Annotated in this window: 311 protein-coding genes, 3 tRNA genes and 22 pseudogenes (2 of these 336 cut by a window edge); 164 read left to right on the top strand and 172 right to left on the bottom strand. The window is 66.1% G+C overall.

Annotated features, from left to right (window positions below):
- Positions 1-717 carry the end of a sensor histidine kinase gene (locus tag QGN32_RS17225; RefSeq protein ID WP_326545525.1) on the top strand. 1797 nt of this gene lie to the left of the window's left edge, so only the last 717 of its 2514 coding nucleotides appear in the window; the start codon falls outside the window, past its left edge; it ends in the stop codon at positions 715-717.
- Between the two features lie 89 nt (positions 718-806).
- On the opposite strand, the gene QGN32_RS17220 is transcribed toward QGN32_RS17225, so the two are convergent.
- Positions 807-1670 carry an alpha/beta fold hydrolase gene (locus QGN32_RS17220; RefSeq protein WP_326545524.1) on the bottom strand — a complete coding sequence of 288 codons (864 nt, stop codon included), beginning with the start codon at positions 1668-1670 and terminating at the stop codon, positions 807-809.
- 34 nt (positions 1671-1704) lie between these two features.
- Between QGN32_RS17220 and QGN32_RS17215 the strand changes: the two genes are divergently transcribed.
- The 8 genes from QGN32_RS17215 (at position 1705) to QGN32_RS17180 (ending at position 14198) form a co-directional block, all read left to right on the top strand.
- A complete protein-coding gene (locus QGN32_RS17215; RefSeq protein WP_326545523.1) occupies positions 1705-3582 on the top strand; it encodes a propionyl-CoA synthetase in 1878 nt (625 codons plus the stop codon).
- Between the two features lie 295 nt (positions 3583-3877).
- On the top strand, positions 3878-4300 hold the full coding sequence (locus QGN32_RS17210; protein WP_326545522.1) for a DUF4383 domain-containing protein: 423 nt from the start codon (positions 3878-3880) through the stop codon (positions 4298-4300).
- 108 nt (positions 4301-4408) lie between these two features.
- Positions 4409-5617, top strand: coding sequence for a nitrate/nitrite transporter (locus QGN32_RS17205; RefSeq protein ID WP_326545521.1), 1209 nt, complete (start codon positions 4409-4411; stop codon positions 5615-5617).
- A complete protein-coding gene (locus QGN32_RS17200) occupies positions 5614-9303 on the top strand; it encodes a nitrate reductase subunit alpha (RefSeq protein ID WP_326545520.1) in 3690 nt (1229 codons plus the stop codon). The genes QGN32_RS17205 and QGN32_RS17200 overlap by 4 nt, the downstream gene beginning before the upstream one ends.
- Positions 9300-10967 carry a nitrate reductase subunit beta gene (gene narH, locus QGN32_RS17195; protein WP_326545519.1) on the top strand — a complete coding sequence of 556 codons (1668 nt, stop codon included), beginning with the start codon at positions 9300-9302 and terminating at the stop codon, positions 10965-10967. The genes QGN32_RS17200 and narH overlap by 4 nt, the downstream gene beginning before the upstream one ends.
- Entirely contained in the window at positions 10964-11617 is a 654-nt protein-coding gene (gene narJ, locus QGN32_RS17190; protein ID WP_326545518.1) for a nitrate reductase molybdenum cofactor assembly chaperone, read from the top strand. Before narH ends, narJ begins: the two co-directional genes overlap by 4 nt.
- A gap of 1 nt (position 11618) precedes the next feature.
- Positions 11619-12350 (top strand): respiratory nitrate reductase subunit gamma, encoded by a 732-nt coding sequence (narI, locus tag QGN32_RS17185; RefSeq protein ID WP_326545517.1) that lies wholly within the window; start codon positions 11619-11621, stop codon positions 12348-12350.
- A gap of 261 nt (positions 12351-12611) precedes the next feature.
- Positions 12612-14198 carry an HNH endonuclease signature motif containing protein gene (locus QGN32_RS17180; protein WP_326545516.1) on the top strand — a complete coding sequence of 529 codons (1587 nt, stop codon included), beginning with the start codon at positions 12612-12614 and terminating at the stop codon, positions 14196-14198.
- 170 nt (positions 14199-14368) lie between these two features.
- Here the strand turns inward: QGN32_RS17180 and QGN32_RS17175 are convergent, their stop codons facing one another.
- Positions 14369-16786, bottom strand: a complete 2418-nt coding sequence (locus QGN32_RS17175; RefSeq protein WP_326545515.1) for a glycoside hydrolase family 3 N-terminal domain-containing protein — start codon at positions 16784-16786, stop codon at positions 14369-14371.
- Positions 16787-16924: 138 nt separating this feature from the next.
- Between QGN32_RS17175 and fdxA the strand changes: the two genes are divergently transcribed.
- From fdxA to QGN32_RS17160, 3 genes are all read left to right on the top strand, one after another.
- Complete coding sequence (gene fdxA, locus QGN32_RS17170) at positions 16925-17263, top strand: ferredoxin (RefSeq protein ID WP_326545514.1); 339 nt, start codon at positions 16925-16927, stop codon at positions 17261-17263.
- A 69-nt stretch (positions 17264-17332) separates the two neighbouring features.
- Positions 17333-18745, top strand: a complete 1413-nt coding sequence (locus tag QGN32_RS17165) for a WS/DGAT/MGAT family O-acyltransferase (protein WP_326545513.1) — start codon at positions 17333-17335, stop codon at positions 18743-18745.
- Positions 18746-18749: 4 nt separating this feature from the next.
- Positions 18750-19202 carry a pyridoxamine 5'-phosphate oxidase family protein gene (locus QGN32_RS17160; protein WP_326545512.1) on the top strand — a complete coding sequence of 151 codons (453 nt, stop codon included), beginning with the start codon at positions 18750-18752 and terminating at the stop codon, positions 19200-19202.
- A gap of 24 nt (positions 19203-19226) precedes the next feature.
- On the opposite strand, the gene QGN32_RS17155 is transcribed toward QGN32_RS17160, so the two are convergent.
- The 3 genes from QGN32_RS17155 to QGN32_RS17145 form a co-directional block, all read right to left on the bottom strand.
- Positions 19227-20855: a GAF domain-containing sensor histidine kinase gene (locus QGN32_RS17155; RefSeq protein WP_326549121.1), complete on the bottom strand. Its 1629-nt coding sequence runs from the start codon at positions 20853-20855 to the stop codon at positions 19227-19229.
- 637 nt (positions 20856-21492) lie between these two features.
- On the bottom strand, positions 21493-23538 hold the full coding sequence (locus tag QGN32_RS17150; RefSeq protein WP_326545511.1) for an erythromycin esterase family protein: 2046 nt from the start codon (positions 23536-23538) through the stop codon (positions 21493-21495).
- Positions 23539-23605: 67 nt separating this feature from the next.
- Positions 23606-24043 (bottom strand): Hsp20/alpha crystallin family protein, encoded by a 438-nt coding sequence (locus QGN32_RS17145; RefSeq protein WP_326545510.1) that lies wholly within the window; start codon positions 24041-24043, stop codon positions 23606-23608.
- 176 nt (positions 24044-24219) lie between these two features.
- Between QGN32_RS17145 and QGN32_RS17140 the strand changes: the two genes are divergently transcribed.
- The gene (locus tag QGN32_RS17140) at positions 24220-24858 is read left to right on the top strand and encodes an SRPBCC family protein (protein WP_326545509.1); all 639 of its coding nucleotides are present in this window, start codon (positions 24220-24222) and stop codon (positions 24856-24858) included.
- On the opposite strand, the gene QGN32_RS17135 is transcribed toward QGN32_RS17140, so the two are convergent.
- Positions 24855-25835 (bottom strand): magnesium transporter, encoded by a 981-nt coding sequence (locus QGN32_RS17135; RefSeq protein ID WP_326545508.1) that lies wholly within the window; start codon positions 25833-25835, stop codon positions 24855-24857. The two genes, QGN32_RS17140 and QGN32_RS17135, sit on opposite strands and share 4 nt — an antisense overlap.
- Before the next feature lie 57 nt (positions 25836-25892).
- Positions 25893-26492, bottom strand: a complete 600-nt coding sequence (locus tag QGN32_RS17130) for a hypothetical protein (protein ID WP_326545507.1) — start codon at positions 26490-26492, stop codon at positions 25893-25895.
- 254 nt (positions 26493-26746) lie between these two features.
- Between QGN32_RS17130 and QGN32_RS17125 the strand changes: the two genes are divergently transcribed.
- From QGN32_RS17125 to QGN32_RS17100, 6 genes are read left to right on the top strand one after another with little or no spacing between them, the layout of a single operon-like run.
- Entirely contained in the window at positions 26747-27001 is a 255-nt protein-coding gene (locus QGN32_RS17125; protein WP_326545506.1) for a hypothetical protein, read from the top strand.
- A gap of 8 nt (positions 27002-27009) precedes the next feature.
- On the top strand, positions 27010-28797 hold the full coding sequence (acsA, locus tag QGN32_RS17120; protein WP_326545505.1) for an acetate--CoA ligase: 1788 nt from the start codon (positions 27010-27012) through the stop codon (positions 28795-28797).
- Positions 28794-29768: a pyruvate dehydrogenase (acetyl-transferring) E1 component subunit alpha gene (gene pdhA / locus QGN32_RS17115; RefSeq protein ID WP_326545504.1), complete on the top strand. Its 975-nt coding sequence runs from the start codon at positions 28794-28796 to the stop codon at positions 29766-29768. The genes acsA and pdhA overlap by 4 nt, the downstream gene beginning before the upstream one ends.
- Entirely contained in the window at positions 29765-30739 is a 975-nt protein-coding gene (locus tag QGN32_RS17110; RefSeq protein WP_326545503.1) for an alpha-ketoacid dehydrogenase subunit beta, read from the top strand. The genes pdhA and QGN32_RS17110 overlap by 4 nt, the downstream gene beginning before the upstream one ends.
- Entirely contained in the window at positions 30739-32034 is a 1296-nt protein-coding gene (locus QGN32_RS17105; RefSeq protein ID WP_326545502.1) for a dihydrolipoamide acetyltransferase family protein, read from the top strand. Before QGN32_RS17110 ends, QGN32_RS17105 begins: the two co-directional genes overlap by 1 nt.
- Positions 32035-32039: 5 nt before the next feature.
- Positions 32040-32297: an acyl carrier protein gene (locus tag QGN32_RS17100; RefSeq protein ID WP_326545501.1), complete on the top strand. Its 258-nt coding sequence runs from the start codon at positions 32040-32042 to the stop codon at positions 32295-32297.
- Positions 32298-32331: 34 nt separating this feature from the next.
- On the opposite strand, the gene QGN32_RS17095 is transcribed toward QGN32_RS17100, so the two are convergent.
- The 3 genes from QGN32_RS17095 to QGN32_RS17085 all read right to left on the bottom strand — a co-directional run bounded on the left by QGN32_RS17095 (position 32332) and on the right by QGN32_RS17085 (position 35098).
- Positions 32332-33222, bottom strand: a complete 891-nt coding sequence (locus QGN32_RS17095) for a universal stress protein (protein ID WP_326545500.1) — start codon at positions 33220-33222, stop codon at positions 32332-32334.
- Positions 33223-33262: 40 nt separating this feature from the next.
- On the bottom strand, positions 33263-34135 hold the full coding sequence (locus tag QGN32_RS17090; protein ID WP_326545499.1) for a universal stress protein: 873 nt from the start codon (positions 34133-34135) through the stop codon (positions 33263-33265).
- A gap of 69 nt (positions 34136-34204) precedes the next feature.
- The gene (locus QGN32_RS17085; RefSeq protein WP_326549120.1) at positions 34205-35098 is read right to left on the bottom strand and encodes a universal stress protein; all 894 of its coding nucleotides are present in this window, start codon (positions 35096-35098) and stop codon (positions 34205-34207) included.
- Positions 35099-35325: 227 nt separating this feature from the next.
- Here QGN32_RS17085 and dosR point away from each other — a divergent pair, with 227 nt between their 5' ends.
- On the top strand, positions 35326-35973 hold the full coding sequence (dosR, locus tag QGN32_RS17080) for a hypoxia response regulator transcription factor DosR/DevR (RefSeq protein ID WP_326545498.1): 648 nt from the start codon (positions 35326-35328) through the stop codon (positions 35971-35973).
- An 11-nt stretch (positions 35974-35984) separates the two neighbouring features.
- On the opposite strand, the gene QGN32_RS17075 is transcribed toward dosR, so the two are convergent.
- The 9 genes from QGN32_RS17075 to QGN32_RS17035 all read right to left on the bottom strand — a co-directional run bounded on the left by QGN32_RS17075 (position 35985) and on the right by QGN32_RS17035 (position 44468).
- Complete coding sequence (locus QGN32_RS17075) at positions 35985-36875, bottom strand: universal stress protein (protein WP_326545497.1); 891 nt, start codon at positions 36873-36875, stop codon at positions 35985-35987.
- Between the two features lie 36 nt (positions 36876-36911).
- Positions 36912-37895: an Acg family FMN-binding oxidoreductase gene (locus QGN32_RS17070; protein ID WP_326545496.1), complete on the bottom strand. Its 984-nt coding sequence runs from the start codon at positions 37893-37895 to the stop codon at positions 36912-36914.
- Between the two features lie 48 nt (positions 37896-37943).
- Complete coding sequence (locus tag QGN32_RS17065; RefSeq protein ID WP_326545495.1) at positions 37944-38969, bottom strand: Acg family FMN-binding oxidoreductase; 1026 nt, start codon at positions 38967-38969, stop codon at positions 37944-37946.
- Positions 38970-39066: 97 nt separating this feature from the next.
- A complete protein-coding gene (locus QGN32_RS17060; RefSeq protein WP_326545494.1) occupies positions 39067-40017 on the bottom strand; it encodes a Ppx/GppA phosphatase family protein in 951 nt (316 codons plus the stop codon).
- On the bottom strand, positions 40010-40507 hold the full coding sequence (locus QGN32_RS17055) for a DUF501 domain-containing protein (RefSeq protein WP_326545493.1): 498 nt from the start codon (positions 40505-40507) through the stop codon (positions 40010-40012). The genes QGN32_RS17060 and QGN32_RS17055 overlap by 8 nt, the downstream gene beginning before the upstream one ends.
- Positions 40500-41195 carry an FtsB family cell division protein gene (locus tag QGN32_RS17050; protein ID WP_326545492.1) on the bottom strand — a complete coding sequence of 232 codons (696 nt, stop codon included), beginning with the start codon at positions 41193-41195 and terminating at the stop codon, positions 40500-40502. The genes QGN32_RS17055 and QGN32_RS17050 overlap by 8 nt, the downstream gene beginning before the upstream one ends.
- 14 nt (positions 41196-41209) lie before the next feature.
- The gene (eno, locus tag QGN32_RS17045; protein ID WP_326545491.1) at positions 41210-42499 is read right to left on the bottom strand and encodes a phosphopyruvate hydratase; all 1290 of its coding nucleotides are present in this window, start codon (positions 42497-42499) and stop codon (positions 41210-41212) included.
- Positions 42500-42576: 77 nt separating this feature from the next.
- The gene (locus tag QGN32_RS17040; protein WP_326545490.1) at positions 42577-43308 is read right to left on the bottom strand and encodes a lytic transglycosylase domain-containing protein; all 732 of its coding nucleotides are present in this window, start codon (positions 43306-43308) and stop codon (positions 42577-42579) included.
- 110 nt (positions 43309-43418) lie between these two features.
- On the bottom strand, positions 43419-44468 hold the full coding sequence (locus QGN32_RS17035; RefSeq protein ID WP_326545489.1) for a nucleoside triphosphate pyrophosphohydrolase: 1050 nt from the start codon (positions 44466-44468) through the stop codon (positions 43419-43421).
- 172 nt (positions 44469-44640) lie between these two features.
- On the opposite strand from QGN32_RS17035, the gene QGN32_RS17030 reads away from it, so the two are divergent.
- The gene (locus QGN32_RS17030) at positions 44641-45579 is read left to right on the top strand and encodes an HNH endonuclease signature motif containing protein (protein WP_326545488.1); all 939 of its coding nucleotides are present in this window, start codon (positions 44641-44643) and stop codon (positions 45577-45579) included.
- A 270-nt stretch (positions 45580-45849) separates the two neighbouring features.
- Here the strand turns inward: QGN32_RS17030 and QGN32_RS17025 are convergent, their stop codons facing one another.
- From QGN32_RS17025 to QGN32_RS17015, 3 genes are all read right to left on the bottom strand, one after another.
- On the bottom strand, positions 45850-46416 hold the full coding sequence (locus QGN32_RS17025) for a hypothetical protein (protein ID WP_326545487.1): 567 nt from the start codon (positions 46414-46416) through the stop codon (positions 45850-45852).
- Positions 46417-46654: 238 nt separating this feature from the next.
- Positions 46655-50290, bottom strand: coding sequence for a transcription-repair coupling factor (mfd, locus tag QGN32_RS17020; protein ID WP_326545486.1), 3636 nt, complete (start codon positions 50288-50290; stop codon positions 46655-46657).
- A 116-nt stretch (positions 50291-50406) separates the two neighbouring features.
- Entirely contained in the window at positions 50407-51012 is a 606-nt protein-coding gene (locus QGN32_RS17015; protein ID WP_326549119.1) for a TetR/AcrR family transcriptional regulator, read from the bottom strand.
- 87 nt (positions 51013-51099) lie between these two features.
- Here QGN32_RS17015 and QGN32_RS17010 point away from each other — a divergent pair.
- From QGN32_RS17010 to QGN32_RS16990, 5 genes are all read left to right on the top strand, one after another.
- A tRNA-Gln gene (locus tag QGN32_RS17010) sits at positions 51100-51171 on the top strand.
- Between the two features lie 109 nt (positions 51172-51280).
- Entirely contained in the window at positions 51281-52753 is a 1473-nt protein-coding gene (gene glmU / locus QGN32_RS17005) for a bifunctional UDP-N-acetylglucosamine diphosphorylase/glucosamine-1-phosphate N-acetyltransferase GlmU (protein ID WP_326545485.1), read from the top strand.
- A 76-nt stretch (positions 52754-52829) separates the two neighbouring features.
- Positions 52830-53810 carry a ribose-phosphate diphosphokinase gene (locus QGN32_RS17000; RefSeq protein WP_326545484.1) on the top strand — a complete coding sequence of 327 codons (981 nt, stop codon included), beginning with the start codon at positions 52830-52832 and terminating at the stop codon, positions 53808-53810.
- Positions 53811-54173, top strand: a complete 363-nt coding sequence (arsC, locus tag QGN32_RS16995; protein WP_326545483.1) for an arsenate reductase (glutaredoxin) — start codon at positions 53811-53813, stop codon at positions 54171-54173.
- Complete coding sequence (locus QGN32_RS16990) at positions 54170-54826, top strand: LpqN/LpqT family lipoprotein (RefSeq protein ID WP_326545482.1); 657 nt, start codon at positions 54170-54172, stop codon at positions 54824-54826. Before arsC ends, QGN32_RS16990 begins: the two co-directional genes overlap by 4 nt.
- Positions 54827-54907: 81 nt before the next feature.
- On the opposite strand, the gene QGN32_RS16985 is transcribed toward QGN32_RS16990, so the two are convergent.
- The gene (locus QGN32_RS16985; RefSeq protein WP_326545481.1) at positions 54908-55756 is read right to left on the bottom strand and encodes a type IV toxin-antitoxin system AbiEi family antitoxin; all 849 of its coding nucleotides are present in this window, start codon (positions 55754-55756) and stop codon (positions 54908-54910) included.
- A 115-nt stretch (positions 55757-55871) separates the two neighbouring features.
- On the opposite strand from QGN32_RS16985, the gene QGN32_RS16980 reads away from it, so the two are divergent.
- From QGN32_RS16980 to QGN32_RS16960, 5 genes are all read left to right on the top strand, one after another.
- A complete protein-coding gene (locus QGN32_RS16980; protein ID WP_326545480.1) occupies positions 55872-56756 on the top strand; it encodes an oxidoreductase in 885 nt (294 codons plus the stop codon).
- Positions 56757-56899: 143 nt separating this feature from the next.
- Positions 56900-57571, top strand: a complete 672-nt coding sequence (locus tag QGN32_RS16975; protein ID WP_326545479.1) for a 50S ribosomal protein L25/general stress protein Ctc — start codon at positions 56900-56902, stop codon at positions 57569-57571.
- Between the two features lie 6 nt (positions 57572-57577).
- Positions 57578-58156, top strand: a complete 579-nt coding sequence (gene pth, locus QGN32_RS16970; protein WP_326545478.1) for an aminoacyl-tRNA hydrolase — start codon at positions 57578-57580, stop codon at positions 58154-58156.
- Between the two features lie 111 nt (positions 58157-58267).
- Complete coding sequence (locus tag QGN32_RS16965) at positions 58268-59512, top strand: alpha/beta hydrolase family protein (protein WP_326545477.1); 1245 nt, start codon at positions 58268-58270, stop codon at positions 59510-59512.
- A 1-nt stretch (position 59513) separates the two neighbouring features.
- Complete coding sequence (locus QGN32_RS16960) at positions 59514-60926, top strand: wax ester/triacylglycerol synthase family O-acyltransferase (RefSeq protein ID WP_326545476.1); 1413 nt, start codon at positions 59514-59516, stop codon at positions 60924-60926.
- On the opposite strand, the gene QGN32_RS16955 is transcribed toward QGN32_RS16960, so the two are convergent.
- The 4 genes from QGN32_RS16955 to QGN32_RS16940 form a co-directional block, all read right to left on the bottom strand.
- Positions 60910-61734 carry an MlaE family ABC transporter permease gene (locus tag QGN32_RS16955; protein ID WP_442791845.1) on the bottom strand — a complete coding sequence of 275 codons (825 nt, stop codon included), beginning with the start codon at positions 61732-61734 and terminating at the stop codon, positions 60910-60912. The genes QGN32_RS16960 and QGN32_RS16955 overlap by 17 nt on opposite strands.
- A gap of 104 nt (positions 61735-61838) precedes the next feature.
- Positions 61839-63239, bottom strand: coding sequence for a WS/DGAT/MGAT family O-acyltransferase (locus tag QGN32_RS16950; protein WP_326545475.1), 1401 nt, complete (start codon positions 63237-63239; stop codon positions 61839-61841).
- 116 nt (positions 63240-63355) lie between these two features.
- Positions 63356-64519, bottom strand: a complete 1164-nt coding sequence (locus QGN32_RS16945) for an Rv3169 family protein (RefSeq protein WP_326545474.1) — start codon at positions 64517-64519, stop codon at positions 63356-63358.
- Positions 64513-65457 carry a metal-dependent hydrolase gene (locus tag QGN32_RS16940; RefSeq protein ID WP_326545473.1) on the bottom strand — a complete coding sequence of 315 codons (945 nt, stop codon included), beginning with the start codon at positions 65455-65457 and terminating at the stop codon, positions 64513-64515. Before QGN32_RS16940 ends, QGN32_RS16945 begins: the two co-directional genes overlap by 7 nt.
- A gap of 213 nt (positions 65458-65670) precedes the next feature.
- On the opposite strand from QGN32_RS16940, the gene QGN32_RS16935 reads away from it, so the two are divergent.
- Complete coding sequence (locus QGN32_RS16935) at positions 65671-66720, top strand: phosphotransferase family protein (protein ID WP_326545472.1); 1050 nt, start codon at positions 65671-65673, stop codon at positions 66718-66720.
- 101 nt (positions 66721-66821) lie between these two features.
- Here QGN32_RS16935 and QGN32_RS16930 read toward each other — a convergent pair whose 3' ends face one another.
- A complete protein-coding gene (locus QGN32_RS16930; protein ID WP_326545471.1) occupies positions 66822-68456 on the bottom strand; it encodes a fatty acyl-AMP ligase in 1635 nt (544 codons plus the stop codon).
- A 393-nt stretch (positions 68457-68849) separates the two neighbouring features.
- Positions 68850-69824 carry a 4-(cytidine 5'-diphospho)-2-C-methyl-D-erythritol kinase gene (locus QGN32_RS16925; protein WP_326545470.1) on the bottom strand — a complete coding sequence of 325 codons (975 nt, stop codon included), beginning with the start codon at positions 69822-69824 and terminating at the stop codon, positions 68850-68852.
- Positions 69825-69879: 55 nt separating this feature from the next.
- Here QGN32_RS16925 and QGN32_RS16920 point away from each other — a divergent pair, with 55 nt between their 5' ends.
- Entirely contained in the window at positions 69880-70683 is an 804-nt protein-coding gene (locus QGN32_RS16920) for a serine/threonine-protein kinase (RefSeq protein ID WP_326545469.1), read from the top strand.
- Here the strand turns inward: QGN32_RS16920 and rsmA are convergent.
- The 3 genes from rsmA to QGN32_RS16905 form a co-directional block, all read right to left on the bottom strand.
- Entirely contained in the window at positions 70680-71606 is a 927-nt protein-coding gene (rsmA, locus tag QGN32_RS16915; protein WP_326549117.1) for a 16S rRNA (adenine(1518)-N(6)/adenine(1519)-N(6))-dimethyltransferase RsmA, read from the bottom strand. The two genes, QGN32_RS16920 and rsmA, sit on opposite strands and share 4 nt — an antisense overlap.
- On the bottom strand, positions 71603-72730 hold the full coding sequence (locus tag QGN32_RS16910; RefSeq protein ID WP_326545468.1) for a resuscitation-promoting factor: 1128 nt from the start codon (positions 72728-72730) through the stop codon (positions 71603-71605). Before QGN32_RS16910 ends, rsmA begins: the two co-directional genes overlap by 4 nt.
- Positions 72731-72819: 89 nt before the next feature.
- On the bottom strand, positions 72820-73668 hold the full coding sequence (locus tag QGN32_RS16905) for a TatD family hydrolase (protein WP_326545467.1): 849 nt from the start codon (positions 73666-73668) through the stop codon (positions 72820-72822).
- Positions 73669-73692: 24 nt separating this feature from the next.
- Here QGN32_RS16905 and metG point away from each other — a divergent pair, with 24 nt between their 5' ends.
- From metG to QGN32_RS16870, 7 genes are all read left to right on the top strand, one after another.
- On the top strand, positions 73693-75276 hold the full coding sequence (gene metG / locus QGN32_RS16900; protein WP_326545466.1) for a methionine--tRNA ligase: 1584 nt from the start codon (positions 73693-73695) through the stop codon (positions 75274-75276).
- A gap of 8 nt (positions 75277-75284) precedes the next feature.
- Positions 75285-76634, top strand: coding sequence for an NADP-specific glutamate dehydrogenase (gene gdhA / locus QGN32_RS16895; RefSeq protein WP_326545465.1), 1350 nt, complete (start codon positions 75285-75287; stop codon positions 76632-76634).
- A gap of 61 nt (positions 76635-76695) precedes the next feature.
- Entirely contained in the window at positions 76696-77901 is a 1206-nt protein-coding gene (locus QGN32_RS16890; protein WP_326545464.1) for an NAD(P)/FAD-dependent oxidoreductase, read from the top strand.
- Positions 77898-78800, top strand: a complete 903-nt coding sequence (sigJ, locus tag QGN32_RS16885) for an RNA polymerase sigma factor SigJ (RefSeq protein WP_326545463.1) — start codon at positions 77898-77900, stop codon at positions 78798-78800. Before QGN32_RS16890 ends, sigJ begins: the two co-directional genes overlap by 4 nt.
- 105 nt (positions 78801-78905) lie before the next feature.
- Positions 78906-80072 (top strand): NAD(P)/FAD-dependent oxidoreductase, encoded by a 1167-nt coding sequence (locus QGN32_RS16880; protein ID WP_326545462.1) that lies wholly within the window; start codon positions 78906-78908, stop codon positions 80070-80072.
- Positions 80069-80977, top strand: a complete 909-nt coding sequence (locus QGN32_RS16875) for an RNA polymerase sigma-70 factor (RefSeq protein ID WP_326545461.1) — start codon at positions 80069-80071, stop codon at positions 80975-80977. The genes QGN32_RS16880 and QGN32_RS16875 overlap by 4 nt, the downstream gene beginning before the upstream one ends.
- A 4-nt stretch (positions 80978-80981) precedes the next feature.
- Complete coding sequence (locus QGN32_RS16870) at positions 80982-82244, top strand: aminodeoxychorismate synthase component I (protein WP_326545460.1); 1263 nt, start codon at positions 80982-80984, stop codon at positions 82242-82244.
- Positions 82245-82316: 72 nt separating this feature from the next.
- Here QGN32_RS16870 and QGN32_RS16865 read toward each other — a convergent pair whose 3' ends face one another.
- Positions 82317-82793: a hypothetical protein gene (locus QGN32_RS16865; protein ID WP_326545459.1), complete on the bottom strand. Its 477-nt coding sequence runs from the start codon at positions 82791-82793 to the stop codon at positions 82317-82319.
- A gap of 324 nt (positions 82794-83117) precedes the next feature.
- Positions 83118-83954, bottom strand: coding sequence for a 16S rRNA (cytidine(1402)-2'-O)-methyltransferase (rsmI, locus tag QGN32_RS16860; RefSeq protein ID WP_326545458.1), 837 nt, complete (start codon positions 83952-83954; stop codon positions 83118-83120).
- Positions 83955-83978: 24 nt separating this feature from the next.
- Between rsmI and QGN32_RS16855 the strand changes: the two genes are divergently transcribed.
- Entirely contained in the window at positions 83979-85520 is a 1542-nt protein-coding gene (locus QGN32_RS16855) for a dolichyl-phosphate-mannose--protein mannosyltransferase (protein ID WP_326545457.1), read from the top strand.
- Positions 85521-85551: 31 nt separating this feature from the next.
- On the opposite strand, the gene QGN32_RS16850 is transcribed toward QGN32_RS16855, so the two are convergent.
- Positions 85552-86421, bottom strand: a complete 870-nt coding sequence (locus QGN32_RS16850) for a putative endonuclease domain-containing protein (RefSeq protein ID WP_326545456.1) — start codon at positions 86419-86421, stop codon at positions 85552-85554.
- Between the two features lie 144 nt (positions 86422-86565).
- On the bottom strand, positions 86566-87777 hold the full coding sequence (gene arcA, locus QGN32_RS16845; RefSeq protein WP_326549116.1) for an arginine deiminase: 1212 nt from the start codon (positions 87775-87777) through the stop codon (positions 86566-86568).
- A gap of 37 nt (positions 87778-87814) precedes the next feature.
- On the opposite strand from arcA, the gene soxR reads away from it, so the two are divergent.
- On the top strand, positions 87815-88249 hold the full coding sequence (gene soxR / locus QGN32_RS16840; RefSeq protein ID WP_326545455.1) for a redox-sensitive transcriptional activator SoxR: 435 nt from the start codon (positions 87815-87817) through the stop codon (positions 88247-88249).
- Positions 88250-88282: 33 nt separating this feature from the next.
- Positions 88283-88885, top strand: a complete 603-nt coding sequence (locus QGN32_RS16835; RefSeq protein WP_326545454.1) for an alpha-ketoglutarate-dependent dioxygenase AlkB — start codon at positions 88283-88285, stop codon at positions 88883-88885.
- On the opposite strand, the gene QGN32_RS16830 is transcribed toward QGN32_RS16835, so the two are convergent.
- The 3 genes from QGN32_RS16830 to QGN32_RS16820 form a co-directional block, all read right to left on the bottom strand.
- The gene (locus QGN32_RS16830) at positions 88882-89544 is read right to left on the bottom strand and encodes a DUF5642 family protein (protein WP_326545453.1); all 663 of its coding nucleotides are present in this window, start codon (positions 89542-89544) and stop codon (positions 88882-88884) included. The genes QGN32_RS16835 and QGN32_RS16830 overlap by 4 nt on opposite strands.
- A 29-nt stretch (positions 89545-89573) precedes the next feature.
- Complete coding sequence (locus QGN32_RS16825; protein ID WP_326545452.1) at positions 89574-90149, bottom strand: DUF5642 family protein; 576 nt, start codon at positions 90147-90149, stop codon at positions 89574-89576.
- A gap of 217 nt (positions 90150-90366) precedes the next feature.
- Positions 90367-92088 carry a PE-PPE domain-containing protein gene (locus QGN32_RS16820; RefSeq protein WP_326545451.1) on the bottom strand — a complete coding sequence of 574 codons (1722 nt, stop codon included), beginning with the start codon at positions 92086-92088 and terminating at the stop codon, positions 90367-90369.
- A 217-nt stretch (positions 92089-92305) separates the two neighbouring features.
- On the opposite strand from QGN32_RS16820, the gene lpqN reads away from it, so the two are divergent.
- Positions 92306-93001, top strand: a complete 696-nt coding sequence (lpqN, locus tag QGN32_RS16815) for an envelope biogenesis lipoprotein LpqN (protein WP_326545450.1) — start codon at positions 92306-92308, stop codon at positions 92999-93001.
- A gap of 26 nt (positions 93002-93027) precedes the next feature.
- On the opposite strand, the pseudogene QGN32_RS16810 reads toward lpqN, so the two are convergent.
- Both QGN32_RS16810 and pat read right to left on the bottom strand, forming a co-directional pair.
- Positions 93028-93108 (bottom strand): annotated as a pseudogene (locus tag QGN32_RS16810) (shikimate 5-dehydrogenase); the annotation flags it as partial.
- Positions 93108-94106, bottom strand: a complete 999-nt coding sequence (pat, locus tag QGN32_RS16805; RefSeq protein WP_326545449.1) for an acetyltransferase Pat — start codon at positions 94104-94106, stop codon at positions 93108-93110. The pseudogene QGN32_RS16810 and the gene pat, both read right to left, overlap by 1 nt.
- 313 nt (positions 94107-94419) lie before the next feature.
- Between pat and QGN32_RS16800 the strand changes: the two genes are divergently transcribed.
- Together QGN32_RS16800 and QGN32_RS16795 are read left to right on the top strand one after the other, a co-directional pair.
- Positions 94420-95040, top strand: coding sequence for a superoxide dismutase (locus tag QGN32_RS16800; protein ID WP_326545448.1), 621 nt, complete (start codon positions 94420-94422; stop codon positions 95038-95040).
- Between the two features lie 54 nt (positions 95041-95094).
- Positions 95095-95892: an SDR family oxidoreductase gene (locus QGN32_RS16795; protein ID WP_326545447.1), complete on the top strand. Its 798-nt coding sequence runs from the start codon at positions 95095-95097 to the stop codon at positions 95890-95892.
- Between the two features lie 28 nt (positions 95893-95920).
- Here QGN32_RS16795 and QGN32_RS16790 read toward each other — a convergent pair.
- From QGN32_RS16790 to QGN32_RS16770, 5 genes are all read right to left on the bottom strand, one after another.
- Positions 95921-95993, bottom strand: a tRNA-Ala gene (locus QGN32_RS16790).
- Between the two features lie 52 nt (positions 95994-96045).
- Complete coding sequence (sepX, locus tag QGN32_RS16785) at positions 96046-97047, bottom strand: divisome protein SepX/GlpR (protein WP_326545446.1); 1002 nt, start codon at positions 97045-97047, stop codon at positions 96046-96048.
- A 222-nt stretch (positions 97048-97269) separates the two neighbouring features.
- Positions 97270-97923, bottom strand: a complete 654-nt coding sequence (locus QGN32_RS16780; RefSeq protein WP_326545445.1) for a GNAT family N-acetyltransferase — start codon at positions 97921-97923, stop codon at positions 97270-97272.
- 15 nt (positions 97924-97938) lie between these two features.
- Positions 97939-99198 carry a molybdotransferase-like divisome protein Glp gene (gene glp / locus QGN32_RS16775; RefSeq protein WP_326545444.1) on the bottom strand — a complete coding sequence of 420 codons (1260 nt, stop codon included), beginning with the start codon at positions 99196-99198 and terminating at the stop codon, positions 97939-97941.
- A 27-nt stretch (positions 99199-99225) separates the two neighbouring features.
- Positions 99226-100137 (bottom strand): UTP--glucose-1-phosphate uridylyltransferase, encoded by a 912-nt coding sequence (locus QGN32_RS16770; protein ID WP_326545443.1) that lies wholly within the window; start codon positions 100135-100137, stop codon positions 99226-99228.
- Between the two features lie 75 nt (positions 100138-100212).
- Here QGN32_RS16770 and QGN32_RS16765 point away from each other — a divergent pair, with 75 nt between their 5' ends.
- From QGN32_RS16765 to mscL, 4 genes are all read left to right on the top strand, one after another.
- Positions 100213-100818: a 5-formyltetrahydrofolate cyclo-ligase gene (locus QGN32_RS16765; RefSeq protein ID WP_326545442.1), complete on the top strand. Its 606-nt coding sequence runs from the start codon at positions 100213-100215 to the stop codon at positions 100816-100818.
- Positions 100819-100876: 58 nt separating this feature from the next.
- A complete protein-coding gene (locus QGN32_RS16760) occupies positions 100877-101233 on the top strand; it encodes an FmdB family zinc ribbon protein (protein WP_326545441.1) in 357 nt (118 codons plus the stop codon).
- Between the two features lie 68 nt (positions 101234-101301).
- The gene (locus tag QGN32_RS16755; RefSeq protein ID WP_326545440.1) at positions 101302-101952 is read left to right on the top strand and encodes an SAF domain-containing protein; all 651 of its coding nucleotides are present in this window, start codon (positions 101302-101304) and stop codon (positions 101950-101952) included.
- 93 nt (positions 101953-102045) lie between these two features.
- The gene (gene mscL, locus QGN32_RS16750) at positions 102046-102504 is read left to right on the top strand and encodes a large-conductance mechanosensitive channel protein MscL (RefSeq protein ID WP_326545439.1); all 459 of its coding nucleotides are present in this window, start codon (positions 102046-102048) and stop codon (positions 102502-102504) included.
- Positions 102505-102568: 64 nt separating this feature from the next.
- On the opposite strand, the gene mspA (QGN32_RS16745) is transcribed toward mscL, so the two are convergent.
- The 8 genes from mspA (QGN32_RS16745) to rpmF all read right to left on the bottom strand — a co-directional run bounded on the left by mspA (QGN32_RS16745) (position 102569) and on the right by rpmF (position 109429).
- Positions 102569-103207, bottom strand: coding sequence for a porin MspA (gene mspA, locus QGN32_RS16745; RefSeq protein WP_326545438.1), 639 nt, complete (start codon positions 103205-103207; stop codon positions 102569-102571).
- Positions 103208-103661: 454 nt separating this feature from the next.
- Positions 103662-104300 carry a porin MspA gene (gene mspA / locus QGN32_RS16740; RefSeq protein WP_326545437.1) on the bottom strand — a complete coding sequence of 213 codons (639 nt, stop codon included), beginning with the start codon at positions 104298-104300 and terminating at the stop codon, positions 103662-103664.
- A 367-nt stretch (positions 104301-104667) separates the two neighbouring features.
- Entirely contained in the window at positions 104668-104826 is a 159-nt protein-coding gene (locus QGN32_RS16735) for a hypothetical protein (protein ID WP_326545436.1), read from the bottom strand.
- 55 nt (positions 104827-104881) lie between these two features.
- Complete coding sequence (locus tag QGN32_RS16730; protein WP_326549115.1) at positions 104882-105427, bottom strand: MogA/MoaB family molybdenum cofactor biosynthesis protein; 546 nt, start codon at positions 105425-105427, stop codon at positions 104882-104884.
- Positions 105428-105450: 23 nt separating this feature from the next.
- Positions 105451-106803 (bottom strand): trypsin-like peptidase domain-containing protein, encoded by a 1353-nt coding sequence (locus tag QGN32_RS16725; RefSeq protein ID WP_326545435.1) that lies wholly within the window; start codon positions 106801-106803, stop codon positions 105451-105453.
- Between the two features lie 185 nt (positions 106804-106988).
- Positions 106989-108458: a HAMP domain-containing sensor histidine kinase gene (locus tag QGN32_RS16720; RefSeq protein WP_326545434.1), complete on the bottom strand. Its 1470-nt coding sequence runs from the start codon at positions 108456-108458 to the stop codon at positions 106989-106991.
- Positions 108458-109144, bottom strand: a complete 687-nt coding sequence (locus QGN32_RS16715; protein WP_326545433.1) for a response regulator transcription factor — start codon at positions 109142-109144, stop codon at positions 108458-108460. Before QGN32_RS16715 ends, QGN32_RS16720 begins: the two co-directional genes overlap by 1 nt.
- 111 nt (positions 109145-109255) lie before the next feature.
- Positions 109256-109429, bottom strand: a complete 174-nt coding sequence (gene rpmF, locus QGN32_RS16710) for a 50S ribosomal protein L32 (protein WP_326545432.1) — start codon at positions 109427-109429, stop codon at positions 109256-109258.
- Positions 109430-109691: 262 nt separating this feature from the next.
- Here rpmF and QGN32_RS16705 point away from each other — a divergent pair, with 262 nt between their 5' ends.
- From QGN32_RS16705 to QGN32_RS16670, 8 genes are all read left to right on the top strand, one after another.
- A complete protein-coding gene (locus QGN32_RS16705) occupies positions 109692-111359 on the top strand; it encodes an acyclic terpene utilization AtuA family protein (RefSeq protein WP_326549114.1) in 1668 nt (555 codons plus the stop codon).
- A complete protein-coding gene (locus QGN32_RS16700; protein ID WP_326545431.1) occupies positions 111356-112516 on the top strand; it encodes an acyl-CoA dehydrogenase family protein in 1161 nt (386 codons plus the stop codon). Before QGN32_RS16705 ends, QGN32_RS16700 begins: the two co-directional genes overlap by 4 nt.
- 79 nt (positions 112517-112595) lie before the next feature.
- Positions 112596-114191: an acyl-CoA carboxylase subunit beta gene (locus QGN32_RS16695; RefSeq protein ID WP_326545430.1), complete on the top strand. Its 1596-nt coding sequence runs from the start codon at positions 112596-112598 to the stop codon at positions 114189-114191.
- A 100-nt stretch (positions 114192-114291) separates the two neighbouring features.
- On the top strand, positions 114292-116217 hold the full coding sequence (locus QGN32_RS16690) for an acetyl/propionyl/methylcrotonyl-CoA carboxylase subunit alpha (protein WP_326545429.1): 1926 nt from the start codon (positions 114292-114294) through the stop codon (positions 116215-116217).
- Positions 116214-117374 carry an acyl-CoA dehydrogenase family protein gene (locus QGN32_RS16685; protein WP_326545428.1) on the top strand — a complete coding sequence of 387 codons (1161 nt, stop codon included), beginning with the start codon at positions 116214-116216 and terminating at the stop codon, positions 117372-117374. The genes QGN32_RS16690 and QGN32_RS16685 overlap by 4 nt, the downstream gene beginning before the upstream one ends.
- Before the next feature lie 13 nt (positions 117375-117387).
- Complete coding sequence (locus tag QGN32_RS16680; RefSeq protein ID WP_326545427.1) at positions 117388-118155, top strand: enoyl-CoA hydratase family protein; 768 nt, start codon at positions 117388-117390, stop codon at positions 118153-118155.
- Complete coding sequence (locus tag QGN32_RS16675; protein ID WP_326545426.1) at positions 118156-118914, top strand: SDR family oxidoreductase; 759 nt, start codon at positions 118156-118158, stop codon at positions 118912-118914.
- A 95-nt stretch (positions 118915-119009) separates the two neighbouring features.
- A complete protein-coding gene (locus QGN32_RS16670) occupies positions 119010-119591 on the top strand; it encodes a DUF1707 SHOCT-like domain-containing protein (RefSeq protein ID WP_326545425.1) in 582 nt (193 codons plus the stop codon).
- A gap of 21 nt (positions 119592-119612) precedes the next feature.
- Here QGN32_RS16670 and QGN32_RS16665 read toward each other — a convergent pair whose 3' ends face one another.
- The 7 genes and pseudogenes from QGN32_RS16665 to QGN32_RS16635 form a co-directional block, all read right to left on the bottom strand.
- Positions 119613-121589 carry a VWA domain-containing protein gene (locus QGN32_RS16665; RefSeq protein WP_326545424.1) on the bottom strand — a complete coding sequence of 659 codons (1977 nt, stop codon included), beginning with the start codon at positions 121587-121589 and terminating at the stop codon, positions 119613-119615.
- 2 nt (positions 121590-121591) lie between these two features.
- Positions 121592-122974: a sigma 54-interacting transcriptional regulator gene (locus QGN32_RS16660; RefSeq protein ID WP_326545423.1), complete on the bottom strand. Its 1383-nt coding sequence runs from the start codon at positions 122972-122974 to the stop codon at positions 121592-121594.
- A 91-nt stretch (positions 122975-123065) separates the two neighbouring features.
- Positions 123066-124628 carry a bifunctional phosphoribosylaminoimidazolecarboxamide formyltransferase/IMP cyclohydrolase gene (gene purH / locus QGN32_RS16655; protein WP_326545422.1) on the bottom strand — a complete coding sequence of 521 codons (1563 nt, stop codon included), beginning with the start codon at positions 124626-124628 and terminating at the stop codon, positions 123066-123068.
- Positions 124625-125254, bottom strand: coding sequence for a phosphoribosylglycinamide formyltransferase (gene purN / locus QGN32_RS16650; RefSeq protein ID WP_326545421.1), 630 nt, complete (start codon positions 125252-125254; stop codon positions 124625-124627). Before purN ends, purH begins: the two co-directional genes overlap by 4 nt.
- Before the next feature lie 10 nt (positions 125255-125264).
- Positions 125265-126656 carry a cell division protein PerM gene (locus QGN32_RS16645; RefSeq protein ID WP_326545420.1) on the bottom strand — a complete coding sequence of 464 codons (1392 nt, stop codon included), beginning with the start codon at positions 126654-126656 and terminating at the stop codon, positions 125265-125267.
- A gap of 71 nt (positions 126657-126727) precedes the next feature.
- The gene (locus QGN32_RS16640) at positions 126728-127642 is read right to left on the bottom strand and encodes a DUF5336 domain-containing protein (protein ID WP_326545419.1); all 915 of its coding nucleotides are present in this window, start codon (positions 127640-127642) and stop codon (positions 126728-126730) included.
- A 77-nt stretch (positions 127643-127719) separates the two neighbouring features.
- Positions 127720-127963, bottom strand: a pseudogene (locus QGN32_RS16635) (dimethylsulfone monooxygenase SfnG); the annotation flags it as partial.
- Positions 127964-128060: 97 nt separating this feature from the next.
- On the opposite strand from QGN32_RS16635, the gene QGN32_RS16630 reads away from it, so the two are divergent.
- Positions 128061-128909, top strand: coding sequence for an LLM class F420-dependent oxidoreductase (locus QGN32_RS16630; protein ID WP_326545418.1), 849 nt, complete (start codon positions 128061-128063; stop codon positions 128907-128909).
- A 7-nt stretch (positions 128910-128916) separates the two neighbouring features.
- Here the strand turns inward: QGN32_RS16630 and QGN32_RS16625 are convergent, their stop codons facing one another.
- The 3 genes from QGN32_RS16625 to sucC all read right to left on the bottom strand — a co-directional run bounded on the left by QGN32_RS16625 (position 128917) and on the right by sucC (position 132731).
- The gene (locus QGN32_RS16625; protein ID WP_326545417.1) at positions 128917-130443 is read right to left on the bottom strand and encodes an acetyl-CoA acetyltransferase; all 1527 of its coding nucleotides are present in this window, start codon (positions 130441-130443) and stop codon (positions 128917-128919) included.
- A gap of 196 nt (positions 130444-130639) precedes the next feature.
- Entirely contained in the window at positions 130640-131554 is a 915-nt protein-coding gene (gene sucD / locus QGN32_RS16620; protein ID WP_326545416.1) for a succinate--CoA ligase subunit alpha, read from the bottom strand.
- A 10-nt stretch (positions 131555-131564) separates the two neighbouring features.
- Positions 131565-132731, bottom strand: a complete 1167-nt coding sequence (sucC, locus tag QGN32_RS16615) for an ADP-forming succinate--CoA ligase subunit beta (protein WP_326545415.1) — start codon at positions 132729-132731, stop codon at positions 131565-131567.
- Between the two features lie 251 nt (positions 132732-132982).
- On the opposite strand from sucC, the gene QGN32_RS16610 reads away from it, so the two are divergent.
- Entirely contained in the window at positions 132983-134059 is a 1077-nt protein-coding gene (locus QGN32_RS16610; RefSeq protein ID WP_326545414.1) for a M23 family metallopeptidase, read from the top strand.
- A gap of 9 nt (positions 134060-134068) precedes the next feature.
- Positions 134069-134713 (top strand): hypothetical protein, encoded by a 645-nt coding sequence (locus QGN32_RS16605; protein WP_326545413.1) that lies wholly within the window; start codon positions 134069-134071, stop codon positions 134711-134713.
- On the opposite strand, the gene pcrA is transcribed toward QGN32_RS16605, so the two are convergent.
- Positions 134710-137034 (bottom strand): DNA helicase PcrA, encoded by a 2325-nt coding sequence (pcrA, locus tag QGN32_RS16600; protein WP_326545412.1) that lies wholly within the window; start codon positions 137032-137034, stop codon positions 134710-134712. The genes QGN32_RS16605 and pcrA overlap by 4 nt on opposite strands.
- A gap of 163 nt (positions 137035-137197) precedes the next feature.
- On the opposite strand from pcrA, the gene QGN32_RS16595 reads away from it, so the two are divergent.
- Positions 137198-137461, top strand: a complete 264-nt coding sequence (locus QGN32_RS16595; protein WP_326545411.1) for a chorismate mutase — start codon at positions 137198-137200, stop codon at positions 137459-137461.
- A 60-nt stretch (positions 137462-137521) separates the two neighbouring features.
- On the opposite strand, the gene QGN32_RS16590 is transcribed toward QGN32_RS16595, so the two are convergent.
- A complete protein-coding gene (locus QGN32_RS16590) occupies positions 137522-139477 on the bottom strand; it encodes an SGNH/GDSL hydrolase family protein (protein ID WP_326549113.1) in 1956 nt (651 codons plus the stop codon).
- Between the two features lie 100 nt (positions 139478-139577).
- Positions 139578-141026: an NAD-dependent succinate-semialdehyde dehydrogenase gene (locus QGN32_RS16585; RefSeq protein ID WP_326545410.1), complete on the bottom strand. Its 1449-nt coding sequence runs from the start codon at positions 141024-141026 to the stop codon at positions 139578-139580.
- Positions 141027-141112: 86 nt separating this feature from the next.
- Here QGN32_RS16585 and QGN32_RS16580 point away from each other — a divergent pair, with 86 nt between their 5' ends.
- A complete protein-coding gene (locus tag QGN32_RS16580; protein WP_326545409.1) occupies positions 141113-141520 on the top strand; it encodes a phage holin family protein in 408 nt (135 codons plus the stop codon).
- On the top strand, positions 141517-143181 hold the full coding sequence (pgi, locus tag QGN32_RS16575) for a glucose-6-phosphate isomerase (RefSeq protein ID WP_326545408.1): 1665 nt from the start codon (positions 141517-141519) through the stop codon (positions 143179-143181). Before QGN32_RS16580 ends, pgi begins: the two co-directional genes overlap by 4 nt.
- A gap of 84 nt (positions 143182-143265) precedes the next feature.
- On the opposite strand, the gene QGN32_RS16570 is transcribed toward pgi, so the two are convergent.
- The 3 genes from QGN32_RS16570 to QGN32_RS16560 all read right to left on the bottom strand — a co-directional run bounded on the left by QGN32_RS16570 (position 143266) and on the right by QGN32_RS16560 (position 145510).
- On the bottom strand, positions 143266-143643 hold the full coding sequence (locus tag QGN32_RS16570) for a hypothetical protein (RefSeq protein WP_326545407.1): 378 nt from the start codon (positions 143641-143643) through the stop codon (positions 143266-143268).
- A gap of 63 nt (positions 143644-143706) precedes the next feature.
- Positions 143707-144696, bottom strand: a complete 990-nt coding sequence (locus QGN32_RS16565; RefSeq protein ID WP_326545406.1) for an NAD-dependent epimerase/dehydratase family protein — start codon at positions 144694-144696, stop codon at positions 143707-143709.
- 64 nt (positions 144697-144760) lie between these two features.
- Positions 144761-145510 (bottom strand): SDR family oxidoreductase, encoded by a 750-nt coding sequence (locus QGN32_RS16560; protein WP_326545405.1) that lies wholly within the window; start codon positions 145508-145510, stop codon positions 144761-144763.
- A 42-nt stretch (positions 145511-145552) separates the two neighbouring features.
- On the opposite strand from QGN32_RS16560, the gene QGN32_RS16555 reads away from it, so the two are divergent.
- Entirely contained in the window at positions 145553-146119 is a 567-nt protein-coding gene (locus QGN32_RS16555) for a chorismate mutase (RefSeq protein ID WP_326545404.1), read from the top strand.
- Here QGN32_RS16555 and QGN32_RS16550 read toward each other — a convergent pair.
- The 5 genes from QGN32_RS16550 to QGN32_RS16530 form a co-directional block, all read right to left on the bottom strand.
- Entirely contained in the window at positions 146112-146975 is an 864-nt protein-coding gene (locus QGN32_RS16550; RefSeq protein ID WP_326545403.1) for an Fpg/Nei family DNA glycosylase, read from the bottom strand. The genes QGN32_RS16555 and QGN32_RS16550 overlap by 8 nt on opposite strands.
- A gap of 45 nt (positions 146976-147020) precedes the next feature.
- Positions 147021-148397 carry a flavin monoamine oxidase family protein gene (locus QGN32_RS16545; protein ID WP_326545402.1) on the bottom strand — a complete coding sequence of 459 codons (1377 nt, stop codon included), beginning with the start codon at positions 148395-148397 and terminating at the stop codon, positions 147021-147023.
- Positions 148398-148406: 9 nt separating this feature from the next.
- Positions 148407-148799 (bottom strand): phage holin family protein, encoded by a 393-nt coding sequence (locus QGN32_RS16540; RefSeq protein ID WP_326545401.1) that lies wholly within the window; start codon positions 148797-148799, stop codon positions 148407-148409.
- Between the two features lie 94 nt (positions 148800-148893).
- Positions 148894-149646, bottom strand: coding sequence for a precorrin-6A synthase (deacetylating) (cobF, locus tag QGN32_RS16535; protein WP_326545400.1), 753 nt, complete (start codon positions 149644-149646; stop codon positions 148894-148896).
- Positions 149647-149662: 16 nt separating this feature from the next.
- Positions 149663-150715, bottom strand: coding sequence for a YihY/virulence factor BrkB family protein (locus QGN32_RS16530; protein WP_326545399.1), 1053 nt, complete (start codon positions 150713-150715; stop codon positions 149663-149665).
- A 105-nt stretch (positions 150716-150820) separates the two neighbouring features.
- On the opposite strand from QGN32_RS16530, the gene QGN32_RS16525 reads away from it, so the two are divergent.
- Both QGN32_RS16525 and QGN32_RS24305 read left to right on the top strand, forming a co-directional pair.
- Positions 150821-151729, top strand: a complete 909-nt coding sequence (locus QGN32_RS16525) for an AurF N-oxygenase family protein (protein WP_442791718.1) — start codon at positions 150821-150823, stop codon at positions 151727-151729.
- The gene (locus QGN32_RS24305; RefSeq protein WP_442791717.1) at positions 151726-152013 is read left to right on the top strand and encodes a DUF4873 domain-containing protein; all 288 of its coding nucleotides are present in this window, start codon (positions 151726-151728) and stop codon (positions 152011-152013) included. Before QGN32_RS16525 ends, QGN32_RS24305 begins: the two co-directional genes overlap by 4 nt.
- Here QGN32_RS24305 and QGN32_RS16520 read toward each other — a convergent pair.
- Positions 151997-153151 (bottom strand): MFS transporter, encoded by a 1155-nt coding sequence (locus QGN32_RS16520; protein WP_326545398.1) that lies wholly within the window; start codon positions 153149-153151, stop codon positions 151997-151999. The two genes, QGN32_RS24305 and QGN32_RS16520, sit on opposite strands and share 17 nt — an antisense overlap.
- Positions 153152-153173: 22 nt before the next feature.
- Entirely contained in the window at positions 153174-153440 is a 267-nt protein-coding gene (locus QGN32_RS16515) for a DUF4235 domain-containing protein (RefSeq protein ID WP_326545397.1), read from the bottom strand.
- 65 nt (positions 153441-153505) lie between these two features.
- On the opposite strand from QGN32_RS16515, the gene QGN32_RS16510 reads away from it, so the two are divergent.
- The 4 genes from QGN32_RS16510 to QGN32_RS16495 all read left to right on the top strand — a co-directional run bounded on the left by QGN32_RS16510 (position 153506) and on the right by QGN32_RS16495 (position 158104).
- Positions 153506-154372 carry an LLM class flavin-dependent oxidoreductase gene (locus tag QGN32_RS16510; RefSeq protein WP_326545396.1) on the top strand — a complete coding sequence of 289 codons (867 nt, stop codon included), beginning with the start codon at positions 153506-153508 and terminating at the stop codon, positions 154370-154372.
- A gap of 82 nt (positions 154373-154454) precedes the next feature.
- A complete protein-coding gene (locus tag QGN32_RS16505) occupies positions 154455-155471 on the top strand; it encodes a chemotaxis protein CheB (RefSeq protein WP_326545395.1) in 1017 nt (338 codons plus the stop codon).
- Entirely contained in the window at positions 155461-156219 is a 759-nt protein-coding gene (locus QGN32_RS16500; protein WP_326545394.1) for a sulfate transporter, read from the top strand. The genes QGN32_RS16505 and QGN32_RS16500 overlap by 11 nt, the downstream gene beginning before the upstream one ends.
- Positions 156220-156310: 91 nt before the next feature.
- Entirely contained in the window at positions 156311-158104 is a 1794-nt protein-coding gene (locus QGN32_RS16495) for a CheR family methyltransferase (RefSeq protein ID WP_326549112.1), read from the top strand.
- On the opposite strand, the gene QGN32_RS16490 is transcribed toward QGN32_RS16495, so the two are convergent.
- Together QGN32_RS16490 and QGN32_RS16485 are read right to left on the bottom strand one after the other, a co-directional pair.
- Positions 158101-158481, bottom strand: coding sequence for a hypothetical protein (locus tag QGN32_RS16490; RefSeq protein ID WP_326545393.1), 381 nt, complete (start codon positions 158479-158481; stop codon positions 158101-158103). The two genes, QGN32_RS16495 and QGN32_RS16490, sit on opposite strands and share 4 nt — an antisense overlap.
- A gap of 74 nt (positions 158482-158555) precedes the next feature.
- Positions 158556-159554 (bottom strand): helix-turn-helix transcriptional regulator, encoded by a 999-nt coding sequence (locus tag QGN32_RS16485; RefSeq protein WP_326545392.1) that lies wholly within the window; start codon positions 159552-159554, stop codon positions 158556-158558.
- A 192-nt stretch (positions 159555-159746) separates the two neighbouring features.
- On the opposite strand from QGN32_RS16485, the gene QGN32_RS16480 reads away from it, so the two are divergent.
- The 3 genes from QGN32_RS16480 (at position 159747) to rnhA (ending at position 161409) form a co-directional block, all read left to right on the top strand.
- A complete protein-coding gene (locus QGN32_RS16480) occupies positions 159747-160358 on the top strand; it encodes an FHA domain-containing protein (RefSeq protein ID WP_326545391.1) in 612 nt (203 codons plus the stop codon).
- 99 nt (positions 160359-160457) lie between these two features.
- Positions 160458-160979, top strand: coding sequence for a hypothetical protein (locus QGN32_RS16475; protein WP_326545390.1), 522 nt, complete (start codon positions 160458-160460; stop codon positions 160977-160979).
- Positions 160948-161409, top strand: a complete 462-nt coding sequence (rnhA, locus tag QGN32_RS16470) for a ribonuclease HI (RefSeq protein WP_326545389.1) — start codon at positions 160948-160950, stop codon at positions 161407-161409. The genes QGN32_RS16475 and rnhA overlap by 32 nt, the downstream gene beginning before the upstream one ends.
- A 94-nt stretch (positions 161410-161503) precedes the next feature.
- Here rnhA and QGN32_RS16465 read toward each other — a convergent pair whose 3' ends face one another.
- From QGN32_RS16465 to QGN32_RS16455, 3 genes are all read right to left on the bottom strand, one after another.
- Entirely contained in the window at positions 161504-161935 is a 432-nt protein-coding gene (locus tag QGN32_RS16465; RefSeq protein ID WP_326545388.1) for a type II toxin-antitoxin system VapC family toxin, read from the bottom strand.
- A gap of 2 nt (positions 161936-161937) precedes the next feature.
- The gene (locus QGN32_RS16460) at positions 161938-162201 is read right to left on the bottom strand and encodes a type II toxin-antitoxin system VapB family antitoxin (RefSeq protein WP_326545387.1); all 264 of its coding nucleotides are present in this window, start codon (positions 162199-162201) and stop codon (positions 161938-161940) included.
- Between the two features lie 149 nt (positions 162202-162350).
- Positions 162351-164618, bottom strand: a complete 2268-nt coding sequence (locus QGN32_RS16455) for an ATP-dependent DNA ligase (protein ID WP_326545386.1) — start codon at positions 164616-164618, stop codon at positions 162351-162353.
- A gap of 34 nt (positions 164619-164652) precedes the next feature.
- Between QGN32_RS16455 and QGN32_RS16450 the strand changes: the two genes are divergently transcribed.
- Positions 164653-164883, top strand: coding sequence for a hypothetical protein (locus QGN32_RS16450; RefSeq protein WP_326545385.1), 231 nt, complete (start codon positions 164653-164655; stop codon positions 164881-164883).
- A 43-nt stretch (positions 164884-164926) separates the two neighbouring features.
- On the opposite strand, the gene QGN32_RS16445 is transcribed toward QGN32_RS16450, so the two are convergent.
- Positions 164927-166360 (bottom strand): HNH endonuclease signature motif containing protein, encoded by a 1434-nt coding sequence (locus tag QGN32_RS16445; RefSeq protein WP_326545384.1) that lies wholly within the window; start codon positions 166358-166360, stop codon positions 164927-164929.
- Between the two features lie 157 nt (positions 166361-166517).
- On the opposite strand from QGN32_RS16445, the gene QGN32_RS16440 reads away from it, so the two are divergent.
- The 9 genes from QGN32_RS16440 to QGN32_RS16400 all read left to right on the top strand — a co-directional run bounded on the left by QGN32_RS16440 (position 166518) and on the right by QGN32_RS16400 (position 174173).
- Entirely contained in the window at positions 166518-167459 is a 942-nt protein-coding gene (locus QGN32_RS16440) for a carbohydrate kinase family protein (protein ID WP_326545383.1), read from the top strand.
- A complete protein-coding gene (gene ku / locus QGN32_RS16435) occupies positions 167459-168421 on the top strand; it encodes a non-homologous end joining protein Ku (protein ID WP_326545382.1) in 963 nt (320 codons plus the stop codon). The genes QGN32_RS16440 and ku overlap by 1 nt, the downstream gene beginning before the upstream one ends.
- 122 nt (positions 168422-168543) lie before the next feature.
- Entirely contained in the window at positions 168544-169335 is a 792-nt protein-coding gene (locus QGN32_RS16430; RefSeq protein ID WP_326545381.1) for an SDR family oxidoreductase, read from the top strand.
- An 80-nt stretch (positions 169336-169415) separates the two neighbouring features.
- On the top strand, positions 169416-169682 hold the full coding sequence (locus tag QGN32_RS16425; RefSeq protein ID WP_326545380.1) for a hypothetical protein: 267 nt from the start codon (positions 169416-169418) through the stop codon (positions 169680-169682).
- 103 nt (positions 169683-169785) lie between these two features.
- Positions 169786-171012, top strand: coding sequence for an Nramp family divalent metal transporter (locus QGN32_RS16420; protein WP_326545379.1), 1227 nt, complete (start codon positions 169786-169788; stop codon positions 171010-171012).
- The gene (locus QGN32_RS16415) at positions 171012-172064 is read left to right on the top strand and encodes a poly-gamma-glutamate hydrolase family protein (protein ID WP_326545378.1); all 1053 of its coding nucleotides are present in this window, start codon (positions 171012-171014) and stop codon (positions 172062-172064) included. Before QGN32_RS16420 ends, QGN32_RS16415 begins: the two co-directional genes overlap by 1 nt.
- 38 nt (positions 172065-172102) lie before the next feature.
- Positions 172103-172870, top strand: coding sequence for a DUF1365 domain-containing protein (locus tag QGN32_RS16410; RefSeq protein WP_326545377.1), 768 nt, complete (start codon positions 172103-172105; stop codon positions 172868-172870).
- Between the two features lie 2 nt (positions 172871-172872).
- Positions 172873-173454: a sigma-70 family RNA polymerase sigma factor gene (locus QGN32_RS16405; protein WP_326545376.1), complete on the top strand. Its 582-nt coding sequence runs from the start codon at positions 172873-172875 to the stop codon at positions 173452-173454.
- Positions 173451-174173 (top strand): anti-sigma factor, encoded by a 723-nt coding sequence (locus QGN32_RS16400; protein WP_326545375.1) that lies wholly within the window; start codon positions 173451-173453, stop codon positions 174171-174173. The genes QGN32_RS16405 and QGN32_RS16400 overlap by 4 nt, the downstream gene beginning before the upstream one ends.
- A gap of 82 nt (positions 174174-174255) precedes the next feature.
- Here the strand turns inward: QGN32_RS16400 and QGN32_RS16395 are convergent, their stop codons facing one another.
- The gene (locus QGN32_RS16395) at positions 174256-175356 is read right to left on the bottom strand and encodes a glutamate--cysteine ligase 2 (protein ID WP_326545374.1); all 1101 of its coding nucleotides are present in this window, start codon (positions 175354-175356) and stop codon (positions 174256-174258) included.
- Between the two features lie 194 nt (positions 175357-175550).
- On the opposite strand from QGN32_RS16395, the gene QGN32_RS16390 reads away from it, so the two are divergent.
- On the top strand, positions 175551-176369 hold the full coding sequence (locus QGN32_RS16390) for a TIGR03621 family F420-dependent LLM class oxidoreductase (protein ID WP_326545373.1): 819 nt from the start codon (positions 175551-175553) through the stop codon (positions 176367-176369).
- On the opposite strand, the gene QGN32_RS16385 is transcribed toward QGN32_RS16390, so the two are convergent.
- Positions 176364-178325, bottom strand: a complete 1962-nt coding sequence (locus tag QGN32_RS16385) for a flavin-containing monooxygenase (protein WP_326545372.1) — start codon at positions 178323-178325, stop codon at positions 176364-176366. The two genes, QGN32_RS16390 and QGN32_RS16385, sit on opposite strands and share 6 nt — an antisense overlap.
- Before the next feature lie 247 nt (positions 178326-178572).
- On the opposite strand from QGN32_RS16385, the gene QGN32_RS16380 reads away from it, so the two are divergent.
- A complete protein-coding gene (locus tag QGN32_RS16380; protein ID WP_326549111.1) occupies positions 178573-179592 on the top strand; it encodes a VIT1/CCC1 transporter family protein in 1020 nt (339 codons plus the stop codon).
- Positions 179593-179699: 107 nt separating this feature from the next.
- On the opposite strand, the gene QGN32_RS16375 is transcribed toward QGN32_RS16380, so the two are convergent.
- Complete coding sequence (locus QGN32_RS16375) at positions 179700-181802, bottom strand: adenosylcobalamin-dependent ribonucleoside-diphosphate reductase (RefSeq protein ID WP_326545371.1); 2103 nt, start codon at positions 181800-181802, stop codon at positions 179700-179702.
- Between the two features lie 323 nt (positions 181803-182125).
- On the opposite strand from QGN32_RS16375, the gene QGN32_RS16370 reads away from it, so the two are divergent.
- Positions 182126-182198: transfer RNA gene (locus tag QGN32_RS16370), tRNA-Arg, on the top strand.
- Positions 182199-182214: 16 nt separating this feature from the next.
- On the opposite strand, the pseudogene QGN32_RS16365 reads toward QGN32_RS16370, so the two are convergent.
- The 5 genes and pseudogenes from QGN32_RS16365 to QGN32_RS16345 form a co-directional block, all read right to left on the bottom strand.
- Positions 182215-182400 (bottom strand): annotated as a pseudogene (locus tag QGN32_RS16365) (GNAT family N-acetyltransferase); the annotation flags it as partial.
- A gap of 95 nt (positions 182401-182495) precedes the next feature.
- Positions 182496-183251, bottom strand: a complete 756-nt coding sequence (istB, locus tag QGN32_RS16360) for an IS21-like element helper ATPase IstB (RefSeq protein ID WP_326545370.1) — start codon at positions 183249-183251, stop codon at positions 182496-182498.
- Positions 183252-183302: 51 nt separating this feature from the next.
- Positions 183303-184844 (bottom strand): IS21 family transposase, encoded by a 1542-nt coding sequence (gene istA / locus QGN32_RS16355; protein ID WP_326549110.1) that lies wholly within the window; start codon positions 184842-184844, stop codon positions 183303-183305.
- A gap of 183 nt (positions 184845-185027) precedes the next feature.
- Positions 185028-185349, bottom strand: a pseudogene (locus QGN32_RS16350) (GNAT family N-acetyltransferase); the annotation flags it as partial.
- Positions 185349-185730, bottom strand: a pseudogene (locus tag QGN32_RS16345) (type II toxin-antitoxin system TacA family antitoxin); the annotation flags it as partial. The pseudogenes QGN32_RS16350 and QGN32_RS16345, both read right to left, overlap by 1 nt.
- Positions 185731-185955: 225 nt before the next feature.
- Here QGN32_RS16345 and QGN32_RS16340 point away from each other — a divergent pair.
- From QGN32_RS16340 to QGN32_RS16330, 3 genes are all read left to right on the top strand, one after another.
- On the top strand, positions 185956-186831 hold the full coding sequence (locus QGN32_RS16340) for a DUF732 domain-containing protein (protein ID WP_326545369.1): 876 nt from the start codon (positions 185956-185958) through the stop codon (positions 186829-186831).
- An 81-nt stretch (positions 186832-186912) separates the two neighbouring features.
- The gene (locus tag QGN32_RS16335) at positions 186913-188019 is read left to right on the top strand and encodes a 3-oxoacyl-ACP synthase III family protein (RefSeq protein WP_326545368.1); all 1107 of its coding nucleotides are present in this window, start codon (positions 186913-186915) and stop codon (positions 188017-188019) included.
- Positions 188003-188872, top strand: a complete 870-nt coding sequence (locus QGN32_RS16330; protein ID WP_326545367.1) for a 3-oxoacyl-[acyl-carrier-protein] synthase III C-terminal domain-containing protein — start codon at positions 188003-188005, stop codon at positions 188870-188872. Before QGN32_RS16335 ends, QGN32_RS16330 begins: the two co-directional genes overlap by 17 nt.
- A gap of 11 nt (positions 188873-188883) precedes the next feature.
- Here the strand turns inward: QGN32_RS16330 and QGN32_RS16325 are convergent, their stop codons facing one another.
- Together QGN32_RS16325 and QGN32_RS16320 are read right to left on the bottom strand one after the other, a co-directional pair.
- Positions 188884-189825 (bottom strand): 1-phosphofructokinase family hexose kinase, encoded by a 942-nt coding sequence (locus QGN32_RS16325; protein WP_326549109.1) that lies wholly within the window; start codon positions 189823-189825, stop codon positions 188884-188886.
- Between the two features lie 110 nt (positions 189826-189935).
- Positions 189936-190370, bottom strand: coding sequence for a pyridoxamine 5'-phosphate oxidase family protein (locus QGN32_RS16320; protein ID WP_326545366.1), 435 nt, complete (start codon positions 190368-190370; stop codon positions 189936-189938).
- Positions 190371-190477: 107 nt separating this feature from the next.
- Here QGN32_RS16320 and QGN32_RS16315 point away from each other — a divergent pair, with 107 nt between their 5' ends.
- The 5 genes from QGN32_RS16315 to QGN32_RS16295 are packed head-to-tail and all read left to right on the top strand — an operon-like array spanning position 190478 to position 194927.
- Entirely contained in the window at positions 190478-191575 is a 1098-nt protein-coding gene (locus tag QGN32_RS16315; protein ID WP_326545365.1) for a 4Fe-4S dicluster domain-containing protein, read from the top strand.
- Positions 191568-192422, top strand: coding sequence for an FAD/NAD(P)-binding protein (locus tag QGN32_RS16310; RefSeq protein WP_326545364.1), 855 nt, complete (start codon positions 191568-191570; stop codon positions 192420-192422). Before QGN32_RS16315 ends, QGN32_RS16310 begins: the two co-directional genes overlap by 8 nt.
- Positions 192423-193181 carry an NADH-quinone oxidoreductase subunit B family protein gene (locus tag QGN32_RS16305; RefSeq protein WP_326545363.1) on the top strand — a complete coding sequence of 253 codons (759 nt, stop codon included), beginning with the start codon at positions 192423-192425 and terminating at the stop codon, positions 193179-193181.
- A complete protein-coding gene (locus QGN32_RS16300) occupies positions 193178-194470 on the top strand; it encodes a Ni/Fe hydrogenase subunit alpha (RefSeq protein ID WP_326545362.1) in 1293 nt (430 codons plus the stop codon). The genes QGN32_RS16305 and QGN32_RS16300 overlap by 4 nt, the downstream gene beginning before the upstream one ends.
- A gap of 13 nt (positions 194471-194483) precedes the next feature.
- Positions 194484-194927, top strand: coding sequence for a hydrogenase maturation protease (locus QGN32_RS16295; RefSeq protein ID WP_326545361.1), 444 nt, complete (start codon positions 194484-194486; stop codon positions 194925-194927).
- A gap of 3 nt (positions 194928-194930) precedes the next feature.
- On the opposite strand, the gene otsB is transcribed toward QGN32_RS16295, so the two are convergent.
- Positions 194931-198881, bottom strand: a complete 3951-nt coding sequence (gene otsB, locus QGN32_RS16290) for a trehalose-phosphatase (protein ID WP_326545360.1) — start codon at positions 198879-198881, stop codon at positions 194931-194933.
- 180 nt (positions 198882-199061) lie between these two features.
- Here otsB and ppsA point away from each other — a divergent pair, with 180 nt between their 5' ends.
- Both ppsA and QGN32_RS16280 read left to right on the top strand, forming a co-directional pair.
- Entirely contained in the window at positions 199062-201341 is a 2280-nt protein-coding gene (gene ppsA / locus QGN32_RS16285; protein ID WP_326545359.1) for a phosphoenolpyruvate synthase, read from the top strand.
- An 11-nt stretch (positions 201342-201352) separates the two neighbouring features.
- The gene (locus tag QGN32_RS16280) at positions 201353-202330 is read left to right on the top strand and encodes an Acg family FMN-binding oxidoreductase (RefSeq protein WP_326545358.1); all 978 of its coding nucleotides are present in this window, start codon (positions 201353-201355) and stop codon (positions 202328-202330) included.
- A gap of 34 nt (positions 202331-202364) precedes the next feature.
- Here the strand turns inward: QGN32_RS16280 and QGN32_RS16275 are convergent, their stop codons facing one another.
- Together QGN32_RS16275 and QGN32_RS16270 are read right to left on the bottom strand one after the other, a co-directional pair.
- Complete coding sequence (locus QGN32_RS16275; protein ID WP_326545357.1) at positions 202365-203723, bottom strand: WS/DGAT/MGAT family O-acyltransferase; 1359 nt, start codon at positions 203721-203723, stop codon at positions 202365-202367.
- Complete coding sequence (locus QGN32_RS16270) at positions 203698-205230, bottom strand: bifunctional aminoglycoside phosphotransferase/ATP-binding protein (protein WP_326545356.1); 1533 nt, start codon at positions 205228-205230, stop codon at positions 203698-203700. Before QGN32_RS16270 ends, QGN32_RS16275 begins: the two co-directional genes overlap by 26 nt.
- A 124-nt stretch (positions 205231-205354) precedes the next feature.
- On the opposite strand from QGN32_RS16270, the gene QGN32_RS16265 reads away from it, so the two are divergent.
- Together QGN32_RS16265 and QGN32_RS16260 are read left to right on the top strand one after the other, a co-directional pair.
- Positions 205355-206362: an Acg family FMN-binding oxidoreductase gene (locus QGN32_RS16265; RefSeq protein ID WP_326545355.1), complete on the top strand. Its 1008-nt coding sequence runs from the start codon at positions 205355-205357 to the stop codon at positions 206360-206362.
- A 10-nt stretch (positions 206363-206372) separates the two neighbouring features.
- A complete protein-coding gene (locus QGN32_RS16260) occupies positions 206373-207026 on the top strand; it encodes a response regulator (RefSeq protein ID WP_326545354.1) in 654 nt (217 codons plus the stop codon).
- A 13-nt stretch (positions 207027-207039) separates the two neighbouring features.
- Here the strand turns inward: QGN32_RS16260 and QGN32_RS16255 are convergent, their stop codons facing one another.
- Together QGN32_RS16255 and QGN32_RS16250 are read right to left on the bottom strand one after the other, a co-directional pair.
- The gene (locus tag QGN32_RS16255) at positions 207040-207924 is read right to left on the bottom strand and encodes a universal stress protein (protein WP_326549108.1); all 885 of its coding nucleotides are present in this window, start codon (positions 207922-207924) and stop codon (positions 207040-207042) included.
- Between the two features lie 125 nt (positions 207925-208049).
- Positions 208050-208967 (bottom strand): universal stress protein, encoded by a 918-nt coding sequence (locus QGN32_RS16250; protein ID WP_326545353.1) that lies wholly within the window; start codon positions 208965-208967, stop codon positions 208050-208052.
- 101 nt (positions 208968-209068) lie between these two features.
- Here QGN32_RS16250 and QGN32_RS16245 point away from each other — a divergent pair, with 101 nt between their 5' ends.
- A complete protein-coding gene (locus QGN32_RS16245) occupies positions 209069-209437 on the top strand; it encodes a SpoIIAA family protein (protein ID WP_326545352.1) in 369 nt (122 codons plus the stop codon).
- 4 nt (positions 209438-209441) lie between these two features.
- Here QGN32_RS16245 and QGN32_RS16240 read toward each other — a convergent pair.
- Positions 209442-210132 (bottom strand): annotated as a pseudogene (locus QGN32_RS16240) (ANTAR domain-containing protein).
- 361 nt (positions 210133-210493) lie between these two features.
- Between QGN32_RS16240 and QGN32_RS16235 the strand changes: the two are divergent.
- The 5 genes and pseudogenes from QGN32_RS16235 to QGN32_RS16215 form a co-directional block, all read left to right on the top strand.
- Positions 210494-210634: pseudogene (locus QGN32_RS16235) on the top strand (acetyl-CoA acetyltransferase); the annotation flags it as partial.
- 1 nt (position 210635) lies between these two features.
- Complete coding sequence (locus tag QGN32_RS16230) at positions 210636-212162, top strand: carotenoid oxygenase family protein (RefSeq protein ID WP_326545351.1); 1527 nt, start codon at positions 210636-210638, stop codon at positions 212160-212162.
- 57 nt (positions 212163-212219) lie between these two features.
- Positions 212220-213083: a winged helix-turn-helix transcriptional regulator gene (locus tag QGN32_RS16225; protein ID WP_326549107.1), complete on the top strand. Its 864-nt coding sequence runs from the start codon at positions 212220-212222 to the stop codon at positions 213081-213083.
- Positions 213084-213190: 107 nt separating this feature from the next.
- Positions 213191-213640, top strand: coding sequence for an Hsp20/alpha crystallin family protein (locus QGN32_RS16220; RefSeq protein ID WP_326545350.1), 450 nt, complete (start codon positions 213191-213193; stop codon positions 213638-213640).
- Between the two features lie 150 nt (positions 213641-213790).
- Positions 213791-217090, top strand: coding sequence for a LuxR C-terminal-related transcriptional regulator (locus QGN32_RS16215; protein ID WP_326545349.1), 3300 nt, complete (start codon positions 213791-213793; stop codon positions 217088-217090).
- A 181-nt stretch (positions 217091-217271) separates the two neighbouring features.
- On the opposite strand, the gene QGN32_RS16210 is transcribed toward QGN32_RS16215, so the two are convergent.
- Entirely contained in the window at positions 217272-217697 is a 426-nt protein-coding gene (locus tag QGN32_RS16210; protein ID WP_326545348.1) for a hypothetical protein, read from the bottom strand.
- A 79-nt stretch (positions 217698-217776) separates the two neighbouring features.
- Between QGN32_RS16210 and QGN32_RS16205 the strand changes: the two genes are divergently transcribed.
- Together QGN32_RS16205 and QGN32_RS16200 are read left to right on the top strand one after the other, a co-directional pair.
- Positions 217777-218223, top strand: a complete 447-nt coding sequence (locus QGN32_RS16205; RefSeq protein ID WP_326545347.1) for a cupin domain-containing protein — start codon at positions 217777-217779, stop codon at positions 218221-218223.
- A 113-nt stretch (positions 218224-218336) separates the two neighbouring features.
- On the top strand, positions 218337-218915 hold the full coding sequence (locus QGN32_RS16200; protein WP_326545346.1) for an SDR family oxidoreductase: 579 nt from the start codon (positions 218337-218339) through the stop codon (positions 218913-218915).
- 7 nt (positions 218916-218922) lie between these two features.
- Here QGN32_RS16200 and QGN32_RS16195 read toward each other — a convergent pair whose 3' ends face one another.
- The 13 genes from QGN32_RS16195 to QGN32_RS16135 form a co-directional block, all read right to left on the bottom strand.
- The gene (locus QGN32_RS16195; RefSeq protein WP_326545345.1) at positions 218923-219702 is read right to left on the bottom strand and encodes a VOC family protein; all 780 of its coding nucleotides are present in this window, start codon (positions 219700-219702) and stop codon (positions 218923-218925) included.
- Positions 219703-219942: 240 nt separating this feature from the next.
- Entirely contained in the window at positions 219943-221379 is a 1437-nt protein-coding gene (locus QGN32_RS16190; RefSeq protein WP_326545344.1) for an aldehyde dehydrogenase family protein, read from the bottom strand.
- A 14-nt stretch (positions 221380-221393) separates the two neighbouring features.
- Complete coding sequence (locus QGN32_RS16185) at positions 221394-223109, bottom strand: thiamine pyrophosphate-binding protein (protein WP_326545343.1); 1716 nt, start codon at positions 223107-223109, stop codon at positions 221394-221396.
- Between the two features lie 12 nt (positions 223110-223121).
- A complete protein-coding gene (locus QGN32_RS16180) occupies positions 223122-224075 on the bottom strand; it encodes an acyl-CoA dehydrogenase family protein (RefSeq protein WP_326545342.1) in 954 nt (317 codons plus the stop codon).
- Positions 224075-225241 (bottom strand): acyl-CoA dehydrogenase family protein, encoded by a 1167-nt coding sequence (locus QGN32_RS16175; RefSeq protein ID WP_326545341.1) that lies wholly within the window; start codon positions 225239-225241, stop codon positions 224075-224077. The genes QGN32_RS16180 and QGN32_RS16175 overlap by 1 nt, the downstream gene beginning before the upstream one ends.
- Entirely contained in the window at positions 225238-226164 is a 927-nt protein-coding gene (locus QGN32_RS16170) for a Gfo/Idh/MocA family protein (protein WP_326545340.1), read from the bottom strand. Before QGN32_RS16170 ends, QGN32_RS16175 begins: the two co-directional genes overlap by 4 nt.
- Entirely contained in the window at positions 226161-227078 is a 918-nt protein-coding gene (locus QGN32_RS16165) for an acyl-CoA dehydrogenase family protein (RefSeq protein WP_326549106.1), read from the bottom strand. Before QGN32_RS16165 ends, QGN32_RS16170 begins: the two co-directional genes overlap by 4 nt.
- Positions 227079-227083: 5 nt before the next feature.
- On the bottom strand, positions 227084-228232 hold the full coding sequence (locus QGN32_RS16160; protein WP_326549105.1) for an acyl-CoA dehydrogenase family protein: 1149 nt from the start codon (positions 228230-228232) through the stop codon (positions 227084-227086).
- A 2-nt stretch (positions 228233-228234) separates the two neighbouring features.
- Entirely contained in the window at positions 228235-229527 is a 1293-nt protein-coding gene (locus tag QGN32_RS16155; protein ID WP_326545339.1) for a CaiB/BaiF CoA transferase family protein, read from the bottom strand.
- Complete coding sequence (locus tag QGN32_RS16150) at positions 229520-230467, bottom strand: SDR family NAD(P)-dependent oxidoreductase (protein WP_326545338.1); 948 nt, start codon at positions 230465-230467, stop codon at positions 229520-229522. The genes QGN32_RS16155 and QGN32_RS16150 overlap by 8 nt, the downstream gene beginning before the upstream one ends.
- A gap of 54 nt (positions 230468-230521) precedes the next feature.
- Positions 230522-232375 (bottom strand): flavin-containing monooxygenase, encoded by a 1854-nt coding sequence (locus QGN32_RS16145; RefSeq protein WP_326545337.1) that lies wholly within the window; start codon positions 232373-232375, stop codon positions 230522-230524.
- Positions 232376-232378: 3 nt separating this feature from the next.
- Positions 232379-233752, bottom strand: a complete 1374-nt coding sequence (locus tag QGN32_RS16140; RefSeq protein WP_326545336.1) for an aromatic ring-hydroxylating oxygenase subunit alpha — start codon at positions 233750-233752, stop codon at positions 232379-232381.
- Positions 233752-234597: an SDR family NAD(P)-dependent oxidoreductase gene (locus QGN32_RS16135; RefSeq protein WP_326545335.1), complete on the bottom strand. Its 846-nt coding sequence runs from the start codon at positions 234595-234597 to the stop codon at positions 233752-233754. Before QGN32_RS16135 ends, QGN32_RS16140 begins: the two co-directional genes overlap by 1 nt.
- A 138-nt stretch (positions 234598-234735) precedes the next feature.
- On the opposite strand from QGN32_RS16135, the gene QGN32_RS16130 reads away from it, so the two are divergent.
- Genes QGN32_RS16130 through QGN32_RS16105 form a run of 6 tightly spaced genes read left to right on the top strand, consistent with a single transcriptional unit; the run spans position 234736 to position 242345 of the window.
- Positions 234736-236343: an SMP-30/gluconolactonase/LRE family protein gene (locus QGN32_RS16130; protein ID WP_326545334.1), complete on the top strand. Its 1608-nt coding sequence runs from the start codon at positions 234736-234738 to the stop codon at positions 236341-236343.
- Positions 236340-237074, top strand: a complete 735-nt coding sequence (locus QGN32_RS16125) for a GntR family transcriptional regulator (RefSeq protein WP_326545333.1) — start codon at positions 236340-236342, stop codon at positions 237072-237074. The genes QGN32_RS16130 and QGN32_RS16125 overlap by 4 nt, the downstream gene beginning before the upstream one ends.
- 10 nt (positions 237075-237084) lie before the next feature.
- A complete protein-coding gene (locus QGN32_RS16120) occupies positions 237085-238635 on the top strand; it encodes an AMP-binding protein (protein WP_326545332.1) in 1551 nt (516 codons plus the stop codon).
- Positions 238626-239405 carry an SDR family NAD(P)-dependent oxidoreductase gene (locus QGN32_RS16115; RefSeq protein ID WP_326545331.1) on the top strand — a complete coding sequence of 260 codons (780 nt, stop codon included), beginning with the start codon at positions 238626-238628 and terminating at the stop codon, positions 239403-239405. The genes QGN32_RS16120 and QGN32_RS16115 overlap by 10 nt, the downstream gene beginning before the upstream one ends.
- Complete coding sequence (locus QGN32_RS16110) at positions 239402-240862, top strand: acyl-CoA synthetase (protein WP_326545330.1); 1461 nt, start codon at positions 239402-239404, stop codon at positions 240860-240862. Before QGN32_RS16115 ends, QGN32_RS16110 begins: the two co-directional genes overlap by 4 nt.
- 46 nt (positions 240863-240908) lie before the next feature.
- Positions 240909-242345 carry an HNH endonuclease signature motif containing protein gene (locus QGN32_RS16105; protein WP_326545329.1) on the top strand — a complete coding sequence of 479 codons (1437 nt, stop codon included), beginning with the start codon at positions 240909-240911 and terminating at the stop codon, positions 242343-242345.
- 29 nt (positions 242346-242374) lie between these two features.
- Here the strand turns inward: QGN32_RS16105 and QGN32_RS16100 are convergent, their stop codons facing one another.
- The 8 genes from QGN32_RS16100 to QGN32_RS16065 form a co-directional block, all read right to left on the bottom strand.
- Positions 242375-242611 (bottom strand): type II toxin-antitoxin system Phd/YefM family antitoxin, encoded by a 237-nt coding sequence (locus QGN32_RS16100; protein WP_326545328.1) that lies wholly within the window; start codon positions 242609-242611, stop codon positions 242375-242377.
- A gap of 146 nt (positions 242612-242757) precedes the next feature.
- Positions 242758-243969, bottom strand: a complete 1212-nt coding sequence (locus QGN32_RS16095; RefSeq protein WP_326545327.1) for an IS110 family RNA-guided transposase — start codon at positions 243967-243969, stop codon at positions 242758-242760.
- Between the two features lie 260 nt (positions 243970-244229).
- Complete coding sequence (locus QGN32_RS16090) at positions 244230-244670, bottom strand: type II toxin-antitoxin system Rv0910 family toxin (protein WP_326545326.1); 441 nt, start codon at positions 244668-244670, stop codon at positions 244230-244232.
- Between the two features lie 4 nt (positions 244671-244674).
- Positions 244675-244860, bottom strand: coding sequence for an antitoxin (locus QGN32_RS16085; protein ID WP_326545325.1), 186 nt, complete (start codon positions 244858-244860; stop codon positions 244675-244677).
- Between the two features lie 9 nt (positions 244861-244869).
- Positions 244870-247260: a cation-translocating P-type ATPase gene (locus tag QGN32_RS16080; protein WP_326545324.1), complete on the bottom strand. Its 2391-nt coding sequence runs from the start codon at positions 247258-247260 to the stop codon at positions 244870-244872.
- Positions 247257-248837 carry a serine hydrolase gene (locus QGN32_RS16075; protein ID WP_326545323.1) on the bottom strand — a complete coding sequence of 527 codons (1581 nt, stop codon included), beginning with the start codon at positions 248835-248837 and terminating at the stop codon, positions 247257-247259. The genes QGN32_RS16080 and QGN32_RS16075 overlap by 4 nt, the downstream gene beginning before the upstream one ends.
- A gap of 66 nt (positions 248838-248903) precedes the next feature.
- Entirely contained in the window at positions 248904-250022 is a 1119-nt protein-coding gene (locus QGN32_RS16070) for an MBL fold metallo-hydrolase (protein ID WP_326545322.1), read from the bottom strand.
- A complete protein-coding gene (locus QGN32_RS16065; RefSeq protein ID WP_326545321.1) occupies positions 250022-250756 on the bottom strand; it encodes an enoyl-CoA hydratase in 735 nt (244 codons plus the stop codon). The genes QGN32_RS16070 and QGN32_RS16065 overlap by 1 nt, the downstream gene beginning before the upstream one ends.
- Positions 250757-250926: 170 nt before the next feature.
- Here QGN32_RS16065 and QGN32_RS16060 point away from each other — a divergent pair, with 170 nt between their 5' ends.
- Positions 250927-252396 carry a carboxyl transferase domain-containing protein gene (locus QGN32_RS16060; RefSeq protein WP_326545320.1) on the top strand — a complete coding sequence of 490 codons (1470 nt, stop codon included), beginning with the start codon at positions 250927-250929 and terminating at the stop codon, positions 252394-252396.
- A 7-nt stretch (positions 252397-252403) separates the two neighbouring features.
- On the opposite strand, the gene QGN32_RS16055 is transcribed toward QGN32_RS16060, so the two are convergent.
- Both QGN32_RS16055 and QGN32_RS16050 read right to left on the bottom strand, forming a co-directional pair.
- Entirely contained in the window at positions 252404-252649 is a 246-nt protein-coding gene (locus tag QGN32_RS16055; RefSeq protein WP_326545319.1) for a hypothetical protein, read from the bottom strand.
- A gap of 52 nt (positions 252650-252701) precedes the next feature.
- Positions 252702-253144 (bottom strand): annotated as a pseudogene (locus QGN32_RS16050) (hypothetical protein).
- Positions 253145-253260: 116 nt separating this feature from the next.
- Here QGN32_RS16050 and QGN32_RS16045 point away from each other — a divergent pair.
- The 4 genes from QGN32_RS16045 (at position 253261) to QGN32_RS16030 (ending at position 257142) form a co-directional block, all read left to right on the top strand.
- Positions 253261-254394 (top strand): alpha/beta fold hydrolase, encoded by a 1134-nt coding sequence (locus tag QGN32_RS16045; RefSeq protein ID WP_326545318.1) that lies wholly within the window; start codon positions 253261-253263, stop codon positions 254392-254394.
- Entirely contained in the window at positions 254395-255774 is a 1380-nt protein-coding gene (locus QGN32_RS16040) for an NAD(P)-binding protein (protein WP_326545317.1), read from the top strand.
- 174 nt (positions 255775-255948) lie between these two features.
- Positions 255949-256284: a hemophore-related protein gene (locus QGN32_RS16035; RefSeq protein WP_442791716.1), complete on the top strand. Its 336-nt coding sequence runs from the start codon at positions 255949-255951 to the stop codon at positions 256282-256284.
- A 183-nt stretch (positions 256285-256467) separates the two neighbouring features.
- Positions 256468-257142 carry a methyltransferase family protein gene (locus QGN32_RS16030; protein ID WP_326545316.1) on the top strand — a complete coding sequence of 225 codons (675 nt, stop codon included), beginning with the start codon at positions 256468-256470 and terminating at the stop codon, positions 257140-257142.
- A 134-nt stretch (positions 257143-257276) separates the two neighbouring features.
- Here the strand turns inward: QGN32_RS16030 and QGN32_RS16025 are convergent, their stop codons facing one another.
- Positions 257277-257954: a type II toxin-antitoxin system VapC family toxin gene (locus tag QGN32_RS16025; RefSeq protein WP_326545315.1), complete on the bottom strand. Its 678-nt coding sequence runs from the start codon at positions 257952-257954 to the stop codon at positions 257277-257279.
- A complete protein-coding gene (locus tag QGN32_RS16020; protein ID WP_326545314.1) occupies positions 257951-258220 on the bottom strand; it encodes a hypothetical protein in 270 nt (89 codons plus the stop codon). Before QGN32_RS16020 ends, QGN32_RS16025 begins: the two co-directional genes overlap by 4 nt.
- Before the next feature lie 302 nt (positions 258221-258522).
- Between QGN32_RS16020 and QGN32_RS16015 the strand changes: the two are divergent.
- Positions 258523-259094 (top strand): annotated as a pseudogene (locus QGN32_RS16015) (IS1634 family transposase); the annotation flags it as partial.
- A gap of 123 nt (positions 259095-259217) precedes the next feature.
- On the opposite strand, the gene QGN32_RS16010 reads toward QGN32_RS16015, so the two are convergent.
- Genes QGN32_RS16010 through QGN32_RS16000 form a run of 3 tightly spaced genes read right to left on the bottom strand, consistent with a single transcriptional unit; the run spans position 259218 to position 262158 of the window.
- Positions 259218-260216: a tyrosine-type recombinase/integrase gene (locus QGN32_RS16010; RefSeq protein WP_326545285.1), complete on the bottom strand. Its 999-nt coding sequence runs from the start codon at positions 260214-260216 to the stop codon at positions 259218-259220.
- Positions 260213-261166, bottom strand: a complete 954-nt coding sequence (locus QGN32_RS16005) for a tyrosine-type recombinase/integrase (RefSeq protein ID WP_326545284.1) — start codon at positions 261164-261166, stop codon at positions 260213-260215. Before QGN32_RS16005 ends, QGN32_RS16010 begins: the two co-directional genes overlap by 4 nt.
- A complete protein-coding gene (locus QGN32_RS16000) occupies positions 261163-262158 on the bottom strand; it encodes a tyrosine-type recombinase/integrase (protein WP_326545290.1) in 996 nt (331 codons plus the stop codon). The genes QGN32_RS16005 and QGN32_RS16000 overlap by 4 nt, the downstream gene beginning before the upstream one ends.
- 190 nt (positions 262159-262348) lie before the next feature.
- Between QGN32_RS16000 and QGN32_RS15995 the strand changes: the two are divergent.
- Positions 262349-263282 (top strand): annotated as a pseudogene (locus tag QGN32_RS15995) (IS1634 family transposase); the annotation flags it as partial.
- Positions 263283-263464: 182 nt separating this feature from the next.
- Positions 263465-264610 (top strand): annotated as a pseudogene (locus QGN32_RS15990) (IS3 family transposase).
- A gap of 160 nt (positions 264611-264770) precedes the next feature.
- Here the strand turns inward: QGN32_RS15990 and QGN32_RS15985 are convergent.
- From QGN32_RS15985 to QGN32_RS15975, 3 genes are all read right to left on the bottom strand, one after another.
- On the bottom strand, positions 264771-266591 hold the full coding sequence (locus QGN32_RS15985; protein ID WP_326545313.1) for an ABC transporter ATP-binding protein: 1821 nt from the start codon (positions 266589-266591) through the stop codon (positions 264771-264773).
- Positions 266588-268549 (bottom strand): ABC transporter ATP-binding protein, encoded by a 1962-nt coding sequence (locus QGN32_RS15980; protein ID WP_326545312.1) that lies wholly within the window; start codon positions 268547-268549, stop codon positions 266588-266590. Before QGN32_RS15980 ends, QGN32_RS15985 begins: the two co-directional genes overlap by 4 nt.
- A 245-nt stretch (positions 268550-268794) precedes the next feature.
- Positions 268795-269064: a hypothetical protein gene (locus tag QGN32_RS15975; RefSeq protein WP_326545311.1), complete on the bottom strand. Its 270-nt coding sequence runs from the start codon at positions 269062-269064 to the stop codon at positions 268795-268797.
- 280 nt (positions 269065-269344) lie between these two features.
- On the opposite strand from QGN32_RS15975, the gene QGN32_RS15970 reads away from it, so the two are divergent.
- Positions 269345-270242 (top strand): IS5 family transposase gene (locus QGN32_RS15970; RefSeq protein ID WP_326545310.1). Its coding sequence is split into 2 segments (ribosomal slippage): positions 269345-269691 and positions 269690-270242, totalling 900 coding nucleotides; the frame shifts between segments, so codons are not numbered across the junction.
- Between the two features lie 21 nt (positions 270243-270263).
- Here the strand turns inward: QGN32_RS15970 and QGN32_RS15965 are convergent.
- A complete protein-coding gene (locus QGN32_RS15965; RefSeq protein WP_442791844.1) occupies positions 270264-271508 on the bottom strand; it encodes an IS701 family transposase in 1245 nt (414 codons plus the stop codon).
- A gap of 301 nt (positions 271509-271809) precedes the next feature.
- Between QGN32_RS15965 and QGN32_RS15960 the strand changes: the two genes are divergently transcribed.
- Positions 271810-272424, top strand: coding sequence for a methyltransferase family protein (locus QGN32_RS15960; protein ID WP_326549102.1), 615 nt, complete (start codon positions 271810-271812; stop codon positions 272422-272424).
- A gap of 42 nt (positions 272425-272466) precedes the next feature.
- Here QGN32_RS15960 and QGN32_RS15955 read toward each other — a convergent pair whose 3' ends face one another.
- From QGN32_RS15955 to QGN32_RS15945, 3 genes are all read right to left on the bottom strand, one after another.
- A complete protein-coding gene (locus tag QGN32_RS15955; protein ID WP_326545309.1) occupies positions 272467-304734 on the bottom strand; it encodes a non-ribosomal peptide synthase/polyketide synthase in 32268 nt (10755 codons plus the stop codon).
- Between the two features lie 440 nt (positions 304735-305174).
- Complete coding sequence (locus tag QGN32_RS15950) at positions 305175-306440, bottom strand: glycosyltransferase (protein WP_326545308.1); 1266 nt, start codon at positions 306438-306440, stop codon at positions 305175-305177.
- Between the two features lie 192 nt (positions 306441-306632).
- A complete protein-coding gene (locus QGN32_RS15945) occupies positions 306633-307901 on the bottom strand; it encodes a glycosyltransferase (RefSeq protein WP_326545307.1) in 1269 nt (422 codons plus the stop codon).
- A gap of 518 nt (positions 307902-308419) precedes the next feature.
- On the opposite strand from QGN32_RS15945, the gene QGN32_RS15940 reads away from it, so the two are divergent.
- The gene (locus tag QGN32_RS15940) at positions 308420-309088 is read left to right on the top strand and encodes a class I SAM-dependent methyltransferase (RefSeq protein ID WP_326545306.1); all 669 of its coding nucleotides are present in this window, start codon (positions 308420-308422) and stop codon (positions 309086-309088) included.
- Positions 309089-309221: 133 nt separating this feature from the next.
- Here the strand turns inward: QGN32_RS15940 and QGN32_RS15935 are convergent, their stop codons facing one another.
- Positions 309222-310568 (bottom strand): hypothetical protein, encoded by a 1347-nt coding sequence (locus QGN32_RS15935; protein WP_326545305.1) that lies wholly within the window; start codon positions 310566-310568, stop codon positions 309222-309224.
- Positions 310569-310886: 318 nt separating this feature from the next.
- Between QGN32_RS15935 and QGN32_RS15930 the strand changes: the two genes are divergently transcribed.
- On the top strand, positions 310887-312170 hold the full coding sequence (locus QGN32_RS15930; RefSeq protein ID WP_326545304.1) for a glycosyltransferase: 1284 nt from the start codon (positions 310887-310889) through the stop codon (positions 312168-312170).
- A gap of 152 nt (positions 312171-312322) precedes the next feature.
- Positions 312323-312904: pseudogene (locus QGN32_RS15925) on the top strand (IS1634 family transposase); the annotation flags it as partial.
- A 118-nt stretch (positions 312905-313022) separates the two neighbouring features.
- Here QGN32_RS15925 and QGN32_RS15920 read toward each other — a convergent pair.
- Genes QGN32_RS15920 through QGN32_RS15910 form a run of 3 tightly spaced genes read right to left on the bottom strand, consistent with a single transcriptional unit; the run spans position 313023 to position 315963 of the window.
- Positions 313023-314021, bottom strand: a complete 999-nt coding sequence (locus QGN32_RS15920) for a tyrosine-type recombinase/integrase (protein ID WP_326545285.1) — start codon at positions 314019-314021, stop codon at positions 313023-313025.
- Positions 314018-314971: a tyrosine-type recombinase/integrase gene (locus QGN32_RS15915; RefSeq protein ID WP_326545284.1), complete on the bottom strand. Its 954-nt coding sequence runs from the start codon at positions 314969-314971 to the stop codon at positions 314018-314020. The genes QGN32_RS15920 and QGN32_RS15915 overlap by 4 nt, the downstream gene beginning before the upstream one ends.
- Complete coding sequence (locus QGN32_RS15910; RefSeq protein WP_326545290.1) at positions 314968-315963, bottom strand: tyrosine-type recombinase/integrase; 996 nt, start codon at positions 315961-315963, stop codon at positions 314968-314970. The genes QGN32_RS15915 and QGN32_RS15910 overlap by 4 nt, the downstream gene beginning before the upstream one ends.
- Before the next feature lie 190 nt (positions 315964-316153).
- On the opposite strand from QGN32_RS15910, the pseudogene QGN32_RS15905 reads away from it, so the two are divergent.
- Positions 316154-317086 (top strand): annotated as a pseudogene (locus QGN32_RS15905) (IS1634 family transposase); the annotation flags it as partial.
- Between the two features lie 39 nt (positions 317087-317125).
- On the opposite strand, the gene QGN32_RS15900 reads toward QGN32_RS15905, so the two are convergent.
- The gene (locus QGN32_RS15900; protein ID WP_326545303.1) at positions 317126-318190 is read right to left on the bottom strand and encodes an IS630 family transposase; all 1065 of its coding nucleotides are present in this window, start codon (positions 318188-318190) and stop codon (positions 317126-317128) included.
- A 117-nt stretch (positions 318191-318307) separates the two neighbouring features.
- Between QGN32_RS15900 and QGN32_RS15895 the strand changes: the two genes are divergently transcribed.
- The 4 genes and pseudogenes from QGN32_RS15895 to QGN32_RS15880 form a co-directional block, all read left to right on the top strand.
- Positions 318308-319096 (top strand): GAP family protein, encoded by a 789-nt coding sequence (locus tag QGN32_RS15895; protein WP_326545302.1) that lies wholly within the window; start codon positions 318308-318310, stop codon positions 319094-319096.
- Between the two features lie 451 nt (positions 319097-319547).
- A complete protein-coding gene (locus tag QGN32_RS15890; RefSeq protein ID WP_442791715.1) occupies positions 319548-320957 on the top strand; it encodes a hypothetical protein in 1410 nt (469 codons plus the stop codon).
- 430 nt (positions 320958-321387) lie between these two features.
- The gene (locus tag QGN32_RS15885; protein WP_326545300.1) at positions 321388-322749 is read left to right on the top strand and encodes a Mu transposase domain-containing protein; all 1362 of its coding nucleotides are present in this window, start codon (positions 321388-321390) and stop codon (positions 322747-322749) included.
- Positions 322746-323132: pseudogene (locus QGN32_RS15880) on the top strand (ATP-binding protein); the annotation flags it as partial. The gene QGN32_RS15885 and the pseudogene QGN32_RS15880, both read left to right, overlap by 4 nt.
- Before the next feature lie 42 nt (positions 323133-323174).
- On the opposite strand, the gene QGN32_RS15875 reads toward QGN32_RS15880, so the two are convergent.
- From QGN32_RS15875 to QGN32_RS15865, 3 genes are read right to left on the bottom strand one after another with little or no spacing between them, the layout of a single operon-like run.
- Positions 323175-323618, bottom strand: coding sequence for a DUF6262 family protein (locus QGN32_RS15875; protein WP_326545299.1), 444 nt, complete (start codon positions 323616-323618; stop codon positions 323175-323177).
- The gene (locus tag QGN32_RS15870) at positions 323615-325783 is read right to left on the bottom strand and encodes a tyrosine-type recombinase/integrase (RefSeq protein WP_326545298.1); all 2169 of its coding nucleotides are present in this window, start codon (positions 325781-325783) and stop codon (positions 323615-323617) included. Before QGN32_RS15870 ends, QGN32_RS15875 begins: the two co-directional genes overlap by 4 nt.
- Positions 325780-326961, bottom strand: coding sequence for a tyrosine-type recombinase/integrase (locus tag QGN32_RS15865; protein ID WP_326545297.1), 1182 nt, complete (start codon positions 326959-326961; stop codon positions 325780-325782). The genes QGN32_RS15870 and QGN32_RS15865 overlap by 4 nt, the downstream gene beginning before the upstream one ends.
- 121 nt (positions 326962-327082) lie before the next feature.
- Here QGN32_RS15865 and QGN32_RS15860 point away from each other — a divergent pair.
- Positions 327083-327547: pseudogene (locus QGN32_RS15860) on the top strand (ATP-binding protein); the annotation flags it as partial.
- Positions 327548-327811: 264 nt separating this feature from the next.
- Here the strand turns inward: QGN32_RS15860 and QGN32_RS15855 are convergent.
- A complete protein-coding gene (locus QGN32_RS15855; protein ID WP_326545296.1) occupies positions 327812-329131 on the bottom strand; it encodes an IS256 family transposase in 1320 nt (439 codons plus the stop codon).
- A 133-nt stretch (positions 329132-329264) separates the two neighbouring features.
- On the opposite strand from QGN32_RS15855, the pseudogene QGN32_RS15850 reads away from it, so the two are divergent.
- The 3 genes and pseudogenes from QGN32_RS15850 to QGN32_RS15840 form a co-directional block, all read left to right on the top strand.
- Positions 329265-330089 (top strand): annotated as a pseudogene (locus tag QGN32_RS15850) (IS481 family transposase); the annotation flags it as partial.
- A 116-nt stretch (positions 330090-330205) separates the two neighbouring features.
- A protein-coding gene (locus tag QGN32_RS15845; RefSeq protein ID WP_326545295.1) for an IS3 family transposase occupies positions 330206-331344 on the top strand; the annotation gives its coding sequence in 2 pieces (ribosomal slippage) (positions 330206-330476 and positions 330476-331344; 1140 coding nt in all).
- A gap of 128 nt (positions 331345-331472) precedes the next feature.
- Positions 331473-332195 (top strand): hypothetical protein, encoded by a 723-nt coding sequence (locus QGN32_RS15840; RefSeq protein WP_326545294.1) that lies wholly within the window; start codon positions 331473-331475, stop codon positions 332193-332195.
- A 122-nt stretch (positions 332196-332317) separates the two neighbouring features.
- Here the strand turns inward: QGN32_RS15840 and QGN32_RS15835 are convergent, their stop codons facing one another.
- The 3 genes from QGN32_RS15835 to istA (QGN32_RS15825) form a co-directional block, all read right to left on the bottom strand.
- The gene (locus QGN32_RS15835; RefSeq protein WP_442791843.1) at positions 332318-333148 is read right to left on the bottom strand and encodes a TylF/MycF/NovP-related O-methyltransferase; all 831 of its coding nucleotides are present in this window, start codon (positions 333146-333148) and stop codon (positions 332318-332320) included.
- Positions 333149-333468: 320 nt separating this feature from the next.
- Positions 333469-334224, bottom strand: a complete 756-nt coding sequence (gene istB, locus QGN32_RS15830) for an IS21-like element helper ATPase IstB (protein ID WP_326545292.1) — start codon at positions 334222-334224, stop codon at positions 333469-333471.
- A 50-nt stretch (positions 334225-334274) separates the two neighbouring features.
- On the bottom strand, positions 334275-335810 hold the full coding sequence (istA, locus tag QGN32_RS15825) for an IS21 family transposase (protein ID WP_326545291.1): 1536 nt from the start codon (positions 335808-335810) through the stop codon (positions 334275-334277).
- 416 nt (positions 335811-336226) lie between these two features.
- Between istA (QGN32_RS15825) and QGN32_RS15820 the strand changes: the two are divergent.
- The 5 genes and pseudogenes from QGN32_RS15820 to QGN32_RS15800 form a co-directional block, all read left to right on the top strand.
- Positions 336227-336808, top strand: a pseudogene (locus QGN32_RS15820) (IS1634 family transposase); the annotation flags it as partial.
- A gap of 165 nt (positions 336809-336973) precedes the next feature.
- On the top strand, positions 336974-337969 hold the full coding sequence (locus QGN32_RS15815) for a tyrosine-type recombinase/integrase (RefSeq protein WP_326545290.1): 996 nt from the start codon (positions 336974-336976) through the stop codon (positions 337967-337969).
- Complete coding sequence (locus QGN32_RS15810; protein ID WP_326545284.1) at positions 337966-338919, top strand: tyrosine-type recombinase/integrase; 954 nt, start codon at positions 337966-337968, stop codon at positions 338917-338919. The genes QGN32_RS15815 and QGN32_RS15810 overlap by 4 nt, the downstream gene beginning before the upstream one ends.
- Entirely contained in the window at positions 338916-339914 is a 999-nt protein-coding gene (locus QGN32_RS15805) for a tyrosine-type recombinase/integrase (RefSeq protein ID WP_326545285.1), read from the top strand. The genes QGN32_RS15810 and QGN32_RS15805 overlap by 4 nt, the downstream gene beginning before the upstream one ends.
- A 143-nt stretch (positions 339915-340057) precedes the next feature.
- Positions 340058-340990 (top strand): annotated as a pseudogene (locus tag QGN32_RS15800) (IS1634 family transposase); the annotation flags it as partial.
- Positions 340991-341208: 218 nt separating this feature from the next.
- Here QGN32_RS15800 and QGN32_RS15795 read toward each other — a convergent pair.
- The 3 genes from QGN32_RS15795 to QGN32_RS15785 all read right to left on the bottom strand — a co-directional run bounded on the left by QGN32_RS15795 (position 341209) and on the right by QGN32_RS15785 (position 345512).
- Positions 341209-342024: a TylF/MycF/NovP-related O-methyltransferase gene (locus tag QGN32_RS15795; protein WP_326545289.1), complete on the bottom strand. Its 816-nt coding sequence runs from the start codon at positions 342022-342024 to the stop codon at positions 341209-341211.
- 255 nt (positions 342025-342279) lie between these two features.
- Positions 342280-343257 carry a class I SAM-dependent methyltransferase gene (locus QGN32_RS15790; protein WP_326545288.1) on the bottom strand — a complete coding sequence of 326 codons (978 nt, stop codon included), beginning with the start codon at positions 343255-343257 and terminating at the stop codon, positions 342280-342282.
- Between the two features lie 518 nt (positions 343258-343775).
- Complete coding sequence (locus tag QGN32_RS15785; RefSeq protein WP_326545287.1) at positions 343776-345512, bottom strand: AMP-binding protein; 1737 nt, start codon at positions 345510-345512, stop codon at positions 343776-343778.
- Positions 345513-345910: 398 nt separating this feature from the next.
- On the opposite strand from QGN32_RS15785, the gene pks2 reads away from it, so the two are divergent.
- Complete coding sequence (gene pks2 / locus QGN32_RS15780; RefSeq protein ID WP_326545286.1) at positions 345911-352210, top strand: sulfolipid-1 biosynthesis phthioceranic/hydroxyphthioceranic acid synthase; 6300 nt, start codon at positions 345911-345913, stop codon at positions 352208-352210.
- A gap of 89 nt (positions 352211-352299) precedes the next feature.
- Here pks2 and QGN32_RS15775 read toward each other — a convergent pair.
- Positions 352300-352908 (bottom strand): annotated as a pseudogene (locus tag QGN32_RS15775) (SDR family oxidoreductase); the annotation flags it as partial.
- Positions 352909-353013: 105 nt separating this feature from the next.
- On the opposite strand from QGN32_RS15775, the pseudogene QGN32_RS15770 reads away from it, so the two are divergent.
- A pseudogene (locus QGN32_RS15770) lies at positions 353014-353595 on the top strand (IS1634 family transposase); the annotation flags it as partial.
- Positions 353596-353713: 118 nt separating this feature from the next.
- On the opposite strand, the gene QGN32_RS15765 reads toward QGN32_RS15770, so the two are convergent.
- Genes QGN32_RS15765 through QGN32_RS15755 form a run of 3 tightly spaced genes read right to left on the bottom strand, consistent with a single transcriptional unit; the run spans position 353714 to position 356438 of the window.
- Positions 353714-354712 carry a tyrosine-type recombinase/integrase gene (locus QGN32_RS15765; RefSeq protein WP_326545285.1) on the bottom strand — a complete coding sequence of 333 codons (999 nt, stop codon included), beginning with the start codon at positions 354710-354712 and terminating at the stop codon, positions 353714-353716.
- Positions 354709-355662 carry a tyrosine-type recombinase/integrase gene (locus QGN32_RS15760; protein ID WP_326545284.1) on the bottom strand — a complete coding sequence of 318 codons (954 nt, stop codon included), beginning with the start codon at positions 355660-355662 and terminating at the stop codon, positions 354709-354711. The genes QGN32_RS15765 and QGN32_RS15760 overlap by 4 nt, the downstream gene beginning before the upstream one ends.
- Entirely contained in the window at positions 355659-356438 is a 780-nt protein-coding gene (locus QGN32_RS15755) for a tyrosine-type recombinase/integrase (RefSeq protein ID WP_326545283.1), read from the bottom strand. Before QGN32_RS15755 ends, QGN32_RS15760 begins: the two co-directional genes overlap by 4 nt.
- A gap of 186 nt (positions 356439-356624) precedes the next feature.
- Here QGN32_RS15755 and QGN32_RS15750 point away from each other — a divergent pair, with 186 nt between their 5' ends.
- Both QGN32_RS15750 and QGN32_RS15745 read left to right on the top strand, forming a co-directional pair.
- A complete protein-coding gene (locus QGN32_RS15750; RefSeq protein WP_115326418.1) occupies positions 356625-357875 on the top strand; it encodes an IS256 family transposase in 1251 nt (416 codons plus the stop codon).
- Positions 357876-358330: 455 nt separating this feature from the next.
- Positions 358331-359005, top strand: a pseudogene (locus tag QGN32_RS15745) (IS1634 family transposase); the annotation flags it as partial.
- Between the two features lie 61 nt (positions 359006-359066).
- Here QGN32_RS15745 and QGN32_RS15740 read toward each other — a convergent pair.
- Together QGN32_RS15740 and istA (QGN32_RS15735) are read right to left on the bottom strand one after the other, a co-directional pair.
- Positions 359067-359870 (bottom strand): ATP-binding protein, encoded by an 804-nt coding sequence (locus tag QGN32_RS15740; protein ID WP_326549101.1) that lies wholly within the window; start codon positions 359868-359870, stop codon positions 359067-359069.
- A 5-nt stretch (positions 359871-359875) separates the two neighbouring features.
- Complete coding sequence (istA, locus tag QGN32_RS15735) at positions 359876-361489, bottom strand: IS21 family transposase (protein WP_326545282.1); 1614 nt, start codon at positions 361487-361489, stop codon at positions 359876-359878.
- 160 nt (positions 361490-361649) lie between these two features.
- Between istA (QGN32_RS15735) and QGN32_RS15730 the strand changes: the two are divergent.
- Positions 361650-361916 (top strand): annotated as a pseudogene (locus QGN32_RS15730) (IS1634 family transposase); the annotation flags it as partial.
- Positions 361917-362096: 180 nt separating this feature from the next.
- A complete protein-coding gene (locus tag QGN32_RS15725) occupies positions 362097-363344 on the top strand; it encodes an IS701 family transposase (RefSeq protein WP_326549100.1) in 1248 nt (415 codons plus the stop codon).
- 21 nt (positions 363345-363365) lie between these two features.
- Here QGN32_RS15725 and QGN32_RS15720 read toward each other — a convergent pair whose 3' ends face one another.
- Positions 363366-377333 carry a non-ribosomal peptide synthetase gene (locus QGN32_RS15720; RefSeq protein WP_326545281.1) on the bottom strand — a complete coding sequence of 4656 codons (13968 nt, stop codon included), beginning with the start codon at positions 377331-377333 and terminating at the stop codon, positions 363366-363368.
- A gap of 515 nt (positions 377334-377848) precedes the next feature.
- Here QGN32_RS15720 and QGN32_RS15715 point away from each other — a divergent pair.
- From QGN32_RS15715 to QGN32_RS15685, 7 genes are all read left to right on the top strand, one after another.
- Positions 377849-379117, top strand: a complete 1269-nt coding sequence (locus tag QGN32_RS15715) for a glycosyltransferase (protein ID WP_326549099.1) — start codon at positions 377849-377851, stop codon at positions 379115-379117.
- A 118-nt stretch (positions 379118-379235) separates the two neighbouring features.
- The gene (locus QGN32_RS15710; RefSeq protein ID WP_326549098.1) at positions 379236-380507 is read left to right on the top strand and encodes a glycosyltransferase; all 1272 of its coding nucleotides are present in this window, start codon (positions 379236-379238) and stop codon (positions 380505-380507) included.
- An 84-nt stretch (positions 380508-380591) separates the two neighbouring features.
- Positions 380592-381284, top strand: coding sequence for a rhamnosyl O-methyltransferase (locus QGN32_RS15705; protein WP_326545280.1), 693 nt, complete (start codon positions 380592-380594; stop codon positions 381282-381284).
- A 219-nt stretch (positions 381285-381503) separates the two neighbouring features.
- On the top strand, positions 381504-382751 hold the full coding sequence (locus tag QGN32_RS15700) for an IS701 family transposase (RefSeq protein WP_326549097.1): 1248 nt from the start codon (positions 381504-381506) through the stop codon (positions 382749-382751).
- A 56-nt stretch (positions 382752-382807) separates the two neighbouring features.
- A complete protein-coding gene (locus tag QGN32_RS15695; protein ID WP_326545279.1) occupies positions 382808-384139 on the top strand; it encodes a WS/DGAT/MGAT family O-acyltransferase in 1332 nt (443 codons plus the stop codon).
- Between the two features lie 222 nt (positions 384140-384361).
- Positions 384362-385162: a GAP family protein gene (locus QGN32_RS15690; RefSeq protein ID WP_326545278.1), complete on the top strand. Its 801-nt coding sequence runs from the start codon at positions 384362-384364 to the stop codon at positions 385160-385162.
- A 159-nt stretch (positions 385163-385321) separates the two neighbouring features.
- Positions 385322-386443 carry an NAD-dependent epimerase/dehydratase family protein gene (locus QGN32_RS15685; protein ID WP_326549096.1) on the top strand — a complete coding sequence of 374 codons (1122 nt, stop codon included), beginning with the start codon at positions 385322-385324 and terminating at the stop codon, positions 386441-386443.
- A gap of 251 nt (positions 386444-386694) precedes the next feature.
- On the opposite strand, the gene QGN32_RS15680 is transcribed toward QGN32_RS15685, so the two are convergent.
- Positions 386695-388101: an IS1380 family transposase gene (locus QGN32_RS15680; protein WP_326545277.1), complete on the bottom strand. Its 1407-nt coding sequence runs from the start codon at positions 388099-388101 to the stop codon at positions 386695-386697.
- Between the two features lie 162 nt (positions 388102-388263).
- Complete coding sequence (locus QGN32_RS15675; protein WP_326545276.1) at positions 388264-389532, bottom strand: glycosyltransferase; 1269 nt, start codon at positions 389530-389532, stop codon at positions 388264-388266.
- A gap of 399 nt (positions 389533-389931) precedes the next feature.
- Between QGN32_RS15675 and QGN32_RS15670 the strand changes: the two genes are divergently transcribed.
- From QGN32_RS15670 to htpG, 3 genes are all read left to right on the top strand, one after another.
- A complete protein-coding gene (locus QGN32_RS15670; protein WP_442791714.1) occupies positions 389932-391347 on the top strand; it encodes a condensation domain-containing protein in 1416 nt (471 codons plus the stop codon).
- A gap of 586 nt (positions 391348-391933) precedes the next feature.
- Positions 391934-392734, top strand: a complete 801-nt coding sequence (locus QGN32_RS15665) for a GAP family protein (RefSeq protein ID WP_326545275.1) — start codon at positions 391934-391936, stop codon at positions 392732-392734.
- A 320-nt stretch (positions 392735-393054) separates the two neighbouring features.
- Positions 393055-394995 carry a molecular chaperone HtpG gene (htpG, locus tag QGN32_RS15660; protein ID WP_326545274.1) on the top strand — a complete coding sequence of 647 codons (1941 nt, stop codon included), beginning with the start codon at positions 393055-393057 and terminating at the stop codon, positions 394993-394995.
- Between the two features lie 314 nt (positions 394996-395309).
- Here htpG and QGN32_RS15655 read toward each other — a convergent pair whose 3' ends face one another.
- The 8 genes from QGN32_RS15655 to QGN32_RS15615 all read right to left on the bottom strand — a co-directional run bounded on the left by QGN32_RS15655 (position 395310) and on the right by QGN32_RS15615 (position 446294).
- A complete protein-coding gene (locus QGN32_RS15655; RefSeq protein WP_326545273.1) occupies positions 395310-396101 on the bottom strand; it encodes a class I SAM-dependent methyltransferase in 792 nt (263 codons plus the stop codon).
- Between the two features lie 17 nt (positions 396102-396118).
- Entirely contained in the window at positions 396119-426640 is a 30522-nt protein-coding gene (locus QGN32_RS15650; protein WP_326545272.1) for a non-ribosomal peptide synthase/polyketide synthase, read from the bottom strand.
- Positions 426637-438654 carry a non-ribosomal peptide synthetase gene (locus QGN32_RS15645; RefSeq protein WP_442791713.1) on the bottom strand — a complete coding sequence of 4006 codons (12018 nt, stop codon included), beginning with the start codon at positions 438652-438654 and terminating at the stop codon, positions 426637-426639. Before QGN32_RS15645 ends, QGN32_RS15650 begins: the two co-directional genes overlap by 4 nt.
- Before the next feature lie 45 nt (positions 438655-438699).
- Entirely contained in the window at positions 438700-438924 is a 225-nt protein-coding gene (locus tag QGN32_RS15635; RefSeq protein WP_326545271.1) for an MbtH family protein, read from the bottom strand.
- A gap of 619 nt (positions 438925-439543) precedes the next feature.
- Positions 439544-439882, bottom strand: a complete 339-nt coding sequence (locus QGN32_RS15630) for a hemophore-related protein (protein WP_326545270.1) — start codon at positions 439880-439882, stop codon at positions 439544-439546.
- Between the two features lie 98 nt (positions 439883-439980).
- Positions 439981-442902: an MMPL/RND family transporter gene (locus QGN32_RS15625; protein WP_326545269.1), complete on the bottom strand. Its 2922-nt coding sequence runs from the start codon at positions 442900-442902 to the stop codon at positions 439981-439983.
- 96 nt (positions 442903-442998) lie between these two features.
- Entirely contained in the window at positions 442999-445878 is a 2880-nt protein-coding gene (locus QGN32_RS15620) for an MMPL/RND family transporter (RefSeq protein ID WP_326545268.1), read from the bottom strand.
- Positions 445875-446294: an MmpS family transport accessory protein gene (locus QGN32_RS15615; RefSeq protein WP_326545267.1), complete on the bottom strand. Its 420-nt coding sequence runs from the start codon at positions 446292-446294 to the stop codon at positions 445875-445877. The genes QGN32_RS15620 and QGN32_RS15615 overlap by 4 nt, the downstream gene beginning before the upstream one ends.
- Positions 446295-447156: 862 nt before the next feature.
- On the opposite strand from QGN32_RS15615, the gene QGN32_RS15610 reads away from it, so the two are divergent.
- The 6 genes from QGN32_RS15610 to QGN32_RS15585 all read left to right on the top strand — a co-directional run bounded on the left by QGN32_RS15610 (position 447157) and on the right by QGN32_RS15585 (position 452738).
- Positions 447157-448464 (top strand): sensor histidine kinase, encoded by a 1308-nt coding sequence (locus tag QGN32_RS15610; RefSeq protein ID WP_326545266.1) that lies wholly within the window; start codon positions 447157-447159, stop codon positions 448462-448464.
- A complete protein-coding gene (locus QGN32_RS15605) occupies positions 448452-449096 on the top strand; it encodes a response regulator transcription factor (RefSeq protein WP_326545265.1) in 645 nt (214 codons plus the stop codon). Before QGN32_RS15610 ends, QGN32_RS15605 begins: the two co-directional genes overlap by 13 nt.
- 20 nt (positions 449097-449116) lie before the next feature.
- A complete protein-coding gene (locus tag QGN32_RS15600) occupies positions 449117-449602 on the top strand; it encodes a DUF6197 family protein (protein WP_326545264.1) in 486 nt (161 codons plus the stop codon).
- On the top strand, positions 449599-450501 hold the full coding sequence (locus tag QGN32_RS15595) for a hypothetical protein (protein ID WP_326545263.1): 903 nt from the start codon (positions 449599-449601) through the stop codon (positions 450499-450501). Before QGN32_RS15600 ends, QGN32_RS15595 begins: the two co-directional genes overlap by 4 nt.
- A 178-nt stretch (positions 450502-450679) precedes the next feature.
- Entirely contained in the window at positions 450680-451390 is a 711-nt protein-coding gene (gene prrA / locus QGN32_RS15590) for a two-component system response regulator PrrA (RefSeq protein ID WP_326549093.1), read from the top strand.
- 4 nt (positions 451391-451394) lie between these two features.
- The gene (locus QGN32_RS15585; RefSeq protein ID WP_326545262.1) at positions 451395-452738 is read left to right on the top strand and encodes a HAMP domain-containing sensor histidine kinase; all 1344 of its coding nucleotides are present in this window, start codon (positions 451395-451397) and stop codon (positions 452736-452738) included.
- Positions 452739-452766: 28 nt separating this feature from the next.
- Here the strand turns inward: QGN32_RS15585 and QGN32_RS15580 are convergent, their stop codons facing one another.
- On the bottom strand, positions 452767-453150 hold the full coding sequence (locus QGN32_RS15580; protein ID WP_326545261.1) for an FKBP-type peptidyl-prolyl cis-trans isomerase: 384 nt from the start codon (positions 453148-453150) through the stop codon (positions 452767-452769).
- 22 nt (positions 453151-453172) lie between these two features.
- Here QGN32_RS15580 and QGN32_RS15575 point away from each other — a divergent pair, with 22 nt between their 5' ends.
- Positions 453173-453445 carry a DUF2630 family protein gene (locus QGN32_RS15575; protein ID WP_326545260.1) on the top strand — a complete coding sequence of 91 codons (273 nt, stop codon included), beginning with the start codon at positions 453173-453175 and terminating at the stop codon, positions 453443-453445.
- Between the two features lie 152 nt (positions 453446-453597).
- Positions 453598-455064, top strand: coding sequence for a phytoene desaturase family protein (locus QGN32_RS15570; RefSeq protein ID WP_326549092.1), 1467 nt, complete (start codon positions 453598-453600; stop codon positions 455062-455064).
- On the opposite strand, the gene QGN32_RS15565 is transcribed toward QGN32_RS15570, so the two are convergent.
- The 4 genes from QGN32_RS15565 to QGN32_RS15550 form a co-directional block, all read right to left on the bottom strand.
- Complete coding sequence (locus QGN32_RS15565) at positions 455061-458192, bottom strand: AAA family ATPase (protein WP_326545259.1); 3132 nt, start codon at positions 458190-458192, stop codon at positions 455061-455063. The two genes, QGN32_RS15570 and QGN32_RS15565, sit on opposite strands and share 4 nt — an antisense overlap.
- Before the next feature lie 63 nt (positions 458193-458255).
- Positions 458256-458675: a MarR family winged helix-turn-helix transcriptional regulator gene (locus tag QGN32_RS15560; protein ID WP_326545258.1), complete on the bottom strand. Its 420-nt coding sequence runs from the start codon at positions 458673-458675 to the stop codon at positions 458256-458258.
- A complete protein-coding gene (locus tag QGN32_RS15555; protein WP_326545257.1) occupies positions 458665-460122 on the bottom strand; it encodes an MFS transporter in 1458 nt (485 codons plus the stop codon). The genes QGN32_RS15560 and QGN32_RS15555 overlap by 11 nt, the downstream gene beginning before the upstream one ends.
- A gap of 138 nt (positions 460123-460260) precedes the next feature.
- Positions 460261-461373, bottom strand: partial view of a citrate synthase gene (locus QGN32_RS15550; protein WP_326545256.1) — the 3' portion only. 195 nt of this gene lie beyond the right edge of the window; only the last 1113 of its 1308 coding nucleotides appear in the window; the start codon falls outside the window, past its right edge — the gene reads right to left on this strand; its stop codon occupies positions 460261-460263.

The raw sequence follows: 461373 nt of genomic DNA, 5'->3' as shown, positions 1-461373 counted from the left end.
GCGAGCAAAGCCGAAGCCGTCGGTCAGGCCGAGAAACTGCGCCACGCCCTGCTGACCGCGGTGAGCCACGACCTGCGGTCCCCGCTGGCGGCCGCCAAGGCGGCGATGTCGCGAATGCGCAACAGTGACATCGGCTTCTCTGCCGACGACACCGCTGATCTCCTCGCCACGGCCGAGGAGTCCGTCGACCAGCTGACCGCGCTCGTGGCCAACCTCCTCGACTCGTCACGACTGGCCGCCGGAGCGGTGCGACCAGAGAAGGGTCGCGTCGGGCTGGAGCATGTCGTGCAACGGGCGCTGCTCGGAATCCGTGCCGACACAGACGAGTTCACGCGGCCAGGCAGCGAGCGGGTCAAGGTGGAGGTCGACCGCGAAGCCGTCCTCGCCGACAGCGAACTCCTCGAGCGCGTGCTGGCCAACCTGATCGACAACTCCTTGCGCTACGCCGAGGGCAGCCTCGTGCGGGTGACCGCAGGCCAAGTCGGCGGCCGGGTGCTCATCGCTGTCATCGACGAGGGCCCGGGCATCCCGCGGGGCAGCGAACAGCAGGCGTTCGCCCCGTTCCAGCGACTCGGTGACGACGACACGATCGGCATCGGTCTCGGCCTCTCGGTCGCCTCAGGTTTCGTCGAGGCGATGGGCGGCACGATCTCGGCCTCCGACACCCCCGGCGGTGGGCTGACCGTGGAAATCGACCTGCCCGCTGCACCGGACTAATCAAGTGCCGCGAGATCTGCGTGAGGGTTGCGATCGGCGCAAATTTACAGCCCTCACGTCGATCTCGGCGAACACCACCACCGGACCAGTTAGATGCGGGCAGTCTCCTGCGCCAGGGCGATCAGCGCGGCGCGCACCAGATCAGGCCGCTCGTCGACGATGAAGTGGCTCGCGTCGACCGCGTCCAACTTGTAGTCGTCGGCGTCGGCCGTGTCCTCCGCTGCGAGCGACGGATGGACAGCGTTATCGCCGAGCCCGAACAGACAGCGGATCGGGACGGTGGCGCGCGGCGGCGCGGGTCCGAGGCCGGCGGCGGGTAACTCGCGAAGCAGGAAGGTGCGGTACGTGTCCCGGGCGGCGCGCGCGACCACCGGGTCTCGGAAACGATCGACGTAAACCCGCGCGGTTTCGGGGTCCACGGCGGACGCGACCTTGAACACCCGCTCGACGAAGTCCGTGCGTCGCTGCACCGGCACGCCGACCGTCGCCACTGGCACCTGGTACCAGAACCGCCACAAATGTGGTGCCACGACGCGCGGGGTGACCCACGGGTGCGCCATGTTCATCGCCAGATAACCCTCGAACCGCTGCGGCGCCGTCAACACCATGCGATATCCGACGTACGCACCCCAGTCGTGGCCGACCAGCAGCACACGGTCGAGGCCGAGCGCATCCAGCAGCGCCAGCACGTCGGCGGCGACGTCGTCCTTACGCCACCGGTGCGGCGCGGGCCCCGACCAGCCGTATCCGGGCAGGTCCGGCGCGATGATCCGCAGCCCCGCGGGCGGGTCGGCCAGCAGATCCCGGTACACCCAATGATGCTGCGGCCAGCCGTGCAGCGCCACGACGGGACGTCCATCGGCGGGACCGGCCTCGGTGACGTGAAAGTGCACGCCGCGGGCATCGACGAACGCTCGCCGCACTCCGTTGATGGGCGGCGGACCGGAAGTCATAACGGGACTATAGGCGCCGCGCTAACGTACCGATATGGCCGGATACCGGGCTCTGTTCGACGCAAGCATCGCTGATCCAGAAGCATTCTGGGCCGACGCCGCCAGCGCGGTGACGTGGACCCGCGAGCCGAAGCAGGTCCTCGACGACTCCAATCCGCCGTTCTACCACTGGTTCCCAGACGGGGAGCTGAACACCTGCGCCAACGCACTAGACCGACATGTCGACGACGGCCGCGCCGACCAGCCGGCGTTGATCTACGACTCGCCGGTCACGGGGTCGCAACGGACATACACCTACCGCGCACTGCGCGACGAGACAGCGAAGTTCGCGGGTGGGCTGCGGGCGCTGGGGGTGGAAAAAGGCGACCGTGTCGTGATCTACATGCCGATGATCCCCGAGGCCGTGATCGCCATGCTGGCGTGCGCGCGGTTGGGGGCGATCCACTCGGTCGTGTTCGGCGGGTTCGCCGCGCACGAACTCGCGGCGCGCATCGACGATGCGCGTCCGGTCGTGATCGTGTCCGCGTCGTGTGGCATCGAACCGACCCGGACCGTCGACTACAAGCCGATGCTGGACGCCGCGCTGGAGATGGCCGAGCACCCACCGCGCAACTGCGTCATCGTGCAGCGCGAAACAAAGCGCTGCGAGTTGGCCGCGACCCGCGACCTGGACTGGGCGGACCTGACGGCCGCGGCGCCCGTCGACCCGGTGCCGGTTGCGGCAACCGATCCGCTGTACGTGTTGTACACATCCGGAACCACAGGCAAGCCCAAGGGCATCGTCCGTGACAACGGCGGGCACGCGGTGGCGCTTCTGTGGAGCATGCGCAACATCTACGACATCGCCCCCGGCGAGGTGTTCTGGGCGGCGTCCGACGTCGGCTGGGTGGTCGGCCACTCCTATATCGTGTACGGCCCGCTGCTGCTGGGTGCCACGACGGTGCTCTACGAGGGCAAGCCGATCGGCACACCGGATCCCGGCGCGTTCTGGCGGGTCGCGTCCGAGCACGGGGCCAAGGCGCTGTTCACCGCGCCCACCGCCATACGCGCGATCCGCAAGGAGGATCCCGACGGCTCGCACCTCGCCCGCTACGACCTGTCGAAGATGAAGTACCTGTTCCAGGCCGGCGAGCGACTCGACCCCGACACCTACGAGTGGGCGTCACAGAAGCTCGGCAAACCGGTCGTCGACCACTGGTGGCAGACGGAGACGGGCTGGGCGATCGCCGCCAATCCGATGGGCCTGGACCCCATGCCGATCAAGCCCGGCTCCCCGACGGTCCCGATGCCCGGCTACGACGTGCGGATCCTGCAGATCGACGGGTCCCCCTGCGCACCCCGCGAGGAGGGCGCGATCTGCATCCAACTGCCCCTGCCGCCGGGCACCCTGCCGACGCTGTGGGGTGACGACGACCGCTACGAGGCCTCATACCTGTGCGAGCACCCCGGCTACTACCTCACCGGTGACGGCGGCTATCTCGACGAGGACGGCTACTTGTTCGTGATGGGCCGCATCGACGATGTCATCAACGTAGCCGGACACCGGCTTTCGACGGGATCGATCGAGGCCGTGCTGGCCACCCACCCAGCGGTCGCCGAGTGCGCGGTCATCGGGGTGCACGACGAGATCAAGGGTCAGGTGCCGCGGGGTTTCGTCGTGCTCAAGGCGGGCGCCTCGGTCGACGGGCTGGCCGAGGAACTCATCGAGGCGGTGCGTGAGAACATCGGCGCCGTAGCGTGTTTCAAACTCGTCGACGTCGTACCCGCCCTGCCCAAGACCAGGTCCGGCAAGATTCTGCGCAAGACCATGCGGGGCATCGCCCATGGCCGTGACGAACCGTTGCCGTCGACGATCGAGGATCCGACGGTGATCGAGACGCTGAAGCCGATCTTGCACGGTCGGCGAGGTTGAGCCCGCCCAACCTCATATCGGCATATATTCGTTGTTGCGTCCGTGATTTCGTCGGAGCGGCGGGCGTCACGACAGAGGAGTTGATTCGCGATGCGTACATCTGCGGTCAAGGCCAAGACCGGCTGCACCTGTCATTGCCACAAGTGCGACCAAGGTCATCACTGCGGAAATCCCCCTAACTGCTACATCAGGAAGTAGACCGGCGCGCGAGCTCTCGCCCCCCCCGGTTACCGTCCGCGCAGGCGGGGTATCACCTGCTTGTCCGTCAATAACGGCTTCGGGCGGAGGTGGAGGGATGGCCGCGAAACCCAAATACATGGCCGTGCAGGCGGCGGCGCTGTTCGTGGGCGTCGCGCTGATCGCCTTGGGCGTGCTCGGGTTCATCCCGGGACTCACGCAGGACTACGACCGTCTGGCGTGGCTCGGCCACGGATCCGGTGCCAGCCTGTTCGGGGTGTTCGCGGTGTCCGGACTGCGCAATGTGGTCAACCTGGTGATCGGCGCCCTGGGGTTACTGTTGGCTCGTACGTACGCGGCAGCTCGGGCGTACTTCCTCGGCGGCGGCCTGGTCTATTTTGCACTGTGTGTGTACGGGCTGATGGTGGTGCACACGTTCGACTGGATGTGGTTCACTCTCGGCGTCGTCATGATCATTCTCGGGTTGACGCTCGCCGGCCAGCATGATCCGACGAAACGTCGCAAGAGAATCCGCGCTTGACCAAGGGCCACAACCGGGGATGTCGCTACTACGTTGTGTCGCAGCGCTTCACCCGAAAGTATCGCGAGCGTTTGAAACACATGGTTGTCTGGGTAGGTGGACACGGCGATGGTGGAAGATACCGGCGCTCGACGCCCTCTGAACCTGGCACTGGCCACCTGGGTTTCGGCCATCAATTTCTGGGCCTGGAACATGATCGGCCCGATGTCGACCACTTACGCCGGCGACTTGTCGCTGAGCAGCGCCGAAGCGTCGATGTTGGTGGCGACGCCGATCCTGGTCGGCGCCCTCGGCCGGATCGTCGTGGGTTCGCTCACCGACCGGTTCGGTGGGCGCGCCATGTTCATCGCGATCTCGCTGATCTCGATCGTGCCGGTGCTGGCGGTCGGCGCGGCCGGGTCGGCCGGGTCCTATCCGATGCTGCTCGTGTGCGGCTTCTTTCTGGGCATCGCCGGCACCATCTTCGCCGTCGGCATCCCGTTCGCGAACAACTGGTATGACCCGTCGCGCCGCGGGTTCGCCACCGGCGTGTTCGGGATGGGGATGGTGGGCACCGCCCTCTCGGCGTTCTTCACCCCCCGGTTCGTCGGCTGGTTCGGCCTGTTGACCACCCATGTGATCATCGCGGTCGCATTGGCGGTCACCGCCGTCCTGTGCATGCTGTTCATGCGCAACTCGCCGGTGTTCACGCCGAACACCGACCGGGTACTGCCCAAGTTGAAGGCCGCCGCGAAACTGCCGGTCACCTGGGAGATGTCGGCTCTCTACGCAATCGTGTTCGGCGGGTTCGTGGCGTTCAGCAACTACCTGCCCACCTACATCAAGACCATCTACGGCTTCTCGGCCGTCGATGCGGGCGCGCGGACGGCGGGATTCGCGCTGGCCGCCGTCCTCGCCCGGCCCGTGGGCGGCGCGCTGGCTGACCGCTTCGCGCCCAAGTACGTCGTGCTGGCATCGTTTGCCGGCACCGCACTGATGGCGTTCATTGCCATACTGCAGCCACCACCGGACGTGTTGTCGGCATCCACGTTCATCGCGCTGGCGGTGTTCCTCGGCATCGGCACCGGCGGCGTGTTCGCCTGGGTGGCCCGCCGATCTCCGCCGAAGTCCGTCGGTTCGATCACCGGAATCGTCTCGGCCGCAGGGGGTTTGGGCGGCTACTTCCCACCGCTGGTGATGGGTTCCACCTACGATTCGGTCGAGAACGACTACTCGGTCGGCCTGACCCTGCTCGTGGCGACCGCACTGATCGCGTTCGCCTACACCGCACTGCGGCTACACGCCTTTGAGCCGCAACCCAAGGAGGCAGCACAGTGACCATCACGCCGCCCCGCATCGGCGGCCGGATCGAAGAACTGCTCGAACGCAGCGGACGGTTCTTCACTCCGGGCCAAGCTTCCGACGACGGGCGCACCGTCCACCGCCGCGGCGGCCGCGAAGGCGACATCTTCTACCGCGACCGGTGGAGCCACGACAAGGTCGTCCGATCCACCCACGGTGTGAACTGCACGGGTTCGTGCTCATGGAAGATCTACGTCAAGGACGGCATCATCACCTGGGAGACCCAGGAGACCGATTACCCGTCGGTCGGGCCGGACCGGCCGGAGTACGAACCGCGCGGCTGTCCCCGTGGCGCGGCGTTCTCCTGGTACACGTATTCGCCCACGCGGGTGCGTTATCCGTATGCGCGCGGCGAGCTCGTACGTATGTACCGCGAAGCCAAGGCGCGCCTGGCAGATCCGGTGTTCGCATGGGCCGACATCATGGACGACCCGGACCGCCGTAGGCGCTACCAGCGGGCCAGGGGCAAGGGCGGCCTGGTACGCGTGAGTTGGGCCGAGGCCACCGAGATGATCGCGGCCGCCCACGTTCACACGATCAAGCGGTACGGGCCGGACCGGGTAGCGGGGTTCTCCCCGATTCCGGCGATGTCGATGGTGTCGTTCGCCGCGGGCTCCCGGTTCATCGAACTGCTCGGCGGTGTGATGACATCCTTCTACGACTGGTACGCCGACCTTCCGGTGGCCTCCCCGCAGGTTTTCGGCGACCAGACCGACGTACCGGAATCCGGCGACTGGTGGGACGCGTCGTATCTGATGATGTGGGGATCCAACGTGCCGGTCACCCGCACGCCGGATGCGCACTGGATGACCGAGGTGCGCTACCGCGGCACCAAGGTCGTCAGCGTCAGTCCCGACTACGCCGACAACACCAAGTTCGCCGACGAGTGGATGCCGTGCGCGGCCGGCACCGACGGCGCATTGGCAATGGCCATGGGACATGTGGTCCTATCGGAATTCTTTGTCAAACAACGTGTTCCATTCTTCGTCGACTACGTCCGCACGTTCACCGACCTGCCGTTCCTGGTCAAGCTCGAGGACCGCGACGGCAGGCTTGTCGCCGGTAAGAACCTGACCGCGGCCGACCTAGGACACCAGACGGAGAACGCGGCTTTCAAACCGGTGCTGCTCGATGGTGCGACCGACACGGTCGCGGTGCCCAACGGGTCACTGGGTTTCCGCTTCGGCGACGACGGCGTGGCCAAGTGGAACCTCGAACTCGGTGACCTGGTGCCGGCGTTGACGGTGCTATCCGCCAAGGGCGGCGATACGGCTGAAATCGTGTTGCCCCGCTTCGACACCGTCGACGGGCACGGCGAGGCGCTCACCCGCGGCGTGCCGGTGCGGCGGGTGGGCGAGCACCTGGTGTGCACCGTGTTCGATCTGATGCTCGCGCAGTACGGCGTGGCCCGGCCCGGACTGCCCGGCGACTGGCCCGCCGGCTACGACGATCCCACCCAGCCGTACACGCCTGCCTGGCAGGAGCCGATCACCGGAGTCGCTGCGTCGCAGGCCATTCGGATCGCCACGGAATTCGCCCGCAACGCCGAAGAGTCCGGTGGCCGGTCGATGATCATCATGGGCGCCGGAATCTGCCAATGGTTCCACGGAGATGCCACCTATCGCGCGGTGCTGGCGCTCGTGTTGCTCACCGGCGCGATGGGCCGCAACGGCGGCGGCTGGGCGCACTATGTCGGACAGGAGAAGTGCCGTCCGGTGACGGGGTGGTCGACGATGGCGATGGGCACCGACTGGTCGCGACCACCGCGGCAGATGCCTGGCACCTCGTACTGGTACGCCCACACCGATCAGTGGCGCTACGACGGCTATCGGGCCGACGCGCTCGCAAGTCCGCTGGGCCGCGGCCGGTTCCGCGACCGGCACACCATGGACGTGCTGGCCGCGTCCACGGCGATGGGATGGAGCCCGTTCTATCCGCAGTTCGACCGTTCGAGTCTCGACGTGGCCGACGACGCCCGCGCTGCCGGAGAAGACATCTCCACCTACGTCACCGGGCAACTCGCCGAGGGCAAGCTCAAGCTGGCCGTCACCGACCCCGACAATCCCGCGAACTGGCCGCGGGTGTTGTCACTCTGGCGGGCCAACCTGCTCGGCTCGTCGAGCAAAGGCAACGAGTACTTCCTGCGTCATCTGCTCGGCACCGACTCCAACGTGCAGGCCGAGCCGTCATCGGAGGCCGTGCGGCCCAACGACATAGAGTGGACCGACGACATCCCCGAGGGCAAGCTCGACATGCTGATGTCGATCGACTTCCGGATGACCTCGACGACGCTGCTGTCCGACGTGGTGCTGCCCGCGGCCACGTGGTACGAGAAGCACGACTTGTCCAGCACCGACATGCATCCCTATGTGCACGCGTTCAACCCCGCCGTCGACCCGCCATGGGAGACCCATTCCGACTACGAGGCGTTCGGCGCGATCGCGCGGGTGTTCAGCGCGCTGGCGGCCAAGCACTTGGGAGTGCGCACGGACGTGGTGCTCGGCGCGATGCAGCACGACACCCCCGGCGCGATGGCGTATCCCAGTGGGGTCGAACAGGACTGGCGTGTGGACGGGACGACACCCATACCCGGTAAGACCATGGGACCACTCGCGGTGGTGGAGCGCGACTACCCCGCGGTGGCCGAAAAGTGGGCGACGCTGGGCCCGCTCGTCGAGAAGCTCGGTTTGACCACCAAGGGCATCACCGTCCGGCCCGACAAGGAGGTCGACGAACTCGGGGCAAAGTTCGGGGTGATGAACTCCGGACGCGCACAAGGCCGTCCGGCGATCAACACCGCCGAGCGGATGGCGGAGGCGATCCTGGCGCTGTCCGGCACCAGCAACGGACGGCTGGCCGTCGAGGGGTTCCGCGAGTTGGAGCGCCGGACGGGGCGCCCACTGGTGCATCTGGCCGGGGGTAGCGAGGAACGCCGCATCACGTTCGCCGACACCCAGGCGCGGCCGGTTCCGGTGATCACCAGCCCCGAATGGTCGGGCACCGAGACCGGTGGGCGCCGCTACGCCCCCTTCACCGTCAACATCGAGGAGCTCAAGCCGTTCCACACGCTGACCGGCCGGATGCACTTCTACCTCGACCACGACTGGCTGGAGGAACTCGGTGAACAACTCCCGATTTACCGTCCGCCGCTGGACATGTCGCGGTTGTTCGGCGAGTCGGCGGTGGGTGACCACGACGGGGTGGCGCTGACGGTCCGCTACCTGACGCCGCACTCGAAGTGGTCCATCCACTCCGAATACCAGGACAACCTGTTCATGCTGTCGCTGTCGCGCGGCGGACCGACGATGTGGATGAGCCCGGCGGACGCCGCGAAGATCTCGGTGCGCGACAACGACTGGGTGGAGGCGGTGAACCGCAACGGCGTGCTGGTGTGCCGGGCGATCGTGTCGCACCGGATGCCCGAAGGCGTGGTGTTCGTGTACCACGCGCAGGAGCGCACCATCGACGTGCCATTGAGTGAGACCACCGGTAAACGCGGGGGGATCCACAACTCGCTGACCCGACTGCTGGTCAAACCCAGCCACCTCGCGGGCGGATACGCCCAGATGGCGTTCGCGTTCAACTATCTCGGCCCGACCGGCAACCAGCGCGACGAGGTGACCGTGGTACGGCGCCGCAGCCAGGAGGTGATCTACGAATGAGGGTCATGGCGCAGATGGCGATGGTGATGAACCTCGACAAATGCATCGGCTGCCACACGTGCTCGGTGACCTGCAAACAGGCCTGGACAAACCGGCCCGGCACCGAGTACGTCTGGTTCAACAACGTCGAAACCCGCCCCGGCCAAGGATATCCGCGCACCTACGAAGATCAGGAGCAGTGGCGTGGCGGCTGGATGCGTGACCGCAGGGGCCGCCTCCGCCTGCGCGACGGCGGTCGGTTGAGCAAGCTGCTGCGAATCTTCGCCAACCCCAAGATGCCCAACATCGCGGACTACTACGAGCCGTGGACCTACGACTACGAGAACCTGACGAACGCGCCGCTCGGCGAGCAGATGCCGGTGGCGCCGCCCCGCAGTCTGATCAGCGGCGAACCGATGAAGATCGAATGGTCGGCGAACTGGGACGACGACCTCGGCGGCTCACCGGAGATCCTCGCAGGAGACCCGGTACTGAAGAAGGTGAACGAACAGGTCCGCCTCGAACTCGAGCAGACGTTCATGTTCTACCTGCCGCGCATCTGTGAGCACTGCCTGAATCCGTCCTGCGTCGCGTCGTGCCCGTCGGGTGCGCTCTACAAGCGCTCCGAGGACGGCATCGTGCTGGTCGATCAGGACCGTTGCCGCGGCTGGCGGATGTGCGTGTCGGGATGCCCGTACAAGAAGATGTATTTCAACCACAAGACCGGCAAGGCTGAGAAGTGCACCTTCTGCTACCCACGCATCGAGGTGGGCCTGCCGACGGTGTGTTCGGAGACCTGCGTGGGTCGGCTGCGGTACCTGGGCCTGGTGTTCTACGACGTCGACCGGGTGCTCGAGGCGGCGGCGGTGAAGAACGACACCGACCTGTACGAGGCGCAGAAGTCGATCATCCTCGACCCGCACGACCCCGAGGTGATCGCCGGCGCGCATGCCGAGGGCATCTCGGAGGAGTGGATCGAGGCCGCGCAGCGCTCACCGGTGTACGCGCTGATTCACCGCTATCAGGTCGCGCTGCCGCTGCACCCGGAATACCGGACCATGCCGATGGTCTGGTACATCCCGCCGCTGTCGCCGGTGGTCGACGCCGTCGCCCGCGACGGTCACGACGGCGAGGAACTGGGCAACCTCTTCGGCGCGCTGGAGGCGCTGCGCATACCGATCGAGTACCTCGCCGGGCTGTTCACCGCCGGTGACACCGCGGTGGTGGAGGGCGTGCTGCGGCGCCTGGCCGCGATGCGGTCCTATATGCGGGACATCAACCTGGGCCGGGAGACTCAGCCGCACATCCCGCAGTCGGTCGGAATGACCGAAGAGCAGATCTACGAGATGTACCGGCTGCTCGCCCTCGCGAAATACGAAGAGCGCTACGTCATTCCGACCGCATACGTCGCAGACGCCCATGCCCTGGAGGCGCAGGCGCTCGAGGAGCCCGGTTGCTCGCTGTCGTTCGAGGGCGGGCCTGGGATGTACGAGTCGGGGCCGTTCGGCGAGGCGAGCGGCGGCCCGGTGCCGGTGGCGGTGGAGAGCTTCCACGCGCTGCAGCACCGGCAGACCAGCGAGGGCATCGCCGTCACCGAATCACGTCCCTCGCGAGTGAACCTGCTCAACTGGGACGGCCGCGGCGAGCCCAGCGGAATGTTCCCCGCCAGGAGCACGGAGCAATGAAGGTCCGCAGGAGCCGGCGCCAAGACGTACTCGAGCATCGGGTCGTGTGGCAGGCGGCCGCGCTACTGCTGGCCTATCCGGATCATCAGCACGCCGAACGGCTGGCCACCGTCACCGAACTGATGGGTCACCTGCCGAGCAAGCCCGCGCAACTGCTCGGCACCACCGTCGCTGCATTGCGGACCATCGATCCGATGCAGGCGCAGGTCGACTACGTGGACACCTTCGACATGCGTCGTCGCACCACGATGTACCTGACGTACTGGACCGCCGGTGACACCCGCAATCGCGGCAATCACATGCTCGCTTTCGCCCACGCGTACCGGGAAGCCGGGGTCGACCCGCCGCAGCGCGAGGCCCCCGACTATTTGCCGGTGGTCCTCGAGTTCGCCGCAACGGTCAACCCGGCAGCGGGACGACGCCTGCTCATCGAGCACCGGACGCCGATCGACCTGCTGCGCGACGCACTGCAACAGTCGGCCTCGCCGTACGCACACGCGGTGGCCGCCGTCTGCGAGACGCTTCCTGCGCGCACCGACCAGGAGATCCAGCGCGCCCAGCAGCTGGCTGCATCCGGCCCACCCACTGAATCCGTTGGGTTGCAACCATTTACATTGACAGTGCCGCCACGACGGACCCAGGGAGTCTGAGATGTCGGGTTGGGAAATCTTCTGGGACGTCGTGCCGTACGTGACGCTGGCGATCGTCGCGGTCGGGATCTGGTGGCGGTACCGCTACGACAAGTTCGGCTGGACGACCCGGTCGTCGCAACTGTACGAATCACGTCTGCTTCGCATCGGCAGCCCGATGTTTCACTTCGGCATCCTGGTGGTGATCGTCGGGCACGTCATCGGGCTGGTGATCCCCGAATCATGGACCGACGCAGTCGGGCTGTCCGATCACGCCTATCACCTGCAGGCGATGGTTCTCGGCGCCATCGCCGGGATCACCACGCTGGCCGGAATCGCGCTGCTGATCTACCGCCGCCGCACCACGGGCCCGGTTTTCCTGGCCACCACCGTCAATGACAAGGCGATGTATCTGGTGCTGGTGCTGGCGATCGTCGCGGGCCTGGCGTGCACGCTGATCGGTGCGACGCCCGTCGGCGCCGAACACGATTACCGCCACACCGTGTCGCCCTGGTTCCGCTCCATCTGGATCCTGCAGCCGCGCGGCGACCTGATGGCGCAGGCGCCCCTCTGGTTCCACATCCACGTGATGATCGCGCTGGTGTTGTTCTGCCTGTGGCCGTTCACGCGGCTGGTGCACGTGTTCAGCGCACCGATCGGCTACCTGTTCCGGCCCTACATCGTCTACCGCAGCCGCGACGTCGTCGACAAGGGCGAGCTGGTCGGTTCGCGCCCGCATCGGCGCGGCTGGTGAATTCCAGCGTCCCCGGAATTGAGTCCCTAACTGAAGTCAAGCTACTTGTCGGCTTGTCCTACGCTCATGTTCAGCGGGCTGGGATGTCGGAGCGCTTGGCGACTTCTGTGGCTTCGGCCCAGGTGGCATATCGCGAGTAATGGTGGCGGTCCCGGCCATACGTCGAGGCAGCGAAGCATCCGCGCACGCGCCTTGACGTGAAGCGACAGGGCCCCGATCTTGTCGGTGGCCTCGGGCATGATCGAGCGTATGTTCGATTCGATGTTTGCGACGGCCGACGATACCGCCGTGGTCGCGGCGATCGAGGAGTGCGCCCGCGCGGAGGCCGCTCTTGTGGCCCGTCGCCTGGCGGCCACCGCCGAGTTGACCGCGCGATACACCGAGCCCGACGGGCAGCGCGAGCATCTGGTGATCGACGGCTGGCGGCTGGCGGCCGCCGAGATTTCGGCTGCGATGGGGATCGCGGACCGGGCTGCCTCGCGGCAGATGTGTATCGCGATGGCCCTGCGGGAGCGGTTGCCCAAAGTCGCGGCGCTGTTCGCCGAGGGGCGGTTGAGTGCCGGGCTGGTCGCGACCATCACCTGGCGGACACAACTGATCGTTGATTCCGAGATCCAAAAACTGCTCGACACCGCGATCGCCGAGCGTGCGGCCAAGTGGGGGTCACTGTCGGTCGCAAAACTGGAGGCGGCGATCGACTCGCTGGTCGACGCTCATGATCCCGACGCGCGCCGGCGCATGCGAGAGGCCGCACGAAGCAGAGACGTCCGGCTGGGCAAACGCGACGATGTGACGGGAACGGCGTCGCTGTGGGGCCGGTTGTCGGCGACCGACGCGGCCCTGCTCGAGCGTCGGCTAGCACAGATGTCGGGCGGGGTGTGCAAAGACGATCCGCGCACCCTCGGGCAGCGGCGGGCTGATTCGCTGGGCACCATCGCTGCCGGCGCGGACGCACTGAGCTGCCAGTGCGCCAACCCGGACTGCCCGGCTGCCGGCCACGATCCCCGCGCGGCCGGCATCGTCATCAACGTGATCGCCGAACCCGCGGCCCTAAACGCACAACCGGATCCTCAGATGTCAGGCGACGGCCAAGCCAATCCAGCGCCAGAGCCGGCCGAACGCCCAGCACCGCCGGGGGAGCCGAAACCGGCTGCGGCGCCGGGGCAGCCGAAACCGGCTGCGGCGCTCATCCTCGGTGGCGGCCTGATTCCGACGCCGCTGCTGGCCGAGCTGATCAACAACGGCGCGAAAGTCCAGTGGGTGCAAAAGCCCGATGCAGCACCCGAAGCCGGTTACAAGCCGTCGCGCAAGACGGCACGGTTTGTCCGGATGCGCGATTTGACGTGTCGATTCCCCGGCTGCGACCGACCCGCGGAGTTCTGCGACATCGACCACACCACGCCCCATCCGGGCGGCGCCACGCATCCGTCAAACACCAAGTGCCTGTGCCGAATCCATCACCTCCTCAAAACGTTCTGCGGCTGGCTCGACGAGCAACGCGCCGACGGGACGATCATCTGGACGGCGCCGTCGGGGCGCACGTATGTCACCCACCCCGGTAGCCGGTTGTTCTACCCGGGCTGGGATAGCGCCACTGCCGTCCTGCCCGCGCCACAACGACCAGCAGACAACCCTGCCAAGGACGCCATGATGCCGCGCCGACGGCGAACCCGCACCCAGGACCGGCTGCACCAAATCAAGCGCGAACGCGCACTCAACGCCCTTGAACGCAGCCGATCCGCGGCCCCCGTCACCTCCCAACCCAGCAGGCCGCCGCCGCACGACCTCACCGATACCGACCTCGCGGTGGGCACCGACGGCTCTGACGCCGACCCTCCACCGTTCTGACCAACGCGACGGCCGCGGGAACGCGATACCAAGTACGCCGGTCGCCGAGATCATCCAAACACGTTGGCCTGTCGACACATATGTTGTGCGGCCTCATTCCCCGGCAGGTGCGTTGACGGTCGCGCGGTCGGTGGCGGCCGGCGGCCTACAGGCACCGGCTCGCGTACTGGCTAGCGGGTGACCTCAGTGATCGAGAAGAACGCCCGCTCCTCGCCGCGGAAGGTGCGTACGGTGCCGGTGACGGTGAACGCGGCTCGAGCTCGGATGTCGGTCGAGCTCGAGCCGACACTCAGCTCCACCGGACCGGGTTCCATGACAAGGTCGCCCGAAAGCCCGGTGTAGGCAAGCACACTCATCGGTACCGTGAAGGTCACCGTCTTCGACGCGCCAGGCTCCAGATCGACGCGGGCGAACCCGGCGAGCTGTTGAGCCGGCAACGTCACACCGGTCGCGGTGTCGGCCGCGTACAACTGCACGACCTCGGTCCCGCGGCGTTGTCCGGAGTTGGTGATGACGACCGACGCGGTCGCCGAGCCGTCCACCTCGACGCTGTCGCTCACCAGCGTCAGTGAGCCGTACGAAAACGTCGTGTAGCTGAGGCCGTGCCCGAAGCCGAACAGCGGGGTAGCCGCCATGTCGAGATAGCCGCGGTGGGGGTCCGCCCCGGTGCGCCGGTAGCCGCTGCCGGCCTTCTGGCCGTGATGGATCGGCACCTGCCCGACGTGCCACGGCATCGTGAAGGGAAGTTTCCCAGCGGGATTCGACACTCCGAAGACGGCGTCGGCGATGGCGGTGGCGTGATGCGGGCCCGCGTAGTAGGCGGTGAGCACCGCGGGCAACTTGTCGATGACGGCGCCGAGCGCATAGGGCCGCCCCATCGAGAGCACGGTGACGGTTGGCTTGCCCAGCGCGGCTACCGCGTCGATCAGCGCGACTTGTTGTGCGGGCAACGCGATGTCGGCGGTGTCGGACCCCTCTCCTTCGGTACGTTCGCCGGACCACGACGACCGTCCGCCCACCGCCAAGATGACGACGTCGGCTTGGCGAGCGGCCGCGACGGCGGGCGGGATGTCGGCCGGTTCGGTGGGCGCGACACCAGTGCCTGCCACAGCGGTGACCTGCGCGCCGGGTAGAAGCCGTCGGACCGCGTCGGCGAGTGACACGGTCGGGTAATGGGACTGAAGATAGCCGCGGCGGTCCGTCGTGAACACCGGCGCGAGTTCGCCGGCGATCGCCACCAGCGCCTCGTGCGGTGCGTCGGCGCCGAGTTCCATTCCCGCCATGGCGATCTCGCCACCGGTCGCCCTGGCCTCGAACATCTTGAGCGCATCCGCGTACGTGTATGTCGAGAACCCGGCCGCCACATCGTCGGCGTGCGGTCCGATGACCGCGACCGTCGCGATCTCGCGGCTCAACGGCAGCAGGCCGTCATCGTTCTTGAGCAGCGTCACCGCCTGTGCCGCCAGGCGGGCGGCCAGATCGCCGCCCTCACCGGCAGCGGTGGTGATGGTGATCGGGTCTTCGGGGACATAAGGGGCGTCGAAGAGCCCGAGCGCGAACTTGTCGCGCAGCACTCGCAGGACGGAGCGGTCCAGTAGCAGCTCGGAGATCCTGCCCTGGCGCACGGCGTGCGCCAACACCTCGCCGTAACCGAAGACGCTCGGCAACTCGACGTCCATACCCGCCGTGAGCGCCATGGCGCCGGCCGCCTCCGCGGTTTCGGCGACCCGTTGACGCGTCTGCAGAAACTCGACGGCGACATAATCGGAAACGGTTGTCCCGGTGAATCCCAGCCTTTCGCGGAGCATGGTGCCGAGCACTGCGGGCGAGGCCGAGACCGGCACGCCATCGAATTCGCTGTAGCTGGGCATCACGCTCGCCAACTTCGCCAACCGGATCGCGGCCTCGAAGGGCCGGGCATAGACGTCGTACAGCTCGCGTGCGCCGACGGCGGTGGCCGCCATGTTCTGCCCACCTTCGGTGACCGCATAGCCGACGAAGTGCTTGCCGGTCGCCAACACGCCGTCGGTCAGGTCGCGCGACTGCAGTCCGCGCGTGTAGGCCACACTCATCGCGCTGACGAGGTAGGGATCCTCGCCGAAAGTCTCACTCACCCTGCCCCAGCGGGCGTCACGGGCGATATCCATGACCGGTCCCAGCGCCTGACGTAGACCCACCGACCGCAGTTGACGACGGAGGACATCCGCCATCTCCTGCACCGCCGCCGCGTCCCAGGTCGCGGCCATCGCGATGGGAGCGGGGAATGCCGTGAAGCACGGTGCCACCACGCCGCTCATGGCCTCGTTGTGGCAGATCGCGGGAATCTTCAGGCGGGTGTGGGTCATGAGGTGGTGCTGAATGGCGTTGACCGCCTTGGCAAGAACCTCGGGCGGCTTGTGTCCGATCAGGCCGAGGGCACAGACATGGCCGATACCGTTGCCGAGATGCACATCGAGTTGGCTGCGATTCGTCCCGTCCACACTGAAGAGCGCCAGCGGAAACACCGAGGACAATTGCATCGCCTTCTCGTCGATCGTCATCTCGTGCAATAGATCCTGCGCACGCTGCATCGGATCGGCCGTCGCCACAAGGGTTGAGTATCCTCCCGTCGACGTGGATAGCCAACGAATGAACGTACGTTCGGCAGCGCCGCAGTGACTTTGGTCCTCGAAACAACATGCCTTCGGCCCACGATCACCGCCGCTCGCGCTTCCTACACTGCGGCCATGACCTACGTGATCAGCAGTGCGTGCGTTGATGTGATGCACAAGTCGTGTGTCCCGGAGTGCCCCGTCGATTGCATCTACGAAGGCTTGCGATCCCTGTACATCAATCCCGACGAGTGCGTGGACTGCGGCGCATGCAAACTGGCGTGCGAGGAAGGCGCAATCTACTTCGAAACAGACCTGCCCGACGACGAGCAGCAGCACCTCACCGACAACGCCGCCTTCTTCGCCGACATCCTGCCCGGCCGCGACGCCCCCGTAGGCTCACCCGGCGGTGCCGCCAAGCACGGTCCGGTCGGTGTCGACACGCCCCTGGTCGCGGCGATGGCGCCACGGTGATCGTGGCCTGCGCGAATTGAGGACCTAAGCCTCTACCCCCGCCTGTGCCGACCACCGACAGTGAAAGGTATGGAGCAGCTCACGACGCTAGACGCAGGATTCCTGCAGGCCGAGGACTCCGACCCGCACGTGAGCTTGGCGATCGGCGCCATCGCCGTCCTGGTCGGCCCCATGCCCGACTTCGACTCGCTCGCATCCGATCTCGCCGAGCGCATCCTGGCGATACCGCGCTTCCGTCAGGTCCTGCACACCCATCCGCTTGATCTGGGCGCTCCGGAGTGGACGGACGACGCCGACATCGACATCTCCCACCACCTCCGTCGTGCAGCGCTGCCGCGCCCCGGTGACGATGCTTCGTTGTTCCGCTGGGCCGCCGAAGTGATGGAGCGGCGACTGGACCGCGACCGACCGCTGTGGGAATGCTGGATCGTCGACGGTCTGGCACACAACCGCTGGGCGATGCTGATCAAAATCCACCACTGCATCGCCGACGGCGTGGCGGCGACACATCTACTCACCCAACTCTGTGACTGCCACACCGGTCAGACATGTTCGACGGCGCTCCGCGCTGCGCAGGCGCCGGTGCCGAAGACCCCGCGGCCACCCGCACTGACATTCAATCCGATCGATTGGATGGTTTCCGCGTGGCAGACGTCCCGAGGGGTGACGTCAGCCACGCGCCAGGCGGTGCGGGGGGCCGCGGACCTCGCGACCGGACTACTGAGGCCCGCGGCCGCGTCGTCACTGACGGGGCCGGTAACCGATATGCGCCGCTACGCGGCCGTCGAGGTGTCGCTGGCGGAGGTGAGCCGAATCTGCCAACGTTTCGATGTCACGGTCGACGACGTCGCCTTGGCAGCGATCACCGACAGCTTCCGGACGATCCTGACGCGTCGCGGCGAGCAGCCTCGGCGCACGTCCTTGCGCACCCTGGTACCGGTGTCCGTGCGGCCCGACGATGCGGTCGACAAGCCCGACAACCGCGTATCGGTGATGCTCCCGTATCTTCCAGTCGACCTGGCCGACCCGATCCAACAGCTGCAGACCGTGAACGCTCGGCTCACCAACGCCAAGTCGAGCGGCCAACGGGAGGCGGGAAACATCCTCATCGCCGCCGCGAATGCGGTCCCGTTTCCGCTCATGGCGTGGGCGGTACGGACGCTGACCCGGCTACCGCAGCGCGGGATCGTCACGTCGGCGACCAACATCGCGGGTCCCCGCCGGCGGTTGCGGCTCAAGGGCCGAGAGGTCGTCCGGTTGCTGCCAGTCCCGCCGCTCGCCCTTCGGTTGCGGACCGGCATCGCTATCCTGAGCTACGCCGACCACCTCGCGTTCGGCATCATCGGCGACTACGACGCCGCGCCCGACGTCAACGAACTCGCCGATGGTATCGAGCGAGCCGTCAGCCGACTGGCCGAACTGAGCAACGGCCATTGGCGTTGCACCCCCGTCGGCACCCTTGCTCTGGTCCAAGGAGGCTGATCACGTGACCAAGGGACAGGAACTGGACGTCCTCAACCGCAGGCAGTGCCTCGACCTCATGCAAGGCGTCCGGGTGGGTCGGCTCGTTTTCACCGAGGACGCGCTGCCTGCGGTGCAGCCGGTGAACTTCCGGCTATGGCACGACGACGTGGTCATCCGGGTCGCGGGCGGGCCGAAGCTCGCCGCCGCCACCGACAATCAGGTGGTGGCCTTTCAAGCCGATGAACTCGATGCGGATCTGCGCACGGGCTGGAGTGTCACCGTCGTCGGGCACGCCCAGCCGATCACCGACGTCGACGACTTGCTGGAAGTGTCCGGGACATTCATTCAGCCGTGGGTCGACGGACGGCGGGATCATTTCATCCGAATCCGGACCGAGAAGATAACCGGACGCCGGTTCCGCGAACGCGGCCTGCCTGAGTACCGCGGGGCAGACAAGAGCGCGACCTCGTCGTGACCTGCGCGGTGGGGAATCGAATCCTCAGGGAAGCGGCGCGCTCCACCTGAGTTTGGTGCCGCCCGCAGGCGCAGCTTCGATCGCGAAGTCGCCCCCGACGTCGTCGGCGCGCCGACTGAGGTTCCTCAACCCGCTACCGGTGATGTCGCCGGTGATGCCGCACCCGTCGTCGACCACCTCGATGCACAGATCGTCGCCGACGGCGACGTTGATCGCCAGCGTCGAAGCCCGCGCGTGCCGCACGGCATTGCTGACGGCTTCCCTAACGACGGCTTCCGCATGGTCGGCCAATGTCGGATCGACGACCGACAACGGGCCGGAGAACTGCACTGTGGTCCGCAGGCCGGACCCGGCGAACTGCGCGACGGCTTCGTCAAGCCGCTGGCGCAGTCTGGTGATGCCGGCGTCGTGCCCATGAAGGTCGAAGATCGCGGTGCGAATTTCCTGGATGACGCTCTGCAGGTCGTCGATACACTCGGTCAGCCGCTGCCGGACTTCCGGCTTGTGCGTCCGCGGAATCGTTCCCTGCAACGCAAGTCCCACCGCGAACAGCCGCTGGATCACATGGTCGTGCAGATCGCGGGCGATCCGGTCACGGTCGCTGAGGATGTCGAGTTCACGCATCCGCCGTTGGGTGGTGGCAAGCTGCCAGGCGAGCGCGGCCTGATCGGCGAAGGCCGCCATCATGTCGAGTTCGTCGGCGCTGAACGGCGGCGAGCCGGGGGACCGCGCAGCCACCAGCACACCGGGGACGGTGTCGGATGCACGCAGCGGCAACACCAGGGCGGGCCCGGTGCAGGCAATGCCAGGCGCCAGTTCGAGGCTGTCGAACCTGCACGGCGTCCGTTGCACGAACACGTCCCCGATCGGGGTGTCTGCGGTGGGTATCGTCCGAAGCGACCCCTCCGGCGCATCGCCCGCGGTGGCGACGACAACCAGCTCATCGACCTCGGCAGCCGGCTCGTCCAGATCGGCAGGCACCGCCACGAGGGTCAGTTTCGCGCCGCTCAAGTGCCGTGACTCGTCGGCCACCAGCCGGAACACGGTTGCGGGATTCGTGCCCGCCAGCAGTTCGGTGCCGATGTCACGCGTGGCTTCTATCCACGACTGCCGAACCTTCGAGCGCTCGTACAGGCGGGCATTGTCGATCGCGATGCCCGCCGCGGCGGCAAGCACCTGTACGAGCACCTCGTCGTCGTCGCTGAAAAGCTGACCACCCACCTTCTCGGTCAGGTAAAGGTTGCCGAACACCTCATTGCGGATACGCACCGGCACCCCGAGAAATGTCCTCATCGGTGGATGGTCCGGCGGGAACCCGACTGAAGCCGGATGGTTCGAGATGTTGTCCAGCCGAATGGGTTTCGGATCGTCGATCAGGACTCCGAGCACCCCGTGCCCTTCCGGTAGGTGCCCGATCCGTTCCCGCACCGACTCGTCGATGCCTTCGTATATGAACTCGACCAGCTCGTGGTCGTATCCGCGGACACCGAGGGCGCCGTACTGGGCGTCGACCAGCTGGGCCGCGGTGTGGACGATCGTTCTCAGGGTCTGGTCGAGGTCGAGCCCCGACGTCACCACGAGCATCGCGTCGACAAGACCATCCAGTCGGTCCCGGCCCTCGACGATCTGCTCGACGCGGTCCTGGACCTCCATGAGCAGCTCGCGGAGCCGCAACTGGGAAAGCGTGTCGCTCAGCGGACGCGTGGCGTTTTCGCCACCCAACCCGACCGGCTGTACCGGCTCAGTCACGCCCCCATCGTGCCACTCGTCAAGCCGCTTTACGAGCAATCGACGGCATTTTTGACGGGTCGGACAGTACCGTTGAGACGGCGCTAGCCTGGCACGGCGGCCTGGTGACTAGGCAGTTCGCGTAGCGTCACCTCGACTCGATCCCACCGCACCGGGTCCCGGACACCACGCAGCATCTTCTGCTCCGCGGCGAATGGGCGGTGCCGAACAGGACGTGTCCGACCGCACCTCCACTGCCCCCGACCAGCGGTATTGTCGAACCGTCAGTGTCGAGGAGGCGGAATGTCCACGCCCCAACCTGGCGAAATCCCGTTGAGACGCCAGGTAGCACCCGGGCACCATTGCGGCCACCACCTCACGAGCGACATCCGCCGTACCGGCGGGCCGGCCACACGCTGGCAACAGCAGTTCCTGCCATTCCGGACGGCTGGACTTCGCATTATGGATATCTGCGACCCCGCTCATCCCAGCCGAGAGGAAGCCGGCGCGGCGTATCGATCGTGACGGCGCGTGTCGTTAGTGCCATCCTTCTGGACAGCGATCACAAGCCCGTCGGGTAGGTCTCCGGGGTTTCGCCGGCGACCCACACACTGCTCACCTCGAGCGGCTCCAATGCGCGAGTCTGGTCGATGTGGATGATGGCGTCGAACTGCTCGCCGGGACGGACGTGGTAGTAGTGGCTCTGGCGTTCGGTGGCCGGCAGGTAGATCACCCCGATGGCCCGGGCGAGTCGCACGACGTCCAGCGGTTCGGCCGCCGCGCGGCTGATCGTCGGTGAAATCAGGAAAGCCGGCCGATCTGTTTCGTGGAAAAGTTCTTCGACACTGCCGTTCAGCGCGGGCCGGACGACTTTGCGCTCCGCGATACCGCCCCACTCACTGGCCGCGGTGACGGTGCCCGAATAGGTCGTGAACCCGATCAGCCGACAGCTTTCGCCGTAGCGCTCGCGCACCAGTTGGCCGAGCGTCACCTGGCCGTCGCTGCCGACCTCGGTCGCCCGTGCGTCACCGACGTGAGAGTTGTGCGCCCACACCACAATTCGTGTGGTACCAGCTTTGTGATGCCGGTCCAGGTGAGCCAGCAGGGCTTGGAGCGTTTGTGCCATGTGCTGGTCTCGCAGGTTCCAGGACGTCACGCGACCGCTGAACATCGCGCGGTAGTAGCGCTCGGCGTCCCGCACGGTCTGCGCGTTCTGCTGCGCATAGAACGCCTCGTCCTCGACGAGCAGCCCGTCACGTCGCGCATATTCCATGGTGGTCCGCTGCATTTCGACCAGTTGGTCGATCACCTCTCGCTCGCACGACAGCCCCGCGCCGAATGCGGCCGCGAAACCATAGGCCTGGCCGTCGTCGGCCGATGTGTGGTCGAAGCAGGAGTAGCGCATCCGCGCCCGAGCCGCGGCCTGCGGGTCGACGTTGTCGAGATAGGCGATCACCTCCCGCATCGAACGGTGCAGGCTGTAGAGGTCAAGGCCGTAGAAACCGGCCTGTCGTCCACCGGCCGCCCGGGTTTGGCGGTTGTGGTCGTGCAACCAGTCGACGAACTCGCGGACGACGACGTTGCGCCACATCCAAGCGGGGAATCGTTCGAAACCGCTCAACGCCTCGTCAGCAGACGTGTCGGCGCCCGCACCGTGTAGGTATCGGTTGACGCGGTAGGCATCGGGCCAGTCGGCCTCGGCGGCGACCCCGGCGAATCCCTTCTCCTCGATCAGCCATTTGGTGATCTGTGCGCGGGCCTCGTAGAACTCGTGAGTCCCGTGTGAGCTCTCCCCGATGAGCACGACCCGGGCATCGCCGATGATCTCCTCGAGCGCCTCGGCCGGGGGCAGGCCGCCGGGTGCGTCGATCGCCGTCCGGTCGATCACCTCTGCAGATGTCTCCTGAATCCGGATCCGCGCGGTGGCGAGGCCCGTGGTGGGGGTGGCGAGCAGGTGCCGCACCTCCTCGTCGCCGACCTGGTGGAAATCCCAGAACGACTCCCCGACAGCGAGAAACGGCGTCGGCATACTGGCGCACACCACGTCGTCGGCGATGCCGGCCAACTCCCGGCAGGTCGACTCCGGCGCGGCCGGCACCGCGATCACGATCTCGGCGGGGTCCGCGTCGCGCAGCGCATGTATCGCGGCCGACATGCTGGCCCCGGTGGCCAGGCCGTCGTCCACGAGAATCACCGTCTTACCGGTCACATCCACCGGTGGCCGACCACCGCGGTAGGCCGCCTCGCGCCGCAGCAACTCGCGGCCCTCGCGTTCGGCGACATCGCGAAGTTGCTGAGGCGTCACCCGCAGCGCGCGCAGCACGTCGTCGTTGACGACGACGCGGCCGCCACTCGCGATTGCACCCACCGCGAACTCCTCGTGCCCCGGCGCGCCGAGTTTTCGCACGACGAAGGCGTCCAGCGGAGCGGCAAGTGCCGCCGCGACCTCCCAGGCGACAGGGATGCCCCCACGAGGCAGTCCCAGCACGACGACGCCTTCCCGGCCCCGGTAGGCATCGAGCATTCCGGCCAAGACCCGTCCCGCTTCGCGGCGATCGCGAAAGACCCGCCGCGGCGCGTTCCGGACCGCTCCGTCTGCACGCGTCATTCCCGTTCTCCGATCTGCATTGCTCCTGGCGGTCCCGGGATTCGCCACCCCAGGACCTTGCGCGGGCTCACTTCTCGGCTTGCACCGGAATCTGCTTCTCCCCCGACTGAGGCGCCTCTTCCTGAACCGGCACCGTCACCGTGAGGATGCCCTTGTCGTACCGCGCCGTGATGGCGTCCTCGTCGGCGCCCGGCGGCAAGGTGACCGAGCGAACGAACGAGCCGTAGGAGAACTCGGAGCGGCCGTTGGATTCCTTCTTCGCCGTGCGCTCGGACTTGATGGTCAGGACGCCGTCACGCACCGTGACGTCGACTTCCTTCTCGGGATCGATGCCGGGCAATTCGGCCCGCAGCTCGTAGTTGCCGTCCTTCATCTCGTCTTCGAGACGAATAATGTTGGCACCGAACGGTGAACGCAGATGCGACCAGGACGGGAAGCCCTCGAAGAATTCGGTGAGTTCCGGCCAGAACCCCCGCGGCCGACCTGTGGCGGGCAGCTTGCTCATGGTTGCTCCTTGGTGAACAGTGGAAACCTCCACCTCGATTCGACCATCGTGCTGTGGTTGCCGATAGGGACGGAAGTCCCCGCGAGATGTGCCGTTCGTCGATGACGATCCGCTTGGTCGGCCGCTTAGGACCAGCGGCCCTACCGGGCGCCGCGTCAGGAAGGCACTCTGAGCACATGACGATCAACTTGCTGCGGGTCGGAGGGGCCCTCGCCGTGTTGTACGGAGCCAGACGGTTCTACCGCAACTGGGGAGCGACGAAAGAAGAGTCACGGATGCGGCTCGCCGGCGACGAACTGCTCGACCGCCCAGTTCTCCAGACCACCGAAGCGGTCTGGATCGACGCCCCGGCCGCGACGGTGTGGCAGTGGCTGGTGCAGATCGGTCAGGACCGGGGTGGTCTGTACACGTTCGACACGCTGAACCTGGCCGGTCTGCGGTACCACAACGCCGAACGAATCCATCCCGAGTGGCAAAACCTGGCACCCGAGGACACCGTGCGGTTGGTCCCCAAGGGTTGGATGGGCCTGCGGGACGGGATCGCACTGAAAGTGGTCGACGTCGCCGATCGCGAGTCCATCGTGTTGCGAACGATGTCGCCAGAGTTGTGGGACGCCGTGTGGTCGTTTCACGTCATCCCGCACTGGGATGACCGCTGCCGGCTGATGGTCCGGACCCGCACCCGGCTGCACCATCCGGGCCAGGTATTGGCCGACGAGCTCGCGGGTCCGGTGAAGGCCTTTGTCATACGGGGGATGCTGTTGGGCATCAGAAGTAGAGCGCAGCAACAGTTCCAGGCCGAATCGGCTGGTTAAGCCAGCAGTGCGGTGACGGCGCCGAGGTATATCAGAATCGACAGCAAGTCCTGGATGACTGTCGCCAGAGGACCGGAACCGAATGCCGGGTCCCGGCCGAAAGCCTGCAGCACCCACGGCAGGAGCAGAGCGACCACCGTAGCGATGCTGCTGGCCGCCAAGACCGCCAGGGCTACGGCCGCGGCGAGTCGGCCGTCACCGGTTATGAGCAATACCACCGGGATCATCAGGAACCCGAGCAGAATGCCTACGACCAGCCCTGTCAACGCTTCGCGGGCAAGGATACGGCGGATACCGATACCGACCGAAAGACCGCGAATGGCAAGGGTTTCCGTCTGGGTGCCGACCGCATCGGCGAGATAGACGATGCCGGGGACGAAGTAAGCCACGGCCAGCACGGATTGCAGTCGGGTCTCGAAGGCGGCCATCAGGCCAGCGGAGACCATCGCCCCGACGAGTCCCACCACCAGCCACGGCAACCGGTGCCACAACCGCTGCGAGACACTTTCGACGCTGGTCGTGCGCGCCGACTCCACGGAGTGCAAGAACCCGCCGAGTCGGGCCATGTCTTCCTCGTGCTCGGCCAGTAACACCGCCAGAAGCTGTTGTGGGGCAATCAGTCCCCGGAAGTACCCGTCACCGTCGACCACGGCGAAGCCAGGCTCGTCGCGCTGCACGGCCTGCCACGCCGCGTGCTCCTGGTGGGTACCCGGAGCGACGACCGGCGGGCTGGGGTCCATGATGTCGGCGAGTGTCGCCTCGCCCGGTGCGGCCAGAACGCGTTCGATGGTGGCGACCCCCACCAGTTGTTGCCCATCAAGCACCGCCACCGCGGCCGCGCTGAAGAACCGCCGACCCCGCATCGCCTCGATCGTCTCCGACACCGAGTCCGTTGCGGCCGCCGTCGGCACTCGCATGCTGGCGTGTCGAAGTGCGGTCGCCATCTGCTCGGACTCGTATTCGGTATGGGTGACCATGACGTCGGACCATACCGAGGACACCAGGGCGATACCCCCGACCGTGCGCCCGGCGCTTCACTGCTGATGTAGCAGCGCGGCGTTGACGATCTCCTCGGCGCGGACCAATCGCCGTTCGGCTTGGTCGACGCTGGCCGTGAACTCACCGCTGTAGGTATTGCGCGACCCAGCTGCGAGCGCCAGACACATGTGCGCCGCGGCGTGGGCATCCTCTGCGGCGGCGGTCAACTCGCTGGTGAGTTCAGGGGTGGGGGCGGGCAGATAGGTGTGGACGTCGACCCCGGCGAGGTCGTGCATCTTCTCGCACGCCTCCTCGAGACCGGCTGGGTTCATCCGACTCAGCGAACGCCGAGCGTCGGTGATGGACTGCCGTAACTCGGTGACAGGGGTGTGCGCGCTCTCCCACCACTCCGAGATGGATTCCTGCCCGGCGGGGGTCGCCACGTCCGACTCGGCTTGGTCACCGCCGCGATTCATGGCAAGCACCAACGACGCAGCCAGAACCACCAGCGCGACGACAGCACTCGCTCCGATGAGGGCCCATTTGGTCCGGAACCACGCGCTCGCCTGGGCCTCCGTCTCCTCGATCGGGGCCCCGCACTCGGCGCACAGATCGAACCCCGCGGGGTTGTGGTGGCCGTTCGGACACCTCACCATGCTTCACGCCTCTCCTCGAGCGCGCCGCCCACGCCTGATTATCGAGCGGAGCGTCATGCCTCGATCATGCACCGCCGGCTTCCGTCGGCACAGGGCCGTACGGACCGCGATCAGGGGACTAAAGACATGAGAGTCCAGGCCGCGGATATGTGACGAGGGCCGAGAGACTGATCTTGGTGTGACTTTGGTCTCTACCCTCGTCGCCGCGGGTCGCTGACGATGGATTGCGAAGACCGTGACCGAAAGGGGTTCCGATGGCGCCGACCGACCGCGTCGATCTGACGACGACGGAGTTCGACACCGTCGCATGGCGGTTTCTGAGATCCGAATTCGCCAGCCATACCTACTCCGATTGGTCACTCGACCGTCGCCTCGATGCTTACCTCATGCATAACGGGCCGTCCGAGTTGCTCATCGACGGGTCGGCTTACAGCGCGCTGCTGGAACGGGTGATGGTCAACATCGGCCCCGCGAGGCGCAACGGTGTCATTTCGTCACCGAAATTGTGAGTACGACCATGACGACCATCGAAAAGACCGTCGAGGACTGGAAGGTCCCGCCCAACTACACCGGCTACGAGCAGACTCGGGCCGCGTTCAGCTGGTCGGCGGTGCCCGACCCGTGTGCGGGAATGCCGGGCGGTGGATGCAATATCGCCTACGCGGCGGTCGACCGCCATGCCGACGGACCACTGGCGTCGCGCACTGCCCTGCGGTTCATCGCCGACACCGGCCCCGGCCTCGACCTGATCACCCATGACCTCAGTTACGCCGAACTCGGCCGTCGCACCCGACGGTTCACCAATGTTCTGCGCGGGCTGGGCGTCGGTAAGGGCGACGGTGTCTTCCTCATCATGGGCCGCATCCCGGAGTTGTACGTCGCGATGCTCGGGGCGCTGCGCAACGGCAGCGTGGTGTCGCCCCTTTTCTCCGCGTTCGGGCCGGAACCCATCGCCACCCGGGTAACCATCGGTGAGGCCGCCGTGTTGGTGACGACCAAAGCGCTCTACAAACGCAAGATAGCCAAGATTCGCGATCAGTTGCCGTCGGTGCGCCACATCCTGCTGGTCGACGGGTCCGAGACCGAACCCGTCCCCGGCACATTGAACCTTGCACGGCTGATGGACGAGGCCTCTGAGGACGCCCCGATCGAACCCACCACCGCGGAGGATGCCTCGCTGCTGCACTTCACCAGCGGCACCACCGGCACCCCGAAAGGGGCGCGCCACGTACACGGCGCGGTGGCAATGCACTTCCTCACCGGTTTGTACGCCCTGGACCTCCATCCCGACGACATCTATTGGTGCACAGCCGATCCCGGCTGGGTCACCGGCACTTCGTACGGCATCATCGCCCCGCTGCTGCACGGGGTGACCTCGATCATCGACGAAGCCGAGTTCGACGCCGACCGCTGGTACCGCATCCTCCAGGACGAGGGCGTGACCGTCTGGTATACCGCGCCGACGGCCATCCGCATGCTGATCAAGGCGGGCCCTGAAGTCGCCGCGCGGTACAGCTTTCCCAAACTGCGCTTCATCGCGAGCGTCGGCGAGCCGCTGAACGCCGAGGCGGTCTGGTGGGGTAAGCGAGTGCTGGGTCTACCCATTCACGACAACTGGTGGCAGACGGAGACCGGCGGGATCATGATCGCCAACACCCCGGCGTTCGACATCAAGCCCGGTTCGATGGGTCGGCCGCTCCCCGGTGTGGATGCCTTCGTGGCGCGTCGGAACGACGACGGTTCGGTATCGGTCGTCGACGAGCCCGACGTCGAGGGCGAACTCGCCCTGAAACCGGGCTGGCCGTCGATGTTCCGCGAGTACCTCCACCAGGAAGAGCGGTATCGCAAGAGCTTCGTCGACGGGCTGTACCTGTCGGGCGATCTGGTCAAGCGCGACAGCGATGGATATTTCTGGTTCGTCGGGCGCGCCGACGACGTGATCAAGTCCGCAGGCCACTTGATCGGTCCGTTCGAGGTGGAGAACGCACTGACGGACCACCCGGCCGTCGCCGAGGCTGCCGTGATCGGCAAACCCGACCCGACTGTCGGGGAGTTGGTGAAGGCCTTCGTCACGCTCAAGGACGGGTTCTCCCCCACCGACGACCTTCGGCTGGAGCTGACCGGCCAGGCCCGCAAGCGCCTCGGCGCCGCGGTGGCCCCCAAAGAGATCGAGTTCGTCGAGAGCCTGCCGCACACGCGAAGCGGCAAGATCATGCGTCGCCTCCTCAAAGCGCGTGAATTGGGGTTGCCCGAAGGAGACACCTCCACCGTCGAAGCGCCGCAGCATCAGGAGGCAACGTCATGACCGATCCGGAGTTGGCACGCGCCTTGCTCAACGACATGGTGCGGGTCCGGCTGATGGAGGAGAAGTGCGCAGAGCTGTACAGCGCGGCCAAGATTCGCGGCTTTCTGCACCTCTACGTCGGTGAGGAGGCCGTGGCCGCCGGCTCGCTTCGCGCGCTGGAACCCGACGACGCGGTGGTGGCCACCTATCGCGAGCACGCGCACGCCCTGCTGCGTGGGGTGCCGATGACCCGGATCATGGCCGAGATGTTCGGCAAGCAGGAAGGTTGCTCTCGAGGCCGGGGCGGCTCCATGCACCTGTTCGACGCCGGCGTCAGGTTCTACGGCGGCAACGCCATCGTCGCCGGCGGGCTACCGCTCGCCGTGGGATTGGCGCTCGCGGACAAGCAGCTGGGGCGAAACCGGATCAGTGCATGCTATTTCGGTGAGGGCGCGATAGCCGAGGGGGCGTTCCACGAGTCGCTGAACCTGGCCCAACTGTGGCAGCTGCCGGTGCTGTTCTGCTGCGAGAACAACGGGTACGCGATGGGCACCGTCTTGGATCATGAACTGTCGCAAGTGGACTTGACCGCCAAGGCGGCGTCGTATCGCGTGCCCGCTCTGGCCGCCGACGGCATGGACGTGCTGGCCTGCCATGCCGCCGCGCAGGAAGGCGCTTACCACGTGCGCAGTGGCGCGGGTCCGTTCTTCCTCGAATTCCGCACCTACCGCTTCCGCCCGCACTCGATGTTCGACCCGGAGTTGTACCGCGAGAAGAGCGAGGTCGAACACTGGCGCGAACGCGATCCGGTTCGTAGGTTCCCCGAAAAATGTTTGGCGGAGGGAATATTGACCGACGACGACCTCGCGGCGATCCGTAGCGCCGCCGAACAAGAACTGGCCGACGCGGTCGCCTACGCCGAGGCCGGCACGTGGGAGGACGTATCCGACCTGACCCGCGACGTGCTCACTCCCGCAGGGAGTACGGCATGAAGACGGCCTACCGTACCGCGGTGCACGATTCGATCCGCGACGCCATGCTCGCCGATTCGCGGGTGCTGCTGATGGGCGAGGACGTCGGCCGCTACGGCGGCACCTACGCCGCGTCCAAGGGACTGTTGGAGGAGTTCGGGCCGGACCGCATTCGCGACACCCCGCTTTCGGAGCTCGGCTTCGTCGGCGTGGGAATCGGCGCTGCGCTCAACGGATTACGTCCTATCGTCGAAGTGATGACGGTGAACTTCAGCCTGCTGGCGCTCGATCAGATCGTCAACACCGCGGCGGCGCTGCGCCACATGTCCGGCGGCCAGTTCTCGGTGCCGTTGGTGGTACGCATGGCCACCGGTGCCGGACGCCAACTGGCGGCCCAACATTCGCACAGCCTCGAGGGCTGGTACGCCCATATCCCGGGCATCAAGGTGGTGGCCCCCGCCACGGTGGCCGATGCCTACGGGATGCTGCCCACCGCGCTGGCCGATCCGGACCCGGTGGTCATATTCGAGCACGTGCAGTTGTACAACGCCTCGGCCGACATCGACGCGCTGGTGCCCACCGACATCGACAGGTCCGTGGTGCGGCGCGCGGGCAAGGACGTAACGGTGATCACCTACGGCGGTTGCCTACCCAAGGCCCTCGACGCCGCCAACGAGTTGTCCCTGTCCGGAATCGACTGCGAGGTCATCGATTTGCGGGTGCTGCGTCCCCTCGACGACACGACGCTCCTCGAGTCTGTGCGCAAGACACACCGGGTGGTGGTGGTCGACGAGGGCTGGCGCACCGGCAGCCTGTCCGGTGAGATCAGCGCGCGCATCGTGGAGAACGCGTTCTACGACCTCGATGCGCCGATCGTGCGGGTGTGCACGGAGGAGGTGCCCATTCCCTACGCCAAGCACCTCGAGCAGGCGGCGTTGCCACAACCGGAGAAGATCACCGCCGCGGTGCGCAGCCTGTTCGGTGAGCGCTGATGATCGAGTTCAAGATGCCCGCGTTGGGTGCCGACATGGACGAGGGAAAGCTCGACGAGTGGCTCGTCAAGCCCGGCGACACGGTGACCCGCGGACAGGTCGTGGCCGTAGTGGAGACCACCAAGGCCGCGGTCGAGGTGGAGTGCTGGCAGGAGGGGACGGTCACCGAACTGCTGGTGCCGGTCGGTACGACGGTTCAGGTGGGAGCGCCGTTGGCGCGCTTGGCGGAACCCGGCGAGACCGTCGAACTCGCACCCGCCACGGCACCGGCCCCCGAAACGATCGCAGCGGTCAGTGAGCCCGCACCGGCCGCCGAAGTTCCCACTGTGGTGGCAGTGGCGCCGCCCGCCCAAACGCCGACCGTCACCCCACCCGCCCCGCCGGCACCCGCCGTGCCGGCACCCGCCGCGCCGCAGTACCACCGGCGCTGGGTCTCCCCCGCCGCCCGTCGCCTCGCTTCGTCGCTGGGCGTCGACGTCGAGGCGCTGACCGGCACGGGACCGCAGGGTGCGGTCACACTCAACGACGTCGAACATGCCGCGGCGCACGCGAAGACGGCCGAAGCGCCGAAGCCCGCTGCCGCACCGGGCGAACCGCTGTCGCCGAAGCAACTGGCCGCCAAGCGCGGAGCGGAGATGCGCCGCTCGATCGCCGCAGCGATGATCCGGTCCAAACGCGAGATTCCGCACTACTACCTGGCTCACGAGATCGTCCTCGACAATGCCCTGCAGTGGCTGGCCGAACGCAACGCCCAGCGCTCCATCACCGAACGTGTGCTTCCCGCGGTCCTCCAGATCAAGGCCGTCGCGCTGGCCGCCCAACGGTTCGGTGAGTTCAACGGGTTCTGGCGCAACGACACCTTCGAACCGGCCGAGGCAGTGCACGTCGGCGTCGCGATCTCCCTTCGGGGCGGTGGCCTGGTGGCACCTGCCATCCACGACGTCGCCGACAAGAAACTCGATGAGCTGATGGCAAAGCTCACCGATCTCGTGGCCCGCGCTCGGGCCTTCTCGTTGCGCAGTTCGGAGATGTCGGACCCGACCATCACGGTCACGAACCTCGGCGACCAAGGCGTCGACTCGGTGTTCGGGGTGATCTATCCGCAGCAGGTAGCCCTGGTGGGGTTCGGTAAACCGGGACAACACGTGCGCGCGGTCGATGGCGGTATCCGGATCGCCACCACCGTGCAGGCGACGCTGGCCGCCGACCATCGGGCCAGCGACGGGCACCGCGGGGCGCTGTTCCTCGCCGCGATCGACGAAGTACTTTCCCAACCCGACCTTCTGGAGAAGTGACCGCCATGCCAGCTACCGAAGACGTCCGTACGACAGTGCTGTCGGAACTGACGACCATCGCACCGGAGGTCGAGGCGGACGAGATCGAGGACACGGTGCTACTGCGCGACCAGGTCGACCTCGACTCCATGGATTGGCTGAACTTCCTGCAGCGTATCCACAAGCGGTTCGATGTCGACATCCCGGAGAGCGACTACCAGTCGCTGCGAACGCTCGAGGATGTCGTCCGCTACATCGAGACGCGGAGCACCGCCGCCTCCTAACGGCTGGCCCGACCCCGGTCGGCTTTCCGCCGAGTCAAGTTCCGCGGGCGACGATGACCGGGACCCGAGCCGCCTCGGCCACCACCGAGCTCACCGAGCCGAGCACCATCCCCGCGAAGCCGCCCCGACCGTGACTTCCGACGACGACCAGCTGCGCCCGCTCCGAGAGTTCCAGCAGCTGGTGCGCCGGTCGCTGGAACTCCACCAGCTTGGTCACATTCACGTCCGGATATCGGTCCTGCCAGCCGGCCAGGCGCTCGGACAGCGTCCTGTGAGCGGCCGCTTGCACTTCGGCCCAGTCCATGCTGAACGCCGGCATGTCGGCGTCACTCCAGACATGCAGGGCGACGAGATCGACACCGCGCCAGGAAGCCTCGTCGAAGGCGATCGCAGTTGCCGACTCCGACGACCGTGACCCGTCGATGCCGAGCAGCACCGGCAGCCGGCTCGAGGGGGAAGCGTCGTCGTGAATGACGGCAACTGGGCAGTGCGCGTGACGAATCAATCCCGAACTGACCGATCCCAGCAGTGCACGACGCAGCGCGGTCCGGCCTCGGCAACCGACGACCACCAACTCTGCCTCCTCGGACAGCTTGACGAGCGTAGGCACGGGCCAGCCCAAGAACATCTCGCCGGTGATCACCAGCCGCTTCCCGTCGTCAATGCTTTTCTCCGCTATGCCGACAGCGTCGGCGAGGATGGCCCGCGCCTCGTCCTCCTGTTGCTCGATGACTTGCTCCGGGACCTGCCCGGCGGGCCACGCGACCAGAGCCGCCGCCGCCGCGGACACGGCGTTGACGTGAACCAAGGTGAGCGGAACGTTGCGCATGCTCGCCTCACGGGCGGCCCATCGGATGGCCGCCGTTGCCGACTCGGATCCGTCCGCTCCGACCACGACTCCGCGATGTGCAGTGTCCTCAGTCATTGAAATCCCCTCTGCAAGTTGCTGATTCGTCTAGATACGGTCATCTTCGGGCTACGATCACCGGTGTTCGAATCGCTTGCACCACCGCGGCGCTCACCGACCCGAGCAGGGTGCTGGCGATTTTCCCGTAACCCCGGCTGCCGACCACGACGAGTTGTGCGTCGCGGGATCGTTCCACGATCTCGCGCGCGGGCTGGTCGCGCACAACTACACACCGCGCTTCGACCGCCGGGTAACGTTCGCGCCATCGACTGAAGTGCTCGTCGAACTCCTTTTCGACCCTTGGCCGCAGCGTCTCGTCCCAATCCGACCCGGCGAACTCGAACGATCCCGGACTCCACCAGGCATGCAGTGCCACCAGACCGGCACCGCGGCGGCCGGCCTCGTCGAACGCCAGCTCTGCGGCGAGCTCGGAGTCCTTCGATCCATCCATCCCGAGAAGCACGGGTGCGGTGCGATCTTCGACAGCGCCGGACACGTCGGGATCGGGACCGTGGATGACCGCGACCGGACATTTGGAGTGGTGGAGCACGCCCATACAGACCGAGCCCAGCAGCGCCTCGGCGATTCCGCCGGCTCCCTGACTACCGACGACCACCAACTCGGCCTCGCGCGACATCTCCACCAGTGTCGCGACCGGCGCCCTCGAGGACTCCCTGGAGACCATGCTCAACGCATCACCGGCGGTGTCGATGGCCAATCTCTCGGCTCGACGCAAGATTTCACGCGCGTTTCGCTGCTGCCATTCCAAGAGGTCCCGCGGAACCGGCGCAGCGAGCCACGTCCCCACCAAGGACGGCTCGGCATGCACGATCGTGAGCTGAGCACCACGCAGGACGGCATCGTGCGCCGCCCAGCGCAGAGCGGCGTCGGCCGGAGCCGATCCATCGACTCCGACGACTATCTGAGACATGTCAACACCGTGCCACGAGTTTCGCTGTTGCACTTGCCATACCGGACTTGTCAGCGTAAATGAGCATCGTCATCCCCGCTCACGTGCATGGCAGATCATCGTCGGAATCGGCGAATGGTGCAGCAGGTTGAGCCCTGTCGAGCCGAGCAGAGCGCCGGCCAGGACGCCGCGGCCGCGGCTGCCGACGACGACGAGTTGGGCATCGCTCAACTGTCGCAATATCGCATGGCTGGGCTTGCCGCTCTCGACGACGCTTGTCACACCGACGCGCGGGTAAAGCTTCGCCATCGGGGCGATCGCCGCCGAAAGGTACTCACGTTGCTGCTCTTCCACCGCGACCCAGTCGACCATGAACGGCAGTGTGACGTCCCCGGGCGATCGGCGCGTCGACCAGGCGTGCACGGCGACGATATCGACCCCGAACCGGTCGGCGAGTCCGAAGGCGGTGGCGATGGCGGTTCGGGAGCCCTCGTCGCCGTCGACACCGAGAACGATCGGTTGACCGGTCAGGGCCGTGACGTCACCCCGGAATGCCACCACCGGACACGTGGAGCGAGCCGCGACGGCCACGGTCGTCGAGCCGACGAGAATCGCGGCACCCACAGAGACGCGGTCGGACCCGAGCACGATCAGCTTCGCCGTCCGGCTCAGCTCCACGAGCGCTTCGTCGGCCGGCGCGGGGACATTCGTGGTTGTGACGGTCAAGTCGCGATAGTCGGCTCGCAGCGCGTCCTCGGCGGCGCCGAGAATGGCCTCCGGCCCCGATGCTTGCAGCGCTGCCAGGTCTGCGGCTCGTATCGCGGCAACGGCATCGGAGGGATTGTGTCCCGAATACGGTCGGGTATGGACGATGTGCAGCGGAGAGTCCGTCTTCTGCGCGACCGCCGCTGCCCACCGCCCGGCGCGAAGGGCATCGTCTGAGCCGTCGACTCCGACGACGATCGGGCTGCTTTCCTGCGGCATCACGTACCCCTGGATTGTATTGCGTTGCGAAGAACTGTTGTGCTGGGCAAGCGATTCAGCCTAAACAATTCATCCCGCCGATCACCCGTCACAGGGCCGGAAGGTCCGGTGTCGGGGCGCGCCCCCTCATCGGCGGGCGAGGCGTGCAATGGACACGGTGCCGGTGCGCCTACCGCAGACCGTATTGTTAGCGACACCGTGGCCGACCACTAAGAGTAGGACACCGAATGGTGAAGGTCTTCCTCGTCGATGATCATGAAGTAGTTCGACGTGGTCTCATCGACCTCCTCAGCGCCGACCCGGAGTTGGAGGTCGTCGGTGAGGCCGGTTCCGTCGCCCAAGCGCTGGCGCGCATCCCCGCGCTTGCGCCCGATGTCGCGGTCCTCGACGTCCGGCTCCCCGACGGGAACGGCATCGAGTTATGCCGGGACCTTCTCTCCCGCATGCCCGACCTGCGGTGCCTGATGTTGACGTCATTCACCTCTGACGAAGCGATGCTGGACGCGATACTCGCCGGTGCCAGCGGCTATGTCGTCAAGGACATCAAGGGGATGGAACTCGCTCAGGCGATCAAAGAGGTGGGCGCCGGCCGGTCGCTGCTGGACAACCGCGCCGCGGCCGCGTTGATGGCCAAGTTGCGGGGGGCCACTGAGCATCCGGACCCCTTGGCCAACCTCAGCGACCAGGAGCGCGTGTTGCTTGGGCTCCTGGGCGAGGGACTGACGAACAAGCAGATCGCCGCCAGAATGTTTCTGGCCGAAAAGACGGTCAAGAACTACGTCTCGCGGCTGTTGGCCAAGCTTGGTATGGAGCGGCGCACTCAGGCCGCGGTGTTCATCTCCAAGCTGGACTCTCACCGGGATCCCGAGAGCTGACGGCGCGCCCGTCAGGACGGGCGCACCACGAGCACCGGCGTGCGGGCGGACTCGGCGACCGCCGAACTGACCGATCCGAGCAGCATCTGAGCAAAGCCGCCGCGCCCATGGCTGCCCAACACCGTCAACTGCGCCGAGTTCGACTGCTCGAGCAGCAGGTCCTTGGGCCGATCCATATCGACCACGCGCCGGATCACCACCTCGGGATACTGTTCCTGCCACCCGGCGAGGCGCTCGCCGAGCGCTAACTCGGCTTCGCGCCGTAGCGCGGAAACCTCACATCCGGGCAGCTCGTAGACGCGCATGTCACTCCAAGCGTGGACGGCGATGAGCTCGACGCCGCGGCGCGATGCCTCATCGAAGGCGACGGCCGTGGCCGACTCCGATGCCGGCGAACCGTCGATCCCGACGACGACCGGCGCCGTCGAGGCCGGGTCGCTTCCCGGCGGCGCCTCCCCATGGATGATTGCGACCTGCCCCTTGGCGTGGTGAAGGAGTCCCCACGTGATCGATCCGAGCAGGCGGCGCCCGACCGCGCCCAGACCGCGGCAGCCGACCACGATCATGTGCACGTCCTTGGACAGGTCGATCAGGAGCGGCAGCACGCCGGCGGTGAGCAGTTCGGTCCTTATCGCCAAGTCTTCACCGGCGGTGGCTTGTTCAGCGGTTTTCATCGCCGCTTCGAGAAGGTCTTGACCCTTTTGATTCAGCAGATCGATGAGCTCGAGCGGCATCGGCACCTGAGGAAACATCGCCACCGAGGGCGACTCGACGACGTGCAGAATGCTCAGCGGTAACCGGTGCAGCACGGCTTCTCGCGCAGCCCAATCGACGGCGAGGTTCGCCGCCGGAGAGCCGTCGGTTGCCACCAGGATCCCCAGGTGCTTTCTCGCCCTTGACATGTCACCGCTCCTTTTCCAGGACTGGCCAGGTCCGCGTCAAAGCGGCGATCCGTCGAGCCGGGTGACCGCATCGGACAATGTTCGTCGAGGAGTGGGCGGCAGCGGGTCGGCGTTCAGGAGTGCCCAACCGATCCGGATGAGCATCTGGGGGTAGTGCTCGCCGTCGAAGAATTGGGTTCGCACCGCGTCGCGGGTCTCTGCGACTTCCAACGGCTCTGTCATCGGGCAGCTCGCCAGCCCGAGCGTCGTCGCTGTGAGAAGGGTCAGGCTGGACGCCTCGCCGGCACGCAACCGCGACAGATCGGTGTCATCCGCAGTGCCGAGGGCGAGGACCACGGCGTTGTCGACCTCGTGTTCTGAACCCGAGGGCTGCGACAGCGTCGCACCAGCGAAGACGCGTGCCGACACGCTGCCGTCGGATTTCGGTGTACTGCGCGCCGGCACCCCTGACGTTGCTGCGTACCGGCCGCTCCATGTGGCCAGTTCGGCTGTGTAGCCGTGATCGGCCGCGTGGCGTCGAGCCGCCTCGGACACCAGCTTTCGCAACGCCGGGACGTCGTCAACCCGCCGTACCGTCACCTCGGGACTGGTGGCTCGGCTCCTGATCAGTGCGAGATCACGCGGCTCCACCCTCGAGGAGCCGTACCGTCTTCGGTCGGTTCGCCGTCGCGGAATGGCGGCGGCCAAGGCGATTTCGGCTTCCGTCGCGGCATGGCGGTGAAGCTCCAGAGCCGCGAGATGATCCGGATCGTCCGGATTCGGGAACCGATGGGTCTCGGCGCGCCAACCCAGGGCCGCGAACGCGATCTCGCAGTGGTTCAATGTGGCACCACAACTGAGCATGAAGTCTCGGGCGTCGGGATCGGTGTGTGCCAGGTGTAGTTGGCGGTGGGCGTAGAGGTGGACAGTGCGTTCCCCCACCCGCCATCGCCATGGCTGCGTGTTGTGCACCGAGGGCGCCTTCACGGCCAGCATCAGCGCGGACCGCATCGTTTCGACGCCCGGATGTTGTGCGTTCACTGCTCACCACACCCTCACGGTCGAAGATCCTTCATCGTGGTCCATCTGTCACGGGCGCGCAAACGTGCCGTCGAGTGTGCTGACGACCTCGTCGAGGGGCCGGCGTGGCGTCGAGGGCAGCGGATCGGCGCCGACGGGCGGATAACCGACCCGGAACATCATCTGCGGGTGCTCACGGCCGTCGAACACCTCGTCTCTGATCGCTTGACGGGTTTCGTCGATCTCGAGCGGTTCGGAGACTGGGCAGGTCGCCAACCCCAAGAACGTGGCGGTCAACACAAGCAGGCTCGATGCCTCTCCGGCCCGCAGTCGCGCGAGGTCGTCGTCGGTGGCAGAACCCAGCCCCAACAGGACGGCGTACTTGTCGTCGGCAGCGGCGTCCTGCGGTTTCGGCAGGGTACCGCCGAAGAACAGTCGGCTGGGGAGCGGCGCCGTCGGATCCGATTCGGGGATATTGCGCGCGGGCACCCCCGACGTCGCGGCGTGCTTGCCGCTCCACTGGGCAAGTTCGGCCAGGTACGCCTCGTCATGTGCATGTTGCCAAACAGCCTGCGCGACAGTCGTCCTGATATCGATGGACATCTCGACGTGGCGCATCACGATACCCATCCTGGCGAGCCGCGCACCCATCGTCGCAATGTCGGCGTACGACACCGGCCAGGCGTTGAACTGCCGGCGATCGGTCCGGCGCTGCGGGATCGCGGCCGCCAGCGCTATATCGGCGGCGCTGGGCTTCGAGCAGGTCAGTTCCAGCGACGCCAAGTGGCTGCGGTCCGCGGGGTTGGGGAATCGATGAACCTTCGTTCGCCAGCCCAGCGCCGCAAACGCGACGACGGCGTGATGCAGGGACATCCCGCAGCTCACCATCAGATCACGCTGGTCGGCGTCGATGCTCGGCAGATGTCGCGAGAGGTCGGCATACAGATGAATGCTTTCCTCGCCGACCTTCCAGTGCCACGGCTGCGAGTTGTGCACCGACGGAGCCCGGGTGGCCAATGACAACGCCGTCCGGATGGTCTCGGCGTCGGGAAAGTCGTCCGCCGACGTCTCAGTGGTGTCGAATAAATCGGTCACGCAGACAGGATGCGTCCGCCCGAGCCCAACCAGAAAGGGCAAGAAGTCATTTTCGGCAGTTACTCCTGACCCGCCGCCGCTGCCAAGTGGCCGTTGGTCAGCCGGCGATCGAGAGCGCGATGCCGTCGAGGATGTCGTGCTCGCTGACGGTCAGCTCCTCGATACCGGCCCGCCGCCGCAACGCCTCGGCGAGCTCCTCGACGATGATCGCGCCGCCGCCGATGACGTCGACGCGCCCTTCGTGCATCGGCCCGAGGCCCGCGCGTCGGGCCCGCGGCATGGCGATCAGCCCGTCGCACACGCCGCGCAGTTCGCCGAATGGAACCCGCGACAGGTGGATGGCAGCCGAGTCGTACGCGGGCATCTTGTGCGCCAGGGCCGACAGCGTCGTCATGGTGCCAGCCACGCCGATCCAGGTGCGGGCCTTTTCGACCGGCACCACTCGAAACGCTTGTTCGAGCCCGTCACGGACCACCTCTCGCGCGGCGGCGATCTCCGCGGGGGTCGGCGGGTCCGAGTGCAGGCAGCGTTCGGTGAGCCGGACGCAACCGATGTCGGCCGAGTAACTGGCGGTCACGTCGGCGCCATTGCTGCCGCCGAGCACCACCTCGGTGGATCCTCCGCCCAGGTCGACGACTACGAAAGGCGCTGCGGCCGGACTGAGCTCGCCGACGGCACCGCGAAACGACAGCGCGGCCTCCTCGCTGCCGCTGATCACCTCGGCGACCGCACCCGGCACCACGGCGTCGAGCACCTGCGCCGTCATCGCGAAGAACACCTCACGGTTCGCGGCGTCCCTGGTCGCCGACGTCGCGACCATCCGCACCTTCTCCACCCCGTGATGGCGCATCAGGTCGGCATAGTCGACCAGCGCCGCGCTGGTGCGGTCCAGTGCCTCGGGCGCGAATTGCCCTGTGGCGTCGACACCTTGGCCCAGCCGGACGATGCGCATCTCGCGGTGCACGTCGACCAGCCTTTCCTCCACCCGATCGGCGATCAGCAGCCGGATGGAGTTGGTACCGCAATCGACGGCGCCGACCCTACTCATGTCTCCACCTGCCCGGTTCGAGTATCCCCACCATCGCCGGATCGTCGGCCAGCGCCGCCAGCGCCTCGTCGCCGAGCGGGTTGGTACCCGGCCCCTTCGCCAGCGAGTGGGCGATCAACACGTGCAGACACTTGACCCGGTCCGGCATGCCACCGCCGGAGAACGTGGTACCCAGCGGTTCGATGGCGTCGCGTTCGGCGAGGTACGACTCGTGCGCCCTCCGGTAGGCCCGCCTCAACTCCGGGTCGTTGTGCAGGCGCTCGGTCATCTCCCGCATCAGGCCCGAGGATTCCAGCCTGCTGGCGGCCGCCGTCAGCGCCGGATGGGTCAGGTAGTACAACGTCGGAAATGGCGTTCCGTCGGGAAGTTTCGGCGCGGTCTTGACGACGCCCGGCTCGCCGTTGGGGCACCGGTAGGCGATCTCGAGGACGCCGCGCGGCTCACGACCCAGCTGCCGCTCGATGGCGGCGAGGTCTGCGGGCTCAACCACCGGGAGCGGGCGGGGCGGGAAGCGGGGATGGGGGCGCGCCGGGTGCGGCCGGTGGCACCCCCGGTGGCGGGGCGGGTGAAATCCCGTGTGGCTCATCGGCGATCGTGTGCCATAACGCCGTGTACCAGGGCTGGTCACGGTTCACGGCCGTGGGCTCGTCGTCCGGCGTACCGGGCACCACAGCACCGGGCGGCAGTTGCACCTGGTACGGGATCTCACCCGGCATCACGAATCCGAGCCGTTCGCGGGCCTGCGCCGCGATGAACACCGGGTCGGCCAGTTTCACCTTCTGCTGCTCGAGGTCGGCGATCTGGGCCCGCAACTGCTCTTCGGTGGCCTTGAGCTGTTTCATCTCGGTGCGCTGCCCGAAGTAGGTGCGCACGGGCCCGGCAATGGTCAGCGTCAGCACGCACACCACCACCGCGAGGATCGCCGCGCGCCGCGCCGCGGAACCGAACCGCTGCTCGGACTGCTGCTCGGCCGATTCGGCGATGGCGCGCCGGACGACGACGCCGGTGTCCTCGGGTCCAGTCGTCGCCTCGGCCGCGGGCGGCGATTCCGTGCCGCGGGGCTCGCGGCGTGCCGCCATCCGCGGACGGCCCTTCCCGGCGCCACCGGTCTTGCCCGACTTACCTGGTCGGGAGGTCGGTGACCGACGCTTCGGGTCGGGCCGCTTCGCTTCGGGCACGGGCTGCTACCGGACTATTTGGTTTCCACTGCAAACCGCGGGAACGCGAGGTCTCCTGCGTAGCGGGCGGCATCGCCGAGGTTCTCCTCGATGCGCAGCAACTGGTTGTATTTTGCGACGCGTTCGCTGCGCGCGGGCGCGCCCGTCTTGATCTGACCGCTGCCCACCGCGACGGAGAGGTCGGCGATCGTGGTGTCTTCGGTTTCACCGCTGCGATGGCTCATCATCGTGCGATAGCCGCTGTTGTGGGCGAGGGACACCGCGTCGAGCGTCTCGGTCAGCGTGCCGATTTGGTTGACCTTCACCAGAAGCGCGTTGGCGGCGCCCTTTTGAATGCCCTCCTCGAGGCGCTCGGGATTGGTGACGAACAGGTCGTCGCCGACGAGTTGCACACGCTCGCCGATCGCCGAGGTCAGCGCGACCCACCCGGCCCAGTCGTCCTCCGAGAGCGGATCCTCGATCGAGACCAACGGATAGGCGTCGAGCAGTCCGGCGTAGAACTGGCTCATCTGGTCGGCGCTGCGTAGCTCGTTCTCGAACTTGTAACCCTGCCCGTCGGAGTAGAACTCGGTCGCGGCGACATCGAGCGCGAGCGCGACGTCCGAGCCGGCCCTGAACCCCGTCGCCTCGATGGCGGTCAGGATCAGGTCGAGCGCGGCCTTGGTGCCCGCCACGTCGGGCGCGAACCCGCCTTCATCGCCGAGGCCCGTCGCCAGCCCCTGCGCCTTCAGTACCGACTTCAGCGAGTGGTACACCTCGGCGCCCCACCGCAACGCCTCCTTGAACGACGCCGCCCCGATCGGCGCCACCATGAACTCCTGCACGTCTACACCGGTGTCGGCGTGTGCGCCGCCGTTGAGGATGTTCATCATCGGCACCGGCAGGATGTGGGCGTTCGGGCCGCCGAGGTAGCGGAACAGGTCGAGATCGGCCGCGTGAGCCGCGGCCTTGGCCACGGCCAGTGAGGCGCCCAGGATCGCGTTGGCGCCGAGCCGCGACTTGTCGGGGGTGCCGTCGAGGTCGAGCAGTGCCTGGTCGACGAGCCTCTGGTCGTCGGCCTGCAGGCCGATGATCGCCGGGGCGATCTCGTCGAGCACGGCCTCCACGGCCTTCTCGACGCCCTTGCCCCCGTAGCGGGAGCCGCCATCGCGTAGTTCCACCGCCTCGTGTTCACCCGTCGAGGCGCCCGACGGCACGGCGGCGCGAGCGAACGAACCGTCTCCGAGCAATACCTCAACCTCGACCGTCGGGTTTCCGCGGGAGTCGAGGATCTCTCGGGCTCCGACCTGATCGATAGTGGGCACTGGCGTCTCCTTGTTTCCCGGGGTGGTGATAGGCGCGTCAACCGACGAGCCTAAGCCTCGCTGGTCGGCCCACGTGTTCAGAGGGGGTGCCCGTTGGCGTAGGCGGTGGCCCAGTCCCGCACGGTCCGCGCGTAGAAGTCGGAGTGGTTGTAGGCGCGCAACGCGTTCATCCACCCGCGCGGCGTCGCCAGGTCCTTGCCGGTCCAGCACAGATAACCCGCGGCGGACAGCGCGGCGTCGTCGATGTTGTCGACGCTGATGTCACCGTCGTTGTTGGCGTCCACGCCGTAGAGCCGCCACGTCTCTGGAATGAACTGCATCGGCCCCATCGCACGGGCGAACGGGGACTCCCCCTCGTGGCTGATCGCCTCGCCATCGAGAATCTCCAGGTTGCCGGCGGTGCCGTCGAGCCACACGCCCCGAATGGGTGGCTTCACGTCGCCGTTCGCCTCGATCGCCGCGCCGCGGTACGTGCCGTGATGGCTCTCCACCTGTCCGATGCCCGCCAACGTCGTCCACGCCAACTTGCAGTCGGGGTTCTCCACCTCCGCCACCCGGGCCGCGTAGGCGTACGCCTCGAGAGCAGCGACGGGTATGCCGAGAGCAGGCGCGCGCTCGGCGGCCCAGTCGCGGAGTTGATCGGCCGGGCGGCCTTTGGCGTAGGTGTCGATCTTGGGCACCGGGTCCCCCGGTGGCGGTGGCACGCCCTCAGGGATGGGTGTGCCCAGCTGCCACGAGCAGCTAGAAGCCAAGAGCAGCGCCGTCGCACCCAGAACGGCGACAGCACGCAGCCAACGCACCGGCGACACCAAACTCCCTCAACCAACCTCGGTCGTTGCCCATGGTCCCACGCGTTCGGGAGATGGCGGCTCAGCGGTGCAAGCGATTCGGGTGCGCAAAATGACCGTTTCAGAAGTTCTCAGCGCGCCGATTCCGAAACTTCGGCCTCAGTGGCCTCATCTGCCGCCGCTGCCTCGGTGGCCTCATCCGTGTCAGCATCGGTCTCGTCGGCGTCGTCGGTCTCATCGGTTCCGGCGCCATCGTACGGCCAGTGGGCGCGCCACTCTTTGTCACTCACCTGTCCGAGGGAGGTGGCGTCGAGTTCCTCCGGCACATCGTCACCGCGGCGACTGACGGCGATCGCGCGCTCGGCCTGGCGCACCGTTGCCATGAACTTCAGCACAGCCGACCGCACCGTGTTCTCGGCATCGCTGCCTACCGACACGGTCACCGACGTGATGGCCGCCGGGATAAGGTCCGCGGGCAGCCCCGCGGCGGTGACTCGTTCAATCACCTTCTGCGCCAATGCCAGAGCGGGCGCAGCCGTCGGCACATCATCCATCGTGGAGTTGCGTGACTTCTCGAGCGCCTTGCGCTCCTCCCACTGTGCCAGTTGTTCATCCAGCGAGATCGGCTGACCGGCGAGCACCGCGGGTACCCGATTGCCAAGCTTGCGCACCAGCGAATCCGCGACGTCGTCGATGCCGAAGGGATTCTGGGGTGCATCTTCGGCTATGCGTGCGTGAAAGAGCACCTGCAGCAACACATCTCCGAGTTCCTCACGCAGGGCGTCGGCGTCGCCGTTGTGCACCGCGTCGAAAACCTCATAGGTCTCCTCGAGCAGATAACGTCGAAGCGAGTCGTGTGTCTGCTCGCTTTCCCACGGCCCGGAGATGCGCAACTTGTCCATCATCGAGACGGCATCGACCAGGCGCTCCCCCGGCGCGGATCCGGGCGCGGAGACCAGCTTGTCTCCGGCGGCCAGCCGGGCCTTGACCGCGGGGTGGTCCGGGTCCGATGACAGGAGCACAGGGGCATCGTCACCGTCATAGGCGGGCCGCGCCGCGGGCAACGACCACGGCACCTTGATCGGCATCTCCTCGGTGTACTGGACGTCACCGGCAAGCAGATCGATCGCGTCGACGGGAATAAGGGACGGGCGGCGGGGGTCGACCAAAACGACGGTCATCGGGCTACACCCCCTCACGCGTTTTGATGAGACCGCTGATCTCTCGGTTATACCAACTTTGTCAGAGGCCGACGCGCTGGTGAGAACCGGCAACGCGCCGGCTTGCCGTTCGGCCGGTCTGTGTCACGTCCGGGCGGCCGGAATTGTCGTAGGTGGCTGCGATGATGCGGTTATGTCCTCGAGCGCCGCTTCTGATGTGATGGCGATGATGCCGCGTGATCGTCTTGACGCGCTGTTTGGGGAATTGGAGGAGTTGTCGGGGCAGCGCAACGCCATTGATGGGCGCATTGTGCAGATCGCGGCCGAACTCGATCGTGACAACTTGTGGGGGATGACCGGGGCGCGCTCGGTCAAGGCGTCGGTGGGCTGGAAGCTGGGCATGGCAGAGGCGAGCGCCAAGTCCGTGGCCGCGATCGCCGATCGGTTCGAGGAGTTGCCGCGCTGCACTGCTGAGATGGCTGAGGGCCGGTTGTCGCTGGATCAGGTCGGGTTGATCGCCCAACACGCCGGTAGGGGATCGGATGAGCATTACGCGGCGTTGGCGTGGGTGGCCACGGTCAGTCAGTTGCGCAAAGCGATCAGCCTTGATCCGCGCCCCAAGCCCCCGACGGCAGCACCGCAGCGTTCGCTGACCAAAATCACCGGCGACGGTTTCTCGACGTATCGGATCACGCTGCCCAGTATCGAGGCGGCCAAGTTCGACGCCGCGTTGCAGTCGCATCATGAGGCGAGGATCAGCGAGCGTAAACGCGAGCACGGACCCGACGACAATGATCGTGAGCGCCATGTGCCCGGCTGCGGGGCCACCCGCGGCCTGCACGCCCATCACATTCGGCACCGGGAGGACGGTGGGCCCACCGACCTGGACAATCTGGTGCTGGTGTGCCCATATCACCATCGCCTGCATCACCGCGGCCAGATCACCATCACCGGACCGGCCGACCAACTTAGCGTCACCGACGCCGACGGCGAACCGCTCAACCCCGGATCGTTGGCCCGTCCACCGACCAAAACCCCACCGGACGTCGCACCCCGGCACGGACCCCTCGGCGAACGCGCTGACTGGCGGTGGTACGACCCCTTCGAACCACAACCACCACCACCCAACTAGCGCATCACTCAAATCTGTTGGCACATCGAAGAACTCGTTGACACCAGCCGATGTGACCGCGTCGTGAGAATCGATACCGGCAACCACGCTCGCACCTGCGCCGAATTTCGCGAGATCCCCGCCGGCAGTGCGCATCAACTTGAGTCAAAGTCGTCCGGGCGAATCGGCAATGCCCCGGCTTGCCGTCACGGTTCGTCCCGAACGAGGATGGCCGCCCTGCCCGAAGGCAGAGCGGCCATCGCGTCACATTCCGGTGTCACATTCGGTGACTCAGGACTCCGGCTCGATCGGACCGTCGGGGATCACCCAGTGGCCCGGCTTCTCATCGAAGAACGGGTTGACGACCCCGTTCACCTCGGGCAGCTTCTTCAGTTGCCCGGGCGGGATCCCGTAGAACGGGTTCGGAACGCCGTTGATGAACGCCGAATTCTTGAGCTGTCCCGGCGGGATGTGGCCGTTCGGCAGCTTGAAGTAGTTGTCGACCTCAGGGAACTGCACGGTCGGCACGTCGACGTCGGGAAGATTGACATCCGGCACGTTCACATCGGGAACGTTCACGTTCGGCACGTTCACATCGGGAACGTTCACGTTCGGCACGTTCACATCGGGAACGTTCACGTTCGGCACGTTCACATCGGGAACGTTCACGTTCGGCACGTTCACATCGGGAACGTTCACGTTCGGCACGTTCACATCGGGGATGTGCACGTTCGGAACCGGCACCGGGGGCGGCTTGGGCACGTCGGGCTGGGCCTGCGCCAAACCCGCGAGACCCAGGGCGCCGAGCCCGAGTACGCCGGTCATTGTGGTCGTTGCTGCGAATTTCTTGAAATTCATCGATACTCCTTCGCCTTGCGTCAGCGCGACGTGCACCCACCAGCTCGGTGGCACTCGCGTGATGTTCGGTTTAGGAAATTGCTTAACCGCCGATGTCAGGCGGTCGACGCCCTCGGTTTGGACGACAACGCAACACCTTGACCCCCAACGTGTATGTCGTGTCGACACACCGCCGCGTTATCAGCGTCGCCCGGATCGGTCCCAGCCGAACACAGCGAAACCGCGTGTCACCAGGCCATCAGGCGGAAGAATTGCGGCTCGAAATTACGTCGACACTGCCCTGGGGTTTTCCGTCCAGCGCCAGGATCAGGTCGGCGACCAGCTGCACCAGTTCCAGATCGCGGATGCGCGGCGCGCCGATCCCGTCGCCGGCACGCGGAATCGGCACCTGCACGGTCGAGGTGGTGGCCCGATAGTTGGCGCTCGGGTACATCCGCTTGAGCCGAAGCTGCGCAGAGTCCATCAGCTGCAGCGGGGACAGCCGCACCGTCGCCTCCGACACCGCACTGACCTCGGTGACGCCGTAGGCCTTCAGCAACAACCGCAAACGCGCGACGGCCACCAGGCGCCGCGCGGGTTCGGGCAGCGGCCCGTACCGGTCGACGAGTTCCTCGACGACGGAGTCCACGGCGTCCTGATCGGCCGCCGACGCCAGCCTGCGGTAGCCCTCCAGGCGCAGCCGGTCGCTGCCGATGTAGTCCGGCGGCAGGTGCGCGTCGACGGGCAGATCGATCCGGACGTCTTTCGGTTCTTCCGGTGCCACAACGGTTTTGCCGTCCGCGGCCGCGCGGTAGGCCTCGACCGCCTCGCCGACCAGGCGCACGTAGAGGTCGAAGCCGACGCCGGCGACGTGACCGGACTGCTCGGCGCCCAGCACGTTGCCCGCGCCGCGGATCTCCAGGTCTTTGAGCGCCACGGCCATCCCCGCACCCAGTTCGTTGTTCTGCGCGATGGTGGCGAGCCGGTCGTAGGCCGTCTCGGTGAGCGGAACCTCCGGCGGGTACAGGAAATACGCGTAGCCGCGTTCGCGACTGCGCCCGACGCGGCCCCTGAGTTGATGCAGCTGCGACAAGCCGAAGGTGTCGGCGCGCTCGACGATCAACGTATTGGCGTTGGAGATGTCCAGGCCGGTCTCGACGATCGTCGTGCAGACCAGGATGTCGTACTCGCGGTTCCAGAATCCCTCGACGGTGCGCTCGAGTTGTTCCTCGGGCATCTGGCCGTGCGCGACGACGACACGCGCCTCGGGCACCAGTGCGGCCACCCGCGCCGCGGCCTGGTCGATCGACCTGACCCGGTTGTGGATATAGAACGCCTGCCCGTCGCGCAGCAGTTCACGGCGCAGCGCCGCGGCGATCTGCTTGTCGTCGTGGGGTCCGACGTAGGTCAGCACCGGGTAGCGCTCCTCGGGCGGGGTCAGGATCGTGGACATCTCCCGGATGCCCGCCAGGCTCATCTCCAAGGTGCGCGGGATCGGGGTCGCGCTCATGGTCAGCACGTCGACGTGGGTGCGCATCGACTTGATGTGCTCCTTGTGCTCGACGCCGAAGCGCTGCTCCTCGTCGACAACGACCAGACCGAGATCCTTCCAGGTCACCCCCGTCTGCAGCAGCCGGTGTGTGCCGATCACGATGTCGACGCTGCCGTCCTTCATGCCATCGAGCACCGCACGGGACTCGGCGGGGTCGGTGAAGCGGGACAACCCCTTCACGGTGACGGGAAACCCGGCCATCCGCTCCGAGAAGGTCTGCAGATGCTGATCGGCCAGCAGGGTCGTCGGCACCAGTACCGCGACCTGCTTGCCGTCCTGCACCGCCTTGAAGGCCGCCCGCACGGCGATCTCGGTTTTGCCATAGCCGACGTCGCCGCAGATCACTCTGTCCATTGGAATGGGCTTTTCCATGTCCGCCTTGACCTCGGTGATCGCGGTCAGCTGGTCGACGGTCTCGGTGAACCCGAACGCATCCTCCATCTCCGCCTGCCACGGGGTGTCCGGGCCGAAGCCGTGACCGGGTGAGGCCTGCCGCTTGGCGTATAGCGACACCAATTCGGCGGCGATCTCACGGACAGCGCGGCGCGCCTTGGTCTTCGTGTTCGTCCAGTCGCTGCCGCCGAGCCGAGACAGTGACGGCGACTCCCCGCCGACGTAGCGGGACAGCTGGTCCAGCGAATCCATCGGCACGTAGAGCTTGTCGGTCCCGCCACCGCGTTTGGAGGAGGCGTACTCCAACACCAGGTATTCCCGGCGCGCACCGCCCACCACGCGCTCGGTCATCTCGACGAACCGGCCGATGCCGTGCTGGTCGTGCACGACCAGGTCGCCGGCGCTGAGCGCCAGCGGGTCAACCACGTTGCGCCGCTTGGCGGCCAGCCGCTTGCCTTCGGTCGCGGCGGCCCGGTTGCCGGTGAGATCGGTCTCGGTGATCACCACGAGGTTCGCACCCGGGATCACCACGCCGTCGTGCAGCGGACCCTTGAGCACGCCGACGACGCCTTCCTTGAGTGCGACATCGGGCTCCAAAAGCCCTGCGGGAACGTCCGATTCGGCGAGCTGCTCGACGACGCGCTGCGCGGTGCCCGCGCCCGGGGTGACGACAGCCGCATAGCCGCCGGTCGCGACGTGGGCGCGCAGCATCGCGAAGATCTCGTCGATGTTGGCTTGCGATCCGCGGGCGGACGGCGCGGGCCGGATGTCGACCTCGAAACCGGCCTCGTCGGACAGTTGGGACAGCGTCCACCACGGGTGGTCGCCCGCGCGGGCCGCGGCGCGTGCGTCGTCGAGTTCGACGAACCCCGAGGCGCCCAGCGCTTCGAGGTCGATCGGCGCGCCACCGCCCACGGCGGCCGTCGACCAGGACGCCTCCAGGAACTCGCGCCCGGTCTTGATCAGGTCGGCCGCCCGGGTGCGCACCTTCTCCGGATCGCAGATCAACAGCGGCGTGCCCGCGGGCAGAACGTCCGACAACGTCGACAACTCGGTGTTACGCAGCAGCGGCAGCAGCGCCTCCATACCGTCGACCGGAATGCCCTCGGAGAGCTTGGCCAACATGTCGGGCACGCTGCCGGGCAGCGTGTTCTCCTGCACGGGATGTTCGCGGGCGAGTTCGACGGCACGCTCGCGCACATCCTTGGTCAGCAGCACCTCGCGGCATGGCACGGCGATGAGGGTCTCGACGTCGATCTCGGGGATCGACCGCTGGTCGGCGACCGCGAACATGCGCATCTCGGACACCTCGTCGCCCCAGAACTCGACGCGCACCGGATGCTCGTACGTCGGCGGGAAGAGGTCGAGGATGCCGCCGCGCACGGCGAACTCGCCGCGTTTGCCGACCATGTCGACGCGGGTGTAGGCGAGTTCGACCAACCGCGCGATCAGGCCGTCGAAATCCGCCTCGCCGCCTTCGGTCAACGTCACCGGTTTGACGTCGGCGACGTCGGGGGCCATCGGCTGCAGCAGCGACCTGGCGGTGGTCACCACCACCCGCGGTGGCGGGCCCAGACGCGCATCGTCTGGATGAGTCAGCCTGCGCAACAACAAGAGCCGCGCACCGACGGTGTCGACACCCGGCGACAGCCGTTCGTGCGGCAGTGTCTCCCACGACGGGAACATCGCGACGGCGTCGCCGAACACGCCGCGGAGTTCGGCGGTCAGATCGTCGGCCTCCCGCCCGGTCGCGGTGACCACGACCAGCGGAGCCGTCTGCGCGAGCGCCGACGCGACGAATACCCTGGCGCTCGCCGGGCCGATGATGGCGAGATCGGCGGGCTTGTCGGCGGCACGGCGCGAGATCTCGGCGAGGGAGGGTTCTCGTAGCGCAAGCTCGGCAAGCCCGGCGATCGGGGTTGGGACAGAACGGGTCCCCGATGCGGTCATGATGCTTCCATCCTAAGTGGAGCGGCGAACTGCATGCGTGCGCTGCCCAGACCGACGTTATGGCGGGAAGGCGCCGGCGAAATCGACCAAAACGTCGGTCTCGGCGAGAGGCGGCGCTATTCGTCGAGCAGCACCGGGTCGTTCTCGAGGTGCATCAGCCCGTTCCAGCACAGGTTGACCAGATGAGCGGCCACCACTTCCTTCTTGGGCTCGCGGACGTCGAGCCACCACTGCGCGGTCATCGACACCGAGCCGACCAACGCCTGGGCGTACAGCGGTGCCATTTCGGGATCGAGCCCCCGACGGGAGAAGTCGCCGGCCAGGATCGAGGACACCTGGTTGACCGCCTCGTTGAGCAGCGTCGAATAGGTGCTGCCGGAGGTGATCGACGCCGGAGAGTCGCGGATCAGGATGCGGAACCCGTCGGTGCGCTCGTCGACGTAGGTCAGCAGGGCGAGCGCGACCCGTTCGATGCGCAGCCGGGACCGGTTGTTGGTCATCCGCGTCAGCGACGAGGTGATCCCGTCGAGCAGTGCCGACATCTCGCGGTCGACGACCACCGCGTACAGGCCTTCTTTGCCGCCGAAATGCTCGTAGACGACGGGCTTGGACACGTTGGCACGCTGAGCGATCTCCTCGATCGAGGTGCCCTCGTAGCCGCGCTCGGCGAACAGCGACCGCGCGACGTCGATGAGCTGGTGGCGCCGCTCGGCGCCGGTCATCCGCGCCCGCGGTGCCCGGACCTCCTTGTCGGGTGCTGCCACGCCTATCAGGTTAGATGCAGTCGACTAGCATCACGAGTTGATCGATCCGTCGTGGTGTAATCGGCAGCACCTCTGATTTTGGTTCAGATAGTTCAGGTTCGAGTCCTGGCGACGGAGCGGATTGAGCGGCGAGCGACCGCGAAATGAGACGGTGAAGCGGTGTGTCGCCGGACAGACACGGTCTCTCGCGGGGAAGGGCTCGCGGGGAAGGGGAGGGGAAACCCTAATGACCCACGGGCCCACGGCATCGGCGGTCGTCGTCCTCGCGGCCGGTGCGGGAACACGGATGCGGTCCGACACCCCGAAGGTGCTGCACACACTGGCCGGACGCAGCATGCTCGCGCACGCACTGCACGCGGTGGCCGAGGTGGCGCCCGAGCACCTGGTGGTCGTGGTCGGAAAGGATCGCGAGCGGGTGATGCCGGCGATCGAACGGCTGGCCGCAGAGCTCGGCCGCGGCATCGACACCGCGGTACAGGAGCAGCAGCTGGGCACCGGGCACGCCGTGGAGTGCGGGCTGTCGGCGCTCCCGGCCGAATTCGCCGGCACGGTGGTGGTGACCTCGGGTGACGTGCCCCTGCTGGACGCCGAAACGCTGGCCGACCTGACCAGCACGCACAACGCGCGGCCCACCGCGGCGACCGTGCTGACCACCACGCTCGTCGACCCGACCGGATACGGGCGAATTCTGCGCACCGCCGACGGTGAGGTGACCGGCATCGTCGAGCAGGCCGACGCCAGCCCGGCACAGCGGGCCATCGCCGAGGTCAACGCCGGGGTGTATGCGTTCGACGTCACCGCGCTGCGGTCCGCGTTGGGCCGGCTGCGATCGGACAACGCACAGCAGGAGCGGTACCTGACCGACGTCATCTCGATCGTCCGCTCCGACGGCCATGTCGTGCGGGCCAAGCATGTCGACGACTCCACCCTGGTCGCGGGGGTCAACGATCGCGTGCAGTTGGCCGAGCTCGGCGCCGAGCTCAACCGGCGCATCGTCGCCGCGCATCAGCGGGCAGGGGTGACGGTCGTCGACCCCGCCACCACGTGGATCGACGTCGACGTGACCATCGGCCGTGACGCCGTCGTGCAGCCGGGCACCCAACTGCTCGCCGGCACCCGGATCGGCGATCGCTGCCAGATCGGCCCCGACACCACGTTGACCGATGTCACGGTCGGCGAGGCGGCCAGCGTGATCCGTACGCACGGCAGCTCGTCGACGATCGGTGCCGGAGCGGCGGTCGGGCCGTTCGCCTACCTGCGGCCGGGCACCGTCTTGGGCGCCGACGGCAAGCTCGGCGCGTTCGTCGAAACCAAGAACGCGACGCTCGGCGCCGGGACCAAGGTGCCGCACCTGACCTACGTCGGCGACGCCGACATCGGCGAACACAGCAACATCGGCGCGTCGAGCGTGTTTGTCAACTACGACGGCGAGACCAAGAGTCGCACCACGATCGGCTCGCACGTGCGCACCGGATCGGACACCATGTTCGTCGCCCCGGTCACGATCGGCGACGGCGCCTACACCGGCGCGGGAACCGTCGTGCGCGACGACGTCCCGCCCGGCGCCCTGGCGGTGTCCGGCGGTACACAGCGCAACATCGAGGGTTGGGTGGAGCGCAAACGCCCGGGGTCCAAGGCCGCCGAAGCCGCACGCAAGGCCCGCGAACACGAGAACCGGGACGACGCCGACAAGTCGTGAGCCAGTTGCCGGACGTTGGCGATCCGGCAACCCGTACGATTAGGCAGTATCGATCCCCCGACCTTGAGGGCGCACTGTGGGCACCGAGTGGACCGACAACCGCAAAAACCTGATGTTGTTCTCGGGTCGGGCACACCCCGAACTCGCTGAACAGGTCGCCAAGGAACTCGACGTACCCGTGACGGCGCAGACCGCACGCGACTTCGCCAACGGCGAGATCTTCGTCCGGTTCGACGAGTCGGTCCGCGGCTGCGACGCCTTCGTACTGCAGAGCCATCCGGCACCGCTGAACAAGCACCTGATGGAACAGCTGATCATGATCGACGCGCTTAAACGGGGCAGCGCCAAGCGCATCACCGCGATTCTGCCGTTCTATCCCTATGCACGGCAGGACAAGAAGCACCGGGGACGTGAACCGATCTCGGCACGGCTGGTCGCTGATCTGCTCAAGACCGCCGGCGCCGACCGGATCGTCACCGTCGACCTGCACACCGACCAGATCCAGGGCTTCTTCGACGGGCCGGTCGACCACATGCGGGCGCAGAAGCTGCTGACCGGATACATCGCCGAGAACTACGCCGACCACGACATGGTGGTCGTGTCCCCGGACTCCGGGCGGGTTCGCGTCGCCGAGAAGTGGGCGGACTCGCTGGGCGGCGTTCCGCTCGCGTTCATCCACAAGACCCGCGACCCGCTGAAGCCCAACGAGGTGGTGTCCAACCGGGTCGTGGGTGAGGTGAGCGGCAAGACGTGTGTGTTGACCGACGACATGATCGACACCGGCGGCACGATCGCCGGGGCGGTCAAGCTCCTCAAACAGGACGGCGCGGGTGACGTGATCATCGCGGCGACGCACGGCGTGCTGTCCGATCCCGCGCGCGACCGGCTGACCGAGTCCGGGGCCTGCGAGGTGATTGTCACCAACACGCTGCCGATCGGCGAGGACAAGCGCTTCGCGCAGTTGACCGTGCTGTCGATCGCACCGTTGCTGGCCAACACGATCCGCGCCGTGTTCGACAACGGTTCGGTCACCAGCCTGTTCGACGGGTCGGCGTAAGTGTCTGAATCCGATGGGCGCCCCGCCGCCGTCATCTACCACAATCCGAAGTGCTCGACCTCGCGCAAGACTTTGGACCTGTTGCGGGAGAACGGAATCGAGCCCGAAGTCGTGCAGTACCTCAAGACGCCGCCGACGCGCGCCGAGTTGGAGAAGATGATTTCCGACGCCGGCATCGATGTCCGAACGGCGGTACGCAAGCGGGAGCCCCTCTACGCCGAGTTGGGTCTCGACGGCGCCGGCGATGACGAACTTCTCGACGCGATGGCCGCCAACCCGATCCTGATCGAGCGGCCGTTCGTCGTCACGCCGAAAGGCACCCGGCTGGCCCGGCCGATCGACGCGGTGCGCGAAATTCTGTGAGCCGCCGGGGCTTTGCGCTTCTCACCGGTGCGGTCGCGGTCGTCGCTGCAGCCGGCTGCGGCACGGAACCTCCCGACTACCAGTCGGTGTGGTCGACGTCGTCGGCGCCGACGTCCACCACCGAGGCGGACGACAAGCCGGTGCCGATCGCGGCGTTCCTGGAGCAGGCCGGCGTCACCGGCGATCCCGTTTTCCCCGAGAAGCTCACCGATCTGACGGTCTCGTATCCGACGCCACAGGGGTGGGCGCCGTACTTCAACACGAACTTCGCGCCCGGCACCAGGGTGATCGCCAAGGGCGAGACGTACCCGATCGCGATGCTCGTGGTGATGAAGCTGACCGGTGACTTCGATCCCGAAGAGGCCATCAAGCACGGGTACGTCGACGCCGAGACGTCGCAGAACTTCAAGCGGCTCAACGCCTCAATGGATGACTTCAAGGGTTTTCCGTCAGCGATGATCGAGGGCAGTTACGACCTGAACGGCGCCCGGATGCACAGCTACAACCGCATCGTGATCGCGACCGGCGCACCGCCCGCCAAGCAGCGCTATCTCGTCCAGTTCACGGTGACCGGGTATGCGGAAAAGGCCGTCGAAGAGGCCCCGGACATCGAAAAGATCATCGGCGGGTTCAACGTCGCGGTACCGAAGTAGCTGTTTGGTGCCGCGAAACGGTATTCCAGCAGCGAAAGTTCGAGTGGAGGCCTGCTGGAATACCGTTTCGCGAGATTCTGGCTAGGGTCGCCAGCCGCGCGAGACCAGCGCGTCCCAGGCCCGGCTGACCAGGTACTGAGGATGGTCTTCCTTGATCGCACGTTGAACGATCCAGCCGAGCCGTTCGATCTTCGGAATGACCCGCTGATCCTTCACGTACTGGGCGCGGGAGGTTCGGTGCTGATCACCGTCGTACTCCGCGACCACCTTGAAGTCCTCCCAACCCATGTCGACAGTTCGAAGGAGGTTCCCGCACTCGTCGAGGATGGGTATTTGGGTGGTCGGCTTCGGGAGTCCGGCGTCGATGAAGAGCAGCCGCAACCATGTCTCGCGCGGCGACGCTGCCCCACCGTCGACCAGAGGCAGCGCATCCCTCAGTCGCTTGACTCCCCGCGTCCCCCGATACCGCTTGGCCAGGAGCAGTACGTCCTCCATCGAAGATGGGCAGGCTCGCATGAGGGCGTCGAGCCGGGCGATTGCCTGCCCTCGAGGTAAGTGTCGACCGAGATCGAAGGCGGTACGCGCGGGAGTGGCGATGAATAGTCCGTTCCGCCAAGCGTACTCATCGCTCACTATGCGTTCGTTACGTGCGATGATCCCTCTCGGTGGACGGTTGCAGTCGTAGACCATCTCGATCGCTGTGTTCGCGTCGACCCAGTCCGCGCCGTGAAGTGCCGAGGCCGCGATGCCGGTGAGGATACCGCCGCGTTTCGACCACAAGTACGCCGCAGTGGCCCGGTCGTGAAGCGTCAACTCCTGTCCGCGCAACGCATGAACGTCCGGATAGACCGGCCGGTACCAGCGGGCCAGTTCATGTCGCGTGACGACGCCGTTCGCGACGGCCTCTGACCCGATAAGTATCTCCCCCATGGCCAGATCTTGATGGCCTGCACCGACAAGTTCGCGAAATGGCGTTCCAGCAGGAAAAGGTCGAGTGGAGGCCTGCTGGAATACCATTTCGCGCGTCCTCACTAGGGTGAACGCCATGAGCGACTGGACCGCCGCGGATCTTCCCTCCTTCACCGGACGCACCGTCGTCGTCACCGGCGCCAACAGCGGCCTGGGCCTGGTCACGGCGCGTGAACTCGCCGGCGCCGGCGCCAAGGTCGTCCTCGCCGTGCGCAATACCGCTAAGGGCGACGAGGCCGCGGCGGCGATCAGCGCCGCCAACTCCGGGCAAGTCGAGGTCCGCAAGCTCGACCTGCAGGATCTGGCGTCGGTGCGCGCCTTCGCCGACAGCGTCGACGCGGTCGACGTGCTGGTCAACAACGCCGGCATCATGGCCGTGCCGTACGCGTTGACTGTCGACGGGTTCGAGAGCCAGATCGGCACCAACCACCTCGGTCACTTCGCGCTGACAAATCTGCTGCTGCCCAAGATCAGCGACCGGGTCGTGACCGTGTCATCGATAATGCACTTCTTCGGCTGGATCAGCCTCAAAGACCTCAACTGGAAGGCGCGGCCGTATCTGGCGTGGCCGGCCTACGGCCAGTCGAAGTTGGCGAACCTGCTGTTCACCAAGGATCTGCAGCGTCGCCTCACCGAGGCCGGGTCACCGGTCAGGGCGATCACCGCGCATCCCGGTTACTCCGCGACCAACCTGCAGGGGCAGACCGGTAATCGGTTCGGCACGCGGTTCTGGCTCGCGAGTAACCGACTGTTCGCCACCAATGTCGAATTCGGTGCCCGCCAGACCCTGTACGCGGTGGCGAAAGACCTGCCGGGCGACACCTTCGTCGGCCCACGGTTCGCCAGCCGCGGTCCCACCGGGCCCACTTCGGTGCGCAGCCCGCTGGCGAGAGACGCGCAGATGGCGACGGCGCTGTGGGAGCTCTCCGAGCAGCTCACCGACACCAAGTTCCCGCTCTGATTTGGGGCTGAGCAGCGTTTTCCGCTAACCTGGCCGGTGATCACGGCGAGGGTGGCGAAAATATCGGGAGCCACCGTTATCGACGCGAACCCCTGGTGGTTGAGCCCTGGCCGTGCCGAGTACACGACAGGAGCACCCACCTCATGGCGAAGAACGCCCCCAACAACCTGACCGCCGAGGTCCGCACCGAGACCGGCAAGGGCGCATCGCGCCGGGCCCGCCGCAACGGCAAGGTGCCCGCGGTCCTCTACGGCCACGGCAGCGACCCGCAGCACCTCGAACTCGACGGTCATGACTTCGCCGCCGTGCTTCGGAACTCGGGCACCAACGCGGTGCTCACGCTCGACATCGGCGGCAAGGAACAGCTCGCGCTGACCAAGGCGCTCGACATCCACCCGATCCGTCGCACCATCACGCACGCCGACCTGCTGGTCGTCCGCCGGGGCGAGAAGGTGGTCGTCGAGGTCAACGTCGTCATCGAGGGTGATGCCGAACCCGGCACCCTGGTGACGCAGGAGACCAACACGATCGAGGTCGAAGCCGACGTGCAGTCGATCCCCGAGAACATCGCCGTCTCCGTCGAAGGCGTCGAGGCCGGCACGCAGTTCACGGCCGGCGCACTTGCGCTGCCGTCGGGGGTCACGTTGGTGACCGACCCGGAGGCGCTGGTGGTCAACGTCGTCGTCGCGCCGACGGCCGAGGAACTCGAGGCCGAGGGCGCGGGTGCAGCCGAGGAGGAGGCCGTCGAAGCGGCCGAACCCGCCGCCGAGGAAGCCGAAGCGGCCGAAGCGGCACCCGCCGAAGAGTCCGAGTAACCCAGTATGGCCGAACCACTTCTTGTGGTCGGCCTGGGCAACCCGGGGCCGCAGTACGCCACCACGCGGCACAACCTCGGGTTCCTCGTCGCCGACATCCTCGCCGACCGCATGGGTTCGGGGTTCAAGGTGCACAAGAAGTCCGGCGCCGAGGTGGTCACCGGCCGTCTCGCCGGACGCCCGGTGGTGCTGGCCAAGCCGCGCACCTACATGAACGAGTCGGGTCGCCAGGTCGCTCCGCTGGCCAAGTTCTACTCGGTGTCGCCCGCCGACATCGTCGTGATCCATGACGAGCTCGACATCGACTTCGGCCGGATCCGGCTGAAGTTCGGTGGCGGAGTGGCGGGGCACAACGGCCTGCGGTCGGTCGGTGCGTCGTTGGGCAGCAACGATTTTCAGCGGGTCCGCATCGGCATCGGCCGCCCGCCCGGCCGGACCGACGGGGCGAAGTACGTGTTGAGCACGTTCACATCCGCCGAGTGGAAGGACGTTCCGACGATCTGCGAGCAGGCCGCCGACGCCACCGAAATTCTTGTGGCGCAAGGTTTGGAGCCCGCGCAGAACATCGTCCACGCCTGGGCCTAGCCGGAATCGCCCCCGACTCGGCCGCGGAGTCGGCGCAGGGGGGACGATTGGGCCCTTCTGGCGGACTAAAGTCCCTATTTCGCTGTCGGTTCCCGCCCTACCGTGAACCTCATGGCGGCACCCGACCACGACGACACCGACGACAGACGCCCCAGTCCCCCGCTGTTCACACCGTCCGGTGGCGGGCTGGGAAACGTGTTCGGTCCCCTCGAGCGCACCGGTCGGTTCTACGCCGAAGCCTGGCGCGACTACTTCGAACGGACCGACAGCGACATCCCCGTCGCGCGGCCCACGCTGTCGCTGGCGACCCATGCGTTCCGTGATGAGATCGTCCTGCTCGGTCTGCGGGCGCGCCGACCACTGAGCGACCCGGACACGTTCTCGCGCATCACTCGTGAGGCGGCCGCCGCGGTCGACTTCTACCAGCAGATGGGCTGGCTCGACGACCCGACGCTATTCTTCGCGCCGCCGCCTGCGCTGGCCGACATCGCGATCCATCGGGTGAAGTCCCGCAGGCACTCTCACCAACGCATGGTGTTCGACAGCGGCTACGTACCCGATCCCAGGGAGCCGGGCGCCGAGCGCTGGCTGAGCTATACCAGCAACCGGCGATGCTATGCGTTGATGCTGCGCCACCGCGAGCCGGCACCCTGGCTGGTGTGTGTGCACGGCGCCGAGATGGGCCGTGCCGCACTCGATCTCACCCTCTTCCGCGCGCAGTGGCTGCACCGCGAACTTGGGCTGAACGTCGTGCTGCCGGTACTGCCGATGCACGGTCCTCGTGCGCGGGGTCTGCCGAAGGGGGCCGTGTTCCCCGGTGAGGACATCCTCGACGACGTGCACGCGGCGGCGCAGGCAGTGTGGGACGTCCGCCGCCTGTTGTCGTGGATCCGCAGCCAGGAGCCGGACGCGCCGATCGGCCTGAACGGCATCTCGCTCGGCGGCTACGTCTCATCGCTGGTGGCCAGCCTGGAAGAGGGACTGACCTGCGCGGTGCTTGGTGTCCCCGTCGTCGACCTCGTCGAACTGCTGGGCCGTCACGCCGGGTTCCGGCGCGATGATCCGCGCCGCGACACCATCGAACTGGCCGAACCGCTCGGCAGGATGACCTCGCCGCTCAGCCTGACTCCTCGCGTGCCGATGCGGGGCCGGTTCGTCTACGCGGGCCTCGCCGACCGGTTGGTGCACCCCCGGGAACAGGTGGTGCGGCTCTGGGAGCACTGGGGCCGGCCCGAAATCGTCTGGTACCGCGGTGGCCACACCGGGTTCTTCGAGGCGCGGCCGGTGCAGCGGTTCATCGAAGCCGCGCTCGTCCAGTCGGGTCTGGTGAAGCGGGTATCCGCTCAGGTGGAGTGACGTGGATTTGCTGGACCCGCTCGACGCGGCGATGATGACCGGAGAAGTCATCGCCAGCCCTTTGCACGTCGCGGCGGTCCTGATCCTGAAACCACCCGACGGCGCCGGGCCGGGATACGTCGACGACCTCTATCGGCAGGCGCGCACGACATCGGTGGCCGCGGACCGGCGGCTTCGCCGATATCCGCACCTCGGCGTCGACACCGGCGGGTTGTGGAGCTGGCGCGAAGCCGACGCCGTCGACCTCGACCGGCACCTGACGCGCCGGACCCTGCCCGCCGGTTCGGGCCGAAATGAACTGTGGCAGTTGGTGAGCCGACTACATGCCGAGCGCCTGGACCGGTCTGGCCCGATGTGGGCGTTCTGTCTGATCGACGGCCTCGACGACGGACGCTTCGCCTGGTACCTGAAAGTGCATCACACGATCATGGACGGTGTCGCGGGCCTTCAGATGATCATCGACAGCCTCAGCGCCGATCCGGACCGCCGAGAGATGCCCCCCTTCCATGCCGCCTCCGCCGGCCGGGCCGGAATATCCAAACCGGGCGGATTGCCCAACCCGTTCGCGGTGCTCCGGTCGGTACTCGGCGCCGCCACTTCGGGGGTCGAGTTGTCGGGACGACTCGTCGGCGGCCTGTCCGACCTGGTGCACAACCTGACCGACGACGCCGCCGTGGCGCCGCTGACCGCTCCCTACACGCGACTGAACGACGAGGTCGGCCACGACCGCGTCGTCGCGGCCGTCACCGTGTCCAAGGCGCGCATCAGGGCCGTACAGGCCCTCGCCGACGTGACCGGCAACGACGTCCTCACCGCCGTCGTGGCGGGGGTGCTGAGAGGCTGGCTACTGGACCACGGCGAACTGCCGGACCGCTCACTGGTGGCGTTCTGTCCGATCACCGTACGGGCACGCGAACCGGAAAACCAGGACGGCGGTAACGCGTTCGGGGGATGGCTGTGTCCGTTGGGCACCGATCTGGACGATCCCGCCGCCCGACTGCACCTCATCCACCGGTCGATGACGCAGGGCAAGGGTCAGGTCGCGAACAGGGGCGGGGGCGTCTCCATGCTCCTGCTGTCGCTCGGCATCGCACCTACACTGATGACGCCGGCGATGCCGCGGGTGTCGCGGCTGCGCACCGGATACAACCTGCCGATATCGAATGTCCCGGGACCGCACCGCGAGATGTACTGGAACGGCGCACATGTCGAAGACATCTACCCCATCTCGACGGTGTATAGCGGGCAGGCACTCAATGTCACGGTGTGCTCCTACGCGGACCGCGCCTGCTTCGGTTGGGTGGCCGGCGCCGATGCGATGCCAGATATCGACACGGTTACCGAACGCACCGAGCGGTCGTTGGCCGAACTCGAGGCGGCGGTGGGTGTTTCGCCGGCTACCCGGAGAGGGTGAAGCCACTCGACGCGCCGTAGACGGCGAGCGACACGAACAACGTCGTGATCACAACGAGGATCAGTGACAACCGCACCGCGTGCCCGGTCGCGACGCCGACACCCACGGGTCCACCGCTGGCGTGATAGCCGTAGTAGGTGTGAACGAGCATCACCGCGACCGCCATCAGCGTCGCCTGCACGAACGACCACAGCAGGTTCTCCGGGATCAGGAAGGTGTCGAAGTAGTGGTCGTACACGCCGCGGGACTGCCCATTGATGTAGACGGTGGTGAACCGGGCGGCGAAGAACGCCGCGAGCACCGACAGCGAATAGAGAGGGATGACCGCGACCAAACCCGCGATGAGGCGGGTCGACACCAGATAGGCGATCGACCGCACGGCCATCGCCTCCAGGGCGTCGATCTCCTGCGAGACGCGCATGGCGCCCAGTTGCGCTGTGCTGCCGGCGCCGATCGTCGCGGCCAACGCGATGCCCGCGATCACCGGGGCGATGATGCGCACGTTGAGAAACGCGGACAGGAATCCCGTGAGCGCCTCGATGCCGATGTCACCCAGCGACTTGTAGCCCTGCACTGCGACGATGCCGCCGGACGCCAGCGTGAGAAAGGCGGCGACACCGACGGTGCCGCCGATCATCACCAGCGCGCCTACGCCCATCGTCATCTCGGCCACCAACCGCAGCGTTTCCCCGCGGTACCTCGTCGCGGCCAGCGGCAGGTAGCGGATCGACAGGGCGTAGAACGCGGCGTGCTCACCGATCCGATCGACGACACGAAGCACCGCATCGCCGACGCGGCGCAACCGCACGCGCGAGTCGTGGCTGAGCAGCACCACTCAATATCACTGCATGTGGTCCGGTTTCGCAGGGTATTGCGGCCTAATGCCGCTCGGTGGGCACGAACGTGATCGGATCAGGACGGTGCAGACGGTTCTGCGTCGAGCAGGTGTTTGAGCGCCAGCGAAAAGCCGTCCGCCATTGCCCACACGTCAGGTACGAGATCCGGACACGTGATGATCCCTACGTCGAGTTTCGTGTCGTGCGACAGCACGGTGATGTTGAGTCCGGCGCCGTGGAAGATGGGCCCCAGCGGATACATGGCGGTGATGGCCGAACCGAGGAAGTACAGCGGTGCAGTGGGTCCGCGGACGTTGGAGATCACCAGGTTGTGGATGGGCCGCTCGCTGAGCGGGCTGTGTGCGTAGAGGTACATCATGGGCGCCGCCACGAGATGGTTCATCAGCCGCGTCCAGTCCATGACCAGTGTGGCGTCCATGCTGGAGCTGTGTTCCTTGGCCGTCGAGTCGTCCAGTGCGACAGCGCGAAGGCGCTCGCCAGGATCGGCCAGTTGCGTTTCGAGGCGCGTGAACAGCACCGAGGTCTGATTGCGCCCGGACTCTCGCACTCTGTCGTGCACGGAGACCGGCACCGCGGCGATGAGCGAGGCCGAGGGCAGGGCGTCACGTTCGATCAGGTACTGCCGCAGCACTTCTGAGCAGAGGGTCAGCACGACATCGTTCACCGTGACCGTGAAGCGCTTGGCGATCGACTTGACGTCGGCCAGATCCAGTTCGGCGAACCCGACGGCGCGGCGGCCGCTGACCGCGGCGTTGAACGGAGTGGCCGGGGCGGCGAACGGGGCGGCCATGGTTCGTCCTGCCCGCATCCGCCGGAGAATGTCCACGGCGGTCCAGACCGTTCTCGACAGCAGGCCCGCCAGTTGCAACGGGCGCGTCGCGACGTTGACCGCACCGCCCAGGGCCAAGCGCAGCGTGCTGACCTCACCTGCACCCGAAAGTGGTTCCGGCACTTGCGAATCGGGTGCCAGGCTGCACAGTCGCGACATCAGGCCCGCCGAACTCACCCCGTCGATGACGGCGTGGTGGATCTTCGACAGCACGGCCACTCGGCCACCGCGCCGGGGATCGGTTCCGTCCAGTCCCTCGATGACCCACATCTGCCACAGCGGAAGGCCGCGGTCAAGCGGGGCGGAGGCGAGCTGGCCGCAGAGTTCCGCGACCTCGCGCGGGCCGCCCGGCACCGGAACGGCGACCCGGTGCAGGTGTCGGTCGATGTCGAACCGGTCGTCTTCGGCCCACGCCGGATGGTCGGGGTTCAAGACGGTGTCGACCACCTTCTCGCGGAACTCCGGCAGGGCGTCGATCCGTTGAAGCAGCGCTTCGCGGAGCCGGTCGAACGTGTATCCGCCCGGCATGGTCGACGTGTCCAACTCCAGGAGCGAACACACATGCATCGGGGTGTCGGAACTCTCGACGTAGAGAAAACTGGCGTCGAACCCGCTCAAGCGCTCCATTCCGCTGCCACCTCTCGATCGCGAGCCTTTCCTCAATCCGACTACCTGGCGAGCGGCGGCGGAAGAGACCTAAGTCCTGTGGGGCGGGGTACTTCGTCGTCACGGGGGCACCCGCGCTACAGGAACGAGTTCTCCGCGGTGAGTCCGCGTTCCGGGAACTCCCCCAGCGCGAATGTCTCGGCGTTACCCAGCCCCGACCCGCCTCCGATCGGATCCTCCACACGAACCAGCAGATCGCGCAGTTGATGCAGCTTGCGTGCGTTCTCGCGGGTGTCGCAGTCGGCCACGTGATAGCCCTCGACCCGCAGCTCGCCCACCCACTGGCCGTAAACCCAGTCGTTCCAGCCGTAGTAGCCGGCCGTACCGAGATGAAACCCCGTCGGCCCGGCCGCGGTGATCGTCAGCGGCCGCCTGGATCCGTCGGCGTCGATCAACGTGATCGTCCCGTGGGTGAGCCGACGGTTCTCGTCGTTGAAGTGCAGATCCTGTTCCACCGACACGAAGCGGTGCGACGTTCCGTCATCATTCTGTTGCTCTGCCTGACAGCGGATTTCGAGAAACCCGTCACCGCGCTCCTCCTGGTACATCACGAACAACGAGTACGACGTCTGATCGGAGCGGGTCAACGTCATGGGCAGCCACGTCATGAACATCTGCTTGATCTTGCGGCCACCGCGGGGCAGACCCGGGATGGGCTTTCCTACGCCGGGCCGCAGACCCCACGAATGGTCTCGCACCGAAATCCATCCGTCGGGTTCGATCTCGGTGCGCCTACCGTCCACCTCGACCCACCCCGACGCCACCCCAATCTGGTGGTACCGCAGCACATTATGAGTGACCCGGTAACCGTCGGGGCTGCGGTCCGGCCATGGGTCCTCCAACGCGGCGTCGAAGCTGCCGCGCATGACGACGTCGAAGGCAATGGGCGCATGGTCTGTCGCGTCGAGGCTCACCTGAATCGACCGCAGCGGTTCCAGCACGCGATAGCGGATCGGCCCCACCTCGGTCGACGACGGATCCGACGACAGGCGGCGGCCCCCCCGCACCGTCCACTGCTCCGTACCGCGACACACCCCCGCCGCACCGTCGAACACGCCCCGGTTGGTGTACTTCCCGACGCCGAGAACGACCTGCAACGAGTTGTCCCGCGCATGGGCGAGCGTCCAGATCTTCTCCGTCCAGGACGGATCCGACTGGCTCACCGTGGCGAACGTGTCCACGATCTGATGGGTGAGCGACTCGTCCTCGGGCACCAGAGCGCCGTAGTTCGTCGTCAGCAATCGATGTCACCTTCCGTGGTGCCCGACGACCGGGCGAACGTCGTCATGTCGGCGCCGCGGTCGTAGGCTCGCATCCAGGTCTGCGCCCAGTCGGGCAGCGGCTGATCGGCGGGATCGTGATACGGCGTCTGCGAAAGTGCCAGCCGCCAGACCATTTTCACCAGATCGGCGGTCGGCACCGGTTGGAAGATCGTCGGAGCCCGACCGGGGCCGCGCGGGCGGCGGCGAACCGGGATGCGGTGTCTGAGCTCGCCCGTCAGGAAGTCGCCGGACAGCAGCGCGCGGGTGGACACGCCCCGGTCCTCGATCGGCACGACGTCGTCGAACGCGGCCGCTATCGCGTCGGCTATCGCGGCGACGTGGCCGAAGGTCCGCCTGACATGCTTGACTCGGGACCACGGGCGGCGGTTGACGTGGTTGCACAGGATCAAGCCCGAACTGCGATGCTCGATCTCCTCCACGAAATGCCACATCATCAGCGAGGCGACGCGCGCATCTCCCCCGCCGAACAGCGAATCACGGTGATCGAGAATCACTTTGAACAGCGGCGTGAACGTCGCTTCGAGGTTGGCGATGTAGGCGAGGTGGAACTCGACCGGCTCTTGCTCGAGCAACTCGTCGTAGGCTGCGCAGGCAGCCGCATAGCACTGCCCGAGATCGGGATAGCGCTCGATCAGCGCGAGCATGTGCCTGCGGTGGGCTGCGGCGTGCTGTGCCTCCTGCTTGAGAAATCTGTCGGCTTCGGCTGCGACATCGGGCTTTTCGGCCAACCGGTCGGCGGCCATGCGCACCGCGCTGACGATGTAGCGCTCGAAGGGCACTGCGATGAACGTGAACGCATTGCAGAACAGCCCGAAGTTCGGGTTGGTTGGTTGCCACAGGAACGGCACCGTCGCGTCGAACTCCCATCCGATCTTGCGGACGACGAGGTCGGTCACCGTTGCTCTCCTCCGCGCCGGGACGTGACATGACGCGGTCCGGCGTGCTCGGGCTTGATGTAGCGTCAGTGTGACATTTGGGCGTTTAGATGTAAAGGACGATGATGGTTCGGAGGCGGCGCCACGCGGCCGGGCTCGACACCGGTCGCAGCGCTCGGGCCACTTGGAAGGTCAGCTCTTTACATCGAACCCGCTGCGTGTAAGCCTCTTGGCATGGCTGGCATTGCCCTGGTTCGACGCGACCTGACGGCCACCCGGGCGAGGTTGCGTGACTGGTTCGTCGACCGGTACTCCGACGACGTGGCCGTGTCCGAACTGCGCACGGCGAACCGGGCCGCGGGGTGGTCGAGCGAGACGCTGGTCTTCTCGGCCGAGACCGATGGGCAATCAAGCGAATACGTCATCCGGATACCACCTGCCGGCGGCGGCATCTTTCCCGACTACGACTTCGACGCGCAGGCGTCGACGCAGAGACTTCTGCACGACCACGGTGTCGCAACACCGTCGCCGATTCTCTTCGAGCCGGACGAATCGTGGATCGGCTCGAAATTCCTTGTGATGCCGCGAATCGTCGGCCACACGCCGTCGGACACCAGCTATGCGACCCGGGGCTGGCTACACGACGCGGGGCCGGTGGTGCAACGCAGAGTTCACGACTCGTTCGTGAAGACCCTGGCACGGGTGCACCGCGTGCCCGTCGGGCAGGCGCCGTGGCTGGCGCGGCCCGGTGGTGTCGGCGTCACCGCCGAGCTCGACTGGTGGCAGGAGTACGTCAGGTGGGGCACCGGCAATCAAGTCCCCGACGTCATCAGCGAAGCTTTCGACTGGCTGAGGCGTCGCCAGCCCTGCCCCACAGTCGATTTGAGCATCTGCTGGGGTGATGCGCGGTTATCGAACGCGATCTTCGACGACTCCGGCGAACTCGTCGGGGCGTTGGACTGGGAGCAGGCGTGCATCTGTCCCGCCGAAGCCGATGTCGCATGGTGGTTAGCCACTCGCAAGCAGATGCTCGAGGTGAACGGATTGGACCTCGACCCCGAATTGGCGGGCTTCGACAGCCGTGCGGCCGTGGTCGCCCGCTATGAGGAGATGCTCGGCCGGCCACTGCAGAATCTCGACTGGTACGAGATCTTCGCGATGGTTCGCATGGGCTGCTGCATCCTGCGGACGCAGGTCTTGCTGCGGGCGACCGGGCAGTCGGACCACTTTCTCACCCGGGCGCCGATCCTGCCCGCCTGGACGACGGCGGCGGTCCGCGCCTAGCCCCGCCGGGGTGACTCGTACCGACGACAGTGCGCAAACTGCTGTGCTGGCGCAGCGTGTCGTGCGCAAGCACGCACGCTCGCGCGAAGGCGCGCGGAAAACTAGGTGACCAGCGAGACCGAGGTGCTGCGGCGCAGCTTGCCCGACGGCGTCTTCGGAATGGTGCCGGGGCCCAGCACGACGACGTTGCGGGGCCGCACGTCGACCTCGGCCACCACCTCGTGGGCGACGCGGTGCTCGATGCGACGCACCTCGGCGGGATCCTGCCAGGAGTTGGACTCGACGGCGACGGCGAACGTCTCCCGCGAGTGACCGGCGTCGAGTCGCACGGCGACGGCACAACCCGGGCGGACACCTTCGACACGGCACGCGGCGCGCTCGATATCGGTCGGATAGATGTTGCGGCCGGCCATGATGATGACGTCCTTGACGCGGCCGCACACGACGATGTTGCCTTCGTCGGTGACGTAGCCGAGATCGCCGGTGTCGTACCAGCCGTGCTCGTCTTGGGCCGGGATGAAGCCGCCCATGGTGAGGTAACCGGGTGTCAGCGACTCGCCGCGAAGCTCGATCACCCCGACACCGCGCGGCGGCATCACGTTGCCGTGTTCGTCGATGACGCGCGCCTCGAGGTCGCGCAGCAGTGGGCCCAGCGAGGCGAGCCTGCGGGTGTTGCCCTTGGTGGCGGGCACGGCGCGGCGCAGGGCGGCCAGCAGGTCGGCGTCGACTTCGTCGACCACCAGACCCGCGCCGCAGGGGGAGAACGACACCGCCAGGGTGGTCTCGGCCATGCCGTACGCGGGCAGGATCGCATCGGGCTTCAGGCCGAACGGCTTACCGGCGTCGAGCAGGTCCTCGACGTCGGCGGGCTCGACGGGCTCGGCGCCGGAGAGCGCGAAGCGCAGCGTCGACAGGTCGAACTCGCCCGGCTTGGCCTGGCGGCGCAACCGCTTGGCGAACAGCGCATAGGCGAAGTTCGGCGCCGCGGTCATGGTGCCCTTGTACTTGTCGATGAGCTTGGCCCACAGCAGGGTGTCGCGCAGGAAGTCCATCGGCGTGACCTTGACCAACTCGGCGCCGAAATACATCGGGATGGTCAGGAAGCCGACCATGCCCATGTCGTGGAAGCAGGGCAGCCAGCTGACCATGACGTCCTTCTCGACGTCGTACTCGGCGCCGATGAACATCGCCTCGGCGTTCGAGTAGATGTTGCGGTGCGTGATCTGCACTGCTTTGGGAGAACCGGTCGATCCGGAGGTCAGCTGCATCAGCGCGAGATCGTCCTCGCCGACGTCGATCGGGTCGATCGGATCGGACGTGAGGAGGTCGGGCACCGTGAGCACCTTGATGCCCTGCTCCTCGAGCACCGGGATGGCGACCATGAACGGCTCGGAAACGATGACGGCCTTGGCCTCGATCATGCGCACGACGGTCATCGTGTCCTCGGCCCAGAGCGCGAGGTCGGTGCGGGGCGTGGGCTGGTGAAGCATGGTCAGGCTGGCGCCACGCATCCACAGGCCTTGCGCGGTCGGGGCGATCTCCACCGGGAAGCCGGCCAGCACGCCGACCGCGTCGCCGAGGCCGATGCCGGCCTCGGCGAGGCCGCCCGCGATGCACCGCGCTCGCTCGTGGACCTCGCCCCAGGTGTGCCGGACGGGTTCGTACGGTTCACCGGTGACCATGCCCGTCGTGACGGTGCGGGCATTGCGGTACATCTTCTCGGTGAATCGGCTCACGACGACCTCCTCGGTTTCCGGAGCCGGGGCGCCGGCGACATATGCATCAGCGCAAATGTCCTTTGGAAATGTTCCGCCCGATCAGAGGCGCGTTCGCGGAGGCGCGCGCACAAATAGGGAGCGGTTGAGTCTCGAAACGGTGATGCCCCGTAGCCTGTGCCGTATCCGACGAGACGCCCACCGAGGCTTCCGGCGGGGAAAAAGGTCGCGTCCGATACATGACAGCTAATCTTCACCGTTGCTCATCTTAAGCAACTCTTAAGTAGCCGCCAAACTCTCACGAGAATTGAGGTCTGGCTCACACCGACTCGTGATCAATTCGATGTCGAGTGCACGGTTGTCGACGGCCCCACTCGGCGTTCGTACACAACCGCGGTGGCGGCGCGACCGGGCCTACACCGACGTCGACGGCGTCGGTACCACGCGGGCGCCCTGCACGGGGCCACTGGCCACCCGCACGGTGCGACACACGCCCGCGCCGGACAGTTGCGCGCCGACGTCGACGGCCGCACCTGCCGACTCGCACAGGAACGCGCAGGTCGGCCCCGATCCCGACACGATGCCGGCCAGCGCCCCGGCCTCGGCCCCGGCGCGCAGCGTGCGGCGCAATTCCGGATTGAGGCTCAGCGCCGCGGGCTGCAGGTCGTTGCCGAGCAGTGGCGCGAGCTCATTCGGATCGCCGGACGCCAGCGCGGCCAGTATGGGCTCCGGATCGTCGAGCCGCGGGGGCGCGTCGCGACCCGCCCCCGCTGTCGTGCGCAGCCGGTCGATCTCGGCGAACACCGCGGGCGTGGACAGGCCGCCGTCGGCAAAGGCCAGCACCCAGTGGAATGTGGTGCGGGCGAGCACCGTCGCCAGTTCCTCGCCGCGACCGGTGCCCAGCGCCGTTCCGCCGTGCAGTGCGAACGGCACGTCGCTGCCCAGTCGGGCCGCGATCGCATGCAGATCGCGCCGCGGCACGCCCAGTTCCCACAGCGTGTTGATGGCCACCAGCACCGCCGCGGCGTCGGCGCTGCCGCCCGCCATTCCGCCCGCCACCGGGATCGACTTCTCGATCAGGATCGCCACATCCGGCGCCCGGCCCACGTGCTCGGCCATCAACTCCGCCGCACGCCAGGCGAGGTTGCGCTCGTCGGTCGGCAGCGACTCGGCACCTTCGCCCGACACCTCCAACGACAGCATGTCCGCGTTGCGGACGGTGACCTCGTCGAGCAGTGAAACGGCATGAAACACGGTGGTGAGCTCGTGATAACCGTCGTCGCGGCGGTCTCCCACCTCCAGATAGAGGTTCACCTTGCCGGGCACGCGCACGGTGACCGTCCCGGTGGGAACCCACTCCGAGGCGGTGTTGCCGTTCCAGCCTGACACGGCACGACACTATCGAAAGGGCGGAGTGCCGGGCAGCCGGCACTAGTCTGAGCACGTGCTGTCGACCGGCGACCGGTTCGAGGACTACGTGGTCGACGAGGTCCTCGGCCACGGCGGATCCGCCACGGTCTACCGGGTGCACGACGCCGAGCACCCGGCCCGGGTGGTCGCCCTGAAGATCCTCGACGAACACAGCCGTGATCGGGCCCGCGTGGCCCGGCTGCGACGGGAGTACGAGTTCGCGCACCGGTTGGACCATCCGCACATCGTGACGGTGTACGAGCGGGGCCGAGGCTGGCTGACGATGGAGTTCATCGCAGGTGGCGGGGTGCAACGGCTCCGCACGATCCCCGATCGCCTCGGCGCGCTGGGCCAGATCGCCGACGCGCTGGACTACATCCACAACCGCGCGATCGTGCACTGTGACGTCAAGCCCGCCAACATCCTCGTCGAACCCGACGGCTCCCGTGCCGTGCTCATCGACTTCGGGGTCGCCGTCACGATCACCGACGACATCGGTCGCCGCCCGACACAAGTGGAGGCGTCGCTGCCGTACTCGGCGCCGGAACTCATCGCCGGGCGAGCACCGACAGAGGCAACCGACGAGTACGCCCTGGCGTGCACGGCGATCGAGCTGATCACCGGGGCTCCGCCGTTTCGGGAAGATTCCCGGGTGGGTCTCGTCGACGCGCACCTGCATCGTCCGCCACCGCGGCTTTCCCGTGAGATCGATTGGCTGCCACGCGCTTTCGACTCGATAACGGCCAAGGCTCTGTCGAAGGCGCCCGCGGACCGGTACCACTCCTGCCGCGAGTTCATCGCGTTGATCGCCCGTGCGTTGCACTCCCGAGCCGGTTAGCTACTTCGCACGCCGATCGAGCCGTGCTGGTCCTGCTCGCTGGACTCGGCCGCGGGCTTGTCGGCTTCACCTGACCGTTGCAGCAGCCGGACGAAGTCGGCGATGGCCAGGGTTTCGCCGCGGCGTGACGGATCGATGCTGGCGGCCAGCAGCCTGCGCGCCGACTCGTTGCCCGAGCCCGCCCACTCGGCGAACGCATTGCGGGCCGTCTTGCGGCGTTGCGCGAAGGCGATGTCGATCAGGCCGAACACCTTCTTGCGGAAGCCCTCGTCGGTCGGCCATGGCGGGGTCTCGTAGCGTTCGATGCCCACCAGGCCGGAGTAGACGCGGGGAATCGGCCAGAACACCGTCGGCGACACCATGCCGTAACGCCGGACGCTGCCGAAGAAGCGCACCTTGGCGCTGGGCACACCGTAATCCTTGCCGCCCGGTTCGGCAGCGAGTCTCTCCGCCACCTCGGCCTGCACCATCACCATCACGCTGCGGATCGAGGGAAGTTCGGCCAGTAGATGCAGCAGTGCGGGAACCGCGATGTTGTAGGGCAGGTTGGCGACCAGCGCGGTCGGCTCCTCGTCCAGCTCCTCACGCCGCAGCCCGAGGATGTCGCGGTTGAGCACGGTGAGCCGATTGATCTCGCTGTGCGAATGCTCGGCGACCGTGGTCGGCAGCCGGCGGGCCAACACGGGGTCGATCTCGACGGCGGTCACGCGCGCGCCGCGGTCCAGCAGAGCCAACGTCAGAGAGCCCAAGCCGGGCCCGACCTCGAGAACGTGATCGTGTTTGTTGACCCCGGCCGCCGAGACGATCCGTCGAACGGTGTTGGCGTCGTGAACGAAGTTCTGGCCGAACGTCTTACGCGGCCGAAAGTCGATTTCCTTTGCCAGCTGCCGTATCTCGGTCCGCCCAAGTAGTCGAATGGTCAGCGCGCACCAATCCTCCCGCTACAGGTCGGCCACGCTCCCCAACCTTGCCGCGCCCGAGTGACTTCAGCGATCGCGATTTGCTCTTCTTTCGTCGCCAAATCCGCTCTCGCAGCATATTTGAGACCGCCGTTGCGCTCCCACGTGTTCTGGTCGAACTGGACGCCACCGTAGTAACCGTTTCCGGTGTTGATGGCCCAATTACCTCCGGCTTCGCACCGGGCGAGCGCGTCCCACGCCGCCAGGTTGGCCACCTCCGGTACCTCGGTACCGGGTTTCGTGCCCACCCGCACCACGCCATCGCGCGCCGGCGTCACGACGACGTTGGCCACAGGCAACCTGCCCGTCTCGACACCGTTGAGTTTCGCGACCGCAAAGATCACGTCCTGCGTACCGGGCGCTCCCGGGTCCTCGACGACCTCGCGGCTCTGGTTCAGCGTCGGATCCTCGATGCGTTTGTGGGCCGGCGGCAGCGGCACTCGCTCGGTGACCTTGTCGATCCGGTTTCGCGTGACATCGATCTGCATGCCGTCGGCCACGGGTGCGGACGCGGCAGGCACCACGGTGTCGCGCTGTTCGAGCGGCGCACCCGCCGCGGCCAGCAGCCCGGCGACGTCGGGCGCAGCCAGGGTGACGGTGCGCATGGCCTCGCCGTCGTGGATGGTCACCGTCTTCGCGCTGACGACCGGCAGCGACATGCCTGCCAGCGGGACCCGGCTGCCGCGCGAAGCGGCGGCGGGCGCGGCGTCGGTCATCTCGAGTTGCGCGAGCGCCTCGTCGACCGTCGAGGCGGTCGTCCACACCTCCCGGCTGTCCTGACCGTCCAGCGAGAGCTGCAGCGGCCGGCTGCGGCGCAACACGATGGTGTCGTCCTGCTGCACCGGCTGATCGGCCGACGGGGAGAGGTCGTCGCGTTCACCGACGTCGAAGCCGTTCTCCCGAACCACGTCGATCACCCGTGACTGCATGGTCGCCACGGTCACCGAGGAGCCGTCCACGTTCAGCGTGACGGTTTTGTGCGCGGCCACCGCATAGCCGCCCGCGAAGGTGAGTGCGAGCAAGGTCGCACCAACCAAAAGGCGGAGCATCGGTGAGCGCGCTTCATGGAGTTTTGTGAAAGTGTTCAAGACGTCGTATATCTCCGACTATCGGACGGTGCGCGGCTGCCTGAGAGCGCTCCCGTTTGATCACAAGACGGTAACGGAGTGCTCTGGCGTCAGCAACTCGCAAGGCCATAGGCCCCGATGGCAGCCGTCGTGGTTTCTCGGGCGAGGACTTCTGCCGGCTTGCCGATTATCTCGGCCAGCGCACGGACAGTGTAGGGCAGGCAGTAGGGCTCATTGGGCGCGCCGCGGTACGGGTGCGGCGTGAGGAACGGTGCGTCGGTCTCGACGAGCATTTGCGCCGACGGGATCAGCGTGGCCGCTTCCCGCAGGTCTTTGGCGTTTTTGAAGCTGACGGTGCCCGAAAGGCTGAGTAGCCAGCCCTGGTCCACGCATTTTCTGGCCATCTCCGGACCCGAGGAAAAACAGTGGAAGATCACAGTCGCCGGTGCGCCCTCGGCGGCCAGCACGTCGAGAATCTGTGCATCGGCCTCGCGGTTGTGGATCATCAACGGTTTGCCGATCCGCTTGGCGAGGTCGATGTGCCAGGCGAAGGCGTCGCGCTGGGTGGTCGGGTCCGCACAGCCGTCCAGTTTGCCCGGCCAGTACAGGTCGAGGCCGGTCTCGCCGACCGCGACGACGCGACGATGGCCGGCGAGTCGCTCGATGACGGCCTTGGCTTCGTCGGTCAGCGCGTCGGCCCGCGTCGGATGCAGCGCGACCGCCGCGTAGACCCGCGCGTCCGCATCGGCGGCGTAGGTGACCCAACGCGCCGATTCGAGGTCGTCGGCGATGGTGACGACGGCCTGTACGCCGACCGCGGCGGCGCGATCGACGATCGCGGTGACGCTCGCCGCGTCCGTCGCGCCGCACGCATCGAGGTGGGTGTGCGCGTCGATCAGTGGGCTCAGCGGAGCCGGGGCGGGCGGCTGCTCCCTTCTGCCTGGGCGCTTCTCACTCACCGCCACACCATAAGCTGAGTTCAAATGACTACCGTTGTCCCCGGGGCGCAAGCGCCCACCCCAGGCGCGCCCTTCTACATCACCACCGCGATCGCCTACCCGAACGGCGATCCGCACGTCGGACACGCCTACGAGTACATCGCCACCGATGCGATCGCCCGGTTCAAAAGGCTGGACGGGTTCGACGTGCGGTACCTGACCGGAACCGACGTGCACGGATTGAAGATGGCCGAGGCAGCGCAGGCGCTGGGCGTCCCCACCGCCGACCTGGCGCGGCAGAACTCCGATGTGTTTCAGGGCCTGCAGGAGAAGCTCAACATCTCCTTCGACCGGTTCATCCGCACCTCCGACGCCGACCATTACGAGGCCTCGAAGGAGATCTGGCGGCGGATGAACGACGCCGGCGACATCTACCTCGGCTCCTACCAGGGGTGGTACTCCGTCCGCGACGAGCGGTTCTTCACCGACGCCGAAACCAGCGTCGGTGCCGACGGCGTGCGGGTGGCGGCGGAAACCGGGGCGCCGGTGACGTGGACCGAGGAGGAGACGTACTTCTTCCGGCTGTCGGCCTATACCGACAAGCTGCTCGCTCACTACCGGGCGCATCCGGAGTTCATCGAGCCCGGCGTGCGGCGCAACGAGATCGTCAGCTTCGTCTCCGGCGGGCTCAAGGACCTGTCGATCTCGCGCACCACTTTCGACTGGGGCGTGCCGGTGCCCGACCACCCCGATCACGTCATGTACGTGTGGGTGGACGCGTTGACCAATTACCTGACCGGGGTGGGCTTCCCGGACACATCGTCGCAGGAGTTCGGACGGTACTGGCCCGCCGATCTGCACATGATCGGCAAGGACATCATCCGCTTCCACACCGTCTACTGGCCGGCGTTTCTGATGTCTGCGGGAATCGAGTTGCCGCACAAGGTGTTTGCGCACGGTTTCGTACTCAACCGCGGCGAGAAGATGAGCAAGTCCGTCGGTAACATCATCGACCCCGTCAACCTCGTCGACACGTTCGGGCTCGATCAGGTGCGCTACTTCTTCCTGCGGGAGGTGCCGTTCGGCCAGGACGGCAGCTACAGCGAGGAGGCGATCATCGGGCGCATCAACGCCGACCTCGCCAACGAGCTGGGCAACCTGGCGCAGCGCTCGCTGTCGATGGTGGCCAGAAATCTCGACGGCATCGTCCCGGAGCCGGGGGATTTCACCGCCGAGGACACCGCGCTGCTGGAGTCGGCCGACGGGTTACTGGACCGGGTGCGCGCTCATTTCGACGCGATCGCGATGCACCTGGCCCTGGAGGCCATCTGGTCGGTGCTGGGGTCGGCGAACAAGTATTTCTCGGCTCAGGAGCCGTGGGTGCTGCGCAAGTCGGAATCCCCCGACGACCAGCGGCGATTCGATACGGTGCTGTACACGACGCTGGAGGTGGTGCGGATCGCGGCGATGCTGGCGCAGCCGGTGATGCCCGACTCGACGGCTAAGCTGCTCGACTTGTTGGGGCAGAATCCCGACGAAAGGACCTTCGCCGCTGTCAGCACCCGTCTGAAGCCAGGCACCGCCCTGCCGGCCCCTGCCGGCGTGTTCCCCCGCTACCAAGCTGAGTGATTCGAGAAGTGAACGGACTACACGAGAAACTGCACGACCTCTACGAAGAGGTCGCCAGGCGCAACGCCGGAGAGATCGAATTCCACCAATCGGTGTACGAGGTGCTCAACAGCCTCGGACCGGTGGTGGAAAAGCATCCCGAGTACGTCGACTCCGAGGTGATTCGGCGGCTGTGCGAACCGGAACGCCAGATCATCTTCCGGGTGCCCTGGGTCGACGACCGCGGCACGGTCCAGATCAACCGCGGTTTCCGCGTCGAGTTCAACTCCGCTTTGGGCCCGTTCAAGGGCGGCCTGCGGTTCCATCCGTCGGTCTACCTCGGCATCGTCAAGTTCCTCGGCTTCGAGCAGATCTTCAAGAATTCACTGACCGGCATGCCGATCGGCGGCGGCAAGGGCGGCGCCGACTTCGACCCCAAGGGCCGCTCCGACGACGAGGTGATGCGGTTCTGCCAGTCGTTCATGACCGAGTTGTACCGCCATCTCGGCGAGTACACCGACGTACCGGCCGGCGACACCGGCGTGGGCATGCGCGAGATCGGTTACCTCTTCGGGCAGTACAAGCGGATCACCAACCGCTACGAGTCCGGCACGCTCACCGGAAAGGGGTTGACCTGGGGCGGTTCTCAGGTCCGCACCGAGGCAACGGGATACGGGACGGTCTTCTTCGTCAACGAGATCCTGCGGACCGGCAACGACACCTTCGAGGGCAAACGCGCCGTCGTGTCCGGTTCGGGCAACGTCGCGATCTACGCGATCGAGAAGATCCAGGAACTCGGCGGCATCGTGGTCGCCTGTTCGGACTCGAGCGGCTATGTCGTCGACGAGAAGGGTATCGACCTCGACCTCCTCAAGGAGATAAAGGAGGTGCGCCGCGGTCGGGTGGCCGACTACGCCGAGATACGTGGTGGAGCAACGCATTTCGTCGAGGACCGCAACGTGTGGAACGTGCCGTGTGAAATCGCGCTGCCGTGCGCCACGCAGAACGAGATCAACGGCGAAGAAGCGCTTGCACTGATCGAGAACGGCTGTCGCATCGTCGCCGAAGGTGCGAACATGCCGTGCTCACCCACCGCGGTCAAGCACTTCATGGCGGCCGGCGTGACGTTCGCACCGGGCAAGGCGGCCAACGCCGGCGGCGTCGCCACCAGCGCGCTGGAGATGCAGCAGAACGCGTCGCGGGACTCGTGGACGTTCGCCGACACCGAGTTGCGGCTGGAGCAGATCATGCGCCGCATCCACAACCGCTGTCTGGTGACCGCCGAGGAATACGGCCAACCGGGCAACTACGTGTCCGGTGCGAACATCGCCGGGTTCATCCGGGTGGCCGACGCGATGCTGGCGCTCGGCCTGGTCTGACCGCGGATGTGACGCACGTCACTATTTGTCACGTCCGGCGGCCCGGCGGTGTCTAGAGGGCATGACTGAATTCACCGCACCCAAGACCCATAACGCACGCACCAGGGTCGTCGTCATCGGCGGCGGCTACTCCGGAACGCTGGCGGCCAACCACCTGAGAGCGGGCGGCGATCTCGACATCACACTGGTCAACCCCCGGCCGAAGTTCGTCGAGCGAATCCGGCTGCACCAGTCGGTGGCCGCCGGCTACGACGCGAGCGTCGACTACGGCACGCTGCTCGGCGAGGGAATCCGGCTCGTGGTCGACACCGCGACTCGCATCGACACCGCGGCGCACACCGTGGCGCTCGGGTCCGGCCGCGAGCTCGACTACGACTACCTCATCTACGCTGTCGGAAGTACCGGCACAGTGTCGTCGGCCATCCCCGGAGCGGCCGAATTCGCCTATCCCGTCGCCGAACTCGAGCAGGCCGAGCGGCTGCGCGCGGTACTCGACCAGTTTCATCCCGCCGCTCCGGTCACCGTCGTCGGCGCCGGCCTGACCGGTATCGAGACCGCCACAGAACTCGCCGAGCAGGGCCGCAATGTCGTTCTGGTGTGTGGCGGGCGGCTCGGGCCGTCACTGTCCGAGCCCGGCCGTCGCTCGGTCGCCAAGGCGATGGCCAAGCTCGGCGTGACCGTGATGGAGACCGATGTGGTCACCGAGGTGAGGGCCGACGCGGTGGTATTCGCCGACGGCGCCGTGCGCCCGAGCGCGGTCACCATCTGGACCGCCGGCTTCGGGGCGCCCGGACTGGCGACGGCAAGCGGGCTGACCACCGACTCGATAGGCCGGCTGATCACCGACGAAACCCTCACCAGCGTCGACGATGAGCGTATCGTCGCCGCCGGTGACTGTGCCGCGCCGTCGAATCAGCCGCTGCGGATGTGCTGTGCGACAGCTACGCAGCTCGCCCCGCAGGCGGCCAACACCGTGCTGAGCCGCATCGCGGGCACCGCACCCGCCCGGTTCGAGTACGCCTACGCGGGGGCGTGCATCAGCCTGGGCAGGCGTGCCGCGACGCTGCAGTTCACCCGCAAGGACGACACCGCGGTGAACCTCTATATCGGCGGACGGCCGCTCGCCGTGGTCAAGGAGGCGGTCTGCATGGGCACGCTGTGGGCGATGCGACGCTCGGCCCGCAAGCCGGACTGGACGTTGTGGCTCAAGGGCGGCCCGCGCCCAGAGCAGCCGGCGCTCGTGCCGAAGGTGGTCGCGCAGACGTGACCACCTCGGCAGGCGAACACACCGACCGCTTCACCGTGCTGCGGCCGCTGCTGTTCACGATCGCTTACGAGATCCTCGGCAGCACAACCGAATCCGATGACGTGCTGCAGGACAGCTATCTGCGGTGGGCCGACGTCGATCTCGCCACGGTGCGCGATACCAAGTCGTATCTGGCGCAGTTGGTGACCCGCGAGGCACTCAACGCGCGGCGGGCGAGGTCGCGCCGCCGGGAGGAGTACGTCGGTCCCTGGCTACCCGAACCGCTGCTGCTCGACTGCCGCGACGCCTCGTCCGATGTCGTGCTCGCCGAGTCCATCTCGATGGCGATGCTGGTGCTGCTCGAGACGCTCACACCCGAGGAGCGTGCGGTGTTCGTGTTGCGCGAGGTGTTCGGCTTCGACTACGACGAGATCGCCGGCGCGGTGGGTAAATCCGTGCCGACGGCGCGCCAGATGGCCCACCGCGCACGCGAACACGTGCACGCACGGCGCAATCGGTTCGGCCCGGTGGATGAACGGCGGACCGAGCAGATCACCGAGCAGTTCTTGGCCGCAGCGGCAACCGGCGACATCGAGGGACTCATGTCGCTGCTGTCGCCAGGCGTCACATGGACCGCGGACCACGGCGGCAAGGCCACAGCGATCCGCAGACCCGTCGTCGGTGCGCGGAGGGTGGCCGCCCTCATGGCGCGGCTGTTCCAGGTGGCCAGGGAGACGCCGGACTTCCGCTTCGAAACGGCGATCTACAACAGCGCGCCGGCGGTGGTCGTCTACACCGGCGACCACCTCGAGGGCCTTTTCGTGTTCGAGGTGATCGACGACCAGATCACGAACCTCTACGCGATGCGCAATCCGGACAAACTGGCGGGTATCACGATCCCTCGCCGGATCAGCCGGTAGTGACGTGTGCCACATCTGCGCTCGGAGATGTCACAGTGCGGACATGCGGGGTGTCTCGAGGTCAGACCCGCTCTGAGCGAGCCTGATGACCCGAGGAGATCGAAGATGACCGAATACAACAGCAACGTCGTCGTGGTCGGGGGCGGCTATGCCGGGGTGATGGCCGCCAACCGACTCGCCCCGCACGCGCGCGTCACGCTGGTGAACCCGCGCGCCGAGTTCGTCGAACGAATCCGCCTGCACCAACTCGTCGCGGGTAACGACGATGCGGTCGCCGACTACACGACGGTGCTGTCACCCGCCGTGCGGCTGGTGGTCGACGGCGCCGACCGCATCGACACGGCCGCCCGCACCGTCGTGCTCACCTCCGGCGCCTCGCTGGAATACGACTACCTGGTGTATGCCGTCGGCAGCGTGGGCACCGTACCGGCGTCGGTGCCGGGCGCCGCCGAGTTCGCTTATCCGCTCAGCGAATTGGAGCAGGCACAACGGCTGACCGAGCGGATGGCCGATGTCCCGCTGTCGGCACCGGTGGTGGTGGTCGGCGGCGGGTTGACCGGTATCGAGACCGCGGCCGAGTTGGCCGAGGCCGGCCGCCCGGTCGCGTTGGTGACCGACGTGCTCGGGCCGTCGCTGGCCGCCGGCGGTCTGCGGTCGGTGACCAAGCGGCTGGCCAAGCTGCGGGTCTCCGTGATCGAAGGCTCCGCCGTCGCACGAGTTTTCGACGATCGTGTGGTCCTGGCAAACGGCTCCGAGGTGCCGAGCGCGGTGACGGTGTGGACGGCCGGGTTCGGTGTGCCCGGGCTGGCCGCGGCCAGCGGGCTGACCACCGACGCGCTTGGTCGGCTGCTCACCGACGAGACGCTGACCAGCGTGGACGACAGCCGTGTCGTGGCTGCCGGGGACGCGGCGTCACCGTCCGACGCACCCTGGCGGATGAGCTGCCAGGCCGCGCTCCCGCTGGGCGCGCAAGCCGCGAACACGGTGCTGGCCCGGATGACCGGCGAGGACCCGGCCGCGGTGAACCATGCGATGGCCGGGCAGTGCATCAGCCTGGGCCGCAAGGCCGGCACCTTCCAGTTCGCCGACGTCGACGACACACCGCGCCGGTGGTACGTCGGCGGCCGCACCGGCGCGCTGGTCAAAGAGCAGGTGTGCCGCTTGACGCTGAAGTGGCTTCGCGGCGAGGCTGACAAGCCCGGCTCGTATTCCTGGAAGACGAACCCGCGCCGCCAGCAGGTGACGGCCGCGCAGGCGGTCCCGGCGCAATGAGCAGCCCGGGTGACGAACACGCCGAACGGTTCACGGCGCTGCGTCCGCTGCTGTTCACGATCGCATACGAAATTCTCGGCAGCGCAACCGAATCCGACGACGTGCTGCAGGAAAGCTACCTGCGCTGGGCCGAGGTCGACCTCGCGACGGTGCGCGACACCAAGGCCTACCTCGCCCAGCTGGTCACCCGGCAGTCGCTCAACGCGCTGCGAGCGCAGTCCAGACGGCGCGAGGATTACGTCGGCCCGTGGCTGCCCGAACCGCTACTGCTCGACACCACCGACGCGTCGACCGATGTGGTTCTCGCCGAGTCGGTTTCGATGGCCATGCTCGTCGTCCTGGAGACGCTGAGTCCCGACGAGCGCGCGGTGTTCGTCCTGCGCGAGGTGTTCGGTTTCGGCCACGACGAGATTGCCGCCACCATCGGCAAGTCGACGGCCGCGGTTCGTCAGATGGCACACCGGGCCCGCGAGCACGTGCAGTCCCGCCGCAAGCGGTTCGAGCCCGTCGATCCGAAGCTGTCGATGGAGATCACGACACGGTTCTTCGCGGCGGCGTCGGACGGCGACTTGGCGGGCCTGCTGGAGATGCTGACCGAGGACGCCTGCTGGACCGCCGACAGCGACGGCAAGGTCACCGCCGCCCGCAGGCCCATCGTCGGCGCCGAGAAGGTCGCCAGGGTCGTCATCGGGCTGGTCCGGGTGGCGGGCGCGGCCGGCCGGGTGGAACCGGCGGTGTACAACAACGCCCCGGCGCTGCGGCTCTACCTGGGCGACAGCTTCGAGGGCGTCATCACCGTCGAGCTCACCGAGGGCCGGATCTCGCACTTCTACGTGATGCGCAACCCGGACAAGTTGGCCGGCGCCGGCATCGCGCGGAAGATCGCGCGGCATCTGACAAGCTGAGCCGGTGCGGATCGACCGGCTCGGCGACCTGGGCAGCGCCCCGGCGGTACTGCGCGCCGTGGGATATGCCGCTGCAGAGCACGGGCTGGCGCCGCCCGCCGCACTGATCGGCGACTGGTTCGGCTCCGGTGCCGTCATCGCGCCGACGGTTAATGTCACGCCCGTCGAGGCCGCCCACGTTTTCGACGTCGTACCGGGCGGATCGGGGGATGCCGTCGGAGGCGGATGGTTCGGCTATCTGTCGTATCCGGATGCCGCGGCCGACGGACGCGGCCCGCGGATCCCACATGCTGCGGGCGGCTGGTCCGACTGTGTGCTGCGCCAGGATGGCGACGGCCGGTGGTGGTTCGAAAGCCTCACCGAGGCAACGATTCCGGACTGGGTGGCCGACGCCCTGCGGGTGCCCGTCGAACCACGGCCGTTTCGCCTCGAGTGGGGTGAGGCCGATCGCGATGCGCATCGCAGCGGGATGCTGGACTGCCTGGACGCGATCGCCGCCGGCGAGGTCTACCAGGCGTGTGTGTGCACGCAGTTCCGCGGCCGACTCGCCGCCGGAGCCGCTGGGGCGGCGGCATCGAGTACGGCTCCGATCGACTTCTTCGTCGATGCCGTGCAGCGCTTCTCGCCCGCCCGCGCGGCGTACTTGGCCGGGCCGTGGGGCGCGGTGGCGTCGCTGTCGCCAGAGTTGTTCTTGCGCAGGCGTGGTGACCACATCGCGTCGAGCCCGATCAAGGGCACATTACCGCTGTCCGCCGATCCGGCCGCACTTCGCGCGTCGGTCAAGGACGTCGCCGAGAACATCATGATCGTCGATCTCGTGCGCAACGACCTCGGGCGCGTCGCCGATGTCGGCACGGTGACGGTCCCCGAGTTACTGGACGTGCAGCCGGCTCCGGGGGTGTGGCATCTGGTGTCTACGGTGTCGGCGCGAGTGGATGTCGACGTGCCGATGTCGGCAGTACTCGACGCCACGTTCCCGCCCGCGTCGGTGACGGGCACTCCGAAGACGCGGGCCCGTCAGCTGCTCGCGGAGTGGGAACCGGTTCGCCGGGGGGTGTACTGCGGCACAGTGGGTTTGGCGTCGCCGGTCGCCGGTTGCGAACTGAACGTGGCGATCCGGACGGTGGAGTTCGACGAGTCGGGAAACGCAGTCCTCGGCGTCGGCGGCGGTATCACCGCCGACTCGGACCCGGACCTCGAGTGGGAGGAGTGCCTGCACAAGGCGGCGCCGATCATCGGGGTCATACGCGCCGCAGAGAGCATTTGACGCCGCGCGCTAGAGCGCGCGGCCCCAAACGGGCATCAAATTGAAATCCGAGGTGCTGCTCCCGCAGGGCAACTACTGAAGCCCCGACTCGCCGCCGCCCGGGGCCCCGCCGCCGGGCGCCCCGCCACCCGGGGCACCGCCCCCGGGAGCGCCGCCACCACCCGGGGCGGTGCCGCCCAATGCACCGCCGCCCGGAGTGCCGCCGCCCGGAGTGCCGCCGCCGGTCGGGGCGCTGAAGCCAGTCGGGCCGCTGACACCACCGCCGCCGCCTAAGACCCCGTTGGTGAGGGCACCGACGGGACCACCGAACAAGCTCGTCGTCGGCGGTTGGGGGTTACCCCCGTTCCAGCAGCCTGGGCCGGAACATGTCCAGTAGAGGCTCCCGGTATAGCCCGGCAGGCCGATGTCATCCTGCTCATCGATCGGTACCCCGGTCAGCGCCTCCGTGATGTATCCAGCCGGGCTGGCGGCTTCACGGATGTACTGGTTGTAGAAGATCGGCTGTTCGGGTTCGTCTTCTTCTGGCTCTGCCGCTGCCGAGATGCGCACCGTTTGGTCGCCTTCTGCGCACCTGGCGACATTCGTGCTGCAGGAAAAGGTGACGTCGGGCCCAGCTGAAGCGGGCACAGCGGTTATCAGACTGGCGGCACTGAAAAGCCCGGCCGCAGCAAAGGCAAGTTTCATTGTTTCCCCGTTGTTTGCGTGATGTTAACAATCGGAACTGCAGCGCCGGTTGGCGAATTGATCCTAACCCCGACTGCGCCACGTCGCATGACTTGTTACTCCATTTATCCGGGCGGTTGTTGATATCGGCGACGCCGCCTCACGCCGGGGTCGACGCGGTAATTGCTGATGCACACAAATTGCGGCCCGTCATTCTCGCGACCGCACCACGGCTTCGTAGAGCAAACGTCGTGACGGCGCCCCGGGGTGTTGGGAAATCACCTCGGCGCAGGCATCTTTGATCCGGACACCATCACTAATAAGCGCGTTGACTTCGGCGACGAGCGTAGGGATATCGGCGTGCAGTACCGCGCCCGCGAGAACGACGGTGATCTCGCCCAGCACGCCGTCGCCTGCCCACTCGGCCAACTCGCTCAGGGTGCCGCGCACGATCTCCTCGTGCGTCTTGGTCATCTCGCGGCACACCACCGCGCGCCGGTCCGGGCCGAGTACGTCGACCGCATCCCTGAGAGTCCCCGCGAGCCGGCGCGGCGATTCGAAGAACACGCAGGTGCGCTGTTCGGCGGCCAGCGTTTTCAGCCACGTCTTGCGCGCGGCCTGTCTGCGCGGCGCGAAGCCCTCGAAGCAGAACCGCTCGGTCGGTAACCCCGAGACCGCCAGCGCCGTCGTCACCGCTGATGGGCCCGGCAGGCAGCTCACCGGCAGGCCCGCCTCTATACACGCCCTCACCAGGCGGTAGCCCGGGTCGCTGATCAACGGCATGCCGGCATCGCTGACCAGCAGTACCGTCGCGCCGGCCCGGACCTCGTCGAGCAGGCCCGCCACCCGCGACGCCTCATTCTGGTCGTAGAGGCTGACCACCTTGGCGGTCAGCCTGACCGCCAGGGACTGAGCCAGGATACGGACGCGGCGAGTGTCCTCGGCGGCGACGACGTCGGCGTCCTCGAGCGCGGCGATCAGGCGCGAGGAGGCATCGGAGGGCTGGCCCAGCGGCGTGGCGCAGATAAGCAGTCGGCCGAGGCTCATGCGGGACAGCCTACGATCGCACTCGTGACCGCTCCTGCCACCAAAGCGCCGCGCGCGGTCCCGGTCATCAGCCCGGCGCCGCAGGTGCCGGTCGCCGATTTCGGCCCGGTCGACCGCCTGCAGGGCTGGGTGATGACCGCCGTCATCACCGCGCTGGCCGCGGTGACCCGGTTCCTCAACCTCGGTTCGCCGACCGATGCCGGCACGCCGGTATTCGACGAGAAGCACTACGCGCCTCAGGCCTGGCAGATGCTGCACAACCACGGCGTCGAGGACAACCCCGGCTACGGCCTGGTGGTGCACCCGCCGGTCGGCAAGCAGTTGATCGCGATCGGCGAAGCGCTGTTCGGCTACGACGGGCTGGGCTGGCGGTTTTCCGGCGCGGTATGCGGCGTGATCGTGGTGGTGCTGGTGGCGCGTATCGCACGGCGCATCAGCCGCTCGACGTTGGTGGGCGGCATCGCGGGGCTGCTGGTGATCGCCGACGGGGTCAGCTTCGTTGCTGCGCGAACCGCGCTGCTCGACGGGTTCCTGGTGACGTTCGTGGTGGCCGCGTTCGGCTGCCTGATCGTCGACCGCGACCAGGTGCGCGAGCGTATGCACGTCGCGCTGCTGGAGGGCCGCATCGGCGAGACGCTGTGGGGACCGCGACTCGGTGTGCGGTGGTGGCGGTTCGGTGCCGGCGTGCTACTCGGGTTGGCCTGTGCGACAAAGTGGTCGGGGCTCTACTTCATCGCGTTCTTCGGGGTCATGACGATGGCCTTCGACATCGTGGCGCGGCGACAGTATCGGGTGCCGCGACCATGGCTCGGCGCATTCCGCCGGGATCTGGGCCCGTCGCTGTACGCCCTGGTACTCATTCCGTTCGTTGTTTACCTCGCGTCATACACGCCGTGGTTCGCCTCCGAGACGGCGGTGAACCGCCACGAGGTCGGACAGTCGATCGGTCAGGACAGCGTGCTGCCGATCCCCGATGCGCTGCGCTCGCTGTGGCATTACACCTACTCGGCTTACCAATTCCACTCCGGGCTGACCAACGCCGACGGCAACCATCACCCGTGGGAGTCCAAGCCGTGGACCTGGCCGATGTCGCTGCGCCCGGTGCTCTATGCGATCGACAACCAGGACGTACCGGGGTGTGGCGCGCAGTCCTGCGTAAAGGCCGTGATGCTGGTCGGTACGCCGGCGATGTGGTTCCTCGCGGTGCCGGTACTGGCCTGGGCGCTGTGGCGGGCGTTCGTCAAGCGCGACTGGCGTTACGCCGTCGCGCTGGTCGGCTACAGCGCGGGCTTCCTGCCGTGGTTCGCCGACATCGACCGTCAGATGTACTTCTTCTACGCAGCGACGATGGCGCCGTTCCTGGTGATCATGATCGCGTTGATCCTCGGCGACATCCTGCACAAGCCGAACCAGAACGCCGAGCGTCGGACGCTCGGGTTGATCGCGGTGAGCTGTTATATCGCGGTGGTGTTGACGAACTTCGCGTGGATGTACCCGATCTTGACGGGTATCCCGATCTCGCAGTCGACGTGGAATATGCAGATCTGGCTGCCCTCCTGGCGATAACTTCCTTGCGCCGAAATAGCATTCCGGGCTGCTATGCGGGCAATTTCACAGCCACACCTCTTCTTTGGCGCATCCGCCATGCGGTTTCGACCCGGGCAAGAATGTCGGTTGGGCAGTCCTCCGCGATGACCTTCACGTGCAACCAGCCGATGCGTAGCAGCTTCCGGAGGCGTCGTTCATCCCAGACGTACTGCTTCCGATCCTTCCGATGCTGGTCACCGTCGTATTCGACGGCAATTTTCAAGTCCCGCCAGCCCATGTCCAAGAAGGCGAATTCATTGCCCCAGTCATCGGCGACAGGGATCTGGGTGTGCGGCTTCGGGTATCCGGCGTCGATGAGCAGTAATCGCAGCCAACTCTCCTTCGGTGATTGAGCCCCGCCGTCCATCAACTCGATGGCTTCGCGGAAGCGTCGAACGCCGCGCGCACCGCTATACCGCCCTGCCAGCCACACGACTTCGTCGGCAGTTAGACCCGTTTTCCGTGCGAGCGCGTCCAGATGAATGACCGCTTGAGTTCGCTGGAAATGGCGTCCCAGATCGAACGCGGTACGGCTCGGCGTCGCGAGTGCCATGCCGTCCGCAATGACGATCTCCTCCGACGAGATGCGTTCACGTCTGGTGATGATGCCGCTTGGGCAGCGGTTGTTCGTCCAAATGAGTTCGACGGGATCCGAGTCGGCCACCCATTGCGCGCCGTGTAGCGCCGCCGCCGCACGACCGGTGATCACGCCGCGACGTCGTGCCCAAAGGTACGCCGCCTCCGCCTTGACCGGCATCGTCAATTCGACACCTCGGGGAAGATAAACGTCGGGAAAAATCGTCCGGTAGTTCCATCGGAGATCGCCCCGCGAAATCCGTCCCGCAGCGATGGCCTCCGAGCCGATCAGCGCTTCTCCCACCCGTCCGATCATGTATGAAGTCGCGCTCGCCTCAGCGAATGAGAAGCGGCGGCTGTGGATAACGTCGATTAGCAGCCAGGAATGCTATTTCGGCGCAAGGGCGCAAGGGCGCAAGGGCGCAAGGGCGCAACGGCACAGAAGCGCCTAAAGTGGGTCGCGGCCGGCCGGGCAGGACATGCACCGCGGACCGCCCCGGCCGGTACCCAGCTCCGACGCCTGAATCGGCAGTACCTCGATCCCCGCATCGGCAAGCCGCGCATTGGTTTCGACGTTGCGCTCGTAGGCCACCACCACACCCGGCGCGAGCGCGAGCGTGTTGTTGCCGTCGTCCCACTGTTCACGCTCGGCCGTCACCGGGTCGAGGCCCGTGGCGATGACCCGCAGGCGTTCGATTCCCATCGCCGTCGCGGCGGCGTCCACGAACAGCACCTCGTCGTCGATGCGCACCCCGCCGTTGCCGTCGCGGTGAATCGCGAACGCCGACAACGAGTCCACGATCGGCGGGTACATCACAACCGCGTCGACGTCGACCATTGTGCACACGGTGTCGAGGTGCATCTGCGCCCGCCCCTGCGCGATCGGGACGGCCAGCACGATATCGGCGAGGCCGTCGTCGAAGAGGCTGCGCGCCAACGCCTCCGCGCCCGCCGGCGTGGTCCGCTCCCCCACCCCGACCGCGACGACACCGGGTGCGAGCAGCAGCACGTCACCACCTTCGACGGGCGCTGACCGCGACTCGTATGCCCGCCGAACGCCCAGGAACCTCGGGTGGTGGGCATAGATCACGTCGGTCAGCGAGGTCTCCCGCACCCGCGCCGGCAGCGCCAGCGAGGTGATCGCCACCCGCGGGCCGATCCAGAATGACGAGTCGCGGGTGAACAACAGGTTCGGCAGCGGATCGATGACGAAGTCGGCGCCGTGGTGCATCCGCCGCACCAGCGACAGTTCGGCACCCGACAGCGGCAACTCGTTGAACGTCATGCCCGCCATCAGGACCCGCGCCAGCGGCGCCGGCTCCAGCGACCGCAGATACTGCGAAAGCTCTTGCGCCAGCGGCAGGCCCAGCCGCCGCGGATCGACAGCCGCTGCGATGCCGTGCATTCGGGCCGCGCCACTGTGCGACAGCGCCTCGGTCAGCAGGTCCGCCAGCAGCAGCACCTCGACACCGCGGTCGACGAGCAGCGCCGCGAACGCATCGTGCTCCTGCTGCGCCCTGGCCACCCAGGGCAGGCCGTCGAACAGCAGCGCATCGTTGTTGCGGGGTGTCAACCGTTGGAGTTCGGCCCCTGGCCGGTGCAGGATCACTGCGCGCAGTCGACCCACCTCGGAGTCGCAGCCCAACGTCACATCTAGCACGGTAACCCGCAACCGCACCTCAACTATGGTTGATGTTATGGAGTTGATCCACGAGCTGACTCCCGGCGAGATGTCCGCTCGCAGCGGCGTTGCGGTCTCGGCACTGCACTTCTACGAACGCGAAGGTCTCATCCACAGCAGACGCACCGGCGGCAACCAGCGTCGCTACGCACGAGAAACGCTGCGCCGCGTCGCGTTCATCCGAATGTCGCAGCGGCTCGGAATCCCGCTGTCCCGCATCCGCGAAGCGCTGGCCACCCTGCCCACCGACCACGCCCCGACAAGCAAGGATTGGGCGAAGCTGTCGGCGGGCTGGCGCCAATATCTCGACGACCGCATCCTGCACCTGCAACGCCTGCGCGACAACCTGGCCGGCTGCATCGGCTGCGGCTGCCTGAGCCTGAAGACATGCGCGCTGTCCAACCCCGGGGATGTGCTTGCCGAGCGAGGCCCCGGCGCGGTGAGACTGTGACGAATCGAACGCCTGTGCGATAGGATCGCGGTCATGGAGCTGGCTCTGCAGAGCTCGCTGTTCGAGCACGCCGAACGCCGCCATCTGGGCAACGGGGCCTGGATCGACTTCCGATCCGGGTGGCTGCAGGACGCCGACGCGCTGTTCGACGAGCTGTCCGAGACAGTCCCCTGGCGCGCCGAACGCAGGCCGATGTACGACCGCATCGTCGACGTCCCCCGCCTGATCTGCTTCGTGAATCTTGCCAACCAAGACGACCCGCCGCCGCACGCTATGCTCAAGCCGCTCCAGTGTCGGCTCAACGATGTCTACGCCGGGGAACTCGGCGAACCGTTCACCACCGCAGGCCTGTGTCTGTACCGCGACGGCAACGACAGCGTGGCCTGGCACGGCGACACCGTCGGCCGCAGCAGCACCGAAGACACCATGGTCGCGATCGTAGGCCTCGGCGCCACAAGGGTTTTCGCGCTGCGGCCACGCGGCGGCGGCAAGTCGCTACGCCTGCAGCACTCGCACGGCGATCTGCTCGTGATGGGCGGCTCGTGCCAGCGCACCTGGGAGCATGCGATACCCAAGACGACACGGCACGTCGGCCCGAGGATCAGCATCCAGTTCCGCCCACACGATGTGCGCTAAGCCTTGATCGCATGCACCGCCTCGACCAGCAGGTCGCGGGCGCGTTGCGTGTCCACTTTCGTGACCGGCTTGTCGGGCAGCACCAAGGGGTTGGCGGTGACGATCACCAGGAAGGAACCGAAACCGGCGAGATAGTTGTACAACTCGCCGGTGCGGGGCTTGCCGTCCACCGTCGTCTGCACCACACGGTGCGTGCCCAGTGTCTGCGCCCCCTCGATCCGCGGCGCCTCGACGACCTCGACCAATCCACGCATCCCGCCGCCGGCGAACCCGACCTTGCGGCAGTTGTCGGCGGGCGCGTTGACCGACGCGGCCTCGGACGTCTCGACGGCGATCGCGATGAACCGGTTGCCCTGCCCCTCGGCTGTGGTCGCGGCCATGTTGCCCTTCGCGCCTGCAGGAAGCATCTGTTGATTCGCAAACGACGCGCACTCGGGGGGTTCGAAACTCATTCCCTGCGGCAGTTCCTGCCGGGCGAGGAGTCGTGGGTCGATGCCGCTCGGCCCGACATCGGTGATCGTGAATTCGGGTCCGAAACTCGATCGGACATCCTTGACCCGAGCGATGTCGGCGATCGACGGGTCGTCGGCCGATTGGCCGGTGGTGCACGCGGTGAGCACACCGGCGCATGCGAACACCACTACCGCCCTCTTCGACATCGCCGGACAGGCTACCCGCCGAGGCGCGCTCAACTCCGTAACCAGGACACCGTTTCCGTCATGAGGTTGGCGGTGAAGTCCGAGCCGAGTTGTGGGTTCGGGGAACCGGGATCGGTGACGACGGCGACGAACGCGACGTGGTCACCGAGGTATGCGGTGACGGTGTCGGCGTGCGAATGCGTCTCGGTGCCGCCCTCCACGACGGTCTTGCTGGACGTGGCCATCGCGACCGTCGGCGCGTCGTCTATGGCCGGCGCGGGTTGGAGCGTGACGGTCCCCGTGGTGCGCCCACCCGAGATCGTCCAACGCCGGCATTCGTCGATCACCGTCGGGTCGGCCTTCCCCGGTGCCGCTGCGACGACGGCGTAGACGATCCCCCCAGGTCCCGACGCCGACCAGCCGTCGGTAGTCGTGGCGTCCGCGGTGGGGTCGGCCAACACGGCGCAGATGGGCGGATCCGTACTCCATCGCGCGCCGTACCCCCAGGCGGTGACCGGTCCGACCGGGCCGTCGAGGTCGGCGATCTCGTATCCGGTTGGCAGGGCGGTGCGAGCCCGATCGATTCGAGCCGGATTGACCGTCGCCGTCGCTTCGGTAGAGGGCACCTGATCCGGTGCCCGTTCGGCCGTCCCGCACGCGGCCGGGCAGGTCGCAAGGAGCGCGATTACGGCGACGACGACGCAACGACTCAAGGCTTTCCGACGATCGACAAGGGACAACTTTGACTCTCAGAAGACGGGAGGCTGTCATGCGCGCTCTTCGCAGTGTGGCAGCAAGCAGCGGCCGGGGCGCCATTCTCGTGCGCTCGGGCGTCGCCCGCGGTCAGGCGGCGGCAGGGGCCTCCCCCTCGGACCCGCCGGCAGGATCGCCGGGGGAGTCGTCGGGCTTCGAAACCTGCTCAGCGCCGCCAGTCACGTTCTGATCGGCCCGACCGGCGGGCGATGGGCCCATCCGACTCGGTGAATCGAACTTGATGGGCCCGCGCAGCTTGGGCAACTTGGGCGACTTGGGCAGGGCGGGCTTTACCTGCGCGGGCCTGACCTGGCCGGGCTTGGCCTGGCCGGGCTTGGCCCCAACCCTCTGCGGCTTACCGTTGAGGACGTCGTCTTCGGCGTTCTCGTCGCCCGCTTGACCGACGGTGTCTTCGACGACATCTTCGTCGCCGGTCTCTTCCTTGTTGCCGGGTGTTGTCGGGTTCTCGACACCCCGGAGCGGCTTGTCGCCCGACACATTCTCCGCGAGCGGGTCAGCCGAGGAGCCGACCTCGCCATCCGTGATGGTCTCGCCGATGAGGTCGTCGTCCCCGGGTGACGACCTCATCGACATCCGTGAAGCGTCCTGTTCGGCCGGCGGCGGCGGCAGGTCAGGCCCGCCGACACCGAAAGGACTGGTGGTCGGCTTCGTGCCCAGCGGGCGGAAGTCAGGGTCGTGCGCCACCTCGGCGAGTGCGTCGTCGACGCCGGTCGGAACCGACTTCACCAGGTTGATCGCCGTCTTGATCGGATTTCTGAACGGCAGCAAGCCCACCTTCGTCGCGACGCCGGGGTTGACGTCACGCGCGTAGGCTCCCTCGATCAGGACGCGAAGCGGTGCGTCGAGAAGCGTCAGGATCGGCGACGGCACGATACCGTCGAACGGCATCAGGATCGGCAGCCGCTTCGTCGGGTAGAGGTAGTAGTCGGTATCGCCGTAGTGGCCCTGATACTTCGCGCCCGCAAAATCCGCGTTCTGCAGCTCACCGTGCAGGTAGTAATAGCCGGCGGCGGCGTTGAGGATGGCCAGCACGTTGGTGAGGCTGGCAGGTGCGTCGCCCCCGAGACCGTCGTACTGCGCCGCCACGTCGACCGTCGGCATACACGGCCCCTCCCCTTCGCAGCTGTTCGTCGGGGTGGCGCCATAGAAGGTCACGCCGAGGATCGGGATCGTGAACCCTTCGAGTCCACGTGCCAGGATGCCGCCGTTGGGACGCATCGGGTTGGCCAGGAGGAAGAACGAGGTCTGCCCTTCATCCCTCGGGTCGGCGATCAAGCTTCGCTTGACCAAGGACGCGACCACGGCGCTCTGCGAGTAGCCGAAGATGACATAGTCCTCGCCCGCGGCGGGGGGCGGCGTCGGCTGAGTCGGGTCGACGTTGTAACTGGCGTCGCTGTTGTAGACGCAGGACGCCGATCCGTGCACGCATCCGTCCAGGCTGCCCACACCCTCACGGATGGAGGTGTCGAAGGTCTTGCTGCCGAACACCGGGAAGAACTGCGCGGGATAGACGACGGCATAGACGTTGCGGTCCACGCCGTCGATGGGATCGCTTCCGGCCGTTGGCGCGTCCGCGGCCGGGTTGATGAACGCAGTGACGGCGTTGCTCAAGTACTGGTTGATATAGAACGGGTCATCCGGCGGTGTGCTCAGCGGATGGTCTGTCCCGCCCATGATCAGTGCGCTCGCCGCCAACTGCACCGCGGTCGCGGTGGTCCATGCCACGGCCAAGGCGACCGCCGCGAGCACCGCCAAACACATCGCCCCCAGCGAACGCAGTGCCGCCTTCATTCGCCCACCCTGCTCCCCCATCGCGCGTCCCCTTCTCGCCACCATGGCCGGTGTACCCCGAACAAGCCGTGCCCACAGCTAAGCATGCCGGGGCGTCTTGGCAAAACTTCTCTTGGGAGCGCGCTCGTGCGCGTTACAGCTGTTACGCACGTTTTCCACTGCGCACCACGGACGCCGCCCGTAGGCTACGGCGCAGATCAAACCGACGGAGGAGCAAATGAGGACTTCTGTGAGGGCCGGCATCATCATGGTCGCGGCCGTGGCACTCGGTCTCGGCTTGGCGGGCTGCAACTCGGACACCAAGAGCGAGTCGACGACGACCTCGGAAGAGGCCACCACAACCGAGACCAGCACATCGGCCGCGCCGACCACGTCGCCACAGGCCGCAGGCGCGAACTACACCATCGTCGACTACATCCGCGAGAACGGGATCGTCGAGACCCCCGTCAAGCGCGGCGACCCCGGCTCCCCCACCATCGACCTGCCGTTCCCGCCCGGCTGGAGTGATGCCGGACCGCGTACCCCGGAATGGGCTTACGGCGCAATTGTTTCCGATGATCCTGCGGTGGCCGATGACCCCCCGACCATCATTGCGCTGCTGTCGAAACTCACCGGCAATGTCGACCCGGCGAAGATCCTCGAGTTCGCACCGGGAGAGATCAAGAACCTGCCCGGGTACGAAGGTCCCGAGGAAGGTTCCCCCTCCACGCTCGCCGATTTCGAGGCGGTGCAAATCGGCGGCACCTACACCAAGAACGGAGTCATGCGGGCGATCGCTCAGAAGACCGTCGTGATCCCCGGGCAGGACGGCCTCTTCGTGTTGCAACTCAACGCCGACGGCCGCGAGGATCAGATGACGGCGCTGATGGACGCCACCGGGGTGATCGACGACCAGACCAAGATCACGCCCTGACTCAGGCGCGTGACACCGCGGAGGCGGTAAAAGCGGGTCCCGATATTGCTCGGCCGACCTGACAGCGAGATGCGCAGCCGAGTGTCCTTGGACAGCGGTACGCGCATCAGCCGACGGCCCGCACGACCTGGAAGGCCACGTCCCGGATCTGTTTGGTCAGATCCGCGGTGAACGGCGGATTGGCCGGCCGCGGCACAGCGATCGTCGTGGTGACCACTCCCAGATCGTCGCGCTCCCAGTGCGCGCCGTAGCGGTTGAGGATGGCGCGCATCGCATAGTTGTCAGTGAGCACCCGCGCGGTGAAGCGCTGCACGCCATGGTATTCGGCAGCGATCGCGAGTGCTCCCATGAGAAATGTTCCGATGCCCTTGTTCTGGTAAGCGTCACCGACGAGGAACGCGACCTCCGCGGCGTCGAGGTCCTTCTCGTCGCGCACGAAGCGGGCGTCGGCGACGACCGGCCCGTCGTGTCCGTCGGTCATCACCCACACGAAGTGGTGGTCGTAGTCGACCTCGTATAGATAGCGCATCAGGGACTTGCTCGGGATGCGGACGGACTGAAAACGTCGGTACAGCGTCTCGCTGGAGAATTCGACGGGCCCTTTGGAACTGCGTTCATTATCGCCGGGCAGTACGGGGCGCAGGCATAGCTCCGTTCCGTCGCGCAGTTGAATCGGTATGGGGTTGACGTAAGCGGCCAGGCGCTGCCGGGCGGTGCTGAGCAGGCGGTCGAGCATGCCCGGGATCTCGAGCAGCGTGGCGAACGCTTCGCGTCCCCCGACCCAACCGCGAACGGGCTGCGTGGCCACCACGGTCGCGGTGCGCGTGGCCTCACGCAACAGTGCGATCTCGCCGACGATCATTCCGGACGTCAGCTTCGCGACGGTGTCGTGCCCGTCGGTTCCGACGTGGGTGACCTCGGCCTCGCCGGAACCGATCAGCAAAAAGGAGACAGCGAGTTCATCCTGCTGCATGAGCACCTGCCCGGCTGCTGCGGTCAGCGGACTCAGGTGGGCTGCGAGAGGGACGAGCTCATCGGCCCCATAGCCAGCGAAAACTTCCAGCGATGTGAGTTCGTCGGCGTGGACTCCAGTCAGGCCGGCCACGCCACGAGGCTACGGGCAGCTTGTCGCCGCAGGCAAGGTCCGACGTTCGTTTGCAGTTCGGCCACCCCCGGCTTGTGGCAACTGTCAGATGAGTCGGCCGGCAAATATTGCAGCGCTGGCGCGGGTCGGCCGTGGCGCCCCGCCACCCGCCGGAAGACAAGTCGCTACATGATGTGCTGCATCGATGTGGTCCACGGCCGCCCGCCTGTGCCAGGTTACCACAATGCCTGTTCAGGTAGACAGGTATTACCCAACGGCCATAGGCTTCGAGGAACCCGCCTGCGCACCGACGACGGCATCAGAAAGGAAGTTCATGGCCGTGTACACACTGCCTGACCTCGACTACGACTACGGCGCCCTGGAACCGTATATTTCGGGCCAGATCAACGAGATTCACCACGGCAAGCACCACGCCACCTACGTCAAAGGTGTCAACGACGCGATCGCCAAGCTCGAGGAGGCGCGCGCCGACGGCGACCATGCCGCGATCTTCCTCAACGAGAAGAACCTCGCGTTCCACCTCGGCGGGCACGTCAACCACACGATCTGGTGGAAGAACCTCTCGCCGAACGGCGGCGACAAACCAACCGGCGATCTGAGCGCCGCAATCGACGACCAGTTCGGATCGTTCGACAAGTTCCAGGCCCAATTCGCCGCCGCGGCCAATGGTCTGCAGGGCTCCGGGTGGGCGGTGCTGGGTTACGACGCCCTCGGTCAGCGACTGCTCACCTTCCAGTTGTACGACCAGCAGGCCAATGTGCCGTTGGGCATCATCCCGCTGCTGCAGGTCGATATGTGGGAGCACGCGTACTACCTGCAGTACAAGAACGTGAAGACCGACTACGTCAAGGCGTTCTGGAACGTCGTGAACTGGGAAGACGTGCAGAACCGTTACGCCGCGGCCACCAGCAAGGCGCCGGGACTGATCTTCTAGTCTCTATTCGGGCGGCCTGGCGCGTCGCCGCGGACGAGACGGAGGCGCTTGCCGATGAGCGACAATCAGTTCAGCACTCACGCAGAGCTTTTCGACCTCACGGGCAAGCGAGCCCTCGTCACCGGCGGCACCAGTGGCATCGGGGTGATGATGGCCCGCGGGCTGCTGCAGGCCGGCGCCAGCGTGGTCATCAGCTCCCGCAAGGCGGACGCATGCGAACGCGCCGAAGCCGCACTGTCCGCCTTCGGCGAGGTGCGTGCCATACCGGCCGACCTCTCGCGGCATGAGGAATGCCTGCGGCTGGCCGAAGAGGTCACCGGCGGCGAGCCGTTGCACATCCTCGTCAACAACGCCGGCGCGACATGGGGCGAACCACTCGAGAGCTTTCCGGATTCGGCGTGGGACAAGGTGCTCGACCTCAACGTCAAGTCGCCGTTCTGGCTCGTGCAGGCGCTGCTTCCCGCCCTGCGTGCCGCCGGCAGCGCGGACGATCCCGCGCGGGTGATCAACCTCGGTAGCGTCGACGGCATCCGGGTGCCCGAGTTGCCGACGTATTCCTACAGCGCCAGCAAGGCGGCCGTTCATCAGCTCACCCGCGTGCTCGCCCGCGAGCTCGGGCCGCAGCACATCACCGTGAATGCCGTTGCGCCAGGCCCATTTCCGTCGAAGATGATGGCGGCAACATTGGAAGCCTTCGGCGATGAGATCGCGGCGTCGGCGCCGCTGCGCCGGATCGGCCGCGACGACGACATGGCCGGTATCGCGGTCTTCTTGGCGACCCGGGCGGGCGCCTACCTGACCGGCGCGATCATCCCGGTCGACGGTGGGCTCGCGACGACGGCGAGCAGGTGACCGAGTTAAACGGCACTGCGGATCTTTGTGGAGCTAAGGGGAATCGAACCCCTGACCTACTCGATGCGAACGAGTCGCGCTACCAACTGCGCCATAGCCCCTGATACCGGTAGCAGGCTACCAGCCATCCGACGGCCGTCGAAAACCGACGGGCTACTGGCCCGCCGCCCGCGGAAGATCGAAGTGACGGGCGAATGGCGCGTAGTCCAGATGCTCGAAGATCGGATCCTCGTCGTCGATTTCCAGCACCACCGACCCCGGCCGCCTCAGCCGCGACGGCACGACGTCGAACTCGGGGTCGTCGGTGTTCTCCACACCCAGCCGCGAGCGAGCGATGCGCTGTGCGCGCCTGCGACGCAACCGCTCCTCGATCCGCGTCTGGCGGCGTAGGTAGCCCAGGTACAGCACGGAGATCCCGCTGACCGCGCCGCACAGCCACCACAACGCCGAGCTCATCGTGAACGACGCCGCGGCGGTGACCACCAACAGCGCGCCCATCGCCATCAGCATCCGCTTGCGGAACCTGTACTTGCGCTCGCTCACCGCGACCGCCGTCTTCGACTCGTACCGGCGCCGGCGCGCTTCCGACAGCGAGTCGGCCATCCGTAGGTCGGCCTCCGATGGCGCCTCCAGTCCGGACGAATCGTCGACGGTCTCATACTCGTCCTGCGCGTCGGCGTCGGGATCGTCCTCTTCCTCGTCGACGGCCTCCTCGACGATTTCCTCTTCATCCGCGGAATCGTCGAATTGCACTGTCAGCTCGTCGTTTTCGGTGGCTTGCCGATCGGACTCCCCAAGGGGCAGTGCACCCGAGTCCTCGCCGATGACGTCCACATCGAGATAGTCGGGTTCAGCGCCGGCTTCGACGTCGACGGCAGCGGAGCGCACCACCGCGCGGCTCACGGGTTCCTCTTCGACCTCGTCGTCGAGATCCTCTTCGGACGGGCGCCAGTCCGGATCGCTGGCGTGGCCCGCCGCCGGGCCGTGGCGCCGCAGCAGTCGCGCGTTGCGGCCGCCGTTGAGCACCCGCGTGGCAAGCGCGACGTCGCTGGTCCGGCGCACGGTGTCGCGCTTGCTGATCAGCATCGGCACGAGCACGAAGAGCCAGAGGACGACGAGGGATATCCACAGAAGGGACTGGGGGATGCTTGGCATGTCGCCTGCTCCTTTCCCCTAGAGGCTAGGTCCGTGACCTGCGCATCCGTGAGCGGCGCGCCGAGACAATTACACACCTGTAATTCACTGCTGACAAGCACCAACAGTCACAAATGTCACATTGGTAACAGCTGGGGCTGCTTCAGCGTCGCGAAATCTGCACCAGGGTCGCGATTTCGCTCGTAGGACAGCCCTTGCGCAGATTTCGGCGAAGCTAAAGCCCTATGCCCAGGCGGCGCGTCCCCGCCGCACCAGCGCGGCGGCCGCCGACCCGGTGAGCTCCTCGGTCGTGATGGCCACCAGCAGATGGTCGCGCCAGGCACCGTCGACATCGAGATATCGGCGCAGCAGCCCCTCCTCGCGGAAGCCGACCTTCGCGAGAACCGCACGGCTCGCGGCGTTCTCCGGGCGCACGGTCGCTTCGACACGATGCAATCCGACCGGTCCGAAACAGTGGTCGACCCCCAGAGCAAGCGCGGCGGTCGCGACGCCGCCGCCGTTGACCGCCTTGGCCACCCAGTACCCGATCCACGCCGACCGCAGGGCGCCGTGCGTCACGTTGCCGATCGTGAGCTGCCCGCAGAACTGGCCGTCCAATTCGATTACGTATGGCAGCATCCGGCCCTTGCGGGCCTCGGACCGCAGTCCCGAACACACCGAGGGCCACGACATGATCGCATGCCGCGCCTCCCAGTCCACGCCGGCAGCCGGTTCCCACGGCTCGAGGTGCGCACGGTCGGCCAGTCGGATGCGGCTCCATTGCGCACCGTCCCGCAACCGGACCGGACGCAACCGCACCACACCGGCGGCCACCCGCAGCGGACCGGCCGGCACCGGCCATCCCGGATGCACGGAACTCGACCGCCACAAGTTCACCTCGACACCGCGAGTTCAGCCGCGCTGGGCCAGAAACGCGACGTCGACGATCTCGCCGGTACGGACCTGGTCGGCCTCGGGCGGCACGACCACCAGACAGTTCGCCTCGGCCAAAGTGGCCAGCAGATGCGACGACGCGCCCGGCGCCCCGCCGAGAGCCTGGACGAGGTACTCGCCGGTGTCCTGATCCCGCATGAGCTGACCGCGCAGATACCCCGTCCGCCCGGCCACCGACTCGATCGGCGACAGGGTGCGGGCCTGCACGATCCGACGGTGCGCCTGCCGCTTGCCCAGCGACAGACGGATCAGCGGCCGGACCATCACCTCGAAAACCACCAGCGCGCTGACCGGGTTGGCGGGCAGCAGGAAGACCGGCACGCCCTCGCGGCCGAGCTGGCCGAACCCCTGCACCGAACCGGGGTGCATCGCGATCCGGGTCACCTCCATCTCACCCAGTTCGGCGAGCACCGATCGGACCGCCTCGGCGGCCACCCCGCCGACCGCGCCGGCGATCACCACCGCTTCGGCGCGGTTGAGCTGGCCCTCGACGACCTCCCGGAGCCGTTTGGGATCGGTGTCGACGATGCCGACGCGGTTCACCTCGGCGCCGGCATCACGGCCGGCGGCGGCCAGCGCGTAGGAGTTCACGTCGTAGACCTGACCGTTGCCCGGGGTGCGGGAGATGTCGACCAGCTCACCGCCCACACACATCACCGACAGCCGCGGCCGCGGGTGCACCAAGACGCGTTCCCGGCCCACCGCGGCCAGCAGGCCGACCTGCGCGGGACCGATGATTGCGCCCGCCCGCACCGCGACGTCGCCGGGCTGAACATCGTCGCCGGTCCGACGTACATAGGCGCCCGACCGCACGCCGCGCAACACGGTCACCCGCGCATCGCCGCCGTCGGTCCAGCGCAGCGGGAGCACGGCGTCGGCGAGCGTCGGCATCGGAGCGCCGGTCTGCACACGCGCGGCCTGGCGCGGTTGCAGGCGACTCGGGGTGCGGGCGCCCGCCTCGATGACACCCATCACCGGCAGGCTTACCTCGGCGTCGGCCGCCTCTTCCCCTTCGCCGTCATCGCCGACCCCGAGGACGTCGACACTGCGGACCGCATAACCGTCGATCGCGGCCTGGTCGAATCCGGGCAGTGGACGCTCTGTGACGACCTCCTCGGCGCACATCAAGCCCTGCGCCTCGGCAATCGCCACGCGGACCGGCCGCGGCGCCACCGCCGCAGCCGCAACCCGTGCCTGCTGTTCCTCGACCGAACGCACTGCACCCCTATCTATGCGTCAGGGCTGTCAGCAGTCGATCAGCCCCAATCGCTCCACCAACCACTGCCGGAGTTCCGGCCCGTAGTCATCGCGCTTCAACGCAAAGTCAACCGCAGCCTTGAGGTAGCCTCCGGGATTTCCGAGGTCGTGTCGAGAGCCACGGTGCACGACCACGTGCACGGGATGCCCCTCGTTGATGAGCAACGCGACCGCGTCGGTCAACTGGATCTCCCCGCCCGCACCGCGCGGAACCCGCCGCAGCGCGTCGAAGATGGCCCGGTCGAGCACGTACCGGCCCGCCGCGGCGTACGGCGACGGCGCGTCCTCGGCCTTGGGCTTCTCGTACATGCCCTTGACGCGCAGCACGTTCGGGTTGTTGGTGTCGGCGACGGGCTCGACATCGAAGACGCCGTAGGCGCTTATCTCTTCGCGCGGCACCTCGATCGCACACAGCACCGAGCCGCCACGCTTGGCACGGACCTTCGACATGGTCTCGAGCACGCCGGTCGGGAGCACAAGGTCGTCGGGCAGCAATACCGCGATCGCGTCCTCGTCCGGACCCAGCGTCGGTTCCACGCAGCTGACCGCGTGGCCGAGGCCCAGCGGCTCGGCCTGCACGACCGACTCGACCTTGATCAGGGCCGGCGCGCGCCGCACCTTCTCCAGCATCGATGTCTTGCCGCGGGCCTCCAGCGTGCCCTCGAGCACGAGGTCCTCGACGAAGTGCGCGACGACGCCGTCCTTGCCCTCGGAGGTGACGATGACCAGCCGCTTTGCGCCGCCCTCGGCCGCTTCCGCGGCGACCAGCTCGATGCCCGGGGTGTCCACAACGGGCAGCAGTTCCTTGGGCACCGTCTTGGTGGCGGGCAGGAATCGGGTGCCGAGCCCCGCCGCAGGAACCACCGCCGTATACGGGATCGGTACCAGAGGCCGTGTCATCGTTCACACATTAACCTCCAGGGGCAGGCTGGCCCTGCCGAAGCCGGGTGAGTGAAGCGATTGGGAAGCGATGACGTGAGCGCGACGAAAGCGGATCTTCGCGCCGCGATTCTGACGGCCCGCCGGGCACTGGCCGCGCATGAACACGACTCCGAGGCGAATGTGTTGAGCAGGCACGCGACGACGCTCGTCGCGGCCGGAGAGACCGTGTGCGCCTACGTCCCGGTCGGGTCCGAACCCGGCTCCCTCGAGCTGATCGACTCTCTTCACCGCCGCGGTGTCCGCGTGCTGCTGCCGGTGGCACGGCACGACGCTGCCGGGATTCCGCAGCCGCTGCAGTGGGGCCAGTACACACCGGGCGAGTTGGTGGAGGCGCGGTTCGGGCTCCGGGAGCCCGCCCCTCCGTGGCTGGCGCCAGAGACCATCACGGTCGCCAGGACGCTCCTGGTACCCGCGCTCGCCGTCGATCGGGCCGGTGTGCGGCTTGGCCGTGGCGCGGGTTTCTACGACCGGTCGCTGCGGCTGGCGGCGCGGTCGGCGCGGGTGGTCGCGGTCGTGCGCGACGACGAGTTCGTCGACCGGTTGCCCGCCGAACCACACGACGTGTTGATGACCCACGCGCTGACACCGCGGCGCGGGCTGGTGGCCCTCGGTCGGCCGGGAATGACGCACGCCACGTAGCGGTTCTAGCACTTGAGCCGGTAGAGTGCTAATAGTTTTGACCACCACGGAGGGTTTCGTGCCTACCTATTCGTATGCGTGCACTGAGTGTGGCGACCGGTTCGACGCGGTTCAGGCGTTCAGCGATGCCTCGTTGACCACCTGCGACAAGTGCAACGGTCGTCTGCGCAAGCTCTTCGGAAACGTCGGAGTGGTGTTCAAGGGCAGCGGCTTCTACCGCACCGACAGCCGCGAATCCGCCAAGAGTTCGTCCAACGGGTCCAGTGGTGAATCCGGCAGCACCTCGGAGTCGAGCTCGTCCTCCGAGAAGTCGTCTTCCGAGAAGTCGTCTTCCGAGAAGTCCTCTTCGGAGAAGTCGAGCGCCGGCTCGTCGAGCGACTCCGGCTCCACCGCGGTGGCCGCCGCGTCGAGCTGACGCTCAAGTTATCCACAAGCGGGTTGGTATCTCGCCCACCGCGGTTCTGCGCTGCCTAACTTGGCGGCATGGGGGACTCGCTCAATCCGTCGCCGCTCCATCGGCTGACCGGGATGCTGCGCCCGGACTGGACGCGCACGGTCCTGGCCCGTCGGATCGCCGCGAGCGGGTTGGTGGTGCTTGCCGCCGTCGCCGCACTGCGCCCAGATCCCGATGACGAGCGCATCGACGCGGTCGTCGCGGCGCGCGATCTGAGCCCGGGCAGCGCGCTGACGGCCGATGACGTCCGGATTGAAACACTCAGTGCCGCCACCGTTCCCGATGGCATTCAGTCGGATGTCGAGGCGGTGCTCGGTACCACGCTGACCGGCCCGGTTCGTCGCGGCGAGGCGCTCACCGACGTGCGCCTGTTGAGTCCGCGGCTCGCCGAAGCGGCGGCGGGTCCCATGGCACGCATCGTGCCGCTGTCCCTCGACGAAACGGCGGTGCTCGACCTCATCCGTCCGGGCGACGTTGTCGACGTGCTGGCCGCCGGCCCCGAATCCGACGCCCGGCCAACGATTGTCGCGACCGACGCGATCGTCGTGCTGGTGTCCGCGAAGCCCTCGGGGGTAGGCGCCGGCACGGATCGGGTCGTGCTGGTGGCGCTGCCGGCCCATGCCGCCAACGAGGTGGCGGCCGCGACGCTGGTGCAGACGGTCACGCTGACGCTGCACTGAGGTTGTTGGTGCCGGCGTTTCCGCCCCCGGCAGATTCCAACGCGGCTAACGTGCGTAACTGTCGGCCGAATACCACAAGGAGGATCCGAGACAATGTTGAAGGGCTTCAAAGAATTCCTCGCCCGAGGCAACATCGTCGACCTGTCGGTCGCGGTGGTCATCGGCACGGCGTTCACTGGGCTGGTCACCAAGTTCACCGACAGCATCATCCAACCGCTGATCAACCGTATCGGCGCGGGCGGTGAATCCGACTATGGCATTCTGCGCATCGGAATCGGCGGCGGTCAGACGATCGACCTGAACGTGCTGCTGTCGGCGGCCATCAACTTCATCCTCGTCGCGGCGGTGGTGTACTTCCTCGTCGTCATGCCCTACAACCGGCTGCGCAAGAAGGGCGAGGTCGAACAGGCCCAGGACACCGAGCTGACCCTGCTGACCGAGATCCGCAACATCCTCGCCGAGACCAACGGATCGAGTGGCGCGCACTCGGCCGGTCCGGGCACCGGCCCCGATCCCGACACCGCGAAGACGACAAGCGCCGACAAGTCCTGACAATGACCACAAAACGGCCCCCGGAAAAATCCGGGGGCTGTTCTGTTCCTCGGGAGAGCGTTGGTCAGTTCATGTTCCAGGGCTCGCCGTAGGTGGTGACACTGTCACCGGCCGAGGAGATCAGCCGAGCGAACGGACGCAACAACACACCACCGGCCGCACCGGTCACCGTGCCGTGCGCATTCGACACCGCCACACCGCCATTGGCGCGCGCCACATCGACCGAGAACGTCGCAACCTCCTGGATCCCCGGACCGTTGCCGAGATCGGCGCTGATCGACACCCCGGGAAACAGGTTCGGCGTGGTGAGAAAGCCGGTATTGAGGCTGGCGAACGGAAACGGCGGCGCCTGGTCGAGCAGCACGTTCGGCGTGGTGTAGCTGAAGTTGATCCCCACCCCCAGCGACCACGGGAAGCCGATCTGATACCCCAGCTCCAACGTGCCCTCGAACTCCTCAGCGCCCGGGCCGGCCACGGTGTACTTCGCACGCCCACTGTGGAACCACTCCCGCGTCAACCGGTTGCGGTCAAGGGGAAACACCCCGTTGAGGAACGTGTCCCACTGCTGAATCGTCAGCGTCCGGTCCTTGCCGTCGACCAAGCTCAACTCGTTGTCCAGCCCCGCGTGAGAGGTGCCCGTACTCACGAACAACGACGCGATGGCCGCCACCATCGCGACCAGCACCCGACCGAAAACCTTCATGCTCTCCCTAGCTAGTCGGCGCGGGCCCACGGTGGTCCCGCATCTGCTGTCAGCGTCGACACGAGGAACATAACGGTGCCGAGGCGAACCGGCAACGCGAGCGTACGAGCGCCACAGCCTCCGGCCCTTCCCCGGCCACCGTTTGCTGGATTCCAAATCTGCGCGCGATTCGACGCTTGCGTCAACGGGTTCTGGGGCCTGCCCTGCATGTCGCGACGGGTCGTGCGCCAGGTTTCCGCTGCAACTGTTCTCGGGAGGCCATGTGCTGCAGAGCCACCGGCGAACGCGCACGCTCAACGATGATTGCGGCGCGGTGACAACCTGTGATCAAGATCACCAGCAAAGCGGCTCTCTTGTTTACCAATTGGCAACGACGCGTTTGGCCTCGCGTCAGCGAGACGAAACAGCCCCCGGGGTTCTCCGGGGGCTGTTCTGTTGCTCGGGAGAGCGTTGGTCAGTTCATGTTCCAGGGCTCGCCGTAGGTGGTGACACTGTCACCGGCCGAGGAGATCAGCCGAGCGAACGGACGCAACAACACACCACCGGCCGCACCGGTCACCGTGCCGTGCGCATTCGACACCGCCACACCGCCATTGGCGCCCGCCACATCGACCGAGAACGTCGCAACCTCTTGGATCCCCGGACCGTTGCCGAGATCGGCGCTGATCGACACCCCGGGAAACAGGTTCGGCGTGGTGAGAAAGCCGGTATTGAGGCTGGCGAACGGAAACGGCGGCGCCTGGTCGAGCAGCACGTTCGGCGTGGTGTAGCTGAAGTTGATCCCCACCCCCAGCGACCACGGGAAGCCGATCTGATACCCCAGCTCCAACGTGCCCTCGAACTCCTCAGCGCCCGGGCCGGCCACGGTGTACTTGGCACGCCCACTGTGGAACCACTCCCGCGTCAACCGGTTGCGGTCAAGGGGAAACACCCCGTTGAGGAACGTGTCCCACTGCTGAATCGTCAGCGTCCGGTCCTTGCCGTCGACCAAGCTCAACTCGTTGTCCAGCCCCGCGTGAGAGGTGCCCGTACTCACGAACAACGACGCGATGGCCGCCACCATCGCGACCAGCACCCGACCGAAAACCTTCATGCTCCCCCTAGCTGTGCCGACGGTGAGCCCCTAACTCACCGCCCTCTGTTGCTGGTGCCTGGTCCTGACACCACACGGGGCACGGCCCCACGTACCGCAGATGAGAAACCTCACATACGGCTGTTACGTGATGCTCATCGTTGACACGAGGAACATAACGGTCGGGCACCAGCCCGGCAACGTGAGATCGCGCAAGAGCAGCGGAGCGTTACCTCACCTGCCCATTTGCTCTGGGGAGGGCCATGGAGCGGCGCGGTCCCCGCCGTTACCCACCGATAACCCGGACGGCGAACCGGTGACTTCGCCCAGCACGTGTTCGGCTCGGCAGAGGTCAGAATCGTCACCGGAGCTACGAGAGCGTGATACGTCAAAGATGGTGCGGCGGACGGTTTTCCCGTAACCAACGATCACGATCGGCTTCGTCTTCGGGGGTGGGGAAGTCGCGCTCGTCATCCGAAATCCGCGGAACGTCCTCGCCGAAAACCTCGTCGATGGTTTCCCGGCGGCGCTTCGACCGGTCACCCATTTCGGCTCATTTTGTGACGAAGATCACATTTTGTGCCATCAGCCGCTGCTACGGGTCAGATGTCGAGGCTGGACAGCTGGCCGATGACTTGAACCGCCAGCGGATTGAGCGTGGCCATACCGTCGCGCACCGCGGCGCGGGAGCCGGCGAGGTTGACCACGAGCGTGCTACCCGAGATGCCCGCAAGCCCGCGCGACACCCCGGCGTCGGTGATACCCGCGGACAACCCGGAGGCCCGCAACGCCTCGGAGATGCCGAGGAGTTCCCGGTCGAGGATGTCCAGGGTGGCCTCGGGAGTGACGTCGCGGGGAGTGACGCCCGTGCCACCGACGGACACCACCAGATCCACCCCGCCGATCACCGCGGTGTTGAGAGCGTTGCGGATCTCGACCTCGTCGGACGACACGACGACGACGCCGTCGACGACGAATCCCGCCTCGCCGAGCAATTCGGTGACCAGCGGACCGCTGTGGTCCTCCTCATCGCCGTGTGCGGTGCGATCGTCGACCACGACGACCAGCGCCCGGCCCACCAACTCCCCTGGCTGCTCCATGAGCTCAACCGTATATGTGGGTCGCGACATGGGCGCGGCCACTCTCAACGTCCTCGAGTCCGTCGGGGTGCTCACTGCTGGGCCTTGCCGAGCGTGACCTGGACCGTCTGCGACTTACCCGACGGGTCGAGATAGGACAGCGTGACCTTGTCCCCCGGCGCCCTGGAGCGAATCGCCGCGACCAGCGCGTCGGCGCTGCCGATCACCCGGTCGTCGACCTTGGTGACCACGACCCCGCTCGGCAGGCCCGCCGCAGCGGCGGCGCCACCATCGGTGACCTCGACGATCCGCGCGCCGTCGATCGACGCGTCGTTGCCCACCTGCACACCGAGCGAAGCGTGCGCCGCGGTGCCGTTCTTGATCAACTCATCGGCGATCCTCTTGGCCTGATCGACCGGGATCGCGAAGCCAAGGCCGATAGAACCGCTCTGGGCCTGAGGCCCGGCGTCGGCGCCCAACGTGGCGATCGCGGAGTTGACGCCGATCAGTTCCCCGTTCATGTTGACCAGCGCACCGCCGGAGTTGCCGGGGTTGATCGCGGCGTCGGTCTGGATCGCGTCGAGCACGGTGTTCTGGTTGCGGGCGTCACCGCTGGCGGCAACCGGCCGGTTCAGGGCGCTGATGATGCCGGTGGTCACCGTGCCCTCCAGGCCGAGCGGCGAGCCGACGGCGACCACGTCCTGGCCGACCTGCAGGTCGGACGACGAGCCGATGGTGATCGGAGTGAGGTCCGAGACCCCCTGGGCTCGGACAACGGCGATATCGCTGCTCGGGTCGGTGCCGACGACTGTGAAGGGGGCGGTCCGACCGTTGGAGAAGGTCACCTTGGTCTGCCCGGGGGGACCGGCGCCCGGGCCCGCCGGGCCGGCCGGATCTGCAGAGCCGGCGGCCGACACGACGTGGTTGTTGGTCAGGATCAACCCGTCGGAGGACAGGACGACGCCCGACCCCTCTTCAGACGCCCGCCCCATGTCGGTTTCGAGCTTGACGACGCTGGGCACCACCTTCGCGGCGACTTGTTCGACGGAGCCAGCGGGCAGGCTGGCTGCGGGCACACTGGGCGCGGCACCGTTGACCGACGACGACGCCGAGTGGTGGTCCGGTTGCGCCAGGAGCGCCACCCCACCGCCGATGCCGGCGGAGACGACCGCTACAGCCAACGCGCCGACCGTCAATGCACCGGCGCGAGAACGCTTTTGCGGCGGCTGGCCGGACAGTGGCTGCGGTGCACCGCGGTAGGGGTCAAACGGCACCCGCAACTGCGGGGGCTGCTGGGTCGCGTAACGCCAGTCGTACGGCTGCTGCTGCTGGTAGGGGCCCGGGCGCTGGGCGCCACCGGGGTAGCCGGGCACCGCATGCCCGGGAGCGATCGGCCGGCGGCCGGGTGGCGGGGGCGGCGGCGAGTACCTCGGGTGGTTCGTCATGTCGCTCGGGCTCTTCCTGTTCTTTTCCGGTCTTCCGGTCCCTGTCATCTGCACAACGTCGGACGCATGGCCAACAGTGCCCAGCCGGGCTGAGAATCCACTTAGAGAACGTTCGGGACTCACCCAAAGTTCGTTCCCCCGTTCCCGCCACTGTCAATCATCGTCGACGGCGGCCTGCTGCGGGGCTACTCGGCGGGGGCGTGTCGGGGAACGACCCACTCGCTCGGCTGCTCGACCGTGGGCCGACCCGACAGCACGACGTGCATCGAGGTGCCCGGCGGCTGCCCACCGGGCACGGTGTCCTCGATGCGCACTGAACCACCGTGCTTGAGCACAACCTGTTTCACGATCGCCAACCCCAGGCCCGATCCGGACATCGACCTGGCCGTCGTCGACCGGTAGAACCGTTCGAACACCAGCGGTCGCTCCTGTGGCGGAATGCCCGGGCCGTAATCGGAGACCACCAACTCGGCGTGCATCGGATCGATCTGGCTCAAGCGCACGGTAACCCGGCCGCCCTGGGGGCTCCACTTCGCCGCGTTGTCGAGCAGGTTGAGCACGGCGCGCCCCAGCCCGGCATCGTCGCCGTAGACCAGCCACGGTGTGGTCGTCACCTCGAACTCGATGTCGTTGCGACGGCGGCGAACTCGTTCCAGCGAGCGGTCCACGATCTCGGCGACGTCCACGAACTCGTGCACGGTGACGCCCGCGTCGTCACGCGTCAGGTCGACCAGATCACCGACCAGGGTCGACAACTCCTCGATCTGGGCGATGACGTCGGCGCGCAGGTCCGCCATTTCCTCGTCCGGCAACCGCGGTGCGCCGGGGGCCATCGACGCCATCAGCAGTTCGACGTTGGTGCGCAACGACGTCAGCGGTGTGCGCAGCTCGTGGCCGGCGTCGGTGACCAGGCGGGCCTGGCGTTCCCGGGACTCGGCCAGGGCACGCAGCATCATGTTGAACGCCTCGGTGAGACGGGCGAGTTCGTCGCTGCCGAACACCGGAATGGGGCGCAGGTCATCGGTGCGTGCCACCCGCTCGGCGGCCTCGGTCAGCCGCGCCACGGGACGCAGGCCCGCGCGCGCGACGGCACCACCCGCCATTGCGGCGACCGCGACGCCGACTCCTCCGACGATGATCAGCACCGTGCTCAGTCGTTGAAGCAGCTGAGCGGTGGGCACCATGCTCTTGGAGATCAGCAGGGAGCTGTCGTTCGACAGGTGCATCGCCAGTACCCGCTGATGGTTGACCGTACGCAGCGACATGATCAGATCCCCGCGCAGCACCGCTTTCTCGGGGTCGCCGAGCGGTAGCGTCTCCCCCTCCTGGTTGGCCGTGAAGATGGCTCGGCCCGGAATCACCAGCATCGCGTTGACGTCGGAGTACGCGGTGCCCTCGATCGCCTTGCTCGGATCTGCCTGCAGGGATCCGCTCTCGATGAGAAGGCGAGCCCGGCTGCGTAGTTGGTTGTCGACGTCGTCGTACAGTGCGCGGGACACCACTGCCCAGACGGCCACGGCCATCAGGACCACCACCATCGCCACCATCGACATCGCCAACAGCATCACGCGCCACCGCAGCGACACCGAACTGGTTCTCGACGGCGGACGAAGCGAATCGGGTTGTGGCGCAGACCCGTAATTCGGCGCGGACATCACGGAGGCGTTTCGCGCAGAACATAACCCACCCCGCGCACGGTGTGGATCAGTCGCGGCTCTCCTGCGGCTTCGGTCTTGCGGCGCAGATAACCGACATACACCTCGAGGGCGTTGCCGGATGTCGGGAAGTCGAATCCCCACACCTCTTCGAGAATGCGGCTGCGGGTCAACACCCGGCGGGGGTTGGCGATGAGCATCTCGAGCAGCGCGAATTCGGTGCGCGTCAGGCTTATCTGACGTTGCCCCCTGGTGACCTCACGGGTGACGGGGTCAAGGGACAGGTCGGAGAACGTCATCGCGGCCGTCTCGGCTCCGTCGACAGGACCGGTGCGGCGCAGCAGCGCCCGCATTCGGGCCAACAGTTCCTCGAGGGCGAACGGCTTCGGCAGGTAGTCGTCGGCGCCGGCGTCCAGGCCGGCCACCCGCTCGGAGACCGAGTCCCGCGCCGTCAGCACCAAGATCGGCAGGTCGTCACCGGTGCTGCGCAGCTGACGGCACACCTCCAGGCCGTCCAACCGGGGCATCATCACATCGAGCACCAGGGCGTCGGGCCGATCGGTGGCGATCCGGTTGAGAGCCTCGAGGCCGTCCTCTGCGAGTTCGACGGAGTAACCGTTGAAGGAAAGAGACCGGCGCAGCGACTCGCGCACCGCGCGATCGTCGTCGACGACAAGTATGCGCACAGCCACAGTGTCATCCCCCTGTCTGAGACTGACCTGAGAGGCGCGCCGCCGGAGCCGCTTGCCGGCGACATTCGACCGAAGCCGCTCCGGCGGCGGACATCCGGCCCCGCGCTACCGGCGGTCGAGGTCGATCAGGCCGAGACGGGCCGCCTTGAGCAGCCGGCGCGGCACCTTGTGCTGCTGACCGGCGACGTTGACGCCCACGAGTTCGGTGCGCTTGGCCTTCCACTGCGAGCGCCGGCTCCGGGTGTTCGAGCGCGACATCCTGCGCTTGGGCACAGCCATGATCGGGTCTCCTCTTGAGGGGGTGAGTCTGGCGCCGCGCACATGTCAGGCGACGGCAAGTGCCCTTCAGGATAGCCAACGACCTGCGTAGCCTCCAAAACGGCGACTCCGCTGACCCGAACCTTGACGCGATACCGTCGGTCATCGCTAACCTACCGGCTGGTTGGTGGCGGCCGCGACGAAGGGAGCCCGCGTGACCTCTGCTCGCGATACGGTCCGCATCGGCAACTGTTCGGGGTTCTACGGCGACCGGCTCGACGCGATGCGCGAGATGCTGACCGGAGGCGACCTCGACTACCTGACCGGCGACTACCTCGCCGAGTTGACCATGCTCATCCTGGCCCGGGACCGCGCCAAATCAGCCGACCGCGGCTACGCGAAGACCTTCCTGACCCAGCTCGAGGAGAGCCTCGGGCTGGCGCTTGATCGCGGCGTGCGGATCGTCGCCAATGCGGGCGGACTCAACCCGGCGGGGTTGGCCGACGCGGTGCGCGCGCTCGCCGAGCGGTTGGGGTTGACGGTCAACGTCGCGCACGTGGAGGGTGACGACCTCATCGCGCGCGCCGACGAGCTAGGGTTCGGAGCCGCCACGGCGGCGACATCGGGGACCGGCTCAGTCCTGGCGGCCAACGCCTACCTCGGCGCGTGGGGCATCGTCGACTGCCTCGACGCGGGCGCCGATGTCGTGGTGACCGGCCGGGTGACCGACGCGTCGGTGATCGTCGGGCCCGCCGCGGCGCACCACGGCTGGGGCCGCACCGACTACGACCGGCTGGCCGGCGCCGTCGCGGCGGGGCATGTCATCGAGTGCGGCGCCCAAGCGACCGGTGGCAACTATGCCTTCTTCACCGAAGTCGCCGATTTGACCTATCCGGGGTTTCCGCTCGCCGAGATCCACTCGGACGGTTCCTCGGTCATCACCAAACACCCCGGCACCGGCGGTGCGGTCACCGTGGGCACCGTGACCGCGCAACTGCTGTACGAGATCAGCGGGGCGCGCTACGCCAACCCCGACGCGACGCTGCGCGTCGACAGCATCGGGCTCACCGACGACGGAGTGGACCGGGTGCGGATCTCCGGCGTGCGGGGTGAGCCGCCGCCACCGACGCTGAAGGTGTCGCTCAACAGCATCGGCGGCTTCCGCAACGAGATGACGCTGGTCCTCACGGGCCTCGACATCGAGGCCAAGGCGGAGCTGGTGCGGCGTCAGCTGGAAGTCGCCCTACCGGTCAAACCCGCCGAGTTGGAGTGGACGCTGGCGCGCACCGACCACACCGACGCCGACACCGAAGAGACGGCGAGCGCCCTGTTGCGATGTGTGGTTCGAGACCCCGATCCCGCCAAGGTGGGTCGCCAGTTCTCCTCCGCCGCCGTCGAACTCGCGCTGGCGAGTTATCCGGGCTTCCACGCCACCAGTCCTCCGGGCCATGGTCAGGTCTACGGCGTGTTCAAGCCGGCGTTCATCGCGGCCACCGAGGTGCCCCACGTCGCCGTGCACGCCGACGGCTCTCGTGTCGAGATACCGGCAGGCGCGCAGACTCTCGAATTGGCGCCCGTGCCACCGTTCGCGCTACCCGAGCCACTTCCGTTCGGCGAAACCGAACGCGCGCCGCTCGGGCTCATCGCGGGCGCCCGCAGCGGGGACAAGGGCGGCAGCGCGAACGTCGGCGTCTGGGTACGTACGGAGCAGCAGTGGCGTTGGCTGTCGCACATGTTGACCATCGAGAAGCTGCGCGAACTCCTGCCCGAGACAACAGATCTGCCCGTCGCGCGCTATCTGCTGCCCAACCTGCGGGCGGTCAACTTCGTCATCGAGGACATCCTCGGCGAGGGCGTCGCCTACCAGGCCCGGTTCGACCCCCAGGCCAAGGGCCTCGGCGAATGGCTGCGCAGCCGTCATGTCGATATCCCAAAGGAGCTGTTGTCGTGAGTATCTGGCACACCCCCGAACGAGAACAACTACGCAAGACCGTACGGACGTTCGCCGAGCGGGAGGTGCTTCCACACGCCGAGGCTTGGGAAGCCAGCGGTGAGTTGCCGCGCGAACTGCACCTCAAGGCCGGGGCGGCAGGACTTTTGGGCGCGGGGTTCCCCGAGGCGGTCGGCGGGGGCGGCGGCGACGGCGCCGATGCGGCGGTGATATGCGAGGAAATGCACTATGCGGGCGCCCCCGGTGGAGTGTTCGCCTCACTGTTCACCTGCGGCATCGCGGTGCCGCACATGATCGCCTCCGGCGACGAGCGGTTGATCGGGACCTACGTGCGGCCGACCCTGCGCGGTGAGAAGATCGGCAGCCTCGCGATCACCGAACCCGGCGGCGGCTCTGACGTCGGCCACCTGACCACAAGAGCAGTCCGCGACGGGAACGACTACATCGTCAACGGCGCCAAGACGTACATCACATCGGGAGTCCGCGCCGACTACGTCGTCACCGCGGTACGGACCGGCGGGCCGGGTGCGGCCGGCATCTCGTTGATCGTGGTGGACAAGGAGACACCGGGGTTTCAGGTCAGCCGCAAGCTCGACAAGATGGGGTGGCGGTCGTCGGACACCGCCGAACTGTCCTACACCGACGTTCGAGTGCCCGCGGAGAACCTGATCGGCGCCGAGAACTCCGGCTTTCTGCAGATCGCGGGGGCGTTCGTCGCCGAACGCGTCGGTCTTGCCGTGCAGGCTTACGCCAGCGCCCAACGCTGCCTCGACCTCACCGTCGATTGGTGCCGCAACCGGGAGACGTTCGGCCGACCGTTGATCTCGCGACAGCAGGTGCAGAACACGCTGGCCGAGATGGCACGCCGCGTCGACGTCGCGCGGGTTTACACCCGCAACGTCGTCGAACGGCAAATTCTTGATGGAGGGCCGGACGGCCCTAACCTGATCGCCGAGGTGTGCTTCGCCAAAAACACCGCTGTCGAGGCCGGCGAATGGGTGGCCAACCAGGCGGTGCAGCTGTTCGGCGGGATGGGCTACATGGCCGAGTCCGAGGTCGAACGCCAGTACCGCGACATGCGCATCCTCGGGATCGGCGGCGGTACCACCGAAATCCTCACCTCACTGGCCGCGAAGACGTTGGGATTCCAATCGTGATGCCACTCCGTGTGAATCGTTGGCGGAAAATCGACCCGGAAATCGCCACAGGTTCACAAACAGCGAAGTGGAGGTCGTGATGACGCCACTACGCTCCACGCTGGACGCCACGTCACCCGCCTACGGTGAGGCGGCGGCCACGATGACCGCCAAGCTCGCCGAACTCGAGGCCGAACACGCCAAAGCGCTGGCGGGTGGCGGCGCCAAGTATGTGCAGCGGCACCACGACCGGGGCAAGCTGACGGCCCGCGAGCGCATCGAACTGCTGCTCGACCTGGACTCGCCGTTTCTGGAGCTGAGCCCGCTCGCCGCGTGGGGCAGCGACTTCACCGTGGGCGCCAGCGTGGTGAGCGGCATCGGCGCCGTCGAGGGCGTCGAATGCCTGATCGTCGCCAACGACCCGACGGTCAAGGGCGGCACCAGCAATCCGTGGACGCTGAGGAAGATCCTGCGCGCCAACCAGATCGCGCTAAAGAACCGGCTTCCGCTCATCTCGCTGGTGGAATCGGGCGGCGCCGACCTGCCGACGCAGAAGGAGATCTTCATCCCCGGCGGCCAGATGTTCCGTGACCTGACGCGGTTGTCGGCGGCCGGCGTTCCGACCATCGCGTTGGTGTTCGGCAACTCCACCGCCGGCGGCGCGTACATCCCCGGCATGTCCGATCACGTCGTGATGATCAAGGAACGCTCGAAGGTGTTCCTGGCCGGGCCGCCGCTGGTGAAGATGGCCACCGGCGAGGAGGCCGACGACGAGTCGCTCGGCGGCGCCGAGATGCACGCGCGCACTTCGGGTCTGGCCGACTACTTCGCGCGCGACGAGCCCGACGCGATCCGCATCGGGCGCCGCATCATCGCCCGGCTGAACTGGCACAAGCAGGGCCCGACGCCCGCGCCGGTCATCGCTCCGGTCTACGATCCGGAGGAACTGGTGGGCATCGTGCCCGCGGATCTGCGAATCCCGTTCGACCCTCGCGACGTGATCGCCCGCGTCGTCGACGGTTCCGAGTTCGACGAGTTCAAGCCGATGTACGGCTCGTCGCTGGTGACGGGTTGGGCGAGACTCTACGGCTACCCGATCGGCGTTCTGGCCAACGCGCGCGGCGTGCTGTTCAGTGAGGAATCGCAGAAGGCGACCCAGTTCATCCAACTGGCGAATCGCTCCGACACTCCACTGTTGTTCCTGCACAACACCACCGGGTACATGGTCGGCCGCAAGTATGAGGAGGGCGGCATGATCAAACACGGCTCGATGATGATCAACGCCGTCTCGAACTCCACCGTTCCGCACATCTCGCTGCTGATCGGCGCCTCCTACGGGGCCGGCCACTACGGTATGTGCGGCCGTGCGTACGACCCGCGGTTCCTGTTCGCCTGGCCCAGCGCGAAGTCGGCGGTGATGGGTGGGACGCAGTTGGCCGGCGTGCTGTCGATCGTCAGCCGCGCGGCCGCCGAAGCCCGCGGACAGCAGGTCAACGAGGACGCCGATGCCGCGCTGAGGGCCGCGGTCGAGGCGCAGATCGACGCCGAGTCTTTGCCGATGTTCCTGTCGGGCCGACTCTACGACGACGGGGTGATCGATCCGCGGGACACCCGCACCGTCCTGGGAATATGTCTGTCGGCCATCGCCAATGGCCCGATCAAGGGGACGTCGAACTTCGGCGTCTTCCGGATGTGAGCGCGCACATGAAGAGATCCCGCCTCGAACGTGAACTTGTGAGCGAATTTCGGCTGATTTTTCGAACACAAGTCAACGTTCGGCGTCCCGGAGGGGCCGCATGATCACTCGAGTCCTGGTGGCCAACCGCGGTGAGATCGCCCGGCGGGTCTTCGCGACATGTCGGCGCCTGGGCATCGGCACCGTCGCGGTCTACACCGACCCTGACGAGCACTCTCCGCACGTCGGTGAGGCGGATGCGCGAGTGCGGCTCGACGGGCGTAACGGATATCTCGACGCCGGTCAGTTGATCGCGGCCGCCCACGCCGCCGGTGCCGACGCGATCCATCCGGGTTACGGGTTTCTCTCGGAGAACGCCGAATTCGCGAACGCGGTGCGGGATGCGGGCCTGACCTGGATCGGGCCGCCACCAACCGCGGTCGCCGCGATGGGCAGCAAGATCGAGGCGAAGAAGATGATGGCCGCCGCCGGCGTGCCCGTCCTCGACGAGCTCGACCCCGACAGCGTCAGCGCCGACCAGTTGCCGGTGCTGATCAAGGCCTCGGCGGGTGGTGGCGGCCGCGGAATGCGCGTCGTGCGCGAATTGTCCGAGCTGGAAGGCCAAGTCGAGGCCGCCCGCCGCGAGGCCGCCTCCGCGTTCGGCGATCCGACCGTGTTCTGCGAGCGCTACCTGGCCACCGGCCACCACGTGGAGGTCCAGATACTCGGCGACGAACACGGCACGGTCTGGGCGGTCGGCGAGCGGGAGTGCTCGATTCAGCGACGCCATCAGAAGATCATCGAAGAAGCCCCCTCACCGTTGGTCGAGCGCACGCCGGGAATGCGCGCCAAGCTTTTCGACGCCGCCCGGCTGGCGGCCGGCGCGATCGGCTACACCGGCGCGGGCACCGTCGAATTCATGGCAGACACCGCGGGTGATTTCTATTTCCTCGAGATGAACACCCGGCTGCAGGTCGAACACCCCGTCACCGAAGAGACCACCGGCCTGGATCTCGTCGAGCTGCAACTCGTCGTCGCCGACGGCGGCCGGCTCGACACCGAACCGCCGCCTTCGCGGGGATACGCGATCGAAGCCCGGCTGTATGCCGAGGACCCGGCCAAGGACTGGCAACCGCAGGCCGGTACCGTGCACCGATTCGAGGTCCCGGCGAACGTCCGTGTGGATTCCGGGATCGTCGACGGTTCGGTGGTGTCCATCTTCTATGACCCGATGCTGGCCAAACTGATCGCCTACGCGCCCAACCGCCGCCGGGCGGCCACCGTGCTCGCCGACGCGTTGACCCGAAGCCGCATCCACGGTCTGCGCACGAACCGCGACCTGCTGGTCAACGTGTTGCGGCATCCGGCGTTTCTCGACGGCGCCACCGACACCTCGTTCTTCGACACCCACGGTCTCGCGGAGTTGGCGACACCGCAGAGTGACGACCAGGCGATCGCGTTGTCCGCCGTGGCCGCCGCGCTGGCCGATGCTGCGCAGAACCGCACCGATGCGACGGTTTTCGCGGCAGCGCCCAGCGGCTGGCGAAATCTGGTGTCGGGCCATCAGGTCAAGCGGTATGCGGACGCCGCCGGCGCCGAACACGAGGTGCGCTACCGGTTCACTCGCTCAGGGCTGGACCTGTCCGCCCACGACGGCATGTCACTCGTCTCCGCGTCACCGGACCGGGTCGTGTTGGTCGTGGGTGGAGTCGACCAACCGTTCGAGGTCGCACGTTACGGCCACGACGTGTACGTCGACTCGCCCTCGGGCCCGGTGCATCTCGTCGCGCTGCCGCGCTTCGGCGATCCCGACGACGCCGTCGACCCCGGTTCGCTGCTGGCGCCGATGCCTGGTTCGGTGCTGCGCATCGGCGCGGCGGTCGGCGACGCCGTCACCGCAGGCCAGGCGCTGGTGTGGCTGGAAGCCATGAAGATGGAGCACACCGTGACGGCCCCCGCCGCCGGTGTGCTCGCCGAACTCAACGTCGAGGTCGGCCAACAGGTCGATGTCGGTACCGTCCTGGCCCGAGTCGAAGGAGAGCAGTGAGCAGTTTCGTCGAGACCGAAGAGCAGCAGGCGTTGCGCGAGGCGGTCGCCGCGATGGCCGCCAACTACGGCCAGGACTACTACCTGGAGAAGGCCCGCACCGATCAGCACACCGACGAGTTGTGGCAGGAGGCGGGCAAACTCGGCTTCATCGGGGTCAACCTGCCCGAGGAGTACGGTGGCGGCGGCGCGGGCATGTACGAGCTGTCGATCGTCATGGAGGAGATGTCGGCCGCGGCGTGTCCGCTGCTGCTGATGGTGGTCTCCCCCGCGATCAACGGCACGATCATCGCCAAGTTCGGCACCGAGGACCAGAAGAGGCGCTGGCTGCCCGGCATCGCCGACGGCTCGATCACGATGGCGTTCGCGATCACCGAACCCGATGCGGGCTCAAACAGCCACCGCATCACCACCACCGCGCGCCGCGACAGCGCCGACTGGATCCTGTCCGGGCAGAAGGTGTTCATCTCCGGTGTCGACCAGGCGCAGGCGGTGCTGGTCGTCGGACGCACAGAGGATCACAGAACGGGCAACCTCAAGCCCGCGCTGTTCATCGTGCCGACCGACGCAAAGGGCTTGAGCGCGACCAAGATCGACATGGAGATCGTCAGCCCGGAGAACCAGTTTCAGCTCTTCCTCGACGAAGTCCGACTGCCCGCCGACGCACTGGTCGGCTCCGAGGACGCCGCGATCGCGCAGCTGTTCGCCGGCCTGAACCCCGAGCGCATCATGGGCGCCGCCAGTGCGGTCGGCATGGGCCGCTTCGCGATCGACAAGGCCGTCGACTACGTCAAGACCCGCCAGGTGTGGAAGACGCCGATCGGTTCGCACCAGGGGCTGTCGCATCCGTTGGCGCAGAACCACATCGAGATCGAACTGGCGAAGTTGATGTTGCAGAAGGCGGCGTCGCTCTACGACGCCGGAGACGACGTCGGCGCCGCCGAGGCGGCGAACATGGCCAAGTATGCCGCCGGTGAGGCATCGGTGCGCGCCGTCGACCAGGCCGTGCAGTCGTTGGGCGGCAACGGGTTGACGAAGGAGTACGGTATCGCCGCCGCGGTGACCGCGTCGAAGCTCGCCCGGATCGCACCGGTCAGCCGGGAGATGATCCTCAACTTCGTCGCGCAGACCTCGCTCGGACTGCCTCGCTCGTACTGATGGAGTCGTACTGATGAGCGCACTCGTCGGTTACGCGGTGGACGGGGCGGTCGCCCGACTCACCCTCGACTCACCAGACAACCGCAACGCGTTGTCGACCGCGCTCGTCGAACAGCTGCACCACCGATTCACCGACGCAGTCGCCGATCCCGGCGTGCGGGTCGTCGTGCTCGGCCATACGGGTGGAACCTTCTGCGCGGGAGCCGATCTCGCTGAAGCTGCGGGACGTGACCCGAGTGAGCTGGCCGTCGACCGCGCCCGCGAGATGACCCGGCTGCTGCGCCGCATTCTGGAGTTGCCGGTCCCCGTTGTCGGTGCGGTCGACGGGCACGTTCGCGCCGGCGGCCTCGGCCTGGTTGGCGCCTGCGACATCGTGGTGGCCGGCCCGCAGAGCACATTTGCGTTGACCGAGGCCCGCATCGGCGTTGCGCCGTCGATCATCTCGCTGACCCTGCTGCCGAAGATGACGGCCCGCGCCGCCGGTCGGTACTTCGTGACCGGGGAGAAGTTCGGGGCGGCAGAGGCCGCCGACATCGGCCTGGTCACCGTCGCCGCCGACGACGTCGACGCCACGGTGGCAGCGCTGGCCACCGCGATCGGCAAGGCGTCACCACAGGGACTCGCGGCGTCGAAGTCCTTGACCACAGCGCCTATTCTGGAGACCTTCGACCGTCATGCCGAGACGCTCACCACGCACTCGGCCGAGTTGTTCGTCTCCGAGGAGGCTCGTGAAGGCATGCTTGCTTTTCTCGAGAAGCGTCCGCCCCGATGGATGCAATAGATGACACACTCGGTTCTCGTCACCGGAGCGACCGGCACGCTCGGTCACCGCGTTGTTCCGGAAGCGGTCGGGGCGGGCCATCGGGTCCGTGCGCTGAGCCGTAAGAGCCGTGTCGGGTATACCGGTGTGAACTGGGCCAGGGGTGACCTGCTCACCGGCGCCGGCGTCGACGCGGCACTCGAGGGCGTCGACGCCGTCATCAACTGCGCCACCCAGTTCGTCGGAGACAAGGACGTCACGTCCATGCAGAACCTCGCGGCGGCGGTGCGCCGGGCCGGTGTCGGCCACGTCGTGCACGTGTCGATCGTCGGCATCGACGACATCCCGCTGCCTTACTACCGGACCAAGCTGCGCGTCGAACAGGCGCTTGCGGACTCCGGTGTTGCCCACACGGTGCTACGGGCGACCCAGTTTCACGACCTGATCGAGCGTATCTTCGCGGTCCAGCGGTTCTCTCCGGCGCTGTGGGCGATGCGCGGCGTGAAGTTCCAGCCGATCGACACCCACGACGTCGCGTCCCGGCTGGTGGAACTTGTCGATGCCGAACCGGCCGGTCGCGCTCCGGACATCGGCGGACCCGAAGTGCACACGCACGCCGAGCTGGCGCGCATCTACCTGGCGGCTCACGACAGCCGCCGCCCGGTGGTGGCGTTCCCGGTGCCCGGCCGCATCGGTGCCGGGTACCGCTCGGGGGCCAACCTGGTGCCCCAGAATCCGGCCGGCACCGTGGGCTTCGCCGACTACCTGGCCACCGAGTAATAGTTTGACTGTCTATCGGCTTCGCCGACATCGATGAGAGCACAGTTTGGCCAACGCTGTTGCGTGTGCCAGCGTTCGTCGTAGGCTCGTACTCGATGAGTAACCCGGCGCCGCGTAACGGTTCGATGCGTGCTGCTGACACCGATCGGATTCAGGTGGCGCAGCTGCTCACCGACGCCGCCGCCCATGGCCAACTTCAACTCAACGAGTATGAGGCCCGGCTGACGCGAGCATACGCCGCACAAACCTACGAGGAGCTCGACCGGCTCTCGGCCGATCTGCCCGGCGCGATCACCCGGGGACGCAGCGGTGGCCCGTGCCGACCCGCACCGTCGACGATGCTGTTGGCGATCATGAGCGGCTTCGAACGCCGCGGCCGGTGGAATGTACCCCGGCGGCTGACCACGATCGCCTTCTTCGGCGGCGGTGTCATCGATTTGCGGTACGCCGACTTCACGTCACCAGAAGTCGAGATTCACGCGTACTCGGTCTTCGGCGGCCAGACCATTCTGGTGCCACCGGAGGTCAACGTCGACCTGCGCGGCGTCGGCGTGATGGGCGCATTCGAGCACTCCGTCGACGGTGAGGGTTCGCCCGGCGCGCCGTGTGTGTGCATCCGTGGCTTCGCGCTGTGGGGAAGCGTCGGCGTCAAGCGCAAGAAGCGCAAGGCCGCCTAACGGCACGCAGGCCGAGCCTGTCTAACGTCTCCGCCGCGAGCGCAGGTAGTCGCCGACCACCGCGGCTCCCAACCCGTCGAGATCTGGTACCACCACCCGTCCTTCGACCCGGCGCGCCACCTGGTCGATGAACCGCGCCAACCCCGGATCGTTGCCCAACCGGAAGATCGTCACCTGCGCCCCGAGCGCGGCGACCTCGTCGAAGCCCTTGACCGTGTGGGCGATGGTCCGCGGATGAGGCGGGTAGTCAAAGAACACGGCAGAGCGGCGATCGTCTCCTGGCTGGCTCTCCAGGTGCGCCGTCGGTTCGCCGTCGGTGACGACGAGGACCACCGGCTGGGCAGTGGGGTGACGGCGCAGATGCCGCCCAGCCAACGCCAGCGCGTGGTGCAGGTTGGTGCCCTGCTCGTAGACGCCCTCCAGCCCGGTGAGTTCGGCCGGCGTCACGGTGCGGGCGTAGCGGCCGAACGCGATGATCTGCAACGCATCAGACCGGAACCGGGTGCCGATGAGGTGGCTGAGCGCCAGCGCCGTACGCTTCATCGGCAACCACCGGTTCTCCATCACCATCGAGAACGAGGTGTCGACCAGCAAGGCCACGGCCGCCTGGGTGCGCGTCTCGGTCTCGGAGATTTCGACGTCGTCGACCGTGATGCGAATCGGGCGTTCGGCCGCCCCGGTTCCGGCCTGTCGCAGCACCGCGTTGGTGAGCGTGCGGGTGACGTTCCACGGCTCGGTGTCACCGAACGCCCAGGGCCGCGTCGCTCCCGTCAGTTCACCTGCCGCGCCGGCACGACGGGTGTCGCGCTCACCGTGCCTGCCCGAGAGTTGTTGTGCCACATCGCGTAACGCAGTCTGGCCCAACTGGCGCATCGCCTTGGGCGACAGCCGCCACTGTCCGTCCGAACCACGGTCCAGGAAGCCCTGATCCATCAGTGCCCGTTCCAGTTCGGTGAGTGTGCGCGCGTCAACGGCCGCCTCGTCGCCGAGTTGACGGGCCAGCATTTCGAGGTCGACGTCCTCCATCGTGGCGCCTGCATAGCTTTGCGAAAGGGCTTCGGCCAACTGCTCGAGTTCGGCGATGTCGGCCATCGCTTGCGCGCCCTCGCCCATGCCCAGCGGGTTGTCGCCGGAGAACTTCGACGACCCGGTCCAGTCCTCCCCCGGCCGCGCCGCCTGCAGATGAGCGTCCAGCCGGTTCAGCGCGTTCATCAACGACGGCGACCCAAACGCCTGCTGCGCCAGCGCATCCAGTTCGGCCCGCTGGTCGGCGCTCAGGCTGTTGCGGAACCGCTGGGCGGCGGCCGCTCGCTGGGCCAGCGAGTCCAGCAACTCGTCGACGTTGCGCGGGTTCTCCGGGAAGAACTCGCCGTGCTTGTTCATGAAGTCCTGAAAGTCCTGCGGCGTGTCCTTGCCCTGGGCGTGCTTGTCCAGCAGCTCGTTGAGATCGTCGAGCATCTCGTTGACACGCTGCCGGTCCTCGTCGGTGGCGTTCTGCAGCGCCTCCTTCATGCCCGCGAACCGCTGATCGAGCATTTCGCGGCCGAGCAGGTCCTTGATCTGGTCGTACTTTTCGCGCGCCTGCGGGCTGCGCCAGTCGTAGTCGGACAGCTCCTGCACGGCTTTGGCCGGCGACGGCGGCAGCGACTCGATGCGCATCTCGTTGAATCTGGCGTCGTCGTCGAGCGCACGGGCCAGCTCCTTGCGCTCGGCCAGTACCGCCTCGTCGAGGAGCTTCTTGATCTCGGCCAGCGTGCCGTCGAGGTTGTTGCGCTGCAGGAGCTCTCGGCGACGACGGTTGGCTTCGGCGGCGAGCTTGTCGGCGCCGCGCATGTTCTTGGTGCCGCGCCGCAACATTTCGGACAGTGCGCGCCTCGGCGAGCTGCCCTCCATCACGTCCTGACCGATCTGCTCGAGCGCCTCGCGCAGGTCGATCGGCGGTGCCAGCGGGTCGGGCCCGCCGGTGTATCGCGAGTACCGCGACGTGTGCTTACTCATGGTCAGCCATATGTGGTTTCGCCTTCGCCCGACACCTTGTCGATCCGCTTGGCCAGATACAGCGCTTCGAGCGCCAGCTCCACGGCGGCGGCACGCTGCCCGTCGCTTTTCGCGTCGAGACGCTTCTGAATCTCGGCGATCGCGGGCACTTCGGGAACCGCGTCCAGCACGTCGCGCGCCGCCACCCGCTCACCCGTGGTGACCGCGGAGCCGTTCTCGATCGCGACCACCAGCGGGCCGACGTCGATACCGCCGAGCAGTCGCTGCGCGGTGTCGGCGGTGGCCCGCCGCAGGAGGTGTTCGAGCACCGCCTGCTCGCGGCCCTCTTCGCCGGACTCGAACTCGAGCTTGCCGCGCAGCACTTCCACGATGGAGGCCAAGTCGATTACCCGGGCCACCGACTCGTGCTCGCCCAGAACCGCCGATCGGTGACGCGCGGCCGCGGCGACCGTTTCGGCGGCCGCGATCGCGAACCGCGCCGACACCCCGGAACGCTGGTCGATCGAGCGGGACTCACGCAGATAGCGGGCGAAGCGGGCGAGCACCTGCACCAGGTACTCGGGCACCTCGGCGGCCAGGTGCGCCTCCTGCATGATGACGCCGACTTCCGCTTTGAGCTCCAGCGGGTAGTGCGTGCGGATCTCGGCGCCGAAGCGGTCCTTGAGCGGGGTGATGATCCGGCCGCGATTCGTGTAGTCCTCGGGGTTGGCACTGGCGACGACGAGAACGTCGAGCGGCAACCGCAGCGTGTAGCCGCGCACCTGGATGTCGCGCTCCTCCATCACGTTGAGCATGGACACCTGGATGCGCTCGGCGAGGTCGGGCAGCTCGTTGATCGCGACGATGCCGCGATGCGCCCGCGGGATGAGGCCGTAGGCGATGGTCTCCGGGTCGCCGAGGCTGCGGCCCTCGGCCACCTTGATCGGGTCGATGTCGCCGACCAGGTCGGCGACGCTGGTGTCCGGGGTGGCCAGCTTCTCGGTGTAGCGCTCGCTGCGGTGCCGCCAGGCGACGGGCAGGTCGTCGCCCGAGTCGGCCGCCCGTCGAATCGACTCGGGAGTGATCGGGCTGAACGGGTGCTCGCCCAGCTCGGAGCCGGCGATCACTGGCGTCCACTCGTCCAGCAGGCCGCTCAGCGCACGAAGCAGCCGAGTCTTGCCCTGACCGCGTTCGCCGAGCAGCACGATGTCGTGGCCGGCGATCAACGCGCGCTCCAGCTGCGGAATGACGGTGTCGTCGAAGCCGAAGATGCCCAGCCACGGGTTGCGGCCCTCGGATAGCGCGGCCAGCAAGTTCTCCCGGATTTCCTGCTTGACGCCGCGCTCGCGGTGGCCGGACGCCCTCAGCTCGCCGACCGTGCGGGGTAGTTCCTGGGGTTGAGTCACCCCTCCACGCTAACCTTCTGCGCGACCGACCGCGTCTGCACGCGACACGCCGCCGCAAAGTTGGCATTTTGCGGTCACTCGCGCGGCAATGTCAGTGCGCGAAGTGACGCGCCCCGGTGAGGTAGAGCGAGATTCCCGCGCTGGCAGCCGCTTCGGTGACCTGGTCGTCGCGGACGGAACCGCCCGGGTGGACGATCGCTTTGACGCCGCCCTCCGTCAGCACTTCCAACCCGTCGGGGAACGGGAAGAACGCGTCGGAGGCGGCGACCGCGCCCCGCACCCGGTCCCCGGCCCGCTGCACCGCGAGGCGGGCGGCGTCGACACGGTTCACCTGGCCCATACCGACACCGACGGTGGCGCCGTCCGCCGCGACGACGATCGCGTTCGATTTCACCGCCCGGCACACCCGCCACGCGAACTTCAGGTCCGCCAAGGTGGCCGGGCCGGCGGGCTCGCCGGTGGCCAGTGTCCAGTTGACGGGGTCGTCGCCGGCAGCGGTGAACTCGTCGCGCTGTTGTACCAGCAGCCCGCCGCTGACCTGGCGGAACTCGGTGCCCCCAGGTTGTGGTTCGGAGGCCACCAGGACCCGGATGTTCTTCTTGCGGGCGAGCACCTCCACCGCACCCGGCTCGTAGGCCGGGGCGATGATGACTTCCGTGAAGATGTCGGCGACGGTCTCGGCCATCTCGACGGTCACCGTGGTGTTCGCCGCGATCACGCCGCCGAACGCCGAGAGCGGATCACATTCGTGGGCCTTGCGGTGCGCGTCGGCCACCGACACCGACGACACCGCGATGCCACACGGGTTGGCGTGCTTGATGATCGCCACACACGTCTCGGAATGGTCGAACGCGGCCCGCCATGCGGCGTCGGCGTCGGTGTAGTTGTTGTAGGACATCTCCTTGCCGTGTAGTTGCTCCGCCTGCGCCAAGCCCGGCCACGCGGCGTCGTTGCGGTAGAGCGCGGCTTGCTGGTGCGGGTTCTCGCCGTAGCGCAGCACGGCACTGCGCCGCCAGGTGGCACCGACCCAGTTGGGCAGCGGGCTTCCGGGCTCCGGTGCCAGCACCGAACCCATCCACGACGCGACCGCCACGTCGTATTCGGCCGTATGACGAAATGCCAACGACGCCAGCTTCTTCCGCTCGTCGAGCGTGAAACCGCCCGCGTGCACCGCGGCGAGCACGCCGTCATAGCCCAGTGGGTCGACGACCACCGCGACGCTGGGGTGGTTCTTTGCGGCGGCCCGAACCATCGAGGGGCCGCCGATGTCGATCTGCTCGACACATTCGTCGATGCCGGCGCCGGAGTCGACGGTCTCGCTGAACGGATACAGGTTGACCACGACCAGCTCGAACGCCTCGACACCGAGTTCGGCCAGCGCCGAAACATGGTCGGGTTTACGCTGATCGGCGAGCAGGCCGGCGTGCACACGCGGGTGCAGCGTCTTGACCCGCCCGTCAAGCACCTCGGGAAAGCCGGTGACCTCTTCCACCGGGGTTACCGGGACCCCCTCGGCGGCAATGCTTTTCGCGGTGGAGCCGGTCGACACGATGCTGACCCCGGCATCGTGCAGCCCGCGCGCCAACTCGGCCAGGCCGGTCTTGTCGTAGACGCTGATCAACGCCCGCCGAATCGGCCGCTTGCCCTCGGTCATCCCAGTGTCGCCTTTCGTCCGGTCCAGGTCACGCCGCGGACAGCCACGGCGGCCAGTACTTGCACCAGTAGTCGTCGTTCGACGACCTTGATCCGCTCGTGCAGCGTCGCCTCGTCGTCGTCGTCGAGGACCGGGACGGCCTCCTGGGCCAGCACCGGTCCGGTGTCGGTTCCGGCGTCCACCAGATGCACGCTGCAGCCGGTCACCTTCACTCCGTAGGTGAGCGCATCGGGTACCGCGTGTGCGCCGGGGAATGCGGGCAGCAGCGCCGGGTGCGTGTTGATGATCCGTCCCGTGAACCGCGAAAGAAACTGTGGCCCAAGGATCTTCATGAATCCGGCGGACACGATCAGATCGGGCTCGTAAGCAGCGGTGGCTTCGGTGATCGCGACGTCCCACGCCTCCCGGTCCGGGTAGTCGCGAAGCCGCACGGTATAGGTGGGAACCGAGGCGGCCGCGGCGATGTCGAGGGCCGCGCAGTCGCGGTCCGCACCGACGGCGACGATCGACGCGGGGTACTCGCCCCCGGTGGCGTCGAGTAGCGAGCGCAGCAGCGAACCGGTCCCCGATGCCAGCACCACGACCCGTGCGGGGACCTTCGGTGGCACACGGAGGGGCTGCTGCACGCCTGGCAGCCTAATGGCTACCGGGTGCGCCGTCGTCGTCCGCCATGAAGTGGTCCTCGGGGTCCTCGACGACGTCGTTTTTGCTGTCGTTCGGGACGTCCCGGGTAGCTTCGACGTCGGCTTCGGTGTCTTCCAGTTCCGCACGCTCGGGTTCGGGCTCCCCGCCAGCAGGCTCGGGCTGGGGCTCGGGGTCGGCGGACTCGGGCTCGGGTTCCGGTTGGGAGCCCACGTCCGGCTCGGCTTCCGCCTCGACAACCGGCTCCGGCGCCCGCGGCCTGCGGGCGATGCCGCCCGTCATCGACACGGTCAGCGCGCCGATCCCGGCGAACCAGAAGAAGACCGCGGGTCCGAACGTCGCCTGGTCCACGCCGACGTCCCCGAAGTTGCCGAGCCGCCCACCACCGGCGTAGCCGAGCAGCACCATGGTCAGCGCGGCCAGGCCGGAGGCAACGGCCAACTTGGCCAACGCGGGCCCGAGCGCAAGCGGCCGTCGCGCGCACTGCTGCCCGACCGCCACCGCGGATGCCGCCGCGACGATCAGCAGCGCCACCCATACCGGGCCCAGCGGCGGCGTCGGCACCGCGGCCAGCAGGGGAAGCGCCGGGATGTCGCCGCCGAACACCGTGAACGAACTGAAGGTGGCGAGCCCGACGTGCGCGCTGGATCCGACCGCCACCGCTGCCGTCCCGACCATCACATTGGGTATGTAGAGCACCGACAGCACGGTCAGGCTGAACTGGCCGAACATCGAGTCGGTGATCGAGTAGAGGTCGTGCATCGTCGACCAGTGCACAAGCAGCGAACCGGCCATCACGACACCCGAGAGGCCGACCAGCGCAAGCACACCCGCGGCGGCGGCTCGGAACGCGTCCGGCAGCCAGGCGGGCAGTGACACCCCGGCCATCACTCGCCTGCCGACTCGCGACCCGACGCCCACCACCGCACCGATCGCGTGTACGGCCAGCACGCCGCCGAATGCGCGCAGCGCGTGCGGGGTCTGCAGTTCGGTGAGCACCGACGCGGCGTCGTGGATGACGGCCAGCGCGATCGCGGCGAGCAACAGCGGTCCGCCCAGCGCAGAGGCCACGACCCAGCGCGTCACGAACCACGAGCCGTGCGGGTTGGTGGCCGCGGCTGTCGTGCGCGCGGTGCCCCACACCATCACGAGCACCGGCAAGAGCGGCAGCACCCCGACCTCGGCTCCGCCGATCGACACCGGTACCAGGTGCACGCCGAGCCACATGCTGGCGATCGCGCCGAGCGCGCCGGTCATGTCGCTGTTGGCGATGAGCAGCTGCAGCAGCACGATCGCCGCGATGACGACGAGCGCCACCAACGACGGCCCGAACGCGACCCGAAGCAGCTCACGCGCCTGGCGTGCGCCGACTGCCCGTTGATCCACTGGTTGGGCCGCTCCTCAGTCAGGCTGCCGCGCGACGGTGACGCACGCGCGGCTCAGACTACTGGCTCAACTCAGGACGGCGGCGGGGTCGACTGCGATGAGGGCGACGGCTGTGACGGATCCTGGGTCGACGTCGGCGAAGAGGATGACGGTGGCTGGCCGTACGCGGGAAATCCGGTCGGCGGCGTCGGCGGGCCCTGCTGGCCGTGCTGCTGGCCTTGTTGCGGGGCCCCTGGGAAGCCACCCGTCGACGGGCCGCCCGGATAACCGCCCGGGTACGTCGACGGATATCCCGGCCGCTGCTGATGTTGCGGTCCGCCGTGAAGTGACTGGCCATGGGACTGGCCATGGGACTGGCCATGGGACTGGCCATGGGACTGGCCGTGGGACTGGCCGTAGTAGTGGCCCGGAGCGCCGTACTGCTGCCCGTAGGACTGGTCGTACTTCGGCCGCGGTACCGGCGGGGTGATGACGCCGGACTCGAACAGCAGCACCGCGACGGCGACGACCGCCTGCAACAGCGAGAACGCGATGATCAGGTACAGCCCCCAGTCGATCGCGGCGCCGCTGGGCCGGTTGATCACCTCGGCGATGACGAGGAGGAACGCGGCGACTGCCAGCACGGTGTAGGCCGGCGTGGAGACGCCCTGCCGTGGCAGCAGGCTCGCCCCGGCCAGCAGCCCCGCCACGAGCGACGCGGCGACAGCGAGCACCAGGCCGAACGAGCTTCCGCTGATGCTGCCCAGGCCCGGGAAATCGGAGGCGGAGATGGTGAACAGCGGCGCGAAGCTCGACAGGTACACCGCCAGGCCCAACAGAGCCACCGCGATGGCGAGGTAGCCCGGCAGCCTGCTCGGGGCGTCGGCGGCCGACTGCCCCACCTCCGGTGACTTGCCGAACTGCTGCGTCGGCGCAGAGAACTGGGTGGTCGGCTGCTGTGCGGGCGGGTATCCCGGGCTACCGGGCGAACTTGGGGGGTACGTCATGGCCTCTCCTGTGCTCGGGCGGGCTTCGAAAACCACGCTAGCGCACAGTGGTCATGCTGAGGCGAGCGCGGGTTCGCCTATTGAATCTCCTCGATTTCGCGGACCAACGGGCAACGCTTCGGCTCCGAAGTACTCGATCTCCTCCTGGAAGTGCAGGAAACCGCCGAGGATCGAGTCGACACCGCATTTGCGGTACGCCGCAATGCGTTCGGCGATCTGTTCGGGCGCGCCGACCAGCTGCGTGCGGAACCCATCGTTGTACTGCGTGCGGTCGTCGAAGTTCGAATCCGCCCACATGCCCCGGTTGTCCGCCGTCGAGCTCCGGATTGGGCACCGTGGCGATCACCTTGAGCTATCGCTCGCGCTGAGAAAAAGTCGGCGCTTGCCCCCCAGAGTGAAACACGTTCTAATTCTGGGCATGAACTACGGGCTCGTGCTGTTCACCAGTGATCGTGGGATCACGCCCGCAGCGGCCGCCAAGCTGGCCGAGGACCACGGGTTCACCACGTTCTACGTGCCCGAACACACGCATATCCCGATCAAGAGGCAGGCTGCGCACCCGACGACGGGCGACGAGTCGCTGCCCGACGACCGCTACATGCGCACGCTCGATCCGTGGGTCAGCCTGGGTACCGCCGCGGCCGTGACCTCTCGCGTTCGGCTGTCGACGGCCGTGGCGCTGCCGGTCGAGCACGACCCGATCACGCTGGCGAAATCGATCGCGACGCTCGATCACCTGTCCGGTGGCCGCGTCAGCCTGGGGGTGGGGTTCGGCTGGAACACCGACGAGCTTGCCGACCACAACGTGCCGCCCGGCCGTCGGCGCACGATGCTGCGCGAGTATCTGGAAGCGATGCGGGCGCTGTGGACCCAGGAGGAAGCGTCGTACGAGGGCGAGTTCGTCAACTTCGGCCCGAGTTGGGCGTGGCCCAAGCCGATCCAATCGCACATCCCGGTCCTCGTCGGCGCCGCGGGAACCGAGAAGAATTTCAAGTGGATCGCCCGGTCCGCCGACGGCTGGATCACCACGCCGCGTGACTTCGACATCGACGAGCCGGTCAAGCTGCTGCAGGACACCTGGGCGGCAGCAGGTCGCGAAGGCGCGCCGCAGATCGTCGCGCTCGACTTCAAGCCCGATCCCGAAAAGCTGGCCCGTTGGGGCGATCTCGGTGTCACCGAGGTGCTCTTCGGGCTGCCGGACAAGTCCGCCGACGACGTCGCGGCCTACGTGGAACGCCTGGCGGGCAAGCTGGCCGCGCTGGTTTGAGCGAGGCTTACCGAAGCTTGGCGCGATTGACCTTGCCGTCGCGGCGCACCTCGATCGCCGCACCGAGGGGGTCGCCGTCGGACATCAGCGCGACGAGGTTCTCGTCCTCGGTGAGCGCCATGAACCTCGTGTTGTCCGCATCGGATCTGCCGATGATGACGCCGGTGCGCACCGGCCAGTCGTAGCGCACCGAATACGTTTCGATTGTCCCGCGTCCTTCGGGCCACTCGGTGACGGGCACCTTGGGGAGTGCGGCCACGTCGAGGTTCAGGGCGGCACTGCGGTCCGTCCGCCACCCGACCGGAAGGGTCGAGTAGATGCCCACCGAGTACTTGCTCATGGTGCCGCCGTTGGCGCCGACGAACCCGAATTGTCCTGGTGTCTCGCGTATCCTGCCCACCGTTTCGGCGATGGCGTGTAGCGAGTAGCTGTTACCCGGTCCGCCGAAGTACGGCAGGCCGCCGGTCACGGTAAGGCCGCGCGGATCGGCGCCGTCGATGCCCAGCGCCTCGGAGACGACGAAGACCGGGAACGGGAAGCAGCTGTACAGGTCGAAGGTGGCGATGTCGTCGACACCGATTTCCGCCACCCGCAAGGCTTCTCGCGCGGCATGCACAGCCGCCGGGCTGGCGCCGAGGTCGACGCGGTCCAGCAGTCCCTGCTCGGTCATGTCCGAATGACCGTGCAGATAGACCCACTTCTCCTCGGGTACCCCGAGACGACGCGCGGCGGCCACCGACATCATGATCGCGGCGGCACCCTGGTTGACCTGATCGCGCGCCACCAGCAGTCGGGGGTAGGGATCGCAGATCATCCGGTTGTCGTCGGTGACGGTGACGATCTCCTCGACGGAGCGCTCGACCGGAGATGACGAGAACGGGTTCTTCGCAGCGACTTTCGACATGGGCGCGAACAACTCGGCCATCTCCTGCCGGTAATCACCGACGCTGCGCCCGAGCCGGCCGCGGCGTGCGTTGTCCAGCAGGCCGTATTGCACCGCGGCACCGGTCAGCCCGTGCGAGGCGGTGTATTCGGTGAAGTACTGGTGGATTTGGTGGCCGCGATCCTCGAGTTGGCCGTCGACCTGTTCGGTGAAGTCGGGCTTGTCGTCGCGGTCGGCGAAGTACCGAGCCGTCGACCCCGGTTCGGAACCGATCACCATCGCTACATCGAATTCGCCTGCCGCGATGGCGTTCCCGGCTTCGGTGACGAGCTTCTGCGGGCCCTGCCCGCCGACCGGTTCGAGCACGACGCGGGTGGGATCGCCGCCGATCCGCCGCATCACCGAACGCGGATAGTTGTTCGACTTGCCCAGTTTCGCGGGCATCGGCCCGGAGATCTCGAACTGGCGCAAGCCGTACACCGTCTCGATCGCCGTCGCGGCCGCCGTGACATCGACACCGGTGTCGGCCAGCGCCGCACGCACCGCCTCGGTCGCCAGGTCCACCGCCGACAGGCCCCGGTAGTCGGAATCGTCTATGCGTTCGGTGAACTGTCCGACGCCGACGATGACCGGGGTCCGCGGATCGACCATTACAGACCTCCTGACGAGTGTTAGTTCGTCAGGCTAATCGAAACTGTGAACCTGTTCCTAATCCTGCGGTCAACTTCACATCTGCGTGCGCCCACTCGGCACGCCGCGAGCGACCGCTGTTGTACGTCAGGTGACGGCGTGTCGGCGTACAGACACGGTCACTCGCGGTGAGGAGGAAGCTCGCGCGGCGAACGAACTACAGAGTCTGCAGGATCTCCCGTGCCAGCCGGGCGGTCTCCGACGGCGTCTTGCCGACCCTCACCCCCGCGGCCTCCAGCGCTTCCTTCTTGGCCTGCGCCGTGCCCGACGACCCGGAGACGATCGCGCCGGCGTGGCCCATCGTCTTGCCCTCCGGCGCCGTGAAGCCCGCGACGTAGCCGACGACCGGCTTGCTCACGTTGGCCTTGATGTAATCGGCGGCCCGCTCCTCGGCGTCGCCGCCGATCTCGCCGATCATCACGATGACCTTGGTGTCGGGATCCTTCTCGAAGGCCTCGATCGCGTCGATATGCGTGGTGCCGATCACCGGGTCTCCGCCGATGCCGATGGCCGTCGAGAACCCGAGATCGCGCAGCTCGTACATCATCTGGTAGGTCAACGTCCCGGACTTCGACACCAGACCGACCGGACCGGCGCCGGTGATGTTGGCCGGCGTGATGCCCGCCAGCGCCTCGTCGGGCGTGATGATGCCGGGGCAGTTCGGTCCGATGATGCGGGTCTTCGGGCTCCCCTCACCGTTCTTCGACAGGTTGTAGGCCCACGCGAATGCGGTGTCCTGCACCGGAATTCCCTCGGTGATGACAACCAGCAACGGGATCTCGGCGTCGATGGCCTCGATGATCGCGTCCTTGGCGAACTTCGGCGGCACGAAGACGACCGACACGTCAGCGCCGGTTTCCTTCATCGCCTCGGCGACGGTGCCGAACACCGGCAGCTCGATGCCCTTGCCGTCCTTATCGACATGCGACACGGTGGTGCCGGCCTTGCGGGCGTTGACGCCGCCGACCAACTGGGTGCCGGCCTTGAGCATGCGCGCGGTGTGGAGGCTGGCCTCCTTGCCGGTAATGCCCTGGACGATGACCTTGGAGTTCTTGTTCAGAAAGATCGACATTTCGGTCCTCTCAGGCTTTCGCGGCCAGCTCGGCAGCCTTGTCGGCGGCTTCGTCCATCGTGTCCACCTCGGTCACCAGCGGATGGTTGGCCTCGGCGAGGATGCGGCGCCCCTCGTCGACGTTGTTGCCGTCGAGGCGCACGACCAGCGGCTTGTTGGCCTCGTCGCCGAGAATCTTCAGCGCGTTGACGATGCCGTTGGCGACCTCGTCGCACGCGGTGATGCCGCCGAACACGTTGACGAACACGCTTTTGACCTGTGGGTCGTGCAGGATGACGTCCAGCCCCGCGGCCATCACCTCGGCCGAGGCGCCGCCGCCGATGTCGAGGAAGTTGGCCGGCTTCACGCCGCCGTGCTTCTCACCGGCGTAGGCGGTGACGTCGAGCGTCGACATCACCAGACCGGCGCCGTTGCCGATGATGCCCACCGCCCCGTCGAGCTTGACGTAGTTGAGGTCGTGCTCCTTGGCCTTGAGCTCCAGCGGGTCGGTCGCCTCGCGGTCCTCGAACTCCGCGTGCTCCGGATGGCGAAAGTCGGCGTTGGCGTCGAGGGTGACCTTGCCGTCCAGCGCGAGGATCTGATTGTCCGGCGTGCGCACCAGCGGGTTGACCTCGACCAGTGTGGCGTCCTCGCCGACGAACACCTCCCACAGCTTGGCGATGGTCACGGCGGCGGCGTCGAGGACCTCGGCGGGCAGGTGGCCTTTCTCGGCGATCTCGCGGGCGAACGCCTCGTCGACGCCCTTGGTCGCGTCGACCGGCACCTTGGCCAGCCGGTCAGGCTTGGTTGCGGCGACCTCTTCGATCTCCATCCCGCCCTCGACCGAGCACATCGCCAGGTAGGTTCGGTTCGCGCGGTCGAGCAGGAACGAGATGTAGTACTCCTCGGCGATGTCGCTGGCCTCCGAGACCAGCAGCTTCTTGACGATGTGGCCCTTGATGTCGAGACCGAGGATGTTCTGCGCGTGGGTGAACGCGTCGTCCGGGGTGGCCGCGTACTTCACGCCGCCGGCCTTACCGCGGCCACCGGTCTTGACCTGCGCCTTGACCATCACGGGCTTGCCGATTTCCTCGGCGATCGCCTTGGCGTCCTCGGCGGTGTCGGTCACCCGACCCGGTGTGGTGGGCACGTTGTGCTTGGCGAAAAGCTCTTTCGCCTGATATTCGAAGAGATCCATTAGCTCACTGTCTCTAGCGCGTCGATTGCGGAGTTGTCGGGCCGAAGGCTCGGGAAAACTTTATCCACACGGCCGCGAGGCGTTGGCACCGCCCACCGCTCATGTGGTCGATCTCACCGCGGCGGCATCAGTGATACAAGTCACAAAACTTGCCTGAGGGCGTGCACGGGTTGCAGCCTTCATCGGGAGTTGGTTAACGTGCCTCTGGCTCGATAACGTTTTGGTCACGCGACTAGCAAGGATTCCCCAGGTTGGCTTCGCACCGTTCGTCCGGATCTCATCGCAGATCGTCGACGAATCGGCAAATCAGCCGCCGCGTAATCGAATCCCCAGCAGAAGTCACCGACATCATCCCGTTCAACGAGTTCGGCGGCTTGCCCGATTTGGGGGCTGACGCCGACTTCCGCGAGAACAGCGCCTTTGACCGGGAAGCCCGGGTCATGCACGCTCCCGAACTCGACGACCTGACCGACACCGACGATCTCGTCCCCCTGCGCCTGGCGGTGCCGTCGGAGTTCCGGGCCGGACTCCAGCCCGGTTCGAGGCACACGCGCCGCTCGCACGCCTACCGCGACAGCCACACCGACACCAGCGACGGCATGGCCGCCACCGACGTCATCAAGATCGCCGGTCGCGCAGGCCAGCACCGCAGGCAAGAGGTCCCCGTGAAGGGTCGGCTGATGGTCGCGGCGATGGCGGTCGGTGCTACCGCGGCGGGCGCATACTCGATGGCCAACACCGCACAGGAGTCGTCCTCCCAGACCGTGCTTGCCGTCGATCAGGACACGCTCGCCGGGCCCATCAGCGGTTCGGTGGACGGCATGCAGATCGTCGCCGTGACGCCCGCCGCCAGTTCGGCGGTGCACACCGAGGAGATCCAGAAGGCGGCCGCATTCGCGCAGGAGCGTGCCGAACGCGAGGCGCGCCTGCAACGGCCGATGTTCGTGATGCCCACCAAGGGCGTGTGGACGTCGGGCTTCGGCTACCGCTGGGGCGCGCTGCACGGCGGAATCGACATCGCGAACTCGATCGGCACCCCGGTGCTCGCGGCCTCCGACGGCGTCGTCATCTCCGCGGGCCCATACGCCGGCTACGGCAACATGGTCAAGGTGCGTCACTCCGACGGCACGGTGACGCTGTACGGGCACCTCAGCTCGTGGCAGGTCGAGGTCGGTCAACGGGTGTGGGCGGGCGACCAGATCGCCAAAATGGGCAACACCGGCAACTCGACCGGCCCACACCTGCACTTCGAGGTGCACCTGAACGGCACCGACCGCGTCGACCCGGTGGGCTGGCTGGCCAAGCGAGGCCTGAGCCCAGGCAACTAATCTGGCTGAGTGGCCAGCGACGACGAGCCCGATCCGACGCGCCCCGCGCCGCCGAATCCCGAGACGAACATCATTCGTCGTCACCCGACCGGCGAGATCCCCACCGGTCCGGACCCGCAGACAACCATCATCCGGCGCCACCCCACCGGCGCGATTCCCACCGCGGACCCTTCGACGCAGGCGACGAATCTCATCCCGACCCAGCTGTCGAACCAGGCGGAGCCGCAAACCGGGTACATCCCGCGGGCCAGGCCCGTCGCCGTGGCCCCGACACAACCTCCACCGGCCAGCCCGAAGACCGCGATCGCGACCGCGGTCCTGAGCATCCTCACCGGTTGGGCCACCGCCGTCATCGCCACCGACCTGATCACCGGCTGGTGGCGCTCGGACCGGCTGTTCTGCGTCGCGGTCGGCTTCCTGACCGGGATCTCGGCGGCCGCGCTCATCGCCGGCCTGATCGGGCTGCTGTTGCGCCGCTGGGTGAGCCGGTTACTCATCATGGTGGGTTCGGCGGTGGCGGTGCTGATCTTCTCCAGCCTGTTCGTCGCGGGCGCCAAACTGCCGGCGGTGGTGTACGCGATCCCGCTGCTGCCACTGTCCAGCATCGTGCTCGCGGCGCTGCCCGCCACCGGCCGCTGGGAGCGTTCCGGCTAGAGCTTGCTGATGGGCGCGTGGTTGTGCATCAGCTTGACGCGACCGGAGCTGCCGAAGTCGATCAGCGACATCGCCGACTCGCCGGCGCCGGTGACCTCCTCGACGCGGCCCAGCCCGTACTTGTCGTGGGTGACCCGGTCGCCGGGTTCGAGCACCAGCAGCGGGCGCTTCCCGGCGCCGGACCGCGTGGGCGACGGGCGCGGGGTTCCGAAGCGGCCCGAACCGCTGACCGGCGCGCTGAACGACGGCCTTCCCTTCTCGGGATCGGTGCGGCGCCAGTCGATGAGGTGCTGCGGAATCTCCTTGAGGAACCGCGACTCCGGGTTGAGCATCGGCTGGCCCCACGACGAGCGGACCTTGGCCCGGCTGACGTAGAGCCGCTGCCGGGCCCGGGTGATGCCGACGTAGGCCAGCCGCCGCTCCTCGGACAGTTCGCCGGGGTCGCCCAGCGCCCGCATGTGCGGGAACATGCCGTCCTCCCAGCCGGTCACGAACACCACCGGGAACTCGAGGCCCTTGGCGGTGTGCAGCGTCATCATCGTGACCACGCCGGCGCCGTGCTCGGGTAGCTCGTCGGCATCGGCCACCAGCGACACCCGCTCGAGGAACTGTGCCAGCACACCGGTGTCGGGGACGTCCTCGTCGACGGGCTCATCCTCGCCGAGCGCCCGGGCGTTGGCCAGGTCGGTGCTGAATTCGTGTGCGACGCTGACCAACTCGTTGAGGTTGTCCAGACGCGCGAGATCCTGCGGATCGCTGGACGACTCGAGTTCGGTGCGGTAGCCGGTGCGGTCGAGCACCGCTTCGACCAACTCGCCCAGCTCACCGTCGAGGCGCCCGCGCAGGTCGTCGAGCATCTCCACGAACGCCGAGATGCACTTCTCAGCGCGGGTGTTGAGCATCGGCACCTTGCCCTCGGCGGCGGCCTGCAGCGCGTCGTTGAAGCTGGACCCGGTGTTCTCGGCGTAGACGGCCACGCAGGCTTCGGCGCGGTCGCCGATGCCTCGGCGCGGGGTGTTGAGGATGCGCCGCATGCTCACCGAGTCACCGGGGTTGTCCAGCACCCGCAGGTACGCGACGATGTCGCGGATCTCCCGACGTTCGTAAAAGCGCACGCCGCCAACGACTTTGTACGGGATGCCGGCGCGGATGAACACCTCTTCCAGCGCGCGCGACGAGTTGTTGGTGCGGTAGAACACCGCGACGTCGTTATAACTTCCCCCGTCGTCGATGAGCGCGTCGATCTCCTGGGCGACGAACCTGGCCTCGTCGTGCTCGTTGTCGGCGACATAGCCGACGATCAGCTCACCGTCGCCTTCGTCGGTCCACAGCCGCTTCTCGCGGCGACCGGTGTTGCGGGAGATGACCGAGTTCGCGGCGTTCAGGATGTTCTGCGTCGAGCGGTAGTTCTGTTCGAGCAGAATCGTTGTGGCGTTGGGAAAGTCGCGTTCGAAGTCCTCGATGTTGCGGATGGTCGCACCCCGGAACGCGTAGATCGACTGGTCGGCGTCGCCCACCACGCACAGCTCGGCAGGCGCGACGCCGGCTGCATCATCGTGCAAGGCGGCCGTCCCCACCAACTCACGCACCAACACGTACTGCGCGTGGTTGGTGTCCTGGTACTCGTCGACCAGGATGTGCCGGAACCGCCGCCGGTAGTACTGCGCGATTTGCGGAAAGGCTTGCAGCACAGCGACCGTCTCGCCGATCAGGTCGTCGAAGTCTAGCGCGTTGGCCGCCCGCAGGCGCCGCTGGTACTCGGCGTAGACCCCGGCGACGATGCCGGGCAACTCCTCGCCCGCCTCGGACGCCTCGAGCGCCGCCTGCTCCGGCCCGATCAGCTCGTTCTTGTGGTTGGAGATGGCGTTGGCCAGCAGCCGCGGCGAGTACCGCTTGGTGTCCAGCCCCATGTCCTTGCCGATCATCAACAGCAGGCGACGCGAGTCGTCGGCGTCGTAGATCGAGAAGTTCGAGTTCAGGCCCTTGATCAACGACGCCTGGTTGCGCAGGATCCGCACACACGTCGAGTGGAACGTCGACACCCACATCGCGCGGGCGCGCGGCCCGACCAGCCCCACCACGCGCTCGCGCATCTCGGCGGCGGCCTTGTTCGTGAACGTGATGGCCAGCACCTGGCCGACGCCGACGTCACGGGCGGCCAGGAGGTAGGCGATCCGGCGGGTGAGCACGGCGGTCTTGCCGGAACCGGCGCCGGCGACGATGAGCAGCGGCGTGCCTTCGTGCAGCACGGCCTGGCGTTGCTGCGGGTTGAGCCCGTCGAGCAGGTGCTCGGTGTCGGTGACCGGTGTCGAGAGAGTCATGTCGTATTCGAACTTACCGCTGTGCAGGGACAATCTTTGCGCGGGCGCGGCTTTTGGTGGCACACTTTGAGCCGTGCTCAGCAAACAGCGAGTCGCTACGGGTGCCGATCCGCGACGCTCGTGGTCTCACTGCTTGGCAAGAGTACTGAGGGGGTGATACGCCATGACGACCGAAACCGAGACCGTGCCCGATATTGATGACCTGCGCCATGAGATCGACCGACTCGACGCCGAGATTCTCGCGGCCGTGAAGCGCCGTACCGAGGTGTCCAAAATGATCGGCCAGGCCCGGATGGCCTCCGGCGGGACCCGGCTGGTGCACAGCCGCGAGATGAAGGTGATCGAGCGCTACAGCGAACTCGGTCCCGAGGGCAAGGACCTCGCGATGCTGCTGCTGCGGCTGGGTCGCGGCCGCCTCGGTCACTGATTTTCGGGTGATTTCGGTGCGTAACCAGTCGCTGCGCGATCGGTAGCGCACCGAAATCGCTCAGCGCAGCGCGTCGGTCAACCACGGCGTCATCCACTCGACCGCTTCCGGGGTGGGATGAACACCGTCGCTGCGGATGCGGATGCCGCCGATCCAGTTGGTGTAGCCGCCGTTCGGCCCGAGCTTGCGGTTCAGGTCGAGCACGGTGACGTTCTGCCGGTACTTGACGGCGCTGCGCAGCAACGCGTTCCAGTCGTCGGTGCGATCCGGGTCGTCCTCCGGGTACAGGCTGCCGTCCCGTTTCTCGGCTCGGCGGGTGTACGGCTCGGTGGTGACGACGACGCGCGCGCCGGTCGAGGACAGGATGTCGAGCGCGTGGTTGAGTTCCGCCCGCAGATAGGCGTCGTAGGTCGGCTCGCCGATGTGCGTCCACCGGCCCTCGTTCATCCGGTCGACGACCTCCCAGCGCCCCACGATCAGCAGCACCACGTCGGGTCGTTGATGTTTGACCCGCTCTGACCACCTGCTCGGCCATGTGTCGCAGTCCGGCTTCTGGTTCAGCGTCTGCCCGGTGTAGCGGTACGGCCCGCCGCGTGCGATACCGCATCCGATCGTCGTGTGATCGGCGAACGCCAGGCCCGGCGTCTCCGGCAGGTAGCGCATCAACGTCCAGGCCACCGAGTCGCCGAACACCGCGACCGTCCTGGCGCCCGGGCGGCGAACGGTGGGGCGTTGCACTGCGACCGGCACCTCGGGTGCAACCAGCGCGGCGGAGTCGATGCTCAGGTCCTCCGGCGGTCCCGGTGGCACGCTGACCGGCAGCACCGTCATCGTGATCGCCGCCGCGGTGGCGGCCGTCGCGCCGGCCAACGGCAGCATCGGAACGATCACCGGCCGCCAGCGCCGAATCGGCTGTTCGAGCAGCCACCACGACACTGCCGCCACCGCGAGCGTCGCCGCGCACCGCAGCGCGAACAACGACCACCCGGACCATCCGGTGCGCTCGCCGTTGACCGCCAGGAAGATCGGCCAGTGCCACAGGTACACGCCGTAGGAGATCGCACCCAGCAACACCAGCGGTCGCCACGCCAGCACGCGCGCGACCGGTCCGTCCTGATCCATCGCGACCGCGCCGACCACGGCGGCGGCCGCGAGCGCGACGACGATCAGCAGGCCCGCGCGGAAGTCGCCGACGCTGCCGGTTGCCATGTGCACCGCGAACCCGAGCACGACGACGCCGACGACCGATGAAAAGCGGGCCACCCATCGCAGCCACCGCGTCCTGATCACCGGCCCGGCCAGGGTCACGGTTGTCCAGTCCCGGACCAGCAGGGCGGCCGCCGCGGCGCCGATGAGCAGGGCCTGCGCGCGGGTGTCGGTGCCGAAGTAGACGCGGTTCAACGTCGCGTCGTGGGTGAACGCGATCGCCGCCACCGCCGACGCGATCGCGCCCGCGGCGGCCAGGCCCAACACCGCCCACCGCAGATGTGTCGGGCTTCGCCGGCAGAACACGAAGGCGACGGCGATCAGCAGCAGCGGCCACAGCAGGTAGTACTGCTCCTCGACGCCCAGCGACCAGGTGTGCTGCAGCGGCGACGGCGGGGCGCCCTGCGAGAAGTAGTCGGTGCGCTGTGCGACGAACGCCCAGTTGGCCACCCAGAACAGCGAGGCGACGGCGTCGTCGCGCAGCGACGAGACCGCCTCCGCCGAGAAGAACCCCCGCGCGGCCACCACCGCGAGCACCATCACCAGCAGGGCCGGCAGCAATCTGCGGGCCCGGCGGATCCAGAAGTCACGCAACCGGATTCGCCCGGTGCGTGCGTGCTCGTCGAGCAGCAGCGAGGTGATCAGGAAACCGCTCAACACGAAGAACACGTCGACGCCCAGGAACCCACCCGAGACGCCCGGGATGCCGCCGTGGTCGGCGAGCACAAGCGCGACGGCGACGGCGCGGATACCGTCCAGGGCGGGGATCTCGCCACGCCGATGCGCACGCGAGGAGCGATGTACTGACAGCTGGCGGCGATCAGCGGGCGCGACAGGCCGACGCGCATTCACTTCCCGAATCTTGCCTGCGGGGGCAGACGCGGGGTCGCAGGCGCGGCGGCGTGTCGGGCTACTTCGTCAGCGCGATGTACTTGATCTCGAGATACTCGTCCATGCCCTCGAAGCCGCCCTCGCGGCCGAAGCCCGATTCCTTGACCCCGCCGAACGGCGCGGCCGGGTCGGAGATCACGCCGCGGTTGATTCCGACCATGCCGGACTCGATGGCCTCGGCGACGCGCAGCGCGCGGTCGAGCGACTGGGTGTAGATGTAGGCGGCCAGGCCGTAGTCGGTGTCGTTGGCCGCCGCGATGCCCTCCTCCTCGGTGTCGAAGCCGGTGATCGGCGCGACGGGCCCGAACACCTCCTCGGAGAGGATTCGGGCGTGGGCGGGTACGTCGGCAAGCACGGTGGCCGGATAGAAACTGCCCGCTCCGCCGGGGGCGACGCCACCGACCGCGACCTTCGCCCCGCGTGACACCGCGTCGGAGACCAGATCCTCGACCGTGGCGACCTGCTTGGCGTTGATCAGCGGGCCCAGGGTGGCCGACTCGTCGAGGCCCTTGCCGAGCGTGAACTCGCTCATCCGCTTGACCAGCTTGTCGGTGAACTCCTCGCGCACCGAGTTCGCGACGTGGAAGCGGTTGGCCGCGGTGCACGCCTCGCCGCCGTTGCGCATCTTGGCCAGGATCGCGCCGTCGACGGCGGCGTCGACGTCGGCGTCGTCGAACACCACGAACGGCGCGTTCCCGCCGAGTTCCATCGAGGTGCGCAGCAGCTTGTCCGCCGACTGCTTGACCAGCGCCTTGCCGACGCCGGTCGACCCGGTGAAGGTCAGCTTGCGCAGCCGGCCGTCGTCGATCAGGGCGGCGGTCACGTCGCCGGGATTCGTCGTCGGCAGCACGGACAGCACGCCCTTGGGCAGACCCGCCTCGTCCATCAGCTTGGCCAGCAACAGCATGGTCAGCGGCGTCTCCTGCGCGGGCTTGACGATCATCGTGCAACCGGCCGCCAACGCGGGGCCGATCTTGCGGGTGCCCATCGCCAGTGGGAAGTTCCACGGCGTGATCGCGTAGCACGGCCCGACCGGCTGCTTGGTGACCAGGACCCGGCCGGTGCCCGCCGGGCTGGGCGTGTAGCGGCCCGCGATGCGCACCGCCTCCTCGGCGAACCAGCGGAAGAACTCCGCTCCGTAGGTCACCTCGCCCATGCTCTCGCGGACCACCTTGCCCATCTCCAGGGTCATCAGCGTGGCGATGTCCTCGGCGCGTTCGGTGATCTTGTCGAACACCGCGCGCAGGATCTCGCCCCGTTGGCGTGGTGCGGTGGCGGCCCATTCGGCCTGCACCGCGCAGGCGGCGTCGAGCGCGGCGATCGCATCCTCGGCGGTGGCGTTCGCGACGGACGCGAGCACCTGGTCGTCGGAGGGGTCGAGCACATCGAAGGTGGACGAGCCCTGCCGTTCCTCACCGCCGATCCAGAGTCCGGTGGGCAGAGACGACAGCAGCTTCGCGGTATCCATAGTTCTCTCTTACACCTTTGGCGGGCTTTTCGGCGAGGGCGTTGCCGGGAATCGTTTCGTGTGCACGGCGGCCTACCATGATCGCCATGGTGCGACTGTTGTTGCGAGCCGTGGTGTTCCTGGGTTCCTCGGCGATCGGGCTGCTGGTTGCGGCGTGGCTGGTGCCCGGTGTCACAGTGCGGGTTTCGGGTTTCGTCGTGGCGGTCGTCGTCTTCACGGTCGCGCAAGCGATTCTCTCGCCGTTCATCTTCAAGATGGTGCGGCGTTACGCGTCGGCGTTCCTCGGCGGCATCGGCCTGCTGTCGACGCTGGTGGCCCTGATCCTGGCGTCGACGCTGACCGACGGCTTGGCCATCCGCGGGCTCGGGTCGTGGGTGTGGGCGACGGTCGTGGTGTGGCTCGTCACGGCGGTGGCGACCTTGGTGTTGCCGCTGCTCGTGCTGCGCGGCAAGGCGGGTCGGACAACGGCCGATCGCACTACAGTCAAGGAATGACCGCCGACCCGAAGACTTCCGATTTCGACGCGGCATCGGCCTGGCAGGCCCTGCAGCGGCATCACGACGAGGTCGGCGCAAAACCTCTACGTGAGCTGTTCGCCGAGGACCCGGCCCGGGGCACCGAGTTGGCCACCACCGTCGGTGATCTCTACGTCGACTACAGCAAGCATCGCGTCACGCGCGAGACGCTCAAACTGTTGGTCGACCTGGCCCGCGCCGCGCAGCTGGAGCAAAAGCGCGACGCGATGTTCTCCGGTGCGCACATCAACACCTCCGAGGACCGCGCTGTGCTGCACACCGCCCTGCGGCTGCCACGCGGCGCCGAGCTCGTCGTCGACGGGCGAAACGTCGTCGCCGACGTGCACGCGGTGCTCGACAAGATGGGCGGCTTCACCGACCGGCTGCGCAGCGGCGAGTGGACCGGGGCCACGGGCCAGGCCATCAAGACCGTCGTCAACATCGGCATCGGGGGATCGGATCTCGGACCCGCGATGGCCACGCTCGCACTGCGTCACTACGCCGACGCGGGCATCTCGGCGCGGTTCGTGTCCAATGTGGACCCGGCGGATCTGGTGGCCAAGCTCGACGGGCTCGACCCCGCCACAACGCTTTTCATTGTCGCGTCGAAGACATTCTCGACACTCGAGACGCTGACCAATGCGACGGCGGCGCGGCGCTGGCTCACCGATGCGCTCGGGGATGCGGCCGTGTCCAAGCACTTCGTCGCGGTGTCGACGAACAAGAAGCTGGTCGACGACTTCGGCATCAACACCGAGAACATGTTCGGGTTCTGGGACTGGGTCGGCGGGCGCTATTCGGTAGACAGCGCAATCGGTTTGAGCGTGATGGCGGTCATCGGCCGCGAACGGTTCGCCGAGTTCCTGTCCGGGTTCCACATTGTCGACGAGCACTTCCGCACCGCGCCGCTGGATGCGAACGTACCGGCGCTGCTCGCCCTGATCGGGATCTGGTACAACGGGTTCTTCGGCGCGGAAACCCGTGCGGTGCTGCCCTATTCGAATGACTTGTCCCGGTTCCCCGCCTACCTGCAGCAGCTGACGATGGAGTCCAACGGTAAGTCGGTACGCGCCGACGGGTCGCCGGTCACCACGAGCACCGGCGAGATCTTCTGGGGCGAACCAGGAACCAACGGCCAGCACGCGTTCTACCAACTGCTGCACCAGGGCACCCGCCTGGTGCCAGCCGACTTCATCGCGTTCTGCCAACCCACCGACGATCTGCCGACCGCCGACGGCAGCGGCAGCATGCACGACCTGTTGATGAGCAACTTCTTCGCCCAGACGCAGGTCCTCGCGTTCGGCAAGACCGCCGAGGAGATCGCCGCTGACGGCACACCGCCGAACGTGGTGCCGCACAAGGTCATGCCGGGCAACCGGCCCAGCACCTCGATCCTGGCCACACGGCTGACCCCGTCGGTGCTCGGCCAGCTGATCGCGCTGTACGAACATCAGGTGTTCACTGAAGGGGTCGTCTGGGGGATCGACTCGTTCGATCAGTGGGGCGTCGAACTCGGCAAGACGCAGGCCAAGGCGCTGCTGCCGGTCATCACCAGCGATCGCTCGCCCGCCGAACAGTCGGACTCATCGACCGATGCGCTGGTGCGCAGGTACCGCACCGAGCGCGGTCGATCCGCCTGAGTCCGCCCCACCTCCCGGCGAGGGACCGCGTCTGTACGCCGACACGCCGTCACGACGTGTACAACAGCGGTCGCTCGCGCTCGATCAGGGTGCCGGAACGTTGATGCAGCCGACGTTCGGCAGGCAACCGCTCGCGCCGCCCGGACCGGCTGTGCCACCGGGTCCGTTCGGAGCCAGCGAGCCGCTGGCGCCGCCAGGTCCGGCCGAACCGCCGGGTCCACCAGGGATCACACCCGAAGCGCCGCCGCCGTCAGCGGTGCCCTGCGGGCCACCGGGAACGTTCACGTCGGCACCGCCGCCGGGACCGGCGTCCACACCGCCGATCGAGGCACACGGGGTGCCGTCGGCATTGAGACACGGCGGCGGCGCCGGCTGTGCACCGGCCACCGGCGCGACGGCGATAGCAACTGCCGCAGCACCCGAGAACAACAGGGGCATCATCTTTGACAATTTCACGTCCATGTAGCTAGGGCTACCACGATGCGGGATGATCGAAACCTTCAGAAGTTGCGCATCGTGCAGGTATTACAGCCTGCCGACCTGCCGCAATCCGGAAACGGTGTCCGCCAGCGTTTCCTGCGGGTCGCGGTAGGTGATCCCGAGTTCGGTCTCGCTGGGCGAGTCGTCGGAGGAAGGCATCTGCGTGTAGTACTGCATCGCCGCGCCGGTCACCGGTGAGTCGAACGGCAGATAGGGCCCCACCACGTCGACCGCTCGTCCGATGTTGCGCAGTAACACATCCGGTATCGGGTACACCCGAAGCGAGCGATTCGCTGCCTTTCCGATCATCGACGCGAGATCGGCGATGGCAACTCGCTTGCCGCCTGCCATGTATCGACGCGGACCCTTACCCGGCTCGAGCAGCGCCGCGTGCAGTGCGGCCAGGTCGCGGACGTCGACCACCACCCAGGCGGCGCCGCGACCCGGCACGCCGCGCATCTTCACCGCAGCTTCGACGCCTTCTGCCGCTTCGCCGAACTGATTCCCGGCGGGCGGTCCGAGCACCATGCCCGGGTACGTGATGCCCACCGGCGCACCCGCGTCCTGTAGGCCGCGTGCGTACTTTTCCACCTCCGCCTTGGACTTCCCGTAGCCGTCGGTTCCGCCCACCACGGGAAGATCGGCTTGGAGCACACTGCAGTCCGGGTTGAACAAGGCCGTGAAGCTCGACACGTGCACGATGGGATCAAGCCCACGGTCGACCGCCACGCCGAGCACATTGCGCGCGCCGTCGAGGTTGGTCCGCAGCATCTTGCCGGCCTGCCGCGGATCGGTGGACACCATTGCCGCGGAATGAATTACGGCTTCGCATCCGTCCATCGCCGCGGCCGTCGACGCCGCGTCGGCGATGTCGCCGACGGCGTAGTCGCCGGTGTCGACGCCGATCTGCGCGGCACTGGTCGCCAGCCGCGCCGGGTCACGCACCAGGAACCTCACCTGGTGGCCCGCCTCGGCCACGGCCTTGGCGGTCCATGCCCCGACAAAACCGGTCCCCCCGGTCAACAGCACCCTCATCGAATCCTCCATCAGCAGCTAGCGCTGCGGGTTACCCCGAATCACAAGCCCCTACACCGAGGTCCTAAGCGAACAGCCTCGTGAGCGGCGGCGGTACCAACTTCATCAGCTGGACCAACGGCGCCCACGGCCACCACGGCACCGCCGCTCGCCCACTCTCGCGTTCGATGGCCGCGACCATCGCCCGCACACCGGTTTCGTTGTTCACCATCAACAGCGTGGACGCGGACTTGGCCGTCATCTCGGACTCGATGTAGCCGGGTTCGAGGACGGTCACCTTGATGGGCCCGCGCGCGTACTCGGCGCGCAGCGACTCACCGAGCGAGGACACCCCGGCCTTGCTCGCGGCGTAGGCGGCCTTGACCCCCGGGACACCCTTGTTTCCGAGCACCGACGAAACGAGCACCAGGTGGCCGCTGCCCGCTTCCTTGAACATCTCGATCGCGGTCTCGATCTGCACAAGCGCCGCAACGAGATTGGTTTCGATGGTCGCCTTGTTCGCCCACAGCTTGCCGGAGCCGAGCGGTGCGCCCTTGCCGACGCCGGCGTTGACGATGATGCGGTCGATGCCGCCCAACGAGTCGGAGAGCTCGGCGAACACCTTCGGCACCTGCTCGTGGTCGTTGACGTCGAGCGCGGCGACGGCGACCTTGACCGCGGGGTACCGCTCGAGCAGTTCGGCCTTCAACCCGTCGAGGCGGTCGATGCGGCGGGCGCACAGTGCGAGGTCACGGCCCTGGGCGGCGAACGCGCGCGCCATGCCGGCCCCCAGGCCGGAGCTCGCGCCGGTGATCAAGATCTTCTGCCGAGTCACCCCGACAGACTAAGCCAGTGCGATCGACGTCAAGATGGGCGCATGGTTCTGCTGCAGAGAGCGACGTTCGTGCTGGTGGCGCTGTGTATCGCGGTGCCCCAGGCGGTCGTCGGCGCCCAGCCCGCCATGCCGCTGTACCGGCTGGTCGACGCCGCAGCCCAACGACTGGCCACTGCCGACCCGGTCGCGGCGGCCAAGTGGATCAACGGCGGGCCGATCACCGACCGGCAGCGCGCCGATGCCGTTCTCGACGCCGTCGCCGACGACGCGACCGCGCACGGCATCGACCGGGCCTACGTGCGGACGGTCTTTGCCGACCAGATCGACGCCACCGAGGGTGTCCAGTACACCCGGTTCGGCCAGTGGAAGTTCGATCCGGCCGGCGCGCCGACCACTGCGCCCGATCTGGCCGAGTCCCGCTCGCAGATCGACGGTTTCGACAGGACCATGGTGGAAGAGTTTGCTCGGCAATGGGATTGGCTACACGGCCCCCACTGCACCGCTGAACTGAACGGCGCGACGGCCGCCGTCGCCGACGCCCGCCAACTCGACCCGCTCTACCGGCACGCGCTGTCGGCAGCGACCCGCTCGTACTGCCGGATCACTTGAGCAGTCGCGACAACCGCCGATCGGCGAGCACTTTGCCGCCTGTCTGACAGATCGGGCAGTACTGGAAAGACTTGTCCGCGAACGACACCTCGCGCACGGTGTCCCCGCAGACCGGGCAAGGCAGACCAGCCCTGCCGTGCACCCGCAACCCAGACCGCTTCTCCCCCTTCAGCGTTGCGGCCTGCTGGCCGACCGAGCGCGTCACCGCGTCGGACAACACACTGATCATCGCGTCGTGCAGGGCGGACAATTGCGCCTCGGTGAGCTTGCCCGCGGTCGCGAACGGGCTGATCTTCGCGACGTGCAGTATCTCGTCGCTGTAGGCGTTGCCGATGCCGGCGACGACCTTCTGGTCGGTGATGACCGTCTTGATCCGTCCGCTGTTGGCCGCCAGCACCTCGGCCAACTCGGTAGGGCCCAACGACAGCGCGTCCGGGCCGAGCGCGGCGATTCCGGGCACCTTGGCCGGATCGTCGACCAGCCACACCGCCAGCCGCTTCTGGGTGCCTGCCTCGGTGAGGTCGAATCCGGCCGCCTCACCCGGGGTTCCGAGGTGTACCCGCAATGCGATCGGTCCCTTACCCGGTTTCAGCGGGGCAGCGGCGAGTTTGTCCGACCACCGCAACCAGCCCGCACGCGACAGGTGGGTGATCAGGTGCAGGTCGCCGGCCTGCAGGCCGAGGTACTTGCCCCAGCGGTTGGCATCGGTGACCGGCCGGCCGTACAGCGCGGTGATCGGCGGGTCGAACGTCTTGAGCACCGAGAACGCCGCCACGTCGACGCGGCCGATAGGCAGTCCGACGGCGTGGCGGCGCAGGTGGTCGGCGAGCGCTTCGACCTCTGGGAGTTCGGGCATACGTCCAGTCTGCCTGCTCTGTCAGCCGTGCGAATGCCTGACCACTCACCTCGACGCGTTCTGACCGGAGAGAACCGCGAGCACTTCGGATGCTGCGTGTTCACCTGAAGAAATCGCGCCGTCCATGTATCCCATTGACCGCGTCGCCGTTTCGGCCCCCGCCCAGTGAATCGGCCCGATCGGTGTACGCAGCGCTGAACCGACCGACGTCCACGTGTTGGGCGGCAGGAACGCCCCGTAGCAGCCCCGCGTCCACTCGTCATCGGCCCATGCCTTGTCGATGTACTCGTCCGGTCGCGAGGCTCGAGGGCCGAACATTTTGGTGAAATCAGCGAGGACGGCCTCGCGGCGTGCCTGCCGATCGAGCCGGCCGAACTTGCGCGCCTGATTACCTTCGAGGAACCCCAGCAGGATTCCGGGCCTCCCGGAGGGCGGGGAGTTGTCGAAGAACACCTTGACCGGCCCGGTGACGCTGACGCCTTGGCCCGACAACCCGTTGGCGCGCCAGAACGGCTCGTCGTAGACCGCCATGCACTTGATGACAGAACCGTTCGGCATGCGCTGCGTGAGCTGATCACGATCTGCAGGCAGGGCGGGGTGGTAGTTGAGGCGACCGGCCAACGTCGGGCTCATCGCGACGATCACCTGCCGTGCCCGGACGGTTCCGATGTCGGTCGCAAGCTCGACGCCGTCGCGCCAGTCGATTCCACGGACGGCGGCGTTGAGCCTGATGGATTCACCGAGGTCGGCTGCCATGGCAAGAGTTATGCGCTGTGACCCGCCGACGATCCGGCTCTGTTGTGCCCCACCACTTGTCGAGATGAGCCGGGTCAACCCGCCGCTCGAGTTGGCATAGGCAAGCAAATGCAGCAGTGACAAATCGGCCGGATCGGCAGCCCATACCGCCTCGCACAACAACCCGATGAACGCGCGACCAACAGACGTTCGTGCATGCCGTGTTGCCCAGGAGGCAACAGTCTGCGAGTCCCACTCGAGGGCCCGGGCTGCCGACCATGGCGTCGCCGGATCGACCTGTCGCGCCATCCGTTCCAGCCGCGACAGGGCAAGGTGCAAGTCGACCAGCTGGAGCGCGGATGCTTTTGGCACCTGACCTGAGTAGCGCCGAACCCGGCCGTTCTGCTCCCACAACTTCGCCCCCTGGTCATAGGTGTCGAATGTGGCCAAGCCGAGGTCTTCGATCAGTGCGCGTATTCGATCGTGGCCGGCGCCGATCCATTGGCCGCCCATCTCGACGACGGCTTCCCCGGAGCTTCCGCCGACCTGCTGGTTGAGGGTACGACCGCCAACACGGTCGCGGGCCTCGAGCACGACCGCGTCGACCCCCGCGCTCCGCAGCGTCCGTGCCGCCGTCAATCCCGCGAGCCCGGCACCGATGACGGCTACGTCCGCCTCAAGACCCATCGTTTTCGGTCAATCCCGTCGCACGGCACCGCCGGTCACCACCGAAAGCAGCCAGCTCACGATCGACAGCACGATCGCGGCCCAGATCGCCGTCCACCAGAAGTCGTCGATGAACAGACCCCAGTGGGTGGTGTGCTCGGTGATCCACGACGTGATCCACAACATCAACGCGTTGATGACGATATGGATCAGGCCGAGGGTGAGAATGTAGAGCGGGATCGAGATGATCTGCACGATCGGCTTGATGAGCGCGTTGACCAGACCGAAGATCACCGCGACGACGAAGACGATGCCGACTTTCTGCAGCGTCGAGTCGGCGCCCACGAATTTGATCCCGGGAACGACGAGCGTCACCACCCAGAGCGCGAGACCGGTCAAAGCAGCGCGCAAGAGGAAGCCCACGCGGTCAGTCTGCCACGCGGCGGCCGTGACGTTTCGACGCGCGCCGATCCGCTAACTGGTTGATCGCATGCAGCATTTGCGAGCAATCCACCCCTTAAGCATGTCCGGCGGCCGGACGCAGCAGGTAGGTGTCCATGATCCAGCCGTGCCTGGCCCTGGCGTCGGCGCGCAGACGGGCGATCCGCGAGCCGATATCGCCGACCGTGCCCGACATCAGCAGCTCATCGGGTGTGCCGAGATAGGCGCCCCACCAGATGCGGGTGGCGGGCGGGCAGGTGAGGAACGAGCAGCCGGCGTCGAGCATCACCACCGCGCTTCCGGTCAGCCCGTGGTCGCGCAGTTGCCTGCCGGAGGTGATCAGCACCGGTTCGCCGACGTCGTTGAGCGGAATGCGATGTCGCGCGGTGAGCGCCTGGATCGCGGTGATGCCCGGGATCACGTCGTAGTCGATGTCGACGTGCTTCGCGACGGCGTCGAGGATCCTTAAAGTGCTGTCGTACAACGACGGGTCACCCCACGCGAGAAATGCTCCAGTGGCGCCGTCGGAAAGCTCGGTCTCTATCGCGTCGGCCCAAACCCGCGCCCGCGCGGCATGCCAGTCGGCGACCGACTGCCGGTAGTTTCCCCCGCGGTCCCTCGGCGGGTCGGGCAGTTCGACGAACCGGTACCCGGGTTCGCGGATGAACCGACGGCAGACGTGTCGACGCAACGCCACCAGATCGTCTTTCGCAGAGCCCTTGTCCATCGCGAAGAAGACCTGTGTGTCGTTGAGCGCCGTCACCGCCTGCGCCGTCACATGGTCCGGATCGCCCGCACCGATGCCGATGACGTGGATTCGACGGGTCACGCCCGCGAGTATGCCTTCAGTGTTTGCGGCCGCGCGAAAGGCGCAGCCGACGGGCCCGCTTGACGTCCTTCTTCTCGGCGGCCTCCTCCTTGCGGACGTTGCGGGAGTCCTTGGGCGGCAGCTGCAACTCGTGTTCGGCGGGCAGGCCGGCCTGCAGCTGACGGCTGCGCTCCAGCTCGGCGTCAACTTCGGCGCCGAACAACAGCGCGAGGTTGGTGATCCACAACCACAGCAGGAAAACGATGACGCCCGCCAACGCGCCGTAAGTCTTGTTGTAGCTCCCGAAGTTGGCCACGTAGAGCCCGAATACCAGCGACGCGAGGAGCCACACCAGGATCGCGAGCGCGGCGCCTCCGCTGATCCAGCGAAACTTCGGCTGCTCGACGTTGGGGGTCACGTAGTACAGGATCGCGACCGCCAGCACGACGAACAGCAGGATCAGCGGCCATCGGGCCACGTTCCACACGGTGACCGCCGCATCACCCAACCCGATCGCATCGCCGATCGCCTGGGCCACCGGGCCGCTGATCGCCAGCATGAACAACACCGCGGCCGCCATCACCAGGCCGACCAGTGTCAGCAGCAACTGCACGGGACGCAGCTTCCACACCGGCCGGCCCTCGTCGATCTCGTAAATGCGATTCATCGCCCGGCCGAACGCGCCGACGTAACCCGACGCGGACCACAGCGCGCCCACAATGCCCATCACCAACGCGAACCCGGCCGTGGGCGAGTTGACGAGTTGCTCGACGGTCGGTCGCAATGTGTCGAGCGCGGAGGCCGGTGCCACGTCGGCGGCGATCTCGAGCAGAGCGTCGACCGTCCGCCGGCCCTGGCCGAACACGCCGAGCAGCGACACCATGACCACAAGCGCCGGAAAGACCGACAGCACCGCGTAATACGTCAGCGCCGCGGCGAGGTCGGTGCACTCGTCCTGCTGGAACTCGCGAACCGCCTTGCGCATCGCGTATCGCAGCGACGGCCGCGTGAGGTCCGTCGGGGACTCCGGTTTGCGGGGGTCGTCCGGGTCGGGGGCCCGAGTCGTGTTGTCGGCCTCGTCAATTCGCATACCAACCGTTACCCCGACCCAGCGGAGTCAAACGCCCGCGATACCGCAAGTATGCGGTACCGCAGGTATTGACATGTGTCTCATGCGTACCTACCGTTCCTTACTATGAGTACGCCGGTCAGTGCATCCCGTCCGACGCGCGAAAACATCGCGGAACGCCTGCTCAAAGGCTCGGCCAAGAAATCGTATGCGCCCGCCGTCGACATCGACTGGGACGCACCGCTCGACCCCGACAAGTTCTTTCTGCCGCCACAGATGGTGACGCTCTACGGCACGCCGATCTGGGACGCGATGTCGCGCGAGCAGCAGATCGAACTGTCCCGGCAGGAACTGGTGAACATTCTCTCGGCGGGCATCTGGTTCGAGAACATCCTGAACCAGGCGCTGCTACGGGACCTGATGAACAGGGATGTGCGGGCGGCGTCGACGCACTATTCGCTGACCGAACTCGGTGACGAGACACGGCACATGGTCATGTTCGGCAAGGTGATCGAACGGCTCGGCGCAGAGCCGGTGCAGCCCCGACGGTGGCAGCGGTTCACCATCAACACACTGCCGCTGCTGTTCCGCGGCCCGATTTTGTGGGGCGCCGCGCTGGTCGGCGAGGAGATCTTCGACGCGCTGCAGCGGCAGATTCTGGAGGATCCCGACCTGCAGCCGATCGTCCAGCGGCTCATGCGCATTCACGTGACCGAGGAGGCGCGCCACATCCAGTACGCGCGCGACGGGTTGCGTCGGACCAGGCCGCATATGCGCTTTTTCCAGCGGTTCGTGATGAGCAACCTGCACGGTGTCGGCGGACCGTTCTACCGCTACCTGCTGGCGATTCCCGTCCCGTACCGGCGCATGGGCCTCGACGGCCGTGCTGCCCGGCGGATGGCGTTGGAGAACAAGCACCATCAAGACGCCAAGGTGGCCGGCTTCGCGCCGCTGGCATCGTTCTTCGAGGAAGTCGACCTCATGGGTCCGATAGCGCGTCGCATGTGGCGTCGAAGCGGATTCCTGCCGCAATGAGCGCCGTGTACGAAGGGGCCGCCGCGCTGCGGGTGCACGACGTGGAACACGGCGTGCGGGTGCGGCTGACCGGTCACCTCGATCCGATCGATGGCCGATACCACTGGCGTGGAATGGTTTTCGACTTGGCGCCGGATCTCCGCATACCGCAGACCGTGCAGATATCGGTCGGCGACCGTACCGCCGAGGGCCGGTTGACCGAGGTGACGCCGTGGGGCACGCACACCATCGCCGGTGTCGGCGCTCCTCCGTACCCGGTTGCAGGGGTCAGCGCCGTCGGTTGACGACCGCGATCAGCACCACCACCGCGACGACTCCACCCCCTATCCCGGAGATCAGCAACGGCAGCCGGCCGTCGGCGCCCCACAGGAACCCGGCCCACAACCCCGCCGCAAGTACCGCGAAGCCGCTGAGCCCCTGGAACACACCTTGGGCACTGCCCTGCAATTGCGAACCGACCAGCGAGGAAACCCAGGCTTTGCCGACGCCGTCGGTGCATGCGGTGAACAACCCATAGACACCGATGAGCAGCCACGCGGCCGGCGAGTCGGTGGTCAAGCCGAGGCCGGCATATCCGACAGCGAAGAACACCAGCCCGATCCCGAACACCACCGGCTTTCCGATGCGGTCGGCGAGCGCTCCGGCGGGATAGCTCGCCGCGGCGTACACGGCGTTGTACGTCACGTAGGCCAGGATCACCTCGACGACCGAGAAGCCGATCTCGTTGAGCCGCAGCAGCAGAAGGGCATCGGGAAAGTTCACCAGCGCGAACGCGATCAGCACCGCGGTCACCCGCCAGTATCCACGCGGCAACTCTCCGACGGCGGCCCAAACTCGGCGCCGGTGGACGACCGGTGCGCGGATCTCCCGCGCGGCGAACACCAGCGCGACGCTCAGCACCGCCGGCACGACTGCCACCCACAGCAGCGGCGCGATCTGCTGGTCGAGCAACTGGTAGCCCAACAGTCCGAGTAATGGGCCGAGTACCGCACCCAGGGTGTCCATGGCGCGGTGGAATCCGAACACGCGGCCCCTCGCGGGCACCTCGACGTCGGCGACCAGCAGGGCGTCGCGTGGCGCACCGCGAATTCCCTTACCCAGCCGATCGACGACGCGACCCGCCAGCACGCCGGGCCATGCGCCCGCCGCGGCGACCATCACCTTGCCCAGCGCGGCCATCCCGTATCCGGTCGCGATCAGCGGTCGCCGCGAGTACCGATCCGCGAGCGGTCCCGCGGCCAGCTTCGTGACCGACGCCGCCCCCTCGGCCGCCCCCTCCACCGCGCCCACCACGGCTGCGGGCGCACCGAGCACCGAGGTGAGGTAGATCGGCAGCAGCGGATAGAGCAGCTCACTCGCGGTGTCCTGCAGGAAGGACACCGCAGAGAGCACCCGCACGTTGCGGGTGAGCCAGGAAGACACCTGGCCATAATGCTCCCGAGGACTACTCGGGGTTCTCGTTGGTGAGCGCCTGGAAGCCCTTGGCCTGGCCGCGCGCCAGCCCTGCGCGCACCACTCCGACAAGCAACCCCTGCACCGCGGCCGCGATCATCACCTCACGCATCGAGCGGCTGAGGTCTTGCGGATCCGGCTCCTCGTCGTCAGGATTCACCCGTTGCCAGATCTCGGTGAAGATCTTGCCGGCGATCAGACCGCCGACCACGCTGCTCACGATCGACAGGGGCTTGTACATGGCCTTGGCAGCAGTCATCGCGATGTCATTCCCTGCGCACCGATCCCTAAACCACGAACTAGAACGAGTTCTAATATCGTCGTGTGCGGTTCACTTACGCGGAAGCCATGACAGACCCGGCGTTCTACCTGCCGCTGGCGCAGGCCGCGGAGGCGGCGGGCTATCACGCGATGACCATCGCCGACAGCGTCGCCTACCCCTTCGAGTCGGATTCGACGTATCCCTACACCCCCGACGGGAGCCGCGAATTCCTCGACGACAAGGCGTTCATCGAGGCGTTCGTGCTCGCCGGCGCGCTGAGCGCGGTCACCACGACGCTGCGGTTCAACTTCTTCGTCCTCAAACTGCCCATCCGGCCGCCCGCGCTGGTGGCCAAACAGGCCGGCTCGCTGGCCGCACTCTTCGGCAACCGCCTCGGCCTGGGTGTCGGCACCAGCCCGTGGCCCGAGGACTACGAACTGATGGACGTGCCGTTCGCCGGCCGCGGTAAACGCATGGACGAGTGCATCGAGATCATCAGGGGCCTGACGACCGGCGAGTACTTCGAGTTCCACGGCGAGTTCTACGACATCCCCAAGACGAAGATGACGCCGGCGCCCACCAAGCCGATCCCGATCCTCATCGGCGGGCACGCCGACGCGGCCCTCAAGCGCGCCGCGCGCAACGACGGCTGGATGCACGGCGGCGGTGACCCCGAGGAACTGGACCGACTTATCAAGCGGCTCAAACAGTTCCGCGAAGAGGAAGGCCGCAGCGGATCGTTCGAGATCCACGTGATCTCCGCCGACGCCTATACACTCGACGGCATCAAACGGCTCGAGGACAAGGGTGTCACCGACGTCATCGTCGGGTTCCGCCTCCCCTACATCACCGGTTCCGACCCCGAACCGCTCGACGCCAAGATCCGTCACCTCGAGAAGTTCGCCGAGCGGGTGATCGCCAAGCGCTGAACAGGTGCCATCGGCCCCGACAAGGCGTAGCGTCGACCGCAGGAAGGGGTTACCAGGGGGGGCTATGGGTAACCGGTGTGCGATGGCAAGCACAGAGTCGGAACAACACAACGCGCTGTCGGGTGTCGTGGCAGCCGGGGCCTCTGCGGGTGGCGTCGAGGCGTTGACGCAGTTCGTCGCCGGTCTGCCGCCCGATTTGCCCTGCGGGGTGCTCATCGTGCTGCACATGCCGGCGAGCGCGCCGAGCGTGCTGGCAAAGATCCTCGACCGCAGCGGACCACTACCCTCGCAGACCGCCGTCGACGGCGCCGTGATCGAGCCCGGCCGCATCTATGTCTGCGCACCGGACCGCCACCTTTTGGCCGCCGATGGCCATGTGATGTTGTCGCAGGGCCCCACGGAGAACGGTCACCGGCCCGCGGTCAATGCGCTGTTCCGTTCCGTGGCACTGAGTTTCGGGCCCCGTGCCATCGGTGTCCTGTTGTCCGGCGTCCTCGATGACGGCGTGCTGGGCGCCGCCGCCATCCGGTCCCGCGGCGGCACCACCATCGTGCAGACCCCGAGCGACGCATTGTTTGCGGCAATGCCCATCAACGCGATCGAAGCGGGCGTCGCCGATCATCAAGCCGCGGCAAGTGACGTCGGCGCCGTCCTGATGAAGCTGTTCGAACGAGAAATCGAGGTTCGGGATATGGAACCCGACAGGGCCATGGAATTGGAGAATCGCATCGCGATGGGAAACCGCTTCTCCACGTCTTTCGATTCGGAGAACCTCGGCCCGCATTCGGGCTACATCTGCCCCGACTGCAACGGCTCGCTGATCGAGGTGGGGCCGGCCAGCTATCGCTGCCGGGTAGGGCACGCGTGGACGGCCGACGCGTTGATGAAGGCCCGCGACGAGGAGGTCGAAGGCGCCATCTGGGTCGCATTGCGCAGTCTGCGGGAGAAGGCCAAGATGTCACGCAAATTGGCGGATACCGTAGGCCCGGGCACGGTGCGACAGCGCTATCTCGAGACCGCCGACGAGGCCGACCGCGCGGCGCTCGTGCTGGGCGACCATCTCGCCATCACACCACACGGGGAATCCGGTGACGGCTGAGCCGACCCCGCTGGCGGTGTTCGCAGAGCCGTTGGGCGATGTGACGACGCTACGGCCGCGCGGCGTGCTGAACAGCCGCACGTACCGCCCGCTGCGCGACACGATCATCAAGGCGGCGCTGGAGGAACCGCGTGCCGTCGTCGTCGACGTGAGCGACCTCGAGGTGCCCACCGAATCGGCATTGGCGGTGTTCACCAGCGCCCGCTGGCACGTCGGCCGCTGGCCGCAGGTGCCCATTGTGCTGGTATGCGAACACCGGGGCCTGCGCTCGGCGCTCGCACGAAACGGCGTCACCCGCTATGTGCCGTCCTACGCCACCATGGCGGCCGCGATGGCCGCGCTGGCCGGCGGCGACCCACCAGGGGTGCGCCGACGGGCCCGGGCTGAACTGCCCAGGACCGCGGCGAGCCTGCAACGAACGCGTGAACTGGTGGTGGAGTGGTTGACGGCGTGGTCCCAGCCCGAGCTGATCCCGACGAGCAAGGTGGTGGCCACCACGTTCGTCGAGAACGTCCTGCAGCACACCGACAGCCGGCCCGGCCTGCGGATCGAGTCGAAGGGGTCGACGGTGACCGTCGCGGTGACCGATGACAGCCGCGATCCTGCCGCCCTGCGCGAAGACGGTGCATACAGCCCGGCGCCGTCGGGACTGCGGATCATCGCCGCACTGTGCCGAGCCTGGGGTAACGCGCCGAACACGGCAGGCAAAACCGTTTGGGCAGTCATCGGCCCGGAAAACGCCCTCTGATGAGTATGTTCGGACGTGCGGCAGGACCGAGCGGACGGACATGGGGTTGAGCGAGCAGACAGAGGAGACGTTCGAGGCGCTACTGCATTACATGCGCGACTCGCGCGGATTCGATTTCACCGGCTATAAACGGACGTCGCTGATGCGGCGCGTGCAACACCGGATGCGTCAGGCCGGATTCGACTCGTACGAGGAGTACCTCGACCATCTCCAGGCCAGCTCCGACGAGTTCAACGCTCTCTTCAACACGATCCTGATCAATGTCACCGCGTTCTTCCGGGACCCCGAGGCATGGGAGTACCTCCGCGACGAAGTGGTTCCGGCCATGTTGGCAGAACGCGGACCCAACGATCCGATCCGGGTGTGGAGCGCCGGGTGCGCCTCCGGTCAGGAGGCCTACACGCTCGCGATGGTGTTGGCGGACGCGCTCGGCTTGGATGCCTTCCGGCAGCGGGTCAAGATCTATGCGACCGACGTCGACGAGGATGCGCTGGCGGAGGCGCGGACCGCGTCGTACGACCAAAAGGCCGTCGAGTCAGTGCCCACGGAGTCTCTGAGCACCTATTTCGATCAGGCCAACGGCCGATACGTGTTCCGGAAAGATCTACGCAGGGCGGTCATCTTCGGCCGCAACGACCTCGTCAAGGACGCGCCGATCTCCCGGGTGGATCTTTTGGTCTGCCGCAATACCCTCATGTACCTCAACGCCGAAACACAGCGGAAGGTGTTGAGCCGCTTGCACTTCGCACTTGCACCAAACGGAATGCTGTTCCTCGGTCACTCCGAGACGCTGTTGAGCAACAGCGACCGCTTCGCGCCGATCAACTTGAAGCACCGCTTCTTTCGCAAGGCGGCCGGGCCGCAGAACGGCGTCGAGAGACTCGACCGCCCGGCGGTCAACCAGGAGCGTCACGGCGACCTTCCAGGTCTGGACCCAATTCGTGAACTCGCCTTCCGCGCCGGGCCTGTCGCCCAAATCGTGGTTACCGGGGACGATACGGTCGCGATGATCAACCAGCAGGCCGAGTCCACGTTCGGCTTGTCGGCACGTGATATCGGCCGACTCCTGCGTGACCTCGAGGTGTCGTATCGGCCCGTCGAGTTACGCGCCTATCTCGAGCAGGCCAAAGTCGAGCGGCGGTCCGCCCGCATCCAGGATGTGCACTGGCAACGCCCCGGCCTGGACTCGGTGTGGTTCGAGATCCACGTCAACCCGCTCGTCGACCCCGACAACGGCCTACGCGGTGTGTCGATCGTCTTCTTCGACGTGACCGCGACCCGAGCGCTGCTCGACAAGGTGGTGCAGACCAACAGCCAACTCGAGGCGGCCTACGAGGAGTTGCAGTCCACCAACGAGGAACTCGAGACCACCAACGAAGAACTGCAGTCGACCGTCGAGGAACTCGAGACCACCAACGAAGAGCTGCAGTCCACCAACGAGGAACTCGAGACCACCAACGAAGAGCTGCAGTCCACCAACGACGAGCTGCACACGATCAACGACGCGCTGCGTGAGCGCAGCATCGAGGTGGAAGAGACGAAGTCGTTCCTCGACTCACTCGTGAACTCGATTCACTTCGGCATGGTCATAGTGGACCGGGAGATGCGGGTGATGTTGTGGAACCGCGGCTGCGAGGAACTCTGGGGCCTGCGGGCCGACGAGGCAGTGGGATCGGCGCTGGCGTCTCTGGACATCGGATTGCGCGCCGATGACGTCAAACCGCTGATCGGCCAGGCTTTCGTGGATCCCGGACTGACCGCGGAGACGGTGCTGGACGCGGTCACCCGTCGGGGCAGGCAGGCCCGCGTGCGGATCATCTGCACCGGCTTCCGCTCCAGCGAGGCCGTCACCGGGGCCTTGCTGCTGATGGAGCTGCAGCGCTAACGACGGGTGTCCTCGGCCTCGAGCACCTGTTGCGCCATGGCCGCCTTCTCGTGCCGGACTGCCGCCTCTCGATGGCGTTCGGCGGCATCCTGATGGAACGCGACCGACCGGTCGTCCGCACGCATCGCGGCCTGCTCGTGCGCGGCCGCCGCACGCAGGTGCGTTTGCTTTGCGTCGCTGTGCCGCTGCGCGGCACTGTGGTGCGCGTGGCGTGCGCGTTCCACCGCGTCTGCGGCATGCCGCTGCGCAAGTGCCGCCGACTCCGCGGTAGTTGGGACGCCCCTCGCCAGTTCGCTCTGCCGCCGACGCAACTCGTCGGCCCGCGCGCGGGCCAGTTCACCACGGGTGGTCGCGTCGGGCGTGGGGTCGTGACTCATGAATGCATTCCGGCCGATTCGAATCCTTCGGACTGAATTTACGCGGCCCCGCGCGAGTGCGGCCCCGCTGGGGACTACCCGCGCAAAGTCGTGTGTGGGCTCTGCCCGTAGGTCTGGCGGTACAGCACCGCGAACCGGCCGGTGTGGGCAAACCCCCACCGTGCGGCGATCTCGGTGACGGTGTCGCTGCTTCGGTCGGCGGCCATCAATTGTTGATGCGCGTAGTGCAACCGAAGCCGACGCAGATATTGCAGCGGGGTCGTGTCCAGATGCTGCCGGAACATATACTGCACTGCTCGTGGCGTGACGTGGACGGCCTCGGCGATGTCGGCCAGCGCGATGTCGTTGGCGGCGTTCGCGTCCATGAACTCCATCGCGCGGCGCAGCAGCACCGGTTTGTGATCGGTGCGATCGTGCGGACTGGGACTTGCCGTCGCCGTGTTCGGGAAGGTCGCCAGCGTCACCGCCGCCAACAACCGACTGGCATGCCCGACGACCAACGGCGTGGCAAGCACGTCGTCCGACAGCACGGTGTTCCCGACGTAGCGGACCGCCTGCTTCCACATCTGAACCGCGGCGGCGTCGACAGGCGAGAAGCTGGTGAAGCGAACCGGCAGCGGGGCCTGCCCTCTGGGAAGACCGGTGGCCACGCCCGCCACCATTGCGGGATCGAGGAGAACCGCCGTCAGGCGCGCGTCGTCCGAAGACACCCGGAACGGCAGGTGCGGTTGCGTCAAAATCGCCACGTCCCCGGCAGCCACCTCGGACCATATGCCGTCGCACGCACTGTCCACTCGGCCGGCGGTGGGCCACACCGCCACGACTTTGTTCGGCGGATCGGGCCGGGCCTCGACATGGCCCGCGACAAACACCTCGTCGAGCGTCAGCGGACCGACGGTCGCGCGGGCATGTGTGAGCAGCGACCCCTCGAGACGCGCCGACGACTTGCGCGACAGCCGCAACTTCACGCCGTAGGCGTCTTCCAGGAACTCGTCGGCGTCGGCGGGATCGCTGATATCGACCTTTGTGCGTTCCAGCCGATGCGCTTCATAGGCGCTGTTGATCGGTCTCACCTCGGGAGAGTGACGCGAGGGTGAGGCTGTCGTCTCAGCCCCATTGGCGTTGAGCCTACCCGGTCGAATGGTCGGCAAACGAAATCCAAGCCACTTTCCAGCGCATCTGTTTTTGTTCCTTCCCCGGCAGATGGAGAACCTTTCCCACGCGCCGTGAAATCTAGGTCAGAATTGGCACCGATAGGAGGTTTCATGTCTTCCCACCTGGAAGTCTCGAAGCCCTCGGGGCGCGAAATGGTCCCGCTGACCGGTCAGCGGGTGACTCTCGGTAAGGCCTCGACCAATGCGGTGTCGCTCGAACACGACGAGACCGTCTCGCGGTTGCACGCGGTCCTCGAGAACCTCGGATTCGCCTGGTCGATTAGGGATCTGGGGAGCCGCAACGGCACCTATCTCAACGGCGAGCGGATCTCCGCGGAACGGGTGCTGCGGTCCGGCGACGAGGTGCGGCTCGGCAAGTCGCGGGTGATCTTTTGGGACGTGAGGGACAGCGGGGACGGCAGGCTCGACGAGGAAACCGTGACCGCCCAGGCGGCTGAGGCCCCGCCGCGGCTCACCCGCCGCGAACTCGACGTGCTCATCGTGCTGTGCCGGCCGTTGGTATCCGAGGACCCGTTCCCCGAACCCGCGTCGGTGCGGCGGATGGCCGGCGACCTGTACGTCACCGAGGCCGCGGTCAAACAGCATCTGCAGAACCTCTACGACAAGTTCGCGATCCCCGCCGAGGGCGATCGCCGGGTCCGGCTGGCCAACGAGGCGTTGCGGCGCGGCGCCGTCACCCTCGCCCAACTGCGCGCTACGTGAAGTCGACGGCCTCGAGCAAGAGCACAGTTCCGGCGAGCGTCCGTATGTTCGGAAAGCATCGCAAGCGGTTGCTGGGTTGCCGCTGGACGAAAGGTGGCCATGACCGTCGCCGTCGACCAGATCGAGGTCGCCGATCCGCTGGACGCCTGGACACGTGCAGGGTTTGAGGTCGAGTCCGGTGTCACCGCGATCGACCACGTCGTGCTCCTGTCGCCCGCCCCGGACCGGACGGTGGAATCGTTCGCCGCCGTCGGTGTCCGGCCACGCCGGGAACGCGCCGGCGAACTCGGCGGTCGGCCGATCCGCCAGATCTTCTTCCGGTTCGGCGAGGTGATCGTCGAGGTCGTCGGTTCACCCGGCACCGCGAGCGACGGACCGTCGACGCTGTGGGGGATCACGTACGTCGTCGCCGATATCGACGCCACCGCTGCGTTCTTCGGCGGCCGCACCGCCCCGGTCAAGGACGCGGTGCAGCCCGGACGCCGGATCACCACGCTGCGGCATCAGGGATTCGGGATGTCGGTGCGGACGGCCATGATTCGGCGCGTCGCTGACCCGACCAGTTCGACGCGGTGCTTATCCTCGGCGGGTGACCGAGGGCGTCGTAATCATCCACACTGACGGCGGGTGTCGACCCAATCCGGGCCCCGGCGGTTGGGGCGCGGTGCTGCGTCATCGTCAGCACGTCCGCGAGATGTGCGGCGGCGAATCCGATACGAGCAACAACCGGATGGAGCTGACCGCACCGATCATGGCGTTGGAGGTGCTCACCAGGCCTGTGGTGGTGCACCTCTACACCGACAGCACCTATGTCCGTAACGGCATCACCAAGTGGGTGCTCGGCTGGGAACGCAACGGCTGGCTGACCGCCGCGAAGCAGCCGGTGAAGAATGTCGACCTCTGGCAGCGGCTCCGGATGGCGTGCTCGCGGCACGAGGTCGAGTGGTTCTGGGTCAAGGGGCATTCGGGGATCGCCGACAACGAGTTGGCCGACCAGTTGGCTACCCGGGGCATGCAGGAAGCGCTGTCCGAAGTCATTGCCCGCCGCTGAGAGCCGCGCGATGCCGACCCTTTCGCGTCGCTTCACTCCCATTTAACTGGCGGAGGTGCAGTATTCGAAATGTACGGTATTCCGCAGACCGATGTCAGCGCTGATCGGTAGCTGGGTGCGGCCAATAGCCGATCACGCCGTCGAACTCGAGGTCCGTTTGCGCGAAGTCATTCCCTACCGCGATCAGCGGCTCGTGCGAAAGCTTCGCAGCGGCGTAGGTCATCGTGTCGCCGAAGTTGAGCGCCGCGGGGTGGCGTCCCTTGCCGTACTGAAGGTAGGCACGGTGCGCTGCGAGGGCGTGGTCCGCAGTGAAATCCAGGACGGTCAAATTGATCTCGCTCTTCAGTCGATCGAAAGCCGTGCGGGCGACGGGACCGTGGCGACTGCTGAGGACGATCAGGCACTCGACAACGCTGGGCGCAGCAATGGCAGGACCGCGATCGGCTGCAAGCGCAGCCAACACCTGTTCGACATGCGGGTCTTCGCGCTGCAGTACGGCGATAATGGCACTGGTATCGACGATCACAACTACACCCCGGTCTGAGGATCAAGCCCCAGAATCTGCTCACGCTCAGCTTTGGAAATAGGCGAGCCATCCGCCATGAGCGGCCAAATCTCGTTCGTCAGGACGTCCAGCAGATCATCCGCGCGACCGCCGCTACGAGCCTGGGTGACCTCGATCTGAGCTTTGAGCGCATGCCGGATCGCATCTATGCGGCTGGACAGGTGGAGTCGGTGCATCAACTCATCAGCCAGCTCGATGACCTCTTCATCTTTCACATTGAAAGCCATCGGTACATCGTACCACCGTTAAGGTACCTGGTACAGGGTGTCATGCGGCGCTCCGCACCGTTGCAATAGATGCAACAATCAGCGTCCAGTGCTGCAGACACTTCTCACGATCCGACTCAAATATCATGCGCCAGAGCGTATTTCGGACCTTACTCTTCCCATTTGACCTCCCCGGGTTCCTTGTCCGGCCGCAGACCGCGCCAACTGGGTTGGCGCAGACGGTTATCGGAGGTTCGTTCGCTGTAGCGTACCTCGCCGACAAGCTCGGGCCGGACGAACGTGACACCCTTTGCGTCCTGGCGGGTCAGCCGGTCGTTGAACGGGTTCTCGTCGGTTTCAAGCGGTTTCAGGGTTTTCCTGAGCTCGGCGAGGGCCTTGTCGGTGAACCCGGTGCCGACGCGGCCGACGAACTGGAGCCCACTCTCGGCCGGAATACCGAGCACCAGTGAGCCGATCCCGCTCGACCGTCCGCCCTCCCCCTGCCGCCAGCCGCCGATCACGACTTCCTGGGTGTTCCAGAGCTTGTCCTTGATCCACGACGACGACCGCCGGCCCGGTTGGTATGTCGAGTCGCGCTTCTTCGCGACCACGCCCTCCCATCCCTTCTCGCGGGCATGTTCGAGCGCCTCCGGACCGTCGCCGGGCAACTGGTCTGGGACGATCAACCCGCCGCCCTCGGCCAGTGCTTCAAGTATCCTGCGGCGATCGGAGTGCTTGGCGCGCAACAACGATCTGCCGTCGAGATAGAGGATGTCGAACGCCCAGAACTCAACCCGGGTGGAACGGGCCCGGTTCTGCATCTCGGAGAAGCTCGGTACCCCGGACTCGTCGAGCGCGACCGCTTCGCCGTCGAGGATCACGTGGTGGTCTGCGAGATCTGCTGCCAATGCCTCGAATTGGGGGAACTCGCCCGTGATGTCGCGGCCGCGCCGGGAGCGGACGGTGAGCCTGCCCCGGTCCGCGTCGACGATCACGCGGTAGCCGTCCCACTTGCCTTCGAACGCCCACTGGCCGGCCTTGAGCCTCGCGACCGAACCGTCCTTCGACAGCATCGGCGCGAGATCACCCGCATGCGGGCGCTTCTGGTCCTTCATCCGGTGCGCGAGCCAGTTCTTGCCGTCGGTCTGGATCAGCGCGTAGCGACCGTCGACCTTGTCGCCCCGCAGGTTGATGATGACCTCGCCGCCGCCCCCTTTGGGACTGTCGGGGGGGACGTCGTTGAACTTCTCGGCCTCGTAGGTGCCGGTGTCCCAGATGATCATCTGGCCGCCGCCGTACTCGCCTTGGGGGATTTCGCCGTGGAAGGTCAGATACTCCAGCGGATGGTCCTCGGTGTGTACGGCCAGGTGGTTCACCGACGGCGTGTCGGGCAGGTTCTTCGGAACGGCCCAACTCACGAGCACGCCGTCACGTTCCAGCCGCAGGTCGTAGTGCAGCCGGCGGGCGTGGTGCTCCTGGATGACGAACTTGTCATTGTTGCCGGTTTTCGGCGGCCTGTTCGGTACCGGCTCGGGGGTTTTCGATGCGTCGCGCATGCTGCGGTAGGTGGTCAGCCGATCGGGCACCGGCGCCGCCTCGTCGAGCGGCGCCAGCAGGTCGCCCATCTCCTGCACCCGCTCGAGCACCTCGTCGAAGCGCAGGTGCCCGAGCTTCGGATCCCCGATCTCGTCCCAGGTACACGGCGCGGCGACGGTCGGATGCTCGCGTCCCCGAAGCGAATACGGCGCGATGGTCGTCTTGGCGGCGTTGTTCTGACTCCAGTCGACGAAGACCTTGCCGGCGCGCAGGCTCTTGGTCATCGTCGCGGTCACTCGCTTGGGCATGGTCTTCTCGAGTTGCTGCGCGACCCGTCGCGCCAGCACGGACGCACCCTGGGAACTGATCGGCTCCTCCAGTGGCACATAGAGGTGCAGCCCCTTGCTGCCGCTGGTGAGCGGATAGGTGGTCAGCCCGATGTCGCTGATGAGATCCCGCACCTCGTGAGCGACCTCGCAGAGTTGCCGAAACGACACTCCCTCGCCGGGGTCGAGGTCGAACACGATGCGGGTGGCCGGCCCCGGCTCTCCGTCCACGAACCGCCATTGCGGCACATGCACTTCGAGCGACGCCTGCTGCGCGATCCACGCCAACCCCTCGGCGGTGTCGATCAGCGGGTACGTCGTCGTCCCGGACCGGTGCGTGACCGACGCGCGGTCCAGCCAGTCCGGCGCCGACGAGGCGAGTTGCTTCTCGAAGAACGACGGCTCCCCGACGCCGTTGGGCCACCGTTTGCGGGTGACTGCGCGACCGGCGATATGCGGGACCATCGCCTCGGCGATGCAGACGTAGTAGTCGAACACCTGCGCCTTGGTGGTACCCGTCGCGGGGTACAGCACCTTGTCCGGGTTCGTCAGCTTCACCCGCCCGAATCGATCCACAGTGTGAACGTATACCCGCTGCTACGTTGGATCTGTGACGAGAATCTTCGCGGCGTCGCTGGTCGCGGCGGCGACTCTGCTGGCGGCGCCGCACGCGGCGGCCGATCCGCAGGATCTCGTGCCCTACTGCTCGGGCGACCAGACGCCGATGGACGACAACTGCCGACCGATGGCCCATCAGGAGTACACCCACGGATCGGGATTGGACCCCGGCCTGTCGAGCGGCTTGGACCCTTCGAACCCGTCAGTCGTCAGCGGCGGTTGATCGGCGCGCCCGACCGGTCGCGCACGGCGGCACGGTGGCGGCATCATGCCGCGTTGGGTTCTGGCCCGTGCGGCTCGTCAGCCTGGTTGCCACCGTCGGCTTCCGGGACTTCGGTGTCTGCGTCCAGTCGACGGTGTAGCCGTTCCGGCCGGTGGAACTCGTTGACGCGCGCTTGCCCGGTGTCGAGGTGCGGCGGCGGTATCCACTCGACATCGTTGTCGCCGTTGACCCGGGTGCCCCAGCCGTCGGAACCGACCATGCGGTTGTCGGGCCCGCACGCCAAGCCGAGTTCGTCGACGTTGGTTTGTCCATCGTCGGCCCAGTCGCGTTCCGCGTGATGGACTTGGCACCCGTAGGCGGGCACCGTGCAGCCCGGCTTGGTGCAACCGCCGTCGCGAGCGATGAGCATGATCCGCTGGGCCGGCGAGGCCACGCGGCGGGCGCGAAACAAGTCCAGGGCCGACCCGGTGGCCTTGTCGAACACCGCCAGGTAGTGGTTGGCATGGGCGGCCATGCGGATGACGTCGGCGATGGGAATGACGGTGCCGCCACCGGAGACTCCAACGCCGGCCCGGCTCTCTAGGTCCTGCAGTGTGGTGCGGATGACGATCGAGGTCGGTAACCCGTTGTGCTGACCCAACTCCCCGCTTTCCAGCACACTGCGTCCGACCGCGACCAATGCGTCGTGCTGGCGCTGCGCCAGGTTACGGTGGTCTTGGTCGATCTGCGCCTGTGACGGCGAGCCGGAGACGCAAGGATTTTCGTCGTCAGGGTTGCACATGCCCGGCGCCGCCCACTTCGCGAAAATCGCCTCGTATATCGCCCATGCTTCGGGAGTCAGATTGCCTTTGAACGGGATCATCTTGTCGGACCCCTGGGGCCCCTTCGTGAAACCGCGACGCCTTGCACGCTCCCTTTCGTCGGGTTCGGGGCCGTCCTGATCGAGCAGGAATAAAATGCGATCGGCGTTGTCCCTCAATTCCTTTGGTCCCACGCCGACAGCGGTGCGAGCCAGGTCCACTTCGATCTGAGCGCGGGTGAGGGAATCTACCGAAGGCGGGATGCGGCCCATTGCCTCGCGCACGACCTTGACGTGTTCGCGATTGATCAATCCATTCGCCTCAACGAGCGCTGTGGCCGGCAACACCGGCTCGAGTGGTTCTCCGGTCAGTGTGCGCCGGGGCGCCAACAGGCTCGCCTCGTCGAGCCGGCGGTTGGCCTCGGTGGGCGAGATGCGCCACCGGACCGACAGAAAGTCGCGCCAGGTCTTGGCGCCCATCTGGGTGGCGCTGGTCTCGGTCTGCAAGCGCGCCAGCATGCGGTGGCTCTGGCTGGGCATCTGGCAGGTGAGGGTTTCGAGTTCGTCGAGCACGCCGACCAATTCCGTCGTGGCGAGTGTGTCGATAGGCAGTGCGGCCAGTTCGTCGAACGCTGAACGCAGCGCGGCGACCGCCGTTTGCACCGCTCCGGAAGTCATGACTCGAACGTATGTTCGAATGTTAAGAATGCCATGGCCTAGCCCTGAAGAATCTCTGAGAGCTTTAGGGCGGAGCTGTAAAATCGCTTCAGAGAAGAGCCGTAAAGTGTTGTCACACAGTCTGTTCAGTCGCGACGATGCTCCGGGAGGACATGCGATGAGGGCCCTGGTGATCGGTGAGGCGTTGATCGACATCGTCGAGCGCGCCGGCTCGACCGCAGAGCACGTCGGCGGCAGCCCGCTCAACGTCGCGGTTGGGCTGGCCCGCCTGGGCCGCACCGTCGACTTCCTCACCCACATCGGCGACGACGGGCGCGGGCAGCGCATCGCCGACTATGTCGAAAGTTCTGGCGCACAACTTGTTACGGGAAGTGCGAACGCGGACCACACCTCGACCGCGTTGGCCACTATCGACGAGCGTGGCTCGGCCCAGTACGAGTTCGACATCGAATGGCAGCTGACGGGCACACCGGAGGTGGGGCCGCCTCTCGTCGTGCACACCGGGTCGATCGCAGCGGTGCTGGAACCCGGCTGCCGCGCCACCGCCGCGCTGGTCGACACCTACCATCTCTCCGCGACCGTCACGTTCGACCCGAATCTGCGGCCGGCGCTGATCGAGGATGCCTCTCAAGATGCTCGGGCCGCACGTGGTCGCATCGATCGGCTCATCGAGCGGTGCGACGTGGTCAAGGCGAGCGATGAGGACATGCGCTGGCTCGATCCCGGTCGGTCCCCCGAGCAGATCGCGCAGACATGGCTGACGCTGGGCCCATCCGTCGTCGCGGTGACGATGGGCGGGCGCGGGTCGTTCGCGGTGTGTGCGGAGGGCCTGGTGCGCGTGCCGGCGTTCGAGGTCGACGTCGTCGACACGGTGGGTGCCGGCGACGCGTTCATGGCGGGACTGATCGACGCACTGTGGACGCTGGGGTTGCTGGGTGCCGAGCGGCGACGTGACCTGGCGCGGATCGGCACCGAGGCGCTGACGACCGTGGTGCGCGCCGCCGCGATGTCGTCGGCGTTGACCGTTTCCCGCGCCGGCGCCGACCTGCCCGATCGCGCCACCCGCGATGCCGCGCTGAAATCAGCCATACTGGGTTGATGCGTTCCATATGGAAAGGCTCTATCGCGTTCGGCCTGGTGAACGTCCCGGTCAAGGTCTACAGCGCGACCCAGGACCACGACGTCAAGTTCCACCAGGTGCATGCGAAGGACAACGGACGCATCCGGTACAAGCGCGTCTGCGAGATCGACGGCGAGGAAGTCGAGTACCGCGACATCGCGAGGGCATACGAATCCGACGACGGACAGACGGTGATCATCACCGACGAGGACATCTCGACGCTTCCGGAGGAGCGCAGTCGAGAGATCGAGGTACTGGAGTTCGTTCCGGCCGGCGACATCGACCCGATGATGTATGACCGCAGCTATTTCTTAGAGCCCGAGGGCAAGTCGTCGAAGTCGTATGTGCTGCTGACCAAGACGCTCAAGGAGACCGACCGGGTCGCGATCGTCCACTTCGCGCTGCGCAACAAGACCCGCCTCGCGGCGCTTCGGGTTCAGGACTTCAGCAAGCGCGACGTCATGGTGATCCAGACGCTGTTATGGCCCGACGAGATTCGCGATCCCGATTTCCCGGTGCTGGACAAGGAAGTCGACATCAGGCCGGCCGAGCTGAAAATGGCCACCCAGGTTGTCGATTCGATGACCGACGACTTCAATCCCGACCGCTATCACGACGACTATCAGCAGCAACTGCACGAGCTGATCCAAGCCAAACTCGAAGGCGGCGAAGCCTTTACCACCGAGGACCAGCCGCAGGAACTCGACGAGACCGAGGACGTCTCCGACCTGTTGGCCAAGCTCGAGGCCAGCGTGAAGGCGCGGCGCGAGGGCCGCGGTGGCTCGCGCAGTTCCGACGACGGGGACAAGCCCGCCGCGAAGGCAGCCGCGAAGAAGGCGTCGGCGAAAAACAGCACCGCCAAGAAAACGCCCGCTAAGAAGCCGCCGGCCAAGAAGGCGGCTAAGAAGGCGCTGGCGAAGAAGGCGGCATCGAAGAAGTAGCGCTTCTGGCGCCGAGATCTGCGGTAGGGCTGTGAAACGACGCGGCCAGCGACCCCCTTGCAGAAATCGGCGCAGTTGCCGTGCCCTGTTACGGTTCGCCCGCGAGGAAAGGACTCCGAAACGTGATTCTGGACAGATTCCGACTGGACGATCAAGTGGCAGTGGTCACCGGCGCGGGCCGCGGCCTGGGTGCAGCGATGGCGCTCGCATTCGCGGAAGCCGGTGCGGACGTGGTGATCGCGTCGCGCACGCAGTCGCAACTCGAGGAGGTGGCCGGCCAGATAAAGGGCGTCGGCCGCAGGGCGCACGTCGTGGCGGCCGACCTCGCGCATCCCGAGGACACCGCGACGCTGGCCGAGACCGCGATCGAGGCGTTCGGGAAACTGGACATCGTCGTCAACAACGTCGGCGGCACCATGCCGAACGCGCTACTCAACACGTCCACCAAGGATCTGCGCGACGCGTTCACCTTCAACGTCACCACCGCGCACGCGCTCACCACCGCCGCCGTCCCGCTGATGCTCGAGCACTCCGGCGGCGGCAGCATCATCAACATCACCTCCACCATGGGCCGGTTGGCCGGTCGCGGATTCGCCGCCTACGGCACGGCCAAGGCGGCGCTCGCCCACTACACCCGGCTCGCCGCGCTCGATTTGTGCCCGCGTATCCGGGTCAACGCCATCGCGCCGGGGTCGATCCTGACGTCGGCGCTCGACATCGTGGCCTCCAACGACGAACTGCGTAAGCCGATGGAAGAGGCCACCCCGCTGCGCCGGTTGGGCGAGCCGCACGACATCGCCGCGGCCGCGGTGTACCTCGCCTCGCCCGCCGGCAGCTACCTCACCGGCAAGACGCTGGAGGTCGACGGTGGCTTGACGGTCCCGAATCTGGACATGCCCATCCCGGATCTATGACAGGACATCCGTCGGCCGGCGCCGAAAGGCTTGTACGCTGTGCGCCGAGGCCGGGGGTAGACCAGACTGAGGACATGCCTATGCGGACCACACTTCGTTATCTCGCCCCGGTCATCGCAGCCGGCGGCATCGCCGCGGCCCTCGCGGCACCGCCGGCCGGCGCCGAACCGGCTCCCGATCCAACGCTGCCGCAGTGTGTCGACACCGGCGGCGCACAGGCCATCGGCGGTTCCACCACCGAATGCGTGACACCGGGCAACGTCTCGATCGACGCCACCCCCGCCCAACAGGAGTACGTCGGTCCATGGGGAAGCATGTGGGAAGGCGACGGCTTCTTCTTCCCGTGATCGGGCTCGGCGGCCGGCACAGATAGCACCCGCGCTCCCGCGCTCGACAGGTTTCGCCTAACCTAACTTTTCTATTCGCTACTCCGGATAGAAAGTGAGGCGCGTGGACCAGCGCAGCGAGGTCAAGCTGCGGCCGAGCTGGGTGCTGCTCGGCCCGGCGTTCGTGGCGGCCATCGCCTACGTCGACCCCGGCAACGTCGCCGCCAACGTCAGTGCCGGCGCACAGTTCGGCTTCCTGCTGGTCTGGGTCATCGTCGCGGCCAACGCGATGGCCTGCATCGTGCAGTACCTATCGGCCAAGCTCGGCCTGGTGACCGGGATGTCGCTGCCCGAAGCGGTGGGTAACCGGATGCGCCGCCGCACCCGGCTGACCTATTGGCTGCAAGCCGAAATGGTCGCGATGGCAACCGATCTCGCCGAGGTCGTGGGCGGCGCGATCGCGCTGTACCTGCTGTTCGACCTGCCCCTGCTCACCGGCGGCATCATCACCGGTGCCGTCTCGCTGCTGTTGCTGTTGGTCAAGGACCGCCACGGCCAGAGTTCGTTCGAACGCGTCATCACCGGCCTGCTGTCGATCATCGCGGTCGGATTTCTCGCCAGCCTGTTCGTCGCTCCCCCGCCGCTCGGCGAGGCGGCTGCCGGTCTGGTACCGAAATTCGCCGGCGCCGAGAGCGTGCTGATCGCGGCGGCCATGCTGGGCGCCACCGTGATGCCGCACGCGGTGTATCTGCACTCGGGCCTGGCGCGGGACCGACACGGCCATCCGGGCCCCGGCCCGAGGCGACGGATGCTGTTGCGAATCACCCGATGGGATGTCGGCATCGCGATGGTGATCGCGGGTGCGGTCAACCTGTCGATGGTGCTGGTCGCCGCGACCAACCTGCAGGGGCAGGAGAACACCGACTCGATCGAGGGCGCGCACGCCGCGGTCGGTGCGGCCCTCGGCCCGACGATCGCGTTGCTGTTCGCGATCGGCCTGCTGGCCTCGGGGCTGGCGTCGTCGTCGGTCGGCGCCTACGCGGGCGCGATGATCATGCAGGGCCTGCTGCACCGCGCCATTCCGCTGGTGTTGCGCCGCCTCATCACGCTGCTGCCCGCGCTGGTGATCCTCGCGGTGGGCGTCGATCCCAGCCGCGCGCTGGTGTTGTCGCAGGTGGTGCTGTCGTTCGGGATCCCGTTCGCGCTCATTCCGCTGGTGCGGCTGACCAGCGACCGGACGCTGATGGGTGACGACACCAACCACGGGGTGACGACGGCTCTCGGCTGGGGCATCGCCGGCGTGATTAGTCTCTTGAACGTGGTGCTGATCTATCTGACGCTGACGGGTTGATGCACACATACTTCGCCTACGGGTCGAACCTCAACGTCGTGCAGATGGCGTTGCGGTGTCCCGATGCGGCGAACCCCCGGCCGGCGAGGCTGGCCGGCCACGACTGGCTGATCAACGAGCGGGGCGTTGCCACCGTCGACCCGTTCGACGGCTCCGAAGTGTACGGAGTGGTGTGGCAACTCAACGATCGCGACTTGGCGGTGCTGGACAGCGCCGAAGGCGTCCCGGTCCGCTACCGCCGCGACCGGCTCACGGTGCACACCGACGACGGGCCCGCGGACGCCTGGGTGTACATCGACCATCGCGTCGAGCCCGGTCCGCCGCGACCGGGATACCTTGAGCGCATCATCGACGGCGCGCTGCACCACGGCCTGCCGCAGGGCTGGGTCGACTTCCTCGGCCGATGGGATCCGGCGCATTGGCCCGGCCGGACCCACCACTCCAATCTTTCGGCCCCACAGTCTCTTTCGGAACTGCTGGCGCAGCCCGGAGTCACCGAGGACCGCATCCTTCGGTCCCGGTTCGGCTTCCTGGCCATTCACGGCGGCGGACTGGAGCAGATGACCGACGTGATCGCCGAACGCGCCGCCGACGCCGCGGGCGCCTCGCTGTATGTGCTGCGCCATCCCGACCATTACCCGCACCATCTGCCCTCGGCGCGGTACCGCGCGCAGGATTCCGAACGGCTCGCGGAGTTCCTCGACCACGTCGACGTCGCGGTGTCCCTGCACGGGTACGGCCGCATCGGCCGCAGCACACAGTTGCTGGCGGGTGGCCGCAACCGCGCACTCGCCGAGCACCTCGCTCGTCGTGTGGAAGTGCCTGGCTACCAAGTGATCACCGATCTCGACGCGATACCTCGCGAACTACGTGGACTGCACCCCGACAACCCGGTCAACCGTGTCCGCGGCGGCGGTGCGCAATTGGAGCTGACGCCGCGGGTGCGCGGCATCAGCCCTCGCAGCCAGCTACCCGGCGACGACGGCCTGACGCCGGCGACATCGGCGTTGGTCCGGGGGCTCGTCGCCGCCGCGCATTCCTGGGAACTCTGAGCACCCATCCGGCCGGCGCGCGGCCCCGAATACCTTATGTGGACGGCTCGTACCTGTACCGGACCCGGACCGCGCACCTGCGGCGCGCGCCGGTGTACCACCATTTCGAGCATCACGGCTACAGCTGGCTCATCGACGTCGACCGAGTCCCCAGCATTCCGTGGTGGCTGCGCCCCTTCGCCCGGTTCGACGCCCGCGACCACCTCGCCGGCTCGCCGGGCGACTCGTTGCGACAGCGCATCGATGCGTTCCTGTGGGACCGCGGCGTCGACCTGAACGGCGGCCGGGTCACCGCGCTGCTGCAGGCTCGGGTGTTGGGCTACGTCTTCAACCCGATGACGCTGTACTGGTGCCATGACGCCGACGGCGTGCTGCGCCACATCGTGATGGAGATGCACAACCACCGCGGTAAGCGGCATGCGTACCTGCTGCCGCCGGGTCCGGACGGGATGTCGATGACGCCGAAGAAGCTGCGGGTGTCGCCGTTCAACGGCGTCGACGGCTACTACCTGGTGCGCGCCCCGCACCCCGACGCCGAGGTGGACGTGACGGTATCCCTGCACCGCAGCGCCGGGCCGGCGTTCGTTGCGAGGATGCGAGGAACACGCAGGCGCGCTGGCATCGTCGAGTTGTTGCGGATGCAGGCGGTGGCGCCGCTGGCACCGTTGATGACCGCGCTGGAGTACCGAGTCCAACACTGTACGCTGTGGCTGCGGCGCGTTCCCGTCGCAAAGCCTGCTGACCCGGTCGGTCAAACCTGTGCTCCGGCACAGGCTTTGGTCACCCATGCGGCCAGATCGCGATAACCATGACGGTGCTGACGCCGGTGGCTAGGCTACCGCTGGTGACCACGGACCTCGACGAACTGCTTCGCCAGGTGGCCCAGCAGGATGTCGAGGCGTTCGCCACCTTCTATGACCGCACCCATTCACGGGTGTTCGGGCTGGTGACCCGGGTGCTGCGCGACCCGGGGTACAGCGAGGAGACGACGCAGGACATCTATCTGCAGGTGTGGCGCAACGCGGGCAGCTACGACCCGTCGGCGGGGTCACCGCTGGCGTGGCTGATGACGCTCGCGCACCGCCGCGCCGTGGACCGGGTGCGTTCCGAACAGGCGGCGAGCCAGCGTGAGCACCGCTACGGCGCGGCCACAGTCAACCCGCCGGCCGATCACGTGGCCGACTCGGTGATCCTAAGCGACGAACGGCGACAGGTGGCCGACTGCCTGGGATCGCTGACCGATGTGCAGCGGGAGTGCATTCAACTCGCCTACTACGACGGGCTGACCTACGCGCAGGTGTCCGAACGGCTGTCGGCGAACCTCGCGACCATCAAATCGCGGATGCGCGACGGCCTCCGCGGTCTCCGCAAGTGCTTGGGGATGGCATGACCGGGCCCATGGATTCCGACCTCGGCGCCCTCGCGGTGCCGTACGCACTGGACGCGATGTCCGACTCCGAACGCGAGGACGTCGACCGCCGCGTCGCGGCCGCCCCGCCCGCCGTCGCGCAGGCCTTCGCCGACGAAGTGCGGCGAGTTCGGGAGGCGATGGCGGTGGTCTCGGCGGCCACTGCGACCGAACCGCCCGCCGACCTGCGCGCGCGCCTGCTGGCCGAAATCGGTGGCGACCGACCGGCGCCGGTGCGTCAGTTGCGGCCGCGCCCCTCCCGTTGGCAGAAGACCGCGCTGGCGGCCGCGGCCGTGCTCGTGGTCGGTGCGGGCGCTCTCGGTGTCGGTCTGGCGCTGCGGCCGGCCTACCACCCGTCGACTGCCGAGCAGGTCTTCGCCGCCCCCGATGTACGGACCGTTTCGGGCGACATCCCGGGCGGGGGCACCGCAACCGTGGTGTTCTCCCGCGAGAAGGACGCCGGCGTGCTGGTGATGAACAACGTCGCCCCGCCGCAAGCGGGAACCGTGTACCAGATGTGGCTGATAGACGGCGACGGGCCGCATGCCGCCGGCACGATGGACCCGCAGGCCGTCGCCCCGTCCACCACCGCCGTGCTGCCCGATCTCGGCGACTCGCGCAAGCTCGCGTTCACGATCGAACCGCCCGGGGGTTCGGCGCAGCCGACCAGCGCGCCGTTCGCCGAGTTGCCGCTCGCCTAATTGGTCTGTGTCGCGAGTGCTACACGAGGGTCGTGATTTCGAAGAATTCACAGCCATGGTGTAGCTCTCGCGAAACAGCGGTTCAGGTACCCGCCAGCGTCGCCTCGGCTGCTTCGGCGACGACATCGCTCACCTCGCGGCGCCGCTGCCATGCCCGTCGCTGCCGGATGGCGCCGTTGCCCTCTTCGGTGACGCGGTGCAATTCGCCGAATACGAGGTCGTAGTCGCCGACCGCCTCAAGCGCCGGCCGGACGTGTTCGACGAGACGGTCCAGCAGCGCTCGCGCGGGCACCCGCTGGTGGCTTTCGAACAGGTCGACCGCATCACCGTCGAGGCCGTCGCGCGCCGATTTCCAGTACGCCGCCTTGAGCGCATGCGGCGCGAGCGGCGGTGTCGACCCGCCGCGGCGCTCGTCCTCCAGCGCGGTCATCACCGCGGCCCGGGTCAGGGCGGCCAGCAGCACGGTCTCGGCCACCGTTGCGGGCACGTCGGCGACGCGCACCTCGATCGTCGGGAATTCCTTCGACGGGCGCACGTCCCAATAGACCATGCCGTCGTCGAGCATCGCGCCGGCCTGTTGCAGCATCTGCACGACGGCGTCGTACTCGTCGACGGAGTCGAAGTGCGGCGGCGGACCCGCGCTGGGCCACCGCGCCCACAGCACACTGCGCCAGCTGGCGTAGCCGGTGTCGGACTCGCGGTAGATCGCGGAGTTGGCACTGAGCGCCAACAGGCTGGGCAGCCACGGCCGCAGCCGGTTGCTGACCCGGATCGCGGCCTCCCGGCTGGGCACCGCCACATGCACGTGGCAGCCGCAGATGCCCTGCTCCTGAGCGATCATGCCGAACTTGTCGCCGATCTCCCGATACCGCGGCGTGTCGGTGATCGGGAAGTCTGTCGGGAGGGTCGGGGGCAGCCCGACCGCGAGCAGTTGCGCCCCGGCGGCGCGTGCGGCCTCGGCGGCAACGCGCCGGAGGCGCAACAGTTGGTCACGCAGTTCGCGGGTCGAGCCGAGCACCTCGCTGGTGGTCTCCACCTGACAGGTGGTCAGTTCGAGTTGCAGCCTCACGCCGCGGGCCGCGGACTCGCGGGCGACGACCGCATTGAGCGCGACCGGTTCGCCGCTCGTGGGGTCGGCGAGCAGGAACTCTTCTTCGACGCCGATCGTGGGATGCGTGGCCATAAGTGTGGGGTAGCCGAAATATTGATCCGGCCCGTCGGAATGATTCACGACGGGCCGGATCGGGGCAACAATCCTTCAGGTCTGGGCGACGTCGGCGGTTCGAAGTCGGCGGCAGATGTATTGCCCGCGACGTGTGCGCGCCAAACATTTCGCCGACCGTCGTTGGATGCCTGCCCCGCAATACGATCGCTGATGTGACCAAACCGTTCCGGTTCGGCGTCGGCCTGCAGGCCGCCCGCCGTCAGAAGTCAGTGCAGGACTGGGCATGCCGCGCCGAGGACATGGGCTACGACATCGTGCACGTCGCCGACCACCTCTACACGACCGCTCCGTTCCCGATGATGACGGCGATGGCGATGGCGACCGAGCGGCTGCGCGTGGGCACCTTCGTGCTCAACGCCGGGTTCTACCGGCCCGCGCTGCTGGCGCGCGAGGTGACCTCGCTGCGCGACCTCAGCGGCGGGCGCTTCGACCTCGGTCTCGGGACCGGCTACGCCAAGGAGGAGTTCGAACAGGCCGAACTCCCGTTCCCGTCGGCCGGCGAGCGGGTGGACTGGCTGCGCCACGTCACCGAGCACATGACCCGGCACACCCCCGACGTGCCGATCCTGATCGCGGGCAACGGCGACAAGCTGTTGACACTGGCCGCACAGCGGGCCGACATCATCGGGTTGACCGGCGGCGCGCCGCGCACGGCGACGTCCGACCCGCTGGCCGACCGCATCGCGTTCGTCCGCGAAGCCGCCGGCGACCGGTTCGACCACCTCGAGCTCAACATCGCCGTCACGGCCATGCCGACCGACGACTCCGGCAGGCCCGACCTGTCGATCACCCGCCGGTTCCTGCCCCATCTGTCCGAAGACGAATTGCTGGCCACCCCCGCGGTGCTGTCGGGGTCGACGACGGAGATCGCCGACACGCTTCGCGGCTATCGCGAGACGTACGGCATCAGCTACATCACGGTCCAGCAGCGGCACGCCGAACCGTTCGCCAAGGTGATCGCCGAACTATAACGACGGCGCGGCCGCGGTGTCGGCGGACCGCAGCACGAAATCCGACCACTCGGGTTCGCGAACCGCGTCGTGATATTCGTAGAGCTTCCACGGACTCACGGTGTGGATCTCGCCGCGGGCGTTCTTGAAGTAGGAATGTTCGATCGACGGGTGCGCCCACACCGTCATCGCGATCGCTTCCTGCGACCTACGGCGCCACTTTTCGGTGGCGTCGGCCTTCGGTTCGATCGAGTGCAGTCCCCCGGCCAGCGCGTGCAGGCACTGGCCGATGTAGCGCATCTGCAACTCGGAGTTGAAGATGAGGCTGCCACCGTGCGCCAGATGCGTGCCCGGGCCGTAGGTGAGAAAGAAGTTCGGGAAGCCCGGCACCGTGATCCCGCGGTACGCGTATGGCCGGTCACCCCAGACGTCGCGCAGGTCGATCGGGTTGCCGTCGGTGTCGCGACCGGTGATCCGCAGCGGCCACAGCACCTCGGTCGCGCGAAAACCCGTGGCGTACACGATGACATCGGCGGGCCGGTCTTGACCGTCGGCGGTCACCACGCCCGTCGGCGTGATGCGCTCGATGGGCGTGCGGACCAACTCGACGTTGTGCCTGCGCAGCGTCTGCAGCCAGGTCCCGTCGTCCTGCAGCGTGCGTTTACCCGTCGCGGGATAGTCGGGCAGCACCTTGGCGAGCAGTTCTTGGTCACCGTCGACCTGGCTGCTGATCCAGTCGGTGAACATCATCCGCGCGGCGGCGTTGATGTCGCTGACCGCGTAGTCGCCCTGCGGGTAGACGGGGTCGACGCGGGCGGCGTCGAGGCCCTTGTCGGCGCCCGGCCACAGCAGCAGGAAGCGGTACCAGCGGGAGTAGAACGGCAGGTGCTCCATCGCCCACCGGGTCCCGTTGCCGACTTCCTTGTGGTACATCGGGTTCGGGAACATCCACTGGGCGGTGCGCTGGTAGACGTCGAGGTGCTCGACGTCGTCGGCGATCGCGGGCGCGATCTGAAATCCGCTTGCGCCTGCGCCGACCAGCGCGACCCGCCGCCCGGCGACCCGGACACCGTGATCCCACGCAGCCGAGTGAAACGATGGACCGGCGAACGTATCCGCGCCCTCGATGTCGGGCACGTGTGGCCGGTTGAGTTGGCCGACCGCACTGATGATCGCGCGTGCGGTGACCCTCGACACCCGGCCGTTCTTGGCGCGCAGCGCCACGGTCCAGGTGCCCGACGCGTCGTCCCAGTCGGCGGAGACCACCTCGGTCTCCCACCGGACGTGCTCGCCGATGCCGTGCTTGTCCATCACGTCGACGAAGTACCGGCGCAACTCGGGTTGTTCGGCGAAGTAGTGGCTCCACTCGTTGCTGGGTTCGAAGCTGTAGCAGTAGAAGTGGTTGGCCACGTCGACGCGCGCCCCGGGATAGCTGTTCTCCCACCAGGTTCCGCCGGGGCCGGCGTTCTTCTCCACAACCGTGAACGGCAGGCCGGCCTGTTTGAGGCGGATGGCCGCGAGCAGTCCAGACTCACCGCAGCCGATGACGATCACGGGCAGCCTGGACGCCGCATCCGGATCGACCGTTTCGGGCCTGCGCGGATCGACGCCATCGAGATCGAGTTCCTCGGTCAAGAGCGGCAGGTACTCGTCGCCGACGGGTTCGCATGCCGCCCAATCCATCATCTGCCTGACGACGGATGCGCTCAGCGGCGTGGGTTCGGGACAGCCGCGGTCGCGATAGTCGGTGATCACCTCCAGCGCCTCGGCCCTGGCCCGGGCCTTGTCGTCTTCGGACATGAAGCCCTGGACCTCGTTGAGGAACAGCCCGGCTTGGGCGTAGTCGCGGATGAAGCGGGTGTCGCCGGTGATGTGCACCAGGCTGAGCAACAGGGTCGGAACGCTGACGTCTTCGAGTGCCTCTCGAATCGTGGCGGTCGGCGTTGTGAAAGGCGTGCCCGCGTAGCGACTGCGCACGACATGTCCTCCTGACCGCGACGGCCCACGCTCAATTACGGAACTAAAAGTAGCGTATTGCACGCCGGACGCTTGACGGTGAGCTTTGACCGGCGGGGCGCCGAGCCGGCACAGGTGGCCGGCCCTGCCCTTACCGGTAGCAGTCTGGATCGACAGGCAGCGGCGCATCGGGGAGTATCGGGTCGTGGCGCAGGACGAACGGGATGCACGACGTCCCTCTTCGGCGGCGATTCGCCGGTGGCGGCGGATGCTCGCCAACGAACGCGAGGCGGCAATGGTCTACCGGGAGCTGGCTGCGCGTCGCGCCGGCGAGGAGCGCGAGATCCTGCTCGGGCTCGCCGAGGCCGAGGAGCGCCATGCGGCGCACTGGGAGCAGCTGTTGGGAGAGCAGGCCGGCCAGTTGCCCCGGGCAACCCTTCGCGAGCGGCTCATGGGGCTGATGGCACGGCGCTTCGGCTGGGTGTTCGTGCTGGCGCTGATGGAACAGGCCGAACGTCGGGCAAGCATGGCCGACAAGGACATGCCGGCGTCGATGGTGGCCGACGAGCTGATCCACGGCGAGGTGGTTCGCGGGCTGGCGGCGCGGGGGCGTTCGCGGCTGTCCGGGACGATGCGAGCCGCGGTGTTCGGCGCCAACGATGGGCTGGTGAGCAACATCGCGCTGGTTCTCGGGGTGATCGGTGGCGGGGCCAGCGGCCAAACCGTGCTGCTGACGGGGTTGGCCGGGCTGCTGGCAGGCGCGCTGTCGATGGCGGCCGGGGAGTACATCTCGGTGAGCTCGCAACGGGAGTTACTGGCGGCATCGGCGCCGGACGAAGAGGCGAAGGCTTCGGTGCCGGAACTCGACGTCGACGCGAACGAGCTCGCCTTGGTATACCGCGCCAGGGGGATGCCGGCCGACGACGCCGAGCGCCGGGCGAGGGCCGTGCTGGGTCGTAGGCGCGTCCGACCGATGACGTTGAACGCCGAGGCCGACGGGGCCGAGGTAGTCGGCAGCGCGATGAACGCTGCGGCGTCCAGTTTCCTGTTCTTCAGCGTGGGCGCGGCGATACCGGTGCTGCCGTTCCTGTTCGGGATGGAGAATACCGGGGCGGTGATCGTGTCGGCGGCGCTGACCGGATTCGCCCTGATGCTTGCCGGCGCCACCGTCGGGGTTCTCTCCGGCGGCCCGCCGCTACGCCGAGCACTGCGCCAGCTCGCGATCGGCACCGCAGCCGCCGCGGTGACCTTCCTGCTCGGCCTAGGGTTCGACGCCGTCGTCGGCTGACCCCAGCGTCGCAGTCGGATCACCTCCCGCGCGGACGTGCCGGCGGTGCGTCGTGGCCAATTCGTAACGCATCAGGCGGGTTTGCGCGCATATGACGCATGTGGTCTTCAAAAATCGCATGCGCGTCCTGCACATCCTCCGCTGAACTCCGTATCAGCTTGGGCCAGCACTGGTTTGGGCGAGGCGTAGGACAGCACCTGACCCTCTCGGCTGCCGTAGCGATACACCGTGATGCCCTTGACCTTCGCCCGCCACGCGGCCAGGTAGAGCGCACGGACATCGTCGACTGTCGCGGTAGCAGGCAGATTGACCGTCTTCGACACTGCGGCGTCGACGTGGCGCTGCACTGCGGCCTGCATCCGTAAATGCCACTCCGGCGCGATCTCCGCGGCGATGGGGAAAGCCGCCCGCACCTCGACCGGCAGCCGCGAATAGCCACGAACTCCTCCCCGCTGCGCGATCTCGGCGATCAGCTCATCGCTGTACAGCCCCCGGTCGCGGGCCAGCCGGTCGAAGGAGGGGTTGACCTCCAGCAGGTGCCTGCCGACGATGGCGCGGGTGAAGGCGATGGCGAACATCGGCTCGATTCCCGCGGTGGTTCCCGCGATCAAGGAGATCGTGCCTGTCGGTGCGACGGACGTGACCTGTGCGTTGCGCCGCGGTCCGCTACGCACGAACCGGCTGTCGGCGAACGCGGGAAACGAGCCCCGGTCCTCGGCCAACCGACTCGATGCCGCGTGTGCCGCCTGCTGAATGCGGCGCATGACCCGGCTGGCCAGCCGCACGGCTCTCTCGCTGTCGTATGGAATGCTCAGCGTGGCAAGCAGTTCGGCCAGACCCATCACCCCCAGCCCGATCTTGCGAGTCGCCCGCGTGGCCTCGCCCAGTTCGGGGAACGGGTACCGGCTGACGTCGATGACGTCGTCGAGGAACCGCACCGCCACCCCAGCCACCTCATCGAGCCGGTCCCAGTCGACGCGACCGTCGGTCACCATCGAGGCCAGGTTGATCGAGCCGAGGTTGCATGACTCGTAAGGCAGCAGTGGGACCTCTCCGCACGGGTTGGTCGCCTCGATTCGACCGCGCCCCGGCACCGGGTTGGCTCGATTGATCGTGTCCATGAACAGCAACCCGGGGTCGCCGCATGCATGCGCCGCTTCGCAGATGGCGTCGAACAGCTCGGCGGCCTGTATCCGCGCAACGGTCCTGCCGGTTCGAGGGTTGACCAGACGGTGAGTGCCGTCACGCTCGACGGCGCGCAGGAACGCGTCGCTGACCCCGACCGATAGGTTGAAATGCGGAAGGCTTGCCGGCGATTTGGCCTTCGCGGCGACGAAGTGGTGGATGTCGGGGTGTGACGCGTCGAGCACCGCCATACAGGCACCGCGACGGCGCCCGCCCATCGAGATGACGCCGGCGGCTGTGTCGTACAGCCGCAGAAACGACACCGGTCCGCTGGCAGTGCCGCCAGTACTGGCCACCCAATCCCCGGCCGGTCGCAGGCGGCTGAACGCAAATCCGGTGCCGCCGCCGGTCCGCTGGATCTCCGCGGCATGTCCCAGGGTGGTGAAGATCGAATGCACCGAATCCTTTACGGGCAGAACGAAACACCCGGCGAGAAGACCAAGGTCGGTGCCGGCGTTCATCAGCGTGGGCGAATTGGGCAGAAACTCGAGATTGCGCAGCAGCGCCGAGAACCGCTCGACCCACTGCGTCGACGAGCCAGGCAGATATTCGTCCTCGGCCGCCGCGACGCAGCGCGCGGCCCGATCCATCATCTCGCCCGTCGATTCGGTGGGCCTGCCCTGGCGATCGCGAAGCAGATAACGTTCGCGCAGTACCGTCACCGCGGCCAAGCTCAGCTTCAGCTCGTCACGGACTCCGAGCAATTCCTTTGCCGTACGCAACTCGGCGCGCCGCTGCCGATAGATGACGTAGGCGCGGTTGACATCGTCAAGACCGGCTTCGCCCAGCCGCGCCTCGACGAAATCCTGGATCTTCTCGACGGGGGCAGCGCCGGTGCCCAACGCGTCGGCGACGGTCCTCGCGATTGTGACCGGCATGTCGGGATCGTCATACGCCACCTCGCGGGCCGCCCGCGCGACCGCAGCTTCGATCCGGGTGACGTCGAACGGCGCCAACGTCCCATCCCGGCGCCGAACCTTCGACGGCCACCCGGCCGTCCCCGCCGACTTCGTCGTCCGACTCAAAACTGCCTACTCGCTCCTGCCGTGGTGCGTCACTGCACCGATTCGATGTGGCGCCCGTTCGCGGCTTCCTCCTACTCCTGCGCGGTGACCACAATAGGTACCCGTGCCCCCCTTTGAGCAGTTCTTTGGCCCTTAGCCGCCACCCCGGTCACCAAGACGAATCCCCACCACGCATGTCCGAACGTCGCGTGGCCGCTACACTCACACCCGCCGCACCCCGACGTCTGCCAAACCGCCGGGGAACGGCAGCAGGACGCCGAGAACTCCGCTGACCTCCATCGGCCGCGGCGAACGGCTAGGTTCTAGTCAGTATCACGGTTCCCGCCCTCGTAGCTCAGGGGATAGAGCACGGCTCTCCTAAAGCCGGTGTCGCAGGTTCGAATCCTGCCGGGGGCACTCTCTGCGCGCAGCATCAGTCGCCAATCAGCGCGCGAGCGTCTTTCATCAACAGCATTAGGTGCAGCGGATCGGTCGGAGAGGTCTCGAAGTCGAGTGGGCGTAGAACGCGCGGGCCTCGTCGTGCAACGCGTGAACAAGAATCGCCCGCACCCCGATCGGAGTCCCCATCCTGGACGCAGCGACCGATCGCATCACGCAGCTGTCGTCCGTCACGTAATTCCCCAGGGGTTGGCGTCACGTAATTCCCCAGGTGCGGGCCTCGGTGTTGGTCTTACCGTGCCCGCGGGGTGGTGTCTAGTTGGTGGGGTGGCCAGGTCGTTTCCGGGGCCGGTAGCTGGGTCCGTCCATGAGGATTTGGTGGCTGGTGTTGATGAGCCGGTCGAGCAGTGATTCGGCGACGACCGGGTTGGGGAACAGCGGGTACCAGTCCTTGGGGGCGCGGTTACTGGTCAGGATCACGGGTTTGCCAGCGATGGCCCGATCGGAGACCAGATCGTAGAGGTCGTCGGATTGGGTGGTGGTGTGCTCACGCATCGCGAAGTCGTCGATGATCAATACCAATGGTCGGGTGTATTCGCGCATGCGTTGGCCGATGGTGCGGTCGGCGTGGCCTCCGGCCAGGTCGGCGAGCATGCGGGCGCATTTGACGAACCGGACGTCGCCGCCTCGGCGGGCGACGTGGTGTCCGAGTGCTTGTGCCACATGGGTTTTGCCGACTCCGACTGGGCCGTAGAGGATGACCGATTCGCCGGCGTCCAGCCAGCGCAGCGCGGCCAGATCGCGCAGCATGGCGCCGGGCAGTTTCGGGTTGGCGGTGAAGTCGAAGTCTTCGAAGGTGGCTTGGGCTTCGAACTTCGCGCGGCGCAATCGTCGCCTCAGGGCGGCCGATTCGCGGCGGGCGATCTCGTCCTCGCAGAGTGCTTGCAGGAAGTCGAGGTGGCCGAGTCCGCCGTCGCGGGTTTGGGCCAGTCGAGCGTCGAGGGTGTCGAGCATGCCGGACAGTTTCAGGGTGCGCAGCGCATTGCGCAGTGCTGGGTCGCAGATGGACACAGGTGTCTCCTTGATAGTTGGATTGTGGTGTGGGGATGAGTGATTCACTGATCAGGCGACGGGGGTGCCGAACTGTTCGGGGCCGCGCAGAAACGCCCCAGCCGCCGCGGCCGCACCACCGCCGGTCGGCGCGTCGTCGCCGTGTTCGGTACCGGCGATCAGGATGCCCTTGATGGTGCGATAGGACGGGTCGCCGACCTCGATGGCGCGGGCGCAGGCGGCCTCCAGCCGCGCACAGCCGTGTTTGTCGCGCAGCCCGAGCACCCCTTGGGCTGAGCGCAGGTGATGGATGGCGTTATCGGTCATGAATTCGGTGATCACCGCCTCGCAGGCCGGCCCGATGAGCTCGGCGGTGCGCCGGCACCAGGTCGGGGTCTTCATCGCAAACGCGATCTTTTCCGGCGGGTAGTGGGTGAAGTCGGTGGATCGCCCAGACGGGCGGCGCACGTGGGTGGCCACCACGTCGGCACCTGCGAAGATCTGCACGATATCGCCGGCGGTGCGGGCATGCAGGCGCTGTCCGATCAGCCGCCACGGGACGCTGTAGAGCGCCTTGGCGACCTTCAGATGCGCATCGACTCCGACGGTGCCTATCGACCAGGTGGTGAGTTCAAATGCTCTGGGCGGCAACGCCATCAATGCGTCACGTTCGATCGCCTCGAACACCCGCAACGGTTGGGCACCCTCGAGCGCTCGCGAATGCCGCATGCCGGCCACCTCGGTGCTCCAGCGCAGCGCATCGGCCTGCATCCCGGCCAGCGACGCGAAGTCGCGGCCGCGCCAGAACGAGTCCCGCACATACGGCATCGGTCGTTCCACTCGGGGCTTGTCCTTGGGTTTGAACGCCCGCGCCGGGTCGATCAGGGCGCCATAGTGGGTGGCCAACTCGGCGTACGAGCGGTTGATCTTCGGGTCATATAGATCGGGTTTGTCCACTCCGGTCTTGAGGTTGTCACACACCAGCCGCGCCGGCACTCCTCCGAAGAACTCGAACGCCGCGACATGACAAGCGCACCAAGTGGTTTGGTCCATCCGGATCACCGGACGCACGAACAGGTGCCGCGAGCACGACAGCACCATCACGAACGCCCACACCGCCACCCGGCGGGCAGCCGACGGGTCGAACCACATTCCCAGCCGGCCGTAATCGATCTGCGCCTCACTACCCGGGTCCACCGGCCCGCGCGGCACGGAGACCCTCTCCCGGGCCACCTCATCAGCGAAATGCGTTGCGATCCAACGCCGCACCGACGACTCCGACGCTGCCACCCCGTGATCGTCTCGCAACCGCTGGGCGATCGTGGCCACCGTGACATCGGCGTCCAGCCACGCCTCGATCCGATCTTCGTGCGGCGCGATCAACGGCCACGTCGACGCCCGCGCCCCCGGATCACTCAGCTCAGGGAACCAGCCGCCGATCAACTCCGCCCACTGATCGGCCGAGAGCGCCTCGCCGCCGGGCTCGATACCGTCGGCGATCGCCGGAGCCAAATATTTGCGGACGGTCTTCCGATCGATACCTAGCGACGCCGATAACTGGACCTGCGAGCGGCCCGCGTGCCAGTGGGTAAACAACTCGACCAAATCGAGCATCACGATATTTCTCCTCGCCATCAGCGCCCTTCCATCCGCCAGCCGACGGATGCAGAGCGAACCTTGCTGCGAGGCCCACACCGGGCAGACACACCGCCCAGGGTGGGGAATTACGTGACAGCCGGGGTGGGGAATTACGTGACGGACAACCCCTCAAACCTGGGGAAATACGTGACCGCTGACACGCAGCAGATGTCTGCCCAGGACCCTGCCCGGATCTTTGCGATCAACCGCCAACCGCGACAACAGGATCACCGGCACGGGGCCAGGCATATTGCGACGCACCCGTCCCGGGGCATCGGCGCGTGCAAACCGACCCTGACGCCAGCGCATAGAAGCCGACTACCCGACCGTCACGGCACGTCACGAAACAGCGCGACCCTCCCTGCACATGATTGGCCAACGCCCGCTTGCGCAAGTAATCGTCCAGACCGGGCTCGCCGCTGCTGAAGCTCGTGACGTCATCGGCGTCGCTGACAGGTCGCGGCGCGCTGTAGCCGCCCACCCCTCGGTGTCGAAAATGGACCGCTCGGCGAACAGCCTCTCCAACCGGGGCTTGTGTGAGACGGGCCGGTCCAGCGCGGCGAGGAACTCAGTCCACGCGGCATCGGTGAGCACGAAGAGCCGGCGGTCGGCCAGCACGTCGCGCGCGTGCGCCAACGCCGCGGTAACCGTGAAAATGGTGAGGTCAGTCCCCTCGACCTCGGCGGCACGACGAATCAGCGCGTCCTGCTCAGGGGTCAGGCGCGCTGCAAGACGCCCGGTCTTCCGCTCGGCCTTGGTAGCCATCCGATCGATTGTTCGCCTGACGCGTACAAGTCAACGCTGGCAAGCCGCTGATACCCGGCCTCTGGCGGTCGCGTCGCCGCCGCAGGCGCTGCTGCATAGCAGCGCCCTGTGGGTTCTAAATTGCATGGCGGATGGCGACGCGTCTACCAGCGGTCTTGCAGAATTCTCATTGAAATGCCGAACCTCGGACTTCGGATTTTCCATCCGGTTAGGGGTTTCTCGGCTATACGGTTTGGGTGTCAGCACCTCGCTGGGCAGCACTGTTCAGGAGCCTTCGAATGACGCGATGCAGTTGTCGGCCGGTGGTCGGAGTTCGGCGGCGATGACCTGTCCATATTGCGGCTCCAAACTTGCTTCCGAGGTCAACTGCGACCGGTGCGGGGCGGTCTACGCCCCGACGGCGTCGACGGGCTGGCGCCCGGACCCCACGGCGCGACACGAGGGGCGCTACTACGTCGCAGGCCGTCCGACGAACCGGGTGCGCAACGGGAAACGCGTAGCAGCAGACCCGACCGGTGGTCAGATGCTGCCGGACTATGTCGAGATACCCGTGTCGAGGTCGAGCATTCGATTGAGCTGGCCGGCGACCGGGGCGACGACGGTGATCATCGTCTTGGCGGCAGCGATCGTCTGGGCACTGCTACGCGGCAGTACCTCGACACCACCCTCTCCGGAAACCACCTATCTCTCCGGGCTCAAGGACGCCGGGCTGTCGAACGAATTCAACTCCGAAGCCGGAGCCATCGCCCACGCCCGCCAGGTGTGCCGACAGCTGGAAGAGGGCGGACCCGAGCAGGGTCTGCCGGCCGACAAGTTCGCCGTCGAGGCATTCTGCCCGCAGTTCGCCGAGGGCTTCCACATCCTCGAAAAGACAACCGTCAAGGGGACATTCGTACTGATGGACAGCAATGGCCTGGGGGCAATCGCCACATCTGAGACGTCATGTGAGGGCGCATACGGCTATTCCGACATCGGGCATGACACTCCGGTCACGGTCAAGAACGGCAAGAACGAAATCCTGGCCACCACCACGCTCGGTCAGGGCAGGGCCGACAGCGCGACATGTAACTTCTCGTTCAGCTTCCCGGTAACCGAGGGCCAGGATCGCTATGTCGTCTCCGTGGGGCACCGAGGCGAGTTCAGCTTCACCTTCGCCCAGCTTCGAGCCCACGGCGTGCAAATACGCCTCGGGCAGTGACATCGAACGAAGGCCGAAAGTCCCCGCCGATACCACCCAAAGAACCTTTCCGGACGGCCGGTCCGCGACCAGGATGAGGCCATGGCGCGCAATCGGTGGCTGGTCATGGAGCCTCCGTCGACAGGAGCGGAACCTCCGTTCCGCACCCGGCTCGCCGGCGCCGGTCGTCACCTGCCCAGCACGCGGCTCACGACCGAAGAACTGATGTCCACCACCCGCCATCGCACCCACATCAACCTCGAACGACTGACCGGAATCCGCGAGCGCCGCGTATCGGTTGGTGACGAGGACTCCTACAGCCTCGCGACGGCCGCCGCACTCGACTGTCTCGACAAGGCGCACCAGGAAGCTTCGTCGGTGGACGCGGTGATCAGTTGCAGCATCACCAAATTCCGCGGTGGCCTGACCCAGTGGCTCGAGCCGACGATGAGCAGCGCCGTCGCTCAGGCCATCGGGGCCGAGAACGCGATGACGTTCGACCTGTCGAACGCCTGCGCCGGAATGCTTTCTGGGGTGACCGTCGCCAACAACTGGATCCGGCAGGGCGTCATCGAGCGCGCACTGGTGGTCAGCGGCGAATACATCTCACAACTCGGCCAGAACGCGGCCCGCCATATCCGCAGCATCATGAGCAAGGAACTCGCGTCGTTGACGCTCGGTGACGCAGGCGCCGCGCTGCTGTTGGAGCGGGCGCCCACCGGAAGCGGCAGCATCACCCTGGCGGGTTTCACCACCGTCGCCGACTACAGCAGGCTTTGTCTCGGCTACCCCAAAGGCGCTGACCCGGGTGCTCGAATGTTCACCGACGCCAGAGGGATTCACCGGGCGGCAATGGACAACACTCCGATGTTGCTGGAAGAAGTGCTCGATTCGGCCGGTATCTCGATTCACGACATCGACCACGTCATCACGCATCAGACCTCGGCCCGCGCAATCCGGAAGGGAATGGCGCGGGTGTCGGCCGCCTTCGGTGACGCCCCGCGGCATGACGCGGTGATCACCGTCGACCGGTACGGCAACACCGCGTCCACCACCCACACGGTCGCCCTGATCGAGGAACTCGAAGCGCGGCACATCGAGCCGGGCGAGACGATAGCGCTCATCGCGTTGGCGTCGGGTCTGGAGATCGGCGTGGTGCTGATGACCCTGGACGAGGAATTGGTGAGCCGATATGGCCACGAGGATTGATCGCATCGAGTTGGCACCGGGACGCTGGCGTCACCGGCACAGCGCACTTCGCCTGGCGGTCAAGGCCGCTCGCGACTGCCTCCACAACGCGGGGTGTCCACCGCACGACCTCGACCTTCTCATCAACGCGGGCATCTATCGCGACCGCAACCTCGGGGAGCCCGCCCTGGCGGCGATGATCCAACACGACATCGGCGCCAACCCCGAAGACCCGCACGCCGGCTCGCACGGAACGTTCTCCTTCGATGTGGCGAACGGTCCGTGCGGCGTCCTCACCGCGCTGCAAGTGGTCGACGGGTTCCTGCGGTCGCACGCCGTCGACCGTGCCCTCGTGGTCGCGAGCGACGCGAACCCAGGGCGCGGGCTGAGCGAACGTTTTCCGTTCGCGCCTGCCGGCGGCGCACTGCTGTGTAGCTGGACCGACGACGACCGTGGCCTCGCCCGAACGCACTGGACGAACCTTCCGGAGGCGCGCGAAACCTACAGCGCGACAGTCGGACTGATCGACCACCGCAACGTCCTGCGTTTCGATGTACCAGAGTCGGCGGACGAAGCGTTCGCCGATGCCGCGGCGCGGGCGGCCGGCCAGTGTCTGAGGGCCGCGTCGATTACGGCCGAGGACCTCGACGCGATCGTCGCGGCTCCCGCACACGCGCAGTACCGGGCCGCGCTCGCGGCCAGGCTGGACGTGGGGCCCGACCGGATCACCGTTGCCGACGACACCGGCCTGCACACCGTGTCCCTCGTGGCCGCGCTGTCCGACGCCCTGAGCAGGGCGCGACCCGGCGCACAACTGTTGCTCGCCGCCGCGGGCGCCGGCGTCACCGCGGGCGCCACCCTGTATCGGGTGTGACCGCATCACACTCAATCGCGGACCGCGCCGATCTCTCCGGTGATCTGGGTGGGTTCGGGAACCATCTCGAAGAACCGCTCCACATCGGCGCTGGTGAACGCCGCGGTTCCCGGCATGCGCAGCTTCGCGGTTGCGGCGGCGATGCCGAACCGCACCGACTTGACGAGCGGCCAGGCGCGGGTCAAGCCGATGGTGATTCCGGTGACCATCGCGTCTCCCGCGCCGACGCTGCTGATTGGTTCGACGGGGACGGGCGGAAACTTATAGCTCTCGTGCGGCGTGGCCAACAGCGCGCCGTCGGAGCCCAGCGACACGATGACCGCCTGTGTGACCCCGCGGTCGATGAGGCCGTGGGCGGCCGCGAGTTGCTCTGCTTCGGTCTCCAGCGGGAGGCCGACGCACTCGCGGAGTTCACGCAGGCTCGGCTTCATCAGAAACACGCCCGACTGCACGTGACGTAGTCCGCCACCCCACGTATCGAGGATGAGCAGGACGCCGAGTTCGCGGCAGATGTCGGCCACCCGGTTGAAGAAGTCCACCGGCACACCGGGCGGGAGACTGCCGCTGGCCACGACGATCTCCGCCGTTGCCGCGTCCGCCCGCAACTCGTCCAGGCACTGATCCTGCTCGGCGGAATCGAGCGCGGGACCGGGGAACACGAACCGGAACTGTTTGCCGGTGCTGGTTTCGTTGACGGTGAAACTCTCGCGCGTCGCGTTCTTGACCGGGACGCGCCGCACCGGCACGTCAGCCTGTGCGACGAGATCGGTGACCACCGCACCCGTCGGCCCGCCCGCCGGAAAGACCGCGGCCACCGACCCGCCGAGCACCCGCACGAAGCGCGCCACGTTGACGCCGCCGCCGCCGGGGTCGTACCGGGCGCCCGCGCACCGGATCTTCGACGTGTGCTGCACGACGTCGGCGTCGATGGTGACGTCCAGTGCCGGGTTCATCGCCAGAGTGACGATCGTCGGCTGGTCGTCGGCAGGAGGTGACGGTTCCACGCGGCGATGCTCCGTTCGCTCGTCTTGTTCGCGGTCAAGCGCTGGACTCGACCATGGTCTCAAACGGCGGTGAACTCACGATCCGGTTCGGCGCCGAACATGAACCGTCGGCCGGTTACGCTCAGCGGCCGGATGCGTACGTAGTGCTGTTTCACCGTGGCGATCCAGGGCAGCAGCTGCGCGCGCTCCGCCTCGGCGATGTCCTCCTCGCTGCGCACCGAGCGGGCGACGCCTTTGACGATCACACTCCACCCTTCGACCGCGTCGTGGTCGTCGACCTCGAAGAGCACGTTGTGGTTGATCGCGGTGCTGACGAGTTTCGTGCCCTCTGCCGTGCGGAACAGCACGGTGCGGTGCTGTACGACGTAGTTCACCGGGAAGATCTCCGGGTTGCCGTCCACACTGGTGACGAGCCGACCGAGCGCGCGGCTCGACAACAGCTTCCAGCATTCCGTCTCGGGCAGGATCGTGACCGCTTGAAAGTCTTCCGACATGAGGTGACCGTAACCGGCGCGCGCGATCGGCGCCGTGGCACAAAGTCCCTTCTTTGAATAACCAAGGACACCGGCGCCGCGTCCCCGGATGGCGCATCATGGCTCCTATGAAAAGCGCGGTGATCGACGCCGCAGGGCTAGAGCGCCTGGTGTCCACCCTGATCGACCGCGGCTACCGCGTGGTGGGACCGACGGTGTCGGACAACGCCATCGTGCTCGCCGAGCTGGACACGGCCGACGACCTACCGCGCGGGTGGGGGGTGGACGTCGCTCCCGGCCAATACCGGCTGCGCCGTCGCGACGACGAGGCGGTGTTCGGCCATTCGGCGGGGCCCCAATCGTGGAAGCAGTTTTTGCACCCGTCGCGGCAGAAGTTGTGGTCGTCCGATGCCGAAGTGCCCGAGGATGAGCCGCGCTACGCGTTCGTCGGCGTACGGGGCTGCGACCTCGCCGCCATCGCCACCCTCGACGGCGTGCTCGGCAGGAGCGCCCATCCGGACCAGGGCTTCACCGGACGGTTGGCCAGACTCTTCGTCGTCGCGGTGAACTGCACCGAACCGGGTGGCTTGTGCTTCTGCGCGTCGATGGGAACGGGGCCGGCCGCCGGGCCGGGTTACGACCTCGCCCTCACCGAGCGCACAGGACCGGACGGCTGCTGGTACCTCGTGGAGGCCGGGAGCGACGTCGGCGCCGAGGTGCTCGCCGATCTCCCGCACCGAGAAGCCAGCGATATCGAAATCGATTCCGCGCGCCGAGATGTCGCGCAGGCCGCGGACCGGATGGGGCGGCGCATGCCGGATGGCGATCTGCGCAACCTGCTGGTGGAGTCCCGCGAGTCACCGCACTGGAACGAGGTCGCCAGCCGGTGCCTGACCTGTGGCAACTGCACGATGGTCTGCCCGACGTGCTTCTGTACGAGCGTCGAGGACGTCACCGACCTGACCGGTGAGCATGCCGAGCGCTGGATGCACTGGGCGTCGTGTTTCGAGTTCGACTTCACCTTCGTCCACGAGGGCAGCGTCCGGCAGTCCGGTCCGTCGCGATACCGCCACTGGCTCACCCACAAACTGGGCACCTGGCACGACCAGTTCGGTATGTCAGGCTGTGTCGGCTGCGGACGCTGTATTGCTTGGTGTCCCACCGGAATAGACATCACCGAGGAGATGACGACGCTCTCAGAACAAGCGAAGGGTCGCGATGACTGAGACGGCGACCAAGCGTTCGACCCACTCTGCGATGCATCCGGTGCCCTACCGGGTGATCGACCGTGTCGTGGAGAACCGCGATTCGGCGACGCTGGTTCTCTCGCCCGTGGGCGATGCGCTGGCGCCGGCGCGGCCCGGCGAATTCATGATGATGTACGCGTTCGGGGTCGGCGAGGTCGCGATCTCGGTCAGCGGCGTCCCGACCTTCCAGGACGATGCCGTCACCCACACCGTGCGCGCCGTCGGTGCGGTCAGCCGGGCGCTGCACGACGCGCAACCCGGCACCGAGATCGGACTGCGCGGACCATTCGGCACCCACTGGGGGATGGACACGGCGGCCGGACGCGACCTGGTGATCGTGGCCGGCGGCGTCGGGTTGGCCCCGCTGCGCCCGGTCGTCCTGGCCGCGCTGACCGAGCGCGAGAGGTTCGGCCGCGTGACGTTGATCGCCGGCGCGCGCGCCAGCGACGATTTCCTGTTCCGGGGCGAGCTCGCAGAGTGGGCGCGACGCGCAGACATCGACGTGCATGTGACCGTCGACGTGCCCGTGCAGGGCTGGCCGGGTGAAGTCGGCTTCGTCACGGAGCCGCTGCGCCGGTTGGCCGTACGGCCGGCCAACACGATCGGTTTCCTGTGCGGCCCGGAGGTGATGATGCGCAACGCCGCGCACGAGTTGGTCCGTAAAGGGCTGGCGTTCAACGCTATCCGGGTTTCACTCGAGCGCAACATGCAGTGCGGCATCGGCTGGTGCGGACACTGCCAACTGGGGCCGCTGCTGCTCTGCCGTGACGGTCCGGTCGTCGGTTACGACGTCGCAGAACCACTGCTGCGGGTGAAGGAGCTCTAGATGGCCAAGCCCACGTTGGCGGTATGGAAGTTCGCGTCTTGCGACGGTTGCCAGCTCACCTTGTTGGACTGCGAAGACGAGTTGCTCACCATCGCGGCAGAGGTACAGATCGCCACCTTCCTGGAAGCCTCGAGCGCGGTCGTCGGCGGGCCCTACGACGTCTCGCTCGTCGAGGGCTCGATCACCACCGCCGCCGACGAACGGCGGATCAAGGAGATCCGCGAGCAGTCACGCACGCTGGTGACGATCGGCGCCTGTGCCACCGGCGGCGGAATCCAGGCGTTGCGCAATTTCGCCGACGTCGACGAGTTCGCTTCCGTCGTCTACGCGCGACCCGAGTACATCGACACACTCGCCACGTCCACCCCCGCCTCCGCCCACGCGCAGGTCGACTACCAACTCCAAGGCTGTCCCATCGACCGCGGCCAACTGCTCGACACCCTCGCGGCTCTGCTGGTCGGCCGTAAACCGCGGCTGCCCGCCAAGACGGTGTGTACCGAATGTAAGAACCGCGGCGTGACGTGTGTGGTGGTCGCCGACGGCATTCCCTGTCTCGGCCCCGTGACGCATGCCGGGTGCGGCGCACTGTGCCCGTCGTTTCACCGGGGCTGCTATGGCTGTTTCGGTCCTGCCGCCACGCCGAACACCGCCGCGCTGATCCCGGTGCTGCGCCGCGACGGGATGTCGGCTGACGACGTCGGGCGGGTCTTTTCCACCTTCAACGTCGCGCCCTTCACCGAGGAACGGAACGATCTGTGAACGAGGAGACTCGGACGCTCACCGTCGGCGCACTGACGCGTGTCGAGGGCGAGGGAGCGCTCAACGTCACGCTGGTCGACGGTGCGGTCGAGAACGTCGAGCTCAACATCTACGAGCCGCCAAGGTTTTTCGAGGCATTCCTGCGCGGACGGGCCTACACCGAGCCGCCTGACATCACCGCGCGCGTGTGCGGAATATGCCCGGTCGCCTACCAGGTCAGCGCGTGCAACGCGATCGAGGACGCCTGCAAAGTGACGGTGGACCCCGAACTGGTGGCGCTGCGCCGGTTGCTGTACTGCGGCGAATGGATCCACAGTCACGCCCTGCACATCTATCTGCTGCACATGCCCGACTTCCTGGGTTACCCCGACGCCATCGCGATGGCCAAGGATCGCCCGCAGCTGCTGGAGCGCGGGCTTGCCCTCAAGAAGGCGGGCAACCGGTTGATGGAGCAGATCGGCGGCCGCGCAATCCATCCGATCAATGTGCGGCTCGGCGGGTTCTTCTCGACCCCGACTCGTGCTGCTCTCGAGCCGCTGGCCGAGATGCTGCGGGGCGCACTCGACGATGCGTTGTACACCGCCCGGGAGGTATCTCGATTCGACATCCCCGACACCGAATTCGATCACGAGTTCCTGTCGCTGTCGGATCCGGACCGCTACCCCATCGAGGACGGAGGCATCGCCCGCAGCGCGGGCGTTCCGTTCCCGCTCGAAGATTTCACCGACCATGTGGTCGAAGCGCAGGTCCCGCATTCGACGGCGCTGCATGCCACCCTCGACGGCCGCCGCTACCTCACCGGCCCGTTGGCGCGGTACTCGCTCAACTCCGCCAAGCTCTCCCCGATCGCGGCCGAGGTCGCCGCCGAGACCGGGCTTGGCCCCGAGTGCCGTAACCCGTTCCGCAGCATCGTCGTTCGGGCCGTCGAGGTGGTCTATGCGCTGGAGGAGTCGCTCCGTATCATCGCCGAATACGAACGGCCGTCCCGCCCGGCCGTGGAGGTGCCCGTCCGCGCCGGCGTCGGGCACGGGGTCAGCGAGGCGCCCCGCGGCCTGCTCTACCACCGCTACGAGATCTCCGACGACGGGTTGATCCGGGCCGCGACGATGGTGCCACCGACCGCCCAGAACCAGTCCGCCATCGAGCACGAGATGGGACTGCTGGTGGCAGAGAACATCTCGCTTGACGACGCCACGTTGACATCGTTGTGCGAGAAGGCGATTCGCAACCACGATCCGTGCATCTCCTGCTCGGCGCACTTCCTGACCTTGACGGTCGAACGACGTTGACAATTGAACGACGTTGACGCACTTGGTGATCGGAATCGGCAACAGCTTCCGCCGTGACGACGGAGTCGGATTGGCGGTGGCGGACGAAGTCGCCCGGCGCGACCTGCCCGGTATAGAGGTGATGACCGCGATCGGCGAACCCGGCGCCATCCTCGACGCGTGGGCCGGTGTGCCGACGGTTGTGGTGGTCGATGCCGCGGTCAGCCCGGATGCCATTCCGGGCCGGATCCGGCGGTGGACACCCGATGCGAGGCCCGACTCTGCCCCTACGAGCTCGCATGCCCTCGGACTGGCGCAGACATATGCGCTCGGCCGGGCACTCGGCCTGCTACCCGGTCGCCTCGTCGTGCTCACCGTGGATATCGTCGATCGTGGTCTGGGATCCGGCCTGTCGGACCCGGTCGCCGCGTGCGTCACCGATGCGGTCGACGCCGTCCTCGACGAATTCGTCGACTGACGGCTACTCGTTGAACTCGACGGTCCCGCCCGCTCGCAGGATTTGCGTCTCGCCACGGCATTCCACCAGTACCGGCGCGGCGTCCCCGGGTTCGGCGCTCAACGCCGCGCTTCGCCCGAGCACCGATAACTGGAGCCGGTGGCCCCGATAGCGGAAGGTGTATTCCAGGCGGCCGAGGGATTTCGGCCAGAGCGGTCCGAGGACGACGCGGTCGCGCCGCATCTCCAGCCCGGTGAAGCACCGCTGCAGCAGATCGATGCTCCCCGACATCGCGGCCAGGTGGATGCCCTCGGCCGTCGTGCCACCCTGAATGTCGGCGATGTCGGAGGCCAGCGCCTGCCGGAAGAACGCCATCGCCTGGTCTCGGTTGCCGCGAGCCAACACCCAGGCGTGCACAACGGCGCTCAGTGTCGAGCCGTGTGAAGTCCGCCGCCGGTAGTACTCGATGGTTTTCGGGATCTGCTCCGGGGTGAAGCGATATCCGAGCCGGTCGAACAGCTCGTAGAGTTCGTCGGCGGACAGCAGGTAGAAGAGCATGAGCGCGTCGGCCTGCTTGCCGGCCTTGTAGTTGTTGACGCTGTCGTTCTCGGCCTCCAGGATGCGGTCCAGCCGCTGCGTGTTGTCGTACCGGCTGCGGTAACCGTCCCAGTCCAGCTCCTTCAGGTCCTCATAGCCCTCGAACTGGCTGATCACCCCGCCGTGAAACGGCACGAACATCCGCCGGCTGACGTCCTCCCACTGAGCGAGGTCCTCGTCGCGGATGCCGAGCGACTCCAGCAGCGCGAGCCGGTAGTGCAGCGGGATTCGCTCGAGCGCCTCGAGTGCCCGCACGATCACCCATACCGCCATCACATTGGTGTAGGCGTTGTTGTCGATCCCGTCGTACTCCCGGCCCGGATAGCCGGAGTGGAATTCGTCGGGACCGATGACGCCGCGGATCACGTAGCGCTCCCTGGCGGAGTCGTAGGTGGCCAGGCTGACCCAGAATCTGGCGATGTCGGCGAGCATCTCGGCGCCGTAGTCGATCAGGAACCCCCCGTCGCCGGTCACCTGGTAGTGCTGCCAAACGTTGTATGCGATGGCGAGTCCGATGTGGTGGGCGCGCGCGCTCGCGTCCGGATTCCATCGGCCGGATCGCGGGTTGAGATGCAGCCGCGGACTCTCTTCGCGGCCGTCGCTCCCGGATTGCCAGGGGTACATCGCACCGGCGTGACCCGCCTCGCTTGCGGCGCGGCGGGCTTCGGGCAACCGACGGTAGCGGTACATCAGCAGCGAGCGGGTGACTTTGGGCAGCCGCATGTTGGTCACCGGGAAGACGAACAGCTCGTCCCAGAACACGTGGCCGCGGTAAGCCTCGCCATGCAGGCCGCGGGCGGGGACTCCCACATCCAGGTCCGCGGTGTGGGGCGAAAGTGTCTGCAGAACGTGCAGCTGGTGCAGGCGCACGATGCGACGCAGGTCGGGGTCGGAGCCCATCTCGATGTTGAAGCGTTCCCACAGGTGGGCCCATGCCAGCTGGTGTCCCCGTTCGAGTTCGGCGTATCCGCCGATGCGCTGCAGCTCGCGTTCGGCCGCCGAGACCGGACCGGATATCCCGTGGTCGCGGCTCGTGTAAACGGTCACCACCTCTTCCAGCGTGACGGACTGTCCTTCGCTGAGGTCGACGGCGATGTCATGGCCCACCCGGAGGGGCTCGCTGACCAGGCGACTCTCGGCGGGGGATTCACCGTTTCCCCCGCGCACCGTGCTCCGTTTGGCGACGGCGACCTCGATGTTCGACTCGACGGTTCGAGCCGCCAATAGCACGGAGTCACCGGTCAATTCGCGTGCTTCGACAACGTTCAGATGACGCGATGACAGATCGTGGTATCGCTCGACGCCCCGGTTCTGCACGTCACCGTCGACAACCGAGCGGAACTCCAGCCGTCCCGACCAGTTGTCCGCGTGCACGGTCGTCTGCAGAGCGGCTGCGTGCGGCAGATGCATCGCCACGAATCGGGTCTGGGAAAAACGGGTGGTCCGACCGGACCGATCGGTGAACGAGAACTCTCGCGTCATCGTGGCTCGAAGCAGGTCGACCGTCACCAGATACGTCGACACGTCGACATCGTCGATGACGAACCACGGTCCATTGTTGATACGGAAGGTCACCGGCAACCAGTTCGGCAGGTTCACCAGGCTCTCGTTGTCGATCACCGTGCCCGCCACCTCATCGGTCAGGCGGTTGTAGATCCCCGCGACGTAGGTTCCCGGGTAGTGGAGCTCACCGGCACCGCATTCCGGTGCCGCGCCACGCACGGCCATGTAGCCGTTGCCCATGGTGCACAGTGCTTCTCGCGTCTTCTCGTGGTCCGGTTGGTAGCCGCCGAACGTCATCATCCACGGATCGCTTGCCGTGTCCTGCTCGGCAGCCAACTGGTCGGTGAGCCGGTCCAGGAACCGACAGACGACATTGGGATTCTCGAGGGCGAACCGCGCCGCCGACGGCCGGTCCCCCGACTCGGCGTTGCGGACCGCCACGCCGATGCCCTTGTGCCGCACCGCGTCGAACGCGTCTTCGTCGGTCAGGTCGTCGCCGATGTAGATCGGCAACAGCGGCCGGGTGCCGTCGATCTGGTCGAGGATCCACTCCAGTGTCTTACCTGTGTCCCAGTCGACGTCCGGACGGAGTTCTATCACCTTGCGCCCACCGCTCACCCGAAGCTTGTGGCGTTGCCCCGCGGTACGCACCGCGGCGACGACTCCGTCGACCAGTTCGGGAGCGACGTTCCGGTAGTGCACGGCCACCGAGAACCGCTTGTTCTCGACCACGAGCCCGTCGACGCCGGCCAACCGGTTCCGAAGTTCTTCTGTCGCCTCGTCAAGGGTGTGGATCGCCTGTGCCCCCGCATCATTCCGATGGAGCGACCCATCCGGGTCCACCATCTCGAAGCCGTGACTGCCGGCGTACCAGATACCGGGGACGCCGACCCGGGATCGGATGTCTTCTAAGCTTCGGCCACTGATCACGGCGACCGGGCAGAGGGCGGCGAGAGACTTGAGCACCTCGCCGGCCTCGGGAACCAGCTTGGCCGCATCGGGATCGTTGACGATCTCGGAAATGGTCCCGTCGAAGTCCAACAGCACCGCGGGTTGCCGCATGTCCGCCAACGGCGCTATCTGGCTGTAGGACTGGAGCGCGTCGGCGGTGGCGGAAAGACGGTGGTAACCGCCGCGCACCGTCACCTCCACGAGGTCACGTACCACCACATCGGCGCCGCATTGAAGGAGAGCCGCCCCGTCGCCGTTGCGGTCGACGCCGATGACGAGGACGAACCCGCCGTCGCGGCCTGCCGCCACGCCCGCGGCGTCGTCGTCGACGACGACGCACCGCGCGGGCGGTACCCCGAGTTGGCGTGCTACTTCGGGTAGGACGGCCGCGTGCTGGTGGCCGCCAAACGGCGCTTCGGACGCAAGACCCTCGTCGACGCAGGCGGTGAACAGATCGGAAAGTCCGGCTGAGCGCAGCACCTCCTTGCAGTTGCGGGCGGACGAGAAGACGCCGGTGGCGATATCGGCGGCTCGCAGTTGTCGCACCAATCCGACGGTGGAAACGAATATCGGCACCTGGTGGGCGGTCATCTCGATGACGAGGTTGTGCAGCCGGTTCCGTAGACCGCACACGGTGGCGGCGCCGTCGTCGCTTTCGGTTCCCAGGGGCAGCGAAATTCCGCGTGACTTCAGCAGAGCCGCAATTCCGTCGAGTTGCGGTTTTCCCTCGGCGAAGTCGCGGTAGTCGGCGTCGGTGAACTCCAAGTGCTCGACGGCATCGCCCGCGGGCCGCCGGGTGAGGAAATCGTCGAACATCGCCTTCCACGCCGCCTTGTCGATGGCGGCGGTGTCGGTCACGACGCCGTCGAGGTCGAAGATCACCGCGTCGTGATACCGCGGGTCAACGAAGACTGGAAGCCTCATCGCCCTACCTCTCCAGAGATACCCGTCATCATGCCACCGGTTGTGCGGCGTACCCGAAAGGAACCGACGTCACTCGTCGGCGGCTAGGGACCTAATGCCCTTCGCAGTCGGGACCTTCGACCGGGCCGCCATGTTCCTCAGATGGTTACGCAAGACCACCGCCTGGGGCAGGATGGGCACATGGCCGTTCTCAGCGATGTGACCTTTATCCGCGACATCTCCGCACTGACGATCGCCGACGCCGAGGAGGCCGGCGGCAAGGGTGCGAACATGGGCGAACTCGTCGCCGCCAACCTGCCCGTACCGCCGGGATTCGTGCTGCTGCGCGACTGCTATCGGGAGTCCATGAAGTCCGGCGGGGTGCACGCCGAACTCAACGCGCTGCACCGGGAGGCACTCGACGTCACCGACACCGCCAGGCTCACCGAACTGTCCGAGCGGATGAAGGGCCTGGTGCGCAAGGCCGGGGCCAACGACGAAGTGCGACGTGAGATCCTGGACGCGTACCACGCGCTCGGATCGGGCTCCGCCGTGGTCGCGGTGCGCTCCTCGGCAACCGGTGAGGACGGCGCGGACGCCTCGTTCGCCGGCATGAACGCCACCATCACCAACGTGACCGGCGACGACGGACTCATGGACGCGGTGGTGCGGTGCTGGATGTCGCTGTTCAGCCCGCGCGTCATCACCTACCGCGCCAGCCGCGGCTTCAGGGCCGACCCCGCGATGGCGGTCGTCGTCCAGCAGATGATCCACTCGGAGAAGGCCGGCGTCGCGTTCACCGCCGACCCCAGTAACGGTGCCCAGGACCGGGTGGTCATCGAGGGCGCGTTCGGTCTCGGCGAGGTCGTGGTGTCCGGCCATGTCGAGCCCGACACCTACATCGTCTCCAAGGAGACCCTGCAACCCCTCGATATCCGGCTCGGCTACAAGTCGTTCAAGATCGTCCGGGGCGAGGACGGCCACGATGCCGTGGTGGACCTCGACGAGTCACAGGCCAATGCACGGGTTCTCACCGAGGAGGAACTGCGCTCGATAGCCGAACTCGCCATTGCGACGGAGCGGCACAACGGCTGCCCGCAGGACACCGAATGGGCGATCGCCGAGGGCAAGGCCTACCTGGTGCAGGCCCGGCCGATCACCACGCTGGGCCACACCACCCCCCCGGCCGCCGAAAAGCATCTGGTCCTGGCGCGCGGGCTCGCCGCTGCACCCGGCATAGCCTCGGGAAAGGTGCGGGTGCTCGATACGCCCGACAAGGGTGCGCAGTTACAGGACGGCGAGATCCTCGTCGCCCAGATGACCAATCCGGACTGGCTGCCCACCATCCGTCGGGCGTCCGCGCTGGTGACCGACACCGGCGGCATGACCTGCCACGCCGCAATCGTGGCGCGCGAACTGGGTGTCCCGTGCGTCGTCGGCACGCGCACCGCGACGAGAGACCTCCACGACGGCACGACGGTGACCGTCGACGGGGCCCGCGGAGAGGTGGTCTCCGGTCGGGTGCAGGCCAAGCCGGCGGCATCGGTGACCGATCGCGGCGCGCCGAGCAAACCGCAGAGCGAGGCGACCGGCACGAAGGTATACGTCAACCTGGCCATGCCCGAGTCCGCCGAAACCGTTGCCGCACAGCCGGTCGACGGCGTGGGCCTGCTGCGCGCCGAGTTCATCCTGACCGAGGCGCTGTCCAACCGTCATCCGCGTGACCTCATCGCGCGCGGAGAGCAGGGCATACTGGTCGACAAGCTCGCGGCCGCGGTCGGCCGGATCGCCGCCGCATTCGCACCGAGGCCCGTCATCTACCGGGCATCGGACTTCCGTACCAACGAGTTTCGCGGGCTGACGGGCGGGGAGACGTACGAGCCCGAAGAGCACAATCCGATGATCGGCTATCGCGGCTGCTATCGGTACGTCAACGAACCGGATCTGTTCGCGCTCGAACTCGAAGCGCTGGCGCGCGTGCGGGAGCAATCGCCCAACTTGGGGCTGATGATCCCGTTCGTGCGCACGAAATGGGAATTGGAGGCTTGCCTTGCGCTCGTCGACGCCAGCCCGCTGAACCGGCAGCGAGGTTTGCACCGGTGGGTGATGGCCGAGGTGCCCTCGATCGTGCACTGGCTTCCCGAATACATCGGAATGGGCATCGACGGTGTGTCGATCGGGAGCAACGACCTGACCCAGCTGGTGCTCGGGGTCGACCGCGACTCCGACGTCTGCGCCGAGTTGTTCGACGAATCCGATCCCGCCGTCCTCGACGCCATCGGCCAAATCATCGGCACCGCACGCAAGTACGGGATCACTTCGTCGCTGTGCGGCCAGGCGCCGTCGACCAACCCGGCGTTCGCCGAACATCTGGTGCGGATGGGCATCACGTCGATATCGGTCAACCCCGACGCCGCTGACACCGCCCGGAGGGTGATCGCCGCAGCGGAGCGACGGCTGCTGCTCGAAGCCGCCCGGTGAGGTAGTGGGTCATGTCGAATGACAGTATCGGCGCCGAACAGATCGCCACGATCGTCGAGACGGCCGCTCGCGCTCCCTCACTGCACAACAGCCAACCCTGGCGGTGGGTGTTCGAACGCGGCGCGCTGCACCTGTTCGCCGACCATTCGCGCGTCGGCCGTCATACGGATGCCACCGGCGGCGAGGTGATCCTGAGTTGCGGGGCGGCACTCGATCACCTTCAGGTCGCCGCGGCCGCCGCCGGCTGGCAGACCGCGGTGGACAGGTATCCCGACCCGACGGATCACGATCATCTCGCGTCCATCGCCTTCAGCGCGGCGGAATCGGTCAGCGAGCAGCAACGCGCGCTGGCCGAGGCGATCTCACGACGCCGCACCGACCGGCTCGCGATGGCGGCCCCGGAGCCGTGGCCGGAGTTGGAGGCGCAACTGGAAGCGGTGCTCGCCGGCTCCGGGGTCGACCTGGATGTGATCGACGACAGCGGACGGCCGGCGTTGGCCGACGCCTCGCGTCGTTCGGAGGAATATCGCCGCGACGACGCCTCATACCGCTACGAATTGCTTTGGTGGACACACCATACCGGCGACCACGGCTTGCCGGCCACCGCGATGGCCTCCTCGGCCGAGGCGTCCCGAGTCGACATCGGCCGCGACTTCCCCACGTACGGCTCCGGTGACCGCAGAGCGGGGCTCGACCGTGACCGATCGAAAGTCCTTGTCCTCTCGACATTCGACGACAGCCGCGAGAACGTGCTGCGATGCGGTGAGATGCTCTCCCGCGTGCTACTGCACTGCACCGCCGCGGGTTTGGCCACCTGCACGCTCACCCACATGATCGAGGTGCACGCGAGCCGGGAAGCGGTTCGTCGACTCACGGGCCGGCGCGCCGAACCCCAGCTGCTGATCCGTGTCGGCCGCGCCCCGGAAACCGCCACGGTGGAGAAGCACACGCCGCGCCGGCCGGTGGGCGACGTCCTGCAGATCCGGTAAAGGGGGATCCGGACCGCTAAGCCGTCAAGTGCCGTCACGTGCGTGCGACCAGTTGAGCCACCCCCCGCTCGATGCCGTTGGCCAGTTCCGTGACGTCGGGGGCGGTATCGAAATCACCGGTGATGCCGAACACCAACTCGTCGGCGTAGCTGAGCATGGCTATGCCCGTGCGTAGCTGCAACGCGATAGGCGGGATCGGCACCACCCGGACCACTTCGCGGTCCATGACCCGCATGCGCTGCCGGGGCCCGGGTACATTCGTCGCCAGTGTGACGACCCCCCGCTGCGGCAACCTGGTCAACGCGCGAACGGCCCACGCGGTGAACGGAAACGGCACGACGTTCGCAGCGGCGACGAAGACACCGCCCGCCTCGCGCTGGCCGCTGGATTTGGCCCGGATCAGCCGACGATGCACGGATCGGAGCTGCTCTTCGGGGTCCTCCTTGTCGACGGGCAGGAACGGCAGCATCAGCGAAACCCGGTTGTCCGCGACACCGATCGCATCGTTCGAGCGGATCGACACGGGCACAAGCGTTCTCAGGGAGTTGCGTCGCGGTTTCTCGCCGCGGCGAACCAGCGCGGCACGGAAGCTGTCGGTGATGGCGGCCAGTGCGACGTCGTTGATGGTGACTCCGAAGGCATCGCAGATCCGGCCCACATCTGCCAGGCTGACCCGCGCCGAACTGAACCGCCGCCTGGTCGACACCGGCCCGACGAGGGACGACGTGGCCGCCGGACGCAGCAGTCCTTCGGTGACCTCCAGGGCTCCCTCGAATGCCAACCGCGACGCGCTGGTCGCGCTGGCAGCCAAGCCCCACAAACCCCTGACCCAGCTCAGCGGATTGAGGCCGACCGACCCGTCGACACCTGTGTGCTGCGGGCTGTGGGCGGCACGGATCTCGCCGGTGTAGTCGGCTCGCTCGCCGTCGTCGCTGAGCCCGGAGAACATGTGCATCGTGGCGATCCCGTCGGCGATGCAGTGGTGGATCTTCATCAGCATCGCCCAGCGGTCATCCCGGAGACCTTCGATGATCCAGCACTCCCACAGTGGCCGATCGCGATCCAGTCTCCGCTCCATGACATCGGCGGCGAAGCGGAACAACGCCTCGTCGTCACCGGGGTGCGGCAGCGCGGCGAGATGAATGTGATCCGACGGATCGAACCCGTCGTGCTCCGCCCATTCGGGCGGGGAAAGGTCCAGCATGTGCGTCCGCAACACCTGAGTGAAGCGAGGCACTCGGGTGATGCGCGCGGCGATACCCGCACCAAGCGCGGTGAAGTCGGGCATGGGTCCCTCGATGATCGACAGGCCGCCCACCGCAAGGCTTACATGCCGATCGGAGTCTTCGGCTTCGAGGAATCCGGCGTCAAGTGCCGTCAAATGCTTCGTCATCACGACCTCCCTCGACAGCCAGGCGGATCATCCGTTCCGCGTCGTCCACCGAATCCGCAAGCGGACGAGCGGTGTCAACTCGGTGGAATTCGCCCGTTTCCGCGAACTCGCTCAGCGCAGCGGCTATCTGCGGTGTCGCGTCCGATGCGGACGGCCCCCTGGCCACTATGCGTTCGGCGGCGTCGGAAGCGGGCAGTGAACACACGAAGTGGACCAGTACCGAGGACGTCTCGACGGCCAGTCGTTGCGCACGCTCCCGCTGCCGGGCATCGCGCCAGGTGCCGTCGAGAATGACCGTCTCACCGGTGGACAGCAGAGCGTGCGCACGGCGCAGCACCTCGTCATAAACCGCCGACACGTTCTCGGGCGCATACAGTCCGGCGTCCAGGTCGCCGACCCGGCCCGCGATGAGGCCCGACTGCTGTAGCTCGCGCCGCACCTCGTCGGTCGAAATGACCTGAGCGTTCGTCCGTTCGGCCAGCGCACGCGCCACGGTGGTCTTGCCCGTTCCCGGGCCGCCGCCGACGATGATCAACCGGGCCGTGCACGAGCGCAGGTGCGCCAGCGCGATGTCGAGATGCCGGTTCGCATCGGTCGCCGCTTCTGCGTGCCCCTGGCCGACGCGGATGCAGTCCACCTTCGCCCGCACCACGGCGCGATACGCGACGCTGAAGTCCCTCAACGACCGCGGTGCGCGGTCGTCGGCCCGCAGCAGGTATTCGCCGAAGAAGAGATCTGCGAGGTCGTTTCGACCGAGGAACTCCAGGTCCATCGCGAGGAACGCGGCATCGTCGACACCGTCGACGTATCGCAGTCGATCGTCGAATTCGAGGCAGTCCAGCAGCACCGGCCCGTCGGGCATGCAGAAGATGTCCTGGGTCAGCAAGTCGCCGTGCCCGTCGACGACGCGACCTTGGGCGATCCGCTGCCTGAACAGTTCGTCACGGCCGGCCAGGAACCGATCGGCCAGGCGCGTCACCTCCTGGAGCGATTTTCGCGGGATGACTGTGTCGACATGTCGCTGTAACTCGTCGAGGTTTTCGTGCCAGCGCGCAAAGACCGCGGCCACTGTCGCCTGGTCGTCGATCAGGGGGCCGCGCAGCGCGTCTCGATGAAACCGCGCAATGTGCCCGGCGATCGCGATCAGTTGGTCTTCGACCGGCTCCCCATTCCGGACAAGGGCGGCGAGCCGTGCGGACTCCGGGTAGCGGCGCATCACGATGACCGGTTCGGCCGGTTCGCCCGGAGCGGTGAAGTGCCCCACCCCGAGATAGCTGTCCGGGGCCAACCGGCGATTCAGGTCCACCTCTCGTCGGCACGCCTGCTCGCGACGTTCGCGCGTGCTGAAATCGAGGAAGTCGGTGACGAGCGGCTTCTTGGCCTTGTACGCCCTGTCGCCGATGAGAGCGACCACCCCGGTGTGCGTTTCATGCACTTCCGCGCCCAGGTTTCCCGCTCTGCTCCAAGGCTCTCGACGGGTGCTCGCAGTGGCCGGCGCGCACTTCATGAGTGCACCATCTCGCGACGAACGCCGTAGAGAACAGGGCCGGAAGGCCCTTTCCTCGGGACCATCGACCCCTGTTTCGAGCCGACGCGCCGGCGCAGAGTGATGGATGAAGCGGAGGTCTGAGATGCCCTACCCCATCGTGGATACCGAAGTCGTCAAGCGCGCGGTCCAACTCGCCTGCCGCGCCCCGTCACTGCACAACAGCCAGCCGTGGCGGTGGGTGGTCGACGGGCCGGTGGTCCAGCTTTTCGTCGATCCGGCCAGGGCGCCGGCGCACACCGACCGAACGGGCAAGGAAACGCTGATCGGGTGCGGTGCGGTTCTGGACCACTTCCGGGTGGCGATGGCGGCGCTCGGGTGGACGGCCAACATCGACCGGTTTCCGAACCCCAACAACCGTCATCATCTCGCGTCGATCGATTTCAGTCCCACCGAGTTCGTCACCGAGGGGCATCGGCGTCGCGCCGATGCGATCTCGGTGCGGCGCACCGACCGGCTGCCCTTCGCGGCGCCGTCCGACTGGGAATCCGTCGAGGGCGCCATGCGCGGCTCGAGCACGGACGACGCCGTTCGTCTCGATGTCGTTCCCGACAAGCTACGGCCGGCGTTGGCCCAGGCGTCACGGCTCGCGGAGTCACTTCGCCTCTACGACTCCCAGTACCACGCCGAGATCTGGCAGCAGGCAACGGATTCACCGGCAGCTACCGGTATTCCGCGCAGTGCGCTGGTGACCGCGGCCGAAGGCGACCGCGTCGGCATCGGGCGCCGGTTCCCGGCGACCAGCAACCCCGAACGGCGCGAGGAGATCGGCGAGGATCAATCCAAGATCGTCGTGTTGTCGACCTACGACGACACCCAGGACAGCATGCTGCGCTGCGGCGAGACGCTCTCGGCGGTTCTGCTCGACGCCACCATGGCGGGGCTGGCCACGTGCACGCTCACCCACATCACCGAGCTGGCCGAAAGTCGCCAACTCCTGTCCGCGCTCATCGGACCGGACGTCACGCCGCAGGCGATCGTCCGGGTCGGAGAAGTGCCGAGCACCGAAGACCTCGGGCCCCTGACGCCGCGGCGGCCGATCGACGAGGTTTTCCAGGTCAGCCGAAATCCGACAGGGGAGCAACGCGGCTAGGAGGTCTTAGATGTTCAAGGTCTTCTTGGTTGACGACCATGAGCTCGTTCGCCGTGGGTTGACCGGCCTACTCGATGCCGACGAGGAACTCGAAGTCATCGGCGAGGCCGGTTCGGTGGCAGAGGCACTGGCGCGGATACCGGCGCTGCAACCCGATGTCGCGGTCCTCGACGTGAGCCTGCCCGACGGTAACGGCATCGAGTTGTGCCGAAAGCTGTTGTGCCGCATGCCTGAGCTGCGTTGCCTGATGCTCACCTCGTTCACCTCCGATGAGGCGATGCTGGACGCGATACTGGCCGGCGCCAGCGGATATGTCGTCAAAGACATCAAGGGTATGGAGCTCGCCCAGGCGGTCAAGGACGTCGGTACGGGCCGGTCGTTGCTCGACAACCGGGCCGCCGCGGCGCTGATGGCCAAGCTGCGCGGTGCCGCGGAGAAACCGGACCCGTTGGCGGCGCTCAGCGAGCAGGAACGCGTCCTGCTCAACCTACTCGGCGAGGGGTTGACCAACAAACAGATCGGCGAGCGGATGTTCCTCTCGGAGCGGACCGTAAAGAATTACGTGTCCCGGCTGCTGACGAAGCTCGGCATGGAGCGGCGCACCCAGGCTGCGGTGTTCGCGTCGAAGCTGGGCCGTCCCGCCCACAGGGCCTTCGAGCAGTAGCGGCCGCCGCGCGTCACTGGTGCGGGCGGCAGACCATCACCGGAATCGTCGCGTGCTGCAGCAGGTTCAGCGCGGTCGACCCGAGGATCGCGCTGGCGAGGACGTTCTTCCCGTAGCTTCCGACCACGAGCAGCTGCGCACCGTCGGCTTTGCTTCGATCCATCAGTGCGACAGCGGGTTTGGACCGCTCGACGTAGCACGATGCGGAAACGCGGGGAAAGCGCTGGTTGTACCGGTCGACATCGTCGGTCACCTGCGCCCACTCCGCGGTCTCGAGCGCATCCCAGTCGACCAAGAAGGGCATCCTGGCGGCGACGGCGGGCAGCGGAACCGACCACGAGCGGACGGCCTGCAACTTCGAGTTGAACCGTTCCGCGAACTCGAATGCGGTCTCCAAGGCGGCGATAGAAGACGGCGTTCCGTCCACCCCGACGACGACCGGCTGGTCCGTCGGCACGACATTCGGCCCTCGCCATGCCACGACGGGGCACGTGGCACGGGTGGTGACGGCCAGCGTCGTGGAGCCCAGTAACAGCGCACCGGCAGCGCTGACTTCCTGGTTGCCCACGACGACCATGCGTGCGGTCTTCGACAGTTGCACCAGCACGTCGGCGACCGGGCTATCCGTGGACAGCGTTGTCACTTCGAGTTCCGGGTGCTGCGAGCGCACGGCTTGCTCGGCGCCGCTCAGTATCGTCTCGGCACTATCGCGCTGATACGACATGACGGCCGCGCGCATCGCCGCAACGGTGTCCGTCACGTTGTGCCCGATGGTCGGCAGCGCGTGCACGATGTGCAGCGAGGTTTCGAAGCGCGCGGCGACGGCGGCGGCCCAGCGCGCCGCGCTGAGCGCACCATCGCTGCCGTCCACGCCGACGACAATCGCACCTGATCGCATCGTCACTCCCGTCCTCGCCCATCCGGTCGCCTATCCCGACAATCTGATCATGGCTGACGGCGCCGGGGTGAGCGCAGAGCCGAAAGTCCTATCCTTTCGGGCCGATCGCCCCAGGCCGGGCATGGCTACTGCCGGGCGACGATGACCGGCATGCGCGCCGCATGCGCGACCGCCGAACTGACCGAGCCCAGTAGGAGCCCGGTGAATCCACCGAGACCGCGGCTGCCCACCACGAGCAGCTGGGCGCGCTCGGATTCCTCGAGCAGCCGGCGAGCCGGGTTGTCGGGGCCGACGACGCGCTCGACGGCGACATCGGGAAAGCGTTCACTCCAGCCGGCGAGGCGTTGGGCGAGTTCCTGCTCGGCCTGCGCCGACGCACCGTCCTCCCGCACGCCAAGCCCCAGATCGGCATTGCCCGTCCAGGTGTGGATCGCGACCAGCCCCACGCCGCGGCGGTCCGCCTCTTGGAACGCGATCGCCGTGGCGAGCTCAGAGACCGGCGAGCCGTCGATGCCGACCGCCACCGGGGCCGTCGCGGGATGATCCATCAGTGGGTCCTCGTCGTGGATGACCGCCACCGGGCAGTGCGCATGATGCACAAGCCCAGAGCTGACGGACCCGAGTAGCAGACCTTTCACGCCTCCCAGCCCGCGGCAGCCGACGACGATCAGTTCGGCAGCTCTGGACAGATCGACGAGCTCGGGCACCTTGGCACCGGCGACGACGTGATGGGCGACCTCGATGTCGGGCGTGGCGCCGATGGCATCGCTGATCACCTTCAGCGCGTCATCGATCACGTCGCGCGCGCGGCGCTCGCGCTCGGCGGCGAACTCATCGGAGATCGGCAGGTCCACCCAGGGCCCGACCTCGTCCGCCGACAGCACGTGGACAACCGTCAGCCGCACACCACGCAACGCAGCGTCACGCGCCGCCCAGTCGGTTGCCACCCGGGAAGCGGGGGAGCCATCCACAGCGACCACGACGCCGTGCGGTCTCGAATCCGAAGTTCTTGCCGTCACATGCTCAGGCTTGTTGTCCGACATGCCGGTTCGAAGGGCCGAAAGTCATCAGTTGTCGACTATCGGCGCCGGCTCCTACCGTTGGGTGATGCGGACGAACCGCACCGGCGGAAGGAGATAGTCCGATGATCGAAGTGCTGACGGATATGCCAGAAGGTGTGACCGGCTTCCGCGTGTCCGGCCGGCCGACCGGCGACGATCTGCGCAATTTCAAGCCGACGATGGAAAAGCTGCTGGAAAACGACGAAGTGCGGATCGTCGAGGTCATCGAGCCCACGTACGAAGGTTTCGGTCCGGGCGGACTGGTCGAGGACCTGAAAATGGGCTTGGGCGCCTGGGCAAAGCATCACTCGGCCTTCAAACGCGTCGCAGTGGTGACAGACAAGGACTGGATCGCCCACACGCTGCACGCGCTGGCCTGGCTGGTTCCCGGCGAGATCGCGCTGTTCGGCCTTGACGAACTCGAGCGAGCCAAGGAGTGGGCGGCCGGCTGAAACGTCAGGCGTCTTTGCGCGTATCGATCACACGCTGGGCTACCTGCGTCAGTTTGATGTTGCTGTCCTGCGAGAGTTGTCTGAGCATCTCGAACGCCCGTACCTCGTCCACCCCGTAGCGCTCCATGATGATGCCCTTCGCCTGTCCCGATGCGATCGCGAGTGGCCATCGCCGACTTCAGCTGTTCACCGTCCCGGCTGGCCAGTATCGCGGCCGCGGCGTGTGCGGCAAGAATCGTGCCGATCATTTCGTCGTCGGCGTCGAAGGCGCGCGCTTTGAAGCCGAACATGTTGAGCGCGCCCGCGGTGCGGTCGGCGGTGTAGAGCTTGATCGATAGGCCGCTCAGTACACCGCGGTCGACCGCGGCGGCCGAGTACAGGGGCCAGCGGTCCTCGGCGCGGAAGTCGTCGGTGCGCAGAATCAGCTCGTCGAGCGCCGCCTCCACGCACGGCCCCTCACCGAACTGCATCTGGATCTCGTCGAGGGTGTGGGGCAGCTCCGAGGTACCCGCGAGCGACTCGAACTTGCCGCCGCCGCCGACCAGCAGCACCCCGACGGTGTCCGCGCCCGGGATCAGCTCCTTGGCCGTCACCGTGACGTCGTTCAGCACGTCGTCGACCGCGCGCGGCGGGGCGGCGGCCCGCGCCAACTCGGCCATCCGCTCAGCCAGCTCGTGCGTTCGCGGCTGCGCCATGGAAAACGTCTTCCCGTTGAGGCGCCGATCCACACGATTTGTTTTGGCGGTCGGGTCAATGGGCATGTCGTGGGCAAGCTCGGGTGGCGGTCGACCGTCACGCGCGCTGAGGTCTCGTCGGTTCAGACAGCAGCCGGCGGGGCCGCCCCTTAGGTGAACTCCCCTAGTCGCTCTGTTAATTGTAGTAATCTTGCGGGTGTGGGCGCATCCAGTGTCTGGCTCCTCGCCGACTATCAGAGCGATTCCGCCCGGAACCTGACCCGTGAGGGTTTCGACTTCGCACAGCTGAACCATGGAGGTCGTCGAGTCCACGCTGGCGGCGGCGAAGGTGGACGCCCGCGATGTGGACGTGGTGCACGTCGTGCGGATGCTGCTCGACGCGGCCAAGCAGATCAGCGAAACCGCAGGCGACTATCAGGTCGAGGGCGCAACGATATTTGGCACTTTGAACCTCGGCGGCAGCACCGCCACCACCGTCAGCTTCATCGTCGGGAAGGCATGACATGGGCAGCGCAAATGTGGAGATCGTCGGCAAGTTCCTCTCGACGTTGCCCGACGACGACGACCACCCCTACCGCACCGGACCATGGCGTCCCCAGAACACGGAATGGGACGCCGACGACCTCCGGCCGATGGAAGGTGAGATCCCGTCCGACCTCGACGGCGTCTATCTGCGAAACACCGAGAACCCGCTGCATCCGGCGCTGAAGTTCTACCACCCGTTCGACGGTGACGGCATGGTGCACCTCGTCGGGTTCCGCGACGGAAAAGCCTTCTACCGCAACCGCTTCGTCCGCACCGACGGACTACTCGCCGAAAATGACGCGGGCGGCCCGCTGTGGCCGGGCCTCGCCGAGCCGATCCAGCTCGCCAAGCGCGACTACGGCTGGGGCGCGCGAACATTGATGAAGGACGCCTCCAGCACCGACGTCATCGTGCATCGCGGCCTCGCGTTGACCAGCCACTACCAGTGCGGCGATCTGTACCGCGTCGACCCGTTCTCCGGTGACACCGTGGGCAAGGCAGACTGGCACGGCCGGTTCCCGGCGGCCTGGGGGGTGTCGGCGCATCCCAAGGTCGACGACCGCACCGGCGAACTACTGTTCTTCAGTTACAGCAAGCAGTACCCGTACCTGCGCTACGGCGTCGTCGACGACGCCGACAACCTCGTCCATCTGACCGACGTGCCGCTGACCGGGCCGCGGCTGCCGCACGACATGGCGTTCACCGAGAACTACGCGATTCTCAACGACTTTCCGATGTTCTGGGATGCCAAGCTGCTCGAAGCCGACATCCACATCCCGGGATTCCACCCGGACGTGCCGTCGCGGTTCGCGGTGATCCCCCGCCGCGGTGGGGCGTCCGACATCCGATGGTTCGAGGCGGAGCCGACGTTCGTCCTGCACTTCACCAACGCCTACGAGGACGGCGACGAGATCGTCCTCGACGGCTTCTTCGAGGGCGACCCGTCACCGGTGGACTCGGGTGCCGGCTCCAAGTGGCAGCGCGCCTTCCGGTTCCTGGCGCTGGACCGCCTGCAGACCCGGCTGCGCCGCTGGCGGTTCAACCTCGTCACCGGTCAGACCACCGAGCAGCAGCTGTCCGACTCCGTCACCGAGTTCGGCATGATCAACGCCGGATACGCCGGAATCCCCTACCGCTACACGTATGCCGCCACCGGCAAGCCGGGGTGGTTCCTGTTCGACGGGCTGGTCAAACACGACCTGCACACCGGGGCCGAACAGCGGTTCGCCTTCGCCGACGGGGTGTACGGCAGCGAGACGGCGATGGCCCCGCGCATCGGCAGTGCCGCCGAGGACGACGGCTATCTGGTCACGCTCACCACCGACATGAACGCCGACGCCTCCTACTGCCTGGTGTTCGACGCCGCCAGGGTCGCCGAGGGTCCCGTATGCAAACTGGCGCTGCCGGAACGGATCTCCAGCGGCACACATTCGACTTGGGCTCCCGGATCGGAGTTGCGCCGGTGGCGGGAAGTCGATTCGGCGGCCGAGGCCGTCGGCCTGTAGGCGGCCTTGCCCGAAGCCTTGACCGAACCGAACGCCGTGCCGAACGCCGTCGCCCGCATGCTCGGGTTGCTCGGCGACGAATGGACGCTGCTCGTCATGCAGCAGTCGCTACTGGGGGCCACGCGGTTCGGCGAGTTCAAGTCCCGGCTGCCGATTTCCAACTCGGTACTGACGGCGCGGCTGCGGACGCTGACGGATGCGGGACTGCTGGAACGACGCCAATACCAGGAGCGCCCAGCGCGTTTCGAATATCTGGCTACGCCGCGCGGCCGGTCGCTGTGGCCGGTGCTGCTGTCGATATGGGAGTGGGAGCGGCACTGGGTTCCCGACCACGCGGAGCCGCTGCCCACCATGCGCCATACCGCGTGCGGTGCCGAGTTCATCCCCGTCGTCGCGTGCCGTTCGTGCGGGGCGGTCGTCAGCGAGAAAGACGTTGTCCCGCAGTGGGGTCCGAGCGGGTCGTGGCAACGGTCGATGCCCTCGGCCGCGACGCGCCGCCGCTCGGAGGCCGATCAGCAAGCCGCGGCGGGCATGTTCCCCCAGACGATGAGCGTCATGGGTAACCGCTGGGGTTTCGCGCTGCTGGTCGCGGCGTTCGTCGGGGTGCGACGGTTCACCGACTTCCAGGCCCAACTCGGCGCACCGCCCGGATCGATCGCCGATCGGCTGTCGATCTTCACCGCCAACGGAGTGCTCGCCGACGCCGGCAACCGATACGAACTGACCGAGAAGGGCCGTGCGCTGTTCCCGGTTCTGATCACCGCGCTGCAGTGGGCGCAGCGCTGGTTCGCCTCTCCCGAAGGGCCCGCAGTGCTGCTGACCCACACCGTCTGCGGTCACCGCTTCACCGCGGTTCTGGCGTGTGACCAATGCGGTCGGCCGCTGAGCGGAGCGCAGGTCTCCGCGGTCGGAAATTCCTAGAAGATTGGCTAGCACTCTCGGGTAACGAGTGCTAACCTCGCAGGTACGCAGTGATTTGGCTGCCCGCCAGGGTGGCGGGCTCCGTATGACGCAGGAGGTGGATTGCTGTGCTCCGCTTTGATCCGTTCGGTGAACTAGACGCTCTGACCCGGGGCCTGCTGACTACTCAGACCGGATCGGATCGTTCCCCCCGTTTCATGCCCATGGACCTGTGCAAGGTCGACGACCACTACCTGCTGACCGCCGATCTGCCGGGCGTCGACCCCGGTTCGGTGGATGTCAACGTCGACAGCGGCACGCTGACCATCTCCGCGCACCGCACGCCGCGATCCGACGACGGCGTGCAGTGGCTGGCCAACGAGAGATTCTTCGGCACGTACCGCAGGCAGCTGTCCCTCGGCGAAGGCGTTGACGCATCGGGTATTTCGGCTGCGTACGAGAACGGCGTGCTGACCGTGACCATCCCGGTGGCCGAACGCGCCAAGCCGCGCAAGATCGATGTCGCCCATGGTGGGGGCCAGAAGACGATCGAGCCCACCACCGTCGACGCCGAGTAGCGCTGCACCTCGTCGAGACTGCGGCCAGATCGAGACCCGATCCGATTTTGCGATCTGTCCGCAGTTTCGGCGCGCCTACGCGCCCGGTAACCCCGGATATACGCGTCGGAGCGGATGTTTACCCGCGCCGACGGCCGCACGCTGGCTAGCATGACTGGAATCGACGCGGCGCCGGTGAACTGGAGCGACTTGGGCGTGAGCGAGTTGGTACCGACCGGAACGGTGACGCTGCTACTGGCGGACGTCGAGGGTTCGACGCGGCTTTGGGAGACCCAGCCCGACGAGATGACGGCGGCGTTCGCGAATCTCGATCGCGCGTTGGCCAAGGCGGTCGACGCCCACGGCGGCGTGCGCCCCATCGAACAGGGTGAGGGTGACAGCTTCGTCATCGCGTTCGGCCGTGCGAGCGACGCGGTGGCATGCGCCCTTGCTCTCCAACGGGCCGCGCTGGCGCCGATCCGATTGCGAATCGGCCTGCACACCGGCGAAGTCCAACTGCGCGACGAAGCGAACTACATCGGCCCGACCATCAACCGTACCGCGCGCATACGAGACCTGGCGCACGGCGGACAGACCGTGTTATCCGGCACCACAACGGATTTGGTGTGTGAACGGCTGCCGGCCGACGCGTGGCTGGCCGAGCTCGGCTCGCATTCCGTCCGCGATCTTCCGCGCCCCGAACGCGTGGTGCAACTCTGCCATCCGGAGATCCGTAACGAGTTCCCGCCGCTGCGCACCGCCAAGAGTCCGCGTTCCCACAATCTTCCGGCGCAATTGACCAGTTTCATCGGGCGCGAGAAGCAGCTCGATGAGGTATCTCGACTGTTACTGGAGAACCGCCTCGTCACCCTGACGGGGGCCGGCGGAGCCGGCAAGACCCGCCTCGCCGTGGAAGCCGCCGCCGCGCTGTCCGAGGCGTTCACGGACGGCGTCTGGTGGGTCGACCTGGCCGCGATCGCCGATCCGAGCGTCGTATCGATAACGGTGGCCCGCACGCTCGGCCTGCCCGACCAACCGGGACGGTCCCCGCTGGAGACCGTGCAGCGGTTCGTCGGCGACCGGGAAACCCTTCTGCTGCTGGACAACTGCGAACATCTCTTGGACGCGTGCGGCGACATGATCACGCGGTTGCTCAATGCCTGCGGACAGTTGACGATCCTCACTACCAGCCGCGAACCGATTGCGGTGTCGGGTGAAGTGACCTGGCGCGTGCCCTCGCTGTCGCTGCATGACGAGGCCGTCGCGCTGTTCACCGAACGGGCCCAACGAGCGCGGCCCACCTTCCACGCCGCCGGCGACGACATCGACCTCGTCGCGGAGATCTGCCGGCGACTCGACGGCATGCCTCTGGCGATCGAGCTGGCGGCGGCGCGAATTCGGGCGTTGTCGCTGCGCCAGATCGCCGACAGTCTCCACGACAGGTTCCGATTGCTCACCGGCGGGGCTCGAAACACCATGCGACGCCAGCAGACACTGCGGGCCTCGGTGGACTGGTCGCACGCGCTGTTGACCGACGCGGAGCAGATCCTGTTTCGCCGACTGGGCGTGTTCATGGACGGATTCGACCTCGACGCCGCGCGCGCTGTCGCGGCCACCAGTGAGGTCGAGCAGTTCCAGATCCTCGACCAGCTCAGTCTTCTCGTCGACAAGTCGCTCGTCATCGCCGACGAAGAGTCGGGCGCCATGCGCTATCGGCTGCTGGAGACGGTCCGCCAGTACGCACTCGAGAAGCTCGCCGAGACCGGCGAAGCCGATGCGGTGCGTAATCGGCATCGTGACCACTACATCGGAACGGCGATCGAACTGGAAAGCGACGAGCGACTCATCGAATGGGCCGAGCGGGAAACCGGAAACCTGCGTGCGGCACATGCGTGGAGTATCGACTCCGCAGAGTTCGAGCCGGCCCTGCAACTCGTGTCGGCGATGCAACGGCTATGGGAGAGACGCGGACGAATGGGCGAAGGTATCGCCGCGTTCGATCTTGCCTTCAACGACGAGCGCTATCGGGACGACGACGTCGCTGCGGCCGTATGGATTCAGGCGGTTGCCGACAAGTGCATCTTGGCGGCATGGATCTCCGCCCCGGCGAACCTGGAGCGGGCGAAGGAGGCGCTGTCAGCGGCGCGGGAACTGGGTGACTCGTCGTTGATCGCGTCATGCCTGGCCGCCTGCGGTGCTGCGGCCTACTACAGCCCCGATGTGGCGACTCGGTACTGGCGCGACGCAATCGATCTTGCACGGGCATCGGGGAATCTGTCGAAGGTGTGCTTCTTCCTGGGCTGTCTGGCCGTCACGATGAATATCGCCGGGCAACCCCTCGCATCCCAACTGGCGGCCCAAGAGGGCCGTGAGGTCGCCGATGCAATCGGCGATGGGTTCGTGTCGCGGTATTGCCGGGTGTGGCTCGCCGTCGCCCTCGGATGGCGCGACGGGCTAACCGGCGACGCCGTGATCCAGGGCGTCAGCGAGGCGGCCCACGCCGCCGGCGAACGCATGCTGGAGTTGTTCGCACTGACCTGTGAGAGCAACTCGTTCGCCTACCAGGGGAATGTGTCCTCATCTCAGGCGAAAGGAAAAGTCGCACGCGAAACCTCGATTGCCATGGGCGGATTCTACGAGGACGCGATGCACATCACGTCGGCGCTCACCGCGTTGGCTGCCGGCGATGCGACTGAGGCAAAGGCCGCCTGCGCGATGGCAATGGCACAGACCGTCCCTGAACGATTGCTGTACACGAGAGCACTCACTCCGATGACCCTGGCATTGTTGGCGTGTGGTGAACTCGCGGCCGCACGCCAGTGGTCTGATGACACGGTTGCCCTGACAATCGGCAACTACAAACTCAACGCTCTCGTTGCGCGCGCTCACGTCGCGATGGCACAGGGCGAAGGCGAGCAGGCCGAACGCGACAGCCACGACGCCTTGGCGCTCGCCGCCGAGACGGGCGCGTTCCTGCGCGCGCCCGAGGGACTCGAGGTACTCGCCCGTCTTGCGTGTGACGAGGGCAACCACCGCCACGCGGCGCGACTCTTCGGCGCAGCCATGGCGATCCGCGCCGCGATGGGTGTGGTCCGCTGGCCGGTGTACGCGATCGGTTACGACGACGCTCTCGCTGCCACCCGAGAAGCCCTGGGCGATGCTGACTTCGACACCGCGTGGGCGGAGGGTGCGGCGATGTCGACCGAGGAGGCCATTGCGTACGCCCGCCGTGGTCGCGGCGAGCGCAAGCGGCCCGCCAGCGGTTGGGAGTCGTTGACACCGACCGAACGGGACGTGGTCCGTCACGCCGCCGACGGGCTGGGCAACAAGGACATCGGCGAGCGAATGTTCATCTCGCCGCGCACGGTGCAGACACACCTCACCCACATCTACGCCAAGCTCGGATTGACCTCGCGTATCCAACTCGTCCAAGAATCCGCGCGTCACGGGTGGCAGTCTCGTCGAGCGTGAACCCATGGTGAAAATTCGCATGAGATTTCGCAGTGGCTTCACGTTCGGCGCTCCGCGAACCACAGCCGGCCGAGCTCACCGTCGGCGGCGGCGTCGACGATCTCCGAACATGCTCGCGGCTAATCGGTTCCAGCGTGACCCAGCTGTTTGCCGGTCAGGATGATCGGCTCGACCAATCGGCTCACGTCACTTGCGCGGTCGTCGCCCACGCGGCCGCCATCGCCCACACCGAAAGCACCACCGCGACCGCGGCCACGGCCCCGCCGAGGTAAAGCCCGTAACCCGCGGACACCGGCGAGTACACGTAAAGCCGGTAGTACCACACGACCAGCACCACCAGCAGCACCGAAATAGTCAGTGCGGCAGTGGATGCCAGCCGAGCCGAGAACCCGCGCGCCGTCATCGCGCCCGCGACGACCAGCGACGACGCCAACAGCACGATCAGCTGCCCCACCCCGAATCCGGGTGCCGGGGCGGGTAGGTCGCCGCGGATCCCGCCGATCGCGCTGACGCGGCCGCCGTTCGCGGTCAGCCACGGCAGCCATGCGCTCACCCAGACGATCGCCCCGCACAAGGCGACCAGCCATCCGGGGCGCAGGCGCGACATGCCACGAGCCTATCGGGTGGACCGCGCGGTCCCGGTCTCTACTCTGGAGTGTCCGACACCGAAAAAGGCAGGTACACCGATGGCCGAGCTTCCGGACTGGGCGCTTCGCCTCGACCTGTCTCCTCACCCCGAGGGCGGCTGGTACCGGGAGACGTGGCGCAGCGACCTGATGGTGCCACAGTCCGCGCTGCCGCCGGACTACACCGGTCCGCGCAACGCCGGGACGGCAATCCTCTTCCTGCTGATGCCGGGCCAACAATCGGCCTGGCACACCGTGCGCAGCGCCGAACTGTGGCTCTTCCACGCGGGCAGCCCACTGCTTCTCGAGGTGGGCCCCGAACAGGACGCTGCGACAAAGCATCTGCTGGGTGTCGACATCCTGACCGGCGAGCAACCGCAGTTCGTGGTTCCGCCGGGCCATTGGCAGCGGGCCCGCCCGCGCGACGAGAAGCCCAGCCTGGTCAGTTGCGTAGTAGTGCCGGGCTTCGACTTCGCCGACTTCGCGCTGGCCGCACCGACCGACTGAGCGTCCCACTCTTCGACGGCTACCTCATTGTGACCTTATATTCGCCTTATTTTCCTTAAGAATGGGTGTACGGTGGGTTCATTCGTGCGCGGCAGCTACGGAAGGAGCCCGACATGGATAACCAACCTGCCCGGATCGTCTTGGTCACCGGCGGCTCGAGGGGGCTCGGCGCGCGGGTAGCGCGGCAGCTCGGCAGCGTCGACACCCACGTCTTCGCGACCCGCGACGTCTCCGATGAAGTCGAGTCCGCGGAGGTGATCGACACCATCGCGGCGCGGTTCGGCCGGTTGGACACCTTGATTCTCAATTCGTCGGATGCGCTCGACACGGCCGCCGACCCCGGCTGCGCGATGCGGCTGAACCGCGACGCTCAACGACGGCTGGCCCTGGCGGCGCTACCGTTGATGCCGGTCGGCGGACGGATCGTCTTCGTCACCAGCCACCAGGCCCACTTCTTCCCCGACAAGGCGGTCCCCAAGGGCTATACGGCCGTCGCCGCAAGCATGCGTGCCGGCGAAACCGCCCTGCTCACAATGCGTTCGGAGTTTCGAAGTGCGGGCGTGCACATCACCGTGGTGTCCGGCGACATGACCCACATGACGTTCGCCGACGCCGTCGTCGATGCGGCCACCACCGCGAACCCGGCGAGCATCATGTTCGTCGGCGCGGCCGATCATCTTGTGACCGCCTAGCGCTCGTTCACTGCAGCGAGGACAGATTGAAGGCGGCGCCGGTGCAATCGGCGACCGCGGCCAGCCGCCCATAGGGAGTGTTCTCGGCGCCGCGAACCACGCTGCCGCCGTTGTCGAGGACCAACTGCACGGTCTTGTCCACGTCGGAGGCGCCGAGGAAGAAGCTCCAGGTCGACGGCTGCCCCTCGGACAGGAAGGCGGTGCCGTCCATCAGCCCGAGCAACGCGTCTCCGTCGAAAACCGCTGTGCTGTAGCGGAATTCGTCGGTATCGGAGACAGACTCGATCCGCCAGCCGAACACGTCGTGGTAGAACTTCAACGACTTGCAGTAGTCCCGGCCGGTCCACTGGAAGTACACCGGAGCGCCGTGCTCGTTGACGAGTTCGAAACCGCGGTGCCCGGTCGGCTGCCACAGCCCGAAGAACCCGCCAGTGGGGTCGGACAACAGCCCCATCCAGCCCTTGTCCTTGACCTCCATCGGTTCGGCCGACGCCCCGCACGTGATGGCGCCGGCGGCCATCGCCTTGTCGAGCGTGGCCTTGACGTCGGTGGTGTGGAAGTAGGTGGTCCAGCCGTCCGGGGTGTTCCACTGCGGGTCGTTGGACACCAGGCCGCCGACGGGCCTGCTGTCCTTGGCAGCGGTGACGTAGCCGCCGTACTCGGGGCCCGCCGACTCGAACGTCCAGCCGAACACCTCGCCGTAGAAGGCCTGCGAACGTTCGACGTCCGAGGACGCCAGGTCGATCCAGATCGGGGCGCCCACCGGGGCGGAATTGCGGACGGGCACGGCGGTCTCCTTCGGTCGGTGAGTGAAGTCACCGATACAGACCGCCGTCGCGTCAGGAACTCATCGCTGTCCCTGTCGAGCAGAATTTTCACGAGGTGACGCCGAGGACCGGCAGCGCTTTCTCCTTGTAGATCAGCGACCGCTCGCGACCGTGGCAGTCGATCGCCATACCGCCGAGCCTACGGTTTCGGTGCGCAACCGTTCGCTGCGCGGCTGGTTACGCACCGAAATCGCCATGGGCTACCTTGCGGCGGCCTCCGGTGCGTACCCCAGCGCGGCCTTGACCTCCAGGAATTCGTCGAACGCGAAGTGGCCCCACTCGCGCCCGTTGCCGCTGCGCTTGTAACCGCCGAACGGGGCCGCCATGTCGAAGCCGTGGTTGATCGCCACCGACCCGGCGCGGATCCGCCGCGCCACCGCGCGCGCCTTGTCCAGGTCGGCACCCGAAACATAGCCCGCCAGACCGTATTCCGTGTCGTTGGCGATCTCGAGCGCCTGATCCAGGTCGTCGTAGCCGAGGATGCACAGCACCGGGCCGAAGATCTCCTCGCGGGCGATCGTCATGTCGTTGGTGACTCCTGCGAACACCGTCGGCTTGACGTAGTAGCCCTTGCTCAGCCCGTCGGGTCGACCGGTCCCACCGATGGCGACGGTCGCACCCTCGTCGATGCCCTGCTGGATCAGGCCCTGGATCTTGTCGAACTGCGCCTTGGACGCCACCGGGCCGATCGCGGTCTTGTCGCTGGGGTCGCCGACCTTGACCGCGCCCGCGACCTCGCGGGCGATCGCGATGGCCTCGTCCATCCGGGTGTTCGGCACCAGCATCCGCGACGGCGCGTTACAGCTCTGACCGCTGTTGACCATCATCACCGACACACCCGCGGCCACGCTCTTGGCGAAGTCGTCGTCGTCGAGCACGATGTTCGGGCTCTTGCCGCCGAGTTCCTGGGTGACGCGCTTGACCGTCAGCGCGGCGTTCTTGGCCACGTCGACACCGGCCCGCGTGGAGCCGGTGAACGACACCATGTCGATGTCGGGGTGGCTGGACAACGCCGCACCGACACCGGGGCCGTCGCCGTAGACCATGTTGTAGACGCCGGCAGGAACGCCCGCCGCGTCGATGATCTCGGTGAAGATCTGAGCCGAGTACGGCGCGACCTCGGACGGCTTGAGCACCATCGTGCAGCCCGTGGCCAGCGCCGGGTACACCTTGCAGGCGATCTGGTTGATCGGCCAGTTCCACGGCGTGATCAACCCGCACACCCCGATCGGCTCCTTGACCACCAGCGTCGCACCGTGCTGCTCTTCGAACTCGAAGTTCTTCAGCACGTCGATCGCCGTGGCCAGATGGCCGAGGCCGAGGTTGACCTGCGGGCCCGCCGCCAGCGATGCCGGGGCGCCCATCTCCTCGGTGACGGCCTCGGCGAGGTCGCCCGCCCGCTTCTGGTACTCGGCCATGATCGCCTGTAGCACGTCGAGGCGCTCCTGGGGGCTGGTCTGCGACCACGTGCCGAAGGCGCGCCGGGCGGCCTGCACCGCCACGTCGACGTCGGCCGAGGACCCGATCGCGATCTTGCCGGAGACTTCTTCGGTGGTCGGGTTGTCGACATCGAGCGTGTTGGGCCGGATCGGGTCCACCCATTGGCCGTCGATGTAGAACTTCAGATATTCGCGCATGATCCCACTCTTCCCTATTGCGTACCTTCTGCATACCAGGTGCGGAATCGGTCGTACTTCGGCATCTCCTCGGAATTCGCTTTCGGGTCGATGCAGACGTGAACCACGGCGGTCTTGCCGCTGGCGAACCCCCGCTTGATCGCGGGGCCGATCTCGTCGTCCTTCTCGACATACTCGCCGTGGCAGCCGAAACCCTCGGCGATCTTGTCCATCCGGACGTCCTTGCTCCAGTGCACCCCGGGTTGCGGCGACGGCTGTTCGAACGTGCGCTTGTAGACACCGACTTCCAGGCCCCACTGGTGGTCGACCCCGACAACGCACACCAACGGCAACTTCTCGCGGGCCGCGGTCTCGAGCTCGGCGATGTGGAACAGGAACGCCGAGTCGCTGGTGAGCAGCATGACCGGGCGGTGGCGGCCGTCGGCGACCGAGGCGCCCACGGCGTAGGGCAGGCCGGTGCCGAGGTGACCGAAGTTCTGGTTCCAGATCACGTCGCGCGGCTTGGTTTGGGAGTAGGTCCATCCGAAGATCACCGTGGCGCCGCCGTCGCGGACCAGGATGCCGTCCTCGGTGCACTCGTCGAAAGCCTTGGTGGCCTCGACGACGTAGCGCGCCGGGTGGATCGGGGAGCGACCGCTCGGGGCCTCCTCGGCGACCCGGGCCAGTTCGGCGGCGTCGGCTTTGATCAGGGCCTCGAAGTCGACCGACGGGCTGCGCGGACTCTCGCGCAGCGCCTCGACCAGCTGCGGCACCACCCCGCGAAGATCGCCGACCAGCGGCACGTCGATCGGCCGATTCACACCGATCGCGGTCGGATCCTGTTCCACCAGAACCCATTTGCGGTTGGCATCGTTGCCGGCCCAGTGCTGGGTGCGACCGTAGTGCATGGGCTCGCCGAGCTCGGTGCCCAGCGCCACACAGAGATCGGACTGCTCGACGGCCTCGTTGGCCGCCGGAGAGAACAGGTACGGGAAGGTGCGATCCTGCAGGCCTGGGATGAACGAGGTGCCGCCCGATGTCTGGATCACGGGGCAGGCCATCAGCTCGGCCAGCTCCCTGACCTGTTCCTGAGTGCGCGAGGTGTGCACCCCGTGACCCACCAACAGGATTGGGCTCTGCGCCGCCCGGATCAGCTTGACCGCTTCGGCGACCTCACGCTCACCCGCGCCCTGATTGACAAGGCGATACCGGTGGGGCGGCAACGGATCCGGCACGTCGAGTTCTTCGAGGATGACGTGCGACGGGAACTCGATGTAGCTGGGCCCGGGGGTGCCCGACATGGATTGACGGATCGCTTCGCGGACGATCTCGTCGGTCTGGTCGGCGTACTCGATCGCGCTGCTGAACTTGACCGAGGGGGCGAAAAGTCCTTCCTGCTGGACGAACTGGATTCGGCCGCGCCGTACCCGGCGTTCGGTGATGCGGGCTCGCTGGCCGCCCAGGACGATGACGGGTGAGTTCTCGACCAGCGCGCACTGGATGGCGCCGGCGATGTTGGCCATGCCCGGTCCGAGGGTGCCGATGCACAGGCCCGGCTTGCCGGTCATCCGCGACGCCGCCTCGGCCATGAAGCCGGCGCTCAGCTCGTGGTGCGGCGCGACGACAGACCATCCGCGGGCGTCGGCCTCGGTGAACATGTGCACGAAGTTGGGGTCGGGGATGCCGAACAGCGTGTTGACTCCCTCGGCCTCGAAAAGGTCGAGAATGCGCTTGTATACGGGGACGCTCATGTGAAACTCCTTTTACTGGTAGCGCTTTGCTAGTCGTTTGCGGTGAGCTGCCGGCGAACCGAACAGCGCTCGGTTGAGGGTGGCGCGTTTGAGGTAGACGTGGATCCCGGACTCCCACGTGTAGCCGATGCCCCCGTGCAGTTGCATGGCCTTACCCGCGATGTCGACGGCGGCGGTGCAGGCGTAGGACTTGGCCATGGCGGTGGCCACGTCGGCGTTCGGTGAGTCGTTGGCGACGGCCTGGATGGCGTCGTCGACGAGTTGACGGGAGACTGAGATCGCGACCTGCATGTCCGCGCACGCGTGTTTGACGGCCTGGAACGAGCCGATGGCCCTGCCGAACTGGTGGCGCACCTTCGCGTAGCCGACGGTCGCGGCAAGCATGGCTTCGCTAAGCCCGAGGCTGTCGCAGGCGATCGCGGTCGCGGCGCGGTCGTGTAACCGTTGCACTGCGGCGGCGGGATCGCCTATGAACGGCAAGGTTTCGGTGGTCGGGGCGTTCCGTTCGACTGCGGCCAGCCTGCGCGTCTTGTCGACAACGGGCCGGGGTGTGGCCGGTGCGTCCGTCACACCGACACCGCGGTCCGTCACGATCAGAATCCGGTCCGCGGCTTCGGCGTCGGGCACGAAGTCGTACGGTTCGAGCGCGACGGCCACCCTCGACGCGCCGCTGGCGACGTCGGTGAGCAGCTGGTCGCGGGTGGCGCTGGGCCGCAAGGCGTTCAAGGTGCCGACGGCGAGCACCGCGCTCCCGAGGAAGTGGGTCGCGCTCACGGCGCGGCCGATCTCTTCGCAGACCACCGCGGCTTCGGCGAACGACGCACCGGCACCGCCGAACTGCTCGGGCACCTCGAGTCCGACCCAGCCGGCATCCACCAACGTCTCCCATGTGGTGTCGCGGTCCTTCGCGAGCAGATCGCCCGCCACAGAACGTAGTTCGTCGTGGAACTCGGTGAAGTCGGTCATCACACCGCGCTCGGTTCCCGTGGCAGGCCGAGGCCGCGCTCGCCGATGATCGAACGCTGGATCTCGCTGGCGCCGCCGGGAATCGTCCACTCCCACGACCCGATGAAGTCGAGCACCCACGCGCCGGACTCCCAGCCGCTGGACATCGGCTTGGCGAGTTCGGTGTGAGCGGCCAACCCGCCGACCTCCGCGGCGAAGTCGGTCATGCGCTGCAGAAGTTCGCTGTAGAAGAGCTTGACGATCGAGGCGTCGGCCGGGCCCGATTCGCCGTTGTCGCTGTCTTCCACCAGCTTTCGGCACAGACCCCGCAGGCCGGTGATCTCGGTCTCGAACTGCGCCAGGCGGTCCGCGACGACGGGATCGTCGACCGGCGCGCTCTGCACCAGCCAGCGAAAGCCCGCATTGCCCAGCCGCTCGGCGAGTTCGAGCATCGTCATACCCCGCTCGGCGCCGAGGGTGGCTTGGGCGACCTGCCAGCCGTTGTTCTCCGCACCGACCAGGTTCGCGGCTGGAATCGACACGTCGTTGAGGAAGATTTCGCAGAAGTGCTCGTCGCCGATCGCGTTGCGGATGGGGCGGACCTCCACGCCGGGTGTGGTCATGTCGAGCAGGAAGTACGAAATGCCTTTCCGCTTCGGGGCGTCCGGGTCGGTGCGGGCCAGCAGCAGGCACCAGTCGGCGTGCTTGCCACCGCTCGCCCACAGTTTCTGGCCGTTGACGATGTACGAGTCGCCTTCTTTTCGCGCCGTGGTGCGCAGGCTCGCCAGGTCGGAGCCGGCTTCGGGTTCGGAGAAGCCCTGCACCCAGATCTCGCCGTCGAGGATCGCGGGCAGGTGTCGACGCCGCTGCTCGTCGGTGCCGGCGACCAACAGCGTCGAGGCGGCATGGTGGATGCCGACGAACGCGAGCACCAGCCGCGGCGCGTCGTGTGCGGCCAGCTCCTGATACAGGACCACCTGTTCGGCCACCGACATTCCACCGCCCCATTCGGCGGGCCAGTGCGGGACCGCGAAGCCCGCGCGGTGCAGTTCGGCGAACCAGGCCTTCTGGAACGCCACGAACTGGTCGTCGCTCACGCCCGTCTGGGTTTCGCGCCAGTCCGGCGGGATGTGCTCGACGCACCACTGCCGAACCCGCCGCCGAAACTGGTCGAGCTGTGCGGTCATAGGCGCACCGCCTTGGCCCGCAGTTGGTCCATGGCGCGCGCGACAGCGACGCCGTCGTCGAAAGACGGGCTGATCTGCGTCCCGGTGCGCAGCGCCTCGGCGACGTGGCCGAAGAACGTCGTCAGCGCCGGCGGCGGTGATCGCCGGGGCGGCGGCGCGAACTCGGCGGTCTGAGGGTCTTCGCCGGGCCGCCGAACGACGAGCGTGGTGTCGGACGTCAGCTCGACGGTGCCGTCGCTGCCGATCAACGTGACCGACGGCGCCGAGGGGACGGCGGCGGCAAACCCCGTGTCATGGGTGGCGGTGCAGCCGTTGGTCATTGCGAACCATGCCGAGTACGCGTCCTCGGCTGTGGACCCCTCAGCCGACCCGTCGATGCGGGTGATCCCGCCGCAGTCGGCGATCTCGCTGCCGAACAACCACCGGGTGAAGTCGATCAGGTGTGAACCGTAGGCGCCGATCCAGCCGCCGCCTTGTTCACGGTCGTTGATCCAGCCGAACTTGCGCCCCCGCAACCCGCTGCCGAAGAACGTCCAGTGCAGATGACGCGGGATACCGATCGCTCCGCCGTCAGCCAGTTCCTTGAGCCTGCTCCAGGACTCGTTGAACCGGAACTCGAAGTTGAGAAAGTGCAGCACCCCGGCCTCCCGGGCGCGGTCGCGCATCAGCGCCGCCTCGTCGGCGTTGCGCCCGAACGGCTTGTCGCACAACACCGCATGCCCGTGCTCGATCGCGCCGCTGACGTGCTCGAGGTGCAGGAACGGCGGCGAGTGCACGGAGATCAGATCGGCGTCGGAGGCCAGCGCGGCCTTCACCGCGTCCTCGTCACGCGGGCTCACGACCTCGACGTCGAAGCCGAGACCGGCGTACGCGGGCGCGGCCGCGTGCTTGCCGAAGCCGGCGCCGATCACCGCGACCTTCATGCGTACAGACCCGTCAGGCCTGCGCTGCCCGCCCTGCGGGTCAGCGCGTCGCGGGTCGCGGACAAGCCCAGAGGCAGCCGCCGCAACGGCTGGCTGTAGCGCGACAGCCACGACAGGGTGGTCTCGTCGCAGAAGCCGACCGCGCCGTGCAGTTGATGGCACACCCGGAATACGACTTCGGCGGCCTCGAGCGCGGACATCCGCAGCGCCAGAGCGTCGTTGAGCGCTTCGGGGCGGTCGGTGGCGATGCTCCACAACGCGTACTTCGCCAGGATATCCAGGCCGCTGCGCTCGACCTCGGCGTCGGTGAGCTGGAACTGCACACCCTGGAACGACGACAACGCCTGCCCGAACTGTTTGCGGAGGCTGACGTGTGCGACGGTCAGCTCGATCGCCCTGTCGAGCATGCCGAGCAGCGTCCAGCACGGCAGCACCAGGCCGAGCGCGACGTCGGCCGCGCCGTCGTCATCGACGTGCACGGTCTGCAGTTCCGCGACAAAGCCGGGCCCGATGCGGGCGAGCCCGGTCACAGCATCACGCGCACCCTCCAGAGTTATGGTCGTCCAACGCTTTTCGAGACCGGCAATCGCCGCCGCCGGCCGCTTGCCCGCCACCACGATCAACCCGTCGGTGTCGAGATCGGTCGGCGCGGCCAGCCGTTCGGCCACCGGATAGGGCAGCGCCCAGTAGCCGGCGCTGCGGCACAGCGCGGCTGCCGCTTCCAGACCGTCGGCGTCGGTGCGCGGATCGAGGTCCCAGGCGCCGAGACCGTCGAGGATCGGGCCGACCAACGATTCCCGCGCCTCGGGTTTGGTCTCCGCCTGCTGGACCAGTTGGTCGCCACCGGCGGCTTCGAACGCCCGGAGTGCCTGGCGGCCATACTCTTTGGCATCGTCGGACAGCTCGAGGATCATCTCGCTCATTTCGCCGCCAACAACGCCCGGGACAGCAGAATGCGCTGCATCTCGATGCTGCCCGAGGACACCGTCGAGGCCTGCGAGTACTTCCAGTGGTCCTCGACCTCGCCGAGAAACCAAGCCGCCCCGCGGTCGTCGTGGGACACCTCGGCAGCGATGTCCATCAGGACCTCCGCGCTGTCCTGGTCCAGCTTGGTGACCGCGATCCGGTAGGCGGCCGCGTCGCCCGGCTGAATCCGCCCGCTGCTCTGCAGCGAGACCACGCGATAGGCCATCAACCGGGCCCGCCGGCAATGGGTCAGCATCCGGATCCACCGGCCGCGCAACTCTTCCGGCAGTTCACTCCACCGGTCTGAAAGCACCCCGGGCGCGGCGGCGAGCAACCGCTCACAACGCGCGTAGCGGGCGATACCGACCCGTTCGAACGCCATCACGTCCTGCACGACCGCCCAGCCCGCATCGACGGTCCCGAGGACGTCGCTCTCGGTGACGCGCAGGTCGTCGAAGAACACCTCGTTCAGGTGATGCGGACCCATCATGCACCGGATGGGCCGGACCTGGATCGCCGGATCGTCCATCGGCACGAGGAAGATGGTCAAGCCTTGCTGTTTGCGCTCTCCCCTGCTGGTCCGCGCCAGCAGGAAGCACCACTGCGCCATCGTCGCGTACGACGTCCAGATCTTCTGGCCGCTGACCAGCCAGCCTTCGCCGTCACGCCGCGCACTGGTGCGCAGCGACGCGAGGTCCGAGCCGGCTTCGGGTTCGGAGAACCCCTGACACCAGATCACCTCGCCGCGCGCGATCGCCGGCAGGTGCTTGCGCTGCTGCTCCTCGGTGCCGTGTCGCATGATGATCGGGCCGACCCAGTTGACGCCCATGTACTGCGCGCCGCGGGGTTCGTGATGCGCCCACATCTCCTCGCGCACGACGGTCTGCTCCCACACCGACGCGCCGCCGCCGCCGAACTCCTTGGGCCAGGAGAGGCACAGCAGTTCGCGCTCGGCGAGTGTGCGGCAGAAGCGTTGCGCGATCTCGAGGTCGGCGGGGTCGTCGGTGAATGCGCCCAGATAGTGTTCGGGCACATGCTCTTCGACCAGCGTGCGCAGTTCGGTGCGCAGCTCGGCGGCTTTCCGTCCCATCTCGAAGTCCATGCTCACCCCAACTCCGACGCGCCGACACTGCGCTTCTTGACGAGATTCGGCCCTTTTTCATCAGAAACCGCAGTCTCGGCGGGAGGGGGCCCAGCGGGCTGAGACGCGGGAGGGGGCCCAGCGGGCTGAGACGCGGGAGGGGGCTGGGGCCGGTGCGCTACCAGGCCGAGTTCGTCGAGCACGGCATCGGTGTCGGCGCCCAGCGTGGGCGCGGGGCCCGCCACCTTGCCCGGGGTCCGGGAGAACAAGGTCGGCACGCCGGGGAACCGCACCGGCCCGTTCGGGGTCTCGACGGTCTCGAAGAGCCCGACCGCGTTGAGGTGTGCGTTGTCGAACAGGGCATCGGGGGTGTTCAGCGGCGCGGCGGGGATCTCGAGTTCTCCGAACAGCGCCAGCCATTCGGCGGTGGTGCGCTCCTTCATGGTCTCGGCAAGCAGCCCGTACACAAGATCGATGTTGTGTGCGCGTTGTTCGAGGGTGGCGTACGACTCGTCGTTCCACGCGGGCTGCACCGCGTCGATGAACGCGTTCCAGTGCTTGTCGTTGTAGATCAGCGCAGCGATGTGACCGTCGCTGGTGCGGTACGGCCTGCGGTTGGGCGCCACCGTGCGCGGGTATACCGCGGGCCCGAGCGGAGGGTCGAACATGGCACCGTTGGCATGTTCGACCAGCATGAAGGACGCCATCGTCTCGAACATGGCGACCTCCACCTCCTGCCCCTCCCCCGTGCGCTCGCGATGGAACAGCGCCATCGTCGTCGCGTACAGGGCGGTCAATCCCGCCACCTTGTCGGCCATGATCGTGCCGACGAAGTCGGCCTCGCCGGTCAATTGCTGTTGCACGGCTGGCACCCCGGCCTCGGCCTGGATGGTGTCGTCGTAGGCGGGGCGGTCCCGGTCGGGCCCGCGACGGCCGTACCCGTAGCAGTTCGTGTAGACGATCGCGGGGTTGATGGCTGCCACGTCGTCGTAGCCGAAGCCGAGCTTGGCGATCGCCTTGGCGCGCATCGAGTGGATGAACACGTCGGACCGCTCGATCAGCGCCCGCATCGCGGCTTTGCCGTGTTCGGTCTGCAGATCGAGCACCACGCTGCGTTTGCCGCGGTTGACGTTGACGAACACCCCGCTCATCCCCGGCGCCGGGCCCACGGAGATGAAACGGGTGTTGTCACCTTGTGGCGGTTCGACTTTGATGACATCGGCGCCCATGTCGGCCATGATCTGCGTGCAGTAGGGGCCCATCACCATCGCGGTGAGGTCGACGACGCGCACGCCGGCCAGCGGTCCGCTAGACATGGTGGGCTCCCCGTTTCGCCATCGCGAAGCTGTACCTGATGTGGTCGCCGTGACCGTCGGGCACGACGGGGAACACGACGGGTTCGGACATGTCGCGGATCGCCGCGATGTGTTCGGCCACATCCTCGATCGACCACGCCGGACGGTACTCCCCCGGAGTCTCGGCGAGCACCGCCCGCGCGATCCGGCCGGCCAGCGCGATCAGCGCTTCGCCTGTGATCGAACATGATTCGTGCGCGAGCCACCCCACCGCCGGGGCGACCAGCTCGGCGTCCATCGGCGGGTAGGCCGACGTGTCGATGCCTTCGGCCATCCGGGTCACCGCGGCCGGCACGATCACGTTGCTCTTGACACCGTGGGCGGCGCCCTCCATGGCCGCGACGTTGGACAGCCCGATCACCCCCGCCTTGGCGACCGCGTAGTTGGCGACTTCGTGATTGCCGTACAGACCGCCGATCGAGGACGTCAGCACGATGCGTCCGTAGCCGGCGTCGCACATGACCGGAAAGGCGGGGCGCACCACGTGGAACGCCCCGCGCAGGTGGACGTCGAGCACGGCCTCGAAGTCCTCGTACGTCATCTCCTTGAGCGGGGCGCGACGGACGATGCCCGCGTTGTGAATGAGGATGTCGATGCGCCCGTAGCGCTCGACCGCGGTGTCGATGATCGACTTGCCGCCGTGCGGGTTCGCCACCGAGTCGGTGTTGGCCACGGCTTGGCCACCGGCAGCGGCGATTTCGTGCACCACCTCTTCGGCGGGGCCGGGAGCTTCGGGAGGCGGGTGGACGGGATCGTAGTCGTCACCGGCGAGGCTGCCGCCCGGATCGTTGACGACGACTTTGGCGCCGCGGGACGCCAGCAGCATGGCGTACGAGCGGCCCAGTCCTCTTCCGCCTCCGGTGACGACAGCAACCCGGCCGTCGAATCTCAGCTCATCCATGTGTCGAGAGCGCGCTTGTTGCGGGTACGGGCGTGAAGAAGCGTGCGCTCGGGGCTACCGGAGTACCAGGCCATTCAGGTCACCCCTCTCCCGCCACTCCTTCAGCAGATCGTCGAACGCGTAGAAGCCGGCCATGTAGTAGTCGCCGAGGAACGACCTGACACCTTGGCCGAAGCCGTTGCCCTCGTTGTTGTAATAGCCCGGCGTACAGGACAGATCGAACGCCGACGTGTCCATCGCATACTCGCGGATGGTGTTCGCCCAGCCGTCTTGGGCGTCCTGGCTCGGCTCCACGATCGTTGCGTTCCGCTTGAGGGCCTCGGCGATGATGTAGGCGATGTGCTCGGCCTGCTGCTCGAACATCGCCGTGGTGTTGGCCGAGACACCGCCCTGGATGAATCCGGTGTGGAACTGGTTGGGGAATCCGCGGCTCGTCATCCCGTGCAGCGTCTTGTAGCCGTCGCGCCAGTGGTCGAACAGCGAAAGCCCGTCGCGGCCTTCGATGGTATCGATCGCGTACCGGCGGCTGAGTTCGGTGGAGATCTCGAAGCCACTCGCGAAGATCACGCAGTCGACCTCGTATTCGACTCCGTTGGCGACGATTCCGTTCTCCGTCAGCCGCTCCACGCCCTTGCACTCGGCCACGTCGACCAGCGTGACGTTCGGCCGGTTGAACGTCGGCAGGTACTCGTCGTTGCTGCACGGCCGCTTACACATGAACCGGTAATAGGGCTTGAGCGCTTCGGCGGCCTCGGGATCCTCGACGAGGTCGGCGACTCGGCGCCGCAGCCGCTCCATGACCTTGTAGTCTTCCTCCTCCCGGATGGCCATCACCTGCTCGATCGTGAGCGACGCCGGGTCCGGGCTGGCGGCGATCCGGGCCGTTGTGTTGCGGCCCAGTTCGGTCCAGAAGTCGCAGACCATGTCTTCGGCATCGAACACCACGCCCTCGAACGGTGACCAGCGGTGGAAGTTGCGCTTGCGCTCCTCCTGCCAGCCCGGCGGCAGCGAGGCCGCCCACTGCGGATCGGTCGGCTCGTTGCCGCGCATGTCCACCGAGGACGGTGTCCGCTGAAACACATACAGGTGCTGGGCATCTCGGCCGAGATGCGGGACCAGCTGCACCCCGGTCGCTCCAGTGCCGACCAGCGCCACGCGCTTGTCATGCAGCTTGTGCAGGCCGCCGTTGGCGTCGCCGCCGGTGTAGTCGTAGTCCCAGCGTGCCGAGTGGAAGATGTGGCCTCCGGCATTCACGTAGTCCTTGATGCCGGGAATGCCGGGCAGCTTGGGCCGGTTGTAGGACCCCTGTGCCATGACGACGAATCGCGCGCGGATGTCGTCGCCGCGGTTCGTCTGCAGGTGCCAGCGGCTGATCGAGTCGTCCCAGCGCACCGTGCGCACCTGCGTCGAGAAGATCGCACCGTCGTACAAGCCGAACTGTTTGCCGATATTGCGGCAGTGCTCGAAGATCTCGGCACCGTCGGCGTACTTCTTGCTCGGCATGAAGTCGAGCTCTTCGAGCATCGGTATGTAACAGTATGCGTCGTTGTCGCATTGGATTCCGGGGAAGCGGTTCCAGTACCAGACGCCGCCGAAGTCGCCGGCCATCTCGATGATGTGGACATCGTCTACGCCCGCCTTCTTGAGGTAGGCGCCCGCCAGCAGGCCGGCGATGCCGCCGCCGAGCACCGCGACCTCTATGTCCTCGTTGATCGGCGTGCGCGGCGTGACCGGTGTGTGCGGATCGACCTCGGCGAACTCCGCGAAATCGCCTGTGAGTTCGAGGTATTGCGCGGCCCCGTCGCTGCGCAACCGCTTGGTGCGCTCGTGCTCGTACTTCTCGCGCAGCGCATCGATGTCGATGTCGTCCGGGGTGTCGGTGGGTCCGCAGGTGTCGAACAGTGTCATTGCCTAGAGCTCTTTCGGTTCGCCGGTGCCCATGTACTTGGACAGCTGGTAGTGGAGGTTCACCGTGCTGCGTTCGCGGTACGGATTGGGTTTGGTGCCGGGGAAGCCGAGCGACTTCATACCCTGCTGCACCGCGGCCATGTTCGAGAAGTCCTGGGGTAGCACCGACCGCCAGTTCGGGCTGTCCTTCGGGGTGTACTCCCACTCCGTCTGCGGCTCTTGGCCTTTGGGGTACAACTCGAAAACCGACACCTCGAAGATGCACTTGTTCGGGTCGTAGCTCGGATGCGGCCTGGCGCTGTAGCACAGCGCAACGGTCAGCCCCTGACCGATCTGGAAGTTGGGAAAGATCTGCCACGCCGTGCCCGCCTGCCCGAGGATGTCGGGCGGGATCGTCGGCCAGATCACGCCACGGGCTTCGTCGTCGCGGCGCGCCGAGGCCAGCCAGTGCTCGAGCACCTTGTCCGGGGGCGTGCCCTCGGGCAGTTCGTCGACCAACCGTTTGGCCGCGTTCACCAGCGTCTCGGTGGTGGAGGTGTTGGTCTCCTCCATGGTGTACACCTGCATCTCGGCGGTGGAGACACGCGGGTCGCCCGTTCCGAGTCGGATCTTGGACTTGGTGGCCTCCATGTCCTTGGGCGCGTCATAGCCGATGTTGCTGTGCTTGCCCTGCGCCTTCGCCCAGCCCTTGAACTCGCCGAACTTGTTGAACTCCGGATGCGTGGTGAACACATGGTAGGTCTCGTTGAATGCCTCCAGCGCGACCTTCCAGTTGCAGTCGAAGTACAGCCATTTGCGCCACTTGTAGCGCATGTTCTCCAGCCCGAACGGGTCGAGGATCTTGGCGGCCGGAAACAGGTAATCGGCCAGCGGTTCGCAGTCGGGGTCCATGTTGATGAACAGCCAGCCGCCCCAGGTGTCGACCCGCACGGGGACGAGGTGGGTGTTCTGCGGGGTGAGCGCGCCCTTCCAGTCGTCCTGCTCGCGGATATGTGTGCACGCACCGTCGAGACCGTATGTCCAGCCGTGGAATCCGCACACGAACGACTTGCGTGCCCGGCCCACCGCGTTCTTCGCACCGTCCGGGGTGTCGACGAGGCGGCGGCCGCGGTGCATGCAGACGTTGTGGTGCGCGGCAAAATCCGAGGATGAGTTCCCGGCTCCGGTGCGCACCACGATGATCGAGTCGTCGAGGATGTCGTAGGTCAGGTAGCTGCCGACCTCGGGCAGCTCTTCGACGCGTCCGACCTGCTGCCACACCTTGCGCCACAGCTTGTCTCGCTCCGCGCGGGCGTAGTCCTCACAGATGTAGGCCTCGACGCTGATCGTCATCGGCTCGGAGAGTTCCTCTCGCAGCCCAGGTTCGATATCCGTCATCACATCTCCTTGATCGCGGCGCGAAAGTTCTCGTCCTTGAGGAACAGCGAGGTGTTGTCGGCGCCGAGGTGGGTCCACTTGAGGTTCAGCCCGCCGTCGACCAGAAGCGTCTGACCGGTGATGTAGCTGGACAGGTCGGACAGCAGGAACAGGATCGCTCCGGCCTGCTCTTCGGGCCGGCCCCGTCTGCCCATCGCGATCGCCCGTCGGTCCCGCTCGGGGTCGTCGTCGACATAGGTGCGCGAGGCGGCGGTCTCGGTGACACCGGGCGCGACCGCGTTGACGCGGATGTTGTCGAGCGCAAGTTCCACGGCCATTGTCCGGGTCATGGCCGAGACGGCGGCTTTCGCCGTCCCGTAGGCGATGTGGAATGGCGCGGTGTTCATCCCGCTGATCGAAGACACCGAAACGATGGACCCGGGCTTACCGGCGTCGCGGATTTCGGCGGCCACCGCCTGGCTCATGAAGAACGCGGTTTCGAGGTTCGCGGTGAACAGCGCCCGCCAGTCCCCGCGCGTCACCCGGGTCGACGGCATCCACGTCGACGGCGCGGCGCCCCCGGCGATGTTCACCAACCCGTAAAGGTCGCCGTCGACGCGGCGGACCTGTTCCATCACCGCGGCGATGCCGTCGTCGGTGGAGGCGTCGGCCGATACGGGAACGACCGCGAGGCCCTGTCCGGCCAGCGGCGCGACGTGTTCGTCGAGGTTCTGTTCCGACCTACTGACGGCGACGACCGTGGCGCCCGCCTCGGCGGCCATCCGAGTCACGGTGGTGCCGATCCCGCCACCGCCGGCCCCCGACACCACCACGACGCGGCCGGCCAACCCCAATCGATCGTCCACGCTATTTGTCCGGACAATAAACGATGTTCTCCATGTCGCAGAACACTATTCCGCAGTGCCGAGAGGCTCGTCAAGGGCTGGATGGCTTCTTTCGATGCCTATTGTCTGGACTAACCGGGCTTGCTAACGTGCGAGGTCATGACGCAATCGGCGACGGGTTCACTGCAGCAGTCTCGCTACCCGGAATGGAATCCGGCCGCGGCTGACGGCTGGCGCGTCGAGCGGGTGACCGCCCCCAGTCGACTGTTCGGCGCGAACGGTCTGCGCACCGGTCCGGACGGCCGCGTCTACGTCGCCCAGGTGACCGGCAGCCAGATCAGCGCCCTGGACCTCGGCACCGGAGACCTCGAGACGGTCAGCGCCAAGGGCGGTGACATCGTCGCCCCCGACGACGTCGCGTTCGACGGCGACGGCAACCTGTTCGCCACCGAGGTGATGGACGGGCGGGTCAGCGTCCGCGACACCGCCGGTCGCACCCGGCTGCTGCGCGACGGCCTGCCGTGCGCCAACGGCATCACCGTGCATCAGGACCGCCTGTTCGTCAACGAATGTCGCGACGGCGGCCGGCTGATGGAGCTCGACCGCGGCACCGGCGCCGAGCGGATCCTGCTGGAGAACCTGCCGTCGCCGAACGCCATGGAGGTCGGACCGGACGGACTGCTGTACTACCCGCTGATGACCGCCAACGAGATCTGGCGCATCGATCTCGCGGGCGGTGAGCCGCAACGGGTGGCGGCCGACCTCGGTGTCCCCGACGCGGTGAAGTTCGACGCGCAGGGCAACCTGGTGTCGACGCAGGTGGCCAGCGGCCAGGTATTGCGCATCGACCCGCGCACCGGCCACAAAACGCTGCTGGCACAGCTCAATCCGGGGTTGGACAACCTGACGTTCGTCGGCGACAGGCTCTTCGTCTCGAACTTCACCGGTGAGATCACCGAGATCGTCGGCGTCGGAAAGACCCGCACGCTGCTGCCCGGCGGCCTGAATTGGCCACTGGACCTGGCAGTCGGCGAGGACGGCCGGCTGTACGTCGCCGACGGCACCTACTTCTACACCGTCGACGGCAACGGATCGCTGCAGACGGTCGGCATGCTGTTCTCGCCCGGCTACCCAGGTTTCCTGCGGGGGCTGGCACCGGTGGACGGGGCCGCGTTCGTGGTCGCCACCTCCGGTGGCCAGATCGCGCGCTACCGGCCTTCCGAGGGCGAAACCGACTATCTGGCAGACGGTTTCGACCAGCCCTACGGCGTCGCGGTCGGGCCGGGTGAGCGGATAGTGTTCGCCGAACTCGGCACGGGGCGGGTGCACTGTCTGCGCTCGGGCACGGCCGAGGTGCTGGCATCGGACCTGCGGGATCCGGTCGGGGTGGCCTTCGACCCGGACGGCCGCCCGTTGGTCGCCGAGTCCGGCGAGGGCCGAGTGGTCGCTGTGGGCGGTGCGACGGAGACGGTCGTGGAGGGGTTGCAGCGGCCACAGGGAATCGCGGTCGCCGACGGCGTGCTCTACATCGTCGACGCCGGTGCCAAGGAGGTCGTCGCCGTCGACTTGAACACCAACGGACGCACCACGATCGCCTCGGGGCTGCCGGTGGGCCCGCCCGCGGGCGTGGAACCCAAGCCGCTCAAGGGGATGCCGCCGTTCTCCGGGCCGCAGGGACCGTTCGCCGGAATCACCGTCGGCCGTGACGGCACCCTGTACGTATCGGCGGACGGCGAGGGCAGCATTCTCGCGCTGCGACGGACATGAGCGCCCCCACCGATCACCGCTACCTGCAGGTGGCGCGCACGCTGCGCAAGGAGATCGTCGACGGCATCTATCCGGTGGGCTCGCAGCTGCCCACCGAACAGCAGTTGTGCGAACGGTTCGCGGTCAGCCGGTACACGGTTCGCGAAGCGCTGCGGCGACTGCGTGACGACAACCTCGTCGCCTCCCGCCCCCGGGCGGGAACACTGGTCGTTCCCCGGCCCGCATCGAATTCGTATGCCCAGGACGTGGTTTCGATCAACGATCTGCTGGCGTTCGCAGCAGGCGCGCAACTCACGATCGAGTCGAACGCGATGGTCGCCGTCGACGACGAGCTGGCAGTCCGCACCGGTCTGCAGCCCGGTTCGCAATGGCTTGCGGTGCGTGGTTGCCGCCAGGCCGAGGGCAGCGAAACCCCGGTCTGCACCACCGAGTACTACATCAACCGGGCGTTCGCGGCGGTAGGGCGCCTGCTGCAGCGACATTCGGGGCCGATCTTCCCGTTGATCGAGGACCTGTTCGGGGTCAGCATCGTCGAGGTGCATCAGGAGATGGCGGCCATCACCGTGACATCCGACCTCGCCGATGCGCTCAAGGTCGGCACCGGCAGCGCGGCGCTGGAGATGCGTCGGACCTACACCACATCCGACGGTGAGGTCGCCCAAGTCACCCTCAACACCCACCCGTCGTCGCGGTACCGGCACTCGATGACCATGCGCCGGATCAAGGGTTAGGCCCGGGACCGTGCGGGTCGACGAGAAACGGAGCGCCGACGCCTACCGGCGCGGGCTGTGGGTGCACGACACGCTGGCCGACTCGTTGCGGGACGCGGCGACGGCGACCCCCGAGCGAACGGTGTTGGTGGACGGTGAGGTTCGGCTAAGCTGCCGGGAGTTGTACGACCAGGCGGTGGCGCTGGCGCAGGCGTTGATGTTGCGGATGCCTGCGGGCAGTGTCGTGTCGTTCATGCTGCCGAACTGGCATGAGGCCGCCGTCGTCTATCACGGGGCGACGCTGGCCGGGATGGTGGTCAACCCGATCCTGCCCTCGCTGCGCGACCGTGAGCTCTCCTTCATTCTGAGCGACGCCGACGTCCGGGCGATCTTCGTGCCGGCGGCCTTCGGCAAGCACGATTATGTCGCGATGCTTGACCGGGTCACCGCCGCGATGCCCACTCCGCCTGAGGTGGTCGTCGTGCGGGGCGACGCCGGGGGTCACACCTCCTACGAGTCGCTGGTCCGCGCCGAGGGAACCGCCGCGTTGCCGGTGTCCAACGCCGACACCGTGCGCATGATCCTGTACACATCGGGTACCACCGGGCGGCCGAAAGGCGTACTGCACACCCATAACTCGATCCATGCGTTGATTCGGCAGATCGGCGAGCACTGGCGCGTCGCGGCCGGAGACACCTTCCTGGTTCCCTCCCCGATCGCGCACATCGGCGGGTCGATCTACGCATTCGAGTGCCCACTGCTGCTGGGCAGCACCGCCGTGCTGATGGAGCGCTGGGATCCGGACGCGGCCGTCGCGTTGATGCTCGTCGAGCGGGTCACCCATATGGCCGGGGCCACGCCGTTCCTCGACGGCTTGCTCGCCGCAGCGGAGCGCGCCGGAACCCGGTTGCCCGACCTGAAGGTGTTCATTTGCGGAGGGGCGTCGGTGCCGCCCTCGCTGATCCGAAGGGCCACCGGCTATTTCGAGGCGGCCGCGGTGTCGCGCGTGTACGGCTCGACCGAGGTTCCGGTGACGACGGTCGGCTCGCTGGACGACGCCGACCACGCCGCGGACACCGACGGCAAAGCGGGTGTCGCCGACATCAGACTGGTCGACGGCCAGATCTGCGCCCGTGGCCCGCAGATGCTGGTCGGCTACCTGCACCTCGAGGACGAGACCGCCGCCTTCGACGACGAAGGCTATTTCCGCACCGGGGATCTCGGGAGCTGGGTCGACGACGACTATCTCGTCGTCACCGGCCGGGCCAAGGACATCATCATCCGCAACGGCGAGAACATCTCGCCCAAGGAGGTCGAGGACATCCTCATCGGTCATCCAGGGGTCGCGGAGATCGCGATCGTCGGACTTCCCGACGATCGAACCGGTGAGCGGGCGTGCGCCGTCGTCGTGGCATCGGACCAGGCACCGCCCGATGTGACGGCGATGCGTGCGCTGTTGGATGCGCACGGCGTCGCGCGGTTCAAGGCGCCCGAGCAGGTGGTGGTCTGGAAGGCGTTGCCGAAGAACGACGCCGGAAAAGTGTTGAAGCATCGGATCCGAGCGGAGCTGACATGCGCGTAGCGATCGTGACCGGGGCGAGCAGCGGTATCGGGTTCGGCTGCGCCACCAAACTCGCCGAGATGGGGATGGCCGTGCTCGGCACCGGACGCGACGAGAGCCGGCTCGGCGGACTGGAGAAGGCGATCGGCGACCCCGAGCGGGTGGCGACGGTCGCCGTCGACCTCACCGCCGACGACGCACCGCAGCGGATCGTGCGGGCCGCGTTGGACCGGTGGGGGCGCATCGACTTCCTGGTCAACAACGCCGGAGTCGGCAGCCCCAAGCCGTTGCACGAAACCGACGACGAATCTCTGGACTACTTCCTCGGTTTGATGCTGCGGGCGCCGTTCCGGTTGGCCCGTGACGTGATCGTGCACATGCAGTCCGGGTCGGGGATCGTGAACGTGACGTCGACGTTCGCGGTGGTCGGCGGCCTGCGCGGCGGTGCGTATTCGGCGGCCAAGGGCGGGTTGACCTCGCTGACCCAGCACATCGCCTGCCAGTACGGTCCGCAGGGAATCCGCTGCAACGCAGTGGCTCCCGGCGTCACCCTCACCCCGATGGTGGCAACGCGGCTGGAGGACGACCGGTTCCGCAAGATCAACGTCGAGATGACGCCGTACCCGCGGTTGGGTGAGGTCGACGACATCGCCAGCACGGTGGCGTTCCTCTGCTCGGAGGGGGCCGGTTTCATCAACGGGCAGACGATCGTCGTCGACGGCGGCTGGAGTTCGACGAAGTACCTGTCGGACTTCGCACTGAACTCCGAGTGGGTGGCACGGCCGTCATGAACCTGTTCGCGCTACTCGATCAGGCGGCGAGCCGCTTCGGCGACCGCGGCGCGGTGTATCACGGTGAGCGGCAACTGTGTACGTGGGCGCAGCTGCGGGAGCGCTCGCTGCGGTTGGCCGCCTCGCTCTGCACGCCCGGCGCGCGGATCGCGATCGCAAGCGAGAACCGGCCGGAGATCATCGAGCTGATGTTCGGTGTGTGGGCGGCCGAATGTGTGTACGTGCCGATCAACTACAAACTGCATCCGCGCGAAATGGTGCAGATTCTCGAGGACTCCGGCGCCGCACAGGTGTACGCGTCGCCGAAGATCGCGTCGGTGCTGAGTTCCGAGACCGGTGTCCCGATCGAGGTCATCGGCACATCGGAGTATGAAAGCTGGTTCACCGCAACACCCTCGGCGCCGCCGGCGACCGATCCGGAGACGCTGGCGTGGCTGTTCTACACCAGCGGCACCACCGGCAAGTCCAAGGGCGCGATGCTGTCGCACCGCAACCTGATGGCGATGACGGTGTCACATCTGGCCGACTTCGACTCGCCCGACGAGAGCTGCAGCCTCGTGCACGGTGCGCCGATGTCGCACGGCTCGGGTCTCTACGTCCCGCCGTACGTGCTGCGCGCGGCGCGCCAGGTGATACCGGAATCGGGGGCATTCGACCCGGACGAGTTCCTCGGCCTGTGCGAACACCATCCCGGCTGCAGCGCGTTCTTGGCGCCGACGATGGTGCAGCGCCTCGTGCAGACCGGGCGCGCCCGCCCACACAACCTGCGCACCATCGTCTACGGCGGCGGCCCGATGTACGTCGAGAGCCTCAAGAAGGCGATGGCCGCGTTCGGCCCGGTCTTCGTGCAGCTCTACGGCCAAGGGGAGGCGCCGATGACGATCACCGGACTGCGTCGCGCCGATCACGCCGACACCGACGACGCGGCGCTCGGATCGGTCGGCTATGCGCGCTCCGGAGTGGACGTGGCGGTGGTGCGGGCCGACGGAGCACCGGCAGATGTCGGTGAGATCGGCGAGATCGTCTGCCGTGGCGACGTTGTCATGTCCGGGTATTGGCACAACCCCGAGGCGACGGCGGCCACGCTGCAGGACGGGTGGTTGCGCACCGGCGACATGGGGTCGTTCGACGACCGGGGTCTGCTCACGCTGCGCGACCGGTCGAAGGATGTGGTGATCAGCGGCGGCAGCAACATCTATCCCCGCGAGGTCGAGGAAATACTGCTCGAGCATCCCGGTGTCGTCGAGGCGGGCGTGGTCGGCGCACCGGACGAGGAGTGGGGCGAGGTGGTGGTGGCGTTCATCGTGGGATCGGTGTCAGCAGCGGAGTTGGATGCCCATCTTCTCGAACGCATCGCCCGGTTCAAACGCCCGAAACGCTACGAGTTCATCGGCGAGCTGCCGAAGAACAGCTACGGCAAGGTGCTCAAGCGGGAACTGCGCGAACGTTTTCGGTAGATTCACCAGCCTTCGGGTTGTCGGTGGGTGCGTTTAGTGTCGAAGCATGTTCGATGACACCTCGGATGCGGAGTTGATCACCTTTATGGGTGAGGAGGCTCGCGAGGAGTCTGCGGCGATGGGGCGCAGGCTGGCGCTGGTCGCTGAACTGTACGCCCGGCGGGCTAGGGAGTATGAGGAGGCGAAGTTCTTCTTCACCGACGTTCCCGTCGCCGTGGCGGCAGAGATATCACCGGTACAGAACATCAGTCATGCCCGGGCACTGGGTCAGGTTCGGGTGGCAAAGGTGTTGCGCGAGCGGCTTCCCCGGGTGGCGGAGGTGTTTCGACGCGGGTGGATCGATTACCGGGTAGTGGCGACCATCATGTCTCGCACCGAGAATGTCGAACCCGACGTCATGGCCGAACTCGACCAGGCTTTGGCCGCCAAGGCTGAAAAGTGGATGAAGCTCTCGGGCCCCAAACTCGTCGACCGCATCGACATGTTCGTGACGCGATTCGACCCCGAAGCAGTGCGGGTTCCCAAACGAGTCGAGAACAACCGCCATATCGATGTCGATCCGGGCGCTCCGGGTATGGCGTGGCTTTCGGGTAATCTCCGTGCCACCGACGGTGCGGCGCTTGATAACCGGCTTGATGCTCTAGCTGACACCGTATGCGAGAACGATCCGCGCACCAAAGGGCAGCGTCGTGCTGACGCATGTGGACCGCTGGCTCGCGGGGAGGCCACCCTGCCCTGCGAATGCGGGCTGGACGATTGCCCGGCGACTGCGGAGCGCGCGGCTGCGGAGACAGCGGTAATCCACGTGCTGGCCGAACTGGGTACCCTCGATGGAACCAGTGACAAGCCCGGCTACTTGAAGGGTTTTGGAGTGCTGCCGGCCGAGTCGGTTCGGAATCTGGCCAAGGACGCGACAGCGAAACCGGTGAGGCTGCCGGGCACAGAAGCCAAGGCCGAAGCCGGCTACCGTCCCAGCGTGGCGTTGCGGGACTTTCTGCAGTGGCGGGACCTGACGTGCCGATGGCCCGGATGCGACAAACCGGTGGAGCGCTGCGACGTCGACCACACGACGCCGTGGCCGCTAGGGAAGACACATCCGTCCAACGCCAAGCATTACTGCCGTACGCACCATTTGGTCAAGACTTTCTTCTGTGGAGTCGGCGGCTGGACCGATCGGCAATTGCCCGACGGCACAATCGAGTTGATCGCTCCGACCGGACACCTGTGGCGAAGCGAGCCTCATGGCGCAGGCATGTTCCCGGCGCTCGGGCAGTCGACGGGTGAGCTCGAGATCCCAGCCGATATCGCACCCGACAAAGGTGCTGACCGGTCCGTGATGATGCCTCGCCGTAAACAGACCCGGGAAGACGACCTTCGCGACCGGATCAAGGCCGAACGCCGTCAGCGCGCCGAACTGATCGCTGAAGAAGAACGCCAACGCCAAGCCTGGCTCGCCGCCAACTACGAACCCCCACCCTTCTGACCACGGGAGTTGACTCCGTCTCGTGTTCGTCACAGCGACTGATCGATTGCGTTATCGATGTCGCGCCTCACGGCATCCGGGTTGACCCGCGGTAAATTCTTGCGGCGACGCACGAGTTCAACCGGGCTGACGCTGGGGCGACGCAGTGGGCGGAGTTCGGCTACCGGTGTACCGTCACGTGTTACCACGACAGATTCGCCATGTTCTACGCGCCGCAGCAATTCCTCCCCGCCGTCGAGCAAATCCCGAACCGTCACTGTGGCCATAACACCAAGCGTATTACCGATGAGACCCGACGGGCGTCGCGCCGGTGGCAGACCCGCGATTTCTGCGTGAGGGTCGCGCTCGCTGCAATTCCACAGTTCTGGTGTAGATCTCGGCGAAAGATTAGATACCCCAGGTGTGTAGCGGGTCAAGCGGCGGCGGCTTGTCTGTGTGCCCAGGCTTTGTGTTCGTCGTAGCGGGTGTGGTGGCGTAGGCAGCCGTGGAGGATGCCGACGAGGCGGTTTCCGAGTGCGCGTAGTGCTTGGTGGTGGGTGTCGCCGTTGGCGCGGTGTTCGTCGTAGTAGGCACGAGCGCCGACGCTTCGGGTCAGCGTGCAAAACGCCCATTGATCGACTGCGTCGTAGAGGCGTTTGTTGCGGATGTGGCGGGCCAGCACGGCACGTTTTCGACCCGACGCGATGGTCAACGGTGATGTTCCCGCGTAGTTCTTGCGACACTTGGCCGTGGTGAACCGGTTCGGGTCGTCCCCGAACTCACCGAGCACCCGGGCGCCGAGCACAACACCAAGTCCTGGCAGGGAGCGGTAGATGTCGGCGTCCGGGTGCGTCTCAAAATGGTCGGCCAGCGCGGTTTCGAGGTCGGTGATCTGAGTGTTCAGCGCGGCAATGACGTGCACCGCCGCGGTCGTGGTGGCCCCGAACGCGGCTGTGACCGCGGGCGGTGCAGTGAGATGCTCACGGCGCAGCACGGCTTGTATCTCGGTGGCGCGTGACTCGATGTTGCGTTGCCGTCCAGAAGCTTTGAGTGCCGATCCGATCTTGGCCACGCTCAGTCGAGCGCCCTGGTCAGGTGTTGGAGCACGTCCCAGGATGGCCAGTGCGTCGCTGTCGGTGAGCGAATCGAAGGCCTCCAGCGCAGCGGGGTAGTACTCCCGCAGCCCGCTGCGCAGCATGTTGGCATGCCGGGTGCGTGCCCAGATCAAGCTTTGATGAGAACGGGCCAGCACCTTGATCGCCTCAGCCTGCGGGCTGTCGCCGGCGATCAGTCGGTGATTGTGCCGGTCAGTGCGGACCAGATCGGCCAACAGCTTGGCATCAGCGGCATCGGACTTCGCCCCCGACACGTGATGCCGATCGCGGTAGCGGGCGGCCGCCATCGGGTTGATCGCCCACACCTGATAGCCGGCCGCGGCCAACGCCGAGACCCACAGGCCCCGATCGGTTTCGATGCCGACCAGCACCTGGTTTGGCTCCTCGGCGTGCGCGGCGATCAGCTCATGCAGGGCCCGGATACCGGCCAGGCCCTCGGGTAATCGCCGGGCCGCCAAGTGTTGGCCTGTCTCGTCCATCAGATACACGTCGTGATGGTCTTCGGCCCAGTCGTCGCCGACGAAGATCATCAGTGTCCACCTCCTGCGCTCGTCGTTGATTCAGATGTGAGCCCGAGGACACTCGGCGGCGACCTAATGGATCAGTGCTCACGCACGGCACGACACCCCATCAGCGCTATAAGCGACCTCACCGAACCGGTCGGGGCACGATCTAGTCATAGGAGTCGAACAGCACTCCAGGCGAACGCAGTGCTCACCGACCAGCGGCTCGATAATCAGCGTCGCCGCACCGAATCACTATTCATTCGAGGCTCGCCGATCGACTCCCATTAGGCGAACACGGTCTTGAAGCGCTCGAGCGACTCCTGGATATCGCTCCTGAGCGCGCCGGCGACCAGCATGCCGATGGGACCGAACAGCGCGGGCCCGCCGAGATGGACGTCGAACGTCACCGTCGACCCGGCAGGTTCTACCTCAGACGGTTTCACCTTGCCGATCAACTTCACCTTGACGCCGCCCTTGCCGTCGCCGTTGAGCGTCATCGCGTCCGGCGGCCGGTAGTGCACGATGGTCCACCTGATCCGGTTCGGCATGCCTTTGACCTCGACGATGGACTCGAGCGTGGTGCCCTTCTCCAGCGTCTCGGGCGGCTTCGACCGCCACACCCGGTGTATGCTCAGCCATTCCTTGTAGCGCGGCAGGTCCGACGCGCACGCCCAAGCCTGCTCCGGCGGCAACGGAACGTCGACGGAAACGGAGAGCTTGGCCATCTGACTACTGAGGGTTATGCGGATTGCTCTTGTCGACGTACTTCTTTGCCGCGTCCTGCACCTTGTCGACGTGTTGGGTGTACTTACCCTGGGTCTTCTGGTCGACGATGTCACCGGCCTTATCGATGGCGGTGTCCACCTTGTCGGCGTTGCGGGCCAGCAGATTCTTCACCTTGTCGAGGAACGCCATGGACCCACCCTACTCGGCCCGCCACAGGCGTCGACGCTCTCCCAGGACCATTCCCTGCACCCACCAGATCACCTCGATCGCGGCCGCGGCCACCACCCCGATCACCAGCGCGATCGACGTCGTCTTGACGTTGGAGATGTCCAGCATGAACAACTCCTGCGCCAGCGGAATGGAGAAGATCACGACGTAGGCCAGGCCCGAGACCGCGACCAGCCCCACGCGCCACCACTGGTAGGGCCGCGCCACCACGGCGAGCACCCAGATCGCGGCGACCAGCAGGGTGATCAGCGCCGCGGTCGACGCCTGCGTCTGCTCCTCCGGCGCCGCCTCTCGCCCCTGATAGGCGGCCAGGTAGGTGGTGAACGTCGCGATGCCGATCACCATCCCCGACGGCAGGGCCGCCGTCATCACGCGGCGCACGAACCCGCGATGCGCTCGCTCGTTGTTCGGCGCCAGCGACAAGATGAACGCCGGGATACCAATCGTGAACCACGCCGCGATCGTGACGTGGATCGGCTGGAACGGGAACAGCAGCGGGTCGGTGCCGAAGAATCTGGATGCCAGGCCCGCTAGGCCCACCAGGACCGCCAGCAGCACCGAGTACACGGTCTTGGTCAGGAAAAGGTTCGAGACGCGTTCGATGTTGCCGATCACCCTGCGGCCCTCGCCGACGACGTACGGCAGCGTCGCAAACTTGTTGTCCAGCAGCACGATCTGCGCCACCGCCCGCGTAGCCGAGCTACCCGAGCCCATCGCGACACCGATGTCGGCGTCCTTCAGCGCAAGCACGTCGTTGACCCCGTCGCCGGTCATCGCGACCGTGTGCCCGCGCGACTGCAGGGCGTGGACCATGGCCCGCTTCTGGTCGGGGCGGACCCGGCCGAACGTGGTGTGCGACTCGAGCTCATCGGCCAGCTCGTCGGTGGACTCCGGCAGGTTCCTGGCGTCCATGCACTCACCGTGCAGCCCCAGCGAACCGGCCACCGCCCCCACCGAAACGGCGTTGTCACCGGAGATGACCTTGATCGACACCCGCTGTGAGGCAAAGTAATCGAGGGTGTCACGAGCATCCGGGCGGATCCGCTGCTCGAGCACGACCAGCGCGGCGGGTGTGACGCGACCGGGTGCGTCGGGGTGGTCGACGGGCAGGTCGCTGGCCCCGAGCAGCAGTACCCGTAGCCCGCGCGCGCCGATCTGCTCGGCCTGGTCCGCTGTGGGGGAGCCCCGCTCGAGCAGCACGTCGGGCGCACCGATGACCCAGTTGCCGTGCTCGCCGTACGAGGCACCGCTCCATTTGGTGGCCGACTTGAACGGCGCGATGGCCGCGGCCGACCAGTCGGGAGCCATCTTGTAGGCCTCGGCGATGGCCTGCATGCTCGCGTTCGGTCGGGCGTCGTCGGCGGCGAGCTGCGCCAGTATGTTCCCGACGTCGGACTCGTCCAGCTTCTCGAGACCCGAAACGCGCATCCCGTTTTCGGTCAGGGTGCCGGTCTTGTCGGCGCAAACCACGTCGACGCGGGCCAGGCCTTCGATGGCGGGAAGTTCGTTGACCAGACACTGCCTGCGGCCCAACCGAATCACGCCCACCGCGAACGCGATCGACGTCATCAGCACCAGCCCTTCGGGCACCATCGGAACCAGTGCCCCAACCATAGCCAGGACCGAACGCCGCCAGCCGGCCTCCGTGGTGAACAACTGGGTGTAGATGGTCAGCAGCCCGGCCGGAATCAACAGGTACGTGATGAACTGCAGAATCTTGTTGATACCGCTGCGAAGTTCGGAGTCCACCAGGGTGAACTTGCTGGCCTCTTCGGCGAGCTTGGCGGCGTACGCCTCGCGGCCGACCTTGGTGGCGCGGTAGGCGCCGGTGCCGGCGACCACGAAGCTGCCCGACATCACTTGGTCGCCAGGGTCTTTCGCGATCGGGTCGGCTTCCCCGGTGAGCAGCGACTCGTCGACTTCGAGGTTGGCCTCTTCGACCACCGCACCGTCGACCACGATCTGGTCGCCGGGCCCGAGTTCGATGATGTCGTCGAGCACGACGTCGCTGGGGCTCACGGCTTTCGTGCCGGACTGCCTGCGCACCAACGGTTTCGCCTGCCCGACGATCGCGAGCTTGTCCAGTGTCCGCTTGGCGCGCAACTCCTGGATGATGCCGATCCCGCTGTTGGCGATGATCAGCAGTCCGAACGCCCCGTTGATCACCGATCCGGTGGACAACACGATGACCAGCAGGACGCCGAGAATCGCGTTGATGCGGGTGAAGACGTTGGACCGGACGATCTCGGATACGCTGCGCGCCGCCCGCGTCGGTACGTCGTTGGTCTTGCCTTCGGCGATGCGTTGCGCGACCTCGGCGTCGGTCAGCCCGACGGCCTGAACTTCGGGTGCGGTGGTCACTTGACGAACGTCCCCTTCTTGAACGTGTCGTAGTACTCGAGGGTGAGCTTGTTGCCGTCGACTGAATCGAACACTGCGGTGGATACCGTTCCCGGAGGGGCGTTCTCGTTGACGAACTCGAACGTGAAAGTGTTGCCTGACCAATGGGTGAGCGGCACGTCGAGCTTGGAGCCCAGCGCCAGCCGGAGCCGGCCGCCACGTTCGGTGACCCGGGCGGGTCCCCAGTAGTCGTTGCCATAGGTACCGACGTACGACGCCAACGGCGCCGGCGGCGCGGCATTGGCCGGCGGCTGCTTGCCGACCAAGGACCCGACGGGCTTGTCCATCTTGGCGAAGACCCCGCTGTAGAGGCCGTACCAGTCCTCGCGCACCTCGCCGAACTGCACGAGATCGGCGAACTCGGCGGTCAACGCCTCGGGCACCCCCGAGGGCGTGGCGTTGGTGAGCGCGACGATCGCCACGTCGGCCGACGGCAGGATCACGAAGTTCGTTCCGGCGCCGAGTTGGAACGCGCCCGAGTGGCTGATCTCCATGCGGGCCGCCGACGAAGCCGAGACGTTGAAGCCGAATCCGTAGAAGCCGGACCGCATCGCGGGTTCCGTCGCCGGACTCGACACGATCTGCGGCGTGAGCGCGGGCAGCAGCGCCTTCGGGTCGACGATCGACCTACCGTCATGTGTGCCGTCGGCCAGCACCATGGCCAGCCAGCGTGTCATGTCGTTGACCGACGAACTCGCTCCGCCCGCGGGCGCTTCCGCGTCGGCGTCGCGCACATAGGAGGGTTCGTAGCGCCCGTCGACGTGGATATGGCCGACGGCGCGGTTCGTCGCGGCCTCGTAGTCGGTGAACCGGTAGCTCGTCGCGTCCATGGCGAGCGGGTCGAACAGCACCTCGTCGGCGAGCACCTCCCACGGTTTGCCCGCGTTGACCGCGACCGCCTCGGCTCCGGCGGTGAAGCCGAAGTTCGTGTATGCGTAGGAGATTCGGAACGGGTCCAGGGGAAGCTGGCGGAGCCGGTCGAGCACCTGCCTGCGGTCGTAGCCGAGGTCTTCGAGCATGTCACCGGCGTGGTCGGGCAGCCCGGAACGGTGCGACATCATGTCGCCGACGCTCACCATCCGGGTGGTGAACGGGTCGGACAGCGCGAACCACGGCAGCTCGGACACGATCGGGGTGTCCCACTGCACCGCGTTCACCCCGACCTGGTGTGCGACGACCGTCGCCGCCAGCGATTTCGACACCGACGCGAGCTGGAAGACGGTATCGGGGTCGACCTTCTCTCGGGTCTTGACGTCGCGCACGCCGAAGCCTTTGGCGTACACGGTCTTTCCAGCATGGACGACGGCCACCGCCATCCCGGGGATGCCCGACTTCTTCATGAGGTCCTGGGCGATGCCGTCGAGTTTCGCCACCGCGTTGTCGACCGCGTTCTGGGGCAGCGGCATCGCGGGCACCAGCGGTGGCGGAGCGTCGGGCTGCGCGGTGGGCGAGGCGGGCGGAGCGGGTTCGGGTGGCTCCGCTCCGCAACCCGCGACGAGCAGCAGTCCCGCGACGGCCACCCTCGCCAGTGCGTTCATGACCTGAACCGTAACCGCCGAACGGGCGGTTGTTGCACGCGAACCGCGAGTGGCCGGCCCCAGGAGCTAGAACCGCCACCATGGATCCAGCGGCGGCGCCGCGTCCGTCGCCACCCGCTGACCCGGCTTGGGCACCGCAAGCTGCACCTTCTCCGCGTCGGCGGCCCGCAACAGCCGCTCCACCGGTTCCGCCCACGGGTGTGGGGCGAGCCGAAAGGTGGCCCAGTGGATCGGCACCAGAAGTCCCCGGTCCGCCTCGGCGACGTCGAGGTGCGCGCGCACCGCCTCCTCGGGGTTCATGTGGATGTCGGGCCAGGCGGGATGGTAGGCGCCGACGGGCAGCAGCGTCAGGTCGAACGGTCCGTGATCCATCCCGATCTGGGCGAAGCTCTTGGTGTACCCGGTGTCGCCGCCGAAGAAGGCGCGGTGCCGGGGCCCGATGATCACCCAGGACGCCCACAGCGTGGTGTTGCGGGAGAACGCGCGACCGGAGAAGTGCCGCGCCGGGGTGCATATCAAGGTGAGCTCACCGATCGTGTGGCCCTCGAACCAGTCGAGCTCGACGATGCGGCTCTCCGGGATCCCCCACTTGCGCAGGTGGGCGCCGATGCCGAGCGGGACGACGAACGGTGCGCGCTGGGTCCGCGCGAGGCCGGCGATCGTCTCCATGTCGAGGTGGTCGTAGTGGTCGTGGCTGATCACGATGGCATCGACGGCGGCCAGCGACTCGAGCGGTGCGGGCACCTCGTGCATGCGCTCGGGGCCGACGGTCGCCGACGGCGAGCACCGGCGGCTCCACACGGGGTCGGCCAGCACGCGGTAGCCGTCGAGTTCGACGAGCGCCGACGAGTGGCCGAACCAGCATGCCGACAACCGCGTCGAGGCGGGTTCGGTGGAAGACGGTGTGACGACGGGGATCGTTCCGCCCGGCCTGGCGGCGTTGCGGGATCCGATCAACTCGCGCACCAGCAGTCGCTGTTGCTCCTGGTCGATGCTCAGCATCGATGCCGGTTCGATGTTGACGAACACGCCCTCGCGGTAGTTCGACGAGCGCCGTGCCACGGGTTCGATCTCCGCGGGCCCGGCGCCCAGCGCCGCCGGCGCGCCGTGCAGGGCGCGCACCAGCCAGCCACCGGCCAGCAGCGAGGCCGTGCCGAAGCCGAGACGCAGGGCTGCCCGGATCATCAGGCGCCCTGGAACCTCGGTGGGCGTTTCTCGATGCGCGCGACCTGTGCCTCGATGACGTCCTGGCTGGCCCACGCCTTGTCGAACAACTCCTGGTGCTCGGGCCAGGCGTCCTCGTAGGCGCCGTCGTCGTTGAGCACTCGCTTGGCGTGCTGCAGCGCCAGCGGCGCGAACCCGGCGATCTCAGCGGCCCACGCCTGGGCGTCGGCGAGTGTGCCGATGCGGTTGGCCATCCCGGTCTGCAGCGCGACGTCGGCGGTGAGGCGCTCCGCGGCCAGCAGCATGCCCCGCGCCCGGCCCGCCCCCACCAGCGAGGTCAGCCGCCGGATGCTCCAGTTGTCAAGCGCCAAGCCGTATTTCGCCACGGGGAACTGGAAGTAGGCGTCGGGTGCGACGACGCGCAGGTCGCAGATCATGGAGAGGATGACACCCGCCCCGATCGCGGGACCGTTGATCGCGCCGATGACCGGCACCGGCGCTCTGTCGATCGCGAAGTTCAGTTCCTTAGCCTTGTCGGGCAGTTGCTCGGCCACTCCTGAGGGGTCCGACAGGTCGGCGCCCGCGCTGAAGACGTGGCCCGCGCCGGTGAGCACGATCGCGCGGACATCCTCGGCGGCGGCCTTCTCGACCGCCTCGCGCAAACCGTCGACCAACTCGACGTTCAGGGCATTGCGGCGCTCGGCGCGCTGCATCTCCAGGGTCATCACGTGGCCGTCGCGGGTGACACCAATCATGTGCGCAAGCCTAGCGAGCCTCGTTTGGACGCACGCGCCCATAGCTACGCTGCCACCGCTCTCGAAACCGACGCAATGGTCGATTCGACGGCCGGATACCAGCCAGAACGTCGGTCTCGGGCGCCTAATCGACCGAAGCGTGCCGTACCGGCCCGGGTTAACCTCACCGGGTGAGCCGGATCGGGGCGGTACAGCTGCGCGAGGCGGTGCTCGACGCCGGCTCGTACGTCAGCTGGGACGCCACGCCCCTCGATGTCACCGCCGACGCGTCCTACCGCCGGGAGCTGGCGACCGCGGCGGCCGCCAGCGGCGTGGACGAGTCGGTGCTGACCGGTGAGGGGACGGTGTTCGGCCGCCGCGTCGCGCTGGTGGCCTGCGAGTTCGACTTCCTGGCCGGCTCCATCGGGGTCGCGGCGGCCGAGCGGATCACGGCCGCGGTGCAGCGGGCGACCGCCGAGCGGCTGCCGCTGTTGGCGTCGCCGAGTTCGGGCGGCACCCGGATGCAGGAGGGCACGGTCGCGTTCCTGCAGATGGTCAAGATCGCCGCGGCCGTCGAGCTGCACAAGCGCGCACATCTGCCGTACCTGGTGTATCTGCGGCACCCCACGACGGGCGGGGTGTTCGCGTCCTGGGGATCGCTGGGGCACGTGACGGGGGCCGAACCGGGCGCGCTGGTCGGTTTCCTCGGGCCGCGGGTGTACGAGCACCTCTACGGAGAGCCGTTTGCGGAGGGGATCCAGACCGCCGAGAACCTGCACCGGCACGGCGTGATCGACGGCGTCGTCCCGCTCGATGCGGTGCGCGCGACGCTGGACCGCTCGTTGAAGGTGCTCGCGGACCAGCCGGATCCGCCGCCTCCCCCGCCCGAACTCGCGCCGCTACCCGACGTGCCTGCGTGGGACTCGGTGACGGCGTCGCGGCGGCCGGACCGGCCGGGCGTCGGGTATCTGCTGCGGCACGGCACGACCGAGCGGGTGCTGCTGTCGGGAACGGGACAGGGTGAGGCGGCGACGACGCTCCTCGCGCTGGCCAGGTTCGGCGGTCAACCGGCGGTGGTGCTCGGCCAGCAACGCCTGGTCGGCGGCATGGTCGGGCCGGCTGCGCTACGGGAAGCGCGGCGAGGGATGGCGTTGGCCGAGGGCCTGCGACTGCCGCTGGTGCTCGTCATCGACACGGCCGGACCGGCGCTGACCGTCGAGGCCGAACAGGGTGGGCTGGCGAGCGAGATCGCGCGCTGCCTGGCCGAACTGGTCACCTTGGACACGCCGACGGTGTCGGTGCTGCTGGGCCAGGGCAGCGGCGGGCCGGCGTTGGCGATGGTGCCCGCCGACCGGGTGCTGGCCGCGCTGCACGGCTGGCTGGCTCCGCTGCCGCCGGAGGGTGCGAGCGCGATCGTGTTCCGAGACCTCGACCATGCCGCGGAATTGGCTGCGGCCCAGGGCATTCGATCGACGGACCTGCTACGCGACGGTATCGTCGACGTCGTCGTGCCCGAACACCCGGACGCCGCGGACGAACCGATGCAGTTCACGCAGCGGTTGTCGGCCGTCGTCGCAAACGAACTGCACTTGCTGCGTTCGGTTCCCGGCGATGACCGGCTGGCGGCGCGGCTCGCGCGGTACCGGCGGATCGGTCTGTGAAGCGGGCTCAGCCGCCCAGCTCGGAGACCGCGGTGTCGAGTTGCGCTGCCTGTTCGTCGATTTCGCGGTCGGACGGTGTCTCGCCGATGCGCTGCACCAGGTCGTCGCGGGATACCACCTCGAGCGCGCCGCGGTAGTCGGGCGATGCGAGCCGGCCCGCGCCGATCACTTCGACGCGACCCTCGATGACCACCAGTACGGCGTTTTTCTCCTCGGACTGCAGCAGTCCGCGCACATCCGCGGGCGAGATCATGATCGGTTCCGGTCCTCACTCATGCCTTAGCTATGCCCACAGACCGACAGGTCTATGCGACCGCCAGCGCGACGAGCATCCCGACGCAGGTGAGGAGGTCGAGCGGCAACCGCGCCAGCCTGCGCCGGGTCCAGTGCACCGCCGCGGTCTCGTCGACCACCGCCGGGTCCGACCTCTCGAACGCCACCGCCTTGGGCACGGAGTCGGCCAGTGACCACACCCGCATCACCGCATGGCTGACCAGCGCCACCAGCAGCGCGGCCCATCTGTGTCGCTCCAGCAGGCGACGAGTGCCACGATGAGCAGCACCTCGAAGGCGGTGTGCGCCGGGATCCAGAACCGGCGTCGGGAGATTCCGCCGCGGTGCGCCTGGATGATCCCGGGCCGTTTGGGCCAGGCCGGGTCGACGACGACGGTTTCGTAGAGTCCGCCTCCGAACAGCACGCAGGCCATCAGCGTGGTGGCGGCGATCAGGATGAGCGTCGGAGTCCACATCACCCGCCGATTATCACGGTGCGTCGAGATAGCGCTGCACCGTCGGCCTGGCGCGCAGGCTGAGCGGTCTGGTCTACCGCTGATCTCGCGCCGTCGGTCCGTGACAAAATCCGGGGATGGCCTCGATCAATCCGTTCCGCATCGCTGTTGCCGACGATGACCTCGACGACCTGCGCTCACGACTGGCCCGCACGCGGTGGCCGGAAGCCGAGTGCGTCGACGACTGGAGCCAGGGCATCCCGCTGGCCTATACCCGCGAACTGGCCGCCTACTGGGAAGCCGGCTACGACTGGCGGTCCCGCGAACAAGCGCTGAACCGGTTCGACCACTACACCACCGAGATCGACGGCCTCGACATCCATTTCATCCATCAGCGCTCGCCGCACGCCGACGCCTTCCCGTTGGTGATCACGCACGGCTGGCCCGGGTCGATCGTCGAGTTCCACAAGGTCATCGAGCCGCTCACCGAGCACGGGTTCGACGTGGTGTGCCCGTCGCTGCCCGGCTACGGGTTCTCGGGGAAGCCCACGCGCACCGGCTGGGGCGTCGAGCGGATCGCGGCGGCGTGGGACACGCTGATGGACCGGCTCGGCTACGACCGCTACGGCGCACAGGGCGGCGACTGGGGTGCGGCGGTCACCACTCAGATCGGGCGCAACGGCGGTCACCGGAGCCGCTCCGGCGGCGACATCAGCCACTGCACGGGGATCCACCTGAACATGCCGCTGGCCTTCCCGCCGGGTGACCTCGAGAATCCCACCGACGAGGAGAAGCGGGCGCTCGAACGCGGCAAGTACTACCAGCAATGGGAATCGGGCTACATGAAAGAACAGTCCACCCGCCCGCAGACGATCGGCTACGGGCTGGTCGACTCGCCCGTCGGCCAGTTGGCGTGGATCGTCGAGAAGTTCTGGTCATGGATGGACTGTGACGGCCATCCGGAGAACGTGCTGACCCGCGACGAACTGCTCGACAACGTGATGCTGTACTGGCTGACCGCCTCGGGCGCGTCGTCGGCGCGGCTGTACTGGGAGAGCTTCAACAACTTCGGCAAGTTCGACCGGGTCGAGACGCCGACCGGTATCGCCTCGTTTCCCAAGGAGATCATGCAGGCGCCTCGCAGCTGGTGCGAGGCCGGCTACAACGTCACCCACTGGACGGCGATGCCGCGCGGCGGCCACTTCGCGGCCTTCGAGCAGCCGGAGCTCTTCGTCGACGACGTTCGCGCGTTCTTCGATACCGTGCGCTAGATGGGCAGGACTCTGCAGGCCGACTACCTCGTCGTGGGCGCCGGCGCTATGGGGCTGGCGTTCACCGACACGTTGGTCCACGAGTCGGATGCGACGGTCGTGATGGTGGACCGCAACGACCAGCCCGGCGGGCACTGGACGACGGCGTACCCGTTCGTGCGGCTGCACCAGCCGTCGGCCTACTACGGGGTGAACTCGCGCCACCTGGGCACCGACGCCGTCGACGAATCCGGGCTCAACGCCGGCTATTACGAGCTGGCCAGCGGCGCCGAGGTGTGCGGTTACTTCGATGCGGTGATGCGCCGGGATCTGCTGCCGACGGGCCGGGTGACGTACCTGCCGATGAGCGAATATTTCGGCGACGGGCGCGTGCGCACGTTCGGCGGTGAGGACATCGAGGTGGCGGCGCGCCGGGTGGTGAACAGCCACGTCGAGGTCATCGTGCCGTCGATGCAACCGCCGCTGTACGCGGTGGCACCTGGCGTCGACCTCGTGCCCCCGAACGGTTTGCCCCGGATGCGGGCTCCGCGCGACCGGTATGTGGTGGTCGGCGCGGGCAAGACCGCGATGGATTCGTGTTTGTGGCTGCTGCAGCATGGGATCGGCCCCGAGCGGTTGACGTGGATCAAGCCCCGCGAGTCGTGGGTGCTCGACCGCGCGGCGATTCAGCCAGGTCGGCAGTTCGCGCAGGTGGTTTTGCGGGATTTCTCGAACCAGATGGCCGCGGTGCAGGAGGCCGATTCGCTGCCGGATCTGTTCGGCCGGCTGGAGGCCAAGGGGTGTCTGCAGCGCGTCGACCGCTCCGTCGAGCCGACGATGTACCGGTGCGCGATCCTGTCGCAGGCGGAGCTGGCCGAGTTGCGGCGCATCACCGACGTGGTGCGGATGGGGCGGGTCCAGTCGGTCGAGCCGGGACGCATCACGCTCGACGACGGGGTACGCGACATCGAGGGCTCGGCGCTCTACATCGACTGCACCGCAGACGGTTTGGGCAAGAAGCCGGTGACGACGGTGTTCGACGGCAAGCACATCTCCCTGCAGACCGTACGCACCTGCCAGCCCACGTTCAGCGCCGCAGTCATCGCCCACGTCGAAGCGACATATCCGGATGACGACACCCGCAATGCCTACTGCGAGCCGGTGCCCTATCCGCACGACCCGATCGACTGGTTGCGAATGATGTACTCGTTCAACAAGAACCAGCTGCAGTGGTTCTCCGACCCGGACATGTTGGCGTGGGTGGACGGCGCGCGCCTCAACGCCCTGCACCATGTCACGTCGGGCGCCAGCGCGCGGGCCCGCGATCGAATCATCTCGATGCTCGGCAAGCAGTTGCCGCTGGTCAACCAGAAGCTGGAAGCCCTGCTGGCGCAGGCGTAGGTTTCGGCCGTTGACTCTGCGCGTAGGGTGCATTTCAATGCGGTAACTGGACCGTGGGCGCAGAGTCGACGCATCGGGGCGGGCCTGGCCAATGTAACGCCAGGGTTGCGACGGGCGACTAAGGTCAATGAAATCAGCGTTTCAGTTGCAATCTCGTGAGGAGAGAGTCCACACATGATCAAACTCCCGCTGGACAAGATGGCTGTCGGGTTCGGAGGGCTGGCATTGGCGTTGACCGCCGGGACGGGAATCGCGTCGGCACAGCCCAATCTCGATTCTGCCGTGAACACAAGCTGCAGCTACGGCCAGTTGCAGGCGGCAGCGAACGCGGCCGACCCCTCGCTTGCGGCGAGGCTCAACGAGCCGATGTTGGCGTCGGGAGTGAAACAGTTCCTCGCCGCACCGCGGAATCAACGCCAGCTGATGGCCGAGCAGATCGTGAGCATGCCGGCGAATCAGCCGTACCTGGGCCTTTACCAACTGATTTTCGACACCTGCCAGAACTTCTGAGCCCGGGTAGCGGCCGTGCGTAGCAGGTGACACCTGGCGGCCGGAAACGGGGACCCCGAACGCTCGTCGACGGCGTCACCGCTGCGCGCGGGCTGGGCGTGTCCCCGACGCCGCTCTCCGACCAGATCAGCCCCCTCCTGCGTCGCTGGTAGCGTGCGTCGGGCGGACTGGTAAGGAGGATGTGTGAAGGCGCTTCTGAGACCGATTCTGGTCGGGCTCATCGAGCCTGTCGTATTCGGTCTGATCACGTTCCTGGTGGCAGGCACGTTCGACTACTGGCAGGCGTGGTTGTTCCTGGCGGTGTTCGCCTTTTCGGCGTGCATATCCGGCGTGTATCTGCTGCGCACCCATCCTGATGCGCTCAAGCGGCGGATGCGCGCGGGGCCGACAGCCGAAACACGAACCAGACAAAAGGCTTTCATTGCCGGCTGGTACCTGTCGCTGGTGTCAGCGTTCGTGATCAGCGCCCTAGACCACCGCTTCGGTTGGTCGCAGGTACCCACCGCGATCTGCTTGATCGGAAATGTCCTGTTCGCGCTCGCACTCGCGATGGTGACGCTGGTGGTGATCCAGAACAGTTATGCCGCAGCAGTCGTGCGGGTCGAGGAGGGCCAGAAGCTCGTCTCCACCGGGCTGTATGGGCTGGTGCGTCACCCCATGTACACCGGCAATGTGATCTTGATACTGGGCATTCCTCTTGCTCTCGGCAGCTATTGGGGGCTACTCGTCCTCGTGCCCGCCGTGTTCGTGCTCGCCCTGCGCATCCGCGACGAGGAGAAGTTGCTTCAGGATGAGCTGGACGGCTACCGCGAGTACACCCAGGAAGTTCCCCACCGCCTGGTGCCCGGCGTGTGGTGACAGCGTCGCAGAGGGCTCGTTCCCGCGAGACATCGCAGTTCTCCACATAAAGAAAGCCGCAGGGGCGTAGCGGTCCCGGGAACTGCCGCCTGGGTGGTCGCAGCATCACCGTCAAGTGACGGCCGACAGTCCCGTCAGGTGAGTTCGATTCTGCCCTCCGGCGACAGTGCGACGGTCAGTATTTCGTTCTCTGCGACAGCGGACGCCAGGCGAGCACTACCGACGCCGAGGACTCCGGACCGCGGGCGATCGGGCCCGTTGCGCGGGTCCCACCGGACTTCGATGTCGAGTCCCCGAAGCACTATCTGTACGACTCCCTTCGTATCGGGCAGCACAGGTTTGGTGTCCGCTGGAATTCGAACCCTTCCCGCCGCGAGGTCGGCTCCAGTGATCGGTTGAGTAGTCAGCTCAGGTCCGCTGTGGTCGCGGCGTCGCGCAACTTCCAGTCCAAGGTCGGCAGCGCGAGAAGCCAGCCTCTCGTCGAAGGTGGCGACGGCGGCGCCGTGATGTTCTGCGGTATAGAGCACGCAGCAGTCCGGCATCTTGAGGCCGGTGCTTGCTCGCATTTCGCCGAGGCGGCGAGCGGCTGCGGCCGGCAAATCTAGCGGTTCGACCCTCACTCGTTCCAGGAGTCGAGCGAGCCGTTCAGCATGACCCGCGCGCGCCGCACCGACGTAGACCTCTGCGAGGGTGACGACGCTCGACCCGAACGGCTCCGCGGCGTAGTACAGCAGCAATTCGGTGGCGTCGGCATGGTGCGGATCGGCCGACTCGAAATGCCCGATCAATACGCTCGCGTCGAGCACGATCATTCGGGCCAGTCCTCGCGTAAGTCCTCAAGGTAGCCGGCTCGGAACACTCCGCTCAGGGCACCGCCGGTGTCGACGACAGCGCGCCGACGCTCATCGAATTCCTCAGTGCTGTTGTATACGAGGGTGTTTCGACCTTCGAGGATGAGGCGACGCAGCAGCGCACCAGGTTTGTCGGCAAGCTCGGGCCAGGTGCGGCGTGCCACCGCCAAGGCGTCGCTGATTTCCTCGGTTTCAGTGACGGCGTGGCGCGGGTGGCTCGTGGGCATAAGCAAGTGTAACACCACAGCCATAAGTGTGACACCAAGGAATGCGCTCGCTACGGGGAGACTGGTGAGGGCCGTCAGTAACCTTCTCTGAAGCTGATAATGGCCCTAGCTCGCCCGATGGCGGAAAGTAGCTCACTTTCGAGAATCCCGACGCGGGGCGCTTCGAAGTGTTCAGCGATGTTGTCTTTACCTGACTTTTGTCACTGTTGGCGGTCGGCCAGCTCTGTAGGTCTGTGGCCTGCTTGTTTCTTGTCTTCCTGGTGCGGATTTGTGCACTAGCCGGTGGCCCGTAGGGTGCCTTGGTGGCCTATGTGCGCACCGTGAAGACGTCCTCGGGCGCGACCGCGGTGCAGATCGTGTGGTCCTCGCGTAAGGGGTTGCGCCAGATCGAGCATCGGGTCGGCGCATGACGAGGCCGAGGCAGCGGCACTGAAGGCCGCGGCTGCGCAGCGACTGGCTGCCGGCCAGGCCCAGCTTGATCTGGGTCTGGCCCAACGCTCGGCGGCCGAGCCGTTGCCGATCACGTCCACGAAGTCCGCGCTGCTATGGGATGCGTTGTGCGCCGCCTACGCCCATGTGGGATTCGACAAGGCCGCCGCTGGTGATGAGGCGTTTCGTCAGTTGGTGTTGGCGCGAATCATCGAGCCGACCAGCAAGGCCGATTCACTGCGCGTCATCGACGAGACCGGCGTGGCGCCAGTGTCGTATCGACGCTCAACCGGCGCCTTCCGGTGTTCGCCAAACCCGAATTCCGACAAGCACTTTAGCTGCGTGCGCGGCGCACGCCCGGTTGGGGCCAGCCAGCCTGGTGCTCTATGACGTGAGCACGTTGTACTTCGAGACCGATGCCGGCGACGGGCTCCGCGAACCGGGTTCTCCAATTATCCCGAGGTCGTGGTTATGCCGAGCCTGGGGCAGTCGTGGTGGTGTTCGTGCAGTTCGGCGGAGGTTTCGAGGCTGGCTCGCGCGGCATAATCGTGGTCGCTCGTGTTGGGGGTCAGAGGCGTTCGAGGAAGTTGATGAGATCGTCGGCGGGCCGGTAACGGCCGGGGGTGGTGTTTGGTCCGCTGACGCGGCTGAGGGCCCGTTCTTTGATGGTCATGTCGGCATGCAGATAGATGTGGGTTGTAACCGGGCTTTCGTGGCCGAGCCACAGGGCGATCACGGACGTGTCGATGCCGGCGTGCAGCAGCGCCATCGCCGCGGTGTGGCGCAGCGTGTGCGGAGTGACGCGCTTGACCGCTATCGATGTGCATGTATTCGCAGCTGCGGCCGCGTGTTTGGCGACCAGGCGTTGAACCGCGTCTGCTGACATCGGTGTCTTGCGTTGGGTCGGAAAGGCGGGACTGCTGGCAGCAGCGCCGGCCTCTGGCAGCCAAGCGCGGAGGGTGGCAGCGGTGGGTTTGGTCAGCGGTGTGCTGCGTTCCTTTCTGCCTTTTCCTGTGGTGTGCAGGGCGGCTCCCGGTGTCGTGGTGGTGATGTCACCGACGCTCAGCGTGGTGATCTCCGAGACCCGAAGACCGGTCGTGACGGCAGTGAGCAGCAGCGCGTGGTCACGTCGGCCGTACCAGGTGGTTCGGTCCGGCGCGGCCAGGAGGGCATCGGTCTCGGTGCTGGTCAGATACGACACGGTCACCTGGTCATGGCGGCGTTGCGGGATCGCCAAGATCTGGCTGGCCGTGTGAGCGCGTTCTGGCATCAGCGGCAGCGCATAGCGGTAGAACGAATGGATCGCGGCCAGTCGTGCGTTGCGGGTTGCGGTGCTGTTGCGCCGTTCGGCGTCAAGGTAGTTCAGGAAGGCTCCGATCATCGCGGCGTCGAGATCATCGAGTGCCAGCTGCGCCGGGGATCTCTTGGTCTGGTCGGCGGCGAAGGTCAGCAGGAGCTTGAAGGTGTCCCGGTAGGCCGCAATTGTCTTCGGGCTGGCCCGCAGGTGCCGCATCAGCCGGTCGGTGAAGAACCCTTGCAGCAGCGAACTCAGCGTCGGGGTGGTCATGGCGTCGCCTTCGCGGCAGAGGCTTCGGCGGCGTTGTCGAGGCGGTCGGCGGCAAGGGTGAGCAGTTCGGGCACTGCCTGCAGATACCAGTAGGTCGAGGCGGGATCGACGTGGCCGAGCCAGGTTGACAGCAGTGGCAGTCGCGCTTGAACGTCTTGGCCGTCGCGGTACCAGTCGATCATCGTGGTCACGGCGAAGGTGTGGCGCAGATCGTGCAGACGGACCGGCCGGCGTCCCGGCGCGGTGGCTAATCCGGTGGCCGCGACGATCTTACGGAATGTGACATTGAGCCGGTCAGGACATATCGGTCCGCGCCGGGTGTTGAGGAAAACCGTTGCGCTGCTGTGGGCGCCGGCCCCGACCCATGCTTGGCGGGACTGCAGGTAGTTGGCGAGCACGGTGGCGGTGCTCGGGTGGATGAACACGAGCCGGGACTTGCCGAACTTCGTCTCCAGCACCTGAATCACTCCGCCGGCCAGATTGATGTCGTTGACGGCCAGCCGACACGCTTCGCCCGGGCGTAGCCCGGTGGCGGACAGCAGCCCGATCAATGTTCGCCACGTCAGCGCCTTGAACGCTGGCTCCAGAACGCTCGTCGCGTCCAGCAGCGCACAGATATCGTCCTGGCTGAGCATATTTGGCTGCTTCGACCGGTAGCGCCGAGGCCGGTGCTCTTCGGCTGGGATCTGCGTGAGCGGATCCAACGCATGCTGGTATCGGGCGAAGATCCGCACCGCGTCGAGTCGGCGGGCTATGAGGGTGTCGCTGACCGGAACCTTGATAGAGGTTGTGGCCCATTGGATTGCGAGGTCGTTCTGGACCCGGGTGGCTCCACGTTCCTCGCAGAACGCGACGAAGCTCAGCAGGAGCTTGCTCAGGCCTTCGAGTTTGAATCCCAGCGCCCGGCGGGTGGCGAGGTAGTCAATGACGTTCTCGCGCAAAGTCTTCATGACCGTGCCCCCGGCCACGGGCGCGCCATGCCTGGACCGGCATCGGAATCTGTCGTCGCGGTGATCGTCGGCCAGGGCCGGGCCAAGGGCCGCAATGCGACGTCATCGACCTTGGCGTAGATAGCGGTGGAGCGCACACTGCGGTGGCGCAGCACCTGACTCACTTCCGGCAGTGAGGCCCCAGAGCGCAGCATCTGCGTCGCCAGCGTGTGACGGAAACGGTGTGCGTTTATGCGCTCCAGCCCAGCGTCTCGGCACGCCGCGGCCACCAGGTGAGCGATCACTGCGGTCGATATCGGACGCCCTGCGGGCTTGACGGTGGTAAACACTGATCGCGTCGCGCATGCTGGTCTGCCGTCGACTAGCCATGCCGCGATCGCCTCGCCGGGTTCTGATGGCAGCGGCAACCGCTCCACGTGGCTACCTTTGCCCACGATGGTGAGTTCTCCTGCTCGCCAATCGATATCGTCGAGGCCAAGAGCGGCGATTTCGCCTCTGCGGAGCCCGAGTCGGGCCAACAACAGCAAGATCGCGTAATCGCGCCGATCGGTAGCAGTCCCGCAGTGACGTGACGCGACACCCAGGAGATGCTGAAGATCTGCAGCCGGTACTGCCTTGGGAAGCGACGCCAAATGCCAGCCCGCCGGAACTGGAACCGCCCCCGACAGGTCGGCCGATGTGCGGCCGGTGGCGTGGGCGAATCGCAGGAAGGAACGCACCGACCGCGCCATTGACTTCGCCGAATTCGTATTGCGGTCGCTGCAGAACTCGACCATGAACGCAGTGACAATGCCGGCATCCAGAAGGCTCACCGAGACCTCGGCGGGCTGGGTCAACGTTGTCCTGAGGAACTGCGCAACCGACTTGCTGTAGTTGCTAACCGTCACTGGCGCCAAACCCCGCTGACGATCCAGCCACCGTTCGTACTCGACGAGCACGTCACCGATCCACGCCAGACGATCACCGGCATCGGTACTGCGTGTGGGACTCATGGATTCCTCCTCCTGATAGGCAAAGCAATGCACCATCAGAAAGACACACCATGTCTTCGCGCAGGGCGATTATGCCGCGCGAGCCAGCCTCGAAACCTCCGCCGAACTGCACGAACACCACCACGACTGCCCCAGGCTCGGCATAACCACGACCTCGGGATAATTGGAGTTATGCCGACGTCGGCATAACTCCAAGGAACGACGGCTGGATCCACAGATCACCCTCGGATTGCTCACCGACGCGGCCGGCCTGCCACTGTCGGTTGCGGCGTTCGCCGGTAATCGGGCCGAGACCGCCACGATGCTGCCGGTGATCAACGCGTTCAAGGCCGCCCACCAGCTCACCGATGTGACCGTCGTCGCCGACGCGGGCATGATCTCCGAGGCCAACCAGGTCGCGTTGCAGGCCGCCGGGCTGACCGACATTCTCGGCGCGAGGATCCCGTTCCTTCCCGATGTGGTTCGTGAGTGGCGTGACAAACATCCCGACGAGGCGATACCCGACGGACTGGTGCTGACCCAGCCCTGGCCGGCGAGTTCCTCGGAGAAGGTCCGCGGTATCCCGGATCGGGTGATCCACTACCAGTACCGACACGACCGGGCGCGGCGCACGCTGCGCGGCATCGATGAACAGGTCGCCAAGGCCCAGCGTGCTGTCGAGGGGCACGCCGCGGTCAAGCGGAACCGATTCATCAAGCTGACCGGCGCCACCAAGACTGTGAACCGCGAGCTCGAGGCCAAAAGCCGAGCACTGGCCGGATGGAAGGGCTACACCACCAACCTCACGGACCAATCCGCGGAGTTCGTCATCGATGCCTACCACCAGCTCTGGCACGTCGAGAAAGCCTTCCGGATGTCCAAGCACGACCTACAGGCCCGCCCGATCTACCACCACCTGCGCGAATCAATCGACGCCCATCTGAGCATCGTCGTCGCCGCAATGGCCGTCAGCCACTACATCGAGCACCAAACCAGCTGGAGCATCAAGAAATTCGTCCGCACTGCGCGGCGCCACCGCATCGTCACCATCCAGGCCGGCAACCAGACCCTCACCGCCGCCGAACCCCCCACCACCCGACCAGGCCGAAATCCTGACCAAGATCCCGAACCTACATGCGCACTAGTTTGATAGAAGTCGGGAACCGGGTGGGCTAATACGAAAGCCGCTTTGCACGAGCTGATCGCGAACACGCTGGCCGAGTTCGAGCTGACCGGTCATATCTACTTGGCGTGTTCCCCCTGATTGAGACCGGGAGGTTTTAGAGTCCTGTGGCCCGATGTCGGGCCGGAAGGGACGATGAAACACATGGCTGGTCGGAAGCGGAATTCCGCGGAGGACATCGTGCGCAAGTTGCGCCGTGCAGATGAGCTGGCTGCTGAAGGCAAGACCGGCGAGGAGATCGCCGCCGAACTGCAGGTCTCGCCGGCGACGCTGTACAACTGGCGGCGTACCTACGGCGGGATGGACATCGACGGCGCCAAGGAGCTCAAAGAACTGCGCGAGCAGAACACCCGCCTCAAGCGGCTGCTGGCCGAAGCCGAACTCGAGAAGGACGCGCTGCGGGAGGTCGCCAAGGGAAAATTCTGAGCCCGGCCGCCAAGCGCCGCGCCGTGGACATGCTCAAGGACACGTTGAGCATGTCGGAACGGTTGGCGTGCAAAGCCGTCGGGCTGGCCCGCTCCACCTACCGCCGGCTGCCACTGGCGCAGACACCCGCTGATCCTGATGCCGACATGCGGGCCTGGCTGTGCGTCTACGCGACCAAACACCCGTGCCACGGGTTCCGGCGTGCCTGGGCGGCGCTGCGCTACGACGAGCGCCGTGAGGTCAACAAGAAGAAGATCCACCGCCTGTGGCGCGAGGAGGGCCTGCAGGTGAAGGTGGTCTCCCCGCGCAAGCGGGCCGGGGTCTCGACGATCCCGCCCGTCGTCGCCGATGCACCGAAGGTGGTGTGGGCGATCGACTTCCAGTTCGACTCCACCGTCGACGGCAAGGCCATCAAGATCGCCTCGATGATCGACGAGCACACCCGTGAATCGCTGCTGAACATGGTTGATCGCTCCATCACCGGCGAGGCCCTCGTCGAGGAGCTCACAAAGGTCTTCGCTGCGGCTGGCGGGCCACCGAAGGTGCTGCGCCTCGACAACGGGCCCGAGATGGTTTCTCAAGCGCTGCAACGCTTTTGCAATGGCAAGGCTGGAATGTCCTACATCCCGCCGGGCTGTCCATGGGACAACGGGTACATCGAATCATTCAACAACCGTCTACGGAAGGAGTGCCTCAACCGCAAACCACTGGAACACCCTGTTCGAGGCCCGCGTGGTCATCGGGGACTTCAAGGCCGAACACAACACCCGACACCGGCACTCGGCTCTGGGCTACCGCACGCCAGCCGAGTGCGCTGCGGCATGCAGGTGCACCCACACCCCGGTGGCCTGCGAGATCAACTGAACCTGGATCACACAAACCCGATTCTAGAACCGGGTGGACTCAGTAACGGGGACTCGCCATACTGACCGGGAATCTGTGGCGATCCCGCGTCGCCGAAACTTAGCTTGCGGCGAAGAGTTCATCAGATCGCGCACATCTCGATCTCGGCGCGGAAGCAGGCTCAAGCCAGCGATTCCACCCACGCACGGTGCAACGCGGCATAGCGGCCGTCGGCGCGGGCGATGAGGTCGGCGGGCGCGCCGTCCTCCACGATCCGCCCGTGCTCGAGCACCAACACCCGGTCGGCGATCTGCACGGTCGACAGTCGGTGCGCGATGACGAGCGCGGTGCGGTCGGCCAGCACCGTCTCCAGCGCGCGCTGAATCATGCGTTCACTCGGGATGTCCAGCGATGACGTCGCCTCGTCGAGGATCAGCACCGCGGGGTCGGCGAGGAACGCCCGCGCGAACGCGACCAGTTGCCGCTGTCCCGCCGAGAGCCGGCCGCCCCGTTTGGCCACGTCGGTGTCGTAGCCGTTGGGCAGCGCGGCGATGAACCGGTCGGCGCCGACGGCTTCGGCCGCCGCGGCGACCTCTGCGTCGGTGGCGTCGGGTCGACCGAATCGGATGTTGTCGGCGATGGTTCCGTCGAACATGAAGTTCTCCTGCGTGACCATCACGACATGGCGGCGCAGTTCGATCTGCGAAAGCTCACGCAGGTCGACACCGTCCAAAGTCACTGCGCCGCAGGTCGGGTCGTAGAACCGGGCGATCAGCTTGGCGATCGTGGTCTTGCCCGCACCGGTGGTGCCGACCAGCGCGACCGTCTGCCCGGCCGCCACCGTGAAGTTCAGGTCGGGCAGCACGGGACGGCCCGGGACGTACTCGAAACGTACGTCGCGGAACGCGATCTCCCCACGCACCGCGGCCAGCGTGCCGGGGTGCTGTGGGTCCTTGATGCCCGGACGCTCGGCCAGCACGCCCGCGAGCTTCTCCAGCGCCGACGCCGCGGACTGGAACATGTTGAAGAACTGCGAGATCTCCTGCATCGGTTCGAAGAACATGCGCAGGTAGAGCAGAAAGGCGGTCAATGTGCCGATGGTCATCTCGCCGTTGAGAACTCGGTAGCCGCCGTAGAGCAGCACCACGCCGGTAGTGAGGTTGCCGACGAGCTTGACGCCCGGCATGAAGATCGCAAGCAGTTGGAAGGTGCGCTCGTTGTCATCCTTGTAGCGATCGGCGATGTCTTCGAAGATCTGCTGGTTGCGCGGTTCACGGCGATAAGCCTGCACGGCTTTGATGCCCGTCATCGTCTCGACGAACTGCACGATCACCAGCGCGGCGCTCTCCCGCACCCGACGATACGTCTTCGTCGACTCGTTGCGGAACCACCACACCAGCGCGACCAGCACCGGGAACGCACCCAGGCACATCAATCCGAGCCGCCAGTCGAGCGCGACGAGCAGGACCGCGGTGCCGAAAAGCGTGAGTACAGCGGTGACCAGGCTGTCGAAACCGGTCTCCAGCATGTCTTGGATGGCCTCGACGTCGTTGGTGGACCGGCTCACCACCCGGCCCGAGGTGTAGCGGTCGTGGAACGCGATGTCGAGGCGCTGGAAGTGCCGAAACACCCTGCGGCGCAACTCCACGAGTACCTTCTGCCCGATGCGGCCCGAGCGCCGCAGGAAGAAGATCCGACTGGTGGCCTGAACCAGCACGACGACGGCGAGGGTGCCGACGATCATCAGCAGCGTGTGAGCCGGGCCGCCCTCGACGATCGGCGGGATGCCGCGGTCGATGCCGCGCTGCACGAGGATCGGAACCGAAAGGCGCGCCGCATTTTCCACCACGACGACGAGGGCGAGCAGCGCGACGGCCAGACGGTAGGGCCGCAGCAGCGAGCCCAGCAGAACGCGCGCCTCTCGCCGTCGGTCGACGCTCTCGTCGATGGGCAGGTCGTCCTGCTGTTCTTCGAACTTGCCGCGCCATTCCGTCGTCGTCATCGGCGCTCGGCCTCCGAGGTGGCGAACCGCCGCCGCGCGCGGTCGCGTTCCAGCGCCTCCTGCTCCTCGACGGCGTGGTCGAGCCGGCTGCGGTCCCGGTCGTCCTCCCACGCGCATGCCCGTTCGGTGCCGTCGTCGAGTTGGTCATCGGCGGCCAGCAGATAGCGGTACTGCGGGACCTCGGCCAGCAGCTCGGCGTGGGTGCCGACGTGGGTGATGGTGCCGTTCTCGAGCAGGGCCACCTTGTCGGCGAGCAGCACCGTCGAAGCACGATGCGCCACAACGACTCCCGTGACGGAGTGCAGTACACGCCGCAGCGCCTCCTCGACGACCGCCTCGGTGTGCACGTCGAGCGCCGACAGCGTGTCGTCGAGCACGAGGACCTTCGGCGCCGCCAGGATCGCCCGCGCCAGCGACAGCCGCTGCCGCTGCCCACCGGACAGGCTCATCCCCTGTTCGCCGATGCGGGTGTCGAGACCGAACGGCAGGTCGTAGACGAACTGCGCGGCCGCGACCTCGATGGCCCGTGCCAGCTCTTCGTCAGACGCGTCCGGACGCCCGAGTCGGAGGTTCTCGGCAACCGACATGGAGAACAGCGTGGGATCCTCGAATGCGGTGGCCACCGTCTGGCGCAGGGCGGGCAGGGTCAGCTCGCGGATGTCGCGGCCGTCGATGCGGATGGACCCCTCGGAGACGTCGTACAACCGCGACAGCAGCGCGGTCAGCACCGACTTGCCCGACCCGGTCAACCCGACCAGCGCGAGCGTCTTGCCCGGCTCGACGGTGACGCTGACATGCCGCAAAGTCCATCTGTCCGGCTCGCCGGACGGTGCCACTCTGTCGGAGTCTGGAAAGCGAAAACCGACGTCGATCAATTCGAGGCGGCCACCGCGAGACGGCCGGTCAACGGGGCCGTCAACGATATCGATTGGCGCATCGAAGATTTCGGCGATCCGGCTGGCGGCGGTGAACGACTCCTGCGTCATCGACAGCAGGAAGCCCAGCGAGGCGATCGGCCAGACCAGCGACAGCATCATCGTGATGAACGCGACCAGCGTGCCCATCGTCACGCGGCCGTGGCCGGCGGCGTAGGCACCGAAGCCGAGCACCACGATCAACGTCAGGTTCGGGATGACCTCGAGCAGCGTCCAGAACTTCGCGGACACCGACACCCGATCGATCTGGGTGTCATAGAGATTGGTGAGTTGTTCGTCGAACCGGTCGTAGACGTAGTCCTCCCGACCGAAGGACTTCACCACCCGCAGCCCCAGCGCGGACTCCTCGACGTGGGTGGCGACGTGGCCGGCCTGGTCCTGAGCCAGCCGCGACAGCCGCGTGTACTCCTGCTGAAAATGCAGGACGGTCAGCGTGATCGGCACGATCGACACCACCACGACCACACCCAGCGGCCAGTACATCGCCAGCAGGATGGCCGTCACCACCGCGATCTGTAAGCCGTTGAGCAACAGGAACAGCAATCCGAACGACATGAAGCGGCGAATCGTGCTGAGGTCGTTCATGATCCGCGACAGCAGCTGACCGGACTGCCAGCGGCCGTGAAAGCTCATCGGCAGGATCTGCAGTCGCGAGTAGAGGTCCTTGCGGATGTCGGCCTCGACGCCCATCGTCGCGCGGGCGGCCAGCCAGCGCCGGATGAACCACAGCACGGCCTCGGTGATGCCGACGCCCATGGCGGCGGCGCCCAGCAGCCACAAACCCTGCTGGTCCTGGTGCCGAACGGGGCCGTCGATGACGGCTTTGGTCATCAGCGGGATCGACACCGTGGCGGCGAGGCTGGCGGCCGCGACGGTCACCATCGCGATCCACCGCGCCCGGTACGGCATCAGGTACGGCAGCATCCGCCACAGGTCCGAGCTCGCGCGCCGGCGTTGCGGTGGCGGTGCGATGGCCGGCGCGCAGCGCAGGGCATCGAGGACGGGGTCTACGGAGTCAACCACTTAGTCCATCTTCCCATGCGGGCCGTCGAGGCAAACGGATAACGGACTGTCGCGAAAATGTATTCCGGCAGCGGAAGCTCGAGTAGACGCCGCTGGAATACAGTTCCGCGGTCCCATGCTCATTAATTCACCGTAAAACCTCAACAATGGATGAGGTCAACGGCTTCCCGCGCCGCGGACCAGGTGAGACGGCCGCGGTCGATCAGCGCGCGGCCAACGCCATGCGGCGTAGGTCAGATACACCGTCACGGCGAGTTCTCGATCCGGCCCGCGGCGCCGCTCAACTGGCGTTGCGTGCGACGCTGTGGGCACCTCCTTGATCTCGCCGGTCTCGTCGACGACCAGAATTTCGCAGGGTCGCGGGACGCGTCGACGACGTCATCGACCAAATCGTCGCGGAGGTCATCGACGTCCCAACTGGCCCGCGCCACCAGGTGCTGCGATCCGCCCAGGGTATCCTCACCGCGGTGCTCGGCGATGGTCCAGCAACGCTTGCGATCCAAGGCTGAGGCCATGCCGGCCATCAACTCCCGGCATGGCGCAAACGGCTAGTAGCTGGCAAATCGCGGCGCGATGCGATCCAACAATGCGGCGATCTCAGTCCGCCATCGATCAGGGTCTACGCTGCGAACCGCGGCGGCCGCGGCACACTCGATTGTCTTCACAAACTCCGAACAATTGCCGTGACTACCGCCCCGACCAGCCAGACACGCCAAGCCCGCCAACCCGATCCACGACTGCTGTACTAGGGCGTGTCTGACAAAGGTTTTGGGTGCCGTGCCTGAAGCTTGAGGGATGTCGCGATTCGAGTTGTTGTCCGATGCCCAGTGGGCGTTGATCGAGGATCTGTTGCCAGTGCGGACGGGCAAGCGGGGCAGGCCTTTCCAGAATGCCCGCTCGATGGTGGAGGGGATCATCTATCGGTATCGGTGTGGAATCGCCTGGCGTGATGTTCCCGAGGCGTTTGGGCCGTGGCAGTCGATCTGGACCTGGCATCGACGGATGAGTGCCGATGGCACCTGGGACAGCGTGTTGGCGCGGTTGCTAGCCGCCGCCGAGGAGGCCGGGATCATCGATTGGGCGGTGGCCGTGGATTCCACGATTGCGCGCGCCCATCAGCACGCCACGAACGTCACCCGCCACACAGGGGGCTGGGTCGAATTACACGAATCCGGGCGTCGAGCCGCCTGACCACGGTATCGGTCGCTCACGCGGCGGGCTGACCAGCAAGATCCATCACCTCGTCGACGGCCGAGGACGACCCATGGTGGTGCTTGTGGGCCCTGGCCAAGCCCACGACGGGCCGATGTTCGAGCATTTGCTCGCGCACTTGAAAGTGGACCGCCGCCGCGGTGGCCGAGCGCGTACTCGTCCCGATCGCGTCCGCGGGGATCGGGCCTATTCCAGCCGCGTGACCCGCACTCGACTCCGCCGGCGCGGGATCGGCGCAGTGATTCCCGAACCGTCGGATCAGATCGCCCACCGCAAGCGGCGAGGATCGCGCGGCGGACGACCACCGGCTTTCGACGCCGAGGATTACAAGGGCCGCAACGTCGTTGAACGCAACTTCAACGTCGTTAAGCAATGGCGCGGATTGGCCACCCGCTACGACAAACTCGCCATCGTCTACCGCGGCGCAGCAGTCCTACGCGCCATCACCCTCTGGCTACCCCATTTATCAGACACGCCCTAGTACTGCAGCCGTAGATCGGGATCATTGATTTAGGCGTCGTCGGTAGTGCGATATCCGTGCTCGGTACTGGTGGCGTCTTCGCCATCGTGACCAGGCCAGCAGGCTGGTGAGGGTCTGGTTGGTGACGAGCAGCAGGGCGTCGAATAGTCGACGAAACTCGTTGACTGTCAAGGCGATCAGGCCTGTCGGGGCGGGTTGAGTGTCGCGTTCGATGGCGCAGGCCACGGCCAAGAAGGCATGCGCGAGCATGGCCAAGGTGGTCCAGCGATACCAGGAAGTCCAGCGCCGGACCTGATGCTGGTCGAGGCCGACAAGACCTTTGGCAGCTTGGAAGGATTCCTCGATGCGCCAGCGTTGTCCGGCCACGGCAACCAGGGTGCGCAGCGGGACCGGCCGCGGGCTGTAGCAGCGTAGGTAGGCGTGCTCGCCGGTCGTATCGTTGCGGCGGATCAGCAAATGGTGCACACCGTTGTCGGTGTCGTCTTCAGGTAGCAGCCGAAACCACGCCCAGGAGTACAGCCGGGGGCCGTGTGCCCCGGCGCCGGCGGAATGGCGCTGCCAAGCGTGAGCCGGGATCAACGCCGGCAGCGCATCGACGCGTATCGGACCGGCGTGAGTGGGCACCCGGCGGTTGGCCGCGATCGCCAGCACGTAGCCCAGGCCGTGCGTGCGCACGTCGGCCCGCAGGCGCGGGTCAGCGCCGTAGACTTCATCGCCGGCCACCCACCCCGCGGGAATCTTCGCCTCGACAGCGCGAGCGATCAGCGCCCGGGCCAGCCCCGGCTTAGTCGAAAAACCCCTGTGCTCGTGGGGAATCCCCGCATCGGTGCAGCGGTCAGGATCCTCGGTCCAGGACTTGGGCAAATACAGGGCCCGGTCAATCAGAGCGTGTCCGCGGGGTGCGGCGTAGGTCAGATACACCGCCACTTGGGAGTTCTCGATGCGGCCCGCGGTACCAGAGTATTGGCGCTGCACACCGACCGAGCGGGTGCCCTTCTTGACATCCCCGGTTTCATCGACGACCAGGATCGCCTCGTGATTTCCGAAGGCGTCGATGACGTAGTCGCGCAGATCGTCGCGAACGTCATCGGCGTCCCAGCTGGCGCGTGCCAGCAGATGCTGCAGACCATCGGGCGTGGCCGCGCCGCGGTGCTCGGCGATCGTCCAGCAATTCTTGCGATCCAGACCCGACACCAGTCCGGCCATCAACGCGCCGGCATGCCGCAGCGGCGCGTAGCGGGCAAAACGCGGCGCGATGCGGTCCAACACCGCCGAGAACTCGGCCTGCCGTCGGTCAGGGTCTACGCTATGAACCGCGGCGGCCGCGGCATTTTCTGTTGTCTTCACAAACTCTGAACAATGCCGCGGTCACCGCCTTGACCTGGGCAGACACGCCGAATCCCACCACACCCGATCTACGGCTGCAGTACTAGCCCTGGGAGTAGTTGCCTTTTGGCACGACATGTGCACTGCGCGCGTGGCGGCAGGCGGACGTTAAGGAGGTTTCGTGGTTTCCAAACCTAAAGCGGTGGTATTGGGTCTTTTTCAGCCTGCCGCGCTCGGCTTGATGCTGTTCCTGGCAGCAGGCACGGTCAACTACTGGCAAGCATGGCTTTTTCTGGCAGTGATAGTCCTGATGACATCGATGTTCACCGGCTACTTACTGCGCTCCCATCCCGCTGCGCTTCGACGGCGGATGCGTTCTGGGCCGACAGCGGAGACCCGAAAGGCGCAGAAGGTTCTAATTGCCGGCTGGTACTTGACGCTGGCAGCAATGTTCTTGGTCAGCGTCTTCGACCATCGCCTCGCCTGGTCGTCGGTACCTGCGGCAGTCAGCTTGATTGGTGATGTTTTGGTAGCCGGTGGACTCGTTGTGGTTGGTCTGGTGGTCATTCAAAACAGCTATGCGGCGGCAACCGTTCGTGTCGAGGCAGGCCAAGAGCTCGCCTCCAGCGGTCTGTATGGGCTGGTGCGCCACCCCATGTACACCGGCAACGTGATCACGATGGCCGGTATCCCCCTTGCGCTCGGTTCCTACTGGGGGCTCGTCCTCGTCGTACCTGGTGTGTTCGTGCTCGGCCTCCGCATCCGCGATGAGGAGAAGATGCTCCACGAGGAGTTGGACGGATACCGCGAGTACACGCGAAAAGTTCGCTATCGCTTGGTGCCCGGAGTGTGGTGACAGCTGAGCCATTCGCTCGGTTTGATGTTGTCGGCCTGGTGTTTACACATCGCCGGCCGGGCTCACATGCTGGCTCAAGCCCTTAACGGACGGCGCATCGACCAAGGTGGTCACCGCGAGCTGGATACCGAAAGTGGTGTTGATTGCAACGATCACACGCATGGCGGAAAGCGAATCCCCGCCCAGGTCGAAGAGCGAGTCATCGACGCCGACGCCGTCTACCCCCAGTACCTCGGCGTAGATGCCGACCAGGATCTGCTCGACCAGCGTTGCCGGGGGCCGATTCCCACCACCGCTGTCGGGGTATTCGGCTGCCGGTGTCGGCCGGGTCAGCACCGCGCGATTGCCCCAACCGTCGAGCCGGGAGTGCTCCCCTGTATCCAGCACGTCCATCGACGACAACCGCTGGGACGGGTCGGCGGTCATGGCCGCCAACACCCGCTCGAACCGCTCGATCAGCGCTTCGATGCCTGCCACGTCGAACACATCCGTGCGGAATTGGACGCGTAGGTCCAACTCATGGCCCGGCACGGCTTGGATCGTAAGCGGGTAGTGGTAGTAGTCGCGGTCGGTGGCCTCGGTGATGGTCAGCCCGTCGAGGCCGGACAATGCGGTGGTGTCGACCGGGTAGTTCTCGTACACGAAAACGGTGTCGAACAGTTGGTCAAGACCTGTCACGCGGTGGATCTCGGTGAGGGCCAGGTGTTGATGATCCAGGGTGTGGTTGTGGAGGTTTTGCAGTTGGGTGAGTAGTTCGGCGACGGTGGTGGCCGCGGTGCTGCGCGCCCGCACCGGAACCGTGTTGATCAACAGCCCCACCATCGAGTCCGCACCGACAATCTCGGCGGGCCGCCCCGAGACCACCGCACCGAAGGCGACATCGTGCTGACCGGTCAGCCACATCAGCAGCTGCGCCCACGCGCCCTGCAGCACGGTACTGACCGTGGTGTGCTGCAACCGCGCCAACTCGCCGAGCGCCCGCGTGATCTGCTCAGAGACCCGAAACGATGTCATCGCGCGCGGCCCCAGACTCAACCGATCCGGCGCCGCCACCAAAGTAGGGGTGTCAAAGCCAGCAAGCACCTCACCCCAAACCGCTTGAGCCGCATCACCATCCCGATGGGCCAGCCAGCTCACAAACCTGCGATAGGACACCGCCGCAGGCAGCCGATGCCCGTGATAGCAGGCGAAAATCTCCTGCAGCAGGATCGACTTCGACCAGCCGTCCATCACGATGTGGTGATTGGTCAGCACCAACCGGTGCCGATCTGGCGCGGTGCGGATCAACACCACCCGAAACGCCGGCTGCTCGGCCAGATCACCCACGGCGGCGCGCTCGCGCGCACACAGCTGCGCGACCTGCTCATCGACATCGCGCTCAGCGTCCAGTTCGACATAGCACCACTGCGGCACCGCATCAACGGGAATGACCTGCACCGGCTCATCGAACTGAGCCCAAAAACGGGCCACCAGATTGGGATGCCGGCCCACCACGGTGGCCACCGCCTCACCCAACCGGCGCTCATCGAGGCGCCCGGCCACACTGATATCCAGCTGCACCGCATACACATCGTCACCAGATCCCTGCGCAGCGCTGGCATGAAACAACAGCCCCTGCTGCAACGGGGTCAACGGCAACACATCAGCAACCCGATACAGCCGCTCCAGCTCATCGATGCGCTGCTGACTCAACCGGGCAGGGACAATATCGGACGGGGTCAACCCGCCCCCACCACCGCGCACCAGCGCGCAGATACCGGCCAGGGCCTCAAACCACAACCGGCTCAGCCGACTGACCTGCCCACGATCAACAACCGACGGCGCCCACATCCAGTTCGCATGCAGATACGGACCGGCCTCACCGTCCACGGTGCCGGCATTGAGCTCCACGCTATGCCCCAACGGCATGGGCACCGCATTGGTGGCCGCGGTGACCGCCAATGCATCCGGGCTGATCTGCCACAGATCATCAGAGGTGATAGCGCCTGAGCCGCCTATCCGTCCCAGATAGTTGAATCCGATGGGCGGGTCGACCGCGTCCAGGTCGACCTCGGGGTTCAAATAGCGCAGCAACCCGTACGTCAGGCCATCCGGCAGCGCGCGCAGCTGTTCTTTAGCCTCTTTGATCACCGCCCCCAGCGCCGCCTCACCGGCAAGCACCTGCGCCCAGTCCAGCCCACCAACGCTCAACGCCACCGGATACTTGGTCGTGAACCACCCCACCGTGCGCGTCAAGTCCACATCGGGAGCCAACTCCTCGTGGCGCCCGTGGCCCTCCACATCAATACCGACCGGCGCCCCACCCACACCCGAGAACTCCGCGCATGCCAAGGCGAACGCGATCAACAAAATGTCATGCACCCCGGCATGAAACGCCGCCGGCACCTCACCCAACAGCATCCGGGTGCTCTCGGCATCCAACTGCACCGACAAATGCCCGGCAACCTCAAACGTATCCACCGCCGGTTGCACCGCCGCCAACACCGCCGGGGCCGCCGCCACCTGCCGCCACACCCCGGCCTGGGCCACCACCTCGGGATGCTGCGCATACTCAGCCAACAGCGACGCCCACCGAGCAAACGACGTCCCCGCCGTCGATAAGACCACCGGCTGCCCGCCGCGATGCTGAACCCACGCCATATTGAGGTCATCCAGCAAGACCCGCCACGACACCCCGTCCACGGCGAGATGGTGAATGATCAACGCCAGCCGGCCGGTCGAAGTCACCCACACCGCACTGAGCATCACCCCAGCAGCCGGACTCAACCGCGACCGCGCCGCCACCAGCGCCTCCTCAGACAACACCTCCACCGACTGCACACACTCACGCGCCAGCACCGAACCGACCTCGGGCACCGTCAACGACCAATTCCCCGCACCGTCAACATCGACACGCAGCCGCAACATCGCGTGCCGATCCAACAGCGCCTGCAACAAAACCACCACATCGGCCTCGGTCACCCCAGCCGGAGCCTGCACCACCACCGCCTGGTTGAACTGATCCACCGGGCCATCCACTGCGTGTAGCCAGCGCATGATAGGAGTGGCCAGCACCTCGGCGGCCCCTTCATCGACGGGGCCGCCTCCGCCGGCCACCCCGACTACCCGAGCCAGCCGCGCCACAGTCTGCTCGACGAAGATGTCCCGCGGTCGACATGTCACACCAGCGAGCAACGCCCGCGCCGCCACCTGTATGGCCAAGATGCTGTCGCCGCCCAGTTCGAAGAACGAGTTGTCGACACCGACCCGCTCCAACCCCAGCACCTGGGCATAAATACCGGCCAGGATCTTCTCGACCTCGCTGGCCGGGGCACGATACCGATCGACATCCTGGTATTCGGGTGCGGGTAGCGCGCGGGTGTCGAGTTTGCCGTTGACCGTCAACGGCAACCTGTCGAGCGCCACCACCGCCGCGGGCACCATATAGCCCGGCAACCGCTCAGCCAGCTGCGCGCGCATCCGGGCCGGGTCCGCCGTGCCGGTGATGTAGCCGACCAGGCGCTTGTCACCGGGGCGGTCCTCACGGGCGATCACCGCCGCCTGCTCCACCCCAGCCAGCGCACTCAAGGCGGCCTGGACTTCACCGAGCTCGATGCGATACCCGCGAATCTTGACCTGCTCATCGCCGCGACCCAAATACCGCAGCTGACCATCAGCACCCCAACACACCAAATCCCCGGTGCGATACATCCGCGTCCCGGCCCCACCGAACGGGCACGCCACAAACCTCGACGCACTCAACCCCGACCGGCGCAGATACCCAACCCCCAACCCAGCGCCGGCCACATACAACTCCCCCACCACACCGGCAGGCACCGCACGCAACCACCCATCGAGCACGAAGAAACCCAGATGGGCCAACGGCACCCCGATCGGGCTGGAATTCCTACCGGCATCACCATCGCCGATCTCCCGGAACGACGCATGCACCGTCGTCTCGGTAGTGCCATACATGTTGACCAGCCGTGGCAACCCCGGATGATTGGCCAGCCACGTCCCCAGACGCTGGGGGTCCAGCGCTTCCCCGGCGAAGATCACAGCCTCGAGCTTGAGCTGCTGCCCCAACTCAGATGCCAGCGCATCAGCGGTTTGCAGCGTATAAAACGCCGACGGCGTCTGGCTCAACACACCAACCTGTTCGCTGACCAGCAGGGCGTGGAAGTCCTCCGGCGAACGCAACACCGCATCTGGCACCACCACCAACCGCCCACCACTGAGCAGCGCACCCCAGATCTCACACACCGAAACGTCAAAGGCATAGGAATGCCACTGCGACCAGACCGCCGCCGCCGGCAGATCCGCATACACCGACTCCAACAACCGCGTCACATTGTGATGAGTGATCGCAACACCTTTCGGGACACCAGTGGTACCCGAGGTGTAGATGATGTACGCGATGTCCTCAGCGCTCGGCGCCGGCAGCGCCGTGCAAGGCTGAGAGTCGACGATGGGATCGTCGACATCGATGACCACCACATCATGGCCATGCAACCGATCAGCCAACCCGACCGTGCTCAACGCAGCCACCGGCGCGGCATCAGCGAGCATGAACCCGATCCGCGCCTCGGGATGACCCGGATCGATCGGCAGATAGGCCGCCCCGGTCTTGAGCACCGCCAAGATCGACACCACCGCCTCGACCGACCGCGGAAACAGCAGCGCCACACACTCACCCGGGCCCGCACCACGAGCAACCAACAGATGCGCCAACCGATTCGCCCACTCATCGAGCTCGCGATACGTCACAGAACGACCCAGGAACGTCAGCGCCACCGCCTCCGGAGCACGAGTCACCTGCGCAGCGAACACCACCGGAATCGACACCGACGCCGGCGCCGGCTCACTCAACACCGCCCGATTACCGATCTCATCCAACCGGACCCGCTCACCGGCATCGAGCACATCAATCGATGACAACCGCCGCGCCGGATCAGCGGTCATCGCCACCAACACCCGCTCCAACCGCTCGACCAACATCTCAACACTGGCCACATCAAACACATCAGTGCGGAATTCCACCTCCCCACCGATCCCGGTGGCCTCGCCGGCCGGGCTCCAACGTTCGCCAAACGAAAACGTCAAATCCATGCGGGCGGTGCGGGTGTCGGACGCCAGTGGCGTGACTTGCAGATCGGCCAAACTCAGCGCGGCAGCGGGGTCGTTGTTCTGCCACGCCAACATCACTTGAACCAGCGGGTGATGGGTCAGGCTTCGGGTGGGGGCGATCCGCTCCACTAATAACTCAAACGGCACATCCTGATGCTCATAGGCGGCCAGACTGCGCGCACGCACCTGACCCAACAACTCAGCGACACTGGGATCCCCAGCCAAGTCGACCCGCAAGACCAAGGTGTTGACGAAGAAACCCACCAAGTCATCAAGTGCGCTATCACGGCGTCCGGCGATCGGAAACCCGACCGCCACATCAGCGGTGGCACTCAGTTTGGACAACAACACCGCCAGGGCGGCCTGCATCACCATGAAGGTGGTCGAGTTGTGTTCACGAGCCATCTGGGCAACCCGCTGTCGCAGGTCAGTCGGCCAGTCCACCGCTACCCGCGCGCCGCGGTGGTCGGCCACTGCAGGGTAGGGCCGATCAGCGGGCAGCTGCAGCCGCTCGGGCATACCACTCAGGGCCTGCTCCCAGTAAGTCAGCTGAGCGGCGATGCGGCTGTCGGCGTCATCGAGATCGCCCAGCTGTCCGCGCTGCCACAACGTGTAATCCACATACTGCACCGGCAGCGGCTCCCAAGCAGGAGCCTGCCCGGCACACCGAGCGGCATAAGCCACCCCCAGGTCCTGCGTCAGCGGTGCGATCGACCAACCATCAGCGGCGATGTGATGCACCACAATCGCCAGCACATGCTCCTCGTCGCGCACCCGGAAAAGCGTTGCCCGCAAAGGGATCTCGTTCGCCAAGTCGAAAGGTTCACACACCCTCGCGCTGGCGCCGTCGTGAAGCTGGGCCGCCGCCCATCCGGTGGCGTCGACTAGCTCCCAGCCGAACCTGACCCGCTCGAAGGGAACCACCAGCTGCTGGGGGATGCCGTCTTCCGCCGGGAACAGCGTGCGCAGGGTCTCATGGCGGTCCACCAAATCGCCCATCGCCAGACCCAACGCCTCGACATCGAGGCGCCCGTTCAACCGCAACACCGCCGTCAAGTTGTAAACCGGCGAGGGTCCCTGCAGCTGGTCGATGAACCACAACCGGTTCTGGGCAAACGACAACGGCACCACCGCCGGTCGCTCCACCGCCACCACCGGCGCGAGCCAGCCCGTCTCACCACCGATACGCGGAGCCAACTGAGCCACCGTAGGCGTCTCAAATACGGTGCCCACCGAAAGGTGTGCATTCAGGCCGGTATTGACTGCAGCGATCAGGCGCATCGCCGACAGCGAATCCCCGCCCAGTTCGAAGAAGGAGTCGTCGACCCCGACCCGCTCGACACCGAGTATCTGGGCGTAGATGCCAGCCAAGATCTCCTCAGTGAGATCAGTCGGAGCCCGATACTGATCAGCCTCGGCGTACTCGGGTGCGGGTAGCGCGCGGGTGTCGAGTTTGCCGTTGACCGTCAACGGCAACCTGTCGAGCGCCACCACCGCCGCGGGCACCATATAGCCCGGCAACCGCTCAGCCAGCTGCGCGCGCATCCGGGCCGGGTCCGCCGTGCCGGTGATGTAGCCGACCAGGCGCTTGTCACCGGGGCGGTCCTCACGGGCGATCACCGCCGCCTGCTCCACCCCAGCCAGCGCACTCAAGGCGGCCTGGACTTCACCGAGCTCGATGCGATACCCGCGAATCTTGACCTGCTCATCGCCGCGACCCAAATACCGCAGCTGACCATCAGCACCCCAACACACCAAATCCCCGGTGCGATACATCCGCGTCCCGGCCCCACCGAACGGGCACGCCACAAACCTCGACGCACTCAACCCCGACCGGCGCAGATACCCAACCCCCAACCCAGCGCCGGCCACATACAACTCCCCCACCACACCGGCAGGCACCGCACGCAACCACCCATCGAGCACGAAGAAACCCAGATGGGCCAACGGCACCCCGATCGGGCTGGAATTCCTACCGGCATCACCATCGCCGATCTCCCGGAACGACGCATGCACCGTCGTCTCGGTAGTGCCATACATGTTGACCAGCCGTGGCAACCCCGGATGATTGGCCAGCCACGTCCCCAGACGCTGGGGGTCCAGCGCTTCCCCGGCGAAGATCACAGCCTCGAGCTTGAGCTGCTGCCCCAACTCAGATGCCAGCGCATCAGCGGTTTGCAGCGTATAAAACGCCGACGGCGTCTGGCTCAACACACCAACCTGTTCGCTGACCAGCAGGGCGTGGAAGTCCTCCGGCGAACGCAACACCGCATCTGGCACCACCACCAACCGCCCACCACTGAGCAGCGCACCCCAGATCTCACACACCGAAACGTCAAAGGCATAGGAATGCCACTGCGACCAGACCGCCGCCGCCGGCAGATCCGCATACACCGACTCCAACAACCGCGTCACATTGTGATGAGTGATCGCAACACCTTTCGGGACACCAGTGGTACCCGAGGTGTAGATGATGTACGCGATGTCCTCAGCGCTCGGCGCCGGCAGCGCCGTGCAAGGCTGAGAGTCGACGATGGGATCGTCGACATCGATGACCACCACATCATGGCCATGCAACCGATCAGCCAACCCGACCGTGCTCAACGCAGCCACCGGCGCGGCATCAGCGAGCATGAACCCGATCCGCGCCTCAGGATGACCCGGATCGATCGGCAGATAGGCCGCCCCGGTCTTGAGCACCGCCAAGATCGACACCACCGCCTCGACCGACCGCGGAAACAGCAGCGCCACACACTCACCCGGGCCCGCACCACGAGCAACCAACAGATGCGCCAACCGATTCGCCCACTCATCGAGCTCGCGATACGTCACAGAACGACCCAGGAACGTCAGCGCCACCGCCTCCGGAGCACGAGTCACCTGCGCAGCGAACACCACCGGAATCGACACCGACGCCGGCGCCGGCTCACTCAACACCGCCCGATTACCGATCTCATCCAACCGGACCCGCTCACCGGCATCGAGCACATCAATCGATGACAACCGCCGCGCCGGATCAGCGGTCATCGCCACCAACACCCGCTCCAACCGCTCGACCAACATCTCAACACTGGCCACATCAAACACATCAGTGTCGAATTCGACGCGAAGGGCCAGTTCGCGGCCAGGTCGGGCCACCACCGAAAGTGGGTAGTGGTTGTGTTCGCTCGCGCTGATCTCGCTGATGGCCAGCCCGTCGGCGCCGGACAAAGCGGCGCTGTCGATCGGGTAGTTCTCGAAGACGAAAAGGGTGTCGAACAGGTAATCATGACCTGTGACGCGGTGAATGTCGCTGAGCGCCAGGTGCTGGTGCTCAAGGGTGCGGGTGTAGGCGGTCTGCAGCTGATCGAGCAGGTCGGCAGTCGTGGTTGACGTTGTGGTACACGCCCGCACCGGGACCGTGTTGATCAACAGGCCCACCATCGATTCCGCACCGACCACCTCGGCTGGCCTACCCGAGACCGCGACGCCAAAGGCGACATCATTGTGTCCGGTCAGCCACATGAGCAGCTGCGCGAAGGCACCCTGCAGGACGGTGCTGACGGTGGTGTGTCTCGAGCGCGCCAACTCGCCGATAGCGTGCGTAGTACGCTCGGGCACGCAAAACGATGCAACGCTTCGCAGCCCTCGTTCTAACCGAGTTGGTGGACCCACCAATGTCGGGGTTTCGAAACCGGCCAACACCTCCTGCCACGCCGCGTGGGCATCAGCGAGGTCTCGATCCGCCAGCCAGCTAAGAAGGGTGCGGTACGGTACGGCCGCCGCTAGCCGCTGCCCGTGATAGCAGGCGAATATCTCCCGCAACAGGATCGGCAGCGACCAGCCATCAAGCACGATGTGGTGATTGGTCAGCACAAACCGGTGCCGATCTTCTCCGATGCGGATCAAAGCGACTCGGAAGGCCGTCTCATGGTCGAGGTCGCACACCGCGGCGCGTTCGGTGGCGCAGAGGTGGTGAACCTGCTCGTCGACATCGACGTCGGCGGCACCGGTGTCTAGCTCGACATACCGCCAGGGCGCATCGGGGTCAGCCGGGATGATCTGCACCGGCTCGCCGAACTGCGTAGAGAATCGGGCCGTCAGGTTCGGATGCCGGCTAACCACCCTGTGCACGGCGTCGCGCAGGCGCTGTGGGTCAAGCGCACCGGTCACAGTGATTCTCAGCTGCACCGCATAAACCTCGTCGCCGTTGCCTTGACCGGTGCTGGCGTGAAAGAGCAGCCCCCGCTGCAAGGGCGTCAACGGCAACACATCAGCGACTCGCATATGCCGCTCAAGCTCGTCGATCTGCTGCTGACCAAGCTCGACAAGCGCGATATCGGAGGGCGTCAACCCACCCCCACCCCGATGGACGTGCGCGCAGATGCCGGCCAGGGCCTCAAACCACAACCGGCTCAACCGTCTTATTTGCTCCTCACCGACCGCCGAGGGCGCCCACGACCAGTTGGCGTGCAACTGCGGGCCGCTGTCTGTCTCCACTGTGCCGGCGTTCAACTCGACGGTATGCGCCAGCGGCATGGGAATAGCCGCGACCGCACCGGTCAATGACAACCCCTTGGGGCTGATCCGCCACAAATCCTCGGAGGGCTCGGCTGCCGCAGCGCCCAGACGTCCCAAATAGTTGAATCCGATGGGCGGGTCGGGCGCGTCCAGGTCAACCTCGGAATTCAGGTAGCGCAGCAACCCGTACGTCAGGCCATCAGGCAGCGCGCGCAACTGTTCTTTAGCCTCTTTGATCACCGCCCCCAGCGCCGCCTCACCGGCGAGCACCTGCGCCCAGTCAAGCCCACCAACGCTCAACGCCACCGGGTACTTGGTCGTGAACCACCCCACCGTGCGCGACAGGTCCACATCGGGAGCCAACTCCTCATGGCGCCCGTGACCCTCCACATCAATCCCGACCGGCGCCCCACCGGTGCCCAAAAACTCGGCCCACGCCAAGGCGAACGCGATCAACAAAACGTCGTGCACCCCGGCATGAAACGCCGCCGGCACCTCACCCAACAGCGTTCGGGTGGTCTGGGCATCCAGCGTCACCGACTGCTGCCCAGCGCTGGCATAGGTATCCGTCGCGGGTTGCACGCCCGGCAACTGGGCGGGGGTCGCCGCCACCCGCCGCCACACGTCGGCCTGCTCCACCACATGTGGGTGGTGCGCATACTCTGCCAATAGCGACGCCCACCGGGCAAACGAAGTCCCAAACGCCGGCAACGCCACAGGCTGCCCACCGCGATGCTGAACCGAAGCGACATTGAGATCCTCGAGCAACACCCGCCAAGACACCGCATCGACGGCGAGATGGTGGATGACCAACACGAGCTGGCCGATCGAAGTAGCCCACAGTGCGCTGAGCATCACGCCGGCGGCCGGGTCCAACCGCGACCGCGCCGCTACCACCGCCTCCTCGGACAACACCTCCACCGCCTGCAGGCACGCAACGGCGGAGATCGAGCCCACCTCGGGCACCGTCAACGACCAATTCCCGGCGCCGTCGTCATCGACACGCAGCCGCAACATGGCGTGCCGATCCAACAGCGCCTGCAACAGGACCACCACGTCGGCCTCGCCGACCCCGTCGGGCGCTTGCACCACTATCGTCTGGTTGAACTGATCGACCGGGCCGTCCACATTCTGAAGCCAGCGCATGATTGGCGTGGCCACCATCGGCCCGACACCTTCGTCAACCACATTGGCCTCGCCGGCGGCCAGCCGAGCCACCCGGGCCAGCTGGGCCACGGTCTGCTGGACGAAGATGTCGGGCGGACGGAAAAGCAAACCAGCTTCCCGGGCCCGCGCTACCACCTGCATCGACAAGATGCTGTCCCCGCCGAGGTCGAAGAACGAGTCGTCGACCCCGACCCGGTCCACCCCGAGCACCTGGGCATAAATACCGGCCAGGATCTCTTCGACCGCGTCGGTCGGGGCGCGATACCGATCCGCCTCGGCGTATTCGGGTGCGGGCAGGGCGCGGGTGTCGAGTTTGCCGTTGACCGTCAACGGCAGCCTGTCGAGCGCCACCACCGCCGCGGGCACCATATAGGCCGGCAACCGCTCGGCCAGCTGCGCGCGGATCCCGGCCGGATCTGCGGTGCCGGTGAGGTAGCCGACCAGACGTTTGTCACCGGGGCGGTCCTCGCGGGCGATCACCACCGCCTGCGCCACCCCAGCCAGCGCACTCAACGCGGCCTGCACCTCACCGAGCTCGATGCGATACCCGCGGATCTTGACCTGCTCATCAGCACGACCCAAATAGGCCAGCTGACCATCAGCACCCCAGCACACCAAATCCCCGGTGCGATACATCCGCTGCCCCGGCGCTCCCGCACCACCGAACGGACACGCCACAAACCGCGACCCGGTCAACCCCGACCGACCCAGGTACCCGACCCCGACCCCCGCACCGGCCACATACAACTCACCGACCACCCCGATCGGCACCGCACGCAACCAGCCATCAAGGACAAACAACGCCGCAGTCGGCACCGGCGCACCGATCGGCGCCGCCCCCGACCCCACCCCGAGCGGGGCACTCATCGAGGCATACACCGTGGTCTCGGTCGGGCCGTAAGCATTGATCACCACCCGCCCCGGCGCCCACCGATCCACCACCTCCCCCGAAACGGCCTCACCACCAAGCAACAACGCCACCGACTCCAACCCCCGCGGCGACAGCGCCCCCACCGCCGACGGGGTCTGCGTGAGCACATTGACCCGTTCAGAAACCAGCAACGCCTGGAAATCGTGCGGCGAGCCCACCACCTCCTCAGGCACCACCACCAACCGCCCCCCACCCAACAGCGCAGCCCAGATCTCCCACACCGAAAAGTCAAACGCATACGAATGACACTGCGTCCACACCTGTTCGGCGGGCAGCTGCGGCGGCGAGGACTGCGCCAAATGAGCCAGATTGCGGTGAGAGATACCCACCCCCTTAGGCACACCAGTAGTGCCCGAGGTGTAAATCAGATACGCCAAATCATCAGCAGCCGGCGCCGGCAGCGCAGCGCTGGGTTGGGTGTCAACGGCGGGATCGTCGACATCAACGACCACCAACTCATACCCATCCAACCGGGCAGCCAACTGCGCAGTGCTCACCGCAGCCACCGGACCCGCATCAGCGATCATGAACTTCACCCGCGTGTCCGGCAACGCCGGATCCATCGCCAGATACGCCGCCCCCGACTTGAGCACCGCCAACATCGCCACGACCGCCTGCGCCGAGCGCTCCAACAACAACGCCACACAGTCACCCGAGCCCACACCCCGGCCACAAAGCACCCGCGCCAACCGGTCCGACGCCTCATCAAGCTCGCCATAACTCAACGAACAACCCTCGAACCTGACCGCCACCGCCTCCGGGGCACGCGCCACCTGCACAGCGAACAACGCGGGTATCGAAACTGGCCTTGCGGGTTCGGTCAACACCACACGATTACCGAACTCACCCAGCCGAACATGCTCAGCTGCATCAACCACATCGATCGACGACAACCGCGCCAACGGATCAGCAACCATCGCCACCAACACACGACGGAACCGCTCAATCAGCGCCTCAATGCTCCCAAAATCGAAAACATCGGTGCGGAACTCCACCGCCCCGCCGATGCCGGCCGGCTCACCGGCCTCGGTGAAACATTCCGACAACGACAACGACAGGTCCATGCGTGCGGTGTGCGAGTCCACCGGCACCGGCGTGACGTCAAGCTCACCCAACGCCAACCCGGCCGTGGAGCCACCGGGCTGCCCGGGCAGGTTCTGCCAGCCCAACATCACCTGCACCAGCGGGTGATGGGCCAGCGACCGGATGGGGTTAAGCCGCTCGACGAGCACCTCGAACGGCACATCCTGATGCTCGAAGGCGGCCAGGCTACGCTGGCGCACCTGAGCCAACAACTCTGCAACCGTGGGATCCCCGCCCAGATCCACCCGCAACACCAAGGTGTTGACGAAGAAACCCACCAACCCATCCAGCGCCGGGTCGGAGCGCCCGGCGATCGGGAACCCCACCGCCACATCACTGCTGGCGCTCAGCCGAGACAGCAGCACCGCCAAAGCGGCCTGAACCACCATGAAACTGGTCGCATTATGTTCACGGGCCACCTCACGCACCCGCAACTGCACATCAACCGGCCACTGCACTGCCATCGTGGCCCCACGCTGATCGGCCACCACCGGATAGGGCCGATCGGTGGGCAACACCAGCCGCTCCGGCAACCCGGCCAGCGCATCCTGCCAATAAGCCAACTGCGCACCGATACGACTGCCGGGATCGTCGAGATCACCCAGCTGCGCGCGCTGCCACAACGTGTAATCCACATACTGCACCGCCAACGGCGCCCACCCCGGCGCCCGCCCCGCACACCGGCTGGCATAGGCCACCCCCAAATCACCCACCAGCGGGGTGATCGACCAGCCGTCAGCAGCGATATGGTGCACCACACCCACCAGCACATGCTCATCATCGCCAACACGGAAAAGCGTTGCCCGCAACGGGATTTCAGCTGCCAGATCAAAACTGTGACGCGCCGCGGTGCCGATGGCCTCACCCAGCCGGGCCGGTGACCAAGCGGTCGCATCGATGACCTGCCAACCCAAGTCGACCCGCTCCGCCGGCACCACCTGCTGGAACGGCACACCGTCCGCGTCAGGGAACACGGTGCGCAGCGACTCATGGCGCACCACGACATCACCGAAGGCCGCGCCCAACGCCGGAGCATCAAGCCTGCCGCCCAGCCGCAACACCACCGCCAAGTTGTAAACCGCTGACGGCCCCTGCAACTGATCGACAAACCACAACCGCTGCTGAGCAAACGACAACGGCACCACCGCCGGCCGCTGCCCAGCCACCAACGGCTCCAGCCCACCCGAACCCCCGCCGATACGCGGTGCCAACCGAGCCACCGTCGGCGCCTCAAACAAGGTGCGCACCCCCAGGCCGGCATCCAGGCCGGCGTTGATGGTGGCGACCAAACGCATCGCCAACAACGAATCCCCGCCGAGGTCGAAGAACGAGTCGTCGACCCCGACCCGGTCCACCCCGAGCACCTGGGCATAAATACCGGCCAGGATCTCTTCGACCGCGTCGGTCGGGGCGCGATACCGATCCGCCTCGGCGTATTCGGGTGCGGGCAGGGCGCGGGTGTCGAGTTTGCCGTTGACCGTCAACGGCAGCCTGTCGAGCGCCACCACCGCCGCGGGCACCATATAGGCCGGCAACCGCTCGGCCAGCTGCGCGCGGATCCCGGCCGGATCTGCGGTGCCGGTGAGGTAGCCGACCAGACGTTTGTCACCGGGGCGGTCCTCGCGGGCGATCACCACCGCCTGCGCCACCCCAGCCAGCGCACTCAACGCGGCCTGCACCTCACCGAGCTCGATGCGATACCCGCGGATCTTGACCTGCTCATCAGCACGACCCAAATAGGCCAGCTGACCATCAGCACCCCAGCACACCAAATCCCCGGTGCGATACATCCGCTGCCCCGGCGCTCCCGCACCACCGAACGGACACGCCACAAACCGCGACCCGGTCAACCCCGACCGACCCAGGTACCCGACCCCGACCCCCGCACCGGCCACATACAACTCACCGACCACCCCGATCGGCACCGCACGCAACCAGCCATCAAGGACAAACAACGCCGCAGTCGGCACCGGCGCACCGATCGGCGCCGCCCCCGACCCCACCCCGAGCGGGGCACTCATCGAGGCATACACCGTGGTCTCGGTCGGGCCGTAAGCATTGATCACCACCCGCCCCGGCGCCCACCGATCCACCACCTCCCCCGAAACGGCCTCACCACCAAGCAACAACGCCACCGACTCCAACCCCCGCGGCGACAGCGCCCCCACCGCCGACGGGGTCTGCGTGAGCACATTGACCCGTTCAGAAACCAGCAACGCCTGAAAATCGTGCGGCGAGCCCACCACCTCCTCAGGCACCACCACCAACCGCCCCCCACCCAACAGCGCAGCCCAGATCTCCCACACCGAAAAGTCAAACGCATACGAATGACACTGCGTCCACACCTGTTCGGCGGGCAGCTGCGGCGGCGAGGACTGCGCCAAATGAGCCAGATTGCGGTGAGAGATACCCACCCCCTTAGGCACACCAGTAGTGCCCGAGGTGTAAATCAGATACGCCAAATCATCAGCAGCCGGCGCCGGCAGCGCAGCGCTGGGTTGGGTGTCAACGGCGGGATCGTCGACATCAACGACCACCAACTCATACCCATCCAACCGGGCAGCCAACTGCGCAGTGCTCACCGCAGCCACCGGACCCGCATCAGCGATCATGAACTTCACCCGCGTGTCCGGCAACGCCGGATCCATCGCCAGATACGCCGCCCCCGACTTGAGCACCGCCAACATCGCCACGACCGCCTGCGCCGAGCGCTCCAACAACAACGCCACACAGTCACCCGAGCCCACACCCCGGCCACAAAGCACCCGCGCCAACCGGTCCGACGCCTCATCAAGCTCGCCATAACTCAACGAACAACCCTCGAACCTGACCGCCACCGCCTCCGGGGCACGCGCCACCTGCACAGCGAACAACGCGGGTATCGAAACTGGCCTTGCGGGTTCGGTCAACACCACACGATTACCGAACTCACCCAGCCGAACATGCTCAGCTGCATCCAGCACATCCACCGACGACAACCGCGCCAACGGATCAGCAACCATCGCCACCAACACACGACGGAACCGCTCAATCAGCGCCTCAATGCTCCCAAAATCGAAAACATCGGTGCGGAACTCCACCGCCCCGCCGATGCCGGCCGGCTCACCGGCCTCGGTGAAACATTCCGACAACGACAACGACAGGTCCATGCGTGCGGTGTGCGAGTCCACCGGCACCGGCGTGACGTCAAGCTCACCCAACGCCAACCCGGCCGTGGAGCCACCGGGCTGCCCGGGCAGGTTCTGCCAGCCCAACATCACCTGCACCAGCGGGTGATGGGCCAGCGACCGGATGGGGTTAAGCCGCTCGACGAGCACCTCGAACGGCACATCCTGATGCTCGAAGGCGGCCAGGCTACGCTGGCGCACCTGAGCCAACAACTCTGCAACCGTGGGATCCCCGCCCAGATCCACCCGCAACACCAAGGTGTTGACGAAGAAACCCACCAACCCATCCAGCGCCGGGTCGGAGCGCCCGGCGATCGGGAACCCCACCGCCACATCACTGCTGGCGCTCAGCCGAGACAGCAGCACCGCCAAAGCGGCCTGAACCACCATGAAACTGGTCGCATTATGTTCACGGGCCACCTCACGCACCCGCAACTGCACATCAACCGGCCACTGCACTGCCATCGTGGCCCCACGCTGATCGGCCACCACCGGATAGGGCCGATCGGTGGGCAACACCAGCCGCTCCGGCAACCCGGCCAGCGCATCCTGCCAATAAGCCAACTGCGCACCGATACGACTGCCGGGATCGTCGAGATCACCCAGCTGCGCGCGCTGCCACAACGTGTAATCCACATACTGCACCGCCAACGGCGCCCACCCCGGCGCCCGCCCCGCACACCGGCTGGCATAGGCCACCCCCAAATCACCCACCAGCGGGGTGATCGACCAGCCGTCAGCAGCGATATGGTGCACCACACCCACCAGCACATGCTCATCATCGCCAACACGGAAAAGCGTTGCCCGCAACGGGATTTCAGCTGCCAGATCAAAACTGTGACGCGCCGCGGTGCCGATGGCCTCACCCAGCCGGGCCGGTGACCAAGCGGTCGCATCGATGACCTGCCAACCCAAGTCGACCCGCTCCGCCGGCACCACCTGCTGGAACGGCACACCGTCCGCGTCAGGGAACACGGTGCGCAGCGACTCATGGCGCACCACGACATCACCGAAGGCCGCGCCCAACGCCGGAGCATCAAGCCTGCCGCCCAGCCGCAACACCACCGCCAAGTTGTAAACCGCTGACGGCCCCTGCAACTGATCGACAAACCACAACCGCTGCTGAGCAAACGACAACGGCACCACCGCCGGCCGCTGCCCAGCCACCAACGGCTCCAGCCCACCCGAACCCCCGCCGATACGCGGTGCCAACCGAGCCACCGTCGGCGCCTCAAACAAGGTGCGCACCCCCAGGCCGGCATCCAGGCCGGCGTTGATGGTGGCGACCAAACGCATCGCCAACAACGAATCCCCGCCGAGGTCGAAGAACGAGTCGTCGACCCCGACCCGGTCCACCCCGAGCACCTGGGCATAAATACCGGCCAGGATCTCTTCGACCGCGTCGGTCGGGGCGCGATACCGATCCGCCTCGGCGTATTCGGGTGCGGGCAGGGCGCGGGTGTCGAGTTTGCCGTTGACCGTCAACGGCAGCCTGTCGAGCGCCACCACCGCCGCGGGCACCATATAGGCCGGCAACCGCTCGGCCAGCTGCGCGCGGATCCCGGCCGGATCTGCGGTGCCGGTGAGGTAGCCGACCAGACGTTTGTCACCGGGGCGGTCCTCGCGGGCGATCACCACCGCCTGCGCCACCCCAGCCAGCGCACTCAACGCGGCCTGCACCTCACCGAGCTCGATGCGATACCCGCGGATCTTGACCTGCTCATCAGCACGACCCAAATAGGCCAGCTGACCATCAGCACCCCAGCACACCAAATCCCCGGTGCGATACATCCGCTGCCCCGGCGCTCCCGCACCACCGAACGGACACGCCACAAACCGCGACCCGGTCAACCCCGACCGACCCAGGTACCCGACCCCGACCCCCGCACCGGCCACATACAACTCACCGACCACCCCGATCGGCACCGCACGCAACCAGCCATCAAGGACAAACAACGCCGCAGTCGGCACCGGCGCACCGATCGGCGCCGCCCCCGACCCCACCCCGAGCGGGGCACTCATCGAGGCATACACCGTGGTCTCGGTCGGGCCGTAAGCATTGATCACCACCCGCCCCGGCGCCCACCGATCCACCACCTCCCCCGAAACGGCCTCACCACCAAGCAACAACGCCACCGACTCCAACCCCCGCGGCGACAGCGCCCCCACCGCCGACGGGGTCTGCGTGAGCACATTGACCCGTTCAGAAACCAGCAACGCCTGAAAATCGTGCGGCGAGCCCACCACCTCCTCAGGCACCACCACCAACCGCCCCCCACCCAACAGCGCAGCCCAGATCTCCCACACCGAAAAGTCAAACGCATACGAATGACACTGCGTCCACACCTGTTCGGCGGGCAGCTGCGGCGGCGAGGACTGCGCCAAATGAGCCAGATTGCGGTGAGAGATACCCACCCCCTTAGGCACACCAGTAGTGCCCGAGGTGTAAATCAGATACGCCAAATCATCAGCAGCCGGCGCCGGCAGCGCAGCGCTGGGTTGGGTGTCAACGGCGGGATCGTCGACATCAACGACCACCAACTCATACCCATCCAACCGGGCAGCCAACTGCGCAGTGCTCACCGCAGCCACCGGACCCGCATCAGCGATCATGAACTTCACCCGCGTGTCCGGCAACGCCGGATCCATCGCCAGATACGCCGCCCCCGACTTGAGCACCGCCAACATCGCCACGACCGCCTGCGCCGAGCGCTCCAACAACAACGCCACACAGTCACCCGAGCCCACACCCCGGCCACAAAGCACCCGCGCCAACCGGTCCGACGCCTCATCAAGCTCGCCATAACTCAACGAACAACCCTCGAACCTGACCGCCACCGCCTCCGGGGCACGCGCCACCTGCACAGCGAACAACGCGGGTATCGAAACTGGCCTTGCGGGTTCGGTCAACACCACACGATTACCGAACTCACCCAGCCGAACATGCTCAGCTGCATCCAGCACATCCACCGACGACAACCGCGCCAACGGATCAGCAACCATCGCCACCAACACACGACGGAACCGCTCAATCAGCGCCTCAATGCTCCCAAAATCGAAAACATCGGTGTCGAATTCGACGCGGAGTCCTAGTTCGCGGCCCGGGATGGCTTGCAGCGTCAGCGGATAGTGGGTCGATTCGCGTGTCGTGAACTCAGTGACGGCCAATCCGTTGGCGCCGAACGACTGTCCGGTGTCAACGGGGTAGTTCTCGAAGACGAAGAGGGTATCGAACAGTTGATCCCGGCCGATGGCGCGATGGATCTCGATCAGTGCCAGGTGCTGATGGTCGAGGGTGTGGGTATGGGCGCGTTGTAGTTGATTGAGAAGATCGGCGGTGGTGGTGGCCGGCCGGATATTGGCCCTCACCGGAACCGTATTGATGAACAGACCCACCATCGATTCCGCGCCGGGCACCTCGGCGGGCCTACCCGAGACCGCGGTACCGAAGGCGACGTCTTGCCGACCGGTCAGCCACATCAGCAGCTGCGCCCAGGCGGCCTGCAGCACGATGTTGACCGTAGTGTGCTGCGAGCGCGCCAATTCGCTGACAGCCCGGGTGATTTCGGCGGATAACCGAGACGTTTCAACGCCCCGCGTTCCGAGCTGACTTGGCGGGCCGACCAATGTCGGGCCGTCGAAACCGGCCAGCACCTCGCGCCAGGCCGTGTGGGCGGCAGCATGGTCTCGATCGGCCAGCCACGTGACAAACCTGCGATACGAGGCGGCCGCCGGGAGCCGCTGCCCTTCATAGCTGGCGAAGATCTCGCTCAGCAGGATCGGCAGCGACCAGCCATCCATCACGATGTGGTGGAAGGTCAGCACGCATCGGTGACGTTCTGGCGCGGTGCGGATCAAAGCCGCGCGAAACGCCGGCGAGTCGGTGAGGTCGCAGACCGCGGCGCGTTCGGCAGCGCACAGCTGCTGGATTTGCTCCTCGGAGTCCGAATCATCAATTCGCCAGGGTATTTCGGGATCGGCCGGGATGATCTGCACAGGTTGGTCGAACTGCTCGCAGAAGCGGGCCCCCAGTTGGGGGTGGCGGGTCACCACGGTTCGCAGCGCGTCACGCATCCGATGCGGGTCGAGCGGACCGGTGATGGTGAAATCCAGCTGCATGACGTAAACGTCGTCAACGTTGCCGCGCGTGGTGTCGGCGTGAAAGAGCAGCCCATGCTGAATCGGTGTCAGCGGCAAGATGTCGGCGATGCGGTACTGCCGGCACAGCTCATCGATCTGCTGTTGACTGAGCTGGGCCGGGGTGATGTCCGACGGCGTTAACCCACCGCCGCCGTGTTGGACGTGGGCGCAGATGCCGGCCAGCGCGTCAAACCACAACCGGCTGAGCCGGCTGACCTGCGCGTGCTCCAGCGCCGAGGGTGCCCAGGTCCAGGTCGCGTTCAGCTGCGGGCCGGTGCCGGTGTCGACGGTGGCGGCGTTGAGTTCTACGGTGTGTGCCAGCGGCATAGGGACCGCCGAAGCGGCGGCGATGGCCGCCACCCCGTCGCGGCTCATCCGCCACACATCATCGGATGCCTCGGCCGCCGCGCCGCCCAGTCGTCCCAGATAGTTGAATCCGATCACGGGCTCGGGCCCGGATAACTCGACATCGGTGTTGAGGTAGCGCAGCAGCCCATAGGTCAGGCCGTCGGGCAAGTTGCGGAGTTGCTCTTTGGCGTCCTTGACAACCGCGCCGAGGGCGACATCACCGGCCACCACTTGAGTCCAGCGAAGCCCACCGACGTTCAGCGACACCGGATATTTGGTAGTGAACCAACCCACCGTGCGGGACAGGTCGATATTCGGGACGAGTTCGTCGCTGCGGCCGTGACCCTCCACATCTATGGCGACCGGCTCACCGCCGTTTCCGAAAAATTCAACCCACGCCAATCCGAACGTGATCAAGAGGATCTCATGTATCCCCGCGTGGAAGGCCGCGGGCACATCGGCCAGCAGCAGTCGGGTCCTCTCGGCATCCAGTGACAGCGAAAGGCGTCCGGCGTTGGCATAGGTGTCGACCGCGGGTTGCACCGTCGGCAACGCGGACGGGGTCGCCAACACTTGTCGCCAGTTGTCGGCGCTGTCCATTACTGGAGACGTGTGGGCGTACTCAGTCAGTATTGACGCCCACCGCTGGAACGTTGTGCCGCCCGCAGGCAACTCGACTTGATGCCCGGTGCGGTGTTGAGTCCAGGCAATGTTGAGATCCTCCAACAGAATTCGCCACGACACCGCGTCGACGGCCAGATGGTGAACGATCAACGCCAGCCGGCCGGTGGAGGCCACCCACAGCGCGCTGAGCATCACCCCTGCGGCCGGATTCAAGCATGACCGGGCCTCAAGCAGCGCCTCTTCGGATAACGCGTCAACGGTGCGCAGACAGCTTTGCGCGTCAACCGAGCCGGGCTCTGGAACAGTCAATGACCAGCCGACGGCTCCGTCGTCGACAACGCGCAGCCGCAGCATGGGGTGCCGATCCAACAGGGCCTGCAAGACAACTGCGACATCAGCCGCGGTGGCGTCGGAAGGTGCCTGTACCACCATCGTCTGGTTGAACTCATCAACCGGGCCGTCAATGCTGTGCAGCCAGCCCATGATCGGGGTGGCGAGGACCGGCCCGACGCCCTCTTCGACAGTGCTGACCCCGCCGCTGGTCACTTCGGCCACCCGGGCCAGTCGGGCCACAGTCTGCTCGACGAAAATGTCACGCGGCCGACACAGCAACCCGGCCGCTCGGGCACGAGCCACCACCTGCATCGACAAGATGCTGTCCCCGCCGAGGTCGAAGAACGAGTCATCGACCCCGACCCGCTCCAGGTTGAGGACCTGCGTGTAGATACCGGCCAAGATCTCTTCGACCGCGTCGGTCGGGGCGCGGTACTGATCGGTGTTCTGGTATTCGGGCACGGGCAGAGCCCGGGTGTCGAGTTTGTTGTTGGGCGTTAGCGGCAGCGCGTCGAGCAGCATCACCGCGGCAGGCACCATGTAGGCCGGCAGCCGATCAGCCAGTTCGCCGCGCAGTCGGGCCGGCTCTGCGTTACCGGTGACATAGCCGACGAGCCGCTTACCGGCCGGGCGGTCCTCGCGGGCGATCACGACCGCCTGCTCGACCCCGTCGAGCCCGGCCAGTGCCGCCTGAATCTCGCCGAGCTCGATGCGGTAGCCGCGAATCTTGACCTGCTCGTCGGCGCGCCCCAGATAGTCCAGCTGCCCATCGGCTGCCCACCGCACCAGATCTCCGGTGCGATACATGCGTGTCCCTGGCGCCCCGGGTCCCCCGAACGGACACGCCACAAACCGCGATGAGGTCAACCCGGCCCGCCCTATGTACCCGTACGCGACTCCGGCACCTGCCACATACAGCTCGCCCACCACGCCGGCGGGCACTGGGCGCAGCCATTCGTCGAGGACGAACAATGCCGCCCTCGACACCGGCGAGCCGATCGGGACACCCAACCCCGGTGTCAGCGGCGCACTGATCGCCACACACATGGTGGTCTCGGTGGGGCCGTAGGCATTGACCATCACCCGCCCGGGCGCCCACCGGTCGACCACCTCGGGTGGGCAGGCCTCACCGACCACCACCAAGGCCGCCGATTCCAAACCTTCGGTCCGCAAAACCCTTGCAGCAGAAGGAGTTTGAGTGATAACGCTAACCTTTTCGGCGGCCAGCAAGGCGTGGAAGTCATTGGGCGAACCCACCACGGACTCGGGCACCACCACCACGCGCCCACCACGCAGCAGGGCGCCGAAAATCTCCCAGACGGAGACGTCGAAGGCCAACGTGTGGCACTGCGGCCATACCCCCGGGTGCGGCAGGTTGGCATCGAGCGAATCCAACAACTGGGTGACATTGTGATGGGAGACGGCTACCCCCTTGGGCACGCCGGTGGTGCCCGAGGTGTAGATGATGTACGCAACGTCGTCGGGGGCAGGCGCCGACAATGCGGCGCCGACTTGGGAGCTGACGGCGGGGTCGTCGACATCTATGACCGGCAGGTCATACCCGCGTAGCCGTGAGCGCAGACTCAAGGTTGTGATCGCAGCGATCGGACCGGCGTCGGTGATCATGAACTCGATGCGGGCGTCGGGGTGGGCGGGATCGATGGGCAGATAGGCCGCCCCGGTTTTGAGCACCGCCAGGATCGCAACGACCGCCTCGGCTGATCGCTCCAGCAGCAGCGCCACACACCGGCCAGGACGTGCGCCTTGCCCAGACAACAGGTGCGCCATCCGGTTGGCGGCGTCGTCGAGGTCCCGATACGTCCACGAATGCGCACCGCACGTGATAGCCACCGACTCGGGGGAACACGCCACATGTTCGGCGAACAATTCCGGAATTGACAGGGGCCTCGGCGCGGGCCGGGTCAGCACGTCGCGGTTGCCGATCTCATCGAGGTAGGCGTACTCACCAGCATCGAGCACATCTATCGACGAAACCCGCTGTGCCGGGTCGGCGGTCATGGCCACCAATACCCGCTCGAACCGCTCGATCAAGGCCTCGATGCTTTCGGCATCGAAAACGTCGGTGCGGTATTCCACCGTCCCGACGATCCCGGCGAGGTCACCGCTCTCGGTCCAGTGCTCGGAAAGAGAAAACACTAGATCCATACGGGCGGTGTGGGTGTCCACCGGCATCGGAGTGACCTGCAGATCACCCAAGGCGGGCGTCGCGGGGTCGTTGTTCTGCCAGGCCAAGGCGACTTGGACAACCGGATGATGGCTCATGCTTCGCGTAGGTTTGAGCAGATCGACCAGCACCTCGAAGGGCACCTCGTGGTGCTCGTAGGCGGCCAGGCAACGCCGTCGCACCTGAGCCAGTAATTCGGCAACACTGAGATCGTCCGCCAGGTCAAGCCGCAACACCAACGTGTTCACGAAGAATCCGACGAGGTCGTCGAGCACGGGTTCGCCGCGCCCGGCGATCGGGAAGCCCACTGCAACATCAGAACTGGCGCTTAGCCGAGACAGCAGGATGGCGAGGGCGGTCTGGACGACCATGAAGCTGGTCGCGTCGTGTTGAGAGGCCACCTCCCGCACGCGCTGCTGCACCGCGGCGGGCCAGGCCACCGCCACATTGTCACCCCGGTGGTCAGCGACCAGCGGATAGGGCCGATCGGTTGGCAGTTCCAGCCGTTCGGGCATTCCGGCCAGCACATCCTCCCAGTAAGCCAACTGGGCGGCGATCGGGCTGTCGCTGTCGTCGAGCTCACCAAACTGCACACGCTGCCACAACGCGTAATCCGTGTATTGCACCGGCAGCGGCGTCCATTGCGGGTTTCGCCCGTGCTGCCGAGCTTGATACGCCTCACCCAGATCAGCCACCAGTGGGCTGATCGACCACCCGTCGGCGGCGATATGGTGCACCACGCCCACTAGCACGTATTCGTCGTCAGCTATCCGGAAAAGCTTTGCACGCAAAGGGATCTCGGCCGCCAGGTCAAACGGCTGCCGCGCGGTTTCCTCAATGGCCTCGCTCAGCTGGTCCGCAGGCCATCCGGTGACATCGACGACCTGCCAACCAAAATCAGCGCGCTCGACGGGGATAACCAGTTGTTGAGGTATCCCCTCAGGTGCCGCAAACAGTGTCCGCAGGCTCTCATGGCGGTCCACCACATCACCGAACGCCGCGCCCAAGGCCTCGGTATCCAGGCGCCCACGCAGCCGCAACACGGTCGTCATGTTGTACACCGCTGATGGCCCCTGTAACTGGTCGAGGAACCACAGCCGACTCTGGGCGAACGACAACGGAACGACCGACGGCCGCTCGACAGCAACCAGCGGCTTGCGCCGACTCCTATCACCACTTATGCGGGGCGACAGTTCGGCGATCGTGGGCGCGTCGAACAATGTACGCACTGAGAGGTCCGCGTCCAGACCGGTGTTGATGGCCGCGACTGCCCGCATAGCTGAGATGCTGTCGCCGCCGAGATCGAAGAACGAGTCGTCGACTCCGACCCGCTCGAGGCCGAATATTCGGGCGTAAATGCCTGCCAAAATCTCCTCGACGGCGCCGACCGGGGCGCGATACCGATCGACATCTTGATACTCGGGTGGCGGCAGCGCCTGCTTGTCGAGTTTACCGTTCACCGTCACCGGCAGCTCCGCGAGCACCACGACCGCGGTCGGCACCATATACGCCGGCAACCGTTCGGCCAGCGCGTTGCGCGCATCGACCGGATCGACGGTGCCGGTGACGTAACCGACCAACTGCTTAGCGCCGGGACGGTCCTGGCGCGCGATCACCACCGCCTGATCGATGCCCTCCAGCCCGGCCAGTGCCGCGCGTACCTCACCGAGTTCGATGCGATACCCACGGATCTTGACCTGCTCGTCGACTCGGCCGAGATACTGCAGCTGTCCGTCAGCACTCCACCGCACCAGATCCCCGGTGCGATACATACGCCTGCCGGTGCCGTCGAACGGACACGCCACAAACCGCGACGCGGTCAGCCCGGATCGGCGCACGTACCCGACGCCCACCCCACGGCCGGCCACATACAACTCACCGACCACGCCCGCCGGCACCACCCGCAGCCAGCCGTCGAGCACAAACAGTGCCGCCCCGGGCACCGGCACACCGATCGGCACCACCCCGGACCCCGCTACGAGCGGCGCACTGATCGTCGTGTACACCGTGGTTTCCGTCGGGCCGTAAGCATTGAGCATCACCCGCCCGGGCGCCCACCGATCGACTACCTCGCTCGGGCAGGCCTCACCGGCCACCACCAACGCCGCCGAGTCCAACGCCTCAGCCGGTAGCACCCCCGCCGCCGAGGGGGTTTGACTCAACACGCTGACTCGTTCATCAACCAGTAGGGCATGGAAGTCCTCCGGCGAGCGCGCCACCTCCTCGGGCACCACCACCAGCCGCTGCCCGCCGAGCAGTGCACCGAAGATCTCCCACACCGAAACATCGAAGGAGTACGAATGCCACTGGGACCACGCCCCGGGCTCCGGCAGACCTGGGTCCAGCGACTTCAAAAGCTGAGTCACGTTGTGGTGGGTGACCGCAACCCCTTTGGGCACCCCAGTGGTGCCCGAGGTGTAGATGATGTGGGCGATATCGTCGGGGTTCGGCGTAGCCAACGAGGTACTGGGTTGGCCGTTGATCCTAGGGTCCTCGACATCGACGACCGTCACATCAAACCCGTCCAACAGCGATCGCAGGCCCGCGGTGGTCATAACGACCGTCGGCGCGGCATCGGCAAGCATGAACCCGATCCGTGCCGCCGGCAGCGCCGGGTCGATCGGCACATAAGCTGCCCCGGTTTTGAGCACCGCCAGAATCGCAGCGACCGCCTCGGCGGAACGGTTGGACAGCAGGGCCACACACTGTCCCCTGCCCACACCATGCGCGGCCAAGAGATGCGCCAACCGGTTAGCCGCCTCGTCGAGCTCGTGGTACGTCCACGAACGCCCCCCGCATGTGATCGCGACTGCCTCCGGAGCCCGCGCCACCTGAGCGGCGAACGCCACCGGAATCGACACCGGAGTGGGTGCCGGCCGGGTTAGCACCGCGCGATTGCCCCAACCGTCGAGCCGGGCGTGCTCATCTGGATCCAGCACGTCCATCGACGACAACCGCTGGGACGGGTCGGCGGTCATGGCCGCCAACACGCGCTCGAACCGCTCGATCAGCGCTTCGATACCTGCCACGTCGAACACATCGGTGTCGAATTCGACGCGAAGGTCCAACTCATGGCCCGGCACGGCCACCACCGCAATCGGATAGTGGTTGCATTCACGAGCGTTGATTTCGGTGATGGTCAGCCCGTCGAGGCCGGACAACGCGGTGGTGTCGACCGGGTAGTTCTCGTAGACGAACAAGGTGTCGAACAGTTGGTCAAGACTCGTCACGTGGTGGATCTCGGTGAGTGCCAGGTGTTGGTGGTCGAGGGTGTGGTTGTGGAGGTTTTGCAGCTGGGTGAGCAACTCGGCGACGGTGGTGGCCGCGGTGCTGCGCGCACGCACCGGAACCGTGTTGATCAACAGCCCCACCATCGAGTCCGCACCCACGATGTCGGCGGGCCGCCCCGAGACGACCGCACCGAAGGCGACATCGTGGCGACCGGTCAACCACATCAGCAGCTGCGCCCACGCGCCCTGCAGCACGGTGCTGACCGTGGTGTGCTGCAAACGCGCCAACTCGCTGAGCGCCCCAGTGATCTGCTCAGAGACCCGAAACGCTGCCATCCCGCGCGGCCCCAGACTCAACCGATCCGGCGCCGCCACCAACGTAGGGGTGTCAAAGCCGGCGAGCACCTCACCCCAAACCGCTTGAGCCGCATCACAATCCCGATCGGCCAGCCAGCCCACAAACCTGCGATAAGGCACCGCCGCAGGCAGCCGATGCCCGTGATAGGCGGCGAAAATCTCCTGCAGCAGAATCGACTTCGACCAGCCGTCCATCACGATGTGGTGATTGGTCAGCACAAACCGGTGCCGATCTTCAGCGGTGCGGATCAACACCGCCCGAAACGCCGGCTGCTCGGCCAGATCACACACCGCGGCGCGTTCGCCGGCACACAGCCGCGCGATCTGCTCATCGACATCGCGCTCGCCGTCCAGTTCGACATAGCGCCACGCCGGCGCCGCATCGGCGGGAATGACCTGCACCGGCTCATCGAACTGGGCCCAAAAACGGGCCACCAGGTTGGGATGCCGGCCGACCACGGTGTGCACCGCATCGCGCAACCGGCGCTCATCGAGGCGCCCGGCCACACTGATATCCAACTGCACCGCATACATATCGTCACCAGATCCCTGCGCGGCGCTGGCATGAAACAACAGCCCCTGCTGCAACGGGGTCAACGGCAACACATCAGCAACCCGATACAGCCGCTCCAGCTCATCGATACGCGGCTGACTCAGCCGGGCAGGGGCAACATCTGACGGGGTCAACCCGCCCCCACCACGGCGCACCAACGCGCAGATACCGGCCAGAGCCTCAAACCACAACCGACTGAGCCGACTGACCTGCCCATGATCAACAACCGAAGGCGCCCACATCCAATTCGCATGCAGATGCGGACCGCCCTCACTGTCCACAGTGCCGGCATTGAGCTCCACGCTATGGCCCAGCGGCATGGGCACCGCATTGGTGGCCGCGGTGACCGCCAATGCATCCGGGCTGATCTGCCACAGATCATCAGAAAGCTCAGCGCCCGCCGCACCCAAACGCCCCAAATAGTTGAATCCGATCGGCAGATCGACCGCGTCCAGGTCAACCTCGGGATTGAAATAGCGCAACACCCCATACGTCAGGCCATCCGGCAGCGCGCGGAGTTGCTCTTTAGCCTCTTTGATCACCGCCCCCAGCGCCGCCTCACCGGCCAGCACCTGTGCCCAGTCCAGCCCACCGACGGCCAACGCCACCGGATACTTGGTCGTGAACCACCCCACCGTGCGCGACAAGTCCACATCGGGAGCCAGTTCCTCGTGGCGCCCGTGACCCTCCACATCAATCCCGACCGGCGCCCCCCCAGCACCCGAGAACTCCGCCCACGCCAAGGCGAACGCGATCAACAAAATGTCGTGCACCCCGGCATGAAACGCCGCCGGCACCTCACCCAACAACATCCAGGTGCTCTCGGCATCCAACTGCACCGACAAATGCCCGGCAGCGGCAAACGTATCCACCGCAGGTTGCACCGGTGGCACCACCGGCGGGGTCGCCGCCACCTGCCGCCACACCCCGGCCTGAGCCACCACCTCTGGACGCTGCGCATACTCAGCCAACAACGCCGCCCACCGAGCAAACGACGTCCCCGCCCTCGACAACACCACCGGCTGCCCACCGCGATGCTGAACCCAAGCCATATTGAGGTCATCCAGCAACACCCGCCACGACACCCCGTCCACGGCCAGATGATGAATGATCAACGCCAACTGACCAGTCGAAGCCACCCACAGCGCACTCAGCATCACCCCGGCCGCCGGATCCAACCGCGACCGCGCCGCCACCAACGCGATATCGGTCAGCGCGTCCACCGACTGCACACACTCACGCGCCAACACCGAACCGACCTCGGGGACGGTCAACGACCAATCCCCCGCACCGTCAACATCGACACGCAACCGCAACATCGCGTGCCGATCCAACAGCGCCTGCAACAAAACCACCACATCGGCCTCGGTCACCCCAACAGGAGCCCGCACCACCACCGACTGATTGAACTCATCAACCGGGCCATCCACAGCGTGTAGCCAGCGCATGATCGGGGTCTCGATCACCGGCCCGACACCCTCATCGACCGGCTCAACCGTGTCCTCGACGACACTGGCTACCCGGGCCAGCCGAGCCACGGTGTGCTCGACGAAGATGTCGCGGGGGCGACACAGCACGCCGGCTGCCCGGGCGCGGGCCACCACCTGCATCGACAAGATGCTGTCGCCGCCCAGTTCGAAGAAGGAGTTGTCGACCCCGACCCGCTCCAGCCCCAGCACCTGGGCATAAATGTCCGCCAGGGTCTTCTCGACTTCGCTGGCCGGGGCGCGATACCGATCAACATCCTGGTATTCGGGTGCGGGTAGCGCGCGGGTGTCGAGTTTGCCGTTGACCGTCAACGGCAGTGCGTCGAGTGCGACTATCGCTGCGGGCACCATGTAGCTCGGCAACCGCTCGGCCAACATCGACCGCAGCGTCACCGGGTCGACGGTCCCGGTCACATACCCCACCAGCCGCTTGTCGCCGGGACGGTCCTCACGGGCGATCACCGCCGCCTGCTGCACCCCATCGCAGGCGGCCAACACCGACCGCACCTCACCGAGCTCGATGCGATACCCGCGGATCTTGACCTGCTCATCGCCCCGACCCAGATACTGCAGCTGCCCATCAGCACCCCAGCACACCAAATCCCCGGTGCGATACATCCTTTGTCCTGGTGCCCCCGCACCACCGAACGGACACGCCACAAACCGCGACGCACTCAACCCCGACCGGCGCAGATACCCAACCCCCACCCCGGCGCCGGCCACATACAACTCCCCGACCACCCCGATAGGCACCGCACGCAACCAGTTGTCCAGAACAAACAACGCAGCTCCCGGCACCGGCGACCCGATCGGCGGCGTTCCCGAACCCGCCGTCAGCGGCGCACTTATCGCGACATCCACCGTGGTTTCGGTCGGGCCGTACGCGTTGATCATCATCCGCCCCGGCGCCCACCGATCTACCAGCTCGGCCCCGCAGGCTTCACCGCCCACCACCAATGCCACCGATCCCAAACGCTCAGGTGATAACACTCCCGCCGCGGACGGGGTCTGAGTGAGGACATTGACCTGTTCCCTGACCAGCAATGCGTGGAAGTCATCCGGTGAGCCGACCACCGACTCGGGCACCACCACCAGCCGACCACCGTGAAACAGCGCACCCCAGATCTCCCGGACCGAGGCGTCAAAGGCGTAGGAGTGCCACTGCGTCGACACCTTGACCGGTCCCGGCGCTGTCAAACCCGCATCCAATGATTCGAGCAACTGGGTGACGTTGTGGTGGGAAACCGCGACCCCCTTCGGGATACCGGTCGTGCCCGAGGTGTAGATGATGTGGGCAATGTCATCGGGGGCCGGTGGCGGCAACGCGGTGCTGGGTTGCCTGTCAACGGCGGGGTCGTCGACATCGATAACCGGCAGATCATGGCCTTCTAGCCGGTCAGCCAGATCAACAGAGGTGATCGCCGCCGACGCCGCGGTGTCGGCGAGCATGAACTCGATCCGTGCGCGTGGATGCGCGGGATCAATCGGTAGATACGCCGCCCCGGTTTTGAGCACAGCCAGTATCGCGATGACGGCCTGAGCGGAACGCTCAAACATCAGCGCCACCACCTCGCCACGGCCCACACCCCGGCCAGCCAGGAGATGCGCCAACCGGTTCGCGGCCTCCTCGAGTTCGCGGTAGGTCCACGAGCGCTCCCCGAAGCTCATCGCCACCGCCTGCGGGGTACGCTGCACTTGCGCAGCCCACATCACCGGAATCGAAACCGGCGCGGTCGTCGGCGCGGCCAGCGCGGCGTAGTTACCCCACCCCTCTAGCCGGGCATATTCACCGTCATCAAGCACATCCATCGACGACAACCGCCGCGTGGGATCGGCTGTCATCGCCACCAATACCCGCTCCAGCCGCTCTACCAATGCGCGGGCATCACAATTCGAGAATAATCGCCCAGGACCGGCCGTGTTGAGAAAAAGCTGATCACCGGCCCTGATAAACCACAGCTCAAGTTGATCCTCGAAACCAGAATGGGTCACGGTTCCCGATCCGATGGCACCAGCGAAATCTGCCAAACGGGTCGTCGGAATAAAGTTCAGAAGTACCCGCTTCGGCGCCTCGCCGGAACTGCGGCGTCGTGCGTTGCTTCCAATAACGTGCACCGGGAACCGCTGATGCCGTAGCGCTTCTCGCATTCGCGTGTCGACATGCTCACAAAAACTGGCAACCGCAGACCCCGGCGAAGGTCTCAACACCAGTGGCACCACCCCTGAAACCATTCCAGGCACCGTCTGCGCCTCCGGACAAGTACGCCTGCCTACCGGAAAATCGAGGACCACCTCCGAACTTTCGACGTCGCAACCACTGACGAGCAGCGCGCATGCCGCTGTGATCACCGACGCTCGACGTACCCCTAACGCCTGCGACAACCGAGTGACCTCGGCAACGACGGAAGGGTCCAGCTGAACCAGCGCAGAAGGCTCGCCCGGAACACGCTCACCTGGGGCGTGCGGCGACCGATAGCGCGGCTGGGTCTCCGACGGAAGGTTCCTCGCCCAATAGGCCTGATCATCGAGGTAATCGGTGGACGCCTCGTATTCTGACTCGCAATCAAGCAGGTCACTAAGCGAGCCAAAGAAAGCCGACGGAACCGGCGCATCCGAAGCAATTGCAGAATAGACTACCGCGATTCGATGACAAATGAGAGCGATACCGATTCCGTCTATTACAATATGATGACAGCACACGAGAAAATAGAATTCATCCGCCTCTGTCTGGAACAACGCAAATTTGAACAGCGGGCCACTAAGCGGCATTGGTTCACGTTGGATCGATGATGCTAGCCGATAAACCTCCCGCGCAGAATCCTGCGAGCCCATGAGGTCGTAGCGAGCCAGCTCGACCTCCGGGTAATCAATTACCTTTTGGAAAACCTCACCATCCACTTCGAAAAAGGCAGCTCTTAGCGGTTCGGCCTCGCGCACGACTTGACGGATCGCCCGCTCAAGCAGATCAGGCTCGATCGTGCCCTCGATCCGCCCAAGCATGCCCAGCTGCCACTTTGCGCCGAAGCGACCCGTTTCCTCCGCCAACCAAATGTCCAGCTGTCCCCGAGTCAAGGGAAAGATCCGGTCAGCATGCGCCATCGATGTGCTCCCCGAAGCAGACACGTCTTACGTCAACATCAGTTGACTTACGTCAAGTTCAATTGCGGGGCCTCCGCCAGCCGCTCGCTCAACCCCTTGGAGGCGGCTTCGCCCGGCTTTGTTCGAAGGCGAGACAAGAACCGCCCTGCGCGACGTAAGCCAGGCGCCCGCCGGGGGGCAACATCGGGCCGCAGCGTGTGTTGCTCCACGTGATTTACCAGGGCGAAAGAGTTGCCATTGCCGCCGTCGAACGGATTGATGCTCACAGTCCTCCAGGCCAAGTAGTCGACGTGGGTGAAACCGTCTAAACCATACTGAAGGCCGGCAGGGTCGCTCCGGGTTTCTGGGAAGTTGGTTTCTGGCAAGCTGATGGAAACTCTCTGTAACCCCGCAACCGGTGCTTCGGAGCCCGAACTTAAAGGTCTATCGATGGGACTTTGTCATCGAACGCCGAGGCGGGCGAGATGCTCCACCCAATCAGCGGCGGCCGCAACGCTTTCCGCGGGTTTGGTCATCCGCGTGGCAATTTCTCGGGCTCGAGTGACGTACTCCGGACCGAGGATGATACGGAGGTCGGCAACCAGCGTCTCGCGGGTTGTACTCGAAAAGCGCCGGACAGAACCAACTTTCAGTCTCTTGAGCCGAGCTCCCCAAATTGTGTGTTCGACGTCCGTCGAAAGTATCAGCGTTGGGACTCCGGCACGCAAGCCCGCGGCAGTGGTGCCCACACCACCGTGGTGGACTACCGCGCGGCAAGCTGGAAACGCAGCAGCGAAATTCAACGCGGGAACAACCTTGACGTGGTCAAACGGGGCTACCTGACTGAAGTCGCTCCAACCGGCGCAAACCAGCGCCCGCTCGCCCAACTGCGCGCACGCCTCGGCGATCATGGCCATCGTGTCGGCGGGAGAATTGACCGGAATACTGCCAAACCCGAAGAAAATCGGCGGTGTCCCGGCGGCAATCCACCTAGCAGCCTCATCATCGGTATCAGTCGGCAACTCCAACGTCAACGCACCAACAAAGGGGCGTTGGCCATCCCGTTTCGCCCATTCGGTGGCCAACCCGGTAAAGCACACCTCGTCGTACGCCTGGATTTCCAGCGAACCGCGCTCGGTCATCCGCCGCGGGTAAGGCTTTGTCGCCGGCGGCAGACCCAGTTGACGGCGCTGCGTATTCTCGAGCTTCGTCGCCGCACGCCAAGCCAGCCACTGGTAGAGCCTCATTGCAGAGCGGCCCAAGGGCGCTGGCAAGAACTGAATCAGTCGACCATTGGCCCGTACTGGGTAAAGATGCAGTGTAGCTAACGGAATGTCGTAGTACTCCGCGACGTTGGCCGCGGCTTGCTCGAAATTCAAACCGGTGACCAGCAAATCGGCCCCCTTTGCCAGCGATGCGAGCGTCTCAGTGATGTCCCCCCAGCGCTGGACAACGGGCCCCGCAATTTCGCGACGCAACCTGATCAGAACGTGAATCTTCCAGAAGCTGTTGAATACAGAAGTCCAGAACCTACGGTGCGCATCCAGAATAGGTTGTACATCCGGTCCGTATGCAACCGCAGCAGGCCCAGCCGCCTCGGCGAAGCCGATCAGCTCGGGAGGGACTGCCACACGGACCTCGTGCCCTCTGCGCAGCAACTCACGACCGACAGCGATGCATGGCTCAACATCGCCACGACTTCCATAACTTGCCAGCACAATTTTCATTGCCGGTACTGCCTTTCACTTTCCGTGCGCATCTTGCGAAATGAAAGCGAAACCTCGCGGCGCGAGGCAGCTTAACGCGATACCCCGCGCTGTCGACCTTAAACTGAAAACTTCGGCCAAGCTGCAGACCGTTTACGTTGAGCAGCATCGGTTGCAGCACTGCGCCGGTGACGCGGATGGCTCCCTTGTGGATCAGCCAACGCGCCTGAGTCGCGCGAAATTCTCGACAAGATCGGCGGCGGCGGCAATGCTGTCGGCGGGTTTGGTCATCTGGGTTGCGACCTCGCGGGCACGGTTGACATATTGCGGGGTAAGGATGGCGCGGAGGTCTGCGACCAACGTTTCTTGGGTGGTGGCCGAAAAGCGCCGGGCGGTACCAACTTTCAGTCGTTTGACCTGAGCACCCCAGAGTGTTTGATCACCCCAGGTCGAGAGGATCAACGTGGGGACTCCGGCGCGGAGACCCGCCGCCGTGGTACCCCCGCCACCGTGGTGCACGACGGCGCGGCAGATCGGAAAGGCGGCTGCGTAATTCATCTCGCCCACTACCTTGACGTGGTCGAAGTGAGGGATTTGACGGAAGTCGGTATCAGCGGCGCAAACCAACGCCCGCTCGGCTAACTGCGCGCACGCCGCACTGATCATGTGGATCGTGTCTGCGGGAGACTTAGCGGGCGTGCTGCCGAATCCGAAGAAGATCGGCGGTGTTCCTGCTGCAACCCAGGACGCAACCTCCTGATCGGCATCCGTCGGCAGCTCCAACGTCAGCACGCCGACGAATGGCCGTTGGCCATCCCATTTCGCCCATTCGGCCGCCAGTCCGGGGAAGCAGACCTCGTCATAGGCTTGAATTTCCAGAGTTCCGCGTTGGGTGATTCGTCGCGACGAGGGGCCTATTGCCTTCGGTAGGCCCAGGGTGCGCCGCTGTGCGTCCTCGATCTTCTTCGTCACGGGCCAACCCAGCCATGCGGATACTGCCATTGCGGAACGCGCCAACGGCGCGGGCAGGATCGGCGCGAGTTGTCCGCTGGCCCGTATCGGAAAGGCGTGAAGCGTGGCCAACGGAATGTCGTGATACTCCGCGACGTTGGCCGCAGGCTCCTCGCCAATCACGCTGGTCATCAGCATGTCGGCCCCGTCAGCCAAGGAAGTCAGTGTCGTGCTGGTCTCCTCCCAGCACTGAGTAAGCAATTCACGATCTTCGCGCCCCAGCCGGACCAGATCTTGGAAATTCCAGAAGTTACGCAACAAGTGCGTCAGCAAGTCGCGGTGAACGTCCTGCCACTTCCGAGCATCCGGGCCATAAGCGACCGCCGTGAGGCCAGCAGCCTCGGCGAAGCCAACCAGGTCAGGTGGGACGGCGATGTGCACTCCGTGTCCGCGGCGGAGTAACTCACGGCCGATAGCGAGGCCGGGCTCGACATCACCGCGAGTTCCATAGAACGCAAGCACAAATTTCATCTGGGAGATCTCTGTCTTTCACTACCCATTGGTGTTCCGCGAGATGTAAGCGGCAGGCCCGGTGTCTCCCGCTCAGCCGCCCGGCAGCTTAACCCGGGTACCCGCGCTATCAACCTGAAATCCAGAAGTTCGGACGGGCAGCCGCCAGCACCGGCGCTTCGCAGAAGAGCCGACCGCACTATCACCCGGTTGGATAGTCGGACGTGCCCAAGCGGCGTGTTCGCCACAATCCGGTGGTATCGCCGTTCCGCCGGGCCATCCGTAAGGTGGCGGCGACGAAATCTCAGGGTATGTCTCGTGCGGTATCACTAAGCTAACCCGCTGTGGTGCGACAGTAGAGCCATGTATGCCAAGAAGCGACACAATCATGGACCTGTCCGCGCCAACAAAATCAGCTAGCTTTCAAAGCTGACTGCCCGACGAGGGGAGGATGTCGCGTGAACCGGGTCGTAGCCGTGCGAAGGGCGTTGGCAGGGAGGGAGACGCGCGTATACCTCGAGATCGGTGTTGCGTACGGATTGGCGTTCCGGTCTATTTACGCCGATGAGAAGATCGCCGTCGATCCCTCGTTCAAGCTGGGGGCGTGCAGCCGCAGGGTCGCCGAGGCGAAGGCGCGTGCAACTCACTACTTCGAGATGACCAGCGATGCTTTCTTTGTGAACGAGAAGGCCTTCCTCGAGGAGCGCGGCATCGACGTTGCCCTAATCGATGGGCTGCACACCTATGGTCAGGTCGTACGCGACGTCGAGAACACCCTGCGCTACCTGCGGGACGACGGCGTCATCGTCCTCCACGACTGCAATCCCGCGAGCGCCTTGATCGGCTACCCCGCGGCGTCGAAAGCCGACTTTCGTGCGCAGAACCACTGGTGGAATGTCACCTGGAGCGGCGATGTGTGGAAGGCGATCGTCTATCTTCGCAGTACGCGGGACGATCTGCGAGTCGCGGTACTGAACTGCGATCGTGGGGTCGGAGTGATACGAAAGGGTATTCCGGAATCGCGATTGTCCTATCTGGCGACGCAGATCGAGGAGCTCACTTACGCGGATCTCGCCGCCGATCGGGAGCGCTTGATCAATCTGAAGCCGCCCGAGTACCTCGGCGAATTTCTTGCGCGGTCTGGCGACGAGACCCCCATGATGTCCACACTGTCGCGGCTCAGGAGGCGTGGCAACAAATCGCGGTAGTCGGCGGGAACGACACCACCGGACCGGCCGCATCCAACGCTTGGATCCACATACCGCACCCGTTCTGCCAAATTTCGCCGCTGAAAACCGTTGACTGACTTGGGTGGTCACCTGGCAACGTTGAGAAAATCTGTCAATGCGTGATTGGGGGCGGGCCGATATAGGTGCCAGCGAGCGAGAGGTCATCTAACGCTTTCGAAACGTCTTGTCGCAAGCTGTCATTCGAGTTGGTATAGCCCGGCTGATAAGCAGTGGCGGAGACAAAGACCTGCCCCAGCGCAGTTCCCGACACCACGTACAAGGCTCCGCCCACGCGGTGCATCAACGCTTTGGTCACGCCCCGGTGGAAAAGCCTCCCGGCCCAGAGATCGGCGTCCGTGCCATCTGCCCGGATGACGGCCGGGTTGACCACACCCACGTTGGATGAAACGGCGGTATTGTCGACGAGCCTGACAAGCCGCTTGGGCAACAGGCCCAATAGGGGAGCCAAGGACGTCATCGCCCGCTCGTCGTCGCGAGTCTCCTGGTGGCTGATCAGCGCTTGCTTGACGGAGGCCCGGATCTCACGCAGATCGGTCGTCGCGCGTGTGGGGTCGACGGTGAGTGTGAGATTGGTGGCCGCGTTGGCGCGCGTATCACCGGTGGCGGCGCGATCCTTGACCGCCATCCTCATTAGGACCAAGCCGTCCGCAGTGACCCGTCCCATTCGCTGCGCCACGCGGGCCGTCAATCCCATCAGCAGCGCGTTGCTGGTCCCACCCAGCGTGTGGGCACGTTTCCGCCACTCGTCGGCATCGATGAAGACGGTTGCCTTTGGGAGCATGAGCGGCTCATCAGCGCCCGCGGGCAGCTCGAGTGGCTTGGTAAATGACGCGCCTCCGCCACCCTCGCGGCGGGCATGCCGAGCCAGCCGTACCGCGGCAACCGTGCCGCGGCCGAGAGCGGGAATGTCGCACATGGTTTGACGGGCGTCCTCGCGCACGGCCTGCCACCGCCGGCGCGACGCAGCGGTCGGCCAGTCGATCGGGGCATCGCGGCCATCGGCCGCATCCGCGATCGCCTCCAACGACCCGAGACCGTCGGCGATGCTATGTGAGATGGCCAAGCTCACCGCTGCGCCGCCGTCAGTAAAGGGCAGCACTGCCAGGTGCCATCCGGGTCCGTGCTCGGCGTCGATGGGTCGGGTGGTGGCTTGCTCCTCGAGCCAGGCGTCCAATTCTGCACGCGGGCGAGGCGTCGCGACGGTCTCAAGCTCGGATGGACCTTCGGGTGATACCCAGCGGTGGCGGCCGAACCGCAATGGTGAGCGCTCGATGCGGCGACTTAACCGTCCCCAGTTAAGGTAGTGATGGAATTTCCGCAGACCGTCGATGTCGACCGGGCGGTTATATACCCAGAAAAATTGTGGGATAGACTCGATACCCATCGCTCGCTCGGCAACAAAAATGAGCTGATCGAGCGGATCGAGTACATTATCCATTGTTGTACCGTACTTCCGACTACATGATTTCGAAGCGATTCATACCCTCTGACAACGGATCCTGACTCTTCGCCGCCATAAGCGGACGGCCAACTCTGATATAGGGTCGGCAAGGAGTGCTCGTACGCTGCAAGGTGGCCGGTTCGAAGCGCGCTGTCGCCAGCGGGCCTCGATCGAGTTCGTTGAGAACCTGCAACAGGCCAAGGTTCGCAATCTTCTAAGTTATAGTCACCTCCTGCACTACACCGCGCTTGTCATATATGCCGTCGCCTACCCCGGCAGCCAGATCAGGGGATATCTCATGGTGAGAGAGCCTGGATGAAATATGTGCTGGCAAGCTATGGAACGCGTGGCGACATAGAGCCGTGCGTCGCTTTGGGCTGTGAACTGGTACGCCACGGACACGATGTGCGCGTGGCAGTCCCGCCTGACCTGGTTAGCTTCGCCGAGTCGGCTGGTCTTAAGGCGGTCGTCTACGGCCCGGATACGCGGGAGTGGTGGGGCGCGCACCGCGACTTGTGGACGCGGTCATTCCGCAACATTTGGAAGATCCAAGATCTGATCAGGTTGTGGCGCGAAATTGGGGAGTCCGTCGTCTCGTACTGGGAAGAGATCACCACGACGCTGCGGACGCTGGCGGACGGGGCCGACCTGTTAGTCACGTTTCTGAATTTCGAGCAGCCCGCAGCGAACGTCGCGGAGTATTTCGATATTCCGTTGGCCACGGTTCATGTCTCCCCGGTGCGGCCCAATAGCCAGATGCTTCCCTTCTTACCGTCGTCATTGGGTCGTTCCGCACTCGCGGTCTACGAGTGGGCGAGTTGGCGAGGAATGAAGAAGTTCGATAACGCGCAGCGTCGTGAACTGGGATTGCCAAAGGCAGTGCGCTCCGTGCCACGACGGATCACCGAAAGCGGGTCATTGGAAATTCAGGCCTACGAAGAGGTGTGCTTTCCCGGGCTGGCTGCCGAGTGGGCGAAATGGAATGGCCAGCGGCCCTTTGTCGGCGCTCTGACGATGGAGTTGACCACGGATGCCGATGAAGAGGTCGCATCCTGGATTGCCGCGGGAACACCACCGATTTTCTTCGGGTTTGGCAGCACGCCGGTCGAATCTCCCGCCGACACGCTCGCCATGATCGGAGAGGCCTGCGCGGAGTTGGGCGAGCGCGCGTTAGTGTGCTCCGGTTGGAGCGACTTGAGCGATGTCCCCCATTTCGAGCACATCAAGCTGGTGGGCACGCTGAATTATGCCGCCGCTTTTCCTGCTTGCCGCGCGGTCGTGCACCACGGTGGCGGGGGCACCACGGCCGCGGGCCTTCGCGCCGGAGTTCCCACGTTAATCCTTTGGACTGCGCTTGATCAAGCGGTCTGGGCAGCTCAGATCAAACGACTGAAGGTTGGCTCTGGGCGCCGCTTTTCGACCGCTAGCCGAAAAGCGCTAGTCGCGGACCTGCGCCGGATCCTCGCTCCCGAATATGTCGCCCGGGCCCGCAAGGTCGCCGCCGAGACGACCAAACCCGCTGAGAGTGTCGCCAACGCCGTCGATCTCCTGGAACATTTCACCCGGTCGTTGAACGAACGAGAAACCGATCCTAGCTAGTGGTCCGTGTTTGAAGTTGGTTGACGGTTGGCTTTCTTGACCTGACTTGGCTCACGTTTCCGGATTGACGACCATCGCAGAGTCCTGAACTGCTGTTTGTTGGTCGGATCGGGCAGAATTTGCGCACTAAATCTGGGCTCTAGGCTGCCGGGGTGGCCTACGTGCGCACCGTGAAGACCGCCTCGGGGGCGACCGCGGTGCAGATCGTGTGGTCCACTCGGCGCGGGTCACGATCGATTGAGCATCTGGGCTCGGCTCATGATGAGACCGAGCTGGCCGCGCTGAAGGCGGCGGCGTCGGAGCGGTTGGCGGCCAACCAGGCGGTGCTCGATCTCGATGTGACCGCCCCGCCGGGATCTGAGCCGCTGCCGATCACCTCCACCCGGATGACGCACTTGTGGGACGCATTGTGCGCGGCCTACCGGATCCTGGGGTTCGAGTCAGCCACGAAGGGCGACAATGTGTTTCGCGATCTGGTGCTTGCGCGGATCATCGAACCCACCAGCAAGATCGATGCCGGACGAGTACTCGCGGAGGTCGGTGTCGAGCCCGCGTCCTATGCCACCGTCAAGCGGCGCCTGCCCAGCTATGCCCAACCGAAGTGGCGCCAAGCATTGGCCGCCGCCAGCGCCCGGCGCGCCGGATTGGGGCCGGCCTCGCTGGTGCTCTTCGACGTCTCCACTCTGTACTTCGAGACCGACGCCGGCGACGGGTTCCGCGAACCCGGCTTCTCCAATTATCCCGAGGTCGTGGTTATGCCGAGCCTGGGGCAGTCGTGGTGGTGTTCGTGCAGTTCGGCGGAGGTTTCGAGGCTGGCTCGCGCGGCATAATCGTGGTCGCTCGTGTTGGGGGTCAGAGGCGTTCGAGGAAGTTGATGAGATCGTCGGCGGGCCGGTAACGGCCGGGGGTGGTGTTTGGTCCGCTGACGCGGCTGAGGGCCCGTTCTTTGATGGTCATGTCGGCATGCAGATAGATGTGGGTTGTAACCGGGCTTTCGTGGCCGAGCCACAGGGCGATCACGGACGTGTCGATGCCGGCGTGCAGCAGCGCCATCGCCGCGGTGTGGCGCAGCGTGTGCGGAGTGACGCGCTTGACCGCTATCGATGTGCATGTATTCGCAGCTGCGGCCGCGTGTTTGGCGACCAGGCGTTGAACCGCGTCTGCTGACATCGGTGTCTTGCGTTGGGTCGGAAAGGCGGGACTGCTGGCAGCAGCGCCGGCCTCTGGCAGCCAAGCGCGGAGGGTGGCAGCGGTGGGTTTGGTCAGCGGTGTGCTGCGTTCCTTTCTGCCTTTTCCTGTGGTGTGCAGGGCGGCTCCCGGTGTCGTGGTGGTGATGTCACCGACGCTCAGCGTGGTGATCTCCGAGACCCGAAGACCGGTCGTGACGGCAGTGAGCAGCAGCGCGTGGTCACGTCGGCCGTACCAGGTGGTTCGGTCCGGCGCGGCCAGGAGGGCATCGGTCTCGGTGCTGGTCAGATACGACACGGTCACCTGGTCATGGCGGCGTTGCGGGATCGCCAAGATCTGGCTGGCCGTGTGAGCGCGTTCTGGCATCAGCGGCAGCGCATAGCGGTAGAACGAATGGATCGCGGCCAGTCGTGCGTTGCGGGTTGCGGTGCTGTTGCGCCGTTCGGCGTCAAGGTAGTTCAGGAAGGCTCCGATCATCGCGGCGTCGAGATCATCGAGTGCCAGCTGCGCCGGGGATCTCTTGGTCTGGTCGGCGGCGAAGGTCAGCAGGAGCTTGAAGGTGTCCCGGTAGGCCGCAATTGTCTTCGGGCTGGCCCGCAGGTGCCGCATCAGCCGGTCGGTGAAGAACCCTTGCAGCAGCGAACTCAGCGTCGGGGTGGTCATGGCGTCGCCTTCGCGGCAGAGGCTTCGGCGGCGTTGTCGAGGCGGTCGGCGGCAAGGGTGAGCAGTTCGGGCACTGCCTGCAGATACCAGTAGGTCGAGGCGGGATCGACGTGGCCGAGCCAGGTTGACAGCAGTGGCAGTCGCGCTTGAACGTCTTGGCCGTCGCGGTACCAGTCGATCATCGTGGTCACGGCGAAGGTGTGGCGCAGATCGTGCAGACGGACCGGCCGGCGTCCCGGCGCGGTGGCTAATCCGGTGGCCGCGACGATCTTACGGAATGTGACATTGAGCCGGTCAGGACATATCGGTCCGCGCCGGGTGTTGAGGAAAACCGTTGCGCTGCTGTGGGCGCCGGCCCCGACCCATGCTTGGCGGGACTGCAGGTAGTTGGCGAGCACGGTGGCGGTGCTCGGGTGGATGAACACGAGCCGGGACTTGCCGAACTTCGTCTCCAGCACCTGAATCACTCCGCCGGCCAGATTGATGTCGTTGACGGCCAGCCGACACGCTTCGCCCGGGCGTAGCCCGGTGGCGGACAGCAGCCCGATCAATGTTCGCCACGTCAGCGCCTTGAACGCTGGCTCCAGAACGCTCGTCGCGTCCAGCAGCGCACAGATATCGTCCTGGCTGAGCATATTTGGCTGCTTCGACCGGTAGCGCCGAGGCCGGTGCTCTTCGGCTGGGATCTGCGTGAGCGGATCCAACGCATGCTGGTATCGGGCGAAGATCCGCACCGCGTCGAGTCGGCGGGCTATGAGGGTGTCGCTGACCGGAACCTTGATAGAGGTTGTGGCCCATTGGATTGCGAGGTCGTTCTGGACCCGGGTGGCTCCACGTTCCTCGCAGAACGCGACGAAGCTCAGCAGGAGCTTGCTCAGGCCTTCGAGTTTGAATCCCAGCGCCCGGCGGGTGGCGAGGTAGTCAATGACGTTCTCGCGCAAAGTCTTCATGACCGTGCCCCCGGCCACGGGCGCGCCATGCCTGGACCGGCATCGGAATCTGTCGTCGCGGTGATCGTCGGCCAGGGCCGGGCCAAGGGCCGCAATGCGACGTCATCGACCTTGGCGTAGATAGCGGTGGAGCGCACACTGCGGTGGCGCAGCACCTGACTCACTTCCGGCAGTGAGGCCCCAGAGCGCAGCATCTGCGTCGCCAGCGTGTGACGGAAACGGTGTGCGTTTATGCGCTCCAGCCCAGCGTCTCGGCACGCCGCGGCCACCAGGTGAGCGATCACTGCGGTCGATATCGGACGCCCTGCGGGCTTGACGGTGGTAAACACTGATCGCGTCGCGCATGCTGGTCTGCCGTCGACTAGCCATGCCGCGATCGCCTCGCCGGGTTCTGATGGCAGCGGCAACCGCTCCACGTGGCTACCTTTGCCCACGATGGTGAGTTCTCCTGCTCGCCAATCGATATCGTCGAGGCCAAGAGCGGCGATTTCGCCTCTGCGGAGCCCGAGTCGGGCCAACAACAGCAAGATCGCGTAATCGCGCCGATCGGTAGCAGTCCCGCAGTGACGTGACGCGACACCCAGGAGATGCTGAAGATCTGCAGCCGGTACTGCCTTGGGAAGCGACGCCAAATGCCAGCCCGCCGGAACTGGAACCGCCCCCGACAGGTCGGCCGATGTGCGGCCGGTGGCGTGGGCGAATCGCAGGAAGGAACGCACCGACCGCGCCATTGACTTCGCCGAATTCGTATTGCGGTCGCTGCAGAACTCGACCATGAACGCAGTGACAATGCCGGCATCCAGAAGGCTCACCGAGACCTCGGCGGGCTGGGTCAACGTTGTCCTGAGGAACTGCGCAACCGACTTGCTGTAGTTGCTAACCGTCACTGGCGCCAAACCCCGCTGACGATCCAGCCACCGTTCGTACTCGACGAGCACGTCACCGATCCACGCCAGACGATCACCGGCATCGGTACTGCGTGTGGGACTCATGGATTCCTCCTCCTGATAGGCAAAGCAATGCACCATCAGAAAGACACACCATGTCTTCGCGCAGGGCGATTATGCCGCGCGAGCCAGCCTCGAAACCTCCGCCGAACTGCACGAACACCACCACGACTGCCCCAGGCTCGGCATAACCACGACCTCGGGATAATTGGAGTTATGCCGACGTCGGCATAACTCCAAGGAACGCCGCCTTGAACCCCAGATCACCCTCGGACTGTTGACCGACGCCGCCGGGTTCCCACTGACCGTGCAGGCCTTCGAGGGCAACAAGGCCGAGACCGCCACCATGCTGCCGGTCATCAACGCCTTCAAGACCGCCCACCAGCTCACCGACGTCACCGTCGTCGCCGACGCCGGCATGATCTCCGAGGCCAACCAGGTCGCGATCAAAGCCGCCGGGCTGTCGTTCATCCTGGGCACCCGCATCCCGTTTCTGCCCGATGTGGTGCGCGAATGGCGCGACAACCACGCAGGTGAGGCGATCCCCGACGGGCTGGTGCTGACCCAGCCCTGGCCGGCCACCAGCGCCGAGAAGACCCGCGGCATCCCCGACCGGGTCATCTACTACCAATTCCGCGCAGACCGGGCCCGGCGCACCCTGCGCGGCATCGATGAGCAGGTCCGCAAGGCCGAACGCGCCGTCGACGGGCACGCCCCGGTCAAACGCAACCGCTACATCCAGCTGTCCGGCGCCACCAAGTCGGTCAATCGCACGCTGGAGGCCAAAACTCGAGCGTTGGCGGGCTGGAAGGGCTACACCACCAACCTCACCAGCGCGTCCTCGACGTTCGTCATCGATGCCTACCACCAGTTGTGGCACATCGAGAAGTCCTTCCGGATGTCCAAACACGACCGGCAAGCCCGCCCGATCTATCACCACCTGCGCGATTCCATCGAAGCCCACCTGAGCATCGTGGTCGCCGCGATGGCCGTCAGCCACCACATCGAGACCCAAACCAGCTGGAGCATCAAGAAATTCGTCCGCACCGCACGCCGCTACCGCACCGTGAAAATTCAAGCAGGCAACCAAACCCTCACCGCGGCCGACCCGCTACCCGACGACCTCCGCGCCGCTCTGCTCAAAATCCGCACCGACGATGCGCACTAAATTGAGCCAAGTCGGGAACGAACGAGAAACCGATCCTAGCTAGTGGTCCGTGTTTGAAGTTGGTTGACGGTTGGCTTTCTTGAGGATGTCCTCGGCGGACTTGGTCCACACGAATGGGTGGGAGCGTCTGTTCCAGCCGGTGATGAAGCTGCGGATGGCTGTGGTCAGTTCGCGGACGTTGCCGAAGGTACCTCGGTGGATGGCCTGGCGTTCGATGATGCCGAACCAGACCTCGACCAGGTTGAGCCACGACGCCGATGTCGGGGTGAAATGCACGTGGACGCGCGGATTGTCGGTGAGCCACTGGCGGATCTCGATGCGTTTGTGCGCTGCATAGTTGTCCATCACCAGATGAAGCTCCTGGTCGGGATATGCGCGTGCGACATGCTTGAGGAAACGCAAGAATTCCTGATGACGGTGACGGTCTTGACAGATTCCGGTGACTTTGCCGGTGGCCACCTCCAACGCAGCGAATAGCGTTGTGGTGCCGTGGCGTACGTAGTCGTGGGTGCGCCGCTCGGGCAGGCCGGGTTGCATCGGCAACATCGGTTGGGTGCGATCGAGTGCCTGGATCTGACTCTTCTCGTCAACACACAGCACGATGGCGTTCTCCGGTGGGTCGAGATAGAGCCCGACGACATCGGTGACTTTGGCGACCAACTCAGGATCAGTGGAGAACTTGAACGTCTCCGACCGCCACGGCTGAACTCCGTATTCACGCCATGCCTTGGCCACCGCGGAGAAGCTGATTTTCAGGTGTTTCGCCAGTAGGCGCGAACTCCAGTGCGTGACAACGAGTTTGGCTGGAGGTGGAGCCAACGTGGCTGCCACGATGTCGCCGTGGTTGAGTTCGCGTGGCCGGCCCGAGCGTGGCCGGTCCACCAAACCCTCCATCCCGGACTGTTCATACCGCCCCCGCCACCCGATCACCGTCGGGCGTGATACCCCGGTGCGCTCAGCGATCTCGGTGTTAGACACACCGTCAGCGGCCAGCAACACGATCCGTGCCCGCTGCGCGGCTCCGGCCATCACCGTCGAGGATCGGGTCAACGACATCAGCGCTTCTCGATCACCGTCGCGCAATGCCAGCGGAGCAATTCGCATGCACGATTATCTCACCAAATCATTGTCAAATAACTTTAGACACGCGGTACTAGGCCTCGCAATACAGTCTAAGTCAAGGGGCCGCCGGCCTGGGCCTCACACGGTAATGTTCCGGCCATGTGGGGCTCAGTGCTGGCGCTGGGGCTTGTGATGGGGCTCGATCCGATTCGCCTCGCCATCACCGTTCTCGTGATCTCCCGGCCACGGCCCGTGCAAAACCTGCTGTTCTACTATGCCGGCTGCGTGACAGCGTTTATCCCCTCAGTGGCGATCCCGCTCACGTTGCTGCACGTCACACCAGCATTTAAGTCTTTTGTGGACAACCTGGCCACAAGTACCATCGCCCGGCACGTTCAACTTGGCATGGGCGTGTTCGCGCTATCGATCGCCGCGCTGATGACAGTGCGCTACCGGGCGCGTCGACGAGCGTACGTGCCGACACCGGACGGCAACACGTCGATGGTGGGGCTCGACTCGAATCTACCGCCCGTTATATCGCGGCTGCTGGGCCGCGCGCAGGATGCGGCGACCGGAGGCGGGTCTGCGGGTCGGCGGCTGCTCGGCCGCGTCCACAATGCGTGGGAAAACGGATCCTTGTGGGTCGCCTTCGTGATCGGCGCGACATTGGGGGGAATAGCACCCTCACTGCTTATATTTGTACTCGCCATCATCGTGGCCTCGGGCGCCCCGATCGGCGTGCAGGTTAGCGCTGCCATCGCATTCGTCGCCGGGGTGCTCGTGGTTGTCGAGATTACACTCGTCAGTTACGTAGTTGCGCCAGGGAAAACCCAAGAGGTATTGCGACTAGTGCACAACTGGGCGTCCGCTCACCGCCAGCACATCGTCATAGGCATCTTTGCCGCGGGCGGGCTCATGCTTATTGTCAACGGCATTGGCAGCAGCTGAGCAGGCTATCAAAGCGCCCCGGCTCCCGGCTGACATACCACTGATCCGCCCGCACGTCTAATCAGTCCGAGGGCAACAACATACGTACTTGCGGTGAGGGTCCGTTGGAGAAGATGTCCCCCGAGCCAGAGTCGTTGTATCAGTTGGGCAAAGTGCGGGGCTGCGCGCCTTGTTCGCGCCCCTGAGCCGACCACGCCACGGGGACCCCACTACTTGCGCCACAGCACAGCACGGTCCAGTCGATGGCAGCGATCTCCGTGGCAGGATGAACTTCCCTCCGCTACCTAACGCAGTTCGTCCAGGCGATCACACCGGTCGGCTACGCTCATGCGATGGATTGGTGCACACTCTCCCTGGCCCAGCACCCACCCCGCGCAGCATCGCGGTTTCTGACTACGTGTACGTCGTACGTAGCGTCAGGGTCGAATCCTGTGCAGTAGAAAGCTGATCTATGTCACTCCGAATACGTCCAGCACGTGCATCCTTCAACAGCGGCAACTCCAATGATGTTGCGGGGCCCGATAATTTGCTCTCGCGGGTGGACCAAGCCTTGTTTGAGGGGCATCGGGCCGCCGGCCTTAACCTGGTCATCCAAGTAGTGTGGCTATACGAGCGCGATGTCGACGTCGATGGGCTGAGGCGTCTCAACCACAATCTCGGTCACGGGTTTTTGGGACGGCGCATCGAATGTTCTCCGCTGCCGTTCGCCCGTCATCGGTGGGTCGCTGCTCCGGGCGCGTCAGATATTGATGTCGCTGAGTGCGCCCGCCCCCGCGCCGAACTTGGCGATTGGCTTGATGAACGCTCACAGGTGCCTATTGATCCGGAATTGGGGCCGGGCTGGCATTTCGGCGTCCTTCCGCTCACCGACGGAACGACCGCGGTCAGCCTGGTGCTCTCCCACTACGTCGTCGACGGCCTGGGGCTCCATATCGCGATAGCTGAGGCGGTGCTGGGTAACACTCACGATTTCGGCTACCCACCACCGCATTCACGAACCCGACAGCGCGCGGCGATTCAGGATGCCCGCCAAACGGCTCGGGAGGCTCGTGAAGTCGGCCGAGCGCTTGTCACGGCGGCCAGACTGGCTCGCCGGACGCGGAAAGATATTGCCCTATCACCGGCACCGCCACCCGTCGCCCTACGCGCAGGCGACGGCGACGATGCTGTCGTCGTGCCGGCGGTCTCGATCCAAATCGACCTTGATGAATGGGATGCCCGTGCGAAGGCGCTTGGCGGAACGGGCAAAACACTGATCGCGGCCTTCGCCGCGAAACTTGCAGAGCGTATCGGGCGCCGACGCGCCAATGACGGCTTCGTCACGTTGCACCTTCCCATTAACGATCGAACCGAGCGTGATACGCGTGCGAATGCGATGTCTATCGCAAGCATCAGCGTCGACCCGACACCGGTGACGACGAATCTGAGTGAGCTCCGCGCCGCCATCAAGCAGGCACTGGACACTCTGCGGGAAACTGAGGACGAGTTACTGCAGTTGCGCTCACTGATCCCGTTCACGCCGAAGCGGGCGTTGAAACGGATGGTCGACGCGGGACTCTGCGACTCCGATGCCCCCATGCTTTGTTCTAACCTCGACGAGTTCGACCCGATTGTGTACCGCCCGGACGGCACCGACGGCGAGATTATCCTGACGCGAGCGACTGGGCAAGGCATAACGAGACAGTGGCTCGAATTGACGGGCGGCCAGATGACACTGCAGTCTTGGCGCGTCCGTGGCGGTTCCAAGATTTTTTTCACGTTCAATGCGTACCAACCGGGTGCAGAGAGCACGAAACCCGCTTTGCGTGAGCTGGCTGCGCACGTTTTGGCTGAGTTCGACCTGACTGGCGAAGTCGAATAACGAATGGTAGCCCTGCGACCTTAACCCGCGACGACACCCGTGATGGTCCGGCCGGACAGTGTCGGAATACATGAAATAGCCCGCTGCCGAGGAATCTGCACAGACCTACCCGATCCCGTTCGGCCTGGAACCGCCGTGGCGGCTTCTCTTGCGGTTTTGATGTGGATGCCTAGTCGTAGCGAAAACCGCAAGGAGGAACCTACTTGAAGTCTGACGGAGGGCTCATGGAAATACTGAATGCCTACGACCTTGACCTGTATGGGTTCAGGACATCTTTGACCGTTTGTCATCGGTGACCGCGCTCACTGAAATTCCCCACTGACGCTCATCGAAATTCCCCACCCGTGTGGCTCCGCCGAGAAAGGCGGGCCTCCCTCGAAGCTGCTGGTGTCTGACGCCAGTTGCTCCACCGAAGGAGGCCCGCTTTCTCATGCTCACATGGGAGGACGATTTGGAAGTACATGCCCTGGCCAAGCGTGGTTGGACGATCTCAGCGATCGCCCGCCACACCGGCTTCGACCGCAAGACGGTCCGTAAATACCTGGCCGGTGACGGCCAACCCGGGGTGCGTGCCCGCCCCGGCCCGGACCCCTTCGACCCGTTCGCCGACTACGTCACCGCGAGGTTGACCGAGGACCCGCATCTGTGGGCCCGCACCCTCTACGACGAACTCGAGGACCTGGGCTTCGGGTTGTCGTATCAGAGCCTGACCCGCAACATCCGGGCCCGGAATCTGCGGCCGGTATGCGCGGCGTGCCGGACGGCGACGCAACGGCCGAACGCGGTCATCCCACACCCGCCGGGTGAGGAAACCCAGTGGGACTGGCTGGAATTGCCCGACCCGCCCGCGTCGTGGGGCTGGGGCAAGACCGCGCACCTGCTGGTCGGGTCGCTGGCCCATTCCGGCAAGTGGCGCGGCTTCCTGGCGCCGAGCGAGGACCAGCCGCACCTGGTCGCCGGCCTGGACCGCGTGACCCGTGGGCTGGGCGGCGTCTCACGGGTGTGGCGCTTCGACCGGATGGCCACGGTCTGCGACCCCGGCAGCGGCCGGGTGACCGCCTCGTTCGCCGGGGTGGCCAAACACTACGGGGTGTCGGTGGCGATCTGCCCGGCCCGGCGCGGCAACCGCAAGGGCGTGGTGGAGAAGGTCAACCACACCGCCGCGCAACGCTGGTGGCGCACCCTGGCCGACGACATGACCGTCGAGGCGGCCCAGACCAGCGTGGATCGGTTCGCCCGGGTGCGGGGTGACACCCGGCTGCGTGCCATCGCCGACGGCCGCTCCTCGGTCGCCGTGGTGGCCAAAACGGAGCCACTGTCCCCGGTGCCGGCGCAGGCGTATCCGGTGATCGTGGCCGAGACCCGCACCGCCTCGCGCCAAGCGATGGTGTCCTACCGCGGCAACCGCTACTCGGTACCCCCGGAACTGGCCGCTGCCCAGGTCGTGGTGTCGCATCCGGTCGGCGGGCAGTTCTGCGACATCGCCACCACGGGCGGGATCGTGATCGCCCGGCATCGGATGGCCGCCGACGGGCTCGGCGTGATGGTGCGTGACAGCGGTCATGTCATCGCCCTGGACACCGCCGCGATGGCCACCGCAGCGACCGGGCGCCCACATCGCCGGAAGGAACGCATCCCACCCGGACCGGCCGCCAAAGCCGCTGCCGCACAACTCATCCGACCCAACGACACCAACGCTGCCGCTATCAAGACATCAACTCCGTCAACCGATTCCACCGTCATCGACCTGTCCGCCTACGAGCGGGCCGCCCAGAACAGGACCATCCAATGACCCCCACCCCGCGCACCCCCAAGGCCATCACCACCGAGGAATCGCCATCGGCGGCCGCGTCCCGCTATCAGCAGCTGCGCTCACATCTGGCCGAACTCAAACTCGCCGCGGCCGCCGAAGCCCTACCCGCCGTCTTGGACCAGGCCAGCGCCGAAGGACTCTCGCTCACCGTCGCCTTGGAAAGGCTGCTGGCCGTCGAGGTCGAGGCCAGCACCGCCCGCCGGCTGACCGGCCGGTTGCGGTTCGCCTGCCTGCCCACCCCGGCCACCCTGTCCGATTTCGATGTCGATGCCGCCGCCGGGATCGACAGCAAGCTCATCGACGAACTGGGCACCTGCCGCTACCTGGAAACTGCGACCAACATCCTGCTCATCGGACCACCGGTTATCGCGGGTTCGGGGGTGAGAGTGCCGCGTTCTGCCTGTTCAGGTCGTTGTTGCGATCGATGCGACGTTTGTTGAGGGGTGGATGCCACGGCGGGCCAGTTCGCGTCGTAGGTCGAGGTTCTCGCCGTGTGCTCGTTCAAGGGCGTCGCGGAGGGCTTGCAGTTGCTGGCGGTGCTGTTTCTTGAGTTCGGCGATCTGGCGGGTCAGGGTGATGACGAGGGTGCTGTCGGTGTCGACGGGCTGGTCGGCAGATGCTTTGCGGCGGGTGCCGCGTAGGTGCTCGATGCGCGTGCGCAGTTCGGGGTGGTTGTAGAGGAAGGCGTGGGAGACGCCTGCTTCGCGTTGCACGGCTTGGAATGTGATCGGGTCGCCGCGTTTGATGAGTCGGCGGATGGCCTGTTCGGCGTCTCGGGTTTTGTTCTGCGACTTGACTTTCGCTGCTTCGGTGAGGGCGGTGATACGGCGTTGTCGGGAGTCGGTCATGGGGTGCTCCTGCGGTGGGCGGTCAGGTCGAGCGTCAGCGGGATGGGTCCGGTGCTGGCTCGATGACACAGGGGTGTCGCGCCGTGGGCTGCGGAGTCGGGCACGTCGTCCAGGGCGGCCAGGAGCTTGGTGAGCGCGGAGTGTTCGGCGCGGCGGCGGATCAGCCAGACATTGTCGTCGGGCATGGGGTGGCCGTGTCGTTGCTCGAATTCTGTTGTGGTCCAGTCGATCAGGTTGGTAGTTTCGCGGAGTTGGCGCTTCAGGACGTCTCGGTGGGTGTGGTCGGTGACGAATACCGAGCAGGTCAGGCAGGCGTTGCCTTTGTCGCAGGATTGCAGCGGTGGCAGCATGCACCACCCGTTGGGCAGGAACCGGTCTGCGCGGCGGAACAGGTGCAGACTGTCGTGGTCGTCGCTGCTGAGTTGGATGCGGGTGCCGTCGGATCGCAGCTTGGCGGTGGCCAGGAACGCCTGCTCGGCGTGTTCGTCGCGGGCGGCGATGTAGTGCATTGTCATGGTGGGGGTGGCGTGCCCGGCGTAGCGCTGCAGGACGTGGATCGGTAACCCGAGTTCGGCCAGCCGGGTCAGTCGGGTGTGGCGGAATCGGTGGGTGTGGCTCAATCGAACGACCTGGCCCTTGGCGTCGGTGATCTGAACAAGGTCGCTGAGGGTGCGCAGCACCCAGTTGTAGGTGCCCGATGGATAGGGTTTGTCGCCGCGGCGGTTGCCCAGACGCCGGGCGAACAGATACCGCCTGGTGCTGTTGGGGTACTGGGTGTGCAGCCAACGGTGTTGTTCGGCAATGACTTCGGTGACCTCGTAGTCAACGAGGATGGTGTCGGGTGCGACGTCGATCTTGCTTTGTGCGTAGCGGAACCGGGTCAGTGTTTGGTCCTCGCCCGCGGCTGTGGTGGTGGGTGCAGCCGAAAGGCAGTCGAAGTCACAGGTGCGGATTTCGCTGGCTCGTCGTCCGGTGAGGATCTGCAGCAGGATCATCCGCATTGCTTGCGGGTCGTCGAGTCCGTTGGCGGTGATGGTGGTTCTGTCGCCGCGGGTGATGGTCATCTGCTCGGTGCGAGGCAATCCGATCAGCGGCAGCGCGGCCGTGATCTGCGCGAGTGCGTGGTCGTCGATGTAGTTCGCGTCGTTGAAACCGCGGTGATGCGGTATCCGGGTGACCCGGCCGAACCAGCTGGCCGCGTGAGCGGTGGTGACCCTGTGCCAAGGCTCGACGCCGAGAATGCGGCGAGCCTCGGCGGGGTTGGCGGCAATGAAGTCCAGGAGGCCGGCCACCGCTCGCAGGTCATCGTTGATTCCTCGGATCGGCACGGTCCGTCCGAGGTGGCGGGTGTCGGATTGGCGGGTAACGCGGTTGGCGGCCACCGCGGTCCACCGTGCGAATGCCGCTGCCTGTTCGACCGCGCTCGTCGGGTCGCCCAGGATCTCGGTGGGGTTATCGAAGCTGGCGGTCAGCCAGTTATCGAACCGGCGGAAGCTGCGCATGCGTTCCTGGCTGACGCTGGTCCAGCGCAGCGCCCCGGATTCGAGCATCGTGCCCAGGTGCCACTTCACCGCGGCCCGCACCCACGGCAGTTGGATATCTCCGGGTGAGCAGCCGTAGTTGGCGACTGGTTCACGATCGGTCAGTGGGATCCGCGGATCGCAGCGCGGGTGCCAGACGTCCAGCTGCCACCACGGGCCGTCGTGGCTGGCGGCGATCAGGGCGTGGCGAGCGAAGCCGAACAGTGCGTGCACCCGGCCCCGGCCTCGGGGTGAGGGCAGTCGCTTGCCCCGGCTGAGATAGAACCAGCTCTGCAACGTCGCGGCGGCGTCATAATCCATCGCCCGGATCGATGACGGAATATCGCGGCCCGCGGTGACGGCCCGTCGAATCATGTTGGCCAGCTGGGCCATTGCCAACACCGAGACGCGGGTGCCGTCGCTGGCCTGCCAGTGCGCCATCCACGCCAGTTCCACCGCGAACGGGTCGGGCAGCCCGCTCAGATCCAGATGCGGCCAATCGTTCTCGGTGATCGAGGCCCAGTTGGGGATGCCGGGCCCGAGGACGGGGCCGCGCCACGGTGCCGGCAGCTCGTCCCAGAGGCGCCAGATCGGATCGAGGTGTTCGGTACTGTGCAGCCGCAGGTGGCCATGCTCGTCGATCATTGGGCCATCTGCCAGCTGCTGGCGTAGGACGCCCAGTTGGCGGCTGCTCGCAGGGCTTCGTCGTCGCGGACCCAGCCGTAGAGATCCAGCGTGGTCTGCACATGAGCGTGACCAAGACGCCGGGAAACCACCCATTCCGGTGTCCCGGCCAGCAACAAGGCGGTGGCATGGGTGTGACGGAACCAATGCGGCGTCCACCCCGGCGGCCCGATACAGCGCCGTCGCAGCGTGGCTGCTTTCTCCCGGACCGTCGTCTCCCGCAGCGCGGCCAACAACGGTGGTCGGGACACGTTCACCAGCAGCGGCGACGTATCTGTCACAGCGATGCCCGAGTCGGCTGCCCGGCAGGCGATATCGGTGAGATAGTCGGCGAACAGCCGCTCGAGGTCAGCACCGACATAGATTCGTCGCGGTCGCATCATCTTCACCCGCGCCCCGTTCGGGTTATCGGCCCGCGGCACGATCCGCACGAACGCCGTCTCGCCGCGGCCGAGCACGAACTCGCCGATCCGCAGGCCCAGCGCCTCCCCGAGACGCATGCCGGTTTCGGCCAGCAGGGCGAACACGAACCGGTCCCGCAGATTTCCTCGCCACGACCCGGACTCGGCATCGAAGACCGCGCAGCCATCCAGGATCGCCTGGATCTGCTCGGGCAGCAGCAACGGTGTTCTGTCGCGGCGACGGTCGCGGCGCGGCCGCACCAGCGATGACGCCGCCGGGACCGACCGCGCATCCAGATGCGCCAACAAGCCCCGGGCCGGCCGACGCCGCGGTGTTCCTCGAAGCAGTCGTCCCGCCACCACCACACCGGACATCGCGTCATGCCAGCGGTAGAACGAAATCAACGCCGCAAAGCGGACTTCCAGAGTTGCCGCACTCGGTGCTTGGTCCGACTCAGCCAGCCGGTGCTCAACCGTGCGGCCGTTGCGTTGCCACGACAGAAACGCCGTGAAAGCCGGGACACCGACATCAGACCAGGAGTCAGTCTGCCCGCGCTGCTCCAGGAAGGTCCACCACTGCGCCAACGAGGTCGCATACCCGCGCACCGTGTTCGGTGACCACAGCGGCCGGTGGGCTTCTATCCACTCCTCGACGGGATCGACCGTTGCGAAGTCCTCGTCGAGCACAGTCCAGGTCCGCTGCCCTCCCGCAGGAGACACTGCCACCGGATACGCCATCGTTGCCGTTCCTTCACGTCGAAGAACACCCGCCGATAAGTCGGCAACAACGATGACTCGCCCAGTATCAACCCCCCTGTCGCATACATAGATTCGAGCGTGTTGCTACCCGCTGATAACACCGGGCACCGGCAAAACCCACCTATCCGTGGGATTGGCCCGAGCCGCCGCCCATGCCGGATACCGCACCTACTTCACCACCGCCGCTGACCTGGCAGCACGGTGTCACCGCGCCGCCATCGAGGGACGCTGGGCCACTACCATGCGCTTCTACGCCGGCCCGACCCTGCTCGTGATCGACGAACTCGGGTATCTGCCGCTACCCGCCGAGGCCGCTTCGGCGTTGTTTCAGGTTGTCTCCCAACGGTATCTGAAAACGTCGATCGTGATCACCACTAACCGCGGCGTGGGATCCTGGGGAGAGATCCTCGGCGACACAACCGTGGCGGCCGCCATGCTCGACCGCCTGCTGCACCGCTCCGTAGTCATCAACCTCGACGGCGAGTCCTACCGGCTACGCGACCACCACGCCGCCGCCGAAACCCTGCGCGGCACCACCACCGGCACCCGCCAACCACTACACTGACCGCTGCTCACAGGTGAGGAATTTCGGCGAGCACACCTGGGGACTTTCGATGAGCGCGATCATCCGGGACATCGTTGACGGGTAACCCGCGCGCCACGGTCTGGCGGTGGTCAATCCTGAGGTTCCTGAATCTGATTCCGACGTTGCGGCACGTGTCACGGTCGAGATCCGTCTGCGTGCTGTCACTGAAGTCAACGACGGCGCACCCGTTGGTGAGGTAGCCGAACGGTAGAGGAATTGTCAAGACCTGTGGATCGGGGTGTTTCAGGCGACCTCCGTTCCGGCTTGCTGGGCGTCGCCGTCTGATGGCGGTGTCGGTGGGGTGATGGCAGTGGGCCGCTCGAGGAGTTTGCCTTTGTGGAAGGTCGCCCCAGCGCGGACCAGGGCGACCAGGTGCGGGGCGTTGACGGACCGCCAGCGGGCTTGGGCGGCGTCGATCAGCTTGTAGGCCATGGCAAGACCTGCCGCGCGTGATCCCGGCCCCTTGGTGACTTTCGTTCTCAAACGTACTGTGGCAAAGGTGCTTTCGATCGGATTCGTCGTCCTCAAGTGGATCCAATGCTCGGCCGGATACTTGTAGAACTCCAGCAGGGTGTCGAGGTCGTCGGTGATCTTGGCGACCGCTTTGGGGTACTTGGCACCGAAGTCGGCCTCGAACGCCTTGACCGCGATCTGGGCCTTGTCGATGTCCTCGGCGTTGTAGATGTCCTTGATCGCCGCCAGCGCCGCGGGATGCGCTGATTTCGGCAGGGCGGCAAGGACATTGGCCTGCTTGTGAAACCAGCACCGCTGCTCCCGTGTGGCCGGGAACACCTCGCGTACCGCCTTCCAGAACCCCAGTGCGCCGTCACCGACAGCCAGCACCGGGGCGGTCATCCCGCGGCGTTTGCAGTCGCGCAGCAGATCAGCCCAGGACTCCGTCGATTCACGATAGCCGTCGGTGATTGCCACGAGTTCCTTACGGCCGTCAGCGCGCACCCCGAGCATCACCAGCAAGCACAGCTTCTCCTGGTCCAGGCGCACCTTGAGGTGGATACCGTCGACCCACAGGTAGACGTAGTCGGTGCTGGACAGATCCCGGCGTCTGAAGGCGGCGGCTTCGTCTTGCCACTGCGCCGTCAGGCGGGTGATCGTGGTGGCCGACAACCCCGCACCGGAGCCGAGGAACTGCTCAAGGGCCGGGCCGAAATCACTGGTCGACAGCCCGTGCAGGTACAGCAGCGGCAGCACCTCGCTGACCTGCGGGGACTTGCGTGCCCACGCCGGCAGGATCGCCGATGAGAACCGCAGGCGGTCGCCCGTGTCGGGGTCGACACGGCGGTCGTTGACCCGCGGCGCCTTCACCTCAACGGCACCGGCAGCTGTGAGCACCTCACGCGGCTGGTGATAGCCGTTGCGCACCACCAGTCGGTGGCCGTTCTCGTCGAGCTGGTCAGCGAACTGGGCCACGTAGGCGGCGACCTCGGCCTGCAGCGCGGCGGCCAGCATCTGCCGGGCGCCGTCGCGGACGATCTCGTCGAGCAACGACCGATCAGCGGTCTGCTGGCCGTTGGCCTGCTGGGCATCGTGAACTACCGTGAGCATGGGCGTACCTTCCCAACCAGCGCGCCAACGCCGGTCTTGATCGAATACCTGATTCCGTGAAGATCATCCTCGGGAAGGTGCGCCCACTTTCAGGCCGCCTCGCCGAGGCTCATCCACAGGTATTGATCATTGCTCCGAACGGTACGGCGTCACGCGGCAGACGATCACGGCGTGGCGCAAACGCTATGAAGCCGGTGGCCTGGAGGCTTTGGCCGATCAGTCACGTCGCCCGCATTCCAGCCCGGGCCGGATCTCTCCCGATGTCGAAGCGTTGATCTGCGAAATGCGCCGCCACCATCGACGCTGGGGAGCCCGACGCATCGCCTGCGAACTGACGCTCGAAATCGGCAAACAAGCCCCGTCGCGATCCACAACCCACCGCGTTCTGGTACGCAATGGCCTGGTGAATAGCCAAGAGCAGCAACATAAAAGAATCTACAAGCGGTGGGCACGCGAAGCGCCGATGCATCTGTGGCAACTCGACATCGTCGGCGGAGTGTTCCTGGTCAACGGCCGCGAGCACAAGATCTTAACTGCCATCGACGACCATTCCCGGTTCGTCGTCGCGGCCACCGTGTTACCTGTGCCGTCCGGTCCTGCGGTGTGTGAGGAGTTTTTGGCCGCAATTGCCCGCTGGGGTGCACCATTCGAAGTGCTCACCGACAACGGCAAACAGTTCACCGGCAAGTTCACCAGGCCATTACCGGTCGAGGTCCTCTTCGAGCGGATCTGCCGCGACAACGGCATCACCGCCCGATTGACCAAACGACGCTCACCAACGACCACCGGCAAGGTCGAACGCTTCCACAAGACGCTACGACGCGAACTCCTCGACGAAACAGGCGCATTCGAGTCGATCGAGGCAGCCCAGGCAGCCATCGACGAATGGGTTCACGCCTACAACACTGTGCGGCCCCACCAATCGCTGGACATGGCTACACCAGCGAGCTTGTTCCGCAGCCGAGTCACCGATCCGCAAATACACCCGGCCACTTGAGGTGAGCCCACCGCAGTGGTCCAGTTGTTGTGCGACTCTGTTGCCCGGATGTTCGGGCAGGAAGAATCGGCAACGACATGACATCGAAGAAGCGTCGGCGGCATACGCCGGACCAGATCATCCGCAAGCTCGCCGAGGGCAACAAACTCCTTGCGTCGGGCCAGGAACTTGACGCGGTGTGCCGGCACCTGGAGGTCGCTGAGTCGACGTGGCATCGCTGGGTTGCCCAGTACGGCGGCATGAAGGCCAGCGACGCGAAGCGACTCAAGGAGCTCGAGGCGGAGAACGCCCGGTTGAAGAAGTTGGTCGCCAACCAGGCTCTCGACATCGACATGCTCAAGGAGATCTCGGCGGGAAACTTCTAACCCCGAACCGCAAGCGCAGCGCCGTCACGGTGCTGCGCGACCGGTTCGGGGTATCCGAACGCCGAGCCTGCACCGTGGTGGGCATTCACCGGTCCACGATGCGCCTGGCCCCGCCACCGCTGACCACTGAGGAAGCCGAGTTGCGCGCCTGGCTGCGCCGGTTCTCCACCGACCGGCCTCGCTGGGGGTGGCGGCGGGCAGCCACGATGGCCCGCCGGGCGGGCTGGAAGGTCAACAACAAGCGCATCCGCCGACTGTGGCGTGAGGAGGGCCTGCGGGTCCCACAACGCCGCAAGAAGAAACGGTTAACCGGCATCGGTGTCGCCGTCGGGGCGATGTCACCGATCCGTCCGAACGTGATCTGGGCGATGGACTTCCAATTCGACACCACCGCCGATGGCCGCACCTTGAAGATGCTGAACGTGATCGACGAGTTCACCCGCGAAGCCCTCGCCATCACCGTTGATCGCGCCATCGACGCCGACGGCGTCGTCGCCGTCTTGGACCACCTCGCCCTGCAGCGAGGCACCCCGGCCTACGTGCGCTTCGACAACGGTCCCGAGTTCGTAGCCCACGCCGTCAACGACTGGTGCCGATTCAACAGCGCCGCTTCGCTATTCATCGATCGCGGCTCGCCGTGGCAGAACGCCTGGATCGAGTCGTTCAACGGCCGACTACGCGACGAGCTACTCAACTCGTGGCGCTTCGACTCGCTACTGGAAGCCCGCGTGATCATCGAAGACTGGCGCTGCGACTACAACGCCAACAGGCCCCACACCGCCCACGGTGAACTCACCCCAACCGAATTCGCCCTACAGTGGACCACGACCCACCAACCCCGAGTCGCATAGCGACTGGACCACCAAACGGGTCCCCCTCACACTGACCTCAGCCGCCCCGACAAGCCGGCCAGTCCCATTCCACTGAGGACACCGCCGAGCGTCCGTGGTGGGCCGCTGCCGATCGAAATGGAGGCCGTGTGCCGCCGTCGGGCGTTGTGGTGATCGCGGGTCTACAGCAGCTCTGGGTCGGCAAGAACTACGCCGGGCTGACGGTGACGCTGTGGATTCACCTGACCAGCATCCACATCCTGCTCGCCGACGAGGTGATCAAAACCGTCCCCTCACGAGTGACCACCGCCGACCTCGAACGCCTCTCACTGCGCGGAGTGCGAGCCGGACGACCCGACCCCGCGGAGCCGACACCACCCAATAGCCGCTCCAACGGCGGAGTAACGCCGGTCGAGATTGAGCGCACCGCTAACCGCGACGGCATCGTCGTTGTCCGCGGTCAGAAGCTGGCGTTAGGCACAGGTGTCGCCGGAACTCAGGTGACGCTGCGATTCGACGTCGGCCTCATCCATGCCACGGCGGGCAACATGCTGCTCAAGACGCTACCAAATCCATTCCCTATCAACGAGTGTCAGGACATCCGAGGTGCCCGACCCGCGACTACGGCGCTGCCGATAGCGCCGCCAGCTGGGCCACAGAGTGTTCAGCGGCGAGTTCCCAAAGATGGTGTGGTGATGGTCGCCGGACAGCGACTTCGAGTGGGACGAACACACGCCGGCACCATCGTCACCGTCGTGGTCGAAGATCATCACTTTCGCGTACTCGACGGCATCAAGGAGCTATCACTGCACGCGCGGACATCTACCAAACCCATCCGCAACTTCAACGCGCACCGCCCCCGGAAGCGGTAACCATGTCCCGGTGACGATGCGTTACCTATGTCCCGAGACCACACAGATCAACCTGACCGGGTCCTACCACGCAGCCGCCGAGTAGTGTGGGTGCTCGCATCACCGTGAAGAAGGCGGCGTGATCACTTGCGCCACAGCACTCCAGTCCAGTCGATGTCAACGATCTCCGCGGATACTCCATACTTCGCGCGATAGTCGGTGACAGCTTGCCGACACGCCTTGACCGAGTAATCGTCGACGATGCAGAAACCCCCGGGGGACAGTCGCGGGTATAGCGCGTCGAGCGCTTGTATCGTGGACTCGTAGAGGTCGCCATCAAGTCTCAATACAGCGATGCGATTGATCGGGGCGTCGTGCAGCGTGTCTTTGAACCAGCCAGGAAGAAAGCGCACCTGGTCATCCAGCAGTCCGTAGCGCTGAAAATTCGCCCTGACTTCCGTTTCCGACACCCCTAATATGCCCTTGGCGAGGTCGAGCCTAATCCCTTTATCGGCTTTGAAATTCGCGCTGTCTGGGCGTGGCAGACCCGCGAACGAATCGGCTAGCCACACGCACCGCGTATCATCCCCATAGGCAGCCAGAACCGCGCGCATCAGGATGCAAGCTCCTCCGCGCCACACCCCACATTCGATCAAATCGCCGGGAACATCCTCGTCCAGAACCGTTTCAACACAACGCTGCAAACTGGTGAGTCTCTGCATCCCAATCATGGTCTCGGCCTCCGGGGGCCAGTCCACCCCGAAGTCGCGGGCGCGCCGAGCGAGCGAAGGTTGGGGTGCGTTTGGCGCAGAGGGCGCGAGTCGACGGGCATGAGATCGCGCGAGCTTGTTGACGGTCTTCAGAAGGAGGCGTCGCCGCAGCGGCCAAGCCTCCGGCATTTGCTCACGGAATCCGTATCTGGTGAGGTTGCGTCGGATCAGATCGAGGTACAGAGAACGAACGTCGCGATTAATGGCGGTCAAGGCTCCCCCAAAGTTGTTCGTCCGTAGTAGCAGCGGAGATTCTAGGCTTCCACTAACGCTATCGATAAGTTTCGCCAAGTTTCTCAGACGTCGGGGTGCTGATGTGGCCAGAAGGTTCAGGAGCAAGAGAGGCGGTTTCGACCCCCAGCAGCTTCGCCCAGAGAAGGCCGACACTTAGATCAAATGAGCCTACAGCTCTAATCGGGGTTTCTGAGTGTCCACGGTCACGTAATTCCCCAGGGGCTGCCGTCACGTAATTCCCCAGGTTCAGGCGCTGCTGCGGTGAGCGTAGCGAACCGCTGAAGTGGGTGTCAGGTGGCCTTGGTGCCGGGTCGTTTCCGGGGTCGGTAGGACGGGCCGTCCATGAGGACTTGGTGGCTGGTGTTGATCAGTCGGTCGAGCAGCGATTCGGCCACGACCGGGTTCGGAAACAGCGGGTACCAGTCCTTCGGGGCCCGGTTGCTGGTCAGGATCAGGGGCTTGGCGGCGATGGCGCGGTCGGAGACCAGGTCGTAGAGGTCGTCGCTTTGGGTGGGGGTGTGCTCGCGCATCGCGAAATCGTCGACGATCAGGACCAGGGGGCGGGTGTATTCGCGCATGCGTTGTCCGATTGTGCGGTCGGCGTGGCCGCCGGCGAGGTCGGCGAGCATGCGGGAGCATTTGACGAAGCGGATGTCTCCGCCGCGGCGGGCTACTTGGTGCCCGAGTGCTTGTGCCACATGGGTTTTCCCGACGCCGACGGGACCGTAGAGGATGACCGACTCGCCGGCGTCGAGCCAGCGCAGCGCGGCCAGGTCGCGCAGCATCGCAGCAGGGAGCTCGGGGCTGACGGTGAAGTCGAAGTCCTCGAAAGTGTTGTGCTGTTCGAAGCGGGCGCGGCGGACCCGTCGGGCCAGGGCGGCGGTCTCGCGGCGGGCGATTTCGTCTTCGCAGAGCACCTGCAGGAATTCCAGGTGTCCGAGTTTCCCGTCGCGGGTTTGGGCCAGGCGGGCGTCGAGGGTATCGAGCATGCCGGTCAGTTTGAGGGTCTTCAGTGCGGCCCGCAGGCTGGGATCGTGAATTGTCATGACAATGTCCTTGGAGTCGAAGTGGTTGCAGTGGAGGTATTTTGGTGCGCTCAGGCGCTGAGGTCGGTATCGAACGCGTCAGGTCCGCGCAGCATCGCCGGTGGTGCTGGGACGACTGCGGGCGGGTCCTGGTCTGCTTCGGTGCCGGCGATCAGGATGCCTTTGACGGTGCGGTAGCCGGGGTCCCCGACTTGCAGTGCTCGTGTGCAGGCCGCGTCCAGGCGGCCATCGCCGTACTTCTCGCGCAGGCGGATGATCCCCTGGATGGCGCGGAGCCGGTGGATGGCGTTGACCGTGGACAGTTCGGCGACGACCGCGACGGCGCCGGGCCCGATCTGCTCGGCCTGGGTGCGACACCACGTCACGGTGCGCAGGGTGTGGGCGATCTTGTGTGGCGGGTAGTGCTCGAAGTTCGTCGAGCGGCCCGACAGGTGCAGCACGTGGGTCGCGACCACGGTCCCGCTGTGGAAGATCTGCACGACGTCACCGGCGGTGCGGGCGGTGACCTGCTGGCCGATCAGCCGCCACGGCACTGAGTACAGCGCCTTGCCGGACTTGACGTGGCAATCCGCGGCGACCCGCCCGATCGAGTAGACAACCGACTCAAACGCTCTGGGCGGCAACGGCATCAGTGCATCACGTTCGATCGCGGCGAACACCGATGCCGGTGTCTGCCCATCCAGGCCGCGGTGCTTGTGGACCCCGTATACCTCGGTGGACCACCTGATCGCCTCGGCCTGCATCTGTGCCAGCGAGGTGAACTCGCGGCCGGCGAAGAACGAGTCCCGAATGTAGGGCATCGGCCGCTCGATGCGGGGTTTGTCCTTCGGCTTGCGGGCCCGCGCCGGGTCGATCAGGGTGCCGTAGTGCGCGGCGAGCTCGCCGTAGGCCAGATTGATCAGCGGATCGTAGAGGTCGGGTCGCTCGACCCCGGTCTTGAGGTTGTCGCACACCAGCCGCGCCGGGACACCGCCGAAGAACTCGAACGCCGCGACATGCGAGGCATTCCAGGATGTTTGGTCCATCCGCAGCACCGGTTGGACGAACAACGCCCGCGAGCACGACAGGATCATCGCGAACACCCACACCGCGATGCGGCGCCCCGACTCCGGGTCACGCCACATGCCGAGCTTGCCGTAGTCGATCTGTGCTTCGCTGCCCGGCTCGACCGCACCCCGCGGAACAGTGACTCTGCCCTCGAGATACTTCTCAGCGAAAGTGGTTGTGATGTAACGCCGTACCGTCGACTCCGATACATCGACGCCATGGTCGTCGCGCAGGCGTTGGGCAATCGTGGCCACTGTCACCGGCACGCCCAGCTGTTCGGCTATCCACTGGCGATGCGCCCCGATCAGCGGCCAGGTCACCGCCCGCACCGTCGGATCCATCAACTCCGGGAACCACCGCCCGATCCGTGCCCGCCATAGCTCCTCGTCGAACTCCTCTGGGCTGGGTTGCAGACCCTCGGCCAACGCCGGGGCCACATACTTGCGGATGGTCTTGCGGTCGATGCCCAGTGCCTCATTGATCTGCACCTGGGACCGGCCGGCGTTCCAATGTCGGAACATCTCCACGAAGTCCGTCACGTTCCACGATCTCCTCGCCACTCAAGGCCCCTTCCAGGACCCCTGGCGGGGCACCCGAACGGAGCGAACCTGAGCAGCACCTCAACCCCCGCCGGACACGCCCCAAGGGTGGGGAATTACGCGACGGCGGGTGGGGAATTACGTGACGGACAACCCCTCAGACCTGGGGAATTACGTGACCGCTGACATTCTGAGTGATCAGTCACCGGGAAACCCTTACATGAGCGGAATGATCCGTTTCACACAGCCGGCACTCTCAAGTACCGTTTAACCTGCCCTACAGGAGACCTCGACACCGGAAACACCTGACTTGGCTCACGTTTCCGGATTGACGACCATCGCAGAGTCCTGAACTGCTGTTTGTTGGTCGGATCGGGCAGAATTTGCGCACTAAATCTGGGCTCTAGGCTGCCGGGGTGGCCTACGTGCGCACCGTGAAGACCGCCTCGGGGGCGACCGCGGTGCAGATCGTGTGGTCCACTCGGCGCGGGTCACGATCGATTGAGCATCTGGGCTCGGCTCATGATGAGACCGAGCTGGCCGCGCTGAAGGCGGCGGCGTCGGAGCGGTTGGCGGCCAACCAGGCGGTGCTCGATCTCGATGTGACCGCCCCGCCGGGATCTGAGCCGCTGCCGATCACCTCCACCCGGATGACGCACTTGTGGGACGCATTGTGCGCGGCCTACCGGATCCTGGGGTTCGAGTCAGCCACGAAGGGCGACAATGTGTTTCGCGATCTGGTGCTTGCGCGGATCATCGAACCCACCAGCAAGATCGATGCCGGACGAGTACTCGCGGAGGTCGGTGTCGAGCCCGCGTCCTATGCCACCGTCAAGCGGCGCCTGCCCAGCTATGCCCAACCGAAGTGGCGCCAAGCATTGGCCGCCGCCAGCGCCCGGCGCGCCGGATTGGGGCCGGCCTCGCTGGTGCTCTTCGACGTCTCCACTCTGTACTTCGAGACCGACGCCGGCGACGGGTTCCGCGAACCCGGCTTCTCCAATTATCCCGAGGTCGTGGTTATGCCGAGCCTGGGGCAGTCGTGGTGGTGTTCGTGCAGTTCGGCGGAGGTTTCGAGGCTGGCTCGCGCGGCATAATCGCCCTGCGCGAAGACATGGTGTGTCTTTCTGATGGTGCATTGCTTTGCCTATCAGGAGGAGGAATCCATGAGTCCCACACGCAGTACCGATGCCGGTGATCGTCTGGCGTGGATCGGTGACGTGCTCGTCGAGTACGAACGGTGGCTGGATCGTCAGCGGGGTTTGGCGCCAGTGACGGTTAGCAACTACAGCAAGTCGGTTGCGCAGTTCCTCAGGACAACGTTGACCCAGCCCGCCGAGGTCTCGGTGAGCCTTCTGGATGCCGGCATTGTCACTGCGTTCATGGTCGAGTTCTGCAGCGACCGCAATACGAATTCGGCGAAGTCAATGGCGCGGTCGGTGCGTTCCTTCCTGCGATTCGCCCACGCCACCGGCCGCACATCGGCCGACCTGTCGGGGGCGGTTCCAGTTCCGGCGGGCTGGCATTTGGCGTCGCTTCCCAAGGCAGTACCGGCTGCAGATCTTCAGCATCTCCTGGGTGTCGCGTCACGTCACTGCGGGACTGCTACCGATCGGCGCGATTACGCGATCTTGCTGTTGTTGGCCCGACTCGGGCTCCGCAGAGGCGAAATCGCCGCTCTTGGCCTCGACGATATCGATTGGCGAGCAGGAGAACTCACCATCGTGGGCAAAGGTAGCCACGTGGAGCGGTTGCCGCTGCCATCAGAACCCGGCGAGGCGATCGCGGCATGGCTAGTCGACGGCAGACCAGCATGCGCGACGCGATCAGTGTTTACCACCGTCAAGCCCGCAGGGCGTCCGATATCGACCGCAGTGATCGCTCACCTGGTGGCCGCGGCGTGCCGAGACGCTGGGCTGGAGCGCATAAACGCACACCGTTTCCGTCACACGCTGGCGACGCAGATGCTGCGCTCTGGGGCCTCACTGCCGGAAGTGAGTCAGGTGCTGCGCCACCGCAGTGTGCGCTCCACCGCTATCTACGCCAAGGTCGATGACGTCGCATTGCGGCCCTTGGCCCGGCCCTGGCCGACGATCACCGCGACGACAGATTCCGATGCCGGTCCAGGCATGGCGCGCCCGTGGCCGGGGGCACGGTCATGAAGACTTTGCGCGAGAACGTCATTGACTACCTCGCCACCCGCCGGGCGCTGGGATTCAAACTCGAAGGCCTGAGCAAGCTCCTGCTGAGCTTCGTCGCGTTCTGCGAGGAACGTGGAGCCACCCGGGTCCAGAACGACCTCGCAATCCAATGGGCCACAACCTCTATCAAGGTTCCGGTCAGCGACACCCTCATAGCCCGCCGACTCGACGCGGTGCGGATCTTCGCCCGATACCAGCATGCGTTGGATCCGCTCACGCAGATCCCAGCCGAAGAGCACCGGCCTCGGCGCTACCGGTCGAAGCAGCCAAATATGCTCAGCCAGGACGATATCTGTGCGCTGCTGGACGCGACGAGCGTTCTGGAGCCAGCGTTCAAGGCGCTGACGTGGCGAACATTGATCGGGCTGCTGTCCGCCACCGGGCTACGCCCGGGCGAAGCGTGTCGGCTGGCCGTCAACGACATCAATCTGGCCGGCGGAGTGATTCAGGTGCTGGAGACGAAGTTCGGCAAGTCCCGGCTCGTGTTCATCCACCCGAGCACCGCCACCGTGCTCGCCAACTACCTGCAGTCCCGCCAAGCATGGGTCGGGGCCGGCGCCCACAGCAGCGCAACGGTTTTCCTCAACACCCGGCGCGGACCGATATGTCCTGACCGGCTCAATGTCACATTCCGTAAGATCGTCGCGGCCACCGGATTAGCCACCGCGCCGGGACGCCGGCCGGTCCGTCTGCACGATCTGCGCCACACCTTCGCCGTGACCACGATGATCGACTGGTACCGCGACGGCCAAGACGTTCAAGCGCGACTGCCACTGCTGTCAACCTGGCTCGGCCACGTCGATCCCGCCTCGACCTACTGGTATCTGCAGGCAGTGCCCGAACTGCTCACCCTTGCCGCCGACCGCCTCGACAACGCCGCCGAAGCCTCTGCCGCGAAGGCGACGCCATGACCACCCCGACGCTGAGTTCGCTGCTGCAAGGGTTCTTCACCGACCGGCTGATGCGGCACCTGCGGGCCAGCCCGAAGACAATTGCGGCCTACCGGGACACCTTCAAGCTCCTGCTGACCTTCGCCGCCGACCAGACCAAGAGATCCCCGGCGCAGCTGGCACTCGATGATCTCGACGCCGCGATGATCGGAGCCTTCCTGAACTACCTTGACGCCGAACGGCGCAACAGCACCGCAACCCGCAACGCACGACTGGCCGCGATCCATTCGTTCTACCGCTATGCGCTGCCGCTGATGCCAGAACGCGCTCACACGGCCAGCCAGATCTTGGCGATCCCGCAACGCCGCCATGACCAGGTGACCGTGTCGTATCTGACCAGCACCGAGACCGATGCCCTCCTGGCCGCGCCGGACCGAACCACCTGGTACGGCCGACGTGACCACGCGCTGCTGCTCACTGCCGTCACGACCGGTCTTCGGGTCTCGGAGATCACCACGCTGAGCGTCGGTGACATCACCACCACGACACCGGGAGCCGCCCTGCACACCACAGGAAAAGGCAGAAAGGAACGCAGCACACCGCTGACCAAACCCACCGCTGCCACCCTCCGCGCTTGGCTGCCAGAGGCCGGCGCTGCTGCCAGCAGTCCCGCCTTTCCGACCCAACGCAAGACACCGATGTCAGCAGACGCGGTTCAACGCCTGGTCGCCAAACACGCGGCCGCAGCTGCGAATACATGCACATCGATAGCGGTCAAGCGCGTCACTCCGCACACGCTGCGCCACACCGCGGCGATGGCGCTGCTGCACGCCGGCATCGACACGTCCGTGATCGCCCTGTGGCTCGGCCACGAAAGCCCGGTTACAACCCACATCTATCTGCATGCCGACATGACCATCAAAGAACGGGCCCTCAGCCGCGTCAGCGGACCAAACACCACCCCCGGCCGTTACCGGCCCGCCGACGATCTCATCAACTTCCTCGAACGCCTCTGACCCCCAACACGAGCGACCACGATTATGCCGCGCGAGCCAGCCTCGAAACCTCCGCCGAACTGCACGAACACCACCACGACTGCCCCAGGCTCGGCATAACCACGACCTCGGGATAATTGGAGTTATGCCGACGTCGGCATAACTCCAAGGAACGCCGCCTTGAACCCCAGATCACCCTCGGACTGTTGACCGACGCCGCCGGGTTCCCACTGACCGTGCAGGCCTTCGAGGGCAACAAGGCCGAGACCGCCACCATGCTGCCGGTCATCAACGCCTTCAAGACCGCCCACCAGCTCACCGACGTCACCGTCGTCGCCGACGCCGGCATGATCTCCGAGGCCAACCAGGTCGCGATCAAAGCCGCCGGGCTGTCGTTCATCCTGGGCACCCGCATCCCGTTTCTGCCCGATGTGGTGCGCGAATGGCGCGACAACCACGCAGGTGAGGCGATCCCCGACGGGCTGGTGCTGACCCAGCCCTGGCCGGCCACCAGCGCCGAGAAGACCCGCGGCATCCCCGACCGGGTCATCTACTACCAATTCCGCGCAGACCGGGCCCGGCGCACCCTGCGCGGCATCGATGAGCAGGTCCGCAAGGCCGAACGCGCCGTCGACGGGCACGCCCCGGTCAAACGCAACCGCTACATCCAGCTGTCCGGCGCCACCAAGTCGGTCAATCGCACGCTGGAGGCCAAAACTCGAGCGTTGGCGGGCTGGAAGGGCTACACCACCAACCTCACCAGCGCGTCCTCGACGTTCGTCATCGATGCCTACCACCAGTTGTGGCACATCGAGAAGTCCTTCCGGATGTCCAAACACGACCGGCAAGCCCGCCCGATCTATCACCACCTGCGCGATTCCATCGAAGCCCACCTGAGCATCGTGGTCGCCGCGATGGCCGTCAGCCACCACATCGAGACCCAAACCAGCTGGAGCATCAAGAAATTCGTCCGCACCGCACGCCGCTACCGCACCGTGAAAATTCAAGCAGGCAACCAAACCCTCACCGCGGCCGACCCGCTACCCGACGACCTCCGCGCCGCTCTGCTCAAAATCCGCACCGACGATGCGCACTAAATTGAGCCAAGTCGGGTTTCACACAGCCGGCACTCTCAAGTACCGTTTCACCTGCCCTACAGGAGACCTCGACACCGGAAACACGCAGAGTATGCAATTCGCGGACTGCTAATACCCCGCTCGTCAGGCATCGAGCCGAGGCCGAGATCTACCCTGCCCGTAGCGCCCACGGCGCGGAGCCATCGCGCCTATAGATCCACAATATTCCCGTGACTGCATTAGTCCAACGGTTCAGCTCGTGCAGGCTTGAGAAGCAGACCCTGGCCGGTGGGCAACGCGCAGATCGCCACGCCCAGTTCACTCGCCAAGGCATTCATGGCGAGGCGCTGCTCCTCGAACCCAATAAATGCGTAGTCGTCCAGCAGCACGAAAGCACCGGGAGTGAGGCGCGGCCAAAAAAAGTGCAGCGCGTCGACTTCGGGTGCTGCACAGTTCATGTCGATATGCAAGAAAGCCACAGCCTGTGCGTCGACCTGGTCGAGCGTTTCTGGAATCGCCCCGACGATGATGCGCTGGTTACACCACTGCGCGAAATTATCCCGGACACTGTCGGCCGAGCTGGGGTAGAAACCATAACGCAGGTTTCGCCGACTCTTGTTGAGCGCCCCAGCGCAGCGTTCGCTGTTTGTGACCAAACGCGGATCGAGCCCTGCGAAGGTGTCGAGAAGATAGAATGTCTTGCCCAACCGATCCCAATCAAGGAACTCCATCACGGCGCTGCTCATAAACCCATAGCTGACGCCGCATTCGACGAAATCACCGTCAAGTCGACTGGCGTTGGCCGCTGCCCACAAGCCGATGTGCACGCGCCACTGCCAGTGATAGAAGTCTTGGCCGCCGAGGGCGCGCACGCCACGTTGGTAAGCGCGTTGAAACGCGGGGTCGTCCACGAACGCGTGGCGGTGAATACTGATTAACCCGTCGCTGGCGTAGGCACCGGGTAGGAGAACGCGCGCAATGCGGTAAGGAGTGTGTAACGGAGCGCGCACCGCCCACTGCGCGAGGCGGGTCCTGAGCGGCAGCCCACTTGTCATGGCGCGAACCATAACATCGGGGGTGTGCTGGACGACGCTACACCTTTCGAGAGGTGAAATGTCATTAGTGGATCTCTTTACGTAGCTTAGCCCGCTTAAACCGCTCCGCGCATTTTTCCACTTCCAGATTCGCTTTGTGCAAACATCCGAAAGATTCTAGAGTCGGTCACTGCAACGTCCGCCAACAGCGTTCACCGCTCACAAGCTGGCCAAATTCGAATCATCAGTTGTCTTTTTACTCGCAGCCGCGCCTCCTCACTTAGCCCGCAGGACAAATCCGGCTTGGTCACCACGGCCCTTTCGGTTGAGTCGATCCGCGCGTTTTTCCCACTCCCAGATTTGCCTCGGCCCAAACATGCGAAGGATCTTCGGGTCGGTCACTGCAACGCCCCGCCGATAGGCTTCGCTCCCCATGAACTGACCCAGATTCGAATCGTCAAACGTTTGCTCCACCCGCAAACCGGCGCTCTCAGCTGCCATTCGCATTGCCTGCCGTGAAGGTATGACGAAATGCCGAGGTGCATCGATCTGCACCCAGTCCGCCGCATAAGTCGTCCACGCTTCCGATGAGGTCGTGGGTGTGCGAGCCAAACAAATCCCTTTGGCATCGAGTTTCTCGGATGCCGCTTTGAGCATCGCGACGGGGTTAGGAACGTGCTCCAGCGAATGATTGAACATGATTAGGTCAAATTCACCGGTTACTTCGATCAAGTGCGCCTTCATCAACTGGATTCCTTGGGGTGTCTCGCTATCAGCCGCGATGAACGGATCTACACCAGACAAGTTGGTGAACCCCACTTCAGCCAACCGGTCAAGCAGCGCACCGTTACCACAGCCCACATCCAGGATTCGCGCATCGCGCTCCAGCGGAAGTCGCGCGAACATACCGATGACGTCTCCGCCGAGAAGAACGCGAAGGATGCCGTCGGGTAAGGGCCGCGTCAGGAGAGCGCCGACCGGCCGACCGCCCATACCCAATCTATAGCGGTCCTGCTGTCCAATGAGCCAGCGAAAAAGCCTCGGCTGGGCGGCGTTGAATGAATAGTAATTCTGGGGATAATGGCGCGCCAGCTCTTCGCCCTCAAGCACATTCACAATCTGTAACGTCTCGCACGTAGCGCAGATACAGTATTCGAACCGCTCTTGGGTTCCGAACATCATCTCGCGAACAAAGATGGTTCGATGAGGGCCAGTCGATCCACATAGTCGGCACTCCTTAGTAACTTCGTTCACCCGGTCCTCGATCCAATCGATTTCTGCCCGCGCTGCCGTACGACCGCCACCTCGCAGATTGTGGCAGACCTTCGAAAGCGACCGATCGACTTAGGTCGCGGGACGGTGGCGGTACCGATCGGCCGGCGAGCTATCCATCTCGGAGGAAGTGTTGAACAAGGCGTTGCGCCCCTAGGGCTCACCGCTGATCTCATTGACGGACCGCTGGCGCACCCGCCGCCCAGGCGATCGGGGCTGCGGCCGTATACATCCACGCCCTATTGCCCGCCCTCAACGACCGGTCCTGCACCTGCCCAAGCCACCTGCCCTGGACGCAAGCATGGCTCGCTTGTGGCACAACACTATCGGCGCTCTGGTCGAAGACCGCCGCGAATAACCGCATCAGCCTGACCACCCGCCGAATGGCCCGACCGGGGAACACAGCGAAAGCTGGGCAGACCAGCAGATATACTCTGGTCCGGCCAAAATGAAGGTCCCCAGTAACCAGACCCCCAAAATCAGTCAGGCAGGGATACGAACTAAGCGTCCAAGCGGGCGAACTGACGCTGCCGGTATATCTCGACACACATCGATCGCCGGACCTTCCCGCTTGTGGTGATCGGTATCGTGCCGGGAGCCACCAGGACGACATCCGCGACGCTCAGACCGTGTGCGTTGGAGATCGCCGAGGTGACATCGCGCTTGATGCCGGAAAGCTTCTCCTCCGCCTCGTCGTCGGATTTGCCGCGCGTATTGACTTCGATGATGACGACGAGCTTTTCCGTCTGGCTGTCGGGAACCGCGATCGCCACACACCGACTGCGGGATATCTCCTGGATAGTCGCCTCGATGTCGTCGGGAGAGTGGTTACGCCCGTACACGATCAGCAGATCCTTGATGCGGCCGATGACGAACAACTCGTCGTCGAAGAAGAATCCCGAGTCCCCGGTGCGCAGCCATGTCCCCTCGGGCGTTCCGGCCGACGGCTCCACCAGCGTTCCGCCGAAGGTGGCTTCGCTCTCCTCGGGCTTCTGCCAGTAGCCCGACGCGACGTTGTCGCCATACACCCAGATCTCTCCGACGGTTCCCGCCGGACACTCGGTTCGCGTTTCGGCGTCGACGATGCGGATCAGCGGCGACTTCGGCCTTCCATAACTCACCAGCGGTGTGCCACCGCTCGCGCACCGTTCGGCCTTGCCGGCGGTCAGCTTCTCGGAGTCGAACCGCACGACCGCCGGTGGTTCGCCCCCCGCACGAGTCGAGACATACACCGTGGCTTCCGCGAGCCCATATGACGGACGTACGACTGAGTCGCGCAGGTTGAAGCGGGCGAACCGCTTGGTGAAGCGCTGCAAGGTCGCCGGGTTGACACGCTCGGCACCGGTGGCGATGACGAACACGTCGGAAAGGTCGTGCCCAGACATGTCCTCGTCGGATGTCTTCCCCACCGCCAGTTCGAACGCGAAGTTCGGCGCCGCCGTGAACGGCTTGCTGCTGCCTGCGACCAACTGCATCCAGCGCGCCGGCCGCTGCAGGAACGAAACTGGGCTGGTGAGTACGGCGGGAACCCCGGTGAGAATGGGCGCCAAGACGCCCAGATACAGACCCATGTCGTGGTAGAACGGCAGCCACGAGACGATATGGGCGTCCGGCGGAGGGACCTTCCCGTACTCCGCGAAGTAGTCGGACATCCACTGTTCGAAGTTGGCCATGATGTTGCTGTGGGACATCACGACTCCGGCCGGTGAGCGGGTCGATCCGGACGTGTACTGCAGATACGCCGTACGGGGATGGTCAACGGTTGCGGCCCTCGATCCCGCCGCGCCGTCGACATCCAGCGTGTCGACCTCGACTATCGCGGGCGCGGAGCCGCCGGATTCCGATTCGACGTGACCGGAGACGGCAGCCGCGACCGCGGACGTCGTGAGGACGGCGGTCGGGGAGGCATCACGCAGCACCGAGCTGACGCGCTCGTCGGCGACGCCGCCGACCGGAACCGAAAGCGGAACAGCAACCTGCCCCGCCTGCATTGCGCCGAGGAACGCGACAATGTAGTCGAGTCCCTGCGGCGCCAAGACCAGGGCCCGGTCGCCTTCCGAACCCAATCGCCGGAGCGCATTGGCAACGTTGATTGTCCGGCGGTACAACTGCGCCCAGTTCAGTGTTCGTTCGACTCCCGCCCAGTCCTCGTCGTAATCCACGAACGTGAACACCGTGTCATCTGGCTGCACGCTGGCACGTTCACGCAGCAAAGTCAGGACGGAAGTATGAACCACGGGCCTCAGGTTACCGCGGCGCCGGTGCCCGCAACCCCGGAAACAACAGCAGACTTTGCACCGGCGACACGCGAGTGCGCCCCTCGTTCCCCGCCAACGACCAGCCTGAGTTTCCTGGTGAGGCATACCTACGCTGCCCATGCGCCGAGGGGCGCACCGCTCGCCAGTCGGGTCGCGTCACGGATTGTTGCGAAAAGCCCAGCAAACCAGCGATACCGATCTGCCATTAGGGATGGATAACTCAAATCTCGGGACAACCAGGCATGCGCGAAATTACGGTTGTCCGTGACGACTGTCGTCAACGTGTATCGAAGCCGCTGGAGAAAACAGCTTGACGAGGCGCGGGTTGAGCCGAGCGGCGGCCGTCGCGAGTGCAACCGTTGCTAGGGGGAATTGACATGGGGTCCTTCGAGACCACGCATGATTCGTCAGTCGGCTCAGGGCAGGGCCTCACCCCTATTGCCGTCATCGGCATGGCGTGCCGACTCCCCGGGGGTATCGACTCTCCCCAACAGTTGTGGGAGGCCCTGCTCCGAGGCGACGACCTCGTCACCGCGATCCCCGCCGACCGCTGGGATGCCGACGAGTACTACGACCCGGAGCCCGGCGTACCCGGCCGGTCGGTGTCGAAGTGGGGCGCTTTCCTCGATGACGTCGCCGGTTTCGATTCCGACTTCTTCGGCATCAACGAGCGCGAGGCCACCGCGACCGACCCTCAGCACCGATTGCTGCTCGAAACCTCCTGGGAGGCCATGGAGCATGCCGGCCTGACGCGCGAGACGTTGGCCGACACACTCACGGGTGTGTTCATGGGGCTGACGCACAACGACTATCAACTGTTGGCCGCGGAAGTCGGTGCCGTAGAACTGCCGTATGGCTTCACCGGAAACAACTTCAGCATGGCGTCGGGCCGGGTTGCCTACGCCCTCGGGCTGCACGGCCCCGCACTCACCGTGGACACCGCATGTTCCTCCGGCCTGACCGCGGTACACCTGGCGTGCCGCAGCCTGCACGAGGCTGAGAGCGACCTCGCGTTTGCGGGTGGTGTCACGCTGGCGCTTGACCCCCGCAAATGGTCGGCCGGGTCGGCCGAGGGCATGTTCTCGCCCACCGGACGTTGCCACGCTTTCGACGCCGCAGCCGACGGATTCGTGGGCGGCGAGGGCTGCGTCGTGGTCTTGCTCAAGCGGTTGGCCGATGCGCAGCGCGACGGTGACCGGGTCTTGGCTGTGATACGGGGCACGGCCGCGAATCAAGATGGTCGCACCGTCAACATCGCGACACCGTCACAGCCTGCACAGGTCGCGGCCTACCGGGACGCGCTGGCTGCGGCCGGTGTGGACCCGGCCAGCGTGGGCATGGTGGAGGCACACGGTACCGGCACCCCCACCGGCGACCCCATCGAATACGCCGGTCTCGCAGAGGTATACGGCATCGACGCGCCCTGCGCGCTGGCCTCCTCGAAAACCAACTTCGGGCATACCCAAGCGGCCTCCGGAGCCTTGGGGCTGATGAAGGCGGTGCTCGCGCTGCAGCACGGCGTCGTCCCGCAGAACCTGCACTTCACCCGATTGCCCGACGCGATGGCAGAGATCCCGACAAAACTCTTTGTGCCGCAGGACAATACGCCGTGGACCACCAACGGGCAGCACCCGCGACGGGCTGCGGTGTCGTCGTACGGGATATCGGGAACCAACGTGCACGCGGTCGTGGAGCAGGCTCCTGCCCCCGCGGCGCCCGAGGGGGGTCCAGCAGAATCGTCGTCCGCACCACTACTGTTTCCGCTTTCGTCCACCTCGGCGGAGGAATTGCGCCGCACCGCCGGCCGACTGGCCGACTGGGTCCAGGAACATAACGACGTTACGTTGACGGACCTGGCCTACACCCTGGCCCGTCGGCGCGTGCACCGCCCGGTGCGAACGGCCGTCGTCGCGAGCGGCAAGCCGGAGCTCACCGAGACGCTGCGCGAGGTCGCCGACGGCGCTACCCCCTACCCGGCCGCCGTCGGGCGCGATGATCGAGGTCCGGTGTGGGTGTTCTCCGGACAGGGCTCGCAGTGGGCCGGGATGGGCGCCGAACTCTTGGCGGCGGAACCGGTTTTCGCCGCCACGGTGGCGCAAGCCGAGCCGGTGATCGCCCTTGAATCCGGTTTCTCGGTGACCGAGGCCATGTCGTCCGATGAGGTGGTGACGGGTCAGGATCGGCTCCAGCCGACGTTGTTCACGATCCAGGTCGGCCTTGCGGCCGCGCTGAAGGCATACGGGGTGCGCCCCGGCGCCGTCATCGGGCATTCCCTCGGCGAGGCTGCGGCAGCCGTCGTCGCTGGAGCGCTCTCGTTGGAGGACGGGCTGCGGCTGATTTGTCGCCGCTCGCGGCTGATGTCGCGTATCGCTGGCCAGGGTGCCACGGCGACGGTGGAATTGCCTGCAAAGCAAGTACTTTCGGAGCTGACCGCTGCTGGTATCAGCGACGTCGTGGTGGCGGTGGTGCCCTCGCCGGAGTCCGCGGTGGTGGCCGGGGCCACCCAAACGGTTCACGACCTGATCGCGGGCTGGGAACAGCGTGAGGTGATGGCTCGGCTGGTCCCCGTCGATGTCGCCTTCCATTCACCGCAGGTCGAGCCCATCGTCGCCGAACTGACCGAGGCGCTCGCCGACCTCAAACCGATGACTCCGGAGGTTCCCCTCTACTCGGCGACCTTGTTCGACCCGCGCGAGCAGCCGGTGTGCGACGCCGGGTACTGGGTGACCAACATGCGCCGGATGGTGCGGTTCGCCACGGCGGTGCAGGCCGCTCTGGAGGACGGCCACCGGGTCTTCGCCGAGTTGTCGCCGCACCCGGTGCTTACTCGCGCTCTCGAGCAGACCGCTCGCAGTCGTGAAATCCCGATGGCTGCATTGGCCGCCATGCGTCGTCAGCAGGCGCTTCCCCACGGGCTGCGTGGCTTCGTGGCGGATCTGCACGCCGCCGGCGCCGCGATCGACTTCTCCGTTCTCTGCCCGGACGGACGCCTGGTGGACGCGCCACTGCCGACCTGGACGCACCGCCCGCTCTGGCTGAGCGGTCGCGGCCAGGAGGTCCCGTCACACGGTGGCCGCACCATCGCGGTGCATCCGTTACTGGGCCCGCATGTTCACCTGCAGGAGCAGCCGGAGCGCCACGTGTGGCAGTCCGACATCGGAACCGCCGCCCAACCCTGGCTCGCCGACCACCAGATTCGCAACGTGGCGGTGCTCCCGGCGGCCGCGTATTGCGAGATGGCGCTGACGGCCGCGCGCGCGGTGCTGGGCGAGGGTTCCGAGGTCCGTGACATCCACTTCGAGCAGGCGCTGCTGCTGGATGAAGCAACAACGGTTGCCGCGTCGGTCTCGTGGTCTCGGCCCGGTCAGGCCATGGATTTCACGGTCAAAACCAACCAGGGCGGCGAACAAGCGCAACACGCTTCGGCCGTTCTGCACGTCGCCGACGAGGAGAAGCAACCTCACCAGGACATGTCCGCGTTGCTTGCCGCCCATCCGAATAGCGAGGATGGCGAAGAGGTACGCAGGCGCGTAGACGAGCATGGTGTCCAGTACGGTCCCGCGTTCACCGGGTTGGCCGTAGTGCACACGGGCGAGGAGCAGACCGGCACCGTGCTCGCCGAAGTCGCGCTGCCCCGCTCGATCCGCTCTCAGCAGGACGCCTACGGCGTCCACCCCGCCCTGCTCGACGCCTGCTTCCAGTCGGTCGCCGCTCATCCGGAGGTCCAGTCGCTGGGCGCGGGCGCGATGGCATTGCCGCTGGGCGTCAAGCGGTTACGCGGCTACGGCACGGCCCGCGGGGCCCAATACTGCTACACCCGAATCACCAGCACCGACGCCACCGGGGTCGAGGCGGACATCGACGTGCTCGACGAGAGCGGAAGAGCGGTACTCGTCGTAGAGGGTCTGCGACTCGGCACGGGCGTATCGGAGCAAGGCCAGAAGGACCGCGTGTTGGCCGAACGGCTGCTCACGATCGACTGGCAGCAGCGGCAGCTGCCCGAGCTTCCGCAGGCCGACGCCGGTGCGTGGCTGTTGATCAGCACCACCACCGTCGACGTGATGGCAACCAAGTTGAGTGATGTCCTGAAAGCTTATGGCGCGCACTGCACCACCATGTCCTGGCTGCCGAGCGCGGACCACGCCTCGAACACCGAGAAGCTGGGTGATCACCTGCGCGGCAGCGGATTCAACGGCATCGTGGTCCTGACCGGCCCCAGAAACGGCGCCAGCGACGACGAGGCCCCTCTGCTGGGCCGGGAGAATGTGCAGCATCTGGTGCGCATCTCGCGCCAACTGACGGACATCTCCGGCGAGTCGCCTCGCCTTTTCGTGGTGACACGCGGCGCTCAGACGGTGTTGGCCGGCGATCGGCCCAATCTCGAGCAGGCCGGCCAGCGGGGCTTGGTGCGCGTGATCGGCACCGAACATCCGCATCTGGACGCGACCCAGATCGATATGGACGACGCCACCGACGCCGAGCACCTGGCGCAGCAATTGCTCAGCGAGTCGGAAGAAGACGAGACCGCGTGGCGCAACGGCCAGTGGTACACGGCGCGGTTGCGACCAGCACCGCTGCTGCCGGAGGAACGGCGAACCAAGGTGGCCAGCCATGAGCGGGACGGGATGCGGCTGCAGATCCGCACGCCAGGAGACCTCGAGTCGCTGGAACTCGTTGCCTGCGATCGAGTTCCGCCGGGACCCGGGCAGATCGAAGTGGCGCTCCACGCATCCAGCATCAACTTCGCCGACGTCTTGGTGGCGTTTGGCCGCTATCCCGCCTTCGAGGGCCGACTGCCGGAACTCGGCGCCGATTTCGGCGGAGTGGTGACGGCGGTGGGACCGGACGTGACCCACCACAAGGTGGGCGATCGTGTCGGAGGGCTGTGCGCCGACGGCTGTTGGGGCACGTTCATCAACTGCGATGCCAACCTGGCCGTCACGCTGCCAGACGGCCTTTCCGAGGGTGACGCTGCCGCGCTGACCATCGCGACCGCGACCGCCTGGTACAGCCTGCACGACCAGGCCCGGATCAGAAGCGGCGACAAGGTACTGATCCATTCCGCGACCGGGGGTGTAGGGCAGGCGGCGATCGCCATCGCCCGCGCCGCGGGTGCCGAGATCTTCGCCACCGCCGGTAGCGAGCAGCGTCGACAGCTGTTGCGCGACATGGGAATCGAGCACGTCTACGACTCCCGAAGCCTCGAGTTCGCCGACGGGATCCGCCGTGACACCGACGGCTACGGCGTGGACATCGTCCTCAACTCGGTCACCGGCGCCGCACAGCGAGCCGGCCTCGATCTGCTGGCGTTCGGTGGGCGATTCGTCGAAATCGGCAAGCGCGACATTTACGGCGACACGCGGCTGGGCCTCTTGCCGTTCCGGCGCAACCTCACGTTCTACGCCGTCGATCTGGCATTGATGTCGGTCAGTCATCCGGACCGGCTCCGGGAGGTGCTGAGTACGGTGTACCGGCTCACCGCGGACGGTTCGTTGCCGGTGCCGCAGACCACGCACTATCCGCTGGCCGACGCCGCCAACGCCATTCGGACGATGAGCGGTGCGCAGCACACGGGCAAACTCGTGCTCGACATCCCGCATGCCGGCTCCAGCCGCGTCGTGGTGGCGCCCGCACAGGTCGAGGTCTTCCGCCGCGACGGCGCCTACATCGTCACCGGCGGGTTGGGTGGCCTGGGCCTGTTCTTCGCCGAGAAGATGGCCGCGGCCGGCTGCAGTCGTATCGTGCTGTGTTCGCGTTCGGAGCCGACTCGCGAGGCACTCGAAACCATCGAGTGCATCCGCGCGCTCGGGTGTGCCGTCGTAGTGGAGTGCGGAGACATCGCCGAAGCCGGCACCGGCGAGCGCCTGGTGGCCGCGGCGACCGCTACCGGGCTTGCCGTGCGCGGGGTGTTGCACGCGGCGGGGTTGATCGAGGACGCCGCACTCACCAACATCACCGACGAGCTCGTCGAGCGAGATTGGGCGCCCAAGGCTCTCGGTGCATGGAACCTGCACACCGCCACCAGCGACCAGCCGCTGGACTGGTTCTGCTCGTTCTCCTCCGCGGCGGCGCTGGTGGGCTCGCCGGGACAGGGTGCATACGCGGCGGCCAACAGTTGGCTCGACGCCTTCACGCTTTGGCGCCGGGCGCAGGGGTTGCCCGCTACCGCGATCGCGTGGGGAGCCTGGGGCGAGATCGGGCGCGGTACGGCGCTGGCGGAGGATACCGGCGCCGCCATCGCCCCCGAGGAGGGCGCTTATGCGTTCGACGCGCTGCTACGCCACGACCGCGCCTACACCGGATACGCGCCGATCATGGGGGCACCGTGGTTGACCGCTTTCGCCGAACGCAGCCCGTTCGCCGAGGCGTTCCGCTCGGCCGGAAACCGCTCCGGAGGCACAAGCAAACTACGGGCCGAGCTTGACGAGCTGCCACCCGAGGAATGGCCCACACGACTCCAGCACCTAATCTCCGAGCAGATCAGCGTGATCCTGCGGCGCAGCGTCGATCCCGACCGTCCGCTCTCCGAGTACGGCATGGATTCGCTGGGTGCCCTGGAACTTCGGACTCGCATCGAGACCGAGACGGGAGTCCGCATCCCCCCCACCGACATCAGCACCATCCGCGGGCTGGCGGGGCTGTTGTGCGAGAAACTCTCGCCCACGGAGGTCGCCTGACGTGGGATTGTCGAGACGTCGGCTCACGCCCGCGGTATTCTGTCGGCGCTGGCAAGTCATCTGAGTCGGGGGCTCCCGTCGACGTTGCGTTAGAGCAATTCGAGCAGTTTCAGGTCAGTGACGTATTTCGTGATGATCTCCGGCGAGATGTGCGGAATGCCATTGCCAGAGCCGATTTTGGCCTGTTGCACCGCAGCACGGAACCGGTCCGCCGGTGCAAGCGATCCGGACAGTGGCTCTGCCGGTTGCAGGCCGTTGGAATCTCGTGCCATCGACTCCAACACCTCCAGCACCGAGTGCCGGCGCAGTCGATCCGGCAGCGCACGCAAGCCGGCCTCGAACCGCTTCGACCACTCGCCGAAGTCACTGATGCGCTGGATCGGGTAACCAGCCTCCACCAACCAGTCGACATACTGATCGAACCCGATGCCGTCGTCGTGCGGGTTCATCACGTGATAGGTATCAACACCGGCGCCCATCTCAGCACTCAACGTGGCGATTGCTTCAGCGACGAATTCCACTGGCAGCCCGTCGAAGTGTGAGCGTTGCCGTTTCCCGTCGCCGTCGAGCTGGTAAAAGGACTCGGGCGCAATACCAGTGGCCACCAAGCTCAGGATCCCCCGGGTGAACATGTCGGACGTGTTGAGCTGACCCGCGTAGCTGACATCGGCCAGGATCATGTCGCAACGGACCTGACTTGGCTCACGTTTCCGGATTGACGACCATCGCAGAGTCCTGAACTGCTGTTTGTTGGTCGGATCGGGCAGAATTTGCGCACTAAATCTGGGCTCTAGGCTGCCGGGGTGGCCTACGTGCGCACCGTGAAGACCGCCTCGGGGGCGACCGCGGTGCAGATCGTGTGGTCCACTCGGCGCGGGTCACGATCGATTGAGCATCTGGGCTCGGCTCATGATGAGACCGAGCTGGCCGCGCTGAAGGCGGCGGCGTCGGAGCGGTTGGCGGCCAACCAGGCGGTGCTCGATCTCGATGTGACCGCCCCGCCGGGATCTGAGCCGCTGCCGATCACCTCCACCCGGATGACGCACTTGTGGGACGCATTGTGCGCGGCCTACCGGATCCTGGGGTTCGAGTCAGCCACGAAGGGCGACAATGTGTTTCGCGATCTGGTGCTTGCGCGGATCATCGAACCCACCAGCAAGATCGATGCCGGACGAGTACTCGCGGAGGTCGGTGTCGAGCCCGCGTCCTATGCCACCGTCAAGCGGCGCCTGCCCAGCTATGCCCAACCGAAGTGGCGCCAAGCATTGGCCGCCGCCAGCGCCCGGCGCGCCGGATTGGGGCCGGCCTCGCTGGTGCTCTTCGACGTCTCCACTCTGTACTTCGAGACCGACGCCGGCGACGGGTTCCGCGAACCCGGCTTCTCCAATTATCCCGAGGTCGTGGTTATGCCGAGCCTGGGGCAGTCGTGGTGGTGTTCGTGCAGTTCGGCGGAGGTTTCGAGGCTGGCTCGCGCGGCATAATCGTGGTCGCTCGTGTTGGGGGTCAGAGGCGTTCGAGGAAGTTGATGAGATCGTCGGCGGGCCGGTAACGGCCGGGGGTGGTGTTTGGTCCGCTGACGCGGCTGAGGGCCCGTTCTTTGATGGTCATGTCGGCATGCAGATAGATGTGGGTTGTAACCGGGCTTTCGTGGCCGAGCCACAGGGCGATCACGGACGTGTCGATGCCGGCGTGCAGCAGCGCCATCGCCGCGGTGTGGCGCAGCGTGTGCGGAGTGACGCGCTTGACCGCTATCGATGTGCATGTATTCGCAGCTGCGGCCGCGTGTTTGGCGACCAGGCGTTGAACCGCGTCTGCTGACATCGGTGTCTTGCGTTGGGTCGGAAAGGCGGGACTGCTGGCAGCAGCGCCGGCCTCTGGCAGCCAAGCGCGGAGGGTGGCAGCGGTGGGTTTGGTCAGCGGTGTGCTGCGTTCCTTTCTGCCTTTTCCTGTGGTGTGCAGGGCGGCTCCCGGTGTCGTGGTGGTGATGTCACCGACGCTCAGCGTGGTGATCTCCGAGACCCGAAGACCGGTCGTGACGGCAGTGAGCAGCAGCGCGTGGTCACGTCGGCCGTACCAGGTGGTTCGGTCCGGCGCGGCCAGGAGGGCATCGGTCTCGGTGCTGGTCAGATACGACACGGTCACCTGGTCATGGCGGCGTTGCGGGATCGCCAAGATCTGGCTGGCCGTGTGAGCGCGTTCTGGCATCAGCGGCAGCGCATAGCGGTAGAACGAATGGATCGCGGCCAGTCGTGCGTTGCGGGTTGCGGTGCTGTTGCGCCGTTCGGCGTCAAGGTAGTTCAGGAAGGCTCCGATCATCGCGGCGTCGAGATCATCGAGTGCCAGCTGCGCCGGGGATCTCTTGGTCTGGTCGGCGGCGAAGGTCAGCAGGAGCTTGAAGGTGTCCCGGTAGGCCGCAATTGTCTTCGGGCTGGCCCGCAGGTGCCGCATCAGCCGGTCGGTGAAGAACCCTTGCAGCAGCGAACTCAGCGTCGGGGTGGTCATGGCGTCGCCTTCGCGGCAGAGGCTTCGGCGGCGTTGTCGAGGCGGTCGGCGGCAAGGGTGAGCAGTTCGGGCACTGCCTGCAGATACCAGTAGGTCGAGGCGGGATCGACGTGGCCGAGCCAGGTTGACAGCAGTGGCAGTCGCGCTTGAACGTCTTGGCCGTCGCGGTACCAGTCGATCATCGTGGTCACGGCGAAGGTGTGGCGCAGATCGTGCAGACGGACCGGCCGGCGTCCCGGCGCGGTGGCTAATCCGGTGGCCGCGACGATCTTACGGAATGTGACATTGAGCCGGTCAGGACATATCGGTCCGCGCCGGGTGTTGAGGAAAACCGTTGCGCTGCTGTGGGCGCCGGCCCCGACCCATGCTTGGCGGGACTGCAGGTAGTTGGCGAGCACGGTGGCGGTGCTCGGGTGGATGAACACGAGCCGGGACTTGCCGAACTTCGTCTCCAGCACCTGAATCACTCCGCCGGCCAGATTGATGTCGTTGACGGCCAGCCGACACGCTTCGCCCGGGCGTAGCCCGGTGGCGGACAGCAGCCCGATCAATGTTCGCCACGTCAGCGCCTTGAACGCTGGCTCCAGAACGCTCGTCGCGTCCAGCAGCGCACAGATATCGTCCTGGCTGAGCATATTTGGCTGCTTCGACCGGTAGCGCCGAGGCCGGTGCTCTTCGGCTGGGATCTGCGTGAGCGGATCCAACGCATGCTGGTATCGGGCGAAGATCCGCACCGCGTCGAGTCGGCGGGCTATGAGGGTGTCGCTGACCGGAACCTTGATAGAGGTTGTGGCCCATTGGATTGCGAGGTCGTTCTGGACCCGGGTGGCTCCACGTTCCTCGCAGAACGCGACGAAGCTCAGCAGGAGCTTGCTCAGGCCTTCGAGTTTGAATCCCAGCGCCCGGCGGGTGGCGAGGTAGTCAATGACGTTCTCGCGCAAAGTCTTCATGACCGTGCCCCCGGCCACGGGCGCGCCATGCCTGGACCGGCATCGGAATCTGTCGTCGCGGTGATCGTCGGCCAGGGCCGGGCCAAGGGCCGCAATGCGACGTCATCGACCTTGGCGTAGATAGCGGTGGAGCGCACACTGCGGTGGCGCAGCACCTGACTCACTTCCGGCAGTGAGGCCCCAGAGCGCAGCATCTGCGTCGCCAGCGTGTGACGGAAACGGTGTGCGTTTATGCGCTCCAGCCCAGCGTCTCGGCACGCCGCGGCCACCAGGTGAGCGATCACTGCGGTCGATATCGGACGCCCTGCGGGCTTGACGGTGGTAAACACTGATCGCGTCGCGCATGCTGGTCTGCCGTCGACTAGCCATGCCGCGATCGCCTCGCCGGGTTCTGATGGCAGCGGCAACCGCTCCACGTGGCTACCTTTGCCCACGATGGTGAGTTCTCCTGCTCGCCAATCGATATCGTCGAGGCCAAGAGCGGCGATTTCGCCTCTGCGGAGCCCGAGTCGGGCCAACAACAGCAAGATCGCGTAATCGCGCCGATCGGTAGCAGTCCCGCAGTGACGTGACGCGACACCCAGGAGATGCTGAAGATCTGCAGCCGGTACTGCCTTGGGAAGCGACGCCAAATGCCAGCCCGCCGGAACTGGAACCGCCCCCGACAGGTCGGCCGATGTGCGGCCGGTGGCGTGGGCGAATCGCAGGAAGGAACGCACCGACCGCGCCATTGACTTCGCCGAATTCGTATTGCGGTCGCTGCAGAACTCGACCATGAACGCAGTGACAATGCCGGCATCCAGAAGGCTCGGGTAAGTCCCCTGGGGTGGTGGGGTTTCGGGGGTGAGGCGAGCGAGCCGGGACTGACTTGAGGTGTGTCGGTGAGCCTCTTGAAGTGGGGCATCGCGTAGTGGTCATTGAGTTACCGACCAAAGTGACTCAAGTAAAGGACGCACCACGCGATGACCCAGGACTATTCTGCCTTGCTCGCCCAGCTCGATGCGCTCAAGTCCGCTGATGCGGGCGCGGTGTTCGCCGAGTTGATCCGTGCTGGACTGCAGGCGTTGATCGAGGCCGAGGCCGCTGAGGCGATCGGGGCCGGGCGCTATCAACGCAGCGAGCAACGCAACACGCACCGCAATGGGCATCGGGCCAAGACGGTGTCGACGACGTCCGGGGACATCGAGGTCAAGATCCCCAAGCTGCGGGCCGGCTCGTTCTTCCCGTCGCTGCTTGAGCGGCGCCGCCGCATCGACAAAGCGCTGCACGCGGTGATCATGGAGGCCTACGTCCACGGTGTCTCCACCCGCAGCGTCGATGACTTGGTTGCTGCCCTCGGCGTCGGCTCGGGGGTCTCCAAGTCCGAGGTGTCGCGTATCTGCGCCGGTCTCGATAAGGAGATCGAGGCGTTTCGGACCCGCAGGCTGACTCACACCCAGTTCCCCTACGTGTTTTGCGATGCCACGTTTTGCAAGGTCCGCGTCGGGGCCCATGTGGTGTCCCAAGCGCTGATCGTGGCCACCGGGGTGTCCATCGACGGCACCCGCGAAGTGCTCGGCACGGCCGTGGGTGACAGCGAATCCTTCGAGTTCTGGCGCGAGTTTTTGGGCTCGCTCAAAGCGCGCGGCCTGACCGGGGTGCATCTGGTGATCTCCGATGCCCATGCGGGCCTCAAAGCCGCCGTGGCCCAGCAGTTCGCCGGATCGTCGTGGCAGCGCTGCCGGGTGCATTTCATGCGCAACCTGCACGGCGCGGTCGCGGCCAAACATGCCCCGGCGGTCACGGCGGCGGTCAAGACGATCTTTGCCCACACCGATCCCGCCGAGGTCGCCGCTCAATGGGATCAGGTAGCCGACACGCTCTCGGCGAGCTTTCCGAAAATCTCGACAATGATGGATGAGGCCAAAACCGATGTGTTGGCGTTCACCGCGTTCCCGCGGGCGCACTGGCAAAAGATCTGGTCGAACAACCCCATCGAACGGCTCAATAAAGAGATCAAACGCCGCGCCGACGTGGTAGAAATCTTCCCCAACCCTGCGGCGTTCCTACGACTGGCGACCGCGGTGGTCATAGAAGCCCACGACGAATGGCAAGTCACTCGCCGCTACCTCTCCGACATCTCGATGGTCGAGCTGCGCAAAGTCATCGCCGCCAAACAGGCCGCCGCTGAACCCGCCGCCAAAGCCCTCGCCGAACAGCGCCAAATCGCCTAGCATTCACCACGACTCGTTGATCACTACGCGTACACCCACGCCGATCCGAAGTCCACCACGCCACGGGACTCTGTCGAAGGCTCACCGAGACCTCGGCGGGCTGGGTCAACGTTGTCCTGAGGAACTGCGCAACCGACTTGCTGTAGTTGCTAACCGTCACTGGCGCCAAACCCCGCTGACGATCCAGCCACCGTTCGTACTCGACGAGCACGTCACCGATCCACGCCAGACGATCACCGGCATCGGTACTGCGTGTGGGACTCATGGATTCCTCCTCCTGATAGGCAAAGCAATGCACCATCAGAAAGACACACCATGTCTTCGCGCAGGGCGATTATGCCGCGCGAGCCAGCCTCGAAACCTCCGCCGAACTGCACGAACACCACCACGACTGCCCCAGGCTCGGCATAACCACGACCTCGGGATAATTGGAGTTATGCCGACGTCGGCATAACTCCAAGGAACGCCGCCTTGAACCCCAGATCACCCTCGGACTGTTGACCGACGCCGCCGGGTTCCCACTGACCGTGCAGGCCTTCGAGGGCAACAAGGCCGAGACCGCCACCATGCTGCCGGTCATCAACGCCTTCAAGACCGCCCACCAGCTCACCGACGTCACCGTCGTCGCCGACGCCGGCATGATCTCCGAGGCCAACCAGGTCGCGATCAAAGCCGCCGGGCTGTCGTTCATCCTGGGCACCCGCATCCCGTTTCTGCCCGATGTGGTGCGCGAATGGCGCGACAACCACGCAGGTGAGGCGATCCCCGACGGGCTGGTGCTGACCCAGCCCTGGCCGGCCACCAGCGCCGAGAAGACCCGCGGCATCCCCGACCGGGTCATCTACTACCAATTCCGCGCAGACCGGGCCCGGCGCACCCTGCGCGGCATCGATGAGCAGGTCCGCAAGGCCGAACGCGCCGTCGACGGGCACGCCCCGGTCAAACGCAACCGCTACATCCAGCTGTCCGGCGCCACCAAGTCGGTCAATCGCACGCTGGAGGCCAAAACTCGAGCGTTGGCGGGCTGGAAGGGCTACACCACCAACCTCACCAGCGCGTCCTCGACGTTCGTCATCGATGCCTACCACCAGTTGTGGCACATCGAGAAGTCCTTCCGGATGTCCAAACACTGTCATTCGCCAGGGTGATGGGACCAGCGTTTAGCCACGGGGTAGGGACCACCTGTTTGGCTCAGTGGGGATGATCGGTGGTTGACGGCGGGCTGTCAACTGAGGGCTTTTGACGCTGTCGGTAAGACTGTCCTTCGACGATGAGTTCGTGCGCGGTGGAGGTCAGTCGGTCGACGGCGGATTCGGCGAGCATCGCGTCGGTCATGACAGAGATCCATTCGTCAGGTCCGCGGTTGGAGGTCACGATGGTCGCGCTGCGTTGATGTCTGGCGACAACCAGTTCGTAGAAGTCGGCGGTGGCCATGGCGTCGAGCGGTTGCAGTGCGAAATCGTCGATAATGAGCAGGCGGACTTGAGTGAGGCGCCGCATCTCGGCTTCGGTGCTGTTGTCGAGACGAGATGCTTTGAGTCGCTTGAACATTGCATCAGCACGCAGCATCAGGGTCGGGATGCGGCGGCGCACCGCGATGTGGCCCAGCGCGGTCGCGAGGTGAGTTTTGCCGACGCCGACGGCCCCGAGGATCACCGCGCCGTGGGCGGCGTCGAGAAACCGCAGGCTGGTCAGATCGGTCCATAGGGTTCGGTCGTAGCGCACCGCAGCAACTTCGTCCCAGGTGTCGAGCCGCATGGCGGCATCCAGGCCGGCGGTGCGGGCTCGCCGCGCGGCGGAGCTGGTGTCGCGGCGGGTGGCTTCGTCAGCGAGGACCAGCTCCAGGAACGCGGCGTGGGACAGGTGTTGTTGACGCGCGAGGGCGAGCCGGTCGGGCAGAGTGTCGAGTATCGGTGAGAGTTTGAGTTGTCGCATCACCTTCTTCAAATCTGTTGAGATCGGGTCATTGACAGCAGGTTTCGACGTAGTGGCCATGGCGGTCACTGCCCATCTTCGGTGTCGGTGTTGCCGCCGTCGATGACGTGCAACCAGTCCGGTCGGGGCGTGGGTCGGTAGTCGCGGGGATCGCGGGCGAAGCGGGCGGCCGCCAGTCCGGAGGCGGCCCGCGGCGGCGGCACCGGGGTGTTCTCGATGGCTTGCTCCAGCATGGCGGCGATCTTGGTCATGGAAACGACATCGAGATCCAGAGCGCGGCCGCAGGCGGTGTCCACCGGGGCTGGGCCGTAGCGTTTGACCAGTCCGAGCAGCCGATACACCTGCCGCATCCTGGTCCAGGGCAGGTCGTGGTCGAGAAGGCGTTCGGCGTAGATGCCGATATTGGGGCCGTGAGCGGCCGCGGTGGCGATCAGTCGGTGCAGATCCCGCATCGCGTAGCCGGTCTTGTCTGCGGGCAGATCAGCCGGGTCGGTGGACCGGGTTCCGGCGGGTTGACGCGGATGAGTCTTCACCAACTGCCCGCGATGATAGAACTTGGCCAACTCACCGTCGGCACGCGCCGAGAGCGTCTGGCCGCGCAGGTGGTGCGGGATCGAATACAACGCCTTGCCCAACTGAACGTGGTAGTCGCGGGCCACTTTGACCTCGGCATACACCGGCACCGCATACCGCCCCGACGGGGCCGCCAACAACGCTGGCGCTTCGTGCTCGGCGAACACCACTGCCGGCTGGGCGCAGGTGGTGCCGTGGATACGCAGCCCGGCTTTCTGGGCGCACCACACCTGGGCGCGGTCCTGGGCGTCGGCGAGGTCGGTGAACTCTTCGCCGGCGAAGAAGTTGTTGCGCACGTACTGCACCATCCGCTCGACACGCGGTTTGTCTTGCGGGTGGGCGACCCGGGCCGGGTCGGTGGCGAATCCGCGGGCCTGGGCGTATTCCAGCCATCCGACGGTGAACCGAGGGTTCACCGAATCGGCATGGGCCACAACCGTACTCATATTGTCAGGGATGAGGACTTTGAAGACGCCACCGAAGAAATCCCAGGCCGCTTCGCAGCCGTCGATCACCGCGGTCAGGGTTTGGGAGAACGTCAACCACACGAACATGTGCCGCGAATACACCGCGGTGAAGATCAACGCATGCACCACCCGACGCCTGCCCGTCACCGAGTCGAACAGCATGCCCATCCGCGCGAAGTCGATCTGGCATTCCATCCCAGGTTCACCGTCGACGATCGGCACCGTGCCACCACGGCGGCGACCCTGATACTTGGTGTGTTCCTGGCAGTAGCGGTGCAACGTGCGCTGCGGGACGATCACGCCCTGGCGGGCCAGCAGGTCGCCGATCTTGACCACCGTCAGGCCCTTGTCGACCCACTTGTTGACCTGATCGTGGTTGGCGCACAGCACTTTCCACACCTGCCCATACCCGTGGGGGCGGTCCGGGCGCACCACAGTGACCACCGCGCCGATCAGCGCGTCGTCGAGCTGATCGACCCCACCGGCCCGATCCAGCCCCGCGGCAACCGCGGCCTCGACATAGCGACGCGCGGTTTTCCGATCCACCCCGGCCTGGGTGGCCACCACCCGCAGCCCTTGGCCTGCCAGCCACGTCCGAAGTACTTCACGAATCTCGATCACAGAAACCTCCCGAAACATCCGCGGACCCCTTCACATGACTTCGATGTGAAAGCGATCCGATCCAGTTATCGAGCGGCCCCCGACGCGACACGCCGGTGGTCCCATTACTGGCAATCAGGTGGTCCCATGACCGTGGCTAAACCCAGCTCAAACCGGTCCCATCACCGTGGCGGGCGACACCAAACACGACCTGCAAGCCCGCCCGATCTATCACCACCTGCGCGATTCCATCGAAGCCCACCTGAGCATCGTGGTCGCCGCGATGGCCGTCAGCCACCACATCGAGACCCAAACCAGCTGGAGCATCAAGAAATTCGTCCGCACCGCACGCCGCTACCGCACCGTGAAAATTCAAGCAGGCAACCAAACCCTCACCGCGGCCGACCCGCTACCCGACGACCTCCGCGCCGCTCTGCTCAAAATCCGCACCGACGATGCGCACTAAATTGAGCCAAGTCGGGTTAGTACTGCAGCTGTAGATCGGGGCTAGCGGTTGTGGGCGTGTCTACGCTGGTCAGAGCGGTGACCGCGGCACCATTCGATGTTTGTGAAGACAATAGAACTGGCCGCGGTCACCGCGGTCGCCAGCGTAGACCCCGATCGGTGGTGGACTGAGTACTCGGCGATGATCGATCGGATCGCGCCGCGTTTTGCCCGATATGAACCCTTGCGCCATGCCGGCGAACTCATGCTGGGAATGGTCTCGGGCCTGGACCGCAAGAATTGCTGGACCATCGCCGAACACCGCGGCGCCGCCACGCCCGATGGTCTGCAGCATCTGCTGGCGCGCGCCAGCTGGGACGCCGACGCCGTCCGCGACGACCTGCGCGGCTACGTCGTCGACGCGTTCGGCGATCCGGGAGCAATCCTGGTAGTCGACGAGACCGGTGACGTCAAGAAGGGCACACAGTCGGTCGGGGTGCAGCGGCAATACTCGGGCACCGCGGGCCGCATCGAGAACTCCCAAGTCGCGGTATATCTGACCTACGCCGCACCCCGCGGGCACGCCCTGATCGACCGCGCCCTCTACCTGCCCAAGTCGTGGACCGAGGATTCCGATCGCTGCAATCAAGCCGGAATCCCGCAGCAAGACAGGGGCTTTGCCACCAAGCCGAGACTGGCCACGGCGTTGATTGACCGCGCGGTCACCGCCAACGTACCGGCGGCATGGGTGGCCGGCGACGAAGTCTATGGCGCTGACCCACGATTGCGGGCCGCCGTGCGCAGCCATGGGCTGGGCTATGTGCTGGCCGTGGCGGCCAACCGACGGGTCCCCACCCACGCCGGCCCGATTCGCGTCGACGCGCTACCCGCGTTGATTCCCGCACGGGCCTGGCAGCGCCACTCCGCCGGCGCCGGCGCACACGGCCCGCGGCTGTACTCGTGGGCGTGGTTTCGGCTGCTGCCCGAAGACGACGCCGACAAGGGGATGCACCATTTGCTGATCCGCCGCAACGATGTCACCGGTGAGCATGCCTACCTGCGCTGCTACTCACCGCGGCCAGTGCCGCTGCGCACCCTGGTAGCGGTGGCCGGCCAACGGTGGCGCATCGAGGAATCGTTCCAGGCCGCCAAAGGCCTGGTCGGACTCGATCAACACCAGGTCCGGCGCTGGCGATCCTGGTATCGCTGGACCACGCTGGCCATGCTCGCTCACGCGTTCCTGGCCGTCACCACCGCGGTCAAACGCACCACCACACCCACCCCTGCCGGTCTGATCGCATTGACCGTCAACGAGTTTCGTCGACTCTTCGACGCTCTCCTGCTGGCCACCAACCACACCATCACCACGCTGCTGGCCTGGTCACGATGGCGCCGACGACATCAATACCGCGCCCGACAATCCCACTACCGACGACGCGAACACCAATGATCCCGATCTACGGCTGCAGTATTAGAGCAATTCGAGCAGTTTCAGGTCAGTGACGTATTTCGTGATGATCTCCGGCGAGATGTGCGGAATGCCATTGCCAGAGCCGATTTTGGCCTGTTGCACCGCAGCACGGAACCGGTCCGCCGGTGCAAGCGATCCGGACAGTGGCTCTGCCGGTTGCAGGCCGTTGGAATCTCGTGCCATCGACTCCAACACCTCCAGCACCGAGTGCCGGCGCAGTCGATCCGGCAGCGCACGCAAGCCGGCCTCGAACCGCTTCGACCACTCGCCGAAGTCACTGATGCGCTGGATCGGGTAACCAGCCTCCACCAACCAGTCGACATACTGATCGAACCCGATGCCGTCGTCGTGCGGGTTCATCACGTGATAGGTATCAACACCGGCGCCCATCTCAGCACTCAACGTGGCGATTGCTTCAGCGACGAATTCCACTGGCAGCCCGTCGAAGTGTGAGCGTTGCCGTTTCCCGTCGCCGTCGAGCTGGTAAAAGGACTCGGGCGCAATACCAGTGGCCACCAAGCTCAGGATCCCCCGGGTGAACATGTCGGACGTGTTGAGCTGACCCGCGTAGCTGACATCGGCCAGGATCATGTCGCAACGGAACACCGCCACCGGCAGTCCACAGAGCTCGTTGGCTTCGCGTAGGAGTACCTCACCCGCCCACTTGCTGTTCCCATAGCCATTGCCGTAGCTGTGGTCGATCGTCCGTGTGCGACTGATGGTGCGGATATCGGCATCCTCGGTGAACGCTGCCGGCTCGATCTGATCTCCCACGGTGGCCGTCGACACGTAGGCGAAGGGCTTGAGTTTCGTGGTGAGCGCCAACCGGATCAACTCGGCAGTGCCCACAACGTTGGGTCCGAACAAGTCGCTGTACGACAGCACCCCGTTGACTAACGCAGCCGGATCGACGATGAGATCGACGGTGTCAGCGAGCCGCTGCCAGGTCTGCCGATCCAGTCCGAGGTCCGATTCGGCCTTGTCACCGGCGACGACCTCCAGGTGATCAGCGGCAAGTTGCTGATAGTGCGCCAGCAGTTCCGCATCTCCACTGTCGAAAGTGGCGTCCAAGCGGCGTCGGGCGTCCGCATCGGATTCACCACGCACCAGGCAGATGAGCGTGCCGTCGACCGACTGCATCCGCTGCAGCCACTCAAGAGCCAGATAACGCCCCAGGAAGCCGGTCGCTCCGGTCAGCAAGACCGTGCATACCTCGGTGCCGGTGCGCGGCAGCGTCGGCGCCGCATCCAGGGTGTGGGCATCGATAAACTTGTCCAATTTGAGATCGGCGGCGTGCACCTCGGTGACGCCGCGGCCATGCAGGGACACGAAGGTGGGTCGATTGGACCCAAGTTCTCGCTCGCTCTCGTGGCTGACCAACCGATCGACCAGTTTCGTGATGGACGGCGCGTCGAATATGACACGAACCGGGAGATCGACGTCGAATTCCTGGTTGATCCTCTTGATCAATCGAACCGCCATCAGCGAATCCCCACCGTGGTTGAAGAATGAGGCCTCGACACCGACGCGAACTCCGAGCACGTCGGCGTAGATGCCGGCGAGGATCTCCTCGGTGGGGGTGGTGGGGGCGCGGTAGTGGTCGACGTCGGTGTATTCGGGTGTGGGCAGGGCCCGTTTGTCGAGTTTGCCGTTGACGGTCAGTGGCAGCGTGTCCACTGTGACCACGGCGGCCGGCACCATGTAGGGGGGTAGCTGTTCGGCCAGCAGGGCGCGCGTCTTGGCGGGGTCTGCGGTGCCGGTGAGGTAGCCGACGAGTCGTTTGTCGCCGGGGCGGTCCTCGCGGGCGATGACGGCGGCCTGGTCCACTCCGTCGAGGGCGGCCAGCGCGGCCTGGATCTCGCCGAGTTCGATGCGGTAACCGCGGATCTTGACCTGCTCATCGGCGCGACCCAGGTACTGCAGTTGCCCATCAGCATTCCAGCGCACCAGATCTCCGGTGCGATACATCCGCGACCCGGGCCCACCGAACGGGCAGGCCACGAACCATGAAGCCGTCAGCCCTGCCCGCCGCAGATAACCGGCCGCAACCCCGGAACCGGCCACATACAACTCGCCGACGACACCGGCGGGCACGGGGCGAAGCCACTGATTGAGTACGAACGACGCCGCTCCCGGTACCGGCGAGCCGATGGGCACGTCACCTCCGGGCACCAGCGGAGCGCTCGTCGTCGAATAGACGGTGGCTTCGGTCGGGCCGTAGGCGTTGATCATCACCCGCCCCGCGGCCCACCGATCGACCACTTCGGCGGGGCAGGCCTCCCCGGCCACCACCAGCGCCGTCGATTCCAGCCCGTCAGATTCCAATAGCCCAACGGCCGATGGGGTTTGGCTGAGGATGGTGACGTGTTCGGTGACCAGGAGGTGGTGGAGGTCTTCGGGTGAGCGGGCGGTGGATTCGGGGACGATGACGAGTCGCCCGCCGTGGAGCAGGGCACCGAAAATCTCCCACACCGAAACGTCGAAGCTATACGAATGCCACTGCGACCAGACCTGCGATTCCTGAAGCAGGTTGGTGTCGAGGGTGTGGAGTAGTTGGGTGACGTTGTGGTGGGCCACGGCGACGCCTTTGGGGGTGCCGGTGGTTCCGGAGGTGTAGATGATGTAGGCGATGTTGTCGGGGTGTGGTGCTGATAGTGCTGTGGCGGGCTGGATGCTCAGGCGCGGATCGGTGATGTCGATGACCGGTAGCCCGGCATGATGCAGGCGGCCGGCCAGTGCGGTGGTCGACAGTGCGGTGACGGGTGTGGCGTCGGTGATCATGAACTCGATGCGCGCGTCGGGGTGAGCCGGATCGATCGGCAGGTAGGCCGCCCCGGTTTTGAGCACCGCCAGCATCGCGATGATCGCCTCGGCCGAGCGGGAAAACAGCAGCGCCACCGTCTGTCCGGGACCCGCGCCGTGGGCGGCCAGCAGGTGGGCCACCCGGTTAGCGGCCTCGTCGAGTTCGCGGTAGGTCAGCGAACGGCCCTCGAAGCTGAGCGCGACGGCTTCGGGTACGCGGGCCACCTGCGCGGCGAACAACCCCGGAATCGAGGGCAGCAAGGCGCTGACCGGTTCGCTCAACACCGCCCGGTTACTGACCGCGTCGAGGCGGGTATGTTCGGCGGCATCGAGCACATCGACCGACGACAACGCCCGGGTGGGATCGGCGGTCATCGCCGCCACCACCCGGCCCAGACGCTCGATGAGCACCTCGATGCTGGCCGCGTCATAGACATCGGTGCGGAACTCCACCGTCCCCGAAATCCCTTCGGGCGCACCGGTTGGGGTCCAGCGCTCCCCCAGCGACACCGTCAGATCCATCCGCGCGGTGCGAGTATCGGCCGGCATCTGACTGACCTGCGCCGCACCCAAACTCAACCCGGCCACCGCATCGCTGTCCTGCCAGTTCTGCCAGGCCAGCATCACCTGCACCAGCGGATGATGAGTCAGACTGCGCGCCGGGTTGAGCCGATCGACCAACGCCTCAAAGGGCACATCCTGATGCTCGTAAGCGGCCAGGCTGCGCGCACGCACCTGAGCCAACAACTCGGCCACGCTCAGATCCGCGCCCAGATCCACCCGCAGCACCAACGTGTTGACGAAAAACCCCACCACCTCATCGAGGGCCGGATCCCCGCGCCCAGCGATCGGGAAGCCCACCGCCACATCGGTGCTGGAACTGAGTTGGGACAACAACACCGCCAGGGCGGCCTGGACCACCATGAACCCGGTCACGTGGTACTCATCGGCGACCCGCTGCAGCTGCTGCTGCAGCTGCACCGGCCAATGCAGTCCCACACTGGCACCGCGGTAATCGGCCACCGCCGGATAGGGCCGATCGGTGGGCAACTCCAACCGCTCAGCCAACCCGCCCAGCGCCTGCTCCCAATAGGCCAGCTGCGCCGCGATACGGCTGTCGGGATCATCCAGGTCACCCAACAGCTCACGCTGCCACAACGTGTAATCGACATACTGCACCGCCAACGGCGCCCAACCCGGAGCCTGCCCGGCGCAGCGGCTGGCATAGGCCAACCCCAGATCAGCGGCCAACTGGGTGACCGACCACCCATCAGCAGCGATATGGTGCACCGTCACCGCCAACACATGCTCATCCTCAGCGATGCGGAAAAGCATTGCCCGCAACGGGATCTCGCGCTCCAGATCAAAACTGTGGCGCACCACCACGCCGATCGCCTGCTCCAGCCGGGCCGCCGACCAGCCGCCGGCATCAATGACCTGCCAGCCGAAGTCGGCCCCCTCGGCAGGCACCACCACCTGCTGGGGCACCCCCTCGGGCGCGGCGAACACCGTGCGCAGGCTCTCCTGCCGGGCCACCACATCGCCCAGTGCGGCCCCCAACGCTTCGGCATCCAGGGGCCCGTCGAGCCGCAACGCCGTGGCGATGTTGTACACCGGCGAAGGCCCATGCAACTGATCCAAGAACCACAACCGCTGCTGGGCAAACGACAACGGCACCACCGCCGGCCGTGGCCGCGCCACCAACGGCGCCACCGCGCCAACCCCGCCCTCACCGACCCGGGCCGCCAACTGCGCCACCGTGGGCGCATCGAAGACCGCACGCACCCCCAGCCCGGCATCCAGACCGGCGTTGACCGCCGCGATCAACCGCATCGCCGACAGCGAATCGCCACCCAAATCGAAAAACGAGTCATCGACCCCGACCCGCTCCACACCCAACACCCGGGCATAGATACCGGCCACAATCTCCTCAGCAGGAGTGCCCGGCGCCCGATACCGATCACCATCGGAATACTCCGGAGCCGGCAACGCCCGGGTATCAAGCTTGTTATTGACCGTCAACGGCAACGCATCGATCACCACCACCGCCGCGGGCACCATATAGCCCGGCAACCGCTGCGCCAGCACCTCACGCGCGACACCCGGATCCGCGGTGCCGGTGATGTAGCCGACCAAACGCTTATCACCGGGACGGTCCTCACGGGCGACCACCACCGCCTGCTCAACACCATCACATGCGGCCAGCGCAGCCTGAACCTCACCCAACTCGATGCGATACCCGCGGATCTTGACCTGCTCATCAGCACGGCCCACATAGACCAGCTGCCCATCACCATCCCAGCGCGCCAGATCCCCGGTGCGATACATCCGGGTCCCAACACCACCGAACGGACACGCCACAAACCGCGAAGCGCTCAACCCCGACCGACCCACATAACCGACCCCCACCCCCGAACCGGCCACATACAACTCACCCACCACACCGGCAGCCACCGGACGCAACCACGCATCCAGCACAAACAACGCCGCCCCAGCCACCGGGGAACCAATCGGCACCACCGCCGCGCCCGCCCTCAACGGCGCACTGATCGCCACACACATCGTCGTCTCGGTCGGCCCATACGCATTAAGCATCACCCGCCCCGGCGCCCACCGATCCACCACCTCAGGCGGGCACGCCTCCCCGGCCATCACCACCGTCACCGACTCCAACCCCTGCGGCGAGAGCATCGCCACCGCCGACGGAGTCTGGGTCAACACACTGACCCCCTCGGCCACCAACACGTCATGGAAATCGCCCGGCGAGGCCACCACCTGCTCAGCAACCACCACCACCCGGCCCCCACCCAACAGGGCACCAAGGATCTCCCACGCCGACACATCGAACGCCAACGAATGACACAACGCCCACACCCCAGCACCGGGCAACCCCGCATCCTGCAGCGACCCCAACAACGACGTCACATTGCGATGCGTGATCCCCACCCCCTTAGGCACACCCGTCGTGCCCGAGGTGTAAATCACATACGCCACATCATCAGCACCCGGACCCCCCGACAACGCCGTGCCCGGATAGGCGTCGATACGCGGATCGGCAACATCGACCACCGCCACCGCACACCCACCCAACCGATCCACCAGATCAGCACAGCTCAGCACCGCCACCGGCGCGGCATCGCCCACCACGAACTCGACCCGCCCATCCGGCGATGACGGATCAATCGGCAAATACGCCGCCCCCGACTTGAGCACCCCCAAAATCGCCACGACCGCCTCCACCGACCGCGACAACAACAACCCCACACACTGCCCCGGACCAGCACCCAAACCAGCCAACAACCACGCCACCCGATTCGAGGCCTCATCAAGCTCGCGATAGCTCACCGACCGGCCACCACCAGTCACCGCCACCGCACCCGGCACCCGCCCCACCTGCGCGCCAAACAACCCCGGAACCGACACCGCCGACCCCACCGGCCGACTCAACACACCCCGATTACCAACCTCATCCAACCGAGCCAACTCAAACTCACCCAACACCCCCACCGACGACACCAACCGCACCGGATCAGCAGCCATCGCCACCACCACACGCCGCAACCGCTCGATCAGCACCTCGACACTGGCCGCGTCGAACACATCGGTGCGGAACTCCACCGACCCGGAAATCCCGGCTGGCTCACCGGTTTCGGTCCAGCGCTCACCCAGCGAGAACATCAGATCCATCCGAGCGGTCTGGGTGTCCACGGGCATCCGGCTGACCTGAACCTCGCCCAGTGTCGACTCGGCGGTGGGATCCCCGGCGAGGTTCTGCCAAGCGAGCGCCACTTGCACAAGTGGATGGTGGGTCCGGCTCCGAGTCGGGTTGAGTCGATCCACCAGCACCTCGAACGGCACATCCTGGTGTTCGTAGGCAGCCAGGCTGCGCTGGCGTACCTGGCCCAGCAGTTCGGCGACAGTGGGGGCCCCGCTGAGATCGACCCTCAACACCAGCGTGTTGACGAAGAACCCCACCAGCTCGTTGAGGGCCGGATCCCGCCGTCCGGCGATCGGAAAGCCCACCGCCACATCGGTACTGGCGCCCAAGCCCGACAGCAGCAACGCGAGCGCGGCCTGCAGCACCATGAAGCTGGTCGCATTGTGCTCATGGGCCACCCGGGCAATCCGCTGCTGCAACTCGGCCGGCCATTCCACGGTCACAGTGGCTCCATGGAAATTAGCCACCGGCGGATACGGCCGATCGGTGGGCAACTCGAGCAGCTCAGGCAGCCCCGCAAGGGCCTGCTCCCAATAGTCCAGCTGTGCGTTGATGCGGCTGTCAACATCGTCGAGGTCGCCCAAAAGTTCGCGCTGCCACAGCGTGTAATCGACATACTGCACCGGCAGCGGCACCCAATCGGGAACCCGCCCCGCACACCGACTGATATAGGCCTGGCCCAAATCATGCATCAGCGGCGCGATCGACCACCCATCGGCGGCGATGTGGTGCACGGCGACCGCCAGAACATGCTCGTCCTCGGCGAAACGGAAAAGCATCGCCCGCAAAGGGATCTCGCGTGCCAGATCGAAGCTGCGACGTGCCACCGCGTCGATCGCCCGGTCCACTTGCTCGGTCGACCAGTCGGTGCCATCGACGACCTGCCATCCGAAATCGGCCCGCTCGACGGGTACCACCACCTGGTAGGGCACGCCCTTGGACTCGGCGAATACGGTTCGCAGGCTTTCCTGGCGACCGACGACGTCGGTCAGCCCCGCACCCAACGCCTCGACATCGAGGGGGCCGGTCAATCGAAGCGCGGTCGCCATGTTGTACACGGGTGACGGTCCCTGCAATTGGTCGAGGAACCACAACCGCTGCTGCGCATACGATAACGGAATCACCGCGGGCCGCTGCCGGGCCGTCAACCGCGCCGGGCTGTTTTCACTCTCACCGATGCGGGATGCCAGCTGCGCGATCCGCGGCGCATCGAAGATGGTTCGCACCGTAAGTTCGGCATCCAGGCCGGTGTTGACCGCGGCGATCACCCGCATCGCCGACAGTGAATCGCCACCCAGGTCGAAGAAGGAGTCGTCGACCCCGACCCGCTCAACGCCGAGCACGTCGGTGTAGATGCCGGCGAGGATCTCCTCGGTGGGGGTGGTGGGGGCGCGGTAGTGGTCGACGTCGGTGTATTCGGGTGTGGGCAGGGCGCGTTTGTCGAGTTTGCCGTTGACGGTCAGTGGCAGCGTGTCCACTGTGACCACGGCGGCCGGCACCATGTAGGGGGGCAGCTGTTCGGCCAGCAGGGCGCGCGTCTTGGCGGGGTCTGCGGTGCCGGTGAGGTAGCCGACGAGTCGTTTGTCGCCGGGGCGGTCCTCGCGGGCGATGACGGCGGCCTGTTCCACTCCGTCGAGGGCGGCCAGCGCGGCCTGGATCTCGCCGAGTTCGATGCGGTAACCGCGGATCTTGACCTGCTCATCGGCGCGACCCAGGTACTGCAGTTGCCCATCAGCATTCCAGCGCACCAGATCTCCGGTGCGATACATCCGCGACCCGGGCCCACCGAACGGGCAGGCCACAAACCGAGTAGCGCTCAACGCGGACCGGCCCAAGTAGGCATACGACAATCCAGCGCCGGCCACATACAACTCACCGGCCACACCGGCCGGCACCGGCCGCAACCACCGATCGAGCACGAAGAAGCCGAGGTGAGCCAAGGGCGCGCCGATCGGGCTGGCACTGCGCTCGACGTCGCCATCGACGATCTCGCGGAACGAGGCATGCACGGTGGTCTCAGTGATGCCGTACATGTTGATCAAGCGCGGCGATCCCGGGTGAGTGTCCCGCCAGCCGCGAAGACGTTGCGGTTCAAGCGCTTCGCCGCCGAACACCACGGTTTCAAGCTTCAGCTGCTGCCCCAGTTCGGGCTGCAGCGCATCCGCGGTCTGCAGCGCATAGAACGCCGATGGGGTTTGGCTGAGGATGGTGACGTGTTCGGTGACCAGGAGGTGGTGGAGGTCTTCGGGTGAGCGGGCCACGATCTCGGGGACGATGACGAGTCGCCCGCCGTGGAGCAGGGCACCGAAAATCTCCCAGACTGCGAAGTCGAAGGCCAGGGAGTGACTCTGCGACCAGACCTGCCCTTCGAGTTCCAACTCGGTGTCGAGGGTGTGGAGTAGTTGGGTGACGTTGTGGTGGGCCACGGCGACGCCTTTGGGGGTGCCGGTGGTTCCGGAGGTGTAGATGATGTAGGCGATGTTGTCGGGGTGTGGTGCTGATAGTGCTGTGGCGGGCTGGATGCTCAGGCGCGGATCGGTGATGTCGATGACCGGTAGCCCGGCATGATGCAGGCGGCCGGCCAGTGCGGTGGTCGACAGTGCGGTGACGGGTGTGGCGTCGGTGATCATGAACTCGATGCGCGCGTCGGGGTGAGCCGGATCGATCGGCAGGTAGGCCGCCCCGGTTTTGAGCACCGCCAGCATCGCGATGATCGCCTCGGCCGAGCGGGAAAACAGCAGCGCCACCGTCTGTCCGGGACCCGCGCCGTGGGCGGCCAGCAGGTGGGCCACCCGGTTAGCGGCCTCGTCGAGTTCGCGGTAGGTCAGCGAACGGCCCTCGAAGCTGAGCGCGACGGCTTCGGGTACGCGGGCCACCTGCGCGGCGAACAACCCCGGAATCGAGGGCAGCAAGGCGCTGACCGGTTCGCTCAACACCGCCCGGTTACTGACCGCGTCGAGGCGGGTATGTTCGGCGGCATCGAGCACATCGACCGACGACAACGCCCGGGTGGGATCGGCGGTCATCGCCGCCACCACCCGGCCCAGACGCTCGATGAGCACCTCGATGCTGGCCGCGTCATAGACATCGGTGCGGAACTCCACCGTCCCCGAAATCCCTTCGGGCGCACCGGTTGGGGTCCAGCGCTCCCCCAGCGACACCGTCAGATCCATCCGCGCGGTGCGAGTATCGGCCGGCATCTGACTGACCTGCGCCGCACCCAAACTCAACCCGGCCACCGCATCGCTGTCCTGCCAGTTCTGCCAGGCCAGCATCACCTGCACCAGCGGATGATGAGTCAGACTGCGCGCCGGGTTGAGCCGATCGACCAACGCCTCAAAGGGCACATCCTGATGCTCGTAAGCGGCCAGGCTGCGCGCACGCACCTGAGCCAACAACTCGGCCACGCTCAGATCCGCGCCCAGATCCACCCGCAGCACCAACGTGTTGACGAAAAACCCCACCACCTCATCGAGGGCCGGATCCCCGCGCCCAGCGATCGGGAAGCCCACCGTCACATCGGTGCTGGAACTGAGTTGGGACAACAACACCGCCAGGGCGGCCTGGACCACCATGAACCCGGTCACGTGGTACTCATCGGCGACCCGCTGCAGCTGCTGCTGCAGCTGCACCGGCCAATGCAGTCCCACACTGGCACCGCGGTAATCGGCCACCGCCGGATAGGGCCGATCGGTGGGCAACTCCAACCGCTCAGCCAACCCGCCCAGCGCCTGCTCCCAATAGGCCAGCTGCGCCGCGATACGGCTGTCGGGATCATCCAGGTCACCCAACAGCTCACGCTGCCACAACGTGTAATCGACATACTGCACCGCCAACGGCGCCCAACCCGGAGCCTGCCCGGCGCAGCGGCTGGCATAGGCCAACCCCAGATCAGCGGCCAACTGGGTGACCGACCACCCATCAGCAGCGATATGGTGCACCGTCACCGCCAACACATGCTCATCCTCAGCGATGCGGAAAAGCATTGCCCGCAACGGGATCTCGCGCTCCAGATCAAAACTGTGGCGCACCACCACGCCGATCGCCTGCTCCAGCCGGGCCGCCGACCAGCCGCCGGCATCAATGACCTGCCAGCCGAAGTCGGCCCCCTCGGCAGGCACCACCACCTGCTGGGGCACCCCCTCGGGCGCGGCGAACACCGTGCGCAGGCTCTCCTGCCGGGCCACCACATCGCCCAGTGCGGCCCCCAACGCTTCGGCATCCAGGGGCCCGTCGAGCCGCAACGCCGTGGCGATGTTGTACACCGGCGAAGGCCCATGCAACTGATCCAAGAACCACAACCGCTGCTGGGCAAACGACAACGGCACCACCGCCGGCCGTGGCCGCGCCACCAACGGCGCCACCGCGCCAACCCCGCCCTCACCGACCCGGGCCGCCAACTGCGCCACCGTGGGCGCATCGAAGACCGCACGCACCCCCAGCCCGGCATCCAGACCGGCGTTGACCGCCGCGATCAACCGCATCGCCGACAGCGAATCGCCACCCAAATCGAAAAACGAGTCATCGACCCCGACCCGCTCCACACCCAACACCCGGGCATAGATACCGGCCACAATCTCCTCAGCAGGAGTGCCCGGCGCCCGATACCGATCACCATCGGAATACTCCGGAGCCGGCAACGCCCGGGTATCAAGCTTGTTATTGACCGTCAACGGCAACGCATCGATCACCACCACCGCCGCGGGCACCATATAGCCCGGCAACCGCTGCGCCAGCACCTCACGCGCGACACCCGGATCCGCGGTGCCGGTGATGTAGCCGACCAAACGCTTATCACCGGGACGGTCCTCACGGGCGACCACCACCGCCTGCTCAACACCATCACATGCGGCCAGCGCAGCCTGAACCTCACCCAACTCGATGCGATACCCGCGGATCTTGACCTGCTCATCAGCACGGCCCACATAGACCAGCTGCCCATCACCATCCCAGCGCGCCAGATCCCCGGTGCGATACATCCGGGTCCCAACACCACCGAACGGACACGCCACAAACCGCGAAGCGCTCAACCCCGACCGACCCACATAACCGACCCCCACCCCCGAACCGGCCACATACAACTCACCCACCACACCGGCAGCCACCGGACGCAACCACGCATCCAGCACAAACAACGCCGCCCCAGCCACCGGGGAACCAATCGGCACCACCGCCGCGCCCGCCCTCAACGGCGCACTGATCGCCACACACATCGTCGTCTCGGTCGGCCCATACGCATTAAGCATCACCCGCCCCGGCGCCCACCGATCCACCACCTCAGGCGGGCACGCCTCCCCGGCCATCACCACCGTCACCGACTCCAACCCCTGCGGCGAGAGCATCGCCACCGCCGACGGAGTCTGGGTCAACACACTGACCCCCTCGGCCACCAACACGTCATGGAAATCGCCCGGCGAGGCCACCACCTGCTCAGCAACCACCACCACCCGGCCCCCACCCAACAGGGCACCAAGGATCTCCCACGCCGACACATCGAACGCCAACGAATGACACAACGCCCACACCCCAGCACCGGGCAACCCCGCATCCTGCAGCGACCCCAACAACGACGTCACATTGCGATGCGTGATCCCCACCCCCTTAGGCACACCCGTCGTGCCCGAGGTGTAAATCACATACGCCACATCATCAGCACCCGGACCCCCCGACAACGCCGTGCCCGGATAGGCGTCGATACGCGGATCGGCAACATCGACCACCGCCACCGCACACCCACCCAACCGATCCACCAGATCAGCACAGCTCAGCACCGCCACCGGCGCGGCATCGCCCACCACGAACTCGACCCGCCCATCCGGCGATGACGGATCAATCGGCAAATACGCCGCCCCCGACTTGAGCACCCCCAAAATCGCCACGACCGCCTCCACCGACCGCGACAACAACAACCCCACACACTGCCCCGGACCAGCACCCAAACCAGCCAACAACCACGCCACCCGATTCGAGGCCTCATCAAGCTCGCGATAGCTCACCGACCGGCCACCACCAGTCACCGCCACCGCACCCGGCACCCGCCCCACCTGCGCGCCAAACAACCCCGGAACCGACACCGCCGACCCCACCGGCCGACTCAACACACCCCGATTACCAACCTCATCCAACCGAGCCAACTCAAACTCACCCAACACCCCCACCGACGACACCAACCGCACCGGATCAGCAGCCATCGCCACCACCACACGCTCCAGGCGCCTCGCTAATTGACGGACATCACAATTAGGAATGAGCTGCCCTTTGCCCGGTGTGCTGAAGAACAGCTGATCCCCGGCCCTGAAGAAGACGAGCCCGAACTGATTCCCAAGGCCGGCATGAGTCAAGGTTCCCGATGCAGCAGCACGACCGAAATGGCTTATAGGCGCCGCCGGGATGATGTTGACAACAACGCGATTTGGCGCTTCGCCAGACTCGCGTAATCGCGCACCGCCTTCAATTCTTCGCACCGGGAAGCGTTGATGTTGCAGCGCCTCGCGCATCCGCGAGTCGACGTGCTCACAAAATTTAGCGATGGTCGATCCCGGCGAGGCATTCAACACCAAGGGCACGACCCCGTTGATCATCCCGGGCACCGTCTTCGACTCAGGTAGCACGCGCCTGCTCACCGGGAAGTCGAGCGCGATCTCGGAGCTCTGTCCGTCACGTCCCTGCACCAGCAGTGCGCAGGCCGCCGTAATCACCGACGAGCGACGCACCCCCAACGACCGCGCCAATTCGTCGATATGATCAACGGCGAAGGAATCCAATCGAACGGGTACGAAGGAGTCATCCAGTTCACGATCGACCGCGCTTTGCGTCGAGGGGTAAATCGGTACACCCTCCGACGGCAGGTGCCTGCTCCAATACGCGTGATCGTCGTCGTAGTCATCGGAAGCTTCGTACTTTGATTCGCATTCGATCAGATCGCCCAGTGATCCGAAAAAGGCGGGCGGAAGCGACTCTCCCGAAGAAAGTGCGGAATAGACGTCGGCGATTCGATGGCAAACAAGCGCAAGACCGATTCCGTCGATCGCTATGTGGTGGCAGCAGGCGAATAAATAAAATTCGTCCGGCTTGGCGCGCAGCAGGGAGAATTTGAAAAGCGGACCACTTAACGGCATCGGTACGCGTTGAATTGAGGACGCTACTCGATAGACGTCCCGACCAGGATCCTGGGAGCCGGCGAGATCGTGATACGCAAGCTCGACCTCCGGATAGTCGACGGCCCTCTGGAAAACCCTGCCGTCCACCTCGAAGAACGCCGCTCTCAGCGGTTCGGCCTCGCCCACCACCTGACGAACCGCGTGCTCGAGCCAACCACGCTCTACCGGCCCCTCGATCCGCACCAACACACCGAGCTGCCACTCGGTTTCAGATCGACCGGTTTCCTGTGCAAGCCATATATCGAGTTGTCCGCGTGTTAATGGGTATGTTCGGTCATCGACTTCCATCCCACCCCCTACAACCGCGAGACCTAATGGTCAGGAGCACTTTGCCGGGCTCATGCACAGGACGTCTTGGCCGTGTGCCCGCCTAGTCCTTTTCGATGAAAATCCTGGAATCGTTACCATCCGCAGCCCGAGGTCCCGCAATCGATCGTACGCAGGCAAAGGCCACCCACAGCCTGTTGCCGTGTCGTTTACCGACACGAGCGAACTGCGACGCTCGGCCTCAAGGAAACCGGCCTTCATCCATTCTCCTGGGAGTGTAGGTGACACGCCCCGACGGCTCAAAACCCTAACGGAGAGCATGGAGTCGGCGAGCGAGTTTCCCGACAGTTACGTGCAATTACGACTACTGAAACGCGAAAGATACACCGAGCCGATCTAACCCTGTAAAACTGCTGTGTAAAGGCTGTTTGCGCAGACGCGGTCCGTGTTGCCCAGAGCCGCGCCTAAGCAAACACCGGGCCTCGCCCCTCGGGCCGCTGAGCACGCTGGGCGAAGTAGCGTTTACGATCGCCGCGATGAAAATTGTGCTGGCAGCTTACGGAACTCGGGGTGACATCGAGCCCAGCGCCGCTGTCGGCCGGGAACTACTGCGCCGAGGCCACGACGTTCACATGGCCGTCCCGCCCGACCTCATCGGTTTCGTCGAGACGGTCGGCCTACCAGCGGTGGCCTACGGGCCCGATCTACACACGGTTGTCGACTCCCACCGCAACTTCTGGGCGCGCTTCTTTCGCAGCTTTTGGAAGATCAAAGAAGTAACAAAGCTGTGGCATGAGGCTTGGGAGCCCAGGACCAGGGGCTGGGCTGAGATGAGTTCGACGCTCACTTCGCTGGTCGACGGGTCCGACCTGCTGATCGCAGGCCTGGTCTTCGAGGAGGTTGCAGCCAACGTCGCGGAGCATCACCGGATTCCTTTCGCGACGCTGCATTACTTCCCGATCCGGGCAAATGGTCAACTCCTTCCGGCATTGCCCTCACCATTGGCCCGCTCAGCAATGTCTCTCAACGAGTGGCTGTCTTGGCGCGTGATAAAGAGGGTCGAGGACGCGCAGCGCCGTGAGCTGGGCTTGACACCGGCAAACGCGCCCACGGCTCGACGAATTTCGACATATGGCTCGCTGGAAGTTCAGGCCTATGACGAGGTCTGGTTCCCAGGATTGGCCGCCGAGTGGTCGGAGCGGGACGGACGACGTCCACTTGTCGGCGCGTTGACCCTGGAGTTGACCACGAATGCCGACGACGAGGTCGCGTCGTGGATGGCGAGGGGGAAACCGCCGATCTACTTCGGCTTCGGCAGCTTACCGGTCGAGTCTGCGGCCGAGACGGTCACGATGATCGGCGCAGCCTGCGAGCAGTTGGGAGAGCGGGCTTTAGTTTGCGCCGGCGGGACTGACTTCGGCCACGTTCCGCACATGGAGCACGTCAAGGTTGTGGATGCGGTGAACTTCGCGGCTACGCTTCCCGCCTGCCGCGCAGTCGTTCACCACGGTGGCGCAGGCACCACGGCTGCAGGCCTGCGCGCCGGCCTGCCTACACTGATCCTCTCGACCGATCTCGATCAGACGCTCTGGGGAGTTCAGGTCAAACGACGCAAAGTTGGTTTCGCGCGGCGTCTTTCGGCCACTTCCCGCGAATCGCTGGTCGCCGACCTCCGCCGGATTCTCGCCCCGGAGTACGCGGCTCGAGCCCGCGAGATGGCCACCCAGATGAGTCAACCCGCCGCGAGTGTTTCGGCCGCCGCTGATCTCATCGAGAGTTTCGTCCGCATTCGGCATGTCGGCTGATCGGCGAACACGGACCGGCAAGATATCACCCCCTCGCCGAGTGGGTATGGTCAACTCAATCGACGCAAGACGAGCAGCAGCGAACCAATCACCCGGATGTGAAGGGCCTGAATCCGCCATGAAATTCATGCTGGCAAGCTATGGAAGTCGTGGCGATGTCGAGCCGTGCGCCGCTGTCGGCCGTGAATTGCTGCGCCGAGGCCACGATGTTTGCATAGCGGTCCCGCCCGACCTCGTCGGCTTCGCCGAGTCGGTGGGGCTCACGGCGGTCGCCTTCGGGCCGAACACCCGGCCGTGGCTGGACGAACACCGCGACTTCTTCAACCGGCTGTTCCGCAACTCCTGGAATATTCCGGATTTGATCAGGTCCTGGCGCGAGGTGTGGGAACCCGTTGCCCAGTGCCGGGAGGAGATCAGGACGACGCTGACGTGGCAGGCAACGGGATCCGACGTGCTGATCACCGGACTGGTTTTCGAAGAGACCGTTGCCAATGTGGCCGAATATCTCGACATTCCGCTCGCCACCATCCATTACTTCCCGGCACGAGCTCACGGTCAGCTGTTTGCCAACATCCCGGCACCATTGGCTCGGTCCGCAATGACAATGTACGAGTGGCTGACTTGGCGCATGGGCAAGAAGATTGATGACGCACAGCGTCGCGAACTCGGCCTGCCCGAGGCGACCCGCCCTTCACAGCGCCACATCACAGCACGCGGATCACTGGAAGTTCAAGCCTACGACGAGGTTTGCTTCCCGGGCCTGGCCACCGAGTGGGCGAAATACGATGGTCAACGGCCTTTCGTCGGAGCGCTCATGATGGATTTGCCGGGGGATGACGACGACGAGGTGGCGTCGTGGATTGCCGCGGGAACACCGCCGATCTACTTCGGCTTCGGCAGCATCCCGGTGGGTTCGCCGGCCGATACCGTCGCCATGATCAGCGCGGCGTGCGCGCAGTTGGGTGAGCGGGCTTTGATTTGTGCCGGCTGGAGTGACTTCACCGATATCCCCTACCCCGACAACGTCAAGATCGCACGCACGGTGAATTTTTCAGCAACCTTCCCCGCGTGCCGGGCAGTCGTCCACCATGGCGCCGCGGGTACCGCAGCCGCAGGCTTCCGAGCCGGAGTCCCCCAGCTGATCCTCTGGACCTGGCCCGATCAGTCTCTCTGGGCAGCTCAAGTCAAACGACTCAAAGTTGGCTCCGGTCGGCGGTTTTCGACCACTACACAGGATTCATTGGTCAGCGACCTTCGCGGGATCCTCGCCGCACAATACACAGCCCGAGCCCGTGAACTCGCCACCCGAATGACCCAGCCCGCCGAAAGCGTCGCGGCAGCAGCCGATCTGGTGGAGAGTTTCGCTCAGTCGCCGCGTAAGGGCTATTGATCCGAGGTCGGCCAAAGCGGACTGGACTTCATCGTAGAAACAATGCGTCACTCAGATCGACGTTGATGAGAAACGGGGAACATAGTGGGACTGGTGCGGCAAATATCTAGTGGTGTCGCGGGATTGATCTACCGGCCTACCGACGCGGTTGCCGAGGAGTATCACAAGTGGTACTACGGCACCCTCATCCAGAACAGAGCCACATGGTTGGGTGTCGGCTGCTGGAAGTCCGTCAGTGACATGTGGAATTACCAGGAGATACTCTTCGAATTGAAGCCGTCCCTGATCATCGAGTTCGGCACCCGTTACGGCGGCTCCGCCCTATTTTTCGCCACCATCATGAGACAGATGGGTCAACCGTTCAAGGTGCTCTCCGTAGACATCTCGCAAAAGGACCTCGACCCAGCGGCCCAGCGTGACCCCGACATAGAGTTTGTTGAATCGTCGTCGACGGTCCCGATGATCGCCGACCAAATCCGGCTGCTCAAAGACCGATTTCGGGGCAGGGTTTTCGCCATTTTGGATAGCGACCATTCAATGAACCACGTACTGGCCGAGATGAAATTGTTGCGGCCCTTACTCTCTGCGGGCGACTATCTCATAGTCGAGGACTCCAACATCAACGGCCATCCCGTGCTACCTGGATGGGGACCCGGCCCCTTTGAAGCCATCGAGGCGTACGAGCACGAGCACCCGAACGATTATACCCACGATGTGAAGCGGGAGAACAAATTTGGCTGGACATTCGCGACCAACGGGTTCTTGATCCGCAATTGATAAATCCGGCCGGCATGTCCCTGAAGGTGTACGCAACGTTGCAGCCGTTGGTCGCCTTGTACTGCAGCTGTAGATCGGGGCTAGCGGTTGTGGGCGTGTCTACGCTGGTCAGAGCGGTGACCGCGGCACCATTCGATGTTTGTGAAGACAATAGAACTGGCCGCGGTCACCGCGGTCGCCAGCGTAGACCCCGATCGGTGGTGGACCGAGTACTCGGCGATGATCGATCGGATCGCGCCGCGTTTTGCCCGATATGAACCCTTGCGCCATGCCGGCGAACTCATGCTGGGAATGGTCTCGGGCCTGGACCGCAAGAATTGCTGGACCATCGCCGAACACCGCGGCGCCGCCACGCCCGATGGTCTGCAGCATCTGCTGGCGCGCGCCAGCTGGGACGCCGACGCCGTCCGCGACGACCTGCGCGACTACGTCGTCGACGCGTTCGGCGATCCGGGAGCAATCCTGGTAGTCGACGAGACCGGTGACGTCAAGAAGGGCACACAGTCGGTCGGGGTGCAGCGGCAATACTCGGGCACCGCGGGCCGCATCGAGAACTCCCAAGTCGCGGTATATCTGACCTACGCCGCACCCCGCGGGCACGCCCTGATCGACCGCGCCCTCTACCTACCCAAGTCGTGGACCGAGGATTCCGATCGCTGCAATCAAGCCGGAATCCCGCAGCAAGACAGGGGCTTTGCCACCAAGCCGAGACTGGCCACGGCGTTGATTGACCGCGCGGTCACCGCCAACGTACCGGCGGCATGGGTGGCCGGCGACGAAGTCTATGGCGCTGACCCACGATTGCGGGCCGCCGTGCGCAGCCATGGGCTGGGCTATGTGCTGGCCGTGGCGGCCAACCGACGGGTCCCCACCCACGCCGGCCCGATTCGCGTCGACGCGCTACCCGCGTTGATTCCCGCACGGGCCTGGCAGCGCCACTCCGCCGGCGCCGGCGCACACGGCCCGCGGCTGTACTCGTGGGCGTGGTTTCGGCTGCTGCCCGAAGACGACGCCGACAAGGGGATGCACCATTTGCTGATCCGCCGCAACGATGTCACCGGTGAGCATGCCTACCTGCGCTGCTACTCACCGCGGCCAGTGCCGCTGCGCACCCTGGTAGCGGTGGCCGGCCAACGGTGGCGCATCGAGGAATCGTTCCAGGCCGCCAAAGGCCTGGTCGGACTCGATCAACACCAGGTCCGGCGCTGGCGATCCTGGTATCGCTGGACCACGCTGGCCATGCTCGCTCACGCGTTCCTGGCCGTCACCACCGCGGTCAAACGCACCACCACACCCACCCCTGCCGGTCTGATCGCATTGACCGTCAACGAGTTTCGTCGACTCTTCGACGCTCTCCTGCTGGCCACCAACCACACCATCACCACGCTGCTGGCCTGGTCACGATGGCGCCGACGACATCAATACCGCGCCCGACAATCCCACTACCGACGACGCGAACACCAATGATCCCGATCTACGGCTGCAGTACTTGGTGACGCCACGAGGCATATACCTTAAGGATGATGGGCAACATACTCGATCCGCAGGATCAGACGGCGTTTGACGCCTGGCGGGCGACCGGGGTCACCAGCCTGCTTCAGTGTGTTTGGGTGTACGACCGCCCGATCAACATCGACGGTTTACAGCATTTCCATCACAACCTCGAGCGCGGAAGATTATCCCGTTGTATTGAACGGTCACCATTGCCGTTCGGACGCCACCGCTGGATATCGTCCGAAGGCTCATCCGCCAATGAGATCGTCGCACCGCTCCGACCACGTGAACAGTTTGATACCTGGCTCGAGGAGCAGGCTCTCAGGCCACTGGATGTCGAGCGAGGACCGGGTTGGCACCTCGCGGTGCTCCCGTTCACCGACGGCGGCGCCGGGGTCAGTTTGGTCGTCTCGCACTGCCTCACTGACGGCGTTGGGCTCTGCGAAGCGCTGGTCGATGCTGCCATGGGCCGGGGTGACCCGATGAGCTTGCCCGCTGCCGGGTCCCGCCGTCGGTGGCAAGCGCTGCGCGAGGACGTCCGCCAGGCCGCGCGCGACACACCCGCGATCGGCCGCGGCGTGGCAGCTGCAGCGCGGTTGGCTCGACAAAGTCGCGGTTCTGCCGGAGCTGCAGTTCCGCGGCCTACCCGAGCACCTTCAATACCAGCCGGTGCCGACGAAACCATGACGCTTCCGACGGTGACGATTTCCGTCGATGCCGATCAGTGGGACGCCCGCGCATACGAGCTCGGGGGCACCAGCAACACGCTGCTCGCCGGACTGGCAACCCGTCTGGCTCAGCGGCTGGGACGGGTCAACGGTGACGGTTCGGTCGCCTTGAGGCTGCCTGTGAACGAGCGCGTCGAGGGGGACGATAGAGCCAATGCAGTAAGCACTATCTCCATCGCCGTCAGTCCCGCTCCTGTGACGACGGATCTTCGCGAGCTTCGGACCGCAATCAAACGAGCGCTGATTCGCCACCAGCAGGTGGCCGACGATGAGCAGGCAGTATTGTCGCTCGTTCCCCTGTTGCCCCTGTTGCCGAAGCGGCTCGTCAGAGCCGCCGGCAGTGCGGCCACTTTCGCGGTCTCATCCAATCTGGGTGTGGTCGATCCAGCCGCGACCCGAGCCGATGGCACCTACGCCGGCTACTTCGCCATGAAGATTCTCTACCCGAGCCCGACCAGGACGATGATGCACAGGCTTGGCGGACTGCAGGTGTTTCTTTCCGGCAGAGCGCAAGAACGGGTCTTTGTCTCGGCCACTGCATATCAGCCGGGCCGGCCCAACACCAACGACGATTTGCGACAAGAACTCTCGGGCACGTTGCACGACTTTTCGCTCACGGCAACCGATATCTGATCCGCCATGGCGCCCCAGAGGGGCGAACCCGTCGGCGGCATAATTACCGGGATACCGCTCGACCGGGGCCGCCCCAGAGGGGCGAACCCGTCGGCGGCATAATTACCGGGATACCGCTCGACCGGGGCTATTCGAGCCCACGGGCATGGAGGACAGCCGGAACAAACTCGGTTGAGTTCACAAGAACCTAGACAGAACAACCGACAGAGTAGTGTTTCGGCCGTGTGGGGGTCACTGCTGGCGCTGGCGCTTCTGGCGGGACTCAATCCAGTGCGTCTCGGCATCGCCCTTCTGGTGATCTCCCGGCCACGGCCCATGCAGAACCTGCTGATCTACTGGATCGGCTGTCTGACAGTCGGCGTTCTTTTCTTGCTGGTTCCGCTGATGGTGCTGCATAACACTCCAGCGCTTGCGTCCTTCGCAAAGGACTTGGGCACCCCGGCCACTGACGTGAACTCCACCGTCCGACTCGTTCAAGTCTGGGTGGGTGTGCTTGCGCTGATCATCGCCGCGGTGATGGCTGTTCGACACATGGCGCGCCAGCGAGCGCAAGCGTCCGCCCTGAGTGGGAACGCTTCGGAATCGCCGCAGGAATCGAGTACGCCGAACGCGATCACGCGGCTGTTTAGTCCCGCACGAGACGGGTCGACGCAAGGTAGAGGTGTAATTCGGGGGCTGCTAGCCCGCACCTACAACGCGTGGGAAAACGGATCTCTATGGGTCGCATTCGTTATCGGACTCCTATCGGGACCAGGAGCCGACGGCGCTCTATACGTACTCGCTATCATCTTGCCCACGGGAGCCGCGACCGGCACGCAGGTCAGCGCCGTTATCGCGTTCGTCCTTGTAATGTTTGCGGTTGAGGAAATCGCGCTCGCCAGCTATTTGGTCACACCGGCAAGAACCCAAGGCGTGGTGCAACGGTTGCACGACTGGGCACTCGAGCACCGTCGACAACTTCTCGTTGCCCTCTTCGCAGTAGGCGGCATCGCATTGGTGGCCAACGGCACGGGCCTCGTCTGACCCGGAGGCGGAGGCCGCCTCGGGCGACCGGGGCCAGCGCTCGTCGGGCGCATCGCAGTCTGAGGCCGATACGACCGGACCGGATCGCACCCACGGTAAAGTGTGCCGTCACCTAGGTCCTCAACAGATCAACCGGAGGCTCTGCCGTTGTCAACATCCGTGCTTATCACTGGTGGGGCAGGTTTCATCGGGACCGCGCTTTCGCATCGTCTCGTCGAAGCCGGTTATGACGTCGCCGTGATGGACGTCCTGCATCCACAGGTGCACGCCGGACGTCAAGCAGTGAACTTGCCGCCGTCCGTCCGCTTGTTCACTGGCGATGTCACGCATGCGCCTGACTGGGACGCCGTCCTTCGGTTGTTTCGGCCTTCCCAGTTTGTCCATTTGGCGGCCGAGACGGGGACTGCGCAGTCGCTCTCCCAGGCAACACGCCACGGCTCGGTCAATGTCGTGGGAACCGCCCAGCTACTTGACGCTCTGGGCCGAGCAGCACTCGTGCCCGAGCAGTTTGTCCTAGCGTCATCAAGGGCTGTCTATGGCGAGGGCGCTTGGCAATGCGGCGAAGAAGTCTTCTATCCGCGCCCGCGCAGCCACGCTCAACTTCTGGCTGGGCTGTGGAATCCCCATGGGCCGACAGGTACACCTGCGGTACCGCTCCCGAGCTGCGCGGGCCGAACGGAGCCGCGGCCTACCAACATCTACGCAGCGACCAAACTCGCGCAGGAACACATGTTCGCTGCGTGGACGGCCGCGCATGACACCAAGCTCAGCGTGCTGCGTCTACAGAACGTCTACGGGCCGGGTCAATCACTGACCAACGCATACACGGGAATAGTCGCTCTGTTCGCGCGTTTGGCGTGCGAGCAATCCCCATTGGAGGTCTACGAAGACGGTCGGATAGTGCGTGACTTCGTATACATAGATGACGTCGCAGACGCAATGCTGACCGCGGTGCAGAAGCCTGCGTCGGAGTTGCGCTGCCTCGACATCGGATCGGGTATGGCGACCACCATCTACGAACTCGCCTGCAAGATCAGCGCAATCTGCGACGCCCCAGAGCCGAACGTCGTACCAAAGTTTCGCGACGGTGACGTGCGCGCCGCGAGCTGCGACATCGAGCCGGCGAAAGACCAGCTTCGCTGGAGTCCGAAGTGGGCACTTGAGGATGGTTTGCATGCACTGCTTAAATGGATCGCCGAGCAGTCCCAAATGTCCTCCGCGCGAGGCGATCACAATCATGTACCTAATGATGCTGTTCTGAGGCATGACGAGTCGCGTTAACGGCATCCTTACCGCGAGGTGCAGGATGGCACTTCGCGTGTCGTCCTCTCCATCGACCGCGTGCGACCGAACTAATCATTACTAGCCTCGATTTTGCATCGAAGTTTATGCGGTGCCGTTCCGCTGCTGAATTGTGTTGCTGGGGAGTGGTTTCGGTGTGGTGACGTGGTTGATCGGTCCCGTGTCGCCGGGTGTGCGGGCTTTCCTGGGGGCCTGGTCTTTCTGATCGGTGGGTCAGGTGGGCCGGAGTTCTATCCGAAGGCGGTGCGGATGTGTTGCCAGGCGGTCGCGATCGCTGCGGCCCAGCGCCAGGTGGCGTCGAGGCGTAGTCGCAGTTGGCGGGCGCCGTGGGTGATGCGGGCGGCCACGTGCAGGACCCGGTAGCGGAACGTGGTGATCTCGGCGCGGGCCAGGCCGGGATGGCTGCGAAAGCCGATGAGCCGGGTCCAGGTGACCAGATCGGCGGCGGCGAGGGCGATTTCCAGCCAGGCGGCGTTGGCCCAGAAGGACTGACACGGCAGGTTACGCAGGCCGGTGGCTTTGAGTTCGCGGATGCGGTCTTCGATGCGGGCGTGTTGGCGGTGGCGCAGTTCCAGGCCGGCGACCTGTCCGGGGATGACACCGGCGGGTGTGTCGGTGATGAACGCGGTGACCCGCATCCCGTCGGTGTCGGTGAACCGCAGCTGGGCCCCGGGATGCGGGCGTTCTTTACGCAGGATCAGTCGGGTCCCGGGCGGCCAGGCAGACAGGTTGACCAAGGTGGTGGCCTCAGCGACCCAGGCGCCGTCGCGGATGCCGCCGTGGGTGTCGATCGCCGGGTACCAGCCCTCGGCGAGGTTGAGGGTGTCCACCGCGTCCTGCACCCGGATGTCGACGGGGTAGCCGAAGGAGAACCCGACCCCGGCGGTGCGGCAGGCGTCGGCGAATTTGTGGGTGGCCCCGGCGGTGTCGCAGCGCACCAGCACGTTCGGCTTATCGGGGTCGTCGCAATGATCGGGGTCGGGCTGCCACGCCGCGGGCAGGGCGGCCAGCGCCTGGGCCAGGACGATGACGTGATCAGAGGCGGTGTTGGAGCCGGCGTTACCGGTGCGCAGCAGCCCGGCCAGGGCTTCCCCACCGGAAATCTCGGGGCGATCCAGAAACGCCAGCAGCGGATGAAGACCGAACGTCTTCTTCCAGGTCGGTGTAGCGCCGGCCTTGTTGTCGGAATGATCGATCACCAAGGTGGCGTCGATGTCGATATGCAGCCATTCTCCGGCCGCCGGGGCAGCGCCAGCGGCCCAGGCCGCCGCCCGGGCCGCATCACGTGCGGCGCGCACGGCCGGTAGGTGCGCGGCGTCGATCCGTTCATCAATCAGCCGCCACATCGTGGTCGTCGACGCCTTCGCACCGAACACGTGCTCACGGTCCCCGCACAGCTGGCCAACGCCGTCGATGCAATCGGCCCCGTCAGCGACCGCGGCGGCCAGGTCAGCGAACACCTCCCCGGGCGCGTACACCCACGGACCCCGGTAGGTGTCGGCCAACGCGGCGGTGACCTGCGCTGATAGGCCGGTCCGGTCGGCGAGTTCGCGCAGCATGCCCATCCCGGCGTGCGACACGACCCCATGCCCATCAGCCGACACTTTCACCCGCGAACCGGCCACGATATTCTTCACCTGCGAGGTGCCTTCCAGCTGGAACGATCTGAACCTTAGACAAGTCCGATTATTCCTTGCAGGACAGGCACTTTCGCATATCTACACACCGCTACATAGCGACAAACCGCGAAAAATCCGGGCTAGGCCGACGCGATAATTCCGGCGGGCTTCCCGTCGCCGTCAACCAACACGCTTGAAACGGGCGAAGTTCTCGAGTAGATCGACGGTTTGGGCAACGGAGGCAGCAGGTTCGGTCATGCGGGTTGCGATCTCGCGGGCCCGGGTTGCGTATTGCGGGTTCAGGATTTCGCGAAGGTCGGCGACGAGCGATTCGGGTGTAGTGGTCGTAAAGCGCCGGGCGGTGCCCACCTTCAATTGTTTGACCTGCGCTCCCCTGAACGACTGGTCGGCCAACGTCCAAAGGATCAATGTCGGGACTCCGGCGCGCAGACCTATGGCCGTGGTACCTGCGCCACCGTGGTGTACGACCGCGCGACAGGACGGAAAGATCGCCTCGTAATTCACCGCGCTCACCACCTTGATGTGCTCGGAGTTGAGGACGTCGCTGAAGTCGCTCCAGCCCGAGCACACCAACGCCCGCTCACCCAATTCCGCGCAGGCTGCGCTGATCATCGCGACGGTGTCGGCGGCGGATTCCACGGGTATGCTGCCGAAGCCGAAGAAAATCGGCGGGTTTCCGGCAGCGATCCAGGACCCGACCTCATCATCGGCGTCGGTTGGCGACTCCATCGTCAGCGCGCCGACGAAAGGCCGCCGGCCATCGAATTTCGCCCATTCGGCTGCCAGCCCAGGAAAGCACACCTCGTCGTACGCCTGAACTTCCAGCGATCCACGTTCGGCCATCCGTCGCGACGAGACGCCCGCTGCCTTCGGTAGGCCTAGTTCACGGCGCTGCGCGTCATCGAGCTTCTTCATCACGCGCCAACCCATCCATTCGGACACCGTCATTGCGGAACGGACAAGCGGCGCGGGCAGGTTGGGAACCAGATGGCCGTTGGCTCGCGTCGGAAAGGTATGCAGCGTGGCCAGCGGAATGTCCAGAGACTCCGCGACGTTGGCACCGGGCTGCTCGTCGATGACGCCGGTGAACAGTAGGTCAGCGCCAGCCGCCAACGTCGTCAGCGTCGTGCTCATCTCCTCCCAGCAGTGGCTAGTCAGCTCCCAATCTTGGCGGCCCAGTCTGATCAGATCCCGGACCCTCCAGAACTTGCTGAATAGCCGTGTCAGGAACTCGCGGTGCACGTCCTGCCATTGCCGCGGATCCGGTCCGTACGCAACCGCCGCAAGCCCAGCCGCCTCGGCGAACCCGACTTGATCGGGCGAAACGGCCATGCGCACGTGGTGCCCTCTTCGCAAGAGGTCACGGCCGACGGCAACGAAGGGCTCGACATCGCCTCGAGTTCCATAACTGGCCAACACAAACTTCATCGCGGAGGTCCAAATTTCAATGCAAACCCTAGCCTTTCACTTCCTGAGCACGTTTCTGCGAAGTGAAAGCGGGAGCCTCACCCCCAGCTCAGCCGCCCGGCAGTCTATCCCAATGGCCAGCAGCTGGCTCCCACCTGACCTCGCGGAGGGCCCAGGCGCCGGCTGACCTTGAATGGCGTGAGCTCTGCTGGAACAAGTGTCTGGTGGCCCATTGGATCTACTGGCCTGCTCGACACATCCATGTGCATGCGATCACAGGGATCGACTACTCTCCCCGTGATGAAGTGGCTCGACTCCAGCAAGGCCCACGCCGCGGCCGGCGACGTCGCACTCGGTGAGTGGGCGCGCGGGCCATGGGGCGTCACAAGAAGATCGATCCTTGTGGTCGGAGGTTGATTCGTGCCAGACCATAGCCCTCGTGCCCACACATTCTTGAAGAAGCGCTCGTCCAACGATGATGCGCTGCTAGACAATCGACTCGCGTTCGTGGACCAGGCCTTGTTTGCGGCGCAGCGTGCCACGGGGCGTAAGGAAGTCATACAGTGCGTGTGGGTCTATGAGCACCCCATCGACTTCGATGGAGTCAGACGTTTCCAACACAATCTCAGTCACGGATTGTTGGGCCGGCGCATCGAGCGTTCGCCGCTGCCGTTCGCCCGGAACCGGTGGGTCTCAGATCGGACGCCGCCGGACGTCAATATCGCCGAGTGCGCCCGCCCGCGTGCCGAGCTCAGCGACTGGGCTGACGAGTGCGCACAGCTTCCCATCGATCCGGAACGGGGACCCGGCTGGCGTCTTGACTTCCTTCCGATGACGGACGGCTCGACTGCGGTCAGCCTGGTGGTCTCCCACTACTTGATCGACGGCATCGGCCTCGCCATTGCGCTGGCTGATGCGATCATGGGCAACAAGCGCGGGCTGGACTACCCTCCTCCGAATTCGCGCGGTCGACTGCAGGCTGTCGTTCAGGATGCTCGACGAACAGCGCGAGACGCGCCTGAGGTTGCCCGAGCGCTCGGGGTGGCAGCTAGACAGGCCCGTCGACGCTGGAACGGCGATGCCGAACCACCGGCATCACGGCCCGTCGCTCCCGGTGGAAGTGACGATCGAGGTGGTAGCGAGGACGTGATCGTCGTACCGACGATCACGGTCTACATCGACCTTCAGGAGTGGGATGCTCGTGCGGCGGCGCTCGGCGGAGCCCCTCATACGCTCGTGTCAGGGCTTGCCGCGAAACTCGGGGAACGTATCGGTCGTCGACGTGCCGGCGACGGCCTCGTCACCCTCCAACTCCCTATGAACGAGCGCGTGGACGGAGATACGCGTGCGAATGCAATGGCTTTTGCGCGCGCCAGCGTGGACCCGGCTCGGGTGACGACCGATCTGCGTGGGGTCCGCGCCGCCATCAACCAGGCGCTGAAGACGATGCGGGAGACGCCCGATGAGTCGCTGCAGTTCCTTTGGCTGACCCACTTCATGCCGAAGCGGGCACTCAAACGGCTATCCGATGCGCTGTCCGACGATCCCGATCAGCCGATTTTCTGTTCCAATCTCGGCGACCTGGGTTCGGTGCTGTGCCGACTCGACGGCACGGATGCCGAATACGTCACCGCGCGGGTGGTTCGCCAACACGTAACCCGACAGTGGCTGGACCGAACGGGCGGTCAGATGATTGTGCAGTCGTGGCGCATACGCGACAAAGTGATGACGACCGTCGCCGCTTATCAACCGGGTGCAGAGAACACACGGGCCGCTCTGGGCGAGCTGGCTGCGAGCACGCTGGCCGAGTTCGGCTTGGCCGGTGAGATCAGTTAACAGATCATCCACGTGTGGCGAATTTCAGCGGTCGGGGCCGCTGCATGCGGGTCCGTTCCTCCAGGCTGGGGCCGCGACGACCCGACCAGATGGCCCGCTGCGGCGGCACGCCGGAGGTGGCAAGCGCTGAGTGAGGACGGACTGTCAGAACCATGCGCGGCACCCAGCGATGGGACGCTCCGTCGCCGCCGCAGCGCCAGGGATTAGCGAACACACCGTCTGAGCGTGAGAATCGGCTGTACCACCTTCGGCAACCCTGATGGAGACCGGTTCGGCTCCTGGACGCCGCCCGGCCCGGGCAATCGACTGAATCACCCCATAGCCGAGTTAACGAACGGCAGTTTGCGTCGCTGCGAGGCGACCTATGGAACCGCGACTTCCATCGATGTTGCCTGCTGGGCGGTATGGGAGCACAGACAAGTACGACAGTTTGCGCGGATGGCAATGCGTAAATAAAACCGCACAGCCTACCCCGCGTGCAGCGACTCTCCCGCCCGTAGCGGATAGTGCGCGGGACTGGCCGAGAAGGAGCAACAGAAGCTCGAAAAGTCAGCAGCAAATAACCAACAGAGTAGTGTTCCTGCCCATGTGGGGTTCTTTGCTGGCGCTGGCGGTGATGACGACGGTCAGTCCCCTGCGTCTCGGCGTCATTCTTCTCCTGATCTCTCGGCCACGGCCAATGCAAAACCTGTTCGCTTACTGGATCGCCTGCGCGATAGCCGGTCTTTATGGCCTGATAACTCCCCTGGTATTACTGCACGTCATACCGACGTTTAATTTCCTCACGGATGTTTCCAACCCAGCCGCGAACCCCACCATCAGGCACATTTTCATCGCCATTGGTGTGCTCTGCCTTTTGGTCGCCATGGTGATGGGAGTGCTTCTGGCGGCCAACCAACAGGCCCGCCAACCGCCTGCACCGGCGACTTCTGACGACACGTCAGCACCCGCACTGGAGTCGCACGCACCGAGGGCAATCTCGCGGCTGCTGAGCCCCAGTCAGAATGCTGCGACAGAAGACGGATCTGCAATCCGCCGGTTGCTCAGACGCATCCGCGAGGCGTGGGAAAACGGTTCCGTGTGGGTGGCCTTCGTGATCGGCATGGTAATGGGGCCGACACTGGATGGGATCGTGTTCGTACTCGCACTCATTGTGGCGTCGGGAGCCTCGTTGGGCGTACAGATCACTGCCGCAATCGTGTTCGTCTTCACGATGCTTGCGGTGGAGGAGATCATTCTCGTCAGCAATTTGGTCACGCCAGCCAGAACCCAAGCGTCCCTGCGACGGCTGCACCACTGGGCGCTGGCAAACCGACGGAAGCTCGTGGTGGCCCTCTTCGCACTGGTTGGGGCGTCGTTGGTGGCACATGGCATGCTTTCAGCGTGAGTTGGTCGCGCTTGAAAGTGGTGCGGAGCTCGCCTGTAAGCGGCGGTGTCAGGCGATCTTGATTTCTCCACCGACTACGCATCGGTCGGTGACCGAGGGCTCGGCGGTTCTCACTTGTTTGCCACTTGCGCCGCATGACCGTGTGCGCACCCGCGCGCGGCAATGCGGACGCGTCACTGGCTTGCGGGTGTGACCGCAACTCGCATTGCGCGCTCAACTGCGGAGGAATCCGGGATGCACTGGAACCGGAGTATCAATTCGCTCGCTATCATCTTTGCCGGTATCTGTTAGTCGAACGTTGACTCAGGGAGCGGAATCACATGACTGCACACGTCGAGCAGCTGGAGTTTCAGGCAGAGGCGCGCCAACTGCTGGATTTGCTGGTCCACTCGGTGTACTCCAATAAGGACTCCTTCCTCAGGGAGTTGATCTCGAACGCCTCAGATGCCCTGGACAAGCTGCGGCTGGAATCGCTGCGGAACAAGGACCTCCACGTCGACACTTCCGATCTCCACATCGAAATAGACGTGACCAAGGATCCGCGCACGCTGACCGTTCGGGACAACGGCATCGGTATGACGCGCGACGAGGTCGTAGGGCTCATCGGGACTCTCGCCAAATCAGGTACCGCCGAGCTGCGGCAGAAGTTGCGAGAAGCCAAGAACGACGCGGCGTCGGAGGAACTGATCGGTCAGTTCGGGATCGGCTTCTACTCGACGTTCATGGTGGCCGACAAGGTCGAGTTGCTCACGCGCAAGGCCGGCGAAAGTGGTGCCACCCGTTGGGTGTCGAGCGGTGACGGCACCTACACGATCGAATCGGTCGACGACGCTCCGCAGGGGACATCTGTGACGTTGCACCTCAAGCCCGAAGACGCCGAGGACCAACTGCACGACTACACGGCTGATTGGAAGATCAGAGAGCTGGTCAAGAAGTACTCGGACTTCATCGCCTGGCCCATTCGGATGGAGGTCGAGCGAGTCACCCCCGCCACGGAGGAGGGTGGCCAGACCACCGTCACCATCGAAACGCAGACCCTCAACTCGATGAAGGCGCTCTGGGCCAAGCCCAAAGACGAAGTCTCCGAAGAGGAGTACGCCGAGTTCTACAAGCACATCGCCCACGCCTGGGACGAGCCCCTGGAAATCATCACGATGAAGGGCGAGGGAACTTTCGAGTACCAGGCGCTGCTGTTCATTCCCTCGCAAGCCCCGTTCGACCTCTTCACCAGGGACGCCAAGATCGGCGTGCAGCTATATGTCAAGCGAGTCTTCGTGATGAGCGACTGCGACGAGCTCATGCCCAGGTACCTGCGTTTCGTCAAGGGTGTCGTCGACGCAGAGAACATGTCGCTCAACGTTTCTCGCGAAATCTTGCAGCAAGATCGACAGGTCACCGCCATCCGTCGTCGTCTGACCAAGAGAGTCCTGTCGACGGTCAAGGAACTGCAGTCCGAACGGCCGGATGACTACCGCACGTTCTGGAGCCAGTTCGGCACGGTGCTCAAAGAGGGCCTGATGTCCGACTTCGACAACCGGGACATGCTGCTTGGGCTTTCGTCGTTCGCCTCGACGCACAGCGACGATCAACTCACCACCCTGCCCGAGTACGTCGAACGCATGAAAGACGGACAGGAGCAGATCTTCTACGCCACCGGACAATCGCGTGACCAACTACTCAAGTCACCTCATCTCGAGGCGTTCAAGGCCAAGGGCTACGAAGTACTACTGCTCACCGATCCGGTCGACGAGATCTGGGTGGGTTCGGTGCCGGAGTTCGACGGCAAACCGCTGCAATCGGTCGCAAAGGGCGAAGTGGATCTCGACTCTGAGGACGAGAAAGCGGCGCACGAGTCCGAGCGTCAAGAACAGGAGCGGGATTTCGCCCACTTGTTGACCTGGTTGAAGGAGACCTTGAGTGAGCATGTCGCGGAAGTGCGGTTATCTGGTCGGCTGACCGAGTCGCCGGCCTGCCTGATAACACCCACCTTCGGGGTCACGCCGGCGCTCGCGCGCATGTATCGGGCTTCGGGACAGACGGTCCCCGTCGGAAAACGGATTCTGGAACTAAACCCGAAGCATCAACTTGTCATCGGCCTGCAACAGGCGCATAAGGCGGGCGGTGACGATGCCCACATGAGCCAGCTGGTCGAAACAGCCGAATTGCTTTACGGCACAGCCCTTCTGGCGGAAGGTGATGTGCCAGACGATCCGGCAAAGTTCGCCGGGTTGCTCGCGGACCGTCTGGCTCGTACGGTGTAGACCCCAACCGCGGCGTGTCTCGTCGCAGCGACAATCACAGGCCCTGTACGCGGATGGCCGGTAGGGTCTCACTCCTTGCTGCTGAGCGCGGCTGAGCGGCAGGGATGGTTCCCTCGCGATGCGCCATACTCGCCGCCGGTCACCGCTGGCCGCCTGCATGCAAATGGCGGGCTATGATTTTGGAGTTGCAGGACGACGGCGGCCGCATCCCTGTAACCGGGGCTTGGCGCATCTACTCACAAGTGCCGGGAGGACGCCGCACGGCGCCGCGGCCACCTGCAACCCCGCCCGAGACTTACGCATGTTCAACTGGATTACGGTTCATTACCACTAGGCTGATCGTCAGTTTGCCGTGCGCGAGCGGCAACCGCCGCCATTGGGACAAACCGTCGGGTGCGGAATTCGACGGTGATCGCCGGGTCGGCATGACGGGCAAGCGCACGCAAGGCCGACCGGCTATACGTGCGTAGCGAACTGATGAACCCATCGTGTACCAGCGGGACCAGCCGAGTGAACGGCAGCGCCACCGCCAACGCCAAGACATGAAGAGGCGCCGGCGGCCTGCGGGCGTCGATGATTAGCAGCTTGTTCGCTGCACGGGTCCCTTCGGCGAACACTCGGGCGGCGAGTTCAGGCGGCAGGTGATGAAACGACATCGCAAATACCGCGAGGTCGTAATACCCGTCCGGGGCGTCGATTGCAGTGGCGTCCATCTCCCGCACCGTGGCGCGTGGGTGAGTGCCGAGGTCGCCGGCCGCGACCTCGGCCACAAACGCGGGGTCGATGTCGGTCACCGTTACCTGAGCCGTAGGGTGACCCTCCAGCAGCTTGCGCGACAGCCCGCCGAAGCCGGACCCGAGTTCGAGGATTTTCGGGGAGGGGATATCGGCCACCTCATCAAGCGCCATCCGAGCAAATCGCTCGTAGGCACCGAAATACCGTCGGCTTTGGCTGCGATCGAGCGCGTCGACGACCTTGCGCTTAAGATCGTCGACGTCGTCGCGGTCAAGATATTCCAACCGGTCGGTCTCCAACCGCCGGTCCAGCCAGGAGGCGTCCGGCCCGCCACGGGGCATGCTCACAATGTCGCGGCTTGTCCTGTCCATGTAGTCAAGGTTCCTAATCAGGGTTCCAGCAAGAGTTTGAGCTGTTCGCCATACAGGCTGACCGATTCGATCGTCAACATGTCTTTATGTAAGCAGTCGATTGAGTACTCTGTAATTTCACCAACTACATAGGGCTGCCAATTTTGGGGCGGCGACGAATTGGGATCATTCTCCTCCCCGACAGCAGTGAATATGGTCATATCGCCATCGAAAACACGGGGTTCGTGAGCTCGGTGCAACGCCATGCTGCTGGTGATGCTGTGGATGATCCAATCTAGATACTGCTTGTAATGAGGAAATTCTGTGGCTCCGCGTTCCCGAACTAGTTCTTCTATCTGATCGTAGGTAAGTGGCTCATCCTGTTCTGGAACTTCTGCACGGTAGAACCGCAAGACTTCTGCCAACACTTGATTCTCGACCAGATCCGGGGTGATGCTCTGGTCGCTGCTGGGTTGGGCGTCGAGCAGGATGAGGCTTCCGATCGCGCTTCCGCGTCGTTGAAGTTCGACGGCGAGTTCGTGGGCGACGGTGCCTCCGAAGGACCAACCGAGGAGGTTGTAGGGGCCGCTGGGATAGGTCTCCTGGATTCTGTCGGCGTAGTTTTCTGCCATCTCCCGAATTGACTGGGGTTCGGTTTCCTCGCCCTGCGGGACTCGTTGAATTCCGATGATCGGGCAGTCCAAGTAATTACCGAGGGCTTGATACGACCAGCTCACCCCACCGCCGGGGTGGATGCAGAACAGCGGAGTACCGGTACCGTCCTTGAGGACCTCGACCGGGACTACTTCGGCCTCGCTGCCCTCTGCGCCCAACTGCTGGCTCAGGCTGCGCACCGACGGCGCCTGGAACAGGGTGCGCACCGCAAGGCGGGTGTTCAAGCTGGAATTGATCGCGGCGATCAGACGCATCGCCAACAGCGAATCGCCACCCAGATCGAAGAACGAGTCGTCGACCCCGACGCGCTCGAGTCCGAGTACCTCGGCGTAGATGCCGGCCAAGACCTCCTCGACAGCAGTGGCCGGGGCGCGGTACTCACCAGCGGTGTACTCCGGTGCCGGCAAGGCGCGGGTGTCGAGTTTGCCGTTGACCGTCAACGGCAACGCCTCCAACACCACTATCACGGCCGGCACCATATAGGCCGGCAGCCGCTGGGCGAGCGTCGCGCGCACGGTTACCGGGTCTGCGGTGCCGGTGAGATAGCCCACCAGGCGCTTATCGCCGGGACGGTCCTCGCGGGCAAGCACCACCGCCTGCTCCACACCATCCACCGCACTCAACGCCGCCTGAACCTCGCCGAGTTCGATGCGATACCCGCGGATCTTGACCTGCTCATCGGCACGGCCCAGATACCGCAGCTGCCCATCAGCACCCCAGAAGACCAGATCCCCGGTGCGATACATCCGTTGTCCTGGTGCTCCTGCATCCGCGAACGGGCAGGCCACAAACCGCGACGCGGTCAGCCCGCCGCGGCGCACATACCCCACGGCCACGCCGCGCCCGGCCACATACAACTCACCGACCACCCCTGGGGCGACCGGGCGCAACCACTGATCCAGCACAAACAACGCCGCCCCGGGCACCGGGGCGCCGATCGGCACGTCTCCTGACCCGGCGGCCAGCGGCGCGCTGATCGTCGCATACACCGTGGTCTCGGTCGGCCCGTAGCCGTTGATCATCACCCGTCCCGGGGCCCACCGATCCACCACCTCAGCCGGGCACGGCTCCGCGGCCACCATCAACGCCGTCGACTCCAACCCCTGCGGGGAAAGCACCCCCACCGCCGACGGGGTCCGGCTCAACACCGTGACCTGCTCGCCGAGCAGCAACGCCTGCAAGTCCTGCGGCGAACGCAGCACCTCGTCGGGCACCACCACCAGCCGCCCACCGAACAGCAACGCACCCCACATCTCCCACACCGAGTAGTCGAACGCATACGAATGGCACTGCGTCCACACCTGCCCCGGCGCCAACTCCACACCGACATCAAGCGAGTCGAACAGCCGGGTCACGTTGCGGTGGGTGACCGCCACGCCCTTGGGCACACCGGTGGTGCCCGAGGTGTAGATGATGTGGGCGATGTCGTCAGCAGCCGGCCCCGGCAGCGCGGTGCTGGGCTGGGTGTCAACAGCGGGATCGTCGACATCGATGACCAACACATCGTGACCGTGCAGCCGCTCGGCCAGCCCGCTACTTGTGATCGCCACCATCGGCGCGGCATCGGCCACCATGAACTCGATCCGCGCATCCGGATACGCCGGATCGATCGGCATATACGCCGCCCCGGTCTTGAGCACCGCCAAAATCGCCACGACCGCCTCAGCGGACCGCGACACCAGCAGCGCCACACAATCACCGGGACCCACGCCCTGACCGACCAACACATGTGCCAACCGGTTCGACGCGGCTTCAAGCTCGCGATAGGTCAACGAAACCTCACCGCAGACCAGCGCCACCGCCTCAGGAGCGCGCACCACCTGCGCAATGAACAACTCCGGGATCGACACCCCCGTCACCGGCTGGGTCAACACCGCACGATGACCCCACCCCTGCAGGCGGGTGTGCTCACCGGCATCGAGCACATCGATCGACGACAGCCGCCGCGCCGGGTCGGCGGTCAGCGCCTCCAACACCCGCGCCAACCGCCCGATCAGCGCCTCGATGCTGGCCGCGTCGAACACATCGGTGCGGAATTCCACCGCCCCACCGATCCCGGCGCGCTCCCCGGCCTCGGTGAAGCGCTCGGCCAACGAAAACGTCAGGTCCATGCGGGCGACGTGGCTGTCCACCGCCAAAGGCGCAATCTGCACATCGCCCAACGCCTGCCCTTCGGCGGGCTCATCGGACTGCACGGGCAGGTTCTGCCAGGCCAACGTCACCTGGATCAGCGGGTGATGAGTCAAAGACCGGGTCGGGTTGAGCCGATCCACCAACACCTCAAACGGTACGTCCTGGTGCTCGTAGGCAGCCAGACTGCGCGCACGCACCTGCGCCACCACCTCAGCCACGGTGGGATCACCGGCCACATCGACCCTCATCACCAACGTGTTGACGAAAAAGCCCACCAGCTCATCCAGCGCCGGATCACCACGCCCAGCGATCGGGAAGCCCACCGCCACATCGGCACTGGCGCTGATCTTCGACAACAACACCGCCAGAGCAGCCTGGGCCACCATGAAACTGGTCGCATTGTGCTTACGAGCCACCGCATCAATGCGCGCCTGCAACTCCGCCGGCCAGTCCACCGCCACGCTGGCCCCGCGATAATCGGCCACCGGCGGATAAGGCCGATCAGTGGGTAACTGCAACCGCTCGGGCATCCCGGCCAGCGCATCCTGCCAGTAGGCCAGCTGCGCAGCGATGCGACTGTCGCTGTCCTCCAAATCGCCCAGCTGCGCACGCTGCCACAACGTGTAATCCACATACTGCACCGCCAACGGCGCCCAGACGGGAGCCCGCCCCGCGCAGCGGCTGGCATAAGCCACCCCCAGATCACGGGTCAGCGGGGCGATCGACCAACCATCGGCGGCGATATGGTGCACCACGGCCACCAAGACGTATTCATCACCGGCCACGCGGAAAAGCCCCGCCCGCACCGGAATCTCGGTCGCCAAGTCAAAACAGTGCCCCGCCACCGCCCCGATCGCGTCATGCAGCCGGTCCGCCGACCAACCAGTCGCATCAACCACATCCCACCCCGGCACGGCCCGCTCGGCAGGAACCACCACTTGCTGCGGTGTCCCCCCGGTCGCGGTGAACAGGGTGCGCAGGCTCTCATGGCGGCCCACCACATCAACCAGCGCCGCACCCAACGCCTCAACATCCAGCGCCCCGCTGATCCGAAGCGCGGTCGGAATGTTGTACACCGGCGAGGGCCCCTGCAACTGATCCAGGAACCACAACCGGTTTTGGGCAAACGACAACGGGATCACCGCCGGCCGCTCCACCGCCACCAACGGCTCACGCCGACCCACCGGCTCACCGATACAAGACGCCAACCGGGCCACCGTGGGCGCCTCAAACAGGGTGCGCACCCCAACCCCGGCATCCAAAGAACTGTTGATCGCAGCGATCACCCGCATCGCCGACAGCGAATCCCCACCCAAATCGAAAAACGAGTCCTCGACCCCGACCCGCTCCAGCCCCAACACCTGGGCGTAGATACCGGCCAAAATCTCCTCCACGACGGTGGCCGGCGCCCGGTACTCCCCGCCGCTGTACTCCGGTGCCGGCAACGCACGCTTGTCGAGTTTGCCGTTAGCGGTCAACGGCAACGCCTCGACCACCACGACCACCGCGGGCACCATATAACCCGGCAACCGCTCAGCCAACGCGCTACGCGCCCGGACCGGATCCAATGTGCCGGGGACCGTTTCGGTGACATAACCCACCAGACGCTTATCACCCGGGCGGTCCTCACGCGCGATCACCGCAGCCTGCTCCACCCCGTCCAAGCCGGCCAAAGCGGCCTGGATTTCACCCAACTCGATGCGATACCCGCGGATCTTGACCTGCTCATCAGCACGCCCCACATACCGCAGCTGCCCATCAGCACCCCACCACACCAAATCCCCGGTGCGATACATCCGTTGTCCCGACGCTCCCGCGCCCCCGAACGGACACGCCACAAACCGCGACCCCGTCAACCCGGCCCGGCCCACATACCCGACCCCGACACCGCGGCCAGCCGCATACAACTCACCGACCACCCCGGCCGGCACCGGACGCAACCACTGATCCAGCACAAACAACGCCGCCCCCGGCACCGGCGCACCGATCGGCACGTCCCCCGACCCCGCGGCCAACGGCGCACTGACCGCCACATACATCGTCGTCTCGGTCGGCCCATAGGCATTGATCATCACCCGACCCGGCGCCCACCGATCCACCACCTCGGCCGGGCACGCCTCACCAGCCACCTTCAAGGTCACTGATTCCAACCCCTCAGTCGGTAACACCGCCACCCCCGACGGGGTCTGGGTCAGCACGTTGACCTCTTCGCTGACCAGCAAAGCGTGAAAATCCTCCGCGGACTCCACCACCGACTCAGGCGCCACCACTAGCCGTCCGCCATTTATTAGCGTGTGCCAGATCTCCCACACCGACACATCGAAGGCCAACGAATGACACAACGGCACCACCCCCGCCCGCGGCACAGGGAGATTCTCTGACTGAATCCGCTGCGTCACGTTGCGGTGAGTTATCGCGACGCCCTTAGGCATACCGGTGGTCCCCGAGGTGTAAATGAGGTAGGCGATGTCATCGGGGGCCGGCATAAGCAACGAGGTGCTCGCCTGGTCGTCGATGCGGCAGTCTTCGACATCGATGACCACCAGGTCATGGCCGTCAAGCCGCCCGACAAGATCAGCGGTGGTGACCGCAGCGATCGGGGCGGCATCAGCCAGCATGAACTCGATCCGGGCCGCCGGCACCACCGGGTCGATCGGCAGATAGGCCGCCCCGGTCTTCAAGACCGCCAGAATCGACACGATCGCCTCGGCCGACCGCGGAAAGAGCAGCGCCACACACTCGCCCGGGCCCGCGCCCTGGCCGGCCAGCAGATGCGCCAACCGGTTCGCCGCCTCATCCAGCTCCCGGTACGTCATCGACCGGCCCTGGAAACTGATCGCGACCGCCTCCGGGGTGCGCACCACCTGCGCAGCGAACAACTCCGGAATCGACACCGACGTGCTCGCCGGCTCGGTCAACGCCGCCCGGTTCGCCCACCCATCCAACCGGGCGTGCTCACCGGCATCGAGCACATCCACCGATGAGAGCCGCCGGGTCGGGTCGGCGCTGATCGCAACCAGCACCCGCCGCAGCCGCTCGATCAACGTTTCGATGCTGGTCGCGTCGAACACATCGGTGCGAAACTCCACCGCCCCACCGATCCCGGCCGGCTCACCGGCCTCCGTCCAGCGCTCGGCCAAGGAAAGTGTCAAATCCATTCGGGCGGCGTGGATGTCCACTGGGAGCGGGCTGACCTGCACATCACCCAAACTCAGCCCGGCCGCGGGGTTGCTGTCTGGCCCGGCGAAGTTCTGCCAGGCCAACGACACCTGGACCAGCGGGTGATGGGCGAGTGATCGGGTGGGGTTGAGCCGCTCCACCAGCGCTTCAAAGGGCACATCCTGATGCTCGTAGGCGGCCAGGCTGCGTACCCGCACCTCGGCGAGCAGCTCAGCGACGGTGGGATCCCCGGCCAGCTCGACGCGCAGCACCAGGGTGTTGACGAAGAACCCGACCAGCTCATCGAGTGCGGAGTCGCGGCGCCCGGCGATCGGGAACCCGATGGCCACATCGGCACTGGCGCTGATCTTGGAAAGCAGCACCGCCAGGGCGGCCTGCACCACCATGAAACCGGTCGCATTGTGCTCACCGGCCACCCGAGCAACCAGCTGCTGCAACTCGGCCGGCCAATCTACCGCCACACTGGCGCCACGCTGATCGGCCACCGGTGGGTAGGGCCGATCGGTGGGCAGCTGCACGCGCTCGGGCATCCCGGCCAGGGCCTGCTCCCAGTAGGCCAGCTGGGCGGCGATCGGGCTGTCGCTGTCTGCCAGATCACCCAGCTGCTCGCGCTGCCACAACGTGTAATCGACATACTGAACCGGCAACGGCGCCCGTTCGGGAGCCTGACGCGCACACCGGGCGCTGTACGCCATACCCACGTCGCCGGCCAAAACGCTTAGCGACCAGCCGTCGGCGGCGATGTGGTGAACCGTTACCACCAGCACATGCTCTTCGTCACCAACACGGAAAAGCCGAGCGCGCAATGGGATCTCAGTAGCCAGATCGAAATTGTGACGCGCAACCGCGCCCACAGCCTCACCCAGCCGGTCCGCCGGCCAGCCAATGGCATCCACGACATCCCAGCCGAAGTCAGCCTGTTCGGCCGGCACCACCAGCTGCCGGGGTGTTCCCTCGACCGCCACGAACAACGTTCGCAGACTTTCATGGCGGACCACCACATCGGCCAGCGCCGCACCCAACGCCTCGGAATCCAGCCGCCCGCTCAGTCGCAACCCCATTGCCAGGTTGTGGACCGGTGATGGCCCCTGCAACTGGTCGAGGAACCACAACCGCTGCTGGGCATACGACAACGGGATCACCGCGGGCCGTGGCCGCGGCGTCAGTGCTGCCCCCGCCTGTTCCCCGGCATGCGCGCCGATCCATTCGGCCACTCCGGCCACGGTGGGCGCGTCGAAGAATTGCCGGATCGGCACCTCCACACCCAGTTCCCTACGCACCCGGGCCACCAGCCGGGTCGCGGACAGGGAATGGCCACCCAAATCGAAGAACGAGTCGTCGATACCGACCCGGGTGATCCCGAGCACCTCACCGAACAAGGCTGCCAACGCCTGCTCGCGTGGGTCACGCGGCGCCCGATACGCCACCGCGCTGCTGAACTCCGGCGCCGGCAAAGCCCGTCGATCGAGCTTGCCGTTGACGGTCAGCGGCAGCGAGTCCAGGACCATGATCGCCGCCGGCACCATGAATTGCGGCGTCCTGTCGGCGACAAAGGCGCGCAGCTCAGCACCTTCTTCAGGCGCTGATGTCTCATCCAGCACGACATAGCCCACCAGTTGCCTCTCGCTGACCCCTTCGCCGGGACTCTCCGCGGACGAGGCCGTGTGGGCGATGACGGCCGCCTGCGCCACCCGGGGATGGGCCGCCAACACCGCCTCGATCTCACCGAGCTCGATGCGATACCCGCGGATCTTGACCTGCTCATCGGCACGCCCCAGATAACGCAGCTGTCCATCGGCGCCCCAGCGCACCAGATCCCCGGTGCGATACATCCGCGCGCCCGGCCCCCCGAACGGGCAGGCCACGAACCTTGACGCGGTCAATCCTGCCCGGCGCCAATATCCATAGGCCAACTCGGCGCCGGCCACATACAGCTCCCCGACCACACCGGCCGGAACCGGGCGCAACCACCCATCGAGCACGAACAACGCCGACCCCGGCACCGGCGCCCCGATCGGCACATCTCCCGACCCCGGGGCCAGCGGGGCACTGATCGACACATACCAGGTCTCGGTCGGGCCGTAGCCGTTGATCATCACTCGTCCCGGCGCCCAGCGGTCCACTACCTCGGCGGGACAGGCCTCACCGGCCACCACCAACGCCATCGACTCCAAACCCTCCGGCGAGAGCATGCTCACCGCAGACGGGGTTTGGTTCAGCACGCTGACCTGCTCGGCAATCAGTAAGGCGTGGAAGTCCTCCGGTGAGCGCGCCACCGAGTCGGGCACCACCACCAGTCGCCCGCCAACGAACAGCGCACCGAAAATCTCCCACACCGAAACGTCGAAGGCCAACGAATGCCACTGCGTCCACACCTGCTCCGAACGTTCAGGCAGCCCGACGTCCAGTGACTGCAGCAGTCGGGTGACGGTGTGGTGGGCAACGGCCACGCCCTTGGGCACACCGGTCGTCCCAGACGTATAGATGAGGTAGGCAATGTCCTCGGCGGCTGGAGCCGGTAGAGGTTTGCTCGGTTGCTTGTCAATGCGCGGGTCGTTGATATCGATGACGACCACGTCATGGCCGTCAAGCCGGTCGGCCAAATCAGCGGTACTGACAGCCGCGGTCGCCGCGGCATCGGTGACCATGAAACCGATCCGGGCCTCCGGCAGCGCCGGATCGATGGGCAGATAGGCCGCCCCGGTTTTGAGTACCGCCAACATCGCCACAATGGCCTCGGCGGAACGCGTAACCAGCAGCGCCACGCACTGCCCTGGTCCGGCACCCTGAGCGGCCAGCAGGTGCGCCAGCCGGTTGGACGCCTCATCGAGTTCCCGATACGTCATCGACAGGCCCTCGAAGGTCACCGCCACCGCCTCGGGTGTCCGAGCCACCTGCGCGCCGAACACCACCGGAATCGACACCGGTGTGCCCGCGGGCTCCGTCAACACCGCCCGGTTGCCGATCTCATCGAGGAACGCCTGCTCATCGGCGGCCAGCAACGAGACCTCGCCGACCACCACCGAGGCGTCGGCCACCACCGCCTCGATCACCCGCCCAAACCAGCTGACCAACCGCTCGATCGTGGACCGGTCATACAGATCGGTGGCGTAGGTCACCACCCCGGCGGCCATTGGCGCAGCCGGATCCTCGCCGGGCACCTCGCCAAGATCGAAATCCAGGTCCCACTTGGAGGTGCGGATAGGCGCCGTCATCGGCTCGACATTGACCCCGTCAAACCCCGCCACCTCGGGAAGTGCGTTGTTCTGGAAGATCATGCCCACCTGGAACAGTGGGTGATGCGACGCCGAGCGCACCGGGTTGAGCTGCTCGACCAGCAACTCGAACGGCACATCCTGATTGCTGTAGGCATCCAGCGCCTTGTGGCGCACCTGCTCGAGCACCTCGCTGAACCGCTGCTGCGAATTCAGCCCGACCCGCAACACCCAGGTGTTGACAAAAAACCCGACCAACTCATCAAGCGCGGCATCCAACCGCCCGGCGATCGGGGTGCCCATAGTGACGTCCTCACCGGCCCCGGCCCGGTGCAACACCACCGCCACGACCGACTGCACCACCATCGAGGGCGTTGCGTTGTGCGCCGCCGCCACCGCCTTGACCCCCGCCCACAGCTGAGGATCGATACGAAGCTGCACCGTATCCCCTCGATAGCTAGGCACCGGCGGGCGCGCCCGATCCGCCGGCAGTGATACCACCTCGGGCAGATCAGCCAGTTCCCGCCGCCAGTAAGCCAACTGCCCCGCGATCACACTGTCGGGATCAGACTCGACACCCAGCCACTCCTGCTGCCACAACGTGTAATCGACGTACTGCACCGGCAACGGCGTCCACTGCGGCGCCTGCCCCTGCCGCCGTGCCGCATAGGCCACAGCCACATCACGGGCCATCGGGGCTATCGACCATCCGTCAAAAGCGATGTGGTGCACCACAATTCCCAGTACGTACTGCTCGGGGCCCACCGCATAGATCTGCGCGCGGATCGGGATCTCGGCCGACAGATCAAACCGATACCCCGCCAGTGCGGCCAACTCGCCGGCCACTTCGGACTCCGGCAAAGACACCACCGCCGCGCCGCCGCGCCGCCACATCCCCTCCTGCGCCGCTACCACTTTCTGCATCGGCGTCCCGTCAATATCGGGAAATATCGTGCGCAGCGATTCATGGCGGGCGATCACATCATCGAGCGCCGCGCCAAGCGCCTCCACATCCAGCGCCCCGCTGATCCGAAGCACGGTCGGTATGTTGTATGTCGCGATTCCGCCCTCGAACCGGTTCAGGAACCACATCCGGTTCTGGGCGTACGACAACGGAATGACCGCGGGGCGCTCAACCGGCACCACCGGCACACGCCGACCCGCCTGCTCACCGATTCGGGGCGCCAACTGGGCCACCGTGGGGGCCTCGAACAGGACGCGCACCGGAACATCGGCATCCAGACTGGTGTTGATCGCGGCGATCACCCGCATCGCCGACAGCGAGTCGCCACCCAAATCAAAGAATGAGTCTTCGACCCCGACCCGCTCGAGCCCGAGGACCTGGGCGTAGATGCCGGCCAGAATCTCCTCCACGGCGTTGGCTGGGGCCCGGTACTCACCGGCGGTGTAGTCCGGTGCCGGCAGGGCACGCTTGTCGAGTTTGCCGTTGGGGGTCAACGGCAACGCCTCGATCACCACGATCGCCGCGGGCACCATATAGCCCGGCAACCGCTGGGCGAGTGCGCTGCGCACCTGGGCCGGATCCAATGTGCCGGTGGCCGTTTCGGTGAGGTAGCCGATGAGGCGTTTGTCGCCGGGGCGGTCCTCACGCGCGATCACCACCGCCTGCTCGACGCCCTCGAGCGCGGCCAGGGCGGCCTGAATTTCGCCGAGTTCGATGCGATACCCGCGGATCTTGACCTGCTCATCGGCGCGGCCCAGATACCGCAGCTGCCCATCGGCACCCCACGCCACCAGATCCCCGGTGCGATACATCCGCGCCCCCGCGCCGGCGAACGGGCACGCCACAAACCGCGACCCGGTCAACCCCGCCCGACCCACATAGCCGACCCCCACCCCGGTCCCGGCCACATACAACTCCCCGACCACCCCGGCCGGCACCGGGCGCAGCCATTGATCCAGCACGAACAACGCCGCCCCCGGCACCGGGGAGCCAATGGGCACCACACCTGAGCCCGCGGCCAGCGGGGCGCTGATGGTCGCATACACCGTGGTCTCGGTCGGCCCGTAGCCGTTGATCATCACCCGCCCCGGCGCCCACCGATCCACCACCTCGGCCGGGCAGGGCTCGGCAGCGATCATCAACGCCATCTGCCCCAACCCCTGCGGCGAGAGCGCCCCCAGCGCCGAGGGTGTCTGGCTCAACACGGTCACCTGCTCAGCGGCCAGCAAGGCGTGCAGATCCTGCGGGGAGCGGGTCACCTCCTCGGGCACCACCACCAGCCGCCCGCCGAACAGCAGCGCACCCCACATCTCCCACACCGAATAGTCAAACGCATACGAATGACACTGCGTCCACACCTGACCCGCACCCAGGCCCACACCCACATCCAGCCCGTCGAACAACCGGATCACGTTGCGGTGGGTCACCGCAACACCCTTGGGCGTGCCGGTGGTGCCCGAGGTGTAGATGATGTGGGCGATATCGTCCGCAACCGGCCCGGGCAGGCCGGTGCTGGGCTGGGTGTCGATGCGGGGATGATCGACCTCCACAACCGCCACACCGGTTCCGGCCAGCCGCGCTGCCGACCCGCCGGTGGTCACCGCCGCGATCGGCGCGCCATCAGCCACCATGAACCGCAGACGCGCATCGGGCACCACCGGATCGATCGGCAGATAGGCCGCCCCGGTCTTGAGCACCGCCAAAATCGACACGATCGCCTCAACCGAACGCGAAAACAGCACCGCCACACACTGACCCGGCCCTGCCCCCAACCCGGCCAACAGATGCGCCAACCGGCTAGCGGCCTCATCAAGCTCGCGGTAGGTCAACGACACCCCGGCACAACCGATGGCTACCGCCCCCGGAACGCGGGCAACCTGCTCGGCGAACATCCCCGGAATCGACCCCGCGGTCGCGGGCTGGGCCAACACCGCCCGCTGACCCAACTCATCCAGTCGGGCGTACTCAGCCACATCCAGCACATCGATCGACGACACCAACCGGGTCGCATCAGCGGTGATCGCCACCACTACCCGTACCAACCGCTCCACCAACATCTCGACGCTGACCGCATCGAACACATCGGTGCGAAACTCCACCGACCCGCCGATGCCGGCCGGCTCACCGGCCTCGGTCCAACGCTCGGCCAGAGAGAACGTCAAATCCATCCGAGCGACCTGGGTCTCCACCGACAACGGACTGGCCTGCACCTCGTCCAAAACTGGTGCGGCGGCGGGATTAGCGGTGTTGACGTCTGGCCCGTCGAAGTTCTGCCAACCCAGCATCACCTGGATCAGCGGGTGATGAGTCAGGGAACGGGTCGGATTGAGTCGGTCCACCAACACCTCGAAGGGCACATCCTGATGCTCGTAGGCCGCCAGGCTGCGTGCCCGCACCTGAGCCAACAGCTCGGCAACGGAGGGATTCCCGTCCACCTCGACGCGCAACACCAATGTGTTGACAAAGAACCCGACCAACTCATCGAGTGCGGAGTCGCGACGCCCGGCGATCGGAAACCCGATAGCCACATCGGCGCTGGCGCTGATCTTGGACAGCAGCACCGCCAAAGCGGCCTGTACAACCATGAAACTGGTCGCATTGTGCTCACGGGCCACCCGGGCAATCAGCTGCTGCAACTCGGCCGGCCAGTTGACCTCCACACTGGCTCCGCGGTAATCGGCCACCGGCGGATAGGGCCGATCAGTGGGCAACTGCAGCAACTCCGGCAGCCCGGCGAGGGCGTCCTCCCAATAGGCCAGCTGCGCGGAAATGCGGCTGTCGGGATCATCGAGATCGCCCAGCTGCTCTCGCTGCCACAGCGTGTAATCGACATACTGCACCGGCAACGGCGCCCAACCCGGGGCCTGCCCCACACACCGGGCGGCATAGGCCACACCCATATCACGCAACAGCGGCGCGATCGACGAGCCATCCCCCGCGATGTGGTGCACCACCGCCACAAACACATGCTCGTCATCACCGACGCGGAAAAGCCTTGCCCGCAAGGGGATCTCAGTGGCCAAGTCGAAATTGTGCTGCACCACTGCGCCAATGGCCTCGCCCAGCCGGTCTGCCGACCAGTCTGTGGCGTCGACGACCTGCCACCCGAAATCGGCCCGCTCGACCGGCAACACCAGCTGCTGAGGTATCCCCTCAACCGCGCGGAACAGGGTCCGCAGACTTTCATGGCGACCCACCACATCGGCCAGCGCCGCACCCAACGCCTCGACATTCAGCGGCCCGCTGATCCGGAAGCCGGTCGCCATGTTGTACACCGGCGATGGCCCCTGCAACTGCTCCAGGAACCACAACCGCTGCTGGGCATACGACAACGGGATCACCGCCGGCCGCGGCCGCGCGGTCAGCGCCGCCCCGGCCTGCACCTCGGCGTGCGCGCTGATCCATTCGGCCAGTCCGGCAACGGTGGGCGCGTCGAACAACACCCGAATCGGCACCTCCACGCCCAGCTCTGCGCGCACCCGCGCCACCAGCCGGGTCGCCGACAGCGAATGGCCACCCAAATCGAAAAACGACTCGTCGATGCCGACCCGGGCAACCCCGAGCACCTCACCGAACAACGCTGCCAGCACCTGCTCACGCTCATCGCGCGCCGCGCGATAGGCCACCACGCTGAGGAACTCCGGAGCCGGCAACGCGCGCCGATCCAGCTTGCCGTTGACCGTCAACGGCAACGACTCCAGCAGCATGATCGCCGCGGGCACCATGAACTCCGGCAACCGCTCACCCACAAAGGCACGCAACTCCGCCACCCGCTCGACGGCGGCCGGATCGTTGACATAACCGGCCAACGACCCCACCGGTGCGGCAGGCACAAACACCTCCGACAACGGTTCTGCGGCGCCGGTGAAGACCACATCCACCAGCCCCGCCGTCGGCGACCAGGTCACCGCGCAGCCATACCCCAGCTGGTGTCCCAGCTCATGACACTGTCGGGCCACCACCGCGTCAGCCGGCACCCCCACCCCGGCGCGCACCTCGCTCAGCGAAGCCCGATCCTCGGCCCGCTCGAGCGCCTGCGCCAACGCCACCTCGGGCCAGATCCCGGCGTGCGGCACCCCCGTCACCCGCAGTTCGGGCAGATCCTGCGAACCCAGGAACTCGGCCAGCGCGGCCAGGCTGCCGAACCGCTGCCACGGCAGTGAGGCGATATCGGCCACCGAGCGCACCACCGTCGGCGCCTTGCGCAACACCACCTCATAGCGGTAACCGCTGAGCTCGTTAACCGCCTCCATCGCCTTGAGCTGCACGTCCACCGCGGCGATCCCGGGAAGGTGCTGGGGCAACGCGGCGAAGAACTCCGGCGCCAACAACAGTTCCTGCTCGGTGAGCATCTCGCGGCGCAACCGGTCCCGCACCACCGCGGCGGTGTCGTCAGCCGAGGCGGCGTCCGCGCACACCACCCCAGTGGTGAACGCCGCCAACAACGACAAATTGCGCACGTCGCCGATGAACACCGCCCCACCCGGGGCCAGCAACCGCAACGCGGTGGCCAGCACATCGAGCAGGTAACCCGCGCTGGGGAAGTACTGGATCACCGAGTTGAGAATGATGGTGTCGAAGTGGCCTTCGGGCAACCCGTCGGCCACATCGGCCGGCTGGGCGCGCAGCCGCACCCGATCTCCCCACGGCTGGACGGCCACCGCGGCCTGCAGCGTGTGGATCGTGGGCGCGGAAAAGTCGGTGCCCCAATACTCCTCACAGTCGGGGGCGAGCGGCGCGAGCAACAACCCGGACCCCACCCCGATCTCGAGCACCCGAGCCGGTTTAAGCGCCCGGATCCGCTGCACCGCGGCCGTCTGCCACTCAGCCATCTGCTCCAGCGGGATCGGCGCCCCGGTGTAACTGCTGTTCCAGCCCCCGAAATCGTGACCCAGCGCCGCCGGCGCACCCGCACTAGACGTCTCCGGGGTGTAGAGGTCCTCATAGACGCCCTGCCACTGCTCCACCAGCTGAGCTTCGCGCTCGGGCTCGCGGACCAACATCATCTCCGGGTCGGGCACGACATAACCCACCAGTTGCTTGTCGCTCCCCTCGACCGCATCCGCGCTGTAGGCCACCACTACCGCTTGGGACACTCGCGGATGCGCCCGCAGCACGGCCTCGATCTCGCCGAGTTCGATGCGATACCCGCGGATCTTGACCTGCTCATCAGCGCGCCCCACATAGCGCAGCTGCCCATCGGCACCCCAGCGCACCAGGTCTCCGGTGCGATACATCCGTTGTCCCGGCGCTCCCGCGCCCCCGAACGGGCACGCCACAAACCGCGACCCGGTCAGCCCGGCCCGGCGCACATAGCCGACACCCACACCGGTACCGGCCACATACAACTCACCGACCACCCCGGCCGGCACCGGCCGCAACCACTTGTCCAGCACGAACAACGCCGCCCCCGGCACCGGCGCACCGATCGGCACATCCCCCGACTCTGGCACCAGCGAAGCACTGATGGTGGCGTACACCGTGGTCTCGGTCGGGCCGTAGCCGTTGATCATCACTCGACCCGGAGCCCACTGGTCGACCACCTCGGCCGGGCATGGCTCGGCGGCGATCATCAGCGCGGTCGACTCCAACCCCTGCGGGGAGAGCATCCCCACCGCCGATGGGGTTTGGCTCAACACCGTGACCTGTTCGGCCACCAGTAGGGCATGCAAGTCCTCCGGAGAGCGGGTCACCTCCTCGGGCACCACCACCAACCGGCCCCCGAACAACAACGCACCCCACATCTCCCACACCGAGTAGTCGAACGCATAGGAATGGCACTGCGACCACACCTGACCCGGCGCCAACTCCAGTCCGACCTCTAACGAGTCGAACAGCCGGGTGATGTTGCGGTGAGTGACCGCCACGCCCTTGGGCGTGCCAGTGGTGCCCGAGGTGTAAATGATGTGAGCGATGTCGTCGGCCGCCGGCATCGGTAGAGCTGTGCTGGGTTGCGCGTCAACGGCGGGGTCGTCGACATCGATGACCGCGACGTCGTGCCCGGCCAGCCGCTGGACCAACCCGCCGGTGCTCAGCGCCGCGATCGGCGCGGCATCGCCCAGCATGAATCGAATCCGCGCGTCGGGGTAGGCCGGATCGATCGGCAGATAGGCCGCCCCGGTCTTGAGCACCGCCAAAATCGCCACGACCGCCTCGGTGCTGCGTGAAAACAGCAGTGCCACAGACTGTCCCGGACCAACACCGTGGCCGACCAGCAGGTGCGCCAACCGGTTGGAGGCCGCATCGAGCTCGTGGTAGGTCAACGACACCTCGCCACAGCGCAGCGCCACCGCCTCCGGGGCGCGCACCACCTGCTCGGCGAACAACACCGGAACCGACACCGGCGCGCTGCCCGGCTCGGTCAACACCGCCCGGTGACCGACCTCATCGAGGCGGGCGTATTCCACGGCATCGAGCACATCGATCGACGACAACGAGCGCGCCGGATCGGCGGTGACCGCCGCCACCACCCGGGCCAGCCGCTCGATGAGCACCTCGATACTGGCCGCGTCGAACACATCGGTGCGGAACTCCACCGTCCCGCCGATCCCGGCGGGCTCACCGCCCTCACCCCAGCGCTCCCGCAGGAACACCACCAGATCCATACGGGCCGAATCGGTTTCGGCGGCCAACGGTGTGGCCTGCAGATCACCCAAGGCCAGCCCGGCCGTCGAGTTATCGTCGAGTCCGGGGAAGTTCTGCCAGGCCAACATCAGCTGGATCAGCGGGTGATGGGTACGCGACCGGGTCGGGTTGAGCCGATCCACCAGCACCTCGAACGGCACATCCTGATGCTCGAAGGCGGCCAGGCTCGACCGCCGCACCTGCGCCAGCAACTCCTCGAAAGTAGGATCGCCGGCCAGATCCACCCGCAGCACCAACGTGTTGACGAAGAACCCGACCAGATCGTCCAGGGCCGGGTCACGCCGCCCGGCGATCGGGAACCCAACCGCCACATCGGCGCTGGCACTCAACTGTGACAGCAGCACCGCAAACGCCGCCTGCATCACCATGAAACTGGTCGCGTTGTGCTCGCGGGCCACCCGTGCCACCTGCTGCTGCAGATCGACCGGCCAGTCGACCTCCACACTGGCGCCGCGGTAATCCGCCTCCGGCGGATAGGGCCGATCGGTGGGCAACACCAGGTACTCGGGCAACTCGGCCAGCACGTCCTGCCAGTAGGCCAGCTGCGCGGCGATCGGGCTGCCGGGATCGTCGAGATCACCGAACTGCTCGCGCTGCCACAGCGTGTAGTCGACATACTGCACCGCCAACGGCGCCCAATCCGGGGCCTGCCCCGCACACCGGCTGGCATAGGCCACACTCAGATCGCGCACCATCGGCGCGATCGACCAGCCATCCCCAGCGATATGGTGCACCACGGTCACCAGCACGTGCTCGTCTTCGCCGAGACGGAAAAGGGTGGCGCGCAAAGGGATCTCGGTTGTTAAATCGAAATTGTGGCGCACCACCGCGCCGACGGCTTGCGCCAACCGCTCTGCCGGCCAGGCGGCGGCATCCACAATTCGCCACCCGAAGTCGGCCTGCTCGGCGGGCAGCACCAGCTGTTGGGGTGCGCCCTGGGGCGCCGGGAACAGTGTGCGCAGGCTTTCATGGCGGTCCACCACATCGGCCAACGCCTGGCCCATTGCATCGACATCCAGCGCCCCGCTGATCCGAAACGCCGTCGGCATGTTGTAAGTCGCGATCTGGCCCTCGAACTGGTTGAGGAACCACATCCGGTTCTGGGCGAACGACAGTGGAATGACCGCGGGCCGCGGCACCGGCGCCAACGGGGCCCGCCGACCGGCCTGCTCGCCGATGCGTGGCGCCAACTGCGCCACCGAGGGGGCGTCGAACAACACCCGCACCGGGATATCGGCATCCAGACTGGTGTTGATCGCCGCGATCACCCGCATCGCCGACAGCGAATCGCCACCCAGCTCGAAAAACGAGTCATCGACCCCGACCCGCTCCACACCGAGCACCTGGGCGTAGATACCGGCCAAGATCTCCTCGGTGGGATTACTCGCAGCCCGGTAGGAATCGACATCGGAGTACTCCGGTGCCGGCAGCGCCCGCTTGTCGAGTTTGCCGTTGACCGTCAACGGCAACGCCTCGATGCCCACCACCGCCGCGGGCACCATATAGGCCGGCAGCCGCTCGGCCAGCCGCGCGCGCACCTGCACCGGATCCACCGCCCCGGTGACATAACCCACCAGACGCTTATCGCCGGGACGGTCCTCACGCGCGATCACCACCGCCTGCACCACCCCGGGCACCGCGCTCAACGCCGCCTGAACCTCACCCAACTCGATGCGATAGCCGCGGATCTTGACCTGCTCATCGGCACGCCCGACATAGCGCAGCTGCCCGTCAGCACCCCAGCACACCAGATCCCCGGTGCGATACATCCGTTGTCCTGGCGCCCCGAACGGGCACGCCACAAACCGCGTCGCGGACAACCCGCCGCGGCGCCAATACCCGGCCCCCAACCCCGAACCGGCCACATACAACTCACCGACCACCCCGACCGGCGCCGCCGCCAACCATTGATCCAGCACAAAAAAGCCCAGATGCGACAACGGCACCCCGATCGGGCTCACGCCAGCCTCGACATCGGCGTCGACGATCTCCCTGAACGAGGCATGCACCGTCGTCTCAGTGGTGCCATACAGGTTCAACAACCGCGGCAATTGCGGGTGATCGTGCAACCAGGTCCCCAACCGCCGCGGCTCGAGCGCCTCACCGGCGAACACCACACTGTCCAACGCCAACTGCGAACCCAGCTCCGGCTGCAACCCCTCAGCGGTCTGCAACGCATAAAACGCCGACGGGGTCTGACTCAACACCGAGACCCTCTCAGCGACCAGCAAGGACAAGAAGTCCGCCGGTGAACGGGTCGCCTCCTCAGGCACCACCACCAGCCGTCCACCACCGAGCAGCGCACCGAAGATCTCACACACCGAAACGTCAAAGGCATAGGAATGCCACTGCGACCACACCCCGCCACGGTCCACATCGGCATCCAACGAACCCAACAACTCGACCACGTTGGAATGGGTGATCGCCACCCCCTTGGGCACACCGGTCGTGCCCGAGGTGTAAATCAGATACGCAAGACCATCACCGGCCGGCGCCACCAACCCCGTCGCCGGATAAGTCTCGATGCGGGGGTCATCGACATCGATGACCAACAACTCATGCCCGTCCAGACGCGACTGAAGATCGGCGGTGGTGATCGCCACCATCGGCGCGGCATCGGCCACCATGAACCCGATCCGGGCCGCCGGCAACGCCGGATCGATCGGCAGATACGCCGCACCGGTCTTGAGCACCGCCAAGATCGCCACAATCGCCTCAGCCGAGCGCGACAACAACAGCGCCACCACATCACCGGGACCAACACCGTGACCGGCCAACACATGCGCCAACCGATTCGACGCCGCATCCAGCTCGCGATACGTCAACGAGCGACCTTGGAACGTCACCGCCGCCGCCTCCGGCGCCGCCGCGACCTGCCCACCGAACAACGCCGGAATCGACACCGCCATCCTGGCCGGCGCGGTCAACACCGCCCGATTGCCCCACCCCTGCAACACCGCCAGCTCACCAACATCAAGCACATCCACCGACGACACCAACCGCGCCGGATCAGCAGTCAACGCCACCAACACCCGCGCCAACCGCCCGATGAGCACCTCGATACTGGCCGCGTCGAACACATCGGTGCGGAACTCCACCGTCCCACCGATCCCCGCCGGCTCACCCGCAGCACTCCACCGCTCACCCAACGAGAACGTCAGATCTATCCGGGCCGACTGGGTGTCCCCCGCCAGCGGCGTGGCCTGCAGATCGCCCAAGGTCGACTCGACGACAGAGTCATCGGCCAGACCGGGAAGGTTCTGCCAGGACAGCATCACCTGGATCAGCGGGTGATGAGCCAGCGACCGGGTCGGGTTGAGCCGATCCACCAACACCTCGAACGGCACATCCTGATGCTCGAAGGCGGCCAGGCTCGACCGCCGCACCTGAGCCAGCAACTCCGTGACACTGGGATCACCGGCCAGATCCACCCGCAGCACCAACGTGTTGACGAAGAACCCGACCAGATCGTCCAGGGCCGGGTCGCGCCGCCCGGCGATCGCGATGCCCACCGGCACATCGGTGCTCGCGCTGATCTTGGACAGCAGCACCGCCAACGCCGCCTGCATCACCATGAAACTGGTCGCGTTGTGCTCGCGGGCCACCCGTGCCACCTGCTGGTGCAAGCCCGCCGGCCAGGCGACCTCCACACTGGCGCCGCGGTAATCGGCCTCCGGCGGATAGGGCCGATCGGTGGGCAACTGCAACTGCTCGGGCATCCCGGCCAGCGCCTGCTCCCAATAAGCCAACTGCGCCGCTATCGGGCTGCCGGCATCCTCGATACTCCCCAAATGCGCGCGCTGCCACAACGTGTAGTCGACATACTGCACCGCCAACGGCGCCCAATCCGGGGCCTGCCCCGCACACCGGCTGGCATACGCCACCCCCAGATCACGCACCAACGGAGCAATCGACCACCCGTCAGCGGCGATATGGTGCACCACGGTCACCAGCACGTGCTCGTCCTCAGCGACCCGGAAAAGCCGTGCCCGCAAGGGAATTTCGGTCGCCAAATCAAAGCAGTAGCGGACCGCCTCCTCGACGCCCGCGCGCAATTCGTCCATCGACCAGTCGCCGGCGTCGACGACCTGCCACCCGGGCTCGGCCTGCTCGGCGGGCAGCACCAGCTGTTGGGGTGTGCCCTGGGGCGCCGGGAACAGTGTGCGCAGGCTTTCATGGCGGTCCACCACATCGGCCAACGCTGCACCCAACGCCTCAGCATCAAGATTCCCGCTCAGCCGCAACGCCACCGCCATGTTGTAGACCGGCGACGGCCCATGCAGCTGGTCGAGGAACCACAACCGGTTCTGGGCGAACGACAGTGGAATGACCGCGGGCCGCGGCACCGGCGCCAACGGGGCCCGCCGACCGGCCTGCTCGCCGATGCGTGGCGCCAACTGCGCCACCGAGGGGGCGTCGAACAACACCCGCACCGGGATATCGGCATCCAGACTGGTGTTGATCGCCGCGATCACCCGCATCGCCGACAGCGAATCGCCACCCAGCTCGAAAAACGAGTCATCGACCCCGACCCGCTCCACACCGAGCACCTGGGCGTAGATACCGGCCAAGATCTCCTCGGTGGGATTACTCGCAGCCCGGTAGGAATCGACATCGGAGTACTCCGGTGCCGGCAGCGCCCGCTTGTCGAGTTTGCCGTTGACCGTCAACGGCAACGCCTCGATGCCCACCACCGCCGCGGGCACCATATAGGCCGGCAGCCGCTCGGCCAGCCGCGCGCGCACCTGCACCGGATCCACCGCCCCGGTGACATAACCCACCAGACGCTTATCGCCGGGACGGTCCTCACGCGCGATCACCACCGCCTGCACCACCCCGGGCACCGCGCTCAACGCCGCCTGAACCTCACCCAACTCGATGCGATAGCCGCGGATCTTGACCTGCTCATCGGCACGCCCGACATAGCGCAGCTGCCCGTCAGCACCCCAGCACACCAGATCCCCGGTGCGATACATTCGTTGTCCTGGCGCCCCGAACGGGCACGCCACAAACCGCGTCGCGGACAACCCGCCGCGGCGCCAATACCCGGCCCCCAACCCCGAACCGGCCACATACAACTCACCGACCACCCCGACCGGCGCCGCCGCCAACCATTGATCCAGCACAAAAAAGCCCAGATGCGACAACGGCACCCCGATCGGGCTCACGCCAGCCTCGACATCGGCGTCGACGATCTCCCTGAACGAGGCATGCACCGTCGTCTCAGTGGTGCCATACAGGTTCAACAACCGCGGCAATTGCGGGTGATCGTGCAACCAGGTCCCCAACCGCCGCGGCTCGAGCGCCTCACCGGCGAACACCACACTGTCCAACGCCAACTGCGAACCCAGCTCCGGCTGCAACCCCTCAGCGGTCTGCAACGCATAAAACGCCGACGGGGTCTGACTCAACACCGAGACCCTCTCAGCGACCAGCAAGGACAAGAAGTCCGCCGGTGAACGGGTCGCCTCCTCAGGCACCACCACCAGCCGTCCACCACCGAGCAGCGCACCGAAGATCTCACACACCGAAACGTCAAAGGCATAGGAATGCCACTGCGACCACACCCCGCCACGGTCCACATCGGCATCCAACGAACCCAACAACTCGACCACGTTGGAATGGGTGATCGCCACCCCCTTGGGCACACCGGTCGTGCCCGAGGTGTAAATCAGATACGCAAGACCATCACCGGCCGGCGCCACCAACCCCGTCGCCGGATAAGTCTCGATGCGGGGGTCATCGACATCGATGACCAACAACTCATGCCCGTCCAGACGCGACTGAAGATCGGCGGTGGTGATCGCCACCATCGGCGCGGCATCGGCCACCATGAACCCGATCCGGGCCGCCGGCAACGCCGGATCGATCGGCAGATACGCCGCACCGGTCTTGAGCACCGCCAAGATCGCCACAATCGCCTCAGCCGAGCGCGACAACAACAGCGCCACCACATCACCGGGACCAACACCGTGACCGGCCAACACATGCGCCAACCGATTCGACGCCGCATCCAGCTCGCGATACGTCAACGAGCGACCTTGGAACGTCACCGCCGCCGCCTCCGGCGCCGCCGCGACCTGCCCACCGAACAACGCCGGAATCGACACCGCCATCCTGGCCGGCGCGGTCAACACCGCCCGATTGCCCCACCCCTGCAACACCGCCAGCTCACCAACATCAAGCACATCCACCGACGACACCAACCGCGCCGGATCAGCAGTCAACGCCACCAACACCCGCGCCAACCGCCCGATGAGCACCTCGATACTGGCCGCGTCGAACACATCGGTGCGGAACTCCACCGTCCCACCGATCCCCGCCGGCTCACCCGCAGCACTCCACCGCTCACCCAACGAGAACGTCAGATCCATCCGGGCCGACTGGGTGTCCCCCGCCAGCGGCGCGGCCTGCACACCCGGCAAAGCCAACCGCGCGGCGGGGGAGTCTTGCCCGGTGAAGTTCTGCCAGGACAGCATCACCTGGATCAGCGGGTGATGAGCCAGCGACCGGGTCGGGTTGAGCCGATCCACCAACACCTCGAACGGCACATCCTGATGCTCGAAGGCGGCCAGGCTCGACCGCCGCACCTGAGCCAGCAACTCCGTGACACTGGGATCACCGGCCAGATCCACCCGCAGCACCAACGTGTTGACGAAGAACCCGACCAGATCGTCCAGAGCCGGGTCGCGCCGCCCGGCGATCGCGATGCCCACCGGCACATCGGTGCTCGCGCTGATCTTGGACAGCAGCACCGCCAACGCCGCCTGCATCACCATGAAACTGGTCGCGTTGTGCTCGCGGGCCACCCGTGCCACCTGCTGGTGCAAGCCCGCCGGCCAGGCGACCTCCACACTGGCGCCGCGGTAATCGGCCTCCGGCGGATAGGGCCGATCGGTGGGCAACTGCAACTGCTCGGGCATCCCGGCCAGCGCCTGCTCCCAATAAGCCAACTGCGCCGCTATCGGGCTGCCGGCATCCTCGATACTCCCCAAATGCGCGCGCTGCCACAACGTGTAGTCGACATACTGCACCGCCAACGGCGCCCAATCCGGGGCCTGCCCCGCACACCGGCTGGCATACGCCACCCCCACATCACGCACCAACGGAGCAATCGACCACCCGTCAGCGGCGATATGGTGCACCACGGCCACCAGCACATGCTCGTCCTCAGCGACCCGGAAAAGCCGTGCCCAAAAAGGAATTTCGGTCGCCAAGTGGAAACTGTGACGCACTGCGGTGCCAACGGCCTCGCTCAGCTGGTCTTCCGACCAGCCGCTGGCATCGACGATTTGCCAGCCGATGTCGGCCTGCTCGGCGGGCACCACCACCTGTTGGGGTATTCCGTCAACGGTCGCAAAAAGGGTGCGCAGGCTTTCGTGGCGGTCCACCACATCGGCCAAGGCTGCACCCAACGCCTCAGCATCAAGATTACCGCTCAGCCGCAAGGCCACCGCCATGTTGTAGACCGGCGACGGCCCATACAGCTGGTCGAGGAACCACAACCGGTTCTGTGCGAACGACAGCGGCACCTGCTCCGGACGCGGCATCACCTGCAACGGTGGATGCGCAGCCCCGCCGCGATGCCGGTGCAGATAGTCGGCGAGATCGGCCACAGTGGAGGCGTCGAACAGGTACCGCACCGGCACTTCCCGGCCCAACGCCAACTGCAGCCGCGCGCTGACCCGAGTGGCGATCAGAGAATCCCCGCCAAGAGCGAAGAAGTCGTCGTCGAGGCCGACCCGGTCCACGCCCAACACCTCGGCGAACACCTCGGCGACAGTCTTTTCGGTCGCCGTTTGCGGCGCCCGGAAGGCGCTGGCCGCGAACACCGGCTCAGGCAGGGCCTTGCGGTCGATCTTGCCCGAGGTAGTCATCGGGAACTCGTCGAGCACCACAATGTGGCTCGGCACCATGTAATCGGGCAACCACGCGCTCAACCGCTGGCGCACTGCACCGACTTTGGTGTTGGTCTGGGGGTCGTTGGCATAGCTGCTGCGCTGCCCACGCCCTGAGGCAGGCACATACACCCCGGTCAACGCCGGACCATGCTCGGCGACAGCAGCGGCGACGAACACCGCATCCAGGGTGCCGGGATCGGCGCCCCAGGTGACCGCGACGCGGTACCCGCCGGCTTCCCCGAGGCGATGCAATTGTTCGGGAACAACCGTCTCAGAGATCGCTGCGGCGTCGGCCTCCGCCTCCGCGACGGACCGCCCGGCGGCCAACCCGCGTTCGACTTGCACGTCGCTGATCACCCCGGCGCGCGGAATCTCGGTGACCCGCACCGCATCCGGACGCTGCGACCCCAGCCGGGCCTCCAGACCGTCCAGCCCCGCACAGTCGCTCCACACCCAACTGGGCACCGACGCCAGCGACCGCACCGCCGTTGGGGTCTTGTGGATGGTGACGTCGTAACGGTAGCGGTTCAGCTCATTGTCGGCCATGCCGCGTTTGACTTGGATGTCCAGTCCGGCCACCGACGGATGCTCATCGGCCCAGGTGCTGAAAAAGTCGGGTGCTAGCAGTAATTCGGGTTCGCCAAGCATTGCGCGCTGCACCCGCTGGCGAATCTCGGCGGCATCGTCGGTGGTGGTGTGTGCCAGCGCGACCGCGGTCTGGAATGCGCCCTGCAGGTTGTGGTTGCGGATGTCGCCGATAAACAGTGTTCCGCCCGGCGCCAGCAACTCGAAGGCGTTGTCGATGACATCGGCAAGGTACTCCGCGTTGGGGAAGTACTGGATGACCGAGTTGAGAATGATCGTGTCGAAGTAGCCCTGCGCCAGTACCTCGTTGTCGTGGGCGGGCTGGGCCAGCAGTTGCACCCGATCTCGCCACGGGATCTGCAAGTGCTCCAACGAGTTCGCGAGGGTCTCAATGACCACGGCCGACATGTCGGTACCGACATAGCGCTCACAGTGCGGGGCGATCTGTGACAACAGCAGTCCGGATCCTACGCCGATCTCCAACACTCGGCGTGGGTTAAGGGCTCTGATGCGATCCACGGTGGCCGAGCGCCACTGCTGCATCTGTTCGAGCGGGATCGGTTCATCGGTCAGGCTGCTGTTCCAGCCCCGAAAATCCGATCCGAACTCCGGTGTTTCGACCTCGGCGCCGTACAGCTCGTCATAGAGCTGTTGCCACTCCTCGACGATCTCGGCGTCGTGGTCGGCGGTGGTGGTGTGCTCGAGGGTGACGTACGCGATCAGATGAGCACCGGTGTCGCCGTGGTGCAACGCGACGGCGGCCTGAGTGACCTGCGGGCACGCCAGCAACGTGTTCTCGATCTCGCCGAGCTCGATGCGCTGCCCACGCAGCTTGATCTGGGTATCGGCGCGGCCCAGATAATCCAGGTTGCCGACCGGGGTCCAGCGCACCAGATCGCCGGTGCGATACATGCGCGCTCCCGGCCCCCCGTAGGGGTTGGGCACGAACCGCTCGGCGGTCAACTCCGTCCGACCCACATAACCGTGTCCCAGCGCCGGCCCCGCCAGATACAGCTCGCCCACGACCCCGACCGGGGCCGGGTTCAGCCGGGCGTCCAGGACCAGCGCAGACACCCCGGGGATCGGGGCGCCGATACCGATCGGCTGCCCTGCCACCAACCGCGCGCAAGTCACCCAGATCGTGGTCTCGCTAGGCCCGTAGCCGTTGAACATCCGCCGACCCGGTGCCCAGGCGGCCACCAACTCCGGCAGGCAGGCCTCACCGACGGCGATCAGCGTGCCGACCCCGTCGAGCCGGCTCTGGTCCAGCGTCGAGATCACCGTCGGGGTCAAGATGGCCGCATCGACCCGCTGATCCTGCAACAGTGCGGTCAACGCCTCCCCGGCATAGACGCCCGGCGGCGCCACCACCAACGCCGACCCCGAGCCCACCGCCAACAGCATCTCGCCGACCGACGCATCGAATGTCGGCGCAGCCACCATCAACACCCGCGCATCCGCGTTCAACCCGAACGTATCGCGTTGCGCCGCAGTCCAACCCAGCAGACCAGCGTGGCTCACCGTCACGCCCTTGGGCACACCGGTGGAGCCCGAGGTGAAGATCACATACGCGGTGTCGGCGACGCCCGACGGCACCAACCGGTCAGCATCGGTGATCGGATCGGCGCTGCGCCCAGACACGTCCAGACCGTCGATGCGCAACACCGCACGCTCTCCGGCTCCGGCCACCGTGTCGGCGCCACAGGTCAACACGCACACCGCACCCACCGCGTCCAACACCGCAGCGATGCGCTCCACGGGATGGGTGCGATCCACCGGCGCGTACACCCCGCCGGCTTTGACCACAGCCCACCAGGCCACGACCAGCTCCACGCTCCGATCTATCGCCACGCCCACCGCGCGCTCTGGACCCGCCCCGACCTCGATCAGCACCCGCGCCAACCGCGTCGACCACTGGTCCAGATCGCGGTACGACAGGATCCGGCCACCGTCGATGACCGCCACCGCATACGGATCGGCCGCCACCGCCGCGGACAACAACTGCGGGGCCATCCCCACCGGGGCGACCACACCAGCCCCCGACCAATTCGACAGCACCAGATCGCGCTCGCCGCGATCGAGCAATCCCACCTCGCCGACCATCACCGAGGCATCAGCCACCACCGCCTCGACGACGCGCCCGAACCAGGTGACCATCCGCTCGATGGTGGAGCGGTCGAACAGATCGGTGGAATACAACACCAGCCCCGCCGCCATCGGCGCGTTCGGGTCCTCAGTGGCTACCTCGCTCAGCTCGATATCGAGATCGAACTTCGCGGTGCGGGTGAACACCTGCACCGCCTCGACATCGAGTCCGTCGAGCGCCATGTCCGGATGCACATTGTTTTGGAACACCAACAACGCCTGAAACAGCGGATGATGCGCCGTCGAACGCACCGGGTTGAGTTGTTCGACCAACAACTCAAACGGCACATCCTGATTGCTGTAGGCATCCAACGCCTTACCGCGCACCAGTTCGAGCACCTCGCTGAACCGCTGCGCCGGGCTCAGCCCCACCCGCAGCACCCAGGTGTTGACGAAAAACCCGACCAGCTCATCGAGCGCCTGATCCATTCGCCCGGCGATCGGCGCACCCAACGCCACGTCATCGCCAGCCCCGGCCCGGTGCAACACCACCGCCATGACCGCCTGTAGCACCATCGAGGCCGTCGCGTTGTGCGCCGCGGCCACCTCCTTGACCCCCGCCCACAACGGCGGGTCGATACGCAACTCCACCGTGTCGCCGCGGTAACTGGGCACCGGCGGGCGCGCCCGATCCGCCGGCAGCGACACCACCTCGGGCAGACCGGCCAACTCATCGCGCCAATAGGCCAACTGCGCGGCGATCACACTGTCCGGGTCAGACTCGTCGCCCAGCCAATCCTGTTGCCACAGTGTGTAATCGGCGTACTGCACCGGCAACGGCGGCCAGTCGGGCACCTGGCCCCGCACCCGCGCCGCATACGCCTGACCCACATCCCGAATCATCGGCGCCAGTGACCACCCGTCAAAAGCGATGTGGTGGGCCACAATTCCGACCACATACTGCTGCGGGCCTACCGCATAGATCTGCGCTCGAATCGGGATCTCGGCCGACAGATCAAACCGATACCCTGCCAAGGCCGCCAACTCGCCGGCCATATCCTGCGCGGCCAGCGACACCACCGCCGGGCCGCCGCGCTGCCACATTCCCGGCTCAGCCGGCACCACCCTCTGGAAGGGCACACCGTCAATGTCGGGAAACACCGTGCGCAGCGACTCATGCCGGGCGATCACATCGTCGAGGGCCGCGCCGAGTGCCTCCACATCGAGCGGCCCGCTGATCCGGAAAGCGGTCGGCATGTTGTAGGTCGCCACCCCACCCTCGAACCGGTTGAGGAACCACATCCGGTTTTGGGCGAAGGACAAGGGAACCAACGCGGGCCGCTCAACGGGCACCAACGGCGCGCGTCGAGCCGCCTCGTCACCGATGCGGGGCGCCAACTGGGCCACCGTGGGCGCCTCGAACAAGGTGCGCACCGCGACGCCGGCGTCCAATGACTTGTTGATCGCGGCGATCACCCGCATCGCCGACAGCGAGTCCCCGCCCAGGTCGAAGAATGAGTCGTCGACCCCGACGCGGTCAAGCCCGAGCACCTGGGCGTAGATGCCGGCCAGGATCTCCTCGGTCGGAGTGCCCGGGGCCCGATACTCACCGGCGGTGTAATCGGGCGCCGGCAGGGCGCGGGCGTCCAATTTGCCGTTGGACGTCAACGGCAGCATGTCGAGCGCGACGATCGCCGTGGGAATCATGTGCGCGGGAAGCCGGTCGGCCAGCGCGGTGCGAACCTGCGCCGGGTCCGCGGTCCCAGTGATATAGCCGACCAGACGCTTATCGCCGGGACGGTCCTCACGGGCGATCACCGCCGCCTGCTCGACGCCCTCCAGCCCAGTTAGTGCGGTTTGGATCTCGCCCAGTTCGATGCGATAGCCGCGAATCTTGACTTGCTGATCGGTGCGGCCCACATAGCGCAGCTGCCCATCAGTGCCCCATCGCACCAGATCCCCGGTGCGATACATCCGTTGTCCTGGCGCCCCGAACGGGCAAGCCACAAATCGCGACCCAGTCAACCCCGCCCGACGCACATAGCCGACCCCGACCCCCGCACCGGCCACATACAACTCACCGATTACACCGGCGGGGACCGGCCGCATCGACGCGTCCAGCACAAACAATGCTGCCCCCGACGCCGGCGCACCGATCGGCACCACTCCCGACCCCGCTGTCAGCGGCGCACTCATCGCCGCATACACCGTGGTCTCAGTCGGGCCATAGGCGTTGACCATCACCCGCCCGGACGCCCACCGATCCATCACCTCAACCGGACAGGCCTCACCGCCCACCAGCAACGCCGTCGATTCCAAGCCGTCCTGCGAGAGAACCCCCACCGCAGACGGCGTTTGGGTCAGCACGCTGACCTTTTCACCGACGAGGATGGCGTGGAAGTCGTCCGGAGAGGCGGTCACCTCCTCGGGCACCACCACCAGTCGTCCACCATGCAGCAGCGCACCCCACATCTCCCACACGGAGAAGTCGAAGGCATAGGAATGGCACTGCGTCCAGACCTGCCCCTCCGGCAAGCCCGCATCCAACGAATCCAGCTGCTGGGTCACGTTGCGGTGGGTGACGGCCACCCCCTTGGGGGCACCGGTGGTTCCCGAGGTGTAGATGACGTAAGCGATGTCGTCAGGAGCCGGCCCAGGCAACCCTGTGCCCGGTTGCGTGTCGACAGCGGGGTCATCGACGTCGATGATCAGCAGGTCGCGTCCACGGAACTGATCAACCAGACCGCCGGTTGTGACCGCTGCCATCGGCGCTGCGTCGTCGAGCATGAATCCGATCCGGGCCGCCGGAAAAACCGGGTCGATCGGGAGATAGGACGCTCCGGCCTTGAGCACCGCCAAGATCGCCACGACCGCCTCAGCAGACCGCGAAAACAGCAGCGCAACAGACTGTCCCGGACCAACACCGTGGCCGGCCAACAGGTGTGCCAACCGGTTCGACGCCTCATCGAGCTCGCGATAGGTCAACGACACCTCACCGCAGCGGATCGCGACACCCTCCGGAGCGCGCGTCACCTGCTCCGCAAACAACGCCGGAATCGACACCGCAACCGAGGGCTGGCTCAACACCGCCCGGTGCCCCCACTCGTCCAAGCGGGCGTACTCGTCGGCATCCAGCAGATCGATCGACGACAACCGCCGCCCAGTCTCAGCGGTCATGAGTGCCGTCCGGCATCGGCGGTCATGGCCACCAACACCCTCCGGAATCGGTCGATCAGCCCCTCAATGCTTTCCGCATCGAACACATCGGTGCGAAACTCCACAACTCCTCCAATTCCGGCGCGCTCACCGGCGTCGGTCCAGCGTTCCCCCAAAGAAAAGACCAAATCCATGCGAGCAGTCTGGCTGCCCACCGGCAGCGTCGTGACCTGCAGATCACCCAAAGACAGCCTGGACGCCGATCCGCTGTCCAACCCGGGAAGGTTCTGCCATGCGAGCATCACCTGGATCAGCGGGTGATGCGTCAGGGACCTGGTCGGGTTGAGACGGTCCACAAGCATCTCGAACGGCACATCCTGATGCTCGAAGGCAGCCAGACTGCGCTGGCGCACCTGGGCTAGCAACTCGTCGACGGTGGGATCCCCGGCCAGGTCCAACCGCAGCACCAAAGTGTTGACGAAGAACCCGATCAACTCATCGAGTGCGGGGTCGCGACGCCCGGCGATCGGGAACCCGATCGCCACATCGGGGCTGGCGCTGATCCTGGACAGCAGTACCGCCAACGCCGCCTGCAAAACCATGAAACTGGTCGCATTGTGCTCGCGAGCCGCGGCATCCACCCGCTCCTGCAGTTCGGCCGGCCAGTCGACCTCCACCATGCCGCCGCGGTAATCGGCGACCGGCGGGTAGGGCCGATCGGTGGGCAGATCCAGGTGCTCTGGCATGCCTGACAGGGCCTGCTCCCAATAGGCCAGCTGCGCAGAGATGCGGCTGTCGACATCATCGGGCTCACCCAGTTGCTCGCGCTGCCACAGCGTGTAATCGACATACTGCACCGGCAACGGCGCCCAATCCGGGGCCTGCCCCGCACACCGGCTGGCATAGGCTGCATCCAGATCGCGCGTCAGTGGGGTGATCGACCAACCATCAGCGGCGATATGGTGTGCGACGATAACCAGCAGGTGCTGATCCTCAGCGATACGGAAAAGCCTTGCCCGCAAAGGGATCTCGGTCGCCAGATCAAACGGATGACACGTCACCGCGTCGACGGCCTCATCCACACGGTCTGCGGACCACCCAACCGCATCGACAACCTGCCAACCGAAATCGGCCCGCTCGGCGGGGATTACGAGTTGTTGGGGTATCCCCTCGGGTGCCACAAACAACGTGCGGAGGGTCTCATGGCGACCCACGACATCGGCCAGCGCCGCCCCCAACGCATCAGCGTCAAGCCGCCCATCAAGCCGCATCGCGGCTGCGATGTGATAGATCGACGTGGGTCCCTGTAACTGGTCCACGAACCACAACCGCTGCTGGGCGAACGACAACGGAACCACCGCGGGCCGCTCAACGGCCACCAACGGCGCACGCCGTCCCGCCTGCTCGCTGACGCAGGGCGCCAACTCGGCCACCGTGGGCGCCTCGAACAAGACGCGCACCGAAACCTCGGCGCTCAGGCTCGCATTGATCTCGGCGATCACCCGCATAGCCGACAGCGAATCCCCACCCAGATCGAAGAACGAGTCGTCGACACCAACCCGCTCGAGCCCCAGGACCCGGGCGTAGATGCCGGCCAGGATCTCCTCCACAGCGTCGGCCGGGGCCCGGTAGTCACCAGCGGTGTATTCCGGTGCGGGCAGAGCCCGCTTGTCCAGTTTGCCGTTGACCGTCAACGGCAACGCGTCGATCACCACGACCGCCGCGGGCACCATATAGGCCGGCAGCCGCTCGGCCAGCCGCGCGCGCACTTCGGCGGGTTCGGCTGCGCCGGTGATATAACCCACCAAGCGCTTGTCGCCTGGGCGGTCCTCAGTCGCGATCACCACCGCTTGCTCCACGCCGTCGACTGCGGCGAGCGCCGCCTGGATCTCGCCCAGTTCGATGCGATACCCACGGATCTTGACCTGCTCATCGGTGCGCCCCAGGTACTGCAACTGTCCGTCAGCGCTCCATCGCACCAGGTCCCCGGTGCGATACATCCTTGCCCCCGCACCTCCGAACGGACACGCCACAAACCGCGACGCGGTCAGCCCGGCCCGGCGTATATAACCCAGCCCGACGCCGGTACCGGCCACATACAACTCACCGACGACTCCGACCGGCACCGCACGCAGCCAGCCATCGAGCACGAACAACGCCGCCTCCGACACCGGCGCACCAATCGGTGTCACACCGGAGTTCGGCGTCAACGGCGCACTCATCGCCGCATACACCGTCGTCTCGGTCGGGCCATAGGCATTGACCATCGTCCGCCCCGGAGCCCAGCGGTCCACCAGCTCAACGGGACAGGCCTCACCACCCACTATCAACGCCATCGACGCCAACCCCTCCGGGGAGAGCGCCCCGACTGCCGACGGGGTTCGGGTCAGCACACTGACCTGCTCCTCAACCAGCAAATCGTGGAAATCCTCCGGAGAGCCCGCCACCTCTTCGGGCACCACCACAAGCCGCCCCCCAAGCAGCAGCGCGCCGCAGATCTCCCACACCGACATGTCAAACACATATGAGTGACACTGCGACCAGACCTGCCCGGCGGCCAGGCCAATACCCAGCGAGTCAAGATGCTGGGCCAGATTATGGTGGGTGATGCCCACCCCCTTGGGCACACCCGTGGTGCCCGAGGTGTAAATCAGATAGGCGATATCGTCGGCCGCCGGCACCGGCAATCCGGTGTGCGGCTGCAACTCCACAGCGGGATCATCGACATCGATCACCAACAGGTCGTGTCCGTTGAACCGGTCAACGAACCCCGCGGTGGTGACCGCGGCGATCGGTCCGGCATCAGCGAGCATGAATTCGATCCGGGCTTCCGGGAAAAGCGGGTCGATCGGCAGATAGGCCGCCCCGGTCTTCAACACCGCCAAGATAGCTACGATCGCATCAGCAGATCGCGGAAACAGCAGCGCCACACAATCACCCGGGGCCGCCCCATGGCGGGCCAACAGATGCGCCAACCGGTTCGACGCCTCATCCAAGTCGCGGTAGGTCATCGAGCGGTCTCCGAAGGTCAACGCCACCGCCTCCGGGGTTCGCGTCACCTGCGCGGCGAACAACACCGGAATCGACACCGAAGCGTTCACCGGCTCGGTCAACAGCGCACGGTGACCGATCTCATCCAGACGGGCGTACTCACCGGCATCGAGCACATCGATGGACGACAGCCGCCGGGTCGGATCAGCGGTGAGCGCCACCACCACCCGCTCCCACCGCTGGATCAGCACCTCGATGCTGGCCGCGTCGAACACATCGGTGCGGAACTCCACCGTGCCGCCGATCCCCGCCGGCTCCCCGGCCGCACTCCACCGCTCAGCCAGAGAGAACGTCAGATCCATTCGGGCAGCCTGGATTTCCGCTGGCAACTGGGTCACTTGCACGTCACCCAGAGTCAGCCCGGCGGCGGGATCGCTGCTGCGCCAGGGCAGGTTCTGCCAGGCCAGCATCACCTGGACCAGCGGGTGATGGGTACGGGAGCGGGTCGGGTTGAGCCGATCCACCAGCACCTCGAACGGCACATCCTGATGCTCGAAAGCGACCAAACCGCGCTGGCGCACCTGGGCCAACAGCTCGGCGACGGTCGGGTCTCCGGCGAGATCCATCCGCAGCACCAACGTGTTGACGAAGAATCCGACCAACGAGTCCAGGGCGGGGTCCCCGCGTCCAGCGCTGGCGATCCCTACCGGCACGTCAGTGCTCCCGCTGACCTTGGACAACAGCACCGCCAACGCCGTCTGCATCACCATGAAACTGGTCGCGTTGTGGTCGCGAGCCAGCCGATCCACCCGTGCCTGCAACTCGGCCGACCACTGCACCTCTACACTGGCGCCGCGGAAATCGGCCTCCGGGGGATAGGGTCGATCGGTAGGCAACTGCAGCCAATCGGGCATCCCGGCCAGCGCCTGCTCCCAGTAGGCCAGCTGCACCGCGAACGGGGTGTCGGCATCGGCCGGATCACCCAGGTACCGGCGCTGCCACAGTGTGTAATCGACATACTGCACCGGCAACGGCGCCCAATCCGGGGCCTGCCCCGCGCACCGACTGGCATAGGCCGCGCCCAGGTCGGCAACCAGCGGGGTGATCGACCAGCCATCAGCGGCGATATGGTGCACCACCGCCACCAGCACGTGCTCGTCCTCGGCGACGCGGAAAAGCTTTGCTCGCAAAGGAATTTCGCTCGCCAGATCAAACGGCTGACGTGCCACCGCACCAATGGCTTCCTCCATCCGGCCCGCAGACCAGCCGGTGGCATCGACCACCTGCCAATCGAATTCGGCCCGCTCGATCGGCACCACCACCTGCTGCGGCACCCCTTCTGAGGCCACAAACAGTGTGCGCAGGCTCTCATGGCGGCCCACCACATCGGCCAGCGCCACCCCCAACGCGTCGGCGTGAAGGCGGCCGGCGAGCCGCAACGCGACCGCCATGTTGTAAAGAGCTGAGGGTCCCTGCATCTGGTCGATGAACCACAACCGCTGCTGGGCGAACGCCAACGGCACCCGCTCCGAGCGCGGCATCACCTCCAACGGCGGGCGCGCAGCACCGCCGCGATTTCGCTGCAGACGATCGGCGAGATCCCCGACGGTGGACGCGTCGAACAGGTATCGCACAGGCACTTCTCTGCCCAACGCCGCCTGCAGCCGCGCACTCACCCGGATGGCGATCAGAGAATCGCCCCCCAGCGCGAAGAAATCGTCATCAAGCCCGACCTGATCGAGCCCGAGAACCTCGACGAACACCCCGGCAACGACTTTTTCGGTGTCGGTCTGCGGCGCCCGGAACGGTGTGGCGGCAAACACCGGTGCAGGCAGGGACTTCCGGTCGATCTTGCCCGAGGAAGTCAACGGGAACTCATCGAGCACCAGGATCTGCGTCGGCACCATGTACTCGGGCAACCGCGTGCTCAGATGCTGGCGCACCACACTGATTTTCGCGTTGGTGCGGGGGTCGTTGGCGTGCGTGCTGCGATGGTGAGCGCCGGCGGGAGACACATAGAGATCGGTCAGCGCAGGGGAGTTCCCGGCATCGGCGGGGGTGATGAACACTGCGTCCAGCGTGCCGGGTTGAGCGCCCCAGGTGACCGCGACGTCGTATCCGGTGGCCTCACCGAGGTGATGCAACTGTTCGGGGATAACGCTCTCGGAGCCCGCGTCGACTTTAGCCAATGCCTCGCCAACGGAGAGCCCGGCGGCCAGCGCCTGCTCGACCTGCACATCGGCAATCAGCCCGGTGCGCGGGATCTCGCTGATGCGGACAGCGGAGGGACGTTGCGACGTCAACTCGTCCTTCAGCCCAGCGAGCCCGGCGCAATCGATCCACGGCCAGGTGGGAAGGCCGGCGAGTGAGCGAACCGTGGCTGGAGACTTATGAATGGTGACGTCGTAGCGGTAGCGGGTCAGTTCATTGTCGGCCACTCCGCGTTTTACTTCGATGCCCAGTCCGGCCACCGACGGCTCGTCGGCGGCCCAGGTGGTGAAAAACTCTGGCGCCAGCAGTAATTCGGGCTCACCGAGCATCGCGCGCTGGACGCGTTGGCGGATTTCGGCGGCATCGGTACCCGAGGTACGCGCCAGCGCGATGGCGGTCTGGAAAGCACCCTGCAGGTGGTGGTTACGCACATCGCCGATGAACAGCGAGCCATTGGGGGCCAGCAACCGCATCGCGACTGCCATTACGTCGCGCAGGTAGCTCGCGCCGGGGAAGTACTGGACCACCGAGTTGAGCAGGACCACATCGAAATGGCCCTCGGGCAAGCCATCGGCCACATGGGCGGGCTGGGTCCGCAACCGCACCCGGTCTCCCCACGGCTGACCAGCGACCGCGGCCTGCAGTGCTTGGATCGTCGGCGCGGAAAAGTCGGTCGCCCAATACTCGACACAGGCCGGGCAGAGCTGTGACAACACCAAGCCAGACCCCGCGCCGATCTCCAATACCCGCCGTGGTGCCAGCGCCAGGATCCGTTCCACGGTGGCCGACCGCCACTCCTCCATCTGCTCGAGCGGAATGGGCTCATCGGTGTAGCTGCTGTTCCAGCCGCGGAAATCCATGTCGAACCCCGGCACTTCGACGTCTGCGTCGTAGAGCTCGTCGTAAATGTGTTGCCACTGATCGACGATCTCGGCGTCATGGTCCGCGCTGTTGGTTTGCTCCAACGCCACATAGGCGACGAGATGATCAGCGCCGGTGTCGCTGTGATGCACCGCAGCCGCAGCCTGGATGACCTGCGGGCAAGCCAGCAAGGTGTTCTCGATCTCGCCCAGTTCGATGCGCTGTCCACGCAGCTTGATCTGGGCGTCCGCTCGACCCAGGTAATCCAGGGTGCCCGCCGCGGTCCAGCGCACCAGATCCCCGCTGCGATACATGCGGGCGCCGACGTCGCCGTAGGGGTTGGCGACGAACCGCTCGGCGGTCAGGCCCGCGCGACCCACGTAGCCGTGCGCCACCGCTGGCCCGCCCAGATACAACTCACCCACCACACCGACCGGCACCGGGCACAGTCGCGCGTCCAATACGAGCGCACACACTCCAGTGATGGGGGCGCCGATGTCCACCGGCCGATCCGCCGACATCGCACTGCAGGTGGCCCATATCGTGGCCTCGGTCGGTCCGTAGGCATTGAACATCGCCCGGCCCGGGGCCCAGGCAGCGACCAGTTGGTCCGGACAGGCTTCGCCTCCGGTGATCAGCGTCGTCAGCCCGGCGAGCCGGGTCCGATCCAGCGATGCCAGCACCGTAGGGGTGAGAAGCGCCGCAGTGACATGCTGATCGTGCAGCACCGCGGTCAACGCCTCGCCGGCATAAGCATCGGCGCCCGCGACCACCAACGCCGCCCCCGAGGCCACTGCCAACAGCCATTCGAAGACCGACGCGTCGAAGGTCGGCGCGGCCACCATCAGCACTCGCGCATCGGAGCCCAATCCGTACTTCTCACGGTGTGCCGCGGCCACGCCCAACAGACCGGCGTGGCTGACCGCCACCCCCTTCGGCACTCCGGTGGACCCAGAGGTGAAGATCACGTAGGCGGTGGTGTTCACCTCAAGCGGCGCGAGCCGCTCGGCATCGGTGATTGGATCGGCCCGGCGCCCCGACACATCCAGCGCATCGACGCGCAGAACGGGACGCCCGCCGGTCGCGGCCACCGTCTCGACGCCACAGGACAGCACACACACGGCACCCACCGTGTCCAACACCGCCGCGATGCGGTCTACCGGATGGGTGCGGTCCACCGGCACGTAGATCCCACCGGCCTTGGCCACCGCCCACCAGGCGACCACCAACTCCATGCACCGATCCATCGCCACGCCCACCGCGCGCTCCGGACCGACCCCGGCCTCGATCAACACCCGCGCCAACCGCGTCGACCACTCGTCGAGCTCGCGATACGACACAGTTCGCGCGCCATCGGTCACCGCCACGGCATCCGGGTCGGCGGCCACCGCCGCAGCCAACAGTTCGGGGGAGACTCCCACAGCCGCGGCCTTCCCGGCACCCGACCAGCGGGACAACACCAGATCACGCTCGTCGCGATCCAGCAACGTCACTTCGCCGATCACCACCGAGTCATCGGCCACCACCGCATCGATGACCCGCCTGAACCAGCCAACCAACCGCTCGATGGTGGACCGGTCGAACAGATCCGTGGCGTAGGAAACCAATCCCGCGGCCATCGGCGCAGCCCCGTCGTCGGTGGCCATCTCCCTCAGCTCGAACGGTGCGGTCGAGTCCCCGCTGGGCATTTCCCGCAGCTCGAACTCCAGGTCCCACTTGGCAGTGCGGGTGTCCACCGACAACGGCACGACGCTGACCCCGTCGAACGCAATTTCGGGACGCACGTTGTTCTGGAAGGCCGTGGCCACCTGGAAGAGCGGATGGTGCGACGTGGAACGCACTGGGTTGAGTTGCTCGACCAACAACTCGAACGGCACATCTTGGTTGCTGTAGGCATCCAGCGCCTTCTGCCGCACCTGCTCAAGAACGTCGGTGAATCGTTGCGCCGAGTTCACCCCCACCCGCAGCACCCAGGTGTTGACGAAAAACCCGACCAACTCGTCGAGGGCGGCATCCCAGCGCCCCGCGATCGGGGTGCCCATGGCGACGTCCTCACCGACTCCGGCGCGGTGCAACACCACCGCCACCACGGCCTGCACCACCATCGAGGGCGTCGCGTTGTGCGCCGCCGCCAACGCCTTGACCCCCGCCCACACGTGCGAGTCGATGCGAAGCTCCACCGCGTCACCGCGGTAACTGGGCACGGGCGGACGTGGTCGATCCGTCGGCAGTGACACCACCTCGGGCAAGTGGGCCAAGTTCTGGCGCCAGTAGGCCAACTGCGCGGCGATCACACTGTCGGTATCAGACTCGTCACCCAACCAACCCTGCTGCCACAGTGTGTAATCGGCGTACTGCACCGGCAGCGGCGCCCACCCCGGCGCCTGGCCCTGTCGCCGCGCCCGATACGCCTCACCCACATCCCGGGCCATCGGAGCCATCGACCAACCGTCAAAAGCGATGTGGTGCAACACGATTCCGAGTACGTACCGCTCAGGGCCCAGCGCATAGATTCGCGCCCGAATCGGGATCTCGGTTGCCAAGTCGAACCGATATCCCGCCAATGCCGCCAACTCGTCGGCCACGTCCTGCTCCGCTACCGACACCACCGCCGCGCCTCCGCGCCGCCACATCCCCGCCTCCGCCGGCAGCACTTGCTGGAACGGCACGCCGTCGATATCGGGGAATATGGTGCGCAGCGATTCGTGACGGGCGATCACGTCATCAAGGGCCGCGTCCAGCGCATCCACATCGAGCGCCCCGGTGATCCGGAACGCGGTCGGCATGTTGTAGGTCGCAACCCCACCTTCGTAGCGGTCCAGAAACCACATCCGGCTTTGGGCGAACGACAACGGCACCACCCCGGGCCGCGCACCAGCGACCAACGGCTCACGCCGACCCGCCTCCCCGCCGATCAGAGGCGCCAATTGGGCCACCGTCGGCGCATCGAACAAGGTCCGCACCGCAAGGTCGACGTCCAGGCCTGTGTTGATCGCCGAGATGGCGCGCATCGCCGACAACGAATCTCCGCCCAAGTCGAAGAACGAGTCATCGACCCCGACCCGCTCTACGCCCAGCACTTGGGCGTAGATGCCCGCCAAAATCTCCTCGATGGCACTGGCCGGGGCGCGGTAACCGTCGCCATCGGTGTAATCAGGTGCCGGCAGGGCCCGTTTGTCCAGTTTGCCGTTGATCGTCAACGGCAGCGCCTGCAGCACCATCACCGCCGCCGGCACCATGTATGCCGGCAATCGCTGAGAAAGTTCGGCGCGTAGCGCGTGTGGGTCTGCGGTCCCCGTGATGTAGCCGATCAACCGCTTGTCGCCGGGGCGGTCCTCGCGGGCCATCACCACCGCCTGCTCGACGCCCGCCAGCCCCGCCAGTGCGGTTTGGATCTCGCCGAGTTCGATCCGGTAGCCGCGGATCTTGACCTGCTCGTCGGCACGCCCCAAATAGTCCAGTTGCCCATCGGGGAGCCACCGCACCAGATCCCCGGTGCGGTACATCCGCGCCCCAGCCTCGCCGAAGGGGCAGGCCACAAACCGCGAGGCGGTCAACCCTTCGCGCCGCACATAACCGACCCCGACGCCACGGCCGGCCACATACAACTCACCACCCACCCCGGTCGGCACGGGTCGTAGCCAACCATCGAGGACGAACAACGCCGCCCCGGGCACCGGTGCACCGATCGGCACGTCCCTCGACTCCGGCACCAGCGGAGCGCTGATTGTGGCGTACACCGTCGTCTCGGTCGGGCCGTAGCCGTTGATCATCACCCGGCCCGGCGCCCACCGATCCACCACCTCAGCCGGGCAAGGCTCCGCGGCGATCATCAGCGCCGCCGACTCCAATCCCTCCGGCGACAACATCCCGACCGCCGACGGGGTCTGGCTCAACACGGTGACCTTCTCGGTGACGAGCAACGTGTGCAGATCGGCCGGCGAACGGGTCACGTCTTCGGGCACCACCACCAAACGGCCCCCAAACAGGAGCGCACCCCAGATCTCCCACACCGAATAGTCGAAGGCAAGCGAATGACACTGCGTCCACACCTGCCCCGGCGCCAACTCCACACCCACATCGAGCTCATCGAACAGCCGAGTCACATTCTGGTGAGTGACCGCCACGCCCTTCGGAACGCCGGTGGTCCCTGAGGTGTAAATGATGTGAGCAACATCGTCCGGCGCCGGACCGGGCAAACCCGTGCACGGATAGGTGTCGATGCGCGGGTCGTCGACGTCGATCACCGCCGCCTGGCAGCCATCGAGCCGCTCGGCGAGTTCTCCAGTGGTGACCACGGCGATCGGCTCGGCGTCTTCCAACATAAACCGAATCCGCGCCGCCGGGACCACCGGATCGATGGGTAGATAGGCGGCACCGGTCTTGAGTGCCGCCGAGATCGCCACGATCGCCTCGGCGCAGCGCGAAAACAGCAGCGCCACAGACTTTCCCGGGCCTGCGCCCTGGTCGGCCAACAAATGCGCCAGCCGGTTGGACGCCTCATCGAGCTCGCGATACGTCCACGACTGCTCTCCACAAACCAACGCGACTGCTTGCGGGGCACGCGCCACCTGGGTGGCGAACTGCGCCGGAATCGACACCGCGCTCACGGACTCGGCCAACACGGCCCGGTGGCCAGCCTGATCCAGCCAGGCCTGTTCGGCGCCGCCAAGCACCTCCACCGACCCCAACGCACCCGTCGGGTTGGCAGTCATCGCCACCAATACCCGCTCCAACCGCTTTGCGAAATCGACGGCGTCGAAATCTGGAAGCTGTTGTGCTGCACCCATTGTGCTGAGATAGAGCTCGTCACCGGCACCAGAAAAGACAAGGCCCAGGCCGCCGACCACGCCGGCGTTGGTCAACGACGCAACTGCTGGCGCACCACCGAAGTCCAGAGCGAACGTAGACGGGAGGAAATTGACGCTCACCCTATTAGCGAGCTGCCCTGGGTCACGGGGGTTGACTTGACGCTCAAGAGCGTCGACCGGAAACCTCTGATGCTCCAGCGCTTCCCGGATACGCGCGTCGACATGCTCACAGAATTCGGCAATCGGTGCTCCTGGCGACACCGTCAACACCAGTGGCAATATTCCCGCGACCATCCCGGGGAGGGTCTTCGACTCTGGGCTGACTCGTCTGCTGACCGGGAAGTCGAGCACCAACTCGGACCCTTCAGCGCACCACCCACGCACCAAGAGCGCGCACGCAGCGGTGATGACGGATGATCGCGGAAGGCTCCGCGCGTCGGATAACCCGTGCACTCGACGAAGGACTGCGGGGTCCAATCGCACCGACGCTGACGGCCAGAACGGATCGGCCTCGCCTACCGCCCGGGGGATTCGGTAATTCTGCGGCGCCACCGTCGGAAGATTCTCGGTCCAGTAAGCCTGATCTTCGAGATAGTCGTCGGACGCTTCGTAGTTTGATTCGCACTCGACCAGATCTCGTAATGAACCGAAGAGGGCGGGGGAAATCGGTTCCCCAGAGATGATTGCCGAGTAGACAGTCGCAATCCGATTGCCGACCAGGGCAATACCGGATCCGTCGAGGACTATGTGGTGGCAGCATCCGAAGAAGTAGAATTCGTCAAGTCGTGTCTGGAACAACGCAAATTTGAAGAGGGGGCCGGTGAACGGCATAGGTGTGCGCTGTATCGACGACGCTATCTCGCGGGCATGCTCAACGGGCTGGTCCGAGCCGCTCAGGTCGAAATAGGCCAGCTCGACCTGCGGGTAGTCGACCGCCCGCTGGAAAACCTGCCCGTCTTCCTCGAAGAAGGCAGCCCTAAGCGGCTCGGCCTCGCGCACCACTCGGCGGATCGCCCACTCGAGGGCATCTCGATCTACCGCGCCCCCGATTCGGACGAATAGCCCAACGTGCCACTCCGTGCCGGAGTGACCCGTTTCATGTGCGAGATATATTTCCAGTTGGCCGCGTGTCACCGGCAGCGCCTGGTCAGCAAGTTCCATCGGACCCCCAAGCCGCGACGTATTTCTAACCCCCTAGCGGCTCACCTACCGCCCGCGATCTTGGGCCAGCCTGTCGCGCAGGCTCTTTGGCCGGATATCAGGCCAGTTCTCTTCGATATAGTCCAGGCAGGCGGCGCGGTCGGCTTCTCCAAAAACCACCCGCCAGCCGGCGGGCACATCGGCGAAAGTCGGCCATAAGCTGTGCTGCTCTTCCTCGTTGACCAAGACTACAAAGGTGCCGTTTTCGTCATCGAACGGATTGACGCTCAACGCTTCTTCCTCCCCGTCATGTCGACACTGACTAGTCGACAACTGGAACGTCTCAACGATAGATGAGGCTAACAGCGTCGGGGGCGGTTTTGAAAAGTTCCCAGCGAACTAGCCGAAATGATCTTGCCGCGCTCAGCAACCGATTCGCCGCCCAACGATCGGGCGCTCGCGGCTTCCGGCACTTTGACCAGCAGTGATGGATTAACTCTCGTCGATTGCGTCGCGCAGCGCGCGTGGCCACCCTCGAGGACGCGCGTTCTCAGGGTGTTCACCGACACCCCGAGCGAACACCGCCCGGCCGGTTAGGCATCGTTCAGCAAATGCCGACAGGCACCCGTTCGGGGGTCTCGAGCAGTGCAGTGCCACCACGCAATATGCGTGTCAGGGACGCGCGGAACGCCACACGCGCACGGCTGACCACCGCCAGATCGTCGGGGTCTCACGACGCACACTTGACCCTCGCCGTTCCGCGCTGCTGCCGGGGGACCATTCGAACATGCGAGTCCAAATTGTAGGCGCGAGGCAATGGGCATGTAGGAGGGTCGGCTCTCAAGCCGAAAATCGGTCAACCAGACTCGACGGCGAATGGTACGGAAGTGACTTCCAGCGTTTAGCCCGCTCAGAAGCTGTTGCAGCGGGTGAAGACCTGTTCAATCAGCCCGAAATACTGCTCATTTCCCGGCGTTCCCGCGATCATCTGAGCCATCTGCTGCCGTTCATTCGGCGGCGCAGCCAGGAACTGCTGCACGGCGGATACCGACATCGGCGATGCGTTGAATTGCGCGGCAACTGCTGGGTCTGTCGCGTTCAGCGCCGACATCACCTGCGGGTAACTGCACGTTGTGTTGATGATCGGGCCCAGGTCAGGGGCTGCCGAGGCTACCCCCAGCCCCGCGGTCAATGACAGGACCAAACCGCCGGCTGCGGCGGCCAGCCCGGTGAACGATTTTTCTGACATCTGTTACACCCTCCCTTTAATGCTTGCGACATCAACTCTAGCCCCAAAGCTCGTAGCTGCCGAGATTTTCTACAGTCCGAGCGGTTAGGGCAACAACCTCAACGAACGTTCGCCCGCTGCTGCTGAGAAGCGCTGGATGAAGGTCCGGGTTCTTCCCTGAGCAGCGAGGAACGTACCAGCGAACGCGATCCTAGAGACCGTAGTAATGCACTGGCGGGCCGGGGACGCACTCGTTGCGGCCACCAGAACCAGCGGCCCAGTATCGCCGCGATCGACGGCGTCATGAACGCGCGAACCACCAACGTGTCGAACAACAAACCAATACCGATGGTCGAACCGACCTGACCGATGATGCGCAAATCGCTGACGACCATCGACAACATGGTGAACGCGAAGACCAGGCCCGCGGCAGTCACGACCTTGCCCGTACCGCCCATCGCCCGGATAATACCGGTGTTCAAACCCGCCCCCATCTCCTCTTTCATCCGGGAGACCAGGAGCAGGTTGTAGTCGGATCCCACCCCCAACAGGATGATCACCGACATCGCGAGCACGAGCCAGTGCAGGTGGATGCCAAGAATATGCTGCCAGATGAGCACCGAGAGACCGAATGCCGCGCCCAAAGACAACGCCACCGTGCCGACGATGACGAGGGCGGCGATGAAGCTCCGCGTGATGATCAGCATGATGATGAAGACCAGGCAGAGCGCCGCGACACCGGCGATCAGAAGGTCATATGTCGAGCCGTCTCGCATGTCTTTGTAAGTCGCCGCCGTCCCGGCCACATGTACCTTTGCGCTCTCCAACGGACTCACTTTGAGCGCTTCCTCGGCCGCGGTCCTGATCGCGTCCACTCGCGCCAACGACTCGGGCGATCCCGGGTCATCCCTATGCGAGATGATCAACCGCATCGCCTTACCGTCCGGTGAGAAGAACAACTCCATGGCGCGCTTGAAGTCCTCGTTCTCGAACACTTCAGGTGGTAGATAGAAAGAGTCGTCGTTCTGCGCGGCGTCGAACACTCTGGCCATAGCGGTGGCGTTGCCGGTCCCCTCTTCCATTTGATCGAACATCCCCGACATGGTGCTGTTGATGGTCAGCATCCCGGTGCGCATTCTCCCGATGGTCGCAATCATCTGCGGGAAATCGGCGACCATTTTAGGCATGACCTCATCTAGCTTATCGATGCCTTCAACAAGAATGGACATTTGCGAGCTGATCTTATCGGTACCATCCAGCGTCTCGAATATTGACCTAATCGACAAGCAGATGGGAATGTTGAAGCAGTGCGGCTCCCAATAGAAGTAATTACGGATGGGCCTCCAGAAATCATCGAAGTCGGCGATGCTGTCTCGTAGTTCGTTAACGCTGTCCTCCAAGTCGTGCATCTTGCCGACCATGCGATGAGTCGCGTCGTTCATTTGGCGCGTCAAGTCGTAGATGCGTTGCATCTGCGCTTGCATATCGGCCATTGCATCGGCCTGCTTTTTGAGGAGATCCATGCTGCCTTGCATGAACGGCAGCATTTGCAGCATGCCGGCGGACTGCAAGCTGATCATGAAAGGTATCGAAGTACGTTCAAGTGGCGTCCCCTCGGGCCGTGTTATGCCCTGAACCCTGGAGACACCGGGAACCGCGAAGACTTTTTTGGCCAACCTGTGCAAAGTTATAAAATCCGCTGGGTTGCGCATGTCGTGATCGGACTCGATCCAGACGATGTCCGGCATCACTCGCGCCTGTGGGAAATGCCGCTCGGCCGCCGCGTACCCCACGTTGGCAGGAATATCCTGCGGCATATACAGCCGATCGTTATAGCTGGATTCATATGCCGGCAGCGCCAGCAACCCGACGAGTGCGACCGCGCTCGCCGCAGCGAGAATGGGCGCCGGCCATCGGACGATGGCGGTACCCAGTCGGCGCCATCGACGAACCGCAACCTTGCGCTTGGGTTCGAACAAACCGAACCGGCTCCCCAAGGCAATGCTCGCCGGGATGAGCGTGACGGCCACCGCGACCACAATGAGCATGCCCAGAGCGCCAGGGACACCAATGGTCTGGAAGTAGGGAAGCCTGGCAAAGCTCAGACAGAAAATCGCGGCCGCGATCGTCGTGCCTGATGCCAGGACAACCTTGGCAACGCTGCGGAAGGTGGTATAGAACGCTGTCGCCGGATCTTCGCGGGCCTGGCGTGCCTCGTGATAGCGCCCAAAAAAGAAAATCGCGTAGTCCGTTCCGGCTGCGATCCCGAGCGACACTAGCAAATTAACAGCAAAAATCGAGAGTTCAAGCACTTGGTGATCGCCGAGAAACGCCACAACTCCTCGAGCTACCTGGACTTGGACCCCGACCATGACCGCCACGCAGAGCACCGTGACGATCGAGCGGTAGACGAACAACAGCATGATCAAGATCACGGCAATGGTGACAATAGTGATCTTGAGGATGGATTCGTCACCGCTGATGTTCATATCCGTCACCAGCGGTGCCGGACCCGTGACGTAGGCCTTGACCCCCGGCGGCGGAGGTACTCCCTCGACGAGGTCCCGGACCGCCTGGACGGATTGGTTCGCCTTTGCCTCTCCTTGGTCACCCACCAAATTGACCTGGACGTACATGGCCCTGCCGTCGTCGCTTTCTGCGCCCGGAGCCGTCAGCGGATCCGCCCAGAAGTCCTGGACGTGATGCACATGGTTGGTGTCGGCTCTGAGTTGACGAACCAACTCGTCGTAGTAGACGTGTGTCTCGGGGCCGAGCGGTTGCTCACCTTCCAAGACGATCATCGCGAAGCTGTCGGACTCCGATTCTTTAAAAACCTGGCCCATGCGCTTCATCGCCTGCAGCGACGGAGCGTCCTGGGGGACCTGCGATACCGACTGCTCCCTGCCGACCTGTTCCAGCGAGGGAATTGCGAAGAACGTGAAGGCAGCGACCGCCACCCAGCCGATGACGATGAATACCGACAATCGATGGACCGCCCGCGCAAGGAACGGCGGGCGATTGTCCAGCCGGTGGTCGCTCATGCCGCCTTCAACAGGCAAGCGTCGAATCCACCGCCCACGCTGATGCTGTATCCGACGCTGACGCTGTTCTTCTGCACGGCAAGGTTTCTCACGGATTTAACGCTCTTGCGTCAGCAGGAGGGAGCGGACCAGCGGACGAGGTCCTATCGGCCGAAGCAACGAACTGGCGGGGCGCTGGCGCACTCGTTGCGGCCACCAGAACCACCGACCCAGCAGGGCGGCGATCGAAGGCGTCATGAATGCGCGCACCACCAAGGTGTCGAACATCAGACCCAATCCGATTGTCGAGCCCAGCTGACCGACGGTTCGCAGGTCGCTGACCACCATCGAAAGCATCGTGAAACTGAACACCAGACCGGCGGCGGTGACGACCCGGCCGGTACCGGCCATCGCCCGGATGATGCCCGTGTTGATCCCGGCGCCTACTTCTTCTTTCATCCGGGATACGAGCAACAGGTTGTAGTCAGAGCCCACTGCTAGAAGGCAGATGACAGCCATGACGAGCACGGCCCAATGGATTTGTATACCCAGAATGTGTTGCCAGACGAGCACCGAGAGCCCGAACGCCGAGCCCAACGAAAGCGCCACGGTGCCCACAATGACCAAAGCGGCGAACAAGCTTCGCGTCATGATCAACATGATCGTGAAGATCAGGCAGAGCGCCGAGATCGCCGCAATCAACAGGTCGTAGGTGGAACCGTCGACGATGTCTTTCACCATCGCTGCACTGCCGGTTAGGGACACCTTGGCGTTTTCCAACGGAGTTCCTTTGAGCGCCTCCTCGCCAGCCGTCTGTATCGGATCGACGAGCGCCATGCTCTCACGCGACGCAGGATCGCCCCGCTGCGAAATGAGGAGGCGCGCGGCCTTGCCGTCCGGCGACAGGAACACATCCATGACTCGCTTGAAGTCCTTGTTTTGGAAGACCTCCTCGGGAAGGTAAAAAGAGTCATCGTTCATGGCAGCATCGAACGCCTTACCCATGGCGGTGGCATTTGTGGTGCCTTCATCCATCTGGGCCATCATTCCGGACATGGTGCTGTGCATCGTCAGCATCATGGTCCGCGTGCTTTCCATTGTCGCGATCATCGGCGGGAATTGGGAGATCATTTGCGGCATGAGCGTATCGAGGGTATCGAGATCACCCATGAGATCATCCATCTGAGCGCTGATCTTATCGACACCGTCGAGGCCGTCAAATATGGATCGCAGCGACCAACAGATAGGAATATTGAAGCAGTGCGGCTCCCAGTAAAAATAATTACGGATTGGTCTGAAGAAATCGTCGAAATTCGATATCTGGTCCCGCAACTCGTACGTGGTTTCCTGAAGTTCGTGCGTTTGCTCGACCATACTGTGTGTAGTGGCCGCGAGCTCCTGCATCAAACCGTACATGCGTTTCATGAGCGCAATCGTCGCGGCCATGTCCTCGGCCTGGTCCAGCATTTCGTCCATGCGTGCTCGCTGGAACGGCATCATCTGCATTTGACTGGCCTGGCTCATGCTGAGCATGTAAGGAATCGAGGTGTGCTCGAGCGGGGTTCCGGCGGGCCGGGTGGGACCCTGCACCGAGGCAACACCGGGAACGGCCAGGACGCCTTTGGCCAATTTGTTCAAGATCAGAAAATCTGTTGGATTACGCATATCGTGGTCCGCCTCGACGAGCAGGACATCGGGTGCCGACATTTGCGACGCGGGGAAATGTCGCTGTGCGGCCTGCAATCCGACAGCCGCGGGAATATCTTTGGGGATCGATTCCTGATCGTTGTAGGTGGGTTGATATCCCGGCAGCGCCAACAGGCCGACCAGCGCGACCGCGCATGAGGCGGCGAGAATCGGCGCCGGCCACCGGACGATCGCCGTGCCTACCCGCCGCCACCGGGGAACCTTGATCTTGCGCTTGGGCTCGAACCACTTGAAGCGGCCGCCCACGGCAATGATGGCCGGAGTCAGCGTAAGCGCCACCATGACCGCGGTGACCACACCCACCGCGGAAGGCACGCCAAGGACCTTGAACGAGGGCAGGCGGGTGAAACTCAGGCACAGAAGTGCGCCGGCAATGGTCAGACCGGACCCCAACACAACCTTGGCGGTGCCACGGAACGTGGAGTAGAAGGCGGTCTCCCGATCCTCACCTGCCTCAAGCGCCTCGTGATAGCGACCGAAGAAGAAAATCCCGTAGTCCGTCCCGGCCGCGATTAACAGAGCCACCAGGAGATTGACGACGAACGTCGAGAGTCCGAAGGCCCCGATGTCACCGAGAAATGCGACGACCCCCCTTGCCACCTGCAGCTGGATACCGACCGACAGCAGCACAACGATAACGGTGGCGATCGAGCGGAAGAAGAGGAGCAACATAACCAGGATCACGCCCAGGCTAACCAGCGTGATCAGTATGACCGTCGCGTTGCCGGTCTCACCCATCTCTGCAGTGAACGGCGCCGGACCCGTGAGATAAACCTGGACACCCGGCGGCGGCGGCGTCCGGTCGACGATGCCCCGGACGGCTGCCACGGATTCATTCGCCGAGGCTTGCCCGACATTGCCGTGCAAGGTCAACTGGACGTAAACAGCCTTACCATCGGCGCTTTCCGCGGCGGCGGCCGTGAGCGGGTCCGCCCAGAAATCCCGTATGTGCCTCACATGTTCCGTGTCGGCTCTCAACTGACGAATCAGTTCGCCGTAGTAAGCATGCACGTCGTCGCCGAGGCGGTCCTGCCCTTCCAAGACGATCATCGCAACAGCATCGGAAGTCGATTCGCCGAAAAGCTCACCCATACGCTCCATCGCCTGGAACGACGGCGCGTCGACGGGAGTCTCCGATATGGCCCGCGCTCTCTCGACCTGTTCCAGTGGGGGGACCGCGGTATTGAGGATGAACGCGACAGCCAACCAGCCGAGGATGATCGGCAACGCCAGTCGCCGGATCCACCGCGCGATGAACGGCGTGTTGTGGCGCGCCTCGTGACTGGTCATGCTGCCTTCAGCATGCAGTACGTGAACGCGCTCACTCCCTGGCGGACCTTCTCCGCTTTCACCTCGCCATCGACGATGATGCGGCAGCCGATACTTTCACTGTTGTCGGCCTGCGCGATGAGGTTTCCGATGCCCGCCGCTTGGGTGATCTCGAATTTGGACGACCACGGCAGGATGGCTCCCTCCACGTACTGCGGTTCGGCATCGACGTCGAAATAGCTGATATTTGCCACCGTTCCCGGCGGACCGAACACCTCGTAGATCAGATACTTCGGATCGAAGTTCTGTTTGTCCGCAACTTTGGTGTCGGTGTCGGCATAGGAGGGACGCTCATTAGACCCGAACATGCCGTGCAGCCGCGACACGGTAAACCCACCAGCAACCATCACGGCTAATATGAGTAGCGGAATCCACAATCGCTTCAGAACCCTGAAAATCGGCGTTCCCCTCCATCCGTTCCAACCCCGGACGCCATGTCGGCCGCTCGGACACAGCAACAGCGCACTGGCCTAGACCGGCAGGCTGCACCGCGCGAGCGATGAGCGTCCCAGTTGAGCCCGAGCGCGGTCACCGCAAACTCGCAGCGCCTCGGGGAGCGCAACTCGATGTTGCCGAGTAAACCACGACGTCGGCGTCCGCATCGATCCGTTCGTAGCGTGATACGGGATCGTAATGCATACCCTGCGCGTGCCGTTACCGCACCGCGTATGCGCTGAAGCCGGCCACTCACTTCGCAGGACATGAGTTCCTGCGGCAGTACGTCGACCGCAGGAGCTATGCATTCGGTCATTAGGGTCACGCCCGGTCCTTTCCGTGGGCAAACCGTTGAAGTCGTTCCCGTACGTCAGATGTCACCACAGTGGGCGAGCCGGCGGAGCCGCCTTGTCTGCGCCGCAAGTACAGCAGATCGCGACGGATGGCGCGAACAGACCGCAGATTTCGACAGTGAACGCACAGCAGGCGAAACCCGTCCGCAGTCTCACGTAAGAGGCACTGAACCGACCTACCCGTGCTGGAGCACTCAACAGACAAGCCGATCACAGTGTCTAGCAATCTTCCGGCTGCGCCCCATTCATGATTCGTCCGGGCCCGGTATTCGTGGGCCAGGTTCACCAGGCGGGACCATACTTCGAACATCAGACGCCCGCGGCGAGCCCCTGACCGTATTTTGGGCGGGCGTCCGCGCTCATAGTGCTAGGTGATTGGGGGGGTTATCCCCCCCCAGATCGTCCGGTAAACGGCATGTTGTCGCACCCCCACGATCCGTACCTTCGAGGTATGGTCGCAGTCACGGATCAACAGGTTGAGCCGATAACGGCTGACACGACCACGCCGACGACGTCCCGTCGTATCGGCCTCCTGCCAAGTGCATCGATGATCGTCGGCGCCGCGGCTGCCACCGTTTGGCTGTGGCTGTTACTCCTGATCGTGATCGTCGGGCTCTGGCTCGTCCCGTCAGTGGTCGGGTTCGCACTTGCCGTCCTGATGTTCGTGTACCTAATGCGCGGTGCGGAGTGGCTCGAGCGTCGGCGGAGTGAAGCCGTCTTCGGGATGGGTATCCCGGTACCGCCCCGAAAGATCTCCCACCGCACCGGCTTTCACGGTTGGTTCAATCAGCTTGGGTTCGACATCAGCAGCGCCCGGTTCTGGAAGGGCTGCGCACACCATTCCCTGCGGATGATCTACGACTTTCTGGCGGTGGGTCTCGCATTGTTCCTGCTGGCATTCGCGCTCCTGGCACCAGCAGCCGCGACCGCCGTGAGCCGCAGCGATGGCGACGCCGGCCTGTCATTCATCCCGCCCGCAATGGCGTGGCCACTGGCCGTTGTCGCGCTGGTGGCTGCCGCGACAGTCGTGGTGTTCGCGCCTATCCTCGACGCCAAGATCGACCTCTGGCTGCTTTCACCGTCGCCCGCTGCGATGTTCCAACAAGAACTGAACGCGCTGGCCGACGCGAGGCTGGGCGCAGTGTCATCGGCGCACGCTGAGCGCCACCGCATCGAACGCGACCTGCACGACAGTGTGCAGTCTCGCCTCGTCTCGCTGGCAATGACTATCGGCCTCGCCCAAACCAAGTTCGACACGGACCCGGCTGCCGCAAAGGCGCTGATCGCCGAGGCCCATCACGACGCGAAGACCGCTCTGGTCGAGCTACGAAACGTGGTGCGCGGCATAGCGCCGACGATCCTTTCGGACCGCGGCCTGGACGCTGCCCTCTCATCGGTCGTGCAGCGTGCCCAGAACACCGGGGTCTCGACAACGCTGAACATCGATCTCCCCCGGCGCGTCCCTGCCGAGACCGAATCCGTCGCGTACTTCATTGTGGCCGAGGCACTCACCAATGTCGCCAAGCACGCGAGCGCGTCGCGTGCCGTCGTGACGGTGCGACTCGACCAGTTTCAAAACAAGCTGCACGTCTCGGTGTTCGACGACGGCCGCGGCGGTGCGCAGATCACCGACAGCTCGCACGCCACTGGCCTGCGTGGGCTGGCCGACCGGGTGCGCGCGGCCCGCGGCACGTTCACGGTTTCCAGTCCGGCCGGCGGACCCACCACTGTCACGGCGGTGCTGCCATGCGCATCGTGATCGCCGAGGACTCGGCTCTGCTGCGGGCGGGCATCGAACGCATCCTCATCGACGCCGGCCACGACGTGGTCGCCGGCGTGCCCGACGCCACCAAACTGCTGGGCCTGGTCGACGAAACCAAACCCGATCTGGTCATCGTCGACGTGCGGATGCCTCCTACGTTCACCGATGAGGGTATTCGTGCCGCCGCGCTGCTGAGGAGTGAGAATCCCGAGTCGCCGGTCCTGGTGCTGTCGCATTACGTCGAAGAGCGTTACGCCTCCGACCTGATCACCTCGGACACCCGTGGCTTCGGCTATTTGCTCAAGGACCGTGTCGCCGACGTACCGGCGTTCCTGGACGCGGTCGCGGTCGTCGGCGGCGGCGGGACTTTGCTCGACCCTGAGGTCGTTGCCCAGATTCTCGCGCGATCGCATCGCCGCAGCGCGCTGGATCAGCTCACCCCCCGCGAACGCGACGTACTCCAGCTGATGGCCGAAGGCAGAACCAATTCGGCGATCGCCGCGACGCTGCACATGTCGACCGGTTCCGCCGAGAAGCACGTCGCATCGATCTTCAACAAATTGGGGCTGACGCCCGATGACACCGAGAACCGCCGTGTCCTCGCCGTTCTGCGCTACCTCGAGTCTTAATGAGAAAGAAGGGACACACCATGACTACGAACTCCCGCCTCGCTCAGAGGATCAAGAACGATCGACAGGTGATCCAGGACGCGCTGACACTCATCGAGGTTGAAAACGGTTGGACCCAAGGCACTTACTGCCGGGATGCCGGCGGCCGAGAGGTACACCCCGCCGCCGGCGCCCCGGGCGAATGGGTACGGGTCAGCGCCCATTACGTCGGCAAGGGCGGCTACGTGGTACGCACCGAATCGGGGGCGACCCCGTGCAGCTACTGCCTCGGCGGCGCCCTGCGCGCTGCGGCGGGCTTCTGGGACGTCGCACAGCCATACGACGAGCTCGACCAGGTCGAGCGGCTGGAATACCTGCTGCTGCGGCTGGCCAATTCCTTGGCCGCAGCGAGCTGGCCGAGCCTGCAGGCCTACAACGACGATCCGCACACCACGAGGGCCGACGCGGTCTTGGTACTCAAGCGCGCCGTCGCTCACCTCGATGCGCAGGAGCAGATGCAGTTGTGAGTGGACCCGGCGTCAATCCCGAGCTGTCGCCCCATGTGCCGGTGGCGGAGAGGCTGCCTCCCCCCGGGCTGGCCTCTCTGCCACCCGAAATGTCCGAAGGCGCGCGCACCGCGATGCGGTTCGTCATCGCCGTCATCGCCGCCTTGGTAGCCCTCGCGGCGTTGGGCGGTCTCGGTGCTGCCTCGTTCGCACTCGCCACCAGTCGGGTCGTGACGGACTCGCAGGTGCTGTCGACTGGCATGCGATCGCTGACCATCGACACCGGTGATGTCCCGGTGCCTGTCCGCGTCATCACCGACGCCGAGGCCAAGGAGCCTCGCGTCGACCTGCGCACGGTCACAAGGAGCGACGACACGCCGCTGACGGTAGTCCCCGACGGTGTCGGCAGCCGGATAACACTGGGCGACAGTGATTCCAGATTTCTCTGGCTCGTCGGCACCGGACTAAGCATCATCCTCCCGCCAAATGTCGCACGAGAATTGAGCGTGACAGTCAACCACAGGACCGGCCCGCTGACCACCGACGCCGACCTCGATCAACTGGTGGTGAACTCCAATGCCGGAACGGTGGAACTCGGCGGTTCGGCCCGAATGATCGACGTTGACGTCCGGCACGGCGACATCAGCACCGGTGCGAGGATCGCCGTCACGGAATCGTTCAGAGCAACAAGCGAATCCGGCAATATCTCGGTCGAATTCCGCTCGGCGCCGCGTGTTACGGAAGCGATCGCCGGCGGCAATGCGACGGTTGGGCTGCCCAGCTCAGGGTCGTACCGAGTGACAGCCGGATCCGAGTTTGGTTCGACGACGGTGGACGTGGCGGAGACCACCGACCCACGCGCCCCCGAGGTGACGGTTCACTCGAAAAACGGCAACGCCAAGGTCAACGAAATACGCTAGGGCCTCTTCGTCAGACCAAGATCGCGAAAGAGCCGGCGGTGCGCACGCTGCAGCAAGGGTTTGAGGGGTTGCTGGCAAACCGTGCGGACCCTCGCCGGGCCGGAGAATCGGCTTCGAAACTCACCTCGCCGCCCACGTGCGCACGACCTCCCGCGTTTGGGGTCGTCCTTCAGGCAATATTGCCTATATGGACAGTGGTGCAGGCTCACCCCGGGTTCTCGTGGTCGACGACGACCCCGACGTTCTGGCGTCGCTCGAACGCGGGCTGCGACTGTCCGGGTTCGACGTGGCCACCGCCGTCGACGGTGCCGAGGCGCTGCGCAGCGCGACCGAAACCCGACCCGACGCGATCGTGCTGGACATCAATATGCCCGTGCTCGACGGGGTCAGCGTGGTCACCGCGCTGCGCGCCATGGACAATGACGTGCCGGTCTGCGTGCTCTCGGCGCGTAGTTCGGTCGACGATCGCGTCGCGGGCCTGGAGGCCGGCGCCGACGACTACCTGGTCAAGCCGTTCGTGCTGGCCGAACTGGTGGCCAGGGTGAAGGCGCTGCTGCGCCGCCGCGGATCCACCGCGACCTTCTCGTCTGAGACCATCCAGGTCGGGCCCTTGGAGGTCGACATCCCGGGTCGCCGCGCACGCGTCAACGGCGTCGACGTCGACCTGACCAAGCGCGAATTCGACCTGCTCGCGGTGCTGGCCGAGCACAAGACCGCCGTGCTGTCGCGCGCGCAGCTGCTCGAGCTCGTGTGGGGCTACGACTTCGCCGCCGACACCAACGTCGTCGACGTTTTCATCGGCTACCTGCGCCGCAAGCTCGAGGCGGGCGGCGCCCCCCGGCTGCTGCACACGGTGCGCGGAGTGGGGTTCGTGCTGCGAACTCAGTGACCCCATGAGCCTGCTGTCGCGGATCTTCCGCCGAACCCCGTCGCTGCGCACCCGCGTCGCGCTGGCCACCGCGATCGGCGCGGCGATCGTCGTCGTCATCGTCGGCACCGTGGTCTGGGTCGGCATCACCAACGACCGCAAGGAGCGCCTCGACCGCCGCCTCGACGAGGCCGCCGGCTTCGCGATCCCGTTCCTGCCGCGCGGTCTGGACGAGATCCCGAAGGCGCCGAACAACCAGGATGCCGTCATCACCGTGCACCGCGGGGGCGAGGTGACGTCCAACTCCGACGTCGTGCTTCCGCAGATGGACCCCGGTTACGCCGACACCTACGTCGACGGCGTGCGCTACCGGGTGCGCACCGTGGACATCCCCTACTACCCCGGGCCGATGTCGGTGGCCGTCGGCGCCACCTATGACGCCACCATCGCCGACACCAACAACCTGCATCGACGCGTGATCATCATCTGTGTGTTCGCCGTCGGCGCAGCGTCGGTGTTCGGATGGGTGCTGGCCGCGTTCGCGGTGCGTCCGCTCAAGAGCCTGGCGCAGCAGACCCGGCAGATCGACGCGGGAGACGAGGACCCCGACGTCGAGGTGCGCGGCGCCACCGAGGCCGTCGAGATCGCCGAGGCGGTCAAGGGCCTGGTGGAGCGCGTATGGAAGGAACAGGACCGGACCAAGGCCGCGCTGGCGTCGGCGCGGGATTTCGCATCGGTGTCCGCCCACGAACTGCGCACGCCGCTGACCGCGATGCGCACCAACCTCGAGGTGCTGTCCACCCTCGACCTGCCCGAGGACCAGCGCAAAGAGGTCGTCAACGACGTGATCCGGACTCAGTCGCGCATCGAGGCGACGCTCGGCGCGCTGGAACGACTGGCGCAAGGCGAGTTGTCGACCGCCGATGACCACGTGCCCGTCGACATCACCGAGTTGTTGGACCGCGCCGCCCACGACGCGATGCGGGTTTATCCGGATCTGGACGTGTCGCTGGTGCCGGCGCCGACGGTGATCATCGTGGGCCTGCCCGCGGGCCTACGGTTGGCGGTCGACAACGCGATCGCCAACGCCGTCAAACACGGAGGTGCGACGCGGGTGCAGCTGTCGGCGGTCCCTTCACGCGCGGGTGTGGAGATCGCGGTCGACGACGACGGGGTGGGCATTCCCGAGGAGGAGCGCTCTATTGTGTTCGAGCGCTTCTCGCGCGGTTCGACGGCGTCGCACTCCGGGTCTGGACTTGGCCTCGCGCTCGTCGCCCAGCAAGCCGAATTACATGGCGGCACAGCCTCTTTGGAAGAGAGTCCGCTGGGCGGCGCACGTCTGCTGCTGCGCCTCCCCGGCGTGCGGTGATCTCGCCTGGCGGGAAAACCAGCCGGAATTAACGCGTCGCCAGCAGGTCGATCACGAAGATCAGCGTCTTGCCCGACAGCCGGTGCCCGCCGCCCGCGGGTCCGTAGGCCTGCTCCGGCGGGATGACGAGCTGCCTGCGACCGCCGACCTTCATCCCGGGGATGCCGTCCTGCCAGCCCTGGATGAGCCCGCGCAGAGGGAACTCGATCGACTCGCCGCGGTTCCAGGAGCTGTCGAATTCCTCGCCGGTGTCGTACTCCACCCCGACGTAGTGGACCTCCACATTGCCGCCGGGCACCGCCTCGGCGCCGTCGCCGACGACCAGATCGGTGATCACCAGCTCGGCGGGTGGCGGGCCGTCGGGAAACTCGATTTCGGGCTTCTGCCCGGAACTTGACGTCACCGCACTCACGGTAGTCGGGCAGACTGGGTTGATGGCCAATGACCAAGACATTCTCGACGCTGTGAACAGATTGGTCGCCGAAGAGCAAGAGCTGCGGGCGAAGCTGCAGAGCCGCGAGATCGACCAGTCAGAGGAACGACTGGGCCCACATCACGAGGAACGCCATCGGCTCAAGGCCGTCGAGGTCCAGCTCGACCAGTGCTGGGATCTGTTGCGGCAGCGCCGGGCGCTGCGGGAGACCGGCGGCGACCCGCGACAAGCCGAGGTGCGTTTGCCGGACGAGGTCGAGGGTTACCTCAGCTGACTGCCGGCTACGACACCGGAGCCGCTCCGGCGGCGACATACGACACCGGAGCCGCTCCGGCGGCGACATACGACACCGGAGCCGCTCCGGCGGCGACATACGACGCAGTCGTCGTCGGGGGTGGGCACAACGGCCTCGTCGCGGCCGCGTATCTGGCCAAAGCGGGCCGCCGCGTACGGATTCTCGAGCGCCTCGACCACGTCGGCGGTGCGGCGGTGTCCGCGTATGCGTTCGACGGGGTGGACGCCCGGCTGTCGCGGTACTCGTATCTGGTCAGCCTGCTGCCGCGGCGCATCATCGACGACCTCGGTGCGCGGGTGCGCCTGCTGCGCCGCCGATACTCGTCGTACACGCCAGACCCGGCGACCGGCGGCCGTACCGGGCTGTTGATCGGGCCGACGTCGACGTTCGGCGCGATCGGCGCGGCTGACGACGAGGTCCGGTTTACCGAGTTCTACCGTCGGTGCGGGGGCGTCGCCGCGCGGTTGTGGCCGACGCTGCTGCAGCCACTTCGGACGCGCGAAGAGGCGCGGAGTCTCGTGGGTGACGACGACGCCTGGCGAATGATGATCGACGAGCCGATGGGGCACGCGATCGCCTCGGCCGTCGACAACGACGTAGTGCGCGGCGTGATGGCGACCGACGCGTTGATCGGGACGTTCGCCCGCCTCGACGACCCGTCGTTGATCCAGAATGTCTGCTTCCTGTATCACCTGATCGGCGGCGGGACCGGCGACTGGGACGTGCCGATCGGCGGGATGGGCGCCGTCAGTGGCGCGCTGGCGGCCGCCGCTACCGGTTTCGGCGCCGAGGTCACCTGTGGCGCAGAGGTATACGCGATCGATCCAGATGGCTCGGTGCGGTACCACAGCGACGGCGTCGATCGCCGCGTCCACGGGGGTGTGGTTCTAGCCAACGTGACGCCGACCGTCCTGGCCGAACTGCTGGGCGAGTCGGCACCGGAATCGACGCCCGGAGCGCAGGTCAAGGTGAACCTGATGCTGCGGCGCCTGCCGCGACTGCGCGACGAAACCGTCACGGCTGAGCAGGCATTCGGCGGAACGCTCCACATCAACGAGACGTTCAGCCAACTGGATACCGCGTATTCGCGGGCGGACCGCGGCGTCATCCCTGATCCGCTGCCGTGCGAGATCTATTGCCACTCACTGACCGATCCCTCGATCCTCTCCGACGAACTGCGTGCTGCCGGTGCGCAGACGTTGACGGTGTTCGGCCTGCACACTCCTCACCAGCTGACGGGCGACCCCGACCGGATGCGCGACACGTTGACATCGGCCGTACTCAACTCGCTGAACACCATTCTGGCCGAACCGATTCAGGATGTTCTGATGGAGGATTGCTCCGGCCGGTTGTGTATCGAGACGAAGACGACCGTCGACCTCGAGCACGGGTTGGGAATGACGGGCGGGCACATCTTCCACGGTGCGCTGTCATGGCCGTTCGCAGAGGACGACGAGCCGCTCGACACCGCTGCGCACCGCTGGGGCGTCGCCACGGCCCACGATCGAATCCTGTTGTGCGGGTCGGGATCACAGCGTGGCGGTGCGGTATCGGGCATCGGTGGGCACAACGCCGCGATGGCAGTCTTGGAGAGCTAGGGCATCGCCGCGGCCATCGCCATATGCCCTTGGAAGCCGAGCTTGTCAGCGCTGCTGCGATAGCGGTGCTTCAACTCGTGATATGTCGACTCGTCATCGCGGGTCCGAGCCAACAGCGCGCGCAGTCGCATCACCACGAGGTCACGCGTGACCCACTTGGGGCCCGCGACGGTGGCCGCGAGCTTGTCAATCGCTGCCTCGGCCTCGGCCAGATCTTCTTCCGTCCCGCGCTGCAGAAGCAGTTCGACAAGGTTCTGGGTGCTGCCTTCGCAATTGATGAAATTCCCGGAATTGAACAGTTCGTCCAATGCCGCACGAACTCGCTCTATCGCGCCGTCGAGATCGCCACCATGGACCGCGAGAACGACCTCCAAGGCCGGCGTAATGTTCATTGCGTATTGCTCCCGCACACACGTATCGCAAAGTTCGGTCAGCATCGTGAGCCCGCGCTCTCGATCCGCGGCATCTCCTTGCGTCAGCGCTACCCCGAGCGTCATCCGGAGAAGCACCAGGGGCAGATCCTCGCTGCACCGCTCAGCCAGCTGGTAGACCTCGGTGATCTCGTTCAACGCCGCGTCGTCAAACGACACAACTCGCCGACCGATATTCACATACTTGTAGGCCGTGACCACCGCGAGAGATGTGGGGTCGGCCCTGCGTGCCATCGTCACCGCGGTGTCCAGGTCTTCGCGCCATCCGGTCTGGCCTACGGTGCACCGGGCGAATCCCCGGAACACATACGCCAGCGCCAGCGGCGATCCCAACATGAAGCTTCCAGCCGTGGAGTCGCCGTCGGCGAGGTCGATGGCGGCTTGGGCCCATCGCAACGCGTCTTCCGCCTGCGCCGCCTGCAGCTTGGCAACACAGGCGGGAATGGCCAGAGCCAATGTCAACGTCGGGTCACCTATGGACTCGACGAGAGCCATCTGTTCGGACGCCTGCTGCGACGCCTCGAAGATTCGGCCCCGGATCAAGTGCTCCATGGCCAGGCCTGCCATGCCGATGGCGAGCGAGGCCTTGTCGCCGGCCTCCAAGCACAAGGAACGAAGTTCCTCGAATCGGTCTGACAGATCCGGATGGAATCGTCGAAAAGCACTGCTGCACAGCAAGCTACGCGGGGAGATCCGCAGGTTCAGGCGATTCGGAAAGTCGGGGGGCAGCGCGTCTGCTACCCGGCGCGCCCGTTCCCAGCTCAGCTGCGCCGCGGCGTGGTCGCGGTTGTTAGACCAGGCGCCTGCGCGCATATGCCACTCGTAGGCGCCTCCCAGTTCACCGGCTGACTCGAGATGCTCCGCGATCAGCACCGCGTTCTGGTCACTCCGCTCGATCGTGGCGGCCAACTGCTTGTGCAAGCGCGCCCGGTCGGATTTGAGCTGTGATTCGTATGCCACGGCCCGGATCAGGGCATGCCGAAACGTGTAACGAGGATGAGGGCCGAAGGCGGTCTGATCGATCAGCTCCGCCTTCACCAGGTCGTCGAGCGCGGGTTGAATATCCAACGCTTCCAGCATCTCTGGGCCGAATTGGATGCCGATCACCGCTGCCCCGTTAAGCGTCCGCTTCCCTGCCGGATCGAGGCGGTCGATGCGTGCCGCGATCACCGCCTGCAGGGTTCGGGGAACGGTGACTTCGCTCATCGGCTCGACGCATAGGTAACATCCGCGTGAGCCGACCAGCACGTCGCGCTCGGCGAGATCGCGGACGATCTCTTCGGCGAAGAACGGGTTGCCCTCGGCGCGTTCGGCCACCAGGTCGGCGAGCTTCGTCACCGACCTGTCCTCGCCCAATAACTCCGTACTGAGTTGCGACATCTGCGAATAGTCCAGCGGCTCAAGGGCGATGTTCTGCGACCGGGGCACATGGGCAAGCGGACCGTGGTATTCCGGCCGGTATGTGACGAGTACAAGAGAGCGGGTCCGGGGCACCACAGCCAGGAAGTCGGCGAGCATCGACTCACTGATCCCGTCGATCCAGTGCGCGTCCTCGACGACATACATGGTCGGGGTGATTCTCGCGAGCGCGGCGGCATTGATCATCGAAGCGATACGGCGACGGCGTGCGTCCGCATCGATCTGGGGCAGTTCCGCACCAGGATCACCGATTCCCACGAGGTCCTCCACGAGCAGGAGATCCTCCTGATCGGCGTCGGTGAACGCCGCGCGCACCTGTTCTCGAGCAGCCGCGGCTTCGAGGCCGCTCGCACCGGTCGCCGACCGCAGCAGATTCGCGGCGGCATGGAATGGAACGTCTGCGGTATGGGACTCGCACAAAGTGGTGGCCACCTGGACACCGGCGTCCGCTGCTCGCGACGTCAGTTCTCGTACGAGCCTGCTCTTGCCGATGCCGGGAGGGCCGACGAGCCCCACGACGCCTCCGTTGCCCTTGAGCGCGCGGCCGAGAAGTCCGGTGAGGGCGTTCATCTCCCATTCGCGGCCGACGAACGTCGTCGGCATCCGGTCCGTTCGCCGATCAGCGGCGAGTCCGAGTAGACGGCGAGCCCCCACCGGCGCCTGCATTCCCTTGACATGCACCACCTCCGCATCGCTGAGCGCGGCGGTGTTCTCCACCAGTCGCGCTGTCGACTCACCGACCATCACCCCGCCGGGCGGCGCCACCGACTCCATTCGCTGCGCCATGCCGACTTGCTCGCCGACTGCCGTGTACGACAACGGCCCCGCGCCGATCTCTCCGGTGATCACCACCCCGGAATTCAGCCCGATGCGCAGTTGCAGGACGATGTGGTCGCGGTCCTCGATGATGGCAGCGAGCCGCTGAGCATCTTGTTGGATGTCCAGTGCCGCCCGGCAGGCGAGCAATGCGTGGTCCTCGAGCGCAACGGGGGCGCCGAACTCGGCCATGATCCCGTCGCCGGTGAACTTGTCGACGGTTCCGCCGTAGCGCTGAACGACCGCTGAGGATCGGTTGAACAACTCCGTCATGATCTCGCGCAGCCGTTCCGGTCCCAGCTTGGCGGCGATGTCCATGGACCCCACCACATCGGCGAACAACACGGTCACTTGTTTGTATTCGGCATGAGCGTTTGCCGTGACGACCGAGGACCCGCAGGCGTCGCAGAAGCGGGCTCCGTCCCGCAGTCCGGCACCGCACGCATGGCACGAAACCGCCACGCGTCAATCGTGCGCCGAGCGAGCGGCCCAGGCTGCGGATTCGCCGCAATTGCGACCAGGATGCTATTTCGACGCGAGCTTGGCCAGGATGTCGCGGAGCGCCTCGAGGTCGCCGTCATCCAGAGCCGTCAGCACTTCCGGCGCCGGGTCGACGATCGCGTCGATCCTGTCGACCATGGCGCGTCCCGCATCGGTGAGCGACACTCGTTTGCACCGGCGGTTCGCCGGATCAATTTGGCGCACAACAAGTCCACGCCCTTCCAGGTCATTGACGGCGACCGTCGCGGCCGGCGCATCGATGGTCGCCGCGTGCGCCACCTCCTTGACCGTCATGGCTCGCCGGCTCAGCCGTCGCAGGATCCGTATCCGGCTGAACGGCAGCCCGGACTGTTCGACGGCCGCCCGCTTCCAGCTGTCGCGGTTGTCCACCACGAGCGCGGCCATCGCGCGCCACGCCTCGTCGGCGAGACGATTACCTGACATCAGCGGCCACCAGTGGGGCGAGTCGATCTGCCGAACGCAAAGCCCGGCGGGAGGTCGAGTAGAAGCCGAGGACGACGATCACCATCCCAAGCGCGGCGCAGACCAGCCACAGCGGCCGGGTGGCCGTTGCGAAGTCCGGGCCCATCGCGACCAGCGCGCCGCCGGCTACCGAACCGCACAGCGCCACACCGATACTCACGCCGACCTGCCTGCTGGTCGAGGCTGTCGCCGACGCGGCGCCCGCCCGGTCGGTCGGCATACCGCTGACCGCGGCGTTGGTCACCGGCGCGTTGACCATCGAGAAGCCGATGCCGAAAACCGCGAAGACCATAAGCAGCTGCCACACTGGCGTCGTCGCCGACAGATTGGCCAGCATCAACGTCGCCGCCGTGATCAGCGTGCCCGCGGTCAACAGCGACGGACGGGCGCCGAACCGGCCGACCAGCCGGCCCGACAACGGCGAGAACACAAGCGCGCCAATGGCTATCGGCAAGTAGATCAGTCCCGTGTGCATGGCGGAGAACCCGCGCTCGTCCTGCAGGTACAGCGACATCATGAACAGGAACGCACCCCACGAGGCGAAGGCGCACACCGCGATCACCGTCGCGGACGCGAACGGAATGCTGCGGAAGAATCTCAGGTCGATGAACGGGTCTTGCCTGCGGGCCTCGTGGGCGAGGAAGCCCACAAAGGCGGCGACCGCGGCGACCGCCACCCCGACGATGCGCGCGTCGGCCCAACCCTCTACCGGGCCCTCGATGAGCACGAATACGATGCCGAACAGGAAAGCCATACCCAGGCCCTGCCCGAGCGGATCGACGCTGCGCATCGTGGCGGACTTGGACTCTGGGACGAAGATGGCGGTCAGCGCGATCGCCAGCGCGCAGATCGGCAGGTTGATCCAGAACACCGCGCGCCAGTTGATCAACTCGATCAGCGCGCCGCCGACGATCGGACCCGCCGCCATCGAGATGCCGACGACGCCGCCCCACACGCCGATGGCCCGAGCGCGCTCCACCCGGCCGGTGAACACCTGCGTGATGATCGACATCGCGACCGGGTTCATCATCGACCCGCCGATCGCCTGCAGGAGGCGCGCGGCGATCAGCGTCTCGATGTTCGGCGCCAGGCTGCACATCAGCGACGCCACCGCGAATACCGTCAGCCCGAGCTGGAACGTCCCCCGGCGGCCGAACCGGTCGGCAGCCGCCCCCGAGAGCAGCAGCAGCGACGCCAACACCAGCGTGTAGATGTCGATGACCCATTGCAGCTGTGGGCCGGAGGCGTTCAGGTCGGCGCGAATGTTCGGAATCGCGACGTTGACGATCGTCGCATCCATCGACACGATCAGCAGGCTCAGACAGCAGGTCACCAAAATGACGGCCTTACGGCGAGCGGCTCTGGGCCCACGCGAAGCCGGGGACGACCGGACGACGGATTCATCCACCCGACAATTGTGAAACTACAACTGTTTCGGTGGCAAGGCGATGCGGCGGTGATGTCCCTCTCACGTGAGCGCGCAGCTATGCACACCAAATGCGGCCATTTGCCTACAAGGGTGCGCTCGCGGCAAGACGAAGAAGGATCAGCGGGCGTTGACGTCCTGGTAGTCGCGTTCGGTGTAGCCGGTGTAGATCTGGCGCGGGCGGCCGATCTTGCCGGTGCCCTCGTCGTGCATCTCGCGCCAGTGCGCGATCCATCCCGGCAACCGGCCAAGCGCGAACAGGACCGTGAACATGCGCGTCGGGAATCCCATAGCGCGATAGATCACGCCGGTGTAGAAGTCGACGTTCGGGTAGAGCTTGCGCTCGATGAAGAAGTCGTCGGTGAGCGCGGCCTCTTCGAGCGTCTTCGCGATGTCGAGCATCTCGTCGTCGCCGCCGAGCTTTCCGAGAATCTTGTCGGCCTGCTCCTTGACGATGCGGGCGCGCGGGTCGTAGTTCTTGTAGACCCGGTGCCCGAAGCCCATCAGCTTCACGCCGTCCTCGCGGTTCTTCACCTTCCTGATGAACTCGTGCACGTCGAAGTCGGCATGGCGGATCTTCTCCAGCATCTCCAGCACCGCCTGGTTGGCGCCGCCGTGCAGCGGGCCCCACAGCGCGTTGATGCCGCCGGAGATCGACGTGAACAGGTTCGCCTGCGACGAGCCGACCAGCCGCACCGTCGACGTCGAACAGTTCTGCTCGTGGTCGGCGTGCAGGATGAACAGCATGTCGAGCGCGCGGACGATCTCGGGATCGACCTCGTAGGGCTCGGCGGGGAAGCCGAACGTCATCCGCAGGAAGTTCTCGACCAGCGTCAGGGAGTTGTCGGGGTACAGGAACGGTTGACCAGCCGACTTCTTGTAGGCGTACGCCGCGATGGTCGGCAGCTTCGCGAGCAACCGGATCGTCGACAGTTCGACCTGATGGTCGTCGAACGGGTCGAGCGAGTCCTCGTAGTACGTCGACAGCGCGTTGACCGCGCTCGAGAGCACTGGCATCGGATGAGCGTTGGCCGGAAAACCGTCGAAGAACCGCTTGAGGTCCTCGTGCAGCAGCGTGTGCCGCTGAATCCTGGTGGTGAACTCCGCCAACTGGTCCTTGCTGGGTAGCTCGCCGTAGATGAGCAGGTAGCTCACCTCGATGAAGTTCGACTTCTCCGCAAGCTGCTCGATCGGGTAGCCGCGGTAGCGCAGGATGCCGGCATCGCCGTCTAT

This window comes from Mycolicibacterium sp. ND9-15 (genome assembly GCF_035918395.1).
Taxonomy (GTDB): Bacteria; Actinomycetota; Actinomycetes; order Mycobacteriales; family Mycobacteriaceae; genus Mycobacterium.
The sequence above is the reverse complement of the archived record's forward strand: the minus strand, read 5'-3'. Positions and strand labels throughout refer to the sequence as shown.

Excerpts from the sequence above, each read along its gene's own strand:
- QGN32_RS17220 (WP_326545524.1), bottom strand. The coding sequence starts at position 1,670 with ATGACTTCCGGTCCGCCGCCCATCAACGGAGTGCGGCGAGCGTTCGTC.
- QGN32_RS17215 (WP_326545523.1), top strand. The coding sequence starts at position 1,705 with ATGGCCGGATACCGGGCTCTGTTCGACGCAAGCATCGCTGATCCAGAA.
- QGN32_RS17210 (WP_326545522.1), top strand. The coding sequence starts at position 3,878 with ATGGCCGCGAAACCCAAATACATGGCCGTGCAGGCGGCGGCGCTGTTC.
- QGN32_RS17205 (WP_326545521.1), top strand. The coding sequence starts at position 4,409 with ATGGTGGAAGATACCGGCGCTCGACGCCCTCTGAACCTGGCACTGGCC.
- narH (WP_326545519.1), top strand. The coding sequence starts at position 9,300 with ATGAGGGTCATGGCGCAGATGGCGATGGTGATGAACCTCGACAAATGC.
- narJ (WP_326545518.1), top strand. The coding sequence starts at position 10,964 with ATGAAGGTCCGCAGGAGCCGGCGCCAAGACGTACTCGAGCATCGGGTC.
- narI (WP_326545517.1), top strand. The coding sequence starts at position 11,619 with ATGTCGGGTTGGGAAATCTTCTGGGACGTCGTGCCGTACGTGACGCTG.
- QGN32_RS17180 (WP_326545516.1), top strand. The coding sequence starts at position 12,612 with ATGTTTGCGACGGCCGACGATACCGCCGTGGTCGCGGCGATCGAGGAG.
- fdxA (WP_326545514.1), top strand. The coding sequence starts at position 16,925 with ATGACCTACGTGATCAGCAGTGCGTGCGTTGATGTGATGCACAAGTCG.
- QGN32_RS17165 (WP_326545513.1), top strand. The coding sequence starts at position 17,333 with ATGGAGCAGCTCACGACGCTAGACGCAGGATTCCTGCAGGCCGAGGAC.
- QGN32_RS17155 (WP_326549121.1), bottom strand. The coding sequence starts at position 20,855 with ATGGAGGTCCAGGACCGCGTCGAGCAGATCGTCGAGGGCCGGGACCGA.
- QGN32_RS17150 (WP_326545511.1), bottom strand. The coding sequence starts at position 23,538 with ATGACGCGTGCAGACGGAGCGGTCCGGAACGCGCCGCGGCGGGTCTTT.
- QGN32_RS17145 (WP_326545510.1), bottom strand. The coding sequence starts at position 24,043 with ATGAGCAAGCTGCCCGCCACAGGTCGGCCGCGGGGGTTCTGGCCGGAA.
- QGN32_RS17140 (WP_326545509.1), top strand. The coding sequence starts at position 24,220 with ATGACGATCAACTTGCTGCGGGTCGGAGGGGCCCTCGCCGTGTTGTAC.
- QGN32_RS17135 (WP_326545508.1), bottom strand. The coding sequence starts at position 25,835 with ATGGTCACCCATACCGAATACGAGTCCGAGCAGATGGCGACCGCACTT.
- QGN32_RS17130 (WP_326545507.1), bottom strand. The coding sequence starts at position 26,492 with ATGGTGAGGTGTCCGAACGGCCACCACAACCCCGCGGGGTTCGATCTG.
- QGN32_RS17125 (WP_326545506.1), top strand. The coding sequence starts at position 26,747 with ATGGCGCCGACCGACCGCGTCGATCTGACGACGACGGAGTTCGACACC.
- acsA (WP_326545505.1), top strand. The coding sequence starts at position 27,010 with ATGACGACCATCGAAAAGACCGTCGAGGACTGGAAGGTCCCGCCCAAC.
- pdhA (WP_326545504.1), top strand. The coding sequence starts at position 28,794 with ATGACCGATCCGGAGTTGGCACGCGCCTTGCTCAACGACATGGTGCGG.
- QGN32_RS17110 (WP_326545503.1), top strand. The coding sequence starts at position 29,765 with ATGAAGACGGCCTACCGTACCGCGGTGCACGATTCGATCCGCGACGCC.
- QGN32_RS17105 (WP_326545502.1), top strand. The coding sequence starts at position 30,739 with ATGATCGAGTTCAAGATGCCCGCGTTGGGTGCCGACATGGACGAGGGA.
- QGN32_RS17100 (WP_326545501.1), top strand. The coding sequence starts at position 32,040 with ATGCCAGCTACCGAAGACGTCCGTACGACAGTGCTGTCGGAACTGACG.
- QGN32_RS17095 (WP_326545500.1), bottom strand. The coding sequence starts at position 33,222 with ATGACTGAGGACACTGCACATCGCGGAGTCGTGGTCGGAGCGGACGGA.
- QGN32_RS17090 (WP_326545499.1), bottom strand. The coding sequence starts at position 34,135 with ATGTCTCAGATAGTCGTCGGAGTCGATGGATCGGCTCCGGCCGACGCC.
- QGN32_RS17085 (WP_326549120.1), bottom strand. The coding sequence starts at position 35,098 with ATGCCGCAGGAAAGCAGCCCGATCGTCGTCGGAGTCGACGGCTCAGAC.
- dosR (WP_326545498.1), top strand. The coding sequence starts at position 35,326 with ATGGTGAAGGTCTTCCTCGTCGATGATCATGAAGTAGTTCGACGTGGT.
- QGN32_RS17075 (WP_326545497.1), bottom strand. The coding sequence starts at position 36,875 with ATGTCAAGGGCGAGAAAGCACCTGGGGATCCTGGTGGCAACCGACGGC.
- QGN32_RS17060 (WP_326545494.1), bottom strand. The coding sequence starts at position 40,017 with ATGAGTAGGGTCGGCGCCGTCGATTGCGGTACCAACTCCATCCGGCTG.
- QGN32_RS17035 (WP_326545489.1), bottom strand. The coding sequence starts at position 44,468 with ATGACCGTCGTTTTGGTCGACCCCCGCCGCCCGTCCCTTATTCCCGTC.
- QGN32_RS17030 (WP_326545488.1), top strand. The coding sequence starts at position 44,641 with ATGTCCTCGAGCGCCGCTTCTGATGTGATGGCGATGATGCCGCGTGAT.
- QGN32_RS17025 (WP_326545487.1), bottom strand. The coding sequence starts at position 46,416 with ATGAATTTCAAGAAATTCGCAGCAACGACCACAATGACCGGCGTACTC.
- mfd (WP_326545486.1), bottom strand. The coding sequence starts at position 50,290 with ATGACCGCATCGGGGACCCGTTCTGTCCCAACCCCGATCGCCGGGCTT.
- QGN32_RS17015 (WP_326549119.1), bottom strand. The coding sequence starts at position 51,012 with ATGACCGGCGCCGAGCGGCGCCACCAGCTCATCGACGTCGCGCGGTCG.
- glmU (WP_326545485.1), top strand. The coding sequence starts at position 51,281 with ATGACCCACGGGCCCACGGCATCGGCGGTCGTCGTCCTCGCGGCCGGT.
- QGN32_RS16985 (WP_326545481.1), bottom strand. The coding sequence starts at position 55,756 with ATGGGGGAGATACTTATCGGGTCAGAGGCCGTCGCGAACGGCGTCGTC.
- QGN32_RS16980 (WP_326545480.1), top strand. The coding sequence starts at position 55,872 with ATGAGCGACTGGACCGCCGCGGATCTTCCCTCCTTCACCGGACGCACC.
- QGN32_RS16975 (WP_326545479.1), top strand. The coding sequence starts at position 56,900 with ATGGCGAAGAACGCCCCCAACAACCTGACCGCCGAGGTCCGCACCGAG.
- pth (WP_326545478.1), top strand. The coding sequence starts at position 57,578 with ATGGCCGAACCACTTCTTGTGGTCGGCCTGGGCAACCCGGGGCCGCAG.
- QGN32_RS16965 (WP_326545477.1), top strand. The coding sequence starts at position 58,268 with ATGGCGGCACCCGACCACGACGACACCGACGACAGACGCCCCAGTCCC.
- QGN32_RS16950 (WP_326545475.1), bottom strand. The coding sequence starts at position 63,239 with ATGGAGCGCTTGAGCGGGTTCGACGCCAGTTTTCTCTACGTCGAGAGT.
- QGN32_RS16935 (WP_326545472.1), top strand. The coding sequence starts at position 65,671 with ATGGCTGGCATTGCCCTGGTTCGACGCGACCTGACGGCCACCCGGGCG.
- metG (WP_326545466.1), top strand. The coding sequence starts at position 73,693 with ATGACTACCGTTGTCCCCGGGGCGCAAGCGCCCACCCCAGGCGCGCCC.
- QGN32_RS16890 (WP_326545464.1), top strand. The coding sequence starts at position 76,696 with ATGACTGAATTCACCGCACCCAAGACCCATAACGCACGCACCAGGGTC.
- QGN32_RS16880 (WP_326545462.1), top strand. The coding sequence starts at position 78,906 with ATGACCGAATACAACAGCAACGTCGTCGTGGTCGGGGGCGGCTATGCC.
- QGN32_RS16875 (WP_326545461.1), top strand. The coding sequence starts at position 80,069 with ATGAGCAGCCCGGGTGACGAACACGCCGAACGGTTCACGGCGCTGCGT.
- rsmI (WP_326545458.1), bottom strand. The coding sequence starts at position 83,954 with ATGAGCCTCGGCCGACTGCTTATCTGCGCCACGCCGCTGGGCCAGCCC.
- soxR (WP_326545455.1), top strand. The coding sequence starts at position 87,815 with ATGGAGTTGATCCACGAGCTGACTCCCGGCGAGATGTCCGCTCGCAGC.
- QGN32_RS16835 (WP_326545454.1), top strand. The coding sequence starts at position 88,283 with ATGGAGCTGGCTCTGCAGAGCTCGCTGTTCGAGCACGCCGAACGCCGC.
- QGN32_RS16830 (WP_326545453.1), bottom strand. The coding sequence starts at position 89,544 with ATGTCGAAGAGGGCGGTAGTGGTGTTCGCATGCGCCGGTGTGCTCACC.
- QGN32_RS16820 (WP_326545451.1), bottom strand. The coding sequence starts at position 92,088 with ATGAAGGCGGCACTGCGTTCGCTGGGGGCGATGTGTTTGGCGGTGCTC.
- lpqN (WP_326545450.1), top strand. The coding sequence starts at position 92,306 with ATGAGGACTTCTGTGAGGGCCGGCATCATCATGGTCGCGGCCGTGGCA.
- QGN32_RS16800 (WP_326545448.1), top strand. The coding sequence starts at position 94,420 with ATGGCCGTGTACACACTGCCTGACCTCGACTACGACTACGGCGCCCTG.
- QGN32_RS16795 (WP_326545447.1), top strand. The coding sequence starts at position 95,095 with ATGAGCGACAATCAGTTCAGCACTCACGCAGAGCTTTTCGACCTCACG.
- sepX (WP_326545446.1), bottom strand. The coding sequence starts at position 97,047 with ATGCCAAGCATCCCCCAGTCCCTTCTGTGGATATCCCTCGTCGTCCTC.
- QGN32_RS16770 (WP_326545443.1), bottom strand. The coding sequence starts at position 100,137 with ATGACACGGCCTCTGGTACCGATCCCGTATACGGCGGTGGTTCCTGCG.
- QGN32_RS16755 (WP_326545440.1), top strand. The coding sequence starts at position 101,302 with ATGGGGGACTCGCTCAATCCGTCGCCGCTCCATCGGCTGACCGGGATG.
- mscL (WP_326545439.1), top strand. The coding sequence starts at position 102,046 with ATGTTGAAGGGCTTCAAAGAATTCCTCGCCCGAGGCAACATCGTCGAC.
- mspA (WP_326545438.1), bottom strand. The coding sequence starts at position 103,207 with ATGAAGGTTTTCGGTCGGGTGCTGGTCGCGATGGTGGCGGCCATCGCG.
- mspA (WP_326545437.1), bottom strand. The coding sequence starts at position 104,300 with ATGAAGGTTTTCGGTCGGGTGCTGGTCGCGATGGTGGCGGCCATCGCG.
- QGN32_RS16735 (WP_326545436.1), bottom strand. The coding sequence starts at position 104,826 with ATGGGTGACCGGTCGAAGCGCCGCCGGGAAACCATCGACGAGGTTTTC.
- QGN32_RS16725 (WP_326545435.1), bottom strand. The coding sequence starts at position 106,803 with ATGACGAACCACCCGAGGTACTCGCCGCCGCCCCCGCCACCCGGCCGC.
- QGN32_RS16720 (WP_326545434.1), bottom strand. The coding sequence starts at position 108,458 with ATGTCCGCGCCGAATTACGGGTCTGCGCCACAACCCGATTCGCTTCGT.
- rpmF (WP_326545432.1), bottom strand. The coding sequence starts at position 109,429 with ATGGCTGTGCCCAAGCGCAGGATGTCGCGCTCGAACACCCGGAGCCGG.
- QGN32_RS16705 (WP_326549114.1), top strand. The coding sequence starts at position 109,692 with ATGCGCGAGATGCTGACCGGAGGCGACCTCGACTACCTGACCGGCGAC.
- QGN32_RS16695 (WP_326545430.1), top strand. The coding sequence starts at position 112,596 with ATGACGCCACTACGCTCCACGCTGGACGCCACGTCACCCGCCTACGGT.
- QGN32_RS16690 (WP_326545429.1), top strand. The coding sequence starts at position 114,292 with ATGATCACTCGAGTCCTGGTGGCCAACCGCGGTGAGATCGCCCGGCGG.
- QGN32_RS16680 (WP_326545427.1), top strand. The coding sequence starts at position 117,388 with ATGAGCGCACTCGTCGGTTACGCGGTGGACGGGGCGGTCGCCCGACTC.
- QGN32_RS16675 (WP_326545426.1), top strand. The coding sequence starts at position 118,156 with ATGACACACTCGGTTCTCGTCACCGGAGCGACCGGCACGCTCGGTCAC.
- QGN32_RS16670 (WP_326545425.1), top strand. The coding sequence starts at position 119,010 with ATGAGTAACCCGGCGCCGCGTAACGGTTCGATGCGTGCTGCTGACACC.
- QGN32_RS16665 (WP_326545424.1), bottom strand. The coding sequence starts at position 121,589 with ATGAGTAAGCACACGTCGCGGTACTCGCGATACACCGGCGGGCCCGAC.
- purH (WP_326545422.1), bottom strand. The coding sequence starts at position 124,628 with ATGACCGAGGGCAAGCGGCCGATTCGGCGGGCGTTGATCAGCGTCTAC.
- QGN32_RS16640 (WP_326545419.1), bottom strand. The coding sequence starts at position 127,642 with ATGACGTACCCCCCAAGTTCGCCCGGTAGCCCGGGATACCCGCCCGCA.
- QGN32_RS16630 (WP_326545418.1), top strand. The coding sequence starts at position 128,061 with ATGAACTACGGGCTCGTGCTGTTCACCAGTGATCGTGGGATCACGCCC.
- QGN32_RS16625 (WP_326545417.1), bottom strand. The coding sequence starts at position 130,443 with ATGGTCGATCCGCGGACCCCGGTCATCGTCGGCGTCGGACAGTTCACC.
- sucD (WP_326545416.1), bottom strand. The coding sequence starts at position 131,554 with ATGTCGATCTTTCTGAACAAGAACTCCAAGGTCATCGTCCAGGGCATT.
- sucC (WP_326545415.1), bottom strand. The coding sequence starts at position 132,731 with ATGGATCTCTTCGAATATCAGGCGAAAGAGCTTTTCGCCAAGCACAAC.
- pcrA (WP_326545412.1), bottom strand. The coding sequence starts at position 137,034 with ATGACTCTCTCGACACCGGTCACCGACACCGAGCACCTGCTCGACGGG.
- QGN32_RS16595 (WP_326545411.1), top strand. The coding sequence starts at position 137,198 with ATGACGACCGAAACCGAGACCGTGCCCGATATTGATGACCTGCGCCAT.
- QGN32_RS16585 (WP_326545410.1), bottom strand. The coding sequence starts at position 141,026 with ATGGATACCGCGAAGCTGCTGTCGTCTCTGCCCACCGGACTCTGGATC.
- QGN32_RS16580 (WP_326545409.1), top strand. The coding sequence starts at position 141,113 with ATGGTGCGACTGTTGTTGCGAGCCGTGGTGTTCCTGGGTTCCTCGGCG.
- pgi (WP_326545408.1), top strand. The coding sequence starts at position 141,517 with ATGACCGCCGACCCGAAGACTTCCGATTTCGACGCGGCATCGGCCTGG.
- QGN32_RS16570 (WP_326545407.1), bottom strand. The coding sequence starts at position 143,643 with ATGGACGTGAAATTGTCAAAGATGATGCCCCTGTTGTTCTCGGGTGCT.
- QGN32_RS16565 (WP_326545406.1), bottom strand. The coding sequence starts at position 144,696 with ATGAGGGTGCTGTTGACCGGGGGGACCGGTTTTGTCGGGGCATGGACC.
- QGN32_RS16555 (WP_326545404.1), top strand. The coding sequence starts at position 145,553 with ATGGTTCTGCTGCAGAGAGCGACGTTCGTGCTGGTGGCGCTGTGTATC.
- QGN32_RS16550 (WP_326545403.1), bottom strand. The coding sequence starts at position 146,975 with ATGCCCGAACTCCCAGAGGTCGAAGCGCTCGCCGACCACCTGCGCCGC.
- QGN32_RS16545 (WP_326545402.1), bottom strand. The coding sequence starts at position 148,397 with ATGGGTCTTGAGGCGGACGTAGCCGTCATCGGTGCCGGGCTCGCGGGA.
- QGN32_RS16530 (WP_326545399.1), bottom strand. The coding sequence starts at position 150,715 with ATGCGAATTGACGAGGCCGACAACACGACTCGGGCCCCCGACCCGGAC.
- QGN32_RS16525 (WP_442791718.1), top strand. The coding sequence starts at position 150,821 with ATGAGTACGCCGGTCAGTGCATCCCGTCCGACGCGCGAAAACATCGCG.
- QGN32_RS24305 (WP_442791717.1), top strand. The coding sequence starts at position 151,726 with ATGAGCGCCGTGTACGAAGGGGCCGCCGCGCTGCGGGTGCACGACGTG.
- QGN32_RS16515 (WP_326545397.1), bottom strand. The coding sequence starts at position 153,440 with ATGACTGCTGCCAAGGCCATGTACAAGCCCCTGTCGATCGTGAGCAGC.
- QGN32_RS16505 (WP_326545395.1), top strand. The coding sequence starts at position 154,455 with ATGGCAAGCACAGAGTCGGAACAACACAACGCGCTGTCGGGTGTCGTG.
- QGN32_RS16495 (WP_326549112.1), top strand. The coding sequence starts at position 156,311 with ATGCGCGACTCGCGCGGATTCGATTTCACCGGCTATAAACGGACGTCG.
- QGN32_RS16490 (WP_326545393.1), bottom strand. The coding sequence starts at position 158,481 with ATGAGTCACGACCCCACGCCCGACGCGACCACCCGTGGTGAACTGGCC.
- QGN32_RS16480 (WP_326545391.1), top strand. The coding sequence starts at position 159,747 with ATGTCTTCCCACCTGGAAGTCTCGAAGCCCTCGGGGCGCGAAATGGTC.
- QGN32_RS16475 (WP_326545390.1), top strand. The coding sequence starts at position 160,458 with ATGACCGTCGCCGTCGACCAGATCGAGGTCGCCGATCCGCTGGACGCC.
- QGN32_RS16460 (WP_326545387.1), bottom strand. The coding sequence starts at position 162,201 with ATGGCTTTCAATGTGAAAGATGAAGAGGTCATCGAGCTGGCTGATGAG.
- QGN32_RS16445 (WP_326545384.1), bottom strand. The coding sequence starts at position 166,360 with ATGACTTCCGGAGCGGTGCAAACGGCGGTCGCCGCGCTGCGTTCAGCG.
- QGN32_RS16440 (WP_326545383.1), top strand. The coding sequence starts at position 166,518 with ATGAGGGCCCTGGTGATCGGTGAGGCGTTGATCGACATCGTCGAGCGC.
- ku (WP_326545382.1), top strand. The coding sequence starts at position 167,459 with ATGCGTTCCATATGGAAAGGCTCTATCGCGTTCGGCCTGGTGAACGTC.
- QGN32_RS16425 (WP_326545380.1), top strand. The coding sequence starts at position 169,416 with ATGCGGACCACACTTCGTTATCTCGCCCCGGTCATCGCAGCCGGCGGC.
- QGN32_RS16415 (WP_326545378.1), top strand. The coding sequence starts at position 171,012 with ATGCACACATACTTCGCCTACGGGTCGAACCTCAACGTCGTGCAGATG.
- QGN32_RS16405 (WP_326545376.1), top strand. The coding sequence starts at position 172,873 with ATGACGGTGCTGACGCCGGTGGCTAGGCTACCGCTGGTGACCACGGAC.
- QGN32_RS16400 (WP_326545375.1), top strand. The coding sequence starts at position 173,451 with ATGACCGGGCCCATGGATTCCGACCTCGGCGCCCTCGCGGTGCCGTAC.
- QGN32_RS16395 (WP_326545374.1), bottom strand. The coding sequence starts at position 175,356 with ATGGCCACGCATCCCACGATCGGCGTCGAAGAAGAGTTCCTGCTCGCC.
- QGN32_RS16380 (WP_326549111.1), top strand. The coding sequence starts at position 178,573 with ATGCTCGCCAACGAACGCGAGGCGGCAATGGTCTACCGGGAGCTGGCT.
- istA (WP_326549110.1), bottom strand. The coding sequence starts at position 184,844 with ATGCTCGATTTGGTCGAGTTGTTTACCCACTGGCACGCGGGCCGCTCG.
- QGN32_RS16340 (WP_326545369.1), top strand. The coding sequence starts at position 185,956 with ATGACCTGTCCATATTGCGGCTCCAAACTTGCTTCCGAGGTCAACTGC.
- QGN32_RS16335 (WP_326545368.1), top strand. The coding sequence starts at position 186,913 with ATGGCGCGCAATCGGTGGCTGGTCATGGAGCCTCCGTCGACAGGAGCG.
- QGN32_RS16330 (WP_326545367.1), top strand. The coding sequence starts at position 188,003 with ATGGCCACGAGGATTGATCGCATCGAGTTGGCACCGGGACGCTGGCGT.
- QGN32_RS16325 (WP_326549109.1), bottom strand. The coding sequence starts at position 189,825 with ATGAACCCGGCACTGGACGTCACCATCGACGCCGACGTCGTGCAGCAC.
- QGN32_RS16320 (WP_326545366.1), bottom strand. The coding sequence starts at position 190,370 with ATGTCGGAAGACTTTCAAGCGGTCACGATCCTGCCCGAGACGGAATGC.
- QGN32_RS16315 (WP_326545365.1), top strand. The coding sequence starts at position 190,478 with ATGAAAAGCGCGGTGATCGACGCCGCAGGGCTAGAGCGCCTGGTGTCC.
- QGN32_RS16310 (WP_326545364.1), top strand. The coding sequence starts at position 191,568 with ATGACTGAGACGGCGACCAAGCGTTCGACCCACTCTGCGATGCATCCG.
- QGN32_RS16305 (WP_326545363.1), top strand. The coding sequence starts at position 192,423 with ATGGCCAAGCCCACGTTGGCGGTATGGAAGTTCGCGTCTTGCGACGGT.
- otsB (WP_326545360.1), bottom strand. The coding sequence starts at position 198,881 with ATGAGGCTTCCAGTCTTCGTTGACCCGCGGTATCACGACGCGGTGATC.
- ppsA (WP_326545359.1), top strand. The coding sequence starts at position 199,062 with ATGGCCGTTCTCAGCGATGTGACCTTTATCCGCGACATCTCCGCACTG.
- QGN32_RS16280 (WP_326545358.1), top strand. The coding sequence starts at position 201,353 with ATGTCGAATGACAGTATCGGCGCCGAACAGATCGCCACGATCGTCGAG.
- QGN32_RS16275 (WP_326545357.1), bottom strand. The coding sequence starts at position 203,723 with ATGACGAAGCATTTGACGGCACTTGACGCCGGATTCCTCGAAGCCGAA.
- QGN32_RS16270 (WP_326545356.1), bottom strand. The coding sequence starts at position 205,230 with ATGAAGTGCGCGCCGGCCACTGCGAGCACCCGTCGAGAGCCTTGGAGC.
- QGN32_RS16265 (WP_326545355.1), top strand. The coding sequence starts at position 205,355 with ATGCCCTACCCCATCGTGGATACCGAAGTCGTCAAGCGCGCGGTCCAA.
- QGN32_RS16260 (WP_326545354.1), top strand. The coding sequence starts at position 206,373 with ATGTTCAAGGTCTTCTTGGTTGACGACCATGAGCTCGTTCGCCGTGGG.
- QGN32_RS16255 (WP_326549108.1), bottom strand. The coding sequence starts at position 207,924 with ATGCGATCAGGTGCGATTGTCGTCGGCGTGGACGGCAGCGATGGTGCG.
- QGN32_RS16250 (WP_326545353.1), bottom strand. The coding sequence starts at position 208,967 with ATGTCGGACAACAAGCCTGAGCATGTGACGGCAAGAACTTCGGATTCG.
- QGN32_RS16245 (WP_326545352.1), top strand. The coding sequence starts at position 209,069 with ATGATCGAAGTGCTGACGGATATGCCAGAAGGTGTGACCGGCTTCCGC.
- QGN32_RS16230 (WP_326545351.1), top strand. The coding sequence starts at position 210,636 with ATGGGCAGCGCAAATGTGGAGATCGTCGGCAAGTTCCTCTCGACGTTG.
- QGN32_RS16225 (WP_326549107.1), top strand. The coding sequence starts at position 212,220 with ATGCTCGGGTTGCTCGGCGACGAATGGACGCTGCTCGTCATGCAGCAG.
- QGN32_RS16215 (WP_326545349.1), top strand. The coding sequence starts at position 213,791 with ATGACTGGAATCGACGCGGCGCCGGTGAACTGGAGCGACTTGGGCGTG.
- QGN32_RS16210 (WP_326545348.1), bottom strand. The coding sequence starts at position 217,697 with ATGTCGCGCCTGCGCCCCGGATGGCTGGTCGCCTTGTGCGGGGCGATC.
- QGN32_RS16205 (WP_326545347.1), top strand. The coding sequence starts at position 217,777 with ATGGCCGAGCTTCCGGACTGGGCGCTTCGCCTCGACCTGTCTCCTCAC.
- QGN32_RS16200 (WP_326545346.1), top strand. The coding sequence starts at position 218,337 with ATGGATAACCAACCTGCCCGGATCGTCTTGGTCACCGGCGGCTCGAGG.
- QGN32_RS16190 (WP_326545344.1), bottom strand. The coding sequence starts at position 221,379 with ATGCGCGAATATCTGAAGTTCTACATCGACGGCCAATGGGTGGACCCG.
- QGN32_RS16185 (WP_326545343.1), bottom strand. The coding sequence starts at position 223,109 with ATGAGCGTCCCCGTATACAAGCGCATTCTCGACCTTTTCGAGGCCGAG.
- QGN32_RS16180 (WP_326545342.1), bottom strand. The coding sequence starts at position 224,075 with ATGACCGACTTCACCGAGTTCCACGACGAACTACGTTCTGTGGCGGGC.
- QGN32_RS16175 (WP_326545341.1), bottom strand. The coding sequence starts at position 225,241 with ATGACCGCACAGCTCGACCAGTTTCGGCGGCGGGTTCGGCAGTGGTGC.
- QGN32_RS16170 (WP_326545340.1), bottom strand. The coding sequence starts at position 226,164 with ATGAAGGTCGCGGTGATCGGCGCCGGCTTCGGCAAGCACGCGGCCGCG.
- QGN32_RS16165 (WP_326549106.1), bottom strand. The coding sequence starts at position 227,078 with ATGATCCTCGAGCTGTCCGACGATGCCAAAGAGTATGGCCGCCAGGCA.
- QGN32_RS16160 (WP_326549105.1), bottom strand. The coding sequence starts at position 228,232 with ATGGACTTCGAGATGGGACGGAAAGCCGCCGAGCTGCGCACCGAACTG.
- QGN32_RS16155 (WP_326545339.1), bottom strand. The coding sequence starts at position 229,527 with ATGTCTAGCGGACCGCTGGCCGGCGTGCGCGTCGTCGACCTCACCGCG.
- QGN32_RS16150 (WP_326545338.1), bottom strand. The coding sequence starts at position 230,467 with ATGGATGAGCTGAGATTCGACGGCCGGGTTGCTGTCGTCACCGGAGGC.
- QGN32_RS16145 (WP_326545337.1), bottom strand. The coding sequence starts at position 232,375 with ATGACACTGTTCGACACCTGCGGACCCACCGACACCCCGGACGACATC.
- QGN32_RS16140 (WP_326545336.1), bottom strand. The coding sequence starts at position 233,752 with ATGACGGATATCGAACCTGGGCTGCGAGAGGAACTCTCCGAGCCGATG.
- QGN32_RS16130 (WP_326545334.1), top strand. The coding sequence starts at position 234,736 with ATGACGCAATCGGCGACGGGTTCACTGCAGCAGTCTCGCTACCCGGAA.
- QGN32_RS16125 (WP_326545333.1), top strand. The coding sequence starts at position 236,340 with ATGAGCGCCCCCACCGATCACCGCTACCTGCAGGTGGCGCGCACGCTG.
- QGN32_RS16115 (WP_326545331.1), top strand. The coding sequence starts at position 238,626 with ATGCGCGTAGCGATCGTGACCGGGGCGAGCAGCGGTATCGGGTTCGGC.
- QGN32_RS16110 (WP_326545330.1), top strand. The coding sequence starts at position 239,402 with ATGAACCTGTTCGCGCTACTCGATCAGGCGGCGAGCCGCTTCGGCGAC.
- QGN32_RS16105 (WP_326545329.1), top strand. The coding sequence starts at position 240,909 with ATGTTCGATGACACCTCGGATGCGGAGTTGATCACCTTTATGGGTGAG.
- QGN32_RS16100 (WP_326545328.1), bottom strand. The coding sequence starts at position 242,611 with ATGGCCACAGTGACGGTTCGGGATTTGCTCGACGGCGGGGAGGAATTG.
- QGN32_RS16095 (WP_326545327.1), bottom strand. The coding sequence starts at position 243,969 with ATGATCTTCGTCGGCGACGACTGGGCCGAAGACCATCACGACGTGTAT.
- QGN32_RS16090 (WP_326545326.1), bottom strand. The coding sequence starts at position 244,670 with ATGGCCAAGCTCTCCGTTTCCGTCGACGTTCCGTTGCCGCCGGAGCAG.
- QGN32_RS16085 (WP_326545325.1), bottom strand. The coding sequence starts at position 244,860 with ATGGCGTTCCTCGACAAGGTGAAGAATCTGCTGGCCCGCAACGCCGAC.
- QGN32_RS16075 (WP_326545323.1), bottom strand. The coding sequence starts at position 248,837 with ATGAACGCACTGGCGAGGGTGGCCGTCGCGGGACTGCTGCTCGTCGCG.
- QGN32_RS16070 (WP_326545322.1), bottom strand. The coding sequence starts at position 250,022 with ATGATCCGGGCAGCCCTGCGTCTCGGCTTCGGCACGGCCTCGCTGCTG.
- QGN32_RS16065 (WP_326545321.1), bottom strand. The coding sequence starts at position 250,756 with ATGATTGGTGTCACCCGCGACGGCCACGTGATGACCCTGGAGATGCAG.
- QGN32_RS16055 (WP_326545319.1), bottom strand. The coding sequence starts at position 252,649 with ATGATCTCGCCCGCGGATGTGCGCGGACTGCTGCAGTCCGAGGAGAAA.
- QGN32_RS16045 (WP_326545318.1), top strand. The coding sequence starts at position 253,261 with ATGGCCTCGATCAATCCGTTCCGCATCGCTGTTGCCGACGATGACCTC.
- QGN32_RS16040 (WP_326545317.1), top strand. The coding sequence starts at position 254,395 with ATGGGCAGGACTCTGCAGGCCGACTACCTCGTCGTGGGCGCCGGCGCT.
- QGN32_RS16035 (WP_442791716.1), top strand. The coding sequence starts at position 255,949 with ATGATCAAACTCCCGCTGGACAAGATGGCTGTCGGGTTCGGAGGGCTG.
- QGN32_RS16025 (WP_326545315.1), bottom strand. The coding sequence starts at position 257,954 with ATGATCGTGCTCGACGCGAGCGTATTGATCGGGCATTTCGAGTCGGCC.
- QGN32_RS16020 (WP_326545314.1), bottom strand. The coding sequence starts at position 258,220 with ATGCCCACGAGCCACCCGCGCCACGCCGTCACTGAAACCGAGGAAATC.
- QGN32_RS16010 (WP_326545285.1), bottom strand. The coding sequence starts at position 260,216 with ATGACCACCCCGACGCTGAGTTCGCTGCTGCAAGGGTTCTTCACCGAC.
- QGN32_RS16005 (WP_326545284.1), bottom strand. The coding sequence starts at position 261,166 with ATGAAGACTTTGCGCGAGAACGTCATTGACTACCTCGCCACCCGCCGG.
- QGN32_RS16000 (WP_326545290.1), bottom strand. The coding sequence starts at position 262,158 with ATGAGTCCCACACGCAGTACCGATGCCGGTGATCGTCTGGCGTGGATC.
- QGN32_RS15985 (WP_326545313.1), bottom strand. The coding sequence starts at position 266,591 with ATGACGACGACGGAATGGCGCGGCAAGTTCGAAGAACAGCAGGACGAC.
- QGN32_RS15975 (WP_326545311.1), bottom strand. The coding sequence starts at position 269,064 with ATGGCCTCAGCCTTGGATCGCAAGCGTTGCTGGACCATCGCCGAGCAC.
- QGN32_RS15960 (WP_326549102.1), top strand. The coding sequence starts at position 271,810 with ATGCTGTTCCTGGCAGCAGGCACGGTCAACTACTGGCAAGCATGGCTT.
- QGN32_RS15955 (WP_326545309.1), bottom strand. The coding sequence starts at position 304,734 with ATGGCGCATGCTGACCGGATCTTTCCCTTGACTCGGGGACAGCTGGAC.
- QGN32_RS15950 (WP_326545308.1), bottom strand. The coding sequence starts at position 306,440 with ATGAAAATTGTGCTGGCAAGTTATGGAAGTCGTGGCGATGTTGAGCCA.
- QGN32_RS15945 (WP_326545307.1), bottom strand. The coding sequence starts at position 307,901 with ATGAAATTTGTGCTTGCGTTCTATGGAACTCGCGGTGATGTCGAGCCC.
- QGN32_RS15935 (WP_326545305.1), bottom strand. The coding sequence starts at position 310,568 with ATGGATAATGTACTCGATCCGCTCGATCAGCTCATTTTTGTTGCCGAG.
- QGN32_RS15930 (WP_326545304.1), top strand. The coding sequence starts at position 310,887 with ATGAAATATGTGCTGGCAAGCTATGGAACGCGTGGCGACATAGAGCCG.
- QGN32_RS15920 (WP_326545285.1), bottom strand. The coding sequence starts at position 314,021 with ATGACCACCCCGACGCTGAGTTCGCTGCTGCAAGGGTTCTTCACCGAC.
- QGN32_RS15915 (WP_326545284.1), bottom strand. The coding sequence starts at position 314,971 with ATGAAGACTTTGCGCGAGAACGTCATTGACTACCTCGCCACCCGCCGG.
- QGN32_RS15910 (WP_326545290.1), bottom strand. The coding sequence starts at position 315,963 with ATGAGTCCCACACGCAGTACCGATGCCGGTGATCGTCTGGCGTGGATC.
- QGN32_RS15900 (WP_326545303.1), bottom strand. The coding sequence starts at position 318,190 with ATGCGAATTGCTCCGCTGGCATTGCGCGACGGTGATCGAGAAGCGCTG.
- QGN32_RS15895 (WP_326545302.1), top strand. The coding sequence starts at position 318,308 with ATGTGGGGCTCAGTGCTGGCGCTGGGGCTTGTGATGGGGCTCGATCCG.
- QGN32_RS15890 (WP_442791715.1), top strand. The coding sequence starts at position 319,548 with ATGTCACTCCGAATACGTCCAGCACGTGCATCCTTCAACAGCGGCAAC.
- QGN32_RS15885 (WP_326545300.1), top strand. The coding sequence starts at position 321,388 with ATGCTCACATGGGAGGACGATTTGGAAGTACATGCCCTGGCCAAGCGT.
- QGN32_RS15875 (WP_326545299.1), bottom strand. The coding sequence starts at position 323,618 with ATGACCGACTCCCGACAACGCCGTATCACCGCCCTCACCGAAGCAGCG.
- QGN32_RS15870 (WP_326545298.1), bottom strand. The coding sequence starts at position 325,783 with ATGATCGACGAGCATGGCCACCTGCGGCTGCACAGTACCGAACACCTC.
- QGN32_RS15865 (WP_326545297.1), bottom strand. The coding sequence starts at position 326,961 with ATGGCGTATCCGGTGGCAGTGTCTCCTGCGGGAGGGCAGCGGACCTGG.
- QGN32_RS15855 (WP_326545296.1), bottom strand. The coding sequence starts at position 329,131 with ATGCTCACGGTAGTTCACGATGCCCAGCAGGCCAACGGCCAGCAGACC.
- istB (WP_326545292.1), bottom strand. The coding sequence starts at position 334,224 with ATGACAATTCACGATCCCAGCCTGCGGGCCGCACTGAAGACCCTCAAA.
- QGN32_RS15815 (WP_326545290.1), top strand. The coding sequence starts at position 336,974 with ATGAGTCCCACACGCAGTACCGATGCCGGTGATCGTCTGGCGTGGATC.
- QGN32_RS15810 (WP_326545284.1), top strand. The coding sequence starts at position 337,966 with ATGAAGACTTTGCGCGAGAACGTCATTGACTACCTCGCCACCCGCCGG.
- QGN32_RS15805 (WP_326545285.1), top strand. The coding sequence starts at position 338,916 with ATGACCACCCCGACGCTGAGTTCGCTGCTGCAAGGGTTCTTCACCGAC.
- QGN32_RS15795 (WP_326545289.1), bottom strand. The coding sequence starts at position 342,024 with ATGACAAGTGGGCTGCCGCTCAGGACCCGCCTCGCGCAGTGGGCGGTG.
- pks2 (WP_326545286.1), top strand. The coding sequence starts at position 345,911 with ATGGGGTCCTTCGAGACCACGCATGATTCGTCAGTCGGCTCAGGGCAG.
- QGN32_RS15765 (WP_326545285.1), bottom strand. The coding sequence starts at position 354,712 with ATGACCACCCCGACGCTGAGTTCGCTGCTGCAAGGGTTCTTCACCGAC.
- QGN32_RS15760 (WP_326545284.1), bottom strand. The coding sequence starts at position 355,662 with ATGAAGACTTTGCGCGAGAACGTCATTGACTACCTCGCCACCCGCCGG.
- QGN32_RS15755 (WP_326545283.1), bottom strand. The coding sequence starts at position 356,438 with ATGGTCGAGTTCTGCAGCGACCGCAATACGAATTCGGCGAAGTCAATG.
- QGN32_RS15750 (WP_115326418.1), top strand. The coding sequence starts at position 356,625 with ATGACCCAGGACTATTCTGCCTTGCTCGCCCAGCTCGATGCGCTCAAG.
- QGN32_RS15740 (WP_326549101.1), bottom strand. The coding sequence starts at position 359,870 with ATGGCCACTACGTCGAAACCTGCTGTCAATGACCCGATCTCAACAGAT.
- istA (WP_326545282.1), bottom strand. The coding sequence starts at position 361,489 with ATGTTTCGGGAGGTTTCTGTGATCGAGATTCGTGAAGTACTTCGGACG.
- QGN32_RS15725 (WP_326549100.1), top strand. The coding sequence starts at position 362,097 with ATGATCGATCGGATCGCGCCGCGTTTTGCCCGATATGAACCCTTGCGC.
- QGN32_RS15720 (WP_326545281.1), bottom strand. The coding sequence starts at position 377,333 with ATGGAAGTCGATGACCGAACATACCCATTAACACGCGGACAACTCGAT.
- QGN32_RS15715 (WP_326549099.1), top strand. The coding sequence starts at position 377,849 with ATGAAAATTGTGCTGGCAGCTTACGGAACTCGGGGTGACATCGAGCCC.
- QGN32_RS15710 (WP_326549098.1), top strand. The coding sequence starts at position 379,236 with ATGAAATTCATGCTGGCAAGCTATGGAAGTCGTGGCGATGTCGAGCCG.
- QGN32_RS15700 (WP_326549097.1), top strand. The coding sequence starts at position 381,504 with ATGATCGATCGGATCGCGCCGCGTTTTGCCCGATATGAACCCTTGCGC.
- QGN32_RS15695 (WP_326545279.1), top strand. The coding sequence starts at position 382,808 with ATGGGCAACATACTCGATCCGCAGGATCAGACGGCGTTTGACGCCTGG.
- QGN32_RS15675 (WP_326545276.1), bottom strand. The coding sequence starts at position 389,532 with ATGAAGTTTGTGTTGGCCAGTTATGGAACTCGAGGCGATGTCGAGCCC.
- QGN32_RS15665 (WP_326545275.1), top strand. The coding sequence starts at position 391,934 with ATGTGGGGTTCTTTGCTGGCGCTGGCGGTGATGACGACGGTCAGTCCC.
- htpG (WP_326545274.1), top strand. The coding sequence starts at position 393,055 with ATGACTGCACACGTCGAGCAGCTGGAGTTTCAGGCAGAGGCGCGCCAA.
- QGN32_RS15655 (WP_326545273.1), bottom strand. The coding sequence starts at position 396,101 with ATGGACAGGACAAGCCGCGACATTGTGAGCATGCCCCGTGGCGGGCCG.
- QGN32_RS15650 (WP_326545272.1), bottom strand. The coding sequence starts at position 426,640 with ATGACCGCTGAGACTGGGCGGCGGTTGTCGTCGATCGATCTGCTGGAT.
- QGN32_RS15645 (WP_442791713.1), bottom strand. The coding sequence starts at position 438,654 with ATGGAACTTGCTGACCAGGCGCTGCCGGTGACACGCGGCCAACTGGAA.
- QGN32_RS15630 (WP_326545270.1), bottom strand. The coding sequence starts at position 439,882 with ATGTCAGAAAAATCGTTCACCGGGCTGGCCGCCGCAGCCGGCGGTTTG.
- QGN32_RS15625 (WP_326545269.1), bottom strand. The coding sequence starts at position 442,902 with ATGAGCGACCACCGGCTGGACAATCGCCCGCCGTTCCTTGCGCGGGCG.
- QGN32_RS15620 (WP_326545268.1), bottom strand. The coding sequence starts at position 445,878 with ATGACCAGTCACGAGGCGCGCCACAACACGCCGTTCATCGCGCGGTGG.
- QGN32_RS15610 (WP_326545266.1), top strand. The coding sequence starts at position 447,157 with ATGGTCGCAGTCACGGATCAACAGGTTGAGCCGATAACGGCTGACACG.
- QGN32_RS15605 (WP_326545265.1), top strand. The coding sequence starts at position 448,452 with ATGCGCATCGTGATCGCCGAGGACTCGGCTCTGCTGCGGGCGGGCATC.
- QGN32_RS15600 (WP_326545264.1), top strand. The coding sequence starts at position 449,117 with ATGACTACGAACTCCCGCCTCGCTCAGAGGATCAAGAACGATCGACAG.
- QGN32_RS15585 (WP_326545262.1), top strand. The coding sequence starts at position 451,395 with ATGAGCCTGCTGTCGCGGATCTTCCGCCGAACCCCGTCGCTGCGCACC.
- QGN32_RS15575 (WP_326545260.1), top strand. The coding sequence starts at position 453,173 with ATGGCCAATGACCAAGACATTCTCGACGCTGTGAACAGATTGGTCGCC.
- QGN32_RS15560 (WP_326545258.1), bottom strand. The coding sequence starts at position 458,675 with ATGTCAGGTAATCGTCTCGCCGACGAGGCGTGGCGCGCGATGGCCGCG.